At 30.0% G+C, this 461,373-nt stretch carries 382 protein-coding genes, 1 tRNA gene, 1 pseudogene, 9 riboswitches and 3 other annotated features (1 of these 396 running past the window's edge); of the genes and pseudogenes, 299 read left to right on the top strand and 85 right to left on the bottom strand.

Annotation, left to right across the window (positions count from 1 at the left end):
- From fmt to Ccar_RS26960, 11 genes are all read left to right on the top strand, one after another.
- Positions 1 to 8: the final stretch of a methionyl-tRNA formyltransferase gene (gene fmt, locus Ccar_RS00595; protein WP_007061470.1), read on the top strand. Its footprint begins 925 nt before the window's first position; the window shows 8 of its 933 coding nt (coding positions 926–933); its start codon lies off the left edge, out of view; its stop codon occupies positions 6 to 8.
- Positions 9 to 47: 39 nt separating this feature from the next.
- Positions 48 to 728, top strand: a complete 681-nt coding sequence (locus Ccar_RS00600) for a zinc metallopeptidase (RefSeq protein ID WP_007061469.1) — start codon at positions 48 to 50, stop codon at positions 726 to 728.
- 25 nt (positions 729 to 753) lie between these two features.
- A complete protein-coding gene (rsmB, locus tag Ccar_RS00605; RefSeq protein WP_007061468.1) occupies positions 754 to 2,082 on the top strand; it encodes a 16S rRNA (cytosine(967)-C(5))-methyltransferase RsmB in 1,329 nt (442 codons plus the stop codon).
- 9 nt (positions 2,083 to 2,091) lie between these two features.
- Positions 2,092 to 3,141: a dual-specificity RNA methyltransferase RlmN gene (rlmN, locus tag Ccar_RS00610; protein ID WP_007061467.1), complete on the top strand. Its 1,050-nt coding sequence runs from the start codon at positions 2,092 to 2,094 to the stop codon at positions 3,139 to 3,141.
- Positions 3,142 to 3,145: 4 nt separating this feature from the next.
- Positions 3,146 to 3,895 (top strand): Stp1/IreP family PP2C-type Ser/Thr phosphatase, encoded by a 750-nt coding sequence (locus tag Ccar_RS00615; RefSeq protein ID WP_007061466.1) that lies wholly within the window; start codon positions 3,146 to 3,148, stop codon positions 3,893 to 3,895.
- A complete protein-coding gene (pknB, locus tag Ccar_RS00620) occupies positions 3,873 to 5,759 on the top strand; it encodes a Stk1 family PASTA domain-containing Ser/Thr kinase (RefSeq protein WP_007064506.1) in 1,887 nt (628 codons plus the stop codon). Before Ccar_RS00615 ends, pknB begins: the two co-directional genes overlap by 23 nt.
- 23 nt (positions 5,760 to 5,782) lie before the next feature.
- Entirely contained in the window at positions 5,783 to 6,649 is an 867-nt protein-coding gene (gene rsgA, locus Ccar_RS00625) for a ribosome small subunit-dependent GTPase A (RefSeq protein WP_048029787.1), read from the top strand.
- Between the two features lie 39 nt (positions 6,650 to 6,688).
- Positions 6,689 to 7,339: a ribulose-phosphate 3-epimerase gene (gene rpe, locus Ccar_RS00630; RefSeq protein ID WP_007061461.1), complete on the top strand. Its 651-nt coding sequence runs from the start codon at positions 6,689 to 6,691 to the stop codon at positions 7,337 to 7,339.
- A complete protein-coding gene (locus tag Ccar_RS00635; RefSeq protein WP_007061460.1) occupies positions 7,340 to 7,978 on the top strand; it encodes a thiamine diphosphokinase in 639 nt (212 codons plus the stop codon).
- Between the two features lie 178 nt (positions 7,979 to 8,156).
- Entirely contained in the window at positions 8,157 to 8,831 is a 675-nt protein-coding gene (locus tag Ccar_RS00640; protein WP_007061459.1) for a DUF2971 domain-containing protein, read from the top strand.
- Positions 8,832 to 8,922: 91 nt separating this feature from the next.
- The gene (locus Ccar_RS26960; protein ID WP_007061458.1) at positions 8,923 to 9,090 is read left to right on the top strand and encodes a hypothetical protein; all 168 of its coding nucleotides are present in this window, start codon (positions 8,923 to 8,925) and stop codon (positions 9,088 to 9,090) included.
- A 146-nt stretch (positions 9,091 to 9,236) separates the two neighbouring features.
- Here the strand turns inward: Ccar_RS26960 and rpmB are convergent, their stop codons facing one another.
- Positions 9,237 to 9,428 carry a 50S ribosomal protein L28 gene (rpmB, locus tag Ccar_RS00645; protein WP_007061457.1) on the bottom strand — a complete coding sequence of 64 codons (192 nt, stop codon included), beginning with the start codon at positions 9,426 to 9,428 and terminating at the stop codon, positions 9,237 to 9,239.
- A gap of 204 nt (positions 9,429 to 9,632) precedes the next feature.
- On the opposite strand from rpmB, the gene Ccar_RS00650 reads away from it, so the two are divergent.
- The 6 genes from Ccar_RS00650 to Ccar_RS00675 all read left to right on the top strand — a co-directional run bounded on the left by Ccar_RS00650 (position 9,633) and on the right by Ccar_RS00675 (position 15,527).
- The gene (locus tag Ccar_RS00650; RefSeq protein WP_007061456.1) at positions 9,633 to 9,983 is read left to right on the top strand and encodes an Asp23/Gls24 family envelope stress response protein; all 351 of its coding nucleotides are present in this window, start codon (positions 9,633 to 9,635) and stop codon (positions 9,981 to 9,983) included.
- Between the two features lie 15 nt (positions 9,984 to 9,998).
- Complete coding sequence (locus Ccar_RS00655) at positions 9,999 to 11,636, top strand: DAK2 domain-containing protein (protein WP_007061455.1); 1,638 nt, start codon at positions 9,999 to 10,001, stop codon at positions 11,634 to 11,636.
- A 94-nt stretch (positions 11,637 to 11,730) separates the two neighbouring features.
- Positions 11,731 to 13,776 carry an ATP-dependent DNA helicase RecG gene (gene recG, locus Ccar_RS00660; protein WP_007064504.1) on the top strand — a complete coding sequence of 682 codons (2,046 nt, stop codon included), beginning with the start codon at positions 11,731 to 11,733 and terminating at the stop codon, positions 13,774 to 13,776.
- A gap of 163 nt (positions 13,777 to 13,939) precedes the next feature.
- Complete coding sequence (gene rsmD / locus Ccar_RS00665; RefSeq protein ID WP_007060122.1) at positions 13,940 to 14,500, top strand: 16S rRNA (guanine(966)-N(2))-methyltransferase RsmD; 561 nt, start codon at positions 13,940 to 13,942, stop codon at positions 14,498 to 14,500.
- 5 nt (positions 14,501 to 14,505) lie between these two features.
- Positions 14,506 to 14,988: a pantetheine-phosphate adenylyltransferase gene (gene coaD / locus Ccar_RS00670; RefSeq protein WP_007060121.1), complete on the top strand. Its 483-nt coding sequence runs from the start codon at positions 14,506 to 14,508 to the stop codon at positions 14,986 to 14,988.
- A 14-nt stretch (positions 14,989 to 15,002) separates the two neighbouring features.
- Positions 15,003 to 15,527 carry a hypothetical protein gene (locus Ccar_RS00675; RefSeq protein ID WP_007060120.1) on the top strand — a complete coding sequence of 175 codons (525 nt, stop codon included), beginning with the start codon at positions 15,003 to 15,005 and terminating at the stop codon, positions 15,525 to 15,527.
- Here Ccar_RS00675 and ylbJ read toward each other — a convergent pair.
- Positions 15,510 to 16,679, bottom strand: a complete 1,170-nt coding sequence (ylbJ, locus tag Ccar_RS00680) for a sporulation integral membrane protein YlbJ (RefSeq protein ID WP_007060119.1) — start codon at positions 16,677 to 16,679, stop codon at positions 15,510 to 15,512. The two genes, Ccar_RS00675 and ylbJ, sit on opposite strands and share 18 nt — an antisense overlap.
- Positions 16,680 to 16,838: 159 nt before the next feature.
- Entirely contained in the window at positions 16,839 to 18,065 is a 1,227-nt protein-coding gene (locus Ccar_RS00685) for a nucleotidyltransferase (RefSeq protein WP_007060118.1), read from the bottom strand.
- A 334-nt stretch (positions 18,066 to 18,399) separates the two neighbouring features.
- Between Ccar_RS00685 and pta the strand changes: the two genes are divergently transcribed.
- The 22 genes from pta (at position 18,400) to Ccar_RS00790 (ending at position 36,503) form a co-directional block, all read left to right on the top strand.
- The gene (gene pta, locus Ccar_RS00690) at positions 18,400 to 19,404 is read left to right on the top strand and encodes a phosphate acetyltransferase (protein WP_007060117.1); all 1,005 of its coding nucleotides are present in this window, start codon (positions 18,400 to 18,402) and stop codon (positions 19,402 to 19,404) included.
- A 16-nt stretch (positions 19,405 to 19,420) separates the two neighbouring features.
- Complete coding sequence (locus tag Ccar_RS00695) at positions 19,421 to 20,620, top strand: acetate/propionate family kinase (protein ID WP_007060116.1); 1,200 nt, start codon at positions 19,421 to 19,423, stop codon at positions 20,618 to 20,620.
- A 96-nt stretch (positions 20,621 to 20,716) separates the two neighbouring features.
- Complete coding sequence (locus tag Ccar_RS00700; protein ID WP_007060115.1) at positions 20,717 to 21,220, top strand: YceD family protein; 504 nt, start codon at positions 20,717 to 20,719, stop codon at positions 21,218 to 21,220.
- Between the two features lie 14 nt (positions 21,221 to 21,234).
- A complete protein-coding gene (rpmF, locus tag Ccar_RS00705; protein ID WP_007060114.1) occupies positions 21,235 to 21,417 on the top strand; it encodes a 50S ribosomal protein L32 in 183 nt (60 codons plus the stop codon).
- Positions 21,418 to 21,508: 91 nt separating this feature from the next.
- Entirely contained in the window at positions 21,509 to 22,519 is a 1,011-nt protein-coding gene (plsX, locus tag Ccar_RS00710) for a phosphate acyltransferase PlsX (RefSeq protein ID WP_007064503.1), read from the top strand.
- Between the two features lie 133 nt (positions 22,520 to 22,652).
- Complete coding sequence (gene acpP / locus Ccar_RS00715; RefSeq protein ID WP_029161473.1) at positions 22,653 to 22,886, top strand: acyl carrier protein; 234 nt, start codon at positions 22,653 to 22,655, stop codon at positions 22,884 to 22,886.
- A gap of 133 nt (positions 22,887 to 23,019) precedes the next feature.
- Positions 23,020 to 23,721 (top strand): ribonuclease III, encoded by a 702-nt coding sequence (gene rnc, locus Ccar_RS00720; protein ID WP_034825815.1) that lies wholly within the window; start codon positions 23,020 to 23,022, stop codon positions 23,719 to 23,721.
- Entirely contained in the window at positions 23,714 to 24,802 is a 1,089-nt protein-coding gene (locus Ccar_RS00725) for an elongator complex protein 3 (protein ID WP_007060108.1), read from the top strand. Before rnc ends, Ccar_RS00725 begins: the two co-directional genes overlap by 8 nt.
- 48 nt (positions 24,803 to 24,850) lie before the next feature.
- Positions 24,851 to 25,111 (top strand): stage V sporulation protein S, encoded by a 261-nt coding sequence (locus Ccar_RS00730; RefSeq protein ID WP_007060107.1) that lies wholly within the window; start codon positions 24,851 to 24,853, stop codon positions 25,109 to 25,111.
- A gap of 205 nt (positions 25,112 to 25,316) precedes the next feature.
- Positions 25,317 to 25,415, top strand: a complete 99-nt coding sequence (locus tag Ccar_RS26600; RefSeq protein ID WP_007060106.1) for a hypothetical protein — start codon at positions 25,317 to 25,319, stop codon at positions 25,413 to 25,415.
- Positions 25,416 to 25,426: 11 nt separating this feature from the next.
- Complete coding sequence (smc, locus tag Ccar_RS00735; protein WP_007060105.1) at positions 25,427 to 28,993, top strand: chromosome segregation protein SMC; 3,567 nt, start codon at positions 25,427 to 25,429, stop codon at positions 28,991 to 28,993.
- Positions 28,994 to 29,024: 31 nt separating this feature from the next.
- Positions 29,025 to 29,936, top strand: a complete 912-nt coding sequence (ftsY, locus tag Ccar_RS00740; RefSeq protein ID WP_007060104.1) for a signal recognition particle-docking protein FtsY — start codon at positions 29,025 to 29,027, stop codon at positions 29,934 to 29,936.
- Between the two features lie 114 nt (positions 29,937 to 30,050).
- Entirely contained in the window at positions 30,051 to 30,392 is a 342-nt protein-coding gene (locus tag Ccar_RS00745; protein WP_034825813.1) for a putative DNA-binding protein, read from the top strand.
- Between the two features lie 12 nt (positions 30,393 to 30,404).
- Positions 30,405 to 31,769 carry a signal recognition particle protein gene (gene ffh / locus Ccar_RS00750; RefSeq protein ID WP_007060102.1) on the top strand — a complete coding sequence of 455 codons (1,365 nt, stop codon included), beginning with the start codon at positions 30,405 to 30,407 and terminating at the stop codon, positions 31,767 to 31,769.
- Positions 31,770 to 31,801: 32 nt separating this feature from the next.
- The gene (gene rpsP / locus Ccar_RS00755) at positions 31,802 to 32,059 is read left to right on the top strand and encodes a 30S ribosomal protein S16 (protein WP_007060101.1); all 258 of its coding nucleotides are present in this window, start codon (positions 31,802 to 31,804) and stop codon (positions 32,057 to 32,059) included.
- A gap of 21 nt (positions 32,060 to 32,080) precedes the next feature.
- The gene (locus Ccar_RS00760; RefSeq protein WP_007060100.1) at positions 32,081 to 32,308 is read left to right on the top strand and encodes a KH domain-containing protein; all 228 of its coding nucleotides are present in this window, start codon (positions 32,081 to 32,083) and stop codon (positions 32,306 to 32,308) included.
- Between the two features lie 86 nt (positions 32,309 to 32,394).
- Positions 32,395 to 32,883 carry a ribosome maturation factor RimM gene (rimM, locus tag Ccar_RS00765; protein WP_007060099.1) on the top strand — a complete coding sequence of 163 codons (489 nt, stop codon included), beginning with the start codon at positions 32,395 to 32,397 and terminating at the stop codon, positions 32,881 to 32,883.
- Positions 32,874 to 33,590 carry a tRNA (guanosine(37)-N1)-methyltransferase TrmD gene (gene trmD, locus Ccar_RS00770; RefSeq protein ID WP_007060098.1) on the top strand — a complete coding sequence of 239 codons (717 nt, stop codon included), beginning with the start codon at positions 32,874 to 32,876 and terminating at the stop codon, positions 33,588 to 33,590. The genes rimM and trmD overlap by 10 nt, the downstream gene beginning before the upstream one ends.
- Positions 33,591 to 33,720: 130 nt before the next feature.
- Positions 33,721 to 34,065, top strand: coding sequence for a 50S ribosomal protein L19 (gene rplS, locus Ccar_RS00775; RefSeq protein WP_007060097.1), 345 nt, complete (start codon positions 33,721 to 33,723; stop codon positions 34,063 to 34,065).
- A 108-nt stretch (positions 34,066 to 34,173) separates the two neighbouring features.
- Positions 34,174 to 34,695, top strand: coding sequence for a signal peptidase I (gene lepB / locus Ccar_RS00780; protein ID WP_007060096.1), 522 nt, complete (start codon positions 34,174 to 34,176; stop codon positions 34,693 to 34,695).
- A 34-nt stretch (positions 34,696 to 34,729) separates the two neighbouring features.
- The gene (ylqF, locus tag Ccar_RS00785) at positions 34,730 to 35,572 is read left to right on the top strand and encodes a ribosome biogenesis GTPase YlqF (protein ID WP_007060095.1); all 843 of its coding nucleotides are present in this window, start codon (positions 34,730 to 34,732) and stop codon (positions 35,570 to 35,572) included.
- A gap of 130 nt (positions 35,573 to 35,702) precedes the next feature.
- Positions 35,703 to 36,503: a ribonuclease HII gene (locus Ccar_RS00790; RefSeq protein ID WP_179945236.1), complete on the top strand. Its 801-nt coding sequence runs from the start codon at positions 35,703 to 35,705 to the stop codon at positions 36,501 to 36,503.
- Positions 36,504 to 36,591: 88 nt separating this feature from the next.
- Here the strand turns inward: Ccar_RS00790 and Ccar_RS00795 are convergent, their stop codons facing one another.
- Positions 36,592 to 36,960 (bottom strand): YraN family protein, encoded by a 369-nt coding sequence (locus tag Ccar_RS00795; protein WP_007060093.1) that lies wholly within the window; start codon positions 36,958 to 36,960, stop codon positions 36,592 to 36,594.
- Positions 36,961 to 37,287: 327 nt separating this feature from the next.
- Between Ccar_RS00795 and Ccar_RS00800 the strand changes: the two genes are divergently transcribed.
- Positions 37,288 to 38,805, top strand: a complete 1,518-nt coding sequence (locus Ccar_RS00800; protein WP_007060092.1) for a YifB family Mg chelatase-like AAA ATPase — start codon at positions 37,288 to 37,290, stop codon at positions 38,803 to 38,805.
- A 48-nt stretch (positions 38,806 to 38,853) separates the two neighbouring features.
- Here Ccar_RS00800 and Ccar_RS00805 read toward each other — a convergent pair whose 3' ends face one another.
- On the bottom strand, positions 38,854 to 39,672 hold the full coding sequence (locus tag Ccar_RS00805) for a TIM barrel protein (RefSeq protein WP_007060091.1): 819 nt from the start codon (positions 39,670 to 39,672) through the stop codon (positions 38,854 to 38,856).
- A 12-nt stretch (positions 39,673 to 39,684) separates the two neighbouring features.
- Positions 39,685 to 40,488, bottom strand: a complete 804-nt coding sequence (locus Ccar_RS00810) for an MBL fold metallo-hydrolase (protein WP_007060090.1) — start codon at positions 40,486 to 40,488, stop codon at positions 39,685 to 39,687.
- Between the two features lie 181 nt (positions 40,489 to 40,669).
- Here Ccar_RS00810 and dprA point away from each other — a divergent pair, with 181 nt between their 5' ends.
- From dprA to Ccar_RS01000, 38 genes are all read left to right on the top strand, one after another.
- On the top strand, positions 40,670 to 41,749 hold the full coding sequence (gene dprA, locus Ccar_RS00815) for a DNA-processing protein DprA (protein WP_007060089.1): 1,080 nt from the start codon (positions 40,670 to 40,672) through the stop codon (positions 41,747 to 41,749).
- Positions 41,750 to 41,892: 143 nt separating this feature from the next.
- Positions 41,893 to 43,998, top strand: a complete 2,106-nt coding sequence (gene topA / locus Ccar_RS00820) for a type I DNA topoisomerase (protein ID WP_007060088.1) — start codon at positions 41,893 to 41,895, stop codon at positions 43,996 to 43,998.
- 250 nt (positions 43,999 to 44,248) lie between these two features.
- Positions 44,249 to 45,025: a GTP-sensing pleiotropic transcriptional regulator CodY gene (gene codY / locus Ccar_RS00825; RefSeq protein WP_048029809.1), complete on the top strand. Its 777-nt coding sequence runs from the start codon at positions 44,249 to 44,251 to the stop codon at positions 45,023 to 45,025.
- 303 nt (positions 45,026 to 45,328) lie between these two features.
- Positions 45,329 to 46,030 (top strand): 30S ribosomal protein S2, encoded by a 702-nt coding sequence (gene rpsB / locus Ccar_RS00830; protein WP_048029810.1) that lies wholly within the window; start codon positions 45,329 to 45,331, stop codon positions 46,028 to 46,030.
- A gap of 75 nt (positions 46,031 to 46,105) precedes the next feature.
- On the top strand, positions 46,106 to 47,026 hold the full coding sequence (gene tsf, locus Ccar_RS00835; protein ID WP_007060084.1) for a translation elongation factor Ts: 921 nt from the start codon (positions 46,106 to 46,108) through the stop codon (positions 47,024 to 47,026).
- Between the two features lie 129 nt (positions 47,027 to 47,155).
- The gene (pyrH, locus tag Ccar_RS00840) at positions 47,156 to 47,869 is read left to right on the top strand and encodes a UMP kinase (RefSeq protein WP_007060083.1); all 714 of its coding nucleotides are present in this window, start codon (positions 47,156 to 47,158) and stop codon (positions 47,867 to 47,869) included.
- A 21-nt stretch (positions 47,870 to 47,890) separates the two neighbouring features.
- Positions 47,891 to 48,448 (top strand): ribosome recycling factor, encoded by a 558-nt coding sequence (gene frr, locus Ccar_RS00845; RefSeq protein ID WP_007060082.1) that lies wholly within the window; start codon positions 47,891 to 47,893, stop codon positions 48,446 to 48,448.
- Between the two features lie 83 nt (positions 48,449 to 48,531).
- Entirely contained in the window at positions 48,532 to 49,305 is a 774-nt protein-coding gene (locus Ccar_RS00850; protein ID WP_007060081.1) for an isoprenyl transferase, read from the top strand.
- A 75-nt stretch (positions 49,306 to 49,380) separates the two neighbouring features.
- Positions 49,381 to 50,178, top strand: coding sequence for a phosphatidate cytidylyltransferase (locus tag Ccar_RS00855; RefSeq protein ID WP_007060080.1), 798 nt, complete (start codon positions 49,381 to 49,383; stop codon positions 50,176 to 50,178).
- A gap of 333 nt (positions 50,179 to 50,511) precedes the next feature.
- Positions 50,512 to 51,666, top strand: a complete 1,155-nt coding sequence (gene dxr, locus Ccar_RS00860; RefSeq protein ID WP_007060079.1) for a 1-deoxy-D-xylulose-5-phosphate reductoisomerase — start codon at positions 50,512 to 50,514, stop codon at positions 51,664 to 51,666.
- A 49-nt stretch (positions 51,667 to 51,715) separates the two neighbouring features.
- Positions 51,716 to 52,726, top strand: a complete 1,011-nt coding sequence (rseP, locus tag Ccar_RS00865) for an RIP metalloprotease RseP (protein ID WP_007060078.1) — start codon at positions 51,716 to 51,718, stop codon at positions 52,724 to 52,726.
- Between the two features lie 115 nt (positions 52,727 to 52,841).
- Positions 52,842 to 53,891 (top strand): flavodoxin-dependent (E)-4-hydroxy-3-methylbut-2-enyl-diphosphate synthase, encoded by a 1,050-nt coding sequence (gene ispG, locus Ccar_RS00870; RefSeq protein ID WP_007060077.1) that lies wholly within the window; start codon positions 52,842 to 52,844, stop codon positions 53,889 to 53,891.
- Positions 53,892 to 54,109: 218 nt separating this feature from the next.
- Entirely contained in the window at positions 54,110 to 54,574 is a 465-nt protein-coding gene (gene rimP / locus Ccar_RS00875) for a ribosome maturation factor RimP (protein WP_007060076.1), read from the top strand.
- Positions 54,575 to 54,591: 17 nt separating this feature from the next.
- On the top strand, positions 54,592 to 55,698 hold the full coding sequence (gene nusA, locus Ccar_RS00880; protein ID WP_007060075.1) for a transcription termination factor NusA: 1,107 nt from the start codon (positions 54,592 to 54,594) through the stop codon (positions 55,696 to 55,698).
- A 23-nt stretch (positions 55,699 to 55,721) separates the two neighbouring features.
- On the top strand, positions 55,722 to 55,991 hold the full coding sequence (rnpM, locus tag Ccar_RS00885) for an RNase P modulator RnpM (RefSeq protein WP_007060074.1): 270 nt from the start codon (positions 55,722 to 55,724) through the stop codon (positions 55,989 to 55,991).
- Positions 55,981 to 56,295: a 50S ribosomal protein L7ae-like protein gene (locus Ccar_RS00890; RefSeq protein WP_007060073.1), complete on the top strand. Its 315-nt coding sequence runs from the start codon at positions 55,981 to 55,983 to the stop codon at positions 56,293 to 56,295. Before rnpM ends, Ccar_RS00890 begins: the two co-directional genes overlap by 11 nt.
- Before the next feature lie 17 nt (positions 56,296 to 56,312).
- On the top strand, positions 56,313 to 58,400 hold the full coding sequence (gene infB / locus Ccar_RS00895; protein ID WP_007060072.1) for a translation initiation factor IF-2: 2,088 nt from the start codon (positions 56,313 to 56,315) through the stop codon (positions 58,398 to 58,400).
- 74 nt (positions 58,401 to 58,474) lie between these two features.
- Positions 58,475 to 58,840 carry a 30S ribosome-binding factor RbfA gene (rbfA, locus tag Ccar_RS00900; protein ID WP_007060071.1) on the top strand — a complete coding sequence of 122 codons (366 nt, stop codon included), beginning with the start codon at positions 58,475 to 58,477 and terminating at the stop codon, positions 58,838 to 58,840.
- Complete coding sequence (locus tag Ccar_RS00905; RefSeq protein ID WP_048029811.1) at positions 58,827 to 59,786, top strand: DHH family phosphoesterase; 960 nt, start codon at positions 58,827 to 58,829, stop codon at positions 59,784 to 59,786. The genes rbfA and Ccar_RS00905 overlap by 14 nt, the downstream gene beginning before the upstream one ends.
- 21 nt (positions 59,787 to 59,807) lie before the next feature.
- Positions 59,808 to 60,683, top strand: a complete 876-nt coding sequence (gene truB, locus Ccar_RS00910) for a tRNA pseudouridine(55) synthase TruB (protein WP_007060069.1) — start codon at positions 59,808 to 59,810, stop codon at positions 60,681 to 60,683.
- Between the two features lie 6 nt (positions 60,684 to 60,689).
- On the top strand, positions 60,690 to 61,628 hold the full coding sequence (locus tag Ccar_RS00915) for a bifunctional riboflavin kinase/FAD synthetase (protein ID WP_007064496.1): 939 nt from the start codon (positions 60,690 to 60,692) through the stop codon (positions 61,626 to 61,628).
- A gap of 115 nt (positions 61,629 to 61,743) precedes the next feature.
- Positions 61,744 to 62,007 (top strand): 30S ribosomal protein S15, encoded by a 264-nt coding sequence (gene rpsO, locus Ccar_RS00920; protein WP_007060067.1) that lies wholly within the window; start codon positions 61,744 to 61,746, stop codon positions 62,005 to 62,007.
- A 154-nt stretch (positions 62,008 to 62,161) separates the two neighbouring features.
- Positions 62,162 to 64,291: a polyribonucleotide nucleotidyltransferase gene (locus tag Ccar_RS00925; RefSeq protein WP_007060066.1), complete on the top strand. Its 2,130-nt coding sequence runs from the start codon at positions 62,162 to 62,164 to the stop codon at positions 64,289 to 64,291.
- Between the two features lie 76 nt (positions 64,292 to 64,367).
- The gene (locus Ccar_RS00930; protein WP_007060065.1) at positions 64,368 to 65,666 is read left to right on the top strand and encodes a M16 family metallopeptidase; all 1,299 of its coding nucleotides are present in this window, start codon (positions 64,368 to 64,370) and stop codon (positions 65,664 to 65,666) included.
- Positions 65,667 to 65,734: 68 nt separating this feature from the next.
- Positions 65,735 to 66,007 carry a YlmC/YmxH family sporulation protein gene (locus tag Ccar_RS00935; protein ID WP_007060064.1) on the top strand — a complete coding sequence of 91 codons (273 nt, stop codon included), beginning with the start codon at positions 65,735 to 65,737 and terminating at the stop codon, positions 66,005 to 66,007.
- Between the two features lie 54 nt (positions 66,008 to 66,061).
- On the top strand, positions 66,062 to 67,267 hold the full coding sequence (dapG, locus tag Ccar_RS00940; RefSeq protein WP_007060063.1) for an aspartate kinase: 1,206 nt from the start codon (positions 66,062 to 66,064) through the stop codon (positions 67,265 to 67,267).
- A 64-nt stretch (positions 67,268 to 67,331) separates the two neighbouring features.
- Positions 67,332 to 68,021, top strand: a complete 690-nt coding sequence (locus Ccar_RS00945) for a ClpP family protease (RefSeq protein WP_007060062.1) — start codon at positions 67,332 to 67,334, stop codon at positions 68,019 to 68,021.
- 111 nt (positions 68,022 to 68,132) lie between these two features.
- Complete coding sequence (locus Ccar_RS00950; protein ID WP_007060061.1) at positions 68,133 to 70,397, top strand: DNA translocase FtsK; 2,265 nt, start codon at positions 68,133 to 68,135, stop codon at positions 70,395 to 70,397.
- Positions 70,398 to 70,493: 96 nt separating this feature from the next.
- Positions 70,494 to 71,834 (top strand): 30S ribosomal protein S12 methylthiotransferase RimO, encoded by a 1,341-nt coding sequence (rimO, locus tag Ccar_RS00955; protein ID WP_007060060.1) that lies wholly within the window; start codon positions 70,494 to 70,496, stop codon positions 71,832 to 71,834.
- Positions 71,818 to 72,405, top strand: a complete 588-nt coding sequence (gene pgsA / locus Ccar_RS00960) for a CDP-diacylglycerol--glycerol-3-phosphate 3-phosphatidyltransferase (protein ID WP_007060059.1) — start codon at positions 71,818 to 71,820, stop codon at positions 72,403 to 72,405. Before rimO ends, pgsA begins: the two co-directional genes overlap by 17 nt.
- A 336-nt stretch (positions 72,406 to 72,741) precedes the next feature.
- The gene (gene recA, locus Ccar_RS00965) at positions 72,742 to 73,818 is read left to right on the top strand and encodes a recombinase RecA (RefSeq protein ID WP_007064495.1); all 1,077 of its coding nucleotides are present in this window, start codon (positions 72,742 to 72,744) and stop codon (positions 73,816 to 73,818) included.
- A 263-nt stretch (positions 73,819 to 74,081) separates the two neighbouring features.
- On the top strand, positions 74,082 to 75,623 hold the full coding sequence (rny, locus tag Ccar_RS00970) for a ribonuclease Y (RefSeq protein ID WP_007060057.1): 1,542 nt from the start codon (positions 74,082 to 74,084) through the stop codon (positions 75,621 to 75,623).
- 140 nt (positions 75,624 to 75,763) lie between these two features.
- Complete coding sequence (gene spoVS / locus Ccar_RS00975) at positions 75,764 to 76,024, top strand: stage V sporulation protein SpoVS (RefSeq protein WP_007060056.1); 261 nt, start codon at positions 75,764 to 75,766, stop codon at positions 76,022 to 76,024.
- A gap of 151 nt (positions 76,025 to 76,175) precedes the next feature.
- The gene (locus tag Ccar_RS00980) at positions 76,176 to 77,042 is read left to right on the top strand and encodes a decaprenyl-phosphate phosphoribosyltransferase (RefSeq protein WP_007060055.1); all 867 of its coding nucleotides are present in this window, start codon (positions 76,176 to 76,178) and stop codon (positions 77,040 to 77,042) included.
- Between the two features lie 38 nt (positions 77,043 to 77,080).
- Positions 77,081 to 78,334 (top strand): glycosyltransferase family 39 protein, encoded by a 1,254-nt coding sequence (locus tag Ccar_RS00985; RefSeq protein ID WP_007060054.1) that lies wholly within the window; start codon positions 77,081 to 77,083, stop codon positions 78,332 to 78,334.
- A complete protein-coding gene (locus Ccar_RS00990; RefSeq protein WP_048029812.1) occupies positions 78,331 to 78,687 on the top strand; it encodes an SMR family transporter in 357 nt (118 codons plus the stop codon). Before Ccar_RS00985 ends, Ccar_RS00990 begins: the two co-directional genes overlap by 4 nt.
- 202 nt (positions 78,688 to 78,889) lie before the next feature.
- Positions 78,890 to 80,083: a pyridoxal phosphate-dependent aminotransferase gene (locus Ccar_RS00995; protein ID WP_007060052.1), complete on the top strand. Its 1,194-nt coding sequence runs from the start codon at positions 78,890 to 78,892 to the stop codon at positions 80,081 to 80,083.
- 169 nt (positions 80,084 to 80,252) lie between these two features.
- Entirely contained in the window at positions 80,253 to 80,513 is a 261-nt protein-coding gene (locus tag Ccar_RS01000; protein WP_007060051.1) for an HPr family phosphocarrier protein, read from the top strand.
- 29 nt (positions 80,514 to 80,542) lie between these two features.
- Here the strand turns inward: Ccar_RS01000 and Ccar_RS01005 are convergent, their stop codons facing one another.
- Positions 80,543 to 80,782 (bottom strand): DUF378 domain-containing protein, encoded by a 240-nt coding sequence (locus Ccar_RS01005; protein WP_007060050.1) that lies wholly within the window; start codon positions 80,780 to 80,782, stop codon positions 80,543 to 80,545.
- Positions 80,783 to 80,985: 203 nt separating this feature from the next.
- Between Ccar_RS01005 and purB the strand changes: the two genes are divergently transcribed.
- From purB to Ccar_RS01115, 22 genes and pseudogenes are all read left to right on the top strand, one after another.
- Entirely contained in the window at positions 80,986 to 82,422 is a 1,437-nt protein-coding gene (purB, locus tag Ccar_RS01010) for an adenylosuccinate lyase (protein ID WP_007060049.1), read from the top strand.
- 159 nt (positions 82,423 to 82,581) lie between these two features.
- Positions 82,582 to 82,842, top strand: a complete 261-nt coding sequence (locus Ccar_RS01015; RefSeq protein ID WP_007060048.1) for a hypothetical protein — start codon at positions 82,582 to 82,584, stop codon at positions 82,840 to 82,842.
- 281 nt (positions 82,843 to 83,123) lie between these two features.
- Positions 83,124 to 85,211 (top strand): molybdopterin oxidoreductase family protein, encoded by a 2,088-nt coding sequence (locus Ccar_RS01020; protein WP_007064150.1) that lies wholly within the window; start codon positions 83,124 to 83,126, stop codon positions 85,209 to 85,211.
- Positions 85,212 to 85,213: 2 nt separating this feature from the next.
- On the top strand, positions 85,214 to 85,630 hold the full coding sequence (locus Ccar_RS01025) for a 4Fe-4S dicluster domain-containing protein (RefSeq protein ID WP_007064151.1): 417 nt from the start codon (positions 85,214 to 85,216) through the stop codon (positions 85,628 to 85,630).
- A gap of 47 nt (positions 85,631 to 85,677) precedes the next feature.
- Entirely contained in the window at positions 85,678 to 86,904 is a 1,227-nt protein-coding gene (locus Ccar_RS01030) for an NAD(P)/FAD-dependent oxidoreductase (protein ID WP_007064152.1), read from the top strand.
- Between the two features lie 126 nt (positions 86,905 to 87,030).
- Positions 87,031 to 87,891, top strand: a pseudogene (locus Ccar_RS27275) (molybdopterin molybdotransferase MoeA); the annotation flags it as partial.
- A gap of 138 nt (positions 87,892 to 88,029) precedes the next feature.
- Positions 88,030 to 88,200: a hypothetical protein gene (locus tag Ccar_RS27280; protein WP_242655143.1), complete on the top strand. Its 171-nt coding sequence runs from the start codon at positions 88,030 to 88,032 to the stop codon at positions 88,198 to 88,200.
- Between the two features lie 108 nt (positions 88,201 to 88,308).
- Entirely contained in the window at positions 88,309 to 88,803 is a 495-nt protein-coding gene (locus Ccar_RS01045) for an HD domain-containing protein (RefSeq protein WP_007064155.1), read from the top strand.
- A 265-nt stretch (positions 88,804 to 89,068) separates the two neighbouring features.
- A complete protein-coding gene (locus Ccar_RS01050; RefSeq protein ID WP_007063386.1) occupies positions 89,069 to 90,379 on the top strand; it encodes an MFS transporter in 1,311 nt (436 codons plus the stop codon).
- A 236-nt stretch (positions 90,380 to 90,615) separates the two neighbouring features.
- Positions 90,616 to 91,386, top strand: a complete 771-nt coding sequence (locus Ccar_RS01055; protein WP_007063385.1) for a formate/nitrite transporter family protein — start codon at positions 90,616 to 90,618, stop codon at positions 91,384 to 91,386.
- Positions 91,387 to 91,428: 42 nt separating this feature from the next.
- Positions 91,429 to 92,430, top strand: coding sequence for an anaerobic sulfite reductase subunit AsrA (gene asrA, locus Ccar_RS01060; RefSeq protein WP_007063384.1), 1,002 nt, complete (start codon positions 91,429 to 91,431; stop codon positions 92,428 to 92,430).
- The gene (asrB, locus tag Ccar_RS01065) at positions 92,431 to 93,222 is read left to right on the top strand and encodes an anaerobic sulfite reductase subunit AsrB (protein WP_007063383.1); all 792 of its coding nucleotides are present in this window, start codon (positions 92,431 to 92,433) and stop codon (positions 93,220 to 93,222) included.
- A gap of 19 nt (positions 93,223 to 93,241) precedes the next feature.
- Positions 93,242 to 94,189: a sulfite reductase subunit C gene (gene asrC / locus Ccar_RS01070; protein ID WP_179945237.1), complete on the top strand. Its 948-nt coding sequence runs from the start codon at positions 93,242 to 93,244 to the stop codon at positions 94,187 to 94,189.
- A gap of 152 nt (positions 94,190 to 94,341) precedes the next feature.
- Positions 94,342 to 95,034: a Crp/Fnr family transcriptional regulator gene (locus Ccar_RS01075; RefSeq protein ID WP_007063381.1), complete on the top strand. Its 693-nt coding sequence runs from the start codon at positions 94,342 to 94,344 to the stop codon at positions 95,032 to 95,034.
- 298 nt (positions 95,035 to 95,332) lie between these two features.
- Positions 95,333 to 96,796, top strand: coding sequence for a transcriptional repressor LexA (gene lexA / locus Ccar_RS01080; RefSeq protein WP_007063380.1), 1,464 nt, complete (start codon positions 95,333 to 95,335; stop codon positions 96,794 to 96,796).
- 57 nt (positions 96,797 to 96,853) lie between these two features.
- Complete coding sequence (locus tag Ccar_RS01085) at positions 96,854 to 97,153, top strand: ATP-dependent Clp protease adaptor ClpS (protein WP_007063379.1); 300 nt, start codon at positions 96,854 to 96,856, stop codon at positions 97,151 to 97,153.
- Positions 97,154 to 97,155: 2 nt separating this feature from the next.
- Positions 97,156 to 99,375, top strand: a complete 2,220-nt coding sequence (gene clpA / locus Ccar_RS01090) for an ATP-dependent Clp protease ATP-binding subunit ClpA (protein ID WP_007063378.1) — start codon at positions 97,156 to 97,158, stop codon at positions 99,373 to 99,375.
- Positions 99,376 to 99,584: 209 nt separating this feature from the next.
- Positions 99,585 to 100,823 carry a flagellar filament capping protein FliD gene (gene fliD, locus Ccar_RS01095; protein WP_007063377.1) on the top strand — a complete coding sequence of 413 codons (1,239 nt, stop codon included), beginning with the start codon at positions 99,585 to 99,587 and terminating at the stop codon, positions 100,821 to 100,823.
- Positions 100,824 to 100,913: 90 nt separating this feature from the next.
- A complete protein-coding gene (gene infC, locus Ccar_RS01100; RefSeq protein ID WP_412523948.1) occupies positions 100,914 to 101,372 on the top strand; it encodes a translation initiation factor IF-3 in 459 nt (152 codons plus the stop codon).
- Positions 101,373 to 101,503: 131 nt separating this feature from the next.
- Positions 101,504 to 101,681, top strand: a riboswitch (Lysine riboswitch).
- Positions 101,682 to 101,791: 110 nt separating this feature from the next.
- Positions 101,792 to 103,240 carry an amino acid permease gene (locus Ccar_RS01105; protein ID WP_007063375.1) on the top strand — a complete coding sequence of 483 codons (1,449 nt, stop codon included), beginning with the start codon at positions 101,792 to 101,794 and terminating at the stop codon, positions 103,238 to 103,240.
- A 204-nt stretch (positions 103,241 to 103,444) separates the two neighbouring features.
- Entirely contained in the window at positions 103,445 to 104,317 is an 873-nt protein-coding gene (locus Ccar_RS01110) for a radical SAM/SPASM domain-containing protein (RefSeq protein WP_048029817.1), read from the top strand.
- 102 nt (positions 104,318 to 104,419) lie between these two features.
- Positions 104,420 to 104,884: a dUTP diphosphatase gene (locus Ccar_RS01115; protein ID WP_007063372.1), complete on the top strand. Its 465-nt coding sequence runs from the start codon at positions 104,420 to 104,422 to the stop codon at positions 104,882 to 104,884.
- Between the two features lie 73 nt (positions 104,885 to 104,957).
- On the opposite strand, the gene Ccar_RS01120 is transcribed toward Ccar_RS01115, so the two are convergent.
- The 6 genes from Ccar_RS01120 to Ccar_RS01145 form a co-directional block, all read right to left on the bottom strand.
- Positions 104,958 to 106,043, bottom strand: a complete 1,086-nt coding sequence (locus tag Ccar_RS01120; RefSeq protein ID WP_048029819.1) for a protease complex subunit PrcB family protein — start codon at positions 106,041 to 106,043, stop codon at positions 104,958 to 104,960.
- Between the two features lie 201 nt (positions 106,044 to 106,244).
- Entirely contained in the window at positions 106,245 to 107,156 is a 912-nt protein-coding gene (locus Ccar_RS01125) for a DUF4367 domain-containing protein (RefSeq protein ID WP_007064491.1), read from the bottom strand.
- The gene (locus tag Ccar_RS01130; RefSeq protein ID WP_007064264.1) at positions 107,146 to 107,667 is read right to left on the bottom strand and encodes a sigma-70 family RNA polymerase sigma factor; all 522 of its coding nucleotides are present in this window, start codon (positions 107,665 to 107,667) and stop codon (positions 107,146 to 107,148) included. The genes Ccar_RS01125 and Ccar_RS01130 overlap by 11 nt, the downstream gene beginning before the upstream one ends.
- 509 nt (positions 107,668 to 108,176) lie before the next feature.
- Positions 108,177 to 108,947, bottom strand: a complete 771-nt coding sequence (locus Ccar_RS01135) for a CpsB/CapC family capsule biosynthesis tyrosine phosphatase (protein ID WP_007060187.1) — start codon at positions 108,945 to 108,947, stop codon at positions 108,177 to 108,179.
- Positions 108,948 to 109,359: 412 nt separating this feature from the next.
- Positions 109,360 to 110,139: a cell wall hydrolase gene (locus tag Ccar_RS01140; RefSeq protein WP_007060186.1), complete on the bottom strand. Its 780-nt coding sequence runs from the start codon at positions 110,137 to 110,139 to the stop codon at positions 109,360 to 109,362.
- Between the two features lie 4 nt (positions 110,140 to 110,143).
- Positions 110,144 to 110,277, bottom strand: a riboswitch (cyclic di-AMP (ydaO/yuaA leader).
- A gap of 154 nt (positions 110,278 to 110,431) precedes the next feature.
- Entirely contained in the window at positions 110,432 to 111,316 is an 885-nt protein-coding gene (locus tag Ccar_RS01145) for a DegV family protein (RefSeq protein WP_007064490.1), read from the bottom strand.
- 267 nt (positions 111,317 to 111,583) lie between these two features.
- A riboswitch (TPP riboswitch) is annotated at positions 111,584 to 111,690 on the top strand.
- 125 nt (positions 111,691 to 111,815) lie between these two features.
- Between Ccar_RS01145 and thiC the strand changes: the two genes are divergently transcribed.
- A complete protein-coding gene (gene thiC / locus Ccar_RS01150) occupies positions 111,816 to 113,129 on the top strand; it encodes a phosphomethylpyrimidine synthase ThiC (RefSeq protein ID WP_007060184.1) in 1,314 nt (437 codons plus the stop codon).
- Between the two features lie 186 nt (positions 113,130 to 113,315).
- On the opposite strand, the gene Ccar_RS01155 is transcribed toward thiC, so the two are convergent.
- Positions 113,316 to 113,645, bottom strand: a complete 330-nt coding sequence (locus tag Ccar_RS01155; protein WP_007060183.1) for a hypothetical protein — start codon at positions 113,643 to 113,645, stop codon at positions 113,316 to 113,318.
- A gap of 374 nt (positions 113,646 to 114,019) precedes the next feature.
- Here Ccar_RS01155 and Ccar_RS01160 point away from each other — a divergent pair, with 374 nt between their 5' ends.
- From Ccar_RS01160 to Ccar_RS01210, 11 genes are all read left to right on the top strand, one after another.
- Positions 114,020 to 115,312: a hemolysin family protein gene (locus Ccar_RS01160; protein WP_048029821.1), complete on the top strand. Its 1,293-nt coding sequence runs from the start codon at positions 114,020 to 114,022 to the stop codon at positions 115,310 to 115,312.
- Between the two features lie 85 nt (positions 115,313 to 115,397).
- Complete coding sequence (locus Ccar_RS01165) at positions 115,398 to 117,137, top strand: ABC transporter ATP-binding protein (protein WP_007060180.1); 1,740 nt, start codon at positions 115,398 to 115,400, stop codon at positions 117,135 to 117,137.
- A gap of 141 nt (positions 117,138 to 117,278) precedes the next feature.
- Complete coding sequence (locus tag Ccar_RS01170) at positions 117,279 to 117,752, top strand: HAD family hydrolase (RefSeq protein WP_007060179.1); 474 nt, start codon at positions 117,279 to 117,281, stop codon at positions 117,750 to 117,752.
- A 381-nt stretch (positions 117,753 to 118,133) separates the two neighbouring features.
- Positions 118,134 to 118,760 carry a TetR/AcrR family transcriptional regulator gene (locus Ccar_RS01175; RefSeq protein WP_007060178.1) on the top strand — a complete coding sequence of 209 codons (627 nt, stop codon included), beginning with the start codon at positions 118,134 to 118,136 and terminating at the stop codon, positions 118,758 to 118,760.
- A gap of 297 nt (positions 118,761 to 119,057) precedes the next feature.
- The gene (locus Ccar_RS01180) at positions 119,058 to 122,144 is read left to right on the top strand and encodes an efflux RND transporter permease subunit (protein WP_007064489.1); all 3,087 of its coding nucleotides are present in this window, start codon (positions 119,058 to 119,060) and stop codon (positions 122,142 to 122,144) included.
- On the top strand, positions 122,134 to 123,420 hold the full coding sequence (locus Ccar_RS01185; RefSeq protein ID WP_007060175.1) for an efflux RND transporter periplasmic adaptor subunit: 1,287 nt from the start codon (positions 122,134 to 122,136) through the stop codon (positions 123,418 to 123,420). Before Ccar_RS01180 ends, Ccar_RS01185 begins: the two co-directional genes overlap by 11 nt.
- A gap of 212 nt (positions 123,421 to 123,632) precedes the next feature.
- On the top strand, positions 123,633 to 123,914 hold the full coding sequence (locus Ccar_RS01190; protein ID WP_179945238.1) for an ArsR/SmtB family transcription factor: 282 nt from the start codon (positions 123,633 to 123,635) through the stop codon (positions 123,912 to 123,914).
- Between the two features lie 21 nt (positions 123,915 to 123,935).
- Positions 123,936 to 126,446: a CoA-disulfide reductase gene (locus Ccar_RS01195; RefSeq protein WP_007064488.1), complete on the top strand. Its 2,511-nt coding sequence runs from the start codon at positions 123,936 to 123,938 to the stop codon at positions 126,444 to 126,446.
- A 72-nt stretch (positions 126,447 to 126,518) separates the two neighbouring features.
- On the top strand, positions 126,519 to 127,004 hold the full coding sequence (locus Ccar_RS01200) for a DUF6803 family protein (protein WP_007060171.1): 486 nt from the start codon (positions 126,519 to 126,521) through the stop codon (positions 127,002 to 127,004).
- 224 nt (positions 127,005 to 127,228) lie between these two features.
- Positions 127,229 to 128,491 carry a zinc ribbon domain-containing protein gene (locus Ccar_RS01205; RefSeq protein ID WP_007060170.1) on the top strand — a complete coding sequence of 421 codons (1,263 nt, stop codon included), beginning with the start codon at positions 127,229 to 127,231 and terminating at the stop codon, positions 128,489 to 128,491.
- A gap of 56 nt (positions 128,492 to 128,547) precedes the next feature.
- Entirely contained in the window at positions 128,548 to 129,990 is a 1,443-nt protein-coding gene (locus Ccar_RS01210; protein ID WP_007060169.1) for a cell wall-binding repeat-containing protein, read from the top strand.
- Positions 129,991 to 130,025: 35 nt separating this feature from the next.
- Here the strand turns inward: Ccar_RS01210 and Ccar_RS01215 are convergent, their stop codons facing one another.
- From Ccar_RS01215 to glgB, 7 genes are all read right to left on the bottom strand, one after another.
- Positions 130,026 to 130,682, bottom strand: a complete 657-nt coding sequence (locus Ccar_RS01215) for a superoxide dismutase (protein ID WP_007060168.1) — start codon at positions 130,680 to 130,682, stop codon at positions 130,026 to 130,028.
- A gap of 77 nt (positions 130,683 to 130,759) precedes the next feature.
- A complete protein-coding gene (locus Ccar_RS01220; RefSeq protein ID WP_007060167.1) occupies positions 130,760 to 132,691 on the bottom strand; it encodes a glycoside hydrolase family 13 protein in 1,932 nt (643 codons plus the stop codon).
- Positions 132,692 to 132,707: 16 nt separating this feature from the next.
- The gene (locus Ccar_RS01225) at positions 132,708 to 135,152 is read right to left on the bottom strand and encodes a glycogen/starch/alpha-glucan phosphorylase (RefSeq protein WP_007060166.1); all 2,445 of its coding nucleotides are present in this window, start codon (positions 135,150 to 135,152) and stop codon (positions 132,708 to 132,710) included.
- A 35-nt stretch (positions 135,153 to 135,187) separates the two neighbouring features.
- Positions 135,188 to 136,621 carry a glycogen synthase GlgA gene (gene glgA, locus Ccar_RS01230; RefSeq protein ID WP_007060165.1) on the bottom strand — a complete coding sequence of 478 codons (1,434 nt, stop codon included), beginning with the start codon at positions 136,619 to 136,621 and terminating at the stop codon, positions 135,188 to 135,190.
- 24 nt (positions 136,622 to 136,645) lie between these two features.
- Positions 136,646 to 137,767 (bottom strand): glucose-1-phosphate adenylyltransferase subunit GlgD, encoded by a 1,122-nt coding sequence (gene glgD, locus Ccar_RS01235; protein WP_007060164.1) that lies wholly within the window; start codon positions 137,765 to 137,767, stop codon positions 136,646 to 136,648.
- A gap of 19 nt (positions 137,768 to 137,786) precedes the next feature.
- Entirely contained in the window at positions 137,787 to 138,923 is a 1,137-nt protein-coding gene (locus Ccar_RS01240; RefSeq protein ID WP_007060163.1) for a glucose-1-phosphate adenylyltransferase, read from the bottom strand.
- Positions 138,871 to 140,901: a 1,4-alpha-glucan branching protein GlgB gene (gene glgB / locus Ccar_RS01245; protein ID WP_007060162.1), complete on the bottom strand. Its 2,031-nt coding sequence runs from the start codon at positions 140,899 to 140,901 to the stop codon at positions 138,871 to 138,873. The genes Ccar_RS01240 and glgB overlap by 53 nt, the downstream gene beginning before the upstream one ends.
- Positions 140,902 to 141,197: 296 nt before the next feature.
- On the opposite strand from glgB, the gene Ccar_RS01250 reads away from it, so the two are divergent.
- From Ccar_RS01250 to Ccar_RS01260, 3 genes are all read left to right on the top strand, one after another.
- Positions 141,198 to 142,511 carry a M48 family metallopeptidase gene (locus Ccar_RS01250; protein WP_007060161.1) on the top strand — a complete coding sequence of 438 codons (1,314 nt, stop codon included), beginning with the start codon at positions 141,198 to 141,200 and terminating at the stop codon, positions 142,509 to 142,511.
- Positions 142,512 to 142,595: 84 nt separating this feature from the next.
- Positions 142,596 to 143,291 (top strand): metallophosphoesterase family protein, encoded by a 696-nt coding sequence (locus Ccar_RS01255; protein WP_007060160.1) that lies wholly within the window; start codon positions 142,596 to 142,598, stop codon positions 143,289 to 143,291.
- Between the two features lie 68 nt (positions 143,292 to 143,359).
- Positions 143,360 to 143,686 (top strand): hypothetical protein, encoded by a 327-nt coding sequence (locus Ccar_RS01260; RefSeq protein WP_007060159.1) that lies wholly within the window; start codon positions 143,360 to 143,362, stop codon positions 143,684 to 143,686.
- Between the two features lie 109 nt (positions 143,687 to 143,795).
- Here the strand turns inward: Ccar_RS01260 and Ccar_RS01265 are convergent, their stop codons facing one another.
- The 3 genes from Ccar_RS01265 to Ccar_RS27285 are packed head-to-tail and all read right to left on the bottom strand — an operon-like array spanning position 143,796 to position 147,347.
- A complete protein-coding gene (locus Ccar_RS01265; protein ID WP_007060158.1) occupies positions 143,796 to 144,917 on the bottom strand; it encodes a DegT/DnrJ/EryC1/StrS family aminotransferase in 1,122 nt (373 codons plus the stop codon).
- A 24-nt stretch (positions 144,918 to 144,941) separates the two neighbouring features.
- The gene (locus Ccar_RS01270; protein WP_007060157.1) at positions 144,942 to 146,120 is read right to left on the bottom strand and encodes a DegT/DnrJ/EryC1/StrS family aminotransferase; all 1,179 of its coding nucleotides are present in this window, start codon (positions 146,118 to 146,120) and stop codon (positions 144,942 to 144,944) included.
- Positions 146,121 to 146,147: 27 nt separating this feature from the next.
- Positions 146,148 to 147,347, bottom strand: coding sequence for a MerR family transcriptional regulator (locus tag Ccar_RS27285; protein WP_007060156.1), 1,200 nt, complete (start codon positions 147,345 to 147,347; stop codon positions 146,148 to 146,150).
- A gap of 182 nt (positions 147,348 to 147,529) precedes the next feature.
- Here Ccar_RS27285 and Ccar_RS26615 point away from each other — a divergent pair, with 182 nt between their 5' ends.
- The 5 genes from Ccar_RS26615 (at position 147,530) to add (ending at position 150,514) form a co-directional block, all read left to right on the top strand.
- Positions 147,530 to 147,706 carry a hypothetical protein gene (locus tag Ccar_RS26615; protein ID WP_156184546.1) on the top strand — a complete coding sequence of 59 codons (177 nt, stop codon included), beginning with the start codon at positions 147,530 to 147,532 and terminating at the stop codon, positions 147,704 to 147,706.
- Between the two features lie 134 nt (positions 147,707 to 147,840).
- Positions 147,841 to 148,398 carry a GNAT family N-acetyltransferase gene (locus Ccar_RS01280; protein WP_007060155.1) on the top strand — a complete coding sequence of 186 codons (558 nt, stop codon included), beginning with the start codon at positions 147,841 to 147,843 and terminating at the stop codon, positions 148,396 to 148,398.
- Between the two features lie 56 nt (positions 148,399 to 148,454).
- A riboswitch (TPP riboswitch) is annotated at positions 148,455 to 148,563 on the top strand.
- Positions 148,564 to 148,636: 73 nt separating this feature from the next.
- Complete coding sequence (locus Ccar_RS01285) at positions 148,637 to 149,224, top strand: thiamine phosphate synthase (protein ID WP_007064486.1); 588 nt, start codon at positions 148,637 to 148,639, stop codon at positions 149,222 to 149,224.
- A gap of 86 nt (positions 149,225 to 149,310) precedes the next feature.
- A tRNA-Ser gene (locus Ccar_RS01290) sits at positions 149,311 to 149,401 on the top strand.
- Positions 149,402 to 149,488: 87 nt separating this feature from the next.
- A complete protein-coding gene (gene add, locus Ccar_RS01295; protein WP_007060153.1) occupies positions 149,489 to 150,514 on the top strand; it encodes an adenosine deaminase in 1,026 nt (341 codons plus the stop codon).
- 34 nt (positions 150,515 to 150,548) lie between these two features.
- Here the strand turns inward: add and Ccar_RS01300 are convergent, their stop codons facing one another.
- Entirely contained in the window at positions 150,549 to 151,073 is a 525-nt protein-coding gene (locus Ccar_RS01300; RefSeq protein ID WP_007060152.1) for a DUF1256 domain-containing protein, read from the bottom strand.
- Positions 151,074 to 151,340: 267 nt separating this feature from the next.
- On the opposite strand from Ccar_RS01300, the gene Ccar_RS01305 reads away from it, so the two are divergent.
- On the top strand, positions 151,341 to 151,982 hold the full coding sequence (locus tag Ccar_RS01305; RefSeq protein WP_007060151.1) for a DUF5105 domain-containing protein: 642 nt from the start codon (positions 151,341 to 151,343) through the stop codon (positions 151,980 to 151,982).
- A 93-nt stretch (positions 151,983 to 152,075) separates the two neighbouring features.
- Here Ccar_RS01305 and Ccar_RS01310 read toward each other — a convergent pair whose 3' ends face one another.
- A complete protein-coding gene (locus Ccar_RS01310) occupies positions 152,076 to 153,923 on the bottom strand; it encodes a stage V sporulation protein D (protein WP_007064485.1) in 1,848 nt (615 codons plus the stop codon).
- Between the two features lie 233 nt (positions 153,924 to 154,156).
- Between Ccar_RS01310 and thiS the strand changes: the two genes are divergently transcribed.
- Genes thiS through thiH form a run of 4 tightly spaced genes read left to right on the top strand, consistent with a single transcriptional unit; the run spans position 154,157 to position 157,125 of the window.
- Positions 154,157 to 154,354, top strand: a complete 198-nt coding sequence (thiS, locus tag Ccar_RS01315; protein ID WP_007060149.1) for a sulfur carrier protein ThiS — start codon at positions 154,157 to 154,159, stop codon at positions 154,352 to 154,354.
- A 1-nt stretch (position 154,355) separates the two neighbouring features.
- Positions 154,356 to 155,165 (top strand): sulfur carrier protein ThiS adenylyltransferase ThiF, encoded by an 810-nt coding sequence (gene thiF / locus Ccar_RS01320; protein ID WP_007060148.1) that lies wholly within the window; start codon positions 154,356 to 154,358, stop codon positions 155,163 to 155,165.
- A 15-nt stretch (positions 155,166 to 155,180) separates the two neighbouring features.
- Positions 155,181 to 155,951, top strand: a complete 771-nt coding sequence (locus tag Ccar_RS01325; protein ID WP_007060147.1) for a thiazole synthase — start codon at positions 155,181 to 155,183, stop codon at positions 155,949 to 155,951.
- A gap of 13 nt (positions 155,952 to 155,964) precedes the next feature.
- Positions 155,965 to 157,125, top strand: a complete 1,161-nt coding sequence (gene thiH, locus Ccar_RS01330; protein WP_007060146.1) for a 2-iminoacetate synthase ThiH — start codon at positions 155,965 to 155,967, stop codon at positions 157,123 to 157,125.
- Between the two features lie 116 nt (positions 157,126 to 157,241).
- On the opposite strand, the gene Ccar_RS01335 is transcribed toward thiH, so the two are convergent.
- Genes Ccar_RS01335 through Ccar_RS01345 form a run of 3 tightly spaced genes read right to left on the bottom strand, consistent with a single transcriptional unit; the run spans position 157,242 to position 161,404 of the window.
- Positions 157,242 to 158,984 carry an NADH-dependent [FeFe] hydrogenase, group A6 gene (locus Ccar_RS01335; RefSeq protein ID WP_007060145.1) on the bottom strand — a complete coding sequence of 581 codons (1,743 nt, stop codon included), beginning with the start codon at positions 158,982 to 158,984 and terminating at the stop codon, positions 157,242 to 157,244.
- A 26-nt stretch (positions 158,985 to 159,010) separates the two neighbouring features.
- Positions 159,011 to 160,891, bottom strand: coding sequence for an NADH-quinone oxidoreductase subunit NuoF (locus Ccar_RS01340; RefSeq protein ID WP_007060144.1), 1,881 nt, complete (start codon positions 160,889 to 160,891; stop codon positions 159,011 to 159,013).
- A gap of 30 nt (positions 160,892 to 160,921) precedes the next feature.
- On the bottom strand, positions 160,922 to 161,404 hold the full coding sequence (locus tag Ccar_RS01345) for an NADH-quinone oxidoreductase subunit NuoE family protein (protein ID WP_007060143.1): 483 nt from the start codon (positions 161,402 to 161,404) through the stop codon (positions 160,922 to 160,924).
- A gap of 310 nt (positions 161,405 to 161,714) precedes the next feature.
- Between Ccar_RS01345 and Ccar_RS01355 the strand changes: the two genes are divergently transcribed.
- Entirely contained in the window at positions 161,715 to 162,134 is a 420-nt protein-coding gene (locus Ccar_RS01355) for a hypothetical protein (RefSeq protein WP_007060142.1), read from the top strand.
- Positions 162,135 to 162,404: 270 nt separating this feature from the next.
- On the opposite strand, the gene Ccar_RS01360 is transcribed toward Ccar_RS01355, so the two are convergent.
- The 4 genes from Ccar_RS01360 to Ccar_RS01375 all read right to left on the bottom strand — a co-directional run bounded on the left by Ccar_RS01360 (position 162,405) and on the right by Ccar_RS01375 (position 165,812).
- Positions 162,405 to 163,199 carry an ABC transporter ATP-binding protein gene (locus Ccar_RS01360; RefSeq protein ID WP_007064483.1) on the bottom strand — a complete coding sequence of 265 codons (795 nt, stop codon included), beginning with the start codon at positions 163,197 to 163,199 and terminating at the stop codon, positions 162,405 to 162,407.
- A complete protein-coding gene (locus tag Ccar_RS01365; RefSeq protein WP_007060139.1) occupies positions 163,162 to 164,076 on the bottom strand; it encodes an ABC transporter permease in 915 nt (304 codons plus the stop codon). Before Ccar_RS01365 ends, Ccar_RS01360 begins: the two co-directional genes overlap by 38 nt.
- Positions 164,076 to 165,083, bottom strand: coding sequence for an ABC transporter substrate-binding protein (locus Ccar_RS01370; protein ID WP_007060138.1), 1,008 nt, complete (start codon positions 165,081 to 165,083; stop codon positions 164,076 to 164,078). Before Ccar_RS01370 ends, Ccar_RS01365 begins: the two co-directional genes overlap by 1 nt.
- A gap of 309 nt (positions 165,084 to 165,392) precedes the next feature.
- Entirely contained in the window at positions 165,393 to 165,812 is a 420-nt protein-coding gene (locus Ccar_RS01375) for a HutP family protein (RefSeq protein WP_007060137.1), read from the bottom strand.
- A gap of 351 nt (positions 165,813 to 166,163) precedes the next feature.
- Between Ccar_RS01375 and nirJ1 the strand changes: the two genes are divergently transcribed.
- The 3 genes from nirJ1 (at position 166,164) to ahbA (ending at position 169,161) form a co-directional block, all read left to right on the top strand.
- Positions 166,164 to 167,348, top strand: coding sequence for a putative heme d1 biosynthesis radical SAM protein NirJ1 (gene nirJ1 / locus Ccar_RS01380; RefSeq protein WP_007060136.1), 1,185 nt, complete (start codon positions 166,164 to 166,166; stop codon positions 167,346 to 167,348).
- 332 nt (positions 167,349 to 167,680) lie between these two features.
- Positions 167,681 to 168,664, top strand: coding sequence for a putative heme d1 biosynthesis radical SAM protein NirJ2 (gene nirJ2, locus Ccar_RS01385; RefSeq protein WP_198138391.1), 984 nt, complete (start codon positions 167,681 to 167,683; stop codon positions 168,662 to 168,664).
- A gap of 38 nt (positions 168,665 to 168,702) precedes the next feature.
- Positions 168,703 to 169,161: a siroheme decarboxylase subunit alpha gene (gene ahbA / locus Ccar_RS01390; protein WP_007060134.1), complete on the top strand. Its 459-nt coding sequence runs from the start codon at positions 168,703 to 168,705 to the stop codon at positions 169,159 to 169,161.
- Positions 169,162 to 169,245: 84 nt separating this feature from the next.
- Here the strand turns inward: ahbA and Ccar_RS01395 are convergent, their stop codons facing one another.
- Entirely contained in the window at positions 169,246 to 171,267 is a 2,022-nt protein-coding gene (locus tag Ccar_RS01395; RefSeq protein ID WP_034825727.1) for a methyl-accepting chemotaxis protein, read from the bottom strand.
- 438 nt (positions 171,268 to 171,705) lie between these two features.
- Here Ccar_RS01395 and Ccar_RS01400 point away from each other — a divergent pair, with 438 nt between their 5' ends.
- The 26 genes from Ccar_RS01400 to Ccar_RS01525 all read left to right on the top strand — a co-directional run bounded on the left by Ccar_RS01400 (position 171,706) and on the right by Ccar_RS01525 (position 201,626).
- The gene (locus tag Ccar_RS01400) at positions 171,706 to 172,485 is read left to right on the top strand and encodes a short-chain-enoyl-CoA hydratase (protein WP_007060131.1); all 780 of its coding nucleotides are present in this window, start codon (positions 171,706 to 171,708) and stop codon (positions 172,483 to 172,485) included.
- An 80-nt stretch (positions 172,486 to 172,565) separates the two neighbouring features.
- Positions 172,566 to 173,411, top strand: a complete 846-nt coding sequence (locus Ccar_RS01405) for a 3-hydroxybutyryl-CoA dehydrogenase (RefSeq protein WP_007060130.1) — start codon at positions 172,566 to 172,568, stop codon at positions 173,409 to 173,411.
- Between the two features lie 66 nt (positions 173,412 to 173,477).
- Positions 173,478 to 174,656: an acetyl-CoA C-acetyltransferase gene (locus tag Ccar_RS01410; RefSeq protein WP_007064480.1), complete on the top strand. Its 1,179-nt coding sequence runs from the start codon at positions 173,478 to 173,480 to the stop codon at positions 174,654 to 174,656.
- A 167-nt stretch (positions 174,657 to 174,823) separates the two neighbouring features.
- Positions 174,824 to 175,252: a MaoC family dehydratase gene (locus Ccar_RS01415; protein ID WP_007060127.1), complete on the top strand. Its 429-nt coding sequence runs from the start codon at positions 174,824 to 174,826 to the stop codon at positions 175,250 to 175,252.
- A gap of 73 nt (positions 175,253 to 175,325) precedes the next feature.
- Positions 175,326 to 176,465, top strand: a complete 1,140-nt coding sequence (locus tag Ccar_RS01420; RefSeq protein ID WP_007060126.1) for an acyl-CoA dehydrogenase — start codon at positions 175,326 to 175,328, stop codon at positions 176,463 to 176,465.
- 13 nt (positions 176,466 to 176,478) lie between these two features.
- Positions 176,479 to 177,258, top strand: coding sequence for an electron transfer flavoprotein subunit beta/FixA family protein (locus Ccar_RS01425; protein ID WP_007060125.1), 780 nt, complete (start codon positions 176,479 to 176,481; stop codon positions 177,256 to 177,258).
- Positions 177,259 to 177,333: 75 nt separating this feature from the next.
- Positions 177,334 to 178,341, top strand: coding sequence for an electron transfer flavoprotein subunit alpha/FixB family protein (locus Ccar_RS01430; protein WP_034825722.1), 1,008 nt, complete (start codon positions 177,334 to 177,336; stop codon positions 178,339 to 178,341).
- A gap of 445 nt (positions 178,342 to 178,786) precedes the next feature.
- A complete protein-coding gene (locus tag Ccar_RS01435; protein ID WP_007064479.1) occupies positions 178,787 to 180,493 on the top strand; it encodes a sigma-54-dependent Fis family transcriptional regulator in 1,707 nt (568 codons plus the stop codon).
- A 355-nt stretch (positions 180,494 to 180,848) separates the two neighbouring features.
- Entirely contained in the window at positions 180,849 to 182,402 is a 1,554-nt protein-coding gene (locus Ccar_RS01440; RefSeq protein WP_007064022.1) for an acyl CoA:acetate/3-ketoacid CoA transferase, read from the top strand.
- Between the two features lie 48 nt (positions 182,403 to 182,450).
- The gene (locus Ccar_RS01445; RefSeq protein WP_007064021.1) at positions 182,451 to 183,845 is read left to right on the top strand and encodes a GntP family permease; all 1,395 of its coding nucleotides are present in this window, start codon (positions 182,451 to 182,453) and stop codon (positions 183,843 to 183,845) included.
- A gap of 382 nt (positions 183,846 to 184,227) precedes the next feature.
- Positions 184,228 to 184,572, top strand: coding sequence for a hypothetical protein (locus Ccar_RS01450; protein WP_007064020.1), 345 nt, complete (start codon positions 184,228 to 184,230; stop codon positions 184,570 to 184,572).
- Between the two features lie 230 nt (positions 184,573 to 184,802).
- Complete coding sequence (locus tag Ccar_RS01455; protein ID WP_007064019.1) at positions 184,803 to 185,738, top strand: hypothetical protein; 936 nt, start codon at positions 184,803 to 184,805, stop codon at positions 185,736 to 185,738.
- Positions 185,739 to 185,770: 32 nt separating this feature from the next.
- Positions 185,771 to 186,238, top strand: coding sequence for a siroheme decarboxylase subunit beta (ahbB, locus tag Ccar_RS01460; protein WP_007064018.1), 468 nt, complete (start codon positions 185,771 to 185,773; stop codon positions 186,236 to 186,238).
- A gap of 451 nt (positions 186,239 to 186,689) precedes the next feature.
- Complete coding sequence (locus Ccar_RS01465; protein ID WP_007064478.1) at positions 186,690 to 187,184, top strand: chemotaxis protein CheW; 495 nt, start codon at positions 186,690 to 186,692, stop codon at positions 187,182 to 187,184.
- Between the two features lie 41 nt (positions 187,185 to 187,225).
- Positions 187,226 to 189,064 (top strand): methyl-accepting chemotaxis protein, encoded by a 1,839-nt coding sequence (locus Ccar_RS01470; RefSeq protein ID WP_007062114.1) that lies wholly within the window; start codon positions 187,226 to 187,228, stop codon positions 189,062 to 189,064.
- Between the two features lie 240 nt (positions 189,065 to 189,304).
- Positions 189,305 to 189,400: riboswitch (THF riboswitch) on the top strand.
- Positions 189,401 to 189,532: 132 nt separating this feature from the next.
- On the top strand, positions 189,533 to 190,324 hold the full coding sequence (locus Ccar_RS01475) for a folate family ECF transporter S component (RefSeq protein WP_007062113.1): 792 nt from the start codon (positions 189,533 to 189,535) through the stop codon (positions 190,322 to 190,324).
- A 185-nt stretch (positions 190,325 to 190,509) separates the two neighbouring features.
- Positions 190,510 to 191,142 carry an MtnX-like HAD-IB family phosphatase gene (locus Ccar_RS01480; RefSeq protein ID WP_007062112.1) on the top strand — a complete coding sequence of 211 codons (633 nt, stop codon included), beginning with the start codon at positions 190,510 to 190,512 and terminating at the stop codon, positions 191,140 to 191,142.
- Positions 191,143 to 191,262: 120 nt separating this feature from the next.
- Positions 191,263 to 191,445: riboswitch (cobalamin riboswitch) on the top strand.
- A gap of 261 nt (positions 191,446 to 191,706) precedes the next feature.
- Positions 191,707 to 192,447, top strand: coding sequence for an energy-coupling factor ABC transporter permease (locus Ccar_RS01485; RefSeq protein ID WP_007062111.1), 741 nt, complete (start codon positions 191,707 to 191,709; stop codon positions 192,445 to 192,447).
- Positions 192,448 to 192,451: 4 nt separating this feature from the next.
- On the top strand, positions 192,452 to 192,766 hold the full coding sequence (locus Ccar_RS01490; protein WP_007062110.1) for an energy-coupling factor ABC transporter substrate-binding protein: 315 nt from the start codon (positions 192,452 to 192,454) through the stop codon (positions 192,764 to 192,766).
- Positions 192,766 to 193,554: a cobalt ECF transporter T component CbiQ gene (gene cbiQ, locus Ccar_RS01495; protein ID WP_007062109.1), complete on the top strand. Its 789-nt coding sequence runs from the start codon at positions 192,766 to 192,768 to the stop codon at positions 193,552 to 193,554. The genes Ccar_RS01490 and cbiQ overlap by 1 nt, the downstream gene beginning before the upstream one ends.
- Positions 193,554 to 194,390 (top strand): energy-coupling factor ABC transporter ATP-binding protein, encoded by an 837-nt coding sequence (locus Ccar_RS01500; protein WP_007064477.1) that lies wholly within the window; start codon positions 193,554 to 193,556, stop codon positions 194,388 to 194,390. Before cbiQ ends, Ccar_RS01500 begins: the two co-directional genes overlap by 1 nt.
- Before the next feature lie 44 nt (positions 194,391 to 194,434).
- The gene (locus tag Ccar_RS01505) at positions 194,435 to 195,688 is read left to right on the top strand and encodes a 4Fe-4S dicluster domain-containing protein (RefSeq protein WP_007062106.1); all 1,254 of its coding nucleotides are present in this window, start codon (positions 194,435 to 194,437) and stop codon (positions 195,686 to 195,688) included.
- Between the two features lie 273 nt (positions 195,689 to 195,961).
- Positions 195,962 to 199,312: an ATP-binding protein gene (locus tag Ccar_RS01510; protein WP_007062105.1), complete on the top strand. Its 3,351-nt coding sequence runs from the start codon at positions 195,962 to 195,964 to the stop codon at positions 199,310 to 199,312.
- A 173-nt stretch (positions 199,313 to 199,485) separates the two neighbouring features.
- Positions 199,486 to 199,836 carry a CidA/LrgA family protein gene (locus Ccar_RS01515; RefSeq protein ID WP_007064476.1) on the top strand — a complete coding sequence of 117 codons (351 nt, stop codon included), beginning with the start codon at positions 199,486 to 199,488 and terminating at the stop codon, positions 199,834 to 199,836.
- A complete protein-coding gene (locus tag Ccar_RS01520; RefSeq protein ID WP_007062103.1) occupies positions 199,833 to 200,534 on the top strand; it encodes an LrgB family protein in 702 nt (233 codons plus the stop codon). Before Ccar_RS01515 ends, Ccar_RS01520 begins: the two co-directional genes overlap by 4 nt.
- Positions 200,535 to 200,558: 24 nt before the next feature.
- Positions 200,559 to 201,626, top strand: a complete 1,068-nt coding sequence (locus Ccar_RS01525) for a CdaR family transcriptional regulator (RefSeq protein ID WP_007062102.1) — start codon at positions 200,559 to 200,561, stop codon at positions 201,624 to 201,626.
- A gap of 90 nt (positions 201,627 to 201,716) precedes the next feature.
- Here the strand turns inward: Ccar_RS01525 and Ccar_RS01530 are convergent, their stop codons facing one another.
- The 3 genes from Ccar_RS01530 to Ccar_RS01540 all read right to left on the bottom strand — a co-directional run bounded on the left by Ccar_RS01530 (position 201,717) and on the right by Ccar_RS01540 (position 205,190).
- Positions 201,717 to 202,751, bottom strand: coding sequence for a GntG family PLP-dependent aldolase (locus tag Ccar_RS01530; protein ID WP_007062101.1), 1,035 nt, complete (start codon positions 202,749 to 202,751; stop codon positions 201,717 to 201,719).
- Positions 202,752 to 202,953: 202 nt separating this feature from the next.
- Entirely contained in the window at positions 202,954 to 204,102 is a 1,149-nt protein-coding gene (locus Ccar_RS01535) for a methyl-accepting chemotaxis protein (RefSeq protein WP_007064475.1), read from the bottom strand.
- Positions 204,103 to 204,329: 227 nt separating this feature from the next.
- Positions 204,330 to 205,190 (bottom strand): YitT family protein, encoded by an 861-nt coding sequence (locus Ccar_RS01540; RefSeq protein ID WP_007062098.1) that lies wholly within the window; start codon positions 205,188 to 205,190, stop codon positions 204,330 to 204,332.
- A 552-nt stretch (positions 205,191 to 205,742) separates the two neighbouring features.
- On the opposite strand from Ccar_RS01540, the gene Ccar_RS01545 reads away from it, so the two are divergent.
- Positions 205,743 to 210,062, top strand: coding sequence for a 2-hydroxyacyl-CoA dehydratase (locus tag Ccar_RS01545; protein ID WP_007064474.1), 4,320 nt, complete (start codon positions 205,743 to 205,745; stop codon positions 210,060 to 210,062).
- Complete coding sequence (locus Ccar_RS01550; protein ID WP_007062095.1) at positions 210,055 to 210,654, top strand: TetR/AcrR family transcriptional regulator; 600 nt, start codon at positions 210,055 to 210,057, stop codon at positions 210,652 to 210,654. Before Ccar_RS01545 ends, Ccar_RS01550 begins: the two co-directional genes overlap by 8 nt.
- 41 nt (positions 210,655 to 210,695) lie before the next feature.
- Here Ccar_RS01550 and Ccar_RS01555 read toward each other — a convergent pair whose 3' ends face one another.
- Together Ccar_RS01555 and Ccar_RS01560 are read right to left on the bottom strand one after the other, a co-directional pair.
- Positions 210,696 to 211,754: an HD-GYP domain-containing protein gene (locus Ccar_RS01555; RefSeq protein WP_007062094.1), complete on the bottom strand. Its 1,059-nt coding sequence runs from the start codon at positions 211,752 to 211,754 to the stop codon at positions 210,696 to 210,698.
- Positions 211,755 to 212,052: 298 nt separating this feature from the next.
- A complete protein-coding gene (locus Ccar_RS01560) occupies positions 212,053 to 212,529 on the bottom strand; it encodes a spore coat protein (RefSeq protein WP_007062093.1) in 477 nt (158 codons plus the stop codon).
- Between the two features lie 221 nt (positions 212,530 to 212,750).
- Between Ccar_RS01560 and Ccar_RS01565 the strand changes: the two genes are divergently transcribed.
- The 11 genes from Ccar_RS01565 (at position 212,751) to nifJ (ending at position 227,472) form a co-directional block, all read left to right on the top strand.
- A complete protein-coding gene (locus Ccar_RS01565) occupies positions 212,751 to 214,175 on the top strand; it encodes a sensor histidine kinase (RefSeq protein ID WP_007062092.1) in 1,425 nt (474 codons plus the stop codon).
- Between the two features lie 148 nt (positions 214,176 to 214,323).
- The gene (locus Ccar_RS01570; RefSeq protein ID WP_007062091.1) at positions 214,324 to 215,475 is read left to right on the top strand and encodes an MFS transporter; all 1,152 of its coding nucleotides are present in this window, start codon (positions 214,324 to 214,326) and stop codon (positions 215,473 to 215,475) included.
- A gap of 261 nt (positions 215,476 to 215,736) precedes the next feature.
- Positions 215,737 to 216,402, top strand: coding sequence for a GntR family transcriptional regulator (locus tag Ccar_RS01575; protein ID WP_007062090.1), 666 nt, complete (start codon positions 215,737 to 215,739; stop codon positions 216,400 to 216,402).
- Between the two features lie 318 nt (positions 216,403 to 216,720).
- Positions 216,721 to 218,172: a 4-hydroxyphenylacetate 3-hydroxylase family protein gene (locus Ccar_RS01580; RefSeq protein WP_034825713.1), complete on the top strand. Its 1,452-nt coding sequence runs from the start codon at positions 216,721 to 216,723 to the stop codon at positions 218,170 to 218,172.
- Between the two features lie 75 nt (positions 218,173 to 218,247).
- Positions 218,248 to 218,538, top strand: coding sequence for a NifU family protein (locus tag Ccar_RS01585; RefSeq protein ID WP_007062088.1), 291 nt, complete (start codon positions 218,248 to 218,250; stop codon positions 218,536 to 218,538).
- A 5-nt stretch (positions 218,539 to 218,543) separates the two neighbouring features.
- Positions 218,544 to 218,786 (top strand): acyl carrier protein, encoded by a 243-nt coding sequence (locus Ccar_RS01590; RefSeq protein WP_007062087.1) that lies wholly within the window; start codon positions 218,544 to 218,546, stop codon positions 218,784 to 218,786.
- Positions 218,783 to 220,270 carry an AMP-binding protein gene (locus Ccar_RS01595; protein ID WP_007064473.1) on the top strand — a complete coding sequence of 496 codons (1,488 nt, stop codon included), beginning with the start codon at positions 218,783 to 218,785 and terminating at the stop codon, positions 220,268 to 220,270. Before Ccar_RS01590 ends, Ccar_RS01595 begins: the two co-directional genes overlap by 4 nt.
- Before the next feature lie 16 nt (positions 220,271 to 220,286).
- Complete coding sequence (locus Ccar_RS01600) at positions 220,287 to 221,399, top strand: LuxE/PaaK family acyltransferase (protein WP_007064472.1); 1,113 nt, start codon at positions 220,287 to 220,289, stop codon at positions 221,397 to 221,399.
- The gene (locus Ccar_RS01605; RefSeq protein WP_007064471.1) at positions 221,396 to 222,688 is read left to right on the top strand and encodes an acyl-CoA reductase; all 1,293 of its coding nucleotides are present in this window, start codon (positions 221,396 to 221,398) and stop codon (positions 222,686 to 222,688) included. Before Ccar_RS01600 ends, Ccar_RS01605 begins: the two co-directional genes overlap by 4 nt.
- A 58-nt stretch (positions 222,689 to 222,746) precedes the next feature.
- Positions 222,747 to 223,910 carry a pyridoxal phosphate-dependent aminotransferase gene (locus Ccar_RS01610; protein ID WP_007059816.1) on the top strand — a complete coding sequence of 388 codons (1,164 nt, stop codon included), beginning with the start codon at positions 222,747 to 222,749 and terminating at the stop codon, positions 223,908 to 223,910.
- 43 nt (positions 223,911 to 223,953) lie between these two features.
- A complete protein-coding gene (nifJ, locus tag Ccar_RS01615; protein WP_007059815.1) occupies positions 223,954 to 227,472 on the top strand; it encodes a pyruvate:ferredoxin (flavodoxin) oxidoreductase in 3,519 nt (1,172 codons plus the stop codon).
- 87 nt (positions 227,473 to 227,559) lie between these two features.
- On the opposite strand, the gene Ccar_RS01620 is transcribed toward nifJ, so the two are convergent.
- Positions 227,560 to 228,003 (bottom strand): hypothetical protein, encoded by a 444-nt coding sequence (locus tag Ccar_RS01620; RefSeq protein ID WP_007059814.1) that lies wholly within the window; start codon positions 228,001 to 228,003, stop codon positions 227,560 to 227,562.
- Positions 228,004 to 228,230: 227 nt separating this feature from the next.
- On the opposite strand from Ccar_RS01620, the gene Ccar_RS01625 reads away from it, so the two are divergent.
- Entirely contained in the window at positions 228,231 to 230,321 is a 2,091-nt protein-coding gene (locus Ccar_RS01625) for a sigma-54 interaction domain-containing protein (RefSeq protein WP_007059813.1), read from the top strand.
- Between the two features lie 177 nt (positions 230,322 to 230,498).
- A complete protein-coding gene (gene buk, locus Ccar_RS01630) occupies positions 230,499 to 231,560 on the top strand; it encodes a butyrate kinase (protein WP_007059812.1) in 1,062 nt (353 codons plus the stop codon).
- 72 nt (positions 231,561 to 231,632) lie between these two features.
- Here the strand turns inward: buk and pdaA are convergent, their stop codons facing one another.
- From pdaA to Ccar_RS01650, 4 genes are all read right to left on the bottom strand, one after another.
- Positions 231,633 to 232,532, bottom strand: a complete 900-nt coding sequence (pdaA, locus tag Ccar_RS01635) for a delta-lactam-biosynthetic de-N-acetylase (protein WP_007059811.1) — start codon at positions 232,530 to 232,532, stop codon at positions 231,633 to 231,635.
- Between the two features lie 107 nt (positions 232,533 to 232,639).
- Entirely contained in the window at positions 232,640 to 233,332 is a 693-nt protein-coding gene (locus Ccar_RS01640) for a DUF3298 and DUF4163 domain-containing protein (protein WP_007059810.1), read from the bottom strand.
- 163 nt (positions 233,333 to 233,495) lie between these two features.
- Positions 233,496 to 234,851 (bottom strand): PFL family protein, encoded by a 1,356-nt coding sequence (locus tag Ccar_RS01645; RefSeq protein ID WP_007059809.1) that lies wholly within the window; start codon positions 234,849 to 234,851, stop codon positions 233,496 to 233,498.
- Between the two features lie 11 nt (positions 234,852 to 234,862).
- The gene (locus Ccar_RS01650; RefSeq protein WP_007059808.1) at positions 234,863 to 235,132 is read right to left on the bottom strand and encodes an ACT domain-containing protein; all 270 of its coding nucleotides are present in this window, start codon (positions 235,130 to 235,132) and stop codon (positions 234,863 to 234,865) included.
- Positions 235,133 to 235,188: 56 nt separating this feature from the next.
- Positions 235,189 to 235,358 (bottom strand) — a binding site (T-box leader).
- Between the two features lie 34 nt (positions 235,359 to 235,392).
- Positions 235,393 to 235,558 (bottom strand) — a binding site (T-box leader).
- A 170-nt stretch (positions 235,559 to 235,728) separates the two neighbouring features.
- Between Ccar_RS01650 and Ccar_RS01655 the strand changes: the two genes are divergently transcribed.
- Both Ccar_RS01655 and Ccar_RS01660 read left to right on the top strand, forming a co-directional pair.
- Positions 235,729 to 236,628 (top strand): fumarylacetoacetate hydrolase family protein, encoded by a 900-nt coding sequence (locus Ccar_RS01655; protein ID WP_007059807.1) that lies wholly within the window; start codon positions 235,729 to 235,731, stop codon positions 236,626 to 236,628.
- Positions 236,629 to 236,701: 73 nt separating this feature from the next.
- Entirely contained in the window at positions 236,702 to 238,072 is a 1,371-nt protein-coding gene (locus tag Ccar_RS01660) for a D-serine ammonia-lyase (protein WP_007059806.1), read from the top strand.
- 48 nt (positions 238,073 to 238,120) lie between these two features.
- Here the strand turns inward: Ccar_RS01660 and Ccar_RS01665 are convergent, their stop codons facing one another.
- The gene (locus Ccar_RS01665; protein ID WP_007059805.1) at positions 238,121 to 238,408 is read right to left on the bottom strand and encodes a hypothetical protein; all 288 of its coding nucleotides are present in this window, start codon (positions 238,406 to 238,408) and stop codon (positions 238,121 to 238,123) included.
- A 330-nt stretch (positions 238,409 to 238,738) separates the two neighbouring features.
- Between Ccar_RS01665 and pfkB the strand changes: the two genes are divergently transcribed.
- The 8 genes from pfkB to Ccar_RS01705 all read left to right on the top strand — a co-directional run bounded on the left by pfkB (position 238,739) and on the right by Ccar_RS01705 (position 252,499).
- The gene (pfkB, locus tag Ccar_RS01670) at positions 238,739 to 239,650 is read left to right on the top strand and encodes a 1-phosphofructokinase (RefSeq protein ID WP_007059804.1); all 912 of its coding nucleotides are present in this window, start codon (positions 238,739 to 238,741) and stop codon (positions 239,648 to 239,650) included.
- A gap of 135 nt (positions 239,651 to 239,785) precedes the next feature.
- The gene (locus tag Ccar_RS01675) at positions 239,786 to 241,669 is read left to right on the top strand and encodes a PTS fructose transporter subunit IIABC (protein ID WP_007064470.1); all 1,884 of its coding nucleotides are present in this window, start codon (positions 239,786 to 239,788) and stop codon (positions 241,667 to 241,669) included.
- Positions 241,670 to 241,878: 209 nt separating this feature from the next.
- Positions 241,879 to 242,787, top strand: coding sequence for an NUDIX hydrolase (locus Ccar_RS01680; RefSeq protein ID WP_479723269.1), 909 nt, complete (start codon positions 241,879 to 241,881; stop codon positions 242,785 to 242,787).
- A gap of 16 nt (positions 242,788 to 242,803) precedes the next feature.
- Positions 242,804 to 243,352 carry an NADAR family protein gene (locus Ccar_RS01685; RefSeq protein WP_035774366.1) on the top strand — a complete coding sequence of 183 codons (549 nt, stop codon included), beginning with the start codon at positions 242,804 to 242,806 and terminating at the stop codon, positions 243,350 to 243,352.
- 397 nt (positions 243,353 to 243,749) lie between these two features.
- Positions 243,750 to 244,547, top strand: a complete 798-nt coding sequence (locus Ccar_RS01690; RefSeq protein WP_007064467.1) for a ribose-phosphate diphosphokinase — start codon at positions 243,750 to 243,752, stop codon at positions 244,545 to 244,547.
- Positions 244,548 to 244,561: 14 nt separating this feature from the next.
- Complete coding sequence (locus Ccar_RS01695) at positions 244,562 to 246,031, top strand: nicotinate phosphoribosyltransferase (protein ID WP_007059797.1); 1,470 nt, start codon at positions 244,562 to 244,564, stop codon at positions 246,029 to 246,031.
- A 156-nt stretch (positions 246,032 to 246,187) separates the two neighbouring features.
- Positions 246,188 to 251,737: a DNRLRE domain-containing protein gene (locus Ccar_RS01700; protein WP_423230840.1), complete on the top strand. Its 5,550-nt coding sequence runs from the start codon at positions 246,188 to 246,190 to the stop codon at positions 251,735 to 251,737.
- Between the two features lie 3 nt (positions 251,738 to 251,740).
- Positions 251,741 to 252,499 carry a hypothetical protein gene (locus Ccar_RS01705; protein ID WP_007059795.1) on the top strand — a complete coding sequence of 253 codons (759 nt, stop codon included), beginning with the start codon at positions 251,741 to 251,743 and terminating at the stop codon, positions 252,497 to 252,499.
- A gap of 144 nt (positions 252,500 to 252,643) precedes the next feature.
- Here Ccar_RS01705 and Ccar_RS01710 read toward each other — a convergent pair whose 3' ends face one another.
- On the bottom strand, positions 252,644 to 253,399 hold the full coding sequence (locus Ccar_RS01710; RefSeq protein ID WP_007059794.1) for a sulfite exporter TauE/SafE family protein: 756 nt from the start codon (positions 253,397 to 253,399) through the stop codon (positions 252,644 to 252,646).
- Between the two features lie 208 nt (positions 253,400 to 253,607).
- Here Ccar_RS01710 and Ccar_RS01715 point away from each other — a divergent pair, with 208 nt between their 5' ends.
- From Ccar_RS01715 to Ccar_RS01725, 3 genes are all read left to right on the top strand, one after another.
- On the top strand, positions 253,608 to 254,471 hold the full coding sequence (locus Ccar_RS01715; protein ID WP_007059793.1) for a LysR family transcriptional regulator: 864 nt from the start codon (positions 253,608 to 253,610) through the stop codon (positions 254,469 to 254,471).
- Positions 254,472 to 254,679: 208 nt separating this feature from the next.
- Positions 254,680 to 254,856 carry an aspartyl-phosphate phosphatase Spo0E family protein gene (locus Ccar_RS01720; RefSeq protein ID WP_007059792.1) on the top strand — a complete coding sequence of 59 codons (177 nt, stop codon included), beginning with the start codon at positions 254,680 to 254,682 and terminating at the stop codon, positions 254,854 to 254,856.
- A gap of 247 nt (positions 254,857 to 255,103) precedes the next feature.
- The gene (locus tag Ccar_RS01725; protein ID WP_007064464.1) at positions 255,104 to 255,898 is read left to right on the top strand and encodes a Cof-type HAD-IIB family hydrolase; all 795 of its coding nucleotides are present in this window, start codon (positions 255,104 to 255,106) and stop codon (positions 255,896 to 255,898) included.
- Positions 255,899 to 255,980: 82 nt separating this feature from the next.
- Here the strand turns inward: Ccar_RS01725 and Ccar_RS01730 are convergent, their stop codons facing one another.
- The gene (locus tag Ccar_RS01730) at positions 255,981 to 256,436 is read right to left on the bottom strand and encodes a CBS domain-containing protein (RefSeq protein WP_007059789.1); all 456 of its coding nucleotides are present in this window, start codon (positions 256,434 to 256,436) and stop codon (positions 255,981 to 255,983) included.
- A 300-nt stretch (positions 256,437 to 256,736) separates the two neighbouring features.
- Between Ccar_RS01730 and Ccar_RS01735 the strand changes: the two genes are divergently transcribed.
- Positions 256,737 to 258,038, top strand: coding sequence for a glycosyltransferase family 39 protein (locus Ccar_RS01735; RefSeq protein WP_007064462.1), 1,302 nt, complete (start codon positions 256,737 to 256,739; stop codon positions 258,036 to 258,038).
- Positions 258,039 to 258,452: 414 nt separating this feature from the next.
- On the opposite strand, the gene fdhF is transcribed toward Ccar_RS01735, so the two are convergent.
- The gene (gene fdhF, locus Ccar_RS01740) at positions 258,453 to 260,609 is read right to left on the bottom strand and encodes a formate dehydrogenase subunit alpha (RefSeq protein WP_007059786.1); all 2,157 of its coding nucleotides are present in this window, start codon (positions 260,607 to 260,609) and stop codon (positions 258,453 to 258,455) included.
- 241 nt (positions 260,610 to 260,850) lie between these two features.
- Here fdhF and prdD point away from each other — a divergent pair, with 241 nt between their 5' ends.
- From prdD to Ccar_RS01755, 3 genes are all read left to right on the top strand, one after another.
- A complete protein-coding gene (gene prdD, locus Ccar_RS01745) occupies positions 260,851 to 261,606 on the top strand; it encodes a proline reductase cluster protein PrdD (protein ID WP_007059785.1) in 756 nt (251 codons plus the stop codon).
- Between the two features lie 54 nt (positions 261,607 to 261,660).
- Positions 261,661 to 262,626 carry a DMT family transporter gene (locus Ccar_RS01750; protein ID WP_007064461.1) on the top strand — a complete coding sequence of 322 codons (966 nt, stop codon included), beginning with the start codon at positions 261,661 to 261,663 and terminating at the stop codon, positions 262,624 to 262,626.
- A gap of 220 nt (positions 262,627 to 262,846) precedes the next feature.
- Entirely contained in the window at positions 262,847 to 264,172 is a 1,326-nt protein-coding gene (locus tag Ccar_RS01755) for an amidase domain-containing protein (RefSeq protein WP_007059783.1), read from the top strand.
- Between the two features lie 103 nt (positions 264,173 to 264,275).
- Here the strand turns inward: Ccar_RS01755 and Ccar_RS01760 are convergent, their stop codons facing one another.
- Positions 264,276 to 264,875, bottom strand: a complete 600-nt coding sequence (locus Ccar_RS01760) for a hypothetical protein (RefSeq protein WP_242655068.1) — start codon at positions 264,873 to 264,875, stop codon at positions 264,276 to 264,278.
- A gap of 277 nt (positions 264,876 to 265,152) precedes the next feature.
- On the opposite strand from Ccar_RS01760, the gene Ccar_RS01765 reads away from it, so the two are divergent.
- The 5 genes from Ccar_RS01765 to polC all read left to right on the top strand — a co-directional run bounded on the left by Ccar_RS01765 (position 265,153) and on the right by polC (position 275,805).
- Positions 265,153 to 265,854, top strand: a complete 702-nt coding sequence (locus tag Ccar_RS01765) for a response regulator transcription factor (protein WP_007059781.1) — start codon at positions 265,153 to 265,155, stop codon at positions 265,852 to 265,854.
- Positions 265,844 to 267,292, top strand: coding sequence for a sensor histidine kinase (locus Ccar_RS01770; RefSeq protein WP_237737309.1), 1,449 nt, complete (start codon positions 265,844 to 265,846; stop codon positions 267,290 to 267,292). The genes Ccar_RS01765 and Ccar_RS01770 overlap by 11 nt, the downstream gene beginning before the upstream one ends.
- A gap of 87 nt (positions 267,293 to 267,379) precedes the next feature.
- Positions 267,380 to 268,729: a hypothetical protein gene (locus Ccar_RS01775; RefSeq protein WP_007064458.1), complete on the top strand. Its 1,350-nt coding sequence runs from the start codon at positions 267,380 to 267,382 to the stop codon at positions 268,727 to 268,729.
- 275 nt (positions 268,730 to 269,004) lie between these two features.
- Entirely contained in the window at positions 269,005 to 271,119 is a 2,115-nt protein-coding gene (locus Ccar_RS01780; protein ID WP_007059775.1) for a M1 family metallopeptidase, read from the top strand.
- A 336-nt stretch (positions 271,120 to 271,455) separates the two neighbouring features.
- A complete protein-coding gene (polC, locus tag Ccar_RS01785; protein WP_007059774.1) occupies positions 271,456 to 275,805 on the top strand; it encodes a DNA polymerase III subunit alpha in 4,350 nt (1,449 codons plus the stop codon).
- 131 nt (positions 275,806 to 275,936) lie between these two features.
- Here polC and Ccar_RS01790 read toward each other — a convergent pair whose 3' ends face one another.
- On the bottom strand, positions 275,937 to 276,830 hold the full coding sequence (locus Ccar_RS01790) for a LysR family transcriptional regulator (protein WP_007059773.1): 894 nt from the start codon (positions 276,828 to 276,830) through the stop codon (positions 275,937 to 275,939).
- Positions 276,831 to 276,943: 113 nt separating this feature from the next.
- Here Ccar_RS01790 and mdcA point away from each other — a divergent pair, with 113 nt between their 5' ends.
- From mdcA to Ccar_RS01820, 6 genes are all read left to right on the top strand, one after another.
- Positions 276,944 to 278,605 carry a malonate decarboxylase subunit alpha gene (gene mdcA / locus Ccar_RS01795; protein WP_007059772.1) on the top strand — a complete coding sequence of 554 codons (1,662 nt, stop codon included), beginning with the start codon at positions 276,944 to 276,946 and terminating at the stop codon, positions 278,603 to 278,605.
- A 62-nt stretch (positions 278,606 to 278,667) separates the two neighbouring features.
- On the top strand, positions 278,668 to 278,976 hold the full coding sequence (locus Ccar_RS01800) for a malonate decarboxylase subunit delta (protein WP_007059771.1): 309 nt from the start codon (positions 278,668 to 278,670) through the stop codon (positions 278,974 to 278,976).
- On the top strand, positions 278,954 to 280,654 hold the full coding sequence (gene mdcD / locus Ccar_RS01805; protein WP_007059770.1) for a biotin-independent malonate decarboxylase subunit beta: 1,701 nt from the start codon (positions 278,954 to 278,956) through the stop codon (positions 280,652 to 280,654). Before Ccar_RS01800 ends, mdcD begins: the two co-directional genes overlap by 23 nt.
- Positions 280,645 to 281,286 (top strand): malonate decarboxylase holo-ACP synthase, encoded by a 642-nt coding sequence (locus tag Ccar_RS01810; RefSeq protein ID WP_007059769.1) that lies wholly within the window; start codon positions 280,645 to 280,647, stop codon positions 281,284 to 281,286. The genes mdcD and Ccar_RS01810 overlap by 10 nt, the downstream gene beginning before the upstream one ends.
- Position 281,287: 1 nt before the next feature.
- Entirely contained in the window at positions 281,288 to 282,217 is a 930-nt protein-coding gene (gene mdcH / locus Ccar_RS01815) for a malonate decarboxylase subunit epsilon (protein ID WP_007059768.1), read from the top strand.
- A gap of 178 nt (positions 282,218 to 282,395) precedes the next feature.
- Positions 282,396 to 283,169, top strand: a complete 774-nt coding sequence (locus tag Ccar_RS01820; RefSeq protein ID WP_007059767.1) for a hypothetical protein — start codon at positions 282,396 to 282,398, stop codon at positions 283,167 to 283,169.
- Positions 283,170 to 283,385: 216 nt separating this feature from the next.
- On the opposite strand, the gene Ccar_RS01825 is transcribed toward Ccar_RS01820, so the two are convergent.
- Complete coding sequence (locus Ccar_RS01825; RefSeq protein ID WP_007059766.1) at positions 283,386 to 284,387, bottom strand: sodium:calcium antiporter; 1,002 nt, start codon at positions 284,385 to 284,387, stop codon at positions 283,386 to 283,388.
- Positions 284,388 to 284,627: 240 nt separating this feature from the next.
- The gene (locus Ccar_RS01830) at positions 284,628 to 284,840 is read right to left on the bottom strand and encodes a hypothetical protein (RefSeq protein ID WP_007059765.1); all 213 of its coding nucleotides are present in this window, start codon (positions 284,838 to 284,840) and stop codon (positions 284,628 to 284,630) included.
- 237 nt (positions 284,841 to 285,077) lie between these two features.
- Here Ccar_RS01830 and Ccar_RS01835 point away from each other — a divergent pair, with 237 nt between their 5' ends.
- The 4 genes from Ccar_RS01835 to Ccar_RS01850 all read left to right on the top strand — a co-directional run bounded on the left by Ccar_RS01835 (position 285,078) and on the right by Ccar_RS01850 (position 291,576).
- Positions 285,078 to 287,303 (top strand): ABC transporter ATP-binding protein, encoded by a 2,226-nt coding sequence (locus Ccar_RS01835; protein ID WP_007059764.1) that lies wholly within the window; start codon positions 285,078 to 285,080, stop codon positions 287,301 to 287,303.
- Complete coding sequence (locus tag Ccar_RS01840) at positions 287,300 to 289,183, top strand: ABC transporter ATP-binding protein (RefSeq protein WP_007059763.1); 1,884 nt, start codon at positions 287,300 to 287,302, stop codon at positions 289,181 to 289,183. The genes Ccar_RS01835 and Ccar_RS01840 overlap by 4 nt, the downstream gene beginning before the upstream one ends.
- Positions 289,184 to 289,335: 152 nt before the next feature.
- A complete protein-coding gene (locus Ccar_RS01845) occupies positions 289,336 to 290,049 on the top strand; it encodes a MurR/RpiR family transcriptional regulator (protein WP_007059762.1) in 714 nt (237 codons plus the stop codon).
- Between the two features lie 189 nt (positions 290,050 to 290,238).
- Positions 290,239 to 291,576, top strand: a complete 1,338-nt coding sequence (locus tag Ccar_RS01850; RefSeq protein ID WP_007059761.1) for a 6-phospho-alpha-glucosidase — start codon at positions 290,239 to 290,241, stop codon at positions 291,574 to 291,576.
- Between the two features lie 133 nt (positions 291,577 to 291,709).
- Here Ccar_RS01850 and Ccar_RS01855 read toward each other — a convergent pair whose 3' ends face one another.
- Positions 291,710 to 292,273, bottom strand: a complete 564-nt coding sequence (locus Ccar_RS01855; RefSeq protein ID WP_007059760.1) for a hypothetical protein — start codon at positions 292,271 to 292,273, stop codon at positions 291,710 to 291,712.
- 575 nt (positions 292,274 to 292,848) lie between these two features.
- On the opposite strand from Ccar_RS01855, the gene Ccar_RS01860 reads away from it, so the two are divergent.
- From Ccar_RS01860 to clpP, 3 genes are all read left to right on the top strand, one after another.
- Entirely contained in the window at positions 292,849 to 294,513 is a 1,665-nt protein-coding gene (locus Ccar_RS01860) for a glutamine--tRNA ligase/YqeY domain fusion protein (protein WP_007059759.1), read from the top strand.
- A 250-nt stretch (positions 294,514 to 294,763) separates the two neighbouring features.
- The gene (locus Ccar_RS01865; protein WP_007059758.1) at positions 294,764 to 295,147 is read left to right on the top strand and encodes a helix-turn-helix transcriptional regulator; all 384 of its coding nucleotides are present in this window, start codon (positions 294,764 to 294,766) and stop codon (positions 295,145 to 295,147) included.
- Between the two features lie 83 nt (positions 295,148 to 295,230).
- On the top strand, positions 295,231 to 295,815 hold the full coding sequence (gene clpP / locus Ccar_RS01870) for an ATP-dependent Clp endopeptidase proteolytic subunit ClpP (protein WP_007059757.1): 585 nt from the start codon (positions 295,231 to 295,233) through the stop codon (positions 295,813 to 295,815).
- 133 nt (positions 295,816 to 295,948) lie between these two features.
- On the opposite strand, the gene Ccar_RS01875 is transcribed toward clpP, so the two are convergent.
- Together Ccar_RS01875 and Ccar_RS01880 are read right to left on the bottom strand one after the other, a co-directional pair.
- The gene (locus Ccar_RS01875) at positions 295,949 to 296,512 is read right to left on the bottom strand and encodes a nitroreductase family protein (RefSeq protein WP_007059756.1); all 564 of its coding nucleotides are present in this window, start codon (positions 296,510 to 296,512) and stop codon (positions 295,949 to 295,951) included.
- A gap of 107 nt (positions 296,513 to 296,619) precedes the next feature.
- A complete protein-coding gene (locus tag Ccar_RS01880; protein ID WP_007062762.1) occupies positions 296,620 to 297,696 on the bottom strand; it encodes a M24 family metallopeptidase in 1,077 nt (358 codons plus the stop codon).
- A gap of 335 nt (positions 297,697 to 298,031) precedes the next feature.
- Between Ccar_RS01880 and Ccar_RS01885 the strand changes: the two genes are divergently transcribed.
- From Ccar_RS01885 to oxlT, 18 genes are all read left to right on the top strand, one after another.
- A complete protein-coding gene (locus Ccar_RS01885; RefSeq protein ID WP_007062761.1) occupies positions 298,032 to 298,577 on the top strand; it encodes a helix-turn-helix domain-containing protein in 546 nt (181 codons plus the stop codon).
- Positions 298,578 to 298,676: 99 nt separating this feature from the next.
- Positions 298,677 to 300,476 carry an aminopeptidase P family protein gene (locus tag Ccar_RS01890; protein WP_007062760.1) on the top strand — a complete coding sequence of 600 codons (1,800 nt, stop codon included), beginning with the start codon at positions 298,677 to 298,679 and terminating at the stop codon, positions 300,474 to 300,476.
- 35 nt (positions 300,477 to 300,511) lie between these two features.
- Complete coding sequence (locus tag Ccar_RS01895) at positions 300,512 to 301,888, top strand: peptide MFS transporter (RefSeq protein ID WP_034825798.1); 1,377 nt, start codon at positions 300,512 to 300,514, stop codon at positions 301,886 to 301,888.
- Between the two features lie 138 nt (positions 301,889 to 302,026).
- A complete protein-coding gene (feoB, locus tag Ccar_RS01900) occupies positions 302,027 to 303,796 on the top strand; it encodes a ferrous iron transport protein B (protein WP_007064450.1) in 1,770 nt (589 codons plus the stop codon).
- Positions 303,786 to 303,971, top strand: a complete 186-nt coding sequence (locus tag Ccar_RS01905; RefSeq protein WP_007062757.1) for a FeoB-associated Cys-rich membrane protein — start codon at positions 303,786 to 303,788, stop codon at positions 303,969 to 303,971. The genes feoB and Ccar_RS01905 overlap by 11 nt, the downstream gene beginning before the upstream one ends.
- Positions 303,972 to 304,080: 109 nt before the next feature.
- Positions 304,081 to 305,127 (top strand): HD-GYP domain-containing protein, encoded by a 1,047-nt coding sequence (locus Ccar_RS01910; protein WP_007062756.1) that lies wholly within the window; start codon positions 304,081 to 304,083, stop codon positions 305,125 to 305,127.
- A 627-nt stretch (positions 305,128 to 305,754) separates the two neighbouring features.
- Entirely contained in the window at positions 305,755 to 307,755 is a 2,001-nt protein-coding gene (locus Ccar_RS01915; protein ID WP_007062754.1) for a methyl-accepting chemotaxis protein, read from the top strand.
- A gap of 51 nt (positions 307,756 to 307,806) precedes the next feature.
- Positions 307,807 to 308,916: a DUF362 domain-containing protein gene (locus Ccar_RS01920; protein WP_007062753.1), complete on the top strand. Its 1,110-nt coding sequence runs from the start codon at positions 307,807 to 307,809 to the stop codon at positions 308,914 to 308,916.
- 289 nt (positions 308,917 to 309,205) lie between these two features.
- Positions 309,206 to 309,886 (top strand): GntR family transcriptional regulator, encoded by a 681-nt coding sequence (locus Ccar_RS01925; RefSeq protein WP_007062752.1) that lies wholly within the window; start codon positions 309,206 to 309,208, stop codon positions 309,884 to 309,886.
- 585 nt (positions 309,887 to 310,471) lie between these two features.
- Positions 310,472 to 312,586 (top strand): AAA family ATPase, encoded by a 2,115-nt coding sequence (locus Ccar_RS01930; protein ID WP_007062751.1) that lies wholly within the window; start codon positions 310,472 to 310,474, stop codon positions 312,584 to 312,586.
- Between the two features lie 57 nt (positions 312,587 to 312,643).
- Entirely contained in the window at positions 312,644 to 313,294 is a 651-nt protein-coding gene (locus tag Ccar_RS01935) for an oxalate oxidoreductase subunit delta (RefSeq protein WP_007062750.1), read from the top strand.
- Positions 313,295 to 313,317: 23 nt separating this feature from the next.
- Entirely contained in the window at positions 313,318 to 313,611 is a 294-nt protein-coding gene (locus Ccar_RS01940) for a 4Fe-4S dicluster-binding protein (RefSeq protein WP_007062749.1), read from the top strand.
- A 32-nt stretch (positions 313,612 to 313,643) separates the two neighbouring features.
- Positions 313,644 to 314,834, top strand: a complete 1,191-nt coding sequence (locus tag Ccar_RS01945) for an oxalate oxidoreductase subunit alpha (RefSeq protein ID WP_007062748.1) — start codon at positions 313,644 to 313,646, stop codon at positions 314,832 to 314,834.
- A gap of 20 nt (positions 314,835 to 314,854) precedes the next feature.
- Positions 314,855 to 315,799, top strand: coding sequence for an oxalate oxidoreductase subunit beta (locus Ccar_RS01950; RefSeq protein WP_007062747.1), 945 nt, complete (start codon positions 314,855 to 314,857; stop codon positions 315,797 to 315,799).
- A 158-nt stretch (positions 315,800 to 315,957) separates the two neighbouring features.
- Positions 315,958 to 316,224 (top strand): MFS transporter, encoded by a 267-nt coding sequence (locus tag Ccar_RS01955; protein ID WP_007062746.1) that lies wholly within the window; start codon positions 315,958 to 315,960, stop codon positions 316,222 to 316,224.
- 8 nt (positions 316,225 to 316,232) lie between these two features.
- On the top strand, positions 316,233 to 316,361 hold the full coding sequence (locus Ccar_RS27525) for a hypothetical protein (protein ID WP_007064448.1): 129 nt from the start codon (positions 316,233 to 316,235) through the stop codon (positions 316,359 to 316,361).
- A gap of 449 nt (positions 316,362 to 316,810) precedes the next feature.
- On the top strand, positions 316,811 to 317,140 hold the full coding sequence (locus Ccar_RS01960; RefSeq protein WP_007062745.1) for a hypothetical protein: 330 nt from the start codon (positions 316,811 to 316,813) through the stop codon (positions 317,138 to 317,140).
- A 1,043-nt stretch (positions 317,141 to 318,183) separates the two neighbouring features.
- Entirely contained in the window at positions 318,184 to 319,476 is a 1,293-nt protein-coding gene (gene oxlT, locus Ccar_RS01965; protein ID WP_007062744.1) for an oxalate/formate MFS antiporter, read from the top strand.
- 317 nt (positions 319,477 to 319,793) lie between these two features.
- Here oxlT and Ccar_RS01970 read toward each other — a convergent pair whose 3' ends face one another.
- Both Ccar_RS01970 and Ccar_RS25965 read right to left on the bottom strand, forming a co-directional pair.
- On the bottom strand, positions 319,794 to 321,521 hold the full coding sequence (locus tag Ccar_RS01970; RefSeq protein WP_007064447.1) for a methyl-accepting chemotaxis protein: 1,728 nt from the start codon (positions 321,519 to 321,521) through the stop codon (positions 319,794 to 319,796).
- Between the two features lie 431 nt (positions 321,522 to 321,952).
- Positions 321,953 to 323,401 carry an MEDS domain-containing protein gene (locus Ccar_RS25965; RefSeq protein ID WP_169823837.1) on the bottom strand — a complete coding sequence of 483 codons (1,449 nt, stop codon included), beginning with the start codon at positions 323,399 to 323,401 and terminating at the stop codon, positions 321,953 to 321,955.
- 512 nt (positions 323,402 to 323,913) lie between these two features.
- Here Ccar_RS25965 and Ccar_RS01980 point away from each other — a divergent pair.
- A complete protein-coding gene (locus tag Ccar_RS01980; protein ID WP_007061698.1) occupies positions 323,914 to 325,095 on the top strand; it encodes a cation diffusion facilitator family transporter in 1,182 nt (393 codons plus the stop codon).
- Between the two features lie 23 nt (positions 325,096 to 325,118).
- Positions 325,119 to 326,270: a DUF116 domain-containing protein gene (locus Ccar_RS01985; RefSeq protein WP_007061697.1), complete on the top strand. Its 1,152-nt coding sequence runs from the start codon at positions 325,119 to 325,121 to the stop codon at positions 326,268 to 326,270.
- Positions 326,271 to 326,277: 7 nt separating this feature from the next.
- Here the strand turns inward: Ccar_RS01985 and Ccar_RS01990 are convergent, their stop codons facing one another.
- Both Ccar_RS01990 and Ccar_RS01995 read right to left on the bottom strand, forming a co-directional pair.
- Positions 326,278 to 326,613: a YnfA family protein gene (locus tag Ccar_RS01990; protein ID WP_007061696.1), complete on the bottom strand. Its 336-nt coding sequence runs from the start codon at positions 326,611 to 326,613 to the stop codon at positions 326,278 to 326,280.
- A 41-nt stretch (positions 326,614 to 326,654) separates the two neighbouring features.
- Positions 326,655 to 327,197 carry a GNAT family N-acetyltransferase gene (locus Ccar_RS01995; RefSeq protein ID WP_007064445.1) on the bottom strand — a complete coding sequence of 181 codons (543 nt, stop codon included), beginning with the start codon at positions 327,195 to 327,197 and terminating at the stop codon, positions 326,655 to 326,657.
- A 197-nt stretch (positions 327,198 to 327,394) separates the two neighbouring features.
- On the opposite strand from Ccar_RS01995, the gene xylA reads away from it, so the two are divergent.
- The 6 genes from xylA to Ccar_RS02025 all read left to right on the top strand — a co-directional run bounded on the left by xylA (position 327,395) and on the right by Ccar_RS02025 (position 337,230).
- Entirely contained in the window at positions 327,395 to 328,717 is a 1,323-nt protein-coding gene (gene xylA / locus Ccar_RS02000; RefSeq protein ID WP_007061694.1) for a xylose isomerase, read from the top strand.
- A 35-nt stretch (positions 328,718 to 328,752) separates the two neighbouring features.
- Positions 328,753 to 330,249 (top strand): xylulokinase, encoded by a 1,497-nt coding sequence (gene xylB, locus Ccar_RS02005; protein ID WP_034825701.1) that lies wholly within the window; start codon positions 328,753 to 328,755, stop codon positions 330,247 to 330,249.
- 258 nt (positions 330,250 to 330,507) lie between these two features.
- Positions 330,508 to 331,686 carry an ROK family transcriptional regulator gene (locus Ccar_RS02010; protein WP_007061692.1) on the top strand — a complete coding sequence of 393 codons (1,179 nt, stop codon included), beginning with the start codon at positions 330,508 to 330,510 and terminating at the stop codon, positions 331,684 to 331,686.
- A 93-nt stretch (positions 331,687 to 331,779) separates the two neighbouring features.
- Entirely contained in the window at positions 331,780 to 332,400 is a 621-nt protein-coding gene (locus tag Ccar_RS02015; RefSeq protein WP_007061691.1) for an HAD family hydrolase, read from the top strand.
- A gap of 499 nt (positions 332,401 to 332,899) precedes the next feature.
- A complete protein-coding gene (gene abc-f, locus Ccar_RS02020; protein WP_007061690.1) occupies positions 332,900 to 334,546 on the top strand; it encodes a ribosomal protection-like ABC-F family protein in 1,647 nt (548 codons plus the stop codon).
- Between the two features lie 107 nt (positions 334,547 to 334,653).
- Positions 334,654 to 337,230: a SpoIID/LytB domain-containing protein gene (locus tag Ccar_RS02025; RefSeq protein ID WP_007061689.1), complete on the top strand. Its 2,577-nt coding sequence runs from the start codon at positions 334,654 to 334,656 to the stop codon at positions 337,228 to 337,230.
- Between the two features lie 57 nt (positions 337,231 to 337,287).
- On the opposite strand, the gene yedF is transcribed toward Ccar_RS02025, so the two are convergent.
- On the bottom strand, positions 337,288 to 337,869 hold the full coding sequence (gene yedF / locus Ccar_RS02030; RefSeq protein WP_007061688.1) for a sulfurtransferase-like selenium metabolism protein YedF: 582 nt from the start codon (positions 337,867 to 337,869) through the stop codon (positions 337,288 to 337,290).
- Between the two features lie 388 nt (positions 337,870 to 338,257).
- Here yedF and Ccar_RS02035 point away from each other — a divergent pair, with 388 nt between their 5' ends.
- Positions 338,258 to 339,703, top strand: a complete 1,446-nt coding sequence (locus Ccar_RS02035; protein ID WP_416100909.1) for a glycosyltransferase family 2 protein — start codon at positions 338,258 to 338,260, stop codon at positions 339,701 to 339,703.
- Between the two features lie 29 nt (positions 339,704 to 339,732).
- Here the strand turns inward: Ccar_RS02035 and Ccar_RS02040 are convergent, their stop codons facing one another.
- A complete protein-coding gene (locus tag Ccar_RS02040) occupies positions 339,733 to 341,649 on the bottom strand; it encodes an ABC-F family ATP-binding cassette domain-containing protein (protein WP_007064444.1) in 1,917 nt (638 codons plus the stop codon).
- Positions 341,650 to 341,844: 195 nt separating this feature from the next.
- Between Ccar_RS02040 and Ccar_RS02045 the strand changes: the two genes are divergently transcribed.
- The 5 genes from Ccar_RS02045 (at position 341,845) to Ccar_RS02065 (ending at position 349,701) form a co-directional block, all read left to right on the top strand.
- A complete protein-coding gene (locus tag Ccar_RS02045; RefSeq protein ID WP_007064443.1) occupies positions 341,845 to 344,292 on the top strand; it encodes a VIT and vWA domain-containing protein in 2,448 nt (815 codons plus the stop codon).
- A gap of 248 nt (positions 344,293 to 344,540) precedes the next feature.
- Positions 344,541 to 345,266: an ABC transporter ATP-binding protein gene (locus Ccar_RS02050; RefSeq protein ID WP_007061682.1), complete on the top strand. Its 726-nt coding sequence runs from the start codon at positions 344,541 to 344,543 to the stop codon at positions 345,264 to 345,266.
- On the top strand, positions 345,259 to 346,923 hold the full coding sequence (locus Ccar_RS02055) for a putative ABC transporter permease subunit (RefSeq protein WP_007064442.1): 1,665 nt from the start codon (positions 345,259 to 345,261) through the stop codon (positions 346,921 to 346,923). Before Ccar_RS02050 ends, Ccar_RS02055 begins: the two co-directional genes overlap by 8 nt.
- 172 nt (positions 346,924 to 347,095) lie before the next feature.
- A complete protein-coding gene (locus Ccar_RS02060) occupies positions 347,096 to 348,763 on the top strand; it encodes a methyl-accepting chemotaxis protein (RefSeq protein ID WP_007061679.1) in 1,668 nt (555 codons plus the stop codon).
- A gap of 83 nt (positions 348,764 to 348,846) precedes the next feature.
- The gene (locus Ccar_RS02065; RefSeq protein WP_007061678.1) at positions 348,847 to 349,701 is read left to right on the top strand and encodes a 4Fe-4S binding protein; all 855 of its coding nucleotides are present in this window, start codon (positions 348,847 to 348,849) and stop codon (positions 349,699 to 349,701) included.
- 78 nt (positions 349,702 to 349,779) lie between these two features.
- On the opposite strand, the gene Ccar_RS02070 is transcribed toward Ccar_RS02065, so the two are convergent.
- The 6 genes from Ccar_RS02070 to tenA all read right to left on the bottom strand — a co-directional run bounded on the left by Ccar_RS02070 (position 349,780) and on the right by tenA (position 356,564).
- Positions 349,780 to 351,567: an ATP-dependent metallopeptidase FtsH/Yme1/Tma family protein gene (locus Ccar_RS02070; RefSeq protein WP_007061677.1), complete on the bottom strand. Its 1,788-nt coding sequence runs from the start codon at positions 351,565 to 351,567 to the stop codon at positions 349,780 to 349,782.
- A gap of 413 nt (positions 351,568 to 351,980) precedes the next feature.
- Positions 351,981 to 353,156: a M20 family metallopeptidase gene (locus Ccar_RS02075; protein WP_007061676.1), complete on the bottom strand. Its 1,176-nt coding sequence runs from the start codon at positions 353,154 to 353,156 to the stop codon at positions 351,981 to 351,983.
- Positions 353,157 to 353,392: 236 nt separating this feature from the next.
- Positions 353,393 to 354,409, bottom strand: coding sequence for an ABC transporter substrate-binding protein (locus Ccar_RS02080; protein ID WP_007061675.1), 1,017 nt, complete (start codon positions 354,407 to 354,409; stop codon positions 353,393 to 353,395).
- Positions 354,406 to 355,149: an ABC transporter permease gene (locus tag Ccar_RS02085; RefSeq protein WP_007061674.1), complete on the bottom strand. Its 744-nt coding sequence runs from the start codon at positions 355,147 to 355,149 to the stop codon at positions 354,406 to 354,408. The genes Ccar_RS02080 and Ccar_RS02085 overlap by 4 nt, the downstream gene beginning before the upstream one ends.
- Positions 355,146 to 355,898, bottom strand: coding sequence for an ABC transporter ATP-binding protein (locus Ccar_RS02090; protein WP_007061673.1), 753 nt, complete (start codon positions 355,896 to 355,898; stop codon positions 355,146 to 355,148). The genes Ccar_RS02085 and Ccar_RS02090 overlap by 4 nt, the downstream gene beginning before the upstream one ends.
- A 6-nt stretch (positions 355,899 to 355,904) precedes the next feature.
- Positions 355,905 to 356,564, bottom strand: coding sequence for a thiaminase II (gene tenA / locus Ccar_RS02095; protein WP_007061672.1), 660 nt, complete (start codon positions 356,562 to 356,564; stop codon positions 355,905 to 355,907).
- A 117-nt stretch (positions 356,565 to 356,681) separates the two neighbouring features.
- Positions 356,682 to 356,792: riboswitch (TPP riboswitch) on the bottom strand.
- A 306-nt stretch (positions 356,793 to 357,098) separates the two neighbouring features.
- On the opposite strand from tenA, the gene Ccar_RS02100 reads away from it, so the two are divergent.
- Together Ccar_RS02100 and Ccar_RS02105 are read left to right on the top strand one after the other, a co-directional pair.
- The gene (locus Ccar_RS02100) at positions 357,099 to 358,799 is read left to right on the top strand and encodes a methyl-accepting chemotaxis protein (protein ID WP_007061671.1); all 1,701 of its coding nucleotides are present in this window, start codon (positions 357,099 to 357,101) and stop codon (positions 358,797 to 358,799) included.
- A gap of 81 nt (positions 358,800 to 358,880) precedes the next feature.
- The gene (locus Ccar_RS02105; RefSeq protein ID WP_007061670.1) at positions 358,881 to 360,047 is read left to right on the top strand and encodes an AI-2E family transporter; all 1,167 of its coding nucleotides are present in this window, start codon (positions 358,881 to 358,883) and stop codon (positions 360,045 to 360,047) included.
- A gap of 269 nt (positions 360,048 to 360,316) precedes the next feature.
- Here the strand turns inward: Ccar_RS02105 and Ccar_RS02110 are convergent, their stop codons facing one another.
- Entirely contained in the window at positions 360,317 to 361,543 is a 1,227-nt protein-coding gene (locus Ccar_RS02110) for an IS256 family transposase (RefSeq protein ID WP_007061669.1), read from the bottom strand.
- Positions 361,544 to 362,179: 636 nt separating this feature from the next.
- Positions 362,180 to 364,180, bottom strand: coding sequence for a methyl-accepting chemotaxis protein (locus Ccar_RS02115; protein ID WP_007064008.1), 2,001 nt, complete (start codon positions 364,178 to 364,180; stop codon positions 362,180 to 362,182).
- A gap of 572 nt (positions 364,181 to 364,752) precedes the next feature.
- Here Ccar_RS02115 and glf point away from each other — a divergent pair.
- The 16 genes from glf (at position 364,753) to Ccar_RS02200 (ending at position 389,162) form a co-directional block, all read left to right on the top strand.
- Positions 364,753 to 365,928 carry a UDP-galactopyranose mutase gene (gene glf, locus Ccar_RS02120; RefSeq protein WP_007064007.1) on the top strand — a complete coding sequence of 392 codons (1,176 nt, stop codon included), beginning with the start codon at positions 364,753 to 364,755 and terminating at the stop codon, positions 365,926 to 365,928.
- A complete protein-coding gene (locus Ccar_RS02125; protein WP_007064006.1) occupies positions 365,928 to 366,947 on the top strand; it encodes a glycosyltransferase family 2 protein in 1,020 nt (339 codons plus the stop codon). Before glf ends, Ccar_RS02125 begins: the two co-directional genes overlap by 1 nt.
- Positions 366,948 to 367,448: 501 nt before the next feature.
- Entirely contained in the window at positions 367,449 to 369,842 is a 2,394-nt protein-coding gene (locus Ccar_RS26215; RefSeq protein WP_423230853.1) for an HD domain-containing phosphohydrolase, read from the top strand.
- A gap of 438 nt (positions 369,843 to 370,280) precedes the next feature.
- A complete protein-coding gene (locus Ccar_RS25970; RefSeq protein ID WP_007064437.1) occupies positions 370,281 to 372,041 on the top strand; it encodes a C1 family peptidase in 1,761 nt (586 codons plus the stop codon).
- A 40-nt stretch (positions 372,042 to 372,081) separates the two neighbouring features.
- A complete protein-coding gene (locus tag Ccar_RS02145; RefSeq protein WP_007062741.1) occupies positions 372,082 to 372,297 on the top strand; it encodes a hypothetical protein in 216 nt (71 codons plus the stop codon).
- Between the two features lie 49 nt (positions 372,298 to 372,346).
- Positions 372,347 to 372,844, top strand: coding sequence for a tellurite resistance TerB family protein (locus tag Ccar_RS02150; protein ID WP_007062740.1), 498 nt, complete (start codon positions 372,347 to 372,349; stop codon positions 372,842 to 372,844).
- A gap of 264 nt (positions 372,845 to 373,108) precedes the next feature.
- Positions 373,109 to 374,968: a DUF2207 domain-containing protein gene (locus tag Ccar_RS02155; protein ID WP_007062739.1), complete on the top strand. Its 1,860-nt coding sequence runs from the start codon at positions 373,109 to 373,111 to the stop codon at positions 374,966 to 374,968.
- A 55-nt stretch (positions 374,969 to 375,023) separates the two neighbouring features.
- On the top strand, positions 375,024 to 375,578 hold the full coding sequence (locus Ccar_RS02160) for a LemA family protein (protein WP_007062738.1): 555 nt from the start codon (positions 375,024 to 375,026) through the stop codon (positions 375,576 to 375,578).
- Positions 375,579 to 375,795: 217 nt separating this feature from the next.
- Positions 375,796 to 377,775 carry a methyl-accepting chemotaxis protein gene (locus tag Ccar_RS02165; protein ID WP_007062737.1) on the top strand — a complete coding sequence of 660 codons (1,980 nt, stop codon included), beginning with the start codon at positions 375,796 to 375,798 and terminating at the stop codon, positions 377,773 to 377,775.
- Between the two features lie 203 nt (positions 377,776 to 377,978).
- Entirely contained in the window at positions 377,979 to 379,694 is a 1,716-nt protein-coding gene (locus tag Ccar_RS02170; RefSeq protein ID WP_423230842.1) for an ATP-binding protein, read from the top strand.
- A 363-nt stretch (positions 379,695 to 380,057) separates the two neighbouring features.
- Complete coding sequence (locus Ccar_RS27530) at positions 380,058 to 384,134, top strand: YDG domain-containing protein (RefSeq protein WP_007062734.1); 4,077 nt, start codon at positions 380,058 to 380,060, stop codon at positions 384,132 to 384,134.
- A 344-nt stretch (positions 384,135 to 384,478) separates the two neighbouring features.
- Positions 384,479 to 384,985, top strand: coding sequence for a ribonuclease domain-containing protein (locus tag Ccar_RS02180; RefSeq protein ID WP_034825690.1), 507 nt, complete (start codon positions 384,479 to 384,481; stop codon positions 384,983 to 384,985).
- Between the two features lie 25 nt (positions 384,986 to 385,010).
- Positions 385,011 to 385,289 (top strand): barstar family protein, encoded by a 279-nt coding sequence (locus Ccar_RS02185; RefSeq protein ID WP_007064432.1) that lies wholly within the window; start codon positions 385,011 to 385,013, stop codon positions 385,287 to 385,289.
- A 206-nt stretch (positions 385,290 to 385,495) separates the two neighbouring features.
- Positions 385,496 to 386,209: a LytR/AlgR family response regulator transcription factor gene (locus tag Ccar_RS02190; protein WP_007062731.1), complete on the top strand. Its 714-nt coding sequence runs from the start codon at positions 385,496 to 385,498 to the stop codon at positions 386,207 to 386,209.
- Positions 386,206 to 387,552 (top strand): sensor histidine kinase, encoded by a 1,347-nt coding sequence (locus Ccar_RS02195; RefSeq protein WP_007062730.1) that lies wholly within the window; start codon positions 386,206 to 386,208, stop codon positions 387,550 to 387,552. The genes Ccar_RS02190 and Ccar_RS02195 overlap by 4 nt, the downstream gene beginning before the upstream one ends.
- A 287-nt stretch (positions 387,553 to 387,839) precedes the next feature.
- Positions 387,840 to 389,162, top strand: coding sequence for an ATP-binding protein (locus Ccar_RS02200; RefSeq protein ID WP_237737300.1), 1,323 nt, complete (start codon positions 387,840 to 387,842; stop codon positions 389,160 to 389,162).
- Between the two features lie 143 nt (positions 389,163 to 389,305).
- Here the strand turns inward: Ccar_RS02200 and ablB are convergent, their stop codons facing one another.
- Positions 389,306 to 390,184 carry a putative beta-lysine N-acetyltransferase gene (gene ablB / locus Ccar_RS02205; protein WP_007062728.1) on the bottom strand — a complete coding sequence of 293 codons (879 nt, stop codon included), beginning with the start codon at positions 390,182 to 390,184 and terminating at the stop codon, positions 389,306 to 389,308.
- Between the two features lie 182 nt (positions 390,185 to 390,366).
- Positions 390,367 to 390,497: riboswitch (cyclic di-AMP (ydaO/yuaA leader) on the bottom strand.
- Between the two features lie 184 nt (positions 390,498 to 390,681).
- Positions 390,682 to 390,737 (top strand) — a sequence feature (sodium ion sensor (DUF1646 type); this cis-regulatory element may regulate processes involved in with the transportation of sodium ions).
- A gap of 47 nt (positions 390,738 to 390,784) precedes the next feature.
- Here ablB and Ccar_RS02210 point away from each other — a divergent pair.
- The 7 genes from Ccar_RS02210 (at position 390,785) to Ccar_RS02240 (ending at position 400,125) form a co-directional block, all read left to right on the top strand.
- Positions 390,785 to 391,960, top strand: a complete 1,176-nt coding sequence (locus Ccar_RS02210) for a cation:proton antiporter (RefSeq protein WP_007062727.1) — start codon at positions 390,785 to 390,787, stop codon at positions 391,958 to 391,960.
- 328 nt (positions 391,961 to 392,288) lie between these two features.
- Positions 392,289 to 392,975, top strand: coding sequence for a response regulator transcription factor (locus Ccar_RS02215; RefSeq protein ID WP_007062726.1), 687 nt, complete (start codon positions 392,289 to 392,291; stop codon positions 392,973 to 392,975).
- A gap of 4 nt (positions 392,976 to 392,979) precedes the next feature.
- On the top strand, positions 392,980 to 394,443 hold the full coding sequence (locus Ccar_RS02220) for a sensor histidine kinase (protein ID WP_007062725.1): 1,464 nt from the start codon (positions 392,980 to 392,982) through the stop codon (positions 394,441 to 394,443).
- A gap of 128 nt (positions 394,444 to 394,571) precedes the next feature.
- A complete protein-coding gene (locus Ccar_RS02225) occupies positions 394,572 to 395,879 on the top strand; it encodes a YncE family protein (RefSeq protein WP_007062724.1) in 1,308 nt (435 codons plus the stop codon).
- Positions 395,880 to 396,274: 395 nt separating this feature from the next.
- The gene (locus Ccar_RS02230; RefSeq protein WP_007061984.1) at positions 396,275 to 397,621 is read left to right on the top strand and encodes an FIST signal transduction protein; all 1,347 of its coding nucleotides are present in this window, start codon (positions 396,275 to 396,277) and stop codon (positions 397,619 to 397,621) included.
- A 120-nt stretch (positions 397,622 to 397,741) separates the two neighbouring features.
- Entirely contained in the window at positions 397,742 to 399,562 is a 1,821-nt protein-coding gene (locus Ccar_RS02235; protein ID WP_007061983.1) for an ATP-binding protein, read from the top strand.
- A gap of 44 nt (positions 399,563 to 399,606) precedes the next feature.
- Positions 399,607 to 400,125, top strand: coding sequence for a ferritin-like domain-containing protein (locus Ccar_RS02240; protein WP_007061982.1), 519 nt, complete (start codon positions 399,607 to 399,609; stop codon positions 400,123 to 400,125).
- 42 nt (positions 400,126 to 400,167) lie between these two features.
- Here Ccar_RS02240 and Ccar_RS02245 read toward each other — a convergent pair whose 3' ends face one another.
- Positions 400,168 to 401,835 carry a purple acid phosphatase family protein gene (locus Ccar_RS02245; protein ID WP_007061981.1) on the bottom strand — a complete coding sequence of 556 codons (1,668 nt, stop codon included), beginning with the start codon at positions 401,833 to 401,835 and terminating at the stop codon, positions 400,168 to 400,170.
- Between the two features lie 602 nt (positions 401,836 to 402,437).
- Here Ccar_RS02245 and Ccar_RS02250 point away from each other — a divergent pair.
- From Ccar_RS02250 to Ccar_RS02340, 19 genes are all read left to right on the top strand, one after another.
- Positions 402,438 to 403,166 (top strand): HAD-IB family hydrolase, encoded by a 729-nt coding sequence (locus Ccar_RS02250; protein WP_007061980.1) that lies wholly within the window; start codon positions 402,438 to 402,440, stop codon positions 403,164 to 403,166.
- A gap of 210 nt (positions 403,167 to 403,376) precedes the next feature.
- Positions 403,377 to 404,045 (top strand): ribonuclease H-like domain-containing protein, encoded by a 669-nt coding sequence (locus Ccar_RS02255; protein WP_007061979.1) that lies wholly within the window; start codon positions 403,377 to 403,379, stop codon positions 404,043 to 404,045.
- A gap of 45 nt (positions 404,046 to 404,090) precedes the next feature.
- Positions 404,091 to 404,786 carry a FadR/GntR family transcriptional regulator gene (locus Ccar_RS02260; protein WP_007061978.1) on the top strand — a complete coding sequence of 232 codons (696 nt, stop codon included), beginning with the start codon at positions 404,091 to 404,093 and terminating at the stop codon, positions 404,784 to 404,786.
- A gap of 695 nt (positions 404,787 to 405,481) precedes the next feature.
- On the top strand, positions 405,482 to 406,990 hold the full coding sequence (locus tag Ccar_RS02265; RefSeq protein ID WP_007061977.1) for an L-lactate permease: 1,509 nt from the start codon (positions 405,482 to 405,484) through the stop codon (positions 406,988 to 406,990).
- A 45-nt stretch (positions 406,991 to 407,035) separates the two neighbouring features.
- A complete protein-coding gene (larA, locus tag Ccar_RS02270; RefSeq protein ID WP_007064430.1) occupies positions 407,036 to 408,310 on the top strand; it encodes a nickel-dependent lactate racemase in 1,275 nt (424 codons plus the stop codon).
- A gap of 93 nt (positions 408,311 to 408,403) precedes the next feature.
- Positions 408,404 to 409,192, top strand: a complete 789-nt coding sequence (locus Ccar_RS02275; protein ID WP_007061975.1) for an electron transfer flavoprotein subunit beta/FixA family protein — start codon at positions 408,404 to 408,406, stop codon at positions 409,190 to 409,192.
- A gap of 66 nt (positions 409,193 to 409,258) precedes the next feature.
- Entirely contained in the window at positions 409,259 to 410,461 is a 1,203-nt protein-coding gene (locus Ccar_RS02280; protein WP_007061974.1) for an electron transfer flavoprotein subunit alpha/FixB family protein, read from the top strand.
- Between the two features lie 63 nt (positions 410,462 to 410,524).
- Complete coding sequence (locus Ccar_RS02285) at positions 410,525 to 411,940, top strand: FAD-binding oxidoreductase (RefSeq protein WP_007061973.1); 1,416 nt, start codon at positions 410,525 to 410,527, stop codon at positions 411,938 to 411,940.
- A 154-nt stretch (positions 411,941 to 412,094) separates the two neighbouring features.
- Positions 412,095 to 412,310 (top strand): DUF1657 domain-containing protein, encoded by a 216-nt coding sequence (locus Ccar_RS02290; RefSeq protein ID WP_242852185.1) that lies wholly within the window; start codon positions 412,095 to 412,097, stop codon positions 412,308 to 412,310.
- Positions 412,311 to 412,327: 17 nt separating this feature from the next.
- Positions 412,328 to 413,188: a DUF421 domain-containing protein gene (locus Ccar_RS02295; protein ID WP_007061971.1), complete on the top strand. Its 861-nt coding sequence runs from the start codon at positions 412,328 to 412,330 to the stop codon at positions 413,186 to 413,188.
- Between the two features lie 13 nt (positions 413,189 to 413,201).
- Entirely contained in the window at positions 413,202 to 413,681 is a 480-nt protein-coding gene (gene spoVAC / locus Ccar_RS02300; protein ID WP_007061970.1) for a stage V sporulation protein AC, read from the top strand.
- Entirely contained in the window at positions 413,682 to 414,683 is a 1,002-nt protein-coding gene (gene spoVAD, locus Ccar_RS02305; protein WP_007061969.1) for a stage V sporulation protein AD, read from the top strand.
- Between the two features lie 19 nt (positions 414,684 to 414,702).
- Positions 414,703 to 415,056, top strand: coding sequence for a stage V sporulation protein AE (spoVAE, locus tag Ccar_RS02310; RefSeq protein ID WP_007061968.1), 354 nt, complete (start codon positions 414,703 to 414,705; stop codon positions 415,054 to 415,056).
- A gap of 202 nt (positions 415,057 to 415,258) precedes the next feature.
- Positions 415,259 to 415,465 carry a DUF1657 domain-containing protein gene (locus Ccar_RS02315; protein ID WP_007061967.1) on the top strand — a complete coding sequence of 69 codons (207 nt, stop codon included), beginning with the start codon at positions 415,259 to 415,261 and terminating at the stop codon, positions 415,463 to 415,465.
- A 311-nt stretch (positions 415,466 to 415,776) separates the two neighbouring features.
- Positions 415,777 to 416,862, top strand: coding sequence for a FecCD family ABC transporter permease (locus tag Ccar_RS02320; RefSeq protein WP_007064429.1), 1,086 nt, complete (start codon positions 415,777 to 415,779; stop codon positions 416,860 to 416,862).
- Positions 416,859 to 417,641 (top strand): ABC transporter ATP-binding protein, encoded by a 783-nt coding sequence (locus Ccar_RS02325; protein ID WP_007061964.1) that lies wholly within the window; start codon positions 416,859 to 416,861, stop codon positions 417,639 to 417,641. The genes Ccar_RS02320 and Ccar_RS02325 overlap by 4 nt, the downstream gene beginning before the upstream one ends.
- A 29-nt stretch (positions 417,642 to 417,670) precedes the next feature.
- Positions 417,671 to 418,201, top strand: a complete 531-nt coding sequence (locus tag Ccar_RS02330) for a nucleoside-triphosphatase (RefSeq protein WP_007061963.1) — start codon at positions 417,671 to 417,673, stop codon at positions 418,199 to 418,201.
- Positions 418,202 to 418,214: 13 nt separating this feature from the next.
- Positions 418,215 to 419,246: an ABC transporter substrate-binding protein gene (locus Ccar_RS02335; protein WP_007061962.1), complete on the top strand. Its 1,032-nt coding sequence runs from the start codon at positions 418,215 to 418,217 to the stop codon at positions 419,244 to 419,246.
- Positions 419,247 to 419,417: 171 nt separating this feature from the next.
- Positions 419,418 to 421,745, top strand: a complete 2,328-nt coding sequence (locus Ccar_RS02340; protein WP_007061961.1) for a type IA DNA topoisomerase — start codon at positions 419,418 to 419,420, stop codon at positions 421,743 to 421,745.
- A gap of 42 nt (positions 421,746 to 421,787) precedes the next feature.
- Here Ccar_RS02340 and Ccar_RS02345 read toward each other — a convergent pair whose 3' ends face one another.
- The 4 genes from Ccar_RS02345 to Ccar_RS02360 are packed head-to-tail and all read right to left on the bottom strand — an operon-like array spanning position 421,788 to position 425,189.
- Positions 421,788 to 422,639, bottom strand: a complete 852-nt coding sequence (locus Ccar_RS02345) for an ABC transporter permease (protein ID WP_007061960.1) — start codon at positions 422,637 to 422,639, stop codon at positions 421,788 to 421,790.
- Positions 422,639 to 423,544, bottom strand: coding sequence for an ABC transporter ATP-binding protein (locus Ccar_RS02350; protein WP_007061959.1), 906 nt, complete (start codon positions 423,542 to 423,544; stop codon positions 422,639 to 422,641). Before Ccar_RS02350 ends, Ccar_RS02345 begins: the two co-directional genes overlap by 1 nt.
- A 5-nt stretch (positions 423,545 to 423,549) precedes the next feature.
- Positions 423,550 to 424,656 (bottom strand): anti-sigma factor family protein, encoded by a 1,107-nt coding sequence (locus Ccar_RS02355; protein WP_007061958.1) that lies wholly within the window; start codon positions 424,654 to 424,656, stop codon positions 423,550 to 423,552.
- 2 nt (positions 424,657 to 424,658) lie between these two features.
- Positions 424,659 to 425,189 (bottom strand): RNA polymerase sigma factor SigX, encoded by a 531-nt coding sequence (locus Ccar_RS02360; protein WP_007061957.1) that lies wholly within the window; start codon positions 425,187 to 425,189, stop codon positions 424,659 to 424,661.
- 249 nt (positions 425,190 to 425,438) lie between these two features.
- On the opposite strand from Ccar_RS02360, the gene Ccar_RS02365 reads away from it, so the two are divergent.
- From Ccar_RS02365 to Ccar_RS02380, 4 genes are all read left to right on the top strand, one after another.
- A complete protein-coding gene (locus tag Ccar_RS02365) occupies positions 425,439 to 426,257 on the top strand; it encodes an FUSC family protein (protein WP_007061956.1) in 819 nt (272 codons plus the stop codon).
- 160 nt (positions 426,258 to 426,417) lie between these two features.
- Positions 426,418 to 428,763 carry a xanthine dehydrogenase family protein molybdopterin-binding subunit gene (locus Ccar_RS02370; protein ID WP_007061955.1) on the top strand — a complete coding sequence of 782 codons (2,346 nt, stop codon included), beginning with the start codon at positions 426,418 to 426,420 and terminating at the stop codon, positions 428,761 to 428,763.
- On the top strand, positions 428,750 to 429,586 hold the full coding sequence (locus Ccar_RS02375) for an FAD binding domain-containing protein (RefSeq protein WP_007061954.1): 837 nt from the start codon (positions 428,750 to 428,752) through the stop codon (positions 429,584 to 429,586). Before Ccar_RS02370 ends, Ccar_RS02375 begins: the two co-directional genes overlap by 14 nt.
- Positions 429,587 to 430,060: a (2Fe-2S)-binding protein gene (locus tag Ccar_RS02380; protein ID WP_007061953.1), complete on the top strand. Its 474-nt coding sequence runs from the start codon at positions 429,587 to 429,589 to the stop codon at positions 430,058 to 430,060. It abuts the gene before it with no gap.
- 75 nt (positions 430,061 to 430,135) lie between these two features.
- Here Ccar_RS02380 and Ccar_RS02385 read toward each other — a convergent pair whose 3' ends face one another.
- Positions 430,136 to 431,500, bottom strand: a complete 1,365-nt coding sequence (locus tag Ccar_RS02385; RefSeq protein ID WP_007061952.1) for a nucleobase:cation symporter-2 family protein — start codon at positions 431,498 to 431,500, stop codon at positions 430,136 to 430,138.
- A gap of 168 nt (positions 431,501 to 431,668) precedes the next feature.
- A riboswitch (purine riboswitch) is annotated at positions 431,669 to 431,770 on the bottom strand.
- A gap of 247 nt (positions 431,771 to 432,017) precedes the next feature.
- Complete coding sequence (gltX, locus tag Ccar_RS02390; protein ID WP_007061951.1) at positions 432,018 to 433,472, bottom strand: glutamate--tRNA ligase; 1,455 nt, start codon at positions 433,470 to 433,472, stop codon at positions 432,018 to 432,020.
- Positions 433,473 to 433,996: 524 nt separating this feature from the next.
- Here gltX and Ccar_RS02395 point away from each other — a divergent pair.
- The 3 genes from Ccar_RS02395 to Ccar_RS02405 all read left to right on the top strand — a co-directional run bounded on the left by Ccar_RS02395 (position 433,997) and on the right by Ccar_RS02405 (position 437,784).
- Positions 433,997 to 435,172 carry a methyl-accepting chemotaxis protein gene (locus Ccar_RS02395; RefSeq protein ID WP_242852186.1) on the top strand — a complete coding sequence of 392 codons (1,176 nt, stop codon included), beginning with the start codon at positions 433,997 to 433,999 and terminating at the stop codon, positions 435,170 to 435,172.
- Positions 435,173 to 435,448: 276 nt separating this feature from the next.
- Positions 435,449 to 436,495 (top strand): glyceraldehyde-3-phosphate dehydrogenase, encoded by a 1,047-nt coding sequence (locus tag Ccar_RS02400; RefSeq protein ID WP_007063445.1) that lies wholly within the window; start codon positions 435,449 to 435,451, stop codon positions 436,493 to 436,495.
- Positions 436,496 to 436,701: 206 nt separating this feature from the next.
- Positions 436,702 to 437,784, top strand: a complete 1,083-nt coding sequence (locus Ccar_RS02405; RefSeq protein ID WP_007063444.1) for a dihydroorotate dehydrogenase — start codon at positions 436,702 to 436,704, stop codon at positions 437,782 to 437,784.
- Between the two features lie 72 nt (positions 437,785 to 437,856).
- On the opposite strand, the gene Ccar_RS02410 is transcribed toward Ccar_RS02405, so the two are convergent.
- Positions 437,857 to 438,105 carry a CPF_0552 family protein gene (locus tag Ccar_RS02410; RefSeq protein WP_007063443.1) on the bottom strand — a complete coding sequence of 83 codons (249 nt, stop codon included), beginning with the start codon at positions 438,103 to 438,105 and terminating at the stop codon, positions 437,857 to 437,859.
- 180 nt (positions 438,106 to 438,285) lie between these two features.
- Between Ccar_RS02410 and Ccar_RS02415 the strand changes: the two genes are divergently transcribed.
- Positions 438,286 to 439,554 (top strand): S8 family peptidase, encoded by a 1,269-nt coding sequence (locus tag Ccar_RS02415; protein WP_007063442.1) that lies wholly within the window; start codon positions 438,286 to 438,288, stop codon positions 439,552 to 439,554.
- Between the two features lie 316 nt (positions 439,555 to 439,870).
- Here the strand turns inward: Ccar_RS02415 and Ccar_RS02420 are convergent, their stop codons facing one another.
- Together Ccar_RS02420 and Ccar_RS02425 are read right to left on the bottom strand one after the other, a co-directional pair.
- Positions 439,871 to 441,385 (bottom strand): MBL fold metallo-hydrolase RNA specificity domain-containing protein, encoded by a 1,515-nt coding sequence (locus Ccar_RS02420; RefSeq protein WP_007063441.1) that lies wholly within the window; start codon positions 441,383 to 441,385, stop codon positions 439,871 to 439,873.
- Between the two features lie 132 nt (positions 441,386 to 441,517).
- Positions 441,518 to 442,123: an NUDIX hydrolase gene (locus Ccar_RS02425; RefSeq protein ID WP_007063440.1), complete on the bottom strand. Its 606-nt coding sequence runs from the start codon at positions 442,121 to 442,123 to the stop codon at positions 441,518 to 441,520.
- 224 nt (positions 442,124 to 442,347) lie between these two features.
- On the opposite strand from Ccar_RS02425, the gene Ccar_RS02430 reads away from it, so the two are divergent.
- Positions 442,348 to 443,616, top strand: a complete 1,269-nt coding sequence (locus tag Ccar_RS02430; RefSeq protein ID WP_048029844.1) for a D-alanyl-D-alanine carboxypeptidase family protein — start codon at positions 442,348 to 442,350, stop codon at positions 443,614 to 443,616.
- 226 nt (positions 443,617 to 443,842) lie between these two features.
- Positions 443,843 to 444,064, top strand: a complete 222-nt coding sequence (locus Ccar_RS02435) for a hypothetical protein (protein ID WP_007063438.1) — start codon at positions 443,843 to 443,845, stop codon at positions 444,062 to 444,064.
- A 200-nt stretch (positions 444,065 to 444,264) separates the two neighbouring features.
- Here the strand turns inward: Ccar_RS02435 and Ccar_RS02440 are convergent, their stop codons facing one another.
- Positions 444,265 to 445,746, bottom strand: a complete 1,482-nt coding sequence (locus Ccar_RS02440) for a nicotinate phosphoribosyltransferase (RefSeq protein ID WP_048029845.1) — start codon at positions 445,744 to 445,746, stop codon at positions 444,265 to 444,267.
- 174 nt (positions 445,747 to 445,920) lie between these two features.
- On the opposite strand from Ccar_RS02440, the gene Ccar_RS02445 reads away from it, so the two are divergent.
- Positions 445,921 to 448,131, top strand: a complete 2,211-nt coding sequence (locus Ccar_RS02445; protein ID WP_007063435.1) for an ATP-dependent helicase — start codon at positions 445,921 to 445,923, stop codon at positions 448,129 to 448,131.
- Positions 448,132 to 448,204: 73 nt separating this feature from the next.
- On the top strand, positions 448,205 to 448,441 hold the full coding sequence (locus Ccar_RS02450) for a hypothetical protein (protein ID WP_007063434.1): 237 nt from the start codon (positions 448,205 to 448,207) through the stop codon (positions 448,439 to 448,441).
- Between the two features lie 234 nt (positions 448,442 to 448,675).
- On the opposite strand, the gene Ccar_RS02455 is transcribed toward Ccar_RS02450, so the two are convergent.
- Both Ccar_RS02455 and Ccar_RS02460 read right to left on the bottom strand, forming a co-directional pair.
- Positions 448,676 to 449,275, bottom strand: coding sequence for a tyrosine-type recombinase/integrase (locus tag Ccar_RS02455; protein ID WP_007064424.1), 600 nt, complete (start codon positions 449,273 to 449,275; stop codon positions 448,676 to 448,678).
- A gap of 86 nt (positions 449,276 to 449,361) precedes the next feature.
- Positions 449,362 to 450,797, bottom strand: a protein-coding gene (locus tag Ccar_RS02460) for an IS1182 family transposase (protein ID WP_416101003.1) whose coding sequence is annotated in 2 segments (ribosomal slippage) — positions 449,362 to 450,215 and positions 450,215 to 450,797 — 1,437 coding nt in all. Because the reading frame shifts where the segments join, the coding sequence is not laid out codon by codon here.
- Between the two features lie 571 nt (positions 450,798 to 451,368).
- Between Ccar_RS02460 and Ccar_RS02465 the strand changes: the two genes are divergently transcribed.
- Entirely contained in the window at positions 451,369 to 452,415 is a 1,047-nt protein-coding gene (locus Ccar_RS02465) for a PocR ligand-binding domain-containing protein (protein WP_007063900.1), read from the top strand.
- 229 nt (positions 452,416 to 452,644) lie between these two features.
- The gene (locus Ccar_RS02470) at positions 452,645 to 453,595 is read left to right on the top strand and encodes a metallophosphoesterase family protein (protein WP_007063899.1); all 951 of its coding nucleotides are present in this window, start codon (positions 452,645 to 452,647) and stop codon (positions 453,593 to 453,595) included.
- A 102-nt stretch (positions 453,596 to 453,697) separates the two neighbouring features.
- On the opposite strand, the gene Ccar_RS02475 is transcribed toward Ccar_RS02470, so the two are convergent.
- Entirely contained in the window at positions 453,698 to 454,804 is a 1,107-nt protein-coding gene (locus Ccar_RS02475) for an MGDG synthase family glycosyltransferase (RefSeq protein ID WP_007063898.1), read from the bottom strand.
- A gap of 219 nt (positions 454,805 to 455,023) precedes the next feature.
- Between Ccar_RS02475 and Ccar_RS02480 the strand changes: the two genes are divergently transcribed.
- Complete coding sequence (locus tag Ccar_RS02480) at positions 455,024 to 456,400, top strand: MFS transporter (protein ID WP_007063897.1); 1,377 nt, start codon at positions 455,024 to 455,026, stop codon at positions 456,398 to 456,400.
- A 175-nt stretch (positions 456,401 to 456,575) separates the two neighbouring features.
- Positions 456,576 to 458,048 carry an erythromycin esterase family protein gene (locus Ccar_RS02485; RefSeq protein ID WP_007063896.1) on the top strand — a complete coding sequence of 491 codons (1,473 nt, stop codon included), beginning with the start codon at positions 456,576 to 456,578 and terminating at the stop codon, positions 458,046 to 458,048.
- 289 nt (positions 458,049 to 458,337) lie between these two features.
- Here Ccar_RS02485 and corA read toward each other — a convergent pair whose 3' ends face one another.
- A complete protein-coding gene (corA, locus tag Ccar_RS02490; protein ID WP_007063895.1) occupies positions 458,338 to 459,402 on the bottom strand; it encodes a magnesium/cobalt transporter CorA in 1,065 nt (354 codons plus the stop codon).
- 326 nt (positions 459,403 to 459,728) lie between these two features.
- Between corA and Ccar_RS02495 the strand changes: the two genes are divergently transcribed.
- Positions 459,729 to 460,640 (top strand): DMT family transporter, encoded by a 912-nt coding sequence (locus Ccar_RS02495; RefSeq protein WP_007063894.1) that lies wholly within the window; start codon positions 459,729 to 459,731, stop codon positions 460,638 to 460,640.
- 188 nt (positions 460,641 to 460,828) lie between these two features.
- Complete coding sequence (locus Ccar_RS02500) at positions 460,829 to 461,128, top strand: hypothetical protein (RefSeq protein WP_007063893.1); 300 nt, start codon at positions 460,829 to 460,831, stop codon at positions 461,126 to 461,128.
- Positions 461,129 to 461,373: the final 245 nt, after the last annotated feature.

A 461,373-nucleotide genomic window follows, 5' to 3' on the forward strand; every position in this document is an offset into this window, starting at 1 on the left:
GAGAATAAATTACTTTTAATTTAAGTAATTGAAAGGAGAGTGTAGCTATGTTTTATTTTGATAGTAGTTTCATTATACTAATTCCAGCATTAATAATAGCAGCTGTAGCTCAATATAAGGTTTCTTCTACTTTTGATAAGTATTCGAGATTTGGAAATCGTAATGGATATACAGGATCACAGGTTGCAAGAATGCTACTTGACAATAATGGATTATATGATGTACCAGTAGAAGTTATTCCAGGAAAACTTACAGATCATTATGACCCGACTAGAAGAGTAATGAGGCTTTCAGAAGAAGTTTTTTATGGGAATTCTGTAGCTTCTATTGGGGTGGCAGCTCACGAAACAGGCCATGCTTTTCAACATAAAGAACGTTATGCGCCTTTAGTGATTAGAAATTCTATAGTTCCTGTGGTAAATTTTAGTTCAAATATTTCATGGTTATTATTTTTTGCAGGGTTTGTACTTGGCATAAAGCCTCTAATTAATTTTGGAATATTATTATTTTCGGCAGTAGTGATATTTCAACTTATAACACTTCCTGTAGAATTTGATGCTTCCAGTAGAGCATTAAGAATATTGGAAAGAAGAGGTATACTATATAGTGAGGAACTAAGAGGAGCTAAAGCTGTGTTAAGTGCAGCTGCCATGACATATGTAGCAGCAGCTATAACAGCTATATCAAACTTGATAAGATTAATACTTATTAGTAGAAGAGAAGATTAAAAATAATTGAAGCAGAGGTAATATAATGGATAGTGCTAGAAAAACAGCAGTTAAAATACTTAAAGAAGTATTTTATGGAAATTCATACTCTAATATGGTTATAGGAAAAGAATTAAATAGATCTGATATGAATGATAAAGATAAGGCTTTAGTAACAGAAATAGTATATGGAACCTTAAAATACAAATATACAATAGATACTATATTGAATTATTATATAAAAAGTGGACTTAAAAAATTAGATGTAGATATCCTAAATATACTTAGGATATCTATTTATCAGATAAGGTATTTAGATAAAATACCAGAGTTTGCTGTAGTTAATGAGGCAGTTGAATTGGCTAAGAGAAAGGCTGTGAAGACTGCAAGACTTGTAAATGGAGTGTTAAGAAGTTATCTTAGAAGCAATAATATAGATTATTATAATAAAAATAGTGATATAGAAAAAATGTGTTTTGATTACTCTTTTCCTAAATGGATGGTTAGTTTATTTAGTAACCAGTATGGAAAAGAAGAAACTAAAAAAATATTACAGGGATTAAATGAAGTTCCTGCAATTACAGTAAGAGTAAATAATTTAAAAACTAATTATGAAGAAGCTTGGGAAGAACTTAAAAAGAATGGATATGACATAGAAGAAGGAAAAGTATGCCCAGAAGCAATTATAATAAATAGAGGTAGAAATATAGAGAACAACCCTCTTTTTAAAAATGGATTAATCACTGTTCAGGATGAAAGTGCAATGATGGTGGCTCCTTCTATGGAGTTAAAGGAAAATATGACTGTTTTAGATTTATGTAGTGCTCCAGGAGGTAAAACTTGTCATATAGCAGAACTTACAAACAATCAAGGAAAAATATTTGCTTTTGATATTCATGAAAATAAATTGCCTTTAATAAAGGAAAATGCTAAAAGACTTGGAATAACGAATGTAAAATGTGGCACTTTAGATGCTTCTAAATATATGGATATATATGAAGAAAAAGGTGATAGGGTATTGATTGATGTGCCTTGTTCAGGACTTGGAATTATAAGAAAGAAACCAGAAATTAAGTGGAATAAGGATAAAGAGTCATTAGAAAGTCTTGTGAAAATTCAAAAGACAATTATGCTCAATGCAGCTAAATATGTTAAAAAGAATGGAAAACTTATTTATGCTACTTGTACTTTGAATAAGGAAGAAAATGAAGAAAACATAAAATGGTTTATAAAAAAGAGACCAGATTTTCAGATAGAACCAATATATTACGGAAAATTAGATAATATAATTTATCATGATGAAGGATATATAACCATATTGCCAAATAAATATATGGATGGATTCTTCATTGCAAAAATGATAAGACGTGGGTAGGTGTAATTAGTGGATAATATTTTAGACTTAAGCCTTGAAGAGCTAAAGCAGTGGATGAAGGATAATGGAGAAAGTGAATTTAGGGCTAAGCAAGTATTTCACTGGATATATAAAAATAATCAGTGGGATTTTGAGAAAATGGATAATTTGCCTAAAGGTACAAAAGAAAAACTTATAAAATGTTTTGAGATAGATATACCACAAATTATAGAAGTATACAAATCTGAGAATGATGATACACATAAATTTCTTTATGAATATAAGGATGGAAATATAATTGAAACAGTAGTTATGAAATATAAACATGGAAATTCTATATGTGTTTCTACTCAAGTCGGTTGTAGGATGGGATGCAAGTTTTGTGCATCTACTGTAGAGGGTATGGTGAGAAACTTAAGTAGCGGCGAAATAATAGCTCAAATTTTAAAAGCTCAAGAAAAAATAGGAGAAAGAATATCGAACATAGTTTTAATGGGAAGTGGGGAACCTCTAGATAACTATGAAAATGTAATAAAATTCTTAAGCTTAGTAAATGCTGAATATTGTCTTAACATTGGTCAAAGACATATAACTCTTTCAACTTGTGGCATAGTTCCTAAAATTAAAGAACTAGCAGATAAAGATTATCAAATAACACTAGCAATATCGCTTCATGCTGCTAATGATGAACTTAGAAAAACTATGATGCCAATAGCTAATAAATATTCTATAAACGAGATTATAGAAGCATGTAAGTACTATATAAGTAAGACAAACAGAAGAATTACCTTTGAATATGCTTTAGTAAAGGATGTTAATGATAGTGCTCAATCTGCAGAAGAATTAGTTAAGCTTTTAAAGGGGATTTTATGTCATGTAAATCTTATACCTGTAAATAAAGTACGGGAAAACAATTTTGAAAAATCTCCTACAAATAATATAAAAAACTTCTCTAACATTTTGATTAAAAAAGGTATAGAAACTACTATTAGAAGAGAAATGGGCTCAGATATAAATGCTGCATGTGGTCAGTTGAGAAGGAGCTATTTGAAATCTAAAAATTATTTAAGAGGGGTGTAAAAAAATGGTAGGGATGTTGTCAGATATAGGTAACGTTAGGAAAATTAATGAAGACTCAGTGGGATTTTATCAAAATGAGAACTTTGATATTTATGTTATTGCCGACGGTATGGGAGGACATAATGCCGGAGAAGTTGCTAGTAAATTGGCAGTAGACACTACTATTGATTATGTAAAATCATTTGTTAGTTTTATTAGTATAGAGAGTATGAAGGATACATTGAAATCAGGTATAAAATTAGCTAATGAAAAAATTTTTAGTTTATCTAAAAGTAACTCTGAGCTTAATGGAATGGGGACAACTATAACTGCATGTTTAGTTAAAGAGAATAAAATGATAGTAGCTAATGTAGGAGATAGTAGTTGTTTCATTATGAAGTATGATGGAATAATTAAAATAACTAAGGATCATTCATTAGTGCAGCAGTTAGTGGATGAAGGAAGTATTACTGAAGAAGAGGCTGTAAGTCATCCTAATAAAAATATAATAACAAGAGCATTAGGCACAAATATAGATGTAGATATAGATATTTTTGAAGCAAATTTATCTGATACGTTAAAAATAATTCTCTGTACTGATGGATTATCTAATGGAGTAAGTTTAAATGAAATGTATGATATAATAATGAATAATAATAATCAGGGAGCATGTAAGCAATTAATAGAACTTAGTAAGTTAAAGGGTGGAAGGGATAACATATCAGTTATTGTATTTGGAGGAGAGTGTGAAGATGATAGGAACCATGCTAGGTAATAGGTATGAATTGTTAGAAAAAATAGGTGAGGGAGGTATGGCATTAGTTTATAAGGCTAAATGTCACTTATTAAATCGTTATGTAGCAGTTAAAATATTAAAAGAACAGTATTCTGATGATAAAGAATTTGTTGAAAAATTTAAAAGAGAAGCAACAGCAGTAGCCAGTCTTTCAGATAACAATATAGTAAATATTTATGATGTAGGTACACAAGGTGATATAAATTATATAGTAATGGAATATGTTAATGGTAAAACCCTGAAACAAATAATTCGTGAACAGGGCAAGATACCTACAGCAAAAACTGCAAACCTGGCTATTCAAATAGCTAGAGCTTTAGATTGTGCGCACAGAAATAACATTATACATCGGGATATAAAACCACAAAATATATTGGTCACTAATGAAGGAGTAGTAAAAGTAACAGACTTTGGTATAGCCAAAGCTTCCAATTCAGTTACGATAACTAATTCCAGCAAGGTTATGGGATCAGCACATTACTTTTCGCCTGAACAGGCTAGAGGAAGTTTTGTAGACTGTAGAACAGATATATATTCTTTAGGTATAGTTATTTATGAAATGTGTACAGGAAGAGTACCTTATGATGCTGATAGTCCAGTATCTGTAGCATTAAAGCATATACAAGAACCAGTAATTCCACCAAAACAGTTAAATGAAAATATACCTGATAATTTAAATAAGCTTATATTAAAAGCTGTGGAAAAGGAACCTATTAAAAGATATCAGACAATAAAAGATATGCTAACTGATCTTAGAAAAATAGAAAATAATCAGGAAGTTGATATTTCTACTAGTGATTTTGATGAAGACATGACTAGAATAATGGATGCTGTAGTAGTAGATGATAAAGATAAGTATAATAGAAATAAATATGAAGATAGTAAATACGATAATAAGTATGCTAATGATAAAAAATATAATGATGATTATGATGAACAGTATAATAAAAAGAAAACAATGCTTGATCCTAAGAAAAGGAAAATATTAATGTTTGTTACTGCAGCAATATTAGTATTAGTTATAGGTGGAATTTCAGGATACTTTGCGCTTAATAAGGCATCTGCTAAAACTACAGTTCCTAAAATAGTTGGAATGAAACAAGAAGAAGCAAAAAAAGCTGTTGAAGATAGCAAGTTAAAATTTGTTTCTATTGGAAAAGAAAAAAGTGATAAGCCAGAAGGAACTGTGCTTAGAACTTATCCAGAGCCAGGAACAAGTGTAAGCGTAAATTCGGAAGTTAGAGTTAGTATAAGTGGTGGACCAGATAAGTTAGCAGTTCCTAGTTTAATAGGTATGGATTTAGATTCTGCAAAGGATGTTATAGAAAAAAGTGGGTTAAAGCTTGGAAATGTAACTCGAGAGTATAGCGATAGCGTGCCTAAAGGAAGTGTAATAAAGCAAGATCCTCAACCAGATTCAGATGCTACAGCAGATACTAAAATAAATCTTGTAGTGAGTAGAGGACAAGAGGTTAAGGATTTAACTGTTCCAGATGTAAATGGAAAAGGTATTGATGAAGCCTCAGGAACAATATCTAGTGCAGGTTTTAAAGTAACAAAATCAGCAGTAGATACATCAGATAAATCTCAAGATGGAAAAGTAATAAGTCAGTCTATTTCAGGTGGGGAACAAGCAAAAGCGGGAAGTACTGTTAACTTAACTTATTATAAGTATAAGGAACAACAACCTGCTCAACCAGATATTAAGAAGCCAGATCCAGGTACAGTGACAAAGCCAAATGATCAACCAGGTCAAAATCCAAGTACTGTGAATCCAGGAAAATCCGGTTCAGGAGATTCAAATAATAAAACAGATTCAGGTAACAATAATAAAAGTCAGTAATTATTAATTCAATAGGAGGGTGTATGGAAGGAACTATAATAAAGGGAATAGCAGGGTTTTATTATATAAAAACAGATAAAAATGTAGTTGAATGTAAAGCTAGGGGTAAGTTCAGACATAATGAACTTACGCCTATGGTTGGTGATAAAGTAGAAATTACAATAAAAAATGGAAAAGGTGTTATAGATAAAATCTACCCTAGAATAAATAAGCTTATAAGACCTTCTGTGGCAAATGTAACCCAGGCATTAGTAGTTTTTGCATTAAGAAATCCTGAAATAAATGAAGAATTGTTAAATAAGTTTTTACTTAGTTGTGAATACAATAATTTAAAGGCCATAGTATGCTTTAATAAACTAGATTTAGTGTTACAAGAAGAAATGAATGAAATTGTAGAAATGGTTAAAAGTGCAGGATATGAAACGCTGTTTTTGAAAGCCAAGGAAGGTTATGGAATTGATTTAATAAGAGAAAAGCTGCAGGATAATGTTACAGTTTTATGCGGACCTTCTGGAGTCGGAAAATCTACAATATTAAACTCCATAATGGGAGAAGAAGTTATGGCTACTGGGGAGATAAGTGAAAAGTTGAGACGTGGTAAACATACTACAAGGCACAGTGAACTCATAGACATTGGGAATGGATTTTTAGTGGATACACCAGGATTTTCTTCTTTAGAAATAGAGTTTATTTCTAAAGAAGATTTACAACAGTGCTTTCCTGAATTTGATTCATACATAGGTAATTGCAAATTTACAGGATGTTTTCACTATAAAGAGCCTGGATGTGCTGTAAAGCATGCTGTGGAACAGAAAAAAATAAATGCAAAACGGTATGAATTTTACATAAAGACATTGGAAGAAATAAACAATAGAAAAATTCAATGGTAGCTATTTTTAGTTACTTTAATTAAGGAGGAAAATACAAAAATGATAAAATTAGCACCTTCAATATTGTCAGCAGATTTTTCTAAATTAGGTGAGGATGTTAAGGCATTAGAAAAGTATGGAGCAGATTGGGTACATATAGATGTAATGGATGGAATGTTTGTACCTAATATATCTTTTGGGATACCTGTAATTAAAAGTATAAGAAACATTACCTCACTTACTTTTGATGTTCATTTAATGATAGAAGAACCTGCTAGATTTGTGGAAGACTTCGTAAAAGCAGGAGCAGACATGATAACTATACATTATGAGACAGATAGACATATAGACAGAACAGTGAATTATATAAAAAGTTTAGGAGCTAAAGTAGGAATAGCTTTGAATCCGGCTACACCTGTGGAAAGCATAAAGTATTTGATACCTAATTTAGATATGGTACTTATAATGACTGTAAACCCTGGATTTGGTGGACAAAAGTACATAAATTATTGTTCTGAAAAAATAAAGGAATTAAAAGAATTAAGCAATAAGTTTAATAAAAATTTGCTTATAGAAGTAGATGGTGGAATAGGAAAAGACAATATAAAAAGTGTAGTGGAATGTGGTGCTAATGTAATAGTGGCTGGATCTGCAGTTTTTAAGGATGGAAAAATTGAAGAAAACATAAAGATTTTAAAAGGGGATAGGTAAATGAAAATAGTAATTGTATCAGGGGGAGAAGCACCATCCTATGAGCTAATAAAAAATGAATTAGAAGATAGTTCTTTTTTGATTTGTGCAGATAGTGGTGGAAATTGCTTATATGAATACAATATATTGCCTAATTATTTAATGGGGGATTTTGATTCTATAGATAGAAAAGCTTTAGAATTTTTTAAAAAATCTCCAAAATGTTGTATAGAAACTTATCCTACAGATAAAGATTTTACTGATACAGAGCTTGTGTTAAATAAAGCATTGGAACTAGGTGGAACTGAAATTATTTTATTAGGCTGTACTGGTACAAGAATAGATCATCTAATGGGAAATATGGGTATGCTTTTGAAATGTTTAAAATTAAATATAAATGCTTATATAAAGGATGATCATAATTGTATCCAAATAGTAGATAAGCCTATAAAAATAAAAGGAAAAAAGGGTGAAACATTTTCACTTCATTGTTATGGTGAAAATGTAGAAAATTTAAGTATAAAGGGAGCTAAGTATAAGCTTCAAGAGTACCTTTTAAAAATAGGAGACCCTAGAACTATATCTAATGAATTTTTAGATGGGGAAGTTGAGATAAACTTTAATAGTGGAAATTTAATGGTGTTCTATAGTAAAGATTAGATATAATTAAATAGAAAGTATATAATGAAAAAAGTTCACAGATTCTAGTGGACTTTTTTATATTTTTTGAATTTATCAAAATATTAAGTAGTTAAAGGGGAATATTACATAACATATACATGATATTTAAAATCTTATAATTTTGGAGTGTTCAAGTTTGGGAAAGGAAAAATAAATAATGAATACATACGGTCTTATTGTTGATAAAAGTATTAAAAAAAATATAAAAATTTATAGATATATGACATTAGGTAAATTTATGTGCATGATGGAAAAACAAGAGATTTATCTTACAAAAATTAAGTCTTGGGAAGATAAGTGGGAAATACCTACTGATGAAATTGAAAATAAATATTTACATGATAATGATTTATATGGACAATGCTGGAGTTTAGAAGGAACTTCAGATGCCTTGTGGAAAATTTATTCATCAAATAAAGAAGGGATATTAATTGAAACTTCTCCGGAAAAATTTAAATTAATTTCTGATATTAAGTTTGGAATACTTTCACCAGTGATATATTATAATGATTTAGAAAAAGCACTATTACAATTAAAAAATATGAAAGGTGATAAAGCTATATTTGGAAGTGGATTATTAAAAAGGTCAGCTTTTAAACATGAAAATGAAGTCAGATTGATTGTTATAAATAATGAAAGATGTTTAGACAAAAAATATGAAAATTGCACACATATAAATTTAAAAATAGATCCATTTAAGTTTATAGAAGGTATAATAGTTGATCCGAGAGCCAGTGATTGGTATTTAGAAGCTATAAAATTATACTGTTTGCGATTAGGCTTCAATATTATTCCGATAAAATCAGATTTATATTCCCCAGGTGATTTCTAAATAATTAAAATTTTAAGATTATCAATATTTTTGTAACATTCTATTTTGCTGTTTCATATAATAATATAGAATGACTTTGGGGGATAATAATATGTCTAAGAAGGTGTGTACTAAAAGTTTTAAGAAAAAAGTTGGAATTGCTCTGGTATCCATTGGCTTGGGGATTATAATTACTGTTATTATCCCATTTTGGGGGTTTATAATGGTAGTTGGTGCATTACTCATTTGCCTAGGATTTAAGCTTATAGATTTTCATTAATTTGGGGGAGGAATATATATGAAATTTATTACCATAAAACTTCCTAGATTTATATCTAGAATCATAAAAGTCTTTAAGAAAAAAAAATAAGTTTATAGTAAAATAAATAAAAATGCAATTGTAAAAACAACTGCATTTTTTATTTATTAAATAGCACGTTGAACCTTTCCAGAACGAAGGCATCTTGTACAAACATGAATAGTTTTTGGAGTTCCGTTAACTATAGCTTTAACTTTTCTTATGTTTGGAGCCCATGATCTTTTAGATTGACGGTGTGAATGGCTGTATTGAACACCAAATACAACACCTTTTTCGCATATTTCGCACTTCTTTGACATTAAAAACACCTCCTTAAAAAACTGTGAAGAAATAATCTCCTCAATTCAAACATTTATTATTTTACCATAGAATAGGTTAGTTGCGCAAGTATATAATATAATTTAGTAGTATAAATAATGTTTTAAATTATATATTTCCTTGAATAAATTTATTATTTAATATAAAATATGTTATATGATGTTTAAAGTAGGGAGGATTTTATTATGATAGGTAATATCACCAGCGAAAATGGGTATATTAATTATTCAGAAGAAATTGTTGCCAACATAGTTGGAGTTTCAACTATGGAATGCTATGGTGTTGTAGGTATGGCTTCAAGAAATGCTAAAGATGGACTCTGGAAATTAATAAACGGTGAAAACTTAAGTAAAGGCGTAAAAGTTCGTTCAAAAGATAACGAGTTATTTATAGAGTTATATATAATGGTTGAATATGGAACAAAGATATCTGTGATAGCTAATAACATAATTCAAAAAATAAAATATAATTTAGAAAATTATACAGGACTTAAAGTATCAAGTATTACTGTAAATGTTCAAGGTGTCAGAGTCTAGGGAGGTAATTCATAAATGGAACACTTAAAAATAGATGGGCAATGCTTTTATAATATGGTTGTGAATGGGAGCAACTCCCTAGAAGAAAATAAGGAGTATGTAAATTCTTTGAATGTTTTCCCAGTTCCAGATGGCGATACAGGAACTAATATGTCTATGACATTTAGAACAGCTGTATCAGAAATACAAGGTATGCAAAATAAATCAGTAGGAGAAATTGTAAAAAAATTATCCAAAGGTGCACTTATGGGTGCAAGAGGTAATTCTGGTGTAATACTTTCACAAATATTTAGGGGAATCGCAAAATCATTAGAAACAAAAGAATATGTTAATTCTAAAGAATTTGCGGAAAGCTTAATGGAAGGGTCAAAGGCTGCTTATAAAGCTGTTATGAGACCTACAGAAGGTACTATACTTACTATCATAAGAGCAGCCGGCGAAAGCGCGGTTAAATGTGAGAGTGACGATATAGCAGTAATGTTAGAAGAAGTTTGTGACTACAGCAAATCAATGCTTAATAAAACTCCTGAAATGCTTCCAGTGCTTAAAAAAGCTAAGGTAGTTGATGCTGGCGGTATGGGACTTCTTATAATACTTCAAGGAATGTATGAAGTTGTAAAGAATAATATGGAGTCAATAGAAATTAAATCTCCTAAAAAAGTTGAAGTGCCATCGGTAATTCAAAACTTAGAAGAACATGATATAAAGTTTGGATATTGTACTGAATTTTTTATACGTTCAAACAATGTTGAAATTGATGATTTTAAACATACCATAGAAAAAATTGGTGATTCTATGGTAATAGTTAATGATGAAGATATAGTAAAGGTTCATATTCATACAAATGATCCAGGGAAGGTATTGTCAGAAGCCGTTAAGCTTGGAGAACTTTCTAAAATAAAGATTGATAATATGAGAGAGCAGCATAGAAATGTATTAGATATACATAATGAAGCCTCTATTGAAAAGGATGAAGAACAGGAAAATATTCAGTTAAAGAAGTATGCTTTTGTATCAGTTGCCATGGGAGAAGGAATAAAAAATATATTTGAGGATCTGGGAGTAGATTTTGTTATAGAAGGCGGCCAAACTATGAATCCAAGTACTCAAGATATATTAGAATGTATAAATAAAATAAATGCAGAAAATATTCTGGTTTTCCCAAATAATAAAAATATAATCATGGCAGCTAATCAGGCAGCAGAAATTTCTGATAAAAATGTAAAGGTAGTAGAAACTAAAACTATACCTCAGGGAATTACAGCTATAACATCATTTAATCAAGAATTAGAACTTGATGAAAATATAAAAGCTATGGAAGAAGGTATAAATAAGGTAACTACAGGTTCTGTGACTTATGCCGTGAGAGATACTGAAATAGATGGTAAAGTCATTAAAGAAGGAGATATTCTAGGTATTGTAGAAGGAAAAATAGAGGAAATAGGAAATGATATGTTTAACATATGCAATAATATTGTTTCCAGTATGGTGAAGGATGACAGTGAGTTAATAACTGTTTTTTGTGGAAAGGATTGCGAAAAAGATAAAGTAGATGAATTTTCAAGTAAACTTCAAGAAAAATATAAAGATATAGATGTACAATTTTACGATGGAAATCAGCCATTATACTACTTTATTGTATCTGTGGAATAAAATCTTAAATAAAAAAAGCCTTTAGGCTTTTTTTATTTGTAGATAAGCAAGTGTTTGGTAAGTTTTATTATGAGTTTTAAAAGTGGGTGGTTTTGTGGATGTATATAGTGACATAAGCAGCATAAAGGGAGTTGGACCTAAAACAGCAGACAATTTAAGAAAATGTGGTATATTCAATGTTATGGATTTACTTTTATATTTTCCAAGAGATTATGAAAGTATATCTTCTTGTGGAAATATAAATGGAGAAAAAACTAATAATAAAGTGATAATAAATTGCAAAACCATTAGAATTGAGAGAGATATAAGAACTAAAACAGGAAAAACATTAACAACTATAGTTTTTCATGATGGGAACAATATTTTAAAGGGAAAATGGTTTAATCAGCCTTATATAAAAAATAGCTTTAGAATAGGTAACATATATACTTTGATGGGAAAAATAGAAGAATTTAGAGGAGAAATGTTTATTGCTAATCCTAAATTGTTGAAAAACAATCAAAATATTTCAAAAGTAGAGGAAAAGATAATACCAAAATATCCTTTAAAATCTGGAATAACTAACAATTTAGTAATTAAGTTAGTAAATATAATATTAGAAGATGTAGTAATAGTAGAAAATCTACCTGATTATATAATAAATAAATATAAATTATGTGATCTAGATAAAGCTATAAGAGTTATACATAATCCTATAAATTTAGCTGAGTTAGACGAAGCTACTAAAAGACTTAAGTTTCAGGAATTATTTACGTATTCATTAAAAATATTGATGCTTAAAAATTATTTTAATGAAAATAAAAAAGGTATAGCATTTAGTATAGCAAAAGAACTAAATGCTTTAAAGGATAGGATTCCTTACCAGTTGACTAAGGCTCAAAATAGGGTAATAAGAGAAATATTAATAGATGAAAAAAAATCGTGTCCTATGAATAGGTTGGTTCAAGGTGATGTAGGAAGTGGTAAAACTATTGTAGCATTAATATCTATATTTAATGTTATAAAAAATGGGTATCAAGCTGTAATGATGGCACCTACGGAAATATTAGCCACTCAACACTATGATGAAGCATTAAAATTATTTGAAGGCTTTGGTATAAATATAAAATTACTTTGCGGGAGTGTATCACAAAAAAACAAGCAGGAAATAAAAAAAGAATTAGCCAGTGGAGAAATAGATTTAATAATAGGTACACATGCTTTGATTGAAGATGATGTGGAATTTAAAAATTTGGGAATGGTAGTTACAGATGAACAGCATAGATTTGGAGTAATGCAGAGAAGCAGGTTGACTAATAAAGGAGCAAATGTAGATACTATTGTTATGACAGCTACTCCTATACCTAGAACTTTAAGCCTTTATCTTTATGGCGATTTAAATGTATCAATTATTGATGAACTACCTCCAGGACGTCAAAAAATAGAAACTCAATATATTAAACAAGATTTCAAATATAAAGCTTATAATTTTGCCTTAGATGAAATAAGAAAAGGACGACAAGTATATATAGTTTGTCCACTAGTTGAAGAGAATGAAGAATTAAAATTAAGTTCTGTGGAAAACTTATACACGGAATTGAAAGAGGAGTATTTTAAGGACATAAGTGTGGAAATTCTACATGGTAAAATGTCTCCAAAACTCAAGGAAAAAATAATGAATGAGTTTAAGGAAGGAAAAACAAAGGTTATTGTTTCTACTACAGTTATAGAAGTGGGAATTAATGTTCCTAATGCTACTCTTATGATAATAGAAAATGCAGAAAGATTTGGATTAGCACAGCTCCACCAATTAAGAGGAAGAGTGGGAAGAGGAAAGCATAAATCCTACTGTATACTTATTGCAGATATTAAAAATGATATTATAAGAAAAAGAATGGAAATTATGAAAAGCAGTAATGATGGATTCTTTATTGCTGAACAAGATTTAAAAATTAGAGGAGCAGGAGAGATATTTGGTTTTAGGCAGCATGGCGAAAATGGACTCATACTGGCAGATGTAGTTCAGGATATAAATTTATTGAAATTAGCAAATGCAGAAGCTAAAAGACTTACAGAAAGTAAGGATGACAAAGATATAAATATTAAAAATGGAATTTATGATAAAATTGGTAAAAGTACAAAATATATTTGTTTTAATTAATTTTATATTTTCTATTAATTTAACAAAAAATAAGTATTTTGAGAATTCAAATTGTATTTCTGATAACGGAAATAAATTTTGTATAATGAAAGCATATATGTTAAAATATTATAGAAAAATATATAATTTTTAAACATCGTGCTAATTACAAGGAGGAAAAATTATGAGAATTATTGCAGGTCTTGCAAAGGGAAGAAAAATTATGTCACCAATTGGTATGGATACCACGAGACCTACTTTAGATAGAGTAAAAGAAGCTATGTTTAACATAATACAAAATAAAACTTATGGTTCAATAGCTTTGGATGTGTTTTCTGGAACAGGAAGTTTAGGATTAGAAGCTGCTAGCAGAGGAGCTAAACAATGTTATTTGGTTGACAGAAGTCCTGAAACTTATTCTTTTTTAGTTAAAAATGTAGAAAATCTAAAATTTCAACAAATTTGTAAGTGTATTAATATGGATTCATACAAGGCGCTAGAAGAATTTGCTAGGAAAAAAATAGTTTTTGATTTGATCTTTATAGATCCACCTTACATGAAAGATATGATTCCACCTGCAGTTGAAATTATAGAAAAAGAAGGATTGTTGAATAAAGATGGACTTATAGTAACTAAAATTGATACTAGAGAAGAATTATATCAGGGAACAGATAAAATAATTCTTGTTGATTATAGAAAGTACGGTAAAACAACAGTTTGTTTCTATAGGTACAGGGAGGATTAATTATTATGAGAACAGCAGTATACCCCGGAAGTTTTGATCCTATAACTAATGGTCATTTAGACATAATAAAAAGATCTTCAAAGGTTTTTGATGAATTAGTTGTTGGAGTATTAGTAAATCCACAAAAAAAAGGACTTTTTGATATAGAAGAAAGAGTTGAATTAATTAAGAAAGCGGTTAAAGATATACCAAATGTAAAGGTTGAAAGTTTCAGTGGATTACTAATTAATTTTTTGAGACAAAAACATGCTAAGGTAATAGTTAAGGGGCTTAGAGCAGTTTCAGACTTTGAATATGAATTTCAAATGTCACTTATGAATAGTAAACTGGATCCTAATATAGAAACAGTATTTATGATGGCTAGTGCAGGAAATTCTTTTTTAAGTTCTTCATCAGTCAAGCAAGTAGCTATGTTTGGTGGATGTATTCAAGGATTAGTACCAGATAGTGTAATGCCAGCTGTAATTAATAAGATAAAAAACCTTTAGGGGGAAAAGATTTTATGGATGTTATTAAATTACTAGAATATCTTAATGAAATTATAGAAACATCTGCAAAAGTTCCTATGACAGGGAAAGTTATAGTACACAAGAAAGAAACTTTGGAAATAATAGAAAAAATAATTAATTATCTTCCAGATGAATTGAAAAAAGCCCAGTGGATAGTTGAAGAAAAAGAGAGAATATTAAGTGAGGCTATTGAAGAAGCTGAAAATTTAAAAAGGGAAAATATTAATTTTTTAAAGAAGCAAATAGAAAATCATGATATAACAAGACAAGCAAAAGTAAAAGCAGAGGCTATTGTAGCTTCTGCTGAAAGAAGTGCTAAATCTATAAGATTAGGAGCCAGGGACTATGCAGATGAAATTTTAAATCAGTTAGACAATGAAATAGCTAATAAAAGTAAAACTATGATGATAAACTTAAAAAAGCAAATGCAAGATTTTGTAGTTGATTTAGAATCTAGCATTGATTTAAATTCTGATACAATAAGAGAAAATATTAAAGAACTAAGGGATATGAAATAGTTTCTTGATCTTAAAAGTAATCCAAGGTAGAATTATTAAAAAAATAATTGTTATTATAAAAGTATATTCAAGTGAATAAGTACTTATATAATTTATATTGAAGCTTTGTTTTGACTGATTGAAATACATAAGTTTATAAAGAATTATGCTTATTATAGAGCAACTTATACCTTGTAGTATCTTTCTGAAAGCATATTTTTTCATGGAAATATTAAATTTATAAGTGAAAGAGTAAACTTGTGAGATAATGGATAATCCGCTAAAGGTAAAAAGAAAACTTACTAGTGCTATTTTTAATAATATGGATGAATTTGATGCTGAAACTAAATTGCATCCATTAGTCATTTCTATTATTCCTAGCAGGAACCCCTGTAATATGTCTTGAGGAGTATTAAGTAATAGAGAAAGCTTATGTGAAAAACTGTTAAATAAATAATTGTTTTTAACAATGTTATTTACTACAGAAAAAAGAGTAACAAATCCGCCTATAGATAGGCAGGTTTTAATGGAATTTTCGATACTGGATTTAAGAACATTACCAATGTTTGAATTTGAGTAAGTGTGAGTTCCCTTAAAGCCATTTTTTTGTCCATAAATATCTGCAGGAAGAAAAAAACCCATAGCTATACATGAAAGAGCATTTGATAATAATAATATATATCCTATTTTAGAGTCTTTTAACATAGATATGCCTACAGATCCAAGTACAAATAGGGGACTTGCATTTGAAGCTATATTTAATAATCTTTCACAGGTTTTTAAATTTATTATGTTCTTTTCATATAAATCACAAGCATATTTTGCGCCTAAAGGATATCCACAAAGTAAACTTATCATTAATACAAAACTGCAGCTTTTTGGCAGCCTTAATGGCCTACATAAAGCATTGCCAAGGATTTTAGAATATATGTAGATGCCATCGTAAGCCATTATTACATTTGATACTATCAAAAAAGAAAATAGCGAAGGAAATACTTTATAGAAAAAAAGTAAAGCTCCAGATACTGCTCCATCTATACAAAGTTTAGGAGAAGCTATTATTTCTAGTATAATCAAAGAACAAACAATGGTTACAAAAAGATTTTTATTCTTCAGTAAAACAGCTAATAATATAATTATAAGTATTATCAATATGTATAATATAATTTTCAATCTTAACCACCAACCTTACATAAATCCATGATGTGGAAAAATTCCACAAACATTGCTAAGTTTAACTTGCTATATAATTATATTTGCAAATTTTACTAGTTATTCTAGTTTTATATAAGATGATATTAATTTGATGGTTTTAAATTTATGCTATAAAAATTACTTAATTATTATTGGGCTAGTTAAATAATCTGCATTAGGACTTATACCGTTATTTAATAGGCTGTAGACCCTAGTACCATGTATATCTAAGCTTAAAGTAGGAATTGAATCTTTGGGAAGCTTTGTATATATAGGTATAGTTGAGTTTTCCTTTATTGCTTTTAAAACTTTTGATCCTGTGGAATTAAAACCAAGAATTCTAGCATATGGACAAGGCTCCTTTCTTAAAGTTACAGTATCCCAATTTTCAAGTCCTAGAAAAAATTGACATAAAATTCTGTTTATACGAGTATAAGTATATCTTTTAGTTTTGGAATGTGATATTAGCTCGTTAAAATTTTCAGTATTTTCTAAGGCTTTGAATATTCTATTTTCAATACCTTCAGATACGTCTGGAAGTTTTGTTATAGAATCTTTATATAAAGTATATTTGTATTTTATGTAAGGGAACATTTCATCTTCAAAAGTAAAATGATAATTGTTTCTATTTAAATTTAGTAATAATTTATATACATTTTGTGGAATATAGTTTGTTAAAATATCAATATTTTTGTTATTATTCATATATTTTCTTATAGAAGAGGCACTGGAAAATTGTTCGTTAAAAACAGTGCTGTTATAGTTTCCACCTTCTCTTTTTATAGTAACAGGTAAAATGTTGCTATTTAATTTGACTAATTTTTTACAATATTCTAAACCTAAAATATTATTGGAGGAATTTAAAATTTCCTCAATATTTTCAAAATGTAATGATTTACTACTATTAACTTTCAAAAATTTTAATAATGCTTTACTTCTTGCAAGTGGATAGGAAAAACCTTCATTGAGTTCATCCTTGAGAAATTTTTTAAAATTCATAGGCTCTTCAGACAGTATTTTTGATATATATAATAAAGTTTCAATATCTCCACATTCACTTCCAAAACATATATTGTTTATCACTCCTAAATTATTCAAAAGGCTTATGGACCCGCCAGCGAAAAATTCAGCAGAAGATACGCTATAAACTAAAGGAAGTTCTATAACTAAATCAACTCCATTCATCAATGCCATTCTAGCTCTGGTCCATTTATCGACTATAGCAGGAAGTCCTCTTTGAACAAAGTTGCCGCTCATTACTGCAACAATAGCATCACAATTAGTTAGTGATTTGGATTTTTTTATATGGTGCAAATGTCCATTGTGAAAAGGATTATATTCAACTATAATTCCTGTAACTTTCATATTTTGCCCTCCAATTTTTTATGTAAGGTCTAATTTAATTATTATAATTTTCTTAATTATAAAATACTTATGTTTTTATAGATTATGTAAAATTAAATATTAATAATTATAATTTATTTATGAGTAATTTATGTAATATTAAGTATAACATTTTACATAAATTAATAAACAAATGTTATAAAAAATATTGTAAATTTTACGTTTTATAGAATTTTTTTTAGAAAAAATTAAAAATATAAGTTTTTTTTATTGAAAAATATATAAGAAAAGGATTATAGTATATAGTGTGTATACTTTTATTTAATTCTATATATTTGAAGGGAGCAATAAAAAAATGAAATTAATGGATGAGATTTGGAAAAAGGCAAAAGCTAATAAAAAAACAATTGTTTTGCCAGAAGGTGAAGAAGAAAGAACACTTAAAGCAAGTGCAAAAATAGCAGAAGAAGGACTTGCAAATTTAGTTCTTGTAGGAAATGAAAAAGTAATAAAAGAAAAAGCTGCAAGTCTTGGAGTTAGTTTAGAAGGAGTAAAGGTAGTAGATCCTGAAACTTCAGAGAATACTGCAAAATATGCTAATGGATTTTATGAATTAAGAAAGAAAAAGGGAATGACTCCAGAAAAAGCAGACAAAATAGTAAGAGATCCTCTATATTATGGAACAATGATGGTAAAATTAGGGGATGGAGATGGAATGGTTTCAGGAGCTATCCATACTACTGGTGACCTTTTAAGACCAGGACTTCAAATAATTAAAACTGCTCCTGGAGTATCAGTAGTTTCAAGTACGTTTATTATGAATATACCAAATTGTGAATATGGAAAAGATGGAATGCTTCTTTTTGCTGATTGTGCGGTTAATCCATGTCCAACTGCAGAAGAATTAGCTTCAATTGCTGTAAGTACAGCAGAAACTGCAAAAAATCTTTGTGGAATGGATCCAAAAGTTGCAATGTTATCATTCTCAACTATGGGAAGTGCTAGCCATGAATTAGTTGACAAAGTAACAAAGGCTACTGAACTTGCAAAATCAATGAGACCAGATTTAGATATAGATGGAGAATTACAACTTGATGCTGCTATAGTTCAAAAAGTAGCTGATTTAAAAGCTCCAAATAGTAAAATAGCAGGAAAGGCAAATGTATTAGTATTCCCAGATATTCAAGCTGGAAATATAGGATATAAACTAGTTCAAAGATTTGCTAAGGCAGAAGCTGTAGGACCAGTTTGTCAAGGATTTGCTAAACCAATCAATGATTTATCAAGAGGATGTAGTGCTGAAGATATAGTTAATGTTGTTGCTATAACTGCAGTTCAAGCACAAGCACAAGAAAACTAAAAGGAGAGATTGAGAAATGAAAGTATTAGTAATAAATTGCGGAAGTTCATCCTTAAAGTACCAATTAATTAACATGGAAGATGAAAAAGTACTAGCAAAAGGATTAGTTGAAAGAATAGGAATAGAAGGTTCAATATTAACTCAAAAAGTTAATGGAGAAAAGTACATTATTGAACAACCAATGAAGGATCATAAAGTTGCAATAAAATTAGTATTGGATGCTTTAGTTGATAAAGAACATGGAGTAATCAGTAACATGTCAGAAATATCAGCAGTAGGTCACAGAGTTGTTCATGGCGGAGAAAAATATGCAGAATCAGTGCTTATAAATGAAGATGTTATGAAAGCTTTAGAAGAATGCGTTAAATTAGCACCACTTCATAACCCACCAAACATAATAGGAATTAATGCTTGTAAAGAATTAATGCCAAACACTCCAATGGTTGGTGTATTTGATACAGCATTCCACCAAACTTTACCAGATTATGCATTCACATATGCACTACCATATGAACTTTATACTAACAATGGTGTAAGAAAATATGGATTCCACGGAACTTCTCATAGATTTGTATCAGCAGAAGCTGCAAAAATGATGGGTAAAGATGCAAAAGATTTAAAAATAATAACTTGTCATTTAGGAAATGGTGCTAGCCTTTGTGCTGTAGATGGAGGAAAGGCTGTAGATACTACAATGGGATTTACACCACTTGCAGGACTTGTTATGGGAACTAGATGTGGAGATGTGGACCCTTCAATACTACCTTTCTTAATGAAAGAATTAAATTTAAATGTGGATGAAATTAATGATTTAATAAATAAAAAATCAGGTGTATTTGGTGTATCAGGAGTAAGCAGTGACTTTAGAGATATTGAGAATGCAGCTAAAGAAGGAAATAAGAGAGCAGAACTTGCACTAAATGTATTTAATTATAGAGTAAGAACTTCTATAGGTTCTTATGCAGCTGCTCTAAATGGAGTAGATGCTATAGTATTTACAGCAGGTCTTGGTGAAAATTCAGGTGTAAATAGAGAAAATATCTGTAATGGATTAACTTATTTAGGAATTAAAATAGATGCAGAAAAGAATGCTCAAAGAGGAGAAGCAATGGAAATAAGTACTCCAGATTCAAAAGTTAAAGTATTTGTAATTCCAACAGATGAAGAACTTATGATAGCTAGAGATACAAAAAACATTGTAGCATCTGGTAAATAAGGAAAATCATAATTAAACAAGCAACAATAAATAATTCTTGACTTTTAATGCTCATCTTTATATAATAAATGTGGCTAATATGTAGAGGTGAGCATTATGAAATTAGATGTGTCAGATTTATTAAAAAGAGAAAAGGCCACAAAAGAGCTTCATCTTGAAATTCAGGAAGAAAGTTTTCATGATGGTAGAGAAACTATAAAATTTCTACAGCCAATTAAATTAAATGGAACACTAGATAAGATTGGTGATATGCTTACTTTAAATGGCACTATAAGCACCATGTTAGAGCTAACTTGTTCAAGGTGTCTTGAAAAATTTAGTTATGCTGTAGATATTACCATTGAAGAACAATTTACCAATAATGATGGAGCAAGTAGAGATGGCGATGTCATCTTTATTGATAGTGATACAATAGATATCACAGAAGTAATAGAAAACAATATAATTGTAGAGATGCCAATTAAAAGGCTTTGTAGAGAAGATTGCAAAGGATTATGTCATAAATGTGGTACTAATCTGAATTTTGCTACATGCCAATGCGAAGATGATAATATTGACCCAAGATTGGCAAAATTGAAAGACATGTTTTCGACTGATTAAGGAGGTGTTTTACTGTGGGAAATCCAGCGAGAAGATTTTCAAAAGGAAGAAGAGATAGAAGAAGAGCACAAACTTTCAAATTAAGTTTACCAGGAATAGTTGAATGTCCTCAGTGTCATGAAATGAAACTTGCTCATAGAGTGTGCAAGAGTTGTGGATATTATAATGGCAAAGAAGTTGTTTCAACAGAAAAATAACAAAAGAGAAAGTCATAGGACTTTCTTTTTTTTGACAATAATTAGTAAATGTTAGGGTTTATCAGCAGTTGCATAAAAAGGAAGTGAGAATATGATTATTGCAATAGATGGTATGGGAGGAGATTTTGCACCAGCCGCTGTGGTAGATGGATGTGTTCAAGCTGTAAAAGAGTACGATGTAAATATAATTATTACAGGTAAGAAAGAACTTATTGAAGAGGAATTGAATAAGTATAAATATCCTAAGGATAAAATTGAAATACTTAATGCTGAAGAGATAATAAGTACAAATGAAGCTCCAGTTATGGCTGTTAGAAAGAAAAAGGACTCCAGTTTAGTTAGGGCTTTTGAATTAGTAAAGGAAGGAAAAGCTCAAGGCGTTGTTTCAGCAGGAAGTACAGGTGCGATAATGACGGCAGCTACACTTATAGCAGGAAGAATTAAAGGAATAGATAGAGTAACTTTGGCGCCTATTATTCCAGGCAAAAATGGAGCTTTTATGGTAACAGACGTAGGAGCTAATGTTGATTGTAAACCTCAATATTTAATTCAATTTGCTTTAATGGGGAAAATATACTTTGAAAATATTTTGAAGATTAATAATCCAAGTGTAGGATTAGTAAATATAGGAGTGGAAGAAGAAAAGGGAAATGAACTTACTAAAAGTACTTATCAAATGTTTAAACTTAAATCAGATGAGTTCAATTTTGTAGGTAATGTGGAACCAAGAGATGTATCTAATGGTGATGTAAATATTTTAGTTTGTGATGGATTTGTAGGAAATACCATACTGAAAATGTATGAAGGGGTATCAATGAATTTGTTTAGCATGATTAAAGAAGAAATCATGAAATCATTTACAACAAAAATAGGTGCAGCACTGTTAAAACCTGTATTTAAAGGGTTAAAGAAAAAAATGGATTATTCCGAATATGGAGGATCTGTATTTTTAGGCTCAAAAGCAATTTGCATAAAGGCTCATGGCAGTTCAGATAGTAAAGCTTTCAAAAATGCAATAAAACAAGCTTATAATTGTTATGAAAATGCAATTGTGGATAAGATAAAAACTCAATTGGAAAAGTTAGCAGAAGAAAATAAATAATATATTTTTTAAATAATATAAATTTAATGAATTAATATAAAATAATTTAACATAATAAATTTTAGCAGTATTTATATTGACGGTGAAGTAGTTATGTAATATTATTTATGTATAAAGCTTTTAGGAGGTGACAATTATGTTTGAAAAAATTCAAAATTTAATTTCAGAGCAGCTTGGTATAAGCGCAGAAGAAGTAACTATGGAAGCATCATTTATTGATGATTTAGGTGCTGATTCACTTGATGTTGTTGAATTAATAATGGCTTTGGAAACAGAGTTTGATTTAGAAATACCTGATGAAGATGCTGAAAAAATAACTACTGTTGGTGACGTAGTTGAGTACATAAAAAATCATACTGAAGAGTAGAATTAAAGTCCCGCTATATACGGGACTTTAAATCTGTAAAATTGTAGTTTATTCTTGAGTTTACTTAAGTAAATAGCAACCTGAAGAATAAACTTCAGAAGGAGTTAAAACAATGCTTGTAAATGAATATGTAATAAATAAAAATGACACATTTGTAGAATTAGAACAAAAATTAGACGTATGTTTTGAAGATAAAGAATTATTAAAAATAGCATTAACACATAGTTCTTATGCAAATGGAAAGAAAAATATTAAGTTTAATGAGAGATTAGAATTTTTAGGAGATTCTGTACTTCAGATTTCTATATCTGAATATTTATTTTTAAATTATTCGAAAAAAACTGAAGGAGAACTTACTAAGAGAAGAGCACTTATTGTGTGTGAAAATTCTCTTTATGAAATAGCAAAGAAGTGGGATCTTGGAAAATACATAAGAATGAGTAAGGGCGAAGAGCTTACAGGTGGAAGAGAAAGGGTATCAATATTAGCAGATTGTGTAGAAGCTATAATAGCAGCTATTTATATTGATGCTGGCTTTGAAAAGGCAAAGGGATTTGTACTTACTAATTTTAAGGATACCATAGAGAAGGCAATAAAGAATAAAATAATATTAGATTATAAAACAAAGCTTCAAGAGGTAATGCAAAAAAATGGTGATGTAGACATACAATATGATCTAATGAAATATGAGGGACCTCCTCACAGAAGAAAATTCTATACACAGGTATCTGTAAATAATAAAGTTTTAGGCAATGGTACAGGTTATAGTAAAAAGGAATCTGAACAAAGCGCAGCAAAAAAAGCACTAAAGGGGTTGGAGAAGAATAATGGGTAAAAATCATTACATAATACCTATATTTGTACCTCATGAAGGTTGTCCACACAACTGTGTATTTTGCAATCAAAATACTATAACAGGAAGCAGCGGGAAAATAGATGCTGAATTTACTAGAAATACTATAGAAGAATATTTAAAAACTATAAAAAGGGAAAATTCAATAGTTGAGGTTTCTTTTTTTGGGGGTACATTTACAGCCATAAGTATGGAAAAGCAGAAGGAATTTTTAGCTGTAGCAAAAGAATATAAAGAAAAAGGATTTATAGATCTTATACACTTATCTACAAGACCTGATTATATAGATGATGAGATACTTACAAACCTTAAAAATTATTCTGTAGATGTAATAGAACTTGGTGTTCAATCCTTAGATGAGGAAGTGCTTTTAAAATCTGGAAGAGGACATTCACCAGAAGATGTAGTTAAAGCATCAAACCTTATTAAGGAATATGGATTTGTATTAGGACATCAAATTATGTTAGGTTTACCAGGTGATACTTTTGAAAAAGATATAGAAACTACTAAAAAATCTATACTTATGAAACCAGATATATATAGAATATATCCTGCACTAGTTATTAAGGATACACCTATGGAAAAAATGTATAAGAGTGGTATGTATAAGCCTTATGATTTATATGAAGCAGTAGAAATATCAAAAGTAATATATTGTATGCTTACTTCCAATAATATAAATGTTATAAGAATTGGACTTCAGCCAACAGAGGAAATAAATGAGGGAAAAGAGATTGTAGCAGGTCCTTTTCATGCTGCATTTAGAGAATTGATGGAAGGAAGTTTATATAATCAGTGCATACTAGAAGAGATAGATAAAGCTAAAGAAGAAAAGATTACGATTAAAGTTAATAGTAGAGATTTATCAAAAATATATGCAAATAAAAAAAAGTTTTTTCAAGACATTAAACAACAATTAATTACAACAAATATTCAAGTAAAACAGGATAATTGTGTGCAAAGAGGAAGTCTACTTTTTGTATATAGCGAAAAAAGTAAAAATGTATCAATTTTTGAATATATGAGGAAAAAGTATAAAGAAGGAAAATACAGGATTTTATAGAATTATATCCTTATAAATATATGCATATTTGTAGGGAGGAATTAAATTATGGAAGTATTAAAAGTATCAGCTCAATCTCAACCAAAATCTGTAGCAGGGGCATTGGCAGCAGTGCTTAGAGGAAATATTTCGGCAGAAGTTCAGGCTGTTGGAGCAGGAGCAGTTAATCAAGCTATAAAGGCTATTGCAATTACACGGGGATTTGTAGCACCAAATGGTATTGATTTGGTAGTTGTTCCAGCTTTCTCTGAAATAAAAATAGAAGGTGAAGAAAGAACTGCCATAAAATTTATAGTTGAACAGAGATAACCTAATTAATAAAAAGCCCTGTGTTAAACAGGGCTTTTATTTTTGCATTGATATTTTGATTCATATATTATAAACTATATTTTGTACTAAATATAAAAGTAAACTTAAATATTTCATTAATCTGTATAATGTCCTTCAAAAGATAAAGTATTAAAAAAGTTAATGATTTGTATGAAAATTTAAAAATTAAGAGAGGTGTTTTCTTATGAAAAAAGAGAAAAGAGAAAAAATGACTAAAATATTTGTAGTTTTGGTAGTAGTTATATTTGTGGTTAGCATAATTCCGCAGCTGTTTGGAAGATAAGGAGATACCTTATGTTTTTAAAGTCTATGGAGATAAGAGGATTTAAATCCTTTGCAGATAAAACAGAACTGGTATTTAAAAATGGAATTATGGGTATAGTAGGACCTAATGGCAGTGGTAAGAGTAATATTTCTGACGCAGTAAGATGGGTTCTTGGAGAACAAAGTGTAAAGAGTTTGAGAGGCGGCAAAATGGAAGATGTTATTTTTGCTGGTACTCAATTTAGAAAACCTGTAGGGTTGTGCCAGGTATCTTTAACACTGGATAATGAAGACAAAAAGCTTCCACTGGATTATGCATATATCACCATATCCAGAAGATTGTACCGTTCAGGAGAAAGTGAGTATTATATAAATAATACTCAGTGTAGATTGAAAGATATTCAACAATTATTTATGGATACAGGAATAGGAAAAGAAGGATATTCTATAATAGGTCAAGGTAAAATTGAGGCAGTATTAAGTGGTAAGCCGGAGGAAAGAAGAAGCCTTTTAGAGGAAGCAGCTGGTATAGTAAAGTTTAAGTGGAGAAAAGAGGATGCACAGAAGAAATTAGAAAATACTGAAAGCAACCTTGTAAGAATAGATGATATTTTAGAAACTTATAGTGAAAGACTAGAACCTCTAAGAATTGAGAATGAAAAGGCTAAGGAATTTATAAAGTTATCTGAAGAACTTAAAATTAAGGAAATAAATATTGCTGCTCACTCTATTGAAAAGGTTCAATGTAAATTGAGTGAAATAGAAAATACCATAAATAATATGAATGTAGATAATGAAGAGTTAAATAGAAGATGCAATGAAGCAAAGAAGTCCATTGGAAAATGGAATGAGCAAATTCAAGCAATAAATTTAAAAAGTGAAGATTGTAAAAGTGAATACTATAATAGTAAATCTAAAAAGCAAAATATAGAATCACAAACTTCTTTGCTGCACGAAAGATTAGAAAATTTGTCTCAGCTCATAGAAAAAAATTTCAAGGAACTTGAAATTGTAAAGAATAAGATATTGAATATGAATAAAATAGAGAATGAGGAAATTACAGAATTAGAATCTTTAAAAGCTGAGCAGAAAAATTTAAATAATGAAATAAATAATTATGAAAAGTTTATAGAAAAAGTAAATTTATCTATTTATGATAAAAATGATTTAGTTAAGAAATTAAAAGATGATCAAATAGAATATTTAAGCAGTATTGCTAATTCTAAAAATAGTTTGATCATGATAAAAAATGATTTGGATGAAACAAAAAAGAAAATACAAGAATTAAAGGATTCTTGTAATAGTTATGTGCATTCTATTACTATAAATCAAGGTACAAAAGAAACATTAGTATCTGAAATTGAAACAGTGAAAAGTAAGATAGAGGAATTTGAAAATAATATTAAATCTAATAAACAGCAAATTAATAAAATCAATAATAATTTGGGTAATAAAGATAGGGAATTTAAAGAATTAAATGTTTTGCACAATAAGCTAGAGGCTAATTGCCACATGCTTATTAATTTGGAAAAGCAGTATGAAGGATATAATAGAGCTGTAAAAAACCTTATGCAAGATGTAATAAAGGGTAAGGTAGCAGTGGAAAAGGATAGCTGTTCTGTATTGGGAGAAGTAATAGATGTAAAAAAAGAATTTGAAACAGCTATAGAAATAGCATTAGGAGGAACTATTTCTGATGTTATAACTAGAAATGAAGAGATTGCTAAGAAGCTTATAAAACATTTAAAAGATAATAATATGGGAAGAGCTACCTTTTTACCTTTAAATATAGTTAAAGGCAAAAAGGTAGCTTATGAAGATAGAGTATCCCAAGTTGATGGATACATAGGAATAGCAAGTAAGCTTATACAGTATGATAAAGTTTTTACTAATGCTATAGAGTATGTAATTGGCAGAACTATAATTTGTAGAGATATGGATAGTGCTCTTAAAATTGCTAAGGAGGTTGGCTATAGCCTCAAAATAGTTACACTTGCAGGAGAAGTAGTGAATCCAGGAGGAGCTCTTACTGGAGGAAGCATTTATCATAAGAGTGTTAGTATCATGGGAAGAAAAAGAGAAATAGAAGAGACTAAAATAAAAATACAAAGTACTGAAGAAAAAATAAATTTGTTAAGTGATGAAATACAAGGCTTAAGAACCACTTTAAAAAGTTTAGATGAGCAAAATTTAAATTTAAAAGATGCAGTTTATCATGAAAACATTGAAATAACAAGAATAAAAGGAAAAATAAGTACTATAGATAGTGAAAGCTTAAAAATTAAAGAAAATCTCAAGGTATCAAATAATGAAATAGAATTGCTAAATAAAAAAGCAAACAATATGATGAAAGAGATTGAGGAAAAACAAGAAAACTTAAAAGTGTTATCTGAAAAGCAGTTAAAAAATGATGATTCTATTATTGAAATGGAAGAGAAACTTAAAGATAAAAATAAAGAAGTTCAAGTTACCAAGGAAAAACTTGTTGGTCTTAAAATAAAAAAGGCTAGAGTAGATGAAAATACTGCTAATAGAACTAATACATTGCAAAAGTTAAGTGAAGACTTAGAGGAATTAAAGCAAAAGAGAATTCACATAGAAGAAGAAATTAAAGATTCAAATGAAAATGTATTTAAGTGTAAAAGTGAAATTGATTCCAATGGAAAAGAGATAAGCAAGATTAGTGAGTATATATTAAAAAAAGAAGAAGATATTAAAGAGCTAGAAGTGGAATTGATTGAAGCAAAGGAAAAATTAAAAATAAGCAATGAAAAAATGGAAAGTATTAATTTGTTAATTGGCAAAAAGGAAGATGAATTACATAGGATGGAAGTTTCTTCGGCAAAGCTTACTACAGAAAAAGAGGTGCTTTACAAAAAACTTAATGAAGAACTTCAAATTACATATGCAGAAGCATTAGAATATAAAGCAGAGATAAAGGATATAGATGCTTATAAAAAAGATATTTTAACCTTAAAAAATAGTATAAGTTCCTTAGGTATAATTAATTTAGGTGCAATAGAAGAATTTAAGGAATTAACTGAAAAAGTAAATTTTATGACTACTCAAAGAAATGATTTAATAAATGCAAAAGATGAATTAGTAAGTTTAATAAATGAAATGACGGATAAAATGAAAGTAGTGTTTAATGAGAATTTTAATAAATTAAGACATAATTTCAATGAAACTTTTATAGAGCTTTTTAAAGGTGGAAATGCAGATTTGGTTTTATCAAATGGAGATGAATTAACAGGAAATATAGAAATAACAGTTCAACCTCCAGGTAAAAAACTTCAAAACATAAATCTTATGTCTGGAGGAGAAAAAGGACTATCCGCTATAGCATTACTTTTTGCTATTTTAAAGATGAAGCCTACACCTTTTTGCATACTGGATGAAATAGAAGCGGCTCTAGATGATGCAAATGTTTCTAGATATGCTGAATTCTTAAAAAAGTTTTCTGGAAGTACACAGTTTATTGTTATAACTCACAGAAAAGGAACTATGGAAGCTAGTGATGCATTATATGGAGTTACTATGGAGGAAAAAGGAATATCTAAAGTGGTTTCCGTAGATTTAGAGAAAGAAGCATCTTAAATAACTTATAATTCATATAGGAGGAGTACAAATGTTTGGAGGATTTTTTGACAAACTAAAGAAGGGTCTTACAAAGACTAAGGATAATTTTACTGAAAAGATAACAGATATGTTAAGTGGTGCTATGACCATTGATGACGATTTGTATGAAGAGCTAGAAGAAATATTGATAACAGCAGATATAGGGGTAGACACTACACTTTATATAATAGAAAAGCTGAAAGAAAAGATAAGAGAAAAGAAGATAAAGGACCCTAGCCTAGTTAGTGATTGTTTAAAAGAGGTTATAGTAGATATACTTGGAGAAGAAAGCTCTACTATAAAACCTAATAAAACTCCAGAAGTGATATTGGTTATAGGGGTAAATGGAGTAGGTAAAACTACATCTATAGGTAAAATATCAGCTAAGTTAAAGAATGATGGATATAAAGTATTAATGGCAGCAGCAGATACTTTTAGAGCAGCAGCTATTGATCAACTTGAAGTATGGAGCAGCAGGGCAGCAGTAGATATTATAAAGCATCAAGAAGGATCGGATCCTGCAGCGGTTGTATTTGATGCAGTACAGGCTGCTAAGGCTAGAAAAACTGATGTACTTATATGTGATACAGCTGGAAGGTTACATAATAAGAAAAATTTAATGGATGAGCTTGGAAAAATTAATAGGGTAATAGATAGAGAATTTAATGAAGCGGAAAGAGAAACTCTTTTAGTACTAGATGCTACTACAGGACAAAATGCAGTAGAACAAGCAAAACAATTTATGGAAGTTTGTCCTATAGGCGGAATTATTTTAACTAAATTAGATGGAACTGCCAAGGGAGGAATAGTTATTTCAATAAAACATAGTTTAAACATACCTGTAAAGCTTGTTGGTGTAGGTGAAGGTATAGATGATTTGCAAGAATTTAATCCAAAAGAATTTGTAGAAGCATTATTTTAAAATGTGTTAAGTAAAAATACTTGACAGGTCATTAAATTTTTGATAAGATAAACATCGTTGAGTTAATAATAAATCGAGGAAGTGAATTTGCAATTAAAAATTGCAGTATATATCATGGAAGAAAGAGTTAAGCTTTCTATACTATTAGATTTATATGGTGAACTTTTGACTGAAAAACAAAAAGATGTTATGGATCTTTATTATAATGATGATTTATCTTTATCAGAAATATCAGAGCTTACAAATACTAGCAGACAGGCAGTTCATGATATTATAAAAAGATGCCATAAGCTTTTAGTTCAGTATGAAGAAAAATTAGATTTAATGAATATAAAATTTAAAATGAAGCAATTTAAGGAATGCCTTTTACAGGATATAAATGATTTGTTAATACAAGATAAAGTCAATTTAGAAAAATTAGAAAAAATGAAAGAATATATAATAGATAATATTTAGGAGGAATAGCTCATGGCTTTTGAAGGATTGGCTTCTAAGCTTCAGGAAACCCTAAAAAAACTTAGAGGTAAAGGTAAACTTTCTGAAAAAGATATAAAAGATGCTATGCGAGAAGTAAAACTTGCACTTTTAGAAGCAGATGTTAATTATAAAGTTGTAAAAGATTTTATTAAAAAAGTTAGTGAAAAGTGTCTTGGAGAAGAAGTCCTAAAAAGTCTAACTCCAGCACAACAGGTTGTTAAAATAGTTAATGATGAGCTCTCAAACTTAATGGGCAGCACTGAAAGTGGAGTGCAATTTTCCTCTAGTGGGTTAACAATGATAATGTTAGTAGGATTGCAAGGTGCAGGAAAAACTACTATGGCCGGTAAACTTGCACTTCAATTTAGAAAGAAAAATAAAAAACCACTTCTTGCAGCCTGTGATATATATAGACCTGCAGCTATAAAGCAGCTTCAGGTAGTTGGAAAACAAATAGATGTGCCGGTATTTGCTATGGGGGATAAGGTTAGTCCTGTAGATATATCAAAAGGTGCTATAGAATATGCAAAAAATAATGGATTGAATGTAGTTATAATAGATACTGCAGGTAGACTTCATATAGATGAAGAGCTTATGAATGAGCTCAAAGATGTAAAAGAAAATGTAAAGCCAGATGAGATATTATTAGTAGTAGATGCTATGACAGGTCAAGATGCAGTTAATGTGGCTAATAGCTTTAATGATCAGCTAGATATAAGTGGTGTAATACTTACAAAACTAGATGGTGATACGAGAGGTGGAGCAGCTCTCTCTATAAAAGCTATGACAGATAAACCTATAAAATTTGTAGGTTTAGGAGAGAAAATGAGTGATTTTGAAGTATTCCATCCAGATAGAATGGCTTCAAGAATACTTGGAATGGGTGATGTACTTTCTCTTATAGAAAAAGCTAAACAATCTATAGATGAAGAAGAAGCAAAAAAAATAGGAAGCCGTATGATGAGTCAGGAATTTAACTTAGAAGATTTCTTATCATCTATGAAGCAAATAAAAAAGATGGGGCCAATGAATAAATTATTAGAGATGGTTCCAGGATTAAATACTAAAGAATTACAAGGCGTAGATTTAAGTGGCAGCGAGAAAGAAATGGCAAAAATAGAAGCTATCATAAGTTCTATGACTGTAAAGGAAAGAAGAAATCCTTCATTAGTGAGTGGCTCACCATCAAGAAAGAAGAGAATTTCACAGGGGTCAGGTACTACAGTACAGCAGGTTAACAAAATTCTCAAGGATTTTGAAAATATGAAGAAGATGATGAAGCAAATGAAGGGAATGCAAAAATCTTTCGGCAAAAAGGGAATGCTTGGTAAATTACCTTTTAATGGTTTTAAATAGATTGTATATATTTTTTAAAGGAGGTGATACTAATGGCAGTAAAGATGAGATTAAAAAGAATGGGTGCTAAAAAGTCTCCATTTTATAGAATAGTTGTAGCAGATTCAAGATCTCCAAGAGATGGTAGATTTATAGAAGAATTAGGTTATTATAACCCATTAACTGAACCAGCTACTATAAAGTTTAATGAAGAAAAAACTATTCAATGGGTAAAGAATGGTGCTCAACCAACAGAAGTAGTTAAAAGACTTTTTGCAAAAACTGGATTAAATGAAAAACTTGCAAAATAGTGTTACTGGGGGTGTAATATTATGAAAGAATTAGTTCAAATTATAGCTAAATCATTAGTTGATAACCCAGATGAGGTTCAAGTTAATGAAGTTGCAGGTGAACAATCTATTATTCTTGAACTAAAAGTTGCACCAGATGATATGGGAAAAGTAATAGGAAAACAGGGTAGAATAGCTAAGGCTATAAGAACTGTTGTAAAAGCAGCAGCTATAAAAGAAAATAAAAGGGTTGTTGTTGAAATAATTTAAGAGTTAGGTGCACCTAACTCTTTTATTATATATAATTAAGGTGAATTTTCATTAATTAATTTAAGAAATTAGGAGGATTTATTCATATGAAGCAGTTTGTAACTGTAGGACAAATAATAAATACTCATGGTATTAAAGGAGAATTAAAAATATATCCTTTAACAGATGATTTAAGAAGGTTTAGAAAACTTCAAAAGGTTTATGTAGAAGGTGTAGAAAAAAATGTAGTTTGGTGTAAACTCCAAACTGATAAAGTTATATTGAAAATTGAGGGTATTGATTCCGTAGAAGAGGCTATGAAATATAAGGAAAAATACTTAGATGTATCTAGAGAAGATGCAGTTAAATTACCAGAAGGCAGCTATTTTATTGCAGATATAATTGGATGCAGTGTAGTAGGCGAAAATGGGGCTGAATATGGTAAGATAGCAGATGTGATTAAAACTGGTAGTAATGATGTATATTGGATAAAGGAAGGAAAAGAACTTTTAATTCCAGCTTTAAAGGATATTGTCATTGATATGGATATAGAAAATAAAAGAATTGTAATAAAGCCGGTGGAAACATGGCAGTAAAAATAGATATTTTAACACTTTTTCCTGAAATGTTTGATATATTTAATTACAGTATAATAGGAAAAGCTAAAGAAAAGGGTATTGTAAATATAAATACAGTTGACATAAGAGATTATACATTAGATAAGCATAAGAAAGTTGATGATTATCCCTATGGTGGTGGAGCAGGTATGGTCATGGCTGCACAACCTATAGTAGATTCCATCAAGAAAGTAAAAGAAAGTAATAAAGGAAAAGTAATATTTTTAGGTCCAAGAGGAAATAAATTTAATCAGGAGACTGCAAAAAAGCTTTCTAAAGAAAAGGAATTAATTTTTCTCTGTGGTCATTATGAAGGTATAGATGAAAGAGCATATAAATATATAGATATGGAAATATCTTTGGGAGATTTTGTACTCACAGGTGGAGAAATGGCCTGTATACCTGTAATTGATAGTATATGTAGAATGATTGATGGAGTTTTAAAGACTAGTGAAAGTTACACGGATGAGTCTTTTTATAATGGTGTATTAGAGTACCCACAATATACTAGACCAGAGTATTTTCAGGGAGAAAGGGTACCTGAAGTTTTAATTTCAGGACATCATGAAAATATAAGAAAATGGAGAAGATTACAATCTTTAAAAATAACTAGAGATAGAAGAATAGATTTATTTCAAAAGTTAAATTTATCTGATGAGGATAAAAAACTTTTAAAAGAGCTCTAGAAAAAATAGAATTTTATATTGAAAAATTTGTACACATATGATAAAATGAATTTTGTGCTACACAGGCGCTCCGCTGTCTGCTTACATAGCTGGGCATGAACGTCGAATAAATTTTAGGAGGTAATGCACAATGTTAGATATAATAAAACAAATAGAAGCAGAACAAATAAGAACTGATTTACCAGCATTTAATGTAGGTGATACAGTAAAGGTTCACGTAAGAATCAAAGAAGGTAACAGAGAAAGAATCCAAGTTTTTGAAGGAACAGTTTTAAAAAGACAAAATGGTGGATTAAGAGAAACTTTTACAGTAAGAAGAGTAGCTTACAATGTTGGAGTTGAAAGAACATTCCCTGTTAATGCTCCTATCATTGAGAAAATAGAAGTAGTAAGAAGAGGTAAAGTAAGAAGAGCTAAATTATTCTACTTAAGAGATAGAGTTGGTAAAGCTGCAAAAGTAAAAGAAATAAGATAAGTAAATTTGTAAGTATTACATAAGTTAGTTATCTGGTATAAGAAATACTATGTTGAAAATGGGGCTTAATTAAGTCCCTTTTTTGCATATTGGGGTGGTGTGAAAATTTTGGTAAAAGAGTTAATAGAACTTGGTAAGTCAGTAATCATAGCTATAATAGCAGCGTTTCTAATAATAACATTTGTGTTTGAGACTGTAAGTGTTGATGGTCATTCTATGGATCCAACTTTAGCTAACAAAGATAGGTTAATAGTAGAAAAAGTAACATATTACTTTAGTAAACCAAAGCCTGGAGATATAGTTGTAATAAAATATCCAGCAGATCCAAAAGAAAAATTTATAAAGAGAGTAATAGGTATAGCTGGAGATAGAGTAAAAATAGAAAATAGTAAGGTTTATATAAATGATAAGCCTCAAGATGAAAAATATATACTTGAACAAAATATGCGCGATTTTAGTGAAGTAACAGTTCCAGATGGCACTATATTTGTATTAGGTGATAATAGAAACAATAGTAGAGATAGTAGATATTCAGATGTAGGGTTTGTAAAATATAATATGGTGGTAGGAAGAGCAGCACTGAGAATTTACCCATTTAGTAAATTCGGGAGTTTGTACAAATCAAAATAGGTGAATTTACACATAAGAAAGGATAAGATAAAATATGGCTATAAATTGGTTTCCAGGTCATATGGCCAAAACTAGAAGAGAGATAAAAGAAAACTTAAAATTAGTAGATGCTATAATAGAGATCAGAGATGCAAGAATAGTAAGGTCTAGTAAAAATCCAGATATAGATGATCTATGTGGTAATAAGCCTAGAATAATACTGCTAAATAAAAGTGATTTAAGTGAAGATAAAGTAACTAAGGAATGGATAAAAACACTTTCTAAAGACAATATAAGAGTTCTGACAGTAAATTGTATTACAGGTGAAGGATTAAAAAGTATTAAAGCAGTAGTAAATGAACTTTTACAAGAGAAACATGAGAGAAAGAAAGCAAAGGGTATTGTGAATATAACTGATAGAGTTATGGTAGTAGGAATACCTAATGTAGGGAAATCATCTTTTATAAATAAAGTTGCTAAAAGCAGCATAGCCAAAACTGGAGATAGGCCTGGTGTTACTAGAAGCAGGCAGTGGATAAAGACTAAAATAGGTATTGAGCTTATGGATACTCCAGGAATTTTATGGCCTAAGCTTGAAAGTGAGGAAACTCAACTGAATCTTGCATTTACAGGAGCAATAAAAGATGAAGTAATGGATATTGAAGAATTAGCATTAAAGCTTGTAGAAAGGCTTCAAGATAAATATCCACAGAAGTTAATGGAAAGATATAAGCTTAAAGAATTAAGTGAAACACCATTGGACAATATGGATAACATAGGAAGAAAAAGAGGAGCTGTAATAGCTAGAGGTGAAATAGATTATAATAGAGTGGCAGTACTGCTTTTAGATGAATTTAGAGGTGGAAAAATAGGGCGTATTTCTCTTGAAACACCCTAAAAATGCTAAAAAGTGAAAGATAGTTTATAGAAAGTGGAGATATTCAATTATGAATGAGAGCGTACAAGATAATCATAATGAATTTTATGGTATAGAACAAAAGATATTTACGGAAATTAGTAATTTAAAAATGAAGGATATTAAGTTTTATACTGACTATTTGAAGAAAAACTATTTCCATATTGAAAAAGATAGATTGGGTAAAGTACTAGAATGTTTAAATAGAGATGGCAGGAAAAATGTACAGCTTTTAGCGCAAAGTTTAAGTAAGTTTTCAGTTAAACAGGAAAATGAATTGATTAGGGTCAAATCTATGTACAGCTTTGATAAGGATTTCGGAAATTATGTATATATAGCTGGAGTAGATGAAGTAGGTAGAGGACCTTTGGCAGGACCAATAGCAGCTGGTTCAGTTGTTTTAAATTTAAGGTCTCACGATTTCAAAGATCTATTACTTGGTATTAAAGATTCTAAAAAGCTTTCACATGATACTAGAGAAAGACTGTCAAAACTTATAAAAGCTAAATCTATAAGTTATAATATTTCGGTTATAAATAATGCAGAAATAGATGAAAGAGGAATAGCATGGTGTAATAATGAAGTGCTTAGAAGAGCAGCTTCTGGATTAAAGATTACACCGGATTTAGTGCTTTCAGATGGTTATGCTGTAAAAAATTTAAATATAGAAAATGAATTTGTAATAAAAGGAGATGCTAAAAGTGCTAGTATAGCATGTGCATCTATAATAGCAAAAGTTTATAGGGATAATTTAATGCAAGAATATGCTAAGATATATCCACAGTATGGATTTGAAAGAAATTCGGGTTATGGTACAGAAGAACATATTGAGGCCATAAAGAAATATGGAATTTGTAAAATACATAGAAAAAGCTTTCTAAAAAATATTTTACCACATAATTGTATAATCTAATATTTAGAATGAAAAATTATTCTCCACGTCTATAAAAACATAGAGATTGTAAACAATATTAAGCATATGAATTTTATCATATGCTTTTTTACATTTGAAAAGCATCTTTAATAAGTCTTATAGATGGAATGTTATTGGAATTATTTAATATAACTTCTATAACATCAAATCTAAAATTAAATTTAAAAAGCTTCTTTTTCATTATATAAAGTTCTGCAGTTTTATATATTTTGTGCTGCTTGGAATAAGTTACAGCTTCACAAGGATTGCCATATAATGAACCATATCTAGTTTTTACTTCTATGAAGCAAATATAATTGCCATCACGTCCAATTATATCTATTTCACCTATTTTACATCTAAAATTTCTGTCTAATATGGTGTAACCAATTTGTCTTAGATAATTGTCAGCAATATCTTCGCCCAGGAAACCTATTTCCTTGTTAAAAGAATGCATAAATTTGCTCCTTTCGAAAAATATATTATATTGTTCATTTTAACCAATAAATTCATAAAAATCCATCTAAAAGTGCAAATACTAATGAAAAGAGTTTAAATTTTTAAATGTTGTAAAATTATTATATTTGTTGATGTGAAAAATTAATTTATTAAGATACATAAGTAAACTCTATATAAATTTAGAAATCACTTAACAAATTAATATATATTAATTTTAACAATATTAATTAGTGTTGTAAATATAATCTTTACAGTAAAGATTATACATTGAAAAAATGAATATAAATGGATATCAATGTTAATAATTAAGCTGAGGTGATATCCAATGACAATTAAAATAAATTCTGCCACATTTACTGGTATAGAAGGTGTAGTAGTGTCTGTAGAGGTAGATATTGCAAGAGGGATGCCATGTTTTAATATAGTTGGACTTGCTGATACTTCTGTTAAAGAATCTAAGGATAGAGTAAGAGCTGCAATAGTAAATTCAGGCTTTGATTTCCCGGTAAATAGAATAACTGTTAATTTAGCTCCTGCAGATATAAAAAAGGAAGGAGCTCTATTTGATTTGCCTATAGCAATAGGTATTTTAGCAGCTACAGAACAGATAAATTTTGAAGATGCTGAGAATTTTCTCATAATGGGTGAACTGTCCCTTTCAGGACAATTGAAAAAGGTTAAAGGAATATTACCTATTGCAATTGAAGGTTTAAAAAATAATATATATAGTTTTATCTTGCCAATTGAAAATGCGGAGGAATGTTCAGTAGTTAAAAAAAGCAATGTATATCCATTTAGTAATTTGAAAGAAGTTATAGGATATGTTATGTATAGGGATTTATTACCATATGAATATAAAAGCATAGGTTATAATAGAAAAAGTTTATTAAATTTTGAAGACATACTAGGTCAAGAAAGCTGTAAAAGAGCTGTAGAAGTTGCTGCAGCTGGAAATCACAATTTACTTATGATAGGTCCACCTGGTTCTGGAAAAACTATGATTGCACAAAGAATACCAAGTATACTTCCTCCTTTAAATTATGAAGAAGCATTAGAGGTAACTAAAATTTATAGTGTTTCTGGAAATTTGAAAGATGCTAAAGGGTTAGTAAGAGAAAGACCCTTTAGAAATCCTCATCATACAACCACATGTGTTGCCTTAGTTGGTGGAGGGAGAAACCTTATGCCAGGAGAAGTATCACTTGCGCATAATGGTGTTTTGTTTCTAGATGAAGTTCTGGAATTTAAAAAATATGTTTTAGAGGTTTTAAGGCAACCTCTTGAAGATAGAACAGTAAAAATATGCAGGGCTTCTGGAACCGTATCATATCCTTGTAATTGTATGACTATATTTTCTATGAATCCATGTCCTTGTGGATTCTATGGGTCAGATAAGCAGTGTGTTTGTAGTGAATACGAGAGAAAAAGGTATATACATAAGCTGTCTGGGCCTATGCTTGATAGGATAGATATATTTACTTTTGTAAAGTCCTTATCTTATGAAGAATTAAAAAATAAGCCTAAAGGTGAATCATCTGAAGTCATAAGAGGTAGAATACAAAAGTGCAGGAAAATCCAGCAAAATAGATTTAAAAATGAGAATATATTTTGCAATTCCCAAATGAATAGTAAGCTAATAAGGAAGTATTGTAAGTTAGATAATGAATCCAGCAAAATAATAGAGAAAATTTACAATAAGTACGCTTTGAGCACAAGAGCTTATACCAGAATTTTAAAAGTAGCTAGAACTATAGCGGATCTAGATGAAAGTGAATCTATTAAAGAAATTCACATTATAGAAGCGCTTCAGTATAGAAAATTTTTAAATAAGGAAATAATTTAACTTATAGCATAAGTATAATGCGAAGATTTGCTTCGCATTATACTTATTTTACAGACTATTATATGTTTCTTTAAGCAGAAGAGCATCTTTTTCTAAAATAGGGCTTTCACATATGATACAGCCTTTTACGTCAAATTTTTTTAAGGCTCTTAAGCAAGCTGCGTAATTAAAATCACTTTCTTGAAGTGGAAGATGGTTTCTTTCTCCCTTTGCAGTATAATTTATGCCAGATAAATGGATATGGATATCTTCTAAAGCGTTTCTTCCTAATTCATCTTCAATGTATTTAAGAATAGATTCAAAACCTTCATAGTCCTTCAAAATTCCATTAAATCTAGCATGAATATGTGAAAAATCTATGCACAATTTGCAGTGATTGATTTCTTTACATAGAGAAACTAATTCTTTTAAGTCACCAAATTGAGTGCCTTTACCAGTAGTTTCTAATCTATAATCCACACCTAAATAAGGCAACTTGGTTAAATTATTTTTTATGGTATTAAGGGTTTCTTCCTTTGAATCCTTTAAATAGAAACCTGGATGGAAAATTAGACTTCTACCTTCAACTTTTAATAGACCTTGAGCACCTTTAACTATTCTTTCCATAGATTGTTCTTGCTTTTCTTTTTCATCAGCATTTAAATTTATGTAATAGGAACCGTGAGCAGAAAGATAAAAATCATTATCTATTTTTGCTTTTAATATTTTATCTCTATTTTTATCTGTAACATTTACAGAGCGTACAAAAGGCAGTTCCATTGCATCTAAACCTATAGATTTTAAATAAATTATGCTTGATTCATAATTAAATTTTTTACTTCCATCGCCAATAGGTGTACCAGATATACCAAATAACAATTTCTCCATAGTTAAACCTCCTTAAAGCTTTATTATTTCTAGATCGTTAGGTACTAATATATTTCCACTAAAAAATTTTTTACCTTCTTCTGTATAAAGTTCTTTTTTGTTCATAAGATTTTTATCCTCAGAATGATATAAAATTACATTTTTAACATTTAATTTAGAGGCATTTTCACAAGCATCTTTTACTGTTGAATGAAATTTTTCATAAGGCTTGAATATATGCTTTTGTGAGTATAAACAAAAAGCCTCATGCAATAAGTAGTCAACTTTATAAGCGTATTTGAAGAGTGGATCCTTATAAGGTTCATCACCTAAGAAGGTTAAGGTTTTTCCATTTTCCAAATTTAAATTGAAGCCAAATTGTAACTGCTTGTTACTTCCAATATCAAAAAAGTTTACATCCCAATTGAGTATTTTAAAGAAACTATCATTTTCTATTTCTTTAAATAGGATCCTATTATCTATAAAGTTTGTAAATTTCTTTTGAAGAAGTAAATCGCAAATAGTTCGTATTACTTTTATTACTTCTTTATGAGCATATATGTATAAATTATTTTGGTAGCTTTCATTTAAAATTTTTTGAGCCACAGCTCTTATAACCCAAATAATACCTGTTATGTGATCATTATGACTATGAGATATAAAAACATGATGGATATTATCAATAGATATATTAGTACTTTCTAAATTGGATAAAATAGTATTACCGCCACCGGTATCTATTAGAAAATGTTCTTTATCATTTGAAAGAGTAAAACATGTATTATAACATTTTGTAACCATAGCAGAACCTGTACCTAATATAGTTAATTTTTCCAAAATAAAAATCTCCTTCCTTAAATATAAAACCTTAATAAATAATTGTTTCAAACAAATAATAATATAACATATAAATAAAAAAATATGAATAAAAATGTGTTTATAGATTTTTTGTGAATAAAAAATAAGAATTATGACAACAATTTTACATATTAATTACATGTTTTAAAAGGAGATAAAAATGAATGTTTATGATTTATGGTTTAGTTCTATACAATTATCAAATAGAATAAAACTGCTGCTATTAAAAAATATGATAAGTACTGAACAGTTGTGGAATTATGCTTTCTATGTAAAAGATAGTGTAACTATTAATGAAAAAATTAAATATTATTTAAAAAAAGCATGGGATAAAGTTCAATTAGAATCTTTATATACATATCTTTCAACTAAAGGAATTGAAACTGTAGTTTTTAATGAAAAAATATATCCTAAAAATTTAAAAAATATTGTGGATGCACCTGCAATAATTTTTTATAAAGGCAATATAAGTGGTGTAAGTGAAAAATTATCAGTTGGAATTGTAGGTTCTAGAAATTGTAGTGTTTATGGAGAAAATGTTGCAGAAATCATAAGTAAGGAACTTTCCATAGATGGAATGAATATAGTAAGTGGTATGGCTAGAGGTATAGATAGCTTTGCGCACAAAGCCTGTTTAAAGCAGGGAGGATATACTTGTGCGGTATTGGGATCTGGAATAGATGTAGTATATCCTAAAGAAAATAAAAAAATATACGATAAAATTTCAGAAAATGGTTGTGTATTATCGGAATTTTTACCAGGAACAAAACCATTGTCAAGAAATTTTCCAATAAGAAATAGGATAATAAGTGGACTTAGTGATTTGATAATTGTAGTTGAAGCTGGAGAAAAAAGTGGCTCTCTTATAACTGCAGAATTGGCTTTAGATCAAGGAAAGGACGTTGTAGCGGTTCCGGGAACAATCTTTTCAAATCAAAGTAAAGGAACTAATAAATTGATTAGAGATGGAGCGTACATATTTACTGGTTTTGAAGATTTGTTTCAAATATTAAATATGAAATATGTATGTCAAAACTCTAAAAAATTGAAACAAATGACAAGTATAGAAAAAAAAATTTATGATAGCATAACTGATACTCCGGCTCATATAGACGATATATTTGAAAGAACTAATGTTGACATAAAACAATTATATGAGGTATTATTTGAATTGCAGCTTAGAGATGAAGTAATATGTATTTCGGGAAATTATTATGCTAGGATAAATAAAGCGCTGTAAAAACATTAATGTAGCAAAATCAGGTATATTTATTTAGATAGGGAATAGTATTTAGTAAATGTAAAGAAAATAAGCAATATAAGTGTAGTTCAAAACGAGGGGGTGTGAAAACTCTGGTGTAAAACAATTCATCGGAGCACAAAATGGGACAAAAATTAGTTATAGTAGAATCACCGGCAAAAGCCAAGACTATAGGAAAATATTTAGGTAAAAACTATATAGTAGAGGCATCTATGGGACATGTAAGGGATCTTCCCAAAAGTCAATTGGGAGTTGATATAGATAATAATTATAATCCTAAATATATAACTATAAGAGGTAAAGGCGAATTATTAGATAAATTAAAAAAGGAAGCAAAAAAAAGTGATAAAATATACCTTGCAACCGACCCTGATAGAGAAGGAGAAGCTATTTCATGGCATTTATCTCATGTACTTAAATTAGACGAAGATGATAAGTGTAGAATAGAATTTCATGAAATAACAAAAAATGCTATAAAAAGTGCTATTAAAGAGCCAAGAAAAATAAATGTGGATTTAGTTAACGCACAGCAGGCAAGAAGAGTTTTAGACAGATTGGTTGGATATAAAATAAGCCCAATTTTATGGAGAAAAGTAAAGTGGGGATTAAGTGCAGGAAGAGTTCAATCTGTTACTCTAAAAATGGTATGTGATAGAGAAAAGGAAATAGAAAACTTTGTAGCAAAAGAATACTGGACTGTAGAATGTGAATTAGCTAAAAATAAAACTAAAAAATCTTTTAAAGTTAAACTAAGTACTTTTAACAAGAAAAAAATAGAAATAGGAACAAAAGAAGAAGTCGATAAAGTAATAGAAGAGCTTAATGGTGGAGAATTTATAGTTAAGGGTATTAAGAAAACGTCAAAAAATAAAAATCCATTAGCTCCATTTACAACCAGTACTTTGCAGCAAGATGCTTATAAAAAGTTAAATTTTGCAACTAAAAGAACTATGTCAATAGCACAGCAATTGTATGAAGGTATTGACATAAAAGGTTATGGCACAGTTGGTCTTATAACATATATGAGAACGGATTCAGTTAGAATAGCTGATGAAGCACAAGAAGCTTGTAAGAATTTTATTAATAAAAGCTTTGGTGAAAATTACGTGCCAAAACAACCTAGAGTGTTTAAAGGAAAGAAAAATGCACAGGATGCACATGAGGCAATAAGACCAACTAATGTTGAGATAACTCCTCAAATTGCTAAAGAAAATTTAAAGGATGAGCAATATAAACTATATACATTGATATGGAATAGATTTGTAGCAAGTCAAATGTCTTCTTGCATAATGGATATTACATCTGTTAGCATAGAAAATGGTAAGTATTTACTTAAGGCAAGTGGTTCTTTAGTTAAATTCGATGGATTTATGAAAGTATATGAATATGCAACAGAAGAAGAAAAAGAAGATATAAATTTACCTTTACTAGAAGAGGGCGAACTGCTTCAAAAAAAGAATATAGAAGGTAAACAACACTTCACTCAGCCACCAGCTAGATATTCAGAAGCTACTGTTGTAAAAACCCTAGAAGAAAAAGGTATAGGAAGACCTAGTACTTATGCTCCAATTATATCTACATTATTGGATAGAAAATATGTGGAACGTGAGAAAAAGACTTTAAAACCAACGGAACTTGGCTATATAGTAAACAATATAGTTAGTGAGTATTTTAAACAGATAGTAGATGAAGAATTTACAGCAGAGATGGAAGAAAAGCTAGATTATGTTGAAGAAGGAAAACAAAATTGGAATACAGTAGTAAATGAGTTTTTTACTCCATTAAAGGATGCTATAGATATAGCTGAAAAAGAAGTAGCTAAAGTTACTATAGAAGATAAAGTTACAGATATAAAATGTGAAAAGTGTGGAAAATTCATGGTTATAAAACATGGTAGATTTGGAGATTTTCTTGCATGTCCTGGTTATCCTGATTGTAAAAATACTAAAGCCATAGTGGAGGAATTAGATGTAAAATGTCCTAAATGTGGTGGAAATATTTTAATTAAAAGAAGCAAAAAAGGAAGAAAATTCTATGGATGCAGCAATTATCCAGATTGTGATTTTGTAAGTTGGCTTGAGCCTGTTTCCCAAAAATGCTCTGTTTGTGGAAATTATATGGTAAAGAAACATAGTAAGAGTAAAGGTGATTATTTGCAGTGTTCTAATAATGAATGCAAGAATATAGAAGATATACCAGAGAATCAGAGCAATAGTGAAAATAAATAAAGGTTATTAACTAAAATGTCGAAATTTATAAAATTGATGTTGAAAAGTAATAATTATTATGTTATCATGATTAGAGAATGGACAATAATTCTAAATATTTTAAAAAGTCTAAATTATTAATACAATAACTCATATTTGTTTAAGTCTTTAATAATTGAAGAAAAAAATTCATATAATTAAATTGAGCACAGATAGATGTATAAGTAATAATGGTTAGGACTAGTATAAAAATAAAAAAGGAGGAATACAAATGACATCATTGTTAAATAAAACAAGAATGTTAAATAAAATATTACAAAAATCAGGAACAGAACCAGTTGTTTTTGATGACATATGCAACTTATTAAGTGAAGTGTTATCTTGTAATGTTTATATAATAAGCAGAAAAGGAAAAGTACTTGGATATAACTTTTCAACAGGTTTTGAATGCGAAACAGTTAAAGAGAAAGTTTTAAGTGAAATGAGATTTCCAGAAGGATACAATAACAAATTACTTAATATTCATGAAACACTTTCAAATTTAACTAACCATGGTATTTGTGTTTATGATGAAAGTGAACCTTGTGCCATAAAAAATAAGCTAACAACTATAGTACCTATAAATGGGAATAGGGAGAGATTAGGTACATTGATGCTTGCAAGGTTTGATGAAAACTTTACAGATGAAGATTTAATATTATCTGAATATAGTGCTACCATCATAGGCCTTGAAATACTAAGAGCTAAACATGATGAAATAGAAGAAGAAGCAAGAAAAAAGGCAGTAGTACAACTTGCAATAGGTACACTTTCTTATTCAGAATTAGAAGCTGTAGAACATATATTTAATGAATTAGATGGCAGCGAAGGGTTACTTGTTGCTTCTAAAATAGCAGATAAACTTGGAATTACTAGATCTGTAATAGTAAATGCACTAAGAAAATTTGAAAGTGCTGGAGTTATTGAATCAAGATCGTTAGGTATGAAGGGAACACACATAAGAATACTTAATGAAAAGTTATTAGACGAATTAAAGAAAATAAAATAGTGAATAAAATATTTTAAAAACCCACATGAATAAATCATGTGGGTTTAATAAATGAATTATTTAAAATTTTGTGTATTTTGTGTATTGGTATAAAAATTCATAAATTTGAAAATAATTTTAACAGAAGCAATAAGATTTAAATGGTATATAAATTAAAATTTATTGTTGAATAGAGTCAATGCTTGTGATATACTACTAAGGTAAGAAAATACGCACATTATCCAATTTATAGAATAGTGCCTTGTTTTAAGGTGTTCTATAAATATGACGATAGTGGAGGTAAAAACTAGGAGGGAAAAATTTATGTCAGTTATTTCAATGAAACAATTATTAGAAGCAGGTGTTCACTTTGGACATCAAACAAGAAGATGGAACCCTAAAATGGCTCCATACATATTTACAGAAAGAAACGGAATATACATTATAGACTTACAGAAAACAGTTAAAAAGGTTGAAGAAGCTTATAATTTTATAAGAAGCGTTTCAGAAGAAGGAAAAGATGTTCTATTTGTTGGAACTAAAAAACAAGCTCAAGAAGCTATTCAAGAAGAAGCAAAGAGATCAGGAATGCACTTCGTTAATAATAGATGGCTTGGTGGAATGATGACTAACTTTACAACAATCAAGACTAGAATTGGAAAGTTAGAAGAATTAGAAAAGATGGAAGAAGACGGAACTTTTGAAGTTCTTCCTAAAAAAGAAGTTATAAAGCTTAAGAATGAAAAAGAAAAATTAGAGAAAAACTTAGGCGGAATAAAAGAAATGAATTCTGGAAATGTAGGAGCATTATTTATTGTTGATCCAAGAAAAGAAAAAAATGCTATATTAGAAGCTAAAATTCTTGGAATTCCAGTAGTAGCTATAGTTGATACAAACTGTGACCCAGATGAAGTTGATTACGTAATACCAGGAAATGATGATGCAATTAGAGCTGTAAAATTAATAACAGCTAAAATGGCAGATGCTATTATAGAAGGAAGACAGGGAGAACAACTAGCTGAGTAATTTGTGGAGGTAGATGAAGAAATAAGTTTTCTTCATTTACCTTTTAAATCAAGTTTGAATTAGGAGGAATTTACAATGATAACTGCACAGATGGTTAAAGAATTAAGAGAAAGAACTGGAGCAGGCATGATGGACTGCAAAAAAGCTTTAAATGAATCTAATGGAGATACAGAAAAAGCTGTTGAAATATTAAGAGAAAAAGGTTTAGCAGCTGCTGCTAAAAAATCTGGAAGAATAGCTGCTGAAGGTTTAGTAAAAACTTTTGTTTCAGAAGATGGAAAGCTTGCTTCAATAGTAGAAGTTAACTGTGAAACAGATTTCGTTTCAGTTAATGATGCTTTTGTAGGATTTGCTGATAATGTTGCAAAACAAGCAGCTAATACAAGTGCTACTACAATAGAAAGCTTCTTAGAAGAAAAATACATAGCAAATGAAGAAAAGACAGTTCAAGGTGCTGTAACAGACTTAATAGCAAAACTTGGAGAAAATATGGCAGTAAGAAGATTTGAAAAATTTTCTGTTGAAAATGGAGTAATTGAAAGCTACATCCACGGTGGCGGAAGAATTGGAGTTCTTGTAAAACTTGAATGTGAAAAAGATAGTGAAGTTTTAAAAGAAATTGCTAAAGATGTTGCTATGCAAGTTGCTGCAACAAATCCATTATTCTTAAATAAGGATTCAGTTGATAATGAATCTTTAGAAAAAGAAAAAGAAATATACAGAGTTCAAGCATTAAATGAAGGAAAACCAGAAAAAATCGTTGAAAAAATGGTTATGGGAAGAATTCAAAAATACTATAAAGAAAATTGTTTAGTAGAACAGGTTTGGGTAAAAGATTCAGATCTTACTATTCAAAAATATCTTCAAGCAAAATCAAAAGAAGTTGGAGCTCCAATAACAATAGCTTCTTTTGTAAGATTTGAAAAAGGTGAAGGTATAGAAAAGAAAGAAGAAAACTTTGCTGAAGAAGTTCAGAAGCAGATAGAAGGTAAATAGTAACTGAAAAGAGAACACTGCGTGTTCTCTTTTTTTAAGGTAGGATTCTATTAAGTTTTAAAAAGTTTATATAAAATAAAACTTAAAATTAAATAGTATGTAATTTTTTACAATTTGGAGGTATAATATATGTGTAAGCCTAGATATAAAAGAGTAATGTTGAAACTTTCAGGAGAAGCTTTAGCAGCAGACAAAGGTTATGGAATAGACTTCGATGTTACTAACAAGATAGCTGAAGAAATAAAAGCTTTAGTTGACATGGGAGTAGAAGTAGGTGCTGTTGTAGGTGCAGGAAACATTTGGAGAGGAAGAAGTGGTGAAGGAATGGACAGAACCACTGCTGATTATATGGGCATGCTTGCTACATGTATAAATGCTTTAGCACTTCAAGATTCTCTTGAAAATATTGGAGTTAATACAAGAGTTCAAACAGCAATAGAAATGAGAGAAGTAGCAGAGCCTTTTATAAGAAGAAGAGCTATGAGACATTTAGAAAAAAGCAGAGTAGTAATTTTTGGTGCTGGCACAGGAAATCCATATTTTTCAACAGATACTGCTGCAGCATTGAGAGCAGCTGAAATAGAAGCAGATGTTATACTTCTAGCTAAAAAAGTAGATGGCGTTTATGACAAAGATCCTCATAGATATTCAGACGCTGTAAAGTTCAATAAATTAAGTTACATAGAGGTATTAGAAAAAGGATTACAAGTTATGGATTCTACAGCAACATCATTATGTATGGATAATGATATTCCTATTCTAGTATTTGGATTAGATAATCCAGAGAATATAAGAAAAGCTATATTAGGCGAAGAAATTGGTACATTAGTTTGCAAAGAATAACAAAATAAGGAGGTATTTTCTATGATAAAAGACATAATGAAAAAAGCAGATGAAAAAATGAATAAAACTGTTGAAGCCTTAAAAAGGGAATTAGCTTCTATGAAGGCTGGAAGAGCTAATCCTGCTATGCTGGATAAAATAGAAGCAGAGTATTATGGAACCATGACTCCAATAAATCAGCTTGCAAACATATCAGTTCCAGAACCAAGGGTGCTTGCTATACAACCTTGGGATAAGGGATCATTTAAAGCTATTGAAAAAGCTATATTAAAGTCAGATTTAGGAATCAACCCATCTAGTGATGGTGAAATGATTAGACTTGTTATTGCAGAACTTACAGAAGAAACAAGAAAGAATATTGTTAAGAATATAAAAAAAGATGGTGAAGATTCAAAAGTTGCTGTTAGATCAATTAGAAGAGATTGTAATGATAAGATAAAGGTATTGAAAAAAGAAAGCGATATATCAGAAGATGAAATTAAAAAAGCTGAAGACGAAATACAAAAAAAGACAGATGCTTTTATTAAGCAAGTAGATAAAATTGTGGAAGCTAAAGAAAAAGAGATTATGTCATTATAATTGCTTAAACCTGCGAATCCGCAGGTTTTTATTAACATATTAAGTTTAATTGTTATATTATACTTATGAATGGAGAATAGAATATGTTAAGTTTTTTTAAAGTTAAAAAGAATAATGAAAATAATGATGAAAATGATAAAATAGAAATTGATATGAACAACATTCCAAAACATATAGCTATAATAATGGATGGAAACGGCAGATGGGCAAGGGAAAGAAACCTTCCAAGAACTATGGGACATAAAGCAGGGGTAGAAGCTATAAGAGAAATTGTTAAGGAGGCAAGTACATTAGGAGTAAAGTATTTGACTTTGTATGCTTTTTCGACAGAAAATTGGAAAAGACCTTCTGATGAGGTTGGTGCACTTATGAATTTACTTGTTCAATATTTAAAAAAAGAATTTAAAGAATTAAATAATAATAACGTTATTATAAAACATATAGGAGACATATCAAAATTACCATCAGCTTGCCAAAAAGAATTAATCGATGCGTATAATAATACAAAAAATAATACTGGACTAACTTTAAATTTAGCTTTGAATTATGGTGGAAGAAATGAGATAGTTCGTGCATTTAATCTTATATATGAGGATATAAAATCACATAAATTGAGTGAAGAATGTATAGATGAAACTGTTATATCAAAATATATGTATACTAGTAATATGCCTGATCCAGATTTAATAATAAGGCCAAGTGGTGAGCAGAGACTCAGCAACTTTTTGTTATGGCAGTGTGCTTACTCAGAATTTTGGTATTCAAATATAAAATGGCCTGATTTTGGAAAAAAGGATTTGCATAAAGCAATATATGATTATCAAAATAGAGATAGAAGATTTGGAGGAGTAAAATAAAATTTGAAATTTATCTAAATCTTGTTTGAACTGATAGTCATAGGATAAAAAACCTATAGCTTAGGAGATGATGGCGTGAATAATAGATATGTTGGAGCAGTTATATTAGCACCTTTTCTTGTATTTCTATTTTTAGGAGGAGTATATTTAAAGTTTGCAGTTATGATTTTATCTTTACTAGGAATGTATGAATTTTATAAAGTAGTTGAAGAAAAAAATATTAATGCTATAAGTTTAATAGGATACCTATTGTGTATAGTTTATTATATAAGTTTGAGTGCAGAGATCAATTTAAAGCTTACATTTTTTATGATTATAATAGCTGTCTTTATTCTAATGTGTATACCTGTGCTGAATTTAAAATATAATTTTATAGATGTGTCCATAACTATATTTGCTTTCTTGTATATAGCTGTATTTTTTAGTTTTATTGTATTAGTGGATAATAAGCCTTATGGAAAATATTTGGTGTGGCTCATATTTCTTGCTTCTTGGCTTTGTGATACTTTTGCCTATTACACAGGTAAGGCTTTTGGTAAGACAAAATTATGTCCAAAAGTAAGTCCTAAGAAGACTGTAGAAGGTTCATTAGGCGGGATTTTAGGAAGTACTATATGTTGTGGAATATTTGGATTAGTACTCAATTTAAAGGGAATTAATATACCTGTTTATAACTTTTTTATTATTGGTGCATTTTGTGGCAGTATTTGTCAGCTCGGAGATCTTACTGCATCGTCAGTAAAAAGGTATGTGGGAGTAAAAGATTATAGTAATTTAATTCCTGGACATGGTGGAATACTAGATAGATTTGACAGCATATTATTCTCATCTGTTGTTGTATATTATTACTTAACATTTGTAATAGGAATGTAATAAAAATATTGATGTTATAGTCACATATAAATAAAGTTTTTTGTATGTTAAAAATTAAAATTTTGATATATAGAAATTAATACATAAAGCATATTACAGTGTGGATTTTTATAGAATATTTAAAATTCCACTGTAATATGCTTTTTGTATGGATTATATTTTAAAATTTTGTAGACAATATTTATGATTACTTTATTTTGAGATATAAATATGATATAGTTAATCATGTTACTAATTGAAATTAATTTAGGTGATGTTTAGATAAATGTGAAAAAGAATTACTTTACAGTACTTATTTTAATGGAAGTTTGACATATGTAGGGAGATGATGGCATGAAAAATATAGCTGTGCTTGGAGCAACAGGATCCATAGGAACACAAACTATGCAGGTTATAAGACAACAAAGTGAAGAGTTTAAATTAATAGCTGTTTCAGCTAATACTAACTCACATAAAATAATAGATATTATTGAAGAATTCAAACCACTTTATGCGGTACTGATGGATAGAAATGCTTTTAATGAAGTTAGAAAATATTGCAGTGATAAAAGAATAAATACGGAAATACTAATTGGAATAGAAGGACTAAACACAATAAGTACATTACCAGAAGTGGACATGGTAGTTACATCTGTAGTTGGTATGATTGGATTAACTCCAACGCTAAAAGCTATTGAAGCAGGTAAAGATATAGCGTTAGCTAATAAAGAAACTTTGGTAGCAGCAGGTAAATTAGTTATGGCTGAAGCACAAAAACATAAAGTGAGAATATTACCTGTAGATTCTGAACATGGAGCTATTTTCCAATGCTTACAAGGCAATGACAAGTCGTCAGTAAACAAAATATTACTTACTGCTTCAGGAGGACCATTTAGGGGAAAAAGAAAAGAAGAGCTTTTAAATGTTACAGTAGATAATGCACTAAAACATCCAAGATGGAAAATGGGAAGAAAAATATCTATTGATTCAGCTACTCTTATGAACAAAGGATTAGAGGTTATAGAGGCCCATTGGCTTTTTGATGTAGATTATGATAATATTCAAGTTATAGTTCATCCTGAAAGTATAATACATTCCATGGTTGAATATATAGATGGAAGTGTCATAGCACAATTGGCTAATGCAGATATGAAATTGCCAATACAGTATGCTCTAAATTATCCAAAACGCCAACAATGTGTAATAAAAAAGTTGGATTTTTATGATTTGAAAAGTTTAAGTTTTGAAAAGCCTGATTTAGATACTTTTAAGCCTTTAAAACTTGCATATGAAGCAGGTAGTACAGGCGGAACAATGTCAGCTATATTAAATGCTGCTAATGAAGCTGCAGTAGAACTTTTTTTAAATAAGAAAATTGGATTTTTAGAGATAGGAAACATATTAGAAGAATGTATGAATAAGTTTGAATCAAAGGAAAACTATGTTTTGGAAGATATACTAGAAATAGATTCTAAAGTAAAAGAATATGTTAGTAGTAAAGTATATTAAATAAAAAATAATTTATAGATAATTGCAATCTATAAAAGGAGGAATGTGTTTGTATATTATAGCCGCCATTATAACTTTTGGCATTTTGATTATAATTCATGAACTTGGTCATTTTACACTGGCCAAACTAAATGGTATAAAAGTAGAAGAATTTGCCATAGGCATGGGACCACAAATATTTAAAATAAATAGAAAAGAAACAGTATATTCAATTAGGATACTTCCTATAGGTGGATATGTAAAAATGTTAGGAGATGAAGGTGAGTCCACAGATCCTAGGGCATTTAATAATAAAAGTCCTCTTCGTAAGCTTAGCGTTGTTTTAGCAGGACCAGTAATGAATTTTATATTAGGTATAGTACTTTTTGCTATTATAGCTGCAGGAAAAGGTTATTTATCTCCAATAGTTGATAAAGTAGTTCCAAACCAACCAGCAGCTGTTATGGGATTAAAGTCTGGAGACAAAATAGTTAAAGTTAATGGATCAAAAATTTTAACATGGGAAGATTTTGTAACTGGAGTATACACTTCAGCAGGAAAAACTATGGATATAACTTATGTACGTAATGGTGAAACAAAAAGTGTAAAAGTTACACCAGTAAAGGATCCAAAGGAAAATAGATTTATTGTTGGAGTTTATCCTACAGCAGTTGAAAAACCAACTATGGGCCAGTCTATTTCTTACGGATTCACTGAAACTAATTCTTTAGTAAAACAAACCTTTTCTTTCCTTAAATCAGCTTTTAAGGGAAAAGTAAGTAAAAATGATTTTGGTGGACCGGTAACTATAATAAAACTTTCAGGAGCAGCTGCCAAAGCTGGAATTTTAGCTCTTACTGCTTTTGGAGCCTATATAACAGTACAACTTGGAATATTTAATCTTTTACCTATTCCAGCATTGGATGGTGGATATATATTCTTATTCCTATTTGAGCTAATCACAGGAAAAAAAGTAGATCAAAACAAAGTTGGAGTTATAAATTATGTAGGCTTTGCATTACTTATGGGATTGATGGTTTTAGTTACTATAAAAGATATACTTTATCCTATTAAGTTTTAGCAGAAATTAAGAGATATACAGAGTACTTCAAATTAGAATTTTATATTGGGAATGGAGACTATCTTCATTCTCAATTTTAAGTTTTTACATTATAATTTTTGTAGGAGATGAACATATGAACAGAGTAAAAACTAAAAAAATTAAAGTTGGAAATACCTTCATTGGTGGAGATTCTGAGATTGCGGTTCAGTCCATGACTAATACAGATACTAGAAATGTAGAACAAACAGTGAAACAAATAAAGGAACTTCAAGAAGCTGGGTGTGATATAATAAGATGTGCTGTACCAGATATGGAAGCTGGTGAGGCTATAAAAAAAATAGTTAAAAGTATAAACATTCCTTTAGTATCAGATATACATTTTGATTATAAATTAGCGTTGAAATCTATAGAAAATGGAGTATCAGCACTTAGAATAAATCCTGGAAATATTGGAAGTATAGATAGAGTAAGAGAAGTGGCTAAAGCAGCTAAGGAAAAAAATATACCTATAAGAATAGGAGTAAATTCAGGTTCTCTTCAAAAAGACATATTAAATAAATATGGTAAGGTTTGTGCAGAAGCTTTAGTAGAAAGTGCTTTAGAGCATGTTAATATTTTGGAAAGTGTAAATTTTGATGATATTGCTATATCTATAAAATCTTCAAATGTAATTCAAATGATAGAAAGCTACAGGATGATATCAAAAAAAGTAAATTATCCACTACATCTTGGAGTTACTGAAGCAGGAACTATTTGGAGAGGAACAATTAAATCCAGCGTTGGCATAGGAACTCTTTTGTCAGAAGGTATAGGAGATACTATAAGAGTTTCTTTAACAGGAAATCCTGTTGAAGAAGTTAAAGTTGGAAGGGAGATATTAAAATCTTTAGGTTATCTAAATGAAGGAATAGAGTTTGTTTCCTGTCCTACATGTGGAAGAACCAGAATAGATTTAATAAAAATAGCAGAAGAAGTTGAAAAAAGGTTAGGTAATTGTAATAAAAATATCAAAGTAGCTGTAATGGGTTGTGTGGTAAACGGACCAGGAGAAGCTAGAGAAGCAGATATAGGTATAGCTGGTGGTAATGGTGAAGGACTTATATTTAAAAAGGGTGAAATTATTAAAAAGGTAAACGAGAAGGATTTAGTAGATGAACTCTTAAAGGAAATTGAAAGTATGTAGATGGCTTATACCAGTTCTTAACTTTTTCTTGAAATAACCAAAACAGTGTGTTAAAATGAATTTGGGAAATCTACAGAAGTTTATTGGAATTGTAGAGTGGGTTTACAGCCCGCTCTTTCTATTTGTAAAAAACGCAGCGTTAGTTGCGTTTTTAAATTAGGACAAAAAAGTTATTTTTTATGAAAAATTGCAGAACATACAGATAAGGAGGGATTATGATGAATAAAAAAATTTTAATAGATGAACTTACAAATCTAGTAAAGCCAATAGTAACTGAATTAAATTATGATTTATATTATTTGGAATTAGTAAGAGAAGGAAAAGACAACTATTTAAGAATATATATAGATAAAGAAAATGAAGGAATATCACTACAGGATTGTGAAAAAGTAAGTAGGGCAGTTAGTGAGATGTTAGATGTAAAAGACCCTATTAAAGAAGGATATTATTTAGAAGTTTCTTCACCAGGAATAGAGAGAATTTTGCATACAGATGAACATTTACAAAAGTACACTGGAAATGATGTAGTAGTCAATATATCTGGATTATTAAATGGAAAGAAAAAGTACGAAGGACAGTTAGTAAACTTTAATAATGAAGAGTTAAATATTAAGGTTGAAGATGAAGAAATATCTATTCCTAGGGAAAAAATTTCAACAGTTAATTTAAAAGGTGAATTTTAAGGAGGTTAAATGGAAAAATGAATCAGGAATTTATTGAAGCCTTAAAAGAAATAGTGAAAGAAAAAGGAATTAGTGAAGATTTATTATTTACGACTATAGAGGATGCATTAGTTGCTGCATACAAAAAAAATTATATAAATCAAGGCGGAAACAATCAAAATGTTAAGGTTACAATGAATAGGGAAAATGGAGAAATTCATGTTTATTCTCAGAAAACTGTAATTGATGAAGTGTTTGATGAAATAAATGAAATTTCTTTAGAAGAAGCTAAAAGTATAGATCCAAATTATGATATAGATGATGTAGTTAGCATAGAAGTTACACCTAAAAAATTTGGAAGAGTAGCAGCTCAAGCCGCTAAGCAGGTTGTTATACAAAGAATAAAAGAAGAAGAAAGAAGAATTGTATACAATGATTTTATAGAAAAAGAAGATGACATAATAACAGGAGCAGTTATAAGAAAAGATAAAAACAATGTACTTGTAGACCTTGGTAAGACGGAAGCTGTTCTTGGACCAAATGAACAAATGCCTGGAGAAAAATATAATTTTAATGATAAAATAAAATTATATATTGTAGAAGTTAAAAATACTACAAAAGGAGCTCAAATAGTAATATCAAGGACACATCCAGGTCTTGTAAAAAGATTATTTGAACTTGAAGTTCCTGAAATATTTGATGGTACAGTTGAAATAAAATCTATTGCAAGAGAAGCAGGATCTAGAACTAAAATAGCTGTAAATTCAAATGATGAAAATGTAGATCCAATGGGAGCTTGTGTTGGACCAAAGGGAATAAGGGTTCAAAATATAGTAAATGAACTTAAAAATGAAAAAATAGATATCATCAAGTGGAGTAAATTACCAGAGGAGTATATAGCTAATGCTTTAAGTCCTGCAAAAGTAATAGATGTTACTTTAGATGAAGAAAACAAATTTGCTCAAATTGTAGTTGATGATAATCAGTTATCACTAGCAATAGGAAAAGAAGGCCAAAATGTAAGATTGGCAGCAAAACTTACAGGATGGAAAATAGATATTAAAAGCAAGTCTCAGGTGGAAACTGTTCCTGAAGTAGAAACTGTTTCTCAAGCAGAAGATATTTCTGATGAAGAAGATATCTAAATTTTAGGTGAGGTGGTTATAATATGAAGATGAAGAAAATACCACAGAGAATGTGCACAGGATGTATGGAGATGAAACCTAAAAAAGAGCTTATAAGAGTGGTAAAAAGTAAAGAAGATGAAGTGTCTGTGGATTTAACAGGCAAAAAGAATGGAAGAGGAGCTTATATTTGTAAAAGCAGCGAATGTTTAGAGAAGGCTTTTAAAAGTAAGAAGCTTGAAAAAAATCTTGAAACTAAGATAAGTGAAGAAATCTACAATAGATTAAAGGAAGAGATAGAAAATGGAAAATAAGTTTTTTCAATTTCTAGGCTTAACAAAACGTGCAGGAAAAGTATTAGAAGGATATAATAAATGTGAAGATGCTTTAAAGAGAAGAAAAGCATATCTAATTATAATATCAGAAGATGCATCGCAAAATACAGTGAATAAATTTCTAAATTATAGTGAGAAATATAAAATTCCTGTTTTACAGGGATATAATAAAGAAGATTTAGGAAAAGCTTTAGGTATGGAACAAATAAAAATTTTAGGTGTATCTGATAAACGAATGAGTGAAAGGTTACTTGTCTTATGGAAAGAATGTGAAAAAATTTAGTTTCGGGGGTGAATACTTTGTCAAAAATAAGAGTTTATGAATTAGCAAAGGAATTAGGAATATCAAGTAAAGAATTAATTGGTATTCTTTCCAGTGAGTTTGGTATAGAAGTTAAGAATCATATGGGTGTTATTGAAGATGAAGATGCAGAATTAATAAAAGAACTTTTTGCAGAAAAGGAGAAAGAAAAAGCGTCGGATCCAAGTGATATTGTAGAAGAGAAGTATGAGGATCTTGCTGAGGAAAATCTTAAAAAAAGCATAAAGGTAACTAAAGTTAAAAATAAGAACAAGGATAACAAAGGTCAACAAGGTTCTGATGAAGATAATGAAGGTAATGAAATTGAGAAAGTTATAGAAATAGATGAAACTATAACAGTAAAGGAAATATCAGAGAAAATTGGCAAACCTACTACAGAAGTTATCAAACAGCTTATATTTATGGGAGTAATGGCAGCTATAAATCAAGAAATAGATTTTGATACTGCAGAAAAATTAGCAGAAAAATTTGATGTTTTAGTAGCTAAAAAGGAAAAGGATATAGATAAGGAATCTGTAGAGCAAGAAGATGATGAAGAAGATGATGATGATTTACAAAAAAGACCTCCAATTATAACAGTTATGGGTCATGTTGATCATGGTAAGACATCTTTACTAGATGCTATAAGAAAAGCAAAGGTTACATCTACAGAAGCAGGCGGAATTACTCAGCATATTGGTGCATACACTGTAACTATAAATGGAGAAAAAATAACATTCCTTGATACACCTGGACATGAAGCTTTTACTTCTATGAGAGCAAGAGGTGCTCAAATCACAGATATAGTTATACTTGTAGTAGCTGCAGATGATGGAATAATGCCTCAAACAGTTGAAGCTATAAACCATTGTAAAGCTGCTAATGTTCCTATGGTAGTTGCTATAAACAAAATGGATAGACCAGGAGCTAATCCAGATAGAGTTAAGCAAGAATTAACTGAACATGGGTTAGTAGCAGAAGACTGGGGCGGAGATGTAATATGTGTACCTGTGTCTGCGCATACAAAAGAAGGAATAGATACATTACTAGAAATGGTGCTTTTAACAGCTGAAATGCAAGAATTGAAAGCTAATGCTGGTAGAAATGGTAAGGGAACAGTAGTAGAATCTAAGCTTGACAAAGGAAGAGGAGCTGTAGCTACATTGTTAGTCCAAAATGGTACTATACATGTTGGAGATTCTATAATAGTAGGATCTACTTATGGAAGAATAAGAGCCATGTTTGATGACAAGGGTAAAAAAATCAAATCAGCAGGACCTTCTATACCAGTAGAAATACTTGGATTATCTGAAGTCCCAGCAGCAGGAGATAGATTCCACCAGGTAAAAGATGAAAAAACTGCAAGAGAAATGGCTGATAAGAGAAAAGAAAAATTAAGAGCTGAGTACTTACAATCAACACATAAGGTTTCTCTTGAAGATTTATATAATCAGATACAAGAAGGAAAAGTTAAAGAATTAAACATAATAGTTAAAGCTGATGTTCAAGGATCTATAGAAGCTTTAAAACAATCTCTTCAAAAGTTATCTAATGAAGAAATAAAAGTTAGAGTTATACATGGAGCAGTTGGTGCAATAACTGAAACTGATGTTACTCTTGCATCTGCATCTAATGCTGTAATTATAGGATTTAATGTAAGACCTGATAATAATGCAACAGCAACAGCAGAAAAAGAAGCTGTAGATATAAAAACTTATAGAGTTATATATAATGCCATAGATGATATAAGAGCAGCTATGATTGGAATGCTTGAACCAGATTACAAGGAAGTAGTACTTGGAAAAGTTGAAGTAAGACAGGTATATAAAATATCTAATGTGGGAACTATTGCAGGATGCTATGTAACAGATGGAAAAATTGTTAGAAATAGCAGTGTTAGGGTTATAAGAGACGGTATAGTAATATTTGAATCAGAGCTTGCATCTTTAAAGAGATTTAAAGATGATGTTAAAGAAGTGGCATCAGGTTATGAATGTGGTCTTTCTGTTGAAAAGTTTAATGACATAAAAGAGGGAGACGAAATAGAAGCTTATACAATGGAAGAAGTTAAAAAGGATTCACTTTAATTTAAAAATATTAGGAAATTGAGAATTAAAAGTAGTTATGTCATATATACTATGTAAGAATGAGGTGATATTATATGGCTAAATATAGAAGTGGTAGAATAAATGAAGAAATGAAAAGAGAAATAAGCACTATAATTCAAAATGATATAAAAGATCCAAGATTAAGTGCTATGATAAGTGTTACTAAAGTAGATGTGACAAAGGATTTAAGGTATGCTAAAGTATATGTAAGTATTTTTGGAGATGAAGAATCTAAAAACAGCACATTTGAGGCTTTAAAGGGTTCAGCTGGATTTATTAGAAGAGAAATTGGGCATAAAATAAATTTAAGATATACACCGGAAATACTTATAGAATTAGATAATACTATAGAACAAGGTATGCATATAGATGCACTTTTACACAAAATAAAGGAGAAAGAGCATCATGATAATGAATAATATTTTAAAAAAAATAAAGGAAAGTAATAGAATAGCTATTACTTTCCATGAATCTCCTGATGGAGACTCATTGGGGTCTGCTCTTGCTTTGATGCAGGGGCTTAATAAGCTTAATAAGGAAGTTTATATACTTTCTAAAGAAAAAGTGCCAGAATCTTTTTCTTTTTTACCTTGTTCAGAAGAAATAGATGGATTAAAGCATGAAGTTATTAATGAAACCCAGTGTGTAATAGTTTTAGATTGTGGCGATGTAAAAAGAATAAATGCAAATTTGGATTTTGAAAATAGGAAATATACATTAATTAATATAGATCATCATATGTCAAATGAATTATATGCAGACTTAAATTATGTAGATACTAATGCTGCAGCAGTAAGTGAAATTGTTTATCAAATGCTTAAAATTATAGGTATAAATATTACTAAAGATATGGCAATGTGTTTATATACTTCATTGATTACAGATACAGGAGCTTTTAAATATTCATCAACTACTTCAGTTACACATACTATAGCAGGAGATTTAGTAAATACGGGTATTGACTTTAGCGAAATTCATAGAATTATATATGAAAATAAAAAGTTTGAGAGAATAAAATTTTTTGGAAAAGCTATTGAAAAAATGGAGTTAGTTGGAGATAAAATATGTGTAATAACTATTACAAAAGATATGTTGTTACAGAATGGAAATGCAAAGGATACTGATACATCTGATATTATAGCGTTTGCTATGCAGATAGATACTGTAGAAGTAGCATTACTTATAAAAGAAACTGAAGCATGTATAAAAGCAAGTCTTAGATCTAAGTCAAAAGTGGATGTGAGAAAAATTGCAGAAAAATTTGGCGGCGGTGGACATATAAAAGCTTCTGGTTTAGCTATGAATGATAAAACTTTAGAAGAAGCAAGAGAACTGATACTTAATGAAATAGAAAATTTATTATAAACAGAAAAAGAGTTGATATATATGAATGGAATATTAAATATTAATAAACCTTTAGGAATGAGTTCTTTTGATGTAGTAAGAAAAGTAAAATCTATTGCCAAAACTAAAAAAGTGGGTCACACAGGTACTTTAGATCCAGAAGCTTCAGGGGTACTTCCTATATGTATAGGAAATGCTACTAAGCTTGTAGATTATATAATGAGTGATTATAAAATATATAAAGTAGAATTAATGTTAGGAATTACCACAGATACTTATGACAGGGAAGGAAAAGTAATTAAAAATTCTCCTGTGGATTTAGAGGTTGAAGAGGTTAAAAAGGTTATTAAAGAATTTGAGGGAAATATAGATCAAATTCCTCCTATGTATTCTGCTTTAAAAGTTAATGGACAAAGATTGTATTCTTTGGCCAGACAGGGAATAGAAATAGAAAGAAAACCTAGAAGTATAACTATATACAGTATAAATATAATAGATATTCAACTGCCTAAAGTGATATTTGAAGTAAAATGTTCTAAGGGTACATACATAAGAAGCTTATGCTATGATATTGGAGAAAAGCTTAAGTGCGGAGGCACTATGTGGAATCTGCAAAGAACTAGAACAGGAAGTTTTAATATAGAAAGTTCAGTGGATTTGGATAAATTAAATATAGAAAATATTAATGAATATTTAATTCCAATGGAGAGAGCTTTAGAAAAATATCCTGCAGTTTACATAGATGAAAAATATGAAAAACTGGTGCTTAATGGAGTTACATTAAAGAATCCTATGTTGATTGAAAACATAGAAATGGATATATTGTATAGAGTTTATTTGGGAAAAGAAAAATTTATTGGCATTGGTATGAAACAAAATTTAGGATTTAAAATGATAAAACTATTAATTCAGAGGTAATTTAATATGATTATAATGGAGGATAACTTTAAAAAATATTTACAGTATAATACATATATTGCCCTAGGAAGTTTTGATGGTATACATATAGGACATGTAAGTCTAGTAAATAAAACAATAAAGCTTGCAAGAAAAAATCAAGCTAAAAGTATGATATTTACTTTTAAAAATCATCCACTTAGTGTCATAAATAAAGAAATAGCACCTAAGATTATTATGGATAATTCTAACAAAATAGAAGTTTTAGAATCTTTTGGGCTAGATGCAATAAATATGGCCAATTTTGATAAAGAACTTATGATGTTATCACCAGAAGACTTTATATTAAATTTAGTAAGTCATTATAGAGCTAAAGGCATAGTAGTAGGATTTAATAACAGGTTTGGATATAAAAATCTTGGTGATGTGGAACTGTTAAAAAAATTAAGTAAAAAATACAGCTTTGATCTTTGTGTGGTGGATCCAGTAAAATATAAAGCTCAAGTAGTTAGTAGTTCAGTTATAAGAAATGTTATCTCCGATGAGGGTGATATGAAAAAGGTAAGCAAAATGCTTACTAGACCTTTTATGCTGCAAGGTAATGTGGTTAAAGGAAAGCAATTAGGCAGAACACTAGGATTTCCAACTGTAAATTTGAATTATGATAAAAGATTTGTGCTTCCAAGGGGTGGCGTTTATTACACCGTAGTAAAGTATGAAGATAAGTTTTTTAGAGGAATAACAAATGTGGGATATAATCCAACTGTAGAAGACAATAAATTGAGTGTGGAAACCCATATATTGGATTTTAGCGAAAATATATATAATAAACATATAAAAATATATTTTATGGATAGAATAAGAGATGAAAAAAAATTTGATTCTGTGCAATTTTTAGCTGAACAGCTAAAGAAGGACAAAATATATGCAAAAAAGCAAAAAATAGAAATTAATTTTAAAAATTAATTTACAAGTGTATTTAGATTTGTTATAATACGTTTGTGATCCTTATGCTAAGAAACTCGACTTGCCGACGCTTTTCTTGGAATAAAGGGGATTAACATTTGGAGGTGTAGGTTTAATGGAAAAGGCAATAAAAGAAGAATTAATGAAAAAGTATGCAAGACATGAAGGAGATACAGGTTCTCCAGAAGTGCAAATAGCATTACTTACTGAAAGAATTAATCATTTAAATGATCACTTAAAGACTCATAAGAAAGATCATCATTCAAGAAGAGGTCTTTTAATGATGGTTGGTAAAAGAAGAGGTCTTTTAAACTACTTAATGAATCAAGATATTGCAAGATATCGTGCTATTATCGAAAAGTTAAATTTAAGAAAATAGTTTTATTAGAGCGGCTTAAAACCGCTCTATTATTTTAAACAATAATTTTAAGAATTATTGTAAATTCATAGTTGAATTAGTTTAATAATTGTATAATATATTTGATAAATAATGATAATAATATTATAACCATTGAGAGGAGGTTAATTTATTTATGAATCAAACACTAGAAACTACTGTTGCAGGAAGAACCCTTAAAATTGATTTTGGCAAAGTTGGAATGCTTTCAAACTGTGCTTTGCTTGTAAGTTATGGTGAAACAGTAGTACTTATTAATGCAAATGCTTCAGAAAAACCAAGGGAAGGGGTTGATTTCTTTCCTTTAAGTATAGAATATGAAGAAAGATTATATGCTGTAGGTAAAATACCAGGAGGGTTTATTAAAAGAGAAGGAAAACCTTCTGAAAAAGCAATTCTCCATGCTAGAGCTATAGATAGACCTTTAAGACCATTGTTCCCAAAGGGCTATAGAAATGACGTACAGGTAGTATGTACTGTAGTATCTGTAGAGCAGGATAATGCTCCGGACATATTAGCTATAAACGGTGCATCAATAGCTTTAAGCCTTTCAAGTATTCCTTTTAACACACCTTTAGGTGCTGTATCTGTAGGATTAGTAGATGATGAATTTGTAATAAATCCAACATTAGAACAAAGAGGAAAAAGCACATTAAACTTAACTGTATGTGCTACTAAAGAAAGAGTTATGATGGTTGAAGCTGGGGGATCTGAAATACCAGAAGATGTAATGTATGATGCCATCATGTTTGGATTTGAAGAATGTAAAAAAATAGTAGCCTTCCAAGAAGAAGCCATGGAAAAGTTAGGAAAACAAAAAGTAGAACCTAAATTATATAAGGTAGATGAAGGTTTAGAAAAAGAAGTTAGAGATTTTTCTTTTGAAATGATAAAAGAAGCTATGTACATAATGGATAAGGATGAAAGAAATGCTGCCATAGATTCTGTGAAAGAAAAAATTAATGATGAATTTGGAGAAAAGTATCCAGATAATGGTGCAGATATAGCTGAAGTAGTATATAAACTTCAAAAAGAAATAGTAAGAAATATGCTTTTAAATGAAAACAGAAGACCTGATGGAAGAGGTTTTGAGGAAATAAGACCTATAAGCTGTGAAGTTGGATTACTTCCAAGAACTCATGGTACAGGTTTATTTACAAGAGGATTAACTCAAGTAATGACTGTGGCTACTTTAGGTGCTTTAGGAGATGTACAAATTCTTGATGGAATTGGTTCAGAAGAATTCAAAAGATATATGCATCACTATAATTTTCCATCTTATAGTGTAGGAGAAGTTAGACCTTTAAGAGGACCAGGAAGAAGAGAAATAGGTCATGGAGCTTTAGCAGAAAAAGCTTTAGAGCCACTTATACCAAATGAAGATAATTTCCCATACACAATAAGACTTGTATCAGAAGTTTTAAGCTCAAATGGTTCAACTTCTCAAGCTAGTGTATGTGGTAGTACTTTAGCACTTTTAGATGCTGGTGTACCAATAAAAAGACCAGCAGCAGGTATAGCTATGGGACTTATAACTAGTGAAGATTTATCTAAGGAGAAAGTTTTAACTGATATACAAGGTATAGAGGATTTCTTTGGAGATATGGACTTTAAAGTAGCTGGTACAGAAGTTGGAATTACTGCTATACAATTTGATACAAAAATTCATGGATTATCAAATGATTGTATAAAGGAAACTCTAGATAAAGCTAGAAAAGCTAGATTATTTATATTGGAGAAAATAAATGATTGTATTAGTGGACCAAGAGAAGAGTTATCAAAATATGCTCCTAAAACTTATACAATGAGTATTGATCCTGATAAAATAAGAGATGTAATAGGACCTGGTGGAAAGGTAATAAATAAGATTATTGCTGAAACTGGTGTTAAAATTGATATAAAAGAAGATGGAAAGATATTTGTAATGTGTGATGATAGCACGTGTGCAAAAAGAGCTTTAAAAATTATAGATGATTTAACTAGAGAAGTAAAATCAGGAGAAATTTATTTAGGAAAAGTTACTAAGACAACAAATTTTGGTGCCTTTGTAGAAATACTTCCTGGTAAAGAAGGATTAGTTCATATATCTAAGCTGGATTTTGCTAGAGTAAATAAGGTTGAAGATATAGTATCTGTTGGAGATGAAATACTTGTTAAGGTAACAGATATTGATAATCAGGGTAGAATTAATCTATCAAGAAAAGATGCTATAAAGGATTCAGAGGAAAAAGAATCAAAGGAAGAAGAATCAAAGGAAGAAGAATAAAAATAGAAGGGCATTATGGTGCCTTTTTATTTTTATATATGGTACAAAAAATTATGTGATTCCTTAGGAGGAGATAATGTATAATTTATTTAAGTTGAATAATGGATTAAGAGTTGTTGTAGAAAATATAGATTATGTTAATTCTGTAAGTGTAGGTTTATGGGTGGAAAATGGTTCAAGAAATGAAGACAAAACTAACAGTGGAATTTCTCACTTTATAGAACATATGTTTTTTAAAGGTACAAAAAAAAGAACTGCACTTGAAATAGCTGAATGTATAGAAGATGTTGGTGGTCAAATAAATGCTTTTACAGGGAAAGAAGCTACTTGCTTTTATATTAAAGCTTTAGATTCACATTTAGAATTAAGTCTAGATGTAATATCAGATATGCTCTTTAATAGTAAATTTTCCACTGAAGACATAGAAAAGGAAAAAGGTGTTGTAATAGAAGAAATAAACATGAATGAGGATTCACCAGAAGATGTATTATCAGATCTTCACAGTGAAGCTATATGGGGAGAAGATCCTATATCGCTTCCTATACTAGGGGACATAGATACAGTAAAATCTTTTACAAAGGATCAAATAGAAAAATATATTTCTTCATATTATATACCTGAAAATTCAATAATATCTATTGCAGGAAAATTTGATATGTCTAATATAGAAAAGCTTGTAGAAAAATATTTTGGACATTGGAATAGTAATAATAAAAAAATTACTATTTATTCAAAACCAGAACTACAGCAAAATCATCTTTTTAAAAAGAAAAGTATAGAACAACTTCATCTAAGCTTAGGTATACCAGGAATTGAAACAGGAAATGACAATATTTATACATTATTACTTTTAAGCAACATATTTGGTGGAGGAGCTTCTTCTATATTATTTCAAAAAATAAGAGAAGAAAAAGGCTTTTGCTATTCAATTTATTCATATGTTTCAGCTTTTAATAATACAGGTGTATTAAACATATATACTAGTTTAAATCCTAAGTATGCAGCAGATGTAGTATTTACTATAAAGGAAGAAGTGGAGAAGTTCACCAAAACTGGTGTGAGTAAAGAAAAATTAGCTAAAGCTAAAGAACAACTTAAGGGAAGCTATATTTTAGGATTGGAAAGCACTAGTAGTAGGATGTTTAACAATGGAAAATCAGTTTTATTTTTAAATAGAATTAATACACCGGAACAAATTATAGAAAAGATTAATAAAATAGATGAAGAAAGTTTAAATTTTATTATGAAAAAAAGCTTCGGAAAAGGTATAATAAATTCAGCTTTTGTAGGAGAAAAGGTAGATTTATCTCTTGTAACTGATATAATCCAAAAGGATACTGTACCGTTTAAAAACTCCAAAAGTGAGCAAGTGTAATAACTACCTAATATAATTCATAGTATTAAAAATAAGATTAACTATAATTATATTAGGAGGTATTTAAAATGAGTGATAACGTAAAACTGTATAGTGAAATGGAGAGATATGAAATAATAAATGTAAATGATGGAGATAAGTTTAATTCATTAGGAAGTAATGATGTAGTTATTGACGAAGAAGGAAATTTAAAACTATTAATATTGAATAGTAGCAAATCTAAACTTGGATTGTTCGGAAAGACAGAATTTATAGAAGCACCATGGGAATGTGTAAAAAAGATTGGTTCTAAAACCATAATAATAGATGCGGATGAAAAAATGATAAAGAGATCTCATTAACATAAAAGAGGTCTCCTTAATATAATATTAATATAAATTTTTATGGAGGAAAAAATGAATATATTAGTACAAAAATTTGGAGGGACCTCTGTTTCTACTCACGAAAGAAGATTAATGGTAGTTGATAAAATATTAAAAGCTAAAGAAGAAGGATTTTCACCAGTAGTAATAGTATCTGCTATGGGAAGAAAAGGTCAGCCTTATGCAACGGATACTCTTCTTTCATTAATAGGTGAAGAATTTAAAAATAGTAATAAATTAGCTACAGATTTATTGATGAGCTGTGGAGAAATTGTAAGTACTGTAGTAATGAGTGAGGAATTAAATAAGAAAAATTTACAAGCAGTACCGCTAACAGGGGGACAAGCAGGAATTGTAACTAGTGATAATTATAATGATGCTTCTGTTTTAAGAGTAGACACAGATAATATAATGAATATAATAAAAGAAGGCAAAATTCCAGTAGTGGCAGGTTTCCAAGGAAGAAGTGAAAAAGGTTTTATTACTACTTTGGGAAGAGGTGGAAGTGATGTTACGGCTTCTCTTTTAGGAGTAGCATTAAAAGCTGAGGAAGTTCAAATATATACAGATGTAGATGGTATAATGACTGCAGATCCTAGAATAGTTTCAGATGCTTTATTAATTGAAAAAATAGGATATAATGAAGTTTTTCAATTTGCAGATCAAGGAGCAAAGGTAATACATCCTCGTGCCGTAGAAGTTGCAATGAAAGGAAATATACCTCTTGTTATTAAGAATACTCTTAACGAGTGCAAGGGTACTATAATAAGTAATGATGTAATACCCAATTCACATAACGTAATAACTGGAATAACTTCTATGGGAGATAGAGTTCAAGTTACGGTAGAATTTGCACAAAATAGAAATAATGAAAATTATCATATATTGTTAGATGAATTGGCTAATGATATGATAAGTATAGATTTAATTAATGTATTTCCAAAAGAAAAAATATTCACTATTGACGAAAAAGATATGGAAAATTTTAAAATAGTCATGGAAAATTTGGGATTAAAATATTCTTTTGTTGAGCACTGTACAAAAATTGCTGTAATTGGAAGTAGAATGAGAGGTATTCCAGGTGTTATGGCAAAAATATTAAAAGCACTGTTAATGAATAATGTAGAAGTGCTTCAAACTGCAGATTCACATACAACTATATGGTGTCTTGTAGAAGATAAGGATGCAGATAATGCTATAAATTCACTTCATAGTGAATTTAAGTTGGGAAAAGAATAATATTAAAATGAATATGTATCCTCTTTAATGCACAAAATAAACTTGTGTTAAGGAGGGGATTATTATGCCAGAAGAAAAGGATAATGAAAATAGAAATGAAAATGAAAGTGAAAATTTGGAAAGCATAAAAGAACTAGGCGTTATGAATAATGAAAAAAATAAGGATAAAATTCAAGTGCTCCCTATAATAGGTCAAATTGAAGGGCACATGATTTTACCTCCTCAAAGTAAAAGTACTAAATATGAGCACGTTATACCTCAATTGATAAATATAGAAAATGACCAAAATATAGAAGGATTGCTGATAGTTTTAAATACTGTAGGTGGTGATGTGGAAGCAGGACTTGCCATAGCTGAGATGATAAGAAGTTTAAGTAAGCCTACAGTTTCTTTAGTTATTGGAGGAGGACACTCCATAGGAGTACCACTTGCTACTGCTGCAGATTATTCTTTTATATCACCTTCAGCCACTATGATTATTCATCCTATAAGAATGAATGGTTTAGTTATAGGTGTTCCTCAAACCTTTGAATATTTTAACAAAATGCAGGAAAGAATAACAGAATTCATAGTTAGAACATCCAAAATAAAGAGAGAACAGGTGCAAAAACTTATGGTTCAGACGGATGAGCTTTTAAATGATATGGGCACTATATTAATAGGAGAACAGGCAGTAGAAGCTGGACTTATAGATCAGGTAGGGGGCATAAGTGATGCCATAAAGAAATTAAATGTTCTTATGGAGGAAAAATAGTTTTTAGTAAAAATCACCATAGGTGCTTCCTATGGTAATTTATATTTATAGAAAGTTTTGAAAGGAAATCCTTATTAAATGTAGAATTATTAACTGGAGGTGATAAGTTACATGGCTAGAAAAATGGCTAGGAAAAAGGAAAAATATGAATTAAATAGTGATATAAAAGGCATTTTATTAGTTACTATAGGAGTACTCATGGTAATTAGTGTTTTTTCTTCTGAAGCCTCAGGCATCTTAGGCAAGTTTGTAAGAAAGATATTAATAGCCATTGCAGGACTTGGAGCCTTTATTTTTCCTATTTTAATAATTTTTATAGGATTTTGTTGCATAGTAAAAAAAAATAGGATAAGTTTTAGTAAGAAATTTTATGGAATACTAATTTCTATAATAGATACTTTATTATTTATACAGATGATATTAATGCCTAATTATTATATAAATAATGATATAAGCCTAGGTATAAAAAAGATATATGAGACAGACAAAATAGTACATGGAGGAATTATAAGCTTTTTAATCGATATACCTTTATTAAATTTATTTGGTACTGTAGGTTGCTATGTGATTTTTATTGCTATATATATAATATGCTTCATATTAATGAGTAAAATTACCATATATGATATATTACATAATATTAAATATGCATTAAAAGATGATGGTGTGGATGATGAAATTATTCAAGAAAAAGAAGACATAAAAGGTGATCATTTAGAAAATAATGATGAAAAGCAAAGTTTTATAAAAAATATAAATAATAGGATAAAGATATTAGATTTTATGAAAGCAGGAGATAAGAAAACTGATGAAGAAGTAAAGGATATTGAAGTTAAAAAAGATGAAAAATTAAGGGACAAGGTTCCAGAAATGCAAATTCAATGTGCTGCAGATAAAGCAGTAGATGATTCAATTAATATGGAACTTGATAGACAGATAAAAATAGGTCATAATGTACAAAGTGTCAAATATAAAATTCCACCGATAGACTTGCTTAAGCTCAATGTTCAATCTAAATTAAATAAAGAGGATAAAAGGGAATTAATCAGTAATGCTAATAAGTTAGTTGAGACTTTAGCTAGTTTTGGTGTTGAGGCTAATGTCAATCAGGTTAGTAAAGGTCCTTCAGTTACTAGATTTGAATTACAGCCAAGTCCAGGAGTGAAGGTAAGTAAAATAGTTAATTTATCTGATGACATAGCATTAGGACTTGCAGCTTCAGGAGTTAGAATAGAAGCTCCTATACCTGGTAAATCTGCTATAGGAATAGAAGTACCTAATAGAGATTTAACACCTGTTTATTTGAGAGAAGTTATAGAATCACCTGAATTTGTAAATTATAATAAAAATTTAGTTTACTGCTTAGGAAAAGATATAGGAGGAAATTGTGTTGTATCTGATCTTAGCAAAATGCCTCATATGCTTATAGCAGGTGCAACTGGTTCCGGTAAAAGTGTATGTATAAATACCCTTATAATAAGTTTACTTTATAAATACTCACCAGAAAATGTAAAACTCTTAATGATAGATCCTAAAGTAGTTGAACTCAGTGTTTATAATGGAATACCTCATCTTTTGATACCTGTGGTTACAGATCCTAAAAAAGCTGCAGGTGCTTTAAATTGGGCTGTTCAAGAAATGACTAGAAGATATAAGCTTTTTGCGGAAAATTCAGTGAGAAATATTGAAGGTTATAATGAATTATTTGAAAAAGGTAAAATTGAAAGTAAACTACCTTTTGTGGTAATAATTATTGATGAATTAGCAGATTTAATGATGGTATGCCCAAACGATGTTGAAGATTACATAGGAAGACTAGCACAAATGGCAAGAGCTGCAGGTATGCATTTAGTTATTGCAACACAAAGACCTTCTGTTGACGTTATTACAGGAGTTATAAAAGCTAATATACCATCCAGAATATCTTTTGCTGTATCAAGCCAGATAGATTCTCGAACTATACTTGATACCACTGGTGCAGAAAAACTTTTAGGTAAAGGAGACATGTTATTTTATCCTGTAGGGGAGCCTAAACCTATAAGAATACAAGGAGCATTCATTTCAGAAAATGAAGTAGAAAATGTGGTTAACTTTATTAAAGAACAGCAGGGAGAACCAGAATATAAAGATGAAATAATAAATCAAATAGATAGTAGTACAAGTGAAAGCAATTCAGAATGTGATGAATTACTAGGTGAAGCTACCAGAATAGTTGTTGATGCAGGTCAAGCTTCTACATCGCTTTTACAAAGAAGACTTAGAATAGGATATAATAGAGCTGCTAGAATAATAGATCAAATGGAGGAAAGAGGAATTATTTCAGGGAGAGATGGAAGTAAACCAAGGCAGGTGCTTATAAATCGAGAAGATTTGTAATTAAATCTAAAAACTTACTTGTAAAATATAAAAAGTAGATTTAAAATAAAGTGTGTGTTTTTTAATTTTAACAGTATATATTCAGGAGGAAAAATAGTGGATAATTTAAAAGTTGGACTAATAAGTTTGGGCTGTGATAAAAATAGAATAGATTCTGAAATTATTCTCAGCAATATTAAAGCTAACAATGAAATAGTAAATGATGCAAAAAAAGCAGACATAATAATTGTAAACACCTGTGGATTTATAGAAACTTCAAAACAAGAATCTATAGATACCATATTGGAAATGGCTAAATATAAAAATAAATATAATTGTAAATTGCTTGTAGTAACAGGATGTCTTACTCAAAGATATGGTAAAGAACTTATGGAGCTTATGCCGGAAATAGATGTAATGCTGGGAGTTAATGATTATGATAAATTAAATGAAAGCATAGATAAGTGTATTAAAAATAGTGAAGAAAAGGTCTATAGCTGTGAATATAAAGATGCAGGAATAAATGAAGGAGAAAGAATTTTAACAACTCCATCTCATACAGCTTATATAAGAATAGCAGAAGGCTGTAATAATTTTTGCACTTATTGTATAATTCCTAAAATAAGAGGAAAATATAGAAGTAGATCAATGGAAAATATTATAAAAGAAGCACAAAGTTTAGCACAGCAAGGGGTTAAAGAAATAATACTTGTAGCCCAAGATACTACTAGATATGGAACAGACATATATGGTAAAAAAGCTCTTAGTGAACTTATACGTAAGCTTTCTAAAATAGAGAATATTCATTGGATAAGGATACTTTATTGTTATCCAGAAGAAATTACAGAAGAACTTATAGATGAAATAGCAACTAATACTAAAGTATGTAAATATTTAGATATTCCACTTCAACATATAAGTAATAATATTTTAAAAGCTATGGGAAGAAGAGGAACTAAAGAAGAGATATTAAATAATATAAATAAACTTCGAGAAAAAGTAAAAAATATTGTACTTAGAACATCTATTATAGTAGGCTTTCCAGGAGAAACTGAAGAAGACTTTCAGGAATTAAAAGATTTTATTAAGGATGAAAAACTGGATAAGTTAGGAGTATTTAAGTATTCCAGAGAAGATGGAACTCCAGCAGCTTTAATGAAAAATCAGATTGATGAAAAGGTAAAGGAAAGTCGAGAAGAAGAACTGATGAGTATTCAACAGGAAATATCAAAACAGATCAATAGCAATAAAATCGGAAGAGTGTATGAAGTTATAGTAGAAGGTAAAGAAGAAGAAGAATGGTATGGGAGAAATTATGAGATGACACCAGAGATAGATGGGTTAGTCTACTTTAACTGTGATAACAATTTGGAAATTGGTTCCATAGTTAACGTAAAGATTACTCATAGCTTAGAATATGATTTAATAGGAGTTGTATGTGATGAATCTTGCAAATAAACTTACGATATTAAGAATTTTATTAATTCCCTTCTTTCTAATATTTATAACTATAAAAGGTGTACCTTATGGTAAACTTATTGCCATCGCTATATTTATAATAGCTTCAATTACGGATAAGCTGGATGGATACATAGCAAGAAGTAGAAATCAAGTAACTAGGTTTGGCAAATTTATGGATCCTTTGGCAGATAAGTTATTAGTTACAGCAGCATTAATATCATTAGTGGAATATCGTATAATACCAAACTGGGTAGCTACAATAATTATTGCTAGAGAATTTGCAGTAACAGGCTTGAGAACAGTAGCTGCAGCAGAAGGGATAGTTATAGCAGCTAGTAAATGGGGGAAGGCTAAAACAGTAACCCAAATAATAGCCATTGTATTAGCATTGCTAAACTTGAATTATAATCATGTATCTTTAGGAATTATTAGAAGGTTTATTAATTATCCACATAAGTTTTTAAATATAACTACAGATATAGCAATGGGATTAGCGGTAATTATTACTATAATTTCAGGTGTGGATTATTTTGTTAAAAATAAGGAAGTAATGAGAACAGACAAATAGAAAATAAAATTTAGCATGATAAGTAAAATGTGATACAATATTTTAGTGGATATTTAATAGTTAAGGAAGTTACTTTTACAGTAAAGAACTTTCTTAACTGTTTATTAATTATTATTCATTTTGAAAATTGTATCTTATTTTTTTGTTTGTGGACTAGATATATGTAATACTGTCAATAATTATATTGTAAAGTTAAAAATGTTATTTTTAATTACATTTATGTAGTTGACCGTAAATGTAATATATTATATAATTAGTTTAGAACAAATGTTCGAATTTGTGATAAGCGAGTTTTATATTATTATATATTGTAATTTAAGAAAGGAAGTGACCCTTTTGGGAAACGTTAATGGCGAAAAGTTAAAGGCTTTAGAAGCTGCACTTGGACAGATAGAGAAACAATTTGGAAAAGGATCTATAATGAAATTAGGGGAACATAGTACTTTAGATATAGAAGCTATATCAACAGGATGTTTAGATCTTGATATAGCTTTAGGAATAGGTGGTGTTCCAAGAGGCAGAGTAGTAGAGATATATGGCCCTGAATCTTCAGGTAAAACTACTGTTGCACTGCACATAGTAGCCGAAGCGCAAAAAGCTGCAGGAGCTGCTGCATTTATAGATGCAGAGCATGCATTAGATCCAGTTTATGCAAGAGCATTAGGTGTAGATATAGAAAACTTAATAGTATCCCAACCAGATACAGGAGAACAAGCATTAGAAATAGCTGAAGCTTTAGTAAGATCTGGAGCTGTCGATGTAATTGTTGTAGATTCTGTTGCGGCTTTAGTTCCTAAGGCTGAAATAGAAGGAGAAATGGGAGATTCACATGTGGGATTACAGGCAAGACTTATGTCTCAAGCTTTGAGAAAACTTACAGGAGCTATAAATAAGTCAAAATGTGTGATTATATTTATAAACCAATTAAGGGAAAAGGTTGGTGTTATGTTTGGAAATCCTGAAACTACACCAGGTGGAAGAGCATTAAAATTTTATGCTTCAGTAAGAATGGATATTAGAAGAATAGATTCCATAAAACAGGGAGATTCAATTGTAGGTAATAGAACAAGAGTAAAAGTTACTAAAAATAAAGTTGCACCACCATTTAAACAAGCAGAATTTGATATAATGTATAATCAAGGAATATCAAGAGAAGGAAATGTATTAGACGTAGGAGTAAGAGAAGAACTTGTACAGAAAAGTGGAGCATGGTTTGCATATAAAGAAAATAGACTTGGTCAAGGAAGAGAAAATGCAAAACAATTTTTAAAGGAAAATTCAAGTATACTATATGAAATAGAAAATAAAATAAGGGAAAAATATGAGCTGCCTATTATGAAACCTAGTGCTAATAAAGCTGAAACTAAGAATGAAAATAAATCAAAACAAGAAGCTAATTCTGAAAATAAATAGTGTTTAGGTTATCGCAAGTTGTAAAAAGCTTGCGATTTTATTAAACAATTATTGGTGTAATTTATTGAAGTAATTAGTAAGGAAGGTAATAACTGAAATAATGCACATAAAACTTGACAATGGGCAAAATATAATATAAAATTAAGACAAATTCTGGTTTATCATGTATTAAATTAATTACCAATTGAATAAATATGTCACCTTTTCTATGCTTGCATATTTAACTAAAGGATAGATGCACAAAAAGCAAAGGAGGTGTTCATGTGAGTCCTATTATATATGAAATTATTGCTGGCGTAATAATAGCCATTGGTTTATTAGTAGAGTTTTATGTTGTGAAAAATAAAGCGCATGCTATAAAATCACAGGCTCAAGAAGAGTCTAATAGATTAAAAGAAGAAACAGAAAGAGATGCTGAGTCTAAAAAGAAAGAGGCTATACTTGAAGCTAAGGAAGAAGTTCATAAATTAAGATCAGATTTAGAAAAAGAATCAAGAGATAGAAGAAATGAAAGTCAAAGGCTTGAAAGAAGGTTAATCCAAAGAGAAGAATTACTTGATAAAAAAAGTGATATGTTGGAAAAAAGAGAAGAAAGTATAAGTAAGAAGCAACAAGAGATTAGTGAAATTCAAGCAAATGTAGAGAAATTATATGAAAAAGAAAGACAGGAATTAGAAAAGCTTTCAGGTTTAACAACTGAAGACGCTAAAGAAATTTTATTAGAAGAAGTTAGTAAGGAAATAAAACATGAATCTGCAATGATGATTAAAGAAGTGGAAACAAAAGCAAAAGAGGAAGCAGACAAGAGGGCAAGAGAAGTAATAACTTGTGCTATCCAAAGGTGTGCAGCAGATCATGTGGCTGAAACTACAGTTCATGTAGTTACTCTTCCTAACGATGAAATGAAAGGAAGAATAATAGGTAGAGAAGGTAGAAACATACGAACCCTTGAAACTCTTACTGGTGTAGATTTAATTATTGATGATACACCTGAAGCAGTAATTCTTTCAGGATTTGATCCAATAAGAAGAGAAGTAGCAAGAATAGCATTAGAAAAATTGATTATTGATGGAAGAATTCATCCAGCAAGAATCGAAGAAATGGTTGAAAAAGCTAAAAAAGAAGTTGAAAATGATATCAAAGAGGAAGGCGAACAAGCAACTTTTGAAACAGGAGTACACGGTCTTCATTTAGAATTAATAAAGTTATTAGGAAGATTGAAATATAGGACCAGTTATGGCCAAAATGTACTAAAACATTCTATAGAGGTTGCTTATTTAGCAGGTCTTATGGCTTCAGAACTTGGAATAGATCCAACTGTAGCCAAGAGAGCAGGATTACTACATGACATAGGTAAGGCTGTGGATCATGAAGTAGAAGGTCCTCATGCTATCATTGGGTCAGAAGTTGCCAAAAAGTATCGTGAATCTGGTGTAATAGTTAATGCTATTGCAGCTCATCATGGTGATGTAGAATCTATATCCTTAGAAGCGGTACTTGTTCAAGCAGCAGATGCAATATCAGCTGCAAGACCTGGTGCAAGAAGAGAAACTTTAGAAGCTTATATTAAGAGATTAGAAAAATTAGAAGAAATAGCAAACACATGTGAAGGCGTAGAAAAGTCATATGCCATTCAAGCAGGTAGAGAAATCAGAATTATGATAAAACCAGAAGAAATTGATGATGCAGGTGCTATTGAAATGGCAAGGAACATAGTTAAAACTATAGAAAATGAATTAGAATATCCTGGTCAAATAAAAGTTAATGTTATAAGAGAAACACGTGCCATCGAATATGCAAAATAGTTAAGATGATAATTATTCCTTTTGAATTCTGTAAAGTTTAAAGCTTTACAAAATTTAAAAGGAATTTTTAATTTTTTGTAGAATATTATAAAGTAGTAACAATAACTAATTAAGTTAATATAACATATAGGAGGTTTATTATGGAAGTATTAAAAGTTTCAGCAAAATCAAGCCCAAATTCAGTTGCAGGTGCTCTAGCAGGAGTTTTAAGAGAACGAGGAGCTGCAGAAATACAAGCTATAGGAGCAGGAGCATTGAACCAAGCTGTAAAAGCTGTGGCTATAGCAAGAGGATTTGTAGCACCAAGTGGAATAGACCTAATATGTATTCCAGCATTTACTGATATTGAGATAGATGGAGAAGAAAGAACTGCTATAAAGTTAATCGTGCAGCCAAGATAAGAATAATAAGATTTGTAAAAGGATTTGAATTTTAATTCAAATCCTTTAGTTTATTATAGATGTTAATTCAAATTATATTGACTATATTGTATGCTGTGCTAAAATGTAAAAGGTATATAATAATACAACCTTTGATTTTTAGGAGGAAAAAATGGACATTAAGGCAATTGTGAAATTATTGAGACCAAAGCAATGGATTAAAAACTTTTTTATATTTGCAGCCATAGTTTTTTCAGGAAACTTTTTTAATACACATATATTGTATGCAAATGTTTTAACTTTTATTTTATTTTGTTTTACATCTTCTTCTATATATGTATTAAATGATATAGTTGATATAGAAAAGGATAGATGCCATCCAGATAAAAAAAATAGACCACTACCAAGTGGAAGAGTATCAAAAAAGCAAGCAATTATTCTTGACTTTTTCATTGTTTGTGCTGTATTGTTTTTTTCATATATGTACTTAAGTATTAAAGTTTCAGCTATACTCATATCATATATGTTAATAAATGTGGCTTATTGTTTTAAGTTAAAAAACATAGTAATTATTGATGTTATGGTAATTACTTTTGGATTTGTTTTAAGAGTGGAAAGTGGAAGTCTTGCTACTGGAGTGCAAGTATCTTCATGGCTGTTCTTGTGTACAATTCTATTGTCGCTATTTTTAGCACTTAACAAGAGAAAAAGTGAAATTATAACACTAAAAGATAAGAGTGGTTCTCACAGAAAAATACTTGAAGAGTATTCAGTTGGTATGATAGATAAAATGTTGACTATAGTAACGCCATCTATTCTTATGGCCTATTGCTTATATACTTTTAGTTCTGTACAAAGTAAAACTATGATATTTACTATTCCATTTATTTTATATGGTATTTTTAGATATGAGTATTTAATGGACAAGAAGAACATAGGTGGAAAGCCAGAGGATGTTTTTGGAAAGGATAAACCTTTTCTAATAAATATAGTTATGTGGGGAATATCAATTTTAGCCATAATATATTTTAAATTATAATAAGAATTAAACTTACAGTTTTAGAAAGGATTTTATACATGGAAATCAAAAGTTTAAAAGAAAGTATGTATTACAAAGTTGTACTAGTTTTGGGCTTATTAGCTTCTATACTATGGGTAACTTTTGTAAATACACAGCCCTTTTCTGATTTTGACTATTATTACAATTTATCAGTCGATATAGCCAATGGACTCCCTTGGGGAGATACTTATACATCTGTAGGATATTGTATAGTATTAGGAGGCATATTTAAGTTGTTTGGGGCTAGCATACTTAAAGCAAAAATATTTAATATATTGCTTACCCTTGTAAGTAATATATGCTTTATTTCTATACTAGATAAATTGGGCATTAAAGAAGGAAAAAAGAAAATAATATTTGCTGTATTTGTATTTATGCCTAATAACATATTTTATAATAGTTTGCTTGCAACAGAAGTGCTGTTTACTACAATTTTACTTTTAATCACTAATATATATTTTGGAAGTGGAAAATTTAAATATTTATGGATAGGTATTTTAACTGGATTAAATACTATGGTAAAGCCTTTTTTTGCAGTATTTTTCTTTGCAATATTTTTAGTAGATTTGCTTAAAGAAAGGAAACTTATGAAATCTATTAAAAATTCTTTTGTGGTTCTTTTAGTCTCTACATTAGTGATTTCTCCTTGGCTTTATAGAAATACAAAGCTTGTGGGACAACTTACTTATGTATCTAATAATGGGGGAATAGTTTTATATATAAACAACAATTCTCAAAATAATGTAGGAAGATGGATGCCAGCAGAAGAAGTAGAAAATTCTATAGTAAAAACAGATGAATACAAGAATGCTAACATGACTCAGAAGAATAAAATGTTAAGCAGTGCAGCAAAGAAGTGGATTAAAGAGCATCCAGTACAATTTGTAGAATTAGGATTTAAAAGATTGTTTAATACATATTTTGTAGGAGATGATATTTCATATAGTACTTATGGAACTGGGATAAGCGAACATACTAAAACAACTATGTTAACTATAACTAATAATATAAGAAAATTAGTATTTGGTTTTGGTATTATATATATGCTAATTTACAGCCTATGTATTTTAAAAAGTATATTTAAGAAACAAACTGAATTGTTGAGTAAATTTGATTTGTATTTAGTTGTATTGTTCTTTATGTTTACTTCGGTTTATTTTGTAACGGAAGGTCAAGGGAGATATGCTTTCCCTGAAATATTTATAATGATATATAGCTTTTATAGCTTCATTAATGCTTTAATAAATGGATATAAGGAGTTGCGAGTATGATAGGTTTGATTTTAATTTCAGTTTTTTTAGGAGCTATTGGACAGGTTTTAGTTAAATATGGAGCAGTTAATTTACAGCTGAATTTTTCTGGTAGTTATTTAATACCTAGTATTTTAGGAATTTTGAAAAATGTACCAGTAATGTGCGGTATTATATCTTATGGAGTAAGTTTTTTATTGTGGATAAAAGTTTTAAGTAAAGTAGAGTTAAGTTATGCATATCCTATGGTTAGTATAGGATATGTACTAATCATGTTTTTTTCTTATTTTATTTTTAAAGAAAATATATCAATAATGAGAATAGCAGGTGTTGTTTTTATTATAATAGGTGTAATATTGGTGTCTAGAAGCTAAAATTACCAATTCGGGGTAATAATGAGTATCTTTAAGTAAATCTGAATATAGTTATTATGCATGAATGAAGTTTCTCAAATTGCAAAAAATAAAATATTTAATTGTAAACATGCCAATATGATGGTATATTATAACTAAACGAAATTTTTAAGTTGCAATTTAGTTAAATATTTAAAATTTACTATATATGGAGGAAGTAAAAATGATACTATCAAAAAAAGCTCAGCAAATTCAACCATCTATTACATTAGCTATAACAGCAAAGGCTAAAAAAATGAAGTCAGAAGGAATTGATGTAATTGGATTTGGAGCTGGAGAACCAGACTTTAATACCCCAGAAAACATACAAAATGCAGCTATCCAAGCTATAAAGCAGGGATTTACAAAGTATACAGCTGCATCTGGAATTACAGAATTAAAGGAAGCTATAGCTAATAAGTTTTATAAGGATAATGGCCTAAAATACAATGCTTCACAGATTATAATTTCTACAGGGGCAAAGCAGTGCTTAGCAAATGCCTTTTCAGCAACATTAAATCCTGGAGATGAGGTTATAATACCAATACCATATTGGGTAAGTTATCCTGAACTGGTAAAATTAGCAGATGGTGTACCTGTATTTGTAGAAACTAGCGAAGCTAATAATTTTAAATATGATATAAAGGATTTAGAAAAAGCAATAACAGATAAAACAAAAATTATACTTGTAAATAGTCCTAATAATCCTACAGGAACTGTTTATACAAAAGAAGAGTTAATAGCCATAGCGCAGTTAGCTAAGAAGCATGATTTAATAATACTATCTGACGAAATATATGAAAAACTTATATATGGAGATGAAAAACATATAAGCATTGGCAGTCTTTCAGAGGATGCTTACAATAGGACTATAACTATAAATGGAGTTTCTAAAACTTATTCTATGACAGGTTGGAGAATTGGATATGCTGCAGCTAATGAAGAAATAATAAAATTGATGTCAAGTCTCCAAAGTCATACTACAGCTAATCCTAATTCAATTGCGCAGTATGCATCTGTAGAAGCTTTAAATAGTGATGAAGTACAAATTGAAAAAATGGTAAAAGAATTTAAGAGCAGAAGAGATTATATGGTAAAAAAGATAAATGAAATAGAAAATTTATCTTGCACTGAACCTAAAGGTGCTTTTTATGTAATGATGAATATATCAAAGACATTTGGTAAAAAGTCTAATGGATGTGAAGTTAAGGATTCATTAACTTTTTCACAAGCACTTTTAGAAAAAGAAAAGGTTGCAGTTATACCAGGTATAGGATTTGGCATGGATAACTATGTAAGATTGTCTTATGCTACATCTATGGATAACATAAAAGCAGGATTAGATAGAATAGAAAAATTCGTAGCTGAATTGCAATAAGAATCATAAATTTAGTTATACTATTATATATAAATAAGTCGACACAAGTAAAATTTATTACAATGTAACCATTTTCATACAAAAATAATTGTTGAAACATCTGCAGAAAATGATATAATTGAATTGAAAAGTTAGTACAATGTAAAATTTTAAAATAGAGGTGAACTAAATGGTATCAAAAGAAGTTATAGTTAAAAGTGCAACTGGTTTACACGCTAGACCAGCTACATTATTAGTAAAGAAAGCGTCTTCTTTTAAATCAGACATAAGTATAGAATTTGACGGAAAAAAAGCTAATGTAAAAAGCTTAATAGGAGTTTTATCTTTAGGAGTTACTAAAAATGCAACTATTAAAATTACTGCATCAGGTGATGATGAAGCATTAGCTGTAGAAGAAGTTACTAAATTAATAGATTCATTAGATGAATAATATTTGATTTTTATAAATAAAAGGCTCTTTTAGAGCCTTTTATTTATTGGCCTAATATTTACAGTCCTTTTCATTCTAAAAAGAATAAGTAATATGTTAAGACCAGATACACCTACTAATATATAGATAAGCCTACCTATTAAATCAGCTGGTTCTCCTAAAAAAAGTCCTATTAAATTAATATTTGATAAACCTATAAGTCCCCAGTTAACAGCACCTAGTATTACTAATACGAGAGAAATTTTGTCTAAAATGCTAAACTTGTACATAAATTCTCATACCCCCAAATCTAATAAACTTAGTATAGTAAATTATATTAATTGCAGTACATAGAATAGAACAATTTATTGAAGTTAAATAATAAAAAATAAAAATACGAACATAATATATATGAAATGAATTAAACATATGTTATAATATGAATTAAAAAGGCACAATTATAAATTATATACGCATTGGAGGTACTTTTATTATGAAACAAAGAGATATATATAACACACCTTTAAATACTAGATATGCATCTAAAGAAATGAGTTATTTATTTTCTGATGAAATGAAATTTAAGACTTGGAGAAAATTATGGGTAGCTCTAGCTGAATGTGAAAAAGAGCTAGGTTTAAACATAAGTGATGAACAAATAAAAGAACTGAAAGAAAATGTAGATAATGTAAATTATGAAGTAGCAGAAAAGAGAGAAAAAGAAGTAAGACATGATGTTATGAGCCATGTATATGCATATGGTGTACAATGTCCTAAAGCTAAGGGAATAATACATTTAGGGGCTACTAGTTGTTATGTAGGAGATAATACCGATTTAATAGTAATGAAAGAAGCTCTTTTTATAATAAAGAAGAAAATCATTAATACTATAAATTCTTTAACTAAATTTGCTTTAGAATATAAAGATTTACCTACTCTTGGATTTACACATCTTCAACCTGCGCAATTAACTACTGTAGGCAAAAGAGCATCACTTTGGATTCAAGATCTTTATTTAGATTTAGAAAACATAGACTTTTTAATAGATCATATGAGATTTAGAGGAGTAAAGGGAACTACAGGTACTCAAGCAAGCTTTATGGAGCTTTTTAATGGAGATGAGGCTAAAGTAAAAACTTTAGACAGAATGGTTACTGAAAAGATGGGATTTAAAAAGGAATTCATGGTAACAGGTCAAACTTACACAAGAAAGTTAGATTCAACAATACTTAATACTCTTTCAGAGGTTGCTCAAAGTGCATATAAATTTAGTAACGATTTAAGAATACTTCAGAATATGAAGGAAATGGAAGAGCCTTTTGAAAAGAATCAGATAGGTTCATCAGCTATGGCGTATAAGAGAAATCCTATGAGATCAGAAAGAATAGGAGCTCTTTCAAGATATATAATAGTTGATTCATTAAACCCAGCAATAACAGCTGCTACTCAATGGTTTGAAAGAACATTGGATGATTCTGCAAATAAGAGAATATCTGTAGCAGAAGCATTCTTAGCATTAGATGGTGTATTAAATCTTTATATGAATGTATCCTCCAACATGGTAGTATATCCAAAAGTTATTGAATCACATGTTAAGAAGGAACTTCCTTTTATGGCAACAGAAAATATAATTATGGAATCTGTAAAAAAAGGTGGAGATAGACAGGAACTTCACGAAAGAATAAGACAGCATTCCATGGAAGCTGCTAAAATGGTAAAGGTTGAAGGAAAGGATAATGATCTTATAGAAAGAATAATAAATGATCCTTTCTTTAATATGACTTCAGAAGAAATATTATCACTAATAGATCCAGTAAAGTTTGTTGGAAGAGCACCAGGACAGGTAGTAGATTTTGTACAAGAACAAATAAAACCTATATTAGAGAAAAATAAAGATTTATTAGGAGAAGAAGCAGAAATAAACGTTTAATTAGAATATTAAAACATTTCATAATTGTAACGAAAAACTAGTATATGTGATAAAATATAATATATACTAGTTTTCTATACAGATATTTATGCATAATATATAGTTATCCTTAATATTTTTATAATAATATCAATATCGCGATACTATAATTATGGGGTGATGGAAGTGAGCACACAAATATATCAAAGTCCAGATTTTAAGGTTTATAAAACTGGTGATGGTTATATAGTTCACAATAGGCATAAAGATTTTAAGTATGGACATACTCATGTGAAAAAATATGATATATGTATGGTTATGATTAAATTAGTGGAAAAGAAACGGATGCCTAAAAGTCACAGTAAATATTTTATAGAAAGCCTTTTGCGGATAAGCAATGATAGAAGGTATATAAAAAAAATAAAACAATATGTTGGATAAAATTTAATGTTAGAAAAGTCTACTTTTGAGTAGGCTTTTTTTATTTATAAATTTAAGAAATACACATCAGAATAGTTTTAGATAATATTTTTCAATAACCCATAAAATGTGATATAAATCACGGAACAAAAAAATATACCATGATATACTTACAATTAATAGGAAAAAATATTCTTTTTTAAAAAGTTTAAGTTAAATAATTAACAATTTTTTGAAATAATTAATGATATAAATATGAATAATACAACCATTAATACTAAATTTGGGAAAGAGGGGTAGTCATGAAAAAAATTCAATCAACATGTAATTATTGCGCCTTAGATTGTAATTTAGACTTTTATGTTGAAGACAATAAAATAGTTAAAGTAATACCAACAAAAGGTTATCCAGTCAACAATGGTTTTTCGTGTATCAAAGGAATTTCATTGGATAAGCAGCAGACAATAGTAAGAGAATCAACATTACCTAGGCTTAGACAAAAAGATGGTTCTTTTAAAAGAATTCCTTGGGATGATGCATATAAACTAGTTGCAGATAAGTTTTTAGAGTTGCAAGAAAAGTATGGAAGAGAGAGTGTTGCAGGTTTAGGTACTGGCCAACTAGCCTTGGAGGAGTTTGCATTATTTGGTCACGTAATGAGAAATTACTTAAAGGCCAATGTGGATGGAAATACTAGACTATGTATGGCAACATCAGTAGTTGCTCATAAGCAGAGTTTTGGATTTGATGCACCACCATATACATTAAAAGATGCAGAACTTTCTGATACAATAATATTAATTGGAGCTAATCCAGTTTTGGCGCATCCTATATTATGGGGAAGAATAAAAGAAAATAAAAATAAAAAATTAATAGTTATAGATCCAAGAAAGTCAGAAACAGCACAGAATGCTGATTATTGGTACGGTATTAAGGGAAAGACAGATTTAATATTACTTTATGCTGTAGCTAATAAGCTCATAGAAAAAGGATACATAGATAATGAATATGTAAAGAATTATACAGAAGGCTTTGAAGATTTTAAGGAATTTGTTAAAGGATATACTTTAGCAAAAGCAGCTGAAGCAACAGGGATTAGTGAAGCCTCCATTTTAGAATTGGTAGAATTAATTCATAAGGGTAAGAGAGTTTCATTTTGGTGGACTATGGGAGTTAACCAAGGATATGAAGCAGTTAGAACTGCTCAAGCTATTATTAATTTGGCTTTAATGACAGGTAATATTGGCAAACCAGGTACTGGAGCTAATTCTATTACAGGTCAGTGTAATGCAATGGGTTCTCGTGCATATAGCAATACTACAATGCTTTACGCTGGTGGAGATTTTGATAATACGGATAGACGTAAACGAGTGGCAGAAGTCCTTGGCGTTAATGAGGATGTACTTGCAGATAAGCCAACACTGCCTTATAACGTTATTATTGAAAAAATAATTTCTGGAGAAATAAAAGCTTTATGGATTGTCTGTACAAATCCTCGTCATTCATGGACTAATAATGAAACTTTTAAAGAAGCAATAAAAAAATTAGAACTTTTTGTTGTACAAGATATCTATGGTGATACGGATAGTTCGAAGGATTGCGATATATATCTTCCAGCTGTTCCTGGTATAAAAAAAGAAGGCACATATATCAATACGGAAAGACGTATTTCTGCTATGCGACCAGTTCTTAAGAAATCAGAAGATGAAAGAAGTGACTATGAAATTATATATGGTATTGGAAAAGCATTAGGCATGGGAAATCTTCTTGATAAATGGAAAACTCCAAGAGATGCATTTAATTTAATGAAGGAGTGCTCAAGAAATATGCCTTGCGATATGACTGGAGTTAGTTATGATGGATTGGTAAATTCAAATGGAATACAATGGCCTTTTAGAGAAGGTGAAGTTCTTACAGATGACCAAAGACGTTTATATGAAGATAATATGTATTATACACCTTCAAAAAAAGCCAAGTTTATATTTGAAGAAGTGCGTGAAAATCCATTAGTAGCTACAAAAGATTTCCCATATACATTGAATACAGGTAGAGGAAGTGTTGGGCAATGGCATACACAAACACGTACAAGAGAAGTTGCATTTGTTGAAGATGTCAGTGTTAAAGATGCATATATCTATATCAATACTAAACTTGCGAAAGAAATTGATATTAAAGAAAATGAAATGATCAAAGTTTCTTCTGTAAATGGAAAGCATTCGAATTTCATGGTTAAGCTTACAGACAATGTTAGATATGATGAGCTTTATGCGCCTTTACATTATTTGGAATGCAATAATCTAACACCATCTTTATATGATTCTTACTCTAAAGAACCTTCATATAAGACTACTCCAATTAATATTTCCAAAATTAAAATGGGAGGAATCTAATTATGAAAAGAATAAAAATTGATAGAAGCAAATGTATAGGATGTTTAACTTGTGTTACTGCTTGTATTGTTAGCCATGAAAGTAGTGATTCAAGAAATCGTGTAACTATAGATAGTAAAACTAAACCTGCACCTATTTTCTGTCGTCATTGTGATAAACCAGAATGTGTTTATACATGTATGACTGGTGCTATGTCTAAAGATAGAGAAACTGGATTGGTTCAATATGATAAAGAACGATGTGCAAGCTGCTATATGTGTATAATGGCATGTCCTTACGGTGTATTGAAAAGTGATCGAATTGAATATAAGGAAATTATGAAATGTAATATGTGTGTTCATCGTACAGAAAATAATGAACCAAAACCTATGTGCGTGGAAAAATGTCCAATGGGTGCAATAACATTAGAAGAAGCATAAGGATTAATAATCCTTACGTGCTAATAAGGAATACGGGAGGGAGTTTTATGAAATATGTTGTTTTAGGTGCTTCGGCATCAGGAGTTAATGGAGCCCGCCAGCTTAGAAATTTAGACAAAGAAGCTGAAATTACATTAATATCAAAGGATGATAAAATTTATTCTAGATGTATACTTCATCATTATATGGAAGGCATTCGTGATGTTAAAAAGCTTGAGTTTGTTGAAGACGATTTTATAAATAAAAATAATATTGAATGGATTAGAGGCAATGAAGCTACTAAAATTGATGTGGATTCAAAGGAAGTTGTGCTTTTAGATGGCAAAATAGTGAAATTTGATAAATTGCTTATAGCAACAGGATCTAACACGTTCTTCCCACCTATACCAAATTTAAGAACTGCACCTAATGCTATTGGATTTCGTAATTTTGATGATTGTGAGAAGGTAATGGAGCTATCAAAAAAGTGTGACAATATAGTAATTATGGGTGCCGGACTTATAGGAATAGATGTTATTTCGGGTTTACTGCATACTGGTAAAAATATTGCTCTTGTTGAAATGAAAGATCATATGCTTTCAATTCAGCTTGATAAAAGAGCGGCTTCAGCTTATGAAAAAGGTTTTGAGAGTAAAGGTGTTAAGCAGTATTATGAAAAAGGAATTAAGGAATTAATTGTTGATGAAGAAGGAAAGATTACAGATATATTGCTAACAAATGGAGAAAAAATTCCTTGTGATTTATTAGTAGTTGCAGCTGGTGTTCGTGCTAATGTTGGATTTTTGGAAGGCTCGGGAATTGAAAAAGATAAGTTTGGACTTATTATTGATGCCTCTGGAAAAACAAATTGTGAGGATATTTATGGTGCAGGAGATGTTACAGGAAGAAATCCTATTTGGCCTACGGCTGTTAAAGAAGGAATTATTGCAGCAAGCAATATGGCAGGAGTAAAAAGTGAAATGACTGATTTTTTTGCCAGCAAATCAACAATGAACTTTTTAGGAATTCCTACAATGTCCCTTGGAATTAATGAGCCTGCAGATGAAACTTATACAGTTGAAATTGAAAGTGATGATAATGGAAATTATAAAAAGGTAATACATAAGGATGGCAGGATTTATGGAGCTATTCTTCAAGGAGATCTATCTTATGCTGGTATTTTGACTCAATTAATCAGAGCTAAAATTGATGTTTCAAAGGTTAAAAAGCCAATATTCAAAATAGATTACTCGGATTTTTTCAATATTAAGGAAAATTTTGAATTTACGTATTAGTTAATTGAGAGTAGTAAATGATCAAAGTTATGTCTTTAGTACACTCCTTGCAAATGTTTTAATTGTCAAATTGGAAAGGAAGTATAAATTGTGCTTAAGATAGAGTTAGAAAAGGCCGTTGAATTAATGATTAGAAGTATAAAAGAAATTGAAAGATTTGAAGAAATTAAGTTAATAGATGCAGGTGGCAGAATAATTTATGAAAATATTTATGCACCTATGGATAATCCCCCATTTGATAGGTCGCCTCTTGATGGATATGCACTTATGGCAGAAGATACAAAGGGAGCAAGTAAAGAAGATATAAGGAAGCTTACAGTTGTAGATTGCATATTTGCAGGTTGATATAGTGAAAAAACACTTAAAAGAGGTCAAGCAGCAAGAATTATGACAGGTGCAAAAATACCTAAAGGTGCAAATTGTGTTATAAGACAAGAAAAGACCAATTATGGTGAAGATGAAGTTGAAATTTATGATGAGCTTAATAAATATGATAATTATTGTTTTACCGGTGAAGATATAAAAAAAGGGGATTTATTAGTAAGAAAAGGTGAAGTAATTACCTATATACATCAAGGAGTTCTTGCTAGTATGGGTGTTTCAAAGGTTAAAGTTAAAATTAAACCAAGAATTGCACTTATTGTTACTGGTGATGAAGTTAGAACTCCAGGACAAACCTTAAAGGAAGGAAAAATTTACGATAGCAATTTACATTTGATATATTCTAGATTAAATGAGTTTGGCTTGCAACCAATTATTTCAGAAATAATTGAGGATAATGGAGAAAAAGTAGGAGAAAAGATACGTGAAATTGTTGATGATGTAGATTTGATAATAACAACAGGTGGTGTTTCAGTAGGACAAAAAGATATTTTACATGATACGATTAAGCTAATAGGTGCTGAAAGGATTTTCTGGAAGGTTAATTTAAAACCAGGAACACCTGTAATGTATTCTTTATATAAAAATAAGCCTATAATATCTTTATCAGGAAATCCTTTTGCAGCTCTTACAAATTTTGAGCTTTTAGTGAGACCAGTTTTATCTAAAATAAGTGGAAATAAAAATTTGCAATATAAACGGGTTTCTGCAATTATGGAGGATGAATTTAATAAGCCAAGTATGATGAGAAGATTTATACGTGCTCATTTTAATAATGGAAAGGTTAGCTTTATTGAAAATAAGCATTCTTCTGGAATGCTTGCGTCAATGCTTGGTTGTAATTGTCTAATAGATGTAAAAAAGGGAACTGGTAAGTTAAAAAAAGGTGAAGAAGTAGAAGTTGTTTTACTTTAAAATCTTTACTATTTATGCATATGAAATAAAATATATTATAATATCTATAATTTGATAAAATTAATATATAGTATTTATTAGAAAATATATAGTAAGGAGTTGTTTGTATTGACAAGTTTCATAAGTCAAGTTTTAAGTAAAATGATATTGTATTTTGATGGTGATGTCAAAAGAATAAATCATGCAATGAAAGTTCATGGTTTTGCCAAAAGTATAGGTGAACTCGAAGAAATTTCAAAAGAAAAGCTTGAAATTTTAGAAGTTGCTGCTATTTTACATGATATTGGAATTAAGGAAAGCGAAAAGAAATATTGTTCATCTGGGGCTAGATATCAGGAAATGGAAGGACCAGATGTAGCTTGTGATATTTTAAAAGAATTTAATTTAAATAAGAACTTTATTGATAGAATTATTTATTTAATAGGTAATCATCATACATATAGTAAAATAGATAGTGTTGACTTTCAAATTCTCGTAGAGGCAGACTTTATTGTAAATATTTTTGAAGATTGTTTAGGAAAAGAACAAGTACAAATAATTAAAGAAAAATATTTTAAAACTAGTAGTGGTATTTCCTTTTTAGAAAGTATGTATATTAAATAAGAAAAGGTAATGATATGTTTTACCCCATTGACATGTCATTACCTTTTTTCTTTATATAGAGTTTTTGGACATAATTGATAGTTTCACCATTTAAGAAAAAAATTGTTTTAAAAATCTAATAGAAAATCATAAAGCGTGATATAAATCACGGAACAAAAAAATGTATAGTGATATACTTAGCGTAAAAATAAATGGAATTCCTTTATAAAATGAAGTTAAATAATTAACAATTTTTTGAAATAAATATAATAAAGGGGGAAAAATAATGAATTCTATGAAATTAAAGGGAAATTCAAAACAAGGACTAACAGGAGCAACCACTGGTTTTTTTGTAGGGTTTGCTGCAGTAGCACTTTATGGAGCTACAATTGCTGTATTTAAACAAAGCTTTTCAACTCTTAATCCTATTCTACTAGCATTGCTTATTGCAATACCAAATCTATCAGGTTCATTGCTCAGAATTCCATTTGCAGCTTGGGTAGACATAAATGGTGGGAGAAAACCTTTTATCACATTACTTGGACTTTCAATAATTGGCATGACTGGTTTGTACATAATTATGGCATTTTTCAAACAAAATTTAAGTCAGTATTATTCTTTGTTATTAATTTTTGGAGCATTATCTGGCTGTGGTATAGCTACATTTTCTGTTGGAGTTAGCCAGGCATCTTATTGGTTTCCTCAGAGTAAACAAGGAGCAGCTTTAGGAATATATGGAGGTGTTGGAAACCTGGCACCAGGAATATTTACATTATTACTACCTAATGTTGCACTACCATTATTAGGATTATCAGGTTCTTACTTAGCTTGGTTAATATTTTTAATCATAGGAACTATAGCATATTGTATTATAGGCAAAAATGCATGGTATTTTCAATTAATTGATGCTGGAGTAGAAAAAAGTGAAGCAAAACGAATAGCATCAAAAGAGTATGGTCAAGAATTATTTCCAAATGATAAAGTAAGTGAAAGTTTAATGATTTCTGCAAGGACTTGGAAGACATGGGCGTTAGTATTAATATATTTTACAACTTTTGGAGGATTTTTAGCTCTAACAAGCTGGCTGCCTACTTATTGGATGAGCTTCTTTAAACTAAATATAAAAATGGCAGGTGTGCTAACTGCACTTTACTCAATTACTACGTCTGTTGTAAGAGTATATGGTGGAAAGATAGCTGATAAGCTTGGAGGCGAAAGAGTTTCTAATGTATCCCTTTTCATAATGCTTATAGGAACTATTTGTATGGTTATTGCTAGTTCATTACCAATAGCTATAATAGGAATTTTATTTTTAGCAGTTGGAATGGGTGTGACAAATGCTGCTGTATTTAAGATACTTCCAAAAGAAGTGCCACATGCAATAGGAGGAGCTTCAGGATGGGTTGGAGGAATAGGTGCTTTCGGAGGATTTGTTATACCACCTGTAATGGCATCCTTTATAGATAAAACTGGTGTAAACTTAGGTGGATTTTCCAAGGGATTTTTAGTATTTTCAGCATTAGCTATAGTATCGATTTTAATTTTAGCAATTTTTAGAATGGGCGCAAAGAAATCCCCAGTTACTAGCAAAGCTTAAAAAATTAACAAACGTGATGGACGTCACAGAGTTAAAAAAGAAGTTGTGATATATTTATCATATAGTGGGGTATGGAAAATAACATACGCCAAGATGCTTTCGCCCCACTATAAAATGCAAAACTGTAAATCATACTTTGTGAAGTCTAAGCAGCAGTTTGAAGTAAGCCCACAATTTATACAAACTAATTATGTTGATATGTAACACAGTATAAAAAATTTGAAAGGGTGGTAAATTTGTTTAGCGAAGAAATTAATAAACTTAGTGGAGCTGCAGTAAAAAAGGCATCATTTTTAAAGGAAAGTAAGAGCAGGTATTTGATTGCATCGGCATTAGCAGGTATGTTTGTAGGTTTTGGAATTATACTTATATTTACGGTAGGGGGACTGCTATCCTCTGTAAATTCACCAGCTACTAAAATTGCAATGGGAGTTTCTTTTGGAATCGCATTAAGTTTAGTATTAGCCGCTGGTTCAGAATTATTTACAGGTAATAATATGATTATGTCAATAGGTGCCCTGGAGAAAAAGGTTCCATGGAGTTCAGTCTGGGGAATATGGATTTTTAGTTATATTGGAAACGTTTTAGGTTCTGTAGTGTTAGCAGCACTATTTGTACAATCAGGACTTTGGAAAGGTACTACAGCTGAATTTATTTTAAAAACATCAACTGCAAAAATGACAGCACCATATATGGAGCTGTTTGTAAGAGGAATTTTATGTAATATTTTAGTGTGCTTAGCAGTATGGTGCTATTTCAAATTAAAGGATGAGGCTGCAAAGCTTATCATGGTATTTTGGTGTTTGTTTGCATTTATAACTTCAGGTTTTGAACATAGTGTAGCTAATATGACATTGCTTTCAATAGCTTTAATGATTCCACACAAAGCAGCAGTATCCATCAATGGATTTATGTATAACTTATCAGCAGTGACCTTAGGTAATATTGTTGGTGGAATGGTTTTTGTTGGCATAGCATATTGGTATATATCAAATAAGAAAGCTTGAAGAATTAGATAATAAAAATAAAGTAACATAAGGAGGATTAATATGGGATATAAATTAAACTCAGAAAAGTTTAATGATTTTTTAACCGCAATAGGGGATGAATATAAGGTTTATGCTCCTATACTTTTAAAAGGTAAAGGTACCTTCTCAGATACAGATACTGTTAGGTATGGTCAAGTTAGTAAGGTTGAGGAAATAGAATTTAATAAGAAATCTAATTTTTCACCAAAGGAAGTTATTCTTCCAATTACACAAACTATATTCTACTTTACAGAAGACAGCGTAACAGAACCTAAAGTAGAAGATAAGAAAGCGTTAATATTCTTAAGAAGCTGTGATATACATGCTGTTAAGAGATTAGATCAAATATATTTAAAAAATGGTGCAGAAGATCCATATTACAAGAGATTAAGAGAAAAAGTTAAATTTGTACTTATGGAATGTGAAAATAGCTTTGAAAACTGCTTCTGTGTAAGTATGGGAAGTAACAAAACAGAAGAATATGATCTATTTGTAAAAGTAGTAGATGGACAAGTTTTTGTTGAATGTAAGGATGAAAGCTTTAAAGGATATTTTGAAGCTTCTGAACAGTCTGAGGTAAGTCCAAAATTCGTAGAAGCTAATGAAAAAGAAGTAAAAGTTCCTGAAAACTTAGATACAAGTGTAAACAATTGGAGTGGGTGGAAAGAGTATTCACAAAGATGTATAGCTTGTGGCAGATGTAATACAGTCTGTGGAACCTGTGCTTGCTTTACAATGCAGGATATATTCTACAAGGATAATGAAAAGACTGGAGAAAGAAGAAGAGTCTGGGCTTCCTGTCAAGTAGATGGATTTACAGATATGGCTGGCGGACATAGCTTTAGAAAAGATCAAGGTGAAAGAATGAGATTTAAAGTTATGCATAAGGTTTATGACTTTAAAAAGAGATTTGGCTATCACATGTGTGTAGGTTGTGGAAGATGTGACGATGCCTGTCCAGAGTATATCTCACTTTCAAATTGTATAAATAAATTAAACAACGCTATGGAAGAGGTGAAGTAAATGGAGAATATATATTTACCAAAGGCTAGTAAGATAATTAGTATTACTCCACATACAGATATTGATTATACATTTAGAATGGAATTCACAGGTGATGTAAAGCCTGGTCAATTCTTTGAGGTTTCTATACCTAAATACGGAGAAGCTCCAATATCTGTATGTGAAATAGGAGAAGGATATATAGATTTAACAATCAGACGTGTGGGAGTAGTTACAGATGTTATTCATACTTTCTTCCCAGGAGATACACTTTTCATGAGAGGACCTTATGGAAATGGATTTGATGTAAATATATATAAGGGAAAAGAAGTTATTGTAGCTGCAGGTGGAACAGGACTAGCTCCTGTTAAAGGAATTGTAGATTATTTTTCAGCGCACAGAGATGAAGTTAAGAACTTAGATCTTTTAGTTGGATTTAAATCACCAGACGATATACTATTCAGAGAATCCCTAAAAAAATGGAGCAAAAGTGTAAATGTTACAGTAACTGTAGATAAAGCTGAAGAAGGATATACTGGTAATGTTGGCTTGATTACTACTTATATTAAAGATTTAAAAATCGAAAATATAGAAGAAGCACAAGTGGTGGCTGTTGGACCTCCAATAATGATAAAGTTTACTATAGCTGAGTTTCTTAAAAGAGGAATCAAAGAAGAAAATATTTGGGTTTCTTATGAAAGAAAGATGTGCTGTGGACTTGGTAAGTGCGGACATTGTAAGATGGATGATACTTATATCTGTTTAGAAGGACCAGTGTTTAACTATACTAAGGCTAAACATTTAATGGATTAAAGGGGGGGAAAGTATGTCTATAGATATTAATACAAAAAAGTTGAAAAAGAACGCATTTAGAGTTACAAAGGAAAGAGGAAAGACTGCAGTAAGAATAAGGGTTCCAGGTGGACATATGGAAGCAAAGCATTTTGAAATATTACAAAAAATTGCTGAAGAATATGGTAATGGAACTGTTCATATAACTATAAGACAAGGGTTTGAAATACCTGGAATAGATATGAGGAACATTCCAAAGATAAATGAATTGATTCAACCTGTAATAGAAGGTTTAGAAATAAATCAAGTTGATTCGAATACAGGATATGCTTCATCTGGTACAAGAAATGTATCTGCTTGTATAGGAAATAATGTCTGTCCTTTTGGTAATTATAATACATCTGCATTTGCAAAGAAAATGGAAAAAGCAATTTTTCCTAATGATCGCCATGTGAAAATTGCTTTTACAGGATGTGCTAATGATTGTATAAAAGCTAGAATGCAGGACTTTGGAATTATAGGAATGACTGAGCCACAATACGACAGATATAGATGTATAGGCTGTCAAGCTTGTGTTAAGAACTGTAAGAAAAGATCTACAGGAGCATTATCTTTTGAAAATTTTAAGGTTGTTAGGGACCATGATAAGTGCATTGGCTGTGGAGAATGTGTTGGTAAATGTCCAACAGGTGCCTGGACAAGAAGTGATGAAAAATACTTTAAGCTAGTTATAATGGGAAGAACAGGTAAGAAGAATCCGAGACTTGCTAAGGATTTTGCTAAATGGATAGATGAAGAAAGCATAATAAAAATTGTATTGAATACCTATGATTTTATAGAAGAATATATTGATAAAGATGCACCATTAGGTAAAGAACATATTGGATACATCATAGATAGAACTGGATATCAGGAATATAAAAAATGGGCATTAAAAGATGTAAAATTAGGAGATAAAGTGGAGATACAAGATAATATTTATTGGTAATAAACTAATTTAAGGAACGGGCATTGATGTCCGTTCTTTTAAGCATATTTTTGTAACATAAGTTACTGACAAATGTATGTAAAATTGCTAAAATAAAATTAAGAAAAGAGAATTTCATTTAAATAAATTAAAAGTATGGGGTTGAAGTAATAATGATTAAAGCCACAGAACAAGATTTTAATCAAATATCAATTTTTAATGGCATAAATGAAAGAACTTTAGAATTGTTAAAAGCTAAGGCTTTTAAAGTGAAGCTCAAAAAAGGAGAACTTTTGTTTTACGAAAAGCAGAAGGTCAATAAAATATATTTAGTTTTACATGGAAGGGTAACCATGTACAGAAACTCAGAAGAGGGACAAAAAAGAGTAGTTTATATTTTAGGTGATGGAGATTTTGTTAATGAAGTAATCTTTGATGATTTGCCTGCATCTATAAATTGTGAGGCTTTTCAGGAAAGTTGTATCTTATGCTTTTACAAAAAAGACTTATTAGAAATTATGGCTGGAGATTTTCAATTGACAAGAACTATAATAAATTCCATGGCACGAAAAATTAGAAGGCTTTATAGGCAGCTTAAAAATACTGTACCTATAAAGATGGATAAAAAGCTTTCAGCAAAGCTGTGGAAATTGTGTAAGGATTATGGAGTTGAAGTGGAAGAGGGAACATTAATTGATATGAATATAAGCATTACTTATTTAGCAGATATGTTAGGAAGCACAAGAGAAACTATATCAAGATGCATGAAGGGGTTTGAAAAAAGTGGTATGCTTAAATTTATAGGTAAAAAAATATTAGTCAGAGATCCTAAAGAGTTGTCTATATACTTTAGAGGCAGGGAGTAAATAGAGTTTATTTTGTAATACATATGAAAATGTAATCAATATTAAAATTGAATTTAAACAAATAATTCATGAAAACCAACATGTATTAATGAAGAAAACATTATGTATATGTTGGTATTTTTATTATATTTATAAGCACTTTCGTGGAATTATTTATAATTATTGAGTAATAATTGCAGCTAGAGCTTTAGCTTGCGGCAGTTACTTTATTTTTAATAAAATATTTATAACATAACACAACAATTTAAGTTATAATATACTTAAATTAAAGGTTATTCCTATACAAGGGGGTGTGGTTATGGAATTAAATGCAGCACAGATAAAATTAGTTGAAAATAAATCGTTAGGATATAATTTACTAAAGGGAGTAACAGGCTCGGGAAAAACTACAACAGCAGTGTATAGAAGCGTGTATTTAGAAAACTACTATTGTTTATATGATAAAGATAGAATTTTGATGATTGCTGGAGATAGTACACAAATTGAAGATATAAAAAGAATGTATGACAAAGCAAAAGAAAATACTAAATTTAATTATATAACCTTATTTTCAAAGTTAGATGATAAATTGCATATACATAGTATAGAGGACATTGTATATAAATATTTTCGTTATGACAAAAAATATAGTAATTATAATTTAATAGAAAGTAAAGAAGAAAAGGAATCAATATTAGTTCAGTGCATAAAAGAGGTTAAAAAGTCATATGAGAAATTAAAGATATTGAATAATAAGTATATAGAATTTATTATAGATGAAATAAGTTGGATTAAAAGTTGTAATTACAATACACTTGAGAAGTATCAAGATGCAGATAGAATAGGAAGAAGTAATAGTAAAATACAGGGACCTAGAAGATTGATGAAAAACTCTGATATAAGAAAAGCTATTTTTAAAATTATGACTTTATATAATGAAAAGCTTGAAGAAAAAAAATTAATTGATTTAGAAGATATGGCATTAATAGCATTGCAGCAGTGCAAAAATATTGTTGATGAAAGATATACTCATGTTATAGTAGATGAAAGTCAAAACCTAACTAGGGTGCAATTAGAGCTTGTAAGAGAGATAAATAGCAATGAGACTTATTCTAGTACTACTTATGTACTTAGTAAGGATAACTGTAAAAATTCAAATGGATGGTTAATAAAATCACGTAAGACTAGCAGTTTAGGATTACCATCAAAAGTAAAAGGACACATATTTACTAAAAAATATGAAAATTATGTAGAAAAGAAAAGGATTGAGTATTCTATGGAATCATTTAAGTATTGTGACATAAAGCATGGAAGAGATTATGAATTATCTAGAGATATAAATAATATTTCTGAAATAATAGTAAAAGATTCAGATTCGCAATATAAATATAGTGAAGAGGAATTAAAAAAGTTACCTGTATATAGCGATATAGCAGCAGGAGAACCAATACTCATGAATCCAGAAATTGAAGATGTTTTTTATGTTCCAACTTATTGGCTTAAAGGTATGAAGGATTGCTTTATATTAAAAGTTAGAGGAGATAGTATGATAGGTGCTGATATAGATAATGGAGATTATGTAATAATCAAAAAACAATATACAGCTCAAAACAAGGATATTGTAGCAGTTAATTTAGATGGAAATGCTACACTAAAAAGATTTGTAAATAAAAAAGAAGGAATATACCTTATGCCTGAAAATAAGAAATATGAACCTATTCGCATTAATGATGAAGGAGCAAGGATTATAGGAGTAGCAGTAGGAATAATTAAAGAAAATTAGACTAAACTTAATTTATACCTAACAGTATAATAATTTTAACTTTGGAGTTGTTTATAAATGAGTCAGAAAACTATTGAAAAGCAAGATACAAAAATAAAAATAAGAAAACCAAAAATGTATAAAGTAATTATATACAATGATGATTATACTACTATGGAGTTTGTGGTGAAAATTTTAATAGAAATTTTTAAGAAGTCTGTAGTAGAAGCTACAAAGATTATGTATGATGTACACAGGAGCGGCATAGGAATTGCAGGGATATATTCCTATGATATAGCAGCTACCAAAATCACACAAGCAATGAGTGCATCACGAGAAAGTGGATTTCCATTAAAATTTAGTATAGAAGAGGAGTAAAAATGAAATTAGATACTATAGTAAATGAAATCATTACAGCTGCATATAATGAAGCAAAATATTCAAAACATGAATATTTTACACCAGAACATATTTTATATGCTTCCTTATTTTTTGAAGAAGGAAAAAAAATAATAGAAAATTGTGGTGGTAATGTAGAATATATAAAAGAAGATTTAATAAAATATTTTAAAGATAATATGGATTTGATAGAAAAAGGAGAACCAACAGAAACTGTTGGAATAGGCAATATAGTGGCTTCAGCAGGACAGCATGTATTATCAGCAGAAAAGGAAATTATAGGTTTAGGTGATATATTTGTAGCTATGTATGACGAAGAAGAAAGCTATGCTAGCTATTTCTTAAAGAAGCAGGGAATTCAAAGATTAGATATGTTAGAGTATATAACTCATGGTGCTTCAGAATTTGATTTGGAAGAGATAGAAGAAGATGTTTATGAAGAGAACCATGAAAGACAAGAAGAAGGTTCGTTAAGTCAGTACACTATGGAACTTACAGAAAGAGCTAGAAATGGACAGATAGACCCTCTTATTGGAAGAGAAGATGTATTAGATAGAACTATACAAGTGCTTTCAAGAAGACTTAAAAATAATCCAATTCATGTAGGTGAACCTGGAGTAGGCAAAACTGCAATTACGGAAGGATTAGCCAAAATGATTGTAGAAAATAAGGTGCCAAAGCTTCTTCAAGGAAGTAAGATATATTCTTTGGATATGGGAACTCTTTTGGCTGGAACTAAATACAGGGGTGATTTTGAAAATAGAATAAAAAATGTGCTTAAGAATTTAGAAAAACAAGAAAAGGCCATTGTTTATATAGATGAAATTCATACTATAATAGGTGCTGGAGCAGTTTCAGGAGGCTCTGTAGATGCTTCAAATATACTAAAACCTTTCCTAGCTAAAGGAAATATTAAATTTATAGGTTCTACTACCTATGATGAGTATAAAAAGGTTTTTGAAAAGGATAAAGCTTTAGCAAGAAGATTTCAAAAAATCGAAGTAAGGGAACCTTCTATAGAGGATACCTTTAATATATTAGACGGGCTTAAAGAAAGTTATGAGCAATTTCATAATGTAAAATATACAGAAGAAGCCTTAAGAGCTGCAGTGGAGCTTTCAGCAAAGTATATTACAGACAGGTATCTTCCAGATAAAGCAATCGATGTTATGGATGAAGTAGGAGCTTATGTAAAGCTTCATTCAGAGAAGGAAGGTACTGTTGAAATACATGCTAAGGATGTAGAAAAAATAGTGGCATCCATAGCTAAAATACCTGAAAAAACTGTGTCAGTAGATGAAGCTGATATACTTAAGAACTTAGATGAAACAATAAAAAAGGAGATATTTGGCCAAGAAAAAGCAATAGAATCTATAGTTACAGCTATAAAAAAATCCCGTGCAGGCTTTAATGATGAAAATAAAACCGTGGCTAATCTGTTGTTTGTAGGACCTACAGGTGTAGGAAAGACAGAGATATGTAAACAGGTGTCAAAGGCATTAAATATTCCACTTATAAGATTTGATATGAGTGAATATCAAGAAAAGCATACAGTGGCAAGACTTATTGGAGCTCCTCCAGGATATGTAGGTTATGAAGAAGGTGGACTTCTTACAGATGCAGTAAGAAAAAATCCTTATTGTGTACTGCTGCTTGATGAAATTGAAAAGGTTCATCCAGATGTCCTAAATGTATTACTGCAGTTAATGGATTATGCAACTCTTACAGATAGTACTGGAAAAAAGGTCGATTTTAGAAATGTAATACTTATAATGACTTCTAATGCAGGAGCTAGATCTATCGGAAAACCTCTTATGGGATTTGGAGGAAGAACTGTAGAAAATGAAAATATAGATAAAGAAATAGAAAGATTTTTCTCTCCAGAGTTTAGAAATAGGTTAGATAATATCATAGTGTTTAATAAAATGAATGAGGATATGGCACTTTTGGTAGCTAAAAAGACTATAAGAGAATTTGAAGAAAAGTTAAAAACTAAAAATATAAAAATACAGGTTACAGAAAAGTGTTATAAGTGGTTAGCAAGTAAAGGATTATCTTTAGAATATGGTGCAAGGGAAATAATAAGAATCATATCACAGCAAATAAAACCTTACTTTGTTGATAAGGTACTATTTGGAGATGTAGATAATAAAAAGGTCATAGTCATAGATACAAAAGAGGATAAAGTTTTTATTAGCTAAAAAATATATAAGAATCTAAAGATAAAGTTTATAAGCTTGTAAAAAACAGTTTTGGAAATTCCAAAGCTGTTTTTTCTAAATTCAATTACATAAGTTTGCTATTTTCAAAAAAGTAAGAAAAAAATGATAAAATTATATAAATTATCCTTAAAGTATGCGATAATATAAATAATAAGTTTGGAAATATTATACCGAGGAGGAGGATTATAATGATTAATGGTTTAAATTGGAATTATCAAAACATTCCTATGATAGACAATACAAGTAGTGTTAGAAAATATAATACATTAGATGATCTTTCTTTAGCATACAATAGTATAAAAACAAATAATAGTGACTATTACTATAATATTAAAAATTCCTCTAGTAAAATATATTCAGTATCTACAGTTAAAAATGATGCTTCAGAGCTTTTTACTAGAGGTAAGAATTTAGTAGATGAAAGTAACAATGGATTATTTCAATCCAAAACTGCTGTTTCAAGTGATGATAAAAAGGTTTCTGCTTCAGCAAAAGAGGGCGCTTTAAATAAGACCTATAGTGTAGAAGTTAAAAATATTGCTAAATATCAAAGTAATAAGAGCAATGAGGTTAATGCTTATGACAAAGCGATGTTTAATGTAGGAAATAACACTTTTGCAATAAATCACAATGGACAAACTAAGGATATATCCTTTAAAGTAGATGCAAGTGATAACAATGAAAAAGCTTTAAATAGTATGGTTAATGCTATAAATAATTCTGATGCAGGAGTTAAAGCTTCAGTAGTAAAAGATTCTAAAACTAATTTAATGTATATGAAAATTGATTCAAAGGAAACTGGAAAAGTTAATTCTTTTGAAATTGTAGACAAGGTTGGTAATGCAGCAGCTGCATCTGGAGTTAGTAATAAAGTTCAGACAGCTGAAGATGCAAATTATAATGTAAATGGGGTAAACTATACAGCTAAAACAAATGATATAAGTTTAGATAATGGAAAAGTTAATTTAAATCTTAAGGAGAACACTACAACTCCAATTAATGTAAAAGTTAAAAGTGATACTAATAAAATAAAAAATGGTATTGAAAATTTTGTCAATAGCTATAATAAATTTTCTAGTGACATACAAAATAATGATTTAGATTCCAACATATTAAAAGCATCAACAAGTGCATTAAAGAGAAATGAAACTAGATTAAAAGGTATAGGAATAACTGTTAATGAAGATAATACTTTATCTATTGATAAGAAAAAACTTAATGAGGCAATTGAAAATGATGCTGATAAAGTAAAAAATATATTTTCAGGGTATACTGGAATTGGTAAAAAAATAACCAGTGCTGCTAAGGCAGTGGAAATTAATCCAAATATAGTTGTACAAGTTAATCAAAATATTGGATATAATAATAATTATGCTATTATGCAAAGTACAGCTCAGTATGGAAATTTTCTTAATTTAATCAGATAAAAATAATAATAAATTATAGATTCAAAATTATGGAGGTGTTGTATTATTAATAAAAATTTTAATTTAAATGAAGGTATTAGGGAAAATGAAATTAGATTGGTGGGTGAAGAAGAAAGTGTAATTATCAAAACTAATGAAGCTTTAAATCGTGCTAGAGATGAAGGATTAGATTTGGTAATGATTTCTCCAACAGCTAAGCCGCCAGTGTGTAGGATAATGGACTATAATAAATTTCTTTATGAACAATCTAAGAAAGAAAAAGAAGCAAAAAAGAATCAAAAGGTTGTTGATATTAAAGAGATAAGATTAAGACCTAATATCGAAGAACATGACATACAAATTAAGGCCAATAATGCTAAAAAGTTTTTATCTAGCGATAATAAAGTAAAAGTATCTATTAGATTTAGAGGTAGAGAAAACAATTATACTCATTTAGCAAGTAAGGTATTTGATGTATTTATTTCTAAATTAGAAGATACTGCAGTAATTGAAAAGTCACCTAAATTAGAGGGAAATAATATGATTATGATATTAGCACCTAAGAAATAATATATTTTTAGTAATTGGTTTATGAATTATTTAACTTAATATGAAATATATTACTATAATTGCATGAAATACATTTAAAATGTATTTACTAATTATAAGTTTTAGTGTATAATAGTTAATTATAAGTGAATAACTGAGATAGAGGCGCAAAATTTAAGAGTAGCACTGCAGAGGTAAGTACTATGAAGCAGTTTGAAAGGAAATTTTGCCGAAACTTATAGCAGATGCTTTAATGCTATATAGTTGGGCTTTGTATAGAATATGTACAGGACTGTCACAAAGTTTATTTTGTGGAGAGCTATCATTCATGTATTAATATGTATTAAATACGTATTTTAATGCTCTGAGTGTGTTCTCAGAGCATTTTTTATCTTAGTTATTTCACTTATCGGAGAATATTACCGATAAGGGGGAGAAAAATGGAACAAGTTAATCAAATTAAAGAGCAGGAGTCAGGTGGATTAAAAAGAACTCTAAAGGCAAGACATCTTAACATGATTGCAATGGGTGGTGCCATTGGAACAGGAATATTTTTAGCACTGGGAGATACAATTAAACAAGCAGGTCCAGGAGGGGCTTTAGTTGCATATGGTTGTATAGGTATTATGGTATATTTTTTAATGACTAGTTTAGGAGAAATGGCAACCTTCATGCCAGATTCAGGTTCTTTCAGTGTTTATGCAACAAAGTTTGTAGATCCAGCATTTGGATTTGCTATGGGATGGAATTATTGGTATAACTGGGCTATTACTGTTGCTACAGAAATGGTTGCAGGTGCTGTGCTTATGAAATTTTGGTTTCCAGGAGTTCCACCTGTTATATGGAGTGTTATATTCCTTACATTAGTAGTTGTGCTTAATCTTTTATCAGCGAGAGCATATGGAGAAGCAGAATTTTGGTTTGCAGGTATTAAAGTAGCTACTGTAATTGTATTTTTGATAGTAGGTATTGCAACTATATATGGAATAATAGGCGGACATTATGTTGGATTCAAGAATTTTACAGTTGGTGAAGCACCATTTGTAGGTGGACCTAAATCAATTTTTCTAATATTTTTAATTGCAGGATTCTCATTTCAAGGAACTGAACTTGTTGGTGTAGCTGCTGGTGAAAGTGAAGACCCTGGCAAAAATATACCAAAGGCGATAAATACAATATTCTGGAGAATTTTGCTATTCTATATGGGAACAATATTTGTAGTTGGAGCATTAATTCCTTACACAGATGCAGGTGTTCAGACTAGTCCATTTACTATGGTATTTCAAAGAGCTGGTATTGCAGCTGCAGCATCGTTAATGAATGCTATTATCTTAACTTCAGTACTATCAGCTGGAAATTCAGGAATGTATGCTTCAAGCAGAACCTTATATGGAATGGCTAAGGATGGAAAAGCTCCTGCATTCTTTGGAAAACTTAATTCAAGAGGAGTGCCTGTAAATGCATTAATAGCAACTACAATAGTAGCATCACTTTGCTTTTTAACAGGTCTTTATGCAGAAACAACGGTTTATGTATGGCTTGTAGCAGCTTCAGGACTTGCAGGTTTTGTTGCCTGGGTAGGCATAGCATTGTGCCATTATCGTTTCCGTAGAGCTTATGTGGCTCAAGGACGTGATTTGGGCAAATTGAAATATACAGCTAAATTATTTCCATTAGGTCCAATAATAGCTTTGGTATTATGCATAGTAGTTATTTTAGGCCAAGGATTAACTTATTTTCAAGCAGATACAATAGATTGGAAAGGGGTAACTTCTTCATATATAGGATTACCATTATTTTTAGTGTTATGGCTAGGATACAAAAAGAAACATAATACTAAGGTTATAAAATTGGAAGATGTTGATTTGAAAGTTAATAATGAAAAGTAAATATATATTGGTATTTTGTAGAAGTTTTGTTTATAATTGTTAAACAAAGTGCTATTTAAAATGCACGCTAAATTTATAAATTAGCGTGCATTTTTTATATGTATATATTTCGTTGAAATTTTTTCGTTTTACATGTATCATAAGTTATGATATAAAAAGCAATAACTATTAGATAAAATACGAATAGAAGTGGAGTCTAAACTAATGAAAAAATTTAAAAAGTTTTATATTGAAATTACAAATGTATGTAACCTTTATTGTGATTTCTGTCCTCGAACTCAGCGTTCACCTGAATTTATGAAAATGGAAACTTTTAGTAAAATATTGGACCAAATAAAGATGCATACAGATTATATATATTTTCATGTGAAAGGTGAACCTTTTTTGCATCCAGAAATAGATAGTTTTTTAGATTTAAGTTATGAAAGAGGTTTTAAGGTAAATATAACAACAAATGGAACTCTTATAAATACAGTTAAGAAAAAAATACTTATGAAACGTTCAATAAGACAAATTAATTTTTCACTGCATAGTTTTGATGGAAATGAAATAAATACTAGTAAAGATGAATATATTAGTAATATTATTTCATTTGTTAAAGAAGCTATTAAGAATACAGAAATGTTAATATCATTTAGATTATGGAATGTAGAAAAAGATAATGAAAACAAAGTAGAAAAAAATAGATATATCCTTCAAAGGATAGAGGAAGCATTTAGTTTACCTTACAAAATTGAAGAAAAGATTATTCCAGGTAGAGGAGTTAAAGTTTTCGATAGAGTATATTTAAATCAAGATTATAAATTTCAATGGCCTGGTTTAAATGAAAAAGAAGATAATAGTAGTAGTTTTTGTCATGGACTAAGAAATCAAGTTGCAATATTGGTAGATGGAACTGTAGTACCATGTTGTCTTGATGGAGAAGGTATAATTAACTTAGGAAACATACATCAGGTTGATTTTTCTGAAATAGTGGAAAGTGATAGAGCTAATAACATTTTTAATGGTTTCTCAAAGAGAAAAGTAGTTGAAGAATTGTGTAGAAAATGTGGGTATAAAAAAAGATTTAATATTTAAGAGATCTCTCCAGATGACTTTCACGATAACAAAAGATAATTATAGAAAACTAATATTTTTGTTTAAAATAAAAACTATAATAAAGAAGGGAATTAATCAACTATGAAAATTAGAGTTAAATATTTTCAAGGTTCAACTAAATTAAAAAAAATAAAGATGGGTAATTGGATTGATGTATATGCTAATAAGGATGTATTTATTAAAGTAGGAGAAAGAGCGATGATTCCATTAGGATTTGCATTAGAATTACCCCAAGGATGGGAAGCACATCTTGCACCTAGAAGTTCAACATTTAAAACATGGGGAATAATTCAAACAAATTCAGTAGGTGTGGTTGATGATACATATATAGGCGACAATGATCAATGGCATATGCCTATATATTGTTTGCAAGGCAAACATATAGAGTTTTTAGATGAAGTAGAACAAAGTGGTACATGGATAAGAAAAGGGGATAAAATAGGACAATTTAGAATAATGGAGGTTATGCCAGAGATAGAATTTCAGGAAGTTGAATCTTTTGGCAATGATAATCGTGGTGGATTTGGTACTACAGGGGTAAAATAAGCTGTATTTGAAACCTATTAAAATCTAATTTAATAAAAAAATGAGTACTTATAATATATAAGTACTCATTTTTTTATTGAACAGATACTTGAAATTGCATTCTGTAGCCTTGATTAGAAACCTTAATATTAGAAGTAACATCACTTGTTATAAATAGATAGTATGTTTGATTAGCAACATAAGGTTTCAAAGGGATAATTCTTATAGATTTTTTATCATCAGATAAAGATGCTTCAGTAGGAATTCTAGTCCCATCACTATCAACTACATATATATTCGTATTGTTTACATTTTCTTTTGAAAGTTCTTTATCATAATACAATGTCAATTGCATATTTTTGTCTAAGTTTTTTTGAAAGCTTAAATCTTGCCATTTTGAGTCAGTAAAAGAAGATTTATCAACAGGTAGTAATATCTCTGTTAATGGGAAAGAAGAATTATTATTATATTTTTGTGGAGTTCCTAATGCGTATTTTATAGTAACATTACTATTTAACTTTAAATCTTTAATTTTGTTTTCACTTTCTTCATTATCGTTAAGGTAGAAGAATTGGGATACTCCATTAGAATTTTGAATTTCTAAAAATATAAAATTATTTTCTTTATATATACTTTTTAAATTACCTGAAGCCCAGGATATACCAATTATAGGTTGAAAGCTTCTTTGAATATCATAATAGCTATAATTTTTTCCGTCAGAATTTTTTACTGCAATATTATGCAATGGAACATCTGCTTCTATTATAGTGTAAGGATAACTTGCTATTTGAGACAATGCAACAGTATTATCTGGAGAAGTTTCTTCAACTAATACATTTACTTGTTGCTCAGAATCTTCCACAGCCTTTACAGCGATTCCATAACCAGAAGTAGGCTTTTCTCCACCCATAACAGCTATATAGGACTTGTTAGAAGAGTTGTCAGTATAAGAAACAAAACCTTCATTGTTTTTATAAAGTTCAATTTTTTTCATTAAATCACTAGGAGCCTCATCCTGTGATATAGTATGAAAATTAACTTTATTATAAATTATAGAATATGTCTTTGCTTCAATAGAATTTGTGTTTTTAGACAAAACCGCAGCACTTACTTTGAATGGCATGTATACTAAACCTATGCCCAAAGCAATACACGTAGATATTAAAAATTTTTTTCTCATTAATGGGACCTCCCTGAAAATAATCCTTTAGTTAATTAAATACAAAATAAATGTATTTTTAAAATTCTAAATTGGTCAAACGCCATTTTAATAGGGTACAAGAAATATACCCTATTAAAATATAAATATATAGAACTTCCTCCGTATATTAAATTAGACGTAACCATAATATAAAATGTTTCAAAAATTTTTATATTTTTTTTAATTAATAGATTTAGCTATATTTATCAACGAATCCTCTGGCAAAGTACTGGACAAATAATATTGTACATTATTGTTTATCCATACTATTTGTGTAGTGGCAGACTTACTGTCCTTCATATAATTAATATAAGCTTTGTTACTATTTATATATACAGTTTTAGATCCGTCTAAATTGGATAAATTTTTACTCTCATATATTTCAAAATATGAAGAATCTGAGCTATATTTTAATTTAATACATTTTAATTTTGCATCTGGAATTGATATATCTGTAAGATTAAAACCATCTGGAATATAAGATGGAGTTATGATCTTACTTTCAAAATATTTTTCAGCAGTTGCCATATCTAAATTTTTCTGTGGTGAAGCTATACCTTGAAGTCCCTTATAGGATTCTTTACCACTAAAATTTTCACTTGGTGCCAAAGAGTTTTGTGTTGAACTTCCAGATGTAGAAGTACCACTTGAATCCTTGGAACCAGTAATGCTATCTACTGAATTGGTAGTATTAGTATTGCTTTTAGTTGCCTTATCATCTGGTTTATTATTAGCAGATGTACCAGATTCGCCTTTATTTTTTGAAGAATCATTTACAGATTTAGCTAAGTCATTATTACTTTTTGTTGTTGAGCTTTCTTTAATTTTTCCACTATCATTAGAGTTTTTATACTGTTGAGCATTATTATCTACGTAATTACGAGGTATAGTTGAATTATTAAAGAAATAATTATATGTAAATCCGATTATTAAAAAAGCTGCAGAAGCTACCATAGCAAGTATAGGTTTTATCCTATTCTTTTTTTGACTTTTACATTTTTCTAAAGTCATTTTTTTTAATTTTTCAGTAGCATAAATGTCTTTAAGGAGCAAATTTGATGCCTCTTTAAAATATTCCATATTATCCTTCATATTCAATCTTCCCATCTATATTAAATTTTAACATTTTTCTAGCACGAAAAAGCCGACTGCGAATCGTTGCTTCTGGTACATTTAAAATTTTACTTATATCCGTAGTAGATAATTCCTCGTAATAATAAAGTAGTATAGGCTCTTTATATTTATGAGGTAAATTCATAACTTCATTTAATAATTTTTCATATTGAATTGAGTTAATAACCTTATTGTCTATATTAGCATCTACATAATTGTCAGCTATTGAAGGGTTGTCAGTATAGTCAAATGCAAATACCCTCTTAAACCATGAATTTCTTAATATATCCTTGCAAGCATTCATGGTAATAGTCATAATCCATGTTTTTTCACTACTTCTCTTTTCAAATTTGTAAAAATTCTTATAGACTTTTATAAATACTTCTTGAAAAACATCTTCAGCTAAATACTTGTCCTTAAGGTACATATAAGCAATTCTTAGTACATCATCGCCATAGTCGTTCATTAATCTTTCTAGTTCCTTGTCCATGTTTTAATAATATCTTTTTTCAAGATATTTCCCCCCCATCACAAATACCAAATGTACTAAAATGTAATAGCTTAATTAATTTCTGAATTGAGCAACTAAAAATTAATGGATATAAGAATTTCATATTATATAATATCATATCACATTTTCCAGTGTTTGGCGTAGTTTTAAAATCAAAAAATATATGATATAACGATAAAAATAGCCAATTTAGAGAAATATTAAAGAAATAAATATATAATACTATAATTTTTACAACATTCCATAGTCAAGTATTAGTAAATTTCTGTTTTAATTTATATAGTAATAATTTAATAAACGCAAGCATTCATTTGCTGAACAATTTTGAAGAATTAAAATATTAATTTGTGTTTGATTTGATATTGTATTTTTTTATAAGTACGCTAATAATAGCATATTTTGCATTTGAAAAAAAGATGACAAAAAAAGCTTAGAAAAACTTCTAAACTTTAAAGTCTGAGAAAAATTAATAAGAATATTGAAGAAATTTATATACCATAAGGACCTGTTATACTATTACCAAATCCCATAGCTCTTGAAATAGAACAATCATATTTTAAAATTTTAATAGACTTATGTTTGGATAACATGTTTCCTATTTTAAGCTTTCTTATATCATAATAATCAAGGCAATGGGTATCTGAACCAACAGATATTTTTATATCATTTTTTTTCAAATGTTTAAATAATCGTTTAGTTTTCCAAGTATCTATGGATTTTACTATCTCATCAAAATACTCATAACCTTCATTTACATTTAGTTCCCAGAATAGATTATTTTCTTTTAATTTGCTTATTAAAAAATTCAATCCATAATTTTTATATAAGCGAAGCAAATCAGTGTGTGCCAAACCAATATTGCATTTTAAATGTTTTGTGTATTTATCTAGTTCACTAAGTTTTACACTATTTTTAAAGTAATCTATATATTCTAAAAGAACATAATCTAATTTATTAAATAGATCATAGGGTAAATTATTTAAATCGCATAAGTCCCTATTCATACATATTTCAATTCCAGAATATATTTTTATATTGTTCTTATATTTTAATTTTAAACCTTCTAAGTTTTCTATGTAGCTTTCTAAGTTTTCTATAAGTACAGAATTACATTTATCAGTTTGAAAGTGATCAGATATACCTATTGCAGTTAAGTTATGTTCTATAGCATTTTCAATTATTTTTTCTGGAGAATGAATTCCATCTGACCAAAGAGTATGATTGTGTAAATCCATAAAATCTATTGAACTTAAGTCCATTAAAAATACCTCTTTTCAATTTTAAGTATTTGTTATTATAAATTTTCTAATAATTTTTAATTTAATATATTTTCTATAAAACGATTACATTTACATGATATAATTAAATTAAAGAAATGTAAATGATATTTTAAACAGATCATATAGAAAATTAAATGAAATTTTGCAATTTTTAAATAAAAATGAATTAAAAATTTCTGTGTCAACTTATTGATTTATTAATATAATGAAAGTAAGCAAGGGATGTAAAGTGATGAAATTAGGATTATAAAGAGAGGTTACTATTAGAAAAAAAGTATAATATTAAGATATACTAAATTTTAATATACTATATTAAATTTTTATAATTAAAAATAAATACTATTGGTTTATTAAAATCTAATAAACCAATAGTGTTTTATCATATTTAACTTTAATATACAAATACCAATTTACCTATTTTAGCAGCTAATGGTTTGGACCAAAGCCATTGATTACTGCTACTATCATCAAAATAGTAGAAAGCTCCCTTAGATGGATCAATGCCATTAAGAGCATCCTTAGCAGCTTGTACACATTCTGCTGATGCAGACCTATCAATCCATCCATTTACAACTGGAGTAAATTGATAATATCCACCAGATTTTTCGTATATTACAGAAGATATAGTTTTTGGAAAACGAGGATCTTTAACTCTATTTAACACTACAGCACCTACAGCTACCTTAGCATTGTAAGATTCACCTTGGGCTTCAGCCATTATGAGTCTAGAAAGAATATCTAAGTCACTTGCTGTATAAGAGGCAGTTGTATTAGAAACTGCTGCAGCAGAAGTTGCTGTTATATTTAATGAAGTTATTCCAGGTAAAGTAAGCTTATCACCAATATTTAAATAGTTGTCCCATTTATTATTAGCTTGTCTTAAATTAGAAATGGACACACCATATCTTTGTGATAGTAGATATAAACTATCCCCACTTTTTACAGTGTAAATGCACCCAGGAACAGTAAGTGTTTTTCCTGGATATATTGCTGTGTTTGTAAGATTATTATCTTTCATGATAGACGTATAGGTTGTATTAAAAAGTTTTCCTATAGTATAAAGAGAATCTCCAGATGTTACAGTATAACTAGCAGCTTGTACTGGAGTACATATCATTAAAGATAAAGATGCAATTGATACTAAGTTTCTGATTTTTTTAAAATTAATCATAAAAATTATCCCTCCATTTTGCCTCCGAGGTTAGTTGACGGGTTCGGGTTGAGAGTCACCCTACTTCTTATTATAGAAGATTCACCCCAAGATAATTAATCCCCCGTACTCATTTTAGAGATTCGGCACAATTTGTTTCTAATTTTAACAGAAGTCTGATAATACATCTATGGTTGATTTATGGTTATTTAGGAAAATTGATGTTTGATGCATAATATTAATCATTTGTTACATAAAAAGTTAAAAAATAAAGTACAGGTAAGTTTTAGTACCTGTACTTTATTTTAATATTTTAGTTTGCATGGATTTCTCTTTTTTTACCTAAAAAGAATAAAGCCAGAGCACCTGGACCTCCATAAGCACCAACGACAGGCCCAACATAATTTATAATTACATCCTTAATCTTAAACTTGTTTAATATAAGTTTTTTTAGAGCTAAAGCATCTTCTATGCAATCGCCATGAGAAATTGCTATAATTTGATCTTCAGGGTTTTCTATTCTTTCAATAAATTTTTCAAAAAGAGTAGATAAGGCTTTTTTTCTACCTCTAATTTTTCCTATAGGTAAAACTTTACCTATATTGCTTATAGTTAAGAACGGTTTTATATTTAATAGCATACCTACAAAAGCAGAAGTTGCAGATATTCTCCCACCTCTTTTTAAATGATTAATATCATCTACAATAATATAAGTATTTAACTGCTGTTTAACGTTTTCTAAATAATCCATAATTTCCTTTAAAGTTTTACCTGATTTCTGCATTTCATAAGCTTGTAAGACCATGATACCTTGTCCTAAAGAAGCTGTTAAAATATCAATTATATGAATATTCGAATCAGGATATTCTTCTTCCAACATATGCTTGGCTATATGTGCACCATTAGTAGTTCCACTTAAGCCGCTGGAAACTCCAATATAAAGTATATCCTTTCCAAGTTCTAAAATTTCTTTAAAAGAGTTATAAAAAGCATGGCTGCTGGGTTGAGAAGTTTTAGGTATTTCACCTTTTCTCATATCTTCATAAAAGTCCTTAAAAGGATAACTCTTACCAAAATCATCTAGCACTTCCTTACCTTTACAATTGCAAGTCAGACTGACATAAGGTATTTTTAAATTATTGATATAGCTTATTGGTAAATCACAGCAAGAATCTGTAATGATTATAAAATCTTTCATATATACATTCCTCATAAATTTTATTTTTGTGTAAAAAATTTGTCATAATTCATTTTATAATGTAATCCTTTAAAATTCAATAGATAAGAGAAAAAATTAAGAATGATTAAATTTACAAAAATTCATTTTAAAGTATTTAAATATTACTCTATTAGATTAAAAAAATATATAAAAATAAAATAATTAGGCCGAATTTGATTGTGTGAATTTAATAAAGTTTAAATATTGAAAGAATTAAACATATATGATATAATTTACATGAAAAATTAAATAATCTAGGGGGGCCTATGTTATAGGCTGAGATAGAACTGTTAGTTCTGACCCTCATACCTGATCTGGATAATTCCAGCGTAGGGAAGAGCTTTATATGGTTTTAAAATGCAACTTTATGAGGTTGCATTTTTTTATTTATATAAAGATGAATATGAGGGAGATGTAGAATCTCCTCCTTTTTTATTTAACATAATTTTTGAAAAATATGTTAAGGGAGATGTTTTAAATGAATTACACAACACAAATGGATGCTGCTAAGAAAGGCATAATTACAAAAGAGATGGAGAGAGTAGCTGCTAAAGAAAACATGGAAACATCGCAATTAATGGAATTAGTTGCGCAGGGTGCAGTTGTAATACCAGCTAATAAAAATCATAATGCATTAGATCCAGAAGGTGTGGGACAAGGACTTAAAACTAAAATAAATGTAAATTTGGGAATTTCAAAGGATTGTAATTGCGTAGATGATGAATTGGAAAAAGTTAAGGTAGCTTTAAAAATGAAAGCAGAAGCCATAATGGATTTAAGTTGCTTTGGAAAAACTGAAGAATTCAGAACTAAATTAGTAGAAATGTCACCTGCTATGATAGGTACAGTGCCTATGTATGATGCAGTAGGATTTTATGACAAAGAATTAAAAGATATAACTGAAGAAGAACTTTTAGGTGTAATTGAAAAACATGCGCAAAATGGTGTGGATTTTATGACTATTCATGCAGGTATAAATAGAGAAACTGCAGCAGTTTTTAAGAGAAATGAAAGGCTTATGAACATAGTATCTAGGGGAGGAGCCTTGATATATGCATGGATGGAACTAAACGGAAAAGAAAATCCTTTTTACGAGTATTTTGATAAAGTTTTGGATATATGTGAAAAATACGATGTAACTATAAGCTTAGGAGATGCTTGCAGACCAGGTGCTATAAAAGATTCTACAGATGCTTCACAGATTAAGGAACTTATGACTTTAGGAGAACTTGCAAAAAGAGCTTGGAAGAGAAATGTACAAGTTATGATAGAAGGACCAGGACATATGAGTTTAGACGAAATAAAAGCAAATATGCAGTTAGAAAAGAAATTGTGTCATAATGCACCATTTTATGTGCTAGGACCTTTAGTTACAGATATAGCTCCAGGTTATGATCATATTACATCAGCTATAGGAGGAGCAATAGCTGCATCTTCAGGAGCAGATTTCCTATGTTATGTAACTCCAGCAGAACATTTAAGACTTCCAAACTTGGAAGATATGAAAGAAGGAATTATAGCCACTAAAATTGCAGCTCACGCAGGAGATATTGCCAAGGGAATAAAAGGTGCAAGAGACTGGGATAATGCTATGAGCAAGGCTAGAAGAGAGCTTAATTGGGAAAAAATATTTGATTTATCTATAGATCCAGAAAAGGCAAGAAGATATAGGGAAGAATCAAAACCAGAAGATGAGCATACATGTACTATGTGCGGAAAAATGTGTGCTGTTAGAAATATGAACAAGGTTATGGAAGGAAAAAATTTAAATGTTTTAAGAGATGATGATTAATGTGTGGAGTATTTGGTGTATATTTTAACAAAATTGTAATAAGTTATATATAGAAAAATTATGCAATCTAAATAGTTTAATTACCATATTTAGGAGCGTCGAAAGCTATTGAAAAGTAGTTTTTGCCGCTCCTTTTTATAAAAAATTTTAAAATTTAACAAATAGGATTGATATTAAAACCTATGATTATAAATATTTTTTACCTTTTACATATCTTCTTAGTGACTCTCCTTCTTGAGCAAGTGGAAAAGTATTTACTAATATTCCTTCCTTGTTTTTTATTTTGAGCCTTTCAACATCAAAAAAAGGAAAAGAATCTTTAACTAATTCATCTTTTATAGAATCTAAAGCACAATATATAACGTCTGTACATTCTTTATTAAGCTTAACGGTATACCTATTATAATCAATCCAATCGTGAAAATAAGGTATAAAGTATTTAAAATCAAAGCCATCTAAGAATTTTTTACAATCCTCTCTATTATTAAAATAATTTAAACTGTTAATTTTTAGCATCCCCTTTCTATGTAAATTTAGAATTTCCTAACTTATTGATTACATTATACTGTGAAGTTGCCTTATTGCCAATGTATATTTTATGTTATAAAAATATATTTAGAAATATACTAGATAACATTGAGTATTGTTAGCAATTAAACTTGATTTAAATACTTAATAAATTGTTTAAAAAGTTAAAATTTATGAAAGACTTATATTAGAAATGTAATGAATTTTTATAAAGTTGTGGTTGTATTTTAATGCTGAATTCTTTATTTGATATTGTAGAATAATTAAAAAACAGAGATATATACAAATATATTTATATATGCAAAGTTTGTGATATAATACTCTTACTTATTAATTGAAACAGAGAAAGGGGAAGTTAGTACATGATAATGTTACTTAATGTTTTTATTATATTTTTTCTTGTTTTTATGAATGGTTTTTTTGTAGCAGCAGAATTTGCTATGGTTAAGGTTAGAAAATCAAGAATAGAAACTTTATTAGCACAAGGAAATACAGGTGCTAAGTATGCTAAAAATGTTGTTAATAATTTAAATTCCTATTTGTCAGCATGCCAATTGGGAATAACCTTAGCATCATTAGGTTTAGGCTGGATAGGAGAACCTTCAATAGCTAAAATGATTATGCCACTTTTCAAGTTGTTTAATTTATCAGAGGTTGCCATACATTCAATATCTTTTATAATAGGTTTTACCATAATAACAGCATTCCATATTGTACTTGGGGAACTTGCACCTAAATCCTTAGCAATTATAAACACTGAAAAAATAGCATTATTTACTGCGGCACCACTTATACTTTTTTTAAAAATAACTTATCCTATAATATGGCTATTTAATCATAGTACTAATGCTATATTAAGTATATTTAATGTTTCTCTTACTGAAGAACATGAAGTGGCGCATACTGATGAAGAAATTAAACTGTTAGCAGAAGAAAGCTATAAACATGGACTAATAGATAAAACAGAACTGACCTTTGTGGATAATATTTTTGATTTTTCTGAAAAAACTGTAAAGGATATAATGATTCCAAGAACTGATATGATTTGTATTTTTAAAGAAGATTCTTTTGATGAAATTTTAGAAATGACTATGAAGGAACAGCTAACTAGATATCCTGTTTGTGAAAACAGTAAGGACGAAGTTATAGGATTTATACATATAAAAGATTTGTATAAACAAAAAATTGAAGGAAATGAGCAAAGCATAGAAAAAATCACACGAAATATATTATCTGTACCTGAATCTACATCTATTAGCGTACTATTTAAAAAATTTAAGAAAGAAAAAGAGCATATGGCGATAATAATTGATGAATATGGTGGTACTTCGGGATTAGTAACTATTGAGGATATTTTAGAAGAAATTGTTGGAGAAATTCAGGATGAATTTGATGAAGGATTAGAGGAAATTCAATTACTTAATGATGGAAGTTATATTGTAGATGGTAAAGTTATTTTAGAAGATATTGAAGATATTTTGAATATTCCTATGATAACAGAAAACATTGATACTATTGGAGGGTGGTTGTATTCAAAGGTTGAATTACCACCACAAGTTGGAAATAAAATTACCTATGAAAATTATGATTTTATAATAAGTAAATGTAATGGAAAAAGAATAACTAAAATTTTAATTAAAAATGTTTCACAGTAATAAATGTAGAAATATACTATATTTTTATATTGATTTAAAGCAAATAATAATTTAAAATTATTAATTGTTACAAAAGGAGGTAAATATGAATATACTAAAAAAATTTATTGATTATTATAAGCCTTATAAAGGCATGTTCTTTATGGACATGTTTTGTGCGCTTGTTTTATCAGCTATAGATTTAGCATTTCCACTTGTAGTAAGATATCTTTTAAATGATGTTTATACTTTAGTAGACAAAGCAAAATTACTTCATTATGTAATGCTTATAGGATTAGGATTATTTTTAACTTATGTAATAAGATATTTTTGTCAATATTATATAACTTCCTGGGGACATATAATGGGAGCTAAAATGGAAGCAAATATGAGAAGTGATATATTTAATCATTTGCAAAAGCTTTCCTTTTCATATTATGACAATACAAATACAGGAAAACTAATGTCAAGAATTATTACAGATTTATTTGATATATCAGAATTAGCACATCATGGACCAGAGGATATATTTATATCCATGTTGAAAATACTTGGATCTTTTATAGTTCTTTTAAGTATTAATGCTAAAATAACTATAATATTGTTCTTTATAACTTTAGTAATGATTTATTTTTCATATTTTTATAACAAAAGAATGAAATATATATTCAAAAAGAATAGGGAAAAAATTGCAAGTGTAAATGCTCAAATTCAGGACAGCCTTTCAGGTATAAGAGTAGTAAAGTCTTTTTCAAATGAAGGTGTTGAAAAATCAAAATTTCAAAAAGGAAATATGGAATTTTTACAAACTAAAGAGACAAGCTATTTTATAATGGGAAAGTTTTTTAGTGGAAATGGATTCTTTCAAGGAATATTATACTTAACTGTAATATTATTAGGAGGAATATTTATAAGTAATGGTGGGCTAAATGTTTCTGACTTAGTTGTTTATATACTATATATAAATGTATTTTTAAATCCTATAGATAAACTTGTAAATTTTACTGAACAATTTCAAAGGGGAATTACAGGATTTGAGAGATTTTTAGAAGTTATGAACACTGAACCAGATATACAGGATGAGCCTAAGGCTATTGAACTTAAAAATCCAAAGGGACAAATAGAATTTAAAAATGTATCTTTTGGATATAATGATGGCAACAATATTTTAAATAATATAAATGTAAATATAAAAGCAGGTAAAAATATAGCGTTGGTAGGTCCTTCTGGAGGTGGGAAAACTACATTTTGCAGCCTTATACCTAGGTTTTATGAAGCTGCTCAAGGTAGCATAAATATAGATGGTATAAACATAAAAAATATAAAGCTAAAATCATTGAGAAAAGTTATAGGCATAGTTCAGCAGGATGTATATATGTTTGCAGGATCTATAAAGGAAAACATAGCTTATGGAAAACCAGAGGCTTCTTTTGAAGAAATAGTTGAAGCAGCTAAGAGGGCTAATGCTCATGATTTTATAATGAATTTAGAGGATGGATATGATACCTATGTTGGAGAAAGAGGAGTAAAACTATCAGGAGGACAAAAACAGAGAATATCCATAGCAAGAGCTTTTTTAAAGAATCCACCTATACTCATATTAGACGAAGCAACTTCTGCACTTGATAATGAGAGTGAATATTTTATACAAAGATCTTTAGATGAACTTTCTAAAAATAGAACTACCATAGTTATAGCGCATAGATTAAGTACTATAAAAAATGCAGATGAAATATTAGTTCTTACAGAGGATGGAATAGAAGAGTCAGGAACTCATGAACAGTTACTTAATAAAGATGGAATGTATGCTTCATTGTATAATATGCAATTTGAACAAATTTCTTAGTGAAATAATGTAATTATGATATATAACGATATAAATATATTGAGGTAGCAAGTTGAATTTTTATTTAACTTGCTATTTTAATATATATTTGTATTATCAATCATATTTTATTATTATTAAAATAAAAGGGAGATGGTATATATGATAATGGTTAATATACCTGGATATAAAAGCATTGAAATAGAAAATGTTGTGTTTGATTTTAATGGTACTATTGCTGAAGATGGTATTTTGCTTAATGAAGTAAAAGAAAAGATAAAAGAATTAAAAAATAAAGAAATTAATATTTTTATCGTTACATCAGATACTTACGGCACTGTAATTGAACAATGTAAAAATTTGCCTGTGAAGGTACAGGTCTTTAATAAGGAGAACGCATCACAAGATAAAAAGAAAATAGTTGACAAACTTGGCTGCAGCATAACTGCTGCAATTGGTAATGGAAGAAATGATGTAGAAATGTTTAAAAATAGTGTTATGTCTGTTGCAGTTATAGGAAGAGAAGGATGTTTTGCTAAAGCTGCATTTGAAGCTGATATTATAGTAAATAATCCAATAGATGCCATAGATTTATTAATAAAACATAGTAGAATTAAAGCTACGCTTAGAACATAATAGTGAGCTCATTTTATAAATACTCTGTTATGATAATTATGTTACAAATTCCTAAATTATAAATTAAAAAAATTACTAAAGTCAGTTAGGATAGTTTTAATGATTATTTTAACTGACTTTTTTATATTGTTACATTAAATAAAAATTTAATATAGCAATGTTAACAAACTTTAAACATTAATTGAACATTAAATTAACATATATGATGCTTATAATTTTAGTATTCTTTTAAGTGCTTTATTTTGTGGATTACATTGGACTTAAAGGATTTTTTTTCCTTGTATTTAAGTGTAAAGAATAAAGTAAAAATATGTTGACGATAGTAATATTTAGGATTACAATAACTTTATTGAACGCTCGATGAATAAAATGGAGGAGAGTATGAGTAGTAGAAAAAAAATGACCAGTAGAGAATTGCAAGCTATTGAAAGAAAACAACAATTGCTTAAAACATCTAAAAAATTGTTTGCACAAAATGGTTATTGTAGTACATCTGTTCGATCTATTACTAAAAGTATAGGAATGGCCGATGGACTAATTTATCACTATTTTCCTAATGGTAAAATGCAAATCTTAAAAAGTCTGTTTAAGGAAGGAAATGAAACTTTAGACAAGCATTTATGTGAAACACTAAAAGGAATAAAAGATGAAATGACATTGAGAGAAGTAATGATTTATTTAGGTAATAATTTTAAAGAAAATTATAGAAAAGATGATGAATTTGCATCTATTATTTTTCGTGAAAAAGATTTATTAGAAGATGATGATGTTGATTTCCTTTCAGAAATTTTTAAGAAACAGCTTAACATATTAGCAGACTTTTTCAAAAAAAGAGCTGAAAAAGGTGAAATGAAAAAGTTGGATTTTGAAATGGTAGCATATCAATTTATGAGTACTATTATAACTTTGGTTATGATGGAGTATATGGGAATTCATCATATATGTGAACAAAATGATGTTGATGACATAGAAAAAGTAGTAGATTTTATGTTGAATTTGTGGGTGTGATCATGAGTTCAATTAGGTATCAATAAATTAAATATGTGACAAAAGTCATAGTGATTTTTATAACTAAAGTAACTATAATTAAGACAGCTTGTAGACTAATATATTCATGTAAATATGACTAAATTATACAAAGTAGTAAAAGTTAGAAATATAAAATGATTAATTTAGGGCTATCTATGTATTATGAATGTTAATAATGGATTTATGGGGGTGATTATGTAAAAGTTTTTTAACTCAGTAGTATTTGAATTTAGATATACTAAAGATTATAGTAAAGATTGTTAATGGAGGTAAAGCATGAGTGTAACTGAAATATCAGTAAAAAGACCAACTGCAGTGTGGATGGCTGTAGTATTAATACTTGCACTAGGTGTATTTGGTTATAAAAGCATGGGATCAAGCTTATTACCAGATATGAATATGCCTATTTTATCAATAATGACAACATATAATGGTGCAAGTGCTGAAGATATAAAGAAAGATATTGTTAAGCCTATAGAAGATTCAGTATCAGGAATAAGCGGCGTTGACACTATTAGTTCCACTTCCCAAGAAGGAAGCGGTTCTGTTATGATAAAATTTAAGTCAAGTGCTAATATGAATACGGCATACCTAGATGTGCAGAAAGCTATGGACAATGCATCTAGAAGACTTCCTAAAGATGCTGACAAACCGACTATATTTAAAATGGATACTAATGCTATTCCAATTCTAGTAGTTTCATTAAATGGAAATGCTAATTCTGATGAATTGTATAATGAAGGGGATACATTAAAGCAAAAATTAGAAAAAATACCTGGTGTAGGACAGGTTAGTATAATGGGCGCACAAAAGAAAGAGCTGGTTATAAGAATTGATAAAACTGCTATGGAGTATTATGGAGTTAGCACGAATACCATATCCAGTAAAATTCAAGCAGCTAATACAACTGTACCAGCAGGACAAATTAAGCAGGATAATATGAATCAATCAGTTAGAGTTATTGGACAATTTAATAATATAGATTCTGTAAAAAATATGTTAATCCCTACAACGGCTGGCGGAACTGTACGTCTTGGTGATATTGCTAAAGTAAGCCTAGAAGCTCCTGAAGATACATCAATAATGAGATATAAGGGAAAGAAAACTTTGGCAGTTGTAATTAGCAAGCAAAGTGATGCTAATGTAGTAGAAGTAGCAGATACTGTAAAGAAAGAATTGCAATCAATGAAAAAAGATATTCCAAGTGGAATTAATATGGATATTGCAATGGATACTACTACTTTTATTACTTCTTCATTGGTTCAAATAAAGCACAATCTTATTGAAGGAATTATAACTACTGCAATAGTGCTTTATTTATTCTTCCGTAGTTTACGTTCTTCTTTAGTTGTTTTAGTTGCAATACCTACATCACTTATAGCTACTTTCTTTATGATGTATGAATTGCATTTTTCAATGAATATGCTGTCTATGATGGGATTATCCCTTGTTGTAGGTACTCTGGTGGATGACTCTATAGTTGTAATAGAAAATATACAGAGGCATTTTGATATGGGAAAACCTCCTATAGAGGCAGCTATTGGTGGTCGTAAAGAAGTAGGACTAGCAGCTATAGCAATAAGTTTTTGTGATATGGTTGTATTTGCACCTATTTCACTTATGTCTGGACAAATAGGTCAGATGTTCAAAGAATTTGGTCTAACTATAGTTGTAGCTACAGTATTTTCGCTTATAGTATCATTTACAGTAACTCCAATGCTGTCAGCACGTTTACTTAAGAAGACAGAAGAAAGTACTAAAGAAAAAAGTGGATTATTTACTAAATCAATAGAAATTTATAGAGGTTTAATTATAAAATCATTACATCATAGAGGAAAAGTTGTAATTGCTTTTATTATAGGATTGATATTTAGTGTGGCTCTTATCCCAATGGGATTAGTAAAATTGGAAAATATGCCAAAGTACGACCAAAGTGAATTTACTATTGATATAAAACTATCAGCTGGAGCTACATTAAAGCAAACAGATGAAAAAGTGGCACAAGTAGAAAATTATTTAAATGGACTAAAAGAGGTAAAAAGCTACTATTCATCAATTGGAGCAAGTGGACGAAACTCCCAAGCAGCTTCAGGACAAATTACTGTTAACTTAGTTCCAAAGGATAAGCGTAAAAAAGGCCAAACTGAACTTGTAAGTCAAGTTCGTGATTTTGGAAGTAAAAATTTGACTGGAGTAGACTTTAATGTATCAGAATCAGAAAGTGGTTCAAGTGGTGCTAGTAAGCCAATTGCTATTGAGATAAAAGGTAGTAATTCAGATACCATAAAGGAATTGTCAAAAGAGGTTGAAGATATAATAAAGAAGGTTCCAGGTGTTACAGATATTGGAAGCTCGGCTGAGCAAACAGATAATGAAATTAAGGTAAATATAGATAATCTTGCTGCTTCTCAATATGGTCTTTCTACTTCAGATATAGGAAGTACTATTAGAGTAGCATTAGCAGGCAGCAGTGCAGGAACATATAGAGCAAATGATAATGAAAATGACATAACTCTTAAGTTCATGGATGGACAAATAAAAAGTGTTGAAGATATAAAGAATATGAAAATAGCAAATCAATCAGGTCAGCAAATAGCAGTAAGTCAGGTTGCTACTGTTGAAAAAGCAGATACTAAACAATCAATATCAAGGGAAGATAAACAGGACATAGTTACTGTTAGTGCTAACATTGCTCAAGGAAAATCCTTGGGAGAAGTATCAAAGGCTATTGACAGTAAATTAAAAGCAACTACAATACCTTCAGGTTATACTGTAAGCTTTGGTGGAGATAGAAAAAGTATGGATGATTCATTTTCATCTCTTGGAAAAGCTTTAGCAGCTTCGGTAGCTCTTGTTTATATGATACTGGTAGTACTTTATCAATCATATTTGACTCCAGCTATAAGAATGTTGTCCTTGCCTTCAGCTATAATGGGAGCACTTATTGCATTGGCACTAACAGGGCAAAGTATAAATACAATGTCGTTTATTGGTATAATCATGCTTGAAGGATTGTCGTCTAAAAATGGTACATTGCTTATAGATTATACTAATACTCTTATGGATAGAGGAATGAGTTTAAGAGAGGCTCTTGTAGAATCAGCAATTACCAGATTGAGACCTATAGTAATGACTACATCTACAATAATAGTTTCAATGCTTCCAGTTGCACTATCTCTTGGAGAAGGTGCTGAATTGAAAAAGAGTATGGGCATAGTAATAATAGGTGGTATGCTTATGTCAACGGTACTTACCCTTTTTGTAATACCAGTAGTTTACACATTAATGGAAGATTTTAAGAACTTTATTTTCAGAAAAAGAAAATCTAAGAATGTAGGGGGTAGAGGACAGTATGAAGTTTAAAGGTATTAAATTTAACGCTGCTAAGTTAAAAAGCTTACTAAAGAAAAGAAATATAATAATACTTGTAGTTTTGATAGTTGTTGTAGCAGTAGGTTCCCGGTTTCTAGGTAAAGGTAATAAAAAAGTACCAATAAAGCAGAATGTTAAAAACGTAAAAACAGAAAAAATAAAAGTTAGTTCAATATCTTCTGATGTTCAGTATGCATCAGCTTTAAAACCTATAAAACAGGTAGAGGTTTTGCCAAAAGGCAGTGGTAAAGTTGCCAGTGTAAATGTTAATGTTGGAGATAAGGTTACAGCTGGACAAACATTATTTACATTGGATACTTCAGAGCTTAGAGCTACTCTTCAGCAGCAGCAGGCAATGGTGGATTCTGCAAATGCTAAGTTACAACAAACAGGTGGTTCAAATTATCAAAAGCAATTAACAAGCTATGAGCAAGATCTTACTAGCAAACAAATAAAATGTAATGCTGCACAAAGAGATTATGACAATTACCAAAGGTTGTATAGTACAGGAGCTGTATCAAAAAATGATTTTGATCAGAAGGCAGATACATTCAAGACTGCCAGTGCGGATCTACAAACATCACAACAAAATTTAAATTTGTTCGAGAATCAAATAGGAGCTCAAGATACTAGGGTTGCAGCAGCTGCTGTTACACAAGCACAAGCAGGTGTGAGCACAGCACAAATACAAATAAACAACGCTACAGTTACAGCGCCAATTTCAGGAGTTGTATCTGTAAAAAATGTTGAAGTAGGTCAAATTTCAGGTGGACAATCTGGTTCAGTTACTATCATAGATTCAAGCAGTTTAAATGCAGAAATAAATGTTCCAGATAAAATAATTGGAAAAATCCAAGTAGGACAATCAGTTCCTGTAATAATAACTGCATTAGATGATAAAGAAATAAAAGGTACAATAGATAATATAAGTCCTAATACTAATTCAAAGGATAACTCTTATACTGTGAAAGTTAAGATTGATAATGCAAGTGGTGAATTAAAAGCTGGTATGTTTACTAAAGTATCATTACAGGCTGAAAATAAGAGCAATGTATTAATTGTTCCAAATCAAGCCGTAAAGGTAGAAAATGGTGTAAATTACATTTATGAAGTTAAAAATGGAAAGATAAAAAAGACAGCTGTCACTACTGGAATTTCAAATGATAAATCAATTGAAGTATTAGGTAATGTAAAATCAGATGATGATATAATCACAGAAGGTCAAAGCTTATTAAGTGATGGAGAAAAAGTTAATATAGTTAAATAAGATTTTATTTCATAAACGATGTTAAAATTAGATCCTCTAATAATAATGGTATTATTATTAGGGGGTCTTTTATATTTTAAGAAAAATAGTTATCTAATTTTAAAATATTATTGACATTTGAATTCGTATATCGTAATATATAAATATAGTAATTAATGAATATGAAAATAGATGATAGTTAAACTTAATAATGGAGGTAAAAATATATGGATATGGATAAAGATTTTTCTAAGTACAATGAATCAGCAGAATTATTAAAAGTACTAGCACATCCTGTTAGATTATGTATAGTTAAAGGTCTGCTGGAAAATGGCGGATGTAATGTTAGTCATATGCAAGATTGTTTGCAAGTGCCTCAATCCACTATATCCCAGCATTTACAAAAGCTTAGAGCAGTAGGAATTGTGGAAGGGAAAAGAAATGGTCTTGAGATTTATTACAGCGTTTCTAATGAAAAGGCTGTAAGATTAATAAAAGAATTATTTAAAAACTAAAATATTGAGGAGGTAATTTGTATGAATAAAAAAGTATTGATAGTTGGGGGAGTAGCTGGAGGTGCTTCAGCTGCTGCTAGGCTTAGAAGGCTGGACGAAAATTTAGACATAATAATGTTTGAAAAAGGACAGTATATTTCATTTGCAAACTGTGGACTTCCTTATTATATAGGCGAAAGAATAAAAGAAAGAGAAAAACTTTTGGTTCAAACTCCAGAAGCAATGAAGGAAAGATTTAATATAGATGTCAGAGTAAATAGTGAAGTGGTTTCTATAGATTCTAAAAACAAAAAAGTAACAGTATACAGCAAGGATAAAGGTGAGTACAATGAAAACTATGACTATTTAATTTTATCACCAGGAGCATCACCTTTAAAACCTCCTATAGAAGGTATAAATAGCAAAAAAATATTTACATTAAGAACTGTACCAGATACAGATAAAATAAAGGCTTATGTAGATGATCAAAATGTTAAAAATGCAGTAGTTATAGGTGGAGGCTATATAGGGGTTGAAATGGCTGAAAACCTTAAAGAAAGGGGATTAAATGTAGCATTAGTTGAAGCTGCACCTCATATATTAGCACCTTTTGATTCTGATATGGTTACTTTTGCAGAAAAGGAATTAGAGGATAATGGTGTTGGAGTTATTTTAAATGATGGAGTTAAGGCTTTTAAAGAAGAACATAATGGCATAAATGTAATGTTGAACAGTGGAAAATGTTTGTATGCTGACATAGTTATACTTGCTATTGGTGTGAAACCTGACACTGAATTTTTAAAGGATTCAGGTTTAGAATTTGGACCAAAAGGTCATATAGTAGTAAACAGCAATATGGAAACAAGCTTGCAAAATATATATGCTGTAGGTGACGCTGTAGAAGTAGTTGATTTTGTGAATCAGAGTAAAACTGCCATAGCATTAGCTGGTCCTGCAAATAAACAGGGAAGAATTGCAGCAGATAACGTATGTGGATTAAATTCAAAGTATAAAGGTACTATGGGAACAGCAATTATAAAAGTATTTGGAATTACAGGTGCAAGTACAGGAAATAATGAAAGAACCTTGAAAAGCAAAAACATACCTTATAAAGTTATATACATTCATCCACAATCCAGTGCATCTTATTATCCAGGAGCATCTCCTATGTCTATAAAGCTTATATTCAATGGAGAAGGAAAAATTCTTGGAGCTCAGGCTTTTGGATATGCTGGAGTTGATAAAAGAATTGATGATATAGCAGTTGTTATGAGGCTTAAGGGAACCATTTATGATTTAGAGGAATTGGAACTCGCTTATGCACCGCCTTATTCTTCAGCAAAGGATCCAGTAAATATGGCAGGTTTTGTAGCTGAAAATGTGCTAAACGGAAGAATGAATTCAATAGTTCCAGAAGATATAGACAATAGAAATAGAGATAACAGTGTGCTTGTAGATGTAAGAACGGATTTAGAATTTGACAATGGACATATTGAAGGCGCTTTAAACTTACCTGTAGATGACTTAAGAGAATTAAAAAATAAATTGGAAAAAGACAAGGAAATATTAATATACTGTCAGGTAGGTCTTAGAGGATACATTGCATCTAGAATTTTAACTGCTCATGGATTTAATGTAAAAAATTTAACTGGAGGATATAAGACTTACTCTATGAGTAAATTTAAACCTGCAGATGTAGTAATGAATAAAAATGATAAAGGCAGCTTCATTAATTTTAAAACAAATGTTATGGAAGAAGTAAGCTTGGAAAGTGATGGAAATGAGTATAATGAACAAAAAGAAGAAAGTTTTAATAAGACTTTAGATGCTTGTGGCTTATGCTGTCCTGGACCATTAATGCAAGTTGGTAAAAGTATTGAAGATATGAAAGAAGGAGAAGTTTTAAAAGTTACTGCATCAGATCCTGGATTTTATGAAGATATAAAATCTTGGTGTAAAACTACAAACAATGAATTGTTAAATAGAAAAAAGGATAAAGGAAATGTAGAAGCACTTATAAGAAAAGGTAAAAAAAAACTAATGAATAGTAATGATATGAACTCAAATAGTGAAGTATTACAAAAAGATAATAAAACTATGGTGGTTTTTAGTGGAGACTTAGATAAAGCTATAGCATCTTTCATAATAGCTAATGGTGCAGCTTCCATGGGTAAAAAAGTTACTATGTTCTTTACTTTCTGGGGACTTAACATACTTAGAAAACCTGAAAAGATTAAAACAGATAAAGGTCTTATGGATAAAATGTTTAGTATGATGATGCCAAGAGGAAGTAAAAAATTAGGACTTTCCAAGATGAACATGTGCGGCATGGGTGCAAAAATGATTAGAAAGGTTATGAAGGATAAGAATGTAAACTCCCTTGAAGAATTAATACAGTCAGCTATAAATTCAGGTATAGAAATAGTAGCTTGTCAGATGTCAATGGATGTTATGGGAATAAAAAAGGAAGAATTAATTGAGGGAGTAAAAATAGGAGGAGTAGGTTATTATTTAGGAGAAGCAGAGGATTCCAATGTAAATTTATTTATCTAGAAGATCTTTATAATATCTTCATAAAAAAATGCTATTATTACCTCAAGTAAATAAACAGGAGGTAATTAAATTATGAGTATTACACATTATATGTCTCTTTTAGCAGATAACCAGCCTTGGAATCTTATAATATTTATGGCAATACCAGTTATAATGGCTGAAACCCTTACAATTACAGAATTTTTTATTGTGTTTAACAGATTAAAAAGTGGAGGAATTAGAACTTTAAACAAAATTGTAGGTATTTTTGATGGATTTTATTTTACAGGTATCTTTATATATTTGTTTATGAATGCTGTATTACCATTAACTCAAAGTGGTGGATGGCATACTTGGGTGGATGTTGTAGCAGTAGGTTTCTATCTAAGTGGTGTTCTATTCCTTCTTCCAATAGCACTTATGGAGCTTGGAATTTTATTTAGAGGAAAAACCGATGAAGAAAAGATGAAGATTCATTTTATTTTAGTCAGTGGGTTTTTAGTAGTTGCTCATGTGGCAATGATATTTGGTATGGTAAATCCTGAAATAGTAGGAAGCATGTCAAACATGAAAATGTAGAAAAGTAATAAAAGAAGCTATGTTGTCTAATGTTTTTTAATCATTAGACACTATAGCTTCTTTTTATATTGAACTACATTTTTTAATTTTGTAATATTTTTTAGCTCTAAATACAACAATGAATTAAATTGCATTTAATATAAAAATTACTTCCATAATATTCATGAATATAATATAATTTATTAGAGTAAAACGAAATGTATCTAAATTTAGGGGGAATTATCATGTTTTGTACGAGTTGCGGTAAAGAGTTAAAACAAGGTGCAAAGTTTTGTACATATTGTGGAACGCATGTTCCAGGTAATGGCATCAAATCTAAGCACAATAATTTAAATAATGATGATTTAGATGTAAGTAAAAAACATAAAACTACTAATGAAAGTGTATATGCTAAACAAAATCAAACTAAACAATCTGAAAAGAATGGGAATCAGTTTAATGATTTAAAAAGTGAAAATGTAAATACTGAAAATGGCAGTAAAAAAATATATATAGCAATAGCATCTGTAGCAATTATTGGTTTAATTACAATTTGCGGTATGTTTTTTATAAACAATAATTCTTCATTGTTTGGAAATAAGAAAAATGCACAAACACAGAGTGTAAATGAAGATAAAAAGTTTTCTGGAAAGGATAACAATGATAAAAAATCTAATGATATAAATTTGGGAATAACTTCAGGAAACCTTATAAATTGCTGCTTTGTTTTAGAAGATAAAGGGACAATTTATTATTCTAATTTTTCTCAAGGATTTAAATTATATAAAATGACATCAGATGGACTTAATGTAAGTCAAATGAATGGTGAAGATTCAGGATATTTTACTCAAAATAGGGAGTATATTTATTATTCTAATGATACTGATGGAGGAAAAATTTACAGTATTAAAAAAGATGGAAGTGCAAAGACAAAGATTTGTGATGATAAAGCTTCTTATTTACAATTTGTAGATGATTTCATATATTATAAAAATGAAAGTGATGGTGGGAAAGTATATAAAATATCTTCAGGTGGAAATTCAAGACAATCAATTTCAGATTCCTGTGATATATACAATGTTTCTTCAGGATATTTATATTACCTTAAAGATGGAAAATTGAAAAAGAAAAATTTGAAGGATGGAGAAGAAAAATTAGTAGGATATTCTGTTTCAAAAATGATTGTAGATAATAATGAAATTTACTACACTGACAATGGAGAAAATGGACTTTATAAAATGGATTCTAGCGGAAACAACAAAACTCAAATATGCAGTGATAATGTTCCTATATTTAATGTAGTTGGAAATGAGATATTTTATAGAAATAAGTCAGATGATAACAAGTTATATAAAATTACTGTAGAAGGGAATGACAAAAAGAAAATTTCAGAGACACCAGTTGTACTTATAATTTCAGCTGGAGATTATATATATTGTAATGCAATGGACAAGACTATGTTTAAGATTAAAAAGGATGGAACAGATCAACAGGCTATATTAAAGTAAGATAATTACATTTTTATAATTAACAAATGAGGAATTAAAAGGGGGACAATTATAATATGAAAAGTAAGAAATTATTATCAACAATTTTACTTTTATCAATTTTAACATTACAAGGAGTCAATATAGGAGTTAATAAAGTCCATGCTGATTCAAACCAAGTTCAAGATATAACCAGGCTTGGAGGAGCAGATAGATTTGATACATCAGCTAAAATAGCAAGTTATGGATGGAGTCATTCAGATAATGTAGTATTAGCAGATGCAGAAGGTAATGACGCTTTTGCAGATGCTATAACAGGCACATCTTTAGCCTACTATTTAGATTGTCCTATACTCTTAACAAATGTAAATAGTACTCCAGATGTAATTAAACAGGAAATTACTAAGCTGGGAGCTAAAAATATTTACATATTAGGTGGAACTGGAGTTGTATCTAAATCACAGGAAAATCTTCTTAAGTCAAGTGGATACAATGTAAAGAGGATATCTGGTTTAGACAGATATGAGACTGCATGTAAGGCAGCAGATGAATTAAATTCTAAGTCGAAAATTACAAAAGTTTACATAGCGCCAGGAAACAGTTTTCAATATGCTTTAACTGCAGCACCATATGCTGCTAGAGAAAATGCTGCAATACTATTTGCAGATGGTAACAGTCTTAATAATATAACTAAAAATGAGCTTGTAAAATTAGGAATTAAAGATGTATCTATAATAGGCACATATAGTTCATATACTATTGAGAGTCAATTAAAAACTTTAGGAATTAATTACCTTAGAGTAAATGGAACTACATGTCAAAGTGTAGCATCAAACCTTATGAATGTGAACGGCAATAATGTAAGTGGCATGGCTGTGGCTAGTGATTCAATATTTCCTGATGCACTTTCTGGATCTGTAATAGCAGCTAAAAATAATTACAGCATTCTTCTTACAGGTAAGAATTTTAATTACACTGTTAATGATAATATGAAGCATGCAATTATATATGGACAAGCAGGTGCGGTAAGTGAGTCTATAGAAAATCATATAAAAAATGCAGGGTATACTAAAGATATTTCCGATGATGAAATTTATCAGTTGTATGAAAATTCTCAAGTAGTAGTAGAAGACATATTTTTATCCATAGACCGTAAGGAAAAGATATATTCAGATAATGGTAAATTATATTTTCCTACTTCACAGCAATATAGCACTAAGGAAAAAATTGAAAACTCCATTTCAAATTATTATACTAAAGATTATGTGCCAACTATAATGAAGCGTATTCCATTTGCAACTATAAATGATAGAGGTGTACTTCCAGAAGGAAATATAGGCTGGATGTTTATAGATAGTAAAGAAACGTTGAAAAGCAGAAATAACATTGATAGTAACACTATAGAAGTTAATTATGCAGAAACTAGCAGTATGATGCTTAATATATCAAATATAAAAGTTACTCTAAAATTTGAGGATAACAGATGGAAAATATTCAATATTGAGCGATTTGATCAATAATAAAAAGAAAGTGGTACAAAAAATGTACCGCTTTTTTAAATGTACCATATAGGGCATATAGAATTATTGCCAAAGCACCTAAGATTGTTCAATGTAGATTTGATTAAATAGTATTTTTCAAGTCTTTCATTTACTATTTTCCAATTTATATTTTCTATAAATATTTGAATGTATTTTTTTCTATCTGTCTGAAAATCTATGAAATAAGCATGTTCATATACATCCATGACAAGTAGAGGATAACAGTTCCACAAGGCTCCAACATCGTGAGCATCAGAACCTATGATATGGAGTTTATTATCTATAGGATCTATGACTAAAATAGCCCAACCTCTCATGGAGAGCCCTACATTTGTTAAATACTCCTTGAAATTTTCAAAGCTTTTAAAATCTCTCGTTATTAAATTAAGTATTTCACCATAGGGTTTTTTAAAACTATTACATATATTTTCGAAATATAATTGGTGAAGGGTAATTCCATCTAAAGCATAAGTTTCTCCTAATTTAAGACTTCTCATATTGCTATAAGTTGAATTACCTTCACCGTATTTTCTAGCATCTACAGGAAAATTCCACAGTTCGTTTAATTTCTTTACGTATCCAGAATATAATTTATAATGCTGCATTAATTGATCTTCGGTAATACCTTTTACAGTAGAAAAATTAAAATTCATAGGCTCTAATTTAAACAATGAAAAAATCTCCTTAAAATTTCTTACTCAATATTCATACTATATATTTTATTAAAGTACTCAATAAATTGTGATATTTAATTTCCGATATATAGTTTTGCATCTAAAGGTTTAATAAAAAGATTAAGTTCATTATTATCAAAAGCTATCTTATCACATTTGTCTAGTAAGTTAGTTAAATTACTGTATTTATAGTTGTCCATATTTATTTTAATATTGCAGCCTTCAGTTGGACTCTTATTTACTAGTATGAGACACAAAGAATTTTCACAAGGAATATTAAATTCATCTTCATTATTATCTATATAACGAAAATAACCATATACATTATCAGAAAAGTACATTTGTTTCCATTTTCCTGTTCTCAAGGCTTTGTTATCATTTCTTATATGAATTAAGTTTTTATACCAATTTAATATTTTCTTATTTTCAAATCCCCAAGGATAGGTAGCTCTATTATAAGGATCTTTAAGTCCTTCAAGTCCTGCTTCATCTCCATAATATAAAAGAGGGACCCCTGGAAATGTAAATTGGATCAATGTTACTATTTTTAATAACTTAAAACATATATCATCCAAATTATTAAAGGAATTTACCATGTAATTATTAGCAATTTGTTTAAGTAATGTGTAAGTTCTTTCAACATCATGACTTCCAATAAGATTAACTAAGGAATAAAAATTATGGTGAGGATAATTTTCATATAAACTCATAAATTTATTGTGTAAAGTTTCAGCGTTTATATTGTTCCACAGAAAATTTAAAAGGCAATCTCTCATTAAATAATTAGTTACAGAATCCAGCTCTTTTCCTAAAAAGTATTCTCTTCTTTTGCTGTAACTTACTTTATTTGAAGCATCTTCCCAGACTTCACCTATAACTATAGAATCTGAATTTTTCTTGGAGCTTATCTTTTTTAATTCTTTTATGAATTCGTCAGGAAGTTCATCTGCAACGTCTAATCTCCAGCCTTTTACTCCAGCATCCATCCAGTGATTTATAACGCTATCTTCATCCCTTACAATATAATTTAAGTAATCCTCATTCAGTTCATTGACATTTGGCAAATCGGATACTCCCCACCAGCATTCATATTCATTGGGATAGTTTTTGAAATTATACCAGGAGTAATATTTAGAATCCTTTGATTGATATGCTCCTAAAGAATCATAATTGTTATATTTGTTAAAATATAAACTGTCAGAGCCTGTGTGACTGAAAACTCCATCCAGAATTATACTTATACCTCTTAAGGAAGCTTCTTTTACAAGTAGTTTAAATAAGCTTTCATCACCAAACATACTGTCTATTTTTTTATAGTTACCAGTATCGTATTTATGATTGCTGCGTGCCTCAAATATAGGATTAAAATAAATAACGTTCACACCTAAATTTTTCAAATAGTCAAGCTTTTTTAGAACACCATTTAAATTTCCTCCATAAAAATCCCATCTTAATATTTCATTGGTTTCAGGATTTCGTATATACATAGGTTTATCATACCAATTACCATAGATAAAAGTATTTTTTTTAGGATTCAATATAGAGTTATCAGCATTTCCATTAAAAAACCTATCTACAAATATTTGGTAAATTGTAGAATTTTTAAACCAGTTAGGTGTACTATATCCTTTTTCGAAAACTGTGATTTGATAAGGAAGAGGAGAGCTTTCATAAAGGTCTCCTTTTCCACCAGACAATAAAGAATTATTTCCATAATAAAGAACTTTATTATCTATCCACACTTCAAAATAGTAGAAAAGTAAAGAAGGATTAGCTGGAGTTTTTAAATTAAAATTAAAGACAGTTTTATCATTTTCTTTAAATTCAAAGTTCATAGGATAATAATTTTTATTATAATCATCAAATATCACTAGCTTGACAACATTAACATAAGAATTTGCAGTTATTTCAATTCTAAGGTGAATATCTTTGTCACATTCAACTGCACCAAAAGGACATCTAAAAAAGGAATCCCAGGAATTGTGTAAAATTGAAATTGAGTTCATTTAGTGTCCCTCCAATTTAATCAAGTGCTTGACTTTTTAAATACACTTTTTTTATATTCCATATTTCATCAGCGTATTTTGCTACAGTATTGTCACTAGAAAAAATACCTGAATTAGCAATGTTTATTATACTCATTTTTTGCCATTTTGCTTTATCCGTATAAAGCTGATTTATTTTATTTTGAGCATTTACATAGGCATCGAAATCTTTTAATACAAAATACTCATCATTTTTGAATAAAAGGTTGTCATATATATCATTAAATTCATAATTGGATACATTTAAAAATCCATTGGTAAGTTGAGTTAAAATTTTGTTGATTCTAGGATCATTATTAAAGATATCTCTAGAGTGATAGTTCTTATTTTTATAAAATTCAATTACTTCACTAGCGGTTAAACCAAATATTACAATATTATCTTCTCCAACAGCTTCTTTTATCTCAACATTTGCTCCATCTAAGGTAGCTATAGTGACCGCACCATTCATCATAAATTTCATATTTCCTGTACCAGAAGCTTCTTTGGAAGCTGTTGAAATTTGTTCACTTACATCTGTACAAGGAATAAGCTTTTCTGCTAAGGAGACACTGTAATTTTCAAGAAAAACTACTTTAATTTTATCTCCTATGCTAGTATCATTATTTATTTTATCAGCCACGCTGGTTATTAATTTTATAACTTGTTTTGCTAGATGATATCCAGGTGAGGCTTTGGCAGCAAATATGAATGTTCTTGGAACTATATCTAAATTTGGATTTTCTTTTAATCTGTTGTATAAATCTAAGATGTTTAGTACATTTAAAACCTGTCTTTTATAAGCATGAAGTCTCTTAGCTTGAACATCTAATATAGAGTTTGGGTTGACGTTAATATTGTATTTATTTTTAATGTAATTGGATAAAGTTATTTTATTATCTCTTTTTATATTTGCAAATTTGTCTTGAATTGAACTATCATGTGCAAAGCTTTCTAGTTTCTTTAATTCTAAAGGATGTTTAATCCAATCTGTACCTATAGTTTCATTAATTAAATTAGTAAGCTTAGGATTTGATTCCATAAGCCATCTTCTATGGGTTATACCATTAGTTTTATTGTTAAATTTTTCAGGATAAAAATCATAGAAATTTTTAAGTTCTTGATTTTTCAATATTTCTGTATGAAGCTTTGCTACTCCATTTACTGAGTGACTTCCTACAATAGCAAGATAAGCCATTCTTATAGTGTCATTAGATATAATGGACATTTCATTTACTTTATTCCAATTTCCATTATATTCATCAAAAACTTCTGCACAAAATCTTTTGTTTATTTCTTCTATAATCATATAAATTCTAGGAAGAAGTTTTTTAAACATATCAACTGGCCATTTTTCTAAAGCTTCAGCTAAAATAGTATGATTGGTATAAGCCATAACATTAGTAGTAATTTTCCAGGCTTCTTCCCAAGGCATTGATTTTTCATCAACCAATAATCTCATTAATTCTGCTATGGCAACAGATGGGTGGGTATCATTTATGTGTACAGCTATATATTCATCTAGTTTATTTAAAGGTAAGCCCAGTTTTTCATATCGTCTTAATATACTTTGAAGGCCTGCGCTTACAAAAAAGTATTGTTGTTTTAATCTTAAAATTTTTCCTTTTTCATTTGAATCGTCAGGATACAGTACTTGAGTAATGGACTCTACTGAATATTTATATTCTACGGCTTTTAAATAATCCCCATTACTAAAAGAAGAAAAATCAAAATCCTCATCAACAGTTTCTGCGCTCCAAAGCCTTAAATTATTTACAATATTATTATCATAACCAACAACAGGTATGTCATAGGGTACTGCAAGAACAGGTTCATAATTTTTGTATATTACTTTAAAGCTATCATTTTCTTTAATAAGATCAACAGTTCCACCCAATTTAACTATAACAGATTTATGAGGTTTTCTTGTTTCCCATACATAGCCTTCCTTAAGCCAATTGTCAGGAACTTCAACTTGATAACCATTTACAATTTTTTGTTCAAATAGTCCATGTTTATATCTTATACCACAACCATGACCTGCAATTCCAATTGATGCCATTGAATCCAAAAAACAAGCAGCTAATCTTCCTAGTCCACCATTTCCAAGACCAGCATCTTTTTCAACAGATAAAACTTCATTAAAATCTACTCCAAGGTCTGTTAAAGCTTCTTTACATACATCTCTTATACCAAGATTAATTAGATTACTTTCAAGAAGTCTTCCTATGAGAAATTCCATTGAAAAATAGTAAACTTGTTTTTGTCTATTATTTAAGTAATACTTATTTGTCTTCATTAAACCCTCTGAAATATAGTCTTTCACCAGGTTTCCTAGGGCTGTAAAGTAATGATACTTATTTAATTCACTTATATCCTCTGCATATAAACTCATTAATTTCTGCTTAAAGGCATACTTTATGAATTCCTTATCTAAAATCATTTTTAATCACCTCGTATAAGCTATGGAATAAATTATTATGTTAATGTTTTATACAAATCTATATAAGTTTTTGCAGAATTTTTCCAGCTATTATCTTCTAGCATAGCCTTTTTCATAAGTCTATTCCAGGCTTTTTTGTTATTATATATTTTTATAGCATATTTTATTATGTCTAGCATTTCATAGGCATTATAATTTTTAAAAGAAAAACCGTTCCCTTCTTCTGTGTATTCATTATAAGGAGTTATGGTATCTTTTAGGCCTCCTGTTTCTCTTACTATTGGAATTGTTCCATATCTTAGAGAAATTAATTGGCTTATACCACAAGGCTCAAAAAGAGAAGGCATAAGAAGCATATCAGAACCTGCATATATTTGTTGAGCTAAACAATTATCAAACTTTATATTAGTTGAAATTTTTGAAGGATATATATGCGAAAAATATTGGAACATATCTTGGAAACAGTCATCACCAGTACCTAATATTACTAGTTGAATATCCATAGCAAGTAATTGTTCAACGATTGAAGCAACTAAATCTAAGCCTTTTTGGCTCACAAGTCTTGATATTATGGAGATAATTGGTGTATTCTCGTTTTGAGGAAGGTTTAGTATTTTTTGAAGTTTTGTTTTATTTTTTACTTTATTGTAGGTAGTTGATGAATTATATCTATAGTGTATGTGGTTATCTGTATTAGGATTAAAAAGTTCATAATCTATTCCGTTGACAATGCCGTGCAGTTTATAGTCTTTACTGCATAATAATCCATCTAAATTTTCGCCATAGAAAGGAGTCTTTATTTCTTCTGCATAAGATTTACTTACAGTAGTTATTATATCTGAAAAGTTAATACCAGCCTTCATAAAGGAGATTGCATCGTAATACTTAACTGCATCTTCGTTAAAATATTCTTCTCCAAGGGAAAGTAAATCGCCTAAATTTTCCTTTCCGAAAACTCCTTGATATTTTAAATTATGAATTGAAAAAATAGTTCTAGTATTTATAAATTCATTTTTCTTTTTATAATGTTCATTTAGTAAAACAGGTATCATTCCAGTATGCCAATCATTGCAGTGTATTATATCTGGAACAAAATCACCCATGTATTTCATGGATTCTAAAACGGCTCTGCAAAAATATGAAAATCTTTCACCATCATCAAAAAAACCATAAAGATTGTTTCTTTTAAAATAATATTCATTATCTATAAAATAAAAAGGAACTCCATTAAATTCATAATATTCTAGTCCACAATACTTGTTCCTCCAGCCAACAGGTACATTAAAATTGTTTATATGCTTCATTTTTGATTTGAAATTTGAAGATATATTTGAATATTTAGGAATTATAACTCTAGCATCAATTCCTAATTCTCTTAAGGCTTTAGGAAGTGAGTAAGCTACATCACCAAGACCACCTGTCTTTATAAAAGGATGGGCTTCTGCTGCTGTAAATAAAATTTTTAACATATTGTTTCCTCCCTTATAAAAGATTTAGTTAGAATTTAAAACGCTATTTTTTTCTACAACTAACGGAAATTCACATGTTCCTTGAACCTTTACATTTTTTCGAACTAAAACATCCTTGTCCAGTATTACGTTATTTAAGTAAGTACCTTCTTCTATTGTACAATTTTGAAATATTATACAGTTTTTTATTACAGCACCTTTTGCTATATGTACTTGTCTTGAAATAATACTATTCTCTACAGTGCCTTCTATGACACAACCGTTGGCAATTAATGAATTAGATACAGAAGAGTTTTTTACATATTTTGTAGAAGGTTCATTTTTAGGTTTAGTATATATAGAACCATTCTTGTAAAAAAGTTCCTCAAGAACTTTAGGATTAAGTATATCCATATTAGCATCGTAGTATTGATTTATTGAATTAACGGACTTTACATATCCTTGAAATTCATAGGCATTTACAGTATATCTATCTATATTTAGATAGATGCATTCATATAAATTTTCATATACATCAGATTTTGCAAGTTCATATAAAAAGTTAAACAGTAACTCCTTTTTCATTAGTATTATATCCATGGAAATCTTAGCTTCTTTGTTAAAGCCAATGTTGTTTCGTATTTTGGATACTTTACCTTCTTTATTTATATTTATAATATTGCAGCCATGAATGTATGTATCCCCATTTTTCACATTTTTATAAACAACTGTAATGTCATTTTGAGATTCTTCATGATTTTTTATAACTTTATCAATATCAATATTGCATATCATATGTGATTGACATAATATAACATTTTGCTGTTTGCTGATGCTAATATATTCTATAAAATTTTTTAGTAAATTTTCATTTTGTTGATAACGGTATTTTGAATAAGAACTAAATATAAATAATCCGTCTACGTTTCTATTTAAATCCCAGGAACGTCCAGTACCTAAATGGTCAATTAAAGAACGGGAATTATTAGGTGAAAAAATGCCAACATTTCTTATACCACAGTTAACTATATTTGAAAGGATAAAATCAATGATACGATACCTTCCATAAATGGGTATTGACGCTAGAGGCCTATTTTTAGTTAAGCTTCTAATATCTTGCTGATGTTCATTTAACATTAATATTGCCATATATGAGTTTTTTATCATGTTTAATCACCCCTTATAGTTATAAATTTGCACCTATTTCTTCTTCTTCACCAATGAGGACAATTTCATTTGAATTTGCTACTATATTATTTTTCCTTATGATACTGTTATTTCCTATTATTGCTCTATCTACTATTACATTATCTTCTACCGTTACATTAGGTAAAATTACAGAATTAATTATCCTTGAGTTTTTACCAACATGTACACCTGGAAATAGAATAGAGTTTAATACATCACCTAACACTACACAACCATCAGAAATTAAAGAATTTTCTACCTTAACATCCTTACCAATGTATTGTGGTGGGAGGGTGGAGTTATTAGAATAAATTCTCCAGCTTTTTTCATATAAATTAAGCTGATTGTTTTCTTTTAATAAGTCCATATTAGCTTCCCAATAACTTTCAATAGTGCCAACATCCTTCCAATAGCCTTCAAATTGATATGCAAATAGTTTTTTCCCTTTTCTAAGTAAAGCAGGTATTATATTTTTTCCAAAGTCATTGCTAGAGCTTGGATTATTTTTATCTTCTTTTAAAAATTCCTTTATTAATTTCCAATTAAAAATATATATTCCCATAGAAGCCATGTTGTTTTTAGGTTCTTTAGGCTTTTCTTCAAATTCAACTATAGCGTTATCTTCATCGGTGTTCATGATTCCAAAACGACTTGCTTCTTCAAAGGGTACTTCTATAACTGCTATAGTTGCATCTGCTTTCTTTTCTTTGTGATAATTAAGCATATCTGAATAGTCCATTTTGTATATATGGTCACCAGACAGTACAATTATATATTCGGGATCATAATAATCTACAAAACTGATATTTTGATATATAGCATCAGCTGTACCATTATACCAATTCATTCCTGATTGGTTTACGTGAGGGGGAAGAATTGTTACGCCTCCATTCATTGTATCAAGATCCCATGGACTGCCTATACCAATATGATTACTTAAAATTAAAGGTTGATATTGAGTCAATATTCCAACTGTATCAATACCAGAGTGGGTACAATTACTTAAAGTAAAATCAATTATTCTGTATTTTCCTCCAAAAGGTACAGCTGGTTTAGCATTATATTTAGTTAAGTCCTTTAATCTAGTACCTTGTCCTCCTGCTAGTAGCATGGCGATAATTTCTTTTTTTATCATTAAAACCCCTCCTAATAGCATTTAAGCTAAGATGTATTTTGTTCATAGAGCATTTGTTTTTTAATAATTTTTTAGGCTTATTAACATCTTTAAATATTGGTTTAATAAAGATTACTGATAGTGGTGGTATTTTTATTTTTATGCAAAATGGTTTGGCATTCCATTTTTCCATCACTGGGTTAATAATTTCACTATTTAATTTATTTGAACCCCCATAAAGACTATTATCACTATTAAGAATTTCTTTATAATGAGTTAGTCTTGAAACTCCGATTTTATAATTGTTATATGAACTTGATGAAAAATTACATATAACAATAGTAAAGTTGTTTCCATTGAATCCCTGTCTTATAAAAGAAACTATACTTTGATTGTTATTTGAGGCATCTATCCAGTTAAATCCATGAAAATTGTGATCCTGCTGCCATAGTGAGCTTTCATTTTTATATAGATGATTTAAGTCTTTAACATATTTTTGCATTTTGGAGTGCATAGGATAAAGCAATAGTTTCCAGTCTAATGCAGAGTTAAATTTCCATTCATCAAATTGGGCAAATTCGTTTCCCATAAAATTTAATTTTTTACCTGGATGACCAATCATGTATCCATAAAAAGCCCTTACCCCTGAAAATTTATCTTCATAAGTACCTGGCATTTTATTTAAAAGAGATTTTTTACCATAGACAACTTCATCATGAGATATAGGTAGTATAAAGTTTTCTGAGAATGCATACATTATTGAAAATGTGATTAAGTTATGGTTAAGTTTTCTTTGCGACATGTCTAATTGCATATATCGTAAAATATCATTCATCCAACCCATATTCCATTTATAATTGAAACCAAGACCGCCAGCATAATCTGGGCTTGTGACCATAGGCCAAGATGTTGATTCTTCTGCAATTACAAGAGCATTTGGGAAGCGTTTAAATATGGCCCTATTAAGTTTTCTTAGAAAATCTACAGCTTCAAGGTTTTCTATTCCACCATATTTATTTTTTAAATTTGGATTTCCCTGTTTACCATAGTCTAAATAAAGCATACTTGCTACTGCATCTACTCTTATGCCATCTATATGATACATTTCAAACCAGAAAATAGCACTGGATATTAAAAAATTTTGTACTTGTGTTTTACCTAAATTGAAGTTAGCGGTTCCCCAACCACAATTTTCCCTTAAATCTTCATTATCATATTCATAAAGATATGAACCATCAAATTTATATAGTCCATGTTCATCTTTACAAAAATGTCCTGGAACCCAATCAATAATGACGCCTATACCATTTTGGTGAAATTTATCTATAAAGTACTTAAAATCTGATGGAGTGCCGAAACGGCTAGTTATAGAATAATATCCCGTTGCTTGATATCCCCAGGAAGCATCAAGGGGATGTTCTGTAATGGGAAGTAATTCTACATGGGTATAACCCATGTCCAATACATAAGGAAGGAGTAAATCAGCTATTTCTCTATAAGAGTAGAAATTGTTTTTATCACTTAGTTTCCATGAACCTAAGTGTACTTCATATATATTTAATGGAGATGAAAACGTATTTTTTTTACTTTCCAGCCATGATTTATCATTCCAAACATAATCATCTTTAATGTTCGTAACAATGGAGGCCGTATTAGGTCTTAGTTCTGAATAAAAAGCATATGGATCTGATTTTAAAACAGATTTACCATCAGGCATTAAAATTTCATACTTGTATAACTCTCCTTCCATGACATCTTCTACAAATAGATTCCAGAATCCAGTATTAGGTTGTTTTTTCATAAGGTGATTTTTCCCATTCCAACTGTTAAAATCACCAACAACACTAACCTTTACAGCATTGGGTGCCCAGACTCTGAATAAAGTTCCTGAAGTTTCTTTTAATCTTATAAATCTACTTCCAAGAAACTTATAAGACCTAAAGTTATCTCCATTATTAAATAAATATGTTTCATAAGAATTTACATTTGAATTTAACATAATTAAGTATCTCCTTATAAAGTGTTGTATACTATAAATAACACTAATACCATATTTTATCAATTATTCAGTTAAATAGTATTTTTATATATGGGTAAATAATACATATTTTTTGGATAATTGTCAACATTTTTCTAGAAATTGTGAATTCATTTCTAATAAAAAATATTGAGAAATTTAATAGCTTAAGTATGGAGTTGTTACTATGTGAAATTTAAGTTAATAATAAACAGTTCATTATCATAGATTATAAAGTATAATAAATATTATTAAGTTATAAAGGGGAGGAGATATAAATGCAAAGAAAATTAGTTTTATCCATAATAGCGATGACTATTTTAATGGCTATATTTTCTGTATCTGTGAAGATTACAGAAGATGTTAATAATAAAAGATTAGTTCAAGAATATACATATTCAACGAGAACAGTTGGAAACATTAATACATCCATTGCACCTCCAACGCAAAAAGCTATAGAGTATCATAATAAAAGAGTGAATTTATGGATTTTTAGTATAGCTATGAGTTTATTAATTCCTATAGTTTTTTTATTTTCAGGATTATCAAGCTTTACAAGAAATTATTGTGTAAGCAAGAGTAAAAATTTACTTATAGTAGTGTTTTTATATTTTTTAATATATTCTATAATTAATACCATTATAGACTTTCCCTTGGATTACTATAGCAGCTTTACTTTGAAGCATTCTTATGGACTTTCGGATCAAAGTTTTATCAAATGGGCAGTGGACTACTTTAAAAGTTTTGCCATTTATACCTTGGTAGGAGCATGTTTTATTTCTGTACCTTATTTACTTATAAAAAAATTTCCAAATTACTGGTGGTTTAATTTAGGATTGCTCTTAATTCCCATAATTGCTTTTGTAACCTTTATAAGTCCAATGTATATTGATCCTATTTTTAATAAATATGAAAAAATTCAAGATACTACATTGGAAAGAAAAATATATGAGGAACTTGATAGAGCATCTATAAAAAATTGTAAGGTTTATCAAGTAAATAAAAGCGTGGATACGAAAGAAATGAATGCTTATATGACAGGAATTTTTAATACAAAAAGAATTGTATTGTGGGATACTACTATTAAGAATTTAACTGAAAGGGAGACTCTTGGAATATTAGCACATGAAATGGGACATTACATAATGGGACATGTATGGAAGTCTATAGTGTTGGGTGGAATATTGAGTATATTCATTTTTTACCTTGTAAATAAAGGTTCAATTTGGGTTATAGATAAATCAGGAGGAATTTTTGGATTTACAGAATTATGTGATATAGCATCACTTCCTTTATTGATATTAATGTTAAATATATTTATGTTTATAGCACAACCAGCAATTAATACTTATACTAGATATACAGAAAAGGAAGCAGATAGATTTGAATTAGAACTTACAAAGGATAATGAAGCTTCAGCATCTGCTATGATAAAATTACATGAAACTAGTTTAGTGTTGCCTTCTCCAGGAATAATATACAAATTGTGGAATTATGATCATCCAACCTTTGAAGAAAGAGTGAAGTTTGCTAATACCTATAAACCTTGGGAACAGGGTAAACCTATTAAGTACGGAAAATATATCAAATAAATTTGTAGCATTGAAACAAGTGGTATTTTGTTATATCCTAATACTATATTAATTAAATAGACTTTATTAGCATAGGAGGAAAAAATGAGAATAGCAGTTATATCAGATATTCATGGTAATTTAGAAGCGCTAAAAACAGCATTTTGGGATATAGAGGAAAGAAATGCAGATACTATAATTTGTTTAGGAGATTTAACAGGTTATGGACCATATCCAAATGAGGTTATAGATTTTATAAGGGAAAAGAGAATAATAAGTATTTTAGGAAATTATGATGCAGCAGTAGTAGAGGAAAAGTTTAATTGTATAAGGCCTAACGAAGTTAATAAATTCTGTATGCCATGGGCTGCACGTGAGTTAACTCAGGATAATAGGGAATATCTGAAGTCCCTTCCACAAAATTTTGTAGTTAAATTTCAAGGTAAAGAAATAGTTTTTGTTCATGGAAGTAATAGAGACATGAATGAATATTTAAAGGAAAATTCAAAGGAAGCAGAAGAAGCTATGAAAGAATTTTCTGGAGATGTGTTAGTATGTGCTCATACTCATATACCTTATGAAAAACACTATGGAGATAAAATCTTATTAAATGATGGTAGCATAGGTAAGCCTAAAATAGGAAGGCCAAATGGTACTTACATTATTCTAGATATGCAAAATAATAGTTTGAATGTAGAGTTCATAGAATTTGAGTATGATTATGAAAAGACTGCAGCAGCTATGGAAGAAAAAAGAATACACTTAAGCTGTATAAATAATATAAGAACTGGAATTGAATAGAAGTTTTATATATAATAAAGTTAAGAATGTTTTACATTAATTAGTAAAATTAATAGGGAGTGATATATATGGATGGAAATACAAGTGCAGAGGGGCTTTATATGACTATTACTCTATTAGAAGATAGGGTGAGGATAGAAAAAAATCAAGGTTTTTCAAGAAGTTCTCAAGAACTATATGATGAAGTAATGCTTGATGATATAGATTTAAATCATGTAGAATGTTCTCAGGCAAGATCTATGCTTATACAAGGATACCTTCTTATTCCATTAAACAAAAAATTGGCATTTCCTAATACTTTTAATGGAAAAGCAAAAGAAATAAAATTGTGGTTTAAAACAGAAGGCAATGAAAGCTTCGAAAGGTTTAAGCAAGCTTTGATGGAAAGAAGATAGGAAGATTAAGAGGACAGATGACAATTGTCCTCTGAAAAAGTTGTGCCGCATTATACTTGTTGAGTGAAAGATAAAGTATAATGCGACACAACTTTTTTGAATTAAGGTTTTATTTTCTATAGAATTTTTTAATAGTTTCACATACAAAATCTACTTCTTCTTCTTTTATTTCAGGATATATAGGAAGAGCAAGTACCTTTTCGCATAGCTTTTCAGCAACAGGGAAGTCACCTTTCTTATATCCTAAATAACTAAAGCATTTCTGAAGATGAAGAGGTATTGGATAGTAAATGCTTGTGCCTATTTCATTTTCCTTTAAGAAGGCAGCAAGTTCATCTCTTTTTTCTGCTAAAGTATTAAATGCATAGTAAACAGGTTTTTGATCTCCTTTTACTACAGGTGTTTTTATATATTCACAGTCTGCAAGTTTTTCTCTATACCAGTTTGCTACAGTTTCTCTTTTCTTTATAGCTTCATCTATATATTTTAATTTAACTAAAAGTATAGATGCTTGCATTGAGTCAAGTCTTGAATTATAACCTATATAATCATAATGATATTTTTTAGATGCGCCGTGTACTCTGAACATTTTAGCTTTATTTGCTAAATTATCATCATTAGTTATTATCATACCAGCATCGCCATAGGCACCTAGAGTTTTAGTTGGGAAGAAAGAAAATACACCTAAATCCCCAATAGTTCCAGAATGTCTATATTCAGTACCATTACCTTTCCATCTCATACCAAAAGCTTCAGCAGCATCTTCTAAAACACTTATATTGTGTTTTGAAGCTACTTCCATAATTTTATCCATATTAGCCATTTGTGAGAAAAGGTGTATAGGTATAATGCCAGCAGTATTTGAAGTTATTTTTTCTTCTATTTTATTTACATTTATATCAAAAGTGTCTTCATCCACATCAACAAATACAGGTTTTGCATTGTGTTTTGCAATACAAGAAGTTGATGCAAGAAAAGTAAATGGAGATGTTATAACTTCTTTTCCATTTTCAAATCCAAGTATATGAGAACCTATTATTAATGCATCACTACCAGAAGCAACACCTATTGCATGCTTTGCTCCAGTATATTTTTTTACAGCTTCTTCTAATTCTGTAACTTTAGATCCCAATATAAAGCTTCCACTTTCCACAACATCAAATATGGCTTTATTAAATTCTTCTTTCTTCTCTGAGTATTCTCTTAGAGAAGTATAAAAATTAACCTTCATAATTTAAAATCCTTTCTTGATCTTTTATTTTCTAACCTGTTCTACAGCTTTAATAAGTTCTTTAACTACATATTCTGCATCTTCTAATGTAAGAAGAGAATAAAGTGGTAAAGAAATTTCATTTACATATTGTGCATAAGTATTTGGATAATCTTCAATTTTATATCCTAAATTTTTATAAAGTGTAAACATTGGTAATGGAGTATAATGAACATTAGTAGCTATGTCAAGTTCAGCTAAATTTTCTATAACTTCATTTCTCTGTTCTTCACCAAAACCTTTAATACGTAAAAGATATAAATGATAAGAAGTTACAGTGTCTCCATCTCCTTCTGATGGAAGTATAGCCCAATCTTTTTCAGCTAAATATTTACTATAAAGATCAAATATTGCCTTACGTTTTTTTAGCATTTCTTCATATCTTGTTAATTGTACAAGACCAATAGCAGAACCTATATCTGTAAGGTTACATTTAAATCCGTCTGTAACTATGTCATATTTCCATGCTCCAGCTTTCATTTTTGAAAGAGCATCTTTTGATTGACCATGTAAAGATTCTAATTTAAACTGTTTGAATAAGTCTTCGTGTCCTCTAAAATTATTGTTTGCAAAAGTTAAAGCACCGCCTTCAGCAGTAGTGAAATTTTTTACTGCATGGAAAGAAAATGCGTGAAAATCAGCTTGACTTCCAACTCTTTTGCCCTTATATTTTGCACCAAAAGCGTGAGCAGAATCTGAAACGAAAATTATATCCTCACGATTTTTAGCCTTTAAAACTTCACGAACTGCATCATAATCTACAGGTAATCCTCCAATATCTACAGTATAAATAGCTTTTGTTTTTGGAGTTATAGCATCAGCTATTTTATCAATATCTATTAAAAAACTATCTTTTTTAACATCTACAAATGTTGGTTTAATTCCTCTATGAATAGATACACTTGCAGTAGCTGTATAAGTATAAGGAGTAGTTATAACTTCATCTCCTTCTTTTATATTAAATGCCTTTAAAACAAGTTCTAAAGCTGCTGTATCACTATTTAAAGCTAAAGCTTTACCAGTTTGTAAATATTCTGCTACTTTTGTTTCAAACTCAGCAGTTTTAGGTCCTGAAGTGATCCATCCTGATCTTAAAACTTCAGTTACGGCTTTTATTTCCTCTTCTCCTACATCTGGTGGTGAAAATGGTATTTTTTTATTCATAAAATATCAATCCTTTCTTAAATTAAATTATTTGATTCCTTGAAAAAATCCTGTGTCTTTTGTTATATAAATTCCTCCTGTTTTTTTTATTTCTTCCTGCAAAAATTTTATAAGACTTTGAAGTTTATCTTCAGTAAAAATATCTTTTGTATTTCCAGGCATTGAAAATATGTAATCTACAAGAGGAATAGGGTCTGTTACAATTAAACTATCTTCATATCTTTTTAGTTTTACCTCTTTAAACCATTTTGAAACCTGTTTAAAACCATTTTCTAATTGAAAGTTTTCTGTTAAATCCCAACTCTTAGTAGTTATATTCTCAGAATTAAATTTTGCTACGATTTCTCTCATTTCCTTCATATGGTCCTTACCAACTGTAGAGGCATAGAATAAACCGTTATTTTTTAAAACTCGTTTTGCTTCTGAGAAAGCTTTTTCTCTGTCAGGTACATGATATAACATGTTATTAGCAATGATTACATCAAAAGAATTATCTTTAAAAGGTAATTTCTCAGCATCAGCTATTTTAAATTTAAATCTTGATGCTTTACTTGCCAAATTTTTTTTAGCATCTTTAAGCATTCCATTAGAAAAGTCTGTTAAGGTTATATTCCAATTACATGGGATATCTGAGAAATTTCTTTCCCATAGGCTTCCATCGCCGCAGCCAACTTCAAGTATAGAGGCATTGGAAGGTACATATAGGTTATTAAAAAACCAATTCATCCATCCTTGTTTATTGGTACTAAAAAGTTCATGTATTCTAATTCTTGATCGCAGGTTAGAAGCATTTTCATATTGTTCAATCCATTTTTTATCAGTATTTATTGCATTTATTATATTAACAAACTTATCCCAATTTAGTATATTATTGTTGTCTAACATATGTACTGCTTCATCAATAGCTTTTATAACCATTTGTATATGTTGTATTTTTTCTTCCATTATGGTTTTTTGTATTTCCAGAGGCTTTTTTAAATCTTGATCATTGTTGTCGTACTTTATTATATTGGCTATATCATCTAAAGAAAGACCTATAAATTTCAAGGTTAGTATTTTTTGCAGCCTTCCAAAATCCTGCTTACTGTATAACCTATGACCTAAATCATTATGATAACTAGGTTTTAGTAACCCTATTTTATCATAATATCTTAAAGTTCTTAAGGTAACTCCTGCCTTCTTTGAAAATTGACCAATAGTAAATAAGTTATTTTCATTTTGGCACATTTTATCACCTCTACTTAGAATATTTTAACACATTACGTAAGGTAATGGGCAAGAACTTTTTTTATTAAAGTAACATTTTTTATTTAAAGCAATAATATGGTAATAAACATAAGAAAAATTAAAAATTAATTTATTTAATTTTTAAAGTTTAGTAACGGTTAAGAGAATAAGGAGGGTTTAACATGTGTGAAAAATGTAAATGTCATAAACATCATAGATGTCATAGGCATCACAGGTGCCATAGATGTTGCAAAAGAATTCATATAACTATAAGATGCTGTGAGAAAAAGAAATGTAGATGTCATAAAGAAAAGAAAAAAAGATGTTCTAAAAGAATAACACATGACTGCTGCTGTTAAATATGAGTTGAGGAGAATCAATATTATTCTCCTCAATTTAGTTATATAAAATTGACAGAGGAATAAGTATTAATTAAAATCAAAATATAAATTAAAGGTTTAAAAATATTTTAATATATAGGGAGATTTTAATAATGTATACAAATTTAAAAAGTTTGCTTAAGGGAGAAAGATTGAGACTGACATCATTAAATGAAAAAGATATATTATCTATGGAACAATGGTACAATGATGTAGATTTTCTGCGATTATATGATATGACCATGGCTTTTCCCAAATCTTCAGCTCAATTATATGAAATGCTCAATGAAAAGAGAAAGTCTAATAATAGTTATATTTTTGCCATAAGAACCTTAGAGGAAGATAAGTTTGTAGGTGTTGCAGGTTTTGAAAATATACTATGGAATAATGGTACAGCAGTAGTTTTTATAGGATTAGGAGATGAAGAGTGTAGGGGAAAGGGATATGGCAAAGAAGCTATGCAAATGCTTTTAAATTTTGCATTTCAAGAACTTAACTTACATAGAATTCAACTAGATGTTTTATCCTACAATAAAGCAGCTATTAAGCTTTATGAAAGTCTTGGCTTCAAGAGAGAAGGGGTTTATAGGGAGTTTATACATAGGGATGGAAAAAGATATGATATGTACCTTTATGGACTTTTAAGATATGAAGTAGAGAATAATATGTAAATTAAAATGAAATTGACTTTATTTTGAGCATATGGTAAATTGATGTTAAAACGTACTAATAAGTTTAGGGGAGCACATAATAATGGGCTGAGAGTGGAATGATATTCCTTACCCTCATAACCTGATTTGGGTAATACCGACGTAGGGAGAAGAATTATAGATTTTAAACACAAATTCTCTATGAATTTGTGTTTTTTATTTATTGACACAAATTTTAATGAAAAGTGGTGGATAAGCTTTGTTTAATTTAAAGGAAGATAAAAAGATATATGTAGTTACAAATAGGCATTTAATAGATAAGAGCAGCAATCTGTGTGAAGTAATAGAAAAATGTGCATTTAAGGGTGCAGATGGGGTTATATTAAGGGAAAAAGATTTAGAGAATGAAGCGTTAAAGCATTTAGGTGAAAAAATTAAAATTATAACAGATAAGTATAATATTCCTTTGATTATTAATGGAAATATTAAAGTGGCTTTAGATATAAATGCTTATGGATTCCATACAGGATTTGAAAATTTTAAAAATATGAAGGGCAATGAAACTATTTGTGAAAAAATTGCTGTGGGAGTGTCGGTCCATAAAGTAGAAGAAGCAGTGGAAGCGGAAAAGCTTGGTGCAAATTATCTATTGGCAGGTCATATATTTGAAACAGATTGTAAATTGGGATTAAAAGGAAGAGGAATGGGGTTTTTGGAAAAAATATGTGAAAGTGTTACTATACCAGTTATAGCTATAGGAGGAATAAAGGAAGATAACATAAAAAAAGTTTTAAATACTAAAGCTTATGGGGTGGCTATTATGTCTTCAGCTATGAAAATAGGATAAAATTTAAATTTAAAAAAAGATAAAAATTAAATTAAAAAAAGTGTTGACATTTAACCATATGGTTGTTATAATTATAACTGTTCTTTGGAAAGATGGTCGAGTTGGTTTAAGGCACCGGTCTTGAAAACCGGCGTACGGGTGACCGTACCTAGGGTTCGAATCCCTATCTTTCCGCCAAGTAAAACACCTAACTTGTAGTTAGGTGTTTTTTTCATAGAATTATTTCGGCATAAATGTTACTATATTAGAAAGAGGTGAAGTAAAATGGATTATAACAAAATAATTAAAAATCTCCCTAAGGTAGATCTTCACTGCCATTTAGATGGAAGTTTAAGACCACAAACTATAATTGATATTGCTGTGAAGGAGAATATAGATATTCCAACTAAAGAATTAAAAGAATTTGAGAAGTATGTAAAGGTCTTTGGAGAATGTGATTCTTTAAAGGACTATTTAGATAAGTTTGAATTACCAATTAAAGTTATGCAAAATAAAAAAAATATATATAGAATAACTAGTGAACTTTTAGAAGATGTTTCAAAGGATAATGTAAAATACATAGAAATAAGATTTGCACCTTTTAATCATATTCAAAAAGGACTTAAAGCAGAAGATGTTATAGAAGCTGCTATTGAAGCTATGAAAGATGGAAGAAAAAAGTATGGAGTTATGTCCAATCTGATTTTGTGTGCTATGAGACACGAATCTGTAGAAAGCAGCAAGCGTTTAGTTGAAATAGGTAAAAAATACCTTGGAAAAGGAGTAGCAGCTGTAGATTTAGCAGGTAATGAGCATGATTTTCCTCCAGAAATTCATAAAGAAGCCTTTGACTTAGCTCAAAAATATGGATTTCACTGTACAATACATGCAGGGGAAACAGGCATAGAACAGAACATAATAAAGTCAATTGAAATGCTCCATGCAGAGAGAATAGGACACGGAGTATATGCTTTTAAGGATGAAAAGGTAGTTAAGTATTTAAAAGATAGACAAATACCTTTAGAAATGTGTATAACAAGTAATATTGATACTAAAGCAGTTAAAGACTATGAATTCCATCCTATAAAAAAGTATTTGGATGAAGGATTGGTGGTAACAGTAAATACAGACAATATGACAGTTTCTAATGTATCTCTAAATGATGAGTTTAATCATTTAGTTAAAGAACAAAATTTTACTTTGGAAGATATAAAGAAGGTAGTAAAGAATGGAATAGAAGCTTCTTTTGCTTCTGAGGATGACAAAGATATATTGAGAAAGCAGTATGAAAAGGCTTTGGAAATATTATAAGTAAAATAGAGGAGTTAATTTAAACTTCTCTATTTTAATTAACAAAGTTTTTTGCTTTAATTATAGAATTACAAACAATCTTAGAAAATTTATAAACATCATTAAAGCTTACTTTTTTATTAAGCAGTAGATATTGAAGTTTTTCTGATACGCTGCACATAATACTGCTGTGGCCTATTGAAGGCATGCTTTTTCCTAAGGCAGAACCTGGATTTATACCACCATTTTTTAATAATATCATTCCAACGTCATCTTTAAGGGATAAAATAGAATCTACAGCTAAAATATGCTTTTCCTTTTTTTCTATATGTGGAAGTTTACTTTTTATATTTAGAGAATTAATTGGAAAATCTAATGTGCCATATACTTTAATATTCAAATCTTTTTTATTTTCTTCAATAAGAGTGCCTGTAAGTGGACCGATTAAGTCTTCTATGCAATCATTTGTACCTAAGCATATTATAGCAGTGTCCTTATTTATAAGATTATTACTTATAAGTGCTTTGGCTATTATATTTTCAGCACAAGGAGAAGTTAATTTAACTTTGTCTACAATCATAAATATCACCCTTGTATAATAAAAATGTATATTTATTATTCCCTATAATATTTAAGTTATTAACAAGTACTTTATACATATATTAACATGTAAAAGTAATGCTTAACGGTATTTTAATTTGTAAATGATTAAAATTAAATTCACTGTTGAAAATAATGATAAAATTTACATAAAAATGTGTAAAGTTTGAGAAAATATTGACGAAATATACATTATGTGGTATATTCACATAGCAATAAAATATACATAATTTTACGGGGGGTAAATATGAAAAACTTAAAAAGAAATTTAGCAATATGTATGAGTTTGCTAATGATTCCTTTAATGCTAATGGGATGTAAGCCTAAGGTAGGCCCTGATGAAACTGCAAAAAGTTTGGTTGAATTTGCTATTAAAGGAGATCAAAGTGGCGTATCAAAAATTGGAGTATCTCAAAGTGAAATTAATAATGCTGTAAAGGCAGAAAAAGATGAGTTTCTTAAAGAAATAAAAAGTACTTTTACAACTTCAGGCTTAAATGTTACAGATGCTCAGGTAAACGAAATATATAAAGCAGTTATGGAAGATTTTAAAAAGGTTACAGTGACAACACAAATTGGTTCACAAAATGACAAAACTGCTGAAGTAAAATTAAAATCAACTTATGTGGATTTAGAAGCAATTTCTATGAAGGCTGCAAATAATGCCATTGCTCAATTTGAAAATTCAGGAATAACAGATGAAAAAGAGCTTAAAACAAAATTGACAGATGCTTTTGTTAAAAATTTGATAACAGAATTGAAAAATGCTAAACCATCGGAAGCTAAAGAGAAAACTTTTAAATTTGTGGTAAAGGATAAAGTTTGGTTACCAGAAAATGAAAGTCAATTCTTTTCAGATGTAGCTAAATTAGTTTCTGGTCAAAAATAAAATCTTATTATTTTTTTGAAGATGACTAAATATTAAGGGACTATCTTATACACATATTTTATATGGTATTAAGAATAGTCCCTTTAATATATACTAGTTAGCAGGTTTATCTAGCGATAATTGCCCTTTCATTATCATATAATTAAATATTTGACTAAAAAGATCTTTGGCTACCGGAGCAGATACTTGACTGCCATAGTAGTTTGATGGATCAGGTTCATCTACTGAAACTAGCAAAGTAATTTTAGGATCATCTGCAGGTGCCATACCAGCGAAGGAAGAAAAATACTTATCAGATTCGTAGCCACCGCCTTTTGGATTTGCCTTTTGAGCAGTTCCTGTTTTACCTGCAATGTGATAACCGTCAATAAAAGCATTATGTCCAACTCCTGTAGGCAAGCTTACAACTTTCTCCAAATAAGTTCTCAAAGTAGCAGCGGTATTAGAATCAAGAATTGATTTTTTACCAAGGTCAGTAAAGGTTTTATCTACTACCGGGTTATTATTTCCATCTGAATGAGTTATTTGCTTCATAATATGAGGTCTTATCCAAGTACCACCATTTGCTACAGAATTAAAAGCAGCCAAGTATTGGACTGCAGTAACTGAAAGACCTTGTCCAAAAGCTAAAGTAGCCAAGTCAACATTAGTTAATTTCTCAGGATTTTTAACTATTCCAATGGATTCTCCTGGTAAATCAATACCTGTTTTTTGACCAAACCCAAATAAAGAAACATAGTACCCTAAACGTCCTTTGCCTAGCTGTAATCCTAATTGAACAAATCCTACATTACAGGAATTCTTAATTATGTCAACAAAACTTTCTGCTCCATGACCATTTAAATCCCAGCAGTTAATAGGATGCTTATCTACTTTTACACTACCATTACAGTAAAATGAACTATTTTCATTTGCTACATTTTCTTTCATTGCTGCATAGGCAGTAATTACTTTAAATATAGAACCAGGTTCAAAAGCACTTTGCACAGCAATGTTTTTTACAGCATCATCAACAGACTTTACAGCATTTCCTTTTGAGTCTTTGATTGGATGGTTTGGATCGAAGTCCGGTTTATTTACCATAGCTAATATTTCACCAGTTTTAGGATCCATTACAGTTATGGTAACTGATTTAGCTTTATTATCAGTTAAAGCCTTTTGAGCAGCTTTTTCTGCTATGGATTGAATGTTCTCATCAATAGTTAAAACAACATCTTTACCATTAACAGGAGCTTTATAATCCGAATTGCCATAAGGTAATTGAGTACTATTTCTATCTGCTTCATAAGTAGTACGCCCAGGAGTTCCAGATAACTCTTTGTCATAATTTAATTCTACACCAGAAACACCTTTGCCTTCTAAATTTACATAGCCAAGTACTCCAGCTAAAAAGTTATTATTAGGATAATACCTTTTTGAATCAGAGGAAATAATAATACCTCTGATGTTTAATTCCTTTATTTTATCTACCTGAGGTTTATCAATACCTCTGGCTAGAATAGCAAACTTTATTGGAATTCCATTAGAGGTGGTTCTATTTAAAGTATCAGATAGTTTATCAGTGCTAGTGTTTAGTATAGTCGATAACTTTGCAGCAAGTTGTTCCATTGTCATTTTTTTATTTATTAAGCTTTCTCTTAATGTAACCATATCAAGATCCACTCTATATGCATTCATGCTTACAGCTATTTCCATACCATTACGATCTAGTATTCTACCTCTTCTAGCAGGAATCTCATAATCGTTTGTCCATTGATCTAAGGCTTTGGCTTTATAAACTGGAGACTTAATATGCATGATATAAAAAAGTCTTCCTATTAAACCTAAAAATGTAAAAATTAACATAACTAGTATAAAAAATGATTTTTTAGATGATTTGTTTTTTTTCTTTTGTACCAGAATGGTTACCTCCTTTTTAAATGATGGCTTTTTAGCAATCATGTAGTGTTATAAAACTATTATAAGATATAATCCACAAAAAAGCATAAAATATAATAAAAAATTTAATAAATTATACTGTATTAAATTTAAATTGACCATAATTTACTAAAGTGTTATAATATTAACATAATAAAATAATGAAATTTAGAGTGTGAGGGTCACACGAAGGGGTACACCACCATGGGTGTAATTCTTCGTGTGGCCTTTTTGCTTTATGTAAAAGAGGTGATTAAGTGATAAAACTAAATGAAAAAGAAATAAGTAATAGTACTGATATACTTTTGGACAAGCTTCTTATTAATGAAGGTTATTCACTTCAAAGAATTGCTGTTGAATTAAATGGTGATATAATACCAAAATCTCAGTATGTTAACAAAAAGATTAAAGATGGTGATTTTATCCAGGTAGTTAGTTTTGTAGGAGGAGGCTAATATGAATCTTTATGTAAATGGAAAAAATAGAACAACAGAATGCTGTTCATTATGTTCATTAAGAAAAGAGTTATTTTCAGAAGCTTCTAATATTATTATGATTTACAATGGCTTTCAAACAGAAAATGACATTATGCTTAATGAGGGAGACAGTGTATCTTTTATAGAAAAAGGTGCTATGCCTTCAGAAGATGAATTGGAAGCCTTGATGATGGCTAGACATACGCCATTTGTACATAAAAAAGTAAAGAGAGCAAGAGTGGCAATTGCAGGTCTTGGAGGTCTAGGTTCAAATGTGGCAGTGGCTCTTGCAAGAACTGGCATAGGTCATCTTCATTTAGTAGATTTTGATATAGTAGAGCCAAGTAATTTAAATAGGCAGGCATATAAGATAAGGCATTTGGGAATGAAAAAAACAGAAGCATTAAAATCAGAAATTGAAGATATTAATCCCTATATTAAAGTTTCTATTGATAATGTAAAAGTTACAGAAGAAAATGCTGTTTCTTTATTTCAAAATGATCCTATTGTTTGTGAAGCTTTTGACAGGGCTGAATATAAAGCAATGCTTATAAATACTTTATTGGAAAAGCAGCCGGAAATTAAATTGGTGTCAGCATCTGGTTTGGCAGGCTATGAAAGCAGTAATTCCATTACTACTAGAAAAGTTTTTAACAATCTCTATTTATGTGGAGATAGAAAAAGTAATGCAGAACCAGGAAGAGGTTTAATGGCTCCTAGAGTAAGTATTTGTGCTGGCCATCAGGCTAATATGATTTTGCGGTTAATTTTAGGTGTGGAAGAAGTTTAAAGGAGGATGTAAATAATGGAAAAGGACAAATTAATAATTGGAGGACATGAATTTTCATCTAGATTTATTTTAGGTTCAGGAAAATATAATTTGAATTTAATTAAGGCAGCAGTAGAAAATGCTGGTGCAGAGATAATTACTTTAGCAGTAAGACGTGCCAATACTAAAGGTAGTGAGAACATTTTAGATTACATTCCTAAGGGTGTAACTTTACTGCCTAATACATCAGGTGCAAGAAATGCGGAAGAGGCAGTTAGAATTGCAAGATTGGCAAGAGAATTAGGATGTGGAAGCTTTGTAAAAATTGAAGTCATTCATGATTCAAAATATTTGCTTCCAGATAATTATGAAACAATTAAAGCTACAGAAATTCTTGCAAAAGAAGGATTTGTAGTAATGCCATACATGCATGCGGATTTAAATGTAGCTCGTGATTTATACAATGCTGGAGCAGCTTGTATTATGCCTTTAGCATCACCAATTGGCTCTAATAGGGGATTGAGTTCAAAAGATTTTATAAAGATACTTGTAGATGAAATTGATCTTCCTATTATTGTTGATGCAGGAATTGGACGTCCATCTCAAGCTTGTGAAGCTATGGAAATGGGTGTTGCAGCTGTTATGGCTAATACTGCAATTGCAACTTCTGGTGATATTCCGGTTATGGCAGGAGCTTTTAAGCAAGCCATTGAAGCAGGACGTGCAGCATATCTTTCTGGTTTGGGACGTGTATTACATAAGGGTGCATCTGCATCTTCACCATTAACTGGATTTTTAGTAGAATAGGAGGAATATATTTATGGATGAACAACGTACAAATCATATGGAATACATGCCAGGAATGGAAGTATTGGAGTCAAATGTTATGGATCAAGTCATAAGTAGTATGCATGCTTATGATTACAATAAATATACAGCACAAGATGTAAAGAGAGCATTGCAGCATGAATACCGTACACCAGAAGATTTTGCAGCATTGTTATCTCCTGCAGCTGAAAAATTTCTAGAAGGAATGGCCAGGCTTGCAAAAGAGGAAACAAGAAAGCATTTTGGCAATTCTATTTATATGTTTACTCCAATATATATTGCTAATTACTGTGAAAATTACTGCATTTATTGTGGATTTAACTGTCACAATAAAATACGACGTGCCAGATTGAATTCTGAAGAAATAGACAGGGAAATGCAGGCTATAGCTAAAACAGGTTTAGAAGAAATATTAATTCTTACTGGAGAGAGCAGAAAAATGTCAGATGTAAAGTACATTGGAGAAGCTTGTAAAATAGCACGTAAATATTTTAAGTTGGTTGGTTTAGAGGTATATCCAATGAATTCTGATGAATATGAATATCTTCATGAATGTGGTGCGGATTTTGTTACTGTATTTCAGGAAACCTATAATTCCGACAAATATGAAACTCTTCATTTAGCAGGACATAAACGTATATTCCCATATAGAGTTAATGCTCAGGAAAGAGCTTTAAAGGGTGGTATGCGTGGTGTTGGTTTTGCAGCTTTACTTGGACTAGATGATTTTCGTAAGGATGCCTTTGCCACAGGAATGCATGCATATCTTCTGCAAAGAAAATACCCACATGCAGAAATAGCATTTTCATGTCCAAGGCTAAGACCAATTATAAACAACGATAAAATAAATCCTAAGGATGTTCATGAACCTCAGCTTTTGCAGGTGATTACAGCATATCGTCTATTTATGCCTTTTGCAAGTATTACTATTTCTACAAGAGAGTGTGAAAGATTTCGTAACAATGTAATTGGATTAGCAGCTACTAAGATTTCAGCTGGTGTTAGTACTGGAATTGGAAGTCATGTTGAAGAAGTAGAAGATAAGGGTGATGATCAATTTGAAATTGCAGATACAAGATCTGTAGATGAAGTGTATCAGGCAATTAAGGATCAAGGTTTACAACCAGTAATGAATGATTATGTTTATGTATAAAAGTTTATAATTGACAATTGATAGTTGACAGTTGTAGGATGGTTTTTCCTCAACTGTCAATTTTACATTGTAAATTATCAACTATTTATAACTTTTAAGTTTAAATAGCATGTAAACTATAATTTTTGTCTTTTTGTATAATGGGTGTGAAGAAGATCATGGGCTTTTTTACCTCCTACTTCTCCAATAAATTCTTTATATAGAGCTTGAACTTCAGGATTTTCATGAGATTTTCTTAGGGTTTTATTCCTATCCTCTTTATATATAGCTTCCATTCTTTTCTTTACAATATCTAAATCTCCAAAGTGATATGGTTGACCTCCTCCATCAATACATCCTCCAGGACAGGCCATTATTTCTATGGCATGATATTTTGATTCACCAGATTCTATTTCCTCAAGAAGTTTTCTTGCATTACCAAGACCATGAGCTACACCAATGTTTATTTCTTTTCCACCAATATTAACACTAGCTTCTTTTAGTCCATCAAGACCTCTTACACTATGAAATTCTACTTCTTTTAAAGTTTCACCTGTAATCCATTCATAAGCAGTTCTAAGGGCTGCTTCAATTACACCACCAGTAGTTCCAAATATTACAGAAGCACCTGTGGATTCTCCAAGTGGATTATCAAAATCTTCATCAGGAAGCTTATTAAAATCTATTCCTGCTTCCATTATCATGTCTGCAAGTTCTCTTGTAGTAACTACAAGGTCAACATTTTTTTCACCTTCATGTTCAAGTTCAGGCCTGCTTATTTCATATTTTTTTGCAATACATGGCATAACTGAAACTACTACAATTTTAGATGGATCAATATTTAATTTTTCTGCCATGTATGTTTTAGCTAAAGTACCAAACATTATATGTGGAGACTTACAAGTTGAAGGTATATCTAAAAGATCAGGAAATTGATGTTCTATAAATTTAACCCAGCTAGGGCAGCAGCTTGTGAGTATTGGAAGTCTTCCACCATTTTGAAGTCTATCTATAAATTCATGAGCTTCTTCTAAAATGGTTACATCTGCTGCAAAATCTGTATCACACACCTTATCAAAACCCAATCTTCTTAAGGCTGCCACCATTTTGCCAGTTACAATGGTTCCAGGTTCCATGCCAAATTTTTCACCTAAAGCAACTCTTATAGCAGGTGCAGTTTGAACTACTACATATTTATCAGGGTCAGCTATTACTTCCCACACTTTAGCTACATTACTAACTTCAGTTAAAGCAGCAGTTGGACATACAGATACGCATTGACCGCAAAATGTACATTGTGTATCAAGCATAGGACGACCAAATGCAGGAGATACTACAGTTTCGAAGCCTCTATCTACTGCAGAGTAAACTTGGCAGGTTTGCACTTCATTGCACATAGTTTCACATCGTCTGCACATTATACATTTATCTAGATTTCTATATATAGCACCACTGGAAGAATCTTTTTTATAATTAGACATAGCACCTTTATATCTTATTTTTCTTATACCTAATTCAGCAGCAATTAATTGAAGTTGACATTGAGTATTCTTTTCACATACAAGGCAGTCAGTAGGATGATCTGATAATAAAAGTTCTACCATAGTACGCCTTGCTTTTATTGCTCTGGGACTATTGGTTTTAACGATCATGCCTTCAAAAGCTTCTGTGGAGCAGGAAGGTGCAAGGTTACGTCTTCCTTCAACCTCAACTAGACAAACTCTACAGGAAGAAGTCCTATTTACCATTTTTATGTCATGAAGGTCAAGATAGCAAAGGGTAGGTATATTTATGTTTACTTTTTTTGCAGCATCTAAAATTGTAGTGCCTTCTGGTACTGATACTTTTATATCATTTATAGTTAGGTTTACCATTTTCATTTTTATAAACTCCTTTCTCAAAATTATTATTGCTTTGTAATAGAGGAAAATTTACAAGTACTACTACATGCACCACAATTTATACATTTTTCTTTATTTATTACGTGTGCCTTTTTAACTTCACCTGAGATAGCCTTAGTAGGACATACTTTTGTACAAGCTGTGCATCCAATACACTTTTTAGGATCTATACTATATTTTAAAAGTGCAGTGCAAACTCCAGCAGGGCAGTGTTTATCTTTTACATGAGATACATACTCATCCCAGAAGAATTTCATTGTACTTATAACTGGATTAGGTGATGTTTGACCAAGACCGCATAGGGAAGAATCTTTTATTACATAAGATAAATCTTTTAACCCTTCAAGATGCTCCATAGTACCTTTTCCATTAGTGATATTTTCTAAAATTTCTAAAAGTCTCTTGTTTCCAATTCTGCAGGCAGTACATCTTCCGCAGGATTCATCTACGCTGAATTGAAGATAAAATTTTGCTATATTTACCATACAGTTATCTTCATCCATTACGATCATTCCGCCAGAACCCATCATGGAACCTATTTCAGTAAGACTTTCATAGTCAATAGGAATATCTAAATGATCTGCAGGAATGCATCCGCCAGAAGGTCCTCCAGTTTGAACAGCTTTGAATTTTTTACCACCTCGAATACCCCCGCCTAAATCGTATATTATTTCCCTTAAAGTTATACCCATAGGTACTTCTACAAGACCAACATTATTTATTTTGCCTGCTAATGCAAAAACTTTAGTTCCCTTACTTTTTTCAGTACCTATAGAACTAAACCACTGTGAACCATTTAATATAATAGGAGCAATGTTTGCTAAAGTTTCTACATTGTTTATGTTAGTAGGTTTCTTCCAAAGACCTATTTGAGATGGGAAAGGAGGTTTTACAGTAGGCTCTCCTCTTCCGCCTTCTATGGAATTTATAAGGGCAGTTTCTTCACCGCATATAAAAGCTCCAGCACCATATTTTAAATCAATATGAAAAGAAAAACTGCTACCTAAAATATTATCTCCCAGCAAACCTAAATCGTAAGCTTGCTTTATGGCAATTCTTAATCTGTTTATTGCAAGTGGATATTCAGCTCTAATATAAATATAACCTTTATTTGCACCTATACAGTAGCCTGCAATAGCCATAGCTTCAAGTACAGAATTAGGATCGCCCTCTAATATACTTCTATCCATGAAGGCACCAGGATCACCTTCATCAGCATTACAAATTATAAATTTTGTATCAGATTGGGATTTTTTTGTCATTTCCCATTTTATACCCGTAGGAAATCCACCACCACCACGGCCTCTTAAACCGCTCTTTTTTATTTCATCAATAACGCTATCAGGAGTCATTTGTGTTAAAACCCTACCCAAAGCTTCATAACCATTCATTGCTATGTATTCAGTAATATCTTCAGGGTTTATAAGACCACAGTTTCTAAGAGCAATTCTTTTTTGTTTTTTATAAAATGGAATGTCCGTTTGTTTTGATATTTTATTTTTTGTATTTGGTTCGTTATATAATAATTCATCAACTACTATATTTTTTGCAATGTGTTCATATACAATAAGTTTTGCTTTTTCAGCAGTAACTTCAACATAAAAAACATTATCTGGTACGACCTTAACAATAGGACCTTTTTCACAAAATCCGAAGCAGCCTGTGGAAATAACATCAACTTCATTTTCTATACCTGCATTTTTAATTTCATTTTTAAGTGTGCTAATTACATCTAAACTTTTAGAAGCATGACATCCTGTTCCGCCGCATACAAGTATGCTTCGTTTCATATTTTTGTTTGCATTTTCAGTGGTACGATTTCCAATTTTAGCTTTATATTTTTCTTTTAAAGTTGTTAGTTCTTCAAAGGATTTTATTTTATCCATATATTTCCCTCCACATTAAATTTTAATATTTTAATTCTCAGTATATTGACTTAATATTCCTTTAACATCTTCAACTTTTACTTTCCCGTAAACCATTCCATCAATTACAACTACTGGTGCAAGACCGCAAGCGCCAACACATCTTAAAATATCTATAGTAAATAATCCATCTTCTGTGGAGAATCCATCTTTGATATTAAGTTCCTTTCTAAATTCCTCTAAAACGTTTTCTGCACCTTTTACAAAGCAGGCAGTACCCATACATATGCTTATTACATGTTTGCCTCTAGGTTCTATAGTAAAGTATGAATAAAAAGTAACTACACCAAATACTTTAGCTGCACTAATGTCAAGTTTATTAGCAATAAATATTTGCAATTCTTCAGGAAGATATCCAAACATATCTTGAGCTTCATGAAGCACGTTTATAAGTGAACCTTCCTTTTCTTCTAAATTGTCTATATAGGAGGAGAGTTCTTTTAGTTTTTCGTTATCTAATTTGCATACACCCATAATTTCCCTGCACTGCAGGTTTTTCACCATCCTTCTTTTTTATATTCTCAAAATAGTATGGGTATTATGAGGGATTTTTATTAGATAATGTATGTTGAAATATAAACTTTTTAATTATCAAGCTTACAGTACAATTAAATTAGACGAACTTGGAAACAATAATTATAAAGTTTCTGTACTAAAAAAGATGTTAAAAATGAAAAAAGTGTTTATGTATCACTTTGGTAAAAGTGGTGGCTTTAACAATAGTAGTGATAAGATAAAAGTGATATAATAGTAAAAAGTTATCTAGATGAAAGGATATACAATAATGAATAATAAAATTAGGGTAGAGATATTTGGTTTAAAATATAAAGAACTTCCTCAAGGCTGCGGCTGTAGTCATAAAAACAGTTCTTGCAGCGGTTGCGGCAGCGGAGAAAATAAAAATTGTGGAGGTTGCAGTGGTGGAGGATGTACAAAAACTGCTGAAGATAAGAAAACGAAAAATATAGGAGAAGTTTTTGAAGAATTAAAGGAATTTATTAATGACAGTGATGTTAAAGATAATGTGGAACTGGAATTTATAGATTTGGATAAAATTGATATAGAAAAAGAATATGAAAGGGTATATGAAACCATAAATAAGGGATTTGAGCCGCCTATTACGGTTATTGACAATATAATAAGATATTATGGTGGAGTATCTGTTGCTTTAATTTATAAGGATGTAAAAGAGTTGTTAGAATAGTGTAAAGTTATAACTCAACTTTTTCAGAGGACAGAGGACAATTGACAGAGGACAGTGAAGGAGGATTTTTCTCCGCTGAGCTGCGAAAAATCTTTAATTAATTTTTTGAACGCTCGCTTTGCTAAAGCAAAACATTGCTGATTTATATAAATTTAAAGCTTCTTTTGCATTAGCAAAAGAAGCTTTAAAATAAATTAGTTTTCCGACGTAAGGAAGAAAACTTACCTTCACTGTCCTCTGTCCTATGCCAATTGTCCTCTGAAAAAGGTTTTAAGAAAGAGCTAATTCATCACTTATAAAATCTTCACACTTCTTATTGTTGAACAAATCCAAAAGTTTAGTTATAGTTAGAGATTTCTTTTCTTCTCCGCTTATGTCTAAAATTATTTCTCCACCATGAAGCATTATCAATCTATTTCCTATATCTATAGCTTGATTTAAATTGTGAGTTACCATAAGAGTGGTTATATTTTTTTCAGCTATAGTTTTTTTTGTTAATTCTATTATGGTTTCAGATGTTTTGGGATCTAAGGCTGCAGTATGTTCATCTAATAGTAATAAATCAGGATTAGATATGGTGGATATAAGCAGGGATAGAGCCTGTCTCTGACCACCAGATAACAATCCAACCTTTGTGTTTAAATTGTCTTCAAGTCCTAAAGAAAGATTAGATAATATTTCTTTAAAGAAGCCTGTATTTTTTTTACAAATACCTGAGCTTAGACCAAATTTTTTACCTTTATTATAAGCCATAGACAAATTTTCTAATATGGTCATAGAAGGAGAAGTGCCTAGAGCAGGATTTTGAAATACTCTACCAATAAATTTTGTTCTCTTGTATTCGAGAAGTTTAGAAATATCTCTTCCATTTAAGTTGATAGAACCGCTATCTGGTAATAAGGAACCAGATATTAAATTTAAAAGTGAGGATTTTCCAGCTCCATTACTGCCTACTATAGTAATAAAATCTCCTTTATTTATATGAAAGTTTAAATTTTTAAATACTGTTTTTTCATTTACTGTATCCTTATTGAAAACTTTTTGCAGATTCTTTATTTGAAGCAATTTTCACACCTCCTGAAGTAAAGCTTTTTAATGCCTTAAAGCCTAAATTTAATTTTTTGCCGTTTAAAGATAATGCGATAATAACAATTATACAAGTTATAAGCTTTAAATCTGTTGGAGGTAAGCCTAATTTTAAGGCAAGAGATAAACTAGCTTTATATAATATTGAACCTAAAATTGCAGTGGTTGTTGGAAGTAAAAAGTAAGCTTTTTTAAAAATGGATTCTCCAAGTATGACAGAAGCTAAACCCATTACTATAATTCCAGTTCCCATGCCCACATCAGAAAATCTTTGATATTGAGCCATCATGGAACCTGAAATTGCCACTAAACCATTTGAAAGCATAAGACCTACTATTTTAATAGTTCCTATGTCAATACCTAGGGAGGTTACCATTTGTGGGTTGTCTCCTGTAGCCTTTAACACAAAGCCAAGTTTAGTTTTTAAAAACAAATCCAATACAACCTTGGTTAAAATAGCAAATATAAAAATTACGATTACTGGAGAAATACTACTAGAAAAAATAGTGCTTTGTGCAAATAATGGTACATTTGCCTTTCCCATTATTCTTAAATTTATAGAATAAAGACCTATCATTACTAAAATACCTGAAAGTAGGTTAGTTATTTTAAGTTTAACGTGAAGTAGTCCCGTAACCCCTCCAGCTAGACAACCTACTATAAAAGCCAAAATTAATGACATAAAAGGATTTATACCTTTTAATAGGGAGGTGGCAGTAACTGCCGCCCCTAAAGCAAAGGTTCCATCCACAGATAGATCTGGAAAATCCAATATTTTATAAGTTATATAAACTCCAATAGACATTATTGAGAATATAAAACCTTGTTCCAATATGTTTATAATGAAGCCATCCATTACTTAGCACCACCTTTAACTATTTCTGCCTTTGATTTTAAGTCTTCTGGGATAGTGATACCAAGTTTTTGAGCTGTATTTTCATTTATTGTAAGCTTTGTTTCCTTTAAAGTTTGTACAGGTATATCGTTAGGTTTCTTGCCATTTATAATATCTACTGCCATAAGACCTGTTTGGAAACCAAGTTTGTAGAAATCTATGCCTTCAGTGGCAAGTGCTCCAGATTCTACATGGGCTTTTTCAGAACCTATTAAAGGTATCTTTTTTTCAATACATTTTGAACTAATAATAGACATTGATGATGCCACTAAATTATCTGTTGGTGTATATAAAACATCAACTTTAGAAAGTAGAGAACTTAAAGCTTGAGATATATCATTAGAGCTAGTAATACCCACAGCAACTATCTCTAAATTCATTTTTGATGCTTGTTCCTTCGCCATTTTTACTTGAAATTCAGAATTTGCTTCACTAGTGTTATATAATATACCTATCTTTTTACAATTAGGTACTAATTTTTTTATTAATTCAAATTGTTTATCAATAGGTGATGCGTCACTGGTTCCTGTAACATTTGTGCCAGGCTTATCCATAGACTTTACAAGTCCAGACTTCACAGGATCAGTTACAGCAGTTATAAGTATAGGAATATCCTTTGTACTGTTATAAGCTGCTTGTGCTGCAGGCGTTGCTATTGCTAATATTAAATCTTTTTTGTTTGAAACGAAATTACTTGCAATGGTTTGAGCTGTTGGTATATCACCCTGGGCATTTTGAAAATCAATTTTGATTTTATCTCCATCCTTATAGCCTTTAGAACTAAGAGCATCTACAAAACCTTTGCGAGCTGAGTCCAAAGCTGGATGTTCTACAAGTTGACTTATACCAATGTTTACCACCTTATTAGATTTGTTTTCACTTTTGCTATTGTTTGAAGAGCACCCTGTAAAAACAGAGACACCTAGAAATAGTGCGCAAGTTGCACACAATAATTTTTTTGCTACCATACTACCATCCTCCTAAAATATTAAGTTATAAAAATAAAAGCTAATTTTACAATTAAATATAGCTTTATTAAACGAAAATACTACCATACCACAATAAATGCCACAAAATATATTATTTATACTATGATTTTATTACTAAATTTGTTACAAGTATTTTGTAACAAAACTTAGTAAATAATTAAAAAACCATTATTAGAAATAATCATATAGTAAATCTTTTTAAATGTCAATAAGTTAGATGAAAATTATAATATTCCAGATAGTGTTAAAAAGATACAATCATATTAGTTTTTGAAACAAAAAAATCAGTTAATAAATATCTGGTATAGATCTATGTGCAAGACCTATGGTAACTTCATTTAAATGGAGTAACCCTATACTCAAAAATATGCATACACTTAAATGTTCACCGGATCTGGCTATACCTATTTTTCCTCCTACGTTTAATCCATTAGCTTTGGGTGCAAGTTCACATAAAGCTTCTTTAGTAGCACCAGCAACAGCACCATCATGTACATGACAGTCTTTTATAAGACCACTTCTTTTAGAAGCTACTAAGGCTCTTTCAATTACTTTTGTAGTAAATTGGGAAAAGTCACCACCTATATCTACTGCAGTAACAAGTATTCCTTTTTCTTTAAAAGCTTCCATGAGCTTATCTTCGCTAGCTCTTGATGATATAGCCATTTTTACAGAAGCTTTAGCTACTACTGTACTTTTATGATCCATAGATATCAATCCTCCTAATATTAATTATTTAAATTTTAAAAATCAATTTACCAATTTTTATATGAAGTATACCATAATTATAGGTTAAAGTACATAAGGTAAAGCTTTGATTCTTAACTAGTAGTATGAAGTTTGCCTATATTATTCCATGATAAAATGGTAAAATTAAAAGAAATAGATGATTGTGAAAAAATTGTAATGGTAATGAGAAGATTCATTAACGTATCAAGTGAGTCTTAGGAGAACTTATCCAGGCGCGTAGCATTGCTAATATCCCCAACTTGAAGAAGATGGGGGTATAATGGTAGAGATCGGATAAAAGGTATAGTCTAAAAAGAGAGGTAATGAAAAATGATTGGTATAACTAAGCTACTATGTAATTCACAAAATTTTGGCGATAGTATTCGTTATGTAAAAGGAGCAGCTGAAGAAAAATTTGGAGTGAGTCCTGGTAGAGGGCCTGTTGTGGTTTGGAATTGTACAAAAACTTGTAATTTAAAATGTATGCATTGTTATGCAGAATCAGATAACAAACAATATGAAGGAGAACTAAGCCTTAAGGAAGCAGAAAGTCTTATTGAAGATCTAGGAGAATTTAAAGTCCCCGTAATATTATTTTCTGGTGGTGAACCTTTACTTAGAAAGGATATATTTCACATATTGGATTATACAAAAAAATATAATATAAGAAGTACCTTGTCTACTAATGGAACACTTTTAGAAAAAGATACATGTAGGGATTTAAAAAGATTAAAAGTAGGATATGTAGGAGTAAGTTTAGATGGCATTGGAACAAAGCATGATGAGTTTAGAAAGACTAAAGGTGCTTTCGATAGTGCATTAAATGGAATTAGAAATTGCATTGATATAGGTCAAAAAGTTGGATTAAGATTTACTATAAATAATTATAATTACGATCAGTTAAATGATATTTTTAAATTGATAAAGGAAGAGAATATACCTAGGGTTTGTTTTTATCATTTAGTTTATTCGGGAAGAGGAACTGAAATGATAAAAAATGATATTAGCAAAGAAGAAACTAGAGCTGCCATGGATTTAATTATAGAAAAAGCTTTAGAGTTTGGAACTAAAGTGGAAATATTAACAGTAGATAATCATGCAGATGCAGTTTATCTATATATGAGAGCTAAAGAAAAATACCCTGAAATAGCAGATAGAATTTTAAATTTGATAAAAATTAATGGAGGAAATAGGTCAGGAATGGCTTTTGCTAATGTGGATTTCCAGGGAAATATTCATGCAGATCAATTTACCTGGCAGTATGCCTTTGGAAATGTAAGAGATAAAAAGTTTAGTGAAGTTTGGAAAAATGAGAATCATCCAATTTTAAATGGCTTGAGAAACAGAAAATCTTTATTAAAAGGACGTTGTAAAAGCTGCAAGTGGTTAAATATGTGTAATGGAAATTTTAGAAGTCGTGCAGAAGCTGTAACTGGCGATTTTTGGGCATCTGATCCTGCATGTTATCTTACAAATAAGGAGATAGGAGTAGAAGAAGGAGTGGGATTAGTTTAATATTTTTAGAGGACAATTGACAGAGGACAGGGGACAATGAAGGTGAGTTTTCCTCCTTACGTCAGAAAACTAATTTATTTTTAAGCTTGTTTTGCGTTAGCAAAACAAGCTTGGAATTTATATAAGTCAGCAATGTTTCGCTTTAGAGAAACGAGTCATCAAAAATTTAATTAAAGATTTTTTGCAGCTTAGCGGAGAAAAATCATCCTTCACTGTCCTCTGTCAATTGTCCCTTGTCCTCTGAAAAAGTTGTGCCGCATTATGCTCATATTATCAATTGCAGTTACTACTTAAACCTTTTATATTATAAACAATGGGGGTGCTTAGACATGATGATTGTTTCATGGAATACTACGAATAAATGTAATATGTACTGTAGTCACTGTTATAGGGATTCTGGGAAAAAGTATAAGGAAGAATTGACAACAGAACAAGGAAAAAAACTTATAGATGAAATTGCAAAAGCGGGTTTTAAAATGATGATTTTTTCTGGTGGAGAACCTTTAATGAGAAAGGATATTTTTGAACTTATACAATATGCTTCAGATTTAGGGGTAATACCGGTTTTAGGTAGCAATGGAACTTTAATTACCCTAGATATTGCTAAAAAATTAAAGAAAGCAGGAGCAAAATCCATAGGTATAAGCTTAGATAGCTTAAACGAAGAAAAACATAATAGATTTAGAAGTCATGAAAATGCATGGAAATATACAGTACAAGGAATGGAAAATTGCAAAGAAGCAGGACTTAAATTTCAGGTACATACTACAGTTATGAAGTGGAATAAGGAAGAAATATTGGACATTACAGACTTTGCAGTTAAAATAGGAGCATCAGCTCATCATATTTTCTTTTTGGTACCTACAGGAAGAGGAAATGAAATAGAGGAACAAGCTTTGGATAGCGAAGAATATGAAATAATGCTGCAAAATATAATGAAAAAGCAGCAGGAAGTAAACATTGAATTAAAACCTACCTGTGCACCTCAATTTGTGAGAATTGCAGAAAACTTAGGGGTTAAAACTAGATTTAAAAGAGGATGTTTAGCAGGTATTAGTTATTGTATAGTGAGTCCAAAGGGAAATGTTCAGCCTTGTGCCTATTTAATGGAAACGGCAGGTAATGTGAAAGAAAAAGCTTTTAATGATATTTGGAATGATAGTAGTATATTTAAAAATTTAAGATCTTTGGACTATAAAGGAAGTTGTGGGAAATGTTCTTATAAGGAAAGTTGTGGAGGATGTAGAGCTAGAGCTGCACATTATAATAATGGAGACTATATGTCAGGAGAAAATTCGTGCATATTAGGTGAGTGAATTGTAACTGAATTTATTTAATTACAAGAGGTGGATGTATGGATAATATAGACAAACAATTATTGAATTTGTTACAAGAAGGATTACCAGTAGAACATAGGCCTTTTTTGATATTATGTAAAAAATTAGGCGTTTCAGAAGAAGAAATTATAAGTAGAATAGAAAAATTAAAATCACAAGGATACATAAGAAGGCTAGGAGGAATTTTTAATTCAAAAAATTTGGGGTATTTTAGCACCTTGTGTGCTATGAAGGTACCTGAAAAAAGTATAATGCATACAGCAAAAATAGTTAATAGTTATGATGAAATAACTCATAATTATATAAGAGATGATGAGTACAATATGTGGTTTACTATTATTGCTCCATCAGAACACAGAATTGTTGAAATTATAGAAAACATTAAGAAGAAAACTTTAGTTGAAGATATATTAAATTTGCCTTCAAATAAGGTTTTTAAAGTTAAGGTGGCTTTAGATGTTATAAAGAATATTTAGAATATAATGGGACTGTCACATTAAGGATAAATACAACAAGTTGTATTTATCCTTAATACAATAGTCCCATAATTTATTATATATTTAGCGTATTTTAAATAACTTAGAAGTTTCCTTTAATTTAATAATTTGGTTTTTTAAATTTTCGGATTCTACAGATATAGATTCCATGGAAGCAGTCTGCTGTTCTGTGGAAGCTGACACTTCTTCTGATGAAGCTGCTGTTTTTTCACAAATGGATGATATATTTTGAACTGAATTAAGCATTACATTTTTATTGTTTTTAAGTTCAGAAAACAATTTACTAGATTCATCAATTTTGCTTGCTATGTTACATATTTTTTCAGATATAGTATCAAAGGCTTTTTCAGTATTTGATACAGCAATTGTTTGTTTATCAATAGCAAGTTCTACACTTTTAGCTGTATTTACGGAATAATGCATCTGGTTTTGTATTTCTCCAATTATAAATGATATTTCTTCAGCTGCACTTTTTGATTGACTTGCTAATTTTTTTATTTCATCTGCAACAACTGCAAACCCATTTCCTTGTTTACCAGATTTAGCAGCTTCGATTGCTGCATTAAGTGAAAGCAAATTTGTTTGTTCTGCTATATCAGAGATAGTATTTGTTATATCTTTAATATTTAAAGATTTTTTATCTAAGTTTTCAATTGCGTAAGTTAAGTTATTACTAAGCTTGCTTTGAGCATTATTTTTTTCTTGTAAATCTTTGACAATAGCTTTACCATTATTATTGGATTCTTTTATCGAGGAAGAATATTCATTTATTTTTAAATTCATTATTGAAGCAGTGTCAATTAATTTTCCAAATTTTTCAAATAAAGTGTAAGTATAATCAGTCTCTTTTGCTTGATGGTTAGCTCCTTTTGCTATGTTTTCTATTTCAAAGGATACTTGAGAAATGGATTCAACATTTTCTTTTGAAACTTTAGTTAATAGTTCCGCACCATTTATTACAATTAAAATTGCTTCATCAATATCTATAATTAGTGATTTTATATTACTTATCATTTTATTAAAATTAGCACTCAAATTTCCTAATTCATCTTTAGAGTGAAAATGTGAAATTACAGTTATATCACCATTTGCTGCTTTATCCATTAAACCCATTAATTCATTTATAGGCAAAGTAATTTTTTTTGAAACAACATAGCCTAAAAAAATAGATATCATTGCGGATACAGCAGTGGCAGCTAATATAATTTTAAGTAATAGATTTGCTGCTGAATTTGCTTCAGTGGCATTTTGCGTTACTGCAAATACCCAATCTACTTCTGGAACCAAATTATAAGACATAAGTTCTGTTATACCATTGATATTATAGCATCCAGTATCTAATTTAATTGTTTCACCTTTATTAATTCTTGATACAACTTGTAGAATTTTAGAATTTTCTATTTTTTTATTTATTTTTTCTTTTAGTGGATGAGATAACACTAATCCAGATTTATCTACTAAATATGCATATCCTGTATTGCCTATTTTTATATTTTTGAGTTTATCTGTGAAATAATCTGTATATACTGAGTCTGCCATAACGGCGATAACGTTTCCAAAATCATCTTTAACAGGATAAACAAAAACTATAATACTTTTTCCATTAGCTTTAGATATTATAGTATCGCTTATAGATGCTTTGTCTTTTAGTGCATCTTGAAAATATTTTCTGCTTTTTAAATCTAATTTTAATGATGAGGTATTACTGTCAGCAAATATTTCACCATTTAAATCTATTACAAATAAATGTTCATGATTTTTTAATGTGCTAGCCCTATTTTTTAAAATTGTGAATGACTTATGATTTATATAAGTAGAAAAAAAAGAATCGTCTGAATTTGATTTTCTACTTTTGGATATATCTACTATATCCTTTTGCTGTGATAATAGTTCAACTTCTTTTTTCTCAGAAACTATAAGTGAATTGATATCGTCAGTGCCTAAGTTACAATTAATTGTAACTTTGTTTAGAGCTTCATTTTTTAGCATTTTTGAAGTGAAAAAATAAACAAATAGACTGGTAACAATTAAAGAAATTGTTACTAGTATAGCTAAAAACAATGGTAATTTTTTTTGTATAGTCATCAACATTCCTCTTTTCATCATTATTTTATTATAGGATTTATATTTTATTGGGGAACGTTGTATATGAAATTTGAGAAGGGAAAGTTTATTCCTATATTACGTATAATACTATCAATTTATATATTTGTATATAGTTACCTAATTAATTTTCAAAATTTTAAATACAATATAATGTGTTTAATAGAAAATAATTTAACTTAGTTAAAAAATAATTATAAAAAGTGTAAATATTATATACATGTAAAATATATAAACAATCTGCATTTGACCATATTATAAGAACAAAGCTCAATTGAAGAAGAAGTGTAAAAATATTATACAGTAAAAATTATCGGGTAAATAAGAATTGTAGTTATAGTAATATGAATTTTAAAGGTTATAAAAAAATAAGTGCGTTTGGTATGCTTCTTGCTAATAATTTAAGTGAGGAGGGATAAGATGGGGTATGAAAACGTTGTTTTAGAGAAACAAGGTCATATTGCTACTTTGAGTTTTAATAGACCTCGTGTACTTAATGCTTTAAACAGTAATGTGTTAAATGAACTTGATAAGGTATTAAATGAAATTGAGGAAGATAAAGACATCTACGTAGTAATAATAACTGGTTATGGAAAAGCTTTTGTAGCTGGTGCAGATATATTAGAAATGAAAGATAAGACACCAGAAGAAAGTAGAAAATTTGCAGAATTAGGTTTAAAAGTATTTAGAAAAATAGAACTTATGGAAAAGCCCATCATTGCAGCTGTTAATGGATTTGCACTTGGTGGTGGTTGTGAATTGGCTATGAGTTGTGATATACGAATAGCTTCAGAAAAGGCAAAGTTTGGACAACCAGAAGTTGGACTTGGAATTATTCCTGGTTTTGCTGGAACTCAAAGACTTTCACGGCTTATTGGAATAGGAAAAGCTAAAGAATTAATATTCACTAGTAATTTAATTAATGCTGTTGAAGCAGAAAAGTTAGGGTTAGTAAATAAAGTTGTAGAACATGATCATTTAATGCTTGAAGCTATAAGTTTAGCAGAAAATATTGTTTCAAAAGCTCAATTAGCAGTAAGGTATTCAAAAACATCTATAAATAGAGGAATTGAAAGTGATATAGAAACAGGAATGTCAATTGAGAAAGATTTGTTTGGTTTATGTTTTGCAACAGAGGATCAAAAGGAAGGTATGTCAGCATTTTTAGAAAAACGAGAAGCAAATTTTAAGAATAAATAAGTAAATATACAATAAAAAAGCGTTAACTATATAGGTAATAAGTTTAATATTATTTAAAAGGTATACAGGGAGGTATCGATATGAAAGTATTTGTTTTAGGAGCAGGAACAATGGGAGCAGGAATAGTTCAGACATTTGCTCAATCAGGATATGAAGTAATAATGAGAGATATTGAAGAAAGATTTGTTCAAAGAGGTGTTGAAACAATCGCTAAGAATTTGGAAAAAAGTGTTCAAAAAGGAAAGCTTTCAGAAGAGGAAAAAAATCAAATTCTTGGTAGAATAAAACCTACAACAGACATGAATTTGGCAAAGGAAGTAGATTTGGTTGTAGAAGCTGCTATTGAAAATATGGAAATTAAGAAAAAAATATTTGCTGAATTAGATGTAATATGTAAGCCAGAGGCTATACTTGCAACAAATACATCATCTTTGTCAATAACGGATGTAGGAAGTGCTACAAAGAGACCAGATAAAGTTATAGGAATGCATTTTTTCAATCCAGTTCCAGTAATGAAATTGGTGGAAGTCATAAAAGGAATTGCCACTTCTGAAGAAACTAATAATACTATAATTGAAATAGCTAAAAAATTAAAAAAAGATGCCGTACAAGTTGAAGAAGCTCCAGGTTTTGTTGTTAATAGAATACTTATACCAATGATAAATGAGGCAATAGGAATTTTAGCAGATAATGTTGCAACTGCTGAAGATATTGATTTAGCAATGAAATTAGGAGCAAATCATCCAATAGGACCTTTAGCCTTAGCTGATTTGATAGGTAATGATGTTTGTTTAGCTATTATGGAAGTATTATATTCAGAATTTGGTGATTCAAAATATAGACCTCATCCTTTATTAAGAAAAATGATCAGAGCTGGATATTTGGGAAGAAAAAGTGGCATTGGATTCCACAATTATAATAAATAAGTTATTAAAAATTTCTTGAATTTTAATATTATAAGTACTAATTGAAAATTAATTGGAGGTTTAATAATGAGAGAAGTAGTTATAGCAAGCGCAGTTAGAACAGCTATAGGTTCTTTTGGTGGAAGTTTAAAAGATATCTCAGCAGTTGATTTAGGAGCTATAGTAATTAAAGAAGCAATAAATAGAGCAGGTATAAAACCAGAAATGGTTGATGAAGTAGTTATGGGAAATGTGCTTCAAGCAGGGCTTGGACAAAATACTGCAAGACAAGCCTCAGTAAAATCAGGTATACCAGTAGAGGTACCATCATTTAGCATAAATAAGGTTTGTGGTTCAGGATTAAGAGCAGTTAGTTTAGCATTTCAAATGGTAATATCAGGTTATAATGATATCGTAATTGCTGGTGGAATGGAAAATATGTCTAGAGCTCCATATTTATTAAACAATGCAAGATGGGGACAAAGAATGGGCGATGGAAAATTAATTGATGAAATGATTACAGATGGACTTTGGGATGCTTTTAATGGATATCATATGGGAATAACAGCAGAAAATGTAGCAGAAAAATGGGGAATAACTAGAAAAATGCAGGATGAATTCGCTTTACAATCACAATTAAAGGCAGAAAAAGCTATTAAAGAAGGAAGATTTAAAGATGAAATAGTGCCAGTATCAATACCTCAAAAAAAAGGAGAACCTAAAATATTTGATACTGATGAGTTTCCAAGGTTTGGAACAACAATTGAAGGATTAAATAAACTAAAACCAGCATTTAAGAAAGATGGAACAGTAACTGCAGGTAATGCTTCAGGTATAAATGATGGAGCAGCAGCGTTTGTTATAATGAGTGCTGAAAGAGCAAAAGAATTAGAAATAAAACCATTAGCTAAAATTGTTTCTTTTGGTAGTAAGGGAATAGATCCATCAATTATGGGATATGGTCCAGTAGCATCAACTAAAGAAGCTTTAGAAAGAGCAGATTTATCAGTAAACGATTTAGATCTAGTGGAAGCAAACGAAGCTTTTGCTTCTCAATGTTTAGCAGTGGCTAAGGACTTAGAATTTGATATGAATAAAGTAAATGTAAATGGTGGAGCTATAGCTATGGGACATCCGATAGGAGCCTCGGGAGCTAGAATATTAGTTACACTTATACATGAAATGATAAAAAGAAATTCTAATAGGGGTCTTGCAACTTTATGTATAGGTGGAGGTCAAGGAACAGCAATCATTATTGAAAGATAGAATAAATTATAATTTATAAAAAATTATAATTTAGCTATATATTTAAAGGGTTACAAGGCTGTAGACTTTTAAAAGCTGTGGACCAATAACCATTTAACAAATTACATCATTAAAACTTTAATGTATAGACTTTGTTGGAAAAATATACTATAGAGGAGGAAAATATTATGCAAGGTTTAAGTATTGATGAAATAAAATTAGGAGATAAAGTTTTTGTTGAAAAAACTATATCTGAAACAGATGTATACCTTTTTGCTGGAATTACTGGAGATTTGAATCCAGCTCATATAAATCAAGTTGCTTCAGAACAAACAATGTTTAAGGGAAGAATAGCGCATGGAATATTAGTAACAGGACTTATTTCTACTTGTTTAGGAATGTATCTTCCAGGACCAGGAACTATATACATGGGTCAACAGGTTAAATTTACAGCACCAGTTCATATTGGAGATACAATAAAGGCAGAAGTAGAAGTTATAGAAATGAATGTAGAAAAGAATAGAGTTAAATTAAAAACTGTGTGTACAAATCAAGCTGGCAAAGTAGTTATTGATGGAGAAGCATTAGTTATGCCACCTAAAAAGCAAGTAGCATAGTAATTTTAATTATATAAAGTTATTAATAAAAAAATCTTATTAAATTTTTACTTAAATAAAAGGAGGATCAATTATGGAATTTGGACTAACAAAAGAACAGCAATTAGTAAAACAGATGATCAGTGAATTTGTAAAAAATGAAGTTGAACCAATAGCTACAGAAATTGATGAGACAGAAAGATACCCAATGGAAACAGTTGAAAAAATGTCAAAATACGGTGTGATGGGTATGCCATTTCCAAAGGAATATGGTGGATCAGGCACTGATTATATAAGTTATATAATAGCAGTAGAAGAATTAGCAAAAGCTTGTGCTACATCATCTGTTATTTTATCAGGTCATACATCTCTTTGCTGTTGGCCAATATATGCGTTTGGAACAGAAGATCAAAAAAACAAATTTTTGCCAGACCTATTAAGTGGAAAGAAAATAGGTGCATTTGGATTAACTGAGCCAAATGCAGGAACAGATGCTGCAGGACAACAAAGTACAGCTGTACTTGAAGGAGATCACTATATATTGAATGGTTCAAAAATATTTATAACTAATGGAGGAGTTGCTGAAACTTTTGTAGTATTTGCAATGACTGATAGAAGCAAAGGAACTAAAGGTATATCAGCATTTGTAATTGAAAAAGGAATGCCTGGTTTTTCAATAGGTAAAGTAGAAGATAAGCTGGGTATAAGAGCATCTTCAACTACAGAACTTATATTTGAAGACGTTAAGGTACCTAAGGAAAATTTACTTGGAAAAGAAGGAAAAGGATTTGGAATAGCAATGAAAACTCTAGATGGAGGAAGAATTGGTATCGCAGCTCAAGCTTTAGGTATAGCTGAAGGAGCTTTAGATGCTGCAGTAGCTTATATGAAAGAAAGAAAGCAATTTGGAAAGCCTATTTCTGCATTTCAAGGATTACAATGGTATATTGCTGATATGAAAGTTAGAGTAGAAGCTGCTCATTATCTTGTATTTAAGGCTGCATGGAAAAAACAATCTGATATGCCATATACCATAGATGCAGCAGAAGCGAAACTTTATGCAGCTGAAACTGCTATGTATGTAACAACAAAAGCAGTTCAAATCTTAGGAGGATACGGTTATACAAAGGATTATCCAGTTGAAAGAATGATGAGAGATGCTAAAATAACTGAAATATATGAAGGAACTTCAGAAGTTCAAAAAATGGTCATAGCTGGTAGTTTATTAAGATAGGAGTGGTATAGAAATGAATATAGTAGTTTGTTTAAAACAGGTTCCAGATACAACAGAAGTTAAGATAGATCCGAAAACAGGAACTCTTGTAAGAGAAGGTGTTCCATCAATAATAAATCCAGATGACAAAAATGCATTAGAAGAAGCTTTGGTATTGAAAGAAAATGTAGGTGCAAAAGTTACTGTAATAAGTATGGGACCACCACAAGCAGAAGCAGCATTGAGAGAAGCTATAGCAATGGGAGCTGATGAAGCAATACTTATTTCGGATAGAGCATTTGCAGGAGCGGATACATTAGCTACATCAAATGCATTAGCTGGAACATTAAGAAAGTTAGATTATGACATAATATTTGCAGGAAGACAAGCTATAGATGGAGATACAGCTCAAGTAGGACCAGAAATAGCTGAACACTTAGGAATTCCACAAATTACTTATGTAGAAAAAGTAAGTGTAGAAGAAGATTCGTTGAAAGTTCAAAGAGCATGGGAAGATGGTTATGAAGTAGTAAGTGTTAAGACACCAGTACTTTTAACAGCTATAAAAGAGTTAAATAGTCCTAGATATATGCATATGGCAAATATATTTGAAGCGGTTAAGAAAGAAATAAAAATATGGAGTGCAAATGATATAGATGTAGATAAAAGTCTTCTTGGATTGTCTGGATCACCAACAAAAGTTAAAAGATCGTCAACAAAAGAACCAAAAGGACAAGGTGAAATAGTAATTTTACAACCAAAAGAAGCAGCAGCACATGCAGTTTCAAAGTTAAAAATGAAACATTATATTTAAGCAGGTGTCCAATTTTGATTTTATGTATAGTAAATTGCTAGAAGTCCCGTATAAAGAATTTAGGAGGTAATTACAATGAATATAGCAGATTATAAAGGTGTATGGGTATTTGCTGAACAAAGAGATGGAAAACTTCAAAAAGTGTCATTAGAATTATTAGGAAAAGGTAGAGAACTAGCTGATAAACTAGGAGTAGAGTTAACTGCAATTTTACTTGGAAGTGATATAGATGATATAGCTAAAGAATTAGTAGCTTATGGAGCAGATACAGTTTTATATGCAGACAGTAAGCTTTTGAAACACTTTACAACAGATGGATATACTAAAGTTATATACGATTTAGTAAAAAAGTTAAAACCAGAAGCACTATTGGTTGGAGCTACATTTATAGGAAGAGATTTAGGACCAAGAATAGCTGCAAGATTATCAACAGGACTTACAGCAGATTGTACAGGGCTTGATATAGATTCAGAAACGAGACATCTTCAAATGACAAGACCAGCATTTGGTGGAAATTTAATGGCAACAATAGAATGTGCAGCTAATAGACCACAAATGTCAACAGTAAGACCAGGAGTATTTGAAAAATTACAAAAAGATGTGTCAAGAACTGGGAAAATTGAAAAAATTAATGCAGATATAGTTGAAGATGATATTAGAACAAAAGTAATAGAAGTTATTAAATCAGCTAAAGATGTAGTAGATATTGGAGAAGCTAAAGTAATAGTTTCAGGTGGAAGAGGAATAGGAAGCAAAGAAGGCTTTGAAATGTTAAAAGAGCTTGCAAGTGTTTTAGATGGAACAGTAGCAGGATCAAGAGCAGCTATAGAAAATGGATGGTTGGATAAAGCATATCAAGTTGGACAAACTGGAAAAACAGTAAGACCAAATCTTTATATAGCATGTGGTATATCAGGAGCAATACAACATTTGGCTGGAATGCAGGATAGTGATTACATTATAGCTATAAATAGAGATGCAGATGCAGCAATTATGAAAGTAGCTGATATCGGATTGGTAGGAGATTATAAAAAGATAATACCTGAGCTTATAGATCAAATTAAAATAATAAATAACAATTAATATATATAATATACATTAAAAAATTCCCTTTTTTCAATGTTAATATAAATAATAAAAACATAGTAATATTATAAAATTTTTATTTATAATATTATTATGTTTTTTTTATGAATGGTTCAAATTACTTGTTAATAGAGCTAAATCTTTTATCAAAGTACATACTAGAAATTTTTATTTTAGATGATATTTTTCTAAGATGACAAAGTAATGTTATTGTTTACATTGAAATTGTAATGATGATATAATAGCTTAAGATAAAAATTATTTGTGATTATACAAATAATTATATATAATTTAATATAGGAAAGTTATTATTAGTAGATAATCTATAAAAATAACCACTTAACAGATGTTTTAGTAAATGAATCATTTAATATAAAATGGCATTATGTATCTCTGTTTAGGTGGTTATTTCAAGCTATAATTTAATTTAGGAGGAAAATTTATGTTTTTACAAAAATGCTTTGAAGCAGTAATTGAAAATATAGATGAAGCTGTAATAGCAATTGATAATAATGGACTTTTAATTGTTATTAATAAAATGGCAGAATGTTCTCTTGGAATTAATGCTGAGAAAGATATTGGGAAACATGTGGAAGAGGTTATACCTGAAACGAATCTCATTAGAATTTTAGAAATGGGAAAAATTGAATTATCACAAAAATTTCTAGCAAGTGGGAGAGAATTTATAACAAATAGAATTCCAGTAATTATAGATGAAAAAGTTGAAGGTGTAATAGCTATTTTTAGAGATGTAACTGATCATAAAAAGATGCAAAAGGAGTTAACTGAGGATAGGGTATATATAGACATTTTAGATACAATACTTGAAACTCTTAATGAATGTATAGTTGTAATAGACGGAAATGGTATTATTACAATGATGAGTGAATCATATAAAGAGTTTCTAGGTTGTAGCAATTCTGAGGGAAAATTCGTAGAAGATGTAATAGAAAATACAAGAATGTATAAAGTAATACAAACTGGAAATTTAGAAATAGGTGATGTACAAGAGATAAATGGAAATAAGATGGTTGCAATGCGTGTGCCATTGAAAAAGGATGGTAAGGTTATTGGAGCAGTAGGAAAGGTGATATTTAAAGATATTGGTGATTTTCATACATTGAGTAAGAAACTAAATAGCTTAGAAAAGGAAGTAGAATTTTATAAAAATCAACTAGGAAAAGAGAGAAAAGCAAAATACTCTATTAAAAATATTATAGGAGAATCCGATAAAATTAATAAGTTAAAAGCTTTAACAAAAAGAGTAGGAAATACAAGTTCAAATGTTTTAATAACAGGTGAAAGTGGTACTGGAAAAGAATTGTTTGCTCATGCAATTCATAATACAAGTAAAAGATGGCTAGGTCCATTTGTTAAGGTTAATTGTGCTGCTATTCCTTCAGATTTATTAGAGGGTGAGCTATTTGGTTATGAGGAAGGTGCTTTTACTGGAGCTAAAAAAGGTGGCAAAATAGGAAAGTTTGAGTTAGCAAATGGAGGAACTATATTTTTAGATGAAATAGGTGATATGCCTATGAATATGCAAGTTAAGATTTTAAGAACAATTCAAGAAAGAGAAATTGAAAGAGTAGGAGGTAATGTTCTAAAAGAAATTGATGTTAGAATTATTGCTGCTACTAATAAAAATCTTGAAGAAAGCGTGAAAGAAGGAAAGTTTAGAGAAGATTTGTATTATAGACTTAATGTCATGAAAATTGTTTTACCACCACTAAGAGAAAGAAAAGACGATATTCCCATATTGGCAAATTCTTTAAGAATTAAAATTGCTAAAAGATTTGGAATATATGTAGAAGGAATATCAAAAGAAGCTTTACAATGTCTAATTAATTACGATTGGCCAGGAAATATTAGAGAACTTGAAAATGTTATTGAAAGGGCAATAAATTTATTGGACTCAGATTTAATAATAAAATTGGAGCACCTTCCGGAAAAATTGACCAAATGTAAGTTTAAACGCTATATTAGCGATGGAAAATACTTAAAGGATATAGTTGAAGAGGTGGAAAAGGAAATTATTACTGAATGTTTAGAAAAAACTAATTGGAATAAGAATAAAACAGCTCAATTACTTGGTATAAGTAGAGCTGGATTATATAAAAAGCTAGAAGAGTATAAATTAGAAAGTTAGTTAAATAAACTTCTATGTAAGAATACGTAGAAGTTTATTTTTATAAAGGCACAAAATAGTAATAAGTTTTTTTGAAGAATAATGTAAAAAAAATGAACATGTAAAAAATATATACATAAAAAAAATTCAGACAATTCCACAATTATACTAAGCAAAGCATATATGTGTACATTAAATATACATTGAATATAATTTGCTTTTTTTTTATATTTAAATTTGACTATAAGTATTCATGAAGTAGTTGATATTTAAAGGTTTTCAAAAATTAAAAATAAATTAAAATGGTTTGAATTTGGCATGATTGTTGCTTTATATTAAGAATATAAAATAAAGATTGTATGAAAGGAGATAAAATATGAAGTCAAAGATTGTTTCAAAAGAACAGGCAATTGATTTGATAAAGGAAGGAGATACTGTTGCCATAGGAGGTTTTATAGGATGTGGTCATCCAGAAGAAATTACATTAGAAATAGAAAAAAGATATTTAGAAAGGCAAACTCCTAAAAATTTAACATTAGTTTATGCAGCTGGTCAGGGTGACAGTCAAGATAAAGGGTTAAATCATCTTGGACATGAAGGATTGGTAAGTAAAGTAATAGGAGGACACTGGGGGTTAGCACCAAAACTTCAGAAATTAGCACTAGATAACAAAATTAAAGCATATAACTTGCCTCAAGGAGTTGTATCGCATTTATATAGGGATATTGCAGCTGGAAAACCAGGTACACTCACTCATGTTGGTTTAAAAACTTTTGTAGATCCAAGAATTGAAGGTGGTAAGCTTAATAAGGTAACTACTGAAGATATAGTAAAGGTTGTCAATATAGAAGATAAAGAATATCTATTATACAAAGCTTTTCCTATAGATGTAGTAATTTTAAGAGCCACTTATGCAGATGAAAATGGAAATGCAACTTTAGAAAAAGAAGCTGCAATACTTGATGGAACATCCATGGCTCAAGCAGCCAAAAATTCAGGTGGAATAGTAATTATACAAGTTGAAAAAATTGTTGCAAAGGGTTCTTTAGATCCAAGGAAAGTTAAAATTCCAGGTGTATATGTTGATGCTATAGTTGTAGCAGAACCTCAAAATCATATGCAGACTTTTGGAGAATTTTATAATCCATCTTACTCTGGAGAAGTTAAATTGCCAGTAAATTCAATTGATTCGTTACCTCTTGATGAAAGAAAAGTAATAGCAAGAAGAGCTGCGATGGAACTTGTACCTAATTCAGTTACTAATTTAGGAATTGGAGTGCCAGAAGGAGTTGCTATAGTTGCAAATGAAGAAGGAATTGGGCATGAGATGACTTTGACTGTAGAAGCTGGAGGGATAGGTGGAGTACCTGCAGGAGGATTAAGTTTTGGTGCATCAACGAATCCTGAGAGTATATTGGATCAAGCAAGTCAATTTGATTTCTATGATGGCGGTGGATTGGATGTAGCTTTCTTAGGCTTGGCTCAGTGTGATAAAGTCGGCAATGTAAACGTTAGCAAATTTGGGCCTAAAATTGCAGGTTGTGGAGGCTTTATTAACATTACTCAAAATGCTAAAAAGGTTGTATATTGTGGAACTTTTACTGCTGGTGGTTTAAAGGTTAAAGTTGGAAATGGCAATTTGACAATAGAAAAGGATGGAAAGTTTAATAAATTTTTGAATGTTGTAGAACAAATTACTTTTAGTGGTGAATATGCATCAAGTGTAGGTCAAAATGTTTTATACATTACTGAAAGAGCAGTATTTAGATTGACTAAGGAAGGTTTAGTATTGGAAGAAATTGCTCCAGGAATAGATTTAGAAAAAGATATATTAGATCATATGGATTTTAAGCCAATAATGTCTCAAAGATTAAAACTTATGGATGAAAATATTTTCAAAGATGAACTTATTGGCATAAAGATTGGTTAAAAATTTATCAATAAGTAAAAATAATAAATTAATGGAGGTTTTTTATTTATGGCAGTTTTAGGAATTTTTATAAGCTTAGGATTATTAATGTTTATGGCATATAAAGGGTTTTCCGTTATATTCTTTGCTCCTATTTTTGCATTATTAGCTGCTTTATTTTCTGGAATGGCACTATTGCCGACATATACAGAAATATTCTTGCCAAATTTGGCTAGTTATGCAAAGGTGTATTTCCCATTTTTCTTATTGGGAGCTGTATTTGGTAAAGCAATGGAGGAATCTGGTGCAGCAAAATCTATTGCTAAGGCAATTGTTGAAAAGTTAGGAAAAAGAAATGCTATATTATCAGTTGTACTATCAGCAGCAATCCTAACCTATGGAGGTGTAAGTCTTTTCGTTGTTGCCTTTGCGGTATATCCATTTGCAGCTTCTATTTTTAAAGAAGCGGACATCCCAAAGAGACTTGTTCCAGCAACTATTGCTTTGGGAGCCTTCTCATTTACTATGGATGCTCTTCCAGGGACACCTCAAATTCAAAACTCAATACCAATGAAATTCTTTAACACAGATCTTTATGCTGCTCCAGTCTTTGGAACTTTAGGTACTATTATCATTTTAGCTGTTGGCATATTTTATTTGGAATTCCGTAAACGTAAAGCTCAAGCAGCGGGAGAAGGATATGGTGAAGGTCATACTAATGAACCTGTACTTCTTGAAGAAACTAGCTTGCCCAATCCATTTTTATCAGCACTACCATTAATTTCAGTACTTGTTGTAACTTTAATTTTACAAAAAGTTATTTTCCCACATTGGGATATCACTTCTTGGGTAACACAAAAACCTTATAGTATGGCAAAAGATGGAGTTGTAGGTACAATGAATAACTGGGCGCTTATAATTGCACTTATTTTTGGTACTATCCTTGCTTTTGTAATTAACCCAATACGTATAAAAGGAAATGTAGCCAAGGCTATTAATGCAGGTGCAATAGGTTCTTTATTAGCTGTTATGAATACTTCTTCGGAGGTTGGCTTTGGAAACGTTATAAAAACACTTCCAGGATTTAAATCTATAGCACATGCTTTAATAAATATTAATCCTCATGGTAGCCCGCTTTTATCTGAAGCAGTTAGTGTAAATGTTTTGGCAGGAACAACTGGTTCTGCATCAGGTGGTATGAGTATTGTATTAGATATGTTTGGTAAACATTATTTAGAGTGGGCTAAGACTTCTGGAATAAGTCCTGAACTACTACACCGTGTAGCTGCCATGGCTTCTGGTGGTATGGATACATTACCTCATAATGGAGCAGTTATTACACTTTTAGGTATTGCAGGTTTAACTCATAAACAATCTTATAAAGATATTTTTGTTATTACTTTACTTAAAGCTGGAACTTGTTTCTTTTTAATATTCATGCAAAGCATTTTACATTTTGTTTAGTTAATAATGAAATAATTAAATTTCATTTGAATTGAAAAGTAATTTATGATTAATTGGGAAAGTATCACAATTTAAATAAAAATATTGTGATACTTTCCCAATTTTTTGTTGTAGCAAATTTTTGTAGTGGTTAGAATTAAAAATTAGATAATTAATCTAAATGAGGGTGATTATTAAAATAATTATTTAGTAACTATTTCATTAAGAAAAATTTATATTTAAGCGGTTTAGTATAAGAACTAGAAAAAGTCTATAAAATAAAGATTAAATTAGGTTTAACAGAGAATATAATCCATTTAAGAGCTAAGGTGTTTTTAAAAATTACATAAAAGGTACTATAATTAAAATCAAATCGAATATTAAGTTTTAGGAGGTAAATTCTATGTTAGATAAACGAGAATTTAGTAAATGTGAAAAACTATTAGATAAATTATATAGTAAATGTACTTATAATGAATTTCTAGTAGCCTTTGATGTCGCTGTTAGAGCTTATCAAAGAATTTCCAAAAATGACTCTATATTTTATCGTAACAATTTTTATTTAGGAGTGATTAGTTGTGAGGATAGACTTATTTCTACAGTTTGTGATTACTATTTAAATGGAAATGGACAAAAAGAAAATTTGAATGAAGATATTTTTCCTATGATAAATATTTTATCAGGAAATAAAGATAGCATATTGGCTAAGGAACTAAAAAAATTATTTTTAAATGTATATAATAATTAGATGTGGAAGAATTCAAAAAACTTAGTGAATATATTCATAATGGCATATTTACAATTACAATTTTTAATTTTACCCTCTTATCCGTTAACTGATTGTAAATTCTATTCATTTTTTAATAAAAAATACGATACTTTACAGTTAGGATAAATTTAACAAGTTAATTTTAAAAATCAGAAAATATAAGTTAATTACTGATTTTTTTATTAATGAAAAGTTAAGGGGGAAAAGGTTTGGAACAAAATACTAATGAACAAAAAAATACAGACATTAAAAAAGAAAAGAGAAAAAAGATTATTTCTAAAATTTTATCAAGTGCTTTAATTTTAATGGGAACTTTAATGCTGTATCCGACAGTTACACAACGTAAAGAAGGATATAATGAAAATATTGAGATGTTTCTTATTAATGTTGCTGCAGTTTATTTAATAACTCTAATAGTATGTTTGATAAGAAAAAAAATAACTTTTAAAGGAAAGAAAAAATCTTCATTGCTTCTTTTTTCTTCTGTACTTTTCTTTATTTCATTATGTAATTTTACAAATGCTGTAAAGGAAAATTCAAAGGAATTAGCAGCTGAAAAGTATGTTATGGCAGTATGTGAAAATACTAGAGATGATAATGCACTATTTAAAAGTAAAGAAAAGAGTGATTATGGAAAGTTAAATTCTTTAATTGCAATTATAAAGGAAGATGCTGATAAAACTTATTCTATTAATAAAAATTTTAAAAGTGAATTTAAGCAAAAAACTTCAAAGAACCAAATAACTTCTAATGATGTTTTAAGAAGTGAAGATAAAATTAAAGAATTTAGAACTAGTTTAAGTGAATTAAATAAGCTGTTTGTTAAATATGAAGCTGATTTAAATAGCAATAAGGCAAATTCCGATAAAAAAATGTCTGGGTATAAAGGACAAGGTACTATATTTGAAAAGAATCTAATAAATGAATTTAATTTTTGGAGAAAAGAAAAGTATGATAATGCCATTAAAGATCTTAATAAAAAGAAAGTGTTAAGAGAAAAGATGGATAAATATCTTGAATTTATGGAATCTAAACAAGGAAGTTACAAGTTAATTAATAATAAGATAATGTTTGAAAATCAAAGTGATGTAGATAAATGCAATTCACTCATAGAAGAAGTAAAGGAAGCAGGTACTAGCTGGTAAAGCTTATGTAATTAAGAGTGGAGGTAGGAATAATGCTAAGTGCTCTAGATAAATCTATAATTAGAAAACTTCAAGAAGATATTCCGTTAACACCTAGGCCTTATAAGGCAATGGCTGAAGAAATAGGCATTACAGAAGAAGAATTATTAAATAAGATAGAGGATTTTCAAAGTAAGGGCATACTTCGCAGAATAGGTGGAATTTTGAATCATAGGGAAGCAGGATTTGAGGCTAACGCAATGGTAGTGTGGATGGTTCCAGAAGATGATATCCAGAAAGTTGGAAAAACTATGGCTTCACTTAAAGAAGTAACTCATTGTTACGAAAGAGCTACTAGCAACAAATGGCCATATAATATTTTTACTATGGTTCATGGACAAAATAAAAAACAGTGTGAAGATATTATAAAAAAAATTTCTGATACTATAAAAATTTCTGACTATAAAATTTTATATAGTACTGAAGAACTTAAAAAAACAAGCATGAAGTATTTTGAATAGCAGTATCAAGCAATAGATATATTAGCAGTGGTAGCAATGGGATAAATTAAATTTATTTTTGGAATTATATGGTAAATATGGTGTTTATATAAAAGGAGAAAAGAAACTATTGAGCGCAGCTTTGAAGATTCGAAGAATCTTCAAGGTTTGCGCTATTTTTATATGTATAGAAAAATTAACCAACATATTTTAACATATTTCGTCTTTATTTGACAAAATTAGAACAATGAAGGTATAATTATATAAATACAAATTTAAGGTATCATTGACAAAAAAACTGATGGCAGTGTTTCCTTTTTTATCTTATATTAAAGAATTTATTTTAAGAAAGGTTGTGAAATGAATAATGTCAGAATATTCGGCCTAGTGAATAATATTAAACAATTGATTTTAAAAATTTTTTTGAATAAGAATCGAATGGAGATTATTTGTAAGAAAGTGAGATGATAATATGACAGATCTAATTGAAGAAAGATTAGAAATTGAGGAAGATACTCAAAAAGGTAGATTTTTAATGTTTTTGCTTGATAAGGAATCTTATGGAATAGAAATCAAGTATGTTACAGAAATTATAGGAATTCAACCAATAACGGAGATTCCTCAACTGCCTCAATATGTTAAAGGCATAATCAATCTACGGGGTAAGATAATTCCTATCATGGATGTAAGAATTCGCTTTAAAAAAGAACCGAGAGAGTATAACGATAGAACCTGTGTAATTATCATAAATATTAATAACATATCTATAGGACTTATAGTAGACAGTGTGTCGGAGGTAATTGCAATTTTTGATGAAAATATTGTTAAGCCGCCACAAATAAACAATGGTTTTAATAGTAGATACATAAAGGGAATTGGTAAAGTTGGAAATGATGTAAAACTACTGCTTGATTGTGAAAAGCTATTTACAGAAGATGAACTTCAAGATTTAGGAAAATCATTATAAATCACAAGTACTAATTATAAACATAGGGAGGAAATAAATAAATGAAATGGTTTTACAATTTAAAGGTTGCTACAAAGCTTTTGACAGGTTTCATACTTGTTGCAATTATTGCAGGTATGGTTGGAGTAGTTGGTGTTGTAAATATAAAAAAAATACAGATACTTGATGCGGATATGTATAACAGGCATACGGCAACTATGGATGATATGGCAATGATATTAGAATATTATCAGATGGAACGTGTGAGTTTAAGGGATGTAATTTTAGCTAAAGATAATTTGCAAAGACAAAAATTTATTAGTAAGTTTAGTGACATAGACAGGAAAATGGCTGCTAGTTTAGAGGTTTTTCAAGCAGGAATAAAAGATCCAAAGGTTCTTGAAAACTTTAACAATTTAAAGAAAGCATTAGATGACTTTAAAGCTTATAGGGATAGGGAAATAACTCTTGTAAATGCAAATCAAGTGGATCAGGCAATCGCAAGCTTATATACTGATGGGGTTAGTATAGCAAATAATTTGCAAACGGCTAGTGATAGCTTACTAATAAACAAAATAGATCTTGCAAAGCAAAGTGCAGATACAAATAAATCTACAGCTAATTTAGCTGTAGTAATGATGACTGTTATAATACTTGTTGGTGTAATTATAGCCATTGGACTTGGAATCTTCATATCCCGCATTATAAGTAAACCAGTAAATATGATAGCTAAAGCTGCTGATAAACTTGCAGTTGGTGATGTAAATGTAAATATTGAATTAGATAGAAAAGATGAACTAGGCAGTCTTGCAGAATCCTTTAAGAGAATGATAGCAAGCATCCAAGGGCAGGCTTTAGCTGTTGAAAGGATAGCTGCAGGTGATTTAACTGTTGAAGTTTCAGTTAAATCAGAAAATGATTTACTTGGAAGAAAATTATCTGAAATGGTTGAAAATAACAATGGGGTCTTAACAAATATCAGCACTGCTGCAGAACAGGTGGCTTCAGGTTCAAGACAGGTATCGGATTCAAGTGTAGCTCTTTCACAAGGTGCAACAGAACAGGCAAGTTCAGTTGAGGAGCTGACAGCTTCTCTTGAGGAAATATCTTCGCAAACAAAAGTAAATGCGGAAAATGCTAATCAAGCAAATGAATTGGCTGAAGCTGCAAAGGCAAACGCTGTGCAGGGTAATGCTCAGATGAATGAAATGCTTAAAGCTATGGAAGATATAAATGATGCTTCTAGTAATATTTCAAAGATTATTAAAGTTATTGACGAAATAGCATTCCAGACTAATATCCTTGCACTTAATGCCGCTGTGGAGGCTGCAAGAGCCGGTCAGCAGGGTAAGGGATTTGCTGTTGTAGCAGAAGAAGTAAGAAATCTGGCTGCACGTTCAGCAAATGCAGCCAGGGAAACAACAGATATGATTGAAGGCTCAATAAATAAGGTTGAAGGTGGTACAAAGATTGCAAGGGATACTGCTGATGCTCTTAATGAAATAGTAAATGGCGTTGAAAAGGTAGCCAATCTTGTAAATAATATTGCTATTGCTTCAAACGAACAGGCTGTAGGCATTGGACAAATTAATCAGGGAATTATGCAGGTATCACAGGTTGTTCAAAGTAATTCAGCTACTTCCGAGGAAGTTGCAGCAGCAAGTGAAGAACTTTCTAGTCAAGCTATACTTCTTAAAGAAATGGTTACTAAGTTTAACTTGAAGAAAAATATTAAATATTATAATGACCTAGGTGAATTAAATCCGGAGGTATTAAAAATGCTTGACAGAATGGCTGAAAAGAAGAATAGCAGATCAATTGCTACAAATAATGCATATGAAGAAGCTGTAGTTACAAAAGCTAAGATTGCATTAAGTGATAAGGAATTCGGAAAGTATTAGTATGATTTAGAAGGGGTGAGTTGAAATGCTTACCCTTTTTCTCACTGTCCTCTGAAAAAGTTGTGTCGCAATATGCTTAGTTATGAGTACGTTGATAACAAGTACTACAAATGCACTTTATGGAGTAGGTGTAATGCTCACAGAAATTCCATCATATGTATATATTGGAAGTAGAAAATGAAAAATTTCACAAAACCTATGGACAGGTTTATCCAAATTTTGTATAATTATAATTGAAGTAGCAGAGTAAATATTGTGCATTAAGTGTTAGAGAATGGGAGGTTGTCTCTAAACGAAAAGCAGCTGGGCTTATGATGCAATATTGCTTCCACTGTTACATTAAAGGGAGTTTGTATTTTTTATACCTCTTTTCTCTTTAATGTGACGTACATTAAAGAGAAAAGAGGTGTTGTATTTTACGAAATAAAACGTATACATTTTATTAATATTTGTATAGGAGATAATAAAATGAAAAGTAAAATGAATACAAAATTTCTTGTAACGACAGCTTTGTGTATCAGTATATCTATAGTTTTAAGATTCTTTTCTATAATGATTACTGCTGGTGGTGTTCTTACTATGAGAATAAGTTTCGGTGCAATTTTTTATATACTTCCAGGTTTACTTTTCGGGCCAATATATGGTGCGGCAGCAGGTGGTGTAGTAGATATAATTGGCACAATTTTAATGCCTATGGGTGCGTATATACCTGTATTTACCTTAACTAATATCTTAGCCGGTTTTTTACCAGCCGTAATTTGGAAGGCAATAAAAAATATTTCAATACAAAAGTTAAAAAGATATTATGTGGCTTTCTTTACAGCATTGACAATAGTAGGAGTTTTTAATACTCTAGTGATTATGAATATGCACAATTCTTATTTAGGAAAAATATTTATGAGTTTAGGTAAAAAAGCTCAATATCTTGGAGTTGGATTGATATTAATTGGAGCAGTGGCATTTGTTCTTCTTATAATAAATAATATAATAAATAAGCATAATGATATTAATTACAGTTATGTTTACAACAACTTCTTTAAACTGGTTATTGCTGTGGGAATATCAGGAATTATAGTGTCTACTATGAATACCTATTTTATATTGATTTTTACACCAGCGGTTGCAGCTAAGGGATTTATGGTTTTGTGGATTCCAAGAATAGTAGAAACATTAGTTTTGACTGTCATAAATTCCTATGCAATATCAATACTCATGTATTCTTATAGTGCTCTTTCAGGTAGAGTGCCTAAAAAAATATAAGATATGTAATTAAGAGATAACTTGTAAGTATACAACTTAATGTGTATATTGACTTGTTATTTCTTTTTATATTTACTATATTATAATAGGGATTAAATAAATTTCTAATAGATTTAATTAAGTTAATTGGAATGGTTCACATGTTAATTTGAGTTAAAATGGTAGTAAGATGAGGAGGAATTTAATTGAAAAAAGCTTTTGTAGTTGATTTTGATGGAACTATAACAGTACAAGATGTAGGATTTTCTATAATAAAGCAATTGGCAAGTGAAGGATGGGAAGAAATAGGGAACTTGTGGTTAAGCAAAAAAATAGGAACTGCCAAGTGTGGTAAGATGCAGTGGGATTTAATTAAACATGATGAAGAATACATAAAAAGTTTTGTTGGAAAATTCCCTATAAATAAAGGATTTAGAGAGTTTGTGGAGGAAATAAAGAAAAATTCCTATGAAATGATAGTAGCTTCTGATGGCTATGATATTTATATAAATGAAATATTGAAAACAAATGGTTTTGAAGGCCTGAAAGTTGTATGTAACAGTGCAAAATATGATAATGGTTGGAAATTATCTTTTTTAAATACATCTGAAGAATGTGGATTTTGTGGAAATTGTAAAAAAAGAATAGTAGATGATTTAAAAAACAGAGGATATAAGGTTTATTATATTGGAGATGGGCATTCAGATATATGTGCATCTAAAGATGCAGATGTAGTTTTTGCTAAATCTTTTTTAAAACAACACTATGAAAATAAAGAATTACCTTATCATAACTTCGATAATTTTTTTGATATTTTAGAATATATGAAGAAAAATTAAGCTAAATACATGTAGAATTACAATTGTTATTTGTGTTGAAGCAATTGTTTTAAAAAATAGTAATTTCAGAATATTATGTTGACATAATTTGAAAAATAATGTACAATTTTAATTGTAAAATTAAATAGTGAAGTGTTAGGTTTATAACGTTAATTAAAAGGGAAAGTGGTGAAAATCCATTACAGCCCCCGCTACTGTATACGGCGACAAATTCTATATCCACTGGATCCTATGGATTTATCTGGGAAGGAAGAAGGAGGAAGACCCGTGAGTCAGGAGACCTGCCTAGTGCTGTTTACTGCAATCTTTCGGAGGGAAAGAAGATGCATAAAAACTGTTATTTTATCTAAATTAACATAACCTAATTAAAAACATACAAAGAAATTAGTTATGTTTAGGATAAACAGTATGTGTGCTTTTAAATTTGATTATTAGGAACTTCCAAAAGAAGTTCCTTTTTATTTTTATTGGAATAGTTTTGGCAATTAGTAGAATTTTTAGTAGTACGAGCACCAATATCGTTTTATATGCTACGATTATTTATGTAATAAAAGGGGTGTAGTTATGTCAAAAAAATATCAAATTTCTTTAGGAATTTTTATTACAATACTATGTATTCCTAAAAATGTGTTTGCAATGCACATTATGGAAGGATTTCTTCCACCAAAATGGTGCATTACATGGGGAATTGTATGTATACCTTTTATTGTGGTTGGATTATTTTCTATAAAGGAAAAAATAAGGTTGAATCCTAAAACAAAAATGTTAATAGCTATGGCTGGGGCTTTTGCTTTTGTTCTTTCTGCTTTAAAAATACCATCAGTAACAGGAAGTTGTTCACATCCAACAGGAGTAGGACTTGGAGCTATACTTTTTGGACCTACGGTTATGAGTGTTTTAGGTGTTATAGTTCTTATTTTTCAAGCATTACTTCTTGCACATGGAGGGTTAACAACTTTAGGTGCCAATACATTTTCTATGGCAGTTGTAGGGCCTTTTGTGTCATATTTTACATATAAATTACTAAAAAAATTAAAAGTATCACAATCTATATCAGTATTTTCTGCAGCAATGCTGGGGGATTTAATGACATACGTTACTGCATCTTTTGAGTTAGCCTTAGCATTTCCAGATGCTACAGGTGGAATTGCAACATCTGTAATAAAGTTTATGGGTATATTTGCTGTAACGCAAATTCCATTAGCAATAAGTGAAGGGATATTAACAGTTATAGTTTTTAATCTTTTAAGTAATTACAACAAGCAAGAACTTATAGAATTAAATGTTATACCAAAGGAGGCTTAAGGGTATGCATGTACAAACTAAAAACAATAATTTATTGAAAAAAAATTTAATATTAGCTTTCCTTGTAGTAGCCATTACTGTAGTTCCTATGTTGTTCTTAAAGCATGCTGAATTTGGTGGTTCAGATGATCAGGCGGAAAAGGCAATTACGCAAATTAAACCTAATTACAAACAATGGGCTTCACCAGTTTGGCAGCCACCAAGTAGTGAAATAGAGAGCCTTTTATTTGCACTTCAAGCGGCTGTTGGCTCAGGAGTTGTATGTTATTATTTTGGATATATGAAGGGAAAATCTAAAAAAGACGGAAGTGAAAAATAATGATTTCTATAGATAAATTGGCATATGTATCAGAGCTTAGAAAAGTTAATCCTATGGAAAAATTTATGTTTTCTATTTTAACTATGATATTGTGTATATCTTTAAATAATATAGTATATTCAGTATTAGTAGTATTATTTATGGCGGCTATAACTATTTTTAAAGGTAAGATACCAGCTAAATCTTATGGGGAATTAATTTTAATTCCTTTAGTGTTTCTGGTTATTGGAATCGTTACAATAGCAATAAATACTGTTGGAGATAGTAAAGAAATATTATTTAGCTTTCACATTTTTAATATTAAACTTGGATGTACAAAAACAAGCTTTCTTATGGCTTCAAAAATATTTTTTAAAGCACTTGCATCAGTTTCATGCTTATATTTTTTAGCACTAACAACTCCTGTATTTGAAATTTTAACAGTGCTTAGGAAATTTAAGGCACCTAAGCTATTTGTAGAACTAATGGGTCTTGTGTATAGATTTATTTTTGTATTACTTGATACGGCTAACATGATTTTCATATCTCAGAATTCAAGACTTGGGTACTCAAAAATAAGTACAGGTTATAATTCTTTAGGAAAATTAGTTACTTCACTTTTTATAAGTTCATACAAAAGATCACAAGACATTTATACTGCTATGGAATCTAGGTGTTACGATGGTGAAATAAATTTAATAGAGGATAATTTTAAAATTTCATACAGGAATATATTTATTATAATAATTGTAGAAGTAATATTAGTAACTATAAGTTTGAGCAAGAATATTTTTGGGGGAATCATTTAATGAGCGAATACATAATTGAAACGAAAGATTTAAGCTTTAATTATCCAGATGGTACTAAAGCTTTAAAAAATGTAAATATTAAAATAGAAAAAGGCAAAAAAATATCTTTTATAGGTGTTAATGGTTCGGGAAAGTCCACATTATTTTTAAATTTTAATGGAGTTTTAAAGCCAAATAGTGGTGATTTGGTATATAAAGGTGATGTAGTAAAGTATAATTCAAAATCCTTATTGCAATTGAGAAAAAATGTAGGAATAGTATTTCAAGATCCAGAAAACCAACTTTTTTCAGCTAGCGTATATCAAGAAGTTTCCTTTGGAGCTATGAATTTGAAGCTTCAAGAAACTGAAGTCAGGAAAAGAGTTGATGGAGCTTTACAAAGTATAGGTATGTATGATTATAGAGAAAAAGCTGTTCATTTTTTAAGTTATGGTCAAAAGAAAAGGGTATCAATTGCAGATATACTTGTTATGAATCCGGAAGTAATAGTATTTGATGAGCCTACTTCCAGTCTTGATCCAAAACATTCTAGACAAATTGTTGATATATTTGATAGCATCAATGAAAAGGGAATTACAGTAATACTATCAACACATGATGTAGAGCTAGCTTATTCTTGGTCAGATTATATTTTTGTTATGAGAGATGGGGAAGTAGTTAAAGAAGGTACTCCTTATGAAATATTTTCAGATGATAAGCTTATAAGTGAATGTTATCTTCAAAAGCCTTTAATTCTTGAAATTTTTCAAAATTTGATAAGTAGTGGAAAAATAAAATTTCAAGAAAGTGTGCCTAGAAATAAAAAGGAGCTTTTGGAAATAATAAATTCAAACTAATTTATTTGTATAGTAGAATATGTGTTAAAAAAGGTTGTGAAGATATGTCTCACATTTCAAATAAAGAAGCTTATAAGAGATTGGAAGAAAGAATTAATAGATTTCCACAAGGTGCGCCGCCTTCAAAAACATTGTATAAAATATTGAGCATGCTTTTTACAGAAAAGGAGGCAGAACTGGTAGCAATGCTGCCTATAAAGCCTTTTAATGTTAAAACTGCAAGCGAAATTTGGAAAATGGATGAGGTTAGTGCTGAAAATATTCTTCAAAAGCTTGCTTCAAAGGCTATTCTTATGGATATTGACTATGATGAAAAAAAGGAATATTGTCTTCCACCACCTATGATTGGATTTTTTGAATTCTCCCTTATGAGAACTAGAGATGATATCGATCAAAAAACATTATCAGAGTTGTACTTTCAGTATTTAAATGTAGAAGAAGACTTTATCAAGGATCTATTTTTAGGGACAGAAACAAGGTTCGGAAAGGTTTTTGTGCAGGAAGGAGTTCTTTCAAGAGAAAATGAACTAGAGATAATGGATTATGATAGAGCCAGTAATGTGATTAAAGAAGCTAGATTTATTACTGTAAGTATGTGTTTTTGCAGACATAAGATGAAGCATTTAGGAAAACAGTGTTATGCACCTATGGAAACTTGCTTAACATTTGGAAATAGTGCATACACTCTAAGTAAAAATGGATATGGTAGAGCTATAGATTCAGTTGAGGCTTTGGAAATATTAAATATGGCATATGAATATAATCTAGTTCAATGTGGTGAAAATGTTAGAAATGGATCAGTATTTCTTTGTAATTGTTGTGGCTGTTGCTGTGAAGGTATGCTGGCAATTAAGAAATTTGGATATTTGACTCCTATTCAAACTACTGCATTTCTTCCACAATTTATAGAGGAAAGTTGTATTGGATGTGGTAAATGTGCAAAGGCATGTCCTATAGATGCTATAAAAATTGACCCTGTAACGAAAAAAGCTAGAACCGATGAAAACATATGCCTTGGATGTGGTATTTGTGTTAGAAATTGTCCTAAAAAGAGTATATATCTTAAACATAGGGAAAAACAGATAATAACTCCAGCTAATACAACTCATAGAATTGTACTTCAAGCTATTGAAAAAGGTAAACTTCAAGAGCTTATTTTTGATAATAAAGCTCTTTTAAGCCATAGGGCTATGGCAGCAGTTTTATCAGCTATTTTAAAACTTCCGCCTGTAAAGAAAGCTATGGCAAGTAAACAAATGAAATCAGTGTATTTAGATAAATTGTTAAGTGGAAAATAATCTTTGTAAATTTTACATAGTTCAAAATTGGATAGAATTATAAATGAAAAACTATTTTTAAGTTAGGAGAGGTGAGAGCCTCTTCTTTTATTATTAACAATATTCTATCTATATTTTCAAATTTTTTACCAATGAATAAATAAACTTCAAAATTCGAGTTAAAATGCCAGAGAAATGTGGAAAAATAACTAAAATTTTGTTAATATATTTATATAGCATTAAACTTATTTGTATCTTTAATGTAAATTAAGTTTATTACAAAGGGAGAATTTTATGAAAAATTTTAAATTAGTTATTCATAGGGTAACTTTTTTGATTATGTTATTGATTGTAAGTTTAGCTCTTTTAGGAGCTTTTATTAACAAAAATAGAGAAGAATTAAATAAAAGGCCTGTAGCTAAATCTGGTGTATTAGATTTAAGGGACTGGAATTTTAAAAAGCAAGGAATAGTTAAACTGGATGGACAGTGGGAATTTTATTACAAACAGTTGTTGACACCTGAGGATTTTAAAGTTGAACAGAAAGTCAAAAAAACAGGACTAATTAATATTCCAGGAAGCTTTAAAAATTATAAATTTGGAAATGAAAAACTAAATTCTCAAGGATATGCAACCTATAGATTAAAAGTAATTGTTAATGATTCAGAGGATTTATATGCTATTAAAACTCAATTCATTCAAGCAGCTCATAAGCTTTGGGTAAATGATAGGATAGTTGTACAGTGTGGAGAAGTAGGAAAGACTAAAAGTGAAACTGATGGAAAACTTGCCACAAGACTAGGTTCGTTTTACAACAATACAAATGAGTTTGAAATAGTACTCCAAAGTAGTAATTTTCAATATGGTGTGCCGGAAATTGATAGTATATTACTTGGCAGTGAATCTCAGATTAGTGAAGAGAGAGCTAAAAAAGTAGGGTTTGATTTATTTTTATTTGGAATTACTTTGGCAGCTGCTGTATATAACTTTATTTTATTTATAAGAAGAAAAAAAGACAAAGCTCCTTTATATTTTGCTGTGGTTTGTGTTTTAATTTGTTTAAGAACTTTATTGGTAGGGGAAAGACTAATTTACTGGGTATTTTCTAATATGAGCTATGTTATCAATGTAAAATTACTCTTATGGACTTTCTTTTTATATATACCAGTACTTATATTGTTTATGAGTAATTTTTATACTGAACTTATAAATGAAAAGGTAGTTAAATTTTCAAAGATTTTAGGTATAGCTTACTTTTTCATTATATTAATATTACCTCCAGTATATTATATTAACTTAATATTACCTGTTGAAATAATATCAGATTTTATGATTCTATATATTATAAGCAAAATGCTTTATATGCATATTATAAAAAAATCTAATAATGCAATTGTTATTGTTGCTATGATTATTTTTTTAGGAACAAGAATAAATGATATTTTATATGAATATTCGGTAATTGATACAGGGTCTTACGCTCCAATAGGAATTCTTATTTTTATTTTTGCTCAGTCATATGTAGCATCCGATAAATTTTCAATGGCTTTTTCAAAGATAGAAGAAATGACGGAGAGGCTTAAGTCAGTTGACAAGATGAAGGATGATTTTTTCGCCGCTACATCTCATGAATTGAAGGCACCATTAGATGGAATTGTTGGGCTTTCAAAAAGTCTTATAGATTGTAATTCAAATCAATTGGGTAATGATGAAAGAGAAACATTAATTTTAATTAAAAATAGTGCTAGGAGATTATCTAATCTAGTAAATGATATATTGGATTTTTCAAAAATAAAAAGTAATGATATAAACTTAATAATGAAGCCTGTAGATATAAGACAACTTATAAATATGGTGACAAAATCTTTTAAATCATTTATGAGCAATAAATCAGTTGAAATATTGAATAAAGTTGAAGAAAGTGTTCCTTATGTTTATGGAGATGAAAATAGAATTCAACAAATTTTATACAATCTAATAGGAAATGCAGTAAAGTTTACAAATGAAGGACAAATAGAAATTTCTGCTGCTGAAAAAGGTGATTATATTTTTATTACCATTGAGGATACGGGGATAGGGATAGATGAAAGTGATATTTATAAAATTTTTCAGCCTTATAATCAAGTTGAGGGTATAAATAAACAGTATCATGGTTCTGGATTGGGATTATATGTAACTAAAAAATTAGTTCAGCTTCATGGTGGTGAATTAGAAGTAAAATCTACATTGGGAGAAGGGTCTGAATTCACTTTTAATCTACCTAAATTATCTATGAATATTGAAAAAGATAATTCCATAGGTGAATTAGAAAATTATGATTGCAGCGAAAATTGTAATAAAAAATTAGAACAATGCAAAAGTAATGGCAAAATTCTAATTGTAGATGATGAATCTGTAAATATAAAAGTAATGAAAAATTTTTTATCAGAGGAAAAATATACGGTTATTACTGCTGCAAGCGGCAAAGAAGCATTGAATATAGCTTATAGTGATAAAAATATAGATATGGTGATTTTAGATATGATGCTGCCAGATATGATAGGGTGGGAAGTATGCAGTATATTAAGAGAAAAATATTCTTTACTTGATTTGCCTATTTTAATTGCAACCTGGGATAATCGTACAGAAAGCTTAGTACTATCTTTTAAAAATGGAGCTAATGATTATCTAAGAAAGCCTTTTGAAAAATCTGAACTATTAGCTAGGGTAAAAACTCTTATAGATTTGAAACACTTGGCAGGAGAAGTAACTAGCCTTCAAGGTAAAGTGGAAAGTACTACAAAACAGGTTGAAGAGTTAAATGAGGGCTTTGAAGAAAATAAAAAAATGCTTTCTCAAGTAATAAAAAATGATAAGCTAAAAACAGAATTTTTTACAAATATGTCCCATGAACTAAGAACTCCATTAAATGTTATATGGAGCACTATACAGTTAATTCAATCTATAAATGCAAATAAGTTAGCTGCAGGATATGATATGGACAAATACCTCAATATTATGAGTCAGAACACTTTAAGACTTTTAAGATTAATAAATAATTTAATTGATACTACAAAAATAGAGGGAGGATATTTATCCTTAAAACTTGCTAATGGAAACATAATAAGTACAATAGAAGAAATTACTTTATCTGCTGCAAGCCATGTTCAATCACAAGGAATAGAATTAATTTTTGATACAGAGGTTGAAGAAAAGTATATGGCTTTTGATGGAGATAAAATTGAAAGAATCATGCTTAATTTACTTTCCAATGCAATTAAATTTACAGAAGAAGGTGGAAGTATATTTGTAAATATTTATGATTTACAAGATAAGGTTAAGATTTCAGTTAAGGATACAGGCATAGGCATTCCAGAAGATAAGCTAGATAGCATTTTTGATAGATTTACACAGGTGGATACATCTTTATCAAAAAAACTAGAAGGCAGTGGAATAGGGTTAGCTTTAGTAAAATCATTAGTTGAAATGCAAAAGGGAAGAATATATGTCAAAAGTACTTTAGGTTATGGAAGTGAGTTTATTGTTGAATTACCAGCAGTAACGGTAAAAGAAAATGAAGAATTGGATCAAAATATTAAATCTAAAAGTTTTTCTAGATTTATAGACAAAGCTAAAATAGAATTTTCGGATATATATCATGAGTAAGACCAGTATCTTTTGTTTGAAGTAAAGCTTTTGTTCATTTGCATAATAAATTTGTAATAAAAATAAAACTGTTGACTGATGCTTATTTATATCAATTAAGCTATAATGTTAAGTATTATACATTTAATATTGCAAATGAACAAATAGTTTTTGCTCGGAAAGGAGATATGTTTATGAAACTTGTAAGACAGCTAAGTATAATTACTGCAATTTGCTTTTTAGGAGAACTAATTAAGCTATTATTTAAGTTAACTATACCTGGAAATGTAATTGGAATGATATTATTATTAATTTTTTTATGCTCTGGAATTATTAAAGTTGAAATGATAGAAGATGTTAGTAAATTTTTACTTGATCATTTACCCTTTTTCTTCGTTCCAGCAGGAGTAGGATTAATTGCTAGTGTCGCCACTATAAAAAATTGTTGGCAGTACATAATTCTTATAATATTTATATCTACTATTGTTGTTATGGCTGTTACAGGTGTGACTATTCAATTGATTAAAAGGAGATGGTTAAAGTGAAAAATTTAATTTCTACACCGCTTTTTGGAATAATGATATCTTTAATAACTTTTGAAATAGGTTGTATTATAAATAAAAAAACAAAGTTGGCACTTTTAAATCCACTTTTAATAAGCATAGCCTTAGTTATAATGGTTTTAAAATATGTTAATATAAGTATAGATGATTATAATAAGGGAGGTCAATTTATAACCTTCTTATTGACTCCAGCTACTGTAGTATTAGCAGTACCTCTTTATAAAAAAATAAAACTTTTTAAAGCCAATGCAGTATCCATATTTTCTGGAATTTTTATGGGGACTTTAGGAGGCATTACTACAGTAATAATTTTAGGTCATGTATTTGGATTGTCAAAGTCAATAGATTTATCAATGATTCCTAAATCTATAACTACACCTATTGGAATTGAAGTTTCAAAGCAGTTAGGTGGTATACCTTCTATAACTGTAGCTGTGATAATAATAACAGGTATAGTAGGAGCAATAATTGGACCAACTATTTTTAAACTATTAAAAATAAAGGATAAAGTAGCTATAGGAGTTGCTTTAGGTACAGCTTGTCATGCTGTAGGTACTTCAAAGGCCATTGAACTTGGTGAAATTGAAGGAGCAATGAGCAGTCTTTCTATAGGTATTGCAGGACTTATAACTGTTATAATTGCACCTATAATGGCAAAGATTTTTCAGGGATTAATTTAAAAAAGCATGTAAGAGAGGTACATCATGATTCGGTTATCAGAAGAATTAGCACAAAAAATTGTAGATAGGATGATGAAAGTAATACCTTATAATGTTATTATTACTGATGAGAACGGAATAATTATAGCTAGTGGAGATGTTAAAAGAATCCATCAGTTTCATTCAGGCGCAAAGCAAGCTTTAAACATAAAAGAAATAGTTGAAATTGATTGTGAGCATTCCCAAGGAGTGAGACCGGGAGTGAACTCTCCAATTTTTTTTCAAGGAAATCTATTAGGAGTTATAGGAATTACTGGAGTTCCTGAAATAGTTAAACCTTTTAGCGAGCTAGTGAGGGTGACTGCTGAGCTTTTAATTAGTCAGGAATATGTTTTGAAAAATCAAAGTATACAGGAACAAGAAAAAGAGAAATTTTTATATGAACTTGCTTATTTAAATGAAGGATATTCTCAAGGTTTTATTGAAAGAGGGCTTTCACTAGGAATAGATGTAACTGTTCCCGATATAGCAATAGTAATAAATTCTGAGGAAGAATCTTTAAAAAGTTTAAAAAATCATTTAAACTCTTTGCTGCAAAATGGTGAATATTGTTTTATGCTTAATCCGAATATTATTGTGGCGTTTATTAGTTTGAAAAAACCATTTTTAAATATTCTAAGAAAATCTTTAGAAAAAAAGCAATATGGAAATATAAAAGTAGGTGTTGGACTTAGTGAGCACATTATTTCAGTTTCTATGAATCAAGCTTTTAAAGCATTGCATATAGGAAAGCATCTTCAAAAAGATAAAAGTATTTATTTATACAAGGATTTATGCTTTATATCCATGCTTGCCAATATTAAAGAAGATTATAATTTAAAAGAAGTAGTTAAAATATTAAAATTGGAAGGAAATCAAGCAGATCTTTTAAACACTCTTATAGCTTATGTGTATAACAATGGAGAAATGCAAACAACTGCTCAAGCTTTACATGTGCATAGAAATACATTAAATTATAGGTTGGAAAGAATTAAGGAAGTGTCAGGAAAGGATCCAAGAAATTTTATTGAACTTTTTGAACTTTTTACAGCCTATGTGGTTTCAATGTTATAATTTAAAATATTTTGTAGTTATATATGCTCGCTTTATGGAAGATAGTTAAAGTAGTAAAACTGTCAACCATAAAGTGAGCATTTTAGTTATTTACAAAAATATATTTTTTAATACATCAATTGTCTCATCAATATCTTCTGTTGTAATACCTCTATGAGTTACAAATCGACAAGTTGTTGAATCAATTACTTTTATTTTTATACCATGTTTTTGCAGATCACTAGATATATAGTAAGCATCTTTTTTAATATTTTTAAGATTTAATTGTACTATATTAGTTAAAGTATTTTCCACATTAACTAGATTATTATTTAAATTGGCAAGTCCAATGGCTAAACGTTTGGCATTTAGATGATCAATTTTTATTTGGGGAATCATGGTTTTAAGAGCAACAATACCTGCGGCTGCCATATGTCCTGCTTGTGCCATTCCGCCTCCAATTCTTTGCCTCATTCTTCGTGCTTGTTTAATAAAATCTTTCGTACCAAGAAGAACACACCCCACAGGAGCGCTTAATCCCTTGCAAAGAGAAAATTGCAGCATATCAATTTCTTGACATAGGATTTCAGGATCAACTTTAAGAGCAACTGCAGCATTAATTATTCGAGCTCCATCTAAATACACCAGTAAATCATTTTTGTGAGCTAGTAAGGAGAGTTCAGACATATACTCTTTGGAAAGTGGAATTCCACGATTTAAATCGTAAGTATTTTCTAAACATAGTACTTTTGTTAAAGGAAATTGTAATCCACTTTTATGAATTGATTTTTCTACATTTTTAAAATCAAACTGTCCATTTTGGCTGTGAAGAGGTCTAGTTTGAACTCCCGAAAGAGCAGCTAGTGCTCCAGTTTCCATATTATAAATGTGAGATTCTTCACCTACCAGTACCTCATCACCAGGATGAGTAGATGTCATAATAGCTATTTGATTTGCCATAGTAGCTGAAATAACAAACATCCCATCTTCTTTTCCAAATATTTTAGCACTCATTTTTTCCAATCGATTTACGGTTGGATCTTCACCATTAAAATCATCACCTACTTCGGCATTTGCCATAGCTTGTCGCATTTCTAATGTTGGCAATGTTGCTGCATCACTTCTATAATCTTTAATTAAGCCCATTTTAACCTCCTTGAAATAAAACTATATTTCTACAATGTAGTTTTATTGTATTGCTAGTATTATTTTAACATTTATAGCTTGTATCTATATTAATAGTAACACTTATGCGAGAAAAGTGTACATAATTAAACAAGTCAAAATAAAAAAACTTACAAAGATAATGCTTAATTAACTTTGTAAGTTTTTTCACTAAGTAAAAGTATTAAAGGCTATGTGCAATTTTATTTAATTCTTCACATGTAGAGGTTATTTCTTCTATGCCTGCTGTAATTTCTTCTGTAGCAGCAGCTTGTTCTTGGCTAGCAGATAAAGAATTTTCACTTTTTTTATTTGATTCATCCACTTTTGCTATTATATCTTCCGTTAATTTTGCAATTTTAGGTATTGTAGTCTTTGATTGATCAGACAGCCTCCTAATTTCATTAGCAACAACTCCAAAACCTCTTCCAAATTCTCCAGCTCTTGCTGCTTCTATGGAAGCATTTAGTCCCAACATCTTAGTCTCATCTGCAATTTCTTTTATAAAATGCGATACTTCATTAATTTTTTCTGATAGAGCAGTTATCTCATTGATAGTAGTATTAAGATTTTGCTGGTTAGCATGTATTTGGGATGCAGATGCGGCTAATTCCTGGATAGTAGATGATATTCCTGTAAGATTGTTCTCCAGATTAGAGGACATGTTGCGCAGAGTTACAGCAATTTCCTTTGGTGTAGTAACACTAAAAGCAGCTACAACTTCATTGGTACCTTCATCAAACAATGGATAAGCTGATAGTCTAACTGGAACTCCATATTCTAGAGTATCGACTTCTTCTGCCTGAGGCTTTTTTGATTTTATTGCTTTACTTTCAATGGAATTTTCATTAAGAGAAACGCCTTCTTTTAAAGAAGGTATATCAAATTTTTGGGAGGATTGAGTAAGTACAATTTTATTTAGATCTGTTAATCTAAGCTGAACACCTTCAGAAAACATTTCAGATAACATTGGTGCAAAGTCTGGAAATGCTTTTACCACTGGATGCAATTTTGGAATTGCCATAGAAAAAGCTCCAATAGAATTACCTTGTTCATCTATGATGGGTATGGAAGAAATAGTTAGTCTTGTACCGTAAGCAGAACGAGGAACATTTTGAGACATGGCTCTTTTTTCACGAATGGCAGTCATAGTAGTACTATTATGATCTAGTTTAAGTCCCACATAAAATACATTAAGGTCAAGATTGTCAGAATATTTTACCCATGTCATGGTATCTCCTTCTATAATACCATAAACTACACCTCCAGGTATTAAGTTTGCTTCAAATTCAGTAAATGTTTTTAAAGCATCTAATGATTGTTTAGAAATCATAATGTCAACTCCTTTTAATTTAGAAATTTATTAACTGTAGTAAATTTTTAATATAATTTTGATCCTAATTTAAGTTAAATATAGCTAATTTTGAAAATATGTACTATATATTATCTCGTTTGACATTGTTAATACTTTAACCCCAATTATACATTAAGATTTGAATAAATATACAAAACACCGCAGAATTCTAAATTCTGTGGTGTCTTAATGTAAGTACATAAAATTTACAAACTAGGTTTAAATCCTTTTCCATGAATTTCGGAAGTATCTGAAATAGAAATAAAGGCTTTTTCATCTACAGAAGTAACTAAATTTTTCAATTCAGGTAGTTGAGAAAGTGGCACAATACAATAGAGTATCTTTTTAGTGTCCTTATTATAGGCACCTTCTCCATAAAGATAAGTAACCCCTCTATGAAGTTTTACCATTATGAGTTCGGATAATATTTCTTCTTTTTTTGTAATAATAAAAACAGCCTTTGATTGATTAAAGCCTTTTACCACATTGTCAAGGACAAAAGAAGTTATATACATAGCTATTAAAGTATATAAGGCACTAGGTAGTCCAAATATAAAAGCACTAATACTTACAATAATTAAATTTATACCAAAAGATATTTTGCCTATATTAAGGTTGGAATATTTTTTTCTGATTAACATGGACACTATATCAAAGCCTCCAGTAGACCCTCTGTGCACAAATACTAATCCAAAACCAATTCCATTAACTACACCGCCATACAGGCATAAAAGCAAATTATCATTTATATTTAAAATATTTGATATAGGGTGAGTTAATATTAATGATAAAGAAAATGCTAAAGTTCCTACTAAAGAATATAAAGTGAATTTTTTATCCAGTTTAATTATGCTTAATATGAATAAAGGAAAATTTAATAAAAGTATTACATATCCTGCTTGAATTTTAAATAAATATTGAAATATAAGTGCTAATCCTGTAACTCCTCCACTTAAGAGTCTAGCATGAATTAAAAACATGTTTACACCTATTGATCCTATAAAACTTCCAAGTATGATAAATAAAAAGTCAATTAAATAATTTTTATTTAAGAACTTTATATCCATTCTGAAATCTCCTTTTAATTATTTATTATGTTATTGTTACAATTTAGATTATATATCACAAAAATAAATAATCAATAAGAACTTCTCTATAATTTGAAATATTTAGATTAAATGATATTAATTAGTGATGTGGATTATATTGATAAAAAGTAAATTCAAATAATATATTTAATATATTTTGGAAAAAAACAAAAAAATATAAGTATACATATATTAGGAATAATTTTACTTTAATGGGAACAGGATTGAAAGGAGGGAAATGTATTACTAAATTCAAGAAGAACAAATAATTTATAAATTAAAATAATGTATAAGAGAAGAGAGTAAATTTTAAGCACTATAGTATAAGTTGTGAACTTTTAAAAATGGATGTTTTCAATTTACAGTTAATTATAAAAATAGAAAATGTTTTAATTATATTGAGTATAAAACCATGTATTGACAGTAGGCTTTTTAAGATTTAAAATAGAATAAAATAACATTTTAAATGGCATTTGAAATATCATTTGAATTTTAAATGCTGTTGAATATGGAAAATTTGGAGGAATATTTATGAATAAATTGTTTCATGTAGGTATTGATGTTGGGTCTACTACAGTTAAAGTTGCAGTTTTAAATAACTTCATGGAACTTGTATATGGTAAATATGAAAGGCATTTTTCTGATATAAAGAAAACAGTAAAAGAAATCCTTACTGACGTCTATAAAGAATTTAAGGATAGTGAAATAACAATAACGATAACAGGTTCTGGAGGAATGTCTCTTTCTAATTCCGTGGGTATAACTTTTGTTCAGGAAGTTATAGCAAGTACAAAAGCTATACAAACTTACAATCCACAAACAGATGTGGTAATAGAACTTGGTGGAGAAGATGCCAAGATTACTTATTTGAAAGATGGAATAGACCAAAGAATGAATGGTACTTGTGCTGGAGGAACGGGTTCTTTTATAGATCAGATGGCTTCCTTGCTTAAAACTGATGCTGAAGGATTAAATGAATTAGCAAAGAACTATAAAACAATTTATCCTATAGCAGCAAGATGTGGGGTTTTTGCTAAAACTGATGTTCAACCTCTTTTAAATGAAGGTGCCTTAAAGGAAGATATTGCAGTATCCATACTTCAGGCTGTTGTAATTCAAACTATAAGTGGACTAGCATGTGGAAGGCCAATAAGAGGTAATGTAGCCTTTTTAGGAGGACCTTTATTCTTTCTTTCAGAGCTTAGAAAAAGATTTATAGAAATGCTTAAGTTAAAAGATGAGCAGGTAGTTTTTCCTGAAAATTCACAGCTTTATATTGCCATAGGAGCAGCTTTAGCTTCAATTAATGAAAGAAAAATATCTTTTGATTCTCTTATGAATAGATTTGAAAATTTAAAGAATATTTCTATAGATGAATCTGATAGATTAAGACCTCTCTTCAAGGATAACGAAGAGTATGAAGATTTTAGAAAAAGACATGATGTTCATTCAGTAAAAAGAAAAAATTTATCAGATTTTCAAGGAGACTGTTTCTTAGGAATAGACGCCGGATCAACTACTACAAAAGCATCACTTATTGATAATGAGGGAAATATACTTTACACTCATTATTGCAATAATGAAGGAAGTCCTCTTAGATCTACTGTTAAAATATTAAAAGAACTTTATAGCATTATGCCTAAAGAAGCTAAAATTGTAAATTCTGCAGTAACAGGTTATGGAGAAGCTCTCCTAAAAACTGCCTTGAAGGTTGATATAGGGGAAATTGAAACTATAGCACATTATAAAGCAGCAGCTTTTTTCTGTCCAGGAGTAGATTTTATATTGGATATTGGTGGACAGGATATGAAATGCTTAAAAACAAAAGATGGAGTTATTGAAAGTATACTTTTAAATGAAGCTTGTTCTTCTGGATGTGGTTCATTTCTAGAGACTTTTGCAAATTCACTTGGTATGGGTATAAAGAATTTTGCAAAGGAAGCTATATGTTCACAAAAGCCTGTAGATTTAGGTTCTAGATGTACTGTTTTTATGAATTCTAGAGTTAAACAAGCTCAAAAGGAAGGAGCTTCTGTAGGAGATATTTCTGCAGGTCTATCTTACTCCGTTATCAAAAATGCTTTGTTTAAGGTGATAAAGATAAGAAATCCTAAGGAAATAGGGGAAAAGATAGTTGTACAGGGAGGAACTTTTTACAATGATGCAGTCTTAAGAAGTTTTGAACTTTTATCTGAAAGAGAAGTTATTAGACCAGATATTGCTGGAATAATGGGAGCCTTTGGAGCGGCTTTAATAGCTAAAGAAAAATATAAAGAGAGCTATATAACTAAACTTTTAAATATAGATGAATTGAATGGACTTAGTGTAGAAACAAGTATGGCAAGGTGCGGGTTATGTGCAAATAACTGTTTACTTACCGTAAATAATTTCGGTAATGGAGAAAAATTTGTATCAGGAAATAGATGTGAAAGAGGAGCAGGTAAGGAAAAGAAAAAAAATTTGCTTCCAAATTTATTTAAATACAAATATGATAGACTTTTTCAATATAAGCCTTTAAAAGAAGAAGAAGCTAAAAGAGGAATTTTGGGTATACCAAGGGTCCTTAATATGTATGAGGATTATCCATTTTGGTTTACCCTATTTACTGAACTTGGTTTTAGAGTAGAATTATCCTCTAGATCTTCAAAGAGGATATATGAAAAAGGAATTGAGACCATACCTTCAGAATCGGTATGTTACCCTGGAAAAATGGTTCATGGTCATATAATGAATCTTATAGAAAAAGGTATAAAAACTATTTTTTATCCTTGCATTACTTATGAAAGTAAAGAGCAAAAAGAAGCAGACAACCATTATAATTGTCCTATTGTAATATCATATCCTGAAGTAATTAAAAATAATGTGGATGCCATAAGAGAGCAAAATATAAAATTTATAAAACCTTTCTTGCCTTTGCATAATAAAAAGGTATTGGCGAAAAGATTGCTGGAGGAACTTAAAGAATTTGATTTAAGTGAAAAAGAGGTTAATTATGCAGTAGATAGAGCATGTAAGGAACAGGAAAGCTTCAAAGAAGATATTCGAAAAGCTGGTGAAGATGCTTTAAAATTTATTAAAGAAAAAGATATAAAAGGTGTAGTACTTTCAGGAAGACCTTATCATATAGACCCAGAAATAAATCATGGAATACCAGATTTAATTAATGGACTTGATATGGCAGTGCTTACAGAGGATTCCGTGGCTCATCTTGGACATGTTGAGAGACCTCTTAGAGTAGTAGATCAATGGGTATATCATTCTAGACTTTATGCTGCAGCTAGTTTTGTTGCTAATCAGAAGGATTTAGAACTAGTTCAGTTAAATTCCTTTGGTTGTGGATTAGATTCAGTTACAACAGATCAGGTACAGGAAATATTAAATGGTAACTCAAAGATATATACATCTCTTAAAATTGATGAAGGAAATAATTTAGGAGCTATAAGAATAAGACTTCGTTCACTTAAAGCAGCAGCAGCAGAAAGAGAAAATAGTGGCTTTAAGCTTAAAAAGGTTGAAAACAAATATAAAAGAATAATATTCACTAAAGAGATGAAAAAAAATCATACGATTTTAATTCCAGAAATGTCTCCTGTACATTTTCAATTTTTAGAGGAAGCATTTAGACAATCTGGTTATAATGTAGTAGTACTTCCATCCCAAGATAAAAAAGCTGTGGATGAAGGTTTAAAATATGTAAATAATGATGCTTGTTATCCAGCAATAATTGTAGTAGGACAAATCATAGAAGCATTAAAATCAGGTAAATATGATTTGAATAATACTTCAGTTATAATATCTCAAACTGGAGGCGGATGCAGAGCTACAAATTACATTGGTTTCTTACGTAAAGCATTAAAAGATGCTGGTTTTTCAAATGTTCCAGTAATATCTTTGAATGCTAAAGGCATGGAAAAAAATCCTGGGTTTAAAATTTCCTTGGGGTTACTTAATAGATCTATGATGGCACTTACTTATGGAGATTTACTTTCCAGAGTTTTATATAGGGTTAGACCTTATGAAATTGAAGAAGGTTCAGCTAACGAGCTTTATGAAAAATGGGTGGATGTATGTAAAAAATCCTTGAAAATGGCTTATAAAAGTACCTTTAAACATAATATTATATCTATAGTAAAAGAATTTGATAATTTAAAAATAAATAATAAATTAAAGCCAAAGGTTGGACTGGTAGGAGAAATTCTTGTTAAATTTCACCCAACAGCCAATAACAATGTAATAGATGTATTAGAAAGAGAAGGGGTAGAAGTAGTAGTGCCTGATCTTACAGATTTTCTATTATATTGTGCTAGTGACTCAGAGTACAAATATAAATATTTAGCAGGAAAGAAACTTCCTGAATTATTAGGAAAAGCAGCTATAGCTGTTATTGAATTTTATAGAATGACTTATAAGAAGGCCATAAGAAAAAGTAAAAGATTTACTCCTATTGAATCTATAAAATCTATAGCAAAAGGAGCTTCAAGTATTGTTTCTTTATGTAATCAGACTGGAGAAGGATGGTTTTTGACAGGAGAAATGGTAGAGCTTATACAAAGTGGAGTTAAAAATATTGTTTGTATGCAGCCATTTGCATGTTTACCTAACCATGTAACGGGTAAGGGTATTATGAAAGAATTAAAGAGGGTTTATAAAGGAACAAATATAGTTGCAATAGATTATGATCCTGGTGCTAGTGAAGTAAATCAATTGAATAGAATAAAACTTATGCTTTCCACTGCATTTGAAAATTTAAAAGAACTCGATTCTACAGAAGAACAATATACATCTAAAGAATATTTTAAATATAAATGTGGTTTAAAAGGAGCTATCAATAGGAGTGATATAAATGGATAGCAAATGGGGTTGTAAGCAGTCCACTAGAGAAAGAATATTAGATGCTACGTTAAATATAATAGGCAATGAAGGATTTCAAAATGTTACTATTAAAAAGATAGCAAGTTTGGCGGAAGTTAATATAGCAGCAGTTAATTATCATTTTGGCAGTAAAGACAATGTAATTGATGAGGCTATGAAGGTGTTCTCTAAAAGAATTATGAAATGCTTTGAATTATTAGAAGACAATGATGTTTTACCAGAGGAGAGATTAAAAAATTTTTTACAGAATTATTCAGATACAACTTTAGAATGTCCAGATGTATTTAGAAATATTGTAAATCATGGGGTAGGCAATTGTGATATTGAATCTGATTATATGAAGTTTTTAAAAGATGCTGGATATAAGAAAATTTTAGATACATTAAAGGCTGTGGGAGTAGAAGGAAGTGATGAGGTATTACTTATGAAAGTTTTCCAAGCTCTTGGTGCTTTAGAAATTCCTTTATTGCTTGGTAATTATACTGAAAAAATTTCTGGTATTGATTATAATGAAAAGCCTACTAGAAATGTGTATATAAATTTAATTTTAAAATCATTACTTTCTAAATAATAATAAATTAAAAATAGAGCATTGCAATGCTCTATTTTTAATTATGATACAACTAATTTTTCAACATATAAATCCTTTTCTTTTTTTAAATCGAGAAATTCTCCATCATCAAGCAATAGAGGATTTGTCAAGTCTTCCATTTGAATTTGTATAATTTTACACAAACGTTTATCGTTCAATTGTACAGTTTCACCCATAAAAAAGTTTACTACATGGTTTAAAAACATATTACAATAACTGGAATCAAGTTTTGTAAGGCTTTCTTCCTTAATAACTTTTAGAGCATCAAGGGGACCTGTAATTTTTTTAGAATGTCTATTGGAACTAACTGTATCAAATAAATCTGCAATGGCTATTATTTTTGCAAATTTAGGAATTTTATTTCCTTTAACTTGAAGAGGATAGCCAGATCCGTCTATTTTTTCATGATGCATTATTATTGAGCGGCTTATAGAAGGATTTATACAAGGAATTTGGTTTATAAAATGATAGCTTATAACAGGATGAGTTTTATAAATTTCATATTCTTCAGGAGTTAAAGAACCTTCCTTGTTCAATATATCCTTATCAATTTGAATTTTGCCAAAATCATGTAGTATTGCTGCGTAGGTTAATAAAGCTAAATCCTGTACATCAAGACCTAACCATTTACCTAATATAAAACTAATAGCAGTTACGTTTACAGTATGTCTATAAATTGGGTCGCCTGCGCTGCCGTAGAACAGTATATTCTTTATAACTACACCTGTTGATTTGAATTCTTCTTCAATTTTATCCATGAAATTTTTTATTTCAGATAACTTAGGTACTTTTAAAGAGGATATATCTGTAAAAATATTTTCTAAATTTGATGAAAATTCGCTAAAGGTAGTTTGAAGTTCTTTTACTGTTTTTACTTTGAAAATAAAAGTTTCATCAGAATCTTTATCTAATAGAACCTGTACTTTGTCAATAATATAGGCTTCTTTCAATTTATCTATAATGGGTTGAGTGATGACGAAACCTTTAGCTAATAATACTGTACCTTCAACTTTTATATCCATAGATGAAACCATTCCTGGCTTTAATTCGCTAATTGACAACAATTTTGTTTTCTGCATATTATAATCCACCCCATATTACTAATTTCTATTTAAATAAAATATTATTTAAACTAATAATATTACTAATTAGATTAGTAATATATAACATATATGTATAGTTTATCGTGATATTTTTATATTTCTAAATAGGTTTGACGAAAAAAACAATTTATTCGTGCGTTTTTTTTATTTAAATTTAAATTTGAATTTAAATTGTGAATTTGTTTTGTAAAGAACGTAAAAAAGCTAGTAAAGATTAGTGGAGGGTATCTTTACTAGCTTTTAATGAAGCATTAAATTATTGATAAGAAAATATTTATTGAGGTGTATAATATCCCTTTTTATACATGTAGTCAAATATTTGTTGTCCGTGTTCTTGTTCTTCTTTTTGAATATGATTTAGTACTTGACGAGCATTAGGGTCTTTAAACTCAAAAATTGTTGTATTGTAAGTTGAAGACACATATTTTTCTGTAGTAAGTGCATCTTGACAAAGATCGCAATCTTTTTGATTAAAGGCCATATTTGATTTATTTGTATTCATATTAACATTTTGGGTTTGATTTTGTTGTCCTTGTTGTCCTTGTTGATTTACATTTGGTACTTGACCACTTAACATAGTATTTATACTATTTAAATGTTGTTTTTCATGCTGGCCTAAAGTTGTGAATAATTGTTTTAATTCAGGGTCTTGTGCTTCATTAGAATATGTAGTGTATTTTTTTATACATAACTCTTCATGTGATTTTTCATCCTTTAATAACATAGTTTCTTTTTGTGTTAGAACTGGCATACATTTATCCTCCTCATATGATAAAATTATTATTTGTTTTCAAAATATAGTATTAGTTATATAAAGTAAAATATACTGACAAATTTCAATTATAATCGCTAAGCCTTACCAAATTATAAATTTATAGAAGGAATCCGATTTTTTTTGTAGAAATTATACATAAACATAAAGTTTTGTTATTCTATGATAATTGTTGAGAATATTAGGAGGAAAACAAAGAAATGATTGAAAATATTAACTCTGATATTGATGTAGATTTAATCGAAATAAAAGATGTTATTGATATTGAACTTCTCCAAACCTTTCAAGATAATTATGCTAAAAGCATGGATATTGCAAGTATAATTGTAGATAAAAAAGGAAATCCAGTAACCAGTCCAAGTTTCTATACAAGTTTTTGCAACGATTTTATACATAATACCACTGTAGGAGACAAAAGATGTGCAGAATCACATAGAAAAGGTGGAGAGGAAGCTGCACGTACAGGAAGACCTTACATTTATACTTGTCATGCTGGATTAATTGATTTTGCAGCACCAATTTTAATAGGAAATAAGCAAATTGGAACTATTCTAGGTGGACAGATTTTAATAAAAAAACCTGATGAAGGAGAATATGTACAAACAGCAAAAGAGATAGGTGTAGATGAAGCTGAATTTGTTAAATCAGTAAGAAAAATTAGAATTATCTCTGAAAAGAAGGTAGCTGCAGCTGCGGAAGTGTTATTTATAGTTGCAAATGCACTTTCTCAAATAGGTTACGAGGAACTAAAGCTTAAAAGAAATTCTAAAAGTTTAGAAAATGAAGTAATAAAGAAAAGTTTATTATTAGAAGAGTCTAATGAATACAATAATACAAAAACTCAACTTTTTTCAACTATATCACATGAGCTAAAAACACCAGTTAATATTATATATAGCTCGTTACAATTATTGGAAAGCCTTTATAAGGATAGCTCATTTACATATACTGATGATATGTTTTTAAAATATTCAAAAGTAATGAAACAAAATTGTTTTAGACTAATTAAATTGATTAATAATTTAATAGATATGAATAAAATAGAATTAGGTTTTTTTACTCTCAATTTAAAAAATAAAAATATTGTTAAAGTCATAGAAGATGTTACATTATCAATAGTTGAATATGCAAGATTAAAGGATATTGATATAATTTTTGATACGGAAATTGAAGAAAAAATAACAGCATTTGATGAGGAAAAAATTGAAAGAATTATGTTGAACTTGTTGTCAAATTCAATCAAATTTACTAACCAAGGAGGCAAAATATACGTTAATATATATGATGAAGATGAAAATATATTGATTTCAGTAAAAGATACTGGAGTTGGTATTCCGGAAGATATGTTTGATAAAATTTTTGATACTTTTACTCAAGTAGATGCTTCATTGAGAAGAAATGCGGAAGGCAGCGGTATAGGACTATCACTTGTAAAATCACTTCTAAAGATGCACAATGGAGAAATTGCTGTCAAAAGCAAAGTAGGTGTTGGCAGTGAGTTTATGGTTAAGCTGCCTGTAAAACTTATTGAAAGTAAGTCTAATTTACATGAACAAGAAGCTGGTGATTTAAAGAATATAATGGAAAAAACACAAATTGAAGTTTCTGATATATATTTCATCTAATATTTATTATGTATAAATGTATTTGGATTGAAATTGTAGTTATTGGATTTATTATTATGATAAAACATAATATTATAATCATTTGATACTTCCTCCAGGATGTCTTATGTTGTATAATAAGTTGTAATTTTAAAACAGGAGGATACGAATGAATAAAGATTATAGAAATATGGTAATTGTTTTTATAGGGTACTTTTTTTCTTCATTATTTTCTAATACATTATCACCTTTTATAACCACTATAAAAAATAATTATAATGTATCATCAAATACTATTGCTATATTGCCATCAGTAGTTTATTTTGCATCATTTGGAATGAGTATATTAGGTGCTAGGCTTATGCAAAAAATAGGCCTTAAGAAAGGATTGCGTACAGGGTTTTGTCTTACTATACTTGCAAGTTTAATAATTATAATTTCGAAGTCGTTTTATGTGCTCTTATTTGGATATTTTATATCAGGATTAGCAATAGGGATGATGTCTCTATTTTCTAGTACTATTCTATCAATACTTCCAGTTAAATATCAAAAATTTAGCTTTGCCAATGCATGCTTCGGACTAGGTGGAATTTTGATTTTGCCAATAGATAGACTTATATTAAAGAATGAAATAAAATTTAATTATACATATATTATACATATATTATGCATGTGTTTCCTGCTGATGCTTGTAAGAAAAATGGACATTCAATCATCATCTAACAGTAAGCATCATGTTAAAGTTTCTTTTGATATAATAAAAAATCCATTGGTGATGTTCTTTTCAATTGCAATATTCTTTTATGTAGGAGCGGAAATATCAACAACCAATTGGACAGGCGGATTTCTTGAAAAATGCTATGGGGTTACCAAAGAAGAGGTTCCTAATATTCTTTCTGGTTTCTGGATTTTGTTTACTATAGGAAGAAGTATAGGAGACAAGCTTCTGGAAAAAATAGGCCAATTAAAATTCCTTGCAATTTCCCCAGCAATATCTATTATGGGCATCATTATCATTTTAACTGGAACAAATAAAATTCAAGCTTTAGCAGGTCTTGCAATTATAGGCATATCTATAGCATTAATGTATCCAGCACTTCAAGGATATCTTATACAGCATGTTGGAAAAGAAAATGTATATTCAGCTTCTGCTATTATAATGATTTTTAACTATCTTGGAGCCACATTTTTAACTTATATAATAGGTTTTGCAGGCGGAATAAATATTAAGTATGTTTTTATAATTCAAATAATGTTCTATGTATATATAGCACTAGTTTCTGTGCGATATTTAACTTTTAAAACTAAAAATGTTCGTTAGTAAATGTTTTAAGTATAGAGCAAAAATTTATGGTTTTGTACAAATCGCTTACTCCTCTGAGGAAATGAAGAGGAGTTTTCAATTATTCTTTTGATTTAATTTTTCCAAAATCAAAGACAATGATTACTTCTTTAACTTGACACAAACCCAATTTACCTTAGATTTGATTTATTCCTTAACTTATATTAAAATTAAGCAATGTATCAATTGGCCTTTTTAGTAATATAGTTTATATTTAGCAATTAAAAGGAGTGTAATAACTTGAATAAAGGTAACTTAAGTCAACAAGCATATAAATATATAAAACATATGATATTAAATTTAGAAATAAAGCCTGGAGACCGTATCCCTGAAGAGAGTATTGCAAATCGGTTAGGTAGTAGTCGTACTCCAATTCGTGAAGCGTTACGTAAACTAGAAAATGATGGCTTGATTTTTTTATACCCAAAATGTTTTGCTGAAGTAGCACATTATGATGAAGATACTATACGTCATATTGGAGAACTTCGTTTAGCTCAAGATATTCTTGCTGCACAATTAGCATTATATTATGGTAGTAATGCTGATTTTTCAAATCTACGTCAATTAGCACAAAAATGTGAAAATGAAGCTCGTACTGGAAATATATATAATCGAATTAAATTAGATATGGATTTTCATTTGGGTATTGCACAAATTAGTAGAAATCAGATATTAGTTAAAAGTCAACAACAGCTTTACTTACGTATACATTTAATTCAAGTATCAAAATATACGGATATTCAAAATAGTCTAAAACAGATACAACATCATCAAGAAATTATTGAGGCATTAATTAATGGTGATTCTCAAAAAGTTCGAAAAGTCATTTGTGATCACTTAAAAGATTTTTTTAATATACCTAATTCAATAATTGAACAATATGATTTATCATGTTTAAAAAAATAAAATCCATAAGATTTGTAGAATAAACCAATATAGTATTATTTACAATTAAGAGGACATCTTTTTATGAATAAAGGGTGTCCTCTTAATTGTAAATAAATTTTTATACTGCTCAGGATTTTTCTGAGCTTTTTTAAAGTTTCATTATTCCACTAGGCTGAGAAGTCGAAATTTTATTTTACTTTATAGGTTATACAAAAATATTATTGTATACTATTTGATAAAATTGTATACGCGATATATAATAATCTTAAGAAATAAATAGTTAAGAAAGTAAATTACATAATAAAAAAATATGTATTTATGAAGGGAATGGTAATAATGGCTTTGATGACAGGAGAAGAATATGTAGAAAGCTTGCGTAAACTAAAATTAAATATTTATATGCTAGGAGAAAAGATTGACAATCCAGTAGACAACCCTATACTTCGCCCATCACTTAATTCAGTCAAAATGACTTACGATTTAGCTCAAATGCCAGAATATGAATATCTAATGACTGCCACATCAAAAATAACAGGAAACAAAATAAATAGATTTTTAAATCTTCATCAAAGTACAGAAGATCTAGTAAAAAAAGTTAAAATGCAAAGATTATTAGGACAAAAGACTGCTGCTTGTTTTCAAAGGTGTGTTGGTATGGATGCTTTTAATGCAACTTATAGCACTACTTATGAAATCGATAAATATTATAATACAAAATATCATGAAAATTTTAAAAACTTTGTAAAATATGCAGAAGAAAATGATTTAACAGTTGATGGAGCTATGACAGATCCAAAAGGCGACAGAGGGTTATCTCCAAGCAAACAAGCTGATCCAGATTTATATTTAAGAATTGTAGAAAGAAGACCAGATGGTATTGTTGTAAGAGGAGCAAAGGCTCACCAAACAGGTATATGCAATTCTCATGAAGTATTAGTATTGCCAACAATAGCTATGAGGCCACAAGACAGGGATTATGCAGTAGCTTTTTCTGTTCCAACAGATACAGAAGGTATAACAATGATAATTGGAAGACAGTCCTGTGATACAAGAAAGCTTGAAAAAGATGCTGACTTAGATGTTGGTAACAAGGAATTTGGTGGAGTAGAAGCTTTAGTAGTTTTTGATGATGTATTCGTACCAAATGATAGAATTTTCTTAAATGGTGAAACTGAATTTGCAGGAATGATAGTTGAAAGGTTTGCAGGTTATCATAGACAAAGTTATGGTGGATGCAAAGTTGGAGTAGGTGACGTTTTAATAGGAGCTGCTGCATTAGCTGCGGATTACAATGGTGCTGCGAAAGCATCACATGTAAAAGATAAGCTGATTGAAATGACGCATTTAAATGAAACATTATATGCTTGTGGAATTGCTTGTTCGGCTGAGGGGTATAAAACAGAATCTGGAAATTACCAAATAGATTTGTTGTTAGCTAATGTTTGTAAGCAAAATGTAACAAGATTCCCATATGAAATAACAAGGTTAGCAGAAGATATAGCTGGTGGATTAATGGTCACTATGCCATCAGAAAAAGACTTTAAAAACCCTGAAACTGGAAGTTTACTTGAAAAGTATTTAAAAGGTGTATCAGATGTATCCACAATGGATAGAATGAAAGTTTTAAGATTAATAGAAAATTTATGTTTAGGTACAGCAGCAGTAGGTTACAGAACTGAATCGATGCATGGAGCTGGTTCTCCACAGGCTCAAAGAATAATGATAGCTAGACAGGGAAATTTAGCTCAGAAAAAAGAGTTAGCAAAAGCTATAGCTAGAATAGAGTAATTCTAAAATGTTCTTATAGAAGATTCCTTTAAAAAGGGGTGGTACTTCACCCCTTAAAGAATAGGGGTGAAGATAATGATTGAAGAAAAAATACAAAAGGTAATTGAAGAAAAAGTAAAACCTTATTTAAGAGAACATAATGGAGATATCAAGTTTCTAGAAATAGAAAATGGTATAGTTAAAGTTAAATTACTAGGTCAATGTAGTGGATGTGTTTCAGCTAAATATACTGTAGAAAATATAGTGGAAGCAGCGATGAAGGAAGAAATTCCAGAAGTAGAAAGAGTAGAACTTATAAGCTGTATTAGCGAAGAAACTTTAGATATGGCTAGAAGAATATTAAATAAGAATAAATTTGAGAGGTAACTAATATGAGCAATTTAGATAAATTTAATAAAGTGATTTCGGACGCTCTAAATATAAAAGATACAGCTAATGTAACAGATGAAATGGGGCCTGATGAAATAGAGGATTGGGATTCTTTAGCTCATGTAGAGCTGGTAACTGGTTTAGAAGAGCAGTTCAAAATCAACTTTGATGTTGTTGATATATCTAGAATGTACACTATTGGTGATGTGAAGAAAATATTAAAAAAATATGGTGTTGAAATATGACATTTACAGATTATGTTTTTGAAAAATCATATAATCTTGAAAAAGCAGCAGTAATAAATAAAGAGCAAATAAGTTATAAAGAGATATACGAAAATATAAATTATGTAACAAATATATTAAGAAAAAAAAATTACACAAAAAAGGATAGTGTACTTGTAGTTTCTGAGAATTCTACTTTCTTTATTGAAACTTATTTTGGAATTATGAAAAACGGTAGTATCTGTGTACCTATAAATCCAGCGACTTCTGAGGAAGATATAAAATATATTGTAGAAGTGTTGAAAATAAAATTAATATTTTTACAAGAAAAATATAAGAAGAAAATAGAAAAGTTAGTGAGTAAAGAAGTTGAAGTTTATAGTAAAAGTGATTTAGAGAAATTGGAATGCAGTGGCAACTTAAATTTAGACAACACTATTGATATAAAAGAAGATGTAGCATTAATTATGTTTACTTCTGGATCTACAGCTAAACCTAAAGGTGTAATGCTTACACATTACAATCTAATGTATAATACTAACTCAATAATAGAATATTTAAATCTAACAGAAAAAGACAGAATAGAAAGTGTACTTCCTTTTTATTATTGCTATGGTCTTTCTTTGCTTAATACGCATTTTAGGTGCGGCGGTAGTTTAGTAATAAACAATAGATTCATGTTTCCACAAACAGTAATAGATGATATAAACAATTATAAATGTACAGGCTTTGCAGGAGTGCCAAGCACTTATCAAATATTACTCAGAATGACAGAAATTAAAAAATATAAATTCCCAGCTCTTAGATATATAACACAAGCAGGGGGGGAACTTCCAGAGATATTTATAACTGAATTATCAGATATATTAAAAGATGTAGAAATTTATATTATGTATGGGCAAACGGAAGCTACTGCAAGACTATCATATCTACCACCTTCACAAATTAAAAATAAAATAGGTTCTATTGGTAAAGGTATTCCAGGAACAGAACTTATGGTTCTAGATAAGAATGGGATTTTAGTAAAAGCAGGAGAAATGGGAGAAGTGGTGGCTAAAGGTGGAAACATAATGAAGGGATATTTTAATGATGGGGAAGAAACTGAAAAAGTTCTTAAAAACGGATTGCTTTATACAGGAGACTTAGCTGTAATCGACGAGGAAGGATATATATACATAGTTTCCAGAGAGAAGAATATCATAAAGAGTGCTGGAAACAGGATAAGCCCTAAAGAAATTGAAAACGTAATAGTTCAAATATCAGAAATAGTAGAGTGTGCTGTTATAGGTGTAGAAGATGATATTTTAGGAGAAGCAGTGAAAGCTTTTGTGGTATTGAAAAGCAGTAATTGCACTATAGATTCTAAATTCATAATTAAGTACTGCTCTGATAGATTACCCAGATTTAAAGTTCCTAAATATATAGAGTTTTTAAAGACGCTGCCTAAAAATTCATCTGGAAAAGTATTATTAAAATCGTTAAAGGATGAAGTAAAAATAAAGTGAAATAGGTGAATTATATATGGAGAGTATAGATTTAATAGAAGATATCATATTAGGTGATCAATTTAAAATACCTGAGAAGGAGAAAGAAAAGGTATTATTAAAAATATTTAAAGAACAATTAAAGAAGAATGAGATAAATCCTAATTTAAAAAGTATGTATAAAAAGAATAGACTAGATATCTCTAAAATTTCTAAACTTGAAGAAATTCCATTTATACCTGTAAACATGTTTAAGGAGTTTGACCTTTCAATTTGTGAAAAAGAACAGATAATAAGAATATTAAATTCTAGTGCTACAACCACAGGAAAGCCGAGCAAAGTATATTTGGATAAAGCTACCTCTGTGCGGCAATCACAGGCATTAATATCAACTCTAAAAAGTTTTTTAGGGATTAAAAGAAGACCGATGTTAATCATAGATAGTAAAGAAGTTAACGGTAGGGGTGGTGTTTTAAATGCTAGAGGTGCAGCCATAAGAGGAGTGAGTAGTTTTGCTAGTAAAATAGATTATGTAATGGATAAAGAAAATGATAACTTAAAAATTAATATAGATAGATTAAAAGAATTTGAAAGTAACTATAAGGATACAGAGATTTTAGTGTACGGATTTACTTATATAATTTGGTCTAAATTTGTAAAGGTTTTAGAAGACCAGAATATTAGACTATCGCTGCCTAATATGAAGCTTTTGCATAGTGGTGGATGGAAAAGATTAACCTTAGAAAAAGTTGAAAAGGAAGAATTCATAAAAAGAACAGCTAAAGTTTTTGGAACAAATTCGCAAAATATAATAGATTTTTATGGAATGGTGGAACAAGTAGGTGTAGTTTTTGTGGATTGTGAATATGGGTACAAGCATGTGCCAGACTTTGCGGAGATTATAATAAGAGATTTTAATAGTCTAAATGAAGTTGAACCTGGTGGATATGGAATTATAGAGGTCATGAGTATTTTAGGCTCTAGCTACCCATCTCAAGCCATTTTAACAGAGGACATAGGAGAATTAGCTGGAATAGATGACTGCAAGTGTGGAAGAAAGGGTAAATATTTTAAATTTAAATCTAGAATAGAAAAGTCTGAAATCAGGGGATGTGGGGATACCTTTGCGGAAAGGGAGTATGGTAAATGATAACTTGTTATTCGTTAGATGGAAAAATATATAGTGAAGGAGTAATTTTTGAAAACTTAGATATTATATATTTAGCTTTAGAGAATAACTGGAGTTTACTAAAATCTATACCTGTAGAAGTTGTTATTAGTATACTAGACGAATACAGTAAAAAATTACATCTAAATAGAGAACTTCTTAAAGTGGAAGGTGTTCCTTTTCTATTGTCTTATCTAAAAAGAAGCAATATTGAAAACTTAATAAAGAATAATATAGGAGACCAAAATTATTTGAATGAATTTATACATAAAGGCAATGGAAAGTATATAAAGGCTCAAGGCAGAGGAATAGCATGTCATTGGATAGCAGGTAATGTACCTACATTAGCATTTTATTCTATTTTTCAAGCATTGATAGCTAAAAATTCAAATATTATAAAAGTTCCAAAACAGAGTATTGATTTGATACTAAAATTACTGGAGCTTATGGACAATATAAAAGTAAATTATAAGTCAAAAATCTATTATTCAACAGATATTTTAAAAAATATTTCATTAATATATTTTGATAGCAATGATAAATTGTTAAATGAACAAATGTCAGCCAAGGCTGATGCTAGAATCGTATGGGGAGGAGAAGAAGCAGTAAAATCTATAAATTCCTTACCTAAAAAAAGCACCTGCAAGGATTTGGTTTTTGGACCTAAGTATTCTTTAGCCATTTTTGATAAAAGTGTTATAGAAAGTTGTGAGTGTGAGGAATTTATGAATAGATTAGTTATGGACATAGCCATTTTTAATCAAAAAGCATGCTCGTCTCCTCAAGTATTATTTATAGAAAAAAGTAAGATACCCTTTGATAAGTCTATAAAAAAATTAGCAAATGCTTTTAAAAAATTAGATAAGAGATATCCAAATATTTTAGATGAAAGTACTGCTGGAAGAATTATAAATGAAAGAGGCATATACAGTTTGAGTTTAGACAAAGATTTATGTTGTAGTAAAGGGCTTAATTATACAATTTTAATTAATAATAAAATAGTTTTGGAGGAGCCAATAGGGGGAAGATGTTTATTTGTAAAAGAAATAAATAATATGTTTGAAGTGAAAGACTTAATTACTCGTAGGGTACAGACAATAGGCATAGCATGTAAAGATAAAAATAAGACTTTGGAGTTTGCGGATAGTGTAACCGCTTTAGGAGTAGACAGAGTAGTGGATGTAGGGTTAATGAACATCTACGATTATCCATGGGATGGGTGTTTTATGACAAATGAACTTGTAAGATGGTGCTCAGTTAATATTAATTAAGCCAGTATTGTAAAGAAATAAAAATTAAATAATACAAAATAAACGGGAGGTCTTGAACATGAATTATTTATCAAATATAGCAAAAAATTATCCTGCCTCAGGTATCAGAAAAATGTTTGATTTGGCCCAAAAATATGATGATGTAATTAAATTAACAGTTGGAGAACCAAATTTTGATACACCTGTAAATGTTAAAGAGGCAGCTAAAAAAGCTATTGATGAAGGGTATACACATTATGCTCCAAATGCCGGATTGCCAGAATTAAGAGAAGCTATTGCAAAGGAATATACCAAATATTCAAAGGATTATACCCTAGATAATGTCATGATTACAGTGGGAGGAATGGAAGCAATTACAATGTGCTTGATTGCCACTGTAAATCCTGGTGATGAAGTTATAATTCCAGACCCAGGATTCTCTAATTATGTTGGACAAGTTATGCTTGCAGGAGCTGTACCTGTAGGTGTTCCTGTATTTGAAGAAAATGAGTTTAATATTAAATCTGAAGATATTGAAAAAGCAATTACTCCAAAAACAAAAGCTATTTTATTGAATTCTCCAAGTAATCCTTTAGGTTCTGTAATATGTAAAGAAGAAATACTTAAAATTGCTGAAATTGTAAAAAAGCATAATTTAATAGTATATTCTGATGAAGTATATGATAAGTTGATTTTTGATGGAATAGAATATTTCAGTATTGCTCAGGTACCTGAAGTTAAAGATCAAGTTTTGGTAATTAACAGTTTTTCAAAAGCTTATGCTATGACAGGATGGAGAATTGGATATATTGTAGGTAATAAAGATATTATATCTAATATGCCAAAGTTGCAAGAGGGATTAGTTTCTTGTGTATCCACATTCACTCAAAGAGCGGCTCTTGAAGCTTATACTGGAAATCAGGAAGCAGTTAAACAAATGCATGCTGATTATCTAAGAAGAAGAGATATATTAATTGATGGTTTAAATAATATACCAGGGATAACTTGCAAAAAATCACCAGGAAGTTTTTATGCATTTGCAAATATTAAAGCACTTGGAATAAGTTCAGAACAATTTGCAATTGATCTTGTAAAAAATGCTAGGGTGGTTGTGGTACCAGGGTCAGCATTTGGAAGTATGGGAGAAGGATATTTCCGTACTGTATTTGCAAATTCTGATGAAAATTTAATAGAAGCTGTAAGAAGAATTGATGAATATGTAACAAAAACATATAAATTTTAAGAATTATATAAATAATTTAAATAAATAGTAAGGAGAATTTAACATGGTAAAAAGAAGAACTGAAACTATGGACGGAAATACAGCAGCGGCTTATGCATCATATGCATTTACTGACGTAGCTGCAATTTACCCTATTACACCATCATCAACTATGGCTGCTGTTGTAGATGCATGGTCATCAAAAGGGAAAAAGAATTTATTTGGTGAAACAGTATTAGTAAAGGAGATGCAATCAGAAGGCGGTGCTGCAGGTACACTTCATGGGTCATTACAATCAGGTGCACTTACTTCAACATATACTGCTTCACAAGGATTATTATTAATGATTCCAAATATGTATAAAGTTGCAGGAGAGTTATTACCAGCTGTTTTTCATGTTAGCGCTCGTACCCTTGCATCTAATGCACTTAGTATTTTTGGAGATCATCAAGATGTTATGGCTACAAGACAAACAGGTTTTACATTACTTGCATCAAGTAGTGTTCAGCAAGTAATGGATTTAGGAGCAGTAGCTCATTTGAGTGCAATAAAATCACGTATACCTGTACTACACTTTTTTGATGGTTTTAGAACTTCTCACGAAGTTCAAAAAATTGAAGTATTGGAATATGATGAATTAGATAAAATATTAGACCATGATGCTGTAAAAGCATTTAGAGATAATGCACTTAGTCCAAATCGTCCTGTGCTTCGTGGAACAACTCAAAATCCAGATATTTTCTTTCAAATGAGGGAAGCAATAAATAAATATTATGATACTGTGCCAGGTATTGTTCAATCATATATGGATGAAATCAATAAATTGACAGGAAGAAATTATAAGTTATTTAACTATTATGGAGATGAAGATGCTGAGAATATTGTTGTAGCTATGGGTTCGGGGTGTGAAACAATTAGTGAAGTTGTAGACTACTTAAACAGTAAAGGAGAAAAAGTAGGTTTATTAGAAGTCCATCTTTATAGACCATTTGTACCAGAATATCTTTTGAAATCAATCCCAAAATCTGTTAAGAAGATTGCTGTTCTTGACAGAACAAAAGAACCTGGATCAAATGGAGAACCTCTATATATTGACGTTAGAAATGCATTTTATAATGCTGAAAATGCTCCACTTATCGTAGGTGGAAGATATGGACTAAGCTCAAAAGATTTCAAGCCAAATGATGTACTATCAGTTTTCAATAATCTAAAATTAGACAAGCCAATGAATGATTTTACAGTTAGTATCATTGATGATGTAACTCACAAATCACTGCCATTAAGTGAGGAGAGTATTAATCCAACTCCTGAAGGAACAATAGCTTGTAAGTTTTGGGGATATGGATCAGATGGAACAGTTAGTGCAAATAAGTCAGCTATAAAAATAATTGGTAATAATACGGATTACTATGCTCAAGCATATTTTGCATATGATTCTAAAAAGTCTGGAGGATTGACTGTATCCCATCTAAGATTTGGAGAAAGTCCTATTAAAGAGCCTTATGAAATCACTAATGCAGATTTTATAGCATGTCATAACCAGTCATATGTAAATAAGTATGAATTACTAGCAGGAATAAAAAAGAATGGCAAGTTCTTGTTAAATTGTATTTGGAGTGAAGAAGAATTAGGAAATCAATTACCTGCTAGTCTAAAGAGAGCTATTGCAAATAATAATGTTGAATTTTATATAATAGATGCTGTAGATATAGCGAGAGAAATCGGACTTGGTGGAAGAATAAACATGATAATGCAGGCTGCTTTCTTCAAACTTGCTCAAATTATTCCAGTTGAGGAAGTTGGAAAGTTTCTGAAGAAAGAAGTTGAAAAATCCTATGGAAGTAAGGGACAAAATATAGTTGATATGAACAATTTAGCTATTGATAAAGGTTTCGGAAGCATGAGAAAAATAAATGTTCCTGAGTCTTGGAAGACAGTGGAAGATGCTAAAACTTATATAGATCCAAATATGCCTGAATTTGTTGAAAAAGTTATACTTCCTATGAATAGGCAAGAAGGAGATAAGTTGCCTGTAAGTGCATTCAATGGACGTGAAGATGGTACATTTCCACTTGGAATTACAGCTTGGGAAAAACGTGAGATATCAATAACTGTTCCAAAATGGAATTCAGATAAGTGCATCCAGTGCAATCAATGCTCTTATGTATGTTCTCATGCAGTAATTAGACCAACACTGCTTACTTGTGAGGAATTAAAAAATGCTCCAGCTGGATTTGAAACTGTTCCAGCAAATGGATTTAAGAATATGCAATACCATCTGGCAATTTCAGCTCAGGATTGTACAGGATGTGGCATTTGTGTAGTTAGCTGTCCTGCAAAGGAAAAAGCTATAGATATGAATCCATTAGCAGAAAACAGAGATAAATATATTACTGACTGGGATTTTGCTAAAGGTATAGTTTCTAAAGATATTCCTAAGAATGTTGCAGCAACTGTTAAGGGAAGCCAGTTCCTTAAACCATTAATAGAATTTTCAGGAGCTTGTGCAGGTTGCGGCGAAACTCCATATGCAAAATTGGTTACTCAACTTTTTGGTGATAGGATGATGATTTCCAATGCTGCAGGCTGCTCTACTGTTTGGGGTGGATCTCCTCAAGTATCATATACTACAAATGAAAAGGGATTTGGACCATCATGGGGATTTTCACTATTTGAAGATAATGCTGAGTATGGCTTTGGTATGTATTTAGGGGTTAAAAAATTAAGAACTGCTGCACAGAATTTAGCACATGAAGCTATTAATAATGGAGTTAGTACTAAAGTTGAAGAAGCGTTAACAGCATGGCTAGAAGGTTTTGATGTTTCTGAGAAAACTAGAGAGCGTGCAGATAAATTGACAGCTGTTTTGGCAGAGGAAAAAGGAAATAATGAACTTTTAAATAAGATGTATGACAACAGAGACTATTTTATTAAGAGATCACATTGGATATTTGGTGGTGATGGTTGGGCTTATGACATTGGATATGGCGGTTTAGATCATGTATTGGCAGCTGGAGAAAATGTAAATGTATTGGTATTTGACACAGAAGTTTATTCTAATACTGGAGGTCAATCTTCTAAATCAACTCCTACCGCAGCGATTGCAGAATTTGCCTCAGGAGGTAAAAAGACTAGAAAGAAAGATTTAGGAATGATGGCTATGAGCTATGGTTATGTATATGTAGCCCAAATATCCATGGGTGCCGATAAAAAACAAGCTATTAAAGCTATAATAGAAGCTGAAAATTATCCAGGACCTTCATTGATTATTGCATATTCACCTTGTATAAATCATGGAATTAAGGTTGGTATGGGTAAATCTCAGATCCAGGCAAAAGATGCTGTAGAGTGCGGATATTGGTCATTATATCGTTATAATCCAGAATTAGCTGATGAAGAAAAGAATCCATTTATTTTAGATTCAAAGTCACCTACAAAGGACTTAAAAGAGTTTATGATGAGTGAAGTCAGATTTGCATCATTATATAAACTAGCACCAAAGCAAGCTGAAGAATTATTCGTCAAGGCACAGGCTGATGCAAAGTATAGATATGACAAATATGTTGATATGGCAAAAAGATAAAAAGAAATATTTTAAGTATTAGATTAGTTAACTGAAAAGCAAGCCAGCAAGAAGTTTGTTGGCTTGTGATTTTTTTTATTGGTATTGCTAACAATTGTCTAATAAAATTTCTAATCTTTTCTTTAACACATCATATACATCATCACATTCTTCATTAATTTTATATATTAAATGAATAGTATCCTTAATGTCAGAATTTTTGGGATGAACTACAGAGGAAGATGCTAAAAACTTTGCTGAAGTAGATAAACCTGAAGAAGTTTGTGAAAGCAAGTATAGAATGTTTAACAATGGATTTATGTTATTAGTAATATATTGAGATTCGCAGGGGTTTAAGGGTAACTTACACAATTCATCTTTAATAGAATTTATATTTTTTAAAGTATCTTCAGCTTTGTCAATATATTTATTTATAGAGTTTTCAGATTTTATATTTTCATCCTCTAATTCTTCATCATAGTTATCCTCAGTTGGAGGTTCAGATATTGGATTTGTTATTGGAACATGTTGACCATTCTGATTATCGCTCATAAATACCTCCTGCAACTAAAAAGCTTAATTTATATATCATAATTAACTTGCTTAAATTCAATTTAGGATAAAGGGTAGATAGCTGTCTATTTACTTTATGTAAATTAGCTATATTAGTAATACAATTATATGCTTCAACATTGGCTAATAGTAGAAATTTAAGTAAAACTAGAGTAAAATAACTAATTGTATAGAACAAAATGTATAGTATATAAAGGGTGGAAATAATGTTTAGAGGAATAGATAAAAAAAGGTTACTTATAATAAGTTACAGTGAATCAAGTGCAAATACTTATTATGAACAAATTAAAACTTTATTTTCTGATAATATAGTTTTGGAGAAGATTTGCATTGATAGCGAGAAAATTAAAAATGGTATAGAAGCAGATTTAGTACTGGTTCAATCACAGGATGTTTTTAGATTTATTAAGCCTTATATGCAGAAGAAAACAGATATAATTATAGCAACCAGGACAATTTCTAAAGCTGGTTTAGAAAAAGTTATGCAAATAGAAGAGGGGGCTTCTGTATTATTTCTTGATGAAACAAAAGAAATGGCAATGCAAATGATTTCAGTATTGTATCAGTTGGGAATAAGAAATTTGGATATAGAACCAGGATATCCTGGAAATAATGATCAGATGAATAAAGACTACATTATTGTATTGGGTACATCTGCATATAATAGTTACCCTTGTAAAAAGGTTATTAATGTAGGTAATAGTCTTTTAGAGCTTAATACTATAATTGATATTGGAACAAAACTAAATTTAAGTGATATTTTACAAAGGCAAAATATTAGAGAAAGTTATAGAGAAATTGTTACTACAAATATTGGGTTATCCAATGTAATGGGATTATCCAATAGATTTGAAAGCGAATTAGATATATTACTTCAAATTTTAGATGATGGTATCATAGGGATTGATGCTGAAGGAATAATACGTACATATACTGAAATGGCAGAAAATATAATAGGTTATAAGAAAAATCAGGTCATGAACAAACATGGTTTGGAAATAATGCCTGATATTCCATTTAAATTAGCATTAGAAAATTTAGAAGCAGTTAAAGAAAAGCTTATAAAAATAAATGGATATGATATAGTAGCATCCGTACATCCTATAATTCATTCAGGAAAGCTTTATGGAGCTGTTGCCATAGTTAGAAAGTTTAGTGATATAGAAAAAAACCAGCATAAATTGAGACAACAGCTTATTGGAAAAGGTCATATAGCTAAATATAACTTTCGAGATATAATAGGGGAAAGTGAAGCTATAAAAAAGTGTAAGAATATTGCAAAAAGAATGGCAAAATCGGATTCTTCCGTTATGATTACAGGAGAAACTGGAACTGGAAAAGAGATGTTTGCACAAGCTATACATAATAGTTCACAAAGGAAGGATTATCAATTTGTGGCGGTAAACTGCGGGGCTTTACCTGAAAGTCTTCTAGAAAGTGAATTGTTTGGATATGAAGAAGGAGCTTTTACAGGAGCAAGAAAAGGAGGTAAACCAGGACTTTTCGAACTAGCTCATAATGGAACTTTGTTTCTTGATGAAATTGGAGAAATGCCAATAAACCTTCAAATGAGGCTTTTGAGGGTTATTCAAGAAAGGGAAGTAATGAGAATAGGTGGCGATAGGTTAATTAAAGTAAATATAAGAATAATAGCAGCCACTAATAGAAATTTAAAGGAAATGGTTAGAAAAGGTGAATTTAGGGAGGATTTATATTATAGATTGAATGTGCTTCCTTTAAAAATTCCACCTTTAAGAGATAGAAAAGAAGATATATTATTTTTAATCAATGAAATGAAAAATGAATTTAAAAGTAATTTTCATTTTACAGAAGCATCAAAAGAAATGTTAATTAACCATAATTGGAGAGGTAATATAAGGGAGCTTAAAAATTATGTTGAGTATCTTGCTAATTTAGAATTGGATTCTATTGATGTAAAGGATTTGCCATTTAATGATGAGGTTGTTTTACATGAAGATATTTTAACCCATGATGAAGAAAAAATGGCAGAAGAATTTTTGGAATTAGCTGATGAAAAAATTGATAAATATATATTCATAATGGAAGAACTTAAAAAGAGCTATATTAATAAAACTAGAATAGGAAGAAGAACTTTATACAAAACTGCTAGAGAAAAAGGCTTTTTTATAAGTGAACAAGAAGCAAGATTAATATTAATTAATTTAGAAAAATTTCTTATGGCAAAAGTGCATAAAGGAAGAGGTGGGAGTGTAATAACAGAGTATGGAATAAGAGTGCTTAAATATTTAAAAGTAGAAGTACAAGATTCTAAATAAATATTTATTATAAATGGTATTAATGGGGTTTGATTTTCAAATGATTAATACCATTTATTTTCGGGTTAAAAAACAAAAATATTAAAAATAATAAAAAAGAGTAATATTTAATATATGGCATGATACTTGCTAATTAAAATATTTATTAAGTATTGCTATAATCAGGAGGGTAAAATAATGTACAAAATACTAGCAATAAATCCAGGTTCAACTTCAACTAAAATAGCTATTTATGATGACACAGAGGAATTATTTAAAACCACTATAGAACATTCTAGTGAAGAAGTGAAAAAATATGAAAACATAGCTGATCAATATAGTATGAGATATGAAGCTATAATGAAATTTTTAAAAGAAGTAGATTTTGATGTCAAAGCTTTATCTGCAGTAGTTGGAAGAGGAGGAATTCTGCCTCCAGTTAAATCAGGAGCTTACAGAGTAAATGATTCTATGGTAGAAAGACTGGCTAAAAGACCTGTAGTAGAGCATGCTTCAAATTTAGGAGCTATAATTTCATATGCAATAGCAAAACCTTTAAATATACCAGCTTTCATATATGATTCTGTAGCTGTAGATGAATTTGAGGATATTGCAAGAATATCAGGACTTGCAGATATAAAAAGAGAGAGTTTTATTCATGCTTTAAATATGAGAGCTGCAGCAATAAAAACAGCAAAAAAACTAGGTAAACCTTATGAACAATGTAATTTAGTTGTTGCTCATTTAGGAGGCGGAATATCTCTTACTGTACATAAAGGTGGAAAAATGATAGACGCTGTTACTGATGAAGAAGGACCGTTTTCACCAGAAAGGTCAGGTAGAGTACCTTGTAAGCGCTTAATAGAAATGTGTTATAAAAATGATGAACGCACAATGAAAAAGAAAATAAGAGGAGATGGTGGATTAATCTCTTATTTAGGAACTAATAGTGCATTAGATGTAGAAAAAAGAATTGAAAATGGAGATGCTGAAGCCAAATTAGTTTATGAAGCTATGGCATATCAAATTGCAAAAGCAATAGGAGAACTTGCAACTGTAGTAAAGGGAAAGGTTGATGCAGTAGTAATTACAGGGGGAATTGCCTATTCAAAAATGATGACAGGATGGATAAAAGAAAGAGTAGAATTTATAGCACCTGTAGAGATATTGCCAGGAGAAAATGAATTAGAATCTCTTGCTTTAGGTACGCTTAGAGTTATAAAGGGAGAAGAAAAAGCACACGAATATGATTTAGATTAGACTGGATTAGATAATGCATAGTCTTTTGAAAAGGGAGTTGTTAATAAGAAATCTTTTAACAACTCCCTTATTTTATTTTGGTAGTTCGTCTAAGCTTTTAAGCTCATATCCTTGATTTTTCCATTCTGTAATTACATCATCTAATATTTCGGCATTAGTTTTTGAAACTGCATGTAATAGTACAATGGCACCATTATGAGTTTTATCCATTATACGTTTTTTTGCAAATTCATGGGAAGGTTGTTTGTTGATTTCCCAATCCATATAAGCAAAACTCCAAAATATAGTTTTATAACCAAGTTGTTTTGTATTATATAGTGATAATTCGCTGTACTTTCCCATAGGTGGTCTAAAATACTTTGGCATTTTTTTACCACCAGTAACTTTTCCAAAAGCTTCTTCTACCTCAGAAAACTCACTATTGAATTTTTCAGTATTTGTTATAGAAGCCATGGAAAGATGGTGCGAACTGTGATTGCATACTAGATGACCTTCATTGACCATCCTTTTAATTAAATCTTCATTGGAATTAATATAAGGTTTAACAACAAAAAATGCTGCTTTTGCTTTATGTTTTTTTAGTACATCTAAAATAGGACCTGTATATCCATTTTCGTAACCCTCATCAAAGGTTAAGTATAAAACTTTTTTTGAGGTATCTCCTAAATGATAGCAGGAGTATTTAGGTAAAAAACTTGCTGTTTCCTTAGGAGGCAGTGGTGGATTTTTATCTTTACGTGGTTGGAAATACCAATTATATTCTTTAGTGCTAAGGCCATTTTCAGAATGGCTGATAGCATTTTTAAAAAATCTTGGTACATCCAATAATGAGTGTCTTTTATTTTCATAAATCGATTCATCATATATATTGGAATCTTTTAAATAAAAATCAGTTGTATTTTTGCTGAAATTAATTCCAGTTAAGCTATTAATAGTAAGCATTGATGCAAGAGCAGTACTTAATATACGCATACATTCACCTTCTTTTGTATAGACCAAATTTAAATATAAAAGTATTATGTGCAATATTATAGGTTAAATGAGCGTAAATATAGTACAAATGTGTATATTATTTGCAATCAATTTAAAAAAATAGGTTTTATATAATTTTTTAAAGTACTAAAAGGAATTTTAATTATAGGTATTTCTGATATATTAGGTGCAATTTCGTTGAAACCTAAGTATATTACAATATTTTCGTTGTCCAAATAAAAGGGTTGGTCATCTGAGATGCCTTTAAAATTAGTAACTGTACCAGGAATATATAACTCTTTGTTTTGAATTAAATATTTTTTTATTTCTTTATTGATGATTTGTTTATAAGAAACTCCTTGCTTGAATAAATCCTTTAGAGATAATGATTTGCCTGAATTTAAGTTGAAATTGTAAGAAGTTTTAATATATGAATGTTTTCCGTTAATAAACTCATAATAAAAAATAGTAATGCTTGCAATATTATTTTTATTATAAGTGATGCTGTAATTGGTGGAAATAATAAAAGGAATAAATTTTTTACCGACTTTTTCAGCTTGCATGCCATATTCGTTAGCTGATTCTTCCATTTGTTGTTTGAATTCCATAATATCACTTTTAATTGAATTGTTAATTTGATTTTCTATATTTTTATTTTTCATACCTTTCAATACTGGTATTTTTAAATCTTTTTTAATATATTTTTCTGTAGAGTTTATTTGCTGTGAATCTATTGCAATATTGTTTGAAATGCGCATACAATTAGTGAATGGACAATAAAATGGATATAAATTATACAATATAAAAACCACCTCTAAGATATTTATATGTAGTTAAGCTTTAAAAAGTAAGCATAATGCGAAGCTTTGCTTCGCAATGTGCTTATGTTGTAAATTTTCACTATAATAAAAGAACAACTTAATTTATTTTATGCAAAAGTTTAGAATATGGTTAATAAAAATTCTAGTTTTTAAAGCTGTGGATAGGAGCTGGAATTCTACCGCCTCTAGCTACAAAGGCTTCACTAGAAAATTTGCTTACTGCCATAACAGGAGCATGGCCTAGAAGTCCACCAAATTCAACTACATCACCTATTTTTGTTCCAGGAGCAGGAATAACCCTTACAGCAGTCGTTTTATTGTTTATCATACCAATAGCTGCTTCATCTGCAATTATAGCTGAAATTGTTGATGCAGAAGTGTCTCCAGGAATGGCAATCATATCAAGTCCAACAGAACATACACAAGTCATTGCTTCTAGTTTTTCTATATTTAAGGAGCCGTTGTTAACAGCATCTATCATACCAGCATCTTCACTAACAGGTATAAAAGCACCACTAAGACCTCCAACGTGACTGCATGCCATTACTCCGCCTTTTTTAACAGCATCGTTTAATAGAGCAAGTGCTGCTGTAGTTCCGTGAGTTCCACAACTTTCAAGTCCAAGCTCTTCGAGTATGTGAGCTACACTATCACCAATTGCAGGAGTAGGTGCTAAGGATAAATCTACAATTCCAAAAGGAACATTCAATCTGCTAGAAGCTTCCTTTGCCACTAATTGACCCATTCTTGTGATTTTGAAAGCAGTTTTCTTTATAGTTTCAGCGACTACATCAAAGCTTTCTCCTTTTACCTTTTCTAAAGCTCTTTTTACAACTCCAGGTCCGCTTACACCAACGTTTATTATAGTGTCAGCTTCTCCAACACCATGGAAAGCACCAGCCATAAAAGGATTGTCCTCAACAGCATTTGCAAATACTACTAATTTAGCGCATCCTAAACCTGATGAATCCTTTGTAAGCTCTGCAGTTTTCTTAACTATAATTCCCATTTCTCTTACAGCATCCATGTTTATTCCACATCTAGTAGAACCAACATTGACAGAGGAACATACAAGTTTTGTACGGCTTAAAGCTTCAGGAATAGATTGAATTAATATTCTATCACCTTTGGTATAGCCTTTATGTACTAAAGCTGAAAAACCGCCAATAAAATCTATACCTAAAGTAGCAGCAGCTTTATCAAGTGTTTCAGCATATTTAACATAATCAGTATCACTTGAACAACCTGCAATCATTGAAATAGGAGTTACGGAAACTCTTTTATTTACAATAGGAATGCCAAATTCATTTTCTATTTGTTTACCTACTTTTACTAGGTTTTCAGCACATTTAGTTACTTTATCATATATTTTAATTCTAGATTTTTCTCCATCGGAATCGCAGCAATCTAGAAGTGATATTCCCATGGTTATAGTACGAATATCTAATTTTTCTTCTTCTATCATCTTTATAGTTTCTAATACATTATTTACATTCATCGTTATTCCTCCTAAAGTGTATGCATTGAGTTAAAAATTTCTTCTCTTTGAATTTTTACGTCTACGCCTAATTCTTTCCCTTTTGATAAAAGAGCTTCTTTGGTTTTGTCAAAAGACACATTAGCTTTGGACATATCTACTAACATTATCATTGTAAAGAACTCTTCCATAATAGTTTGAGTAACATCTAAAATATTTATATTCAGATGTAAAAGCTCACTGCTTATACCTGCTACAATACCTACCTTATCTTTTCCAACTACAGTAATAATACCTTTCATAAATAACACCACTCCTATTTTAATATTTTGATATATAAAAAAGACTTATACTCAAGCAAAGGGACGAAAAATATTTTCCGCGGTTCCACCCTTCTTGACATAAGTCCATCTTTCTAAAAAATATTGCTCCAAAGTTCCCTTCATAATAAATTCCTAGTTGCTCACAGCAAAATGCAACCTCTCTTTAAAGAAAATAATTACTACTCCTCTTTATCACTGCAAATTATTAAATTTTGAATTGTATAAAAAAAGACCATACCTTAAGGGACGAAAATCATTTCCGCGGTTCCACCCTTTTTGGCATAAGCCCTGCTTTATCAGTTATCACTCCAAAGTTCCCTTCATAATAAATCCTTAGTTGTTTACAGCAAATACAACCTCTCTTTAAAGAAATTTAATATTACTCGTCTTTATCATAGCGACTTATAAAATTGTTTAAAGCTATTGTAACATAATTTGAGATATTGTCAATAAAAATATTTTAATTTTTATTTTCTGACAATAAATTTATGAGCTTTATGGAAATTTATTATTTAAAATATTATAATAATATAAACGATTTGTGAAGGACAAGTAAATATTTGGGAGGTATAATAATGAAATTTGTAACATATGAGTTTGAAGGAAAAGAAAGTATAGGAATTATGAGAGGAGATAAGATAGTTTCCATAGAAGATATTGCAAACTGTATGTCATGGGAAGAACCAAAAAATATGGTTGAATTAATAGAGAAATATACCGAAGATATGCTAGATAAAGTGGAAAATATTCTTGAAAAAAGAGGAGATTTTAAATTATTATCCTTAGATGATGTAAAAATAAAAGCTCCTATACCTTATCCTAAAAGAAATGTTTTGTGTTTGGGGAAAAATTATGTTGAGCATGCAAGGGAAATAAAAATAACTAGAATTGCAGGTACTGGAATACCTGAAGAACCTATATATTTTACAAAAGTGGCATCACCAGCTATAGGACATGAAGATGAAATAAAGTTTTCATATGAAGTAACAAAACAAGTTGATTATGAAGTTGAACTTGCAATTATAATAGGAAAAGACGGAATAAATATCAAAAAAGAAGACGCTGAAGACTATATTTTTGGATATACTATAGTTAATGATGTATCTGCTAGAGATTTGCAGGGTAAGCATAAACAATGGTTTAAGGGTAAGAGTTTGGATACTTTTTGTCCTATGGGACCTTGTATAGTACATAAAAAGGATATTCCATTTCCTGTAGAATTAAATATTAAATGCAGCGTTAATGGAGAATTAAGGCAGAATTCAAATACTAAAAATCTAATATTTGATATTCCGTATATTATAAGTGATTTATCAAAAGGAATGACATTAAAAGCAGGAGATATTATATGTACTGGTACTCCAAGTGGTGTAGGACTGGGATTTGAACCTATAAAAGTATTAAAAGATGGTGATACAGTAGAGTGTTCCATTGAGAAAATAGGGGAATTAGTTAATAAGGTGAAGGTTATTTAAAATTCTGTTGTATATTAACAAAACTAGAAAACATTTTATGGTCAATACCTTATAAAAGAAAGAAGGGTGTTACATGGAAAGTAAAATAATTCAAGGAAAAAGCATAAGGGAATGGAAAAAACAATATCCTTTAATGAACAAAATCATTTCAACTGAAGAAGTGTTTTGGACAAATTCGAAATATGGAAAGTTTGAGGATGCCATAAAAAAGGTTTCTTTGACAGAAGAAGATGTGAAAGATGCAGAGGAAAGGCTAAAAAGATTTGCTCCCTATATAGCTAAAGTTTTTCCAGAAACACAAAAAACAAATGGAATTATCGAATCCCCTGTTGTCAAGATTCCTAATATGCAAAGAAAAATTGAGGAAATGTTTAATAAAGAAGTTTTAGGAGAATTATTACTAAAATGTGATAGCCATCTTGCTATTTCAGGATCAATTAAAGCAAGAGGTGGTATTTATGAAGTATTAAAGCATGCAGAAGATTTAGCTATTGAAAATAATATGCTAACGATAGAAGAGGATTATTCAATTTTAGATAGTGATAAGTTTAGAAAATTTTTTTCTAAGAATTCTATTGCAGTTGGATCAACTGGAAATCTAGGTCTTAGCATAGGAATAATGAGTGCTCAACTAGGATTTAAGGTATATGTTCATATGTCAGCTGATGCAAAACAATGGAAAAAAGATCTACTTAGAAGCAAAGGCGTTACAGTAGTTGAATATGCTTCAGACTACAGTAAAGCAGTAGAAGAAGGTAGAAAACAAGCAGAAGCAGACCCGAATATGTATTTTGTTGATGATGAAAATTCAACTAACTTATTCTTAGGATATGCAGTTGCAGCTTATAGATTGAAAAAGCAATTAGAAGAAATTAACGTAGTTGTAGATGAAGAGCATCCTTTATTTGTTTATCTTCCATGTGGAGTTGGTGGTGGGCCAGGTGGAGTTGCTTTTGGCTTAAAATTAGTATTTAAGGATAATGTACACTGCTTCTTTGCTGAACCAACACATTCTCCATGTATGCTTATAGGATTAATGACAGATATGCATGATAAAGTATGTGTTCAAGATTTTGGAATAGACAATATTACAGCTGCAGATGGACTTGCGGTGGGGAGGGCTTCCGGTTTTGTAGGAAAAACATTAAAAAACTTAATTAGTGGAGCTTATACAGCAAAAGATGAGAAATTATATGTACTTTTAAGTACATTAATAGATTCAGAAAATATTTATCTAGAACCTTCTGCGCTAGCAGGAATACCTGGGTGCATTGAACTATTTAAAGATGAAGCGGGAAAAAAGTATATAGAAAATAATAATTTGAAAGATAAAATGAAAAATGCTTCACATATTGCGTGGGCTACAGGAGGAAGTATGGTTCCAAAGGATGTAATGGAAACTTACTATAAAAAGGGAAAAGAGCTATCATCTCATAAAATATAATCAAATCTTTTATTGAAAATCAAAGACCGTGTTTGAAAATACGGTCTTTTAATTTGAATAAACGTCTATTTTTCTCAAGTCAATTTCAAAACCAACCCAATTAGAACCATCCCACCTAAAGCCGCCAAGGTGAGATCCTGATATATATGAAATCCAGCACCAAAATTCACTCCCATCCCTGAGCCACATGTATATATGTTTGAACATAAGAGGCTTTAGCACATTTCCATGAACGTTTAAACCAGTTAAATCAATATTATTAATACCTTTAGATTTCACAGGAATGAAATTTGGCGGTGCACTGCTTGGGGGAGGTGAAATAAAATTTCCAATCATATCACCTACAGGTGAATTACATTGATAACCTCAACGTGAAATTGGCATAAGATTCAAGTTTACACCATTCATAAAATTATCTCCTTTAATATAAATTTTTAACTTATAAAGTTTTATAAGTTCGATTAGTATGAGTTGAAAAATTCTGATTATAATATCAGTTTATGAGTTAAACTAAAAAAAGCTCTTATCTATGTAAAATTACCGTTGATGATTGATTATGACTGAAACTTAAAAATAAATGATTATTTTTAAATAAAAATGATTGTTTTTCAAAAAATTTTATATTATAATGTCTACATAGATGTTAAAAAAGGTGGTGGGTAACAAATGATATGTACAGTAACTTTTAATCCATCTATAGACTATGTCATTAAAGTAGATGATTTTAAACCAGCAGCAGTAAACAGAGTGAATAGTGAAAATAAATATCCTGGTGGAAAAGGTATAAATGTATCAAGAGTTTTAAATAATTTTGGTATAAAAAATAAAGCTTTAGGCTTTATAGGAGGTTTCACAGGAGACTTTATAAAAAATTCATTACAAAATCAAGGTGTTTATACTGATTTTATAGAGGTTGCTGGAGACACGAGAATAAATGTAAAACTTAAATCTAAAGAAGAAACAGAGATAAACGGAGCTGGACCTATTATAAAACAAGAAGACTTAAATAAGTTGTTTGAAAAAATAGAAGCTTTAAACTCTGATGATTATTTAGTGCTTGCAGGTAATGTGCAAAAGTCACTGCCAGCTAATGTATATTCATTAATTCAAGAAAAATGTTTAGGTAAAAAAGTTAAAGTAGTAGTGGATACTACTGGAGAAGCTTTAACTTCAACATTGAAATATAAACCATTTTTAATAAAACCCAATAATCACGAATTAGGTGAAATATTTGGAGTGGAAATTGAAACTAGAGAAGAAATTATAAAGTATGCACAAAAGCTTAGAGATATGGGGGCAGAAAACATAATTATATCTATGGCATCAAAGGGAGCATTACTTTTATGTGATGAAGGTGTATATCAAGCATCAGCACCTAAGGGCACTGTAAAAAATTCAGTAGGTGCAGGAGATTCAATGATAGCAGGTTTCTTAGCAAGTTATTCTCAAAACTTAAATTTAGTTGAAGCTTTAAAATATGGGGCAGCATCAGGAAGCGCCACAGCATTTTCTATGGATTTATGTAAAAAGCAAGAAGTAGAAGCTTTGCTAAAGGAAATAATTATAACAAAAATATAAAATGATTTTTAATTTCTAAGTAAATTGTTAAATGCCATTTAGGCATTTAACAATTCTGGTAATTGAATAAAAATATGCACAGCATTTTAAAAGTGAATGATGAAAACCTTTAAATAAGAAGAGGGAGGAAAACATATGAAAATAACAGAGTTATTAAAAAAAGATACTATAATTTTAGACTTAAATTCTAGTACAAAATCTGAAGTAATCGATGAATTAGTAAATAAATTAAGCTATGCAGGAAAGTTAAATGATAAAGCAGAATACAAAAAAGCAATATTAGCAAGAGAAGAACAATTTTCTACAGGGATAGGTGACGGTATAGCAATCCCTCATGCTAAGACTTCAGCTGTTAAAGTTCCAGCATTATGTTTTGGAAGATCAAAACAAGGCATAGACTATGAATCTTTGGACGGAAGTGATGCACACATATTCTTTATGATAGCAGCTAGTGAAGGAGCACATAATGATCATTTAGATACTTTATCTAGATTGTCAAGTTTGCTTATGAATGAAGATTTTAGAAAAAAACTTATGGAAGCAAGTTCAGAAGATGAAATTTTAACTCTAATTGATAATCAAGAAAAAGAATATTTAAAAGAACAAGAACCAAAAAAAGAAGAAAGTAATACTAAAGCAGAAGGATTTATATTAGCGGTAACAGCTTGTCCAACAGGCATAGCGCATACTTACATGGCAGCAGATTCTTTAAAGAATAAAGCAAAAGAAATGGGTGTTGACATTAAAGTAGAAACCAATGGTTCTACAGGTGTGAAGAATAGATTAACAGAAGATGAAATTGAGAGAGCAGATGCTATAATAGTTGCTGCAGATAAGCAAGTAGAAATGGCTAGATTTGAAGGCAAGAAGGTAATTCAAGTTCCTGTAGTACAGGGAATAAAGAAACCAGAAGAACTTATAAACAGGGGATTAAATGGAGATGCTCCAGTATATCATCATAGTGGAAGCAATGAAGGTTCATCTTCTAAAAATGAAAGAACAGGCTTTTACAAACATCTTATGAATGGTGTTTCAAACATGCTGCCTTTTGTTGTAGGCGGTGGTATATTAATTGCTATATCCTTTATGTTTGGAATTAAAGCTTTCGATCCAAAAGATCCAACCTTTAGTCCAATAGCAAAATTGTTAATGGACATTGGTGGAGGTGCAGGAGCATTCTCACTAATGATACCTGTACTTGCCGGATTCATAGGTATGAGTATAGCTGACAGACCAGGATTTGCTCCAGCAATGGTTGGTGGTTTACTTGCTAATACTTCTGGTGCTGGATTCCTAGGTGGATTAATTGCAGGTTTCCTTGGTGGTTATGTAGTAGTATTACTAAAAAAAGTATTTGCTGGACTTCCACAGTCTTTAGAAGGCATAAAACCAGTACTTTTATATCCTTTATTTGGAATATTCATTACTGGTGCAATAATGTTACTTGTTATAGCAAGCCCTGTTAAAGCAATTAATACAGGACTTACAGCATGGTTAGGTTCTATGGGTACAACTAATAAAGTTATTCTTGGATTAGTTTTAGGTGGAATGATGGCTGTTGATATGGGTGGTCCAATAAATAAAGCAGCATATACATTTGGGTTGGCAATGATAAGTGCAAATAATTTTTATCCACACGCTGCTATCATGGCAGGTGGTATGGTTCCACCACTTGGAATTGCTATTGCAACTACTATATTTAGAAATAAATTTACAGAACAAGAAAGAGATGCAGGTAAAACTTGTTATGTAATGGGATTAAGTTTTATAACAGAAGGTGCAATACCTTTTGCAGCAGCAGATCCAGGTAGAGTATTACCTGCAGCGATTATAGGTTCAGCAGTTGCTGGTGCTCTTAGTATGATGTTCAATATAGGACTGCCAGCTCCACATGGTGGAATATTTGTAATTGCTATAGTTAAAGGAAGTCCTTTATTATATGCTTTAGCAATATTAATCGGATCAGCGATAACAGCAGTATTACTTGGAATTTTGAAAAAACCAGTGGAAGAAAAATAATAGAAAAGATATTTTAAAAATTGCAGCTAATTTTCATCATAAATGATGAGAATTAGCTGCAATTTTAATTTTTAGAGGATAACTGACAGAGGACAGTGAAGGTGAGTTTTCTTCCTTATTTATGCAAAATGTATTGACAAAAATAACAATAAAGTATATCCTGTTATAAATAGTATGATAATATCAAAAAGGTAAAAAGCAAACTTGAGGTGATAAGGTTGGAAGAGATAAATATTAAAAATAAACAAGGACTAACTGAAGAAGAATTTTTAGAACAATATGATGATAGCATATATCAAAAACCATCTTTTACTGTGGATATGTTGATTTTTACAGTGATGGATGAAGAAAAAGAAAATTACAGAAAGCTTCCAGAAAAGTCTTTAAAAATTCTTTTAGTAAAGAGAGGAGATCATCCATGTATTGGTAAGTGGGCACTGCCTGGTGGTTTTGTAGATGTTAATGAAAGTTTAGACGAAGCGGCTTTACGTGTATTAAGAGCTGAAACCAATATTGATGATATTTATATGGAGCAGTTATATACTTGGGGAGAAGTTAATAGAGATCCTAGGACTAGAGTAATAAGTTCTTCTTATATGGCACTTGTGGACAGCAGTTCATTAAGTATTAAAGCTGGTAGGGATGAAGAGGATGCAGCTTGGTTTAATGTTAGATATAATTTACTTCAAGAAAAAAAGGAAGTAGTGGAAAAAGGATATATTTACGAACAGATAGTACAAATAAAACTTTGGAATGAAAATGAGGAATTGTCTGCTAAGATAAAAGTTATAGAAAATCCAGATGGTAAAGTAAGTAGAGAAATTATAGGATCTGAGGGAATTGCATTCGATCATGATAAGTTTATTGAATATGCTATTAGCAGATTAAGAAATAAAATTGAATATACAAGTTTAGCTTTTAATCTTATGCCAGAATTATTTACGTTAACGGAACTTCAGAAGGTTTATGAAGTTATACAAGGAAAAGAACTTTTAGCGGCTGCCTTTAGAAGAAAAGTAGCAAACATGGTTATTGAAACAAATCAGTTTACAAAAGATGCTGGGCATAGACCTTCAAAATTGTTCAGATACAATTCAGGTTGGAAAAGAAACATATAAAGGGGAATTTATAAAAATGAAATACACAATTGATAATTTAAAACAGGACTTTCAAAAGGGGAAAAGAATTAAATATTTATTTTTTTGGGGACATCAGCCTTCTAGAGATGGCGGTATTACAAAAACTTGTTTAAGCCAGTGGTGGAAAGCAAATTTTGTTATTGATGGATATACTTATTGCTGTATGGAGCAGTATATGATGGCAGAAAAAGCTAGACTTTTTAAAGATAATGAAACTTTGGATGAAATAATGAAGAGTAGTCAGCCTAAACAGATAAAGACTTTAGGTAGAAAGGTGAAAAACTTTGATGAAGAATTGTGGATAAAATCACGATATTCTATCATAGTTAAAGGCAATTATGCAAAGTTTACTCAAAACGAAAATCTTAAAGAATTTTTAATTCAAACAAAAGATAGAGTTTTGGTAGAAGCAAGTCCATATGATAGAATTTGGGGAATAGGTATGTCTAAGGACGATCCTAATATAGAAAACCCTTTGTATTGGAAAGGATCAAATCTTTTAGGATTTGCTTTAATGGAAGTTAGAGATAAAATTCTTTCATAAGGTGTTTTTAGTTAAATAATAGTTGATAATATATATGTATGTAATAAAATAAAAAAATAGATTTCATTAAAATGAAGTTAAAGATGTATTTTAAGCTGTGGAAATGACCACAGCTTTTTTTGATGAATAAACAAAAATTTTCGCCTTACAGACATTAATGTTTGTGAGGCATATTTTTTACAATAAAAATTCCAAATATCTATTGACATTTGGAAAAATAAGATGTATCATCATATTAACAAATTGATATTAACAATATGTTAATATCAATTTGTTAATAGAATACATAGCAAATATATTTGGTATTTTTGCAAATATGTTTGTTTTTAGAAGAATTATAAAATTTTTAGGAAGAATAATAAAAAAGGATATTTTTTATTTTAGAGGAGGTTCAAAAATGATTTATTTTAACGGTGAGAAAGTAGAATTTAAAAAATTCCCTAATGGTGAAGCTATGATCCATAGTGAAAATTTAAAATTAAGAATAAATAATAATGAAATAAAAGTTAAGTTTGAAAATGATGAAGATATAACTCATTTAATATTTTTAAAAGGACACTTAGATGAATTAAAAGTAAAATGTAGTTTAATACTTCCATATATGCCTTACAGCAGAATGGATAGAACTGAAGGAATAATGATTTTTACTTTAAAGTATTTGTGTAAATTGATTAATAGTTTAAATTTTGAAAGTGTTACAATTTATGAGCCACATTCAGATGTATCTGCTGCATTATTAGATAGAGTTAAGGTAGTGAATATGTCAAAAATCCTAACTGAACATTTATTAAAAAAGTTGAACAATGGAAAAGAAGATGTTTACTTAGTTTATCCAGATGCAGGTGCAGCAAAGAGGTATGGAAAAGATATAAGTTATGAAAAAATTTTAACTGCAAATAAAGAAAGAGATTTTAAAACAGGATTTATAAAGAAATTAGACATTAATGGCAGCGTAAAAAGTAAAAATTTTAAAGCCATTATAGTAGATGATTTATGTTCAAAAGGAGGGACTTTTATGTTAGCTGCTTCCAGATTAAAGGAAATGGGAGCAGGGGAAATATACTTGGCAGTTACTCATCTTGAAGATACAGTTTTCCAAGGTGATCTGTTAAAAAATGATTTGATAAAAGCTATATATACAACCAACAGCATTTTAAGTAAAGAACATGAAAAAATTAATGTGTATGAAATTTAAGGGGGAAGTTTATAATGATAAATCCATTTTTATTAACAGATTTTTATAAAACAATTCATCACATGTGTTATGCAAAGGGAATGACTAAATTAGTAAGTTATTGGACTCCAAGAATGTCTAGAAAAGAAAATATGAATAAAGTTGTTATGTTTGGCTTGCAGTCTTTTATAAAGAAGTATTTAATTGAATATTTTAATGAAAACTTTTTTAATAAGGACAAGGAAACTGTAGTTTTAGAGTATAAAAGAATTATTTCTAAAACCATGGGGGAAATGGCAGCTGATACAAAACATATTGAAGCTCTTCATGATTTAGGATATTTGCCAATACAAATTAAAGCTGTAGAGGAAGGATTAAGAGTAAATATTAAAACTCCAATGATTGAAATTACTAATACACATAAGGACTTTCCATGGCTTGTAAACTATTTAGAAACGATTATGAGCTGCAATATATGGCAGCCAATGACTAGTGCAACTATTGCATATAGATATAGAGAAATAGTGGAAAAATATTTTAATCTCACTGTGGAAAATGGAAATGTAAAAAATGCTTGCGGCGATTTTAGTATGAGAGGCTTTAGTTCTGTGGAAAGTGCTGAGTTTAGTGGTGCAGCACATTTACTTTCATTTGTAGGAACGGCAACAATACCTGCTATTAGCTATTTAGAGAAATATTATAATTGCAATGTAGAGGAAGAATTAGTTGGACTTGGAACACCTTCTACAGAGCACAGTGTAATGTGCAGCTATGGAGAAGATGAATTTCAGGCATACAAAAGGTTGATAACAGAAGTATTTCCAAGTGGAGTTTTGAGCATAGTATCTGATACCTATGATTACTGGAATGTTATAACGCATATACTTCCAAAATTAAAAGAAGATATTATAAATAGAGATGGAAAGATTGTTATTAGAGGAGATAGTGGAGATCCAGTAAAAATAATTTGTGGAGATAAAGAAGCTGAAAAGGGCAGTAATGAATATAAGGGAACTGTTGAATTGCTGTGGGATATATTCGGCGGAGAAATTAACTCAAAGGGATATAAAGTTTTAAATAGCAAAATAGGTACAATTTATGGGGATAGTATAACTGTTCAAAGATGCGAAGAGATTTGTAAAGGGTTAGAGGAAAAAGGCTTTGCAGTAAGTAATTGTGTATTTGGTATAGGATCATATACCTATCAGTACAATACTAGAGATACTTTTGGATTTGCATTAAAGGCTACTCATGCAGTAATAGATGGTAAAGAAAAGTTCATCTTTAAAGCTCCAAAAACAGATAAAGATAATTTTAAAAAGTCACAAAAAGGAATGTGTTATGTGTATAGAGATGGACAAGATATTTTGTATAAGGATGAATTGACAATAGAAGAGCAGGAAAAATGTAAGGATAATTTATTACAAGTTGTGTTTAAAGATGGTAAATTGATAAAAGACTATTCATTATCAGAAATAAGAAACAAGCTCTATAAAAGCTTTTAAGCAGAAAATTCGAATTTTTATCCCAAATGTATGAAAGCAACATATTATGTACTACGATTTAATAGATTTAATCAGACTTAAATTTAATGAAGTGAAACTTGATTTAGACGCAGTTTGAACTTCAGAGCAAGCTTTGTAAAATGTTAAATTTGGGAGATGATAATTTTGTTAGAAATACTTTTCCCTATAGAAGATACTTGTATAAGTAAGTATAATGCAAAAGTTAATTTTGGAAAATCAGATTCTTTATTAATTGGAAGTTCTTCATCAGGAAATGATTATTATAAAACTCTTTTAAAGTTTGATATTTCTTCAATATTTTCAAAGGTAAGTATTTCAAGAGTATTACTAAGATTATATGTTTATAAAAAGGATAAAACAGGTACTCAAGAAGTAAGTGCATATAAGCTAATTCAGAATTTTAATGAAATGGAAGTTAACTGGAACAATCAGCCTTCCCATGAGGAATTAGGTTCAAGTTCCATTATAAGTGATGGTAATTTAAATGGATATTTTGATATAGATGTTACATCTATTGTTAACCAGTGGCTAAATGATAAAAATGAAGTTGTTCATGGAATAGAAGTAATAGCATCTCAAAGCGCTTCATCTTTTATATGGTTCAGGAGTAGAGAATATACAGAGGAATATATGTGGCCTAGACTTATTGTAGAGTATGATGATTCCAAACTAGTTACTGATAGTAAACAGGATGGAGATGTGTTAATAGAAAGCAGTAATTTATATCAGCTTGGTAATAATTTTTCAGCAGCTTATAAAGTAAAAAAAGTAGGAACGAAAGAAACTCTAGCTGTTTTGGAAATAAGTGATGATGGTTTTGTATGGTTTTCAGAAAAGGCTGTAGAAGTTGTTAATGGAGAGTGTAAAGTAATTGCTACTTCATCTTCGAGAAAATATGACAGAATATCATTAGTAATTATAAAAGAACCTGAATTATTCTTGCCTACAGGAAGTCCTGTTATGGCACAAAGCAATATTATAAATGAGAATTCTGCAGCCTTAAATTATACTTCTAATGATGTTAATATACCAGTGGATGAAAGTGGACAAATTATGATAAATAAAACTGGAACTGCGAATATAAGTGTAAATACTAGAGCGGTAATGTATTCTCCAAATATATCTTTTAATGTAGTTGGTCAGGTTAAAGATGATGAAGAATTATCTAATGCATTAGATGATGCTTCTATAACTAATATTAATATTCCAGCAGGTGATTTTACTATATTTAACCATAATATTGATGTTTCAAGAAATATCAATATTTCAGGAATGGTTGATAAACAGGGTAAGCCTATTACTAATTTAATTTTATCTGATATGTATATGTATATTTTAACTTTAGAAAATATAAAGGTTGAATTGAAAAATTTAAACATTATAGGGTTGACACCAAATGCAGAGGGTATTAATTTTGAAGGACAATTCTTATTAAATTGCTCAATAAATTTAAAAAATGTGCACATGATGAATTTTAATACTGCACTTAATTTTGGAAATTTATCTAATATAGATATTTCAGAATGTGAATTTACAAATAATAATGAAGCTTTAGTATTTGATGATGTTATAAATTGTAGAGTAACTAAAACTAAATTTAAAGATAACAGTGAGGCTTCTGTTACAATTGAAAACTACTGCAGCAGTATGGATATAAGTGCAGAATTTGAAAATTCACCTAATAACGATTTTATAGGTATTTCAATAATTTGCAGCTATTCTTCACCTGAAAATATAAATATTACAGGCAGCAGCTTTACAGGTTTTGATTTGCATAAACGTGTAGTATATGATAATGTTCCTGACTTACCGGAGTATTATGTAATATATGGTGTTTCTACAGAAAATGAGTTAAGAGATGTACTCACAAATTGGACAGAAATAGGTACTGTTAATATTCTACAAAGTGTATTAGATATATCCACTACAATAGAAATAAAAAGACCTGTTATATTAAGTGGAATATCCAGAGAAATCAAGATATCAGCAGCTTCTAATATAAGCAATTTAAGCTTTGCACCTTACAGCGCAGTTATTGCAGCAGACAGCAGCAATGTAACAATCCAAAATTTAACTGTAGATGGAAATAACTTTGCACAAAATGGTATATATGTTCACGGAGATAGCTGCAGTATTTATAACAATATAATTAGAAATATAGTAAGACCTGAAGGCAAAGCAGCTTGTGGTGATGGTATAATAGCGTACAAGGAAGGAACTACATCACTACCTTCATCTATTAACACTTTAAATGCAGCTTCAAATACTATAATGAATACAGCAAGACATGGTATATTTGTAGAAGCCTTCAATACTGAAACTAAACAATTGTTTGTGTCAACTAATATTAATGTTACAAATAATGTAGTAGATAATGTATGGAATAACCCACTTACTCCAATAGAAACACAGGAATCAAATGGTATATTTAGTGCAGCAGTAGAACTTCAAGGCCTTGAAAAATCTACTACTGAATTTAAAGATAATTTGATATCTAATGTAAAAAATAATCTAAAGAGAAGTTATATATACTTTAGCGATACCAATGAAACCCAAATAGATGGAGTGCTTAAAAGCCACAATGCTAATTTAAGTTCTATAAAAATAGCAACTTATCCAATAGCTTTAAATAAAGCTTTAATAACAGATACCAATCCTAATGGTGCTGTTTTAGAGGTAGGTGCTCAGACTACAACAGGTATTAGTATGACACAAGAAGAACCTAACGCAGCTGCAGCACTGGAAGTAGTAAGAAATGGAGAAACTACTGTAATTGATAAAATACTATGGGATTCCTATGATTTCAATATTAATGATGTAATTTCGGTTAAATGCACATCTCAAGATAAAGTAGTAACTAATGTATATAAGATAACAATAGTTCAAAAGACATTACAACCTATTACTGTAAGTGATGAGCAGCAATTGAGAGCTGCACTTTTAAATGATTCTATAGGTCATATAACTTTATTAAATGATATAACACTAACTAGTGCTCTTTCTATAAATAAATATATTATTTTGGATAGTGAAGGAAATAATAAATTCACTTTAACAACTCCCAATACAGGTAATGATATAACATTTGGTAATGGTGCTGATGAAAATGTACTCAGAAGCTTAATTATAGATGGAGAGTTGGTTATAGATATAGGAGAACACGGAAGTATGACAATTGAAAAGGTGGATGTCAGTGGTGAAACAAAAATACTCTCAGGATCTACCAATAGTATTAATTTAAATGGCGTAAAGACAGACATAGTTCAAATTTCCTGTAATGCAAGAGTGGCAGTAAAGCCATGTTCTGCTTCTGCAGCTCAACCATCTATACCAAGTGACATTGTAAGAATTAATATGAATGCCCAAGAAAAACAAGCAGCGCCGCCACCAACACTTCAAGTGGCTAATTCAAAAGTTAAAGAGGTGAATGTAAGAACACCACGAGCAGTAGTTGCAGTTAATCCTGAAGCAAAAGTTGAAAGAATATCAGTAGAAGCACCTAAAGCAAATATTCAAGTAGCTGCAAAAGAAAAGGTTAAAACAGTTCAAGTTAATGCACAGGATACAACTTTGACTTTATCTGATGAAGCAAGTGTTGAAACTTTAAATCTAAATGCTAATAATCTAAATATTAGTGGAAAAAACATTGATAATATGAATATAGGAAGCGGAGTTACAGATATAAGCACTATTCATGTAGAAGGTTATGAGCAAACTAATACTGATACAGCTAAAGCAGGTAATTCTTCAGCAGTGGTATTTGCACTAACTCAAAATAACATTAAAAATATTATATTAGATGGAGTTTTTGAAGGTATAGCTATAAGTGGTAAAAGTATAACTAATATAAGTGGTGCTGTAGATGATAGAGAAGTTTCAGTAGATGATATTAAAGTATTAAAATATAGTTTACTTGTATATTCTATAGCTAAGATTAACCTATTACCAGGAGAATATGTATATGATGAAGCTTTAGAAATAAATAGACCTATAATTTTACAAGGAACGTCTAACGCTTCATTAAAGTCTAAAATAGAAAAGTCAGGAACAGCTATTAATATATTATCAAATAATGCAGCAGTTACAGAACTTCAAATTGATAATTGGGATATAGGAGTTAAATGCAATGAGAATTCATATAGTATAGATATTGCAGGCTGCGAATTTACAAATAATAATCAGGCTATAGTACTTCATGATGTTAGAAATGCTAGAATAATTGAAAATAAACTAAAATATAATATTCAAGCTTGTGTAGTAATTATTGGTGAATGTTCTAATATAATTATAAATTCACAATTTGAGCACTCTCTTGTAAATGGGACTAAAGGTATTTCAATAATTGGAGAGAATAATTCAATACCTAGGCGTATAAATATTACAGGCAGTGAATTTATAGATTTTGCACCAAACAAACGTATAGTATACACTGATATTTCTGATTTACCAGACAATCATGTGATTTATGATGTTTCTACAGAAGATAGTTTAAGAACTATATTAAGGGAGTGGCCAGAAGTAGGTATTATCAATATTCTATCGGATATAGAAAATATATCTAATCCAATAGAAATATTAAGACCAGTTATATTAGGTCACAATCCTTTAGTAGAATTAGTACAAGAAAATAAACAAATAACTGCAGGCAGTGATATAAGTAAGATAAGCTTTGCTGATTATAGTGCAGTCATTGGCATTAAGAGTAACGATGTAGTCATTGTAAATTTAACTGTAGATGGAAAAGGATATGCAGAAAACGGTATATATGTTTGGGGAGATAATTGTGGCATTTATGGCAATACAATTAAAAATATAGTAAGACCTAATTCAAAAGCAGCTTGTGGTTCAGGTATAACAGTTTATAAATCAGGAGATACAGATTCACCTGTATCTATTAATAGACTAAATATAATGGATAATAATATAAGTAACACGGCAAGACAGGGTATATTTGTAGGAACTTATAATACTACAACTAAACAATTCTTTATGTCAAATAATATTAGTGTCATATATAATACAGTAGATAACGTCTGGAATAACCCACTTACGCCAATAGAAATAAGTGAACCAAATGGAATGTTTAGTGCAGCAATAGAACTTCAAGGGGTTGAGCAATCAACTACAGCATTAGAAAACAATAGTATATCTAATGTAGGAAACAATTTAAAACAAAGCTATATATATTTCATTGATACTGATAAAACTCAAATAGATGGAGTACTGGAAAGTCACAAGGCTGACTTAAATTCTATAAAAATATCAAGCTATGATATAGACTTAAGTAAAGCTTTAGTAACGGGTTCAAATCCTAATGGAGTAAATTTAGAAAAGTGTATTGGTGAAACATTAACAGGTATATCTATAGGATTAGGTGAAGAGAAAGAGACTATAGTAGTAAAAGTAAATGATATAACGCTTAGTTCAGACAAATGGACATCAAATGTTTTCAATGTCGATGATAAGATTGTAGTTGAATCTAAATCTCAGGATACTGTAGTGATAAAGGTATACAAGATAACAATAAAATTAAAACAATCTTTTGTACAGAATGAGGCAGAATTAAGGAATGCTCTTCAAGATAATTGTGTAAAACAGATAATTTTAGAAAAGGGAATAACATTAACAAACTCACTTGATATAAATAGAAATATTATTTTAGATAGCAGTGGAACTGGTAGATAAGCTTTGACACTACCAGGAAATACTGCAGCAGTAAATTTAAAAAGTGGTTGTAGTGGAATTCAGGTGAATAATTTAGATATTGAAAATGGACAATTGAATGTAAATATAGGAGACAAGGAAAGTGTGTCACTTAATAATATAACTGCAGCGATAAATGACAATAGGAAGATAGATGTATCTATAGCTGGAGCAACTGGTGATAGTGTGTTCAATATAAATGGTATGTATACAACTAATCTTTCTATTACAGGTAGTGGAAAAGTTATACTAGGTAAATACAGATGGTTTGAAATGAATATAATAAGTTTAATTGGAAAAATTGATATTGATGCAAGTGCAATAGATGTTTACCTGGAAGAAGAAACAAAGGTTGTCAATTTAAATACAAATGGTATAACTACAAATATAATGATAGGGCGTGGAATAGTTCAGAATTTAAATATAAATGGTATAACTACAAATTTAGAGATATATAGTGGAATAGTTTTCAATTTATTCATAAATGGCATTACAACGGGTGCTACACATGTTTTGGCAAGTGCTGGAGGGTTTAAAACAGTACAAATTGATAGAGGAAATACAGATTTATATTTTGAAGATTCATGCACAATTACAAATTCAATAAATTTGAATTACAACAATATAACTATTACTTGTCCATATAGTTGGATACCTGACGGAAAATTTATTGTACAAGGTGGAGTTACAGATAAAAGTACTGTTAAAATAAATAAGAGACCTATTACAGAATATGGTTTATAGATAAAGTTTAGATTTTAATAAGGCCTGGGAACTTTGCAAGTTTGATTTTATTAAACATTGGAAAGTTCTTAGGCTTTTTTATATATAAAGAGGATAGAATTTTTAGGTTCTATATTATAATAGCAAATTTTATAATATCATACTCTAAAGTGTCATGCTATACAGTAATTTAGCTGCAATAGCTAAAGACATAGTTACAAAAATAGGCTTTATAATTTTAGAACCTTTTCTTAAAGCTATTTTTGCTCCTAAATGTGCACCTATTACCATAAACACTGCAACAGGTAAACCTATTTTATAGTTAATTTCTCCTCTTACTGCAAATACAATGATAGATGCAATATTACCTACAAAGTTCATTACTTTACAGTTTCCACCTGCTCTTATAAAGTTAAAATTATATATTTTTATAAGACCAAAAATCAAGAAGGTACCGACACCGGCTCCTAGAAAGCCATCGTAAAAGCCTAAGAATAGAGCAAGAATAATACCTAGAGTTATATTTTTTCTTGAAATGTTCTTAAATCTATCCTCCATTCCTATATTTTTTGAAAATAAGCTGTATAACCCAACAAATAGTAGGAGTATGGGTACTATAGTATTAAGATAACTTGTTTTTATACGCAGTACAGTAGTTGCTCCTAAAATACCACCAATAAAGCTAAAAGGGATTAAGTATTTTAATATATTAAAATCTACTTTTTTAGACTGTGCAAATTTAATTGAGCTGGAAAAGGTTGAACAACAAGAAGTAAACTTATTTGTACCTAGTGCTAGATGTGGTGGTATTCCTGCTAATAAATATGCTGGTAAGCTTATTATACCTCCACCACCAGATATGGAATCAACAAAAGCTGCAAAAAAACAAGCTGTACACAAGAAAATTAAGTTATTATCCAAGGATATCCCTCCTTAAAATTTTAGTTTTATAAAAGACAAAAAATATATTAGAAATTAAATAACTTAAATATTTGATAGTACTAGTTTTTAAGCATGCTTAACTTTTCATCTATTATTATAACAAAGAAGATTTCATATGAAAAATATATATAAAGTATTATAATCATACTTACAAAGTATAAATAATGTATGGGAAGTGATTGTTTGCATGGATATAAGACAATTAAAATATTTTCTTGCGATTGCTGAAGAAGAGAATATAACGAGAGCTGCCGAAAAATTACATATAGCTCAACCTCCACTTAGCCATCAATTAAAATTGTTGGAGTATGAACTAGGGGTGAAACTAATAGATAGAAGCACACGTAAAATACAATTAACAGATACAGGAGAAAAATTACGATATCGAGCTGAGCAGATGTTAAATTTAATGGAAACTACAGTAAGAGAATTAAAAGATATTAATGAAGGGGTTCAAGGAACTTTGTTAATTGGTACAGTACCATCTTCAGGAGCAACACTTTTGCCAGAGAGAATCCATAGTTTTCATGAGAAATATCCAGGTATTGATTTTCAGATATGGGATGGTGATACTTATAGGATAATGGAGCTGCTCAGTAGTGGAACAATAGAAATTGGTATTATACGAACTCCATTTAATTCTAAAATTTATGAATCAATATGCTTACCTAAAGAGCCAATGGTGACAGCTAGCAGCAATTCATATTCTTATAATAAACAAGGATCTTTAGAAATTGCTGAACTTGTGGATACACCATTAGTAATTGATAGAAGATTTGAGAAAGTTATAGTTGATGCATTTGAAAAAGAAAGAGTTAAGCCTAAGATTATTTGCAGAGGTGATGATGTTAGATCTATACTTCTTTGGGCAAGTACTGGAATTGGAGTAGCTATTGTACCTAAAGCTGCTACTGGACTTATTCCGAATTCTAATTTAAATTATAGGAAAATTAATCTAACTTCTGTAGAGACACAGACAGCTATAATATGGATGAAAAATAGATATTTATCATCTGCAGCTAGACATTTTTTAAAAACCTTTAAAGAGTAGTTCAAAATATATGGTGTTGCTAAACTATCCTTTAAAGAAGTTAATAAAAAAGATTAGTTTAGATTGTAAAACTTTTTTAAAATAGAAACTTTAACTAACAATATAGATTTTCGTGTAATATACTGACTAAATCAGTTATAAAATAACATACAATATAATCCATAATATACCTAAACATGATAATATTGGTCATGAAGGGAGGGATATTATGGATAGAGTAGAACAGTTATTGAAGAAAATTGAAGAAACTAGGACTTATATGAACGACTTAATAAAGGAGAAATCAGATTTGCTGGATCCGGAAGTAATAATCGTAAGCCAAATGCTAGATTCAATTTTGGATGAATATTATAAAATTCTCCAGCAAGAAAACATCAGGAAGTAGCTAAAAAACAGAAGAGGTAATAGAGAGACAAGCATGTTAAAACAGCATATAAAATACTATATAGTATAAAAAAGTTAAAATTGAAGGGGAGATTATTACCTCTTCTTCGAACAAAAAGAGTTGAGTTTTTATACATAATATATATAATATAAATAGTTGGATGTATGAAAGTTAAATATAAAGTGATTGAAGATTAATCATAATATATAGTGAAATAATTATAGCGTTGAGTTTGGGAGGAAATTTAATGATAAAACTTATAGCAAGTGATATGGATGGTACTTTGGTAAATGATGAAGGAAAGATAAATGAAAAAATGTTTGAATTAATAAATAATCTTCATGAAAAAAATATAAAATTTGCAGCAGCCAGTGGCAGATTTTATTCACAGCTGAGCAAAAATTTTGAAAAAATAAAGACAAGCATTATATTTATATCACATAATGGGGCACTAGTAAAATTCAATAATAAGGGACAAACTCTTTATTCAAGCTGCATTTCATCACAAGATATAGAGCATGTAGCAAATTTAAAAAGAGATTTTGGGGAGAAGTTATTTTTAGCAGCTGCGGATGATGCATATATGGTAAATCCATCACAGGCCCTATTAGATGAGTTTAAATTTTATGATATACCTTTGGTAATAATAAAATCCTTTAAGGAAGTAAAAAGTCCAATTTATAGAATGACTTATTATACAAAGGATGGTGTAAAGCCAGAAACTGTTGAATATTTAAAAAACAATTTAAATGAAAATCTTGAATTTGTAGTGTCTGGTGGGAAGTGGATAGATATAATGAATAAGGGTACCAGCAAAGGAAATGCCATAAAAATACTTCAACAAAAATTTGGTATAAATGAAAACAATACAATGGTTTTTGGAGATTATTATAATGATTTAAGTATGTTTAAAGAGGCATATTACAGCTATGCCATGGAAAATGCTCCAGAAGACGTTAAAAAACATGCTAATTTCATTGCGGAAAATAATAATAAAAATGGAGTATATAATGTAATTAACAAGTATGCTGCTTCCATTTAACTAATATTATTAAAAGGATTTATTTATAAACCGCACACTTAAATTTGAATAGGTGTGCGGTTATTTAACTTTTAAATAAATGTTAAAGTATAGATTTAAAGCAATTCCTTATGACATCTCCACGACTAATAATACCAACTAGTACTCCATTATGTTCTACTGGTAATTTTTTTATACTTTTTTTGGCTAATATAGAGGCAACGTTCTCAATGTCTTCATTCATGTTAACTTTAATAACCTTCCGTTGAGCTATATCCATAATGTTTAAGTTAAGTATTTTTTGAAGCCTGTCTTCAAATTCATCATCATCACCTTTTGCAGCAGAAACATAATATAAAAAATCTACCACCAAGTTTTCATGCTTTCCTATGTATCTCATAATATCACCATCGCTTACATAGGCTACAATTTGATTTTTGCTATTTGTTATAGGAATACCGCTTATGCGATATTTAATGAATTTCTTTATAACAGACCTTACTAGATCATTTTCATTGACTGTGTACACCTCAGTAATCATTATTTCATGAGCTTGCATAATCCAACCTCCTAGCATATATAATTTTTACTCTTTTGTTAATAAGTTGCTATAATTTAATTATATAGCTTGGTGGAAGGATGTCAATGATGTATTTACATAATTTAACATAATAGATATATTGATACCAATATATAAGAATAAGTTTGAGTAGTAAACAAATACATAAGAAAATGTGTTTTAAAAATCAATATAAGGTAACTAATTTGAAACTAAAGATTGACTTTGATAAAATAAGTAGAGTATTTGAAAATTTAACTGATGATTTGCTTAATAATCTAAAATAGAGGAGACATTACAATGAAAAGTATAGATAAAATTACTGCAAGTACATTATTTTTAGAAAAAAACTATTACAAATCAATAACAATGTTAGGTATTCTAATTTGTGTTATATGGGCTGCTGTAGTAAATACAAAACCATTTTCAGATTTTGCATATTATGATGAAGTTGCAAGGCAGATTGCCGCAGGAGGTGCCTGGGGAGACACATATACTTCTGTTGGATATTCCATTGTTTTAGGGGGCATATATAAAATATTTGGAAGCAGTTTGATAGTTGCAAAGATATTTAATTTAATTTTAACCTTTTTTAATTATATACTTATGTACAATATTTTGAAAAGTGTAGAGTTAAAGGAAAATAAAAGAAAACTAGTATATGCATTATTTGTTTTTTTTCCTGATAACATTTTTTATAATAGTATATTAGCAACAGAAATATTATTTACAACTATATTGCTTCTAATAACCTTAATATATCATAAAAATATTAAGCATAAATATATAATTATTGGAGCCTTAACAGGTATGAATACTATGATTAAACCATTTTTTATGATATTTTTCTTTGCTATATTTGTAATAGAGATAATTTTAAAATTTAAATTTATAAAGGTAATAAAACATTCATTAATAGTTTTAATCACTAGTGCCTTAGTTATATCTCCATGGATATATAGAAATACTAAGTTAATAGGACAGTTTACTTATGTATCAAATAATAGTGGTATTGTATTATACATAAATAATAATTCTCAAAATCATTATGGTGCATGGATGCCAGCAAGTGAGGTTGAGGATTCAATTGTAAATAAAAAAGAATATAAAAAAGCTAATATGACAGAAAAAAATAATATGTTAAGTGATGCAGCTAAGAAATGGATAAAAGAACATCCAGTACAGTTTGTACAACTTGGATTTAAAAGATTATATAAAACATATCTTATTGGATATTCTATAACTTATAGCTTTAATGGAGCTGGTTTAAATAAAATTACAGAAAATATTTTAACTGCTTATTCCAGTGCCATATCAATATTAGTAGCTGCAGTATCAATTATAGTGATGATTATGTATAGTAAAAAGGTAATTTGCAGCATATTCAATAAAGAAAAAGTTAATTCATATAGTGTTTATAGTTTAATTTGTTTTTATATGTTTTCTTGTATGTATTTTATTACTGAAGGACAGCCGCGTTATGCATTTCCAGTTATATTTATTATGATTTATTTCTTTTCAGATTTAATTGGAATAAAAAAATTTAGACAGGAAAAAATAGATAGTGACCACAACGCTCTGTTTACAAAATCCAATTTGTAAAACTTCATATAATATGGGTTTCATTTTCAATTTAAAAAGCTATAAAATATAGGATTAACCTAATTTTATAGCTTTTTATGTTTATATTATATATTTATACCTAAGCTAAAAAGATAACTTTTAGCTAAAGTGATAAAAGCTTTATCAACTTTCATTTTAACTGTTTACAATAATATTAAAAAGCATTATACTTATAATAAGATAACGTTTTTGTTATGTAGTTAAAAAAATAAATAAAGGATAATACCACTCCTAAAGTAAAAATTCAATATGAACACAAAAATTAGGAAAAGTGAGTATTACCCCTTAAAAGTTTTATATTTATTAGATAATGTAATTAGATTTAAAAAATAAAATATTTATAGTAATCTTTTTAGGGAGTATGGCATTAAATAAATGAAAAAAATAAATTATTTAAGCATTTACTTCATAAGTATCTTTTGTTACTCCCATTTTTTTACGTAATTCAGTATATTTTTGTGCTAGTTCCTTTTCAGCTAAGGCTTGATTAGGAAAAGGTTCTACTTTAATAGCACAATATTTGTATTCTGGAGTTTTTGATATAGGATCTAAATTATCACAAGTAAGTTCATTACAAGCTCCAATCCACCATTGATAAGTCATATAAGTATCACCACTTCTAACTCTATCTGTAACTAATGCTCTAGACATTACAGAGCCTCTTCTTGAAGTAACCTTTACTAAATCTCCATCTTTAATTTTAAGTTTCTTGGCATCTTCAGGACTCATTTGAATTTTACCAGGTTCATCTTCTAGCATTTTAAGAGTACGACAATTTCCAGTCATTGTCCTTACAGAATAATGTCCTATTTCCCTAACAGTACATAAGCTTAAAGGATATTCTTTATCTGGAGATTCTTCAGTAGGTCTCCATTCAGCAGCAAATAAAATTCCTTTTCCACTTGGTGTGCTAAATATATTATTTTCATAAAGTACAGGAGTTCCAGGATGATCTTCAGAAGGACAAGGCCATACTATTCCTCCTAGTTTTTCCATTCTTTCATAGGATGCACCAGCGAATTTTGGAGAAAGACTTCTCATTTCATCCCATATTTCCTTTGTATTATTATAGTGCATTGGATAGCCCATAGCAGTAGATAATTCGGAAATTATTTGCCAATCAGGTTTAGCTTCACCAATTGCTTCTACAGCTTTACGAAATCTTTGGAAGCCTCTATCAGCAGCACTGTATACACCTTCATGTTCACCCCAGGAAGTTGCAGGAAGTATTACATCTGCATGGAGAGCTGTTTTATTCATAAATATATCCTGAACTATTACAAGTTCTAACTTATCTAAGGCTTCTTTTACTTCATTTGAATTTGGATCACTTTGAACAGTATCTTCTCCCATTATATAGTATGCTTTTAACTTATTTTCCTTTAAAACTAGTTTAGGAACTTCAGTTAGATGATATCCGACTTTATCAGAAAGTTTTACGCCCCAGGCTTTTTGAAACTTTTCACGAACAGCTTTATCAGTAACCTTTTGATATCCAGGGAAGCAGTTAGGAATGGCTCCCATATCGCAAGAGCCTTGTACATTATTTTGGCCTCTTACAGGTCCTATACCAACACTAGGTCTTCCATAATTTCCTGTCATTAAAGCTAAAGCAGCCAAACCTTTAACTACATCTACAGCTTGACCAAATTGACAAACTCCCATACCATAGAGAATCATTGGGTTCTTTGCACTGGAATACATTCTCATGGCTTCTCTAATTTTTTCAGAAGAAACATTGGTTATATTCTCAACATATTCAGGATTATATTTATTTACCATAGCTTTATATTCATCAAAGCCTTCAGTATATTTAGAAACATATTCTTTATTATATAAGTTTTCGTTAAGAAGCACATTGGCAAAGCCGTTTACGAGAGCCATATTAGTCCCGCCCTTTAGTTGAAGCCATAAATCTGAAATTCTTACACTTTCTGTAACTCTAGGGTCTACGACTATAATTTTTGCACCTTTTTCCTTTGCTTTAACTACCCTTCTAGCAACTATAGGATGAGATTCAGCAGGGTTGTATCCAAAGATAAGTAATAAATCTGCATTTTCAATTTCAGGAATAGTGTTTGACATTGCACCATTACCAAGAACTGTAGCTAGTCCTGCTACAGAAGGTCCATGACAAACTCTAGCACAGTTATCCACATTATTTGTACCTATAACAGCACGCATAAATTTTTGCATTACATAGTTTGTTTCATTTCCAGGTCCTCTAGAACATCCAGTACCCATTATGGAATCCGCACCATATTTATTTTTTATATATGTTAATTTTTCTGCAGTAAATTTAATAGCTTCATCCCATGTAACTTCTACTAGTTGGTCATTTTTTCTAAGCATTGGTTTTCTTATACGAGCGGTTAAAAGTTGAGGATCATTTAGAAAATCCCATCCGTAGTATCCTTTTAAACATAACTCTCCTTCATTTGTTCTGCCATTTGCAGGTTCTGCTCTTTTGATTTTTCCGTCTTCAACTACTAAGTACAAATTACAGCCTGCACCGCAATAAGGACATACCGTTAAAACTTTTTCTTCCATACCTTAATACCCCACATCTTAATATTTTTAGATAAGCAAAAAAATATACTTATCTATTTTAAATATACATGCATATGATATACAATTCAAAAAATATAAAAAATTGCTATTACTCGAATTTCAATCTATAAGAATTTGTAATATAACATATAAGAATTTGCAATACGGTTTTCGTTCATTTGCAAGTAATAATATTGAATGCTAAGATTGTAGTATAATTCAAAAAGTTAAGGTGATTAAAATGAATAAAGAATTACGAAAGCTAGTTATTAAAACTTTTCACATTGAAAAGATAATGTTCGATGAAAAGACTTATATAAAAAATAATGTGCTTTTTTTAAAAGAAGGTTTAGAAAATCAAGCTGTGGAAAATGAAGATATTATAAAAAATGTGCATATAAAAATTATACAACCTGATGATAAGCAAGTATGGGTAAATTCTATAATGGACTTTTATCCTATAGCTACTAAAGTACAAGGAAGGTTAGGGGAAGGAGTAACTAATCTAATAACAGGTATAGTTGTTATGCTTACTGGTGCAGATGAACTAGGAATACCTCAAGGAAAATTTGGATGGTCACCAGGTTATCTTAAGGATATTGTTTATTTCAATAGAAGAGGTACCCCTTCCAGTACAGATATTATACTTAATATAGATGTAAATTTAAAAACTGGAAGAGGAATTTCTAGATCAGATATAACTACAGTGCATAGAGTATGTGATAAAATAGTTCAAGAAATAAGATATTACTTAAAAAATGTAGATTCAAGTTTATGTGATGAAGTTCATGAATTTGTAGATAAAGTAAAGACTGAAAAGAAGAAAGTTATTATACTAAAACAAGTAGCTGCACAAGGAGCCATGTATAATAATCAGTTGTTTCCCAAAGAGCCTTGTGGAGTTATAGGAAGTAAATCTATAATAGATTGTGGAAGTTTACCTGTAGTATTAAGTCCTAATGAGTATAGAGATGGAGCCTTAAGAGTGATGACTTAGTAAATGTTAATCATAAATTTTTATATAATACATAAAGAAAGGAACTTGGTAGTTTTGAAGGACAGAAAGATTTTTACAAACACAAAATTTGTTGCTGTTATTGCAACAATATGCTGCTTATTATGGGGAAGTGCTTATCCTGCAATAAAAATAGGGTATAAACTATTTAATATTTCTTCATCTAATATTTCATCAGAACTTGTATTTGCAGGATACAGATTTACTATAGCAGGTATAATATTACTTATTATTGCGCAAAAGTACAGAAAAAAAGTATTTGATATTTCAAAGAAGAATATATTGGAGTTGTCTTTATTAGGTTTTACGCAAACCACATTACAATACATATTTTTTTATATTGGAGTTGCAAATACCACTGGTGTTAAAAGTTCTATAATGAATTCTACGGTAACATTTTTTAGTGTTATTTTAGCACATTATATATATGTAGATGATAAATTAAATATGCAAAAAATAATTGGATGTACTGCAGGATTTATAGGAGTCATGATAGTAAATTTTAGTAGTGATTTATTAAATTTTTCTTTTAGTTTTCAGGGAGAAGGATTTGTTATAATAGCAGCATTTATTTTTTCTGCATCCGCTATTTATGGTAAAAAGCTTACTAAAAGTATGGATGTAATTATAATAACAGGTTACAGCCTTTTTATAGGAGGATTAATGCTTATACTTATTGGTGTTTTGTTTAAAGGAAGAGTTTATAATTTTACAGTAGAATCTTCTTTATTGCTTATTTATCTGGCATTATTATCTTCTGCAGCATTTTCATTGTGGAACTTACTTTTAAAATACAACAAAGTAGGTCCGGTATCTATGTTTAATTTTTTAACTCCAATATTTGGAGCAGTGCTTTCAGCTATTTTTTTAAAGGAGAGTATTTTTGAAATTAAAAATATTGCTGCACTAATATTGGTATGTTTAGGTATATGGATGGTTAATAGAGAAAAAATTAGCATTTTTCAAAGTCCAACTATTATAAGTAATTGTAAAAAATATTGATACTACTATTGAAGCAGCAGTACTAATATTTCAAAATGATTTTAAATAAAAAAGGAATTTGTATATAGTTAACTTCTATAGATAAGTTCCTTTTTTTATTTTTAATCGCTTTAATTACCAGTACATAATGGATATAAAATTTAAATTAAATTGAATAACTCATAGTGCTGACAGGGAAAGTTATATACTAAGAGACTAAAAGGAGCGTGATGAGTTAGCAATGATAAAAAGACATAAGCATGTGATATTCTTTATTTTAATTATTAGTTCTATTTTTGGATATAAAGTCAAATTTAATTATGCTAAAGGAATGCAGCTGAAAAATTCAACAGAAATTAAAGATGAAAAGTTAAGTTACAACATACTAAATGCAAATAAATGTAATCAAAAAAATATACAAATCAGTAATTTAGCAAGATACAAATTCGTTCAGTGCAATATTGAGCCTAATAGTGAAAATCAAGGTAAAACAGATCCTAACAAGAAAAATTCAATTGAAAATATTGATGAAAATCAATTAAAATCAGAAGTTGAAAGAATATACAATGCACGTTCAGCAGCATTTGTCTCTGGTGATGTATCATCTCTAAAAGAACTTTTTGATACTTCGCAGAGATATGGTAAATGGGCATTGGAGCATGAAATCAAAAGGGTAAAATATCTTAATGATTGGTCAAATGAAAGAAACATAACTTTTGGAAAAGTAACCTCTGCAGTGAGAATAAAAAAGATTTATCCTAAAGGCAATATAATAAAAATGGCTTTACAAGAATCATATAAGTTTGATTATGTTTATAACAATGATGATAATTCTCCAATTAATTCTTTTGGAGTTGGAATAAGACATACAACAAGTTTGATTAAGAAAAATGATAAATGGGTTATTTATAACGATTGGTATACTGATTGCTTTGAAGATGCACTACTTGGTTATTCTAATGTTGCTGATAGTATTTTAAGAATGCTCCCTAATATTCATGATTCAAATAATGGTCATGAAGCATTAAGTTATAGTAGACCATTCTATGATAGAGAGAAGGCTGTTGCTTATGCTGATAAATACTGTGGAGCTGCTTGGGGAAGTAGTAATAATTTTAAATACAACAAGAAATATAGTGATTATAATGGTATAGGAGGAGATTGTAGTAATTTTGCATCACAAGTATTAGGAGATAAAGAAGGCGGGGGTATGCCTATTGGTGGTTCTTGGACTCCAGGAAGTAGAGCTTGGTCTAATGCAGATGGTTTAAAGAATTATTTAACAGGCAGTGGAAGAGGAAGTGTAATTAGTGTTGGCACTTTTAAAGAGTTAACTGAATCTTCAGAAAGACTTCCAAGTGGTGCAATTGGGAAAGTACAGCTTGGAGATCTAGTTGCTTATGAAAAAGGTAGGGGAAATGTAGATCACTTTGGAGTAATAACAGGATTTGATAGTCATGGTTATCCATTAGTAAATTCGCATACTACAGATAGATATCATGTACCTTGGGATTTAGGTTGGGGCGATGCTAAAATTAGATTTTTCCTTATACACATAAATGGATAAGATAGATTTGGCATATCTTATCCTTTAATAATAATCAATATATAAAAATAAATGAGCTATCTCAAAATGATTTTAGAGATAGCTCATTATATTTACTTATTTTTTAGTGCATACCATGTCCCTGCTGATATTGATATCCTTGCTGCATTCCCTGTTGCCCCATTTGACCCTGTTGATTCATCTGATTCTGTTGGCCCATTTGTCCTTGCATTCCTTGTTGACCCTGCATTCCCTGTTGGCCTTGCTGACTCTGTTGAGCCATTTGATTTAATTGAGTTTGAACTTGGTCTATAAGTTGATTAGTTTGTGCAAGCGCATTATTTGCTTGTATTTGATCATTAGCTTCATTTAAAGAACACATAGCTTGTTGAATAGAAGACTGTAACTGTTGTTGAACTTGCTGCTGCTGCTGTTGAGCACGAGTTTTAAGTCCGCGAATTTCCTGTGTAAGTTCACTTGAAATTTGTTGATTATTTTGGGATTGTCCTTGAGACTGAGACGTTGCTTGCATTGAAGAACTTTTTTTGTTTAAAGTGCTTCCTAGTGTTGATTTAATTTCATTTAAGGTATGTTCTAAAGAATCCTGTTGATTTTTAACAGTATTTAATTCTCTTGCAACTTCAGTATCTGTCTTTTTTTCCTTAAAGCCTTTTAAAATTTCTTTGTTTTTTTCATCCATGTTTGTTCCTCCTCCATAATTCATTACAAAAATATATTTCCCTCTATAATTACATCTATACTTTATTATTTTAAAAAAAAACTTCCAAATTGTAGGGTGATTAAAAAATTTTTAAAGTCCTGAACTTTTGGATGATACAACTAGTGATATTATTAATAGATAAATGATTCTATATTTAGTTATACAAATATAGAAAACATGAAATCATATGGAATCTTTTGATGAATAGTAGTGTATGATATAATTTTACTGTGTAAGAATTATAATTTTAATTGAAATGTAAATTTGGAGGAACAAAAAAGTGAATGAAAAAATTCTTTTAGTGGATGATGAAAAGAGCATTTTAGATGTAGTTACTTATGCACTAAAAAAAGAAGGTTATTTTGTGGAAAGAGCTTATGATGGCAGAGAAGCACTTGATAAAGTGGAGGTTTATAAGCCGCATATAGTAGTTTTAGATTTAATGCTTCCTGTAATAAATGGATATGATGTCTGTAAAAGGTTAGAAGGTAAAAATATTGGAATTATTATGCTTACAGCAAAAGAAGATATTGTGGATAAGATACTTGGACTTGAACTTGGAGCAGATGATTATATGACTAAACCTTTTGATATTAGAGAGCTTATTGCAAGAATTAAGTCTCTTATAAGAAGGCTTGATAAAACTATTGATGAAGAAAAGGACAGTGGTGTTATAAATATAGGTGATCTCAATATTAATAAAAAGAAGAGAACTGTAAGTATAAAAAATTCTCTGCTAGAATTTACACCTATGGAATTTGATTTATTGTATTTACTTCTTTCAAATTCAGGTACAGTGTATTCTCGTGAGCAGATTTTAAATATAATATGGAATATGGATTATGCTGGAGGAACACGAACGGTAGATACACACATTCAGAGAATAAGGAAAAAGCTGGGTAATAATTATCAGGATTTAATACAAACGGTATATGGTATTGGCTATAAAGGGGTTGATGAATTAATTGAAAATGGGAATTAAATTTAAGCTAATATCTTTTACAGCTTCACTATTGCTTATTGTAATATTATTTTTAAACTTTTTTGTACTCAGTGGAATAAAGGAATATCAGGAAAAAGGGACACAGGCTATTTTATTTAAGCAAAAAGATATGTTTGAAGAATATTTTAGCGAGCGAATGAGGTTGAATAAAAATGATGACTATAGTAATAGTTTAGCAAGAGGAAGCATTTTTAACAAAACATGGTTAAGGACTATACCTGCTAATATATATAATACAAAAGGAGAACTCCTTTCAGGATTTAAGACAGATGCAAAATTAAACGAGAATGATAAGAAAAAAATCATGATAGACTATGCCAATAAAGATAAGGTTTCTTTTAAAGAAATTAAGGATGTAATATATTTCTATTCTCCAATTAAATATAATGGAAATACAGTAGCAATTTTAGAATTGGAATATTCAAACAAGGAAAATAACTTGTTTTACAATAATATAAAAAAATTATTTTATGGCATAGGTTTTTTGGTGTTAATACTTGGTATAGCTGTGGAAAGCTTTTATTTTTCTAGGTTAACCAGGGATATATATGAAATGAAAGATTTGGTGGAAGATATTCAAAAAGGTAAATTTAATAAAGTTCATAAAGTAAATCGAAATGATGAATTAGGTGAATTGAATAAAGGTCTTATATTTATGAGTGATACCATAGAACAAAACATTAAAGATCTTAAAGTTGAAAGAGATTCTTTAAGTAGAGCAGTAGAGAAATTAAAAGAGATGGACAAGCAACAAAAAGAGTTTATAGGAAATGTAACACATGAATTTAAAACTCCAATTACTAGTATAAAGGCTTATGCAGATGTTATTGGAATGTATAAGGATGATATGAAATTAATCGAAGAAGGAACTTTAAGTATATCTAAAGACTGTGAGCGGCTTTCAAGCATGGTAGATAATGTATTGAATTTATCTGCTCTTGAAAAATATGATTTTGAAATTGAAAAAAGTGAAGTTAATTTAAGAAGATTATTGAATGAAACCTGTAAAGCAATGATGGCAAAAATAAAGAAAAATGGTTTGATTTTAAAATGTAATGCTGAAGATATTGATGCAAATTTGGATGAAGAAAGTTTAAAACATGTTTTTATCAATTTAATTGACAATGCTATAAAATATAATAAGTTAAAGGGAAGTATAAATGTTGAATGTTATAAAAATGACAAAGGCAGAATAATTATAAGTGTTGCAGATACTGGAATAGGTATGAGGGAAGAAGTGCTTACTAAAATTTTTGAACCGTTTTACAGGGCTGATAAACATAGAAGCCGTGAAACTGGAGGTGCTGGATTAGGATTAGCTTTAGTTAAGAAATTGGTTGAAAAACAAGGAGGAACTATAAGTGTAAATTCTAAGTTAAATGAAGGTACTACTTTTTGTGTTGAATTTTCTCCATAAAGTTTACAAGATTGTGACATTTATTCATAACTTTGTGAAAAAGTTTTGATAACATTAATTTATCAATAACATAGGGGGTAAAATTCAATGTTAGGTAAGAAAATTTTGGCTTTGATTTTAGTGGTAGGGGTTATAGGAGGTGTAGGTATATTTAAAGTAACCAGTGATGTATCTGCTAAATCTACAAATAATATAAAAGTTATGGCATATAAGCCTTCTGCCAAAGTTAATGAAAATGGATATCAAATTGACAAGTATGAGAATATTGAGAGTGCAGCATGGATGAATGAAAATGAGGTTTTGACTTTAACTAAAAAAAGTGAATTTAAAAATCCTGATTCTACTAGAATTATAAGATATTGCAGTATATATAATTTAAATACGAAGAAATTTGAAGACTTTAAAAATGTTAATATAGATGAATTTTTAGGAGTGTCACCAGATAAGAAATATGTTCTCTATGCAGAAGCAAGGGTTATTCCTAAAATTGAAAGTGAAGAATGGAAAAAAGCCCTTGAATCAGGAGATCTTCTTCATAAAAATGTAAAATTATTAAATTTGTCTACAGGCGAAATTAAAGATGTAAATACTGAAAAATTAAATAGCGATGCTCAATTCATATGGGTAAGTAGCAATAAAATCTTAGCAAATTATTTCAATCATTGGTCAGTAATTGATATAAATGGAAAGGTATATGCTGATGGAAATTATAATGGTGAAGAACATGATGATGCATGGATATCCGGTATAGATGATATTAAAGATTTAGGAAGCAGTGTAGAAGGTAAGTTTTATTATACTCAAAATAAAAATGGTAAAGAGGGAGTAAAAGTATGCTCCATAGATGTAAAAACTAGGGAAATAAAGGATATTTATTTCGATAAATATTCTTCCCATGCAGATAAAAAAGGAAAGATAATTATTATGGATAAGTTTGATAATAATGGTGATGCAATTAATGGAGTCTATACAAATAGAACTTTTGGAGCACTTATACTGAATGAATCTGGTAAAATAATTCAAAATCTTAAATTACCTAAAGGAAGAATAAGCTCAGGATCATTTACATCTGATTACATACTTTCACCAGATGGAAGCAAAGCTGCCTATATAGAGAGTAATAATGAAATAAATAATAATAACAATAATGAAAAATCTGATGTGTCTGTTAAGGTTATAGATACCAAAACTGGAGACATAAAAGAGATAGTAAAAGCATCTAGTTTAAATGATAAAAATGAAGAAAATGATTATATTACAGTTAAGATTAAAGACAAGGATGGTAATATTAAAGAAAAGAAAATTAAAAGAGTGCCTTGTATTTCAAATATTTGTTGGGATAGCACAGGAACCGCATTGTCCTTTACCTATGGAAATTCTAGTGATGTGATTAACAAGAATAATATAAATACTTATGTAGTTACATTTGATAAATAATAAATTTATTTTGTAAATATGTAAAAATTAAGATACAGAATAATCTGTGTAAAATTTATAAGAATAGCATAATATTTTTATAGTTTTTATACAGATTACATTTTTTTTGATAAATATTTAGCATAAATTAGTATTACTTGATATGATTAAAGTTACATTCTTTCAACTTAAAAGTACTACCATAAATAAGCATTTATATAAGTTTTTGTTTAAATACATGGAATTAAATGGTATAATCTACTTAATATTTATATAATGAAAGGATGTGATTTTGTTTGAAAAGAAGTAATGCTAAAATAATCTCAACAACCTTTATAATTTTATTATCAATTTTCTGCTTTTTTAAAAGTACTCCAGTAAAAGCAGATTCTTTAACTGCAAAATATAGCATGGATATTGAACTTAATGGTGCCAAGAAAACTTTAGCAGGAAAAGAAAACGTTTCCGTTCACAATTCTAGCGGTGCTGATCTTAAAGAACTTGTATTTCATTTATATCCAGATTTATATAACAAAAGAGAAACAATGCCTTTCTCCTATACTAATACAAAAAATGTACCTTTAACAGAAGAGGAAAAAGGTGATATATCTATTGAAAAGGTATTGATAAATGGTGAAGACACAAAATTCACTGAAGATAATGAGATTCTTAAGATAAATTTAGAAAAAAATCTTAAGAAAAATGATAATGTAAACGTTTCTATACAATTTAGTTTAAAGATTCCAAAGGGAACTTCTAGACTTAGCTATTTTAATGATGTATATTCATTAGCAGATTGGTATCCAGTACTGTCTATTTATGATTTGAAAGAAAATAGATGGGATGAAACTAAATTCTATCCTATAGGAGAATCAAATTATAGTGATGTTTCAGAATATGATATAAATATAAAAGTTCCAAAGGACTTTGTAGTAGTTTCTACTGGAAAAGAAAAAGAAATATCTTCAACAGATAACAAAAAGGTTATAAATTTAACTGCAAAAAATGCAAGAGACTTCATAATAATGATAAGTCCTTATTTTAAATGTATATCGAAGGAAATAGATGGAATAAAGGTCAATAGTTATTATTTATCTACAGATGATAAATCACTTGTAGATATAGCTCAAAGTGTATTGGATGCTTCAGTAAATGCAATGAAATTTTTCAGCCAGCAATTTGGCAAATATCCTTATGATGAGTTCGATATTGTTGAATCTTATTATGAGGGTGGAGCCATGGAGTATCCTGAACTTATTCAAATGCCAAAGTATGTAACAAGTATTGAAATTCAAACTCCATCAACTAAAAGATATATTGATGCTAAACCTTCTATAATTCAAGGAGCTATTCATGAGTTATGTCATCAATGGTGGTATGTCACAGTAGGAAATAATGAGTATAAAGAACCTTTTTTAGATGAGTCATTTGCTACTTTTTTTACTGCATATTATTTTGAAAAATGTGAAGGACAATATTCTCCTAATGCTGTACTTCGAAGTTTAAGATATAGTTTTTCTAAACTAGCTGAAATTAACCCCAAGATATTAAATTTACCTTGTGCAGGTTCAAGTGTGGACAAGTTTGGAAATGATAAGACATCATATGTTCAGGCAATTTATGTTAGAGCACCTTTAATATTGGAAGATTTAAGAAAGATGGTTGGCCAGGATAGCTTTTTGAAAATAATGCAGACATATTTTAAAGAATATAAGTTTAAAAATTCATCTATAGAAGGATTTTTAAATATAATTGAAAAACAAGCTGGATCAAAAATTAGAGATTATATAGGTGATGAAATTTATTCAGGGGAATATAAGGCAGAAAATTTAAAGCCTACTGATGAGGAAATAAATCAAATTAAACATGAGACATTAAAAGAGAAAATAAAAGCTTCAGAACAGGCCAATGGAAGTGTTCTTGGAAGTTTACTTTTGAGAGTTGAAAATGGTGAAAAAGCAATAATAGTTAAACCTTCTTCTCTTACTAAGGAAGAGGAAGCTTTTGTTAATAGTAAATTAAAAAGTTATTTTGGAAATTCTTATAATAAGCTGTCAATTCAATCAGATAATAGTGTAACTGAAAATGAGCTTAAAAATAGTAATATTGTACTTATAGGAAACCCCTGGAACAATAAAATATTTAGCTTAATGGCAAATAATATTCCACTTTCTATAAATAAAACAAGAGTATTTGCTCAGAGTTTTTCAGAAAATAGTGATAGTGTCAGCGGAATATTTTCAGCAAAGAATCCTAAAAATGATCAAAATATTATGCTAGCTATATTTTGGACAAAGGATGTATCAACAGATTTTTATTTTGATACCTATGCAAATCCTGAAAGTATAATGATAGAATCTCAGTTTATACTATCAATAGACAATAAAAGAATTGAAACAGGAAAGTTTTAGATATAGTAAATTAATCTTATTTAAAGATGAAATCTTTAATTTTTTAAATTAATCAATATTATGATATCTAGAGTCTTTTATAGTATAAGCTATGGAAGACTTTATATATTTCATTTCCTTTTAATTATATGCCTAAGTTATATTTTGCTCAAAAATAGTAATAAATATAAATCTTAAAAACAGTATAAATAGTATATAGAACAAATATAAAGGAGGTATAGGGGCATTCTTTATAAAGGCGTTCTCCTATACCTTTTTTTAATACATGACAAAGTACAATTTTATCTTATATAATAGTAACATGCTAAAAATTTTTGGGAGAAGGTTAAAAATAGTATGAAGAAAATAAATGAAATTTTTAGTGATTGTGAACTAGAGGGAAACATAAATACTGCCATTGTAGAATCTGTAGTCTTAAGCAAAAAAACCAAAACTCTGGAAATGAAAATTAGCTCAGATAAATATATTGAAATAGAAGAATTTGAGCATCTTAATAAGTTTATAAGACAAAGATTTGCTTTAAATGATTCTAGAATTGCTGTAAAGTATGCCGAGGGAACCGATAAAAAGCCTATAGAGAAAGAATTGAAGAATATAGTATTTTTTGTGGCAAACAGATATCCTGCTTTAAAAGCAGTGATGAATAGTAGTGAATATGAAGTGGCAGAAGATACTATAAATTTTAATTTTAAAATTCCAGTATCAGGCTTTTTAAAAACTATGGATTATGATAAAAAAATTCATAAAGTAATAAAAAACCTCTATGGTACAGATTACAAAATAAGTTTCGTTGATAAATTAAGCAGTGAAGAATTATTAAAAATGGCAGAGGATAAACGTGCAAGTGAAATGCTGTTTATTAAGAAAGAAATTAATAACAGCGTAATAGCTAAGGAGGAGACCCCTAAATTACCTAAGAAAGTTGTAGAAAAGAAACAGGAAGTAAAAGCAGAAGCTGCCATGAAAAAAGGAACTTCATGCTTGATATTAGGTAGAAATCCTAATATTAAGGAACCTATAGTAAAAATTACTGACATTACACCTGATGAAGGCAGAATAGCTATAGAAGGTGAAATATCAAATATAGAACCAAAGGAATTAAGAAGTGGAAAAACATTAATTTCCTTTGATTTGTATGATGGATCAAGTTCAATTACATGTAAGGTATTCTGTAAACCTGGTGAGGATAGTGGGGTATTATCAAGGCTTAAAAAGGCTAAGGGTGTTAGACTTGCTGGAAATTCAGGATATAGCAAGTTTTCTCAGGAAATTGAGGTTATTGCCAATACTGTAATTGAAACAGAGGGTATGAAGAAGGTTAAGAGACAAGATAAGTCAGAGATGAAGAGGGTAGAACTTCACATGCATACACAAATGAGTCAAATGGATGCTATGACTAGTGCTACTGATTTGATTAAAAGGGCCATGAGCTGGGGAATGAAATCTATTGCCATAACAGACCATGGAGTAGTGCAGGCTTTTCCAGAAGCACATAAGCTTTTAGGAAGGGATAATCCAGACATGAAGATTATATATGGAGTGGAAGCTTATTTGGCGCCTGATAAAAAGCCATCTGTAACAAATATAAAGGGACAGAGCATTGATACTACATATTGTGTGTTGGATTTGGAAACTACAGGCTTTTCTCCAGTAATAGAAAAAATTACTGAAATAGGAATTATGAAAATTAAAGATGGAAAGGTAATAGATAAATTTAGCTGTTTTGTAAATCCGAAGAAACCTATTCCACCAAGGGTTGTGGAAGTTACTAATATAACTGACGACATGGTAAGAGATGCAGAAACTATAGAACAGGTATTTCCTAAAATGCTTGATTTTATTAAAGATAGTGTTTTAGTTGCTCATAATGCTGAATTCGATATAGGGTTTTTAAAGCATAATGCTAGAGTTTTAGGATATGATTTCGATTTTACATATCTAGATACTTTGACCTTAGCACAAGAACTCTTCCCTGATTTTAAAACTTATAAATTAGGAAGAATTGCTAAAAACCTTGGTATAAAGGTGGAGGTTGCTCATAGAGCATTAGACGACGTAGATACCACTGTTAAGATATTTAATGTAATGCTTGAAAAGTTAAAAGAAAGAGGAGCAGAAACTCTTCAGGATGTGGATGTATATGGTTCTGATGAGGCTGCTAAAAAGGAAGAATACAAGAAGCTAAAAACCTATCATGCAATAATATTGGCAAAGGATTATGTAGGCTTAAAGAATTTGTATAAGTTGGTATCCTATTCTCATTTGGATTATTTTTATAAAAAGCCGCGTATATTGAAAAGCATGTACAAAAAATATTCTGAAGGCTTAATCCTTGGTAGTGCCTGTAGTGAAGGTGAATTATATCAAGCAATATTACTTGGAAAATCTGATGAGCAAATAGAGGCTATTGCACAGGATTATGATTATTTGGAAATACAGCCTTTAGGAAATAATGATTATTTGGTAAGACAAGAACAGGTACCAAACAAAGAATATCTAAAGAAAATTAATAAAAAAATTATAGCATTAGCAGAAAAATTCAATAAACCTGTAGTGGCAACAGGAGATGTTCACTTCATGGACCCTGAAGATGAGATATACAGACGTATACTAGAAGCTGGTCAGGGTTTTAAGGATGCAGATAATCAGGCTCCTTTATATTTAAGAACTACTGAAGAGATGCTTCAGGAATTCTCCTATTTGGGGGAAGAAAAGGCTTATGAAGTGGTAGTTACAAACACTAATAAGATAGCAGATATGTGTGAGCAGATTAGTCCTATTTCACCAGAAAAATGTCCACCGCATATAGATGGCTGTGAACAGACTATTAAGGATATAGCTTATGAAAAGGCACATGAGCTATATGGAGATCCGCTGCCAGAAATTGTTCAGACTAGATTAGATAAAGAGTTGGAATCAATTATAAAAAATGGATTCTCTGTAATGTATATTATAGCTCAAAAGTTGGTATGGAAATCAAATGACGATGGCTATTTGGTAGGTTCTAGAGGATCTGTTGGTTCCTCCTTTGTTGCAAACATGACTGGTATAACAGAAGTAAATGCACTGCCTCCACACTATAGGTGCCCTAGCTGCAAGCATTCGGATTTTTCAGATTATGGTGTTAAAAATGGCTTTGACTTACCAGATAAAGTATGTCCTGTTTGTGGAGAAAAACTGGTTAAGGATGGTATAGATATACCATTTGAAACTTTTTTGGGTTTTAATGGAGATAAGGAGCCAGATATAGATTTAAACTTTTCAGGAGAATATCAGGCAAAAGCTCATAAATATACAGAAGTTATATTTGGAAAAGGCACAACTTTTAAGGCTGGAACTATAGGTACTATAGCAGAAAAAACAGCCTTTGGTTATGTGAAAAAATATTATGATGAAAAAAATGTTCCAGTAAATAAGGCAGAAATAACCAGGATTGCAGTAGGATGTACAGGAATAAAGAGAACTACAGGACAGCATCCGGGAGGAATCATAGTTGTTCCAAAGGGGCGTGAAATATTTGAATTTTGCCCTGTTCAGCATCCTGCAGATGATTCTAATTCAGATATTATAACAACACATTTTGATTATCACTCCATTGACCAGAACCTATTGAAGCTTGATATACTGGGGCATGACGATCCCACAGTTATAAGAATGCTTCAGGATATAACAGGAGTGAATCCACATGAGATACCTATGGATGATAAGGAGACTATGTCCATATTCTCATCCACTGAGGCTTTAGGAGTAACACCAGAACAGATAAATTCAAAGGTAGGAACTTTTGGTATTCCTGAATTTGGTACTAAGTTTGTACGAGGAATGCTTTTAGATACAATGCCAAAAGCATTTTCAGATTTGATATGTATATCAGGACTTTCACATGGTACTGATGTATGGCTTGGAAATGCAAAGGACTTAATTGATCAGGGAGTAGTTACCTTAAGCGAAGCAGTGTGTACCAGAGATGATATTATGATTTATCTTATCAAAAAAGGTTTGCCAAACAATACTGCCTTTAAGATAATGGAGCTTGTACGTAAGGGAAAAGCATTAAAAGATCCTGCAAAATGGGCAGAATATGAAGCTTTAATGAGAGAACATGATGTTCCTGAATGGTATATAGATTCTTGTAGGAAGATAAAATACATGTTCCCTAAGGCTCATGCTGCAGCTTATGTAATGATGGCTTTTAGAATAGCTTGGTTTAAGGTTCATATACCTAAGGCTTATTATGCAGCATACTTTACCATTAGAGCAAAGTCCTTTGACAGTGAATTCATGATATTTGGCAAAGAAAAAGTTAGAGAAAAAATGAAGGAAATTGAAATGATGGGCAATCAAGCTACCCCTAAGGATAAAGATATGTACGATGATTTAGAAATAGTTTTGGAAATGTATGAGAGAGGTTTTAAGTTCCTTCCAATTGATTTATATAAATCCAATGCTACTAAATTTATAGTAGAAGAGGAAGGGCTAAGGCCACCTATAAATAGTATATCTGGAATGGGAAATGTAGCAGCAGAAGGTATATATAATGCGGCCAAGGAAGAGACCTTCAGCTCTATAGAGGATGTAAAGAAACGCTCTAAAATTGGTAATTCTGCTATAGAATTACTTAAAAAGTTTGGCTGTTTAAAAGGTCTTCCTCAAAGTAATCAAATGTGCTTTTTTGATGTAATTTAATTTTATAAGAAAGTACAATTTTTGAAATGATATCATGTGAGGAATATTAAAAAAGTAATATTAAGATTTTAAAAGCTGATTTCTGTATTGTACAGGAATCAGCTTTTATTGTTTATAGGCATAGAATATTTCTAGTCCTGAGCTTTATTATTAAAAGCAAGTTTAGCAAAATAGTCAATGGTAAATTGACGAAATAACCGTGCTGCCTTGGGAAGATATCGTTCTGCTTTATATGTTAGCGATATAGTACGCCTACATACAGGTTCTTCTATATGTAAAAGGACCATAGAAGAACCTGTAGAACCTCCCCAGGATACAGCAGGAATGAATGCTACACCTTGACCAGCTCTTATTAAACCACGTACAGTTGCTGGATCATCACTTTCGAAAATGACATGGGGAGTAAATCCTGCATAGCTGCAAAAAGTGTCAGTTATTTCTCTAAGTTTTTTACCACGTCTTAAACTTATAAAACCATCATTAGCAACTTCAGTTAGCTTTATACTGCTTCGTTTAGCTAAAGGATGTTCTATTGGTACTGCTAAAAAAATTTCTTCAGTTATTAAAGGTATACTGTCAATATCATTTAATTTTACAGGTGAAGATGATATGCATAAATCGAAGTCAGGTCGTGTTATTGAGTTTGAAAAATGCTGAATAAGATTAAAATTTATATGTGGATACTGTTTGCAAAATGAACTTAAAAGATCAGGAAGAAGATTGGAGGCTGCAAGAACTGCTAGTTTAACATCTCCAAAGGTTTTTCCGGATAAGTCATTAAGTTCGTGCCTCCCATCTTCTAATGCTGCTAGTGCTTGATCTACTCTCCTTAAAAAGGCCTTACCATATTGATTTAAATATATGTATTTTCCACGTCTATCAAATAATAAAACACCCAGATCTTTTTCTAAAAGAGAAATAGTCTTGCTAAGGGATGGTTGAGGAATACGAAGTTGTTCTGCTGCCCTTGACATATGCTCAAGATGGGCTACTGTTTGAAAATATCTAAGTTGCAATAATTCCATAACTTTATCCTTCCATACATTTAAATGTATATATATTATACATAATTATATATTAGACGTTATATATATATCAAGTTTATAATGAAATAAACAAGAAAATGGAGGAATAAATCATGAATCAATCTAGTTTAAATGTTGGTTCACAACGTTCATGGACTACTCGACGTGATAAAAAGGCAGGCCAAATTGCCAAAGTACAAAAGTTAGTAAATGGGCGAGTTATACCAACAGAAAAAATTGTAGAAGTTCTTGAAACACTTATAACATCAGGGGATTGTGTGGCTTTAGAAGGAGATAATCAAAAACAAGCATCCTTCCTTTCAAATGCACTTAATAATGTAAATCCGGATAAAGTTAATAATTTACATATGGTTATGTCAAGTGTATCCAGGCCAGAGCATCTTGATATCTTTGAAAAAGGGATTGCAAAAAAATTGGACTTTTCTTATGCAGGATCTCAAAGTCTTCGTATGGCTCAAGCCATTGAAGACAACATTGTGGAGGTTGGAGCAATTCATACTTATCTTGAATTGTATGGAAGATTATTTGTTGATCTTACACCAAACATAGCCTTGGTTGCAGCAGATAAAGCAGATGCTAGTGGTAATCTTTATACTGGAGCTAATACAGAAGAAACACCAACTATTGTTGAAGCTACAGCATTCCGTGATGGAATTGTAATTGCTCAAGTTAATGAATTAGTTGATGAAGTACCTAGGGTAGATATACCAGGTTCATGGGTAGATTTTGTTGTAGTATCCGACAAGCCATATCAATTGGAGGCATTATTTACAAGAGATCCTAGACAGATTACAGAAATGCATATTCTTATGGCTATGATGGCTATTCGTGGAGTATATGAAAAACATAATGTACAATCTCTTAATCATGGGGTAGGTTTTAATACAGCAGCAATAGAATTACTTCTTCCTACTTATGGTGAATCACTTGGACTAAAGGGTAAGATATGCAAAAACTGGACTCTTAATCCACATCCAACATTAATTCCAGCTATAGAGAGTGGATGGGTGGAAAGTGTGCATTGCTTTGGTGGAGAAGTAGGCATGGAAAAGTATGTTGCAGCAAGACCAGATATATTCTTTACAGGTAGAGATGGAAGTCTTCGTTCAAATCGTGCAATGTGTCAGGTTGCTGGGCAATATGCAGTAGATGCATTTGTTGGATCTACGCTTCAAATGGATGCTGATGGTCATTCTTCAACAGTTACACTTGGAAGACTTGCAGGTTATGGAGGAGCTCCTAATATGGGCTCAGATCCCCATGGAAGAAGGCATGCTACAGATGCTTGGCTAAACATGATAACAGAAGAAAGTTCAATTGCTCGTGGTAGAAAATTAGTGGTTCAAATGGTTGAAACCTTTCAACAGGGCAATAAACCTGTATTTGTAGAATCATTGGATGCAATTAAAGTAGGAAAAGATGCTAAGTTACCAATTGCACCAGTTATGGTATATGGTGATGATGTAACCCACGTAGTAACTGAAGAAGGAATTGCTTATTTGTATAAAGCTCAGAATTTAGAAGAACGCCGTCAAGCATTGACTGCTGTTGCTGGAGTAACTCCAATTGGACAGAGAAATGATCCGGAGGTTACAGAAAAATTGAGAAAAGCTGGAGTAATAGCTTTCCCAGAAGATCTTAAAATAAAACGTACCGATGCTAAACGTTCTTTACTTGCAGCAAGGAGTATTGATGATCTTGTAGATTGGTCTTCAGGCTTATATGAACCACCAGCTAAATTCCAGAGTTGGTAAGATGATGATAAATTAGCGTTTTTATATTAAATTAAAAGATTAAGATTTGGAGGTAGCTTAACATGGAGAAATTAACCTTTGAATATTCTGCAACAAAGTCTGTACCTAAGCGTGCATATGTTGGAGTAGTAGGTTCCGGGGATTTAGAAATTTTGCTAGAGCCAATAAAAGAAAAAAAGGCTTATGTTGTAGTAAGAACTAGATTTGATGGATTTGAACAGATATGGAAAGATATATTAGATAAATTTTTTCAAGCCAACGATATTGCTGCAAAGATTGAAATTAATGATTTTGGTGCAACACCAGGTATGGTTACAATGAGATTATTACAAGCTTTGGAGGTGAGCAATGATGATAAGGCTCAAAGATAGTTTTGTAGAACTTGGAGCACGTGATCGTGTAAAAGCATTACTTGATGAAGGAACTTTTAGAGAACTGCTTGGACCATTTGAAAGATTTGAATCACCGCACCTAGAACCACAGGGTATAGTGCCGCAATGTGATGACGGAGTTGTAGTGGCTCGCGGAACAATTTTAGGCGAAAGAGCAGTTGTTATTTCTATAGAAGGTGCCTTTCAGGGCGGCGGTATTGGTGAAGTTTCAGGAGCAAAGATTGCTGGAGCGTTGGAAATAGCAGTTAGTGATAATAAAAGAGGTGTAAAAACTAATGCAGTAATAGTACTTGACAGTGGTGGAGTTAGACTTCAAGAAGCTAATTATGGACTATTATCAATTTCTGAAATTCAGTCTGCAATTGTTGCATTACGTAATTATGTACCTGTAATTGGTGTTATACCAGGAAAAATAGGATGCTTTGGTGGAATGTCCATGACAGCAGGTTTATTTAGTAAAATCATTATTACTCGCGAAGGAAGAATGACACTAAATGGACCTGAAGTTATTGAACAAGAAGCAGGAGTGGCTGAATTTGATTCCAGTGATAAAAAACTTATCTGGAATACTATAGGTGGAGCTCAGCGTCAAGCAATAGGACTTGCTGATGTACTTGCTGAAGATGATATTACTGATATTGTTGAAGCAGTTAAAGCTGTGGTAAAGGAAGGAAAACCTTCTAAACTTAGAAGCAAACAAATAAATCTATATCTTTCGCGTATTAATGCGGTTGATACAACTAAGCCTTTAAACCCAATAGAAGTTCGTAAAATGTGGGGAAAGGAGTGTACTTCAGAAGAAGTTGAGAATGTAAAAATACAAAAAGTTGAACAAAATGAAAAAGTAATGAGCAGAGGAAGAATGTGGTTTGAAAAGTTGACAGGCATAGAAAATCTAAAGGTAGGAGATGTACCATCAATATTATGTGCTGATGTTAAGTTAGGGGATGAACTAGTTCGTTATATTGCTGTAGTACCTAATCCAAACAGCCGTTTTCCAAGAGCCCGCAAAGGAGAGGTTGGACTCGAAGAAGGTTGGACTATTGCTAAGTATGTAAGAGAAGCAATGGAAGAAGATGCAGATAAAGAAAAGAAACGTCCAATAATTGCAGTTGTAGACGTACCAAGTCAGGCTTATGGATATAAAGAAGAATTACTTGGTATATTTCAGTCTTGTGCAGGAGCTGTAGATGCTTATGCTACAGCAAGATATGCTGGTCACCCGATTGTTTCTTTACTAGTTGGACCATCTATATCAGGAGCATTTTTAACACATGGATATCAAGCAAATAGACTTATTGCACTAGATGATCCAGGAGTATTGGTACATGCTATGTCAAAACAATCTGCTGCTAGAATTACTAAGCGTACTGTGGAAGAACTTGATGAAGCAGCTAAAAAAGTTCCTTCTATGGCTTATGATATAGGCTCATATTCTACACTAGGAACCTTAGAGGAATTAGTAAGTGGAATTAATGCTGCAGAACCAAAAGCAGAAGATGTTGAAAACATAAAAGAAAAGTTATCTAAAGCTATAGAAGTAACTCGTACTTCTGGAATTAGAGATTTAAGTAACCGTCTTACTTCAGAAAAGGCCCTTGTAGGAAGAGCTGCTGGAATTAAAGTTCGTAATAGGTTGAAAGAAGAATGGGATTAAAGGTTAACGATTTATTAAAGATTAATGATGTAAGTGATCTTATTGGAGATTTTACGGATGCTTTATGGATTAATGAAGCAGTAAAACGGGCACCATTTGTGGTGGTGCGCCGTGCTCCATTAATAAATGATGTGGTTCCAGTAGGAATACGTGGTACTAATAGAAGTGAGCGATGTGCTGCCACTATTTTGTGCAGCAGTATAGTTGCAAACATAATGCCTGAACAATTAACAGAAGGTAAGCTGTGGAGGACTAATAAACATATAAGAGAAACACACATATTTAAAACGCTAGAAATTGTAGACAGTATATTAGAAGGTTATGGTATGGTTTGGGGACCTACAGGCAGTGTTGGATTTGAATTGGCTAGCGGAATAGAGACTGTAACTGATACTAGTGATCTAGATATTATTATTAGAGCAGAAAGTTTTTTATCTGTTAAAACAGCTCGAGATATTATAGAGGAGTTATCAAAAGTGACTGCTAAGATGGATATACAGCTTGAAACACCAAAAGGGAGTATGGCTCTAGCTGAATATGCAAGGGGTAATAGTCCTGTTTTAGTTAGAACTTTTAATGGACCTAAATTAGTTAAAAATCCATGGTATGAAGATGAAATTTTGGAGGGATAGTATGAGTGCTGCATTTTTATTTCCAGGTCAAGGTTCACAAGAGCCGGGTATGCTACATGAACTGCCTGAGCACCCAATGATAAGCAAAACAATCGAAGAAGCAAGCTCGCTTTTAGGGAGAGATGTACTTTTGCTAGATACTAAAGAAGCACTTTCCTCTACTATTGCAGTTCAGCTATCCCTACTTATTTCTGGTGTGGCAATAGCTAGAACACTAAAATCTGAAGGAGTGGTTCCTGATATAGTTGCAGGACATTCTGTTGGATCTTTTGCAGCAGCAGTTGTATCTGGTGCATTGGATTTTAGAGATGCATTGTCAGTAGTTGAACTTAGAGGAAAACTTATGGAGAATAGTTATCCTAAAGGTTATGGTATGGGAGTTATTCTTGGTCTTGATGAACTACGAGTAAGTTCTTTAGTAGATAAGGTAAATACAGCAGCTTCACCAGTTTTCATCGCAAACCTGAATGCTCGGGATCAAATCACAATTGCAGGTAGTCTTTCAGCAATTGAAGCAGTATTTGTCTTGGCACTTTCTGCAGGAGCACATAAGGCTAAGCTTTTAAAGGTTAGTGTACCCTCACATTGTAGGCTTCTTAAAAATGTCTCTGATGAAATAGCAAGCAAAATAGCTAGCATAGATTTGAAAGCCCCAAGGATATTATTTGTAGGTAATTGCAGAGCAAGGGTGCTTCGAAAAGGTGAAGAAATTGGACAGGACCTTTCAATTGGAGTTGCAAATCCAGTTCGATGGCATGATGCTGCTACATCAATGTTTGAACGTGGTGTTAGATTATTTGTAGAGCTTGGTCCAGGACAGACACTCACTAACATGGCAAAGAAAGCTTTTCCAGATGCCAGATGCATTTCTGCACTGAATAGTGGAATTGAATCTACTTGCATTCTTATGAAACGGGAAAGTGATAGGTAAGTTTGTTAAATTATCCTTTTACATATGTATACATATATACCATGTATGTTGATATTTACCGCGATGTGGTATAAAATTTAAATAATTGATAATTTTTCAAAACTGAGTTGATAATGTTAGAAAATAAGGATGGATTCTATTAAATGTTACAACTACATGATTCAAGGGGGATAATATTATGGATACTACTATTAATGAGTCACAGCTGCTTTTAAGTAATGAATTAAAAAAATTGGAACATAAAAAAACAAAATATGTTGAGGATGAAAAACAGTATTTTCAAGGTAAAAATAATTTTACAAAGGATAATGATGCTTTGAATTTTATAAAAAGTGATAATTTTAAAAGATTATGTATTGCTGCGTATTGCAATTTAGATAATAGCTTTTCGTATATTATGTATAATTATGAAAATCATAATGGTGTTTGGTGTACGGCACAAAGTGAACCTGAATTATTTGATAACAATAATAGTATTATGGCGTATATTCAAGATTTAATAGGTAAATATAATTTTGAAATTATAGATTTTATTAATACTATAGAAAGAGAAGAATATAAATCTTTTAATTTTGATTACTTTGTGGTAGATGAAACTAGTAAAGCATTGCGAGAAAAAATTCAAAGTTATTATAAATCACAACTTTCAGATATGGTAGAAGATTGTAATGATGAAATAAGTATGAATGTTACATTTAGACCAAGTGTTCCTTATGAAAGTTGTTCAGCCTACAGACAAAAGCAGGTGAACTTTGTAGAAGAAGCAAATAAATTAAAAAAGGAACTTAAAGAGAAATTAGAAAAGTTTATTTATAAAGTACCAGATAAGTTTATAAAAGAAGAAAGTTTAGAAAAAATACAGTCCTACTACTTAATGAAATTCCAGGAAAACCATGCTGAAAATAGATCTAAGGATATATTGAAGACTGAAGAAAATGAAGTTAATGAATAAAAACTCAATATATTAGTATATCAGCAGGTTCCGCCTTGATTTTAAGCGTTATAAGTCATTGTTAAATGTAATTAAATGCGTACACTTAAAGTTACTAGTTTGAATTTTAACTTTTATGCAGTGATGAAACACTTATCATATAGCACGGAGTAAAAGTTAAAATCCAAACTTCCACTGTATCCTTACATCGTATAATTTTTAAAATGTAATATAAAACTATATTCCACCTTTTATATAAAATATTCCTATAATGAATACAATATATAATACAGCATTAAATGATAATCTTTTTGCTGATAAGTGATGTCTTTTTAAGGTAGTCCATATTAATAAAATTGCTGCAAAAGTTATAATTGCTGAAATCATAAGGGATTTATCAAGCATCCATGGTGTAAAAATAATACCTAATGCACTTGGTACTGTAGCTTGAATCATCATAGACCCACTAATATTTGAAAGAGCCAAATTTTCTTTACCTTGTCTTACCCATATAACAGCATTTAAAGTTTCTGGTAATTCTGTTGCTACTGGACTCAATAGTAAAGAAACCATGTGAGGTGGAATTCCAAGGGAAACACTTAAAGCACTCAAATTGTGTACAAACATTTGTGATCCAATAAAAATAAATATAAGTGATCCTATAGTTTGAACTAAAATTAAGGATTTTTTAGGATTTTCACTTTTAGGACTGAATTTCAATGGTTCCAGTTCTCCAGCAACTTCCACATTGTCACTACTCATTTCTCTATAAAAGTAAACTCCATAAGCTACTAGAAATAAAAATCCCAGCCAAGGTTTTATTGCAAAGGCTATAAGGCCTAATCCAATCTTAAATACAAAAATGCACATAAACCAGACTTGATCTCTTGCTAGTTTCTTGCCATCAAATTTAATATGATCACCAGCCTTTCTCCTGCCGCTGAACATAACTATACTAATTCCAACAACAGCATAGGCAATTGTGCTTAAAACCAGAGGACCACCTAAAGCTGCTCCAATACCAATATCCTTTTGACTTGAACTTGCTCCAAATACTACAGCTATGAATGTAACAATACTTTCAGGTAATGCTGTACCAAAGGCTGCTAAAACTGAACCTACCGCACTTTGAGAAATATTAAAGGCTTTACCTACCCATTCAATTCCATTTACAAACAGTTCACAACTAAAGTAAATTAAAAGTGCTGCAGCAACCATTACTAAAATAGTTATTATCATCTTTTCTCCTCCTCAAGGTAAAAAATAAAAGACCTTTGGCGTATTAAAAAAACACGCCAAAAGTCTCGTTTCGCATTTTGCGGATACTGCCAGGTTTATCACCAATATGTTGACAATATCTATCAAACTACTCCCTTTTGTAAATATGTATTTATACATTATATTTATAAAGTATACTAAATTCGTTTTATGATGTCAACAAGCTAGTTTTACTTTTGAAATTTTTATAAAACATCAATGTTAATCTTCATCATCCTGCAATTCATTCATCTCATTTACTATTTCTCTTTTTTTATCTAAGTTATCGTTAGTTTCCATACCTTGATTGTTCATTTGTGTTAACTCATTTATAGGTGATATTGCAAAACTAAATGCACCCATAGAAGCTGCTTCAGCAATAGAATTTTGAAAATAGTTTTCAAAGCTATCTAAGTCCCTTGTATCCTTTGACATGATCTCACCTCTTTTAAACTTAGTTTTTGCAAAATAAACTATATTATTCCTTAATAAGCTTAAGTGTCATGTCCTATATATCTTTTGAATTTCAATGTGTTACGGATGGCAGCCATCGGATAAAATTTGTCATATGGGAAATCATATATAAAGTGAAATAAATTCTATCTAAATTATGATGAAATGAAGGTACATAAACAAATACAAGAAATTAAAAAGTAAGGGGTAGATGCAATAGTGCGTGGATTATTAAAATATTTAAAACCATTTATTGGACTTATTATTGCTGCAATAGCATTATTATTTGTGCAGGCAATGTGTGATTTAGCACTGCCAGATTATATGTCTAATATAGTAAATGTAGGTATACAACAAGGGGGGATTGAAAATGCAGTACCTCAAGCTGTAAGAAAGAGTGAAATGGATAAACTTACATTATTTATTTTTGGAAAAGATAAAGATGCAGTTATGAGTAATTATGTATTTGTAGACAAATCAAGTAAAGATTATGACAAGTATGTTAAAGAGTATCCTGTTCTTGTAAGTGAACCAATTTACGTACTTAAAAATGTAAGTAATACAGAAATTAATAAGTTAAATCCTATTATAGGAAAAGCACTTCTTACAGTTTCAGGTATTGAAAATATGAAGACCAATGCAAAAGGTGGTGTAATTAATTTTAATGGAAGGAAACTTCCTGCAAATACAAATTTATTTGCTTTGTTTGGAAGACTACCTGAAGATCAACGTGGAAAAATCATGGAAGAAGGAGCAAAGAAGTTTACAGCGCTAGGAGATAAGATGATTGTTCAGGCGGCCGCCAGCTCAGTTAAAGTTGAATACAAGGCTTTAGGAATAAACACAGACAAAATTCAGAATAGCTATATCATTAACATTGGAGTTAGGATGATTTTAATATCTCTTTTAAGTGCAGTATGCATTGTAGCTGTTGGTTTTTTTGCATCTAGAACTGCTGCAGGACTTTCAAGAAATTTGAGAAGTAGAATATTCGCAAAGGTTCAAAGTTTTTCAAATGCTGAGATGAATAAATTTTCTACAGCTTCACTTATTACAAGAACTACTAATGATATCACTCAAATTCAGATGCTTATTGTTATAATGATAAGAATGATATTTTATGCCCCAATTATAGGTATTGGTGGTGTTATAAAGGCTATGTCTCGAAGTACTTCTATGTCTTGGATTATTGCATTGGCAGTAGCAGCACTTTTAATAGTTATTATTGCTGTGATTTTCGTTGCTATGCCCAAATTTAAGATTATACAAAAACTTATAGATAAACTAAATCTTGTTACTAGAGAAAATCTTTCAGGTATGATGGTAGTAAGAGCCTTTAATACTCAAAAATTTGAAGAAGAAAGATTTGATAAGGCAAACAAAGATCTTACAGACACAAGCTTGTTTGTAAATCGTGTAATGGTAGTTCTGTTTCCTTTCATGATGCTTATAATGAATGGCGTAACAGTATTAATTATTTGGGTTGGTGCTCAACAGATTGCAAATTCCAGTATGCAGGTGGGAGATATGATGGCCTTCATGCAGTATGCTATGCAGATTTTATTTGCATTTCTCATGATGTCTTTTATGTTTATTATGATACCTAGAGCTTCTGTAGCTGGACAGCGTATAGTGGAAGTTTTGGAAACAGACACTGTAATAAATGATCCTAAATCACCCAAGAATTTTGACAATAATTTAAAAGGTATTGTAGAGTTTAACAATGTTTCTTTTAGATATCCTGGGGCAGAAGAAGATGTACTTAAGAATATTAGCTTTAAGGCTTTACCCGGACAGACAACAGCCATTATTGGAGCTACTGGCTCGGGTAAAACTACACTCATTAGTTTGATACCAAGATTTTATGATGTAACCGATGGTCAGCTTTTTGTAGATGGTGTTGATGTACGGGAGGTTACTCAACATGATTTAAGGGATAAGGTTGGTTATGTTCCTCAAAAAGGTAATTTATTCAGTGGTACTATAGAATCTAACTTGAAGTATGCAAAAGAAAATGCAGAAGAAGAAGATCTAAGAGAAGCTTCAGAGATAGCTCAGGCTATGGAATTCATAAATGATAAACCTGATGGTTTTAAAACAGAAATTTCACAGGGTGGAACTAACGTTTCTGGAGGACAGAAGCAGAGACTGGCTATTGCCCGTGCCCTTGTAAAAAAACCAGAAATCTTTATATTTGATGACAGTTTCTCAGCACTTGATTTTAAAACTGATGCTGCACTTAGAAAAGCACTTAAAGCCAAGACTAGTTCTACAACAGTCATAATTGTAGCCCAAAGAATTGCAACTATAAAAAATGCTGAACAGATAATAGTTCTTGATGAAGGTAAAATAGTAGGTACGGGCACTAATAAACAGCTTATGGAGACATGTGAGACCTATAAAGAAATTGCTTTGTCACAGCTTTCGAAGGAGGAGTTAGCATGAGCGATAAAAACAATAAGTCTGTAAACTCTGAAGGTAGAAGACATCGAGGTCCTGGTGGTGGCCCAATGGCTATGATGAAGGGGGAAAAGGCTCGTGATTTTAAGGCTACAATGAGTAAGTTAATCAAATATTTAAGTGTGTATAGAATGTCAATAATCATAGTCTTTATTTTTGCAATAGTTAGTGCAGCTTTAGGTGTAGCAGGTCCTAAGATTTTGGGAAGGGCAACTACAAAATTGTTCGAAGGAATAATGGCTAAAATTGCGGGTACAGGAAATATTGACTTTGATTATATCAGAAATATAGTTCTTATACTTATAGCCCTATATTTGATAAGTGCTTTTTTTGCTTATATACAGGGGTGGATTATGTCAAGTGTATCCATGAAAGTAAGCTATAACATGAGAAAGGAACTCTCAGAAAAAATTAATAAAATGCCTCTTAAATATTTTGACAGTACAAATCATGGTGAGGTATTATCCCGTGTTACAAATGATGTTGATACATTAAGTCAGACGCTTAACCAGAGCTTGGGACAGATAATTACATCAGTAACTACTGTAATTGGAGTTCTTGTAATGATGCTTACAATTAGCTGGCAGCTTACTCTTGTAGCGCTTGTTATGATTCCTTTATCTTTTCTTCTTATAATGTTTATTGTAAAGAATTCTCAAAAGTTTTTTAAACAGCAGCAAGATTATTTGGGAAATGTAAATGGACATATTGAAGAAATGTATAGTGGACACTTGGTAATGAAAGCTTTTAATGGAGAGAAAAAAAGTGTTGAAAAATTTGATAAATTAAATAGCAGTCTTTTCAGCTCAGCGTGGAAGTCACAGTTTTTAACAAGTATAATGATGCCTCTTATGAATTTTGTAGGTAATCTAGGTTATGTTGGAGTATGTATACTGGGTGGATATCTAGCTGCAAAAGGAAGTATTTCTGTTGGAGATATTCAAGCCTTTATACAATATGTACGTCAATTTACACAGCCTATTTCACAGATTGCCAATATATCCAATATACTTCAACAGACTGCGGCATCAGCTGAGAGAGTATTTGAATTTTTAGCAGAGGAAGAAGAAGTGCCTGAAACCTCTAATCCTGTAAATCCTGAAAATGTAGACGGAAGTGTAGAGTTTAAGAATGTACATTTTGGATATAAGCCTAAGACTACAGTTATAAATGATTTCTCAGTTAAGGTTAGAGAAGGACAGAGGGTTGCAATTGTTGGACCAACAGGTGCAGGCAAGACTACCATGATAAAACTTCTTATGCGTTTTTATGATGTAACTAAAGGTGCAATATTAATTGACGGACATGATATAAGAAATTTTACGCGTGAAGGACTACGTTCAATGTTTGGAATGGTTCTTCAAGATACATGGCTGTATAATGGCACTATAATGGAGAATATAAGATATGGAAAACTTGATGCAAGTGATGAAGAGGTTAAAAAAGCTGCAAGAGCAGCTCATGTAGATGGCTTTGTGCATACTCTTCCAGATGGTTACAATATGGTTCTTAATGAAGAAGCAAGTAACGTATCTCAAGGGCAAAAACAACTTTTGACAATTGCAAGAGCTATTCTTTCAGATCCAAAGGTACTCATTCTTGATGAAGCTACAAGTTCCGTTGATACTCGTACAGAAGTACAAATTCAAAAGGCTATGAATAATCTTATGAAAAACCGTACCAGCTTCATAATAGCACATCGTCTATCAACTGTTCGTGATGCTGATCTAATACTTGTTATGAAGCATGGCGATATTGTTGAACAAGGGAATCATGAAGAATTGCTTGAAACTGAAGGCTTCTATGCTAGTCTTTATAACAGCCAATTTGAATTAGCTGAAACGGCAATAGATGATAATCTTTAAAATTATAAAAGGATATCAAAGGATTGAATGAAGTTTATGACAGATGTATTTCTAGAGCATGGCTAAGTATTTTATAAAAATGTGCTATAATTAGATTTAAATAAAATATATGCTAGCATGCTGCACGAGATATTATTAGAAGGTGTTCATAAATGGAGAATAATTTAATATTAACAGAACTTGAAAAAGTAATCTTAAATAAAATACAAAATTACATTAATAAAAACGAGAAGGTTGGGATAGATACAGTAGCAAAGGAATGCTTTGTTTCAAAATCAGCAATTGTAAAGTTATCCAAAAAGCTGGGGTATAGTGGATATAGTGAAATGTATTATACTATTCTTGCAACTAATAATAATGCATTAAAATTAGATTTTACTCATAATAGTGATACTATGTGTATGGATGAACACTTAAAAAAGAATATTGATATACTTGTAGAAATGCTAAGAAAGTTTAGAAATGAAAAGATTTATTTAGATTCTTTAGGAATTTGTGATAGTGCAAAGGAATATTATTTGCAAAAGTTATTAATATTTGGATTTGATGCAGCTAGCAGTTATCATTATGAAGTCTTTAAAAATGTTAAATCCGGACTTTACTTTTTCTTTTCTCATTCTGGATGTAGATCAGAGATTATAGAAAAGGTTAATGAAGCTATTAAAAATAATTTTAAGGTTATATCCTTTACTTCTAATAAAGATTCACCGCTGGCAAAAATGTCTGATGTCGCAATTGAAGTAGCAGGAATAAAATCGGAGAGAGAACATTATTTGCCAAACTTTTTTACTGCTAATTTAATAATTTTGCTTGAATTAGCATTAAGCGAATATTCTAAAAGATACTTATCTAATGAGGATGATTAAGTATGTATCAATCTTGTAGAAAATTATATTGTGAAAATGAACTGATAATTCTTTTTATCAGTTTTTTTTATTTGTAACACAGTGAACTTTTTTACTATAGGTAAATATTTTCACAATGGTAGAAAGTGTATTGATAAGGGAAGTAAGCTGGATTATATTATACATAAATAAGAAAAGGAGAAACATAAAATGAAAAAGTATTCAATTTGTATTGTTGGCGGAGGAAGCCGTTATACACCAGATATGCTTGCAATGTTATGTAATCAAAAAGGCAGATTTCCTTTAAAGAAAATAGTTTTATATGATATTGAGAGTGAACGTCAGGAGGTGGTTGGAAAATATGCAAAAATATTATTTAAAGAATATTATCCAGAACTAGAGGAAGTAGTATATACCACTGATGAAAAAAAGGCGTTTCAGGATATAGATTTTGCTCTTATGCAAATTCGTGCAGGAAGATTAAAGATGCGTGAAAAGGATGAGAAGATTTCGCTTAAGCATGGTTGCCTTGGTCAGGAAACTTGTGGTGCAGGAGGATTTGCTTATGGTTTAAGAAGTGTTCCTGCTATTATAGATTTAATAAAGAATATTAGGACTTATTCTCCAAAGTGTTGGATCTTAAATTATTCCAATCCTGCTGCAATTGTTGCAGAGGCAACAAAAAGAGTGTTTCCTAAGGATTATCGTATTATTAATATTTGTGACATGCCAATTGCAATTATGGATGTTTATGCAAGTGTGCTTGGATTAAATAGAAGAGATTTAGAACCGAAATATTTTGGATTAAATCATTTTGGCTGGTTTACACATATTTTGGACAAGAAAACAGGAGAAGATTATTTACCTAAATTGAGAGAAATATTAAAAACTCCAGTAGATGTACAGACAGAACCTCTTTTTCAGGAGAAGTCGTGGAAATCAACCTTTGAATTTATGAGTCAAATGATTAATGACTATGATGAATATTTACCAAATACTTATTTACAGTATTATTTGTATCCAGAAAAGATGAAAAATAAAGAAAATCCTGAATACACAAGAGCTAATGAAGTAATGGATGGAAATGAAAAAGAAACCTATAATAGAATGAATAAAATTATATCATTAGGGAAGATACATGGTACAGAATATGAAATTAATAGTGAGGTTGGATGTCATGCTGAGTACATAGTAGATCTAGCAACAGCAATTGCTAATAATACAAATGAAATTTTTTTAATTATTACAGAGAACAATGGAGTTATTAATAATATTTCACCTGATGCCATGGTTGAAGTTCCATGCCGTGTTGGAAGTAATGGAGTAGAACCATTAATTGTAGGAAACATACCAACCTTTTATAAGGGACTTATTGAAAATCAATATGCCTATGAAAAGCTTGCAGTAGATGCCTGTTTAGAGGGAAGTTATCAAAAAGCATTACAGGCTCTCGTACTAAATCGTACAGTTATAAACACAGATACTGCTAAAGAACTGTTAAAGGATTTAATTGAAGTTAACAAAGGATATTGGAATAAACTACATTAAGTTTTAAACAGTTCATGGGATTATTGAAAAGTCTAAGAAAGTGGCTGGTGCACTAAGAATAAATACTACAATATATTGTATGAATTTCTTAATGCAACAGCCATTTTTGTCTTATATTATACAATAAAAGTTGTTAATATATCCCGTAATCTAATATGCATAGTTCTCTATTTTCATCATACCCAAAAGTACTTAGCTTTGAAAATTCATACTGGACAGCAGCAGATTTAAATACTAGTTTTTCTTTAAAGCTATCCAGAAGCAATAAAAATGTACTGCTGTTAGTAAAAGAGTTGTCTTCTTTAATGTGAGAATATATGGTATCAGGACAATCATCATTTTTGGCTAAAGGAACTACGGGTTTGTGTATGGTTAAATATATAAATTTGCTTTTATATATGGCATAAACAGGGCACAGTATTTTTTTAAAAGGCATTATAGAACCATCTTCGGAATGATATAAATTAAATTCATTAATACATTGTTCAGCACCAAAAGGTAAACCGCTTAAGGTTGAATCAGAGGATGTTTTTATTATTAGATTATCTACCAAATATACACATCTGGCGCTGCGTGCAATAAGGTTTTTTCTATTTAATTGTTTCATGAGTTTTTTACTTATGAGTTTATTCTCACCTAAGTGCATATTATAGCTATCTTTCAAGTATTTTTCAACTTGAGCTAAATTGTAATCCATAAAACACCTCCATTTATAAAAAAATGACCAAATATAAAAGATAAAATTCAATTATTGAAATATTCTATAATAAATAATATAATATGTATCGTTAAATGTCCAGATGTTTTATGTTAAAATTCTAATTAATATTAGAAAATACGTGGGATTTATACTTCCAAATTTATAAGATTATGTATTTGACATGATTATCATATTTATAATTTAATTTTGCATATTGAATATAATATGATTTTAACATTCAATATGATTTAAAGTAGTTGTAAAATTATGGATAAAGGTGTGAAATTTAAATACAATTGATTGAAATTTAAAAATTAAGTTTAGTTTAGAACATAATAGTTAAGAATGAAATTATAATTAAGAGTTTTTACTATGCTGTAAATAAAAATCTTAAATTTGAAAAGTTATGTGTAAACTTGTATAATAAAGGAAAGAATTTTAATATGCATATGTTTAACTGGAAACATGTGAATTTCTATAGCAATTGTAGAAAAAAATGCAGTTTTATGATATATTTATTTCATTGGAAATGAAAAAATTAAATTAAGTATATAGAAAGAGAAGTGGAATTCATGGAAGAAAATAACGTTAAATCCAATTTTATTAAAAATATTATTACAGAAGACTTGGAATCAGGAAAACATAAACAAATAGTTACTCGTTTTCCTCCAGAACCAAATGGATATTTACATATAGGTCATGCTAAATCTATAACATTGAATTTTGAGTTGGCAGATGAGTTTAATGGAAAAACTAATTTGCGTTTTGATGATACAAATCCTGTAAAGGAAGATACAGAATATGTAGAGTCCATAAAAGAGGATGTTAAGTGGTTAGGCTTTGATTGGGATGCATTATATTTTGCTTCTGATTATTTTGATGAAATGTATAAAAGAGCCTTAGTACTTATTAAAAAAGGTAAGGCTTTTGTATGTGATTTAACAGCAGAAGAAATAAGAGAGCATAGAGGAACTTTAACAAAACCAGGAGTAGAAAGTCCTTACAGAAATAGAACAGTAGAAGAAAATTTAGATTTATTTGAGCGTATGAGAAGTGGTGAATTCAAGGATGGAGAAAAAGTTTTAAGAGCAAAAATTGATATGACTTCACCTAACATAAACATGAGAGATCCTGTAATTTATCGTATAGCTCATTCTACTCATCATAATACAGGAGATAAATGGTGTATATATCCTATGTACGATTTTGCACATCCTATTGAGGATGCTATTGAGGGAGTTACACATTCAATTTGTACTTTAGAGTTTGAAGATCACCGTCCTCTATATGATTGGGTAGTAAGAGAATGTGAAATGGAATCACAACCAAGACAAATTGAATTTGCAAGATTGAATGTTACAAATACAGTTACAAGTAAGAGAAAACTAAAAAAGTTAGTGGATGAAAAGTTTGTAGATGGATGGGATGACCCACGAATGCCAACTATTGCAGGTATTAGAAGAAGAGGATATACTCCTGAATCCATTCGTAATTTCTGTAGAGAGATTGGAGTGGCAAAAGCCAGCAGTGTGGTAGATGAACAAATGTTAGAGCATTTTTTAAGAGAAGATTTAAAAGCAAAGGTTCCAGCTACTATGGCTGTTTTAAGACCACTAAAAGTTATTATAACAAACTATCCAGAAGGCAAAGTAGAAATGCTTGAAGCTGAAAATAATTCTGAAAATGAAGCATTAGGGGTACGTCAAATTCCATTTTCAAGAGAATTATATATAGAACAAGAAGATTTTATGGAAAATCCTCCTAAGAAATACTTTAGATTATTCCCAGGAAATGAAGTAAGATTTAAAAATGCTTATTTTATAAAGTGTAATGAAGTTATAAAAGATGAAGAGGGCAATGTAGTAGAAATTCACTGTACTTATGATCCAGAAACAAAATGTGGAACAGGATTTACAGGAAGAAAGGTAAAAGGAACTATTCACTGGATAGATGCAAGTCATGCTCTTCCAGCAGAATTTAGATTATTCCAGCCTTTAATATTGGATGAAGAATCAGAAGAAGATGATGGAAAAGATTTCTTGGATAAGGTTAATCCAAATTCATTAGAAGTATTACAGGGATTTGTAGAAGAAAATATGAAGGGCGTAAAGCCACAAGAAAAATTCCAGTTTATAAGAGTAGGATATTTTAATGTAGATGATAAATATAGTACTGATGAGAAACCAGTATTTAATAGAGTAGTATCATTAAAGAGTTCATTTAAAATAAAAAAATAAGTTAAGGTATATTTAAAAAAGTACCTAAAAAGATTAAATTCTGTGAAGCATTTGTAAATTGATATGGTACTATGAAATTAAAACTCCTGTCCTTTAGTTAGGGATGGGAGTTTTTTATCTGTGAAAAGATCAAAATTAGGAGGAATTGAGGTGATATCATTTTAATTATTAAAGAGCAAAAAAAGACAGGATTTATATAAAAAGTTAATATATAATATAAAAAAAGGCTAAAGGAGGTAAGCGTTTTAAAATGAATTATGATTCTTGTATTAAAAAATCTATTGAATATATTGAACACAATTTAAATAGAAAAATTGAGCTCAAAGATATTGCACAAAGGGTTTTTTTATCAAAATACCATTTCCACAGAGTTTTTCATGCTGCTGTTGGAAAACCTGTGGCTGAATATATAAGAAACAGAAGACTTGCAAAGGCAGCAGATGAATTGCTAAGTACAGACCATAAAATTGTGAATATAGCTTTAAAATATCAGTTTAGTTCTCAGGAGTCATTTACAAAGGCTTTTAAAAGAATTTATGGAATACCTCCTAGAGAATTTAGAAAGAACGGAAATAATGTAACTATGATTAAATCAAGAAAGAAAGTTGTACATTCACTTTCTATGGCAGCTTAATATTTTTGAGTTTTCAACTATGGTAATACAAAGGTAAATGGGTATATTGGGAAAAATAGTGATTTTAGAAAAGGGTGATGTTAATGAGTTATGTACCTGTGGTTATTGAACACACAAATTCAGGAGAGCGTTCTTACGATATCTATTCAAGATTGCTTAAAGATAGAATAATCATGTTAAATGGTGAGGTAACAGATGCAAGTGCAAGTGTAATTGTAGCGCAACTTTTGTTCCTTGAAGCAAATAATCCTGATGAAGATATTCATTTCTATATAAATAGTCCAGGAGGTTCTATTACAGCTGGAATGGCAATATATGATACAATGCAGTATATTAAATCAGATGTTTCTACAATATGTGTAGGTATGGCTGCAAGTATGGGGTCATTTCTTTTAGCAGCAGGTGAACCTGGAAAAAGGTATGCACTCCCAAATAGTGAAATACTAATACATCAACCATCAGTATATGGAGGTTTTCAAGGACAGGCTACTGATATAAAAATTCATACAGATTGGCTGCTTAAAACTAAGAAAAAAATGAATAAAATATACAGTGAAAAAACAGGCAAGCCTATTGAACAAATAGAAAAGGATATGGAAAGAGATTATTTTATGAGTGCTAAGGAAGCTGTAGAATATGGATTAGTGGATAAAATTCTTTCAAAATAGACTTAGTTTTTCTATTTAATATAGAGTTGTAATAATTATTTTAGAATTGCACAAACTATATCTAGCCTTCATTGTACAAATTATCTTACATGAATAAGACCTGTGCCTATTATGGTGCAGGTCTTGTTTTGATTTAAAACCATTCTGTAATTTCTTGCAATGGCTTTCGTGGTCGTGGGTATGGTGATTGATCGGGATATCCTATAGCTACGGCTGCCATAAGCTCATCTTTACGATCTAACCATGAGCATATTTCTTTATCACAATAAAAAATATCACAAATCCACAGAGCGCCTAATTTAAAATCCTGTGCTGCCAAAAGAAGTGTTTGTATAGATGCACCTATTGATTGAGTATCAGTAAGTAATCTATGATGATTATAGTCTTCTTCAAAATTAGAAAATGTATTGAATACTAAAACTACTGCCGATGCTTCATTAATTGAATTGGTACTTAATTCAAAACTTCCAATAGATTTGTTTTGGTTCTTATATAAGTTTGATACATTTCTCATAATATTTACTAGCTCGTTTTTCTTCTTATTTTGGAGAACAACAAATCTCCATGGCTGACGATTTTTACCTGAAGGTGCTTTGCTTGATAATTCCAGTAAATTTTCAAGTGTTTCTTTTGGTATTATTTTATTTTGAAACTTTCTTATACTTCTTCGTTCTTCTATTGCCTTTATTGTATCCATAGCAATCCTCCTGTAAGTGACTATTATAAGATATATTAACATATTCTATAATTTCCTACAAAATAAAAAAATCTATATGGGGTATATGAAACCCCATATAGATTTTTTTATTCTACTACAATTAAATCTTTTGTATAATGATTTAAAACTTCGCAGCCGTCTTCTGTTACTATTACAAGATCTTCGATACGAACTCCTACATCTCCAGGTAGGTATATTCCAGGTTCGATTGAGAATATTTGACCTGGTTGAACTCTATCTGTGTTTGAAGAAGATACATCACCAAAGTCATGACATTCAATGCCGATTGAATGTCCTAATCTATGAGTAAAGTATTTTCCGTATCCTTTTTCAGTTATGTAATCTCTAGCTGCTGCATCTATATCACAAAATCTGACACCTGCTTTAACTTTATCTATACCTCTTTTATTTGCTTCAAGTACAATGTTATATATTTCTTTACTGTGCTCTGAAACAGATTTGTAGAATACAGTTCTTGTCATATCAGAACAATATGAGTTTTTCTTACAACCAATATCAATTACAACACTGTCTCCTGGTTTAACTGTGGAGTTATCCATTACATGATGAGGATCTGCAGCATTTGCTCCATAACCTACTATAGGATCGAAAGAATGTCCTTCAGCACCAAGCTCTTCCCATATACCAGAAAGAAGTTGTCCCATCTTTTTTTCAGAATGTTTTTCAGGAACAAGCTTAATCATCTTGTCTACTGCAATATCATTTAATTTTGAAGCCTGTCTCATTAATTCTTTTTCATCTTCATCCTTGCACATTCTTACCATGTCAACAATTTCAGATCCATTTACAAATGCGCTTCCGCATTTAAGCTCCATTAAGCTTAAAAGAAATTTTGAAGGCCAGTTTTTATCAATACCCATAGGTTTATCTTTTTCAACATGTTTTGCTAGAATTTGTACTGGGTTTTCAGTATCATTAAACCATATCATCTCTGTTCCTAAATCTTCAGTTATTGGAAATAGTTCATTAATAAATAATTTGTTTTTTCCATTTAGATTTAAGTAAAGTACAAGCATTCTTTCACCAGGAAGAATCCACTTTCCTGTAAGATAGAAAATACTAGCAGGATCAGATACTATCATCTGAGGCAGCTTTCTCTCTTCCATAATTTTTAAAACTTTTTTTAATCTTTCCTGTATCATGAAAAATTCCCTCCTAAAAATAATATACTTTTAGCCACTTGCGGAATTCCGTAAGCATTAAATTAGTCTAACTTTTTAGTTGTTAGACGTTTATATTTTACCACACTATGAAATAATAAATGTTATCACAATAAAAATAAGCCACAGTGAGGATAATAAACATGCTTTATTTAGTAAATTCTATTTTTTGAAATATTTACTTGATTTAAAATTCAAAATGTTGAATTGTTTTCGTTTTCATGTTATTATATTATCATAATTATTACAGTATGTACATAATTAATTTTAGTTATACTGTAATCAAGCGTTTAGAATGTAATATTTGGAGGAAAATAATGATAAATGAAATAGCACAAAAAATACGTGATTTACGAAAAGAAAAAAATCTTACTTTAAAAGATTTAAGCAATGAAACGGGCCTATCAATAAGTTTTTTGTCTCAGGTTGAAAATAATTCTTCATCCCTTGCAATAACTTCTTTAAAAAAGATTTCAGATGCATTAGGTGTTAATATAAATTACTTTTTCGAGATTCCAGAAGTGAATAATTTTTTAGTTAAATCAGAAGATGAGAAACCTTTTAAAATAGAAGGTTCTAATTCAGAGTTTATAAGATTAAGTGGAGAGTTTCCAAACCGAAAGCTGGAAGCTATGATCACAACAATTCCACCAGAACAAATACATGGGAGTAACTTCAGTCATCCTGGAGAAGAATTTGTTTATGTGCTTGAGGGGACTCTTACTGTAGTAATTGATGAAAACGAGTATTATGTTAAGGCAGGAGATTCAATACATTATCCTTCAACTTCTAATCATGGATGGATTAATCCATCTAAACAAAGTGTGAAAATTCTTACTGTGCTAACACCATTAATTTTTTAAAAATTTGCTATTCTTTGAAAAGCAATTCTATTTTCTATTACAATGTAGAAAATATCAAATTGCTTTTCTAAAAATAAATTATGAAAGAGATGAACAAATATGAGTGAAGGTGTAAAGAAAATAATTTCAAAACTGAGAGAAATTATGGAACAGAAGGGCTTGGATGCTTATGTTATTCCATCCTCAGACAATCATCAAAGTGAATATGTAGGAGAATTCTTTAAGGCAATAGCTTATGTAACAGGATTTACAGGAGAGGCAGCTACAGCAGTTATTATGAAAAATGAAGCTGGACTTTGGACAGATGGAAGATTTTTTCTACAAGCTGAGTATCAACTTAAAGGTAGTGGGATTAAGCTTTTCAAAATGGGAAACCCAGGTGTACCTACTGTGTTGGAATATTTAGAAAATCAAATTCCATGTAATGGAAAGCTCGGATTTGATGGACGTCTCATGTCTATGCAAGAAGGAGGAGAGTTTGTTCAGAGACTTGCACGTAAGAGCGTGGTAGTTGAATACGACCATGACCTTGTTGACAAAGTGTGGGAGGGCCGTCCTAAATTGGCAAATGAACCTGTTTTTCTTCTTGAAGAAAAGTATTCTGGTGAAAGTACAGCATCCAAACTATGCAGGGTAAGGAAGGTTATGAAAGAATCAGGCGCAAATCATCATGTTATCACAACTTTAGATGATATCGCATGGTTACTCAATATTCGAGGCAGTGATGTCTTATACTCACCGCTAATACTTTGTTATGCAGTTGTTTCCATGGAAAAGGTAGACTTGTTCATTGAAGAAAGTCGACTTGATGCTAAAGTAAAGGAAGCTTTAGCTAAGGATGGTGTAGTATTAAAACCTTACAATGACATTTATGAATATGTTAAGAGTTTTAAAGATGAAGATGTAGTAATGATTGACCCAGAACGTGTCAATTATGCACTGTATAAAGATATTCCAGTTCACACCAGAAAAGTAGAAAGGGACAATCCTACTGTATTGTTTAAGGCCATGAAAAATTCTGTGGAACTTGCTAATATTGAAAACGCTCACATAAAGGATGGAGTTGCCTTTACAAAGTTGATGTACTGGCTAAAAACAAATGTGGGAAAAACAAAAATAACAGAAATTACTGTCTCTGAAAAACTAGAAGAACTAAGAAAACTTCAAGATGGTTACTTGTGGCAAAGCTTTGCTCCAATTTGTGCTTTTAAGGAGCATGCAGCTATGATGCATTATTCTTCTACACCTGAAACAGATGTGGAACTTGAAAAAGGTTACTTTTTCTTAATGGATACTGGTGGAAACTATTTTGAAGGCTCAACGGATATCACTAGAACAATAGCTCTTGGAGAAGTGAGCGAAGAGCTTAAGCATCACTTTACAGCTGTGGCTAGAGCTATGATGAATTTGGCACGTGCTAAATTTTTATATGGATGCAAAGGCTATAACCTGGATGTGTTAGCTAGGGAACCTATGTGGAATCTTGATATTGATTATAAATGTGGAACTGGTCATGGTGTCGGTTATTTGTTAAATGTTCATGAAGGACCTACTGGTTTCAGGTGGTATATAGTACCATCAAAGCATGAAACACACATATTTGAGGAAGGCATGGTCATAACTGATGAGCCTGGAATTTATATAGATGGATCACATGGTATACGTTTAGAAAATGAACTTATTGTTAGAAAAGGTGTTGAAAATGAATTCGGTCAATTTATGTACTTTGATGCTGTAACTTATGCTCCAATCGATTTGGATGCCATAGATACAGAGGATCTTAGCCGTGATGAGAAACTGTATTTAAACAGTTATCATAAACTTGTGTACCAGAAATTAGCTGATCACTTAAGTGATGCAGAACGTGAATGGCTAAAATTGTATACAAGAAAAATTTAAAAAAGTTAGATTTGGAGGGGGAAATTATGAGTGAAATGACATTAGAAAACAAACGACCTTTTGGTTTTTACGTTTGTTGTATCGCGTTCTTGTTTGAAAGGATGGCTTATTATGCTGCCAAGTATCTTATATTTGTTTTTGTTGCTGCTACAGTGGTAACAGGTGGATTGGGCCTTACAAAAGTTGAAGCTGCACTTATTCAATCAAATCTTGTTGCTTTTACCTATCTTGCACCTGTTATTGGTGGATTTATTTGTGACAGATACATTGGTGCAAGATATTGTATTCCAGTTGGATTGCTTTTGATGGCTGGTGGATACATAATGGGTGGAACTGCAACAAATGTTGTAGCAATGTATATAATGGTAACACTTGTAGCTATTGGTACAGGCCTTTTTAAAGGAAATGTTTCTGCAATTAATGGATCCTTATTTAAAGATGAATCACAACTGGATTCAGCATTTTCAGTTCAGTATTCTTTTGTTAATGTAGGAGCTTTTATAGGAACCACAGCAGTAGGCATTCTTGTAGCTAGTACTTTTGCACATGGTGGTGTTCAGGGTTTTAGACCTGCATTTAAATTATGTGGTATTATTTGTGTTATTGATGCTATATGGTTCTTATTTGGTATGAAGTTCCTTGGCGATGCAGGAAAAAAACCATTCAAAGCTGGTAAGCATATTGAAAAGAAGGCTGAAACTGAAGTTAAGCCTCTTACAAGAGTTGAGAGAAGAAAGGTATTCGCTATTATACTAGTGTCTATATTTTCAATTGTATTTTGGATTTTTTGGTATTTAACTTATTTAGCTGTTTATGATTATGGTGGTCAATTTGTTAACATGAATGTAGGTGGATTTGCAGTGCCACTTTCATGGTTTGATTCATTAAATTCCTTTGTATGTATTGCCTTAGGACCAGTTTTGGCTGTATTATGGTTTAAATTGTCTAAGAGACCTCAAGGCGATATAAGCTTGTTTAAAAAATTAGCTATGGGTCTTAGTTTCCTTGGATTGGCCTTTTTAATGCTTGTAGGAGCAGAACTTTCAAGAGGTGTAGGTGCATCAGCTGCATCAAAGGCAAGCATTGTTTGGATCATTGCATTTGGAGCATTACTTAGTATGGGGGAAATGCTTTTCTCACCACTTGGTAACTCTTTTGTTACTAAATACGCACCAAATAAGATGTATTCAGTGCTTATGGGGGTTTGGATTTTTGCTACTTTCATTGCTGGTAAATCTTATGGATACTTGTATGCATTTGCTTCAAAATTTCCAATAATGCAAGCCTATATTGTAATACCAGTTATTTTGTTCATTTGTGGAGCACTACTGTTTTTATTTGATAAGAAACTTGTAAGGTTGCTTGAAGATGAAGATCCTGATAAAAAAGCTAGTGCTGATGTATCTGCGTAGTAGTTTTTATCTTTAAAATAAAAAAGATGTCTTCTGTTAATTTACAGAGGTCATCTTTTTGTTTTAAATAAAAACATGCTATAATAAATTGTTGACAGTTTAAATTGATAATATTTGAATTTGTGGAAGGAGAGATATATGATTCTTTGCACTTTAGTAGGTAATCCTAATGTTGGACAAGAGATTGTATTTAATAAAATAGCAAGAGTTGAAAAGAATTCTGATGAGGAAGGAAGTTCAAAAATTGAGAAGCAGGAAGGATTTATAGACAACACAACTAAAATAGTAGCCTTTCCAGGGATATATTCCATGGATACAGATTCAAAGCTTGAAAAAATATTTAATGATTATATAAGTAATAATAAAGTGGATTTAATAATAAATGTGGTAAATGCTCTTAATTTGGAAAGAAATCTTTATCTTACTATGCAGCTGAAAAAGTTGAATATACCTATGGTTGTAGTTTTAAATAAGATGGATAAAGCAGAAAAAAGTGGATTATATATAGACTGTGAAAAATTATCTGAAATTTTAGGTTCCAAAATTATACCAATGAATAATATAAATGATAAAGAGGTAAAAAAATTAAAAAATTACATAAAAAAAGATAAATTTACAGTTTCTAAAAAAATGGACGATAACACAAATAATGAAAAAGAAATTTATGCTTATATAGAAAAGGTTATTAATTTAGTTGCTGTAAAAAAAGTAAAAAATCCAATTAGTGGTACAGAAAAAATTGATAGATTCGTTTTAAATAAATACTTGGCATATCCTATATTTATAGCTATTATATATTTAATTTTTAAATTGGTTTTTTCATGGATAGGAACACCTTTGTCTGAAGTATTTAGAAGTACACTTTTTAATTATGCAATACCATTTTTAAATAAGCTTTTACAAAATCAAAGTCCGTGGTTTAAATCACTTTTAGTTGATGGAGTTGTATCTGGAATCAGCTCAGTTTTAGTATTTTTACCTGTAATACTTACACTTTTTGCATTACTTTCTTTATTGGAAGACAGTGGATATATGAGTAGGGCAGCTTTTTTAATGGATAAAATTATGAGCTTAGCAGGAGTATCTGGTAAATCATTTATTCCTATGATTATAGGTTTTGGTTGTTCTGTTCCAGCACTTATGGCTGCAAAAAATATTGAAAGTAAAAGAGAAAGAATAATTACAGCATTAGTTATACCTTTTATGTCCTGTAATGCAAAACTTCCAGTGTATATGCTTTTTGCAACTATATTTTTTCCAGGAAAAGAAATTGTAATTTTAGGTTTAATGTATATTACAGGTATATTGATGGCATTTTTCTATAGCTTTGTGTTTAAGCTAATATTCAAGGAAAAAGAATATGAACCTTATATGGAAGAATTGCCTCACTATATTATGCCTGATTTAAAACTACTTTTAATGCACACGTGGGAAAAAGGAAAAGGCTTTTTAAAGAAAATAGGGACTATAATTTTTTCTATGTCCATTGTAACCTGGGTATTGTCTAACTTTAACTTCAGTGGTATGGTAAATATAAATTATAGCTTTCTTGCATCAGTTGGAAAATTTATATCACCAATTTTTAATCCACTAGGCTTTGGAAATTGGCAGAATTCAGTTTCTCTTCTTACAGGGCTTATGGGGAAGGAAGTTATAGCAGGAACCTTAGGAGTTCTATATGGTGGAAATTTACCTTCGGTTATTCCACATCAGTTTAATTTAGCATCAGCCTTAAGTTTTTTGATTTTTGTATTGTTATATACTCCTTGTGCATCTAGTATAATAACGATAAAAAAAGAGTTTGGAATGAAGCTCACTTTAGTTTCTATAGTGTATCAGTTTGCTACTGCATGGATAATTTCATTTTTATTTTTTCATATGGGAATGAGGTATTTTTATGGATTATAGAAAAATAATGGAGTTTATTATTGCTGGAATTATAATTGTTTTAGCTATATATATATTATGTAAAAATGTAAAGAACCGAAATGATAAATGCAGTGGCTGTGGAAGCTGCTCCAAAATGTGCCCTTATTATGAAAGTAAAAAAACTATTGAGGAAAATAAGAAAAAAACACGTTAAGAAATATTAAGTTAACGTACAATTACTTTTCCAAAGTGTCAATTTTCACTGAGGTGAAGTTTACACGATTTGAAGACAATAATTCTTGATATTTTTGGGGGAGATGTAGATGGGAAAAAAATGTGTGTTGGTTTCTGAATGTAAGATAGGGGATATAATTGCGCAAAAGATAGTAAGTAAATATGGTGCAACCATTGCTGTAGAAAATACTGTCATAAACAATTATATAATAAAGAAACTTGCTACATTTGAAACAAAATATATTTGGATTTATAGTATAGATAAAGATGAGTTACCTAAAATCGACAAAACTAGCTTTTCCGATGTAAAGAAAAATTATAAAACTAACATTATAGAAATAAATCAAGTGGTAAATGATTTATGTAAAGGAAAAAAGGTAGAAGTGAACAAAATAGATAAAATATCTAATTCAATTTATAAGAACATAAATGATGAATACTATATTGTTAAATGTCTTAGTGAATTGAGAGATTCTGAAGAGTATGTATATACTCATAGTGTAAATGTATCTTTTTATGGAATGCTTTTAAGTAAGTGGTTATGTCTGACTAAAAAGGATATAAACCAAATAGTTGTAGCAGGACTTCTTCATGATATAGGAAATGTGAAGGTGCCTATTGAAATTTTAAATAAAAAAGGAAAAGTGGATGTGGAAGAATTTGATGAAATTAAGAAGCACCCTATTTATGGATATAACATGGTGAAAGATACTAGTATTGTATCAGATGTAGTGAAAGAAGTTATATTAATGCACCATGAAAGAATGAATAGTACAGGGTATCCCCTTGGTAAAGACGGTGATGAATTAAGCATATATTGCAAAATAATTGCTGTTGTAGATGCTTATGATGCAATTACATCTGACAGAACCTACAGAAAGAGAAGAACTCCTTTTGAAGCTTTTGAAATACTTAAAAATAATAGCATGGAATACTTCGATATACACGTAATGGATACCTTTTTAGAAAATATAGCAGCTTGCTATGTTGGATCGAAGGTTTTACTAACTAATGATGAGGAAGGGGAAATTTTATATGTACCTCCTCATTGTATTACAAATCCTGTTGTAAGTATTGGGGAAAGATATATTGACCTCTCCAAAGAATCAGATATTAAAGTTAAAGCAATGCTGTAATTTATAAATATGTGTTTCCATATAATTATACAAAAGGCTTATTTTTACAAAAGTCTATTATTAGTATATATCATTTGCAAGATTTTGTAAAGATCAAAAGATAGAATATTATGTTTAGAAAATAACCTATAAAAGTAAAAAGCTTTTATAGGTTATTTTTATAAAAAAACTATGATTCGGAGTGTTTTTTACAGTATTCATTAAATATAATTACAAATGATGTTACATATATAAGTAATAATATTATTGAAGTGCAAAAACCATAGAATACGATATCTATTATTTCTAATTCCATAAAATCACCTCACAACAATAAGTAGTGTATTTACATGTATACTACTCATTATGTTTTAAATTTGCTTCATATATTATTTTAGACAAGTTATCTACAGGTTATACAAATATGTTAATTAATTATAGAAATATAAGATTATAGGGTGATATAGATAGTCAAGTGTTTAAATATATTTATAGGAATTGCAATGAGTTTATTTTTAATTACTAGTATAATTGAAAGGATTTTGTTAATTAATGACGAATAATAAATTAACAAGTAGTTTGCTTGGATAACTGTGGAAAAAACCGAAACGTATATATTTTTGGGAAGAAACATTAAGGAGTGATATTATGAAGAGTATTAAAGCAAAATTGTTAACTTATTTTGGTACATTGCTGATATGTGGCTGTATAATTCTTGGTATTATAGCATATGCGTCTTCAAATTATATATTAGGTAAAAATACGAAAGAGTTGTTAACGGAAACTGCGACGCAATCTGCAAAGTTAGTTACTAATCGTTTAGATTCTAAAAAAGCTATTTTAGAAACCATTGCTCAAAGAGATGATATAAGAGATATGAATATACCTTTTGAAAAAAAGGCTGCCATACTTAAAAGTGAAGTTTCAAGAACTGGTTTTAGCAGTATGGGGATTGGAAACTTAAATGGTGAAGTTAATACTTTTGATGGAGGACATGCAGTAATTAAAGATAGGCCTTATTATCAAGAAGCATTAAAGGGTAAATCTGTTGTTTCTGATCCAATAAAAAGTAAAACTGATGGAAAATTAATTATCAATGTGGCAGTACCTATTAATGATAAAGATGGGAAACAAGTAGGTGTTTTATTAGGAGCTACAAATGCAGCTGAATTAAGTTCTATTACTAATGATATTATAGTTGGTAAAAGTGGTAAAGCTTTCATTATAAATAAAGCTGGTGTTACAGTAGCTAATTATAATAAAGATTCGGTGGAAAAAGGTGAAAATGTAATTGAAGAAGCTAAAAAAGATTCTTCCATACAAGGATTAGCAAATATACAGAAAGAAATGATTAAAGGAGGTATTGGTGCAAGCGAATATATGTATCAAGGACAGCATAAATATATTGCTTATGCACCTATAAATAGTACTGGATGGTCTATTGGAATTAATGTTTTACAAAGTGAAATTTTATCTGAATTATCTACATTAAGGTTATTTATAGCATTAGGATCTATAATTATCATTATTATTGGAGTATTACTTGCTTATTTTGTATCAAAGGCCATTGCAAATAAGGTTACAAGTATTTCATCGCATTTAAAATTATTGGCAAAAGGTGATTTTAGTGTAAAGATACCTGAAAAGTTTTTGAATAGTAAGGATGAAATAGGAGATGCTTTAAGATCTTTAGCTAAAATGCACGATGATTTAGTTGCTTTAATAAAGGAATTGATAGGAAAATCTAAAGAGATGAGCAGTTCTAGTGAGGAATTATATGGAACTGTAAAAGAACTTACAAGAAAAGCGGAAAGTATAGAAAAAGCAGTAAATGATATAGCAGATGGAGTTCATGAAACAAGTGCAGTATCAGAGGAGATAAGTGCATCTATAGAAGAAGTAGATTCTAGTATTAATGAGCTTTCAGAAAAAGCTGCAGAAGGAACTAACAATGCAAATGGAGCTAAAGAAAGAGCTACTGAAGTTAGAAATAACAGCGAAGCAGCTATAAGAGAAGTCCGAAAAATGTCAGCTGAAAAGGAAAATAATATGATGAAGGCTATGGAGGAGGGGAAAGTAGTTGAAAATATTAAATCCATGGCAGATACCATAGCAAGTATTGCAGAACAAACAAATTTACTTGCACTAAATGCAGCTATAGAAGCAGCAAGAGCAGGTGAACAAGGAAAAGGTTTTGCAGTGGTATCAGAAGAAATAAGAGAGCTTGCAGAACAGTCAGCAGAAGCTGTAAAAAGTATTCAAGAAACCATAGTGAAAGTGCAAGGAGCGTTTAAAAATAGTACCGATACTGGAAAGGAAGTATTAGAATTTATTAATAAAGATTTATATGAGCAATTTGATGCTTATGCAAAAACTGGTAATCAGTATTACGATGATTCTGATTTTGTAAGTAAAATGTCTGAAGAAATTGCTGCTATGTCAGAAGAGATTACTGCCACAGTAGGGCAAGTAAGCAATGCAGTACAAAATATGGCAGAAACAGCTCAAAAATCTAATGAAAAATCAGAAACTATAAAGACAAATGTATATGATACCACAAAAGCTATAGAGCAGGTGGCATTAACAGCTCAAGTTCAATCTGAGCTTGCTCAAAAGCTTAATGAGATGGTGGAAAAATTTAAGATTTAATGATAAAGTAATATAGTATTCATACTAATTCATTTATGGGAGGATAAGAATATGGAAAAATCCAAGGTATATTTTACAAACTTAAGGACTAAGCCTGGTTTAAACTTATTAGATAAGCTGGAAAGATTAATAAAAAAGGCAGGCATAGAAGATATTGATTTTAAAAATAAATTTGTAGCAATAAAAATTCATTTTGGAGAACCAGGAAACTTAGCTTATATAAGACCAAATTATGCTGCAAAAGTAGTAAAGATTATAAAAGAACTAGGTGGAGTACCATTTTTAACAGATTCTAATACTTTGTATACTGGTAGAAGAGCTAATGCTGTTGATCATTTAGATTCTGCCTTTGAAAATGGTTTCAATCCATTAACAGTAGGTTGTAATATAATCATTGCAGATGGACTTAAGGGTACTGAATATAGAGAGATAGAGGTTGATGGTAAGCATTGTAAAACTGCTAAAATAGGTTCTGCCATAGCAGATGCTGATATTGTTATATCAATGAACCATTTTAAAGGACATGAAATGACTGGGTTTGGTGGAGCGCTAAAGAATTTAGGTATGGGTTCAGGATCAAGAGGTGGAAAACTTGAAATGCATTCTGCTTCACAGCCTAAAATAAAAGAAAAGAATTGTAAGGCATGTAAACAGTGTATAAAGAGTTGTTCACAAAAGGCTATAAATTTAAATGAAAATAAAGCAGCTTCTATAGATTACAGCAAATGTATAGGATGTGGACAGTGTGTTGCAGTATGTCAATTTAATGCAGCACAGGTTGTTTGGAATGAATCAGCAGATACAGCAAATGAAAAGATAGCTGAATATGCTTATGCTGTTATAAAGGGCAAGGAAAATTTTCATATTAACTTTATAATGAATGTTTCGCCAGATTGTGATTGCTTTGATTCAAATGATTTACCTATTGTACCTGATATAGGAATAGCTGCGTCCTTTGATCCTGTTGCGCTTGATAAAGCAAGTGTTGATTTGGTAAATAAGGCACCAATCATTGAAGGTTCTATACTTACAGATAAACATTATCATGAAGGTGAAGATAAATTTAATCATGTGCACATGAATACAAATTGGGAAACTGGATTAAAGCATGGTGAAGAAATAGGAATGGGAAATTTAGAATATGAATTAGTAACAGTATAGTGATAATATTTAAAATTGATAGTTGATAGTAAGAAGATGAACTATGTATAATTACAATGAAATATTTGATAAAAAGGGAGTGTCTAAAATGCATAAATATGCATTTTAGACACTCCCTTTTTCACTAATATAGTTTGACATGCTTAATTTATAAATGATATACTTTTATTAATAAGATAAACAAAAAATGCATTTAATGTAAAAACATAAAGTTTACAATTTAAATAAAACATAATACTATCTAATGTGATGTGTTCAAACATTAGAAGGTTAAAAAGGGAGGGTAAAAATGGCATATCAATTTTCACCTATAAAGTTTGATAATATGGGTTATATTAGAGATTCGGTATTTTCCATTTTACGTAATGCTATTCTTGATGGAAAATTGGAACCTGGTCAAAGATTGGTAGAACGCAATATTGCAGAACAACTTAGAATAAGCAGAACTCCGGTTAGAGAAGCAATTCGTAAACTTGAATTGGAAAAACTAGTTATTCATATTCCTCGTAAAGGGGTAGTTGTTTCTGGATTTACTAAAGATGATGTTGCAGAAATACAGTTAATGAGAGAAGCATTAGAATCCCTTAGCTGTAGTATTGCAGCTTCAAAAATCAAAGGCAAAGATCTAGAAAAATTAGAATCTGTTAATAACAAAATGTTAGAGGAATATGAAAAAGGAAACATTGATAAATCAATATCAGGCAATAAACAATTTCATGAAATTGTTTACAAAGCTGCAGAAAGTCCTCATTTATATTATTTTGTTAATACACTTCGTGCTTATATAAGTAAATTTACAAAATTAACATATACCAAGAGTGGTCGTATGAAAGAAGTATACAATGAACACAAAGAAATTATTGAAGCTCTACGTAAACATGATAGCAATAGAGCATATGATATAGCTAAAGCACATGTAGAAAGAACTGGTAGAGTATTTTTAGAAATGTCATATTCAGATAATACTTAATAAAAAGCTAGGATAAATTGTGTAACTTTAAATAAATTTTATGAAATTAGGTAAGTCTAAGTTATCTATTATACTAATAATAAATAGTTAAAGATATTGAGTTTATGGTATAATTCTAAATTTTTAAAATGTAAAAAATATAGTGAAATCAAAAAAAGACAAAAACATTTTATGTTAATTATGGAAAAGTATTGCAATTAAAAATGTATGTGCTATAATATAAGTAAAGACGGACAAAGCAGAACATTCAGAAAATTCTCTTCAAATTATTTGCTTAAAAAGTGTATTCAATATAAATAAAATGGATTGTGACATAATATAAAGTACAATTTTAATGAAAATTATTTTTTTCATTAAAATGGTATACCGTATACAATATACCGCTAGAATAATGATGCACTAAGATAATATTCTATTCTTTTTAAATATTACACTTAATAAAAATATAAGAAATCACTATGTAAATCACAATTTGAATTAAAAAATGTTTTGGAGAAAATGGTATACCGTATACCAAAATGAAGCTATTAAAAATAAGATTTTTCTAGTTTAATACCTACTAAAAATAGCAAAGAGGTGTTTAGGATGGTTGGAATCAATACTATTAAATTAAAGGTTAAAGAAGGATTAGTAGAAGATTCCCGTAAAGGCATAGTCCGAATAAATAGAGAAGATATGGAACAATTGGGTATAGATACAGGAGATGTGGTTAACGTTAAAGGCAAAAAAGATACTGCAGCTAAGGTTTATCCATCATTTAATGATATTTATGGAGTACCACTTATACAAATGGACGGAATTATTAGAAGAAATGCTGGTGCAGGATTAAACGAAGTAGTAACAGTTAGCAAAACTGAAGTAAAACCAGCAAGAGAAGTAGTACTTTCTCCAATAGATATGTTCTTTAAATGTAAAAAGGATGATGCAGTGGAGATAAAAAATTTAATAAAAGGTATTCCGATATTAATTGATAATGAAGTATCTTTAATGGTTTATGGACATAATGAAGTTGGGTTTCATATAACTGGAACAGCGCCCTCAGGTCCAGTTCAGGTAACTGAAAAAACTGAACTTGTTTTTATAGACTGTGAACTTGGAGGTTCAAAAACTAGAGTTACCTATGAAGATATAGGTGGTTTAAGTTCTCAAGTGAAAAAGATAAGAGAAATTGTAGAATTGCCTTTGAAATATCCAGAAATATTTAGAAGATTAGGCTTTGAAGCACCAAAAGGTATTTTGCTCTATGGACCTCCAGGCACAGGGAAAACTTTAATTGCTAAAGCAATAGCATCTGAAACAGAAGCTCACTTTATCCATGTCAATGGACCAGAAATAATGAATAAGTATTATGGTGAAAGTGAAGCTAAGATTCGACAGATTTTCAAGGAAGCTAGAAATAAGGCCCCAAGTATAATTTTTCTTGATGAGCTTGATTCTATAGCACCAAGACGAGAAAATGTTCACGGTGATGTGGAAAAGAGAGTAGTTGCACAATTGCTTGCTCTTATGGATGGTTTAGAAAGTAGGGGACAAGTTGTTGTAATAGGTGCTACTAATATACCTGATTCATTAGATACTGCACTAAGACGTGCTGGTAGATTTGATAAAGAAATTGCTATAATGCCTCCTGATAAAGATGGAAGGTTTAATATATTACAAATTCATACAAAGGGCATGCCTCTTGATGATGATGTAGAATTAGAAGAGTTAGCTAAAATAACTCATGGTTTTGTTGGATCAGATCTTTCGGCTTTATGTAAAGAGGCTGGTATGGTAGCTTTGCGCAGTTCGCTGGATAAAATTGGACTAGATGGCAAAATACCGCTATTCAAAATTTCTATGGATGATTTTATGAAAGCTTTAATGGAAATCGAACCATCAGCTACCCGTGAATATGCTACAGAAATTCCTGATGTAAAATGGGAAGATATAGGAGGTTTAGATGAAGTTAAGGATACCCTGAAAATTTTGCTGGAGATTCCACTTACAGATTCTAAGTTATGCAGGGAATATAGTTTTACATCTCCAAAAGGCATTTTGCTCACTGGGCCATCAGGTACAGGTAAAACTTTAATTGCAAAAGCCGCTGGAAATTCTACAAAAGCAAATTTTATCACTATAAGTGGTCTTACTTTAGCCTCTCACTGGAAAGGACAATCCGAAAAGATTCTTCATGATATATTTATTAAAGCAAAACAAAGTGCCCCATGTATTTTATTCTTTGATGAAATCGATGCCATTATCCGTTCTAGGTCTGATATGTCAAGTAATTTAACAGAAAGGCTTATAAGTCAGCTTGTATTAGAATTTGACAATTTAGAAAAAACTAATGGTGTTACAGTACTTGCAGCTACTAATAGAATTGATTTAATTGATTCGGTTTTAATAAGAGAAGGGCGTTTTGAATATATACTAGAACTTAATTTACCAGACATCCATGAAAGAGAATGTATTTTAAAAATTCATTCCCGAAATTTACCTATATCAGAAGATGTGGATTTTAAGTTATTAGCTGAAGCTGCAGATGGAATGACAGGAGCAGAACTAACTAACTTATGCCATAAATCTTCGTTTATAGCACTTACAGAAGCAATGAAAACAGGTTCAAAAGTAAAAATAGATCAACGCATTTTTAACCAGGCCATTGCTAATGTAAATGTTCAAAAACAACTTAAGGAGGTGGTCGCCCACAATTCTTAAGTAAGCACTAAATCAAAAATATTGATTATTAAAGGAAGGAAGGTGTAGAACAAAGTGATGAATAAAAATTTGTTCGCTGAACCAGATTTAAAGCAAATCACAGTTTGGGGAAGAGGAGTGTATGAAAACAAAGAAGCTCGTGACGTAGTTGTTTCTTTAACTGAAGCTGCAGCCTTAGAAGGACAACGTGTTCAAGCTTGGGAGAATTACGTTGATCTTCCAGATCGTATTTATGTTCCAGTAAGAGCATATGGAAAAATTAGTCCTAATGAAATTGAGTCAAAATATGTTTATGAAAATGAGGAACCAGATATAGTTGTCCTTACAGAAGAGACTCTTGTTAAAGGAGTAGACATATTGGCTGGAATTAGACCAGGAGCTATTTTGGTAATTAACACTAAGAGAGCACCTGAGTATTTGTTCAAATTCATAAAGAAAAATACTGAAAATCTTTCAAAAATAGTTACAATAGACGCTAATAAGTTATCAAAGTCTATTATTACTCTTTCAGGAGCAGAAGGTGCTACTGATGCATCCGGTATAGGTAAAGGAATGGGTGCTGCATTAGCTGCTGCTGTTGTTAAAGGTACAGGAATTGTTAAGTTTGAAAACTTGTTAGAAATTGTTGTTAATAAGAGTGCTGCAAAGAAAGCTTATGATCAAGCTGTTGTTGTAGATGTAAAGAGCTTACCTAAAGCTTCTGCTTAAAATATTAAGGGGGTGTCGTAAAAATGGCTGTACCATATGAAAAGATTCCTTTTGCAGGGACTGTCCCTTCACCACAAAAAGAAAATGAAGGAATGATCACTGGTAATTGGCGTACAAGAAGACCAGTACTAGATGCTGAGAAATGTGTAGAATGTCAAACTTGTTGGATTAGCTGCCCTGATTCAAGTGTTAACCTTATGACAAAGGATCATCCTATTAACTTTAATTTAAAGTATTGTAAGGGTTGCGGTATTTGTGCTGAGGTTTGCCCAGTTGGAGCAATAAGCTTAGTTCCTGAGTTAGATTTTGAAGATTAAGTTTAATATTAACAGGAGGTGAATTTAAAAAAATGAAAAGTAATATAAAGAGAATGTCAGGTTGTGTTGCAACAGCTAACGCAATCAAATTAGCTAATGTTGATGTTATTTGTTCATATCCAATACGTCCATACACTGGAATTATGTCAGAATTATCAAGAATGGTAGCAGATGGAGAGTTAGATGCTGAATTTGTTCTTGGTGAAGGTGAGCATGGACAATTAAGTGTTGTTTATGGTGCTGCAGCTGCAGGAGCTCGTGCTTTTACAGGCAGTTCAGGAGTAGGTGTAACTTATGCAATGGAAGTTTATTCACCAATATCAGGTGAAAGATTACCATTACAGATGGCAATTGCTGATCGTACATTAGACCCTCCAGGAGATTTCGGTTCTGAGCAGACAGATGCTTTATGCTGTCGTGATCAAGGCTGGATACAAGGATGGGCATCCACTCCTCAAGAAGCTTTAGATATGAGTCTTATGTATTATCGTATAGGTGAAGATCCTAGAGTTCTTTTACCTCAATATGCTTGCCAAGATGGATATTTTGTATCTCACATACTTGGTGAAGTTGATGTGCCATCACAGGAACAAGTGGATTCATTCTTACCACCATATAAGAATCATCATGTTTTAGATACAAGAAATCCTCAGATTATAGGAGCACAAATGGAACCTGAAATGGGTCCTGGTACTCAATATCAGCGTCATTTAGCTGTAGAAGGTACTTATAAAGTAATTGAAGAAGTTCATGATGAATTTGGTCGTATATTTGGACGTAAATATAATCCATGGTTAGAAGAATACATGACTGATGATGCTGAATGTGTTATCTTCATGCAAGGTGGACATGCAGAAACTGCTAAGAATGTTGCTAAACATTTACGTAACCTTGGAGAAAAAGTTGGTGTAGTTAGATTACGTACATTCCGTCCATTCCCAACACAGCAAGTAAGAGACGTTTTGAGAAAATTTAAGGTTGTGGGAGTAGTTGATAACTCAGTTAACTTTGGAATTTCCTGTGGATCAGGTGTTCTATTAACTGAAGCTAGAGCAGCTCTATATAACAATGATGAAAAAGTTAAAACAATTGGATTTGTTGCTGGATTAGGTGGATCAATGATTACTCATGAGGAATTCTATAAAATGTTTAACATATTAAAAGAAGTTAACAAGACAGGCAAAGTTGAGAAACAAAACTATTGGGCACCATTTGAACTATAAGTATGAGGGGAGGAAGTCAAGTGTTAGAAGAAATTAAATCTATTAAACAAGCACCAGTAGAGGAATATTATGTTCCAGGTCATCGTACATGTGCAGGGTGTGGTCCTGCTTTGCAGTATAGATTAGTTGCTAAAGCTGCTGGAAAAAATACAATTTTCATAGGACCTACTGGTTGTATGTATGTTGCAAATACAAGTTATGGTTGTGGTCCTTGGGCAGTTCCATGGATACATGCACAAATTACTAATGGTGGTGGAGTTGCATCTGGTATATCAGCAGCTTTTAAAGCTATGATAAGAAAACATAAAACTGATGCAGAATATCCAAATATAATCGTTATGGCTGGAGACGGTGGTACAGCTGATATAGGAATTCAAGCTCTATCTGCAGCTTTCTATAGAGGTCATAATATAGTATTTATTTGCTATGATAATGAATCTTACGCAAATACAGGAATTCAAGCTTCTCCAACTACTCCATATGGTGCATGGACTACGTTCACACCAGCTGGACCTGTAGTTCCAGAAGGTAAGAAGCTTATGCCTAAAGATATTACAAAGGTTATGGCACATGGTCATCCAGAATTAAAATATTTAGCTACTGCATCACTGGGATATCCACTAGACTTAATGAATAAAGTACGTAAAGCTTGTAATGCTGAAGGACCAGCTTTCTTATACATTCATGCTCCATGTCCAAAAGGTTGGAGTTTCCCAGCTGAAAAAACAGTAGAAGTAGCAAAATTAGCAGTTGATACAGGTATGGTACAATTATATGAACTTGTTGATGGACAGTATAAACTAACTGTTTCACCTAAACAATATAAACCAGTTAGTGAATATATTAAATACCAGGGTAGATTTAGTCATCTACAACCAGAGCATATAGAAAAACTTCAACAATTTGCAAATCAAAGATTGAAGGAAGTTGGAGTAGAGAATACTGTATCTCAAACAACAAAATAAATAATTTTAAATTAAAGTTGTACTTAATTTAATAAGGTAATTAGCAGAGTTTGCCTGCTGTGTTAACCCCGGGCCAATTTATAATTGATCCGGGGTTATAATCAAGTAAAAATATTTTTGGTTTCAACTTGTTGGTGCTTTTGCATATATGGTAATGATTGCAAACCTCCTCTCAGCCAATTGCTGGTTATTTACTTGATAGAATTGGTCCAAAGATGGTATCCATTTTATCAGGTATACTGGTTAGTGTTGGATGGAGTATGATTGGACAAACTCATTTTACTGCTGGTCTTTACTTTTTCTACGCTGTAGCAGGAGGAATTTATGGTGGAAGTGTTAGTACAGCAGTTCGATGGTTTACTGATAAACGTGGTCTCTGTTCTGGATTAATAGTTGCAGCATTGGTTCTGCATACATTACATTAGCAGTAACAATGAACTCTTTTGCTAATGGTGTTAGTAGATTTTTCTGGGGATGGATTTCAGATAGGATAGGACATTATAAAACTATGGTTATTGGTTTTGGTCTAAATGCAATGTTCTTATTTTTACTTCCAGTATAAGAAGACAACATGTAGAAAGTCATCCTGTACAAACAGCATGACCAGATCTGAATAATATTTGGTAAACAATTAAGTATGTGTTCTAACTTAATTAAGTCTACTTTTCGGGGAATGTATTTTGCCGAATATCTCTCCTTACTCTTGCAGTATATCACAATATTCAGAGTATTGCAATGGCATTTGGGATACCAAATACTATTGCAATATCCTGAATGGTGATATATTACAAGATATATAGAGTATTATCTTAAAAATATTTTTATTTTTAAGATTAACAAATTTCGTTACATTTTTTAAGATAAAATATGCTTGTTCTCCTCCTCTGTACCTTATTATTTCATTGTGGAGGAAAATATAAAAGTCTAACAGCTAAAATGTTAGGTGAATCAAGATTTGCGGAATTCCGCAACGGAGTAAAATTATTATATGAATAAGGGAGGTAATCTGTCATGTTAAAAAAGCTAGATGACAAAAATTTTGAAAGTTTTATAGGAGGAAGTTTTTATTCAACTGTAGGTTTTTATTATCCTTCTGTAGAAAATGAAGACAAAATGTTAGAAGTAATTGAGGAGTTTTCAAAAACACATGCTAATGTAGCTTGTGGTACAATGGATATTATTGGACAAGAAGTACCAGATGAATATGGTATCGGTAAAGATGAGAGCCCGGTTATAGTTGTATTTAAACAAGGTAATGCAATTAAAGCTGTAACTGATTTTTCAGTCAAAAATATTGAGGCTGCAATTACGCCACCAGGAAAAAATATAACTTTGCAGTAAAATTAGAGATCAAAATAGATTAAATTGACACATAAATTCTCTAAAAAATGATCGTTTTTATTTTTAGTAAGTAAATGAAGTGAAAAAAGGTATGTCGTACTACGAATAAATCTCACAACATATTGTATGTGAATTTCTTAGTGCGACAACCTAATTACATTCTTTTTAGCTTCAATGGTGTCAAAGGAATTGCATCTTCTTTAGATGGTGGCCTAAGAGTTTTATTAGCAAATTCCTTTGGATGGTGAATGTTACATTTAGTGAGATATACATAGAAGATAAGATTTACTTGACAAATGGTAATAAATGGTTTACATTACTTAAATTTCATGTTATACTTAAGTTGTTGAATATGGATATATAACTTGAAAACTAAATTATGTACAGTTAATAGTTGTTTTCGCTTTCCACATTTAGTATTATAAGCATACTTGGGTCATCCTTTGTGGTATTATTGCGTTTTTAGCGAAAGCATTATACCATAAAAAGGATGACTTATTTATGCCTTTGTTGATCAAAAATTTCAACTTCGTACAAGAGATTGATAGGGTAGCTTTACATAATGTTTAATATAAAATTGAATCTGGTATAAAAGTACCAACATTTAAAGTTGGTTGCTCACTGGTACATGCCTTTAATTGCAAAGGCTAACGTAAATTTTATAAAAGCAAATTTTATCATTATAGTGTATACTGTATACCATTTTATAATCAATAAATATAGGAATTTCACGGGTAATACTTAAAGAAGCAATAAAAATAGTTTTTAAAGTAAAGAGGGATCAATGAATTTTTGAATAGGAAATTGCTTTAATATATTGTATACGGTATACCATACGAAATATAAATTTTCAAAAATAACTTAAGGAGGTGGTTGAGTGCAATTATTAAGTCAATTCTAAATCAAAATTATTAATTATAAAAGGAAGGAAGGTGTAGAACAAGAGGTTACAATCAAGTGAAAATATTTAGTGATAAAAATTAATTTTTTGCACTAAATATGTAATAAATTAAAATTTAATATTTTTAGAGGAGGAGAACTGAATGTCTGATATTGATGACATGAAAATCAAAAATCTCAATGCTTATGGTCCATTTTGTGGTAATCGTTGGGTTCAATTGATTTCTGCTTGTTTAGCCATGGTAATGATTGCTAATCTTCAATATGCATGGACTTTGTTTACTACTCCATTAGTTAAATCACTACACTCGTCTTTAGTTGCTGTTCAATACGCGTTTACTTTGTTTATAATGTTTGAAACCTTTGTTCAGCCGGTAGGTGGGTTGTTACTTGATAAGTTTGGCACAAAACTAATGTTTGCCCTTGCTGGTGTACTAATTGGTGGTGGATGGGCAATGCTTGGTCAAGCAACTTCAGTTACTGCTTTGTATTTTTTCTATGCTGCTGCAGGTGTTGGAGCTGCAATTATCTATGGTGGATCTGTTAGTGTTGCTGTTCGTTGGTTCCCAGACAAAAGAGGATTGGCATCAGGTTTAATAGCAGGAGCTTTTGGAATAGGATCAATGCCTTTTGTTCCTGTAATTAGCAAAATATTAAAAGCCAGTGGCGTTGCACAAGCTTTTGGTTATACAGGAATACTTCAAGGTGTTATTGTTGTAATTATTGCATTCATTCTACGTTATCCTGTTGGCTCAAAAATGCCTAGTCAAAAAGAAAAAGCTGCTAAAGCTGATCCTGCAAAAATTGGATTCAGTCCTAGTGAAGTATTAAAAACTCCTCATTTCTGGCTGATATGGACAATGTTCTTTTCTATTAGTGTTGGTGGACTTATAGTTACAGCTAATACAAAACCATTTGGTACAAAATTAGGAATAGCTTCTTCAGTTATTATAGCTGCTGTTATGATGAATAGCCTTGCTAATGGCATAGGAAGAGTTTTCTGGGGAACTGTTTCTGATAAGCTAGGTCGTGCAAGAACAATGTTTATATCCTTTGGTTTAAATGCAATTTTCTTATTCTTGTTGCCTATGTTTGGAGGAAAAAGTGGTGCTGCATATGTAATTCTTTTAATGTGCGTAATGTTTACATGGGGTCAGTTATTTAGTTTATTCCCATCAATAAATGCTGATATGTTTGGCTCAACTTATGCTGCTACTAACTATGGATTTATATATAGTGGTAAAGGATTTGCTTCTATTTTAGGTGGTGGACTAGGAGCTGCACTTGCTGCTCACTATAGTTGGAATGTTGTATTTACAGTTGCAGCATTATTTTCATTGTATGCATCATTGATGTCTTTAGTTTTACCAAGAATACCAAAGCCTGTAAGAAGACAGAATACTATAGATAATTCTAAACCTACTATCCCTCAATAGTATTTGGTTTGTCCTTAAATATAGTATTTCGGTAAGCCGGTTCTTACTATTGGGAATATATTTCGTGGAATATATTCCCATCTACTTATTGTAGTATAACATAATATTTAAAGTATTGCAATAGTATTTGGTATACCAAACACTATTTTTAAAATAAAATTATGTGTTAAATACTCATGTTTTTTAATGAGCACTACATTAAAATTTGCCCTCTGCCCTATTGTCCTAAATAAGAATCAGTTGATATAAATTCAAAATGTAAATTCTGGATACCAAATGCTATTGCAATATTTTAAAGAGTATTAAAGTTATATTTTTCATACCTTAAACATTAATGAAAATTTTTCAAGGTTATCTGCACTATCTTTTATATGATGTACTTGTTCAACTATATAATTTGTCATTTCTACTACACTAGATGTTTTAGAAGCTATATTTGTAGTACCTTCAGCACCTTCATTTGAGGCTAAAGTTATTCCATTTAATGATTCGGTCATGTTTAACATTAGCTTTTGGATTTGTTCAGTTGCTATGCTAAAATCATTGGATAAATTGAAGACACTTTCTGCGTCCTTATTATAGGTTTCTCCTGTTTGAACCATTGTGATATAGTCATTATGTACTTGTTTGTCAACAAATTCCAATATTTCATTAGAGCTTTCTGTTAGATTTTTTACTGAGTTTAATACTATTTCTGTTATGTTTTGTATTTCACCTACAGTGGTTGCAGAGCTCTCTGCTAGCTTTCTTATTTCATCTGATACTACTGCAAATCCTTTACCAGCTTCACCAGCTCTAGCAGCTTCTATAGCTGCATTTAGTGCAAGAAGATTAGTTTCAGATGTGATTTGTAATATGGTATCAGATAGAACTTTGATTTGTTCAACTGCTTTTGATTTTTCTATTGCATTTTTTAAATTTTTATTAGTTGAAGAATATACCTCATTTGCACTTTTTTGAGAGGATAACGCGATTGATTTTACTGAAGTTGCTCTACTACTTATTTCCTTTGATCTTAGAGCAGTTTCTTTAGCTTTATAGGTAACATCCTCTATAGTGTCTTTTATTTGATGCGATGTAGCATTAATTTCTTGTGTGGATGCAGAAGTTTCTTCCATACCAGCTGAAAGCTGCTCTGTTGTTGCAGATACATCTTGTATATCCATATTTAGTTTTATTAAACTATTATCAGCGTTGTTGAGCATAGACTTAATACTAGAGGACTCATTAATTACAGATATTAAAGCTTCTCTTATAGAAATTTTCATTTTATCTATAGCCTGCAGCATTGTGCCAAATTCATCTTTACTGCTTAATAAGTTAGGTGGTATATCTTTAGTAAAATCTCCTGTAGCGAGTATTCCCAGATAGTTTGTTGCTGCATTTAATGAAAATACAATAGGTTTTACTATTAAAACTGTAAGCAAAGCACCCAGAAGTATAGCGATAATTAAAATAATTGTAGACATCCTTAGAGATTGGTTATAAGCTATTTGAGTTTGATTATATGTTTCATCAACTTTTTTCATATGGTATTTAACTAGAGCATTTGCTCCAGAACGAAAACTGTCTAAAACACTTGTGTTGTTAGCAGAAAAATAAGCATATATATCTTCAGATTTTACATTTCCAGAAGAAGACATATCTCTTATTTTTGTGCATACTTCAGTGTATTTTGGTAACTGTTTTTCTAGTTTATTCACAGAATCTTTTTCTGATTGAGTTAAATTAAGGGTTTTATATTCAGCAAGATCATTTTTTATTCCTTTAAACTTTGAATCTATTTCATCTAAGAAAGCCTTTTGATTTTGCTTATTTCCATTGTTTTGAATTAAATTAAGTAAATCATATTGTACAGTTCTGGACTGTATTCGCATGTCGTCCATTATATTTATAGCTTTAATATTTTGATTATGAATGTTAGATATGTCTTTATTTGACTTTCCGTTAAAATAATATCCTGTAAAACTGATAATAAAACAAAATGATAATAAAATAACAGATAATATTGAAATTTTATATAGCATTTTTAAATTTTTAAACATTTATATGCCTCCTACGCTATTTTAAATTTTATTTTCAATTGGGAAAATATAGAGGTTTATATAAGTTTTGTGAGTATTAAATAATAAAAAAATTATTTGTTTTAATATTAAGTTGAGTGTATATAAAAATACAATTAATAATCTTGCTAAAATTATACTATATAAGGATTTTAACGTCAAATTGTGAGAAAATAGAATATAATCAAACAACTATTTTGATATTATGGAAACTATAGTAAAAGTCTTTATCTATTATAAATAATTTTAATTATGAAAATAAGCTTACTTGTGGAGAATTTACGATCAATGAGGAGAGTGTTTGAAAATTAAAAGAACTTATTGATGAGTTTTAACTAAAAACTGATAAGTAATAGGTTATATTATAAAATTGGAGATATAATGAAAGGCTTACAGACAAAAACTGTGAGCCTTTAAATACTATAAATATCGGAAAACTCAATGTTGACTTTTTCCATGCAATCTTGATTTTCGTTTAATAGAGTAGAACTAGAAGTTGGTATTTTTTCAGGTATCGTTCTTATAGGAAATTTCATGGTAAATTCACTTCCTACACCAAGAGTGCTATTGACAGTTATTTTACCACCATGTTTTTCAACTAATGATTTTACTATGGCTAGTCCTACACCACTTCCTTCACATTCTCTTGATAGCGATTTATCAATTTGATAGAAGCGTTCAAATATAATTGGAAGTTTGTCTTTGGGTATTCCTTTTCCGTCATCCTTTACTGAGATAATTAAATGATCCTGTTTATCATATAAGCTGACCCATATATTGCCTTCAGGTTTTGCGAATTTTATTGCATTTGAAATCAGATTTAATATTATTCTTTCAAACTGATCTATATCAATAGCCATTATCTTTTCTTCCACATCAGTGTCAAAGGTTATTTTTATACCATTAGATTTTATATATTCTGCTACTGACAGCACAGTATTTTCAACTACTTCTACAACATTTAAATTTTTTAATTGAATATCAAAAAAATCTGAATCTATTTTCGTTAAATCAATTATATTGTTTACTAATCTTAATAATCTATAGCTGTTTTGTTTAATTATATCAATATACTTTTTTTCAGTATTTTCATTAATTTTTTCATTTAAATGTGTAGAGTTTTTTTCATTTAGTAGTTGTAATGCTGATAAAATGATAGTTAAAGGCGTCTTTAATTCATGCGAAATATTTGAAAAAAATTCAGTTCTTAGTTTATTATACTCTAGTGCTTCTCCTAGCATTTTATTACTTTCTTTTAGTTTAATTTCTTTTAGTTCTAATTCAGAATTTTTCAGTACAGACCATTCAGCTTCATTTTTTATTAAAGTGTATTTATGATTACGAATGACATCAGCAATTTGGAAAGAAGTACATTTCAATAAATTATATAGGCATATAATTGTAAAAGGAAGATTGCCAATAATATTATTAAGATGAGTTTCATAATCAGAAAAGCTGAACCATAAATTTTTATCAATCCAACCAATATCTCCAATAGCTTTTACTCCTGCAAAGCCTTTAGTCTTAGCAAATTCTATATATTTAAGCCATCTATTTGTCACTTTTTCTCTGTGAAAATTACCATCTTTAATATACCAATCAATATAAGGTATTAACAATAGCTGACGTTTCATGATATATTGTTCTATATCATTGATGGATTTTTTCAATATTTTTATAATCACATTTTTATCAATGCCACTATAAACCCAAATACATAGCTCGTTGTTTTCAAGCCCAGCTTTAATATAATTTATTAATATATCTGAGAAATCATCTCTTGATAAATAAAACATACACATATGCGTACCCCATGATATTTTTCCAAGACCCTTAATTCCTGATTCTCTTAGTATTTCCAATTTTATTCCCCCCATAAAATTTATTTTCCCCTATAAATGAGTATTTTATTTTGGTTAAAAATTAAACATATAAGTATTTTATTTTTAGAGTTCATCAGAAGGCTTGCAAACAAGCTAGTTGTATTTTTAGTACGCTTCAAGTCTAATTATTTTTTCTTAAAATTTATCCTAAAATATAAAGTAACGAATTATATATATAATACCACAATTAGTCATAAAATTCTATATAATGTATATTGTATCAAAAAAATACATAAAAGTTGAATATTCTAATCACTTTAAAATATTTCATGGTGAATTTAGACATATTAAACATTAAATGGGAAATATTACATGTATATTAGTGTAATCATTAACTACAATGTATACAATTGTAATGAAGTTTTAACAATCATGTATTAAAAAAACAACAAATGATAGATAAAAATCTTCGTATCACAGGAAAGACATAATTTAACATGTTTTCTGTGGTATAATCATCAATAATGAATAAAAATTAAAGGAGTGATAATGTGACAGGGAAATATATAGTGTCCCGTTTTATAAAAAATTATGAGGATACTAATGATATAAAGGTAAGAGAAAGGTATGGTATTTTAAGTGGTATTTTAGGAATAATAATAAATTTAATCCTTTTTATAGTGGAAATTATTATTGGATTTATAACGAATAGTATTGCTATAGTTGCTGATGCCTTTCATAATTTAATTGATGTAACAAGTTCTGTAATATCTCTTGTTGGTTTTAGATTATCAAATAAACCAGCAGATAAAAATCATCCTTTTGGTCATGGAAGAATGGAGTATATATCTGCACTTATAGTTGCATTTTTAATTTTAATGGTTGGATTTGAATTTGTTAAAACTTCTTTTGACAGAATTATGCATCCAGAGCCAGTAATCTTTAATGTTACCACCTTAATAATTATAGCTTTCGCCATACCTTTAAAGTTATGGCTCAGTTATTTTAATAAATCTTTAGGTAAAATAATTAATTCATCTACCCTTGAAGCTACAGGTAGAGATGCTTTAAATGATGTGGCAATATTAAGTGGTGTAATTATTTCATTATCATTTAGTTACATATTTAAAGTAAATATAGATGGATATGTCAGTATGATTGTAGCAATATTTATAATGCTGTCAGGAATATCCTTAATAAAAGAAACAATAAATCCACTTTTAGGCGAAGCGCCTGATCCAGAGTTAGTAAATGAAATAAAAGCTTCAGTACTTAAATATGAACATATTTTAGGTGTACATGATATTATAATTCACAATTATGGTCCTGGAAGGTCAATGGCTTCTCTTCATGCAGAAGTTCCAAGTAATATATCAATTATGAAAATCCATGAAATAATTGATAGAGGGGAAAGAGAACTTTCAGAAAAATATAATATGTTCGTTGTTATTCACATGGACCCAGTATGCCGTAATTCAAAAGAAATAATTGATGCTAGACATGCAGTTCAAGGAATACTTGAAAAATTTCCTGTTATAAGTTCTTTTCATGACCTTAGAATAATAGGAGAAGGCGAAAATAAGAATCTTGTTTTTGATATAGTAATAGGTTTTGATAAGGAGATAACAGAAGAAGCTGAAGAAAAACTTAAATTAGATATTGATACTGAAATTAAGGCTGAGCATGCTGGATATAATGTAGTTGTAACTATTGATAGGGATTATGCAAGTTAATTTGTGATGAGGTGAAATTAATTATGAATGTAATTACCTATTCTCTAAAAAGTGAAAATATCAATTCAGATTTGTATTATAAGGAAATATCATTAGTTTCAGTTAAAGTTCTAGAAAAACTTAAAAATTCAGTCCTTTCAATAATTGATGATTTTGAAGGCTTTATAAAAAAAAGGAATATAGAAGAATGTAGAAGTAATGAGGAATATATGTTAGAGTTTCTTACCATTGGGGTTTTACTTATTGTATACATGAATAGGGCTAGAAAATTGAATTTAGTTCCCCAAAAAGTGCTTTTATATTTATCTGTGTTTAGAAATAATATTAAGCCTTTCAAACCTGCATTGAATAAGCTTAAAGGTATATTATCAACAACCTTTCTTAGTGAAAATAGAGAAGAGAGTACAATTTCAGAACAAGTGTATTTTGGTGATTTTGTTAATTTGATCAAGTGGATGGAGGCTTCAGGTGATTTTAAGTTTTCCTTAGATAGGTTAATTAATTGGTATAAGTTTCTTAAAAGTAAACCTGAAAAGTATAGAAATGAATTTGTTAGTAAAGCTAATTTTATTGCTAAATGGTTTAAAACAGAAGGAAGTAGAGATCTTGGTAAATACACATCACAAGTAAATAATTTCTTAAATCAAAGTTATCCAAAGTACAAATTTAGAGAAGATATGATATTTTGTGGTAGAAAAGAAATAGAATATCATCTTAATATGGTTGGTGCTGAAATACTTAATAAAGCCTTTAAAGAGAATTTTATTAAAACAAAATATAAAATGGTTTTAGTGCCTTCTTGTATGAGGTTTCATAATGATATTAAGTGTAAGGCTAAGAAAACTGATAAAGGTTATTTATGTGCAAGCTGTACTGAAAGTTGCAGAGTGAATAAGCTTTCTCAAATGGGCAGTAAGCATGATTTTAAAGTATATATGATATCTCATGAATCAGAAGCTTTTTCAAAGGAAAAAATAAAAAAAGGAGAAATTGGAGTTGTGGGAGTAGCCTGTGTTCTCAACTTGCTTGAAGGTGGATGGAGAGCAAAAAGTTTAAATTTTGTACCACAATGTGTAATACTAGACTACTGTGGTTGTAAAAATCATTGGCATAAAGAAGGAATACAAACGGATATAAATATTAAGCAGTTAAAAAGGGTATTGCAAATTTTATAATCATGTACTATCCTCTTGGATAATACATGATTACTAAAACTCCAATAAGTGCAATAGCTCCTCCAATTAAGTCAAACTTGTCTGGAATAACACTATCTATTTTCCATCCCCATAGAATTGAAAGAACGATAAATATTCCTCCATAAGCGGCATATACTCGTCCAAAACTATTACTTGGTGGTTGTAATGTGGGTACTACTCCGTAAATTATTAGGCTTATAGCTCCAGCTAGACCGTACCATATGCTTTTGCCATCTCTTAACCAAAGCCACACAAAATAACCTCCACCTATTTCAAATACTCCTGCCAGTACAAAATAGAAAATTGATTTAAGTATTTCCATAAATAACTTCTCCTTTGTTTTTAAGCTAATATCAGCTATATCTATTTAACTTGTTTAGTAGTGTAAGTTTCCTTTGTCATCAAGTATGAAGGGTGATTCAGCCCTGTTGGTGAATAAAATTCATCATGGGTATATACAAATCCAAGCTTTTTAAGCAATCCAGCAGATGCTGTGTTTTTAGGATTGTGTCCTGCAAAAAGTGCATTAACTCCAAGGGTATTAAAAGCATACTCTATAATTGCAGAACTTGCTTCTTTAGCAAATCCTTTCCCCCAATACTGTTGTTTTAAATGTATTCCCATTTCCCAAATATTGTTTTTAGGATCATATGGCCTCAGGCCACAGCATCCTATATTTTTATTAGTTTCTACGAGGTAAAGTGGAAAATATTGAACATTAGCATTAGTATAAGTTTCTATTTCCTTTTTGAGCCTTTCACATACTTGCTTTTCTGACATTTTACCATTTGATGTAATAAATTTTGTTACCTCTGGGTTTCCCCAAAGCTCTAAAGCATCAGATATATCTTCTTCGCTCCATAGTGAAAATCCTAATCTTTTTGTACTCAAAAAAAATTTTTTCATAATTATATCCATTCCTTTTCTTATTTTGTTTATATAATTTATTTTACATGATTTTAAAAGTTGTAACAATCTTAGTCTTAGAAATGCTGGCGAATGGAAAGGTATAATATGTTATTAAAATAACTTTATAAAGTGGATTGAAAAAGTTATTTTAAAATGTTATACTAAGTTTGATAATAAAAGAGGGAGTGATTGTGATGAAAGAGTATTTTTCTAATGTATCTAAAATAAATTATGAAGGATCAGATTCAAAAAATCCTTACTCATTTAAATATTATAATCCTGATGAAATAGTTGGCGGAAAAAGAATGAAGGATCATTTAAGATTTTCAATGTCTTATTGGCATACATTAACTGCTAATGGAACTGATCAATTTGGAGTAGGTACAATGATTAGGTCATGGGACAATGTAAACGATAAGATGGAACTTGCTAAAGCAAGAATGGAAGCAGCATTTGAGTTTATGGACAAGCTAGATATAGATTATTTTTGCTTTCATGACAGAGATATAGCACCTGAAGGAAAAGATCTTGTAGAGACAAATAAGAACTTAGATGAAATGGTATCAATTTGTAAAGAATTAATGAAAAAAAATAATAAAAAATTACTATGGGGTACAGCTAACTTATTTAATAATCCTAGATTTGTACATGGCGCTGGAACTACATGTAATGCAAATGTTTATGCATATTCAGCAGCACAGTTAAAGAAAGCAATAGAAGTTACAAATGAATTAGGTGGAGAAAATTATGTATTTTGGGGTGGAAGAGAAGGATATGAAACACTTCTAAATACTGATATAGGATTTGAAATGGATAACTTTGCTAGAATATTACAGATGGCAGTGGATTATGCAAAGAAAATAGGTTTTAAAGGACAATTTCTTATAGAACCAAAGCCAAAGGAACCTACAAAGCATCAATATGATTTTGATGTAGCAACTGTTTTAGGATTCTTAAGAAAATACAAGTTAGAAAATTATTTTAAAGTAAATATTGAAGCAAATCATGCTACTTTAGCAGGACATACTTTCCAACATGAAATATGTTTGGCAAGAAATAATAATGTACTTGGAAGCTTGGATGCAAATCAAGGAGATCCACATCTTGGATGGGATACAGATCAATTCCCTACAAATATATATGATGCCACTTTAGCTATGTACGAAATACTTAAAAATGGTGGTATAGCACCAGGTGGATTGAACTTTGATGCAAAGGTAAGAAGAGCATCCTTTGAACCAGAAGATTTATTCTTATCATATATAGCAGGAATGGATACATTTGCTAAAGGACTTAGAATTGCGTATAAATTATTACAAGATGGTCCTATTGAAAACTTTATTAAAGAAAGATATTCAAGCTTTTCTACTGGAATAGGTAAAGACATAGTGGATGGTAAAGTTGGATTTGAAGAACTAGAAAAATATGCTTTGAGCAATAATGTTATGAACAATAAGTCAGGCAGACAAGAATATTTAGAATCAATAGTAAATCAATATATATTTGAAGATAAATAGAAATTACTAATAATTTTATGAAAGAAGAGATTGATGTGAATTTTTTAGGAATTGATTTAGGAACTTCTTCTGTAAAACTTATCATAATGAATGAAAAAGGTGAAATTTTAGCAAGTGTGTCCAAAGATTATGACATAAGTTATCCTAAAGTTGGATGGGCAGAACAAAATCCTAATGATTGGTGGAATAGTACTAAAGCTGGTATTAAAGAACTTATAAATAATCATAATATTAAACCAGAAACTATTGATGGGATAAGTTTTAGTGGTCAAATGCATGGACTTGTAATTCTTGATAGTAATAATAAAGTTTTAATGCCTGCCATATTGTGGTGTGACCAAAGGACACAAAAACAATGTGATTATTTAAATAAAGAATTTGGACAAGATAAACTTTCAAAATATACTGGCAATGTGGCATTAACTGGTTTTACGTTTCCAAAATTGCTTTGGGTTAAAGAAAATAAACTAGATATATATGCTAAAATAGCACATATTATGCTGCCTAAAGATTATATAAGTTTTAAGCTTACTGGAATATTTGCATCTGATGTATCTGATGCTTCTGGTACGATAATGTTTGATGTTGAAAATAGAAAATGGTCAAAGGAAATATTAGATTTGTTTGAAATCAAAGAAAATGTTTTACCAAAAGTTTATGAATCCTACGAAGTTATAGGCAATGTTTCAAAAAAAGTGTCAAATGAAACTGGGCTTTCAACATCTACAAAAGTGATAGCTGGAGCAGGTGATCAGGCAGCTGGAGCTGTAGGTACTGGAACGGTTAATTCCGGGATATTATCTGTGGCGCTTGGAACATCTGGTGTTGTTTTTGCATCAAGTGAAAAATTCTATGTGGATAATGAAAATAGACTTCATTCATTTTGCCATGCCAATGGAAAGTGGCATCAAATGGGTGTAATACTATCTGCAGCATCAAGCCTTAAATGGTGGGTAGATAATGTAAGTGGAGATATATTTGAAAAATTGCTTTCAGAAGCAGAAAGTTCTACTGTAGGAAGTAATAAATTATTCTTTTTACCTTATTTAATAGGGGAGAGAACACCTTACAACGATCCTTGTGCAAAAGGAAGCTTTATTGGATTAAATATAACACATAAAAGAGGAGATATGACAAGAGCTATTTTAGAAGGAGTATCTTTTGCTCTTAGAGATTCACTTGAGATATTGAGAACTTTAAATGTTGATATGAAAGAAGTAAGAATCAGTGGTGGAGGTTCCAAAAGTAAACTTTGGAGACAGATAATTGCAGATGTTTTCAATTTGAATGTAAGTATTATAAATTCAAAGGAAGGTCCAGCTTATGGAGCGGCAATACTTGCAGCAGTTGGATGTAAACTTTTTAATTCAGTGGATGAAGCCTGTGAAGCTTTAATAAAGACAACAGATATAACAGAGCCTATAAGAGAAAATGTTGAAAAATATGATAAGCTATATAAGATTTATTCATCTTTATATACTTGCTTAAAAGATAAGTTTAGAGAAATAGATAACTTATCTGATATTGGTTAGCAGGGCAAACCCATGAGTTAATGAAATGTGAATTAGCGAATTTAATCAAAAATTTGTTGTATAATCATTTTAATTAGATTACACAACAAATTTTTTGATTTCTAAATAAGATTTTCAAAAATACTTTAGTTGTAATGCGCTGCAAAATTTAGATATGCTTAAACGAATAGCTTTAAATATTTTCTTTAAATAATATATGCATTAATGTTATACTAAGTTATTATAGTAATAATTTTAAATTTGATTGGTGGTACTAATATGAGTAGATTGAAATCAGTGGATCAAGAAACAATAAGAGTATTAAATCAAAAAAAAATACTGAATTTGATATATAGAAATAATACACTTACAAAACAGGAAATATCCCAAAAGCTTAATATAAGTATTCCAACAGTTATAAGCAATAGCAAGGAGCTTATAGAACAGGGTTTTTTAGAAGAAGCTGGTGTTGCAGAATCAACTGGCGGTAGGAAACCTACAATTCTCAAGTTTCTTCCATACAGTAGATATTCCTTTGGAGTGTGTGTTACTAAAGATAAAGTTAGAATTATATTGGCAAATTTAAACTTTGAGATAGTGCATGAGATGGATTTTAATATGCCAGAAAAATTAAAAGATTTTAATGATATAATTTGTAAAGTATCAGAGAATGTTGAGTATATTATAAATAAATTTAATATTCCATATGATAGAATACTTGGAATAGGGTTTTCACTGCCTGGTACAGTGGATGAAAAAAATTTACTCTTGAAAAATGTACCTAATTTGAAATTGAAAAATATATCTTTTAAAGAATTCCAGACTTGTTTTAAATTTCCTATTTTTATAGAAAATGAGGCAAATGCTTCAGCTTATGCAGAAACTTTTATTAATTTTAATGATATAAAAAGTAGTCTGGTATTTATATCTATTACAGAAGGTATTGGAACAGGTATAGTTATAGAAAACAATGTTTATAAAGGTTTTAATAAACGGGCAGGCGAGTTTGGACATATGACCATTGTAAAAGATGGCAAAAAGTGCAACTGTGGAAAAAAGGGATGTTGGGAGCTTTATGCATCTAAAAAGGCCTTGTTAAGTGAGTATAGAAATGCTTTTGATGATATGAATGGAACCTTGGATGATTTTCTAAAGAGAAGTAAAAATGATTTAAAAATAAAATCAATATTAGATATATATATTGATTTTTTAGCCGAAGGTATTAAAAATATAATTTTGGCTTTAGATCCTAAGAATATACTCATAGGTGGAGAAATATTTTCATATAAGGACTTTTTAGAAGAAGAATTAATTAAAAAAGTGTTTAAGGACAATAGTTTTTATGATGAAACTCAATGTAACATTATGTTTTCAAGTCTAGGAGAAAATGCAGCTGTGTTTGGTGCAGCATTATTGCCTATGGAAAGTGTATTTTTTTTAAATGACAATGTAATATAGAGAATAGTATGGTTAAACACATAAGTCAGGGATATATTAAACTGACTTGTAGTACTATGCTCTCATAAAATAAGAAATTTAAAGGAGGTTTTTATGATAAAGAATATAATATTTGATGTTGATGGTACACTATGGGATACAACGGAGGTTGTAGCCAAAGCTTGGAATAGAGCAATTTTAGAAGTTGGAGAAATAAATGCAGTTATGACTTCCCCAATACTTAAGAAAGAGTTTGGAAAGACCATGGATGTAATTGCAGATGATTTATTTCCTGATTTAAATAGTGAAAATAAAAAAATGTTATTAGAAAAATGTTGTGAATATGAACATGAGGATTTGAGAGAAAATACAGATGATTTGCTTTTTGCAAATGTAAAAGAAACTCTTATAAAATTATCGCAAAAGTGTAATTTGTTTATTGTGAGCAATTGCCAGTGTGGATACATAGAATTATTTATGAAAAAAGCAGGAATTGAAAAGTATATCAAAGACTTTGAATGCTTTGGAAATACAGGTAAGTGTAAAGGTGAAAGTATTAAAATACTTATGAAAAGAAATAATTTAGATGATGCAGTATATGTTGGAGATACACAAGGAGATTATGAGGCCACAGTACTTGCTGGAATACCTTTTATATTTGCCAAGTATGGTTTTGGTAATGTTGAAGACTGCTATTTGGAAATCAGTGATATAAAAGAATTGTTAAATTTATAGAAAATTTTAAAATATCATATACATACTTTAATTATAATCAATTTTTATAAGTTGACATTATTAAAAGCTATTTATATAATTATCTTGAATATAGGTAAATTTAATTTTGAGAAAGGGCAAGGTATTGGCAGAAATGAAAATGTAATTCACTTTTTATTTGTTTAATAAAATGAAAATTAAAATCAAAACAAAGACCTGGTGAAGGTTTTATTGTTATGCGTTTTATTTAACTTTGAGAGTGGATAGTGTTTTTGTAACTGTTGATAGTTTGTTTAAATATAGGTGTACAATATTATAACTGAATTTTATCATTTATTTTAATTAAATTTCAGATTTTAAAGTTGTATATGTATAATATGTGATTAATTTTGATTACTATAATGAGTCTTTTTATGATAATTAAAGCTTTATTTTACTATATTTAAGACTTATGTAAGTGTATTAAAGTTATTATATAGGCTAACACTATCCTCTCCAGGTTACAAGGAGGGGATTTTTTATGCTATTAATAGAAGGTAGTAATATTAAAAAATATTTTGGTGATAGATTAATATTGGATATAGATAATTTAAAAGTTTATTCAGAAGATAGAATAGGTATTGTAGGAGCAAATGGAGTTGGTAAGACTACATTAGTCAATATGCTTAGTAAAAGATTTGAACCTGATGAAGGCTTAATTAAATTATATGGGAAATATTCGTATATATCTCAGCTGGGGGAACCTGACAGTAAGATTATTAGTGATGAAATGGCTTCAAAATTTGGGGTTGCAGCTATGTGGAATGAAAAAATGAGTGGGGGAGAGAAGACAAGATTTAAGCTTGCTTATAGTTTAGAATGTAATAGTTCGTTGATATTTGCAGATGAACCTACCAGTAATATGGACATAGAGGGTATTGAGTGTATGGAAGAAAAGTTTAAAGAATACAAAGGTGCTCTTATTATTATATCTCATGATAGAAGTTTTTTGGATAAGCTTTGCAACAAAATATGGGAAATAGAACATGGAAAAATAAAAATTTATAATGGCAATTATAGTGATTATGCTTTGCAAAAAACTCAAGAAAGAGAAAGAGCTGAATTTGAATATGAGGAGTACGTAAAGGAAAAAGAGCGGCTTCAGGGTGTAATTATAGATACAAAGCAAAAGTCAAAGAATGTTAGAAAGGCACCTAAACGTATGGGAAATTCTGAAGCCAGACTTCATAAGATGGGAGATCAAAGATCAAGATCAAATCTTGATGGAGCAGTAAAAAATATTAATAAAAGAATAGAACATCTTAAGATTAAAGAAAAGCCTAATAAGCAGCAGGATATTAAGCTCAATATACCAGATTCAAACAAGCTTTATAGTAAAATAGTTATAGATGGTAGAAATATTGATAGAGTATTTGGAAAAAAAGTTATATTTAATAATGCTGAATTCAATATATATAATGAATCAAAAACAGCTTTGATTGGTGCTAACGGATGTGGCAAAAGCACCTTAATTAAAATGATAATGAATGAAGATTCTTCTGTAAAAGTTGCTGAAGGAGCAAAGATAGGCTACTTTAGTCAGGATATAAGCATTTTAAAAGAAAAACTCACAGTAATAGAAAATGTAATGGAAAATAGCATATATAACGAAACTTTTGCTAGATTATTATTAGCAAGGTTATTGATTAAGGGAGAGGATATCTATAAGAAAGTAGGTGTATTAAGTGGTGGAGAACGAGTTAAAGTATCCTTTGCAAAAATATTAGTACAAGATATAAATTTGCTTATACTAGATGAGCCTACTAATTATATGGATATAAACTCTCTTGAAGTTGTAGAAAAAGTGCTTAAAGAATACAGTAGAACTTTATTATTTGTTTCTCATGACAGAAGATTTATAAACTCAGTTGCAGATAATATAATGACCATAGAGAATTGTAAAATAAAGAGCTTTAATGGAAATTATGAAGAATATATGGCTAGAAGGAATACTAAATTGAATAATAATAAACAGGAAATTGAAAAAGAAATTTTGGTATTGCAAAATAGACTTTCAGAAGTTATAGGAAAACTATCTATGCCATCAAAACGGGATGATATATCAATACTAGATCAGGAATATTATAGTATATTGGCTAAATTGAAGAATCTAAAAGCTAGTATTTAAAAGATATAAAGAAGCCTTTTCCAACCCTCCCTCTAGGTTCCAGTCCATTTAGTAAGTATTCTATCGATACTTTACTAAAGACCAAATTATCTAGAGGGGGGCGGTTTATGTTTAAACGATATTTTGCAAGTTTAACAATATTCATTTTATTTATCGCTGTGTTTTCAATTGTTTTTGTACAAAAAGCTTATGCTTATCAGAACAGTGGATATTCCAATAATTTAAAGGTGGGGCTTTTAAGTATGTCCGCTAATACTATTACAGTCACATTAAATGGAGATTATACTTTAAATGGACAAGTATATCCATCTGGATCTGTTTTGAATATTGGAACAGATGGAACCAATATAACATTAAATGGAATAGTGCAAAATGATATTACTTTAAGTCCAAATAATAACTCTAATTTGGTAACGCTTGCTTCTGGTTCAATATCCAATAAATACTTAGGTTCATTTCTGATAAAATTTTATAATGGAAAAGTATTACCTATTAACATGATTGATACTGAAAGTTATTTAAAGGGTGTAGTAGGATATGAACTGGATAATAGTTGTCCAATTGAGGCCTTAAAGGCGCAAGCAGTAGCAGCAAGAAATTATGCTATATCCCGAATTGGTTATGCATCAGCTAATGGTTATGCATCAGCTAATGGTTATGATTTTGATGATACTCCAGCTTATCAGACCTATAGAGGTTATGATGCAAGTCTTACCAATGTTATTGCTGCTGTTGACCAAACTAAAGGACAAGTTCTTTTATATAACGACAAATTGGTTGAGGCTTTATATTCGGCTTGGCATGGTGGAATTTCAGAAGATAGTGAAAATGTATGGGGAAATTATGTGCCATATCTGCGATTTGTACAAGATTCCTTTGAAAATTTATCTTGGCCAAATGGCAATATAGTATTAACTAACGCACAAATACAAACAATTTTAGTAAGTAAGAAATACATAGCTTCTACAGATATCTTTGTAAATTTAGATGTAAATTCAATAACTAAATTTACAAGTGGTAGAGTATCAAATATTAATATTATTTATAAAGATGCAGCAGGAGCTGTGCGAACAAAATCTGTAACAAATGATTTTACAAGAACTTTTCTTGGATTGCCAAGTAATCTTTATAATGTAACTTATGATTCAGTAAATGGAGCTTACACTTTTTCAGGAAAAGGAAATGGACATGGCCTTGGAATGAGTCAGGTTGGAGCTAAAAATAGGGCAGCTGCAGGACAAACTTATGATGATATTTTAAAATTTTATTATCAAAATGTGTATTTGCAGAATCTTATTACAAGTGCCATATTAAATAATTTTACTCAAAGTACAAATGGCTTGCTTACTGGAAATACTATTTCTTTTAATACAACTGCAGCATCTGGCAGTGGAAATTATTTATATAAGTATGTTGTAATGAATGGAAGTAGTGTTGTATACACAAGGGATTATAATAATATTTCATCACTAGATTATGTACCAAGTGCTGATGGAAATTATACTGTGCAAGTTTATATGAAGGATCAAAATTCCACAGCTAATTATGATGATACAAAGACAGCTTCTTTTATGGTTTATGGAAATCCCGTTATAAGTACTTTAACTACTAATAAAACACAATATTTAACAGGACAAACTGTTAACATAAATACAACAGCTGCATCGGGTTCAGGAAATTACCTTTATAAATATGTAATTTCTTTAAATGGAACAACTTTATCTACTGTAGATTATAGTAATAATGTAAATTTACTTTATAAAGTTAATAGTGCAGGAAACTATAACATAATAGTATATGTAAAAGATTCACTTTCTACAAAAGATTATGAGGATATGAAAACCGTGAATGTTCAAGTATATGATCAGCCTTCTATGACTTATATCAGCACACAAAATTCTATTTTTATTGGAAATACTTTGAAGTATACTATAAGCGAAGTAAATGGTTCTGGAAACGCAAAATATAGGTTTGTGGCTATGAATGGAAGTAGCATAGTATCTGATAGTGGATATTTAGATTCAAACACTTTTAATTTCAAACCTGCAGCTGCAGGAAGTTATCAAATAGTTGGATATCTTAAGGATTCAGTATCTGAAAAAACTTTTGATGCTCAAGGTACTTTGAAGTTAAATGTATATAATCCTCAAATCAAAAATGTCAATGTAAGTGGATATTTTTATGTAGGAACTATGTTAAGCTTTTATGCTAATAGTACAGGGGTAAGTCCCTCTGGAATGAGCTATAGATATGAAGTATATAATAATGGAAATGTGGTGTCGTCTAGTACTTTTAGTACCTCCAGCACGTTTTCTTTTAAACCAGCTATAAGTGGAGCTTATACAGTTAAAGTTTATGGCAAGGATGGATTAAGTATAAAAGCTTATGATTCTATAAAACAATTTAATATTACAATAAATAGTAAACCTTTGTATATTGCTGCATTGCCTTTAAATTTAGGAATGACTGGCAGTGATGTAATATCTTTGCAAAATGCTTTAATAAAATTGGGATATAATATTTCTAGTGCTACAGGATATTTTGGAAGTCAAACTAAAAGTGCAGTAATAGCTTTTCAAACAAGTGCTGGAATACCAGCAACTGGAACAGTGGGAACTTGGACTTATAGTTCACTAAATGATGCTCTTGTAACAAAATCAGGAATAAAAAATTTAAGCTTTTAATGAAAACAGGAACTTTGATGTTTATTCAAAGTTCCTGTTTCCTTTTCTTATATGAAATTATAATTTAATAGTATTATCAGCAGAATTCATTTTTTCAACTATAGTGTACATATTTGTAATTTCACCTACAAGTAGCTTTTCTTTCAATCCATAAAAATCAAGGCAAGTTCCACAGTTGAATATATTTACGCCTTTTTCTTTAAGTGTTTTAATGCTTTCGATGCAGTCAGAACCTTCAGTAGTAAGTTTAACACCACCATTTAAAAATAGTATGTCAGAAGGAAGCTTATCACTTTCGCTTAAAGCATAGAAATAACTTTTCATTAAAGTTGTACCTAATTTGTCATCACCAACACCAAGCTTATCAGAAGAAACTACTATAACAAGATTTTTGTCATTAAAGTTCATAGGTTTGCAGCTGCAAGAATCTTTAGTAATATCTATATAGTAAAGACCTTCTTTTTCTTCAACTTTATATTTAAAACCATTGCTTTCAGCAAATTTTGAAACATTATTCTTTGAAACTTCATTATCTACTATAACAGTAGTTTGACCTTCATCTATTGAATCAAAAAACTTTTTTGTATTGATGACAGGTTGAGGACATTTTAATCCTTTACAATCAATTATATTAGTCATGTGTATAATTACCACCTTTCAAAAAATAAATAATTGTATATTTAAGTATAAAATAATACAATAATAATAGTATGATTTTAAATAAATTATAACATAACTAGATAATACATATTATAGTTTTTACAAATAGATAAAGTAACAACTATTTATAAAAATTATGAATAAGGCAATAAAAAGTTAACAATCAGAAAATTCTGAAATCAACACTGTGGTGAGAAATTTGTGGTATTATAGTATACGGTATTTTATACTTGGACATAACTAAAGGATAATATAAAAAGGAAGGATTTTTATAATGAAAGAATTTATTTCTATGATGGGAGAATTCGTTTATAATTTTGTTATTTGTGGCATAAATGTTTTTCAAGTATCAGTAATTATACTAACAATGTACTATTTGATCATCTCATTATTTGGCTTTTATAAAAAAGAGGATAAAGAAGCAGAAAATTGTAAACCAGAAAAAAAATTTGCTTTGTTAGTAGCAGCACATAATGAAGAAATGGTAATTGGAAAAATAGTAGATAGTTTAAAAGAATTGGATTACCCTAAAGATTTATATGATATTTTTGTAATTGCAGATAATTGTACTGATAAAACAGCAGAAATAGCTAGAAAACATGGTGGTAATGTATACGAGAGAAATGTTTCAGATAAAAGAGGAAAAGGATATGCATTAGAATGGATGTTTGCTAGAGTATTTAAAATGGATACTAAATATGATGCTATAGCTATTTTTGATGCAGATAATTTAGTTTCAAAGAATTTTTTAAATGAAATGAACTATAAATTACTTAAGGGATATAAAGTTGTTCAAGGTTATATAGATAGTAAAAATCCAGATGATTCGTGGATAACACAGTCTTATTCCATATCATTTTGGACAGCTAATAGGTTATTTCAATTAGGAAGGTCAAATTTAGGATTGTCAAGTCAGATAGGTGGAACTGGATTTTGCATGGATACGGAAACACTTAAGAAATTAGGATGGGGTTCTACTTGTCTTACAGAAGATTTAGAGTTTACTTGTAAATTAGTACTTAATGGACATAAAGTTGGTTGGGCTCACAATGCTATAGTTTATGATGAAAAGCCTTTAACGTTAAAACAATCCTGGAATCAGAGAAAAAGATGGATGCAGGGATTTGCTGATGTATTTTCAAGGTTTTTCGTTAGACTTATGAAAAGAGCTGTAAAAGAAAGAAGTTTTATTACTTTAGATTGTGCTTTATATACTATGCAGCCATACTTTACATTGTTTATGGCAGCTTCTGCTGTAATAAGTTTAATCAAAAGTTTTAGTGGTATAGATGTAATAACATTGGATGGGATTTTTAGAGACATTTTTTATAGTAGTCAAAGTAGTTATAGTCAATATGCTTGGATGATATTTAGTATAGGTCAATTCTTATTTACACCAATAGTTATGTTATTGGAAACAAAGTTATCTAAAAAAATGTTTGGAGTATTTGCTTTATATTCTTTAAATGCAGTAGTATTTTCAGAGATTTTCAGGTATTTAAGAGATAACGGTAAATATAAGGAATTTTTAATAACACATCATTTAGCTATTGAAAATGTAAACAAGGGCTACATAATTCCGTCCATTGAGTATACAGTTCTAATTACCATTATTTATATAATGATGTTTGTTATCATTATAGGAATGATTGATAGAAGATATTCGTTAAAGATATTTATATGGTACATGTTGTTTAGTATATATACTTTAACCTGGATTCCTATAACTGTTCAAGGAATTTTAAATAAGGATAAGAAGGAATGGAGTCATACTAAACATATAAGACAAATAAGTATTCAAGAAGTAGAATAGTAAAAAAATAGTGCTGAATGTCAAGGAAATTAATCCTGACATTTAGCACTTTCTATTTTTTCTGCTAGTTCATTTAAGTAAGTCCATCTATCCAACAAATAATCAAGTTTTTCTTGTAATTCTTTCTTTTCCTCAAAAAGCTTTTGAAGAAGTTCATAATCGCTGCCAGCAGAGTTTATCTTTGAATCAACAACTTGTATTTTGTTTTCTACATCTGCAATAACATCATCTATTTCATCAAATTCTTTTTGCTCTTTATAGGAAAATTTTAAAGGTTTATTTTTATTTTCTTTGTAGTTTGATTTAATATCTTTTTTACTTGGTTCCTTTATTTCTTCTTCCTGTTTTTCAATTTCACATTTATCCATGTATTCAGTATAATTTCCTGTATAATAATCTATGGAAGAATTGCCTTTAAAAATTAGGAGCTTTTTAAAAGCCTTATCTAAAAAGTACCTATCATGAGATACAGCTATAACTGTTCCTGAAAAGTCTTCTAAATAATCCTCTAAAACAGTAAGAGTTTCTATGTCTAAATCATTAGTAGGCTCGTCAAGCATTAAAACATTAGGGGCACTCATAAGTACCCTAAGCAGCTGAAGTCTTCTTTTTTCACCACCAGAAAGCTTTGAAATAGGTGTCCACTGCATTTCTGGAGTAAATAGAAATCTTTCCAGCATAATAGCAGCACTTAAGGTTTCACCATCTGATGCTTTTAAAAATTCTCCAACTTCTTTTATATATTCTATAACTCTCAAATTCTCATTCATTTCTTTATTTTCTTGGGAAAAGTATCCTATCTTTACTGTTTCACCAATGTGAACTTCTCCAGAATCAGGTTTGATTATACCTGCACATATATTCAAAAATGTAGACTTACCAATACCATTTGGTCCAATTATACCCACTCTGTCATTATTGGAAAATATATAGCTAAAATCATCTATTATCTTTCTATTTTCAAAGGATTTGTTTATATTTTCTAGTTCTATAACCTTTTTACCTAGCCTAGTACTTGCAGAGGATATTTGTACCTTATCATTAGCTTTATCAAATTCAGTATTTTTAATTTCTTCAAATCTTTGAATCCTTGCTTTTTGTTTGGTGCTTCTAGCTTTTGCACCCCTTCTTATCCAAGCTAATTCTCTGCGGAAAAGGTTCTTGCGTTTATCATCTAAAGCCTTGTTTAGTTCTTCTCTTTCTGATTTTTTTTCTAAGAAAATACTGTAATTTCCAGCATAGCTATAGAGATTTCCATTGCTTATTTCTAAAATTCTATTGGTAACTCTATCTAAAAAGTATCTATCATGAGTAATCATAAGTAGAGCACCTTTTCTATTGTTTAAGTAATTTTCAAGCCAAGCTACAGTATCATTGTCAATATGATTAGTAGGTTCATCTAGAATTAATAAATTTGAAGGTGTTATAAGAGTACCAGCTAAAGCTATTCTCTTTTTTTGACCTCCAGAAAGAGTCGCTACCTTTGCATCAAAATCAAAAATATTGAGTTTGGTAAGTATAGTTTTAGCATCACTTTCTATTTGCCATGCATTTAAACTATCCATTTTAGCAGTTAAATCCAAAAGCTTTTTTTGTCTATCTTCATCATTAGGATTTTTCTCCAAAGATTTAAGCGTATTTTCATATTCTCTTAAAACCTTCATTACTGGAGAGTCTCCTCTAAATACTTGTTCTAGCACTGTGGCATTTTCATCAAAGGATGTGTTTTGAGAAAGATAATTTACTGTTAAGTTATTTGAAGTTATTATGTTTCCACTATCATAATTTTCTGCTCCAGCAGTAATTTTTAATAATGTGGATTTACCTGTACCATTTATACCTATAACGCCTATCTTTTCTCCTTCATTTATGCCTAAAGATATATTATTTAGTATGATTTTTTCACCATAGCTTTTGCATATATTTTCTAAAGATATTAAGTTCATTTAATTCACATATCCTTTCTAGCTATTTTCATAACACTATTTAGTATATTAGCAAAAAACTTTTTTTTCAACAATACTAAAAATATTATTTAAAAATAGAATTTTATGAAGGATATTATTTTTTTTTATGGAATAAAATAATATATATATCTATGGATTAAAATGCAAAAAATTATAGATAAGGGAGGGTTGTCCATGGGGTATAGTATGAAGGAAATCAAAGGAAATTGTGAAGAGATGATATTAAAGAAAGTTAGCATAAATGGTAACATTTGTGGGGAATATGCTGAAATATCTATAAATCAGGTATATGAAAATAAAAGTAAAGGTGACATAGAAGGTGTATATGTTTTTCCGATACCTAAAACTGCTATAATATCAGGGTTTGAAGCAGAGATAGGAGGAAAGACTTTAAAAACTATAGTAGAGGAAAAAGAAAAGGCAATTAAAATTTATGAAAATGCTAAGGATAGAGGAGATAACACTGTATTTTTAGAAGAATTAAAGCCTCATATTTTTAAAATAGCTGTAGGAAAAATCGTAAGTGGTGAAACAGTTAAAATAAAATTATCTTATATAGATGAGCTTCAGTATAAAGATAAGAAGTTCAAGCTTACAATTCCAGCAATATATGAACCAACAAAAATGGATGAGAATTCAAAGCTTAATAATTTGAAGAATACTTTAGTAAATAAAATTGTAAAGAAAAAATCAGAAGATAGTGAATTCCAATTTAAAACTAATATTATAGTAGAGTCTTTGTGCAAATTAGATTTTGAATCTCCTTATCATAAGTTAAAAGTGGAAAGAGAAGGGGATACTGTAGCTAAAATTAATTTACAAGATGATTATGAAGCTATGGATAAGGATTTCATACTTATTATGAAGGAAAAAGATCCTTTAGAAGCTGATGGTATGATTTATGAATACAAAGAAAATGGAGAGGATAGAAGAGTAGTCTATCTTAGAATGATCCCTAAGCTGGATGACTATGAAATGGAAGATAAGGAAAGTTACGTTTTCCTTATAGATATTTCAGATACTATGAAAGGCGATAAGTTAGAACAGGCTAAAAATGCACTTCAAATGTGTATCAGAAATCTTGAAGAAGGGGATACCTTTGACATTATTGCAATGGGAGAAACTTTAAAGTATTTTTGGGATGAGGGAATGGCTGAGTTTAATTCTGAAACTTTAAAAAAGGCATCTCAGTGGATAGAAAATTTGACTACAGAGGATGATGCAGATATATTTGGAGCCATAAAATATAGCCTTGAAAATGAAGGTGGTCATAATACAATATTGATTTTCACTGATGATGAAGTTGAAGAAGAAGATGAAATACTAGATTATGTAAGGGAAAATTTAGGAGACAATAGAATATTTACTTTTGGCTTTGATTCAGAAACCAATAACTATTTTCTGAACAAATTAGCTCATGAGAGCTTTGGAAAAGCTGAGTTTATAAATAAGGGTCGAAGAATAGAATATGTAGTATTGAGACAATTTAAGAGAATTCAAAATCCAGAAGTGGATGATATACAAATAGATTGGGGAAATATGAAGGTTCAATCAACTTATCCAAGAACTATAGATTATATGTATGATAGAGAAGCTTTTTCTATTTTTGCCTATGTTATAGGTGAAGTAAGTGATGAAATAGTTATAAGTGGAAAGGTTGGTGATAAGGATTATATAAGAAAAGTAGATTTAGATAATTTTAATACAGAGGATAACGCTAACTTACTAAAAAAAATGTGGGCAAGAAAGAGAATTAAATCCATTGAGATGAATATGAAGTCACAGCGTGGAGACGTAAAGGAAGCTATGAGACAAAAAGTAATAGAACTATCTAAAAAGAATGGATTGATAAGTCCTGAAACCACATTCATTTTTATGGAACTTAGAGAAGAACCAGTACTTGGTATAGAACTTAAGAACATAATTCCAATTAGTGTTAAGGAAATGACTCTATCAGATGAATTTGAAGAGGAAAATTTTGATGTGGAAGATAAGACAGGATTTTTGTATAAAACATATGAAGGAACAATAGTGGAAGAAAAAATCCAAAAATTAAAAGGCGATAATTTATATCTAAATAGTAAATATCCTAGAAAGAAGCTTTTGAGAATAATTGCTAAGAATCAATTTGCAGAGGGAGCTTTTGTTGATTATGAAGACAGCAGCACAGAGGATAAGGTAGAAACTACTGCTATGGTATTATTAGCATTTATCTTAGGTGATGAGGATATAGACATATATTTCAATCAACTAAATAAATCTGTAGAATTTATATGTAATAAGTGTGTTGATGAAGATTTTGAAATGGAAGATCGAGTTGGAAAGATGATAATTTTAGCCTTAGAGCAAGCAATACAAAATGGAATCCTGAAGGAAAAAAATGCTCAGAAAGCTGAAAAAACCTTAGAGTATTTATATGATTTATTGAATAAAAGAGAAAGCGCTAAGGAAATGTTAAATAATCTTATAGAGTGTTCCTTAAAGAAAAATGTGGCGTCACTTTTTACAATAAGTGAAGATGGAAGCTGTATAAATGAAAAAATAGTAATTAGCGAAGAAAGAAATTCTATTTTTAATATGGCTAAATTAGCAATTCTTATGGTTTTAAAGGGTATGGATTAATGAACACCAATTATTAAAAAAACATAGGACTAGAGTGTTATAAAATGATCCTCTAGAATAGATAATTTATAAAAATCTATTCTAGAGGATTTTTATATTTTTGTATAAAAAAGCATATTGTAAGGAACATTGAAATTAAATAATATTAGGTTTAAGAAAAATATTATATAAAGATTATTGCATTGCAGTTATAATTGTTATATATTATATATAACAATTATAATTTAATTAGTGTGGAGGAAAAAGAAATGATAGAATTAAAAGCTTTAAATAAGAGCTATAACGGAAATATAAAGGCGGTAGATAATTTAAATTTAACTATACCTGATGGACAGATATTTGGATTTTTAGGTCCTAATGGAGCAGGTAAAACCACTACTATAAAGATGATTACAGGTATTATAAATGCCAACAGTGGAAATGTATTTATAAATAATATAAATATAAAAGAAAATTCCATAGAAGCTAAAAAGCAATTTGGATTTGTTCCAGATAATCCAGATATATTTTTAAGGCTTAAAGGTATAGAATATTTAAATTTTATGGCTGACATTTATGAAGTGGATAGCAAGGAAAGAATAGATAGAATAAAAAGTTTATCTGAAAGATTTGAAATGGATAAGGCACTAAAAGATCAAATACAAAGCTATTCTCATGGTATGAGACAAAAAATAGTTATAATGGGAGCTTTAATTCATGATCCTTCTGTATGGATATTGGATGAGCCTATGACAGGTCTTGATCCAAAGTCATCTTTTACCCTAAAAGAAATGATGAGGGAGCATGCAGGTAAAGGTAATACAGTATTTTTTTCAACTCATGTATTGGAAGTAGCAGAAAAAATATGTGATAGGTTTGCAATTATAAATAAAGGTAAAATTATGTTTAGTGGTACTTTTAAAGAGCTTAAGGAAGGATTTAAGGAAAATGAATCCTTGGAAAATATATTTTTGGAGATGACACAAAATGAGTAAATATATAATTTTAACAAAAGCTCTCTTGAAAAATGGGAATGGATTGTTAAATGACGATAAAAAGAAAAAAATAAAAGCTATTGCAATAGCAGCTGCCATTATTGCGGCTTGCATACCAACTATAATAGCATTTATTTATTTTATTGAAAGTGCTTATGATATGCTTTATAAGATAAATCAACAAGGGCTAATTTTTACTGTAGGTATAAATTTTACTTTCATTTTTATATTCTTTTTTGCCATATTTTATTCTTTAAATGTAATGTACTTTTCAAAGGATATAGAAAATTTATTGCCACTGCCATTAAAACCATGGCATATAATAGCTTCAAAATTCACTATAACGCTGCTATATGAGTATCTTACTGAAGCAGCCATATTATTACCTTTGTTTATAATATACGGCTTAAAAGGGCATATGGGAGCTATATATTATGTGTATTCTGTAATACTATTTTTAACTATACCTATAATACCATTAAGTATGGCTAGCATTTTGAATATATTAATTATGAGATTTACTAATATGGGAAACCACAAAGATTTATTAAAAATTATAGGTGGAATTTTAGCTATGGTTTTGGCTATAGTTTTTAATATGAAGATGCAAAAGCTAGGAACGTCGGGAATGAATCAGCAGCAAATATTGAATATGTTAAGTGAAGGAAATAACTCTTTGGTTGGTATTTCAAGCAAGGTATTTCCAGGGGTTTCTGAAGCTGTTAAAGCCATAGTATTTAGTGGAAGCTTTGTAGGTTTAAAAAATATAATATTATTTTTAATAATAACCTTATGTACTTTATTTATATTTTTAATAGCTGGAGAAAAGTTATATTTTAAAGGAGTAATAGGAATTTCAGAAGCACCTTCTGCAAGAAGAAAATTAAATAATAAAGATTTACAAAAAGTATCACGAAAAAGTTCACCTATTAAATCATTAGTGGGTAAGGAATTAAAAATACTGTTTAGAACACCTATATATTTTATGAATTGTATTATTATGAATTTTTTATGGCCAGTATTTTTGTTAATACCATTTTTTACTGAACCAGAAGTTTTTAAAAACTTTAAAAGATTAGTGCCTGTAATTAATGATACAAAGTGGATTGGGATAATTATTATAATATCGCTAGCAGCAGGCATATTTATAACTTCAAGTAACCTTATAACCTCTACAGCTATATCTAGAGAAGGAAGCAACTTATTTGTAAGCAAATACATTGCTGTAGGCTATGATGTTCAATTAATAGCTAAAGTTTTGTCAGGAGCAATTATGGGAATGGTAGGCATATTAGCTATGCTGTTAGTGATATTATTTTTAATGAAATTGCCATTGTATATGATTCTTATAGTTTTTGTATCATCAATACCTGGAATTTTATTTTCAGCTATGCTCGGAATAATTATTGATGTTGCCTTTCCAAAATTAAATTGGGACAATGAAGTAAAGGCTGTAAAACAAAATTTTAATGGATTTATAGCCATTATGGTTGGAATTGGTGTAAGTGTACTTATGGCAATTGCTGCTATAAACCTTAATTTTGATAAGTTTGTAATGAGTATCATTGCAATTCTATTGTTTTTAATTATAGACTGTATTTTATATAAAATCATAGTAACTAAGGGCGTAAGTTTATTTAGAAACATTGAAGTCTAATTAAAATTTATTTTTCAAGTTTTATTAGCAACTTTTCAGGTGGATTTTTAAATTCCGCCTGATTTTTAATTTACAAATATTTTCTTTTTTATGAATAATAAGGATTTAAAAATGGGTATATATGGTGTATAATTAAAATTAGTTGGAAATTTTAAGAGGGGGGGACAAGCAGGTGAAAAAGGAAAGATTATTATCGGTTTTTATGTGTGTATTTATAGTAATATCAATAATTTTTTCTGTAATTTTTTACAGCTTTTTCAATCATTTATTTCATAATGGGGGTAATCCAGAGCAAATTATATTATATAGCAGCATAATATTTACTATTTTTAATTTAATTATCATTATTATATTAGGAATAACATTTTTTGATTTTTTTATGAAAAGTTTTGCAGAAACAGATAATTTGTTATACAGTATATCTCAAGGGGATTTAACTAAAAAAGTAGATTTAAATAGAAAAGGTGTAGTACATAGTTTATATATTAATCTTAATAATTTAATAGTTAAATTTAGAGGTTTGGTAGCTCAAATAATGACTATGATTGATAAAACTATAAATTATACAAATGATTTAAATGAGGATGCAGAAAATGTAAAGCGTTATAATAAGGAAACCACCAGTGTAATAAATCATATATCTAAAAGAATGGAAGAACAAATGGTGTTTATAAAAAATGCCAAGGATTATTCTGTGGATGTTATAAGTTCAGCAGAAAATATAGCTGATAGATCTGAAACTATTAGTAAAATGACGCATGCAAATCAGAAAACTATAAATGATAGTTATAAAAATTTTGAAGATTTAATACTTAAAATGAATGAATCTGCAAAAGCAAGTATGGAAACAATTGATAGAATAAAAAAACTAGGGGAAAAGACTTCTACAATTCAAAGTATTGTAGATCAAGTAAGTGAAATAAGTGAGGAGACTAATTTATTAGCTTTAAATGCGTCTATAGAGGCGGCTAGAGCAGGGGAATCAGGTAAGGGTTTTGCTGTTGTAGCAGAAGAAGTTAAAGTTTTGGCAGAAAGTTCTTCGCAGCAAGCAAAAGAAATTCAATCCATTGTAGATGGTATAAAAAATGAAATAATCGGTATATCCTCTAGAGTTGAATATGAAACTAAGTCTATTAATGAATACATAGAAGTTTCAAAAATTGCAAAAGAATATTTAAATAAAATGCATGAAGATACTAAAGGTACTTTTACTGCATTTGCTGAAATTGGAGCAGAAATAGAAGAACAAGTAAATAAGGTTAATAAAATAGGTTCTATAGTTGAAAATGCTTGTGAAACCTTTGAAAGCATATCTGCTTCAACTCAGGAAGTGGCAGCATCTTCTCAAGAGCAATATTCCATTACTGAAAATACTGTGAATAGACTTGGTAAACTTTTAGATATGAATAAGCAGCTAGAAAATTATATATCTGGTTTTATAAAAAATTATAAAATAGATGAAAAAACTAAGAAATATATAAATAGCGGCATGGAGTCCTTAAAGAAATTAGCTAAAATACCTGAATTACAGACTATGGAATATAGGAAATGTACTAACATTTTAAAAGAAAAAATAAAAAATAATAGCTATTTTGAATTGATTGCACTGATGCAAAAGGATGGCTTAAGAAAAGCTATTACATTAGACTATAAAGAAGATCAAGTGTATGTTAACTTTGCTCATAGACCTTATTTTAAAGAAGCTATATTAGGTAAAGAGTTTATGTCTGAACCATATATATCTGTAGATACAAATAATTATTGCATTGCAATGTCAGTTCCTATAAGAAATGAAAAAGGTGAAATATTAGGAATACTTATGGCAGACTTGGTGCTTTAAATTATGAAAATTATGTATATTTTAATTTTTGTAATAAACTGTTATAATTTTATTTATAATGAGCTGTAATGGAGGAATTAAGTATGAACAAGGAAAAATTAGCACAGTTAAAGCTTGAAGGATTTATTAATCAAAGAGATACTAGATACTTTACATTAAGGATTATAGCTGTATCAGGAATTATGTCATCATCTGAAATGAATAATGTTTTAAGTATTGCAAATATATATGGAAGAGGATATATTAGCTTTACCACTCGATTAGGAATTGAAATTCCTTGGATAAGGGAAGAAGATATAGAAAGTGTAAAAGAGGATTTAAGAGCATTTAATTTAAGAGCTGGCGGCACTGGAAAAAAAGTAAGACCTATTGTTTCCTGTAAGGGTACAGTATGTACTCATGGATTAATAGATACACAAAAATTGTGTGCTGAATTGCATAAAAAGTATTTTGCACATGATTTACCAGCTAAATTTAAAATAGGTATAGTAGGATGTCCAAATAATTGTGCTAAAACACAATTAAATGACCTTGGATTTATGGGACAAAGACTCCCTAAATTTGAAGAGAGTAAATGTAAAGCTTGTGGAGCTTGTGTAAAGGTATGTAAAGCTGGTGCTTTAGATAAAGTAGAGGGTAAAACAAAATTTAATGAAGAAAAATGCTTAGGCTGTGGTAAATGTATCAATGCTTGTCATTTTGATGCTATGGAAACTAAAAAAGAAGGAGTAGCAGTATTTTTAGGTGGTAAGTTTGGTAGAAAATATAAAATTGGAGACAAGCTTCAAGCTGTATTTTCATTAGATGAAATAGAAGAAGTAACACAAAAGGTTATGGATTGTTATGCTGAAAATGGCAATGGCGGCGAGAGATTTGGAGATATGATAGACAGAATAGGAATAGAAAATTTAAAAGCTCAATTGCTAAATAAACTTTAGTTATAAAATGGAGGAGGAGACGTTTGAAATACATGTATTTATATGCTTTAGACATCTCCTTTTTATGTTAGTAAAGATTTAACTTGCTATTAGTACTTCAAGATCATGTTCATCTATAATTTCATTTTCTAGAAGTTTTTCGGCAATTAGCTGAAGCTTATTCTTATTATCAATTATATAATTTAAAGTTGAGTTGTAGATTTTGTCTAAAATTTGTTTTGTTTCCCTCAATATCAGTTCATTTCCTAAGGATATTTCTTTATCATCTAAACAAACAAGGCCCAATTTTTCACTCATTCCATATTTGGCTATCAAGGTTACTACCATTTTAGTTGCTCTTTGTAAATCATTAGCAGCACCACCTGTTATGTTTTCTTTACCAAATATTATTTCTTCAGAAGCTCTTCCACCTAATAATTCACTTACTTTATTCAAAATTTCCTTTTTTGTCTGAAACATTTTTTCATTTGGATTTATTATAGTGTATCCAGCAGCTCCCTTTGTAGTAGGAATTATAGATACTTTAGGCACACTTGATTTATTTAATAATTTAGCTATTAAAGCATGTCCGGCTTCATGGTAGGCAGTTATTCTTTTTTCAGTATCTGATATATTGGATCTGTCTTTCTTTTCATCTCCAGCTATTATTTTATTCATAGCTTTGTCTATGTGATTTAAAGTTATTTCACTATAGTTTTCTTTAATAGCATATATAGATGCTTCATTTATTACGTTTGCTAAATCTGCCCCACTCATGTAAACTGTCTGTTTAGCTATTTGAAATAAATCTACAGAAGGAGATAGTGGCTTATTTTTTGAATGAACCTTTAATATTTTATATCTTGCATTTAAATCTGGAAGACCAACCATTACATGTCTATCAAATCTTCCTGCACGAAGCAGTGCATCATCCAGCATATCAAGTCTATTAGTTGCTGCAACAACTATGACATTTTCCTTATCATTAAATCCGTCCATTTCTACTAATAATTGATTCAAGGTTTTTGCATCTTCACTTGTATCTTTGCCTGATCCTCTTTTTCCCCCAATTGCATCTATTTCATCTATAAATATTATTGCAGGAGAATTTTTTCTAGCCTTATTAAATAGTTTTCTTACTCTTGAAGCACCTACTCCTACGTATTTTTCTATAAAATATGAACCACTGGTTGGTATGAATTCAGAGCCTGTTTCACCTGCTAAAGCCTTGGCTAAAAGAGTTTTTCCGGTTCCAGGAGGACCATAAAGAATTATACCTTTAGGAATTTTAGCACCAAAATCTTCGAATTTTTTAGGGTTCTTTAAGAATTCAATTATATCCTGCATATTTTCCTTGGCTTCTTCACTACCAGCTACATCGCTAAATCTTATTTTAACGTCCTTTGATTCTTCAAATTCTACAGAATCCCTGTGCAAGTCAGCAGAAAGAGTTTTTTTGCTATAAAAGTTTGTAAGCAATCTAATAATAAATAGTAATACTATAGCAAAAGCAATAGAGCTCAATATCTTGGAGTAGGAGTTAGAAGATTCAACAATTTTTACTTTATGTTCCATTAGGTACTGCCTAAATTCAGGATTTTTAGGATTTTCAAAAGTGAAAGTTTTTTTAGTTTTATCTTCTGCTATAAGGATAAAGTCACTTTCATTATAATAAACAGTTTGTATTTTCCCAGTTTCTACTAAAGATTTAAATGAGTTTATACCTACATCAGCATCTGTATAATTAAATGCCATAGTACTTTGCAATTGTCTTAAGTTATTTTTATAATCGGGGCTAGATTTTGAAGCAAGTAAATAAACACCAATCATCAATGGTATTATAAAAATTAGTATAGCAAAGTACTGTTGTAAATTTTCACGTTTCATTAATAATATCCCCTTTCTAAAATTATTTTCAATAACAATTGTTACTTAAATGAAAATTCGTATAATCAAAAATTAAATTTTGGTATGCTTTTTTAACAATTTATTAAAAAAATACCGATGTATTTATTAAAATAATAATATTTTAAACAATATTATTAAAAAAGTCAATTCTTAAAATTTGCATTTTTCACTTTTATACAAGAATAAGTATAATTATATTCAAAATACTATATTTAAAGTTGAAAAATTATAATAAATAGAATTTAATGAAATGAATAATTCAATTTGAATATAAAAAGCTATGAATATGGTTTAAAAGAATATTTCTAAAATAAACAGTAAATTTCTAAAATTACTTGTTTCTATTCATATTCTTTAAATACTTAATTCATAGCTTTTATTATTTTATGAGATTATTTTAAATACTCATCTAGATTTAGTATACATGCAATTATGAGTTTTGCTCTTTCAAATAAAGATTCTACAATGCCATATTCTCTAGGAGTATGATTCCACTCACCTTTAACTCCCATAGCGCATAGTGCTGGAACACCAGCAGTAACTATGTAGGATGCATCAGAACCACCCCCTGTTGTTTTAGAGTATATATCTCCAAGTCCAATTTCTGCAGAAGTTTTTTTAGCAAATTCAAATAATTTCATAACATCATCGGTGGTTTCCATAGGAGGCATATAACTTTTTACTTTAAGTTTGCTTTTTGTACCTTCTATATATGTTTTTGATGCAATGCTTTGTAGAGTATTTTCAATACTTGACTTTTCACTTAATTTTGTATATCGGACATCTATTTCAATTTTGGCATAGTCAGGAATAGCATTTGGTACAGTACCGCCAGTGATGGTTCCCACATTAAAGGTAGTACCATTTTTTAAATTATTTAAATTTTGTATGTCTATTATTTTATATGCCATTTCTTGAATTGCACTTCTTCCTTTTTCAGGTGAATTACCTGCATGTGCAGAAATACCTTCTATTTCTAAACTAAATTCAGCAACGCCTTTTCGTCCTACGATTACTCCATTGTCAAGAAATCCAGTTTCAAAATTGAAGGCAGCTCCAAATCCTTTTGATTCATTGATAAATAATTCATTGCATTTAGAATTGCAATGGCCAGTTTCTTCGTCACCTGAAATTATAACTTTTATAGGACGTTCGTTATATTCAATGGAATTTAGAGCCTTAATAACATAAAGAGCAATTATAATACCACCCTTCATATCTAAAACTCCTGGTCCATAAATTTTATCATTTTCTATTTTAAAAGGCATATTTTCTAGGGTGCCTTTTTTAAAAACTGTATCCATATGACCAGAAAGGATAACTCCTTTTTTACATTTGTTTGATGCTGATTCTGCAACAATGGAATTCCCAGAGTTTTTATATTCAACTATTCTTGTATTCATTCCAATGCTACAAAGTATTTCTTTCAACTTTTGAGCTAAGTTATCTACTGAATTTTTATTTCGAGTGTCACTTTCTGTAGTTACAAGTTCTTTCAGTAAACATAGCATTTCATCTTTATGAAGGTCTATAAATTCAAAAGCCTTCTTTCTTTGTTCTAGTGTCATTTTAAATTCCTCCCTGTACATTTTAGTGCATTTTATATGTATTGAAAATAAATATTGAAATTAATATTAAATTATAGTTCAAAAAATTAATATTTACAAATAATAATTTTTTAAATTTATATTTCAATGTTTTTATATGTTTTGAAAATAAAATAATGTGTTGAATTAAATTGAAACAACAAAAGAAAGAGATGTTTAAAATGAATGTACATTTTAAACATCTCTTTCTTTAATATTTATTTTAAGTCGGTAATATTTACAAAACAATCTTCAGCCTTTGGTTTCTGTTTTATAAGGCCTTTTTGATATAACCAATTTATGTGATCTTCCCAAACCTTCTTATTTTGAGTTAAAAATGGTTCTTCTTTTGAATCCATTTTTGGAAGCAATGTATCCATACTTTCTTTTTCAACTGCCTCTACAAGAGGAAAGTTTTCTTTTTGTTGATTATTCATTAGAATTTTTAATGCTTTGTCTGGATTTTGCTTCATAAATTCAAAACCTTTTTGTGAAGCTTTCATAAATTTCTTTAGAGTTTCAGGTTTTTCTTTTATTGTTTTGTCACTAGCTACAAAAATTTCTTCATAATAATTAGGAACTCCATATTTTGATGGATCAAAATAATTTAGTTGATGTCCTTCATGCTTTAAAACAGGAACTTCATGATTTATAAGTCCACCAGTTGTGGCATCAACCTTTTTAGTTGTCATAGAGGAAAGCAGCTCAAAACCTACATCTATAGTTTTTATTGAACTTGGATCTCCTCCATCAGCTTTGATCATGGTTTTAACATATTCTACATTTAAAGGATTTCCTGAAAAACCAATAGTTTTTCCAGCTAGATCCTTTGGAGAGTTTATGTTTTTTTCTTTTAAAGCAATAACTACATTTAAAGGTGTATGAACTATGGCACCAACAGATTTTATAGGAATGTTTTCATTAGCCCTAGACATTATGATATCAGGTTGATAATAAATTCCTATAGTTGCTTTGTTGGCAGCTGTAAGTGTCAATGGATCTGTTGCATTGGATGGAAATTTAATATGAACATTTAATCCCTGTTCTTTATAATATCCATTTTCTATAGCTGCGTATATGAAACTGTGTATTGCATTTGGATACCAATCCAATACTACATCAACATCCTCTAACTTACCAGAATCCTTTTTGCTGCTTTGAGTGCCAGCAGAGCAGCCTGTACCTATTAAACATATTAGTACTAATAATAAAGCTAAATACTTAAATTTTTTCACACTTCATTCCTCCATTTTATTAGTTTATTTTCTAAAATATCTATTATAAAAACAAATATTACTGCAATAAGAGATAAAATTACTATAGGTGCAAAGACTCCTGCACCATCTAGTTGAGTCATCATTCTTTTGCTAAAGTATCCAAGACCTGATTGAGCTCCAAGCCATTCACTAATGGCAGCACCTATTACACTAAGGGGTACAGATATTTTTAGTGCTGAAAAAAAGTATGGTAATGCTGAAGGCAATTTTAACTTAATAAATATATCTTTTTTGGTAGCCCCATAAGTAATTAACAATTCTTCCATTTCTCTCTTAGTGGATCTAAGGCCATCATATACATTAATTGTAATAGGAAAAAAAGTCATAAGTATGGTTGCTAATACTTTGCTCCATATGCTGTAACCAAACCAAAGTACAAATATAGGAGCCAAAGCTGTAATTGGTACAGTTTGAGTTATCACCACAAGAGGATATATTGCATTTTGAATTTTTCCATTTAAACTCATGAGTATGGCCAAGAATACTCCGAAAATCAATGATATAACAAGTCCTAAAAAAGTAACCCATAGTGTAGCAGGAAGATGTACTGTAAATAGTGGATCCCTTAGTTCCCAAGTTCTTTGTAAAATTTTGCTTGGGGAGGGCAGTATATACGCTGCATCTATTTTTCGTGCTATAGCTTCCCAAATTAGAAAAAATGAAATTCCTACAATTATTGATGATGTGTATTTTTTCATAGTTCAACCCTCTGTTTCAATTCATTTATAAGTTTTTCTTTTATGTCCAATATTTCTGGTCTGCTTAACATGTGCCTATCTCTTGGATAGCTTAGAGGAACTACTACTTCCTTTAACTGAGTTATAGGTTTTTGGGAAACCACTAATATTTTACTTGATAGAAATAAAGCTTCTTCAACATCATGAGTTATAAATAATATGGTTTTTTTAAACGAAGACCATTGAGTTAGCAGCCATTCTTGCATTGATAGTTTAGTTATAGCATCTAAAGCACTGAAAGGTTCATCCAGAAGCATAATTTCAGACCCGGTAAGCAAAGTTCTTATAAATGAAACCCTCTGTTTCATTCCGCCTGATAAGTCCTTTGGATATTTATATTTATAACTTCCAAGACCAAATGTTTCTAAAAATTTTTCTGCTTCCTTCTTAGCTTGTTTGGGGTTATTTTCACGTATTTCAAGTGGAAGTGAAGCATTTTCTAAAATGTTTCTCCAGGGAATTAATAAATCCTTTTGAGGCATATAGCCTATATAACCTTTTAAATTATTAATATCATTGTCATTTATGAAAATGTTTCCAGAATAGCCATGTTCTAAACCACAAATAAGCCTGAATATAGTACTTTTTCCACATCCGCTTGGGCCTATTATACTTATAAAATCTCCTCTATGTACTTTGAAGCTCAAGTTCTCTATAAGAGGAGCTGCATCATTTTCATATTTGAAATTAACATTGCAGAATTTTAACATAAAAAATTACATCTCCTTGTTATAGGCCATGTCCCAAAACATGAGTTCATATTTACTACAGTTTATAAATATTTCCGTTAACCTATCTAATTCTTTCTCTGACAAGTGTTTTCCAAGGTCATCTACTAAATCTAAAAGCCATTGTACTTCTTCCTTATAATCTTCTGAAATATAGCCCTTTATCCATTTGCCATAAAATTCATTGTCTAAAGAACCATTAATTTTACTTAAATTTGTAGCAATTTTTAAGTAACTCCATGCGCAGGATAACAATGAAACAGCAACATCTCCCAAAGAGCCTGCTTGAGAAACAGCAAGCATGTAATGTGTATATGAAGTATTGGCAAGTGATGCTTTAGTGTTTTTAACTTCTTCTGGCGTAATTCCTAATTCCTCCATATAAGAGCGGTGAATATTCATTTCACCATTTAATATACCATTTACTGTGCTGGAAAAACCCTGCATTACTTCTTCTGTTTCAGCTTTAACTACACCTAAAGCATAAACTTTAGCGTAATCTAATAGGTAAATATAATCTTGTATCATATAAAATTTAAATTTATCTTTATCTAAAGTTCCTTCGCCTATTCCCCTAACAAATGGATGTACGTAATAAGAATCCCAAATGTCTTTAACGCTTTTATATAGGGTATCTGAAAATTTCATTTTAAATCCTCCTCATTATTAAGTTTTGTTGAACTTGTATTTTATTTGAAATGCAATGTAGTTTATTGCTTAAAATTAAAAAGGTACAAACCAACAAGAGGTTTGTACCTATAATCCTTAATTATATAAAGCCTCTTCCTACGCTGGTATTATCCAGATCAGGTTATAGGGTCTAAAAATTAATATTTTTACTCTCAGCTGGTAACACCAGCCCCCCTGGGATTTCTGCTATTTAATTTTGTATTTACAAGTTTATGTTACTACAATATACTAATGTCGTCAATAGAGTTAAAGTATGTTAACTAAATATTTATTAACATTTATGTCAATAATATCAATAAATTAAATAATCTTCAAAATATTTCTTAATTAATTATAGATAGTATAATTAAAAAATATTGCAATAGATACTGCAAATTTTTAAGTTAATTGCAAGTTTTAGAAAATTTCCAAAGGATTTTATATTTTTATGACGAATATAGACAATAGAAACTCATGTGTAATATGTAAAATAGTAAATGGGGGGACATAATTATGAACAGAATAATAAAGTTTAAGTTTAAAGGGAAGATAATTTCCGTTATCACTTTAATGTTACTATTCTTGGCTTCGGCGATTTTATCTATTGTATATTATAAAATTAATGGCATTGTTGAAGAAAATGTAAACAATCAGCTTAAAATTAGTAACAATAGCGGTTATAGAATTTTAAATGAAAAATATCAAGGGGATTGGAAAATAGAAGGTGGGAACCTTCTTAAAGGTAAAAAGATATTAAATGAAGATACTGAATTGGTAGATAATATAAAAACTGATACTAATTCTATATGTACTATATTTTTAAATGATACAAGGGTTTCAACTAATGTCACGATGGATGGAAAAAGAGCTGTAGGAACTAAAATGTCTGACAAAGTTGCTGATGTAGTTTTAAAACAAGGAAAAGCATATGAGGGTGAGGCAGTTGTAGTAGGAAGTGTATATCAAACAAGATATACACCAATTAAAGATTCCAGTGACAAAGTTATAGGTGCTTTCTTTGTTGGAGTTGAAAAGGAAAATATAGTTTCCAAGGTAAGAAATATTATGGTAATAATTGTATTAGTATCTTTAGGTGCCATAGCTTTAGGTATTATTCTTGCCACTATTATGGTAAAACGCATATCTAAAAACATTAATAAAATACAAGAATTTCTACAAAATATTTCAAATGGAGACTTGAAAAGTACTTGTGAGATAAATTCAAATGATGAAACTAAAGAAATTGCACAGCATTTAAACAACACTACAGCAACTTTCAAGAAAATGATAGAAAATGTAATGGAGGAATCAGAAAATATTAAGCATGTAGTTGATGATGTTTCGGTAAAGGTTGATGGATTGAATTCAAATATAGAGGATGTGTCAGAAGATACAGAGGAGTTATCTGCAGGTATGGAGCAAACGGCAGCATCGTCACAAGAAATGAATACTACTGCCCAAGAGATTGAAAAATCAGTAGAATCCATAGCAAAGAATTCTCAAAATGCTGTAAATGAAGTTTTGGAGATTAGTAAAAGAGCAGTTTATACAAAAGAAAGTGTAAATGATGCACAGAGAAAGGCTTCTGATGTTTTCTTGAAAACAAAGGAAGAACTTGAAAAAGCTATTGAAAATTCAAAAATTGTAGAACAAATAAATGTTTTATCTGAGTCTATAATACAAATAACTTCTCAAACCAATATGCTTGCATTAAATGCAGCTATAGAAGCTGCTAGTGCAGGAGAGGCAGGAAGAGGGTTTTCAATAGTAGCTGAGGAAATTAGGAAGCTTGCAGAACAGTCAAAGAATACAGTTATGCAGATACAAAGTGTTACAGGAAAAGTTACAGCATCAGTTAATGAGCTTTCAAACAGTTCAAATAAGTTACTTGATTTTGTATCTAATGATGTGCAAAATGACTATAAAACGCTGCTTGATGTTGCAGACAAGTATAGCGAAGATGCAAAATTTGTGGATGAGCTTATTAAAAATTTTAATTCTACTTCAGAGGAATTATTGATTAGAATAAAAGATGTATTAAAATCTATTGATGGTATGGCTAAATTATCAGGTGAAGGAGTTAGTGCAACTACTGATATTGCACAAAAAGTAATGGATATAACTTTAAAATCCAACGATATTTTTAAGTTGACAAAGAAATCCAAGAATAGTTCTGAAAAATTAAAAGAACAAATTTCCAAATTTGATATTTAACCTTTAATAATTGCTTATAAGTTCATTATTATTGCAAAGCAATTATATAAAAAATAACTTAATTAAAGTAGAGAGGCGAAGATGAAAATAGATAAAAAATTATTACAATATTGTGTATATGCCGCGGCAACAGTGCTTTTTGTTTATGCGGTTATAATGTTTTTTAATAATGTAGGAGGTATATTATCCTTACTCAATAATATATTAAATAAAATTATTGGGGTTTTAAAACCATTTTTTATTGCATTAGTAATTGTGTACCTGTTGAAACCAGGTGTAAAAAGTGTTGAAAATTTTCTAGAAAAGAAAAAAATATTGAAAAAACCATCTAGTAGAAGAGCAATTGGAATTTTAGTAGTATATGCGTTAGTAACAGGGATTTTTGTAGCTGTTATTAGTGGAATATATATTATGGTTGGAGGAAAAGTTTCTAGTAATGTGACTATATCCAATATGGGAATGTTTCTTACTGATTATTTAAAGAATTCTACATTGTCTGTTACTTCTATAAATGAAAAACTAGCAAGTTTAAATATATCAATACCAGGTAATTTAAATGATAAAATTGCTGAAATAGTAAGTTCTATACAGTCATATTTTTCTGCCAGTATAGGTTCAATAACAAATTCTGTTGTGTCCATAGGTGGAAATATAGCTTCATTTTTTATAGCCGTGGTGTTGAGTATCTATCTAATACAGGATTTTGAATACTTTATGGATTTGTGGAATAAGATTTTTGATCTTATATTTGGAAAAAGTAAGGTAGGCAATAAATTAAAAGAAATATTAAATATTGTGGATGATACATTTTATAGATATATAAGAGGACAGCTATTGGAAGCTGGCATTGTAGGAGTTTTATCAGCTATAGTATTGTATTTTATTAAAATAGACTATGCATTAATGATAGGAATTATTGCAGGTATTTGTAATATGATACCATATATTGGACCTGTTGTTGGAACTGTTTTAGCAGTAATTATGGCATTATTAAGTGGAGAGCCTATTACAGCATTATGGGCGATTATTGGAATGCTTGTAGTCCAACAAGTGGACAATAATTTATTAGCACCTAAAATAGTAGGGGATAGTGTTGGACTTCATCCGGTATTTACCATGGTTGCAATTCTTGTAGGTGGAAATGTAGGTGGTCTTATAGGAATGCTTATAGCTGTACCAGCAGCGGCTTCTTTAAAAAGGTTAATTAGTAAGTGGTATGCTTATCACATGAGCCAAGTAACTGAGTGATTAGGGTAAGTTTCACAGTTGAAAAAATAATGTGACATAAGCGTATGTAAGCGAAGTAACTTTCAACTGGAGAACGCACGTAGCTTTGTGTAAATTTAAATTGATATGATAAAATTTATTTGGAAATTACTACTGGTATATACATCAGTAGTAATTTTTTGTCTTTTGGGAATGCTAAATAATGAGATAGTATAACTCGTATTTGTTATTATAGTTTGCAAAACTTTTATTTTTATTCACATTTATTTAAAAAATATAAGCGTAGCTTTCTATATATATTGTTCAAGCCTATCTTCAAACATTATGCTGAGTTGAGCCAATGTTAGAGACCAGTTCTGGCTAGGTGAAATCCATTTTTTCATAATCTGTTCTGTAGCTAAGTATAATGCCTTCATTAGTGAATCATCCGTAGGAAATGAAGTTCTAATCTTTGTAAATTTCCTCAATTGCCTATTGAATCCCTCTAATGCATTGGTAGTATATATTATCCTTCTAATCTCTGGTGGAAAATCAAAATAAGTAGATAAGTTTTGCCAATTGTTCCTCCATGATTGTATTACTATTGAATATTTTTCACCCCATGTATCTTCTAATGATTGAAGCGCATTTAAAGCTACATCCTCATTGGTGGCTTTATATACATTCTTTAGATCTTTCATAAAAGCTTTACTATCCTTTGATGCTATGTACTTTATAGAGTTTCTTATTTGATGTACTATGCAATTTTGTATACTTACATTAGGAAATACGGCCTTTATAGCATCAGGTAGGCCTTTAAGTCCATCCATACAGGCAATTATTATATCCCTTACTCCTCTATTTTTAAGATCATTACATACCGATAACCAAAACTTTGCTCCTTCCTGCTCTCCAACCCAAATTCCAAGTATATCTTTATAACCTTTAATATCTAAAGCCATACATATATAGGCAGCTTTGCTTACAATTCTGTGCTCTTCTTTAACTTTAAAATGAATTGCATCCATATACACTATAGGATATACACAGTCTAACGACCTATTTTGCCAGGCGATAGCCGTTTCCATAACCTTATCTGTTATTTTTGAAATCATCGCAGGAGATATATCTACCCCGTAAAGTTCATCTATTTCTGACTTAATGTCATCCACAGACATGCCTCTTGCATATAGTCCTATAACCTTTTTATCAAGCTCATTACAAACTGTTTCATATTTTTTCACGATTTTTGGTTCAAATTTTGAATTTCTGTCTCTTGGAACATTGACATCAACTTCTCCAAAGCTAGTTCTTATATTTTTTGAGCTATAGCCATTTCTATAATTCTTATTTTCACTAATATCTCTCTCATATTTCTCTCTACCGAGATGTTCTTCCATTTCGGCCTCTAGAAACTGTTGAATTATATCACCAAATAGACGCTGCATAAGTCCATTCTTACCGATTAAATCCTCCATACTCCTACATTTATTTAATTCTTTGTTAAAATCTATATCTGGTATTTGTAATTGCTTCATTTCATTTTCTCCTTTCATAAACCTCTATGTTATTTTTTCGATAAATACCAGTTATCTATGCAAAAAGAACGCAAATAGATTTGTAATTTACACAAATCTACTTGCGCTCCCTTCAACTGTACACATAATACTTATTATTTAGTTTAACAATATATCTACCTTGAAATTTAACTACATTTTCATGTCATCATGTGTAAGCAATTGCTTTTTAAACTAAATATATTAGTGCAATAGCATATTCAACATTAATTTTTGAGCATTATAAGTTAGTGGTACAAATATGCTTTTTGCTTACTAAAAGTATCTATAACAATGCAATTAGGTGCGTAAACATAAAGTTATTAGTTTGAATTTTAACTTTTATGCAGTGATATATGATAAGGGTGTCATCACATTAGCTAAATTGTTTTAGTATTATTCTTAGCTCAAAATTTTTGAAAGCCTTAGAACTTTAGTCCTGTTTGAGGGAACCGAGTTTGACAAAGTTCTTAGGCTTTCAAAAATTTCGAGCTTTAGAATAATTAAAACATTTAGCCGTGATGACACCCTTATCATATATCACGAAGTAAAAGTTAAAATCCAAACTTCCACTGTACCTTTACGTCGTAATATGCTTATATTTAGATAAAAATTATGTTAGTTAACTTTAAACTTAGTTATTTGTGTTTCTAACTGTTTTGCTAACATTTGAAGCTTGTTTGAATGCTGTGTAAAGTTTTCCATAGTAGCGGTTATTTCTTCTGTAGAAGCAGTAACTTCTTGTGAAGCAGAAGCTGTTTGCTCAGATATAGATGAAATATTTTCAATTTCAGCTACTGTAGATTGTTTTTTATCATTTATGTCAACAATAGACATTTTTACTTCATCCACTTTAACAATCATCGTTTCGATGGATTTTAAAATATTATTAAATATTTCTTGAGTCTTATTTACTGCTAAATACTGATCGTTTACTGCAGCTTCCGTTGAATTAATGGCACTTACTGCTGTTTCTGATTTTTTCTGTATAGCAGCTATAATTTTCTTTATTTCTTCTGTGGAACTTTGTGATTGTTCAGCAAGAGTTCTTATTTCTTCTGCAACCACAGCAAATCCCTTACCAGCTTCGCCAGCACGTGCGGATTCTATACTTGCATTTAATGATAAAAGATTAGTTTGTGATGTTATATCAGATATTGTTTCAGATATAATATTTATCTGCTTAGAACTTTCATTCATAGCACTAATTACATCATTTACTGATTTGGTAGCTATTTTAGCTTTATCTGATTTTTCTATTAAAGTATCTATCATAGAAAGTCCTTTTGAGCCTAATTCTTTAGTGTCCTTTGAAATTTCATCCATTTCTTTAGAACTAATATTAATTTTATCTAATCTAGCGGATAAGTCCTCCATTTCCGAAGCACCTTTTTGAGCATTTTGTGCTTGTTCTGTTGCACCTAAAGAAACTTCTTCTATTGCTTTTGAAACTTCAGTTATGGAAGATGTTACTTCCTCGGACATATTAGCAAGGCTTGAGGATGTATCTAGTACAGTTTTAGAGGAATTTGTTACATTATTTATAAGCTCTGATATATTTCTCATCATTAAATTGAATGATTCAGCTAAATCCTTGAATTCATCTTTTGTTGTAGCGGTTATGGATACTGTCAAATCTCCATTTGAAGCTCTAGCAAACACATCTTTTAACTTTTTAATGTTATTAGCAATTCCCTTACTTAATAATAAGGATAGACCCACTGCAAATAATACCATTACTAATGTTATTAAAGAAGTTATTTGTAATATGGCCATTGTGTCGCTAGAAAGTTCAGTTTCATTTAAGCAGGCTACTAACTTCCAGCCTGTGAATTCATTTGTTTTATATACTCCAAATTTTTTAGCACCATTATATGTATAATTTATAAAACCGCTATTTTCTGATTTTACTTTATCCCAAAAGGATAAATTAGCAGCTTCCTTTGTACCAACAAGTTCTTTGTTAGGATGAGCTAGAATAGTGCCTGATATATCAGAAATAAACACATATCCTGTAGTACCTATTTTTTGTGAAGATATTTTTTGTGAAAGAGTAGTTAATGAGCAATCCAGCCCAATAACTCCAACTACTTGTCCGTTTTTTTCTACTGTTTTTGCAAGCGTAACAACACTATTTCCAGTAGCAGCATCCTTGTAAGGAGGAGTTATTATAACTTTTCCTTTATTGTCTAAAGCTTGCTTATACCAATCTCTTTTGGTTGCATCATATCCATCAGGCATTTTTGCATTAGGGTATATTGTAAATTTTCCAGAGGAAGTTCCATAATATACTCCAAGTATATCTTTATCACTTTCCTTTACGCCTTTTAATATTTCTGATACAATTCCAGTATTATTGTCTGTATCAACATTTACAATGCCTGGATTACTCGCGGTAAGAGAAACTATATCTGAAAATCCATTGAAGTAATTAGTAAGACCATTTTCTATTTGTAAAATTGATTGAGAACTGGTAAGAGACAATTTTTTGTTAAGTATTGATTTTGATTCTACATAAGAAACGGCTCCAGATATGATTAAGGGAATTAAACAAATTGATATTAAACTAATAACTAATTTGGTGCGAATACTATTTAGCTTGAAATTTTTGAAGTTCATTTTAGTTGCTCCTTTTTTTATTATAGTTTTGTTCTACTTTTAATACAGAAAAGTAATTATTAGTTAATGTAGATAATTTTGACTAACTTCTGAATAAAGTGAATTTTAAGGCTTTTGAAAATTCAAAATTCACTTAATTTTGAATTTAATCACTTGTTTTGAAATTATCTGATACATAATATAATAAATTACATATTGACAAAAATCAACATATTTTAATTATTTTTTTAAATTAAAATAAAATATAGATATTATAAACAATGTAAATAGAAGTATTTATAAAAATAATAATATTTATAACAAATTAATGTCGAAAAATAAATAATTTTAATAAGAATAGAAATCAAAATAGTATATCTTTTATCAGAAGTTCATAATTACTATTTTGTTACATTTTTATTATATTTTTATTACATTTGTTAAACATGCTGGATACATTATTGACAATGATATAAACAAAGATTATCATAAAAAATGAGTAGAATTTTATATAATAATTATTTATGATAAAATGAAGTGTATAACTTTTTATATAAGACATAATATCCGATGAATGGAGGAAACATTAACTAATGAATAACGCATATGATTGTCTAGTAGTAGGTTGTGGATTAGCGGGTGCAGTTATATCTCGTGAATTAGCAGAACGAGAAGGCAAGAAGGTATTAATTATAGAAAAACGCAGTCATATAGGGGGTAACACTTATGACTTTTTTAATGAGGATGGAATATTAGTTCATAAATATGGACCTCATATATTTCATACTAATAATAAAAGAGTATATGACTATATTTCACGATTTACAGAGTGGAGAGATTATTCCCATGAAGTTTTAGCAAATCTTCATGGGAAATTAATACCAGTACCATTTAATCTGAATTCTCTTAATATGACTTTTAATACTGAAAAGGCAGAAATGTTGAAAAAAAAGCTTGTTTCTGTTTATGGTATGGGTACAAGACTAACTATTGCACAGCTTCGCAGTGAAACAGATCCTGATCTTCAGGAATTAGCTGATTTTGTTTATAATAATGTGTTTTTATATTATACTCAAAAGCAGTGGGGAGTTACTCCTGAGAATATAGATCCATCTGTTATAGCTAGAGTTCCTGTACTAATTTCACAAGATAATAGATATTTTCAGGATGAATATCAAGGAATGCCATCTGATGGATATACTTCTCTTTTTGAGAAGCTGTTGGACAATCCTAATATACATTTAAGAGTTAATACAGATGCAAATGAACTTTTTGAAATAAATGAAAATAATATGTTTTTTGAGGGTAAACCATTTAATGGAACTATAATATATACTGGTGCTTTGGACGAGTTTTTTAATTGTAAGTTTGGACGATTACCTTATCGAACCTTAGATTTCTTGTTTGAAACACATGATATGACTTGGTACCAACCAAAGGGGACGGTAAACTATACTGTGGATGAGCCATTTACAAGAATTACTGAGTTTAAGCATTTAACAGGTCAGAATATTTGCGAAAAAACTACTATTATGAAAGAATATCCAAAGGCATATGCAGGAACTGAAGATGAAATACCTTATTATGCTATCCTAAATGAGGAGAATTTAGGGCTTTACAAAAAATATGAACAACTTACTGAGAAATTTTCTAATTTTTATTTACTTGGTAGATTAGCAGAATATAAATATTATAATATGGATGCAATAATTGAAAGAGCATTAATTTTAGCTGATAAAATTATTTATGACGAGAAAGGAAACGATTAATGAAAATAATAACATTTACAGTTCCATGTTACAATTCAGAGTCCTATATGGAGCATTGCATAGAAACTCTACTTCCAGGGGGAGAAGACGTAGAAATAATACTTGTTGATGATGGTTCTTCCGATGGAACCGCTATGATTGCTGATAACTATGCTGCAAAGTATCCTAGTATAATTAAAGCAATACATCAGGAAAATGGAGGCCATGGTGAAGCTGTAAACACTGGTATAAAAAATGCTTCTGGTCTATATTTTAAGGTTGTAGATTCTGATGATTGGCTTGATGTACCTGGAATGTTAAAAGTAATATCTGTGCTTAAAGAGCTTCATGAACAGGGAAAAGAACTTGATATGATGATTTGTAATTATGTTTATGAGCATACAGTAGATAATACCAGTCATGTAGTAAGATATAAAAATGTTATGCCAGAAAATAGGGTATTTGGATGGAGTGATGTTGGTAAATTTAAGATGTCACAGTATATTCTTATGCATTCTGTAATTTATAATACAGAGCTTTTACGTGAATGTGGACTTGTACTTCCAAAGCATACATTCTATGTGGACAATCTATTTGTTTATCAGCCACTACCATATGTTAAAACTATTTATTATATGAATATTGATTTATATAGATACTTTATTGGAAGAGAAGATCAATCTGTTAATGAGAAAATTATGATAAAGAGAATAGATCAGCAAATTCGTGTGACTAAGCTAATGATTGACTTCTATTGTACTATTGGTAGAATACCTAATAAACGTCTGGATGACTATATGAAAAACTATCTTTCTATGATGATGACTATTTCATCAGTGCTTCTTGTGGTGTCTGGAACTGAAGAGAACCTTCAAAAGAAAAAAGAACTATGGCTATATTTAAAGAATGTAGATGAAAAGGTGTATTTCCGCATGCGATATCGTCTTTTTGGTATAGTATCTAATCTTTGGGGTAATCTTGGAAGAAAAATAACTAAGTATGCATATTATTTAACTAGTAGGAAGTATAAATTTAATTAGAAATTATTATGTTTTATGAAGAATTTTAGAGAAAACTATTATAAAAATAGGCGTGTTTTTTATCACGTCTATTTTCTTTTGGTAAATTTTCAATTAATACAGTAGTAAGAATATATAAAATTAAGTATAAATGAATATCCATAATAATAAACAATTCTTGTTGAATTTTATCAAAATTAATATAATATATACATATAAGATATTTGTGTTGAAAGATTGGATTATAATAATTTATTTGTTGAAAAATACATAAGTATATGTTTTTATGATAAAATTATGAATATTGAATTGTAAATAAGTTGAGCAGAATCTAATTTAATATAATGTAAATGGAGGTGTGTTATGTTTCAATGGCTGAGAGAAAAAATCTACTCAATTTTAAAAAATAATGACAAATATAAGTATGAATGTCTTAAAATATGCTTGATATATTTGGTTATAGGATTTTTATGGATTTATTTTTCAGATAAAATTGTATGTGAAATTGTTAAAGATAAGGATATGCTATTAATTATAAGTATGTCAAAAGGTTGGCTGCATGTTATTGTGAGTACAATTATTATTTATTTATTAATAACTACGCTTTTGAAAAAGGTTTATTTAACAGAAAATAAACTTAATGAAAGCTATAAGGAATTAGCAGCAGCTAATGAGGAACTTGAAGCTTATATACAACAATTAACTGCATTTCAAGAGGAAATAACAGCTCAATATGATCAGCTTATAGAAAGTGAAAAGAAATTAAGTAAAAGTGAAGAAAAAAATAAAGCTATTGTTAAAGCAATGCCGGATACTTTATTTATTGTTGACAGCAATGGATATTTTACAGATTGTATAGCAGATGATGAAAAAATTGTATTAATGCCAAAGGAAGATTTTGTGGGAAAAAACGTTTCGGAAGTTCTTCCTCGTGAAATAGCAAAAATAGCTTATGAAAAAATTAAATCTGTACTTAAGGATGGAGGCATGGAAAAGATTGACTATAAGATGGAAATGCCTAACAAGGAATATTTCTTTGAGTTTAGAATTGTGAAAAATAATGAAAAAGAAGTAATAGCCATATCAAGAAATGTAACTGTTGAAAAACATAATGAGTTGGAATTAAAAATAAGTGAAGAAAAGTACAAAGCTCTTGTAGATGAAATGCAGCAAGGATTAGCAATTTATGAAGCAGCTGCAGATGGAGAAGAAAAAGTTATAAATTACAGATTTTTGGAAGCAAATAAGAGTCATGAAAAATTAATGGGGATAAAAAATAAAGAGATATTAGGAAAACACATTTACGAAATATTTCCTAATATAAAAAACAATTCAATTGAAAAATTTCAACAGGTTGTAAAAACAGGAGAACCTGCATGCTATGAAAGTTATTTACAGGATAAGGATAAATACTACGAAATAATAGCATATAGACCGCAAAAAATGCAACTTGCAGTAATTGCTACAGATATTACTGAAAGAAAAAAAGCAGAAGAGGCTGTTAAGACAAGTGAAAATAACTTCAGAAACCTTTTTGAAAATTCATCAGATGCAATAATTATAATTTCAGATGATAAAATATTAGATTGTAATATAGCTATGGTTAAAGCTTTAGGATATGAATCAAAAAAATCTATAGTTGGTAAATCGCCAACTGAATTTTATCCAGAAAAGCAGCCTGATGGAGAAAATTCTAGGGAAAAAACTTTTAAAATGCGAAAAAGAACTATAGAAAATGGAAAGTGTAAATTTGAATGGTGGTACAAAAGAGTTGATGGGACTTTATTACCAGTAGAGGTAATGTTAACAACTGTTTTTCTTAATGGGAAAGAAGTTTTTCATTCCTTGTGGAGAGATATCAATGACAGAAAGCAAATGCAGCTTCAATTGGAATATTTAAGTTATCATGATCAATTAACTGGCCTTTATAATAGAAGGTTTTTTGAACAGGAATTGAAAAGATTAGATAAAGAAGAAAACTTACCATTAACAATCATTATGGCAGATGTTAATGGACTAAAGCTTGTAAATGATTCTTTAGGACATGGTGTAGGGGATGAATTACTAAAAAAAGTTTCTAAGGTTTTAACTAATGGTTGTAGATCTAGTGATGTCATTGCCAGACTTGGAGGAGATGAGTTTGTAATTTTGATGTCTAATACAAGTGAACGTGGAACAGAACAAGTTCTTAAACGTATCAAAAGTATGGCCTCAAAGGAAAAAATAGGTGCTGTTGATATATCTATTTCTTTTGGTTATGAAATCAAGAAAAATATTAATATAGATATATCAGAAATTTTAAAGAAGGCTGAAGATTATATGTACAAGAAAAAGCTTTTTGATAGTCCAAGTATGAGAGGAAAAACTGTAAGTGCTATAATTACTACCCTTCATGAGAAAAATAAAAGAGAAGAACAGCATTCTCATAGGGTTTCTACGTTATGTGAGAATATGGGAAAAGTCCTTGGTTTGCCTGAAGATGAAATTAAAGAACTTAAAACTGTTGGATTGCTGCATGATATAGGCAAAATAGCTATAGAGGAAAATATATTGAACAAACCAGGAAGGTTAACAGTTGAAGAAAGACAAGAAATAGAAAAGCATCCTGAAATAGGATACAGAATACTTAATACAGTAAATGATATGGCAGAAATGGCTGAATATGTACTAGCTCACCATGAAAGATGGGATGGAAGAGGATATCCAAAGGGATTAAAGGGAGAGGAAATACCGCTTCAATCAAGAATTATAACCATAGCAGATTCTTATGATGCCATGATAAGTGAAAGAAGTTATAGAAGTGCGCTGCCAGAAGAAGTTGCTATAAAAGAATTAAAAGTAAATGCAGGTATCCAATTTGATCCGAAGCTTATAAGCATATTTATTGAAAAAGTATTAGATAAACCTTATGTATAAGTAAGAAGTCTACTAAAAACTAATTGTGAGTTTTTAGTAGATTTTTATTTTATATGAAGAATAGGATTTCTTATAAGCAAACTTTACATGAATTTGAGAATCATTTGGCATTCTCTCTTAAGAAAATGTGATTAGTAATCCGTTCTGCCCTCTGCAAATCCGTTCTATCACTTTTATATTGTTTTTGAAAATCATATTTGACATAATAAAAAAAGTAAATAAAAGTACTAGAAAAGGATGGTATTAATTTATGAAGATAACAATATTATGATAAAAAATAATTCTAAAACAAAATATGTTAACTCCATTCCTTTTGAGATATATTATTTCACTAAGGAGGAAAATATAAAATCTTAATGCTGAAAAGTTAGGTCAAAATAAAGGTTTGTTAAATTTCAAAAATGACTAAAATAATTTTAAAAAAAGGAGAGATGGCTAATGAATTATGATGATGATGATGAATATGTAGAAGAAGAAGGTGGTGGAGAAGAAGAAAGCGGCGGCGAAGAAGAATACGAAGAAGAAGAGGTTGAAGAAGGCGGCGGCGAAGAAGAATACGAAGAAGAGGAAGCTGAAGAAGAAGGAGAAGAAGAGGAATACGAAGAAGAGGAAGCTGAAGAAGAAGGCGGAGAAGAGGAATACGAAGAAGAGGAAGCTGAAGAAGAAGGCGGAGAAGAGGAATACGAAGAAGAGGAAGCTGAAGAAGAAGGCGAAGAAGAGGAATACGAAGAGGAAGAAGACGGAGAAGAAGGTGAAGAAGAGGAGTACGAAGAGGAAGAGGACGGAGAAGAAGGTGAAGAAGAGGAGTACGAAGAGGAAGAAGACGGAGAAGAAGATGAATATGAAGGCGAAGAAGATGATGAAGAATTTTCTCTAGAGCTTGATGATGATGTATTTGGAGATAGAAGTGAATATCCTGATGCAGAAGATGGAGACTTTGAAGAAGATGAAGGTGATTGGACACCAGAAGACTATGAAAGTTCAGCACAAGCATTCTTTGGAGATGGAGAATATTTTGGAGATACTGCAGAACAGCAGTATATGGATGATGGATATGAACTTTGTGAGAACAATGAACAATATCTAAGTGATTTGGAAGATGAAATAGAAGGAATATCTGATGTAATTCAATTTTATAGCTTAGATGACACTGTTGTTCCAAGAGGTTTTGTGTCAATGGAAGAACTTTCAACTATTAAAAAATTACATCCAGATGCAGATTTAAGCAAATTGCATACAGCTGTTCCAGTAAAGAAAAGTGGGAGTAAAAAAGCAGGAAAGTCCCGAAAATCCCCAATATCCAAAAAATCCTCTAAGAAAAAGTTAGCAGGGGCTGTTTCAAATATAGATTCAAAGGACACAGTAGACTTAAGAAAATACTGTTCACCAGTAGGTGATCAAGGACAAACAAGTAGATGTTCTGCCTTTGCATGGACTCATGCTATAGAAATGGCTTTAAAAATGAAAGGCGAAGAAGTACCACCTCTTGCCTGCAGTTATACAATGTTGAGCTTCCAAAATCTTCAAGGAGATATGCAGGATTTCGAATATGCATATTCTGGTGGAGAAGGAACACAAGGTGGACCAGAACCAGGTATAGAAATTATGAGTACAGGAACCTGTAGAGAAGAACTATGGCCTAATGATGCTGAAGAGCCAGAAGTTGACGTAGAAGATATGGAAGATGATGCCGGAAATTATTGTGTTGAAGATGTAGAAATTGAATCTATAGAACTGGAAGATGTAAAAAAGATACTCAGTGCAGGTGGATTTGTTCATGTTGGAATGAATACTGGAAAAGCCTTTAGTGAATTAGGTAGAGATGGAGTTATGAATGCAGCTGAAGCACCAAGTGGTCAGCATGGTAGACATGCCATGCTGATTGTGGGATATATTGGAAATTATTATATAATTAAAAACTCATGGGGAACAGAATGGGGGGATAACGGATATTGTTATATTCCAAAGAATGTTCTTGCTGAATCAGAACCAGATCTTTCAGCAGTATTAATTAAGGGAAATAAGGGAAATAAGGGAAATAAAGTAGATGACGAAGATGATGAGGATAATGGTAAAAAAAGAAAAAAGGCAAATAAAGAAGATAATGTTAGAAGAAGAAAAAGGGTAGACGATGAAGAGGATGAAGAGGATGAAGAGGATGAAGATTATGGTGAAAAAAGAAAAATAAGAAAGAGATAATATAAAAAATAATAATATAATTAAAAAACGGAGGGATAAAATGATGAATATTAATAAAAGTTTAGACAAGGCTTATGAAGGAAAATCTTTTAAAGAACTAGTAGATGCACCAGTAAGTGCACTAGAAGGAATAAGTGCTGAAGGTGGAAAAGTTTTGGAAGAAAAATTTAAGATAAAGACAATTGGAGATCTTGCTAAATTTAAATATGCTAAAATAGCAGAAGCAATTGTTCTTTTAGCAGCACAAGAAGAGTAATATTAATAGTTATAATTTATAAAAAATTTGAAAGGTGATGTTTTTTATTATGGGATTTGCAGAATGGTTAAATGATCAAAAGAAAAATTTAGGAGAATCAGTAGATTGGTTATCTGATAAGTTAAAGGAACAAAAGAAAAATGTAGAAGGATCCATTATGAAAGTTACAAATAAAGATTTTATGCAAGCAATTCTTGCAGGATGTGCACTTATAGCAGCTGCTGATGGTAAATTAGAATTGGCAGAAAAAGAAAAAATGGCAGATTTTATAAAAGGAAGCACTATAATGAGCTTATATAACATGAGTGAAGTTTTGGCTGAATTTAATAAATATGCTGAAGTAGTTATTGCCGATTATAATACGGGAAAGAAAGAGTGTATTGATACAATTTTGAAAATAAGATATGCCAAAGGAGAAGCTAAAGAAGTAGTTCGTTTCTGCAGTATAATTGCAGCATCAGATGGTTCAGTAAATGAAAAAGAACAAGCTATAATAAAAGAACTTGTTGAAACTTTAGAATTAGAGCCTAAAGAATTTGGTTTTTAATGAAGAGCAAGTGCTTAATTAAATATGTAAATACCCAAAAATCGAAAAGATGGAAATTCTTATAAAGGAATTTCCATCTCTTTTTTATAACAGTCCGTTCTGTCCTCTTTAAATCACGTCTATCACTTTTATATTGTTTTTTCTATTGTACTTGAGATAATGAAAAAGGCAAAACACTTAGAAAGTATGGTATTAATCCATAAATATATCAATATAATAGTGTGGCAAAAAGAATTGTGAAAATTAATTAATTGGAGGTAAAAAATGAGAAAGTTAAGCAAGGTTCTATTTACTTTTATGCTGTCATTAGCTCTGCTGATCTCATTTTCTATTACTGCTGAAGCAGCAGAAAAGAGTTATAGTTATGACAAGTTAGATGTTGACATAACTCTTCAAGAGGATGGAAGTGCTTTATTTACTGAACATTGGATTGGTACTTTTAAAGGTGGAACCTTTTCTAGATTCAAGAGAAATATTCCTTTGAAAGGCACGCATTCTATTTCTGATTTTTCTGTTTCTGTGGATGATGAAGAGTACAAGCAGATAGACAATTTTGATGCAAATAGACCAAAGGGGGAATTTGCTATTTCAAAGGACAATAATGGGCTAAGTGCGGAGGTTTATTTTAGTGCGAAGGATGAAAGTAAAAACTTTAAATTTTCATATAAAGTAAATAATGCTGTTAGTTTACACAATGATACAGCGGAATTTTATTGGAAGGTATTAGGAGAAGAAGTTGATATACCTATAAAAAATGTAATCGCAAAAGTCCATATTCCAAAGGGCGCTTCAAAGGAAGAAATTAAGGTATGGGCTCATGGACCTCTAAATGGAAATGTAACAAAAGACAGCGGCGAAATAGTTAGTTTAGCTGTGGATAAAGTTTCGCCTAATACTTATGTAGAGATAAGAACAACAGCCCCTTTGAGTTTGTTTCCAAAGGGAAAAAATTTTACAGGCAAAGATGCCCTTAAGGAGATATTAGCGGAAGAACAACAAAATGCAGATAAGGCAAATAAGGAAAGAGAAGCAAATAAAAAGGATAATCAGCGTTTTTTATTCTGGAATATCATATTTCCGATACCCGTTCTTATAGGTGGATTTATATTCATTAAAAAATTAAAAAAGAAAAACTTTAAAAGGCTTCAACCTGCGCTTAAACCCGATTATATAAGGGATTTGCCATCAAAGTTTACACCAGCTGAAGTTACGGATTTATTTTATTTTTATAAAAAACCGGATGTTTATTCGCAAAAATTCACGTCAACTATTTTAGATTTAAGTTTAAAGGGTTTTTTAGAATTTAAGCCTCATAAAGAAGAAAGAAAGACATTAATTAACATAAAGAGAAATAAGGATATCTCTATATTATGTGACCACGAAAAGATTATTTTTAAATTTATTTCCAAAAATGTAGCAGGTCATAATAATTGTATTGATAACTTTGAAATTAAAACTTATATTGATAACAATACAGAAGAGGCAAAGGCTATTTTTGATGAGTTTAATGAAAAGTCTATGGCAAGCTTAGAACAAGCAGACTTTATTGACACTTCAGAAAAAAAGCTTCCTAAGCAGATTAAAATGTTAAGAGCTATTTTAGTATTGGGGATAATTATAACCTTTTATGAAACTAATGTGTTACTTGCAGGAGCATTTGTAATTCTCTTTATAATTTCAATAACTGGTTGTTCATTGGAAAAGCTTACTCAAAAAGGTGAGAATGAATTAGCAATGTGGGGTGCCTTTAAAAATTTTCTTAAGGATTTCACTTTGTTTGATGAAAAAGAATTGCCAGAACTAGTAGTTTGGGAGAGATACTTGGTGTATGCTGTAGCACTAGGGGAAGGTGATACTATATTAAAAGCTCTGCCTATGAAATATCCAGAGCTTCAGAGGGATGATTATTATAATACTTACAATAGTGATTATTATACACTTTATATGATGTGTAATATGGCCAATGAAAGTAATAATGAAAGTAATAATGAGAACAGTGATATTTTTGATTCTATAAGAAAACTTGAAAGTTCAAGCAATGAAAGTTCTGGCAGTGGTGACGGCGGTGGCTTCTCCAGTGGTGGAGGCAGCGGCGATGGAGGTGGTGGTTCCAGCTGTGATTAACATTAGGTTTCTGGCAGTAGTATTAAAAAATTTATAATTTTGAAGGAGGATAATTATGATAATTTTAATTATTGCATTAGTAATTTTGATACCTATTATTTGGGGTGTTTCAGCGTATAACAAGCTTATAAAAGACAGGTTAAAGGTAGACAACCAATGGAGCCAAATTGATGTTCAGTTAAAAATGCGTTCTGATTTAATTCCCAATTTAGTTGAAACAGTATCTGGTTATGCACAGCATGAAAAAGAAACTTTAGGGGAGGTTACAAATGCTAGAGTACGTTACCTTTCAGCAGAAAATCCTGGAGATATTATGAAGGCTTCTGAGGAAATGTCAAAAACCTTATCTCGCTTGATGGCGGTTGCAGAAGCTTATCCAGATTTGAAAGCAAATACAAATTTTCTTGAGCTTCAAAGAGAATTATCCACTATTGAAAAAAGAATTGCAGATTATCGTCAGTTTTATAATGATACAGTTCTTCGATATAATCAAGAAATTTCCACTGTGCCATCTAATATTATTGCAAAACTTTTTAACTTCCATGAAAAAGAATTTTTAGAAGTTACAGATGAGGATAAGGTTAGACCAAATGTAAAGTTTACACATTAATGGTTAATGTGTGGATATAGAGGCAAGCTTAATTACCCCAAGGATAAAAAGTATTCTTGGGGTGTTTTATATATAAAAATTTCATAAGAAATTGCTAGTAATCCGTTCTGCCCTCTTTAAATCCCTTCTGTCACTTTTCTGTTGTTTTTTCTAGTGTATTTGAGATAATAAAAAAAACAAAAATAATTACATTTTTATGTAAGGAGACGATGAAATTGTGTTAAAAAGTATACGATTAAAAATTGTACTTGCAGTTACCTTAATAATATGTATTTTTTCAGTTGGTTTAGGTATTGCTAGTACAATGTTTTCAAAGAAGGTAATAGAACAACAATACTGTAAAGATTATATAAAACTTAATGATGAAACAGTAAAAATATTAATAAAAACTATTGAAGGCTTTGGAAGTGGAATCTCCACAGTAACTGAGAATTCAAATATGAAGGAAATTATTGTCCATCCTGATTTCAAATTGTATACAGTAGATGCGCTTAAAGCATTTCAGGTTTCTAACCCGGATATTGCCCTTGCGTATATTGGAACAGAAGAAGGTAAAGCCATTACATATCCTGAACTTGATTTAAAATTAGATCCAAGAACAAGGAGTTGGTATGAAGAAGCTAAAAAAAGTGATTCTGTTATTTGGACAAACCCCTATGTTGATGCTGCATCTGGAGGTGTTATTATTACAGGAGCAAAGGCAGTTCATAAGGATGGTCAGCTTGTAGGAGTTGTTGGAGCAGATCTTCAACTTGATTATCTAAATAAAATAATGTCAGAGGTAAAGTTTTCACAAACTGGAGTGAGCTATATCGTAAATAAATCTACTGGAAAAATAATTACGCATAAGGATAAAAAATTACTATCAACACCAATTGATAAAGACATATTAAAAGAGATAACCCAAAACCAAAATGGAAGCAAAATAATCTATGATAAAAACAATGTAAAAAAAATACTAATCTATAACTATATAAAAATCTTAGATTCAACACTTATTACAGAAATAAATTATACAGAAATCAGTCAAACAACAAATGATATTAAAAAAGTCATAATAATATTTGCTTTAATTATTACAATTATATTAATACTGATTGCTTATGTGGGTTCAGGGAAAGTTGTTAAGTATATCAATCTTGTGAAGGATGAAATGAAATATCTTGAAGGAGGAGATTTTTCTAGAAAAATAAAAAATATTAAAAGAAAAGATGAAATTGGTCAGCTGTGTAACAGTTTTAATTCCATGGTAGGAAATGTAAGGAAACTTATAATATCCACCCAAGGTGTTGGAAACGAAGTAATGAATGCATCTGAAAATTTATTTTCTTCTGCTGAGGAAACAAATGCATCTGCAGTTGAAGTTTCCCATGCAATTAGAGAAATCTCTATAGGGGCAGAAAAGCAAACTCAGGAAATTCAAAAAACTGTTAATATATCTAACGAACTATCTCAATCACTTGATCAGTTATTAAAAAGCAGTGATTTACTTAATAAAGAAATGGAAAATACTTTAATAGTAAACAAGCAGGGAATTAATATGCTTAAAGAACTTAGTGAACAAAGTGAAAAAACAAAAAAATCAAATATTGAAGTTGGACAAGCCATCGTGAAACTTGATAACAGCACAGAAACTATATATGAAATACTTGAAAGCATAAAATCTATTGCAGCTCAAACAAATTTGCTGGCATTAAATGTTTCAATAGAAGCTGCACGAGCAGGAGAAGCTGGAAATGGATTTAATGTAGTTGCGATGGAGATAAGAAAATTAGCCGAGGAATCAGATGCTGCAACTAGAAGCATTGACAAAATACTTGAAAGCACCAGGACTGAAAGTAAAAACACTGTTTCTATAATGAAAAATGTTAAGAGTATTCATATTGAACAAGAAAAAGCAGTAGAAAATGTAAGCATTGCCTTTGAACAGATATCAAGTTCAGTAGAAAAATCTGCAGGCAGAATAGAAGAAACTATTAATAAAATTGATGAATTAAGAATTCGAGAAAAAGCGATAAAAAATACAGTGAGTAGTATTTCTCAAATTTCAGAGGAAGCATCTATTTCTTCTGAGGAAGTTACTGCTTCAATGCAATGTCAGCTTTCAGCTGTAGAAAATATTTCAAAGAGTGCAGAATCGCTTACAGAGCTTGCGTTAAATTTACGAAAAAGTCTGTCAGAATTTAAATTGGAGTAAGTTTATTGCTAAATAAACAGAAAAAGCTTGGGTAGATTATGTGTCTGCTCAAGCTTTTTAGTTCTGTGTAAAGTTCATACAAAAATGGTTAACATTCCGTTCTAGCACTGTAATAGATTCTATGCATTCTATATAGCTAAAAGTTGTTTGAGTTTAATATGCTTTGGGATATAATAAAAGTAATAGAGAATAACCGAAGGAAGGTGTTTAAGTTGGTTAAGAAACTGCCATATGGAATAAGTAATTTTAAAAATTTGATAGAAGATGAATATATATATATAGATAAAACAGAATATATTGAAAAACTGGAAAATTTTCATTCGCCATATATAACTTTTCTAAGACCAAGACGTTTTGGAAAAAGTCTTTTTACATCGGTGCTTGCAAATTATTATGATATAAATGAAAAAGATAATTTTGAAAAGCTCTTTGGAGAGACTTATATAGGAAAGAAAGAAACCAAAGAAAGAAATAGCTATTATATATTGAAATTTAATTTTACGGGCTTAAATACAGATACAAAAGAAGCATTAGAAAAGAGCTTTACAAGAACGATTAAGGATTCCTTCGATAAATTTATACAAATGTATAATTTAAATATAAGTTATATAGAGGAAGGTTACCCTGCAAGTATATTTGAAAGTTTTCTCACACAAGCCAGTGGAAAAATCAAAAGTCCACTGTATGTAATAATAGATGAGTGTGATCATTTTGCAAATGAACTTCTAAGCTTTCAAACAGAGTTGTTTTCAAACATAGTTAGCAAAACAGGTTTCGTAAGAAAATTTTATGAAGTATTGAAAAAAGGTACAGAGTCAATAGTAAAAAGAATATTTATGACAGGTGTAAGTCCTATAACTTTAGATAGTTTAACCAGCGGCTTCAACATTTCAATGGATTTAACAAGGGATGCTGATTTTAATGAAATGATGGGATTTAACAGGGAGGAAGTTATAAATATAATAAATAGTGTAACTCCAAAGGTTTTAGAAGAAATTGAACTAAATGAATTGATGGAAATACTTCAAAAGAATTATAATGGATATTTGTTTGCAGAGGAATGTGAAACAAGATTATTTAATAGTGATATGATTCTTTATTATATGCAGAGTTATGAGAAGTCAGGTAAGGGGCCTAAAAGCTTAATAGATAAAAATATAGCTAGTGACTATGGAAAATTGGGTAGAATGTTTGAATTCAAAAATAGAAATGCTAATATGCAAGTTTTGCAGGATATATTAAATGGCGAGGAAATCACAGGAAGCATAACAGAGGGATTTTCTTTGGAAAAGAATTTTGATGAAGATGATTTTAAATCTTTATTATTTTATTTAGGGCTGCTTACTATAGAACAGCCTATATTAGGAGGGGTAAGTTTTAAAGTCCCAAACTATGTGATTCAAGATTTATATTTTGAATATTTTACTAAAAAAATTAATGAAGAATTGAATTATGAAATAAATGCATCTGAAATATCTAGAGCTATACGAGAAATAGGTTTAAAAGGAAAAAATGACAGTCTTATAAAAATAGTAGAAAAAACCTTAAATAGGATTTCTAATAGAGATTATATAAAGTTTGATGAAAAGTATGTAAAACTAATATTTTTAGCTTACTGCTTCTTAAGTAAAATATACTTAGTAAAATCAGAATATGAAGTGGATAACGGTTATATAGATATAGCACTTTTAAAACAAGCAAATATGGAACCAGACTTTTTTGCAATCTTTGAATTAAAATATATAACGAAATCAGAGTATGAAAAAGAAGGAGAGAAAATAATAGAGGAAAAGAAAAAAGAAGCGGTAGAACAGATAGAAAAATATAAATGTTCGGAGGAACTAATGGGGCTTCCGAATTTAAAAAAATGGGCTATTATTTTTGTAAATGATAAATGTGTGGTTAATTTGGAGATATAGAGGAAAGCCTAGTAAATTGGTAATATAAGTGAGTGCAGCATAGTAATTTAAGGGCAAAGAAAAGGAAAGCAAAAGTTGCATTAGATTGAGGATTAACTTCAAGCTAATGCAACTTTTTATTTTAATATTCCGTTCTGCCCTCTGCAAATCCCGTCTATCACTTTTCTATTGTTTCCCAGATTGAATTTGAGATAATGTAAAAGGAATAAATTATATAATCTGCTCATCTTATTTTGAAAGGAGGTAAAGGAATTTTGCTAAAAGATTCACTCTCCAAAATGGAGATACCACCATAAAATTGAAACAATATTATCAAGCTATATAGATCCAAGAATTAATTTTGACTAAAAGGAGGAAAATAACGTGCAATCAAAAATTGTAAGCAGAGTTCTTTCGGGAATCCTATCTGTCAGCTTATTAATGCTCCAGATAGGTATGCCGGTGGTATATGCCGAAGAAAGTAACCCAATGCAAGAAAGAAAAACCATTACAGCCTTTGCAGATTTGGCAGAGGCTGTAAAAAATATTACTGTTCCAATGGGTACAGCGGAAAATGAATTGCCCTTGCGTAGAACGGTAGCAGCAACAGTAGAAGGTCAAGGGAGTGATATTGGTGGACTGATGGTAAACAAAATTTTAGGAGAATATAGTACTGAGTCTGTAAGTGGAAAGACAAGAATTGATATTAAAAATGATGCAACATTAGAAATTACGGGAAATCCAGAAGAAAGTGCACAATCTTTTATTTATGTGTTTGGAGGAAATGTCAACCTTGTATTGGACAATGTTAATATTTCAAATGGAATTACAGGGTTAAGTGTAACTGGTAATAGTACTGTTTCTATTACATTAAAAGGCAAAAATACAATGAGCAGTACCACCACATTCGACTCAGCAGGTATTTACGTTAAAGAGGATTCCACTTTAATTATTAATGAAGACAGTACGGGTTCATTACTTGTAACTGGCGGTGAAGATGCTGCAGGAATTGGTGGTAGACAAAATGGTTCAGGAGGTACAGTTACGATAAACGGAGGTACTATTACAGCTAATGGAGGTAAATGGGGTGCAGGAATTGGTGGTGGACAATATGGTTCAGGAGGTACAGTTACGATAAACGGAGGTACTGTAACAGCTAATGGCGGTGAATATGGTGCAGGAATTGGTGGCGGAACCAATGGATCAGGAGGTATAGTTGCGATAAATGAAGGTACTGTAACAGCTAATGGTGGTCAATGGGCTGCAGGAATTGGTGGTGGATATAATGGCTCAGGGGGTACAGTTACGATAAAGGGCGGTATTGTAACAGCTAATGGTGGTGAAAATGGTGCAGGAATTGGTGGCGGAGATGATAGCGGATATCAGGGTACATTGCTATCCAATGATGATGGAAAGGCATGGATTAACGCAAGCAGTGTATCTGCTAATACAGAAAATTTTAAATCAGGTGTATTGTTTAAAGGAAATGAAGGAACTGTATATGGTAACTATTATTTATCCAAAGACCATGAAATTGAAAAAGAAAAAACTATGAATATTCCAGCTAATCAGTCGCTGAATATATCTGGCAACAACACACTTACAGTAAACGGGGAAATTGTTAATAGTGGTATTCTTACTTTCAACAATGGAGTGTTAAATGGCACAGGTATTATTTCTGGTACAGGTGAATTTAAGACTAATATGTTTACACCAGACGACATTCAGTCTATTCCAGATCAGACCTACACAGGAAGTGTTATTGAGCCAGCTGTAACTATTAACGATAAAAAGACCATATTAGGAAAGGCTTTTGATATTGACGCAAGCAGTTATGACAAAACCTATGAGGATAATACTAATGCAGGTACTGCAAAGGTAGTATTTACGGATAAAACTGATGGAAATAAAAAAGTAGAGAAAACTTTTAATATTGTAAAATCTGGAACAACCTTTGATGGCGGCATTAAAACCTATAAGGATAATACTGAAACAAATACTTTTACCTATGGCGATACCATCACCGCAAAAGTAACCCCAAAGGCAACAGGTACTGCACCTGTAACAAAGGGGTTGAAGGCGATGCTCAGTTTTTCTGCACCAACAGTGAACCAAATGGCATTGTTTGCTGGAGATACACAGATTTCTGATACAGTAAGTGCAGATTCAAACGGTGTTTACACAATGACCTATGACACCAAGTTTAAGAACCTTGTAATCGGCAGTAATACCATTACTGCAAAATATGTTGGTAACAGTAATATAGCAGATTACAGTGAAAACGCAACTATTACGTTAAATAAAAAGGCTATCACATCTGCAGGGGTTAATGCTTCTGCAAGCAAAGAGTATAATGGAACAAATAGTTTTATAAGTGTTGCACTGACAACTCTAACAGGTGTGGAAAGTGGTGATACTGTGTCAGCAACTGCAGATGGAACAGTAACAGATGTAAATGTAGGCACAGGCAAAGCCTTTACTGCAGCCAGCATTACTTTAGATGGTAAGGATGAAGTTTATTACAGCCTTGATAAAGCTGCAGTCAGTGGAAATGTATCAATAACACAGGCTGATATCACAGGAACGAAACAAGAACTGCAAGTAGTAAAAGGCTTGGAAAAGGAATATACCTTTGATTTAACTAAGCTGCTACCACAACTTCCTAAGGACAAAAGCTTTGGAGATATTAACTATACGGTAGAAACTGTAGACGATATTGACAAGGTTTTGACACAAAAGCCTACAAGCAGTGATATAAAAGAGGACAAAATCACTTTAAAGGTGGCAAATGTAACTGATAAAGACAAAACAGCAGCAATACAAATTAAAGTGACATCTAAGAACTACAAAGACTTTACTGCTGATTTAAACGTAAAAACCACAGATAAGTTACCACTTACCGTTGAAACTGTGTTTACAGGTGGAACCTATAACGGAAATCCTTATACTTACACAGGTACACCAACTTTCAAAAACGGTACAGAAACTGTGACAGGTATTACCTACACAACAAAATATGTGGGCAGAGATGGTACAACCTATGATGAAAGTGAAACTGCACCAACCAATGTAGGCTCATATAATCTGATTATATCAATACCAACAGACAATGAAATGTATACTGGTAAGATAGAAATTCCTTTTACAATAAGCAAAAAGGATATTACAGTAAAGGCAGATGATAAGTCTATTTATGTAGGAGGGAGTATTCCAGAAAACAGTGCTCTTACCTATACTGTAACTGGTCTAATAGGAAGTGATACATTAAAAACAGTGCCAACTTTGACACTAGATGCAAAGGCAGTATCAACTAGTGCAGGCACCTATACTATTACTGTTGAAGGTGCAGCGGTAGGAGACAACTACAATGTAATTATGAAAAATGGAACCTTTAATGTAACCCCAGCACCATATGTACCACCATATAATCCACCAACACCAACTCCGCAGCCCAAAACTGAAACAAGAGAAATTCCAGTAGTTGTGGACAATGGTGGAGCACAGACAAATGCAGTACAAGTTCCCGTTACAAGAGTAACAGATACGGATGGAACGAAGACAGACACTGTAAAATTTGACGAAGATAAAGCAAAAGAAACAGTAACAAAGGCTTTGGAAACAAAAACCAATACAGCAACTATTAATGTAACAGATATACCAGGAAACAATGCAGATAAGGTAGAAGTACAGGTTCCTCAAAGATCTATGACAGAGCTAGGAAGTAACAATATAGGATTAGATGTAAAAACAGAAAAAGCAGCATTAGAACTGCCAAAGGAAACTGTTTCAGGATTGAAAGATAAAGCTGCAAAAATTCAAATTAGTGAGGTAAAGGACAGTAGTAAAGTTGAAGAAACTAAAGGGCTTATTCTTAAATTAGCTTCAGGTTCAGAGGTAATTGCAGCTCCCCTAAAAATAGAAACAAATTTTACAGGAAGAACAAAAATAACGCTGCCAATAGATGCTTCAAAATTGCCAGCTTCAAAAGAGGCGTTAGATAAGTTTATCTCTTCTTTAGCTGTGGTAGTTCAGCATAGTGATGGAGAAAATACAGTGGATAAAGGTACCATAGTTTATGATTCAAAGGGTAATCCAATAGGTTTATCAATTTGGGTTAACAAATTCAGTACTTTCACACTTGTAGAACTTCCAGATAACTATTTTGATGGAAGAACTGCTATTATGCCAGATAAAGTAGCACCAGATAAAGAATGGCATATTACATTTACAAAGGAAGCAGATAAAAGTACATTAACACCTGAAAATGTATATGTACTGGATTCAGCAGGAAATAAGGTTGAGATAAAGATAAGCTATGGATCTGATAATATATTAAGAGTTGATCCTGTAAATAATTACAAATCAGGAGAAACTTATTATCTATATATTAGCAAAAAGGTTACTTCAAAAAATAAAACTCCATTGCCAAGAGCGTTAAAATTTCAATTTACTGTTAAATAATAATTCAACTTTCGCATTTTGCTTATATTAAGTCAAAAATTTATATGTGCGAAAGTGAGATAATAAGTTATTTTAAATCTGAATAATTTATGATATAATTTCATTATTATATTGTAGAAATTAGAGTGGATGGTGTTGATTTCCTTAAGCATAAGGAACATCAAACGGCAGAAGAGTTATTTAAATTAAAGAAAAACTTACAAATTATTAAGTAGCTAAAAAAGTTTTTAGCTGCAATATTTCAAATAGTATAAGTTAAAAGGGTTGGTATACTAATTAATTAGTGCAACAACCCTTTTACAGTGTGCTCATTTTAAATAATGAAGAGAAAGGTATTAAAAGATATGAAAAATAATTTTATTCAAAAAATTTGTTCTGTTTTTCTTTGTTTGCTTATTAGCATAAGCTTATTAGGATGTGCATCAACAAATAAAACTGTTACAAAAGAAAAACAAATTACAAAAACAGAAAGTGTAAAGACAGATTCCACAAAAAATCAAGATATAAAGAATAAAAAAATAATTAATGACTTTCAAGGAGTGGCAGATTATATACATAAAAATAGCCGTCTTCCTGACAATTTTATAACCAAGGCACAAGCAGCGAAGCTTGGATGGAATCCAGGTAAGGATCTTAACAAGGTGGCACCTGGTAAAAGTATAGGTGGGGACGTTTTTACTAACGCAGAAAAGTCACTGCCAGATGCTCCTAAAAGAGTTTGGCGTGAGTGCGATATTAATTATAATGGAGGACATAGGGGAGCGGATAGAATACTTTATTCCAATGATGGACTGATTTATTCAACTTCAGACCATTATAAAACCTTCAAACTTTTATATAATGGAAAGTAAATTTGATTTAAATGAGGTGAATAGCTTGAATAAAGTAATATTAGAAGGAAGTAAGTTTATAGATAAAGAAGCTTTACATGAAATTTTAAAAAGTGAATTAAAGCTTCCAAGTTATTATGGAGAAAACTTAGATGCTCTTTGGGACTGCTTAACTACAGATGTAAAACTGCCGCTTATAATTGAATGGATAGATTTTGAAACTAGTAAAAAGTTTTTAGGAGATTATGCGGAAAGCACATTAGATATTTTTCGCGGAGCTGAAAAAAGTACAGAAGGAAGACTACAGATACAAATAAAACTTTAATTTAAAGAAATTACAAATATGGATTTGGATTAAACTTATTTTTAAATAAACAGAAAAAGCTTGAGTATATTATATAATGCTCAAGCTTTAATAACTAATTTTAATATCCAATAGTTTGTTCCATTATTTTACATGTTGTTTTTTTAAATTATATTTGAGATAATAAGAAAGTAAACAAAAATACTTGAAAAGTCTGGTGTTAATTTATGAAGATAGCAATATTTGATGATGATAAAACAGATCGTGAACTTCTAAAAAAGTTAATACGTCAGTGCTGTGATAGTAATGTTTGGAATGCTAAGCTAGTGGAATTCTCTAATGGAGAATCATTGATGAATAGTTTTACTCCTGGCGATTTTAATATTTATTTTCTCGATATATATATGGGAGGAATGACGGGAGTGGAAGTAGCTAAAAGAATACGTGGGGATGATGAAAATGCAATAATTATTTTTACTACCTCCAGTGAAGAGTTTTATCGTGAGGGTTTTGACGTAGGAGCACTGCATTATCTAGTAAAGCCAATAAACTATACTAAGGTACAGGATGCCATGAATCGGTGTATTAAACCTTTAGGTGAGATTGCACGACAGATTGAAATTAAGGTAGGTAAGAACATAATTAAGGTAAGATTGATAGAGATTCAGTATATAGAAGTGCTTGGTAACGCTTGTCATATTCATATGGGAGAAAACAAAGTTGTAACTTATACTCCGTTAAATGACATAGAGAAGCTTATAAATGAAAAGTCATTTTTGCGATGCCACCGCAGCTTTCTTGTGAATATGCGTGCCATTGCTCAAAAGACGTCTGATGGGTTACTAATGAAAAATGGCGATTTGGTGCCTGTACCAAAGAATAATCGAACAAGCATTATGAAACAGATTGACAACTATAATATAGAAAGGATGTGGGAATGATTATGTTCAATTCAGCAATGGACATATTCTACATCCTGTTGTTTATGATACCCTGCAGCATGCTAAGATACTATCCATTTTTGGATAAGTTAAGAATTCCACTAAGAAATGTGGTTACTATTTATGGTGTTTTTATTACTTTGGAGGCAGGAGTATTTGCTTATATTATGAATAATGGAAGCATAAATGGCATAGAGATTCAGATTTATCGTATAAGCTGGGGCATAATTTTTGCAGTATATTCCTTTATTGTAATTAAGGAAAAGTTTTTAAAACAGTTTTTCTTTTATTTAATAGTAGCAAGCTATTCAAGTGTAATTTTTGGCACAGCAAATTTTTTAGAAGCACATATTTTTGAGGCTTTTTCAGAAAAACATCCATATACAATTACTAATGCTGCAGCCATTATACAAATTGCATTTACATTTCCTATAATGTTTAAGTTAATAATAAAACGGTTTAAAAAGTTTGCAGATTCAGTAGAAACAGATATTTGGAAAGTTATTTGGCTTATTCCATGTATGTTTTATGGTATGGGTTTTATTTTTACTGTAGATTTAAGGACTGCAGAAAGTTGGAAACATATTGTTACACGATATATGCTTGGTACGGGATCATTTACAGCTTGTTATATATTGCTTAAAACATTAAAACAGTTAGCTGACAATGCTGCTTTAAAGGAACGATTTCGTTTTATTGACCAGCAGCTTCAAATGCAGGTAAAACAGTATAGAGCACTTACTGAGAATATTGAACAGACTCGAAAAGCACGTCATGATTTGCGGCATCATCTTTTACTAGTAAAAAGATACCTTCAGGAGAATAGAAAGTCAGAGCTATTTGAATATTTAGAAGAACAAAGGCAAACTCTTCCTGTAAATGTGGAGGAAAATGTATGCGAAAATACAGCAGTAAATGTTTTAGCTTGTTATTATATTGGACTTGCCAAAGAAAAAGGTATAAATACTGATTTTAAAATCAGTATTTCCAGAGATGCAGGTATTTTAGATTCAGATCTTTCTATCATTTTTGGTAACTGCATTGAAAATGCACTGGAGGCCTGTGAAAGAATGAAAACAGGGGATAGGTTTATTCGTGTTCGAGCAGGTATGAAAATGGGGGAACTTGTCATTATCGTTGGTAATAGTTTTGATGGACATGCAATCTTAAATAATGGAGAATACCGTTCTATTAAACGTAATGGTGATAGAGGCATTGGAATTTCATCTATTCAGGCAGTGGTAAAAAAATATGGAGGAGAGTCTAATTTTGAAAAATCAGATGGAAACCTTTTCAAAGTTTCTATGGTTTTGAAGACTAAAGAGGAAAAAATAGCTCTATAAATTACGTTGCTTTTAAAAATTGTAAAATATTTAAAACTAAAAGCTTGAGCAAGATATAACCTTGTTCAAGCTTTTAGTTTTAGAAATACCTTTGATTTTTTCATGGCATAAGTATTTTCAAATCCGTTCTACCCTTTACAAATCCGTTCTATCACTTTTGTGTTGTTTTTCAAAATTATATTTGGGATAATAAAAAATAGACAAACATCATATTTGTTCAAAAGAAATTAGGCAAGTTTTATTAAGAAAATTAATAAATATAATATAGAAAGTATGTGTGAATGATTATGTTTAATAAAGTAATGGCAGTACTTTACATCATATTATATATTGCACCATTTAGTGTGATTCGATATTACCCATTTTTGGATAAACTGAGGCTTCCAATAAAGAATGTTATTACTATATATGCATCATTTCTTACTTTGGAGGCAGGTTTGTTTGTTTACATAATAGGAAAGGTAAGTATAAATAGTATAGAACTTCAGATTTATCGTATAAGTTGGGTTGTTATTTTCGCAGTGTATTCCTTTAGTGTAATAAAGGAGAGGTTTTTTAAACAGTTTTTCTTTTATTTGATAACCAAAATTTATGCAAGTATGGTTTGTGGGACAGCAAATTTTATTGAAGCAAATTTTTTTCTAGACTTTACTCTAAAACATCCATACACAGTTAATAATGCGGCTATAATTATACAGATTATATTCACATTTCCTATAGTTTTTCATTTAATATTACGGTACTTTAAAAAGTTTGCAGATTCAGTGGAAACGGATATTTGGAAGGTTATTTGGCTTATTCCATTTATGTTTTATGGTATTGGTGTTATTTTTACTGTAGATTTAAGCACTGCAAGCAATTGGAAGTATATTGCTGCACGATATATGGCATGTATAGGGGCATTTACTGTTTGTTATATCTTGCTGAGATCATTGAAACAGCTAGGTGATAATGCCTATTTGCAGGAGCAGCTTGATTTTATTGACCAGCAGCTTACAACTCAGAGAAAACAGTATAGGGCACTTACTGAGAATATTGAGGAAACTAGAAAAGCACGTCACGATTTGCGACACCATTTTTTACTAGTGAGAAGTTACCTTGAGGAAGATAAAAGGGCAGAACTTATTGGATATATGGAGGAACAGCGCCAAACTCTTCCAGTAGATGTGGAGGAAACTATTTGTGAAAATATTGCAGTAAATGTTTTAGCATGCTACTATATTGGGCTTGCCAAAGAAAGACATATTCGTACTGACTTTAAAATCAGTATTGCTAGAGATATAGGTATTTTAGATTCAGATCTTTCCATTATTTTTGGTAACTGTCTTGAAAATTCACTAGAAGCTTGTGAGAGAATGAAATCTGAGGATGCAGTTATTCGCATTCGAGCAGGCATGAAAATGGGAGATCTTATTATTGTAATTGGTAACAGCTTTGATGGACGAACAATGTTCAATAATGGAGAATTTCGTTCAATTAAACGTAACGGACGTAGGGGGATTGGCATTACATCTATTCTTGCAGTAGCAAAAAAATATGGCGGAGTCCCCAGCTTTGAGATAATAGACGGAAACTTTTTCAAGGTTTCCATGGTTTTGATGACTAAATAGTGTTACAGTAAAATCTTTATGAGAAAAGTAAAAAATCTACTAAAAACTAACTGTGAGTTTTTAGTAGATTTTTAGATTTATAGGATAAGGTTATTTTGTATTGTGAGCATATTGAAGGTTTATTAAAAAGTAAATAATATTGGTTATAATGAAAGTGTATTAATTGAGTCGTTGTTGATATTTTTTACCCAAATATTCACATCTTCAAAGCTGCCACATATATTACAATTATTTATCAATCTGCCTCTAAATTTATAACCATGTTTACTTAGAACTAGATTAATACCAGGACTTATTGCTCTAGCTAAACTATACAAACAAATAAATCCCATATTTTTAAGGTCTGATTCTAAAGAATATATAATATTTGATAATATACCTTTGCATCTATATTTTGGATAGGTTGCACAGTTGGTTATTTCAGCATTCAAATTTACGTTGTCCAAATCTGCTGAAGCTGCAGCAATTATTTTTCCATTGTCAACAGCAACCTTGTATAAAGTTTTTTTATTCATAGTTTTCTTTAAATAATCTTCATCATAAACAAGAGAAGGAGATGTGAAAAATGTATTGGAAAATAATTCAGCTATTTCTTTTGCATCACTTTCCTTTGCATCTCTTATTTGATATTTGAAATTATTGTTATATACAAAACTATTTCCAGCATTTAAACTTTCTACTAGGAATAGATTTTCCTTATTTAAACCCTTATGAAGTTTTCTGCTGCTTCTTATAAAATAAGACATACAAAAGGCATCTTCACCTTGAAAATATCCATCTATTTTGCCTTCCAAGTGAAACTTAGCGTTAACAAAGTTTTCAAAAGAATTAGCATCACAGTTGCAAACAACTTTTCCTAAGTTTTCTTTAGCAGCAAAGTGTACAATTCTATTTATATTTTGAACTGATATATGGTGAAAGTTAACTATTTTTGCACAGCTATTAGAATAGTCAACATATACTTTATATTGATAAATTTTTATGCAATAATTATCATCTAATTTATAGCTGCTTGTATTCATTATTAATGATCCCCCTTTTAATATAACATTGCTTTTTTGGCATTAGACAATATGAATAAAAAACATTTGTCATAAAACCTCCATCTGAATTATTCAAAAAAATAACAAAGCTGCAGAGAAGTATCTGCAGCTTATAAAGCATTGCTATTTATTGGCACACAAAATACACTATTCTGTATACCAAAACTTCTCTCCAACGCTTACGAGATTAGCTGACGGATTCGGGTTGAAGAATAACCCTACTTGCTCTTATTGGCAAGATTCACCCCAAAAATTGGTTCTCCCGTTCAAATTGATTCAGCGGTATAAATATTCTATTTTCATGACCCTGTGTATATAACCATATCATTATAACATATTTATGTCAATATGTATATATTACTAATGCGTTCCCCCTGCCCACATTCTAATAAAAAATTGCAAAACATTTTTAAATATGATACAATGATTAATATTAAAATTGCATATTTATAGCTAAGTGTTAGCTGTTTATTTTCGGTTGAACAAATTTTTATTTGATTTCAAGAGAATTTGACTTTTGGGGTGGGAAGTCCTTTATGGGGGACTTTCCACTTTTTTTGCCATTTAAAGGAGGTAAACATGGAAAAAACATTATTGAATATAGTATTAATTCTTATATTTACAAAAATAGGAGGTATAATAAGCAGAAAATTAAAAATGCCTGAGGTTTTAGGAGCATTGATTGCTGGTGTAATACTTGGACCAGTAGTATTAAATATTGTTCAGTATGATGATAATATTAAGCTGCTCTCAAATCTTGGAGTGATTATGCTTATGTTTCTTGCAGGCCTTGAAACTAATGTAGAAGAATTTAAAAAAGCAGGATTGTCTTCATTTATAATAGCAGTGGCAGGTATAGTACTTCCACTTGTATTTGGAACTTTAAGTGCATATATGTTTTTTAATAATTTTTGGGAAAATGTATTTGTAGGAGTTATTTTAACAGCTACTAGTGTAAGTATTACAGTAGAAACTCTTAAAGAACTTGGAAAGCTTAATACAAGAGCAGGTATAAATATTCTTGGAGCAGCTGTAATAGATGATATTTTAGGACTTATACTTATATCTGTAGTTCTTGCAGTGGCTCAAACTTCTGGTTCTGGAAATTCAGGGTCATTATCAATTGTATATGTTTTTATAAAGATAACTTTATTTTGTTTATTTTCTATAATAGGAATATTATATATACCTAAATATATAAATAAATTTAAAGATTATTTGAAACCAAGCAAAGAGTTTCTTACATTTTCTATAGCTCTTGCAATATTAATAGCATATATTGCTGAAAGCTTAGGTATAGCAGCTATTACTGGTGCGTATATATGTGGACTTATGCTTTCATCACTTTCTTACAAGGAATATCTAGAGAGAAATGTTAAAGCAATTTCATCTGGATTTTTGTCTCTAATATTCTTTGCAAGCGTTGGAATAGAAGCAAATTTAAAGGGACTAAATATGGAAGTGCTTTTTATAACCTTAGTGATGTTTATTGTAGCGGTAATTGGAAAAATATTAGGATGCAGTAGTGCTGCAAGACTTATGAAGATGAGCAGAAGTGAAGCAGTCCAAATTGGAGTTGGTATGATCTCAAGGGGAGAAGTAGCTATAATTACTGCTAATATAGGTCTTCAAAAGGGAATAATTTCAGAAGAAATATTTCTTCCGACTTTAATTGTTGTAATATTGACGACCATTATAACTCCTATTTTGCTTAAATTAGCATTTTCTCATAGGGTAGAAAAGAAAATTAGATAATCAATAGTAAATATAGAACAAAAATATAATTACAAAGAGGGTCTGTCGTATTAGGGATAAATACTACAATGCATTGTATGTAAATTCCTTAGTGCGGCAGTCTTTTTTGCAGTAATTCAGGTGAAGTTAATGAATAAAAAAGTTTTTATGTAAAGTATTATAAAATAATATTCATTAAGCAATTTGAAATTAGGTATAATGTGACAATAAAGTAAAAATAAAAGTGATACAATTATGTATATGACATCAATAAATCTTACTTAGGGTAAATATTACGGTAGACAGCCATAGGATAAAATATAAAGGATATTTTTATGGGGGGATATTAGTGGATTTTAAAATAATTGTAATTGAAGATGAATTTTCAATAAATGATATACTAACCTTTGCATTAAAGGGAGAGGGATATAAAGTTAAAAGTGCTTCTTCATCAAAGGAAGCCAGAGAGTTTCTTCAGGATTTTAAACCTAATTTAGTATTACTTGATATAAATTTACCAGATGAAAGTGGTTTTGAATTGTGCAAGTTTATTAATGCTAATTATAAAATACCAATTATCATGCTTACTGCTAGAAATGATATTACTGATAAAGTACTTGGTTTAGAACTAGGTGCAGATGATTATATAACAAAACCATTTCATATAAAAGAAGTGTTAGTAAGAGTAAAGATAGCTTTAAGAAGAGTTGACAAATATAGAAACTTGGATAATTATAATGATTTCATAAATCTAAATGATAGTATAAAAATTAAATTAGAAAATAGGATGGTAATTAAGGATGGAAAAGAAATTAAATTAAAACCTAAAGAATATGATTTGTTAGTATTTTTTATTAAAAATAAAAATAGAGTTTTTACAAGAGAAGAAATTTTAGATAAGGTTTGGGGTATAGATTATTGTGGTGAAATTAGAACTGTAGATATTCATGTTAGAAGGTTAAGAGCAAAATTAAATCTGGATAGTGGACAATCCTTCATTGAAACAGTTTTTGGTGTAGGATATGTGATGAGGTAGTGATGTGAAAAATAGTGTAAGATTTAAATTTATGTTAGGCTTATCAATTATATTTATAGTTGCAGCAGTTGTTTTAAATCTTTTAATCAGACAAGTATTTGAAAATAATTTAGAAAATTCTATAAAGAGCTCCATGAAGGATACAATGAAGAGTTCGAGAGAATACATTAAATATAATATGCTTCCGAAAGATTTGTATATGGAGGAAGAAGCTCTTTGTGAAAAATTGTGGAGTATACTTAATGGTTATATATTTACACGTAATTATGAGATGGAAATAAGGACACCTTCAGGAAAGATTAAAGCAAATACTATAAGTTCAGATTTTACTGGATTAACAGATAGAGGAACAAAGGAAGCTCTTAAAGGAAAAGCTGTGATAAATCTACAATATAGCAAAGATAATGTTCAAGCAGTATTATCTTATCCATTATATGATGGAAATAGATGCTTAGGAATATTGAATATAAGTAAAAGCTTTAGTGATTCTTATATTGAAAACAAAAGAATAATAAATATTATTACTTTGATAGAGTTATTTGTCTTTATATTTGTTTTTACAGCATCCTATTTATTTACATCAAGAATAGTACAACCTATTATAACATTAACAAAACAAATAAAGAAAATTGAAGAAGGAGATTATGAAATAAACTTAAATATTAGAAATAATGATGAGATAGGAATTTTACTAAAAGAATTTATTAACATGAAAGAAAAAATAAGAAATCAAATAGAGACTATAAGTATGGAAAAAGACAAGGTTTTAAATCTGGAAAAGGGGAGAAGAGAGTTTTTTAACAATGTAACTCATGAATTAAAGACTCCACTAACAGCTATTTCTGGTTATGCTCAAATACTTTCTGATAAAAATGTGAAGGATGAAGAATTTAAAACTAGGGCAATACAGAGGATTTATTTGGAAAGTGAAAGGCTTCATAAGCTTGTAATTAATTTGATAAATGCTTCAAAAGAAATAGATTTTCAAGAAGAACATAAGGAAAGTATTGAAATGAAAACTCTCTTAAATGATGTGTGTATTGATATGGCAAGTAAAGCTGAGAAGTATTCAATTCATATATTAACCAATTTAGAACAAGGTTTTATATTTGGTCAGGAAAATAAAATAAGACAGCTTATAATAAATTTATTAGATAATGCAATTAAATATTCTTTTTCAGGAGAAAACATCAATGTTAATGCTTTTAAAGGTAATGATCATTATAAAATAGAAATTTTAAATAAAGGCAATCCAATACCTGAGAGAACTTATAGTTCTATTTTTGAACCTTTTGTAAAGGGTATTAATTCCATTGAAGGTGGGAGTAGTGGTCTTGGTTTATATATATGCAGTGAAATAGTTAAAGAACATAATGGAGAAATACATATAGAAAATGGCAATATAATAAAGGTAATAATAAAAATTCCCTCTTTTTCATCTGGTGGAAACAATTTGGAAACAACTTAAACAAATTTAGAAAACACTAAGTGATATCATGTATATAAATAAAATAAATACAAGAAAGGAAGTTGTTCTTTATGCTTGCTTTAGTATAGCTATAGAACAAATGTCCAATTTTAAAGGGGGAAGCAAATATGATAAGAAAAAGTATGAAACAAATATCATTATTTTTAGCTTTAGTACTTTCAATACCATTAACCTTTAGTGCTTGTGAACAAAAACAAAAAGAAATTAAGATTTCTAGTGATGTTAAACAAGAGATGAAAAATGAGGAGAAAAATGCTTCTAAGATAGTGAAGATAAAAGATTTAGATTTAGGTAACATGATATACACACCAATATGCTGGAAAGATGATGAAAATATTGTAGTTACGGATGGAGGTTCTAAAAATAACAATGAAATAGATGTAGAAAATATTAATATGGGAGATATCAATGTTTATAATGTCAATATAAAAACTTCCAAGGACTCTAAGGTTAACACTATAAAAGATGCTGTATGTGGAGAAGTAGGAAGTAAAGATATGTATGGTAATTTTCTTTATATGAAGGATAACAAAGTTTGTATGTATAACGCAATAGAAAATACTGAAAAATCAATATATGACTTATCATCAATAATAAAAGAGCAAAAAGAAAACTTGAAAATTAAAGATGAAAAAGAACTATTAAAAAGAATATACTGTGGATTTGTACTTGGGAGTGATAAATGTATATATGTGATGGCACAAACAAGTGATATTAACTGTAGTATAAGGGTAATTAATACGAAAACAGGAAAAGTAACTGAAGGGTCTTTTCCTGTAGGATACTTTCCTAATTTAGGTAATGTACAAAGCTTATATTCATTGGCATATAACAAAAATAAGGATATATTTTATGTAACTTCAATTTATTATAATTTTATATATGAATGTAAGCTAAAAGGAGAAAAAAGCATTATTAGAAAACGCACTAATGCTGCAGGACAAATATTTGATATATCAGAGGATGGAAATGATCTTTACTTGAATAGTTTATACTATAAAAAGGGAAAAATGGGCATTATAAAATATGATATGGAAAAGGATAAGGTTACAGAAATAACAAGTGATTATATGGACAAAAATGGAAAAAGCCAAATTAGTCTCTTTGTAGATGTTGCTGCTAATTATAATAACAATATCATAGGGTATAGCATAAATAATACTGTATATGAAAAAGATAATAAAACTGTATCTAAAATTCAAGCTACTTCTTTTATAGGAGATTTTGATGGTAAAGAAATAAAAAATAATGTGATGCTTCCAGTAGAACAGATGGAAGATAAAAATAACAACAACAGAATTATGATTAATAAAAAGGGAGATAGTTTTATTTATACAGTTTTATATTCTGATTATAAGGATAACATTATTAAAATGTATAAAATGAAAAGTTATGTATATCAAGTTAAAAAGTAGGATTAGGGAAAAGGTACAGCTATATTTGAATAGAGAATATTCAAATATAGCTGTATTTTTAGGTTAAGAACTATTTTTTATAAAAGGACCTTTTTAAATAATAAATTTTGTTATTTATTAACATTAAGTTACATTTAAAACTTATTTTGTATTAAAAATTATAAAATAAATAAAGAAATATAACGAAAATTAAATAAATAATAAAAAATATATGCTATAATAATTTTATATTTTAGTATAAAATTGGATTTGTAAACGACTTTTGTAAATAAGTATAACTAAATATTAAAAATTCCATGTAATTTATAGAAAGATTTATTAGTTTAAGAAAAGATATATATATAGAACAAATTGTCTTCTAAATTTAATGTAAAATATGAAGGAGTGAGAAATTCTTGGCTGGGAAGATAAGAGAAATTATTAATGATATTATTAAACAAAGGTCCAAAGGAAATCCAGCTATTATTGAAATGACTAAAGCAAAATTTATATTAAAAGGTATTAATCCTGATAAATTTCATGTTGACTCTGAAGATGATCCAGTTATAATGGAAAAGCTTTTTAAAATTGCAGAACAATTAAATATAAAAAAATCAACATACGATGGTGTAAATATAAAATCTGCTTTTTCAAGGAAGTGTCTGGAGAATGAAGTTGTAGATGATATCAAAAATCAATTAGATTTATCTGGCATTAAACTTATAATATATTTTGCTGCTTCCAACTTTGATCAAAAGCTTTTAAGTAGTTTAATGCAAGAAACTTTTAAAGATTGCATAGTAGTTGGATGTTCAACTTCGGGAGAAATAGTTAGTGGAAAGTTATTAAAAGATTCAGTTGTAGCAATGGCTTTTAATTCAAATATTATCTCTGATGCAAAGGTTGAAGTAATTGAAAAAATGAAAGAAGGTTTAAATGTAGAAAGAGCATTTACTTCTTTTGAAAGATATTTTAATGAAAGTTTATATACAATGAATTCGAAAAAATATGTAGGAATAATCTTAATAGATGGTGTAAGCAAAAAAGAAGAAAAAATTATGGATTTGATTGGCAATAGGACTAACGTCTTTTTTATAGGAGGATCTGCAGGAGATGACTGTAGATTTGTAAAAACTCATGTTTGTGCAAATGGAAAAGCATATAATGATTCAGCAGTACTTGTAATGCTGAAAGTAAATGATGATGCAGAGTTTAGTATTATTAAAACACAAAGTTTTAAATGTTTAGATACTAAATTAGTTGCTAGTAAAGTAAATGAAGAAAATAGAGAAGTTATAGAATTTAATGATAAACCTGCAATTTTAGCATATGCAGATGCTCTGGGAGTCAGTTCAATTGAGGATGCAGAAAAATATTTTATGACTAATCCTGTAGGTCTATTAATAGGAAAAAATGATATATTTGTAAGAAGTCCACAACAAGTAAGAGGTACAAGCATGTTGTTTTATTGTAGCATATTGAAGGGAATGGAAGTTAAATTACTTCAAGCTACTAATATCATAGAAGATACCAAAAGGGCTATTGAAAATAAGATTCAGGAATTTGGAAAAATTGATGGAATTATAAATTTTAATTGTATAGAACGTACACTTGAACTAGAAAGAAAAAATCTTGAAGGACAATATGGAGAATTATTTAGAGATATTCCTACTGTTGGATTTTCCTGTTATGGTGAAGAATTTATAGGACATATAAATCAAACATCTACTATGCTGGCTTTTAGACTAAAGACAAATGCATAAATTTTAAAAGTTGCATATAAATAAAAGAGTTTGTATAATTTAAGAGATTGATTTTACTATATTAAGTTAGAGTATTCATGAAATTTTGACTAAAATATTTTTGAAATGGGGAAATAAGTCATGGATGATGTAGAAGATTTTTTAAATAATGCTAGTTTGCTTATTGTTGATGATTCTTATTATAACATTAAAATGTTATCTATGATACTTAGGCAAAAATGGCATAATGTAAGAAATGCTTTAAGTTATGAATTAGGTATGAAATCTGTTATGGAAAATCCTCCAGATATAATTTTACTTAAGAGCAGTGCAGATGGATGCAAAGTTTGTGAAACTTTGAAAGAACATGATAAACTTAAGAATATTCCCATTATTTTTATTAATAATAAAAATGAAAAAGTTGATATAGATGATTTGTTTAATGCTGGAGCTGATGATTATATAAATATGCCCATTAATTATAATGAAGTTATAGTTAGAGTAAAAACTCAATTAAAGCTATATTTTATGAATAAGCAAGCGTGGAAATATAGTGAAAAGAGCTATAATCAAATTAATAAGCTTAATGAAAAGTTGATGAAAGATAATAATGATTTAAAAGAACAAGTTAGGAAAAATAATCAGCAATTAGAAGAGATAACTGATGAATTAAAAGAATTTAATGTTATGCTTGAGGAAGAGATTACTGAACGTACTAAAACTGAAGAAGCTTTAAGGGAAAGTGAAAGGCAATTTCGTTATTCTATAGAAGAAGCTCCAGTACCTGTAATGATATATGCTGAAGATGGTGAGATAATGAATATCAATAAAACCTGGGAAATTATCACAGGTTATACAATTAAGGATATTCCAATAGCTTCTGAATGGGGAAAAGTATCGGATATATTTAAAGAAGACTCACAGTGCAGTGCAAATATACTATATAGTTTTGAAGAAGGACGAAATGATGGAGAGTATTCTGTAAAAACAAAAAGTGGGTATGTACGAATTTGGAACTTTTATTCAGGTTATATTGGTAGATTAAGTGATGGACGTAATATAATAATTAGAGTAGCTATGGATATAACTGAAAAAAAGCATATGGAAGAATTACAAAAAAGTATTGAAAAAGAAAGAATGAGATTACTTGAGATTAAGGAATATGATAGAATTAAAACAGATTTTTTTGCCAACATTTCTCATGAATTAAGGACACCAATTAATGTTATATTTTCTGCCATACAAGTGCATAAGCTTAAACTAAAAGATTGCAATTTTAATGATAATTTTCCAGATAAATATAAGTATATAAATATCATGGAACAAAATTGTTACCGTCTATTAAGGTTGGTTAATAATTTAATTGATATTACAAAAATAGACTCAGGATATCTTGTAATAAATGAAATTAATTGCGATATAGTAAGTCTTATAGAAGATATAACCCTTTCGGTAGCGGATTATATAGAGAATAAAGGTCTATCCGTGGTATTTGATACAGATATAGAAGAAAAAATTATTGCTTGTGATCCAGAAAAAATGGAAAGAATTATATTAAATTTATTGTCTAATGCAGTAAAATTTACGCTTCGAGGAGGCAGTATTTTTGTTAATATAGAAAATGGTACTGAAAGTATTTGTATAAGGGTAAAGGATACAGGAAAAGGTATTCCTAAAGAAAAGCTAGATTCAATATTTGAACGTTTTGTACAAGTTGATAAATCTCTTACAAGGGAAAATGAAGGAAGTGGAATAGGACTTTCGCTAGTAAAGGCTTTAGTAGAACTGCATGAAGGAACTATATCAGTAAATAGTAAGGAAGGTTATGGAAGTGAATTTATCATACATATTCCATGTAAATTAGTAGATGGTGGTGAATTTAATTACAGTTCTTATGAAGATACAATGAAGAAAAGTTATATTGAAAAAGTGAACTTAGAATTTTCTGATATATATAACTAAAAGCATTCATATAAATATAGTAGATCATTATTATAGGAGAATGTATGCCAGGAGATATATCAAAACACACTAAGTATATTGCTGATGGACCTTATCCAGAACCAAAGGTGGAAGGTAAAAATATTTTTTATGCTAACCTACTGCTTGAAGATTATGCAGGTATGGTTAGTGAACTTACAGCTATAAATCTTTATATCTTCCAACATATAGCTAGCGAAGGAAAGTATGATGACTTTGCAGAACTTATAGGTGGAATAGCTATGGCAGAGATGAAGCATCTAGAGCTTTTAGGAGATACAATTAAGTTATTAGGTGTGAAACCAGTGTATGCTAATTCTACCTGTCCATTTAGTAAGCTTTGGACTGCTAAATATGTCAATTTTACTACTGTTATAAAAGCTATGCTTGCAGAAGCCATTAGATCAGAAAAAAAGGCCATTAATCAATATAAGCGTCATATTATTTTGATTAAGGATGAATTTATAAAGAAATTGATTAACAGAATTATAATAGATGAGGAGCTTCATTTAAAGCTTTTAGAAGAAATGTATGAGAAATATTAAGATAATATTTTTTGAGAGGACAGAGGACAATTGTCCTCTTATTTACTTGTCTATCATAACCATATTGAATTGAGTATTGTAACTACAGTTGAAACCTGCTTTAGTTAAAGCATCTAGGCTAACATTTTTCTTAGAAGAAAGATCTTTTGAATTAAAGCTATAGGTTTGTTTATCTATAGTTAATTTCAATGATGAAGAATCATAAGTTCCACCTAAATACATAGCTATATAGAGTGGATTAACATAAGCTTTACCATTTGCTATTTCAGTTTGATTGCTTCCAAAGGCAATTGGTGTTCCATATATCACTAATCTTGGATCAGCGCCTATAGCTGCTAATTCTTTGTTATTCATATCGACATTATATGCAGCTGGAAGAACTACCTTTGTACTGTTTTGTGGATGATCTTTATCTATTGTGAAGGAGTCTACTAAAGTTCCATCCTGCTTATATGCGTTTATTGTAAGTACATTTCCTTTAACATCTGCTACTTCGTAAGAAGGCATATCTTGAGGATCAAAGAAAAATGCATCCCAAACTTTAGAAGATAAGTCTCCATAATATTTAGCACCACTTCTGCCAGTTACATAGTATACTGTTCCCTTAGAGTAATCTGTATAGTATTTACCATTATTTATAGGGAAGGTTCTAGACACACCATGATCATGCCCGTTAAGAACTACATCTACATGATGCTTTTCTATTATAGGTGATATTATATTTTTTAAGCTTACATTAGCTCTTGAAGCTTTATTGTAGTACGGAGTTTTGTGGAAGGAAACTATTGTCCAAGGTTGTTTATTTGCAGATAAATCTGAATCAAGCCAAGCTGCCTGCTGTTTGAAAAATTCGTCGTTATTTGGAGCTTCTTCTTCTTCCTGGCTGTCTAACATTACGAAATGAACATTTCCATAATCATAGGAATACACTTGACCCTTAAAACCTTCTGGTCCATTCATAGGAACCTTGAATTGATTTACAAAATATTTAGGCTTAGTTGAATCCCAGCCAACAGCATTGTAGGTTTCATGGTTACCTTGAGTGGGCATTTCCGGTACAGTATCAATAACACCTTTAGCAGCGTCAAACCAGTTATTCCAGTGTCTATAGTCTTGTCCTTTTTCAACTAAGTCCCCCATATTTATTATAAAATCGGCATCTTTATTTTTAGAATAGGCATTTTGAACAGTTTTATTCCATGGAGCATAATTTGGGACATCTGCATTTCCGCTTTGAGAATCTCCAAAAACAATAAATTTCACATCATCTTCTTTGGCAGTTTCTGTTTTAAAGGTGTTTTCTTCACTCCAATTTTGTCCATCCCCTACTTTGTAACTATATTTAGTATTTGGAGTAAGATTAGTTAGAGTAGCTGAAAATAGATTCATATATCCAGTGTTTATATCAGTGTTTGATGTTGAAAAATCTTCCTTAGCAGCATCAAAAGTTTTTGTCTCACCAGTAGTTAAATTTTTGTATTGAACTAATCCTTTAGTTACATTTGTACTAGTTCTCCAAGTAATGGTTTGTGTAGTTTTTGGATCTTTTGTCCATGTTAAAGTAACATGATCAGGCTTTACAGTAGAATTCAGGCTGGTATTAATAGTTGTACCATCATAGGCTGCTTGTACTGAATATATTGGAGATGCTGTTGTTGCTGCAGTAATGATAAGTGAAGCTATTAACATTGATAAATGTTTATTTTTCATAAATCTTTCACCTCTTAACTTAATTTTCCATGGCATAACGTAATTATATATTTATTAAGTTAAGAGGATATTATATAGAGTTAAGGATGTGTTAAGTTTATGAATAAATTAAAATTTTACAATATAAAAATATTGCGAAGCAATATTTTTAGAGGACATTTGACATTTGACAGAGGACAATGAAGGTGAGTTTTCCTCCTTATGTCGGAAAACTAATTTATTTCTAAAGCTTGTTTTGCTAACGCAAAATGAGCTTTAAACTTATATTAGTCAGCAATGTTTCGCTTTAGCGAAACGAGCTTTGAAAAACTTAATTAAAGATTTTTCGTAGCATAGCGGAGAAAAATCATCCTTCACTGTCCTCTGTCAATTGTCCTCTATCCTCTAAAAAGTTGTGTCGCATTATGCTTAAATTATAAATTTAGTAGCTTTTTAATCGCATAAGTAATATAATAACATAAAATATAATTTTAACATTAATATACTTGATTCAAATTGCAAAACTATAAATATTAGTTAAAGTTAATAAGTATTTACAGTAATTTATTATATATATTATCTACTTAATCAATGAACATATAATTTAAACAAGGAGGGATAGTATGAATATAGCAGCTTTTTTTGATATTGATGGTACTTTATATAGAGAAGGATTAATTACAGAAGTTTTTAAAAAACTTGTGAAATATGAAATAATTCCAACTGATAGATGGTATAAGGAAGTAAAACCAGAGTACGAGAAATGGGATAAAAGACAGGGAAACTATGATAACTATCTTTTGAAAATGGCAGGAATATATATTGAGGCTATAAAAGGTCTTCATAAATCCCAAATAGAATTCATAGCTAAAAATGTGGTGTCGCAAAAAGGAGATAGGGTTTATACTTTTACAAGGGATAAAATTAAGTGGCACAAAGAAAAAGGACATAAGGTGATAACTGTTTCAGGAAGTCCCATAGAGCTAGTAAGAGAAATGTCTATAAAATATGGTTTTGATGACTATAAAGGAGCAAGGTATGTAATAGATGATGATGAAATGTATACTGGAGAAGTAATTCCAATGTGGGATAGTGAAAGTAAAGAAAATGCTATTTATGATTTAGTAAAAAAGTACAATATAGATTTATGTAACAGTTATGCTTATGGAGATACATCTGGAGATTTTTCAATGTTTAAATTAGTAAGACATCCTGTCTGTGTAAATCCAACTAAAGAACTTCTTCAAAAGGTTGTAGAGGATGAGGAAGTTAGAAAAAAAATACAGATAATAGTTGAAAGAAAGGATACAATATATGATCTAAAACCAGATTACATTAATAATTTTAATTAGGACTTGCGAAGTAAGATAGCGAGTTAAAGATGTTAATATGTTTTGCTTAAGGCAATATTATGTAAAGCATATTCACGACTTTCTTGCTATTTTTTATGTTGGAAATTTACATTTGTGTTATATATATGAATTAAATTTCACTTGATTGCTAAAAAATGATATAATACTAAAATGGATGTTTTACATAATTAATTAGAAAAGAGTGGTAAAGTGATAGAAAGGCATAATGTTTTAGAAGTTGAAAAATTGTTAGAAGAAAATATGCTGAGCATAAGTGGAAAAAGTTATTTATTTAAGGATGCTTTGTTCTTTGATTTGGAACATTATATATATAAAAAACCTATTTGCATAGGAGTTTTTGGATGCTGTTATTTTGATGATATAGAAAATAAGCTTAATGTTACACAATATATGATAGAAAGTGGAAAAGATGCAAGACATATATTAACTCTTGCTAAGAATTATTTTCAAACTATGAGTTCAAAATATGGTAAGAAGTATTTAGTAACTTTTTCAGGTAATAATGATTTTACAGTAATTAATTATCTTTTTGAAAAGTATAATATAGACTTTGATATAGAAGCACATTTTAGACATATAGATCTTCAAAAAGAATATGAAAGAGAAAAAAAAGTTTGTATTGGACTTAAGGCATTGGAAAAAGAATTTGGTATAGTTCGCGAAAGTGAGGTTATAAGTGGCTCTAATTTAGCTAAAACTTTTAGTAAAATTGTAAAAGATAGTGGCTATGTACAGAGAATGCCTCAAGAGAAAAGAGATAAAATACTTTTATATAATGAACAGGATGTAGTAAGTTTATTTCAAATTTATGTAAATTGGAACATTGTAATGAAAAGAGACGAAATATTAGAGAGTTAGAGACTTTTTCTAATGCAGTTTAATAAAAAAGGGAGGTTTGATTTCATGTTCAGCCCGATAAAAAATACAAAGGTTTATGAACAAGTAATAGAACAAATTAAAAACATGATCATAGATGGCACATTGAAAAAAGGAGATAAATTACCTTCAGAAAGGGATTTGGTAGAACATCTTCAGGTTAGCAGAACATCTATAAGAGAAGCTTTAAGAGCTCTTCAAATTATAGGATTGGTTGAATGTAGACAAGGTGAAGGAAATTATATTAGGGAAAGCTTTGAAAATAGCTTATTTGAACCTCTATCTATGATGTTTATGCTTCAAAAAAGTAGTTCTCTTGAAATTATGGAAATTAGAAAGATTATTGAAGTAGAGACTACTGCTTTAGCATCTCAAAGAATTACAGATGAAGAATTGGATCATATGAAGATGTTACTTGATACCATTAAAAGTTCTGCTGATGAAGGTGATAAGGTAAAAGCTGATAAGGCATTTCATTATGGAATTGCAAAAGCTTCTAGAAATTATTTAATAATTAATATTTTAAATGCAATTTCATCCTTAATGGATGAATTTATTAAGGATGCAAGAAGAAGAATATTGGTGGAAGAAGAGAATAAAGATGAATTAGCTAAACAACATGATGACATATATAAAGGTCTTAAATCTCGTAATCCTAAAAAAGCATCAGAGGCTATGAAGAGGCATTTAGATTTCACTAATGAATATTATAAAGATTTTTAGAAGTATTGAGAAGAACTAAGAGAAACTGCTGCATTAAGAGAAAATAGTATATACATTGAGTTGGTTTATAATTTACTAAACAACCTATTGTATATAAATTACTTAATGCAGCAGTTCCTTTATTTATATAAGTTTAATAAGTTTTGTGTAATATAAAAGATTTACAAATTAGATTGTTATTTAAATAACTAATATTCTGATAAATTACATTTTGAAGGAAAATTCCAAAAATTATTCTTTTTAAAATATTATGCACAAAGGCTATTAAATCAATGTGTAACAGTAGGAATATAAAGTTTGAACTCAATGTTAATTAGATAACAATTGTAGAAATTAGTAAAATAGTGTGGTAATATTAAAACAACAACTGGTCATACCATATTACCAATTTAAATATAACAGCAAAATATTATAATAGCAAATGGTAATTCATCCAAACATTAATGTTAAATAAATAACCTCTTTAAAGCTATTGAGTGATATTTGAAAAAATATTTAAATATTTTTTATGTAAATGTTTTAATGTGAATGCTGTAGTAATAACGTTTACATGAATTCGAAAAATTGAATGCCTGGTGTTAATGAAATAACTATTGTAGAAATATTGAGAATATTATGCTAGAATTTAGTTATCGACTGGTACTACCATAGTACCATGTTACCATACTACCAATTCATTAACAGGAGGATAAAAAATGAATATGTATGTACTATTTTTTATTGCATTAATACCAATAGTTTGGCTTATGATTTCACTAGGAGTGTTAAAAACACCAGGTCATAAGGCAACACCAGTAACATTAATCGTAACATTAGTTTTAGCAATTGCAGTATGGAAAATGCCTATAGTTGATGCATTGAAAGCAGGACTAGAAGGTGCAGCAAGTGCAATATGGCCTATAATTATAGTCATAATTGCAGCGGTATTTATTTACAATTTGTCTATTTATACAAAGAGTATGGATCTAATTAAAAATATGATGACAAGCATTACCACAGACCAGAGAATTTTAGTTCTAATACTTGCTTGGGGATTTGGAGGATTTTTAGAAGCTATTGCAGGCTTTGGAACAGCAGTTGCAATTCCTGCCAGTATAATGGCTGCTCTTGGATTTGATCCAGTATTTGCTGCAATCATATGTTTAATAGCAAATACAACACCAACAGCTTTTGGAGCTATAGGACTTCCGGTGTCCACACTTGCTAAGCTTACAAATTTAGATCCTAACATTTTAAGTTATGCAGTTGGGCTACAATTAGCAGTATTGATTGTTATAGTACCAGTAATATTAGTGATGATAACAGGTAAAAGTGTTAAGGCAATTAAAGGCGTTTTAGGAATATCAATAGTTTCAGGACTAGCTTTTGCCATACCAGAAGTGTTGACAGCTAAATACATGGGAGCTGAACTTCCAGCAATACTTGGCTCTATAATTTGCTTAGCAGCAACTATAGGGTATGCTAAAGTATTTCATAAGGATAAGGCTTTCAAAGATGCTGAAAAAATATCCTTTAGCAAAGGAGTTATGGCATGGGTGCCTTTTATATTAGTATTTGTAGCTATAATATTTACCAGTTCTTTATTCCCAGGAATAAGTAAAGGTTTATCAAAAATAAGTACTACTGTTAAGATTTATCATTCGTATACGTTTACTTGGATTAATAATCCTGGTTCATTAATTATAATAGCAGGAATTGTAGGAGGATTAATACAAGGAGCTAAATTTGGTGAAATACTAAATGTCTTAGGTAAAACAATTAAACAAATGACAAAATCAGCTATGACCATAATAGCTATTGTGGCTCTTGCTAAAGTGATGAGCTATAGTGGAATGATTAAATCTATAGCAGTTGTTCTAGTTGCAGTAACTGGACGTGCTTATCCAGTAATAGCACCTATTATAGGAGCACTTGGAACCTTTGTAACAGGAAGTGATACTTCAGCTAATATATTATTCGGACAACTTCAAGTAGAAGCTGCTAAATCCTTAGGTTTAAATCCATATTGGCTAGCAGCAGCTAATACAGGTGGTGCTACAGCAGGTAAGATGATTTCACCACAAAGTATAGCAGTGGCTACGGCAGCTACAGGACTTGCAGGTGCAGAAGGTAAGATTTTAAATGCTACGTTGAAATTTTGTATAGTATATGTAATCGTTTTGGGAGTTATAGCTTACTTTGGAGGCGCGGCATTCAATTTATAATTATAAAGAATATATTTTATATTTATTATTGGGGGGTATAATGTAATGTCAAAAATTAAAATTCCTTATCACAAAAAAATGCTAGAAATCGAGATAGAAGATAAGAATTTAGCTGGAATTTTGGAGTCAAAGGCAGGAGAATACAGAACAGATTTATCTCAAGAAGAAATAGTTGAAAAAGCTTTAAATAATCCTATTGGAAGTGAAAGCTTAGAAGATTTAGTAAAGGGTAAAAAAAATATGGTTATTATAACTAGTGACCATACAAGACCTGTACCAAGTAAGATCACAATGCCTATACTTTTAAGGAGAATTAGAAAAGTAAATCCTGACATAGATATAAAAATACTTATTGCTACAGGATTTCACAGACCTACTACTCATGAAGAGCTAATAAATAAACTTGGAGAAGAAATAGTTAAAAATGAACAAATAGTAATACATCGTTCTACAGATGAAAGTACTTTGGTTAAGGTTGGAACTTTACCTTCAGGAGGAGAGCTTATATTAAACAAATTAGCCATGGAAACAGAGCTTTTAATAGCTGAAGGTTTTATAGAAGCACATTTCTTTGCTGGATTCTCAGGTGGAAGAAAGAGTATACTTCCAGGAATTGCATCTGCTCAAACTGTTATGGCAAATCACTGTTCTGAGTTTATAGCAAGTGACTTTGCGAGAACAGGAATACTTAAGGGTAATCCTATACATAAAGATATGCTTTATGCAGCAGAAAAGGCAAAGCTTGCTTTTATATTAAATGTAGTTATAGATAGTGAAAAGAAAGTAATTAATGCTTTTGCAGGTCACAGTCAATTTGCTCATGAGGAAGGCTGTAAATTTGTACTGGAGCTTTCAAAGGTAGATAAAATAGAAGCTGATATAGCAATATCAACTAATGGTGGTTATCCACTAGATCAAAATATATATCAATCAGTAAAAGGAATGACAGCAGCAGAAGCCACTTGCAAAGAAGGCGGAGTAATAATAATGGTTTCTGCCTGCAATGATGGACATGGTGGACAATCATTCTATGACAATTTAGCTAATGCTAAAAATCCTAGAGAGCTTTTAGATAGAATAGCAAAAGTGCCAAGAAATAAAACCGCTCCAGATCAGTGGGAATTTCAAATATTAGCAAGAATGCTTGATAAATTTACAGTTATATTTGTTACTGACATGTGTGATCCACAGATGATAAAAAACATGCATATGGAACATGCTTATACATTTGAAGAAGCATTAAAAAGAGCTTATGAATTAAAAGGCAAGGATGCAAAAGTAACAGTTATACCAGATGGGGTATCGGTTATAGTGAGATAGAAACTTAATTTCACATTTTGCTTAAATTACAACTTAGCTATATATTTTGAATTTTAATAAAGTAAACAATCAAATTTTATGGAGGTATTTTAAATGGAAATATTAGTATGTATAAAACAAGTACCAGGTACTTCAAAAGTAGAAGTAGATCCAGTAACAGGAGTTTTAAAAAGAGATGGTGTTGATTCAAAGATGAATCCATATGATTTATATGCATTAGAAACAGCACTTAGAATGAGAGCAAAGGTAGGAGGTACCGTGAAGGTTATAAGCATGGGACCACCACAAGCAGCAGAAGTTATAAAGGAAGCTTATATGATGGGGGCAGATGAAGGAGTTCTTCTTTCAGATAGAAAGTTTGGTGGAGCAGATGTTTTGGCAACATCCTATACTATATCTCAGGGCGTCAGAAGTATGGGCAAAGTTGATTTAATACTCTGTGGAAAGCAGACTACAGATGGTGATACTGCTCAGGTAGGACCAGAAATGGCAGAATATTTAAAAATACCACATATAGCTAATGTGAGAAAAATAGAAGAGCTTAAGGAAAAATCAATAGTAGTAGAGATGGATATGCCAAATACAATAGAAGTTGCAGAAGTTAAATATCCATGCCTATTAACTGTAGAGAAGGATATATTCCAACCAAGACTTCCATCTTACAAAAAGAAATTAGAAACTAAGGATAGAGAAGTTAAAATTTTAAGTTTTAAAGATCTTGAAGATAAAAATGAAAATAAGTATGGATTAAATGGTTCACCAACTCAGGTTGAAAGAATATTCCCACCAGCAGTAAATACCGATAAAGAAATGTGGAAGGGAACAGGAGAAGAATTATCAGCTAAGCTTGAAGATAAACTTAAAAAGATGAAGTTTTTATAATGTTTAAATTATTAAAGATATAACGATTAAAAATGTTTTTAAGGTAAATTTAAGGAGGAACGAGTTATGGGTAAATTAGTAGTAAATCAGGAGAAATTAACTCCTTCAGCTATAGAAGAATTAGTAAAAATATGTCCCTTTGGAGCTATGGAAGAAAAACAAGGAAAAATAGAAATAAACGCAGGTTGTAAGATGTGTAAGCTTTGTGTTAAAAATGGACCTGCAGGAGTTATGGAATTTGTAGAGGATAAAGTAGAAGCTATAGATAAAAGTCTTTGGAAGGGTGTAGCTGTATACGTAGATCATGTAGAAGGTGATATTCATCCAGTAACTTATGAACTTATTGGAAAAGCTAAGGAATTAGCATCAAAGATAAATCATCCTGTATATGCAGTATTTGTAGGACATGATATAGAAAAAAAGGCAGAAGAAATACTACATTATGGAGTAGACAAGGTTTTTGTATATGATGATGAAGAATTAAAGGATTTTAGAATAGAACCTTATACTAAAGCTATGGAAGACTTTATAAATAGTGTTAAACCTTCAACTTTACTTGTAGGTGCAACTACAGTAGGAAGATCATTAGCACCAAGAGTAGCAGCTAGATTTAGAACAGGACTTACAGCAGATTGTACTATACTTGATATGAAGGAAAATACTGATTTAGTACAAATAAGACCAGCTTTTGGTGGAAATATAATGGCACAAATAATAAATCCAAACCACAGACCACAACTTGCTACAGTAAGATATAAGGTTATGGATGCACCAGAGAGAAGTGAAGAAAAGTCTGGAGAAATTGTAACTTGCAGTATAAAGAAAGAAGAATTAGCTTCTAATATAAATGTATTAAAGGTTACAAAGAAGGAAATAGAAGAAAGTATATCTGATGCAGATGTAATAGTAGCAGTAGGAAGAGGCTTAAAGGCAGAAAAGGATATGGAAATGGTAAAAGAGTTTGCTGCTTTGATTGGAGCACAAATAGCAACTACAAGACCACTTATTGAAGCAGGTTGGGCAGATGCAAAAAGACAAATAGGATTAAGTGGAAGAACTGTTAAACCAAAGCTTATAATCACTTTAGGAATATCAGGAGCAGTACAGTTTGCAGCAGGAATGAATAATTCTGATTGTATAATTGCCATAAATAAGGATCCTAAAGCTTCTATATTTAATGTAGCTCACTATGGAATAGTAGGAGATATTTATGAAGTAGTACCAAAGCTTATAAGTAATGTAAAAGAAGGAAAACCTTTAACAGTTTAGTATCTTAATAAAGTTAGACTTGAGCAATTATTAAAAATTAAAACGAATTTGGAGGTAATTAGGATGGAATGTCTATGTAATAAAGAATATAAAAAATTAGATAAAAAGGACATTGATTTTTTAATAGATATTTTAGGTGAAGACAGAGTTTACACAGGAGAAAATATAAATGAAGATTTCAGCCATGATGAATTAGGTGGAATAAGTAAAATGCCAGAAGCAATGGTAGAAGTTTTAAGTACAGAGGAAGTTTCTAAGGTAATGACTTATGCTTATGAAAATAATATTCCTGTAGTAGCTAGAGGATCAGGTACTGGTCTGGTTGGAGCATCTGTTCCAATTCACGGCGGTATAATGATAAACTTAACAAATATGAATAACATACTTGAAATTGATGAAGAAAATTTAACTCTTACATTGGAGCCAGGAGTACTTTTAATGGAAATAGGCAAATATGTAGAAGAGCATGATTTATTCTACCCACCAGATCCAGGTGAAAAATCAGCAACTATAGGTGGAAATATAAATACAAATGCTGGTGGAATGAGAGCAGTTAAATATGGAGTTACAAGAGATTATATAAGAGGACTAGAAGTTGTTCTTCCAACAGGAAAAGTAATAGAAGTAGGTGGAAAGATAGTTAAAAACAGTTCAGGCTACAGCATAAAAGATTTAATTTGTGGTTCAGAAGGAACTTTAGGTATTGTAACAAAGGCCGTACTTAGATTGCTTCCATTGCCTAAAAAGGCTATAAGCTTACTTATACCATTCCCTAATTTGGAAACAGCAATAAATACAGTGCCAAAGATTATAAAATCTAAATCTACACCAACAGCTATAGAATTTATGCAAAGGGAAGTTATACTTGCAGCAGAAGAATTCTTAGGAAAGAAATTCCCTGACAACTCATCAGATGCATATTTACTTTTAACTTTTGATGGAAATAGTACTGCTGATATAGAAAAGGATTATGAAAAAGTTGCTAATATATGCTTAGAAGAAGGAGCATTAGATGTATATATTTCAGATACAGATGAAAGAAAAGAGGCTGTATGGTCAGCTAGAGGAGCCTTCCTTGAAGCAGTAAAGGCAACTACTACAGAAATGGATGAATGTGATGTAGTAGTACCAAGAAACAAGGTGGCAGAGTTTGTAAAATATACAGATGAGCTTCAAAAGAAATTCAATGTAAGAATAAGAAGTTTTGGACATGCAGGAGATGGAAACTTACACGTATATGTATTGAGAGATGATTTATCTAAAGCAGAGTGGGAAAAGAAATTAAGTGATGTATTTGAATGCATGTATAAAAAATCTCGAGAATTGAACGGGTTAGTATCTGGAGAGCATGGAATAGGCTTTGCTAAAAAGAGCTATATGTTTGAACAATATGGAGATGACTATATAGAACTTATGAGAAATATTAAATTAGCCTTTGACCCTAAAAATATATTAAATCCAGGAAAAGTTTGCGAATAGTTTTAAAGAGTAAAGTATACCAGAGGAATAGAACCTCTGGTATACTTTATTTTTTGCATATAATAATTGAGGCGCAAAATTAAGTTTTTAGAATAAAAATAAAAATACTTGTAAAAATAACAACATAAATAAATTTTAAGTACATAAGAGGAGGGTGAAAATATTGACGGTTGCTTCAAAATTAAAACAGACTATAAGCAGCTTAAAGGGAGCCCAAAGCACTTTAAGAATTTATTCACTTCAAGCACAGAATAAAGAACTTAAGGTTGTATATAGAAATGCAGTAAAAGATATTGATGAAGTCATCCAAAGTTTGAAAAAAAGAGAAAAAGCTATAGAACTTGAAGAACCTCAATATAAAAGTAATTAATTTGGAGGAAATAACGTATGAGTACATGGATATTGGTATTGTTAAGGTCTATAGGGTTATTTTTTTTGACTTTAATTGTAGTAAGAATATTGACCAAAAACTATTCAGTTAGAATTACTCCATTTAGGATTATTAATTACGGTGTAATTGCTATTTTAATTTCGTTGGTTTCAGTAAATGCTATTTCAAATTGGGTATTTGGAATTATTACTTTAGCAGTTTGGATTTTACTGCCAATAGTATTAGATTACATATCTATGAAGAGTAAGTACATATATAATTTAATTAACGGAAAGGAAACCATATTAGTTAAAGATGGTAAAGTCATGGAGGAAAATTTGACAGAGCTTGGACTTACAGGAGATGAACTTTTAAGAGAACTGCGTTCAAAGAATGCATTTAATTTAGCAGATGTAGAATTTGCTGTAATGGAGTCTACAGGAGATATGAATGTTGTTTTAAAATCAGATAAAAAGCCAATTACTCCACATGATTTAGGAATTAAGGTTTCTCCAGAAACAGCACCACAAACGGTAATAATAGATGGAAATGTTATCAATGAGTCCTTAAGTAATTTAAGGTTAAATCAAACCTGGCTTAATGAAAAGCTGGAAAACTTGGGAGTGTCTTTAGATAATGTTTTTGTTGGTCAGGTAGATTGTAATGGAGAACTATATGTGGATGTTTTTGATGATAGTATAGAACTCCCAGAAGCTAGTGTTAAGGAAATGCTTTATGCAAGTTTGGAAAAAAGTCAAGCGGATATAATTACATTCTCTTTAGAAACTGAAAATGTAGAAGCTAAGGATATGTATGTGAGAGAAGCTAATAGGCTTAAAACAATTATGAAAAAATTAGAACCATACTTATTACGTTAAGAAGGTGAAAAAAGTGGCTAGCAAGAAAAAGAAAAAATTAACACCAACACAACAAGAATATCAAGACTTAGCTAATGCAGTAGAGCCAAAAAGACCTGTCCTATTAAATTCAGTTAGAGCATTTATATCAGGGGGAATTATATGTACAATTGGTCAGGTTATTCAGTATATATTTATAAAATATTTTCATTTTAGTGAAACTACAGCAGGAAATCCAACTGTAGCAGTTTTGATTATAATATCTGTATTGCTCACTGGTTTTGGAGTTTATGATCACATTGCTCAATGGGCAGGAGCAGGAACTGCAATACCAATTACAGGCTTTGCTAATACCATTGCATCCAGTGCTATTGAACATAGAAGTGAAGGTTATGTTCTAGGTGTTGGAGGAAATATGTTTAAAATAGCAGGACCGGTAATTACCTTTGGAGTTTTTGCGGCTTTTGTAATGACAATTATAAAAATTACTATTAAGTGGTTAGGTGGGATGTAAATGATTACTGGTCATCAATCATGGGTTTTTAAATCTAAGCCAGTTATATTAGGTTCATGTGCTGTAGGAGGGCCTTTTGAAGCAAAAGGGGCTATAAAGGAAGATTTTGATATTCTTCATCAAGATATTTGGGTAGGTCAAGACAGTTTTGAAAAAGCAGAAAAGAAGATATTAGAAGAAGCTTGTCAGTTGGCAATTAAGAAATCTAATATTAAGAAAGATAAAATACAATTTTTTGTAAGTGGTGACTTAATGAATCAAATAATTACAAGCAGTTTTACTGCTCGTACTTTAGGAATACCTTATTTTGGAGTATTTGGTGCTTGTTCCAGTTCAATGGAGGGATTAGCATTAGCTTCTTTAATGGTAGAAAGCAAGGCTGCACAATATGTAATAACAGGTACTTCAAGTCATAATAGCTCAGCAGAAAAGCAGTTTAGGTATCCTACAGAGTATGGAAGTCAAAAACCACCTACTGCTCAGTGGACTGTAACTGGAGCTGGAGCAGCAGTAATAGGTCATGAAGGACAGGGACCTAGAGTTACTTCTGCAACTATAGGAAAAGTAATAGATATGGGAATTTCTGATCCTTTTAATATGGGAGCAGCTATGGCACCAGCGGCAGTGGATACCATTGAAGCTCATTTTAGAGATTTTAATATTGAACCTTCTTACTATGATGTTATTGCAACTGGTGATTTGGGAAAGGTAGGTCATAAAATTGCCAGTAATTTATTTGAAGAGCATGGTTTCAAAATGCCATCAAATATTTTTACTGATTGTGGGAAAATCATATATGAAGAAGATCAACCTGTTTTTGCAGGAGGCAGTGGCTGCGGCTGTTCTGCTGTAGTTACTTATGGCCACTTTTTAAAACGTATGTTAAAGGGTGAATTAAAGAGAATTCTAATAGTGGCAACGGGAGCGCTAATGTCACCAATGTCCTATCAACAAAAGGAAAGCATACCTAGTGTTGCACATGCAGTGTCTATAGAGATATGAAAAGAAGGGTGAATAGTATATGGAAAAATTCATGTGGGCATTTATAGTAGGTGGTGGTATATGTGTAATTGGTCAAATTATGATGGATGTATTTAAGCTTACACCTGCACATACTACAACAACTTTAGTAGTGGTAGGAGCAATATTAGGAGGCTTAGGCTGGTATGATCCTTTAGTTAAATTTGCTGGAGCAGGAGCTTCTGTACCTATAATGAGCTTTGGAAATTCTTTAGTAAAAGGTGCCATGATGGAAGCAGAAAGAGATGGACTTATTGGTGTACTTACTGGAACTTTTGAAATTACCAGTACAGGTATTTCTGCAGCAATTATATTTGGATTTTTAGCAGCTTTAATATTTAAACCTAAAGGGTAAGTATTAGAACTAGTAGTAATGAAATAAAAATTTCAGGCAAAGGAGGTGATGCTAATCAAGGCCACTAGGTTATTAAAAATGTCAAAAAATTTTAAGTAGCTGATAATTAAAAGTAAAGCTAGTAAGCAGCCTCTAGTTTCTTCTTACTGTTTCCTAGTAAATGCTAAATCATTATTGGTGAATAAACAAAAGAGGTGAAGAAATGACAGTAGGAACTCAAATGCAGCAGGCAATTGCAGGAATACAAAGTGCTGCTGCTACAATGAAAACATTTGCGCTTGAAACTGAAGATAAATCTGCAAAACAGGATTTTCAACAAATAGCTAAAAACCTTGATAGTGCTCTCGAGGTTTTAAAGGGAAGACAAGAATATATTGAAGAACAGGAACCTCAATATAAACAATGTTAATTTACATAAAAGCTGAAGGCTTTAGCCCTTCAGCTTTTTATTAAAGTTATTTAGAAATTGGATTATTTTGATGTTGTGCTGTTAAAATCATTATGGAATCAATTACAATGTTAAGAAAATTATGTTTACAATAGCACAATAAACCGTTATACTTATAATAACATAACGATTTGTAATAAATCTATACTTTTGTATTTTATTTGTTGAAATTTAGAATTAATTAAATAAAGATGTAGTAAATGATTTTGATTAGCAGTATTTTTATGAAAATTTATTATATAAGCAATTATAGTTGAAAGGGATGAAAGCAAGTGTCAGAACCATTAATACTAAATGATACACAGGAAAATTCAAAATTGAAAAATCATGAAAGAAAATTTGAACAAAGAAAAACAACTTACCTCATGATCATTATTGCTGTAATGCCTATAGCTGCTATTTTAATTTCATTAACTATTGGGAGATATTCAATATCCTTACCACAATTTTTTAGTGTTATATCATCAAAAATTTTTGGACATAGTGTAACTCAATCCAATACTATTGAAACAGTGCTTTTCAATGTTAGAGCTCCTAGAATTTTATCAGCATTAATGGTTGGAGCAGCTTTATCTGTGTCTGGAGCTACATATCAAGGACTATTTAGAAATCCGATGGTGTCCCCAGATATACTTGGAGCTTCTGCTGGTGCAGCATTTGGTGCAGCATTTGGAATACTTTTATCATTTAATGCTGTAAGCATACAAATTTCAGCATTTTTATTTGGGCTTCTAGCTGTAATAATAACATATTCAATAAGCAGCATAATATCAAAGGGTAATAATGTTGCTTTATTATTAGTGCTTACAGGAATTGTTGTTAAAGAGCTATTTACATCTTTTATTTCAATTACAAAATATGTGGCAGATCCATATGAAAAACTTCCAGTTATAACTTTTTACCTCATGGGTGGATTATCCTCTGTTACCATGAAAGATATCAAAATGTTATTGATACCAATGATTATAGGAGTTATACCACTATTCTTACTAAGATGGAGGTTTAATGTTCTCTCATTTGGAGATGAAGAAGCAAAATCTTTAGGTGTTGATACTTCAAAGCTAAGATTAATTGCAATTCTTTGTTCAACCTTAATTACAGCAGCGGCTGTATCAATTAGCGGTATGATTGGATGGATAGGACTTGTAATACCTCATATAGCTAGAATGATTGTGGGTCCTAATTTCAAAGTATTGCTGCCTAGTTCATTACTTATAGGAGGGACTTTTCTTTTGTTAGTTGATGATGTGGCTCGATGTGCCTTTAGCATAGAAATTCCTTTGGGAATTTTAACATCATTAATAGGAGCTCCTTTTTTTATTTACCTTCTAGTTAAAGGAAGGAGAGGATGGATATGAAGTTAGAGATCAAAAATGTAGTTTGTGGTTATGGAAAAAAGGATGTGGTGAATAATATATCCATGAATGTAAGTTCAGGAGAAATATTATGTTTATTAGGGCCTAATGGTGTTGGTAAGACTACTTTTTTTAAAACTATATTGGGTTTTTTAAAACTAAAAGGTGGAGAAATATTAGTAGATGGGAAAAACATACATAGTTGTTCCAGAAAGCAATTAGCCAAAATTATTGGTTATGTTCCTCAATCACATACTCCTCCATTTCCATTTAAAGTTTTTGATGTGGTATTAATGGGAAGGACTGCGCATCTTTCAATGTTTTCTTCTCCAAGCAAGGAAGATAGGAAAATTGTAGAAAGGGCTTTAGAGGATTTAAAAATAGATTATTTAAGAGATAAGATATACACAGAAATAAGTGGTGGGGAAAGGCAAATGGTTCTAATTGCAAGAGCTCTTGCTCAAGATCCTAAGATACTTATAATGGATGAACCAACTTCAAATTTAGATTTTGGAAATCAGATCAGGGTGTTAGAACAGATAAATAAACTTTCAGAGAGAGGTCTAGCAATTATTATGACTTCACATTATCCCAATCATGCTTTCTTATGTTCTACAAAAGTAGCATTTATGCAAAAAAGTAATGTGTTTACAGTAGGTACTGTTGACGAAGTTGTGACAGAAGATAATCTTAAAGAAGCATATGGTATTAATGTAAAAATAATAAATACAGTTAATTCTAATGGCAATAAAATAAAGGCTTGTATTCCTATGATCAATTGATTTTAATAGAGAAAGGGGATTAATATATTATGAAAAAGATTTTCTTTACTGGTGAAAGAGGAGTAGGAAAATCTACATTGCTAAAAAAGATTATTAAAAATGTGGATTGTTCCATAGGTGGTTTTATTCAAGAAAAAGAATTTATAGGAGAAACTAAAAAGTTTAAAGTAAATTCACTTTATAATTTAGAAGAAAGTTATACCATTGGAGTTTATGATGCAGATAAGCATGAACTACATTCAGATATGAATATGTTTAATGTTATATCTCAAGACGTACTGTTAAAAAGCTTAGACAATAGGGAATTAATAGTATTAGATGAATTGGGATTTATGGAAGAAAAAGCTCCATTATTCAAAGATACTGTTTTTAAAATACTTAATAGTGGTAAGCCTGTTATAGGAGTATTAAAGGAATGTGATGGAAACTTTGTACAGAAAATAGCAAGGAGAGAAGATGTACAAGTATTTAAAATTGATGAAAGTAATAGAGATTCAATGGAAGATGAAATTTTTAAAATTCTGCAAAAAAATAATGTAAAGTTAAAGAAAAAATTATAGGGGGGATAAAAAAATGAAAAAAATAGCTAAATTTTTAATTTTAGTACTAATTGTATGTACTTTTGGAGCCTGCAGCAAAAACTCAACAGCTACGCAAAGTACAAATAGTGCAGATAGCAATAAAAAAATTACTGTCACTGATGGAATGAAAAGAAAAGTAGAGTTGTCCAAGCCTGCTGAAAAAGTATTAACTAACTATCCTATAGCAGTTCAAATACTATGTGCTTTGAATAAGCAAGATAATATTTTAGGTGCAGATGGAAATGCTATAAAGAATCCTCTAACTTTTTCACCAAAGGCAGGTTCAAGCAAGACAGCTGCTAGTAATGATATAAATGTGGAACAAGTAATAGCTGCTAAACCAGATCTTGTTATCATATATAAAAAGAACAAAGAAATTGTACCAAAATTAGAGAAGTCTAATATTAAAGTTTTTGTTATAAGTGCAGAGAACCTTGATGAATTAAAATCTACTGTGAAAGATTTAGGAATACTTACTGGTAAAGAAAAGAAATCAGAAGAATTTATGGATTATTATACTAAAAAGTTAGATTCTATTAGCAACAAACTTAAAGCTGTAGATCAAAAAAATAAACCTAAAGTGTACATGGCAGGGGGAAGTATGTATTCAACTCCAGGAAAGAATATGTTCCAAAATTCATTAATTGAGTTAGCTGGAGGAATAAATGTGGCTGGTTCTTTAAGCAGCAATAAATGGTGTGATATATCTGCAGAACAGCTAATTGGTTGGAATCCTGATATAATAGTTCTTACACAATATTCTGGAGTAAAGCCACAAGATGTACTTAATAATGCTGCTTTAAAAGATGTGAATGCTGTAAAAAATAAAAAAGTTTATTTAATACCTTCAAAAATAAGTGCTTGGGATATGCCTTGCCCACAGACAATGTTAGGAATAATGTGGTTAACTATAAAGGCCAATCCTGAAGTATTTAAAGATACAAATATAACAAAAGAAGTGGATGATTTTTATCAACAATTTTATGGCACTACTTATACAAAACTTGGTGGTACTTTAGATTAATTGGATAAAAAATACCTCTCTGGCAATAATATTATGTGAAAAGCCAAATTATGATATAATTGATTTTGAAACTATTTTAAATGAAATTTTTAAATTTGGTTACTTTAGTGTATAATTGGACAAGTAACTTGTGAAAATGAATATTTAAGCATTAAGACAGAGAGGTTTTTTATGAGTAAAGCTTTATTTATTACAGAAAAGCCATCAGTGGCTATGGAATATGTTAAACTTTTAAATGTAAAAGGTACCAAAAGAGATGGATATATAGAATCAGACAAAGCCGTGTTTTCATGGTGTGTGGGACATATGGTAACTATGAGTTATCCAGAAGCCTATGATCCTAATTTAAAAAGATGGTCCTTAGATACTTTACCTTTTTTACCTAAGGAATATAAATATGAAATTATTCCAGCAGTATCAAAGCAGTTCAATGTAGTTAGTGGATTATTAAAAAGAGAAGATATAAATACAATATATGTATGTACCGACTCAGGAAGAGAAGGAGAGTACATTTATAGACTTGTAGATCAAATGGTAGGGGTACAAGGTAAGGAAAAGAAGAGAGTGTGGATTGACTCTCAAACAGAAGAAGAGATACGCAGAGGTATAAAAGAAGCAAAGGATATTTCAGAATATGATTCATTGGCTGATTCAGCATATTTAAGAGCTAAAGAAGATTATCTTTTGGGAATAAATTTTTCTAGACTTTTAACTCTTAAATATGGAAAAACTGTGGCTAATGCTACTGGAGATAAATTGGTGGTAATTGCAGTAGGTAGAGTTATGAGCTGTGTTCTTGGAATGATTGTAGATAGAGAACGAGAGATAAGATCCTTTGTAAAGACACCTTTTTATAAGATTTTAGGAAGCTTTGATGGCAATTCCAGCGGAGAATATGAAGAAGAAATGGTCTATGAGGGTGAATGGAAATCTGTAGAAGGTTCTAAATATAAGGATTCACCTCTTTTATATAATGAAGGTGGTTTTAAGAAAAGAGAAGATGCTGAAAAGTTTATAGAAGAAATAGGTGAGAAAATTTTTGAGCAGGAGCCTGTTATAGAGAATATAAAAAAGACTGTAGAAAGTAAAAATGCTCCTTTGCTTTTTAATTTAGCAGAACTCCAAAATGAGTGTTCAAAGAAGTTTAAAATAAGTCCTGAAGAAACCTTAAATAAAATTCAATCCTTATATGAAAAAAAGCTACTTACATACCCAAGAACAGATGCTAGAGTTTTGTCTAAAGCTGTAGCAAAGGAAATAGATAAAAATATAAGAAAGCTTTTAAAATACGATGGTGATAAAGAAATAAAAGGTATAGCGGAAAATATATTGAATAATAAATGGTATTCAAATTTGGAAAAAACTAAGTATGTAAATGATAGCAAAATAACAGACCATTATGCTATTATACCAACAGGAGAAGGTCTTCAAAGTTATAATGGTCTCACAGATTTGGAGAAAAAGGTATATAACTTAGTACTTAGAAGATTTTTGGCTATATTTTATCCTCCAGCCAAATATAATAAAATTGCCATTACAACTCAAGCTGGTGGCGAAAGATTTTTTACTACAGATAAGGTTTGTGTAGAAGAAGGATACCTTAATGTATTAAAAGAGTATAAAAAGAATAAGGAAGAAAAGAACTTAAAGTTTTTAAGCAAACTTAAAAAAGGACAAATAGTAGATGTAGTTGACATGGAAGTAAAGGAAGGGGAAACTTCACCTCCTAAAAGATACACTTCAGGATCAATAATTATTGCTATGGAAAATGCAGGTAAGCTTATTGAAGATGAAGAACTTAGAGAACAGATAAAAGGAGCTGGGATAGGAACTTCTGCAACACGAGCTGAAATATTAAAGAAGTTAGAAAAAATAGGTTATATTATGTCTGACAAGAAAACTCAAGTTATATCTCCAACTCAAAAGGGAGAAATGATATATGAGGTTATAATAAATTCTATACCTACACTGCTTAATCCCACACTTACAGCCAGCTGGGAAAAGGGATTAAAAATGGTGTATGGAAAGGAAATAGAACCTGATCTATTTATGAAAAAGCTAGAAGATTACACTAAGCTTAATGTAAAAAAGGTTATGGATAGAATGAATATGGGAGATATGCATGGCTTTTTTGAAGAAGTTAAGGGCAAAAATAGTAATGGAGTAAAAGCTAAAAGTTCTTCTAAAAGCAAAAAAAACTCAAATACAGATAAAAGTGAAAATGGAGCTAGAGAATCATTAGGTTTATGTCCTATATGTAAAACAGGTGATATTGTAAAGAATAGTAAGGGATATGGCTGCAATAATTGGCAAAGTGGATGTAAGTTTTTTGTATCAGAAATTTGTGGAAAAAAGATACCTGTTGAACAAATTAAAAATTTAATGAGTCATGGAAAAACAGATATTATAACTGGCTTTAAATCAAAAAAAGGCAATGAATTTAATGCAAGACTGATAATAAAGGGAGGAAAAATAGAACTTTCCTTTGAAAATTCATAAATAAATTAAAAGATCATGCTAGGTGAATCCAGCATGATTTTTTTATCCAATATCTTTTTTTGCAAAGCTTTTAACGCTTATAAATATAAAAAATACTAAGTATATGCATACATAAAACATCATATATAAACTTGGTGTGGTGGATTTTTCTGTCATACTAAAGCCTGATAGAAGGTTAAAGGAGCCTAAAGAAGTAAAAATAGCAGAAATCATTTTTCTATAAATGACTTCAAAGGGAGAAATTAAGCTTGAAATTATTCCAATGGTGGAAAGAGAGTCATTTTTTGTATATGCTCCTAATTGTTCCATCACTCCACCAATTAGTCCAAGTATATAGAGAGACATTATTAATATTCCATTATTTAAGGTTTTAAATTTAGTACTTCCATAAAGAGATACTGATAATATGGTTAAAGGCTGTAAAATAAAAAACAGGAATCCCTTAACTAAAGCACCTATTCCAAAGGCTTCTATAATAGATATTTTACTTACAGTGGAAATAATAATTACTGCTATGTAAAGGACAATGCTGTATAAAATAATTAGAATAGCTGTTCCTAAGTATTTTCCAAGTATATACTCACTTCTTCTAATTGGTTTTGTTAAAATGGTTAAAATTGTCCCATTTTCTATTTCGGAAGAAACAGTTCCTATAGACAGCATTATGGTTAGAAAACCTAAAAGCATGCTGGAAAAATAGAAGCCAACTATAGAAATAGTTGAAGAAAGATTTACAACCATATCTATCATGCCATTGTTTTGATGTAGATTCTTACCTATAAATCTAAAAATAATAGTTAAAAGAATAAGATATATTATAGTTAATATGCCTATAAAATGAAAAATTTTCTTCCTATAAATTTCTTTAAAAGTAGATTGAGCAATTGTAAGCATTAATTTTGACCTCCTTCAACAAGCTTTATAAACAGGTCTTCAAGACTATCTCTGTGTGGAGTAAGTCCATATAGCTTTCCGCCGCCTGATATAATTAATGATGCAATTTGGTGTATTTCAGCATCTTCCTTTACATGCATCTTGATGTTTTTTCCATTAAAAGTTAAATCTTCATCAAACTTTTCAAGCTTATTTAAAATTTCATTATTTATATCTTCTACATGAATATCCAGAATAGTATTTCCTTCTAAAAGATCATTCATTTTTCCTTGTTTTATAATATTTCCCTTGCTGATAATGGCAGCGCTATCACAAATCATTTCTACTTCACTTAAAAGATGACTGTTTAAAAATACAGTTTTATCCATACTCTTTAATTTTAACATAATGTCTCTAACTTCTTTTCTGCCTATGGGATCTAGAGCGGAGGTAGGTTCATCTAAAAAAAGAAGCTTTGGGTCGCAAAGAAGAGCACTGGCAATTCCTATTCTCTGCTGCATTCCTTTACTATAAGTACCTATTTTACTTCTTTCAGCACCCTTTAAATTAACAATTTCAAGAACTTCTTCTATTTTTGCAGAAGAAGTTTTTTTGTCAAGCTTGTATAATGAAGAATGGAAGGACAGGAGATCCAATCCTGTCATCCATTCTTGATATTTAAAAAGTTCTGGCAAGTAGCCTATCCTTTTTCTTGTTTCCATGTCTCCAATAGGTTTACCCAGTATCTGTGCAGTACCTGAAGTTGGAAATAATAATCCTACAACGGTCTTTATAAAGGTGCTTTTTCCCGCGCCATTAGGACCTAAAAATCCATAAATTTCGCCTTCAGCTGCAGATATATTTATATTCCTGCATCCTTTGTTATTTTCATATATTTTAGAAAGATTTTCAGTTTCAATTACCAAATTTATCACCTCATAGATTTTGCAATTTCTATTAGTTCATTTTTATCTGCATTACCATCAATGCTGATTAAAATATCATCCTTAAGCATTAAAATATAGGAATGTCTTGATTTATTGTCATTCTTACTAGTATCGAAGCATCCAATAGCTTTCATTCCATTTATAGTCATTTCTTCAGATTTATTTCCCACATTAGGAACATACAAGGTACTTTTCCAATCTTTCATTGATTTTAATTGCTTTTGCATATCATATGGAAGTACAGAAAGATCTGAAATAGCATTAAATATTTCATCCACATTTGCACCATCAGGTGCAATAATTTCTGGCATTTTACTTTCTGATACAGCTATACGGTTACTATTTGTAGGATCTTCATACAAAATGCTTAATGTTCCACCTGTATTCAAAGAAAAAGTTTTTCCATCTAAGTTTTTAGGAAACAGCTTTTTTCCTCCTAAGGATTTAAGAAGTTGATTTATATTTTCAATATTTAGTGTGAAATCACATTTTGAAGGTTTATTTATGAAAACATTTTTTGTATTTTTTGATGGCATATTTTTAGGATATAGTATTGTAAATGGCAATGCTTTTTTGGCTTCATCGATGGTTACAGTTTTTTGTTCACCGCCTTGGTATTTTACTTTACCTATTTTATCAATATTAATATCTGATTTATTCTTCTCAAGCTCACTTTTAAGCTTTTCAACATCATCCAATGAAATATTTACACTTTTAATATCATTTGCTCTAAAAATTGAAACTGCATTAATAACTGCTGCTCTTATAGGTTGAACTGAAACACAAGTTGTTATAGCAAGAGCAACACAAGCAGCTGCTGTTACCTTTTTATATCTTTTCATAATCTTAGATTCTCCTTTTCTATTTTTCATTTTAATATCCATATTTGCTGGTTTTATAGGGGTTATATTAAAATCCTTTTTATAATCCTTAAGCTTATCCATGGTAAAGCTGTTTACAGATTTTAATTCTTTATAAATTTCTTTACATTTTTCACATTGAAAAAGATGCATTTCTACTTCTTTCATTTCAATATCATTAAGTTCTTCATCAATGTATGCTTGAATAATTCCTTCATTTAGACACTTCATTTTTATTCACCTCTTCCTTCTAAATTTAAGTAGTTTTCCTTAAATTTTGTTTGTGCTCTTGATATAAGAGTGCCTACGGAATTTTTATCAACTCCGATTACTTCTGCAATTTCACTATATTTATATCCCGAAAACTTAAGAAGCAGACACATACGATCTCTAGGTGAAAGTATATTTAGTACCTTTTTAGTTAAATCTACTTCACAATTATTAATTGCAACTTCTTCAATTGAAACTACATTATCCATTTCTTTTTTATAAATCATCTCATTTTTTCCCTCATGAACTTTTTTATCTCTTATATAATTATAGGAAGTATTAGTGGAAACTTTATTTAACCATGCAGCAATGTTGTCATGAGCAGGTGGTGAATTATATAATTTTATAAATACCTCCTGTGTTAAATCTTCAGCTGCATGCATGTCACCAGTGAGGTAGGAAATTCTTTTAAAGATGGTGTCATAATATTTCTCATATGCAGTTTTAAAATTTTGTTCTTGTTTTTTCTTATTAAAATAACTAATAACACCCATATTTTAGTTGTCTTCCCCCTTAGGTAACTTTGTCCAAAAGCTTTTGATTAAAATATTCTAGAATATTTTGATACCTTTTCTCAATTTTGGTATCTATAATATTAACACATAAGTATTAGAAATTGTGACAGAGATTAGAAAAAAGTATAAATTTTCGTGTATTGTGCAAGTTTATATTATTAACCTACGTGAGTAAGATGGTATAAGGACTTTATAGAAAATAATTATCATGTTTAAGAAGGTGAAGTAATGAATTTGAAAAGAAAAGCAATTAGAGTAGGAATTGCTGCTTCCTTATGTATATTGGTGTCAAATTTATTAAAATTAAAATATCCTTTTTTTGTTGTGCTTCCTGCAGTTATGCCTATATCCACTTTTTTTGGTGAAACAATTAAGTTTGGAGCAAATAGGATTATTGGCAGCTTTATCGGGGCTCTAATTGGGGTTATACTTGTAACTCTTCAATGGCAAAATACTATTTTAATTGGAATAGGAGTAATGCTCATTATTTATATTTGTAGTTACCTTAAATGGGATAGTACTACATCTATTGCTTGCCTGGTATTTGTGTCTATTATGCTTGGGGTAAAAGAGGCTGGAGCTATTTTATATAGCGCCCACAGATTGTTGGATACATTAATAGGCATATCTATTACTACAATTGTAAATAACTATGTTTTCAATCCCAATATGATCAAAGTACTTAAAAATAGAGCCCAAGATATACAACAAAGTCTACTTAATTTAGTTAGCGATAAGGAATTTATAGAAGATAAGAGTGAATTAGATAATATTGAAAAAAGTATAAACAGTTTAAGGGAAACCTTCAATATATATTCTGAAGAAATTAAAGTTAGTTCAAAATTTTTGCCTGTAAAAAATAAATTAGATAAAATGTTGGATGTTTTTACTATTATTTTTCAACAGGTTGGAATAATTAATTATATCAACGTTAATGACGATTTTCATGATCTTAATAAGGAAAATATTAATATGATTATTAGTTTTCATAAGGATATATTTTTTCGTGAGATGAAAAATTTAAACGAAATTATAAAAAGTATTTAGGAAGTGTATATATTATTTACAAATATAAATTACAAAGTGTGATAAGTGACTCTATATAACTAACATGAATATTATACATATAAAAGTAAATAATATCCTTGTATAAAGATATTTTATGTTAATAAATGGTGCCACTAAGTTATATAAGGAGGAGTTCATAATGTCAGGTCCTATAAGTATAGGGGTAAGCATTCCGAGAAAGGAATCTTTAGATAAGGTTACAGGCGCAGCTAAGTATACAGACGATTCGACAACTCCGTGGATGTTATATGCAAAGCTGTTAACAAGTCCTCATGCACATGCAAACATAAAATCAATAAATATAGAAGCTGCTTTGAAATCTAAAGGAGTTAAATCAATAGTAACTGGTGATTATTTTCCAACACAATGTGGTGCAAACATTGAAGATAGACCTCCTTTAGCTAAGGACAAAGTAAGATATTTTGGAGAACCTATAGCAATAGTAGTTGCAAGTAGTGAAGAAGAAGCTGCCAGGGCATTAAAACTTATTAAGGTAGAGTATGAACAACTTCCAGTAGTAAATTCTGTTAACCAGGCAATTAAACCTGATGCTCCTCTAATTCATCCCAATTTATCTAAATATGCTTGTGTTGTTAATTTTGCAAACCCCAAAGAAAATAGTAATATTGCTACCCAGGTGAAAATTCGAAAGGGTGATATGGCTAAAGGATGGGCAGAGAGTGATGTGGTGATTGAGTCTAGTTTTACACTGCCAGAGTCAGATCATTTAGCTATGGAAACCCGCAATGCAAAGGCACAAATATTACATGATGGTCGTGTTATTATATATACTTCTTCACAAGCACCCTTTCATGTAAAACAGGTTATAAGTAAACATTATAATATACCTGAAGGTAATATTATAGTTCGTGTTCCTCTAGTAGGAGGTGCCTTTGGGGGTAAAGCATGTGTTCAATTAGAACTTTTAGCTTATCTGGCATCAAAATCTGTAGACGGTAAAATGGTTAAAATAGCAAATACAAGAGAAGAAGATATGGTTACATCTCCTTGCAAAATAGGTTTGGAAGCAAATCTTAAAATAGGGGCTTCTAAAGATGGAATGATAAAGGCATTAGAATGTACTTATTTAGTAGATTGTGGTGCTTACACAGACACTAGTCCAACCATGGCAAAAGCCATAGCAGTTGACTGTACAGGTCCATATAATATTGAAAATGTTTTTTGTGACTCTTTATGTGTTTATACTAATCATACTTATGCAACTTCCTACAGAAGTTTTGGGCATGTATCCTTTACCTTTTGTATTGAGAGATTGCTTGATAAATTAGCAGCAGCATTAAAAATAGATATGTTTGATTTAAGAAGAAAGAATGCAATTTCTCCTGGTAAATTTTCTCCTACACAAGTAAAAATAACTGAAAGCAATACGGGAAGCTTGCAAAAATGTCTTGATAAGCTAAAACAAGTTATCAATTGGAATCCTGCAAATATAATTGAGATTAATGGTGATATTGTTCACACAAAAGCCATTAGTTGTTTTTGGAAAACTTCAGATTCACCATCAAATGCTGTTTCCGGAGTTATTTTAACATTTAATAAAGATGGAAGTATCAATTTAAATTGTGGTGCTGTAGAAATTGGTCCTGGTATGAAAACTGCTGCAGCACAAATATTGGCAAAGAGAATGAATATGGATGTAAGTAGAATTCATGTTTTCATGGGAGTAGATACTCAAATTTCACCTGAACACTGGAAAACAGTGGCTAGTGTTACAACGTTTATGGTTGGAAAATCAGTTTTAAAAGCTGCTGAAGATTTAATAAAACAACTAATTAGCATAGCTTCTATAGTAATGAAATGTCCTGTAGAAGATCTAGAAGTAGCTAATGAAAAGGTTTTTTTAAAGGATGATCCTGATGTATACATATCTTTTAAAGATTTAGTACATGGTTTTTCATATACCAATGGAATATCCATAGGAGGGCAAATAATAGGAAAAGGCAGTTATATGGTGAGACACATAACCGAACTTAATAAAGAAAATGGAAAAGGAAAGGCCGGTCCTTTCTGGACAGTAGGTGCACAGGAAGTTGAAATTGAATATAACCGCAAAAATTACACCTATAGAATTTTGAAAGCTGCTACTGTTATTGATGCAGGCAAGGTAATTAACCCTAAAATAGTGAGAGGATTAATAATGGGAGGTATGAATATGGGGCTTAGTATAGCTACTAGAGAAGAATTTTTATACAATGATGAAGGAATTCTTCAAAATACAAGTTTACGTACATATAAACTCATACGTTTTGGTGAGACTCCTGAATATATAGTGGATTTTATTGAAACTCCTCAAATTGATGCGCCTTATGGTGCAAGGGGATTAGCGGAACATGGAATTATAGGTGTTCCAGCGGCTTTTGCCACAGCATTATCATTAGCAGCAGAAAGTGACTTTCTTAAAATACCTATTACACCAGAAGTTATATGGCAAGCTAAGACTGGAGGAAAACATGATACCCTTTGATTTTGAATACTATAAACCTGAATCTATAAACGAAGCTGTTACTTTATTTAAAGAATTACAAAGTCATGGAAAGGAACCTAAATATTATGGTGGTGGAACAGAAATAATAAGCATGGCAAGAGTTAATAATATTTATACAGGAGCTGTAATTGATATAAAAGGGATACCTGAATGTAATATGCATACACTTCAAAATGATAGTTTAATTATTGGATCAGCTGTTACACTTACAAGCATAGCAGAACAAGATTTTTTTCCACTGCTTAGTTTAACAGTAAAAAGAATAGCTGATCACACTATACAGGATAAAATAACTTTAGGTGGAAATTTAGCAGGCACAATAATATATAGAGAAGCTGTACTTCCGCTTTTATTAAGTAATAGTGAAGTAGTAATAGCTGGAAGCTGTGGTATAAAAAAAGTATCCATAATGGATATCTTCAATGAAAGAATACAAATTGATAATGGGGATCTTATTGTACAAATAGAAGTAAAAAGAAATTTTTTGGATATGCCACATTTACATGTAAAAAGAACTAAAAGTGACAAAATTGATTATCCTTTAATAACGCTTGCAGCACTAAAGGATAACGACGTTATTAAAGTTGCGTTTAGTGGATTATTTAAATATCCTTTTAGATCCTTTGAGGTGGAAAATATAATTAACAATAAAGCGTTAAATTTAAATCAACGTATAAACAATATAATAAGCAGTATATCATCTAATATCTATAGTGATTTAAATGGGTCTTCAGAGTATAGAAAGTTTGTATTACAGAGTATGCTTTTAGAGACAATGGAAGAACTTGAAGGGGGGACTTAAATGCTGCAAGTTTTGGAAAAATCAATAATTACACTAAATGTCAATAATGAAGATATAGAAGTAGTTGTTAAACCATCTGATATTTTATTAAATACTCTAAGGCTTCAACTTGGTCTTACAGGAGCAAAACCTGGTTGTGAAAATGGAGATTGTGGTTCTTGTACGGTTCTCGTAGATGGATGGCCTATAAAATCCTGTTTAATGCTTACAGTTGAGGCAATTGGTAAAAAAATAACTACCATAGAAGGTTTGAAAAATACTCCAATACAGCAAGCCTTTGTTGATAATTTCAGCTTTCAATGTGGATATTGCACATCAGGATTTTTAATGGTTTGTTATGCTTTAACTAATATTCATCCCGATACAAATGATTATGTTATTGCAGAATGGCTTCAATCTAATATATGTAGGTGTACTGGTTATGAAGAGATTAACAATGCTATTAAATCAGTGTTAAATACAGGTAAAAGCTAGATTTTAGTCTAAAAGAGGGTAACAGTATGAAACTGTTACCCATTGTTTATTAATAATAATTTCTTATTTTAAAAATTAAGCTTCAGAACATTTTGGAGAAGGGTCTACATCAGTATGAATGTTAGTTTCAACATTTTTGTTTCCGTGGTTTAAAAATGCATTTAATAATACGGCAACAACTGATGCAGAAACTATACCACTGCTGAATATAGATTTAAAAATTGATGGAGTATGATCAAGTAAAGTAGGTACACCTGTAATTCCAAGACCTACACCAATAGAACAAGCAACAACAAGCATATTGCAATTGTTATTAAAATCTACATCAGAAAGCATTTGAATTCCAGCTACTGCAACCATTGCAAACATTATAGTTGTAGCTCCACCTATAACAGGTTGAGGAATAATTGTAGCTATAGCTGCAAATTTTGGAATTAAACCAAGGCATACTAAAATGATACCAGAAGCAACTACAACAAAACGGCTTTTTACTTTGCTTAGTGATAAAAGACCAAGGTTTTGATTAAAAGTTGTGTAAGGGAAGGAATTAAAAATGCCTCCTAAGATTGTGGCAATTCCTTCTGCTCTAAGACCACGTACAATATCTTTTTCAGAAATTTCTTTATCACAAACTCTTCCAATTCCAAGAAAAGTACCTGTAGATTCAATCATTACTGTTAACATAACAAAAGTCATCATGATTATTGAGCCAATATCGAACTTTGGAAAACCAAAGTTAAATGGATGCACAAAGCTTATCCATTTTGCATTCATAACTGGTGAAAAGTCTACTTTTCCCATGAATGAAGCAACTATAGTACCTAGAATAATACCATTTAAAACAGAAATTGCTTGAAAAAATCCTTTGAAAAATTTATTTGATAGTAGAACCACAATCATTACAAATCCAGCTAATAAAAGATTAGATACACTTCCAAAGTCTTTAGCACCTGAACCACCACCAATGCTAGTTATACCTACATTTATTAGAGAAAGACCAATCATAGTAACAACTGTGCCTGTTACAACAGTAGGAAAAAACTTAAGTATTTTACCATACAGTGGTGCAATAAGTACTACAATAATTGCGGCCACTATTATGGAACCATAGGCTGCCTGCATTCCTAAATTTTTACCTACGATTATAAGTGGACCAACAGCTGCAAAGGTACAACCTAATATTGCTGGCAATCTAATACCAATGTTAGGGCCTATTCCAAGTGCTTGTATTAAAGTTGCAATTCCACAAGTAAATAAGTCGGCTGCAACTAAAAGTTCTAATTGAGCTGGTGTCAAACCTACTGCACCACCTATAATCAATGGTACAGCTACAGCGCCTGCGTACATGGCAAGTACATGCTGTAAACCTAATGTAAACAGTTGAGGAGCAGGAAGAACTTCATTTACCTTATCAACTGCATTCATTTTTTCATCTTCCATAATAAAAAAACCTCCTGTAAAATTAAAAAATAGTATATAATATTGCTTACTTGAGGAATTTTTCCACAAGCTTTTAAATACAAAATAAAAATCCGCGGCTAATTCATGGAGAATCTGCAGCGGAATTCGAAAAACATCTCATTAAACTGATAAAAGTTTAAAGTATATAGTTTCCTCAGATTCATCCATAGAAAGGAAATTACGGTTTCCTAGTAGAGACTCCTGAACCATTATTATCAGGATTATACGGATGACTTATTTAGTATTATGACATCATGTTAGCATAGTTTTTTAAAAATATCAATACAATTTATTAAATTTAAACATAAATATTCGTGTTTAATAGTATTTTTTTACATATAAGTATACTATAGTTCGTACTGTAACGAATTATAGCGTTTGAAATTTAATTGGGTTCTGTCAATTGTCCTCTTGAAAAAGTTGAGTCAATTAAATAAAAGCTGTGAAATTAAGGTAGAATTACCCTTATATTCACAGCTTTTTAATATCTATAGGTTTATTGTGCAGCTTTAAGTTTTTCAATACCTACTTGAATTCTTCTTAAAGTTTCTTCTTTACCTATTATTTCAGCTATTTCGTAAGCACCGCCTGGAGTTGATTTTTTACCTGAAACAGCAGTTCTTACAGGCCATAAAACTATACCATTTTTAACTCCAAGTTCTGCAACTAAATCCATACAAATTTTTTCTATATTTTCAAAAGTCCATGGAGTTAAAGCTTCAAATCTAGGCAATATTTTTTCTAAAACATCTAATGAATTTTTGTAGTTTGTTTTCATCTTCTTATGAACATAAAGTTCTGCTGAATGTTCTGGAAGAGCTTCAAAAAAGTCTACCATATCAGGTATTTCATTTAAAACTTCTACTCTTGTCTGTAGAAGTGGGCTTATTTTAGTAAAATCTAAATCTTTAGTTATAACCTTTTTATAATAAGGAAGAGCTAATTTATGAAACTCTTCTAATGGAAGTTTCTTTATATATTCTCCATTCATCCATCTTAATTTTACATCATCAAATATAGCTGGTGATTTATTTATATTTTTATAGTTAAAGGTTTCCACTAATTCATCAATAGTGAATATTTCTTTTTCACCACCTGGATTCCAACCAAGTAAAGCTATATAATTTAGTATAGCATCCTTTAAATAGCCTTTTGCCATTAAATCTTCAAAGGAAGCATCTCCATTTCTTTTACTTAATTTATGATGAGTATCCTTCATTATTGGAGGACAATGTACATATATTGGAACGTCCCATCCAAAAGCTTCATATAATCTGTTATATTTAGGTGATGATGATAAGTATTCACTTCCACGAACTACATGAGTTATTCCCATTAAATGATCATCTACTACATTAGCAAAATTATATGTAGGGAATCCATCTGATTTTATAAGTATCATATCATCCAATTCTGAGTTATCTACAGTTATAGTTCCGTAAATATCATCTTCAAAGCTTGTAGTGCCTGTTGAAGGATTATTTTGTCTTATAACATAAGGAATACCAGAAGCCAACTTTTCTTCTATTTCTTCCTTAGATAAACTAAGACAGTGTTTATCATATTTAGCAGCTGTATTATTAGCTTCAGCTTCTGCTCTCAAAGTTTCCATTCTTTCTTTAGAACAGAAACAATAGTAAGCCTCACCTTTTTCTATTAACTGCTTAGCATATTCTATGTATATATTAGTTCTTTCGCTTTGAACATAAGGACCTACTGGACCACCTATATCTGGACCTTCATCATGTTTAAGTCCTGTAACCTTTAATGTGTTATAAATTATATCTAGAGCACCCTCTACAAATCTTTCCTGGTCGGTATCCTCTATTCTAAGTATAAAGTCTCCATTTTCATGTTTGGCTATTAAGTAAGCATATAATGCTGTTCTTAAATTACCAACATGCATATAACCTGTTGGACTTGGGGCAAATCTTGTTCTAATTTTAGCCATTTTTACCACTCCTATATTTATTAAAATAAAAACCCTTCATCACAGTGACGAAAGGTAAACTAACTTAATATTACTACTTATAATAATATATTAACAATCAACTGGTGTCAAGATACGCTGGGAAAAAAGGGAGATGCAAGATATTATATAAGGAAAATTCAAAATTTCTAAAAAATTTAAATATAATTATGTAGAATAATTTATTATTATATTATTGATAAAAATTAAACAATAGAATATAAAGAAAAATATGTATACGTTTGTACAAAGTCGAAAAATAAAAAAGCAAAAGCGCATACGACATAAAAATACAAAAAAATCCATTAGATTTTGCCTAAAAATAGGTCAGAAGTTAAATTATATTTAATAGAACTCTTTAAATTAGCAGCAAATGTTAGTATACTATATTTAGTAACTGTAATTCATAACTTAAACTAATGTATAGTTTTTTTATATGTAGTATTATAAATAATTTATTATTGTGAGTTGCAGATAAATAAAATCAATTAGAAGAGGGGATAGACATGAAAATCAAAAGAAAACTGTTGTCATTTTTTGTATTAAGCTCCATAGTACCTTTTATACTAATAATTACATTAGTCTGTTTTATAAATAGTGGTTCAGGTGGCTATGATTTCACATGGAAACCTTCAAGTATAATAATTACTATTTTTACTATTATTATTATAATTTTGGCGGCTTTAGAAGGAAGGAATTTGCTGAAAGTTATTGAACAAACTAATGATGTTGAAAAGAACGGAAATGAAAATTCAACTAAGTTTGAAGCTGATTCATGGATTAAAACATCATGTGGACATTTAGAAGAAGTAGTATCTGGATTTTCTAGTAGGTCACATGAAATGCTAGCTTCAGCAAATGAAGTTGCAAATTCAATACAGCAAGTTGCACAAGGAGCTAATGATCAATCTAATGAAATTATGAAAATTGTAGAACTTTTAACAAGTTTGACAAAAGAAACGGATTTAGTTCAAGGAAAATTGTTCACTGTACATAAAAATACACAAGAAACTGAAACACAGGCAGTAGAAGGTGAAGGTAAAATATATGAGCTCATAGACTTTATTGTAAAAGTAAAGAACTCTTTTGATGTAGTCATGGAAAACGTAAATAATTTATCTGGTACTGTATCAGAAATAGGGAAAATCACCGATGTAATAAATGCTATATCAGAACAAACTAATCTTTTAGCTTTAAATGCATCAATAGAGGCAGCTAGAGCTGGAGAGCAAGGCAAAGGTTTTACTGTAGTAGCAGAAGAAGTTAGAAAGCTTGCAGAAGAATCTAAAGTTTCATCAGGAAAAATAGTAAATCTTGTAAAGTCAATTTCCCAAGGAACAGAAAGTGTATTAGATAATTCAAGTAAAGTTGGAGCATTACTAGAGGGGCAAGCTGAAGTAGCTAATGATACTATAATATCATTTGAAGATATTATAGCTTCAGTAAAGAACGTGCCTGTACTTATAAAAGAAACAGGAGAATCTTTAAATAAGGTTACAGAAAACAGTAATTCTGTTTTAGATAAGGTGAAAAAGGTATCAGAAGTATCGGAAGTAACCTCTGGAACTTCAGAAGAAATATCTGCATCTTGTGAAGAATTGGTGGCATCTTGTGAGGAAGTTTCCAAGTTAGCTAGCAAATTGGAAAATGAAGTAGAAGACTTAAAAAATAAAAATGATTAAAATAAACTTAGAATATTTTATATATTATCTGCCGTAATTTAAATACGGCAGATTTTTTTTATATTAAGCTATGATATTGGAAAAAAGAGTTATAGGGTGAAAATGAAAGATAAAATAGCATAATTTAAGTGGGAGCAAAATTGACACAAGCGTATATTATTGGTATAAATAATATAGCACATATGTGAAATATAACACATATATTAATAACAAAAAACCTAATATGCTATATTAATATTTTAACAATTAGGTATTAAGGATATAGGAGGAAATAATATGTCTATAAAAGTTGCTATTAATGGTTTTGGAAGGATAGGTAGAGCAGTGCTTAGGATTGCTCAAAATAGATTGGGTAGGGATGTAGAAATTGTGGCTATCAATGCTAGAGCAGATAGTGAAACTCTAGCTCATCTTTTCAAATATGATTCTTGTTATGGTAGATTTAATGGAAAGGTAGAAACTACAGAAAATTCAATTATAGTGAACGGTAAGAGCATAAAAATATTAAGAGAAAATGATCCAGAAAATTTACCTTGGGGAAAAATGGATATAGACATAGTAGTAGAGTCTACAGGAATTTTTAAAGATAAAGAAAAGCTCATGAAGCATATAAAAGCAGGAGCTAAAAAGGTTATATTAACAGCACCAGGAAAAGATGAAGATATAACTATAGTTATGGGAGTTAACGAAAAAGAGCTAGATGTTGAGAAACATTGTGTAATTTCAAATGCTTCTTGTACTACTAACTGTTTAGCACCTTTTGCTAAAGTTTTGGATGACAAATTTGGAATAGTAAAAGGATTGATGACTACTATACATTCTTATACTAATGATCAAAGAATATTAGATAAAAATCATAAGGATTTAAGAAGAGCAAGAGCAGCAGGAGAATCAATAATACCAACCACAACAGGAGCAGCAAAGGCTGTAGGAAAAGTTCTTCCAAATCTTAAAGGGAAATTAAATGGTTTTTCTGTAAGAATACCTACTCCAACAGTTTCACTTACAGATTTAGTTTGTGAACTTTCAAAATCTGTAACTGTGGATGAAATTAATAATACATTTAAGGAAGCAGCTTCAGGATATATGAAAGGAATACTTGGTTATTCAGAAGAACCACTAGTTTCTATAGATTACAAAGGAGATGAGAGATCATCCATAGTAGACGGGCTTTCAACAATGGTAATGGAAGGAAATATGGTAAAGGTAGTCTCATGGTATGATAATGAATGGGGATATTCTTGCAGAACTGTTGATTTAGTAAATTATACTGCAATGGAAATGCAAAAGCAGTGTGAATATAAAATGGGAATGGTTGTTTAGTGGAAATTTAGAAAAGTTAGAACTTGGGATTAAAAGTGGATATTTAGGGGAAAATATAAGGCTGCCAATTGTCAAATTGACAGCCTTACACTTGTCAAATTGACAGGCCCAATATTAATAATTTTGGCCTTTTTGTGAAGGAAAACATGAATAAGTGTAGAATTAAATAAGTAAAATGATTTAAGTAGTTGATTGGGGGTAATAATGTGGCTAATTTAAATGTAGATCTTCACGGAATAAAGATAAAAAACCCTATTATGCCAGCATCTGGACCACAGGTTAGAAATGCTGACTGCATGTTAGAATGTGTAAAGCAGGGAGTAGGAGCACTAGTAACTAAAACTATATCTGAAAAGTTTGTTAGAACTGCTAGACCTTGTATGCAGGAAACAAAGGATGGTGCTTTTTTAAATAGTGAATTATGGTCTGAACTTTCCGTAGAACAATGGGTAGAAAAGGGATATTCAAAATGTAAAAGCTATGGTGTTCCTTTTATAGTAAGTTTAGGTTATACTGCAAAGGAAATTGAAAAGGTACTTCCTATAATAACACCTTATGCAGATATTATTGAAATATCAACTCACTATATGGAAAAGGACTTGGAGTCAGTAGTAGATTCATTAAAAATAGCAAGTAAAAGTGATAAGCCTGTGTATATAAAAATAAGTCCAGGTATAACTAAAATAGGCTGGTATGTTAAAAGACTTGTAGAAGAAGGTGCAGCAGGATTTGTTGCAATAAACTCTTTAGGACCTTGTCTTCATATAGATGTAGAAACAGGTCTTCCTTACTTAGGTGGGGAAAAGGGTTATGGATGGCTTTCTGGCAAATCTTTAAATCCTATAGCATTAAGATATGTATATTCTATAGCTAATTCTGTAAAAGTTCCTGTAATAGGTGTAGGAGGAATATCCTCAGGAGAAGATGCAGTGGCAATGATAATGGCAGGAGCATCAGCAGTTCAGATTTGTACTGCTGCTATACTAGAAGGAAATGGTGTATACTCAAGGGTAAGTAATGAATTAAATAGTTGGCTTGATGCACATGGATTTGAAAGTGTTGAAGATATTAGAGGATTGACGGCTAGAAAGATGCAGGAAAGAAAGGTTATAAGAGAACCTATATTCCCAAAAATCAATAAGGAAAAATGTAATTCCTGTGGTAAGTGTGTTAAAAGCTGTGCATATAGCGCTATAACAATAAGCGATAAAGCAAATATAAACACTACTAAATGTTTTGGCTGCGGTCTTTGCTTAACTAGATGCCCAGAAACTGCAATAGAAGTTTAAAAATATAATGTAAAAAATAGACGTAGATGATTTTAGAAAAATTGTCTATGTCTATTTTTTATATTTGATGATTTAAAGAATCATATGTTTTACATTGACTCCTTTTACTTCTGTCAACTCTTTTTCCAAGGATTCTATTTCACTTGAATCTGAACAAATATGTAAAAGTATAAGACCAACTTGAGAACAAGTCTCAGTTTGAACTTCATGAAGGCCTAGTCTTGTTTTTATTATACAACCATATTTAGTTAGAATTGTTTGAACTTCTGGTGCATGAATGTTTCTTGAATCAATGGATATTGCCATAATTGTAGTTTGCATAAAAATCACTCCTTTTTTAATATACGTATATAGTATATACCTAATTTGTAAAATTAAACATATTTTTGTAGTAAAAAATATTAACAAAAAATTTAGTTTTTAGTAATAATGTTGTAACTTAATTGTCATATTAGTAAAATATAATTTTAATTGAAACAGTATGGGATGGAGGGATATTTTGTGAATACTTTATTAAGAAAAAAGCTGGGTGCAGTTCTTCTTTCTTGTGTGTTCGTATTAGAAGGTAGTTCTGCCTATGCTTCAGAAAACAAAACATTATCAACAACAAAAGTAAAAGGAGCAAAAAAAATAGTACAAGTCTCCAACAAATTCGATATAAATAGTATAAAGAGTTCTATATCGGGTGTGGAAGTTATAAGATTACAGGATGGAACATATATAATCATATCCAGTAATTTAAGTGATTCACAGCTTCAAAAGCAGCTTTCTAAATTTAAAGGCATTAAAAAAATACAGAATCCTAAAAATATAGGCATAGTAAAGCCTATACAGAAAACTCCAGTTCAAAATGTTAACCCACCAAGTACAAATACTAGTGGAGGAACAATACTTAATGATTCATTCTATAAATATGAATGGGATATAGGATATACTGAGAGTAATAAGGCATGGTCATTGGTAAATCAAAAAAGAGAAGTAAAAGTAGCAGTAGTAGATACCGGTGTAGATTATAATCATGTGGATTTAAAAAATAGAGTGTTAAAGGATTTAGGATATAATTTTGTAAATAACACTAGTGATGCTATGGACGACAATTCTCATGGTACCCATGTAGCAGGAATAATTGCTGCAGAGGCCAATAATAAGCAAGGTATATCAGGAATTACAGGTAACCTGGATGTTAAGATAATACCAGTGAAAGTTTTAAATTCTAAGGGAGAAGGACAATCTGATATTATAGCTAAGGGCATAGAATATGCTGCAGATAAAGGAGCAGACATAATAAATTTAAGTTTTGGCTGTGATGAGGAAAGCACAGATATAGAAAATGCAATACAGTATGCTAGAAATAAAGGGTCATTTATAGTAGCTGCGGCTGGAAATGATAATATAGATTGTGATAACAGCAGCCCGGCAGGAGAAGCAGGTGCGTATACAGTATCAGCAATTAATCCTTCATATATGAAAGCATACTTTTCTGATTATGGTAATTCAGTAAAGATAGCTGCTCCAGGAGTACAAATAGTAAGTACAGTACCTGGCAACAAATATGAAGCTTGGGATGGAACTAGTATGGCAGCACCAGTGGTATCTGGCGTTGCTGCAATGGTTAAAGCAGAAAATCCATCAGTTACACCAAGTGAAATGGAGGATGTACTTGACAAGTCTGCAGTGGATGTAATGCAAAAAGGAAAAGATAAGTATACCGGTTATGGATTAGTAGACGCTTATAAAGCTATACAATTGGAAAAGACTATGGAAAAATAAATAGCACACACAAAATTTTAGCTTAATATAATAAGCACATTGTGACACAACTTTTTTTAGAGGACAGAGGACAATTGACAGAGGACAGTGAAGGATGATTTTTCTCCGCTGTGCTGCGAAAAATCTTTAATTAAATTTTTGAGAGCTCGTTTCACTAAAGTGAAACATTGCTGACTTATATAAATTTAAAGCTTATTTTGTGTTAGCAAAATAAGCTTTGAAATAAATTAGTTTTCTGACGTAAGGAGGAAAACTCACCTTCATTGTCCTCTGTCCTTTGTCAATTGTCATCTAAAAATAATACTTCGTATTATTTTTAAATATCTTTTATCTCTTCTCTTATTTTTTCAATAAGAAGTTCCTTATCCGTTGAATCCAAATCTTCTATGGAATTTATAACTGAAAGGATTCTATTTCTAACTACGCTGAATTTTTCAGGAGTCAATTCAGGAGTAAATGTATCGCCGGGCTTAGCTATATAAGTAGAATATCCCTTTGATAAAAGCAGCTCATTGAAGCTTTCTTGAGCTTCAGTATCACCATGAACTAAAATAACCTTTTCAGGTTTAGCTTTTAAAGCTTCAAGCCATTCTACAAGTCCATCTCTATCTGCATGACCAGATAAACCATGTAAATTATATATCTTAGCATTTACTACTACTTCTTCTCCGAAGAGCTTTACTTTTTTGGCACCATCAACTATGCTTCTTCCTAAAGTACCTTCTGCTTGATATCCTACAAATATTATAGAACTTTCTTTTCTCCATAAGTTATGTTTTAAATGATGTTTTATTCTACCAGCTTCACACATACCACTAGCAGAGATTATAATAGCACCACTTTGAACTTTATTAAGCTTTGCAGACTCTTCAGGAGACTTAGTAAAGGTTAAACCAGGGAAACTTAAAGGATCACTTCCTTTGGACAGGATTTCCTGAGCTTCTTCATCATAATATTTATGATATCTAGAAAAGATAGCTGTGGATTCAGAAGCTAAAGGACTATCCACATAAACGGAAACTCCCTTTAAAATATTGTTTTCTACATAGTTGTTTAAGGTATATAAAACTTCCTGAGTTCTTCCCACTGCAAAGGATGGAATTATTACATTTCCTCCTCTTTTGAAAGTACTTTTAATAATTTTGGCAAGATCAGTAAGTTCTGATGATATGGAAGTGTGAAGTCTATTTCCATACGTAGTTTCCATAATCAAATAATCTGCATAATCAATTATTGTAGGGTCTTTTAAAATAGGTATATTCTTGTTACCTAAATCACCAGTATAGACTAATTTAATTTGCTTTTTGTTATCCTCAATAAGCATTTCTATTATAGCTGAACCTAAAAGGTGTCCAGCATCTCTAAATCTTATTTTAAATCCATCAAATAATTCTATCCACTGATCATATGGATATCCGTTAAATAGATACATAGCTACATTGGCTATTTTTTCTGTATACAAGGGTTCAAGTGGAGGAAGACCTTGACGTGCTCTTTTTCTATTCTTCCATTCAACTTCTGATTCTAGTATGTGTCCGCTGTCTGAAAGCATTACACTACATAAGTCCTTAGTACCCTCTGTACATATAACATCACCTTTAAAGCCTTGTTTATATAGAAGAGGTATTCTGCCACTATGGTCTATATGGGAGTGAGATAAAATAACGTAATCTACGTCTTTAGGATTAAAATTAAAGGTTTCATTACCCCTTTCTTTTTCATCCCTTCCTTGATACATGCCACAATCTAAAAGTATATTTTTATCCTTTACCTTTAAAAAATGACTTGATCCAGTAACACAACCAGATGCTCCATAAAATTCAATTTTCATTTAAAGTACCCCCTTATCCTGTGTTGTTGTTATCATTATACATTATATTTTGAAAATTTTAAATATTATTTTTACATAAAATAAAATATTATGAAAACATTTGTTTATTTTATAAATTAATGTATGTTTTTGTTATTTAGTGTTAATTATATCTATAAAATTTTTTATAATAAAAGCTGTAAATCCCCATAATACATAATCTTTATATTTATAAAAGTATTCAGGAACACATCCAACACGAAATTTGTAGTCTTTTCCATTTCTTATAAGTTCATAGGGAAATGAATTTTCCGGATTAGGAAGCAAATTTAACTTATATAGTTCTGGAGGATTTTCTATGAAAAATTCTATAGGAACTTCGAAAATATGGTCCACTTCATCTTTATTAGGTTTTATGTTGTCACAATTTAAAATTGCTATAAAAGGATACATTATAAAATTATAAGGGGTCACAACATAATCCATGTTTCCTACAAATTCTAAATTTTCTCTTTTTAAATTGAGTTCCTCCATAGTTTCTCTTATAGCGCCATCTATTGGCAATTCATTTTCTTCTAATTTACCTCCAGGAAGACATATGTCACCAGGCTGATGTCTCAAATTAAAAGCTCTTACTTCGAAAACTATATTGATTTTACCTTGCTTTTTATGAAGTAAAATCATTACTGCATTTTTTCTATAATGTCCCATTATACCTTCCTGTCTATGTTTGAATATAGTTTTTATGTTGTTTATCATATAAAATCCTCCAGTACTATTTAGTATTTATATATATATTTTGTTTACGTTTAAGCTTTGAAAAATGAACTCATATGAAAATTGTCAAATTCTCTTCTAGGTGTTATACTAATGGTTGGTATAATTTAATTATAATACTTTAATTCATAATATTATGCATTAATTAATTGAAAAATTAATAAAATTTATAATATTAAATATGGAAGTAAATGGAGAGATGAAATTTGAAAAAGAAAAAATTACCTTTATTATTATCACTTATTATTGCTTCTTCTTTAAATTTTAATGTATTAGCTGCAGAAAATTCTGCATCTAAGGAAATTGAACCGCAAATTTACGGTAAAGCTGCTATAACAGTAGATATGAAAACTGGAGAGATAATTTATGCTAAAGATATAGATAAACAAATGTATCCTGCAAGTACTACTAAACTTCTTACAGCATTGCTTCTTGCTGAAAATAAAAATAAAAATGATGCTTTAAAATATACAGAAAAAGCTAAAATTCAGCCACCATCTGCACTAAATGCAGATCTTCATCCTATAAATGTAGGGGAAACTATGACAGCACAGGACGTTATGGATGGATTGCTTCTTTATTCAGGTAATGATATGGCTTATGTAATAGCTGAGAGTGTAGGAAAAGATGATGTAGATTTTGCAAATAAAATGAATGAAAAAGTAAAGCAATTAAATTTGAAAAATACTCATTTTGTTACTCCAAATGGTTTACATGATCCAAATCATTATACAACTGCATATGATCTTAGTAATATTGCAAGTACAGCTTTTCAAAATCCATGGGTTAGAGAAACTATGGGAAAGCAGAAAAATACAATAAAGACTTCTAGTGGTACTAGCTTTGTTATAGAAAATAGAAACAAGCTCCTAGGTAAAAATGGATGTATTGGAGGAAAGACTGGATATACATCTGAAGCTGGAAAATGTCTTGTTACTGTGTATGAAAGAGATGGCAGAAAAATTTTAGGTGTAGTCATGAAATCCGTATATGATGCAACAGATATGGCAGTGTTTAATGATATGGAGAAAATAATAAATTGGAGTTATGCTGCCAAACCTGTTACTCTTTATAAGGCAGGGGATGTTGTTACTACAAAGTCTATAAAATACAAGCCTTTAATAATTGGACCTGAAAAGACTATAAATGTACCTATATGTACAAAGGAAGATATTGTATACTATGATAATTATATAAATAAGAATGAATTGAGTAAAACTGTTAATTTATCAAATATTAATACTTCTAGTATAAAAGGAGAAAGTTCTATTGGAAATCTAACAGTTAAAGAAAGAAATGTAACAAATAACTATAAATTATATTCTACTGTATCTAAGTCAACTTTTGCTAAGAATAATATGGCATATTATGCAGCAGCTGCAGCTATAGTTTTGTGTATAGTAGGTGTTGCAATATATGCTATAAAAAAAATTATCAGTTTAAATAGAAGAAATAAAAGAGGAAAATATATTTAAAGTTAAAATAAAGAATTGAGGAATTAACAAAGCCTCAATTCTTTATTTTTATGTAAGAGAATATTATTAAAGGGGTTAGAAAACTATTTGTGAATGATTTTATCACTGTGTAAAAATTCATATGTATACAAATTTAAAAAAATTCAGTAAATTCCTTTATTTTCATTAGTAAATATTGTATAATGAAAACCGAGATATATAAATTCTTGGGAGAGGGTGTAGGAATATGACTGAGTGTCCTTTTTTATCAACTTATGACAATAGTATAGAGTGTTTTAAGGAATGTGCTTTATATAATTATAAAGCCACAGGAGATAATTGTCCTTTTCAAAATTTGAATGAATATTTAATGGAAAAAGTAGATTATAAAAATGAAATAGAATCTGTTCAAAAAGACTTAATGTTTACTAAAGAATATTATGCAGAATTTCATAATCAATATTTGTAAATCGTAGTTTTATTTTAAAAAATCATCGTGCTAAAATGTGTAATAATTATTGTAGGATAAAAATAACTAGTCAAACATGGAGTATATTTTGTGCTATTTTTTATAATCATAACTCTTGGGATATTAATGATTATAAAATAGCACAAAATAATCTCACAACATTTGACTAGTTATTTAAATTTTTAAAATTATTTTTTTTATTATTCTTCATATGTATTGGAATACTTATGAAGTAAATCTTGTTTTAAATCCCATAGTTTTTTTGATAAATCTACATAATATGTATGAGGATTTTCAAACCTTAAAACTTCAGGCCACATTTTACTTGTTTCTTCTTCAACAACTTTCTTAATGTCCATAACATTAGGATTTTCGTATATAGGGACTCCTTTGTCAAAAATTTTAACCATTAATTCTTTTACATAATAATCTTTAATTTTTTTCTTTTTCCATGTAAAAACTGGATCAAATATTTCAATAGGTTCATTTAAGTTTAATTCTTCATCACGTAAAGTTATTAAGTCTGCAATAGCTTTATTGTCTTTTTTAGTATATATTCTATATATATTTTTAAAACCTGGATTGGTTATTTTTTCTTCATTTTCGCTTATTTTTATTTTAGGAATTATATTTCCTACTGGGTCTTCTATAGCAGATAGTTTATATACTCCTCCAAATACAGGTTCAGATCTTGCTGTAATCAGTCTTTCACCTACTCCAAGGGAATCAATGCAAGCACCTTGGCTTAAGACATCACTTATAATAAATTCATCAAGAGAATTTGAAATGACTATTTGTACATCGCTAAAACCTGCTTCATCAAGAATTTCTCTACACTTTTTAGTAAGATAAGTTATGTCTCCACTATCTATTCTTATACCCTTAGGTCTAAAGCCATTAGGAAGTAAAATTTCATTGAATACTTTTATAGCATTAGGCAATCCGGATTTTAATACATTATAAGTATCTATTAAAAGTACGCAGTTATCAGGGTACACGTCTGCCCAAGCCTTGAAAGCATCATATTCTGTTGGGAATAGCTGTATCCAGCTGTGAGCCATAGTTCCTACAGCAGGTATACCAAACATTTCTTCAGATATTGTGCAGGCAGTTGATGAACATCCACCAATAACAGCAGCTCTTGCTCCATAAATTGCACCATCATATCCTTGAGCTCTTCTAGAACCAAATTCCATTACAGGTCTATTTCCTGCAGCTCTACAAATTCTATTAGCTTTTGTAGCTATTAAAGTTTGGTGGTTTATTGTAAGAAGTATCATGGTTTCTACAAATTGTGCTTGAATTGCAGGACCTTTTACAGTAACTAAAGGTTCATTAGGAAAAACAGGATTTCCTTCAGGAATAGCCCAGACATCACAAGAAAATTTAAAGTTTTTTAAATAATTTAAAAATTCCTCAGAAAATGCGTTCTTATTTCTTAAATATTCAATATCATCTTCGGAAAATTTTAGATTGGATAAGTACTCTATCACCTGTTGAACACCTGCCATAATGCAGTATCCACCACCATCAGGTACTCTTCTAAAGAACATGTCAAAATAAGCTATTCTTTCACCCATATCGCTATGTAGGTAACCGTTTCCCATTGTGAGCTCGTAAAAGTCCACTAGCATTGTAAGGTTTCTTCCAGTTCTTATGTTGAAATTTTTAGTGTATTCCATGGTTAAATCTCCTCTATATGTTTTAATTAAAATAATCATGTTAAGAATTATAAGTGTATATACACATTGTAATACTTTAATAAAATTATTACAATAGTATAGGATTAACTTACATTAAGCAGTATATGCAATTAAGCTAATTATATAAAAAAATTAAAGTTAGGTGGATAAAGAGTGATTGAAGAGACATTAAAAAAAGAGTTTTGCTATTTAAGGGATAGAATTATTGAAAAGCGCTATAGATATCTTGACTTAATGCAGAGAGAAGCGGTTTTGAGTAATGAAAATAATTATGTTGTTATTGCTTGTCCTGGAGCGGGTAAAACTCAAGTTATTATTAATAGAATTGATTATTTGTGTACATTCGGTCCTATATATAAAACAAATTATGTTCCTCATTCCTTGCAACTAGGGGATTTGGAACTCATGAGGGAATATTTAAATAATGATAGCTCTGGGAAAAATACAATAATCATAAATAGGATAATACATATTATAAATGATTTGAGTATCAACCCTAATAATATGGTAGTAATAACTTTTACTAAAGCAGCTGCTGTAAACATGAAAAAAAGGTATATAAATATGACTGGCAGTAAAAGGACACCTTTTTTTGGAACCTTCCACGGGCTTTTTTATAAAATACTCATAAGGCATATAGGGAGAATTAATATAATAGATAGTTCAAAATCTTATAGAATAATAAATGAAGTTTTAATATCCTTTTTAGATTCAGTGGGAGACGAAAAAGTAAAGGAAGTAATAAATAATATATCTCTTTTTAAAAATAGTAAACAGGAATTAGAATATTTTAAGCCAAGCATAGATAAAGATATTTTCATAAAGTGCTTTAGGGTATATGAAGAATATAAAGAAGAAAATCAACTTATGGATTTTGATGATATTCAATTAAATGCACAAAAACTATTTTTAGAAAATCCACAGCTCTTAGAAGCATATAAAAAACTTTTTAAATACTTATTGGTGGATGAATTTCAAGATTGTGATGGCTTGCAAATAGAACTTTTACAGATGCTTGGGGAGAATAGTTCTATTTTTGCAGTAGGAGATGAGGATCAATGTATTTATGGTTTTAGAGGCTCAAGACCAGATTGCATGGTGAATTTTAACGAATATTTTAAAAATGGAAAAAAGATATTTTTACAGACTAATTATAGAAGTAATGAAAATATAGTAGATATTTCAAAAAAAATAATAGTAGGTAATAAAAATAGAAATAGTAAAATCATAGAAGCAAATAAGAAAACTAAAGGTATTATAAATTTTTTTAATTTGAGTGATGAAAGACAACAAGCATTAAGCATATGTAAGACAATAGAAAACTTGTGTGAAGATAACTCATATAATTTAGAAGACTTTGCAGTATTGTATAGAACTAATTTAGAAAATAGGAGTATTGTAGACCTTATGCTAAAAAAGGAAATACCTTTTAAAATACTGGATAAGCAGTATAATTTTTTTGAACATTTTGTATGTAGAGACTTAATAGCTTATTTAAAGTTATCCTTAGATATCACTGATAAAGAAAGTTTTGGAAGAGTAATTAATAAACCTTTTAGATACGTAAGTAAGGTTCATATTGAAAAAGTCAAAAAGAATATAAATAAAGAAAGTTGTTTTAAAATTTTAATGGAAATAGAGGATTTACCTATTTTTCAAATTAAAAATTTGGAAAGGTTGGAAAATGACATATTGAAATTAAATAAAATGAGTTTAAGAGATGCTTTAAATTTTATAACAAAGGATTTAGGTTATTATGATTATATTAATGAATACAGTGAAAGATTAAAAATGGAAAGTAGAGAACTCAAGGATGTAATAGAAGAATTTAAAGCCTCTGCTTCTGATTATGGCAGCATAATTCCATTTTTAGCACATATAGAAGATGTGGAGGAAAAGCTTAAAAATAAATCAAAAGAAGATAGTGGAGTCATATTAAGTACCATACATGGTGTAAAGGGAATGGAATTTAAAAATGTATTTATTATAAATTGCAATGAAGGGGTAATACCGCATATAAATAGCATTCCTAAAAATGTTGAAGAGGAAAGAAGGTTGTTTTATGTAGGTGTTACAAGAGCTATAGATAATTTAACTTTATATAGTACTAATATGTTTAAAGGAAAATCAGCACATATGTCAAGATTTATTGAAGAATCAGGGGTTTATAAGAGTATCAGAGAAGAGAGTACAGAAAAGCTAAAGGGAATGTTTAATATAGGTGATGAAATTACACATAAAACTTTTGGCAAAGGAAAAATAGTATCCTATGAAGGAAGTTATATAAATATTAGGTTTCATAATTCTATAGAAAGAAAATTTGATGCTTATGTGTTAAAAAATAGTGATTTGCTTGATTTATAGCATTAATCTTGTTCATAGAATCATATTATAATATAGGTGGTGATATATATATTAATTTATTGGAGGCAACATAATGACAAATTTGGAACTATTAGTTGAATCTATTAGAGAAGCCCAAAGAGGAAGATTTCTACATTATGATAATCCAAAAAATACTGATGAAAAAATAGTAATAGATATTGATACTAATGTTGTAAATATGGTAACAGTAAAAGATGAAATGGTTGATTCATGCACCTGTAAAGAAGTGAAGCCATGTAAACATATGGTGATAGTATCAATTAAATTCAAAATTGATATGAGAATATAATATATAGTTATTTGAAAAGAAAAATTTATGAAGTTATTTTATTTTTTTACTGAAAAATGTGTATTGTAATATTTTAATAGTTTATCATAAGTGTTTACATAATCATTTAGTTTATAATAAATAAAATCCCCATCATCAACATGTATATTCTTATATAAAAAATAACCTCTTTGTGCTTTGAATGATTTTATGATAAAAATTCACAAAGAGGTTTATTTTAATATTTTATAAGATCTATACCATTTCACAGCTTATTTCAAGTTTAGCATACATTTTTTCTTGCTGCTTTGTTGTAAATTGAAAATATATTTCTGTGTTAGAAACAGATTTATGGCCAAGCCACCACTGAAGCTCTTTTATGTCCATACCAGATTCAGCTAGATGTACAGCTGTAGTATGCTTTAAAGAGTGAAAATGATACTTGGTTTTATCAGAAATATTTGCAAGGGAACAGTATTTTTTTATTAAATAGTCAAGAGTTTGCCTAGAAATAGGCTTATTTTGTTGGCTTACAAATAATGGACTTGATTCTGATAATATCCTATATTTAGCTATATATTTATCTAAAACACTTTTAGTTTTTATATCAAGTCTAATAGTGTTATTGCTGCTTCCTTTTAGTCTTTTACAATAAAGTTCACCTTTTGAAGCATTATAATCTTCTAATTTTATTAAAGCAATTTCAGATGCTCTTAACCCACATCTATATGCAACTCTAAAAATTGCTAAATCTCTAATTGAATGAATGCCTTGAAAAGATTCAATTGCATTAAAAAGTTTTGCTGCTTCATTTTGAGTAAAATATTTTATCCTATTCTCGGGGCTACTTGTCATTAAAATATCTCCTTTTTGTACAAAATTAAACAAAATAGATATTTTGTCAGATTGTTCATAAACCCAGCATTTTTAAAGTGCTGGGTTTAATTTTGTCTTAAATATTTATGCGGTAGCATATAAAAAGAGAATGTTATCCATAAATTGGTTAGTGAATTCTTTAAAAATTGCAAAAATAGGTGCGATAGCACCCTGGCTATCTTTTTCATATTCTGAACTGCTGCTGTTAACAAACATTGTTCAGAAACTTTTTTAATTCCACGCATGCGACAATAGCGCAGACCATGGAGATTTTTTGAATCTGCAAAGCTACGCTCGATAGTTTCTTTTCTTCTTTTATATAGCCATTTTCCTTTATCAGTCTTAGTAAATTTGATTACTTCATCCTTGTAATCTTCCCAGACATGGCGATAAACAACTTTTCTTTTGCTTTTATCTGATAAGCAATTTTCTTTTTTATTGCATTGGCTGCAGTACTCGATTTTACATACATATTCTCTATAACCATCACGGTTAGTAGTTCTATATTCTAATGCTCTTAAATCTGGACAATAATATACATCTTGTTCTTTAACATATTGGAATCTAAATTTAGTAAATTTACCTTTTACATGAGGACTACGTCTATAGCCCATAACTGCTTTTAGTTCTCGTTCAAATATTTGTTTACAAATATTATTAGTAGAATAACCAGCATCGGCTCCAACATATTTAGTTTGCAAATTAAACTTTTTAATTTGAACATCTAGTCTTTCTATATAAGGATCTACATCATTTATGTTACCAGGCGTTACATAAACATCTGTTATTATGTTATACTTTCCATCTACAGTTCTATGATCTAAATAAAAAAATCCTTTTGGTTTTCCATCCCTATGCATATAGCCACTATCAGGGTCTGTAGTACTGGTCTTAATTTCTTTAGTTTTTTCTATTTTATCTTTTTTTTTAGAGGTTGTTTTCCATGAGCTACTCTATCCTTATTAATGTCTTCTTCTAACTCATTAAAATAGTCTTTGGTTGATTGTGTAATTTGTTCTTTTGTAAACTTGTTTTTATTAGCGTTAGCTTTCAAATGTGTAGAATCTGTATATAGAATTTTACCATCTACCAATTTTTTATTTATTGCTTGAAATACAATATTATCGAAGATTTCTTGGTATATATTTGTATCCTTAAATCTTGTTATTCTATTTTGGCTTATAGTAGAATGACTTGGGATTTTATCTGTTAATGAAAATCCTAAAAACCAGCGATAAGCTACATTTACTTCAATTTCTTTCACGAGCTGTCGCTCTGATCTTATTGCAAATAAGTAACCTATAAATAACATTTTGAATAAAACTACTGGCTGAATTGCTGGTCGTCCATTATCAGGACAATAGAAGTCCTTAGTTAAATCTCTTATAAATGAAAAATCTATATATTTATCAATTTTCCTTAAGATATGATCTTTGGGAACTAAATTTTCTATATATACTAACTCTAATTGTTGCTGTGCAGAATTATTTTCTTTAATCATAATAGTTAACTCCTTAAAAAATCTGATATTATATTAATTCTACACAAAATCTTAAAATCCTTTTTGAATTAAAAAAAAGCCCTATCGGGCTAAAAATTTAAAAGGCTGCTGACAAAATATGTTTATCAACAGCCTGACAAAATAGATATTTTGTATAATTTATCATAATGTTAATACATTTTTACTTATAAATAATACAATATATATACATTAATACAAGAAACTACATTGACAAATCTATTAATTTATTTCATTTTATTCCATAATAATACACATTTTTCATAATAATTGGATTCACATCAATTTTATGTTATAATTAATTTGTACAAAATATCTATTTTGTTCTAATAAATAATATAGGTTAAAAAAAAAGATGTCAAAGGTAAAAAAAGTAATAATTTTATAGCTAATACTTAACAGGAATAAACTGTGAAAATTGATTGTAATAGAAGATATTGTTATAAATACGTAGGAAAGTGGTATTTTTCGCCAATTTAATACAAAATTTAAGTTATTTATAAAATATTCGATAAAATATTATGATTATCGAAAATTGAAAAGGAGAATTTTTATGTCAAAAATAGTTAGTAGTAATGATGTTGATTTAAATTTAATAGAGATAAAGGATGTTATTGATATTGATTTACTTCAAAGATTTCAGGATAATTTTGCAGAAAGCATGGATATTGCCAGTATAACCGTAGACATTAATGGAAAACCAGTAACTAAGCCAAGTTCTTATACAGATTTTTGTTTGAAGCTTACTCAATCTACTAAGTCAGGTGACGACAGGTGTGCTGAATCACATAGAAGAGGTGGTGAAGAAGCTGCAAGAACAGGAAGACCATATGTTTATACTTGTCATGCAGGATTAATTGATTTTGCTGCACCTATATTAGTGGAAGGAAGACAAATTGGAACAATTTTAGGTGGACAAATATTAACTTCTGCTCCAGATGAATCTAAGTTTAGAAAAACTGCAAATGAAATAGGAGTTAATGAAAATGGATATGTGGAAGCAGTAAATAAGGTAAAGGTTACTACTGAAAAAAGCGTAAGAGCAGCTGCAGAAGTACTGTATATAATTGCTAATGCTTTATCAAAAATAGGTTATGAAGAATTAAAGATTAGAAATATGTCCCAGGTGCTTTCAGAGAATTTTAGTCAGATTTCAGCTACTATGGAAGAATTATCAGCTTCTTCAGTTAATGTAACTAATAACCAACACGTTTTAAGTGAAGAAATAGTTAATGTAAAAAATATATCTTTGGAAATTAACACAATACTTGATTCAATAAAAAGCATAGCTGACCAAACAAAAATGCTGGGATTAAATGCAGCCATAGAAGCAGCTAGAGCAGGAGAAGTTGGAAGGGGTTTTGGAGTTGTTGCAACTGAAATAAGAAATTTATCTCAAAATTCTAAGGAAACAGCTTTAAAAATATCAGAACTTACAAGTAAGATAGAGAATTCTGTAGATAAAACTATGGAATCATCTGATTCTACATTGGAAAATACAGAGCAGCAATCTGCTGCAATTGAAGAAGTTACTGCAAGCTTACAAGAGATTACGGAATTTGTTGATGCATTAAATAAATTAGCAAGTTCTCATAAGTAAAATTAAAACATTAAGTTGCTCTTTATGAAAATGACATTCACTTTGAGTCAGGGTGAATGTCATTTTTGTATATAAATTTTTAAAATAGCATGTTGGATTTTTAGAGTATATTACAAGTTAGCTTAGTAAAACATAACATTTTACTTGTTGAAGTTGTAACGGTGTAAATTGTTTTTTAATATAATACAAAAAACACATTAAATACAAATGATGCAAGGGGATGTGAAAATTGAGAGATAAGTGTTTGAAAATGATAGTTGCCAGCTGTTTTAATATAAGATTGAATGATTTAGGAAGCATTATATTGAATTATAGATGTATGGAAGAAAGATTTAAAGAAAAGTTTTCAATAATTTTTATGGGAGATACTCATACAGATAAAATTTGTGAAGGGGAAGCAATAACAAACTTAGAAAAATACTCTCGTTTACTGGAAAAGGCAGCACAATGTGAAAATGTATTATGTATTATACATGGTGGAGATGGGACAAATAATGGAACTAAAGAAGGGTTAATGAAGTTTGTAAATAAAACTAAGGAGATACTATACGGAAATGCTGCACAGGAAGATTATATTCCTTTTTTTATGAATATTGGTAACCATGAATACACTAATTCTACAGTTAGCGAAATTAACTATATTGAATTAATAGGAAAAACAAATGAAATAATAAATTTAAGACCTCAAAGATTAAATATTATATTGCTAAATACAGGCTGTAAGTCCGATGGATTTTTTAATAAGCACAATTACTTTAAAAAGGAGCTTAATAAAATAGGTGAATATATAGATAAAGAAGGTCCATATATAAATTTTCTTATAGATATGCATATCCCGCCAAGTATAGGCAAATTACAGGATAAAGTTTTGAATAATAAAACATCACATTCTTTAAATTGCATGTTTACAAGTAATTTTAATGATTTTATGGATAAATATCATAATAGAATAATTGCTATAGTAACTCACCATCTTCATTGTTTTTATCAGGAAAACCCATGTATACCAGCTAGTAAATATAATGATAGGCCTTTTTATTTAACTGCTAGTGGTGGTCACTGCACCTTATGTGATAAAAAATCCTGCATTAGTGAATGTTTAAAGTTTGATTTTCAGTTGAAAGATGATTTAATTAATAAAGAGTTAAAGCTTATTAAGGTTAATAAGATAGCATTGTAAAAATAGTTATTGATATGAAAGTAGGGAATTGCTAAATAAGAATTTCAAAAAGTACTTGATAATTATGCAATATTAATTATCAAGTACTTTTGTATATCAAAACTAATCATTTTTAACAACACTTAAAATAAAGTTTGCAATATCTCTAGCAGCATTGGGATTATTATAATTCATTTGAGATCTTTTTATTTCATTTAATTTTTCTGCATTGTTTTTAAGTAAATCTTCTATAGTATCCTTCATTTTTTTTACATCTGTACATACTGCTGCTAGATTATAATCTTCAGCAAATTTTGGATTACCTTCTTCCTGGCCAGGTAAAGCACCAGTGATAATTAAAGGTGTATTACATGCTATGGATTCCATCATAACGTTTGGACTTCCTCTTGTAAAAGCAATATCAGAAGAAAACATTAATTCCTGTATGTTTTCCATGAATCCATAAATTTCAACCTTATCACCATACTTTTCTGATAAGGATTTGTTAAGTGAGTTTTTAAGCCTTGTGTTTCTACCTGCAATAATTCTAACAATGCAGTTAAAATTGTTAAGAAGAACTTCAGCTATTTTTCTCATATTTCCCACGCCTTCTCCACCACTCATTATTAAGCATTTTAAAGGATTATCTGTCTTATAATCACTATGTTCTCCATGATTATTAAATCTTGAACGTACAGGAAAACCTAAAACTTTTATTTTTTCTTCTGGAACACCAAACTCCATACATTTATCCTTTGCTTCTGTTGTTGGACTTATAGTATAATCAGCCCTAGGTTCTGCCCAAAGAGGATATATACTTACTAAGTCTGCTATTAAAGTAATAAATGGTATTTTGATTTTATTTTCTTCCAATACATTTATAACAGAACCATTGAAATTAGGGTGTACAGATAAAATTAAGTCAGGATGTACTTCTTCTATAAGCTTCATTAAATGATCTTTTATTATTAATTCAATAAATTCATTAACTAATACTGGTTTTAGTGTAGACATATTCCATACCAATTCCCATAAACTTTGAGATTTTCTTGTTATAGGACCATAAGATTTGCCTATCTTCAAAAGAGTATTACCACCTAATGAAAAGCCATCTACAACGTGAATGTTAACATCATTATTCTCAGAAAAAACTTCGCATAAGGATTCAGTTATGCTTTTATGTCCATGTCCTGTGTAATTAGAGGAAATAATAAGTATGTTTTTGGTCATAATAAATATCATTCCTTTCTTAAATAACATTCAGATATGTAAAAAACTTATTCTAAATTATATTGGGTGAAATAAAAAAACTTTTTATTTAATTATGTTACCTTAAAAATTAATTTTTTATGTAAATTTGGTAGAAACTATAGTTTAATAGATAACTATTTTGAATATGTATGAACTTATGAGAAGAGGTGAAGATTTACGAATAAGGAAAACTTAAAAATGATATATACCATATTTGTTTTTGTGGCTTTGGCTGCTTTTGATAATATTATTATAGGGTTATTTCCACCACTATTTTCTTCTATAGCTAAGGAATTAAATGTGAATTTATCTGCACTTGGAGTTGTTTCTGCTGTTAATATTCTAGTTACAGCATTTTCATCAATTTATTGGGGATATCTTTCAGGAAAATTTAAAAGAAAAGGACTTATTATTATAGGTACTATAATTTGGTCAATATCAGTATTTTTAACATCTATAAGCAGCAACTATTTACAACTTTTGATTTTTCAAATTTTTACTGGAATAGGACTTGGATGCATAGCATCAATTGGATTTAGTGTTTTAACAGATTATATTCCACACAAAAAGCGAGGTATGATTTTAAGCCTTTGGGGAATGTCTCAAGGTTTTGGTGGAATTGCAGGATCATTAATGGCTTCTCTTACTACTACTTATGCAGGATGGAGGAGACCCTTTAAGATTGTGAGTATAATAGGTTTTCTACTGATTATTTTATATCTTTTTATAAAGGAACCTGCATTAGGAGAAGCTGAACCTGAATTAAAGGAGCTTATTAAAGAAGGTTATGAATATAATTACAATATAGAATTTAATCATTTATATGAGCTGGCTTCAAAGCACAGCAATATCTTATTGTTTTTTCAAGGCTTTTTTATGAATATTACGACTGGAAGCTTAATATGGCTTCCAACGCTGTATATTTCAAAAATACAACACGAAGGATATGATAATAAAACAGCAATAATTGCTTCAGGTTTTCTTTTTGCTATATTTCAAATAGGTGGATTAACATCTTCGTATTTTGGTCACCTTGGAGATAAAGCACAAAGAAAGAATTATAAAGGAAGAGCTATATTAACTTCATTTTTTGTTTTTATTACTATGCCATTTTATATATTAATGTTTGTAATGCCAATGAAAAATTTATTATTGCCCGGGAATTATAATGCTTCTTTAATTTTTTTTAGTTTATTAAGAGAAATAGTTTTAAATCCATGGATTGCTGCAATGTTTATTTTATCTTTTTTTGCTTCAGCAGCACAATCTGCAAATACACCAAATTGGCTTGCTTTAATAACAGATGTCAATCTTCCAGAGCACAGAGGAACTTCCTTTAGTACAGCTAATCTTGCCAATAGTTTAGGAAGAACTCTAGGAAATGTTGGAGTTGGAACACTTTTAGCTGCTGTATCTAGATATTCAGGAGAACCTAATAACTATATAATTACTTTATCAATATTTCAATTATTTCTCATTCCCTCAGCTTTTTGCTATGTTAAGATGGCCAAGAGTAATGAAAAGGATATTAGTGAAGTTAAAGCAATTCTTTATAAACGATCAAAGTTAACATGATTTGGAATACTCTTTTGCTTGAAATGATTGTAATGAATTTATTTAAACTAAATGATATAATTTTCAATATATGGGTAAAAATTACGATGTGATTATAAAGTAATCATAGATTGATTTTAGGAATATAGTTTAAATAAACATTAACTAAAAAGTCAGCAAATGGGGGGAAGTATATATGAAAAATTTCAAAAGGTACCTAAAATTCTTATTTCCAATACTGTTTCTAATTGTGGTTTTATTTGGATGTGAAAGCATAAACATAAAAGCTGATGATGTACAACAATTTGATTTGAAAAGTAAGCTAATACCTTTAAAAACTACAAAAGCTGAAAATGGTTTTGATGACTTAAATAAGCTTCAAGAAATATTAAAAGATAAAAAAATTGTAGCAATGGGAGAAGCAACTCATGGTACTAAAGAATTTTTTGAAATGAAGCATCGTTTCTTTGAATTCTTGGTTGAAAAAATGGGATATAGAATTTTTGCTATAGAAGCTGAATCAGGTGGAGCTCAAGATGTTAATGATTATATACTTAATGGAACTGGAAACGCAAAGGATGCTGTTAAATCTATGAAATTTTGGACATGGTCAACAGAAGAAGTAGTTGATATGGTGGAATGGATGAGAATGTACAATAAAAATCCTCAGCATAAAAGAAAAATTAAATTTTATGGTTTTGATATGCAGTCTGCAGATAAAAACAGTACTAGAGTTTTAGATTATGTAAAAAAAGTTGATAACAATAATTTTCCTAAGTTCAAAGAAAAATTATCATATGTGAATAATCAAATGTATTCATTAAGTAGCGAAAGACTAAATGGCTTAGAAAAAGATACTGAAGAATTAAAAAGCATTTTTGAAAAAAATAAACAAAATTATGTTGAAAAGACCTCTATTAGTGAATATGAAAAAGTGTATCAGGATTTGAATATAATCATTCAATGTGTAAAATTTTCAAAAATAGCAAAAAACAAAGATGTAAGAGAACCAGTCACTGTTAGAGATTATTATATGGCACAAAATGTTAAGTGGATTTTAAATTATGAAAAACAATTTGGTAATGATAAAATTATGCTGTGGGCACATAATGGACATGTAACTAAAAAGTGTCCTATCTATAAATCAATGGGAGAAAATCTTAAGGATATGTTTAAAGATAATCTCTATTCAATAGGATTTGATTTTTATAAAGGCAGTTTTAGAGCAATACCTTGTAATAATACTGGAAAAACATTTGGTTATACAACAGCAAAATTCAAAGTGGATAAGTCAGCTTCAAATTCCTTTGCATACAGTTTTGAAAAAACAGGGATACCTTTGAGCTTTATGGATTTTAAGTCTGCTTCAGAGGATAAGGATATTGCAAGGTGGTTATCACAAAAACAGTTAACTCACAGCATTGGAGCTGTTTATAATGGAAATATTGAGCAATTTGTAATGCCTGAAGTACCAATAGAATCTTATGATGGATTGATATTTGTTAAGGAAACTTCAGCGGCTGTAGGTATTGAAGGGTATCAAACAGGTATAATTAATGGAGATACTATAACAGTTGTATATAGAAATATGTATAAGATTGTTGCAGGATCTGTTTTAATAATTATTTTAGTAATTGGCATGTATATATATAAGAATAAGAAAGCGTAGTTTTCATAATACTTTGTTGCTTAATTTATAAATTGTTATTGCATTAGAAAATAACTTTTTGGAAATTTAGTATATTCTACATCAGCAGAGTATGCCTTAAATTTTAAGCACTATAACTTATGATTAAGTATAATTTTTGCTTACTAAAATTACCTATAACAATGCAATTATGTGCGTACACTTGAAGTTTACTAGTTTGAATTTTAACTTTTATCATATATCATGGAGTAAAAGTTAAAATCCAAACTTCTACTGCAACTTACGTCGCAATGTACTCATTTTGCAAAACTTAAATCCACATTTTCTTTTTAAAGTATCTAATCATCAGTAATGTGATGATTACCACAATAACCCAAAAAAGACCATAACCATAAGGTAATTCTAGCTCTGGAATGTACTTGAAATTCATGCCATATACTCCAGCTAAGAATGTTATAGGAATAAAAATAGTTGATATTATGGTTAGAACCTTCATAACATCATTTGTCTTATTGCTTATACTGGAAAGATAGGTATCCAGCATACCAGACAGCATATCTCTATACACTTCTACGGTATCAATTATCTGTATGATATGATCATATACATCTCTTAAATATACAATAGTATTTTCAGTGAAATGGCAATTATCGCCTCTTATGAGTATACTTACAACTTCTCTTAAAGGCCATATGGAATTACGCAAAAAAAGCATTTCTCTTTTGAGATTGTGTATGCTTTTTAAAATTCCTTTTTCAGGTTTGTTTATTAGTTGATCTTCAACGGAATCTATTTTATTCCCAAAGTTTTCAAGCATGACAAAATAGCTGTCTACAATGGCATCTATTAAAGTATAGAGAAGGTAATCTGCTCCTAGTTTTCTTATATTTCCATTGGAAACTTTAATTCTATTTTTTATATTGTCAAAAACACCTATATCCCTTTCTTGAAAACTAATAATGCAATTGTCAATGAAAACGAAGCTTACCTGTTCAGACTTTATTTTCTTTAAATCTTTATTATAGGTAAGTACTTTCAATACAATAAATACATAATTATCGTAGTCATCAATTTTGGCTCTTTGGCCTGTATTTAATATGTCCTCAAGCAAGAGGGGATGAAGTTTAAATTGTCTTCCTATTTTTTCTATAATAGAAATGTCCTGAAGTCCTTCTATGTTTAACCATTTAACTTTTTCAGCATTAAAATGAGAAAAACACTTATCAATATTATTTGTATGCAGCATTTCTTCTGTTTCATTATCATACTGAATAAGTGTTATTTCTGACCTTTCCTTAAACTTGCTGCCAATATGCACAAGTGTTCCAGGGGCAGAGCCTACTTTCTTGGGATTAGTAACAATAAATCTGCTCATGTATTTTCACCACCATAATAACTAATAATTTAATTTTAACATTAAAAATTAAAATCTCAACTTTTGAAGAAAATTTTAGATTTTTCTTTCCGGTGTATGCCATATGGAAGTATTAACAGATTTATGTCTCAAAGCACTGGAAATAAAAAACTTATGTGTATAGCTGAAATTTATATTTGTAAACGATATCATAAAGAACAAGTATAAATAATACTGTCATTTATAAATTTAGTATATAAGCAGTTATGGTACAATTATAATCAGTGTTTTAGTTACGTTTTAAATTTTTTATTATATTTAAAAAAGGGAAAGGAATGATTATTATCATGGAAAACAAATCAAATATTCTTCCGTATATAACTGCATTGGCAATGAATTTTATTTTTGGATTAAGCTTTTTGTTTTCAAAGAGAGCATTAAGTGTAGCTGATCCTATAACGCTTCTTTCCTTTAGATTTTTAATTGCTTTTTTAGTTATGACATTGCTTATAGTTTTTAGGGTAATTAAGGTAAACTATAAGAATAAACCTATAAAGTGGCTTGTTATTCTTAGCTTCATTGAACCTGTAATTTATTTTATATTTGAAACCTATGGACTTCAAAGAACTGCATCTTCAGTAGGGGGGCTTATGATTGCTCTTATACCCATGGCGGTGACAATTTTAGCAGTGTATTTTTTAAATGAAAAGCCATCCATAAAGCAAACTATAAGTATAATGTTGTCTGTAGCTGGTGTAATCCTAATAGTTGTAATGGGAAGTTCGGATAAAAAGGAAAGTTCTATTTTAGGTGTGGTGTTATTATTAGGTGCAGTATTTTCAGCTGCGTTTTTTAATATAATATCAAGGAAGATATCAAGAAAATTTAATGCTATTGAAATAACATACTTTATGATGTTTTCAGGAGCTGTGTGCTTTAATGCAATTTCAATTGCTAATCTTTTAATAAATAAAAAGTTATCATATTATCTTCAACCATTAAGCAGTACAACATTTATAACCTCAGTATTATACCTTGGAATTTTATCATCTATAGTAGCATATTTTTTAGCTAATTATACACTTTCAAAAATGGAGGCTTCTAGATGTTCGGTGTTTGCAAATATATCAACTATTGTGTCTATTATAGCAGGAGTGATTGTATTGCATGAAAGCTTTTATTTTTATCATATTATTGGTGCAATAATGATATTAGTTGGGGTATGGGGGACAAATTATTATCATGAAAAAGCTGATTGATGTGAGTTAAAAGGAATAGATTAATGAATTTATTTATGTTAAATAAGGCACACTATTGTAGATAAATGTAGTTAAATTAAATTTAATGTTATATTTTATTGAGTAAATAGGTTTGACTTAAGCACAATATATGATATACTATATACATATATGTGAGAGTTAATTGTACGATTAGGAGGTATAATTTTATGGTAGCATTTAAAACTATGTGGAATGATGTATGCGGAAGTATTTCAAATAATAAAATTGAAGATATTGAGATATTAGAAGAATTTAAAAGCGGATTTGTAGTTAAAGATAAAGAAGATACTCATTTTGTAACTAAGGATGATTTTGTAGATTTTTGGTGTAATATGCTTTGTTTTAATAAAGTTGAAAAAGACAGTATCATAAAAGAAGAAAAACAAAAGTTAAAATATGTTTATGAAATTGTAAAAACACTACCTTATATAAATGAAAAAGAAGGTATACTAAGATTAAGCGAATAATTTTTTAGAGTTTGTATATGATTTTACCAATTAATCTATTAATATAGCTTAATTATTTAAATGTTGTATATAAATAATTAAAAATACTATTTAGTAACATTCCCATAAGCTTTGTTGTGTTTTTTAGTTATAGAACTAAAAAAACATAGCAAAGCTTATTAATCGTTATTTTAAAATTAATGAGCTTCACATAGAATAAAATTTATCATTTGTACCGTTGGTTACGGAATTAAGCTAAATATTAT

Origin of the sequence: Clostridium carboxidivorans P7 (genome assembly GCF_001038625.1) — a bacterium.
Classification (GTDB): domain Bacteria; phylum Bacillota; class Clostridia; order Clostridiales; family Clostridiaceae; genus Clostridium_AM; species Clostridium_AM carboxidivorans.

Bases quoted from the DNA above. Each gene is read 5' to 3' on its own strand.
- Ccar_RS00600 (WP_007061469.1), top strand. From the start codon at position 48: ATGTTTTATTTTGATAGTAGTTTCATTATACTAATTCCAGCATTAATA.
- rsmB (WP_007061468.1), top strand. From the start codon at position 754: ATGGATAGTGCTAGAAAAACAGCAGTTAAAATACTTAAAGAAGTATTT.
- Ccar_RS00615 (WP_007061466.1), top strand. From the start codon at position 3,146: ATGGTAGGGATGTTGTCAGATATAGGTAACGTTAGGAAAATTAATGAA.
- pknB (WP_007064506.1), top strand. From the start codon at position 3,873: ATGATAGGAACCATGCTAGGTAATAGGTATGAATTGTTAGAAAAAATA.
- rsgA (WP_048029787.1), top strand. From the start codon at position 5,783: ATGGAAGGAACTATAATAAAGGGAATAGCAGGGTTTTATTATATAAAA.
- rpe (WP_007061461.1), top strand. From the start codon at position 6,689: ATGATAAAATTAGCACCTTCAATATTGTCAGCAGATTTTTCTAAATTA.
- Ccar_RS00635 (WP_007061460.1), top strand. From the start codon at position 7,340: ATGAAAATAGTAATTGTATCAGGGGGAGAAGCACCATCCTATGAGCTA.
- Ccar_RS00640 (WP_007061459.1), top strand. From the start codon at position 8,157: ATGAATACATACGGTCTTATTGTTGATAAAAGTATTAAAAAAAATATA.
- Ccar_RS26960 (WP_007061458.1), top strand. From the start codon at position 8,923: ATGTCTAAGAAGGTGTGTACTAAAAGTTTTAAGAAAAAAGTTGGAATT.
- rpmB (WP_007061457.1), bottom strand. From the start codon at position 9,428: ATGTCAAAGAAGTGCGAAATATGCGAAAAAGGTGTTGTATTTGGTGTT.
- Ccar_RS00650 (WP_007061456.1), top strand. From the start codon at position 9,633: ATGATAGGTAATATCACCAGCGAAAATGGGTATATTAATTATTCAGAA.
- Ccar_RS00655 (WP_007061455.1), top strand. From the start codon at position 9,999: ATGGAACACTTAAAAATAGATGGGCAATGCTTTTATAATATGGTTGTG.
- rsmD (WP_007060122.1), top strand. From the start codon at position 13,940: ATGAGAATTATTGCAGGTCTTGCAAAGGGAAGAAAAATTATGTCACCA.
- coaD (WP_007060121.1), top strand. From the start codon at position 14,506: ATGAGAACAGCAGTATACCCCGGAAGTTTTGATCCTATAACTAATGGT.
- Ccar_RS00675 (WP_007060120.1), top strand. From the start codon at position 15,003: ATGGATGTTATTAAATTACTAGAATATCTTAATGAAATTATAGAAACA.
- Ccar_RS00685 (WP_007060118.1), bottom strand. From the start codon at position 18,065: ATGAAAGTTACAGGAATTATAGTTGAATATAATCCTTTTCACAATGGA.
- pta (WP_007060117.1), top strand. From the start codon at position 18,400: ATGAAATTAATGGATGAGATTTGGAAAAAGGCAAAAGCTAATAAAAAA.
- Ccar_RS00695 (WP_007060116.1), top strand. From the start codon at position 19,421: ATGAAAGTATTAGTAATAAATTGCGGAAGTTCATCCTTAAAGTACCAA.
- Ccar_RS00700 (WP_007060115.1), top strand. From the start codon at position 20,717: ATGAAATTAGATGTGTCAGATTTATTAAAAAGAGAAAAGGCCACAAAA.
- plsX (WP_007064503.1), top strand. From the start codon at position 21,509: ATGATTATTGCAATAGATGGTATGGGAGGAGATTTTGCACCAGCCGCT.
- Ccar_RS00725 (WP_007060108.1), top strand. From the start codon at position 23,714: ATGGGTAAAAATCATTACATAATACCTATATTTGTACCTCATGAAGGT.
- Ccar_RS00730 (WP_007060107.1), top strand. From the start codon at position 24,851: ATGGAAGTATTAAAAGTATCAGCTCAATCTCAACCAAAATCTGTAGCA.
- Ccar_RS26600 (WP_007060106.1), top strand. From the start codon at position 25,317: ATGAAAAAAGAGAAAAGAGAAAAAATGACTAAAATATTTGTAGTTTTG.
- smc (WP_007060105.1), top strand. From the start codon at position 25,427: ATGTTTTTAAAGTCTATGGAGATAAGAGGATTTAAATCCTTTGCAGAT.
- ftsY (WP_007060104.1), top strand. From the start codon at position 29,025: ATGTTTGGAGGATTTTTTGACAAACTAAAGAAGGGTCTTACAAAGACT.
- Ccar_RS00745 (WP_034825813.1), top strand. From the start codon at position 30,051: ATGGAAGAAAGAGTTAAGCTTTCTATACTATTAGATTTATATGGTGAA.
- ffh (WP_007060102.1), top strand. From the start codon at position 30,405: ATGGCTTTTGAAGGATTGGCTTCTAAGCTTCAGGAAACCCTAAAAAAA.
- rpsP (WP_007060101.1), top strand. From the start codon at position 31,802: ATGGCAGTAAAGATGAGATTAAAAAGAATGGGTGCTAAAAAGTCTCCA.
- Ccar_RS00760 (WP_007060100.1), top strand. From the start codon at position 32,081: ATGAAAGAATTAGTTCAAATTATAGCTAAATCATTAGTTGATAACCCA.
- rimM (WP_007060099.1), top strand. From the start codon at position 32,395: ATGAAGCAGTTTGTAACTGTAGGACAAATAATAAATACTCATGGTATT.
- trmD (WP_007060098.1), top strand. From the start codon at position 32,874: ATGGCAGTAAAAATAGATATTTTAACACTTTTTCCTGAAATGTTTGAT.
- rplS (WP_007060097.1), top strand. From the start codon at position 33,721: ATGTTAGATATAATAAAACAAATAGAAGCAGAACAAATAAGAACTGAT.
- ylqF (WP_007060095.1), top strand. From the start codon at position 34,730: ATGGCTATAAATTGGTTTCCAGGTCATATGGCCAAAACTAGAAGAGAG.
- Ccar_RS00790 (WP_179945236.1), top strand. From the start codon at position 35,703: ATGAAGGATATTAAGTTTTATACTGACTATTTGAAGAAAAACTATTTC.
- Ccar_RS00795 (WP_007060093.1), bottom strand. From the start codon at position 36,960: ATGCATTCTTTTAACAAGGAAATAGGTTTCCTGGGCGAAGATATTGCT.
- Ccar_RS00800 (WP_007060092.1), top strand. From the start codon at position 37,288: ATGACAATTAAAATAAATTCTGCCACATTTACTGGTATAGAAGGTGTA.
- Ccar_RS00805 (WP_007060091.1), bottom strand. From the start codon at position 39,672: ATGGAGAAATTGTTATTTGGTATATCTGGTACACCTATTGGCGATGGA.
- dprA (WP_007060089.1), top strand. From the start codon at position 40,670: ATGAATGTTTATGATTTATGGTTTAGTTCTATACAATTATCAAATAGA.
- topA (WP_007060088.1), top strand. From the start codon at position 41,893: ATGGGACAAAAATTAGTTATAGTAGAATCACCGGCAAAAGCCAAGACT.
- codY (WP_048029809.1), top strand. From the start codon at position 44,249: ATGACATCATTGTTAAATAAAACAAGAATGTTAAATAAAATATTACAA.
- rpsB (WP_048029810.1), top strand. From the start codon at position 45,329: ATGTCAGTTATTTCAATGAAACAATTATTAGAAGCAGGTGTTCACTTT.
- tsf (WP_007060084.1), top strand. From the start codon at position 46,106: ATGATAACTGCACAGATGGTTAAAGAATTAAGAGAAAGAACTGGAGCA.
- pyrH (WP_007060083.1), top strand. From the start codon at position 47,156: ATGTGTAAGCCTAGATATAAAAGAGTAATGTTGAAACTTTCAGGAGAA.
- frr (WP_007060082.1), top strand. From the start codon at position 47,891: ATGATAAAAGACATAATGAAAAAAGCAGATGAAAAAATGAATAAAACT.
- Ccar_RS00850 (WP_007060081.1), top strand. From the start codon at position 48,532: ATGTTAAGTTTTTTTAAAGTTAAAAAGAATAATGAAAATAATGATGAA.
- dxr (WP_007060079.1), top strand. From the start codon at position 50,512: ATGAAAAATATAGCTGTGCTTGGAGCAACAGGATCCATAGGAACACAA.
- ispG (WP_007060077.1), top strand. From the start codon at position 52,842: ATGAACAGAGTAAAAACTAAAAAAATTAAAGTTGGAAATACCTTCATT.
- rimP (WP_007060076.1), top strand. From the start codon at position 54,110: ATGAATAAAAAAATTTTAATAGATGAACTTACAAATCTAGTAAAGCCA.
- nusA (WP_007060075.1), top strand. From the start codon at position 54,592: ATGAATCAGGAATTTATTGAAGCCTTAAAAGAAATAGTGAAAGAAAAA.
- rnpM (WP_007060074.1), top strand. From the start codon at position 55,722: ATGAAGATGAAGAAAATACCACAGAGAATGTGCACAGGATGTATGGAG.
- Ccar_RS00890 (WP_007060073.1), top strand. From the start codon at position 55,981: ATGGAAAATAAGTTTTTTCAATTTCTAGGCTTAACAAAACGTGCAGGA.
- rbfA (WP_007060071.1), top strand. From the start codon at position 58,475: ATGGCTAAATATAGAAGTGGTAGAATAAATGAAGAAATGAAAAGAGAA.
- Ccar_RS00905 (WP_048029811.1), top strand. From the start codon at position 58,827: ATGATAATGAATAATATTTTAAAAAAAATAAAGGAAAGTAATAGAATA.
- truB (WP_007060069.1), top strand. From the start codon at position 59,808: ATGAATGGAATATTAAATATTAATAAACCTTTAGGAATGAGTTCTTTT.
- Ccar_RS00915 (WP_007064496.1), top strand. From the start codon at position 60,690: ATGATTATAATGGAGGATAACTTTAAAAAATATTTACAGTATAATACA.
- rpsO (WP_007060067.1), top strand. From the start codon at position 61,744: ATGGAAAAGGCAATAAAAGAAGAATTAATGAAAAAGTATGCAAGACAT.
- Ccar_RS00925 (WP_007060066.1), top strand. From the start codon at position 62,162: ATGAATCAAACACTAGAAACTACTGTTGCAGGAAGAACCCTTAAAATT.
- Ccar_RS00930 (WP_007060065.1), top strand. From the start codon at position 64,368: ATGTATAATTTATTTAAGTTGAATAATGGATTAAGAGTTGTTGTAGAA.
- Ccar_RS00935 (WP_007060064.1), top strand. From the start codon at position 65,735: ATGAGTGATAACGTAAAACTGTATAGTGAAATGGAGAGATATGAAATA.
- dapG (WP_007060063.1), top strand. From the start codon at position 66,062: ATGAATATATTAGTACAAAAATTTGGAGGGACCTCTGTTTCTACTCAC.
- Ccar_RS00945 (WP_007060062.1), top strand. From the start codon at position 67,332: ATGCCAGAAGAAAAGGATAATGAAAATAGAAATGAAAATGAAAGTGAA.
- Ccar_RS00950 (WP_007060061.1), top strand. From the start codon at position 68,133: ATGGCTAGAAAAATGGCTAGGAAAAAGGAAAAATATGAATTAAATAGT.
- pgsA (WP_007060059.1), top strand. From the start codon at position 71,818: ATGAATCTTGCAAATAAACTTACGATATTAAGAATTTTATTAATTCCC.
- spoVS (WP_007060056.1), top strand. From the start codon at position 75,764: ATGGAAGTATTAAAAGTTTCAGCAAAATCAAGCCCAAATTCAGTTGCA.
- Ccar_RS00980 (WP_007060055.1), top strand. From the start codon at position 76,176: ATGGACATTAAGGCAATTGTGAAATTATTGAGACCAAAGCAATGGATT.
- Ccar_RS00985 (WP_007060054.1), top strand. From the start codon at position 77,081: ATGGAAATCAAAAGTTTAAAAGAAAGTATGTATTACAAAGTTGTACTA.
- Ccar_RS00990 (WP_048029812.1), top strand. From the start codon at position 78,331: ATGATAGGTTTGATTTTAATTTCAGTTTTTTTAGGAGCTATTGGACAG.
- Ccar_RS00995 (WP_007060052.1), top strand. From the start codon at position 78,890: ATGATACTATCAAAAAAAGCTCAGCAAATTCAACCATCTATTACATTA.
- Ccar_RS01000 (WP_007060051.1), top strand. From the start codon at position 80,253: ATGGTATCAAAAGAAGTTATAGTTAAAAGTGCAACTGGTTTACACGCT.
- Ccar_RS01005 (WP_007060050.1), bottom strand. From the start codon at position 80,782: ATGTACAAGTTTAGCATTTTAGACAAAATTTCTCTCGTATTAGTAATA.
- purB (WP_007060049.1), top strand. From the start codon at position 80,986: ATGAAACAAAGAGATATATATAACACACCTTTAAATACTAGATATGCA.
- Ccar_RS01015 (WP_007060048.1), top strand. From the start codon at position 82,582: ATGGAAGTGAGCACACAAATATATCAAAGTCCAGATTTTAAGGTTTAT.
- Ccar_RS01020 (WP_007064150.1), top strand. From the start codon at position 83,124: ATGAAAAAAATTCAATCAACATGTAATTATTGCGCCTTAGATTGTAAT.
- Ccar_RS01025 (WP_007064151.1), top strand. From the start codon at position 85,214: ATGAAAAGAATAAAAATTGATAGAAGCAAATGTATAGGATGTTTAACT.
- Ccar_RS01030 (WP_007064152.1), top strand. From the start codon at position 85,678: ATGAAATATGTTGTTTTAGGTGCTTCGGCATCAGGAGTTAATGGAGCC.
- Ccar_RS27280 (WP_242655143.1), top strand. From the start codon at position 88,030: ATGAGAAGATTTATACGTGCTCATTTTAATAATGGAAAGGTTAGCTTT.
- Ccar_RS01050 (WP_007063386.1), top strand. From the start codon at position 89,069: ATGAATTCTATGAAATTAAAGGGAAATTCAAAACAAGGACTAACAGGA.
- asrA (WP_007063384.1), top strand. From the start codon at position 91,429: ATGGGATATAAATTAAACTCAGAAAAGTTTAATGATTTTTTAACCGCA.
- asrB (WP_007063383.1), top strand. From the start codon at position 92,431: ATGGAGAATATATATTTACCAAAGGCTAGTAAGATAATTAGTATTACT.
- Ccar_RS01075 (WP_007063381.1), top strand. From the start codon at position 94,342: ATGATTAAAGCCACAGAACAAGATTTTAATCAAATATCAATTTTTAAT.
- lexA (WP_007063380.1), top strand. From the start codon at position 95,333: ATGGAATTAAATGCAGCACAGATAAAATTAGTTGAAAATAAATCGTTA.
- Ccar_RS01085 (WP_007063379.1), top strand. From the start codon at position 96,854: ATGAGTCAGAAAACTATTGAAAAGCAAGATACAAAAATAAAAATAAGA.
- clpA (WP_007063378.1), top strand. From the start codon at position 97,156: ATGAAATTAGATACTATAGTAAATGAAATCATTACAGCTGCATATAAT.
- fliD (WP_007063377.1), top strand. From the start codon at position 99,585: ATGATTAATGGTTTAAATTGGAATTATCAAAACATTCCTATGATAGAC.
- Ccar_RS01105 (WP_007063375.1), top strand. From the start codon at position 101,792: ATGGAACAAGTTAATCAAATTAAAGAGCAGGAGTCAGGTGGATTAAAA.
- Ccar_RS01110 (WP_048029817.1), top strand. From the start codon at position 103,445: ATGAAAAAATTTAAAAAGTTTTATATTGAAATTACAAATGTATGTAAC.
- Ccar_RS01115 (WP_007063372.1), top strand. From the start codon at position 104,420: ATGAAAATTAGAGTTAAATATTTTCAAGGTTCAACTAAATTAAAAAAA.
- Ccar_RS01120 (WP_048029819.1), bottom strand. From the start codon at position 106,043: ATGAGAAAAAAATTTTTAATATCTACGTGTATTGCTTTGGGCATAGGT.
- Ccar_RS01125 (WP_007064491.1), bottom strand. From the start codon at position 107,156: ATGAAGGATAATATGGAATATTTTAAAGAGGCATCAAATTTGCTCCTT.
- Ccar_RS01130 (WP_007064264.1), bottom strand. From the start codon at position 107,667: ATGGACAAGGAACTAGAAAGATTAATGAACGACTATGGCGATGATGTA.
- Ccar_RS01135 (WP_007060187.1), bottom strand. From the start codon at position 108,947: ATGGACTTAAGTTCAATAGATTTTATGGATTTACACAATCATACTCTT.
- Ccar_RS01140 (WP_007060186.1), bottom strand. From the start codon at position 110,139: ATGATTAATTTTAAAAAAATCAGAAACTTAGTATCAATTGCATCTTTA.
- Ccar_RS01145 (WP_007064490.1), bottom strand. From the start codon at position 111,316: ATGAAAGATTTTATAATCATTACAGATTCTTGCTGTGATTTACCAATA.
- thiC (WP_007060184.1), top strand. From the start codon at position 111,816: ATGAATTACACAACACAAATGGATGCTGCTAAGAAAGGCATAATTACA.
- Ccar_RS01155 (WP_007060183.1), bottom strand. From the start codon at position 113,645: ATGCTAAAAATTAACAGTTTAAATTATTTTAATAATAGAGAGGATTGT.
- Ccar_RS01160 (WP_048029821.1), top strand. From the start codon at position 114,020: ATGATAATGTTACTTAATGTTTTTATTATATTTTTTCTTGTTTTTATG.
- Ccar_RS01165 (WP_007060180.1), top strand. From the start codon at position 115,398: ATGAATATACTAAAAAAATTTATTGATTATTATAAGCCTTATAAAGGC.
- Ccar_RS01170 (WP_007060179.1), top strand. From the start codon at position 117,279: ATGATAATGGTTAATATACCTGGATATAAAAGCATTGAAATAGAAAAT.
- Ccar_RS01175 (WP_007060178.1), top strand. From the start codon at position 118,134: ATGAGTAGTAGAAAAAAAATGACCAGTAGAGAATTGCAAGCTATTGAA.
- Ccar_RS01180 (WP_007064489.1), top strand. From the start codon at position 119,058: ATGAGTGTAACTGAAATATCAGTAAAAAGACCAACTGCAGTGTGGATG.
- Ccar_RS01185 (WP_007060175.1), top strand. From the start codon at position 122,134: ATGAAGTTTAAAGGTATTAAATTTAACGCTGCTAAGTTAAAAAGCTTA.
- Ccar_RS01190 (WP_179945238.1), top strand. From the start codon at position 123,633: ATGGATAAAGATTTTTCTAAGTACAATGAATCAGCAGAATTATTAAAA.
- Ccar_RS01195 (WP_007064488.1), top strand. From the start codon at position 123,936: ATGAATAAAAAAGTATTGATAGTTGGGGGAGTAGCTGGAGGTGCTTCA.
- Ccar_RS01200 (WP_007060171.1), top strand. From the start codon at position 126,519: ATGAGTATTACACATTATATGTCTCTTTTAGCAGATAACCAGCCTTGG.
- Ccar_RS01205 (WP_007060170.1), top strand. From the start codon at position 127,229: ATGTTTTGTACGAGTTGCGGTAAAGAGTTAAAACAAGGTGCAAAGTTT.
- Ccar_RS01210 (WP_007060169.1), top strand. From the start codon at position 128,548: ATGAAAAGTAAGAAATTATTATCAACAATTTTACTTTTATCAATTTTA.
- Ccar_RS01220 (WP_007060167.1), bottom strand. From the start codon at position 132,691: ATGAACTCAATTTCAATTTTACACAATTCCTGGGATTCCTTTTTTAGA.
- Ccar_RS01225 (WP_007060166.1), bottom strand. From the start codon at position 135,152: ATGATTTTAGATAAGGAATTCATAAAGTATGCCTTTAAGCAGAAATTA.
- glgA (WP_007060165.1), bottom strand. From the start codon at position 136,621: ATGTTAAAAATTTTATTTACAGCAGCAGAAGCCCATCCTTTTATAAAG.
- glgD (WP_007060164.1), bottom strand. From the start codon at position 137,767: ATGATAAAAAACTCATATATGGCAATATTAATGTTAAATGAACATCAG.
- Ccar_RS01240 (WP_007060163.1), bottom strand. From the start codon at position 138,923: ATGATAAAAAAAGAAATTATCGCCATGCTACTAGCAGGAGGACAAGGT.
- glgB (WP_007060162.1), bottom strand. From the start codon at position 140,901: ATGTTAAATTCAAATGTAAATTCTTATGAAACATATTTATTTAATAAT.
- Ccar_RS01250 (WP_007060161.1), top strand. From the start codon at position 141,198: ATGCAAAGAAAATTAGTTTTATCCATAATAGCGATGACTATTTTAATG.
- Ccar_RS01255 (WP_007060160.1), top strand. From the start codon at position 142,596: ATGAGAATAGCAGTTATATCAGATATTCATGGTAATTTAGAAGCGCTA.
- Ccar_RS01260 (WP_007060159.1), top strand. From the start codon at position 143,360: ATGGATGGAAATACAAGTGCAGAGGGGCTTTATATGACTATTACTCTA.
- Ccar_RS01265 (WP_007060158.1), bottom strand. From the start codon at position 144,917: ATGAAGGTTAATTTTTATACTTCTCTAAGAGAATACTCAGAGAAGAAA.
- Ccar_RS01270 (WP_007060157.1), bottom strand. From the start codon at position 146,120: ATGAATAAAAAAATACCATTTTCACCACCAGATGTAGGAGAAGAGGAA.
- Ccar_RS27285 (WP_007060156.1), bottom strand. From the start codon at position 147,347: ATGTGCCAAAATGAAAATAACTTATTTACTATTGGTCAATTTTCAAAG.
- Ccar_RS26615 (WP_156184546.1), top strand. From the start codon at position 147,530: ATGTGTGAAAAATGTAAATGTCATAAACATCATAGATGTCATAGGCAT.
- Ccar_RS01280 (WP_007060155.1), top strand. From the start codon at position 147,841: ATGTATACAAATTTAAAAAGTTTGCTTAAGGGAGAAAGATTGAGACTG.
- add (WP_007060153.1), top strand. From the start codon at position 149,489: ATGGATTATAACAAAATAATTAAAAATCTCCCTAAGGTAGATCTTCAC.
- Ccar_RS01300 (WP_007060152.1), bottom strand. From the start codon at position 151,073: ATGATTGTAGACAAAGTTAAATTAACTTCTCCTTGTGCTGAAAATATA.
- Ccar_RS01305 (WP_007060151.1), top strand. From the start codon at position 151,341: ATGAAAAACTTAAAAAGAAATTTAGCAATATGTATGAGTTTGCTAATG.
- Ccar_RS01310 (WP_007064485.1), bottom strand. From the start codon at position 153,923: ATGATTGCTAAAAAGCCATCATTTAAAAAGGAGGTAACCATTCTGGTA.
- thiF (WP_007060148.1), top strand. From the start codon at position 154,356: ATGAATCTTTATGTAAATGGAAAAAATAGAACAACAGAATGCTGTTCA.
- Ccar_RS01325 (WP_007060147.1), top strand. From the start codon at position 155,181: ATGGAAAAGGACAAATTAATAATTGGAGGACATGAATTTTCATCTAGA.
- thiH (WP_007060146.1), top strand. From the start codon at position 155,965: ATGGATGAACAACGTACAAATCATATGGAATACATGCCAGGAATGGAA.
- Ccar_RS01335 (WP_007060145.1), bottom strand. From the start codon at position 158,984: ATGAAAATGGTAAACCTAACTATAAATGATATAAAAGTATCAGTACCA.
- Ccar_RS01340 (WP_007060144.1), bottom strand. From the start codon at position 160,891: ATGGATAAAATAAAATCCTTTGAAGAACTAACAACTTTAAAAGAAAAA.
- Ccar_RS01345 (WP_007060143.1), bottom strand. From the start codon at position 161,404: ATGGGTGTATGCAAATTAGATAACGAAAAACTAAAAGAACTCTCCTCC.
- Ccar_RS01355 (WP_007060142.1), top strand. From the start codon at position 161,715: ATGAATAATAAAATTAGGGTAGAGATATTTGGTTTAAAATATAAAGAA.
- Ccar_RS01365 (WP_007060139.1), bottom strand. From the start codon at position 164,076: ATGGATGGCTTCATTATAAACATATTGGAACAAGGTTTTATATTCTCA.
- Ccar_RS01370 (WP_007060138.1), bottom strand. From the start codon at position 165,083: ATGGTAGCAAAAAAATTATTGTGTGCAACTTGCGCACTATTTCTAGGT.
- Ccar_RS01375 (WP_007060137.1), bottom strand. From the start codon at position 165,812: ATGGATCATAAAAGTACAGTAGTAGCTAAAGCTTCTGTAAAAATGGCT.
- nirJ1 (WP_007060136.1), top strand. From the start codon at position 166,164: ATGATTGGTATAACTAAGCTACTATGTAATTCACAAAATTTTGGCGAT.
- nirJ2 (WP_198138391.1), top strand. From the start codon at position 167,681: ATGATTGTTTCATGGAATACTACGAATAAATGTAATATGTACTGTAGT.
- ahbA (WP_007060134.1), top strand. From the start codon at position 168,703: ATGGATAATATAGACAAACAATTATTGAATTTGTTACAAGAAGGATTA.
- Ccar_RS01395 (WP_034825727.1), bottom strand. From the start codon at position 171,267: ATGACTATACAAAAAAAATTACCATTGTTTTTAGCTATACTAGTAACA.
- Ccar_RS01400 (WP_007060131.1), top strand. From the start codon at position 171,706: ATGGGGTATGAAAACGTTGTTTTAGAGAAACAAGGTCATATTGCTACT.
- Ccar_RS01405 (WP_007060130.1), top strand. From the start codon at position 172,566: ATGAAAGTATTTGTTTTAGGAGCAGGAACAATGGGAGCAGGAATAGTT.
- Ccar_RS01410 (WP_007064480.1), top strand. From the start codon at position 173,478: ATGAGAGAAGTAGTTATAGCAAGCGCAGTTAGAACAGCTATAGGTTCT.
- Ccar_RS01415 (WP_007060127.1), top strand. From the start codon at position 174,824: ATGCAAGGTTTAAGTATTGATGAAATAAAATTAGGAGATAAAGTTTTT.
- Ccar_RS01420 (WP_007060126.1), top strand. From the start codon at position 175,326: ATGGAATTTGGACTAACAAAAGAACAGCAATTAGTAAAACAGATGATC.
- Ccar_RS01425 (WP_007060125.1), top strand. From the start codon at position 176,479: ATGAATATAGTAGTTTGTTTAAAACAGGTTCCAGATACAACAGAAGTT.
- Ccar_RS01430 (WP_034825722.1), top strand. From the start codon at position 177,334: ATGAATATAGCAGATTATAAAGGTGTATGGGTATTTGCTGAACAAAGA.
- Ccar_RS01435 (WP_007064479.1), top strand. From the start codon at position 178,787: ATGTTTTTACAAAAATGCTTTGAAGCAGTAATTGAAAATATAGATGAA.
- Ccar_RS01440 (WP_007064022.1), top strand. From the start codon at position 180,849: ATGAAGTCAAAGATTGTTTCAAAAGAACAGGCAATTGATTTGATAAAG.
- Ccar_RS01445 (WP_007064021.1), top strand. From the start codon at position 182,451: ATGGCAGTTTTAGGAATTTTTATAAGCTTAGGATTATTAATGTTTATG.
- Ccar_RS01450 (WP_007064020.1), top strand. From the start codon at position 184,228: ATGTTAGATAAACGAGAATTTAGTAAATGTGAAAAACTATTAGATAAA.
- ahbB (WP_007064018.1), top strand. From the start codon at position 185,771: ATGCTAAGTGCTCTAGATAAATCTATAATTAGAAAACTTCAAGAAGAT.
- Ccar_RS01465 (WP_007064478.1), top strand. From the start codon at position 186,690: ATGACAGATCTAATTGAAGAAAGATTAGAAATTGAGGAAGATACTCAA.
- Ccar_RS01470 (WP_007062114.1), top strand. From the start codon at position 187,226: ATGAAATGGTTTTACAATTTAAAGGTTGCTACAAAGCTTTTGACAGGT.
- Ccar_RS01475 (WP_007062113.1), top strand. From the start codon at position 189,533: ATGAAAAGTAAAATGAATACAAAATTTCTTGTAACGACAGCTTTGTGT.
- Ccar_RS01485 (WP_007062111.1), top strand. From the start codon at position 191,707: ATGTCAAAAAAATATCAAATTTCTTTAGGAATTTTTATTACAATACTA.
- Ccar_RS01490 (WP_007062110.1), top strand. From the start codon at position 192,452: ATGCATGTACAAACTAAAAACAATAATTTATTGAAAAAAAATTTAATA.
- cbiQ (WP_007062109.1), top strand. From the start codon at position 192,766: ATGATTTCTATAGATAAATTGGCATATGTATCAGAGCTTAGAAAAGTT.
- Ccar_RS01500 (WP_007064477.1), top strand. From the start codon at position 193,554: ATGAGCGAATACATAATTGAAACGAAAGATTTAAGCTTTAATTATCCA.
- Ccar_RS01505 (WP_007062106.1), top strand. From the start codon at position 194,435: ATGTCTCACATTTCAAATAAAGAAGCTTATAAGAGATTGGAAGAAAGA.
- Ccar_RS01510 (WP_007062105.1), top strand. From the start codon at position 195,962: ATGAAAAATTTTAAATTAGTTATTCATAGGGTAACTTTTTTGATTATG.
- Ccar_RS01515 (WP_007064476.1), top strand. From the start codon at position 199,486: ATGAAACTTGTAAGACAGCTAAGTATAATTACTGCAATTTGCTTTTTA.
- Ccar_RS01525 (WP_007062102.1), top strand. From the start codon at position 200,559: ATGATTCGGTTATCAGAAGAATTAGCACAAAAAATTGTAGATAGGATG.
- Ccar_RS01530 (WP_007062101.1), bottom strand. From the start codon at position 202,751: ATGGGCTTAATTAAAGATTATAGAAGTGATGCAGCAACATTGCCAACA.
- Ccar_RS01535 (WP_007064475.1), bottom strand. From the start codon at position 204,102: ATGATTTCTAAACAATCATTAGATGCTTTAAAAACATTTACTGAATTT.
- Ccar_RS01540 (WP_007062098.1), bottom strand. From the start codon at position 205,190: ATGGATATAAAGTTCTTAAATAAAAATTATTTAATTGACTTTTTATTT.
- Ccar_RS01545 (WP_007064474.1), top strand. From the start codon at position 205,743: ATGAATAAATTGTTTCATGTAGGTATTGATGTTGGGTCTACTACAGTT.
- Ccar_RS01550 (WP_007062095.1), top strand. From the start codon at position 210,055: ATGGATAGCAAATGGGGTTGTAAGCAGTCCACTAGAGAAAGAATATTA.
- Ccar_RS01555 (WP_007062094.1), bottom strand. From the start codon at position 211,754: ATGCAGAAAACAAAATTGTTGTCAATTAGCGAATTAAAGCCAGGAATG.
- Ccar_RS01560 (WP_007062093.1), bottom strand. From the start codon at position 212,529: ATGCCAGTTCTAACACAAAAAGAAACTATGTTATTAAAGGATGAAAAA.
- Ccar_RS01565 (WP_007062092.1), top strand. From the start codon at position 212,751: ATGATTGAAAATATTAACTCTGATATTGATGTAGATTTAATCGAAATA.
- Ccar_RS01570 (WP_007062091.1), top strand. From the start codon at position 214,324: ATGAATAAAGATTATAGAAATATGGTAATTGTTTTTATAGGGTACTTT.
- Ccar_RS01580 (WP_034825713.1), top strand. From the start codon at position 216,721: ATGGCTTTGATGACAGGAGAAGAATATGTAGAAAGCTTGCGTAAACTA.
- Ccar_RS01585 (WP_007062088.1), top strand. From the start codon at position 218,248: ATGATTGAAGAAAAAATACAAAAGGTAATTGAAGAAAAAGTAAAACCT.
- Ccar_RS01590 (WP_007062087.1), top strand. From the start codon at position 218,544: ATGAGCAATTTAGATAAATTTAATAAAGTGATTTCGGACGCTCTAAAT.
- Ccar_RS01595 (WP_007064473.1), top strand. From the start codon at position 218,783: ATGACATTTACAGATTATGTTTTTGAAAAATCATATAATCTTGAAAAA.
- Ccar_RS01600 (WP_007064472.1), top strand. From the start codon at position 220,287: ATGGAGAGTATAGATTTAATAGAAGATATCATATTAGGTGATCAATTT.
- Ccar_RS01605 (WP_007064471.1), top strand. From the start codon at position 221,396: ATGATAACTTGTTATTCGTTAGATGGAAAAATATATAGTGAAGGAGTA.
- Ccar_RS01610 (WP_007059816.1), top strand. From the start codon at position 222,747: ATGAATTATTTATCAAATATAGCAAAAAATTATCCTGCCTCAGGTATC.
- nifJ (WP_007059815.1), top strand. From the start codon at position 223,954: ATGGTAAAAAGAAGAACTGAAACTATGGACGGAAATACAGCAGCGGCT.
- Ccar_RS01620 (WP_007059814.1), bottom strand. From the start codon at position 228,003: ATGAGCGATAATCAGAATGGTCAACATGTTCCAATAACAAATCCAATA.
- Ccar_RS01625 (WP_007059813.1), top strand. From the start codon at position 228,231: ATGTTTAGAGGAATAGATAAAAAAAGGTTACTTATAATAAGTTACAGT.
- buk (WP_007059812.1), top strand. From the start codon at position 230,499: ATGTACAAAATACTAGCAATAAATCCAGGTTCAACTTCAACTAAAATA.
- pdaA (WP_007059811.1), bottom strand. From the start codon at position 232,532: ATGCGTATATTAAGTACTGCTCTTGCATCAATGCTTACTATTAATAGC.
- Ccar_RS01645 (WP_007059809.1), bottom strand. From the start codon at position 234,851: ATGAATGTAAATAATGTATTAGAAACTATAAAGATGATAGAAGAAGAA.
- Ccar_RS01650 (WP_007059808.1), bottom strand. From the start codon at position 235,132: ATGAAAGGTATTATTACTGTAGTTGGAAAAGATAAGGTAGGTATTGTA.
- Ccar_RS01655 (WP_007059807.1), top strand. From the start codon at position 235,729: ATGAAATTTGTAACATATGAGTTTGAAGGAAAAGAAAGTATAGGAATT.
- Ccar_RS01660 (WP_007059806.1), top strand. From the start codon at position 236,702: ATGGAAAGTAAAATAATTCAAGGAAAAAGCATAAGGGAATGGAAAAAA.
- Ccar_RS01665 (WP_007059805.1), bottom strand. From the start codon at position 238,408: ATGATTGGAAATTTTATTTCACCTCCCCCAAGCAGTGCACCGCCAAAT.
- pfkB (WP_007059804.1), top strand. From the start codon at position 238,739: ATGATATGTACAGTAACTTTTAATCCATCTATAGACTATGTCATTAAA.
- Ccar_RS01675 (WP_007064470.1), top strand. From the start codon at position 239,786: ATGAAAATAACAGAGTTATTAAAAAAAGATACTATAATTTTAGACTTA.
- Ccar_RS01685 (WP_035774366.1), top strand. From the start codon at position 242,804: ATGAAATACACAATTGATAATTTAAAACAGGACTTTCAAAAGGGGAAA.
- Ccar_RS01690 (WP_007064467.1), top strand. From the start codon at position 243,750: ATGATTTATTTTAACGGTGAGAAAGTAGAATTTAAAAAATTCCCTAAT.
- Ccar_RS01695 (WP_007059797.1), top strand. From the start codon at position 244,562: ATGATAAATCCATTTTTATTAACAGATTTTTATAAAACAATTCATCAC.
- Ccar_RS01700 (WP_423230840.1), top strand. From the start codon at position 246,188: ATGATAATTTTGTTAGAAATACTTTTCCCTATAGAAGATACTTGTATA.
- Ccar_RS01715 (WP_007059793.1), top strand. From the start codon at position 253,608: ATGGATATAAGACAATTAAAATATTTTCTTGCGATTGCTGAAGAAGAG.
- Ccar_RS01720 (WP_007059792.1), top strand. From the start codon at position 254,680: ATGGATAGAGTAGAACAGTTATTGAAGAAAATTGAAGAAACTAGGACT.
- Ccar_RS01725 (WP_007064464.1), top strand. From the start codon at position 255,104: ATGATAAAACTTATAGCAAGTGATATGGATGGTACTTTGGTAAATGAT.
- Ccar_RS01730 (WP_007059789.1), bottom strand. From the start codon at position 256,436: ATGCAAGCTCATGAAATAATGATTACTGAGGTGTACACAGTCAATGAA.
- Ccar_RS01735 (WP_007064462.1), top strand. From the start codon at position 256,737: ATGAAAAGTATAGATAAAATTACTGCAAGTACATTATTTTTAGAAAAA.
- fdhF (WP_007059786.1), bottom strand. From the start codon at position 260,609: ATGGAAGAAAAAGTTTTAACGGTATGTCCTTATTGCGGTGCAGGCTGT.
- prdD (WP_007059785.1), top strand. From the start codon at position 260,851: ATGAATAAAGAATTACGAAAGCTAGTTATTAAAACTTTTCACATTGAA.
- Ccar_RS01755 (WP_007059783.1), top strand. From the start codon at position 262,847: ATGATAAAAAGACATAAGCATGTGATATTCTTTATTTTAATTATTAGT.
- Ccar_RS01760 (WP_242655068.1), bottom strand. From the start codon at position 264,875: ATGAATTATGGAGGAGGAACAAACATGGATGAAAAAAACAAAGAAATT.
- Ccar_RS01770 (WP_237737309.1), top strand. From the start codon at position 265,844: ATGGGAATTAAATTTAAGCTAATATCTTTTACAGCTTCACTATTGCTT.
- Ccar_RS01775 (WP_007064458.1), top strand. From the start codon at position 267,380: ATGTTAGGTAAGAAAATTTTGGCTTTGATTTTAGTGGTAGGGGTTATA.
- polC (WP_007059774.1), top strand. From the start codon at position 271,456: ATGAAGAAAATAAATGAAATTTTTAGTGATTGTGAACTAGAGGGAAAC.
- Ccar_RS01790 (WP_007059773.1), bottom strand. From the start codon at position 276,830: ATGGAATTATTGCAACTTAGATATTTTCAAACAGTAGCCCATCTTGAG.
- mdcA (WP_007059772.1), top strand. From the start codon at position 276,944: ATGAATCAATCTAGTTTAAATGTTGGTTCACAACGTTCATGGACTACT.
- Ccar_RS01800 (WP_007059771.1), top strand. From the start codon at position 278,668: ATGGAGAAATTAACCTTTGAATATTCTGCAACAAAGTCTGTACCTAAG.
- mdcD (WP_007059770.1), top strand. From the start codon at position 278,954: ATGATGATAAGGCTCAAAGATAGTTTTGTAGAACTTGGAGCACGTGAT.
- Ccar_RS01810 (WP_007059769.1), top strand. From the start codon at position 280,645: ATGGGATTAAAGGTTAACGATTTATTAAAGATTAATGATGTAAGTGAT.
- mdcH (WP_007059768.1), top strand. From the start codon at position 281,288: ATGAGTGCTGCATTTTTATTTCCAGGTCAAGGTTCACAAGAGCCGGGT.
- Ccar_RS01820 (WP_007059767.1), top strand. From the start codon at position 282,396: ATGGATACTACTATTAATGAGTCACAGCTGCTTTTAAGTAATGAATTA.
- Ccar_RS01825 (WP_007059766.1), bottom strand. From the start codon at position 284,387: ATGATAATAACTATTTTAGTAATGGTTGCTGCAGCACTTTTAATTTAC.
- Ccar_RS01830 (WP_007059765.1), bottom strand. From the start codon at position 284,840: ATGTCAAAGGATACAAGGGACTTAGATAGCTTTGAAAACTATTTTCAA.
- Ccar_RS01840 (WP_007059763.1), top strand. From the start codon at position 287,300: ATGAGCGATAAAAACAATAAGTCTGTAAACTCTGAAGGTAGAAGACAT.
- Ccar_RS01845 (WP_007059762.1), top strand. From the start codon at position 289,336: ATGGAGAATAATTTAATATTAACAGAACTTGAAAAAGTAATCTTAAAT.
- Ccar_RS01850 (WP_007059761.1), top strand. From the start codon at position 290,239: ATGAAAAAGTATTCAATTTGTATTGTTGGCGGAGGAAGCCGTTATACA.
- Ccar_RS01855 (WP_007059760.1), bottom strand. From the start codon at position 292,273: ATGGATTACAATTTAGCTCAAGTTGAAAAATACTTGAAAGATAGCTAT.
- Ccar_RS01860 (WP_007059759.1), top strand. From the start codon at position 292,849: ATGGAAGAAAATAACGTTAAATCCAATTTTATTAAAAATATTATTACA.
- Ccar_RS01865 (WP_007059758.1), top strand. From the start codon at position 294,764: ATGAATTATGATTCTTGTATTAAAAAATCTATTGAATATATTGAACAC.
- clpP (WP_007059757.1), top strand. From the start codon at position 295,231: ATGAGTTATGTACCTGTGGTTATTGAACACACAAATTCAGGAGAGCGT.
- Ccar_RS01875 (WP_007059756.1), bottom strand. From the start codon at position 296,512: ATGGATACAATAAAGGCAATAGAAGAACGAAGAAGTATAAGAAAGTTT.
- Ccar_RS01880 (WP_007062762.1), bottom strand. From the start codon at position 297,696: ATGATACAGGAAAGATTAAAAAAAGTTTTAAAAATTATGGAAGAGAGA.
- Ccar_RS01885 (WP_007062761.1), top strand. From the start codon at position 298,032: ATGATAAATGAAATAGCACAAAAAATACGTGATTTACGAAAAGAAAAA.
- Ccar_RS01890 (WP_007062760.1), top strand. From the start codon at position 298,677: ATGAGTGAAGGTGTAAAGAAAATAATTTCAAAACTGAGAGAAATTATG.
- Ccar_RS01895 (WP_034825798.1), top strand. From the start codon at position 300,512: ATGACATTAGAAAACAAACGACCTTTTGGTTTTTACGTTTGTTGTATC.
- feoB (WP_007064450.1), top strand. From the start codon at position 302,027: ATGATTCTTTGCACTTTAGTAGGTAATCCTAATGTTGGACAAGAGATT.
- Ccar_RS01905 (WP_007062757.1), top strand. From the start codon at position 303,786: ATGGATTATAGAAAAATAATGGAGTTTATTATTGCTGGAATTATAATT.
- Ccar_RS01910 (WP_007062756.1), top strand. From the start codon at position 304,081: ATGGGAAAAAAATGTGTGTTGGTTTCTGAATGTAAGATAGGGGATATA.
- Ccar_RS01915 (WP_007062754.1), top strand. From the start codon at position 305,755: ATGAAGAGTATTAAAGCAAAATTGTTAACTTATTTTGGTACATTGCTG.
- Ccar_RS01920 (WP_007062753.1), top strand. From the start codon at position 307,807: ATGGAAAAATCCAAGGTATATTTTACAAACTTAAGGACTAAGCCTGGT.
- Ccar_RS01925 (WP_007062752.1), top strand. From the start codon at position 309,206: ATGGCATATCAATTTTCACCTATAAAGTTTGATAATATGGGTTATATT.
- Ccar_RS01930 (WP_007062751.1), top strand. From the start codon at position 310,472: ATGGTTGGAATCAATACTATTAAATTAAAGGTTAAAGAAGGATTAGTA.
- Ccar_RS01935 (WP_007062750.1), top strand. From the start codon at position 312,644: ATGAATAAAAATTTGTTCGCTGAACCAGATTTAAAGCAAATCACAGTT.
- Ccar_RS01940 (WP_007062749.1), top strand. From the start codon at position 313,318: ATGGCTGTACCATATGAAAAGATTCCTTTTGCAGGGACTGTCCCTTCA.
- Ccar_RS01945 (WP_007062748.1), top strand. From the start codon at position 313,644: ATGAAAAGTAATATAAAGAGAATGTCAGGTTGTGTTGCAACAGCTAAC.
- Ccar_RS27525 (WP_007064448.1), top strand. From the start codon at position 316,233: ATGAACTCTTTTGCTAATGGTGTTAGTAGATTTTTCTGGGGATGGATT.
- Ccar_RS01960 (WP_007062745.1), top strand. From the start codon at position 316,811: ATGTTAAAAAAGCTAGATGACAAAAATTTTGAAAGTTTTATAGGAGGA.
- oxlT (WP_007062744.1), top strand. From the start codon at position 318,184: ATGTCTGATATTGATGACATGAAAATCAAAAATCTCAATGCTTATGGT.
- Ccar_RS01970 (WP_007064447.1), bottom strand. From the start codon at position 321,521: ATGTTTAAAAATTTAAAAATGCTATATAAAATTTCAATATTATCTGTT.
- Ccar_RS01985 (WP_007061697.1), top strand. From the start codon at position 325,119: ATGAATGTAATTACCTATTCTCTAAAAAGTGAAAATATCAATTCAGAT.
- Ccar_RS01990 (WP_007061696.1), bottom strand. From the start codon at position 326,613: ATGGAAATACTTAAATCAATTTTCTATTTTGTACTGGCAGGAGTATTT.
- Ccar_RS01995 (WP_007064445.1), bottom strand. From the start codon at position 327,197: ATGAAAAAATTTTTTTTGAGTACAAAAAGATTAGGATTTTCACTATGG.
- xylA (WP_007061694.1), top strand. From the start codon at position 327,395: ATGAAAGAGTATTTTTCTAATGTATCTAAAATAAATTATGAAGGATCA.
- Ccar_RS02010 (WP_007061692.1), top strand. From the start codon at position 330,508: ATGAGTAGATTGAAATCAGTGGATCAAGAAACAATAAGAGTATTAAAT.
- Ccar_RS02015 (WP_007061691.1), top strand. From the start codon at position 331,780: ATGATAAAGAATATAATATTTGATGTTGATGGTACACTATGGGATACA.
- abc-f (WP_007061690.1), top strand. From the start codon at position 332,900: ATGCTATTAATAGAAGGTAGTAATATTAAAAAATATTTTGGTGATAGA.
- Ccar_RS02025 (WP_007061689.1), top strand. From the start codon at position 334,654: ATGTTTAAACGATATTTTGCAAGTTTAACAATATTCATTTTATTTATC.
- yedF (WP_007061688.1), bottom strand. From the start codon at position 337,869: ATGACTAATATAATTGATTGTAAAGGATTAAAATGTCCTCAACCTGTC.
- Ccar_RS02035 (WP_416100909.1), top strand. From the start codon at position 338,258: ATGTACTATTTGATCATCTCATTATTTGGCTTTTATAAAAAAGAGGAT.
- Ccar_RS02040 (WP_007064444.1), bottom strand. From the start codon at position 341,649: ATGAACTTAATATCTTTAGAAAATATATGCAAAAGCTATGGTGAAAAA.
- Ccar_RS02045 (WP_007064443.1), top strand. From the start codon at position 341,845: ATGGGGTATAGTATGAAGGAAATCAAAGGAAATTGTGAAGAGATGATA.
- Ccar_RS02050 (WP_007061682.1), top strand. From the start codon at position 344,541: ATGATAGAATTAAAAGCTTTAAATAAGAGCTATAACGGAAATATAAAG.
- Ccar_RS02055 (WP_007064442.1), top strand. From the start codon at position 345,259: ATGAGTAAATATATAATTTTAACAAAAGCTCTCTTGAAAAATGGGAAT.
- Ccar_RS02065 (WP_007061678.1), top strand. From the start codon at position 348,847: ATGAACAAGGAAAAATTAGCACAGTTAAAGCTTGAAGGATTTATTAAT.
- Ccar_RS02070 (WP_007061677.1), bottom strand. From the start codon at position 351,567: ATGAAACGTGAAAATTTACAACAGTACTTTGCTATACTAATTTTTATA.
- Ccar_RS02075 (WP_007061676.1), bottom strand. From the start codon at position 353,156: ATGACACTAGAACAAAGAAAGAAGGCTTTTGAATTTATAGACCTTCAT.
- Ccar_RS02085 (WP_007061674.1), bottom strand. From the start codon at position 355,149: ATGAAAAAATACACATCATCAATAATTGTAGGAATTTCATTTTTTCTA.
- Ccar_RS02090 (WP_007061673.1), bottom strand. From the start codon at position 355,898: ATGTTAAAATTCTGCAATGTTAATTTCAAATATGAAAATGATGCAGCT.
- tenA (WP_007061672.1), bottom strand. From the start codon at position 356,564: ATGAAATTTTCAGATACCCTATATAAAAGCGTTAAAGACATTTGGGAT.
- Ccar_RS02100 (WP_007061671.1), top strand. From the start codon at position 357,099: ATGAACAGAATAATAAAGTTTAAGTTTAAAGGGAAGATAATTTCCGTT.
- Ccar_RS02105 (WP_007061670.1), top strand. From the start codon at position 358,881: ATGAAAATAGATAAAAAATTATTACAATATTGTGTATATGCCGCGGCA.
- Ccar_RS02110 (WP_007061669.1), bottom strand. From the start codon at position 361,543: ATGAAGCAATTACAAATACCAGATATAGATTTTAACAAAGAATTAAAT.
- Ccar_RS02115 (WP_007064008.1), bottom strand. From the start codon at position 364,180: ATGAACTTCAAAAATTTCAAGCTAAATAGTATTCGCACCAAATTAGTT.
- glf (WP_007064007.1), top strand. From the start codon at position 364,753: ATGAATAACGCATATGATTGTCTAGTAGTAGGTTGTGGATTAGCGGGT.
- Ccar_RS02125 (WP_007064006.1), top strand. From the start codon at position 365,928: ATGAAAATAATAACATTTACAGTTCCATGTTACAATTCAGAGTCCTAT.
- Ccar_RS26215 (WP_423230853.1), top strand. From the start codon at position 367,449: ATGCTATTAATTATAAGTATGTCAAAAGGTTGGCTGCATGTTATTGTG.
- Ccar_RS25970 (WP_007064437.1), top strand. From the start codon at position 370,281: ATGAATTATGATGATGATGATGAATATGTAGAAGAAGAAGGTGGTGGA.
- Ccar_RS02145 (WP_007062741.1), top strand. From the start codon at position 372,082: ATGATGAATATTAATAAAAGTTTAGACAAGGCTTATGAAGGAAAATCT.
- Ccar_RS02150 (WP_007062740.1), top strand. From the start codon at position 372,347: ATGGGATTTGCAGAATGGTTAAATGATCAAAAGAAAAATTTAGGAGAA.
- Ccar_RS02155 (WP_007062739.1), top strand. From the start codon at position 373,109: ATGAGAAAGTTAAGCAAGGTTCTATTTACTTTTATGCTGTCATTAGCT.
- Ccar_RS02160 (WP_007062738.1), top strand. From the start codon at position 375,024: ATGATAATTTTAATTATTGCATTAGTAATTTTGATACCTATTATTTGG.
- Ccar_RS02180 (WP_034825690.1), top strand. From the start codon at position 384,479: ATGAAAAATAATTTTATTCAAAAAATTTGTTCTGTTTTTCTTTGTTTG.
- Ccar_RS02190 (WP_007062731.1), top strand. From the start codon at position 385,496: ATGAAGATAGCAATATTTGATGATGATAAAACAGATCGTGAACTTCTA.
- Ccar_RS02195 (WP_007062730.1), top strand. From the start codon at position 386,206: ATGATTATGTTCAATTCAGCAATGGACATATTCTACATCCTGTTGTTT.
- Ccar_RS02200 (WP_237737300.1), top strand. From the start codon at position 387,840: ATGTTTAATAAAGTAATGGCAGTACTTTACATCATATTATATATTGCA.
- ablB (WP_007062728.1), bottom strand. From the start codon at position 390,184: ATGAATACAAGCAGCTATAAATTAGATGATAATTATTGCATAAAAATT.
- Ccar_RS02210 (WP_007062727.1), top strand. From the start codon at position 390,785: ATGGAAAAAACATTATTGAATATAGTATTAATTCTTATATTTACAAAA.
- Ccar_RS02225 (WP_007062724.1), top strand. From the start codon at position 394,572: ATGATAAGAAAAAGTATGAAACAAATATCATTATTTTTAGCTTTAGTA.
- Ccar_RS02235 (WP_007061983.1), top strand. From the start codon at position 397,742: ATGGATGATGTAGAAGATTTTTTAAATAATGCTAGTTTGCTTATTGTT.
- Ccar_RS02240 (WP_007061982.1), top strand. From the start codon at position 399,607: ATGCCAGGAGATATATCAAAACACACTAAGTATATTGCTGATGGACCT.
- Ccar_RS02245 (WP_007061981.1), bottom strand. From the start codon at position 401,835: ATGAAAAATAAACATTTATCAATGTTAATAGCTTCACTTATCATTACT.
- Ccar_RS02250 (WP_007061980.1), top strand. From the start codon at position 402,438: ATGAATATAGCAGCTTTTTTTGATATTGATGGTACTTTATATAGAGAA.
- Ccar_RS02260 (WP_007061978.1), top strand. From the start codon at position 404,091: ATGTTCAGCCCGATAAAAAATACAAAGGTTTATGAACAAGTAATAGAA.
- Ccar_RS02265 (WP_007061977.1), top strand. From the start codon at position 405,482: ATGAATATGTATGTACTATTTTTTATTGCATTAATACCAATAGTTTGG.
- larA (WP_007064430.1), top strand. From the start codon at position 407,036: ATGTCAAAAATTAAAATTCCTTATCACAAAAAAATGCTAGAAATCGAG.
- Ccar_RS02275 (WP_007061975.1), top strand. From the start codon at position 408,404: ATGGAAATATTAGTATGTATAAAACAAGTACCAGGTACTTCAAAAGTA.
- Ccar_RS02280 (WP_007061974.1), top strand. From the start codon at position 409,259: ATGGGTAAATTAGTAGTAAATCAGGAGAAATTAACTCCTTCAGCTATA.
- Ccar_RS02285 (WP_007061973.1), top strand. From the start codon at position 410,525: ATGGAATGTCTATGTAATAAAGAATATAAAAAATTAGATAAAAAGGAC.
- Ccar_RS02295 (WP_007061971.1), top strand. From the start codon at position 412,328: ATGAGTACATGGATATTGGTATTGTTAAGGTCTATAGGGTTATTTTTT.
- spoVAD (WP_007061969.1), top strand. From the start codon at position 413,682: ATGATTACTGGTCATCAATCATGGGTTTTTAAATCTAAGCCAGTTATA.
- spoVAE (WP_007061968.1), top strand. From the start codon at position 414,703: ATGGAAAAATTCATGTGGGCATTTATAGTAGGTGGTGGTATATGTGTA.
- Ccar_RS02315 (WP_007061967.1), top strand. From the start codon at position 415,259: ATGACAGTAGGAACTCAAATGCAGCAGGCAATTGCAGGAATACAAAGT.
- Ccar_RS02325 (WP_007061964.1), top strand. From the start codon at position 416,859: ATGAAGTTAGAGATCAAAAATGTAGTTTGTGGTTATGGAAAAAAGGAT.
- Ccar_RS02330 (WP_007061963.1), top strand. From the start codon at position 417,671: ATGAAAAAGATTTTCTTTACTGGTGAAAGAGGAGTAGGAAAATCTACA.
- Ccar_RS02335 (WP_007061962.1), top strand. From the start codon at position 418,215: ATGAAAAAAATAGCTAAATTTTTAATTTTAGTACTAATTGTATGTACT.
- Ccar_RS02340 (WP_007061961.1), top strand. From the start codon at position 419,418: ATGAGTAAAGCTTTATTTATTACAGAAAAGCCATCAGTGGCTATGGAA.
- Ccar_RS02345 (WP_007061960.1), bottom strand. From the start codon at position 422,639: ATGCTTACAATTGCTCAATCTACTTTTAAAGAAATTTATAGGAAGAAA.
- Ccar_RS02355 (WP_007061958.1), bottom strand. From the start codon at position 424,656: ATGAAGTGTCTAAATGAAGGAATTATTCAAGCATACATTGATGAAGAA.
- Ccar_RS02360 (WP_007061957.1), bottom strand. From the start codon at position 425,189: ATGGGTGTTATTAGTTATTTTAATAAGAAAAAACAAGAACAAAATTTT.
- Ccar_RS02365 (WP_007061956.1), top strand. From the start codon at position 425,439: ATGAATTTGAAAAGAAAAGCAATTAGAGTAGGAATTGCTGCTTCCTTA.
- Ccar_RS02370 (WP_007061955.1), top strand. From the start codon at position 426,418: ATGTCAGGTCCTATAAGTATAGGGGTAAGCATTCCGAGAAAGGAATCT.
- Ccar_RS02375 (WP_007061954.1), top strand. From the start codon at position 428,750: ATGATACCCTTTGATTTTGAATACTATAAACCTGAATCTATAAACGAA.
- Ccar_RS02380 (WP_007061953.1), top strand. From the start codon at position 429,587: ATGCTGCAAGTTTTGGAAAAATCAATAATTACACTAAATGTCAATAAT.
- Ccar_RS02385 (WP_007061952.1), bottom strand. From the start codon at position 431,500: ATGGAAGATGAAAAAATGAATGCAGTTGATAAGGTAAATGAAGTTCTT.
- gltX (WP_007061951.1), bottom strand. From the start codon at position 433,472: ATGGCTAAAATTAGAACAAGATTTGCCCCAAGTCCAACAGGTTATATG.
- Ccar_RS02395 (WP_242852186.1), top strand. From the start codon at position 433,997: ATGAAAATCAAAAGAAAACTGTTGTCATTTTTTGTATTAAGCTCCATA.
- Ccar_RS02400 (WP_007063445.1), top strand. From the start codon at position 435,449: ATGTCTATAAAAGTTGCTATTAATGGTTTTGGAAGGATAGGTAGAGCA.
- Ccar_RS02410 (WP_007063443.1), bottom strand. From the start codon at position 438,105: ATGCAAACTACAATTATGGCAATATCCATTGATTCAAGAAACATTCAT.
- Ccar_RS02420 (WP_007063441.1), bottom strand. From the start codon at position 441,385: ATGAAAATTGAATTTTATGGAGCATCTGGTTGTGTTACTGGATCAAGT.
- Ccar_RS02425 (WP_007063440.1), bottom strand. From the start codon at position 442,123: ATGATAAACAACATAAAAACTATATTCAAACATAGACAGGAAGGTATA.
- Ccar_RS02435 (WP_007063438.1), top strand. From the start codon at position 443,843: ATGACTGAGTGTCCTTTTTTATCAACTTATGACAATAGTATAGAGTGT.
- Ccar_RS02440 (WP_048029845.1), bottom strand. From the start codon at position 445,746: ATGGAATACACTAAAAATTTCAACATAAGAACTGGAAGAAACCTTACA.
- Ccar_RS02450 (WP_007063434.1), top strand. From the start codon at position 448,205: ATGACAAATTTGGAACTATTAGTTGAATCTATTAGAGAAGCCCAAAGA.
- Ccar_RS02455 (WP_007064424.1), bottom strand. From the start codon at position 449,275: ATGACAAGTAGCCCCGAGAATAGGATAAAATATTTTACTCAAAATGAA.
- Ccar_RS02465 (WP_007063900.1), top strand. From the start codon at position 451,369: ATGTCAAAAATAGTTAGTAGTAATGATGTTGATTTAAATTTAATAGAG.
- Ccar_RS02475 (WP_007063898.1), bottom strand. From the start codon at position 454,804: ATGACCAAAAACATACTTATTATTTCCTCTAATTACACAGGACATGGA.
- Ccar_RS02480 (WP_007063897.1), top strand. From the start codon at position 455,024: ATGATATATACCATATTTGTTTTTGTGGCTTTGGCTGCTTTTGATAAT.
- Ccar_RS02485 (WP_007063896.1), top strand. From the start codon at position 456,576: ATGAAAAATTTCAAAAGGTACCTAAAATTCTTATTTCCAATACTGTTT.
- corA (WP_007063895.1), bottom strand. From the start codon at position 459,402: ATGAGCAGATTTATTGTTACTAATCCCAAGAAAGTAGGCTCTGCCCCT.
- Ccar_RS02495 (WP_007063894.1), top strand. From the start codon at position 459,729: ATGGAAAACAAATCAAATATTCTTCCGTATATAACTGCATTGGCAATG.
- Ccar_RS02500 (WP_007063893.1), top strand. From the start codon at position 460,829: ATGGTAGCATTTAAAACTATGTGGAATGATGTATGCGGAAGTATTTCA.